This is a genomic window from Morganella psychrotolerans, from assembly GCF_001676155.1.
Classification (GTDB): domain Bacteria; phylum Pseudomonadota; class Gammaproteobacteria; order Enterobacterales; family Enterobacteriaceae; genus Morganella; species Morganella psychrotolerans.
Window position 1 is genome coordinate 1320404 of sequence record NZ_LZEW01000001.1, and the last position, 424201, is coordinate 1744604.

Below are 424201 nucleotides of genomic sequence, written 5' to 3' on the forward strand. Positions count from 1 at the left end.
AACTGGCATGCTCCGTCCCCTGCGGGATCCAGATACAGAACCCGGTCGGTGCCAGATAGCGCGGCCCTTCAACAACCACCTCCATCACTCCTCCGGTGACATACAGCAGTTGCCCGAAAGGATGACGGTGGGTTTCAAATTCAGTATCCGCAAAAAAAAGTTCATTACGGAAGATTAATGTTACGGGATCTTTCAGCCCCAATGAGGCAACATCCGACTTACGGCTCATCTTGTCAGATTCTCTCTATAAATTGGCGGGATATCGTTATATATAATAATTAAGACAGATTACACTAACGCACCTGCCTGATAAATAAAATGAGTTTACTGATGAAAAACCTGCTTTTCCCCCTGGGGGCTGTATTAATCTGGTCCGTCAATGCGGTGGTGAATAAACTCGCCGCAGGCGCAATTGCCCCGGGAGCCATCTCCTTTTACCGCTGGGCGCTGGCACTGGCGCTGATGACGCCCTTCCTGCTAATCCCTGTCTGGCGACAGCGTGCAGTAGTGAAACAGCACGCATGGAAATTATTTATCCTCGGATTTCTGGGAATGGGGCTCTATCAGAGTCTTGCCTATTACGCCGCGTATACGGTCAGCGCCACCTTTATGGGAATTATTACATCACTTATCCCGCTGCTGACGGTAATTTTAAGCATTCCGGTACTGCGTATCGCACCGACAGTCGGTATTGTACTCGGGACAATCCTTTCCCTGAGCGGTCTGACCTGGCTTATCAGTAAAGGGAACCCGGCGGTTCTTCTGACGCAGGGGCTGGGACAGGGTGAAATGCTGATGTTTATCGCGGGGCTGGCGTATGCCTTTTATGGTGTACTGACCAAGCGCTGGGCAATTCCGCTTTCCAGTATTCATTCACTGTATATGCAGATTGTGTTTGGTGTGATCCTGCTTATCCCGGTTTTCCTGAGTGCCGGTAATGTGTCACTGACGTCTGATAATATCGGGCTGGTGCTGTATGCAGGGATTGCCGCCTCGATTTTTGCACCGCTGTTGTGGATCCTCGGTGTGACCCGGTTAGGGGCAAATGCAGCATCCATATTTATGAACCTGGCACCGATATTGACGGCAATTATCGCAGCCGTCTTCCTGAAAGAAGAACTGCACAGTTATCATATTATCGGCGGCGGCGTGGTACTGATTGGCGTGATCCTCGCCCAGCGCCTGCGCACACCACTGACACAGGTTTTGCGCCGCAAGACTAAAAAAACGGCCTCTGTAAATACCACTCTGTAAGCACAAGCGCGTCTGCCCGGGACGCGCCTGTTTTTTTTATTTTTTTTACGTTTCGGTCACAAAGTAACAAATCAGTAACGATATTGATTCCTATTATCATTTGATACTGTGTTAACATACCCGCCAATCAGGAGCGCAGGATCATATTTAATGACTAAAAAATATTATATTCAAAATATGTGTTGGGGATGGTTTTATGCATGTATGTTTTTTTATTTTTGTTGGAATGATAACTTTAAATATAGAGAGTCTTTTTTATTTATAAGTATTTTGGGTATTTTTTTGTATCCTGTAGCTAAATGGGCCGTTGAATATTTTTTTTTTAAAATTTACCACCCGCGAATTTTGGAATAGTGGTTTTTTCATGGATACTCCCGGAAAAATGGGCTTACTGGCAATGTATGGTTGCTCTGTATTTTTATTATCAATCCCAGTAGTAACAGTCGTTATTATTGCCTTGGTTACAAAAAGGCTGCTAACAAAATAAGCAGCCTTTAATTTTTTATGCCTTAAATCCCCCAAAACTGATTCGCATTTTCTACCAATTCATCATTAATCAATGCCCCGGCACCAGCCATTATCAATCCATAGCCAAGAAGTCCGACGGGATTTCCTAAAAGTACGCTGAATACAAATGCGACCACTATAGTAGCCGCATTTCCGGCTGCTATTACTTCAGTCTTGACAAAGAATGGGCGCCAATTATCTGTTTTTACGGCTTTTATTAATTCACCTATCCAATCAAAAGCATTGATAGTGTGACCCAAAACGCCCATTCCCCGGCTAAATTGCTTAAAATTATTTCCGATATCAGCTAATTGGATTGATTCTAATGCTGTTGCAATCGCCTTACGGTCTTGGGCGTTGATTTTTTTTATTGATATTAGCTTTGTGTTTTTCATAAGCCTTTAATGCATCATCCGCATTGCGGATTTTCTTCCCTTTAGCCTGATCCGCCAGCGCCTTAGCCAGCTGCTCTGCTTTTTCACCATGCACTTTAAATATTTCTTTGTAAAAATCAGCAGTAAACTTCACAGCGGTTTTAACCTGACTAAATTCATCTTCTGCTTTTTTTGCGTCGTTTTCAGCAGTTTTTATCGTCTGCGCCTGAGAATCAATTTCTCTTGTTATCGCTTTTCCTTTTTCCCATTCTTTTTTTATTTCACCTTGTGTTTTATCCTGCATTCTTCTGTTTAATTCACTGTTATAAAACCAGGATTCATCACTTAATCTTTTCCGTTCTGTATCAGATGTTCTTTTTCTTGCCTCATTCAGCAAGTTGATTATTCGCTCTTTCTGTAACTGCAATTTTTTTTATAATTAATGTTAATGTCGCATTTTCTAAAACATCGTTTGTATTTTCATTTTGTTCCTTTGTTTTATTTATATTGCTTATTATCTCAGTAATATCCTTTCTTATTTCTGCTTCCAGTTTTGTTAAGTAATCTAATTTTTTTGCTGAGTCATCCCGGCGTTCCTTTCTGATGTCTTCATCCACCGGATGCATCCAGCCGTCATCTGCATCATCCCACACAGGGTTCGGAGATGTATTTATATCTGCAAGATCCCTATCCCAGGTATGAGTGTACTGGCCGGGTTCTGTCGGGCTATCGCCGACCCATCCGGTAACAACCATAGTATCACCATTATCTGTTGCTTTCTGCCAACCTTCGCCTTTCCAGTGATAACCCATGGAGGCCATTACATCTCTTTCAAACGGTGTGGTGTCTTCATATCGGTAAGCCATAACCTATTCCTTTTATCCAAATAAATAACGGACAAAAATCAGCTCTTGCCCGGGTTTTGCACTGTAATCCCGGAGAATTTTGTTATCAAAACTAAAATTGAGCAGGTTTGTATCACATTGGATAAAGCATAAAGACTGATTTGAGTGGTGTTATTGCCACAGCGCTGGCGGAATATAATAAAACGGGGAAATTGACAACAAAAGCCGCCGGAGAGGCGGTTATATACCCTTATTCATTCAAACCGCAGGTTCGTTGGCTGCATCTTGAATGACGTTGGGTATAGTAATAAAAGCAGGAACCGGCGGTCAGAAAGATTTCAGAACCGCACGGATATTACTGTTCAGCGCAGTCCGCGCGAATGGGTTTTAGCCGACCAGCTGTAGGTTTCATCCCCGCCGCCGGGTTTGATTTTTTCTTTACGTTTCTGTGCTCTGACTTTTGCGGCTGCGGCTTCTACTTCTTTTGAGATCTCAGTGATAATCTGATCTTTAATTTTATTCAGTTCCCCGTTAGTCAACGGGCGCCCCAGCATTTTTTGTTCCTGACCCAACCGGGTTCTCACCCGCATTTGTTGTGCGTCAGTCATTTCTCCGAGCGTCAGTTTTTTCATTCAGAACCTCTGTAGCAGCGTGATAACAATCTATACCCTGACAGAGTTTACCCCAAAAGAGAATGCCCCGGTGAATAAACCGGGGCATTTTTTAATTATCGGGGGTAAATATCCAACGTCATTCAGGTTGCAGCCAACGAACCTGCGGTTTGAATAAATAAGGGTATAGATTAGCCCTGATATTTACGCATGACTAAGGTTGCGTTCGTTCCGCCGAAACCAAAACTGTTCGACATAACGGTAGTCAGCTTGCGCTCAGTCGGTTTGGTGATGATATCCATCCCCACCGCTTTCTCATCAAGATTTTCCACGTTAATGCTCGGCGCGATAAAACCATGCTCCAGCATCAGCAGGCTGTAAATCGCTTCATGAACACCCGCGGCACCCAGAGAGTGACCGGTCATCGCTTTGGTCGCTGACAGTGCCGGGGTATGATCACCGAACACTTCATGAATCGCTTCCAGCTCTTTGGTATCACCTACCGGCGTTGATGTGCCGTGTGTATTGATGTAGTCAATCGGTGCATCCAAGCCCTGCATCGCCATCTGCATACAACGGGCAGCGCCTTCACCTGATGGTGCAACCATGTCCGCGCCATCCGATGTTGCGCCGTAACCGACAACCTCACCATAAATGTGTGCGCCGCGTGCCAGAGCATGTTCCAGCTCTTCCACCACGACCATACCACCGCCACCGGCGATAACGAAACCATCGCGATCCTGGTCGTAAGTACGGGACGCTTTTTCCGGCGTCTCGTTGTATTTGGTTGACAGTGCGCCCATTGCGTCAAATTCGCAGCTCATTTCCCAGCACAGTTCTTCACCGCCGCCGGCAAACACCACATCCTGTTTACCCAGCTGGATAAGCTCTACCGCGTGACCAATACAGTGCGCGGAGGTTGAACAGGCGGAGCTGATAGAGTAGTTAACACCTTTAACTTTAAACGGTGTTGCAAGGTTTGCAGACACACCGGATGCCATGGCGCGCGGCACCATATAAGGTCCGACACCACGCAGCCCTTTGGCGCGCATACCGTCAGAACCGGCAACCTGATTGCGCGGAGAACCGCCGCCGGAACCGGCAACAACCCCGGTACGGATACTGCCTACCTGCTCAGGGGTCAGACCGGCGTCCGCAATAGCCTGCTCCATGGAAAGATAGGCGTAAACAGACGCATCACTCATGAAACGGGCAGGTTTACGATCAATGAGACCGGCAGTATCCAGTTTGACGTTACCCCAGACATGGCTGCGCATTCCCATTTCTTTAAACTCTTCTGAGAACGTGATCCCGGAACGACCTTCTCTCAAAGAAGCCAGTACTTCTTCCTGGTTATTACCAATACTTGAAATAATCCCCAGACCAGTGATTACTGCACGCTTCATTCATTACCTCTGTCATTTATGTATTACGGGATTTTAGCGATACTTTAGCTTACACCTGTACGCTGAACAAGTCCGATCAGATGTTTTTTTCGCATCTTTACATACTGAACCTGCCCTGTGTCACATCCGGCATAGCGACCCCGCGTAAAGCAGAGTAAAATCAGGGAAAGTGAACAAAAAACACAGGCTGGAATGTGAAAAAAAAACGTAATTGAAACGGCTCATTTAACCCTGAACGAACAGGGTACACCTGTTTCGCAACATTTTGATGACGTCTATTTTTCAAACGAGGGTGAACAGGCGGAAACCCGTTATGTGTTCCTCAGCGGCAACGATTTTCCTGCACGGTTCAGCCGGATTACCACACAAACCTGTACCGTGGCAGAAACCGGGTTCGGTACCGGACTGAATTTTCTGACCCTCTGCCGGAGCTTTCGTAATTTCCGTAACACACACCCGGACAGCCCGCTGCAACGGTTGCATTTTATCAGTTTTGAAAAATACCCGCTGACGCCTGACGATTTACAGACCGCACATGACCGCTGGCCGGAATTCGCAGATTTCTCCTTACAACTGTACGCTCAATGGCCGCACGCGGCTCCCGGTTGTCACCGGATTTTTTTAGATAACGGTGAAATTACGCTTGATTTATGGCTGGGTGATATCAGCACACTGCTGCCGTCTCTCACCCATGCGCTGGATAACAAAATCGATGCCTGGTTTCTGGATGGCTTTGCACCATCAAAAAATCCGGATATGTGGCAGCAGACACTGTTTGAGCTGATCGCCCGGTTTACCCGTCAGGGCGGTACATTTGCCACCTTTACCGCCGCAGGCTTTGTCCGCCGTGGTTTACAACAGGCGGGGTTTGATGTTGAGCGCAGGACAGGCTTCGCACACAAACGCGAATGTCTTGCCGGTATCAATACCCGCGCACCCGCCACCTCTCTCACTCCCTGGCACGATCGCCACCCCGCTGCTGCCCGCAGGCGCATTGCGGTTATCGGCGGCGGAATAGCCGGTGTACTCAGCGCCCTCGCGCTGCTGCAAAGAGGTGCAGAGGTTTCGTTATATTGCGCTGATGACTCATTAGCCACCAATGCATCCGGCAACCGGCAGGGCGCGCTTTATCCTCTGCTGACCGGTCTGGACGATCCTCTTGAACGTTTCTTCACCGTCGCCTTTACGTTTGCACGGCGCGCCTATGATTCACTGTCTGCTCAGGGCGTAAAATACAGCCATGACTGGTGCGGTGTTATCCAACTGATGTATAACGAAAAAAACAGAAAAAAAATTAATGCCATTGCGGCTGTTCCCCGCCCTGAAACGCTGTTTAAGACACTGTCACGCCAACAACTCAGTGAACTGGCAGGTCAGGATGTGAATTCCGGTGGCCTATATTATCCTGCCGGCGGCTGGCTCTGCCCGCAGGAATTAGTCCGTGGTGCCGCCGCACTTGCACAAAAAAAAGGTCTGCATCTGTATCTGAACCATAATGCAGAGCGTCTGGAGCCGACCGCACAGGGCTGGCAGATCCGTTTTGCAGATAACACCACCGCACAGTCAGATGTGGTTGTGCTGGCAAATGGTCACCACATCACACAATATCCGCAGACCGCCGCACTGCCGGTAACCCCGGTACGTGGTCAGGTGAGCCATGTGCCGACTACTCCGGAAATTACCAAACTGAAAGCCGTGCTGTGTTATGAAGGTTATCTGACCCCGGTGAACCCGGCAGACGGGCAACACAGTCTCGGTGCCAGTCACCAGCGCAATGACATAACAACCGCATACAGTGAAGAAGAACAGATTGCCAATAAAGAGCGTCTGCGCACTTCCCTGCCGGATGTGAACTGGTCTGATGAAGTGGATGTCAGCGGAAAAGAAGCACATACAGGCATCCGCTGCACAGTGCGCGATCATCTTCCTGTTGTCGGTAACGTGCCGGACTTTGCACAACTCACGGTGCAATATGCAAAACTCGAAAGAATGAAGCACAGGCCGGACTCCGTCAGCAGCGCTGCGGATGTCCCGCAATTGTTTATCATCGGGGCGCTGGGGTCGCGGGGATTATGTACCGCACCCCTGGCAGCTGAATTGCTCGCGGCACAGATTTTTGATGAAGCCCTGCCGCTGGATGATGAAACACTGGCAGAATTGCACCCGAACCGCTTTCATATCCGTAAATTGCTCAAAGGTGCACTGTAACAGAAAAACAGATTCTGAGTTGATAACCGAGAAGGCAATGTAAATATCTGTTTTTCTGGTTATCATCACAGTATTGATTATTTTTTCTGCTGAAAAACTGGTTTTTAACGCAGCTAACCGGTTGATCAACGCCACAAATCATACCTGTTTTGTGTTCTGCACCACAAAAAACAGCTCATTTCCCGGGCAATCCGCACATCCTTTTGCTCAATGATCAATTTACAGAAAACTTAATATTCCCTTACGCTTCATCCGGAAATAATAACCGGAGAATAATATGAAGAATAAAATAGTTGTTGCCTTTACATTCTCACTGATCTGTATCAGTTCAGCCTTTGCAAAAAATAATCCTGTCCCGGAGAATATCCGCTATGACACTATTGTTGAGCAGGCATATCAGAAATTTAAAACGGAAAAAACCGGTACTGTCGCTGATTATATTCCGGCGCTGGCAAAATACAGCCCGGATAATTACGCCATCGTTATCGCCACTGTCGACGGGAAAATCTACAGTGCGGGTGATAAAGATGCACTTTTTCCACTCGAATCCCTGTCTAAAATATTCACACTCGCCCTCGTATTAAATCAGCAGGGACCACAGATGGTACTGACTAAATTAGGCGCAAATGCCACGGGGCTGCCGTTTAATTCCGGACTGGCGATTGAATTGCGACCTGATCGTCCGCAAAATCCGCTGGTTAATGCAGGTGCTATCAGTGCGGTCAGTCTGATTAATGCGCAAAACCCGGATGACCGCTGGCAGCAGATTATGCAAAACATGGAAGCCTATGCCGATAATACCCTGGCGATAAATGATGAAGTCTATCGCTCGGAATCAGAAACTAATCAGCACAACCAGGCGCTGGCGCGGTTGATGCTTTCTTACGGCATGTTGTATGGTGACCCGGATGTGGCGGTTGATCTCTATACCCGCCAGTGCTCTGTCGATGCCACCACCGTTGATCTTGCTAAGATGGGCGCGGTATTTGCCAATCACGGAAAATCACCGTATAGCGGAAAACAGCTTCTGAGTGCTGAAAATACCGGAAAAGTGCTGGCAGAAATGGCAATAGCCGGGTTATATGACGGCTCAGGTGAATGGTTATATCAGGTCGGGATCCCGGCGAAAAGTGGTGTTGGCGGCGGCATTCTGGCTGTCGTTCCGGGAAAATATGCCGTAGCAGTGTATTCCCCGCCACTGGATAAAGCCGGTAACAGTGTCAGAGCACAGGCCGCGATTGGTTTTATTGCACAGGAAACCGGTGCTGATTTATATCAGTAATCTATAACGTAAAATGGGTCATCCACATTCCTGCCGATGACCCATGTATACCCTTATTCATTCAAACTGCACGTTCGTTGGCCGCGGTCAGCCAGCCGGGTCACATACTTATGCATGCTCCCAGTCTGTCTTCCCTTGCCGCCTGCCTGCATCTTGAATGACGTTGGGTATCGTATCTTCTTTATATTTTATTATTCGCGTAATGCGACTGTTCCGGACTATCAGGCATTCAGAGCAATGACTTTTTCAGTCTGTTTTTCCTCTGAACGGTACAGCGAATCTAATTCCCGTTTGGCATTGAAAATAATTAAGCCGCTGAATAAAATCATGCCGATTGAAGGGACTGCTCTTTCAATTACACTCATTCCGTCAATTTTAAACCAGAAAGAAAATAACAGTGCCAGCAGAACTACGGCAGCAACCGCTATCTTCGTGTAAATAGTCACAGCCTGTTGTGCTGTATTTTTCGGTTGTAATTCAAACATAATTTAATACCTGTTTTTGTGGGGACAGGCTCATTCTGACAGAATAAATGTTAATGACAAGTTAATATTTAATGATATTTTATCAAGACCGCGCAAAGTTGTTGACTTTTTTTGCAACAAAAAAAGACGTCAATCTCAGAAATATACGTATCCGGATCACAAAAAAATAAGCCAAAAAAAAAGAGTGCAAAGCACTCTTCAGATTGATGACATCTATAGTTTATTTATTTTCTGCGATCAGAAGAAACGATACACCATCGCGCAGCGGTCGCTGAGCTGTAACCCGTAATCTACCTCTTTTTGTAAAATGGCTTTCAATGCAGGTAACTGGGAGACATCACACAACTCAAAACCGAGACGCTCATAATACGGGCGGTTCCAGGCCACCTCACGGAACGTGGTCAGCGTCAGCGCTGAACAACCACGTGCCAGCGCCACATTCTTCACCCGCTCAATCAGTTGCCGTCCTAACCCCTGCCCCTGATGTGCGCCGGCGACAGAAAGTTCATCGATATGCAACCCGGCACCGAGATTAGATACAAGGATAAACCCGGCCGGATTATTTTCCCGGTCTGTCACCACCCAGGCATTACCATTCATGATAAATTTACCGAATGCCGATTCAGAGTGACCTTCACTCTGCGCCATCCATTCGTAGCCCGCAACACTACTGAACAGTTGTCCCGCAGAGGACTCCGCCGCAGACATTGCCGCAACATCAGCGGGACGGGCCTGACGGATAGTGTATTGTGTTATCTCTGTCATTTTTGCGCCTGTGCGTTTTTCAGCAAACGCTGCCAGGTTTCAAGTACCAGCACCTGATCCGGCGGTGTCAGTTCACCGGCTTTAATCGCCTGACGGATGCTCATCTCTACTTTATCGTGCAGCGCCTCAACAGTGTGCTCCCCGCTTTGTTCCAGTTCCGCTACCGCCAGGGTCAGATGCCCCTGTAAATAACCTCCTGCAAACAACTCATCATCAGTGGCATGTTCAACCATGTCATCAATCTGAGCGAGGATACGTGTTTCATAATCCGCAAGCATGTTTATTCCTTAGAGTTCAGTCGTCCGCAACATCAGTTTGTCAGGCAAACGGATCTTCCGGCCATGGAAATTGGTCCGCAGTCAGCGGTGGCGTATTGTAAAACGATTGCAGGGCATTAATAAACCGTGCGGCTCGTGGGGGTAATGAATTCTGTGAAAGATATTCCATCACCTGCCCGTGAACAATTCGCTTGAACTTGACGCGATCAGGCTCGAAATTGCCGTCAAGATTGTCACAGCTGACGTTAAACGGATAATCCGCCGCCTGACAAAACAGCCAGTCCAGCGCCTGCGGTTTTATTTCCACGACCTCAAATTCTGATTGTGTTTTTGCATCGCGCCCGTCCGGACAGTACCAATATCCGAAATCCACCTGTGTTCTGCGTTCCTTACCGGCAATGCACCAGTGGGAAATTTCATGAATTCCGCTGGCATAAAAACCGTGTGCAAACACTATCCGGTTATACGGCACGTCATCGTCAGCCGGCAGGTAGATAGGTTCCTCGTCGCCTTTAACCAGGCGGGTATTGAAATCAGCTGAAAACTCACCGTCAAAGACGTCAATTAATTGCTGAAAATGATGTTTACTCATTGATTATATGAACCACTAAAAATTAATGAAAAAGCTGAGACAGCCACGTACTGATAGTATCGCCGTGATTGTCATAAAGCAGTTTGATGCTCATCAGAAAAGAGACAGTTACCAGCATCGGACGGATCAGTTTTTGTCCGCGGCTCAATACCATACGCGCACCGAGACGCGCACCAATAAGCTGCCCGCCCAGCATAATAAAGCCCAGCAGCCAGATAACATGACCACTGAAAATAAAGAATGAGAGCGAACCGACATTTGACGCAAAATTAAGGACTTTGGCGTGCGCCGTGGCTTTTGCGAGGTTAAATCCCGCCAGTGTGACATATGCCAGCGCATAAAATGACCCGGCTCCGGGACCAAATACACCGTCATAAAAACCCAGTCCGACCCCTGCCGTACAGCCGAAGGCCAGCGGCATCAGGCGCTGTTTGCGATCTTCAGCACCAATTGCGGGCGTCAGCAGGAAATAGAGACCGATAGCAATAACCAACAGCGGCAATAACTGGCGCAGATATTCCGGATTAACAAACTGAACCAGCCCGGAGCCAATCACCGCACCAATCAGTGTCATGATTATCGGTATCCGCTGCCCGACGAGATCCACCGCCTTGCGGCGGATAAAGTAAAAACTGGCAGAAAATGAGCCGCCAACTGCCTGAAGTTTGTTGGTCGCCAGTGCCTGCACCGGCGGAATACCGACAGCCAGCAAAGCCGGTATGGTCAGTAACCCGCCGCCCCCGGCAATCGCATCAATAAACCCGGCTATCACTGCAACAAAAAACAGTAATACATAGATTTCAACCCCGAACTGAAACCATTCCATTTTATACCTGCCAATAAAAATCCCGGGTGAGTATCCGGGATAACAACATGTTATATCATGACCAGGCCGGTAACGGCGGGGTTACATCCGCACATTGTCCGCGATGACGCAAAAGGTGATCAAGCAGCACAATCGCTGTCATCGCTTCCGCAATCGGCACCGCACGTATCCCGACACAAGGGTCATGACGCCCTTTGGTGATCATAGTCACCTCTTCACCCTGCCGGTTCAGCGTATTACCGGGAACAGTAATCGATGATGTCGGTTTCAGGGCAATATGTGCGATGATTGGCTGGCCACTGCTGATGCCGCCGAGAATACCGCCTGCATGATTGCTGGTAAATCCGGACTGATAAATTTCATCCCGGTTTTCACTGCCTTTAAGGTTAACCACACCGAAACCATCTCCGATTTCGACACCTTTCACCGCATTGATACTCATCAGCGCATGCGCCAAATCTGCATCCAGGCGATCAAAGACCGGCTCACCAAGACCTGCGGGAACATGCTCTGCCACAACGGTCACTTTCGCCCCGACAGAATCCCCTTCTTTTTTCAGGCCGCGCAGTAATTCATCCAGCGCATCTAACTGACGTTCATCCGGACAGAAAAACGGGTTTTGCTCTGCCAGTGACCAGTCGCGGATATCACATTTAATATGCCCCATCTGAGTCAGGCAGCCACGGACAATCACACCGAATTTCTCATTCAGGTATTTTTTGGCAATCGCCCCTGCCGCCACACGCATTGCCGTTTCACGGGCTGATGAGCGTCCGCCGCCGCGATAGTCGCGAAAGCCATACTTTTGCTCATACGTGTAATCGGCGTGCCCGGGACGGAAAAGATCTTTGATTTCTCCGTAATCCTGCGAGCGCTGATCGGTATTTTCAATCAGCAGCCCGATACTGGTGCCGGTCGTCTTTCCTTCAAATACACCCGAAAGAATTCTGACCTGATCCGGCTCACGGCGCTGTGTGGTATAGCGCGAGGTTCCCGGACGGCGGCGATCGAGGTCAGTCTGTAAATCTGCCTCAGTCAGTGCCAGCCCCGGCGGAACGCCGTCAACAATGCAGCCCAGCGCAGGGCCATGTGATTCACCAAAGGTCGTTACGCGAAAAAGTTCTCCGATGCTGTTTCCGGCCATCCTGTTTTCCTGTCTCTGAATGTGTGCAAGTGAATGGTTTTAACCTATTTTTATGTGTCTATTCCTACATGAGGATTGTCTATTTGAAAAGCTTAAATGCATCATGATGTTCTGTTAATTGATCACGAGTTAACATAAATACGCCATCGCCGCCGTTATCGAAAGAGAGCCAGATGAACGGCACCTGCGGAAACTCATCAATCAGATGTACCTGACTGTTACCTACTTCACAAATCAGCACCGCGTCTTCAGACATAAAATCCGGGGCATTCGCAAGTATCCGGCGTACCAGTTTCAGCCCGTCACTGCCCGCAGCCAGCGCCAACTCTGGTTCTACCCGGAATTCATCCGGCAGGTCGCTCATATCTTCCGCATCCACATACGGCGGATTAGTCACAATAAGGTCATATTTCACTGCCGGCAGATTATTAAACAGATCTGATCGTATCGGCACCACGCGATGGGATAACCCGTGATTTTCAATGTTCATTTCTGTGACATCCAGCACATCGGCTGAAATGTCTGCGGCATCCACTTCTGCATCCGGGAATTCATACGCACAGGCAATAGCGATACAACCGCTGCCGGTACAGAGATCCAAAATTGTGTCCGGCTCGGCATCAAGCAGACCGGAAAAATGATTGTTAATCAGCTCACCAATCGGTGAACGGGGAATAAGCACCCGCTCATCCACATAAAATTCATGCCCGCAAAACCACGAACGGTTGGTCAGATACGGTACCGGAACACGCTCCGTAATACGGCGCAGCACCCGTTCAACAATGCGTTGGCGCTCAGATGATGTCAGCCGGGACTGATAAAGTTCCGCAGGCAGGTCAAGGGGCAGAAATAGTGTCGGCAGCGCCAGTTGGAGAGCTTCATCCCAGGCATTATCCGTTCCGTGTCCATACCAGATATTAGCAGCATTAAAGCGGCTCATCGCCCAGCGCAGCATGTCCTGTAGCGTGTGAAGCTCGGCAACGGCTTCATCAACGTAAATTTTATCCAAAAGTGCCTCCGGCGGGGTAAACCAAAATAAGATATCTGATGACATAGTTTGCCACGAAGTCGCCGCTAAATCAGCATATCTTGCGCAATACACACGAATTTTTCTCCCTGATCCTCCGTCATTACATGAGCTGCAAGGATGACGTCAACATCACTAAAGAAATCGGTTACACTATCGAAAATTATTTCTGATGAGATGTTATGAAAAAGAAGCCACCTTTAACCGATGACGACCTGCTGCTGTTTAAAGAAGCTATCAGCGGTACGCGTAAAATCAGGCAGGATAATGTGGTGCATCCGAAACCCCGGGCCAATGTAACCAAAATTGCTCCGGAGCGGCTGTTGCAGGATCAGATTGATGCCAGTTTTTATTTTTCGGATGAATACCGCCCGAATCTGGATATGGACGGCCCGACCCGCTATCTGCGCGAAAACGCCAGTCCGTATGAACTGAAAAAACTGCGCAGGGGTGATTATGTACCGGAACTGTTTCTTGATTTACACGGTTTAACGCAGCTTCAGGCCAAGCAGGAAATAGGCGCGCTGGTCGCGGCTGCCCGCCGCGAAAATACCTATTGTGTCTGTATCATGCACGGGCACGGTAAACATGTTCTGAAACAACAGACACCGCTGTGGCTGGCACAACACCCGGATGTCATTGCATTTTACCAGGCACCAAAAGAATGGGGCGGCACCGCTGCATTACTGCTGCTTATCGAAATTGACGAAACCGCCCGGCGTGAATAATCAGGCTAACTGACCCGGAGCGCGGTGCCAGCACAATGTACCGCAACCGTCCGTCAGTTCAATACAGGCAACAGAGGATGTCGCGAACATCGGTGCGGTTTCCTGCGGGCACAATGCAGCCACCAGATACCCCACCAGCGGCAGATGAGAAACAACCAATACGCCGCAGTGCCCTTCCTCCGCCAATACCTGTATATAGGACGCGACCATCTGCGCATCACCCGATGGCGTCAGACCCGGCATTACCTCGTCTGTTGGTGGTAAACTAAGATCACGGCGGATTTCGGTCAGTGTCTGTTCTGCCCTCAGATAAGGGCTGACCAGCACAGTATCGGTTTGCAAATGTTGCGTGGCAAGCCACTGCGCCATATTGCGGGACTCTGTAATTCCCTTTTCAGTTAAGGGCCGGACTGAATCACTGGCTGCTGCTAAAGCCGCATCGCCATGTCGCATAATCAAAACTTGCATACGTCACCGTCTGAACAGGACGGATACGATCGTTTCTGAGTTCACGGACCGCATCACGTCAAAGAATGAACTGCTTAACATTATCGTTATCGTCATTATTACTGCTGCCCCGTTTTCGGGTACAAACGCATTCTGCCTTAAATCAGCTGTAATTAAAATGATTCAGCACAGAGATAAACCCGAATTCTGCGCGGATCCTGCTCAGTAAAATAAAATCAATATCCGGTATTTCTGTCTGTTTTCCACGCATTACGCCACATAACACAAACCGGAAAATAACGTAATATTTTCATCAGAAAAAACGCAGGTTCTCTTCTGCCCGCCGCATCAATGCCTCACAAGGTGTAAAGCGGTCACCATAAAGGGCTGCCAGCGCCGTCAGTCTTTCCGCCACAACCTGTGGTGATAATGTGTCCATATAATAAAACGGTCCCCCCAAAAACGGCGGGAACCCGATACCGAATACCGCACCGATATCCCCGTCCGCAGGTGAGCGGATAACCTGTTCATCCAGCACTCTGACCGCTTCATTCAGCATCATCATCACACAGCGCTCTGCGATTGCCTGTGCAGTGAGCTGCCCTTGTGCAGCCGATCCCAGTAAATCGTAAATCTGTTTATCTGCTTTACGGGGTGCTTTTCGCCCGAACCGGCGCCATAACGGGAGTGGTGAATAATCATAAAATCCACGGCCATTTTTCTTACCCAGCCGGTTATCCTGGAAAATTGCCTGTAATTGCACCGGTAAGGCAAAACGTTCACCGAACTCCGCTTCCAGCACTGGCATAATTTTTGTCCCGACATCAATACCGACTTCATCCAGTAACGCGACCGGCCCCAACGGAAAACCGAAATCTGTCAGTGCATTATCAATTTTCTCCACCGGTTCCCCCTCAATAAGGCAACGCAGCGCCTCTGTGATATAGGGGGCAAGGATACGGTTAACATAAAACCCGGGTTTATCACCAACAACAATGGTTGTTTTCCCCTGTCTGCGCGCCAGTTGCAGTGTTGTTGCCAGCGTGACAGCATCCGTTCCCGCATGCGGAATAATTTCTGCCAGCGGCATTTTTTCCACAGGACTAAAATAGTGCAGCCCGATAATTTTCTCCGGGCGTAATGCGTTTTCAGCAATATCGCAGACAGGTAATGATGATGTGTTCGTGGCAAAAATAGTTTCCGGCTGCGTGACGGACTGAATTTCAGCAACCATCTGCTGTTTCAGCGCCAGAGATTCAAAAACAGCCTCAGTGACAAAATCAATGCGGTGAAAACCCCGGTAATCCGTTGTGCCGGTCATGCCGCCCATCAATTGTGTCCGCTCACGCGGAGAGAGCCGCCGTTGCTTTACCTGTTTACTCAGGTGCTGCCAGAAAAAAGCCAGCGCTTTACTGACACCATCCTGCGAAATATCTTTTATCCTGACCGGTAACCCGGCACGCTGACGGGTGACTGCCGCGATTCCGGCGCCCATCAGTCCGCCGCCCAAAACAGCCACATGATGTAACTCTGCCGGTTTCACATCACCTGCTCCGTCTTTTTTCAGTTTTGATGCCGCAAAGAAAATATGTCGCAGCGCGCCGGACGCAGCCGTTACCGCCAGTTTGCCGAATGCGGCTGATTCCGCCTGAAATCCTGCTCTCCGCCCTTTATCCAGACCACACTGCACAACATTGATAATCTGTTCCGCTGCCGGATAATGTCCATGAGTCAGGCGCTGCGTTTTTTTACGGGTTATGCGCAGAATAATATGACGGACTCCCTTCATCCGCTGAGTTTTCTGCCACAACGATTCCGGAGCCCGTCGTGCAGGATGAGCAGACAGTGCCCTTGCTGCCGCCGTTTCCAGTAAAATATCTTCAGGGACGATGTCATCCGCAAGCCGCAGTTTAAATGCCTGTTTTGCACGTAACTGCCGCCCGGTCAGCATCATGTCCAGTGCCGTTATCAGCCCGGTCAGCCCCGGCAGCCGTTGTGTTCCGCCGGAGCCCGGCAACAGCCCTAACTGCACCTCCGGCAAACCAAGCCGGGTTTTATCACTGTCCGTCACAATCCGGCTGTGGCAGGCCATCGCCAGCTCCAGCCCGCCACCGAGACAGCTACCGTGAATAGCCGCAATAATCGGCAGAGGATAATTTTCTATCAGATTAAATAATTGCTGACCTGCAGCAGACAGCGCCTGTGCCTGCGCCGCATCCTGACACGAGGCAATCATGTTAATGTCCGCTCCGGCAATAAAATTGCCTGGCTTTCCGGAGATAATGACCATTCCGCGCAGCCCTGAGATTTGCCGTGCTTCACGTAAAATGGCTTCAAACTGAGCGGCAAACTCTGCTTTCAGGGTATTTACCTTTTCACCCGGTACATTCATGGTGATCACCGCGACATTATCCGGACGAACGGTCAGATAAAAAGCAGAGGATATTTCATCAGAACGTGTTTTATTATAATCAGTCATTATTATTTCCTCCGTCCTATTCTGTTTCCCAGATCATCGCTACCCCAAGACCACCTGCGGCACACGCGGTTGTCATGGCAAAACCACCACCGCGCCGTTGCAGTTCCCGCAGGGTCTGAGTGACCATCCGCGCACCGGTTGCCGCAAACGGATGCCCGTATGCAATAGAGCCGCCGAGTACATTAAATTTATCCGGATCCACTTCACCGACCGCTTTTGAGCGATTGAGTTTTTCACGGGCAAAAGTATCGCTGGCAAAACATTGCAGGTTTGCCAGCACCTGAGCGGAAAATGCTTCATGCATATCAATCAGTGTCAGATCAGATAACGACAGTCCCGCCCGCGCCAATGCGGCAGGTGCGGCGTAAGACGGTCCCAGCAGCATATCTTCCCGCATACTCTCAGCGGTGAACGCATAACTGCGCAGAAAGCCCAGCGGAACCAGTCCCAGTTCGCGTGCGCGGGACTCAGACATCATCAGTACCGCAGCTGCACCATCAGTCAGAGGCGTACTGTTCGCGGCTGTAACTGTACCGTGGCGTTTATCAAATGCCGGTTTCAGTTGTGCATAGCTGCCTGCCAGTGAATTTTTCCGCAGCGTATTATCTTCTTCACAGACGTGTGTGAACGGCGCAAACCGTGCCGTCATAACCTCATCACGCAGCACACCGGAAGCCCATGCCTGTGTGGCGAACTGATGTGAGCGGTGAGCAAAGGCATCCTGGGCTTCGCGGGTAATATGGTAGCGTTTCGCCATCTGTTCTGCGGTATCGCCCATGCGCAGGCCAGTGGAGTACTCTGCCACTGCCGGGGCAACAGGCAGGAGATCGCGCGGGCGCAGCGATGCCAGTAACCTGAGCTTTTGTGAAAGTGAGCGGGCTTTGCTGAGATCCAGTAACGTCCCGGCGAGTTTACGGGATACACCAATAGGTAAAACAGACGAGGAATCCGCCCCGCCAGCCACCGCAATATGATTCTGACCACACTGAATAGCCTGTGCCGCACTGGCAATCGCCTGAAAACTGGTGGCGCAGGCACGGGTAACCGAATAAGCATCTGTTGTTACCGCAAGTCCCGCTCCTGGGACAATCTCCCTGGCAATATTGGGTGCAGCGGGCATTTGTATCACCTGCCCGAAAACGACAAGATCAACGAGTTCCGGGGGAAATGATTGCCTGAAAAGTAATTCCTGCACAACAGCGCGACCCAGTTCAATCGCCGGAACATCACGATAAACCGTTGATTGTTTTACAAACGGCGTTCGTAATCCGTCAATAATTGCAATTCGTTCTGCCTGCGCAAGTTTCATCCGTTTATCCTTACGTTATGAAAGGTTATCCCGACATGCGGTGGTCTGACCTGCTATTATTGTTAACACCATGTTGCATCTGCGCAATGCAAATTAATAAAAAAATGCGAGGCGACGCAGAGAAATGATTTTTTTTAAAGGCTGCAATTAAATTTCAGACATAAAAAAAAGCCCCCGTATTCAACGGAGGCCTGAATTCAGATTACGTATTCTTCAGATGAATTAACGTAAACCCAGTTCAAAAATCAGCGTTTCCGCCTGGCAGCAGAATGTGAAATCAGCTTTAAGTTCAACACCTTCGGCTGTATCTTTGAACTCACTGTGCATTTTGCAAGGATCTGAGGCCGCTGCGTTAGCTTTGGCAGTCAGCATTTCCAGCATTTTTTCGGCTTCTGCTTTTGATGCAAAAACACGCTCGAAAGAGGACGTGCAACTTTCGTTATCAATAATAGTACCCACGTCCACACAGCAACATGCGGCGGTTTCTTCTGCGCTACACAGTTTTTTTGCGTCAGCCATTTCAATCTCCCGTTAGTTAAAAATAGCTTACTATCTCAATGCTGAATCATACCATTTATCAAAGTAAATCATAAAATTTCAATCTATTGTTTGATCTACTCGGGCTAAAGCCATTTTTTGCCCTGAAAACGCCCTCGCTTGTTAATTTAATGTTAAGCAAATCTCATTTTAACATCTTAATTCGCTTATTTTAGTACAAAAAAAATAACATTCAGATGTACTGATCCTATACTCTCTCAACTGGTCTGATTTGTCATATCCACAAGCAAACATACAATCCAGCGCTACTTCTGACTATCAAAGTAGTACATAAACAAAATAAACAAGAGGGTTTTGGTCATGAACCAGAAAAACCTGTTCACTCGTTCAGCACTGGCAGTGGCAGTTTCTTTAGTAGCATCGAATGCCTTTGCAGCGGGTTTTCAATTAAATGAGTATTCAACTTCTGCACTCGGACGTGCTTTTTCAGGGGAAGGCGCCGTGGCAGATGATGCCAGCGTCGGCAGTCGTAATCCTGCAGCAATGACATTATTTGACCGCCCTTCATTTTCCGCAGGGGCGATTTACATTAACCCGGGCGTGGATATTAAAGGTAAATCCCCTCTCACAGGCAACAGTACTGATGCCAGTGATATCGCTCCGAGTGCAGTGGTGCCGAATCTGCATTTTGTTATGCCGATTGATGATAAATGGTCTGTCGGAGCATCCGCCACATCAAACTTTGGCCTGGCAACTGAGTTTAATGATAACTACTCTGCAGGTGCCATCGGCGGTAAAACTGACCTGATGACCGCCAATTTTAACCTTGCCGGCGCTTATCGTCTGAATGACAATTTCAGTTTCGGTCTGGGACTGAATGCCGTTTATGCGGATGCGGAAATTTCACGCCATACCGGTGAATTAGGATCTGTTGCCGCGCATCTTACCGGCAAACCTGAGCTGGGGAAAATTCCGGCAAACTCTAATCTTGCCAAACTCAAAGGCGATGGCTGGGGCTATGGCTGGAATGCCGGTATGTTATATGAACTGGATAAAGATAACCGTTTCAGCTTAACTTACCGTTCAAAAGTAACCGTAAAATTTAAAGACGGTGATTTTACTCAAAATATCCCGGGTCTGCTTGATCGTTCAACCAAAGGCAGCCTGGATCTTCATCTTCCGGATATCTGGGAATTTTCCGCCTATCACAAAGTCGCACCAAAATGGGCGGTTCACTATACCTTTGCCTACACGGGCTGGGATACATTTAAAGAGCTGAAAGCAACAGACAACGGCAGCGGTGACGTTCTGTTTGAAAAACATGAAGGCTTCAGCAATGCATACCGCGTAGCGCTGGGAACAACCTATTATCATGATGATAACTGGACATTCCGTGGCGGTGTGGCATTTGATGACAGCCCTGTACCAGCTAATAACCGCTCTATCTCAATTCCTGATCAGGATCGTATCTGGTTTAGCCTGGGTTCAACCTATGCCTTTAATAAAGATATGTCTGTGGATGTTGGTGTTGCCTATATGCATGGTCGTAAAGTCGATATTTCCGAGCCGCTGCTGACTAAAGACCAACTTCAGACTATCGGCACCAAGCTGGGTAATCCGAACATGCAAATGCCTAATTATGAGTTCAGCTCATCCGGTAAAGCCTGGTTATACGGTATTAACCTCAACTATACGTTCTGATTTTCCGGTTTTTATGCATAAAAAAAGTTCTGGTCAACAACCAGAACTTTTTTATTGCGATTATTTTATTGCGATTAATTGTAAAAGTAATTATTCGCCGTCGATAGAATCCAAATCACCGGCAATTGCAGCCGCATTCGGGTTTACCTGCGCTTTTAATTCCCCGCCGGATGCCAGGAAGTCATTACGCTGGAAATAGGCTTCACGCATCATCAGATACGGATCACTGGAGTTATGTAAAACGCCTTCTGAATCCAGTAACTGAGCACGATTATCAATCCCTTCAATCGCCCACTTACCCACACCCATCCAGATAGTCAGATAACTCAGCATCGGATACGTGGTATCCAGCCAATCCCCGCCGTCTACGCGCGGTGTCCAGCCACCATAGCCCGGAATGACCACATACGGACCATAACCGACACCATAGTTTCCTAACGTATTACCGAATCGAACCGGCTCCGCTTTGGCCAGTTTCGGGTTCGCCATCGATGCGACATCGATAAGACCGCCCAGACCAAAGACCGTATTCAGGAAAAAGCGGTTAAAATGCTTAAATCCCTGATAAACATCACCACGAAGAAAGCTGTTAACCATGCTTGCCGGTTCTTCAAGGTTTCCGAGGAAATTAATGGTACCGTTCCGTGCCGGAGTCGGTACATAATCACGCCAGGCAACTGCAACCGGTCTGAGCAGGTAAGGATCCAGCACATTATAGTTGAAATCAAACATCGTGCGGTTAAACCCTTCCAGCGGATCACTGCGCGTTCCCGGTGACTGATCCGAACTTGCACATCCGCCAATCAGCAGCACCGTAGCAAGTGTCAGGCCACTTACTTGATACTTCATAAGTTTCTCCATGCCAAAACGTGAGTTATTTTTTACAGTTTCACGTATCTATAAACTCAATATTATCCGGTATTAGCACATTTGTGTATGTAAATGATGCCGAAATTATTGCGTTACCCTGCCGACAGAGAGTGGTATCCTGCCTTTCCGGTCAGTTATCATCGGTAATAAAGGGGTTGTGATGAATAAGAAAGTCGGATTTATTGGTTGCGGAAATATGGGAAAGGCGATATTGAACGGACTAATTTCAGGGCAGATCCTCACACCTGACGCCGTTTTCGTCCATAATTACAGCCCGGCCAGTACCGCCCTGGTTGCTGCTGAGTTCGGTGTTCACGGAACAGCGAACACCACCACTGTCGCAGAACAATCTGATATTATATTTATTGGTGTAAAACCCTATTCTGTTACCGGAATTTTACAGGAAATTGCCCCCTCACTGAAAGCAGAGAGCATTATTATTTCCATCGCTGCCGGTGTCACTCTCAGCACACTCGAAGCCGCACTCCCGGCATCCTGTAAAGTCGTTCGCCTGATGCCGAATACCCCGGCACTGGTTAATGCGGGTATGACATCCGTTACACCCAACAAATTTTTGACGCAAGCAGATACCGAGCTTGTCATGTCGCTGTGCCGTAGCTTCGGACGTGCAGAAATAGTACCGGAATCATTAATTGATGCCGTAATTGGCGTCAGTGGCTCCGCCCCCGCTTACGTTTTTATGTTTATTGAAGCCATGGCTGACGCAGCCGTCGCAGGCGGAATGCCTCGCAAGCAAGCTTATGAATTTGCAGCGCAAACAGTGATGGGCGCCGCCAAAATGGTACTGGAAACCGGCAAACACCCGGGCGACCTGAAAGATATGGTCTGCTCCCCGGGCGGCACCACGATTGAAGCGGTCGCAAAACTGGAAGAAACCGGACTTCGCCGGTCAGTGATTGCAGGAGTGCGCAGCGCAATTGAAAAATCACAGGAAATGAGCCGGAAATAGCCGGTATATAACGGAACGACACCCCGTAATTTCGCACCGGTGTCGTTTCAATATTTTTTATTGTACTGAAAATGAACAAGTAAACGCTAAAAATTTGATTATTTCATGCTGACTGAGTAAGATAAACGCGCTTTTTTATGATGATACAAACAGAGTCCTCTTAGTTAAATGGATATAACAAGCCCCTCCTAAGGGCTAGTTGCAGGTTCGATTCCTGCAGGGGACACCAGCCATACATCTCAAACCATCCTGCCAAGTCTAATAATTTATTAAAAACAATAGATTAATTCAAATACACGTCTAGTGACATCCCACTCAGTTTACTGGAATCCAGACACTAATGCGTATACTATTGCGTATAGATCTAGGTTCAATGGAAAAACTATACACATTATGTTGCTTACAGACATCCAAATCCGCAAAGCAAAGCCCAAAGATAAAGCGTATACCCTGAATGATGGCAACGGGCTATCCCTGTTAATTGAACCTAACGGCTCAAAGGGCTGGCGTTTCCGGTACCGGTTCGCTGGTAAACCTAAAATGATCTCTTTGGGTGTGTACGATACCGTGACACTGGCAGGTGCCCGTAAAAAACGGGATGAAGCTAAAACACAGCTGACAGAAAATATCAATCCGAGTGATGCCCGCAAAGCCGACAAAATAACGCTCAAATTCGCCACCGAAAACACATTTCAGGCTGTTGCTATGGAATGGCATATATCAAAGCGTGCAGCCTGGTCTGAGGGTTATGCAGAGGAAATTTTGCGGTGTTTTGAAAATGACGTATTTCCGTATATTGGTAACCGCCCTATCGACCAAATAGCGCCGTTAGAGTTATTAGCCGTTCTGCAGAAAATTGAAAAGCGCGGAGCATTAGAGCAGGCCAGCAAGATCCGCAGGCGGTGCGGGGAAGTATACCGTTATGCAGTGATCACCGGCAGAGCAAAATATAACCCAGCACCTGATTTATCTGGTGCAATGAATAAACCGGAAGTGAAGCATTTTCCTTTCCTGCGTGAAAATGAAATACCCGATTTTGTTAAAGCACTGATTAACTATCAGGGTAGTAAAGTAACAAAATACGCGACACAGTTACTTATGTTGACTGGTGTCAGAACTGTAGAGCTACGCTTTGCTCAATGGGATGAATTTGATTTTGAAAATGCTCTGTGGGAGATTCCGAAAGAGCGCATGAAGAAACGCCGTCCTCACCTGGTGCCTTTATCACCACAGGTTATAGCAATCCTGAATGAACTGAAAATAATCACTGGCAATTATCCGTTACTTTTCCCCGGCAGAAATGACGCAAGAAAACCTATCAGTGAAGCGACTATCAACAAGGTGATCGAGAAAATTGGTTATAAAGGACGACTCACCGGGCACGGGTTCAGACACATGATGAGCACTATTCTGCATGAAAAAGGCTTTGATAGTGCATGGATTGAATTACAGCTTGCTCATGTTGATAAAAACTCCATCCGTGGAATTTATAATCATGCTTTATATTTTAATAACAGAATAATTATGATGAAATGGTATTCAGAAAAGCTATATTCTTCCGTTAATAACATCTAACATTAAACAAATATGATGTGTCATCTGAAATTGCTTATTTTTAGGTAAACCCGGAAAATGACGACGAGCACTACAGTCATAATAATGGTTAAGCCCAATATTAACACTATATTGGTTAACACTAGCTTGAGTTACGTTTGTTATTTGATCAGATACATCAAGGAACATAGTCGACATATCTGCACCACCTCTCTGAGTATTACTGGAAACAAAATGTCTGACCCAAATAAGCTGTGTAGCCAATTCTTTATATATTAAATGAGCTGCTATCGCTGAAGGTTGCCCGCCACCTGTCTCAAATACCTTTCCTGTAATAGTGTAATCACCAAATCCAATAAAATGCTGCCCTACATACAAATGCTTATCTGTAAAAGGTTCAGGTCCACTATAATCAGCATTTCTTGCAAGCTTTCTGAAATTGTCACTGACATCAATGAGTTTATGGGGAGGTAGTAATGCCACTTGGCTAACTCTTACGCTATTATTCAATGGGATGTGATAATGAACCATCGGTAAACCTGACAATTGAATCATTTCAGCATCACTCAGAGTAGAGTTATCATACAGCAATGCAACCCTTCTATTCCCATGACTAGTAATATATTGAATTAAAGCCTGATAGTTTATACCTGGTTGTATTAATACACCAACTATTATATTAGTTTTTGATGCGAGTATCGGCTGTAAACTTTGGTTTAATAAGTTAACATTATTATGACTCGAAAAATCTTTTTGATATGGATTCATGATAACAATTATGTCACTATTCCAAATATTCAAACACCTTAATAAATCAGAGGTATTAAAATTAACTGGCTCCAAGATTGGCAACAATCCAGTTAAATTTATATTATTCGAAGCCAGATCTCTCAAACTTAATAATTCAGAGCTTCTTGCAAATAAATACGGGCTATACATACAACTACTCCTTTTCAAAAATTAATAAGATTTAATTTTAGAGTCCATAAGATTAACAACATAATCTTTTTGTTTTTTAGACAGTGGTGTTGCATAGCCCAAAGCACGTAAACATGCAGGCAAAGAATAAATATAATCAATAAAATCTTTATTATTAGCCCTTTTTTTCATAGCTTGTAAAAAATAATCATTAGCTAATTTCAAAGGCATTGTGTTAAATACTTCTCTACAATATTTATAAACTAATCCATTAGGCAAATGGATCTTTTCATCTGTATAGTGCTCTATTATTGAAATGAACTCATTTTTTCTCATAATATTAAATATCTTATCATGCTTTATATTGTCAAAGTTTGATATAGCTTCTTTTTCTACTTTTAATGTATCTTTCATTGTTAATGAAATAACACCTATATAAGGAATATTTAAATCACAATATTTCTCAGCAAATTTGGGATGTGTAACAATATAAACTTTTTCAAAAACATCTAAATAATCAATTGATTGTGTAGATAGTCGCTTAGGAGTGTCATATTCTGATTTTATTTCATACGCTGTTGAACACCCATTAAATATTGCAACATCAACAATAGAATTGTTAACTGGTAACTCTATTGACGTTGAGCTTGTTCTTGGGCTATGTCTACCAAAAATAATTTTATTAACAATAGCTGATTTATACACATACTCATTTCGATAATTATTCTTTAACTTATCAAAATATGAAATAAAAACATCTCTCAATGTCATATTTGGGTATTCTGAAAGAATATTTTCAAAACCAACAAAAGCATCTTCTAAGCTCTTTCCCTTAGCTAATGAAGAAAAAAAAACTTCTTCTAAAGATCTTTGCGTAAAAAGTATTTAAATCATCATTATGTTGCATTAGTAACCATTCCACACTACATGACTTTGATACAAAGCCTAATAAACATCTAAGTATATGGTAGCCAATTGATAACCAGATGCAATAAAAAAAAATTAGATATTACGGCTCATGTCTCTTTCTAGCAAAATTACTACGTTTTCACAACGTAAAACAAAAAATCACGTAAAACGCACTACACCGCACCCGCCTGCGGCTTTTGGGTCTGGAATTTATTTCAGTTTTCATTTTGTTCAAACCATACCGCCGGAGTGCGTGGCTGCTGGGTTTCCCGCGATTTTTCCAAACTGAAATGTGTGAAACGTTTTTCAGTAAATTTCAGTTTCAGGTCGATGGCATTAACCAGAATGAAAATTCAACTAATTGAAATTAAATGATTTTTCTGTTTTACGTGAGATTTTACGCCGGGACTGGAACCCGCACAAAATTACAAAAGCCAGTATTCATGCGGGTTTGCGGGAAATGAAAAACTGAAATCACCTGAAAACAATAAATGATACCCGGCGTATTTTCCGGCATACCGGTGATAAAAATTTATCGGGCATTCTGTCTGTTCAGAACCTTTATACAAAGTCCCCGGTGAGGTAACGGCACATCCAGTTTGCTCTGACGAATGGTATGTGAATATGTAATTGTCACAACATAGGTGTATCCGCATTCCGGATCATTACAGCTGCAATACAGCTCAGGGATAATGAGTCCCTCTGTTTCAATTTTACGTATTGTGGATGCTGATGAACATTGCGGACAATATAATTTGAGTGTTCTCATTTCCTGTGATCCTTTTAACAGATGCCTGCCAGAATAAAGCCTTTTGAATACCTGCCTATCCATTTTCACTGGTAACAGTGGTAACACTGGTTACAGACCTGATTTATAAGAAGTTAATCTGTTACCACTTATCAAAATCAACGTGTAACGGGTGGTAACACCCTGCTGCTGTTACCTCGTGTTACCAGTCATAAAAATTAACTGGTAACACCGCAACGCCCCGTCATTACTGATTGTTACCTTTGTTACCTCTGTTACACATAAAAAATAAGATAGTCAGTTTTATTATTCCTCTCCGGCGCTGCCGAGCACCTGGCTGTTAAACAGATAAACCCGTTTAAGCCCTATTTCTGGCAGGCGTATGCTTGTCTGAGTCCTGCCGTCTTTACCTGCTTCCAGCCATCCTTTTTCCACACACAGCCGGGCAACTTTACGGGAGTCATACCCTTTACAGATTTCTTTCCATGCTGTCGGCAGAACATAGAACGCGATTGAGGGATCATCTCCCTGAGCTACTTTCTCAACCCGGCGGAACCCCATCATGCTGACCGGACGACTGTGCTCGTCGTACCAGTCTGCAAAGCGGCTGAACTGATTACGGGAAATAAAATCATTCACCTGTTCCAGTGCGGTGATATCTTCCTGATTTGCAGTATGACCACGATCTTTCATCCATGCCGCCATACAGCTTTCAGCCGCAGTAAATGCCTCTCCGGGCTTCCAGCCGGTCACGCCAGCCTGTGTGGCTATCTCTCCGGCCATAGCGACCAGTGCGAAACGGGTTATTGCACGACCAACCTGATTCCCTGCATTTTCCGGCATCATCCGGGCGGTATATTCTTTCAGTAAGGCTTTGGCTGTGCCTGAAACGTCCGTCAGATTTCCGGTCAGGTATTTGAGCCAGTCGCGGAACGGCGAACCGTGGTATTTTGTGACCGCCTGTTCAAGGTATTCCGCCAGTGCTTTACCGCTGGCAAACTCGTGTAATTCTTCAAATACCCCGTGCTTTCCGGAGTCACTCGGGATCTGGATCATCCTGACTTCAACACCGGCATATGTGCGTTCACCGGCGTTGGCAGCATGTTCAACCAGTGACAGTTCACCGGTAGACAGAAAAAGCAGATTCCAGCGGTTGGTTTCCCGGACGCTGCCGTCTGTTTTTGCCCTGGCTTTTCCCTGACCGTTAGCCAGCATATAGGCGATATTTCCCGCCTCTCTGCCGTCAACCTCGCGGATTTCATCCAGCATCAGCGTGGCATCATTGCGGCGGCAGGCTGTCCCTTCCAGCGCGTTACCGGTTGCCCGCCATGTGTACCAGTAATCGGTACCGCCACAAACAGATGCAGCGACTTTCATCGTGGTGGTTTTACCGTCCGTCGATTCCCCTTTCAGGTGATAACCGCCCCCGCCGACACCGACCAGCCGCAGCAAAGAGGATGCAAAAGCCAGACTGACAGAAAATGCCAGCCGGGCATTACCGGTGCAGTATTTGCCGATATGCTCCCGCCATTCCGCGCTGGTGCCGGAAACCCGGAAGTCTTTTCCCTGCACACTGGATGTCTGGAGGATCACCGAATCAGCCCCCGCACCGACGACTTCATCCTGAAGAACGTACACATTGCCGTGCCAGCCGGTTTTATTCACACAGGTGACTTTCCGTTCCGGTCTGCACAGTGAGATGTATTCCATCAGGTGCGCCCGTGCCTGACCTGAAATATTGATGTAAGAAAGTCCGTTCACCAGAAGTACACGCCGCAGCTCTTCACCGCTGCCGCTTAACATTTCCATCGGCATCGCCCATTTGCGGCTGTTGCCGTATGTGTCTTCCCATTCCAGCAAACGCCCGTAGTTGCTGCCGTCCGCATCACAGGTGATCGCTGTGACTTTTATCGGGCTACTGATTTTGATATTCCGGATTTCGGTATCACCGTCTGATTTATTAATCTGTTTATCAAACCACAGATATTCCTGAGTCAGCCGGAACCCCTGCGGCAGGCGGGTTTTGTCTTTCCCGAAATACATCATTTCTTCAAAGAATGCCTCTTTGAGTTTCTCCGGGTTATTTTCCTGCCGGTAATCATCCCAGTCTGCTTTGTAATGTGTCGGCGGCAATGTTACCCAGCCGTCAACCGCCCTTGCTGCCCGTTCCGCCCACATCTTGCCGGTGTTATCACTGCCGTCAGTAAAATCGTTATCACCGGCGATAATAATTCGGGCATCCGGCCATACGCCCCGCAGCTGTTGCGCCGCTTTAACCAGGTTAGTTGCGGCGACTGCCGCGACAATAAGAGCATCCGCGACTTTTGCCACACTCAGCCCGGTGGAAAAGCCTTCCGTAATGATGATTTGTTCCGGCTTTGCTGCTGCCTGCTGAGACACAATAATAAATGAGCCGGATAGTACAGAGCCGGATAACAGGCTTTTCTCTCCCGCCGGGCTTATCAGTTGCCCGCCGGTGACTGCCTGCTGACAATTTACCAGCGGCAGTAATAAGGAACCCGCAGGGAAAGAAATATTTGCCTGTGTATATGGCTGACCGGTAATGTTATATTGATTATTCATTAACCCTTTATTTGTCAGGTACTGGCTTTCGCCTGACACACTTCCGGATTTTAATTTTTCATAGGTTCCGACACCTTTTTCCGCGCTGACCTTTTTTATTCTGGCCGGCGTTATTTTTTTTAAATTCCGGTAACTGAATAATTTTATTAATTTCATAACAGGATGATTTAATATCTTTCCCTGTCACCAATGAGATCAAATCCAGACCGTCGCCATTACCGCAGTGATTACAGAACCACGTTCCTTTCCCGTTCTTATCGTCAAATCTGAAACGGTCTTTTCCCCCACATTTCGGACAAGCTCCGTGCTTATTATTTTCCGGCACGGTAATACCCATATTATGCAGAATATGAAACCAGCGTCCTTTCGACGCATTCATAATATCGGTGACGGTGGGCATTGCAGTATGACCGGCAGACCCGGCAGTGAAATCAGGATTGTTCATTTTTTATTTCCTTATTCATCAGGCTGCTCTCTCCGATAATCAGCTCCATCTGATCCGAAAGGCATTCCATTACAGCAGCCATACCCTCGCAGGAAACGGTACGGGAGCCACTCATTGCGTTACTGACCAGTAATTCAGAGATAAATGCCGTTATTTGTGCCGCTCGGATTAACTGTTTTTCACCGGCTGGCGATATAACTGTATTTTGATGTGCTGTATTTTTCATGACTGATGCCCCCCGGTAGTCAGCACAGGCAGGCGCCCGGCAAAAAACAGGACAAAATCACGCGACAACAGTAAGCGGGCACTGTGTTCATCTGCTGCGGTAGCTTCCAGACGGCACGGTCTGGCGGTGATGTCTGCACGTTTAACGCACAGAAACAGAAATTTGAATTGAGTATGGGCAGGAATGGCCATCATAATGATGATCTCCTTGATATTATTTAAGGAGTCACCACCAGAGGTGCAAATCTCTATAGGGGTGGTGACACTGACAGGGTTTGCACTACTGGACATCAAGGAAACCAGCCAACCTTTCGGTTGCCCTGCCAGCATCACCATAGAATCTGAGCGGAATAATACCGTATTTTTCAGGTGTATGCAGGCACAGACACAAAAAAAAGACGCAAGGCGCGTCATGTGTCGCCAAGATGTTATTCAGGGTGCAAATCCTGACACCGGATTTTGCCGGTGCCCCAAGAATATAGCCCATCCGTTCAGAAATATGCAACATATTTTATATTCATCCATTGTTCCGGTCTGAACAGGTAAATAACTATCATCAGATATAGGCCCGGTCTGTACCGGGCCTGATATCAGCCTGCGGAGACAGCCGCAAACCAGCGGTTTTTATTACTGCTTATGCCGTCTGATAAGTTGAAACGGGTCGGTGAACTCAGTGATAACCGGCTGTTACGTTTGGCAAAGTGTGAACGGTTGATACTGAATTGCAGCCTGTCCGTTCCCACACTGGCAGGGCTGTCAGTCACCGCCAGACCACCCAGATAAAACACGCCTTTACCCTGAAAATCGTCTTCAACCTCAATAGAGCAAAATAATTTCTGTCCCTTTATGTTGTATTCGATCAGCTTTAAATTGGGTCTCAGGCGCAGATACAGCCGGGTCAGTCCGTCCACAATGTCAGCCCGTGCCGCCACAACTTCACCTAAGTTTTCCAGTTTCCGGTTATGCTCTTCCCATATCAGCGCAGTGTAATAGCCGGGGTCGTAGGTCTCAGCCATTTCAGTCAGCCATTCCGCTTCAATAGTCCGCTGGTCAATACTTTCACCTTCTGTGGCTACGCAGATCCAACCGGTGGTTAAATGGGATTCACTCATAGCGAAAAGACTCCCTCATCAATCTGAATAGCGGCTTCATCCACTGCGGCATACAGATGCCCGTCACCCAGTCCGTAACCCTCATGGCGCAGATAGCTGTGCTCATACATCTTGCGGTCATCGACAAATTCAGCCCGGAACCGGCGGCTTCCTTTTTGGGTATAAATATGCAGATTATCCAGCGTGGTAACGGTGATACGCCGCCCCGGCATAAACGGCGGGATCATGGCAAAATGACCGGCAACGGTACTCAGGAAATTCTGGTTTGCCTGAATATCTGTGGCGTTATTTGAGCCGGTGAACAGCCGGGTACGGTACAGTGCCGCCAGCTCTGCACCAACCAGCACAACAAGGCGGGGATCTTCCCGGTACTCTTCCGGAATTTTTTTGATGATTAAATAATTGACGAGTGAGTCCAGATTTGGGAAATCACCGTTTTCACCCAGTTTTATAGGGTCGGTAATCACCTGTGAGCCGTTATTAAAGGTTTTGGCGATAGTGTGCCAGCCGGTGTTTACGTCCTGTCCTTTCGGGAATTTTGCGGGATTAGTCGGGTAGCCGAAAAACTGGCCATTAAATCCGACTCTGAGCATATCCAGTGAGACAGAACGGGAAAATAATTCAGACATTGTTTTTGTGAAATGTTCATCATCACCACTGCCGCTGTTCATGATTAATGACATCTGATCGTAAGTCAGTGAACAACAGGTATCGGTTTCTTCCAGAATATAAGGCGTTCCCTGCATATCGACGGTTTTATTAAAACGTCCGGCAATTGCCCGACCTGTGTGTAATGTATTATCACCCAGGTTAATGCTGTCACCCCGCTCTGTATTGACATCAATAAGTGACAGTTTATTAACCAGCCAGTCTGATTCCAGTAATGCCACCCGCAATAAATTTTCGGATGGCTCAGAAATAGTAAATGACTCACTTGATTCTGATAAGTAATGTGCCCCACGGGTAAAATTGGCGTGAAAAGTCCGTGCCATTCCCGGCGCTATAGTAGTATGCATAATGATTCCTTAAATAATTTGAGCGGCTGTTATGCCATGTAGCGCGTTTTAGATGCGATCCTGTTTTCTATTTCTGCCATACCCTGAGAATATTCATCAGCAGTAAATAAAGAATGCAGTTCTTTTTCATTCTCAGAGTAATAGTTTTTGTAGTGCAATATTTTTTTGATTTACACCTGAATTAATTTCATATTTATCATTTGATGGCATACAGTTTTTAATTATTTTATTAATACAGATTGTAAGGTCATTAATTTCTTCCGTAATAAATTCATAGGGCAATTTATATACCCATGCATTGATAGTTTTTATCCGGAAAAAATTAAATACTGTGTCAGGTATTTCTGACAGAGATTTTTTATTGATCTCTTTCAGTTTTGTTTTATCCATCGACCCAGCAACTTTTTTTTAGCAGAGAGAACAGCCCGCTGATATGCTGTAGCAGCTCGGTTTCATGTACGACATGGTTTTCAGCATGGTGAACTTTATTATGGATATCTTCCACCCATGAGCGCATGGTACCGCGATAGTTCAGAGGCTTGCTGACAGAACCCTGTTCAATGGCGGCTTGTACCCCGGATGCTTTTTCCAACCCGGCTTTTGCATCATGCAATACTTTCGCCTGCGCCTCTGTCAGTTCTTTACCTTTATTAACCAGATAAACAAATTCTTCCGGTGACGGCTCGATATTATCAAAGATGAAACCAGTCAGGTTCGTTAATTGATTCAACTGTGATCTCATTTGACTGAATTTATATAATTCAATCACGCGGATAATAAAACCGTTATCGCTGCCATTTTTTGGAAACGAAATTGGATGATAGTTAAATATGGTTGAGAGTGTTTTATCTTTGTACAGTGTAATATTGTTCATTACTTTCTATTCCTTAAGTTATTATTAATCCATTCATATACTTCTGACTCAAGCCATGCCACAGAACGTGAGCCAATCTGAACCTGAGGCGGAAATTCTTTGTTTTTTATTTTTAAATAAATGGTAGAACGGGGTACACCTGTTATGGCTATCACATCCGGGAGCCGTAATAATCTGCTTTTTTCAGAGTGAACGAGACCGTCAGGTAATAAGCTCATGGCTATTCCTTTTTATCTTTAAATTTAGACTTACTTGTATCTCTGTAGATGTGATTATATTTGCATGGTTTAATTAATTGGTAAAGGCTACCCGGTGATGGTAAAAATACAGGTCATTATCAAATAGCTTGTTTAGATAAGAGTATGTTCTACTTAAAAATTTGCTATGGGTATATTTATTCTTATTTGTTCTTATTTATCACTCCTCGTTTTTTAGCCCTCACGAATACATTAGATCACCTTATCAATTTCCGTTTTGTAAATTATTGTAAACTTACAATTGCAAGGAAATGATGATGTGGATAAGTGAGGGTATTGAGAGGAGTATTTATAACGCTAAAAATATGTAGCACCTGATCCTGATAAACAGCTATCACGAAACGTAGCACTAAAGATACTTGGTCAATGTAAGCGGCGGGTTCTTATAGCCAAGCAGAAAAGCATGTGTATAAGAATATGTATAGAATAATAAACAGTTGCGATTATTAATATTAAGTATCAATATATTATCATTTATTTACGATTCCTGCAGGGGACACTATCACGACTTTCCAGCACATCCTACCAAGTACAAAACCCCAATATAAATAATCAAGTAAAACAAGAATAACGTCTCAATTAGTTCCCTAAAAACCCACTACAGGCCATTTTTATCGGGTATAAAAATGGGTATAATCGTTTCGATGCAATTTGTACCCGTCGAACTAAGGAAAAATGATGTCATTAACTGACACTGGTATCAAAAGTACCAAGCCAAAAGAGGAACATTATAAACTCAGCTATTACAATGAATTATGTCTCCTTGTGCATTATAATGGTTCAAGATACTGGCGTTTCAGACGACCATTAACGGTAAGGACACCACGCGAACTTTAAGCGTGCACCCCACTCATGTCTCTGACTGAAGCAAGAAAAGTGCATGACGAACTTTTGAAGGGTTAGTCTCTGGGGATCGATCCTCTGCACATACCGCAAAAAAATAATCTCATCTCCCAGGCTGGCGGGCGGGGATAGCATTGTGCGCTTGTAGCATTCAGGTATAAAAATGTATTATTGTTAAAACTTCTACATAAGGTGGAATTCATGTTAATAAATACAAATAATTACAGTATTGGCGAATTACTAGACATGCTGGAACGCAAGGATTTACTTGTTAATAAAAACTATCAAAGAGCTGCAGGATTATGGCCTGAAGGACCTTGCAGCTATTTCATTGATACAATACTCGAGGGTTTTCCCTTCCCTAAAATTTACATGTATGAGTTTATTAACAGAACTGACCGACGAATAAAAAAAAGAAATTGTTGATGGGCAACAACGAATAACAACCATCAGAAGATACGTCAATAATGAGTTCAAGGTTAAAGGTGATAATAATCACTCTGGTTTATTTTTTCGCGAACTAGATACAGAGGCTCAGGATAATTTTTTATCATATACAGTTTCAGCTGACGTAATCAGAAATGCAACTAGAGCAGAAATTTTGCAAATGTTTCGCAGAATGAATGCATATACCCTACCACTGAATAACGCAGAAAAAAAGACATTCTTCTTACACTGGCGAATTCAAATGGTTTATTAATGAGATGTCCGATAATTTAAATGAATTCTTCACTGAATTTGGAGTTTTCACAGACCGTCAAATAATTAGAATGGGAGATGCAGAGTTTATATCAGATTGCATAATTTCAATTGAAAAAGGTATCGTTAGTGCTAGTCCAGCCGAATTAGGTAGACTTTACAACCAGTATGAAGGTATTTTCCCTAAGCGCGATGAGTATTATGCAATGCTTGATGAAACATTCCGCTACATTAGTACAATTCTTGAACCTTTGAGAAAAAGTTTCTTGATGAAATCTTATGCATTACATTCACTGGTTACAGCTTTAATACATGCAAAATTTGGTATTCCAGAAATAGTTCAACACTATAATATTGCACCGATAAATGTTTTTTCCACCAATGACAATCTATCACTTCAAAGATTACTTACTTTAGCCCAAGCACATGAAAGTAAAGAAAATGATGGGCACTATAGTAAGTATGTCTGGGGCACGGAGTCTAGTACAAATAAAACGTTACGTAGAGAGGCGAGGGTTTTAACTATATTAGCTGCTTTAGGTTGTGTCGTTGGAGAACCACAGTATGACAATATTTTTTGAAGAAACTTTAACAAAAATGAATAACAGGCTTCAAAAACTCGATAAATCATTCGAGAGATACTTACTATCGGATGAAAAGTATAAATGTATTGATAGATACTCATTACAAGAAGGATTAATATCTTCCTTATGGCAAACATGGTGTTATTTTTGTCGTGAAATACTAATTGGTTCAATTAAAGGGGGAGTAACTACAAGGGGAATTAATGTTTCATCCTCTTATTTTGCCCATACTGAACGCGAAATAATATATTTAGCTGGTAGATTTTCACAAGGCGTGACAAATGTAAATGGAATAACCATAAGATCGGCTCCAGCACACTTTGAATTAACTTGGGGTGATGCTGTAAAACTTAACCCAATAATATCTGCATTCAACCCAACCAATGTCAACGACATATTATCTGGTTTAGGTGGAATCACCCTACTTTTAGATTTACAAAAATTTAGAAATGCAAATGCTCACATCACGGCATTCACAATAAATGATGTGAAAAATGCTCAAGTAAGATATTCTAATACAAAATTTAGACATCCATCAGATACAATGTTCTGGGTTGACCCTTTGACTAATGACTATTTATGGAGATCTTGGATCGAAGAAATGGAGATTACGGGAAATAAACTAGCTTCTTAAAAAACTCATAATAGTGCCTATTTTTCATGCGCTATTATGAGGTTTCCTCAAAGTGCAGCGCTCACCACCCACCTAGGTATTAATATTTAAATTAATTAATAATTTAGTTAATGGGCATAAAGGCAGGTACAAATAAAGGCATCAAAATAAAAATCATAAAAAAAACCATTAATTAAATTCTATTCCTGTAAGGACAATAATTACGATACACCAGTACCTGATACAAATTCAGCATAAGTAATAATAAACCTTTCATAACAACAACTTTAATCAGCCTGCGACCCATACCAACGTAAATTGACACTATCATATTCAACAACATCGGGATGAATCCAACCACTGCACAATTGTTACCGAGACTTTTGGTTATTTATCCAACCCGCGACGCCGCAAAAGAAAACAAGAAGTCCTAATGGTTCCGGATATGTTTGTATAATATTCATTTTTTTGTTCTTTGATATTCTGGATTGTTGGCTGACATTGAGCCAGATGGGAAGTAATTACACCGCCAGTCAGGATTTCTATCCTGATCGCTGAACTTATGCATTGTGTGTTTTTTTGTTCAGATATAGCAATATATGTATGCAGGACAACTATTTTAATAAAAATAATAATGTTATCCGGATAAGATCCGATAACTAATCTGAATCTATTATATTTTTCATCTGTTAGATAAGCGGAAGATGACATGAAAAAAAATTATTGCCATTATTCTCAGCACAATATTTCTTTATGGCTGCGCGGATAGCACAAAAATAACACCCGGCGCCTCATATAGTACTGTTATAATTCCAAAAAAAGAGTGATATTTATGTTTCACTACCTGGAAATGGATCTTACGGCGACATAATATATACGAACTCAGGCCACCAGGTGGCAACGATTATAAAAGCGGCATTACTGAAACACACTATAAAAGTTGAAGTTGCTGCAACACCCGAAGATTATGATGCGGCACTGACGTCAGCCAGACAAAATAAAGCTGATTATGTGTTTTATTCTTCCATCCTTCACTGGGAAGATAGAGCAACTGAATGGTCAGCCAGACCGGACAGAATCACCGTAAAAATCGCAGTGATTTCAGCAGTCAGCGGACAACCGGTTTCTTCTGTCACGATTGACGGCAAAAGCGGTCTGGCAACTTTCGGTGGTGATCATCCGCAGGATTTATTACCAAAACCGGTGGGTCATTTTATTGACTCATTGTTCAGCAAAAATTGATCCTGTAATTTAAATTATATGATTGCCTGTTTTGATGTGTTCACTCCGGCCATGAAGGCAGGCAATAACGACAGGCAATAACGACAGGCAATAAAAAATATAAAGTATTTCAGACCGGCAACCGACCATGAGCCGTTTTATTATGGAGTTCGGTGATCGCCTGAGCGATCACCTTTACTACAGTAGCAATGACAAAAAACGCTTTATTCGCCGAAGTACCAATAACCCTGATTGATAAATTCAGTTAATTCGGCAACAAAGGCCGGATTTTGTAATGCATCACCTAATTCGTTTATTCCAAGTTCGGTGAATTGGCACAGTGCGTCTGCGCCCTTAGCATCTGCGGTAGCCCAGGCTTCTGTATTAATAAAGAAGCTATCGCCGATGCACATTACACGCAGGCCGCTCAGGCGGGTCAGATGTTCACCGGCATTCAACGCACTCAATACTTCGTCCTGCAGATACACAGGCTCGGCAGGTGCAATATCCAATTCATGGCGGGCGGTGGTTGCAAAGCGACCAAACCACTGCTCAAAATCACCCGGCTGATTTATCATCTCAACCATCATGGCGCGCAGTCGCTCAATTTCATGCGTTTCCACAATTCCCGCACTGTCACGCACCGTCAGGTCAGGATCACTGTAATGTACGCCACCTAAATCTTTTTCCAGCGCATAGTCCGCGAAACTACTCAGCAAATCACGCCCGTTCGGTCCGCGAAAACCAACGGAGTAGTTCATTGTGTCTTCGAACGTAAACCCGTCGTGCGGGAATCCGGGCGGAATATACAGAATATCACCCGGTGACATTTCGACATCAATGATTGGCTCAAACGGGTCGACATGCAGCAATGCCGGATGCGGACAGAACTGGCGCATCGGTATTGCATCGCCCACACGCCAGCGACGGCGACCCATTCCCTGAATAATAAAAACGTCATAGTTATCAATATGCGGCCCGACGCCACCTCCCGGAACCGAATACGAAATCATCAGGTCATCAAGACGCCACTCAGGCAACACCCGAAATGGACGGACCAATTCAGCAGATGGCATATGCCAATGGTTAACCGCCTGAACCAGTAATGACCAACCCGTTTCGCCTAACCCGCTATAGTCCTCAAAGGGACCATGGCTTGCCTGCCATTTGCCATCGTCAAGGCTGACAAGCCGGCTGTCAACTTCAGGCTCCATTGCCAAACCTGCCAGCTCATCCGGAGTGATAGGATCAACAAAGTCAGGAAATGCATTTTTCAATACAACCGGTTTTTTTTGCCAGTATTTTTCTAAAAATTCAGGCCAGTTAAGATTCAATTTGTCAGCCATACAATCACATTCGTATCAATAAGGAAGTTAGCCGAGAATTATAGGAGTAATAGCCTGTGATATTTTTGTTTCGGGTCAAGTGTTGGTAAAATAGATGGGTTTCACGTTCTGTTCTGTCGGCTTAAGATTCGGGCCATAGAAGGTGGGCATGCCGTTCAGGCAGATAAGACCGCTCTTTCACCGGGTTGTTACGGTAATATCCCACACTATCAAAGATAAAAATTATGTGCTGTTTCTGCATGACAGGATATATTTCCCTGTCAGCTATTTAAATAACAGAGAATGACTGCGTATTTATAATTATAATAAGTATAAATTACATCAGCACAGGCTGAAAATAAAACGTCTCTGTAAAGAGACGTTTTATAGATATTAATACTTAGTTAAACCGTATTATCCGACTGAATGCAGTTTTACATGAGAGCCGAGGTATTCCATCTTACGGTGGCTTTCTGCGGCGTCATAGCACTCCGGATACAATGCGGCTATCTCTGCCATTAATTGCTCTGGTGTTCTGATTGATTCAATTTTTGATGCCAATGCCAGCGCCATATCAAAAGCAACGCGCTCAACAGGATTATGTTTTGGTGAAAAAATTTTACCCGGCATATGTTTACTCCATCTTTCACTGGTAAATATGGGAAAAAAGACATTTATCAGAATAATATATATTATAGCTGCTTATGAAGTGAGTATATCTGAATGCACTTTTATGAACAGGTCAATAATCGTGTATTTTGTAATGAAATATTAAAGCTCCGGTTATTTTGTTTCATTTTTTTTATTCCTTTTTTTCTCCTTCTTATTCTTTTTTCATACAGGAATGAGGTCTTTGTCACATTTCGTCATACCTTGCTGACAAAAAAACGATAATACATTAAACAAGCTTTAAGAGGCCGGACACTACTACACATCCGGTACGGTATAGTTATCGCATCCAAGTAGAGAGTACCCCTGAAGAAATGTTGTGATTATGCCCGCAGGATTGCGGGCTTTTTTTTTATTCTGTCAAGATGAAATTTTTGCATCATCCTCCCCGTTGACCTTTTCCCTTTTTTACCGCTATTTACTGATAAATACATTCAGAAAACATAACGGTGATCATAATGAAACAACGACTTTTCAGGTTTTTTCCCGGCATTATTATTGCGTTGAGCATTTTATTATCCGGATGTGATAATAACGATGCGGACATGTCGAAAATTAAAGTTGGCGTGATTAACGGTGCCGAACAGGATGTCGCCGAAGTTGCAAAAAAGGTAGCAAAAGAACAATACGGACTGGATGTCGAGCTTGTCGGCTTCAGCGGTTCACTGCTGCCGAATGACCCGACCGCTAATGGTGATCTCGATGCTAATGTCTTCCAGCACCGTCCGTTTTTAGCTCAGGATAATAATACCCGTGGTTATAATCTTGTGGCGGTCGCGAATACCTTTGTTTTTCCGATGGCGGGCTATTCCGATAAGATTAAAAACATCAGTGAATTAAAAACCGGAGATACCGTCGCTATGCCAAATGACCCGACAAACCTGGGTCGCGCATTGTTATTAATGGAAAAAGAGAAATTAATAAAATTAAAATCCGGTACCGGATTACTGCCGACCGCGCTTGATATCACCGATAACCCGCTGAAACTGAATATTATGGAGCTGGAAGGCGCACAATTACCTCGGGTAATAAAAGACCCGAAAGTGACCGTCGCCATTATCAGTACAACCTATCTTCAGCAAACCGGATTATCCCCGGTAAAAGACAGTATTTTTATTGAGGATAAAGAGTCTCCGTACGTCAATATTATTGTGACCCGTGAAGATAATAAAGACGCTGAAAATGTGCAGAAATTTATTAAATCTTATCAGTCTCCGGAAGTTGCCAAAGCCGCCGAAACATTATTTAACGGCGGGGCTGTACCGGGTTGGTGATAAACAAACCTGTCGTGCCGTAAACCGGCACGACAGTCAGCTACCATCAAAGTCCCAGCGCACGACAGGATAAGCCGGTTATCTGGTGCAGAATAAGCGGCAATTCATTATCGCTGATCATTTCAAGCCCGCTGCGGCGCAGATAGGCTTTTTTTGCCACCACAAATCCCAGAACCTGCCCGATCAGTGCGTGTGCGGCAATAATGGCAGTCTGCATATCGGTTTCAGGCTCAACCAGACGGATAAGGGATGTCAGCCGTTCGTGAACCGGCAGGATAAACGTATGATAGATAACATCATAGTGCTCAGTCTGCTCCAGTTGCTCGCGCAGAATCAATTGTGCATACAGTGCATGATCCGGCGACAACAGCGCCTGTCCCAACCCCTTCATCAGACTGACTAACACGCGCCTGAGTGACTCTTTATCCGGTTCCGGCTCTAGCGCAAGCTGCTGCAATGCGGCATCAGCCTGCGCTGCATTTGTCATCTCTGCCAAATCATCTGTAATTTTCCGGATAACCGCGGCATACACGCCCTGCTTTCCGTCCAGATGATACGGAATAGCCGATTGATTAACACCGGCTTCCTCCGCCAACTGCCGGGTACGGACACCATTCATCCCGTAGAGCGCAAACAGGCGGATCCCTGTCTGTATCAGCTTCTCTCTGGTTTGTTCCGATGATACGGTGTGCTTATTCGTTTTTTGCATATACTGCGGTTACCCATCAGAATGTCAGATATCAGCGCGCATCAGTCTGGTCGAGTTATCGTTGAGTTCAATCCCGGCGTTTTTCCCGACAATCACTGTGCCGCCCAAGTTACACAGATGATAGCCAAAGGCGCAGTTTGGTTCAAACGCAAAGCTCATTCCTGCCTGCAGAACCAGTTCACGGCCGGGGTTTGGTAAACGCTCAACTTTGCGGTAACGACTCACCAGCGGCAGAGATTCAATGCCCGGTGCTGTCCCGAAACCGATTGGTCCGTAAGGATTGATGCTGTGAATGAGTGGATGCACATGCCAGCCACCGGAAGCGAGTAATGGTTTTTCCATCTCATCAACCACTTCCCCGAACGTCACGCCCTCTTTGAGATAGTTTACGCCTATTTCATAACATTCCCGCGCAACCAGTGCCGCTTTTTCCAGTTCCGGATGAATTTTACCGACGGCAACAGCCGCCTGGTGCTGTGTTTCATACATCCCATACAGTGCGAAAATCTCTGACAATACAATATCACCACGCTCAATTTCACGTGGGCGCTGAGAGCGATACTGCCAGGCCGGTTGTCCCCAACCGATATATTCAGGTCCTGATCCAAGCAGAATTTCAGCCGTGAACCCGCCGGCAGAAAGACATGTTGCCGTTACTGCCGCAGCAATATCGGCCTCGCTGTTGCCCGGTACTGCCGTCACCCGCATGATGTCACTCATTGCCTCGCCAATGGCTGCCGCATGACGGATATGTACCAGTTCTTCCTCACTTTTTACTGATGCGCGGACAAAAAAGTCCCGGTAAACCGGCACAATCGACGCCTGTGGATACGCTTCTTTAATCCCGGTTAAGGTATTGAACGGCATCGCACCATCAAAATAAAACGGCGGATATGGCTCAAGCCCGATCACCCCGATTTGCGCTGTCGCCGGGACATTAATCTCTTTCAGTAATGCGCCGATATTGCGCCCGGTTTTTCCGACCATGATCTGCTCCGGCGATAACCACTGGCAATCACCCCGCATGGCGGCCTGCATATGGTCAGCTATCATCATCGGTGCAAATGTCACCACGATCGGGTCGTTATCCTGATAAAAAATCACCACCGACCCCAGACGATCATTGGTAAAATAGTGATCCACACAGAAAGGTGCAGGTGCCGCTGATTCCCGGTCACCATAAACAATCAAAACATCTAAATCACGTTGACGCATGATGTCACGTGCCAGCTCCCAGCGGCGATCCCGCTCCTGTAAAGAAAAACTATCCGGTATAGCAGAACGTAATGTTTTCATTATCGACTCCACAAATTAATTCATTTGAATGAACTAATATCGTAGTCAATGCGCAGAAAGCCGTCAATCATAAGATCAAAAATGATCCCGATGACACAGAATCAGGAAAAATCAATTGATTGTTTTATCAGCTAATTTAAAATAATACCTACGAATATTTGCGCACAAAAAGCCAAAAATGAATACAACTTATCTCTATATCCGGCTTTACCCAAATAAGATGATTATCCGCGATGTTTCTGCACACCGGGAAGTGACAGAAATAGCTGAAATACCATTTACGACCAGTCGCCTGCTTGTGGGGGATATGCTCTCTGCAGTAAAGACACTGCAAAAAGCCGTTTTACAGCTGGATCCTCCCCGCCCGTTATGGAAAAAACTCTTACCGCAAAGTTATGCTGTGCTTATCCATCCTATGGAGATGAGAGAAGGCGGGCTGTGTAATGTTGAAAAGCGTATTTTCCGTGAATTAGCCGGCTTTATTTCTGCCCGCAAACAGTCCGTCAAAGCCTGGGTGTGTGATCATCCGGATATACAACCTGATCAATTTGTATCGGACGTATTATCAGGTCGTTTTAAAGGGGAAAAAGAAGATAACATCCGCAATGATTAATACAGAGAACAGCAGAAATACACTGCTGCTGTTCTGCTATCAGAGATAAAACCTTTTACTATAAATCCGGATATTTTGAGTTAAATTAAAGTTAACTTAAGATGATATGCTGTATATGACAGTAAGTGAGTTAAGTCATTAATAATGAAAGAAGCTGTATTACGAAATAAAATTAGCGATTTACAAACCATTTAATATTTTACAAAAAAAACAAATTAACCACTTGTTTATTATAGTTATTTAATTAATTTTCCTTATATTAAACTATCAGTATTTGTCAGTTTTATTTAGAATTGAAAATATTATCATTGTTTATGTACATTCTGTTGTGCGGCAAAAAAAAACAGGAATATGTTTCATCCATACCCGCAAACGCCGGTATCAACCCAGTTCTGAGGATATCAAAATGAAACGTTCTGTTATTATTGTCGCAACACTGGCCAGCTTACTTTCTTATGGCGCAATGGCATCCACATCTGCACCGGCTGTTTCAGCAGCACACTCCGGTATTTCCGCCTCTAAAGCGGAAAATCACACAAAGATTATTAAGCATGACGCTAAAGCAAAAAGTGAGAAAGGGAAAAAAAGTACAAAAACTAAAGAGGACAAACAGAGCGCAATCTGATCATTATTAAACTGTTATCCATGGGTTATTCAAACGCCTGATAAGGCGATATAAAAACCTCCCTGAAAACGGGAGGTTTTTCATCCGTATTACCTTGTTATTTCATCACTAACGCAATAATAAAGATAACGACTGCCATGCAGGTGAAGAAACTAATAGGGTATACCATTGTACTTTTCGTGATTGGCATCATGATCAGATCTCCTGTAAACCTTGCTTAGTATTTTATAGACCGAGTCTCAAAAAAAGGCTCACTGACTATTTAAAGACAACAGAAGATATAAATAAAGCTTATGGATCACAAAACCAGATAATAAAGCAAAAAAGCTACTTTACCGTATTTTAGTAACAGTTCGCCGATTTTACTGATATTGTTCTAAATAATAACCATCACCAAAAGAACAAAAGTCAGCAGCCCGAGATAACATTTAGCATAGAATCTGTCAGGAATACGACCAATCAGCGGTGCACTTAATTTCTGCCCCAGCCAGGAACCGGCAACCAGTAAAATACATGCCTGAATATCCACATAACCGGCAAAACCACTGCCAAACTCCGCAGTATCATTCCATGCCATCACAATATAAGTTATGGTTCCCGCCAGCGCCATCGGCAGGGATAACGGATTCGCCATTGCTGTTGCCTGCGCCATCTTCGCACCACGCCTGCGCATCAGCGGAACGGTCATCACACTACCGCCAACCCCCAGAAATGCAGCGACAATACCGATTGTTGTGCCGGTAATTGCCGTCACTCCGCCCGACATCGGGCGGACAGAATCCGCCGCCTGTGTCATAAAGCCCGGACGAAAAAGACTATCCCACAACGTTATCACCAAGTAACTGATAAAAATCCACTTTACCCATATACCTTGCAACGATATGGCTAATATAGCCCCCAAAACAGCGCCCGATGCAATATAGCCGGTCAGAGGACGAACCAGGGACCAGTCTATCATTCCTGCGCGATGCTGACGGGCAGTTGCCATTGATGCACTGAATATCATAACGCAGGTGGATGTCGCCACAGCAATATGCATTGCCGCATCTCCTGCCTGCTGTCTGTGCCCGTGGTTAACAGTGCATACAGCAACGGGACAATAAAAAAAACCACCGCCGAAACCAAATAATACCGTTGTCGACCCGACAATACATCCGCATATTAATAACAGTAAAATCATTGTATTCAACCCGGAAATCATAACTGTAACCACACTATAAACGACGGTTCTGCAATAATCTTTTGCATATAAGACAACCATCATTGTATTTCAGCCAGAGAATACCGCGCTTATATTATAGCCGGACAAATATCGCCTGATTATTATCATTCCGGATACATGACTACAGACAGAAGATACAAAAAATAAAGCTCACCACAGTTAATAACACCCCGCAGTGAGCCTTATATATTTAAGGTAAAGCCTTATCAGATAAGGTCTTTAATAACTTCAGATGGTCCATTTTTCTGTATTGAGGCAATCCCGTTTAATGCACCCTGCTTTGAGGCATACATTTCGCTGGTTGCAATAATTTCATGGTTTCCGGCTTTCAGAACAAAATAGTACGGCTGTGGTGTATCTTTCGTGGATTTCTTTAATTCGTAATACCCCATAACAAGCTCCTTGAATTGAAAATCATGTTAAAGCGGACATTCGTTATTTCTCCAACAGTATAGTTAATACTACGTAAAAAAGAGAAACAGATAACTAAAAAAAGATAAATGGTTCTTTTTTACAAAAAACGAACCGTTTCCGCAGGATAATTGATATGAGATCAATAAAGAAATGCACTTATTTGCTGCCAATCATCAATAAATACGGTACGCCATCACAGGTAAACCGGCCAGCCTCTCTCATTCCTGACTTCAGATGTGCCTGAACAGACCGCACGTTATCCTGATTAATAAATGCTACCGGCTTCCCGTTATTTAACTCACACATTGTTTTATAAAGCGACTGAAGCACGCCTTGCCCGCGATAATCTGCATCAATACATACCGGGCCGTAAAACCAGTTATTTTCCAGCAACTCATTAAACTGTTGTGATATTTGTTGTGTAACAGGCGAAACGGATGCTGCCAGAGGCGAAAAACTAAACAGCACACCGACAAGGGTATTTCCGGTTTCTGCAACAACCGTATGAAGAGAATGCGTAAACATGCTTTCCACTTTTCCCGGGGGATATTCCCCGAGTAAACCACCCTGCCGGGACTGTGCATTAGCCTGTAATAATAGGGTGACCTGCGCGCAATCTTCTTTTGTCATCAGGCGATAGAGGATCATATCTTCTCCGTTTTGGTGGCTATTTTGTACCTTTTACTATACCCAACGTCATTCCGGATGCAGGAAGGCGGCAATACAGAACGGAAATTCATCTCACTGCGATTTATACTGATGCATAAAAAAAAACCACCGGTTTAACCGATGGCTACAAAAAGAATTTATTCATCTTCAGGCGGATTTTTGAGGAGCTGATGAATTTCCTCTTTCAATCGTAACTTCTGTTTCTTTAATTCCACAACTTCATCACCATAACCTCTCCTGTCAGAGTGCTCTAACCGGGCTATTTCATGGTCGAGTTGGTTGTGCTTATCAAAAAGTGCACGAAAGTTAAGATTATTCTGGCGCAGATGGGAGATCAAATCACGATATTCCGGAAACATAGTTATATTACCTTTTGTCAGTGACTATTTTCTCATCATCTCCCATTTTTTTTCTGCAACGCAAAGAAAGAAAACAATTTCCCTCACGATCATATTATCTGCACTGATAATTTCATGATTTTTAAAAAATTAATAGTATTTGAGAGAATAACGAACAGCGCAGTAAGCTGGTTATTCTGGCTGCATACGTATTTAAATTTATGTTTACACCAAGCTAAATTCTTAATTCTTTGCTACCAGTATGCATCCTCCGGAACAATCACAGTCAACCTGATACCCTTCCAGTGCTACGGGAACCCCTTGTATTTTCATCATAGGACTGGCTTCTGTAATAACACCGGTTGAATCACATCGCGGGCAATAAACGGCATCCCCCAAATAGGCTATTTCTTCTTTCTGTTTGGCAATTAAATGTCCGCTTAATACGGTTCCATTTGTATTGGTACTATCATTTTTGATGATGAATTTCTGCTGATTTATTTCCCCCTCTCATATCGCCATTTTATTATTAATAACGTGTATTATTAATCGGCGCTATCAAATACCATTTATATTATTTCATTTAAGCAGAAACCCAAGGGATCATACAAAAATTCCGGATATAAAAATACATCATAACAATTTTTTTATCAAAATGTTTTTTTTGCAATTATACATATCGAATACAAATAAATATTACGCGGCACAATACCTTGCTTTATTTATAGACATCACCAATCAATTTACATGATTTGAAAAAATAAAAGATAGTATTTATTTTTTTAGCATACAAGCATTTGATACATGCATATTATATCACTTCCCCTTACGTATTCTTAACGTTAATTAATCAGCCCTAACACATTATCACGCCAACCTGGCACTTATTTTATTTTACCTCATAAATTCAAATCATTACAATTAAATTACATCATGAAAAACGAAGGTGACATTCTATTAATACAGAATAAATAAAATGCACATAAAAATAGAATAATTTATTCATACATTCATTCTTTAACTAAGTTAAATGCATGAATTGACACATTAATAAAAAAAAGACATATGTTGAACACTATTATCTTGCATGCGCATGGCTGTTTTTTGTGGAAGTGTAATCTTAAGGATATCCAATGAGTAAGAACGGGCTTGGCAGCGTTGCACCAAAAGAAAGAATTAATATCAAATACACCCCTCATGACGGAGGAAGTCAGGCTGAAATTGAACTTCCTCATAATCTTCTGGTTATTGGTGATTTTAAGAACAAAGAAGAAGATACACCAATTGAAGAGCGTAAAACGGTTTCCATTGATCAGAATAACTTTAATTCGGTTATGGAAAATGCCGGTATTAATCTGACATTTGCCGTCAAAAATCACCTCGAAGAAGAAAGTGATTCGGAAATTCCGGTTAATCTGGATATTAAATCTCTCCGTGATTTCTCCCCGGACAATATTGCTAAGAAAATCCCTGAATTAAATAAACTGCTTGAGTTACGGGAAGCGTTGGTCGCGTTAAAAGGTCCGCTCGGTAATATTCCTGCTTTCCGGAAACAACTTCAGGCTCTGCTGGATAATGAAGTGACCCGTGAGCAACTGTTAAAAGAACTGGATATCGTCAGTAATAAATAATTGGTGGGAATGGTGTTATGTCTACAGCAACAGTAAGTGCAAAACAGGAAGCCGGTCAGGTTAATACCGGAACATCGCTGCTTGATGAAATTATGTCTCAATCCCGGATGACACCGGAAACGGAAGCTTATGATATTGCAAAGCAAGGGGTTGCTGCATTTATCAGTAATATTCTTGCCGGGGACTCAAAAGAAGAGCCGGTCAATAAGCTGCTGATTGATAAAATGCTCGTTGAACTGGACAAGAAACTCAGCGTGCAGATGGATGAGATCCTGCATAACAATCAGCTTCAGGAAATTGAGTCTTCATGGCGCTCACTGAAGCTGCTGGTAGACCGTACTGATTTTCGTGAAAACATCAAAGTTAATATCATCCACGCAACGAAATCAGAATTGCTGGAAGATTTTGAATTTTCGCCTGAAATTGTACAATCCGGGTTTTATAAACACGTTTATTCAGCAGGTTATGGTCAGTTTGGTGGTGAACCTGTTGCCGGTGTTATTGGCAACTATGCATTCAGTAATACCACGCCGGATATGAAATTACTGCAGTATGTCAGTACTGTAGGTGCCATGGCTCATGCACCGTTCATTTCTTCTGTTGCACCTGATTTCTTTGGTGTGAGCAGCTACACCGAATTACCGGCAATTAAAGATCTGAAATCGGTATTTGAAGGTCCTGCTCATACTAAATGGCGCTCTCTGCGCGAGTCAGAGGATTCCCGTTATCTGGGGCTGACCGCGCCGCGTTTTTTACTGCGTCTCCCTTACGATATGATTGAAAATCCGATTAAAAACTTCAATTACCGGGAAAGCGTTAAACAAAACCACGACCACTATCTGTGGGGTAATACTGCATTTTTGTTAGCCGCCGGAATTAATAATAGTTTTGCACAGTATCGCTGGTGCCCGAATATCATAGGCCCGCAGAGCGGTGGTGCAGTCAGTGATTTACCGGTTCACTGTTTTGAAGCAATGGGCGAACTGCAGACAAAGATCCCGACAGAAATTTTGGTTACCGACCGCCGTGAATTTGAATTAGCTGAAGAGGGCTTTATTACGCTGACTATGCGCAAAGGCAGTGACAATGCCGCATTCTTCTCAGCAAACTCTGTACAAAAACCAAAACATTATCCGAACACCCGTGAAGGGAAAATGGCAGAAACCAACTATAAGCTGGGAACTCAACTGCCTTATATGTTCATCATTAACCGCCTGGCTCACTACATCAAAGTATTACAGCGTGAGCAGATCGGTGCCTGGAAAGAGCGTCAGGATCTCGAACGGGAACTGAATATCTGGCTGAAACAGTATATTGCCGATCAGGAAAACCCGCCGTCTGATGTCCGCAGTAAACGCCCGCTTCGTTCCGCACAAATTCAGGTGCTGGATGTGGAAGGCGATCCGGGCTGGTATCAGGTCGCCATTCAGGTTCGTCCGCATTTTAAATATATGGGTGCGAGTTTCGAATTGTCACTGGTTGGTCGCCTCGATAAGGAATAACAGGAATGGGGGCGCTTTATCGTCGTCAGACCGCGCAACCGATCCGTCTTTTTGAGCGGATCAGGGGGGAGCACTCCGGTGCTTCCCGCCAGTCGCGTATCACAGCACTGACCGCTTCAGTAAAAAAACACCTGACACTGGTGCTCAATACTCATCCTGAAACCTGCCAAAGCAGCCGGGAACTGGGCGTTATTGACCTGAATGATGCCACTGCAACTGCAGTGGATTTCAGAGTCAGTCTGGAGGCGGCTATCAGGAACTGTATTTTGCACTATGAGCCACGGATAAGTGACGTCACTGTGGAGGGGCTTATTGATGAAAGCAATCCCCTGCTCCTCGAGTTTCGGATTACTGCTTTAGTACTGCTGGAAAGTCAGTCACAGGTAATTGAATTTAATATGCAGATGGACAGTCACCGGCACTACAGACTGAAACAGGCTTGAATGTATGCCCCGTAATCCCTATTTTTCTGATGAACTGGAATATCTGCAATTACTGGAAAGTACGGTTGCGCGGTATAAACCTCATCTGGTTAATTTTTTAGCAGAAAAGAGTACCGATCCTGATGTACTGCGCCTGCTGGAAGGTTTTGCTTATTTATCGGCTTCATTGCGGGGACAGGTTGAACGTCAGTTTCCTGAACTGACTAACAGCCTTGTTACGATGCTCTGGCCCTGCTACCCGCGGCCATTCCCGTCGATGACTATTATGCAGTTAACACCGGACGCACAGGTTAATCAGCCTTGTCTGATCCCTGCCGGTACTCTTTTTGAGAGCCGCGAAATTACGTTTGCCGAAAGTGATTCTGAAGAGGATAAGATTCATCATCCCGTATGTCATTTCACACAGTGTCGTGATGCCTGGGTGATGCCATTTACAGTATCAGGAACAGACAGTGATACTCAGTCAATAACGCTGCATTTTACATTTACCGGAACAGTAAAATTATCTGAGGCAGGATTGACCCGTCTGCGGATTTATCTGGATGGTGATGATTATTCTGCCCGCGAACTCTATTACCGGCTGAACCATGCAATAGCCGGTGCTACGCTGGCAACGGAAAAGCACACCTTTACGCCGGAAAAATTTTCAGTCACACCGGTCGGATTCTGCCGGGAAGATGCCCTGCTGCCTTACCCGAAAAACAGCTATGAGGGACATCGCCTGCTACAGGAATATTTTAGTTTCCCGCAGGCCTTTTTATTCCTGGATATTGCAGGGCTGGATGATATTCCGCCGGTTATGACCGGCAATCAGTGTTCTCTGACTATCCGTTTTTCCCGTCCGCTGCCACTGTCAGTTGCCATCACACCAGAAACCATACGGATCAACTGCGTGCCCGCAGCCAATTTGTTCGTGATGGACAGTGAAGCCATAGAGCTTGACGGAAAACAAAGTGAATACCCTCTCAGCCCGTGCTTTGCCCATGCACAATGTTACGATATTTTTTCAGTCCGCCGTGTCGACGGACTGCGTCGTTGTGGGCATCTTCCGGCGCAACGTACGCACTACACTCAGTTTGAAAGCTTTCATCATCAGAATCAGATAAATACCGGCAATGAAGATCTGTACTACCGGTTACGAACCCTGCCGGCGCCGGATAACGAAGGATTTCGTCACCGGATTTCGTTTGTCCGGAGTAATGAACACGAACTGACCGGATGCGATGAAATCATTTCTGTCTCCCTTAACTGTACAAACCGGGATATCGCAGGTTGTCTGTCAACAGGGATGATTAACCGGTGTATTACACCGCTGGCGGATCTCGCCGGGGTGACCAATATTATCAAACCGACGAAAACACTGCTGCCATTGCTGGATCATTCATTGCACTGGTCAATGCTGACAAACCTTTCACTCAATTATCAGTCATTACTGAGCCTGGATTCACTCAGGGAACTGTTACAGCTTTATGATCTGACGTCCGTATTTCATCAACAGACTGCCCGTCAGACACAAAAATGTCTCGATGCTCTGGTCAGCATGGAAAGCAAACCTGTTGAATATCTGTACCGGGGATTACCGGTACGCGGTCTGAAATCAACACTGTCGGTTTATCAGAATGCATTTTCATCAGAAGGTGATTTGTATCTGTTCTGCTCTGTCATTGCACACTTTTTTGAACTTTATACCAGCGTAAATACCTTCCATGAACTGGAAGTTATCAACATGGACAACCGGGAAACGTATTTATGGCCGGCGAATATCAATCAGTCAGCACTGATATAAGCATCAACGCCACTGACAGTACAACCGGCATGACGGAATATGACTTCTATCAGTTGGCTGAATTACTCCGAAAGTCAGTGATAGCGGCAGGAAAATCCGGGGAAAATGCTGTCCGTTTTACGTCAGATGCCGGTATAGCGTTCCCTACCCGGGATGTTACGGATGTCACCCGCCATGCTGACGGCACTTATGACGTCAAAGTTGCCTTTTTAGGGCTGCACGGTAGTCAGTCACCGCTGCCCGGGTATTATCTCGACAATTTCGCATGGGAAGACGCGCAACAGACTGAAAGTGTGACAGATTTTCTTAATCTGTTTAATCACCGCTTCGTTTCGTTGTTACACCGGATCTGGCGCAAATACCGGTACTACATCTCTTTTGAGCCTGACGGACATGATGCCTTTTCCCGTTATATGTTTGCGTTACTCGGGTTGGGTAGTGAGAACATCCGCAACCGGATCCCCATAAACCATAACAAAATGCTGGCATACGCCGGATTGCTGGCAAGCCCCGGGCGATCGGCTGATGTGATATGCAGTCTGATTTCACACTGTTTTGACCTTGACGATGTAAACCTGATCGGTTGGGAAACCCGCCGGGTCACTATTCCTGATGATCAGCAAAACCGGCTGGGAACTATTTTATACAGTACCGGACAGACGGCAAAACCACGCACGCTGCTGGGTGAAAACTTCAGTCTGGGGGCAAAAATAGAAGATTGTAACGGGAAGTACACCATTGAAATCAGTGAATTACCGCTTTCCCGTTATATGCGGTTTCTGCCCAATGGACAGGATTTTTTACCGCTTGTTACTTTTGTTTCTTACATCATGCATGAGCAACTTGCCTGGGATCTGCGGCTGTGCATGGCGGAGAAACAGGTTGGCGGAATGGTGCTCGGCGAAAAGGATAACAACCAACTGGGCTGGCGGAGTTTTCTGGGTAAACCCGAACTGAAGCCTTTCGTGACGATTTCTGTATTGGAATAACATGATGGATAAACCACAACTTAATTTTCATTTAGTAAACAGTAACCGACTGGAGAGCGGGCGGGCTGCGACGGCTCAATTTTCAGTTCAGGGCGGTACTATCGGCAGTAATACCGACTGCACCTGGTCACTCCAGGACAGTCTCGGGAAAGTATCCGGGATTCAGTGCCGTATTGTCTGGCAGGATCAGACTTTTTGCCTGAAAACACTGACAGAGCCTGTCCGCGTTAATCAGACGGCGATTCCACGTCATGCAGGTGCAGTACGTTTGTCCGGGGGCGATATCATTGATATTGGCGAACTCCGGTTTAAAGCACACATTACGATGGCCGGGGAACTTTATCATGACCCTATGTCTGTTGCCCCGCAGGATATTATTTCCGCGGATAGTAATCCGCTGGATAGTCTGATGGACAGCCGGGCAATTCCACCAGCAGATGCGCAGATAACCGATACTCAGACCGCAACAGTCCGCAGCGGTTATACCAATGATCCGCTGAAAGCGCTGGATAATGAGAGCCTTACCACAGATACAGGCACTCAGGAAAATGATACCGACGGCTTGCTGGCTGATAACCTTCATTCAGCCACCCGCTACGCATCGCCGCTGTCCGATAACCACGGAAACACCATTGTGCAGGAATATATGGATCTCCCCAAACTCTCCGCCACGGATGATATCCCGGCGTCTGACTCCGAACATATTGCCGTTAACCCCCTGATGCACGGGCTGGAAGCGCATCTTCCGCTGAGAAACTCACGCCAGGCAAATGATTTCCTGACCGAAGTCGGCCGGACATTGAAAGCGGCAATCGAAGGGTTGCTCATTTTGCAAAAAAGCCAGGATAACCTGAGAGACAAACAGTTACGCCCTATTGAAGATAATCCGTTACGGCTCAACGTGGATTATCAGGAAGCGTTACGCCTTCTGTTCGGCGAAGAGCGCAGCCCTGTACATCTTTCACCGACCGCTGCTGTCAGTGAGAGCCTGAATAACCTTCAGCTTCACAACCAGGCAAACCAGGAAGCCATCTCCGTGGCACTGGATACTATGCTGGATGCTTTTTCCCCCGAACGACTGCTGGCGCGCTTTGCCCAATATCAGCGGGCGGGAGAGCAGCATGAGCCGGATCCTGACTGGGCATGGAAAATGTATGTCAGTTATTACCGTGAACTGAAATCCGGCCGCCAACAGGGATTTGAAAAACTCTTCTATGACGTTTACACCCACGCATACGACCGGGCATTACGGAAAAGTATATAAAGGACGCACATCATGAGTGTGAAATTGCGATACGGATTGTTGTTACTGGTACTGGTTTTAACCGGATGCAGTAAGTCCTGGGAGGCGACAAAAAAAGTGGGGAAAGTGCTGTGGGATCCGGATGTTCCGGTAGGGAAAGCCAGCCAGCGTCCGTCTGAAATCGCCATCACACTCCTTGCTGAACCGGATATGAATCCGAATCCGGATGGTGAACCGTCACCGGTGGAGATGCAGTTGGTGTACCTCAGTGAGGACTCCCGTTTTGAATCAATGGATTTTGATCAACTGGATGAAAAACCCCTGCCCGACATTTTGGGTAAAAACTATATCGACCATCAGGATTATACGCTGACGCCGGATCAGTACAAACCACTGGCATTACTGAAGACAGGCGATGAGAACCGTTATCTGGGTGTGATCGTTCACTACTCTGATCCTAACGCCACACAATGGAAGAAAATTATTAAATTAAGCGGGATCGGACGTCAGTATTACATCCTGGTTCATGTTCGTGCAAATGAAGTGGAACTGCGCAAAGAGGAAGAAGAATAGTATGTCGATGAAAAACCGGGTTATCTGGCGTGAAGGATTGTTTATCAAACCGCAGCACTTCCAGCAGCAGCAACGTCATCAGGATTATGTGACACAAAGCCTGCTTTCGGCTTTTATAGGTCACTATGCCGGACTGACCTCTCTGGTGATAAATGACGATATTTTGCGGCTCGGCCGGGTCGGTATCTCTGAGGCAACCGGCGTCATGCCTGACGGTACATTATTTTCAATGCCGTCTCAGGATGAGCTTCCTCCGCCGATTGATATTTCGGGTCTTAATGATACCGGCAATAACATTATTTATCTGGCTCTGCCACTGCACAGTGCAACGGTCAATGAAATCGCGACAAGTGATAATAATCAGCTGACCGCGCGTTATAAAGAGTGTCGTCAGGATGTACGGGATCTGCATACCGAAAACGGTGACGTCAGTATGCTCAATATTGCAAAACTGAGCCCGGTTCTTAAACAGGGTGCGACTGAGCTTAATGCCTACGTTTGCGTGCCAATCTGTCGAATCAGTGAACAGACTGCCGACGGAGGACTAATCCTTGATGAGTCATTTATTCCGTCTTGTCTGAATATCCGTCTGTCACCTTTATTAACCGGTTTCCTGGACGAACTCAGCGGAACACTGGCTGAACGCGCCCGTCAGCTGGCAGAGCGGATCGGGTCCCCCGGGCAACAGGGAATAGCCGATGTTGCTGAATTTATGATGTTGCAGTTGCTTAACCGCGCATCTCCGCGTTTTTCACATTTTGCCGCTCAGAATGTCCTTCATCCGGAGCCGTTATTCAGCGAGTTACTCTCACTTTGCGGGGAGTTACATACCTTTACTGACCAATCCCGCCTGTCCGGTCAGTTACCGAAATACAATCATCAGTCACTGAGTGAATGTTATCCCCCTTTGATGCGGGCATTGCGCCAGGCATTGAGTGTGGTACTGACGCCACGGGCTATCGCAATACACCTGCAGGAACAGGAGCACGGAATTCGGGTCGCGACGATTCAGGATCAGCAATTACTGCAGCAGGCCGAGTTCATTGTTGCTGTCCGCGCACAAATACCGCAGGAACAATTACGTCGTCAGTTTACTCAGCAGACGAAAATCACATCCGTTAACCGCATCCGTGATCTGGTCAGTGTTCAGTTGCCGGGTGTACCACTGATTTCACTTTCTGCCGCTCCCCGCCAGTTACCCTATCACGCAGGCTATACCTATTTCCGCCTTGATCGCCAGGGGAGCGCATGGCAGGAAATTCAGCAGAGCGGGTCGATTGCATTCCACGTCTCCGGTAATTTCCCCGAGCTGGATATTCAGTTCTGGGCCATCCGTAACGGAGGTGATGCATGACCGGCGAACCAGAGCTAACTCTGCATGACACACAACAACCGGCAGAAAATAAGCAGTACCGGATCCCGCTGCGCGGCGAAAATATTAATCCGATGATCGATGCCGCTACTCCGTTGCTCGGAATGGTGATGCGTATGCGTACCATGTCGGGCTCCCCGCTCCCGGAGCAGTTGTACCCGCAGGTTGTCGCGGATATTCAGGCGATTGAGCAACAACTTCAGTCTCAGAGCTATGAGCCGGGTGCGATTGTGTCATTCCGTTACGTACTATGCACATTCATCGATGAAACAGCGCTGGGGCTGGGATGGAATACCGATAACGGGTGGGTGAAAAAATCATTACTGGTCCATTTTCATAATGAATCCTGGGGCGGAGAAAAAGTCTTTGTACTGATTGAACGCTTGCTGGGTGAACCAAAACGTTATCTGGATCTGATTGAATTTATCTGGCTCTGTCTGTGTCTCGGTTACCGGGGTCGTTACAAAGTAACTCAGGGTAATAATGATGAATTTAACAAGCTCCTGCGCCGCCTGCAGAAACAGATCCGTCAGCTAAGACCTGAACAGGGCTCTGTGGTGATATATGACGATGTATCGTCAAAATCACACCGCTACCACTTAGGTAAGCGCCTGCGGCTTAAATATATTTTTATCGGCGGACTACTTTGTGCCGCCGGTATTTATGGTCTGTACCTGTCACACCTTAATGAGCAGACACAGAACATTTTAGATCAATTAACACCGTTACTGAGCCGGGGTATAAATTAATGATAAATGTCGATCTTTCAACGTTAGTCAACCGACTGGACCCGGTCGCAAAACATGCACTGGAAACGGCAGCAGCGCGTTGTGTCAGTGAACAACAGCCGGAGATTACCGCATCATTATTTCTGTGCAGCTTACTTGAAACGCCGTTAACCGATGTCCGGATAATCTGTCAGCGTGCAGGAATTGAACACAGTGAACTGATGTCAGCAGCAGATACGCTGATCCCACCACATCAGGCACTCACTCAGGGATATCCGGGATTCTCCCCTCTGCTGAGCGAACTCCTCAAAGATGGCTGGCTCGTCGCATCCGCGGAACATCATCATACAACGCTCCGGTCAGGTATTTTATTGCTGGTATTACTCCAGATGCCCCAGCGTTATCTGCCACATCAGGCATGTGAATTACTCAGTAAAATTAATCGTGAACAGTTAAAACAGCAATTTGATGAGTGGACAGCAGGATCTGCGGAAAGTCAGTCGGGTGAAATGACATCATTACCGGACGGCAGCAATACCGCACAACGTGGTGATACCCTTCTTGCCCGTTTTACTCAGAATATGTCAGAGCAGGCACGTCAGGGAAAATTAGATCCCGTACTGTGCCGCGATAATGAAATTGATTTAATGATCGATATTCTGTGCCGCCGCAGAAAAAATAACCCTGTCGTGGTCGGCGAACCGGGTGTCGGGAAAAGTGCCTTAATCGAAGGGCTGGCACTGCGTATCCTTGCCAGCGACGTACCGGAAAAATTGCAGGGCAGTGAATTGCATGTCCTTGATTTAGGTGCAATACAGGCGGGTGCTGCCGTAAAAGGTGAATTTGAAAAACGGTTCAAAGGACTGATGCAGGAAATTATGTGCTCATCCACACCGGTGATTTTGTTTATCGATGAAGCCCATACACTTATTGGCGCAGGTAACCAGCAAGGCGGAACCGATGTCGCTAACCTGCTGAAACCAGCCCTGGCAAGGGGGGAACTCTGTACTATTGCCGCCACAACCTGGAGCGAATACAAAAAATATTTTGAAAAAGATGCTGCATTAGCAAGACGCTTCCAGTTAGTTCAGGTTAAAGAGCCGACAGCTGCGCAAGCGGTCATCATTATGCGCGGACTGCGGACCGCGTATGAATCAGCGCATAACGTCTTTATTGATGATGACGCTCTGCGTGCCTGCGCAGAACTGAGTGACCGCTATCTTTCCGGTCGTCAGCTACCTGATAAAGCCATTGATGTACTGGATACGGCCTGCGCGCGAACAGCGATTAACCTGACATCACCACCAAAACAGGTTTCCACTCTCAAAACACAGTTACATCAGACAGAGATGGAATGCAGCATTCTTGAGCGCGAAGCGCTGCTTGGCCTGGTGAATCATGACGACCGCCTGGCCGCGCTATACCTGGAAAAAAGTACCTTATTGCAGTCTCTTGAACAATTACAACAGGACTGGAAAACACAACAGGAACTGGTCCGGGAGATTATCAGACTGCGGGCACAGTTACTTGATACCACCGGATCAAAAGAACCGGCAGAAACGCCGGAAACAGATAGTGCAGATACTGAAACAACCGCAGCGCCTTCTGCAGAAACAGGATCTGAATCTGTTGCCGCTATCCGTGAAAAATTACAGGCACTGAATCAGGCGCTGGAGGATTGCCGGGAATTATCTTCCCTCGTCTCCCCTCACGTCGGTAAAAAACAGATTGCCGCCGTCATTGCGGAATGGACCGGTGTGCCACTGAACCGGTTATCTCAGGATGCCCTGTCAATCGTGACCGAACTGCCACACTACCTGGAAGAATTTATTAAGGGACAGGATCTGGCGATTGCTCATCTGCATAAACACTTATTAACCGCCCGTGCCGATTTGCGCCGCCCCGGACGACCTCTGGGTGCCTTTTTGCTGGTCGGTCCGAGTGGTGTGGGGAAAACGGAGACTGTATTACAGATAGCTCAGCTGATGTTTGGCGGCACACAGTATCTCACGACGGTCAATATGTCTGAGTTTCAGGAAAAGCATACCGTTTCCCGTCTGATTGGTTCACCTCCGGGCTATGTGGGTTACGGCGAAGGCGGTGTACTGACAGAAGCTATCCGCCGCAAACCTTATTCAGTCGTATTACTGGATGAAGTTGAAAAAGCGCATCCTGATGTTCTGAATCTGTTCTATCAGGTGTTTGATAAAGGGGAACTGGCTGACGGTGAAGGCCGCGTCATCGACTGTAAGAATGTGGCGTTTTTTCTGACCTCAAATCTGGGTGATAACACTATTGTCGCTTATGAAAACCGGCCGGATGAGTTGCTTGATGCACTTTACCCGGAACTGACTGAATTCTTTAAACCCGCACTGTTAGCACGAATGGAAGTGATCCCGTTCCTGCCGCTTAATGATGAAACGCTGATCCGTATCATCCGTTTCAAACTGAGTCAGCTGACCGCCCGCCTGGTTCAGCGCTTCGGCGCGGATGTCACTATCGATGACAGTGTCTGTGATGCCATTTTGCAACGGGCTAACCGTGCTGAAAATGGTGCCCGTATTCTTGAATCAGTTATTGATGGTGCATTGCTGCCGCCGTTATCTCTCCTTCTCCTCCGGCATACCGCCAAAGGAGACATAATCCGTCACATTACATTGATGGCCGCCGGAGGTGAGTTTACTGCAGAGGTAAGAGTGCAAGAATGAAAGAGCGACTGAAAAACGCCCTGTCACTAATTGAATGTCAGACGGTGGGATCATTGATTTCTCAGTTTTTGCTGCACAGTTTTCATTGCAGCACACTCAGTGCAATGGTTATCACCCTGCTCAGTCCGCGCGATAACCAACTGATAAGCTGGTCGGTTGATTATACCCGCCGACAGGTCACTCCCGGATTGCTGGATACTGATGCGTCAGATATACGCCACCCGCTGGTACAGGTGACATTCAACCCTGTGCCAACATTCTGGAGAAACTTATCACAGGGAAGTTATCTTGATAACGGCAGTTTTAAACAGTTTATCAGTGAATTACCACCGGGCAGCGGAGTGCACGGATATCCGTTCACCGATCATGACGACAAAATATCAGGTGCAATATGCCGCCTGGGCACAGACCTGAAAAATAATGAACATGAAACAGGAATAACCGCTATTTATTACCAGATTTTCTGTCGCCATTTCCGGCACCTGACAAAACTGAATCAGTTGCAGGAACAACATAATCAGCTCCGTTACCTTGCTCAGCTTGCGCAGGAAAAAGAACGCCGGCTTGAAATGATGATCACACAGGCCGCAGCACCGGTTTATGAGGTTGCAGAAAAATCCGCTGCCGGCTTGTCTGACCCGGCGGATGTCTATGATCTTCAGCACTCGCTGGATCAGTATGAATCAGAGGTCCTGAGTTACCGCCAACTAACAGATGATAACGATATCGCACGGATGGCTGAAAACTTAAATGTCTCTAAACGTTCACTCATCTATAAATTAAAAAAATACGGGTACATGTCATGACCAAAAGGATTATCCGGGGAATGACGGCGTTGCTTTTGTTTACACCGTTATGGAGCCAGGCACAGCCGGGTCCCCTGCTTTCAGATGAAATGTCTGCATTACTGGCAACCTGCCGTTCAGAGGCGTCACCGCTTGTGCGCCTGGAGTGCTATGACAATCTTGGCAGAGAAAAAGCCTTACCGCCGGTTATAACACCAGAAAAAGGCAGCATCTGGCGCAGAGCCATGGCAAATGAAGCGCAACGCAGTGACCATTCAGTTTCATTTATCACCTCACAACCCGGTGAAGGGACCTGGCCTGTCATCATGACAGCACCGGCAATAGGCACTCAGCCACCGCGCCCGGTACTCATGCTGAGCTGTGTGGATAACATTACCCGGATGCAACTGGTGATGAACTCGCCGGTCACTCAGCGGGGGATACGGCTTTCCACACAACAGACAACGTTCAGCAGCGACTGGTTTATCCGGGAAAACGGCTATGTACTGGAGTCCAGCCGCGGGTTAGCCGGTATCGATGAGATAAAACGGATAATGACCGGAGAGAAACTGACGATCACACCTGAAAACGGAGAGCCGGTGACATTTGATCTGACAGATCTGGTTCAGAGTATCAAACCATTGCGTGCGGCCTGCCGTTGGTGAAAATAATGATAGCGACACGATTTAACTGGTCAGAGCAACTGCTGGCACCACTGGAAACATCATTACTGCATAGTGCAATTGATGATGGTGATACTGACTGGGAATTTATTGACAGCGGAATGATTAAATTCGGCTCTCTTACACATGCGTCCCTTGATGTCGCAGCCATTCAGTCCCGTACACTGAATCTGCTGGCAACGCGGACAAAAGACTTCCGGTTGGTTGTTCATCTGCTGCGCACACTCCAGCACGCGGGAGAGCCGGATGAAATTACCCTTGCGGTGCAACTTTTTTCTCAGTTTTGCCGGCAATTCTGGAATGACTGCTTTCCTGCCAATAAACGGATAAAACTTCGCCTGACCCAACAGGTCTTACAACGTTTTGAACTGGCACAATCCGGTTTCACCCGTGAAGCAACACCAGAACAACGGGATAATGTCCTGGGCGATTTTGCCGGTCTGGCACAATTCTGGCGCACAGAATACCCGGAACTGTCTCAGACACTGGATGCACTAAGCACCGGATATCGCAGGATAGAAAGCCGTGAACCGGATGATATCGTGTCGTCTGTTCACGCTTCGCTGCTAACGGCAGAAAAAATCACACCGCCGGCCTTAACCACGGCGCAAAACAATCCGGCAGCCTTGTCACCGGATGAGGCTGTTCCGGTCAATGATATCGATACCGGCAATGATCGCTCGCGGAAAAATGCATTACTGGCTGTCGCTGATTTATTATGCCGCCGGGCACCGGAGAACGCTGTCGGGTATCTGTTACGCCGTTATGCTATCTGGCACACAATACAGACTGTTCCGGCAACCACTTCCGGCGGGAAAACGCCGTTAGCCTCCGTTTCACCGGACAGAGTAATGGATTACCGGGAAAAAATCGTTCACGCAACTCCCGCTCTGCTCACAGAAATCGAACAAAGCCTGAGCCTCGCCCCCTACTGGCTCGACGGGCACTATCTTGCCGCACAGGCAGCCGACCGGCTGGGATTTCATCAGGCAGCGCAGGCTATCCGGCAATCCGCAGCAGAATTTACTGCCCGGATACCCGCGCTGTCATCTTGCCTGTTCTCTGATATGACGCCTTTTATCTCTGCTGAAACGGCAGACTGGCTGGCAGCGTCATCATCACCGGCAGGTATACCGGGAGCGTCATCTGACGGACAGATACCCCGCGACGAAATTACCCGTTGCTATACCGAAGACGGACTGAATGCCGCACTGCAAAAAATCGACGATGCCATAAATAAAGCAGAACAGCCGCGTGATCGTGTTTATCTGCAACTACTGGCCGCCTCATTTATTGAACAGTCGGGAATGTCCGGGCTGGCACAGGCTCACTATCAGCAACTTTATTATACGGTACTGCACAGCAGTGTTGAGCAGTGGGAACCCGCGTTACTACGGCAACTCGCAGAAAAAATACCGGACTCAGATTTTAAAAGGAATATTGTGTGATGAAAAAACCATCATTGCCATCAGTAAATGTGCAGGGGCTGTTCAGAAAATTTTTCATGTCTGATAAGCCGAAATTTAAATCTGCCCTGACTATTTTTCTGGCTGTTCTGCCTGCCATTATTCTTCTCTGGATTTGGATTTGGGGCGCTGATTTTCGTTTCCGCGATGACTATCCGCTGCGTCCGGTCAGTGCCCGCTGGTTAGCCACCCTGGGATTATTTCTTATTGTTATCAGTTGGGTAGGATATTGTGCCCGGCGGCGGGTTCGTGAACTGGAAAAACTGAAACTGGATGTGGAGCTTTCTGTTGTTGATCCGATCAGAAAAGATATTGAGTTTCAGACCCGCTACCTTGATTACTGGCTCGGACAATTACGCCGTCATCTCGGGAATAATAACCGGTCACTTTATCAGCGCCCCTGGTATCTGGTACTGGGTGCGGAAAACAGTGGTAAAAACACCTTATTTTCCGCCAATCTGAGTCTTTTGGATCTGGCGCCACAGGATCGGGTGGTATCAGAAGAAGGTCTGGATCTGCATGTTCGTTGCTCGCTGACAGACAAAGCGGTATTACTGATGCCGCGGGGGCGTTTAATTACCCAGCCGCATGACAGTAATGAAAAACCACAGCTTTATCATCGTTTATGGCAAAGCCTGCTTGGCTGGATGGTCTCTGAGCGCACACGCCAGCCACTGAACGGGATCATTCTGACAATAGATATATCCCGGTTAATCACTGCAGATAAAGAAGCCGGAAGCCGTTATTTTGCGGATATCCATCTGCGTCTTCAGGAAATCCGCCAGGCGTTCAGCACCCGTCCTCCGGTGTATATCGTTCTGACCAAACTCGACCTGTTACAGGGCTTCAATGCGATGTTCCAGTCACTGGATATTCCGCTGCGGGAATCTGTTCTGGGCGTTACCTTCACACCGGACGACCAAAATGCCTGGCTCAGTGAACTGACAACATTCTGGGAAAAATGGATAGCTCAACTCAACGCTGCATTGCCTGAAATGATGCTTAACCGGGTTGATGACAGTCAGCGCAGCGAATTATTCAGTTTTATCCGCCAGATGGTTGGTCTGCAAAACCGGGTGACTGATCTGTTGCAACAATTGATTGGCAGCAATGATGAAGACATTCCGCTCATCCGCGGGATTTATCTGACCTCATCCACTCAGCGCGGACAAATAGATGATATTTTCACGCAGAGTGCCGCTGTTCAGTACAATCTGCCGGTATCGCCGACCAATACCTGGCCGGTCAGTGAAACATTCACCTATTTTACCGGGCAATTATTTCGTGATGTTTTATTTTCAGAACCCAATCTGGCAACGGAGAACCGGTTCTGGCTCAGACACCATCATCATAAACTCTTTTTTGCCTCAACGGCCACGGCAGCCGGTTTAATAGCACTCTGGACGGGCTGGCATCATTATTACGATCAGAACTATCAGGCCGGGGAAAATGTGTTATCGCAAGTCAGTGCATTCAGCAGCGTTGCTGCCGATAATCAACAGGATACTTCCGGCGTACGCCAGTTACCGGTTCTCAATCCGCTGTATGATGCAACTTCCGCTTATGGTAATTATCGTGAGAAAAATGGTGTATTTACCGATCTGGGGCTGTATCAGGGGAAAAAAATTGGTCCGTATGTGGAAAAAAGTTATCTGCAACTTCTGATTGTCCGTTTTTTGCCGGCAATCATGACCGGTTTACAAATTGATTTAAATAATGCACCTGAAAACAGTGAAGAAAAACTAGCCATACTGCGGGTTATGCGCATGCTGGAAGATAAAAGCGGACGCAATGATGCCATTGTTAAAGCGTATTTACGTCAACGCTGGAGCCGTGAATTTACAGGACAAAATGATATTCAGTCTCAGCTGATGTCTCATCTTGACTATGCGCTTGAGCATACTGACTGGGCCGCTGACCGTAACGGGGGCGATGCCGTCGCAAACCGGGCTTATCTGCCTTTTGCGCCGGTCATGAAAGCGGCACAAAAAGAACTGAGTCAGCTCTCTCTCTATCAGCGGGTCTATCAGACTCTGCGCCTGAAAGGCTTTAACGAACTGGCCTCGCCTCTGGATATCCGCCATCAGGTAGGTCCGGGCTTCAGCCGTGTGTTTGTGTCACTGGATGATGAAAAACTTGAAGTGCCGCAATTTTTAACACGTAACGGGTTGACTAACTACTTTATCCGCCAGAATGAAGAACTGGTCGATCTCACCGCGCTGGATGCCTGGGTACTGAATTTATCTCAGAACGTTAAATACAGTGAAAGCGACCGCCGGGAGATTCAGCATCAGATTAGTGAACAGTATCTGGGGGACTATACCGCGAACTGGCGTGCTGCAATGAGTAATCTTGAGATACGTGAGTTTGACACCATTTCGGATGAGATAAGCGCACTTGAGCAAATCATCAGTGGTGAACAACCTCTGCGCCGTGCATTACAGATTTTACGGGATAATACCAGTCTTCCGGTGGTGGACAGCAATCTGACAGAAAAAGAAAAACAGGCGTTAATGGCTCAAAGCCAGTACCGTCTGCTCAGCCGGATTAATCGTGAATTTGCACCTCAGACTGAAATCCTCGTCAGTAATAACGGCGACAATTTGCAAAATATCAACCAGAAGCTCAATGAATTACACCGCTACCTTCTCAGTATTGAAAATGCCCCGGTTCCGGGAAAAGCAGCACTGAAAGCCGTGTTCCTGCGTCTTGAAGAAAATAACCGTGATGCCATTTTTGAAGTCAGTCAGATGGCCAAAACTATGCCGGAACCGCTGGGTCGCTGGGTTGGCGAACTGGCTGATCAAGCCTGGATTGTGGTTCAGAAAGAAGCTATCCGCTATCTGGAAGTGGAGTGGAATGAGTCCGTTGTTAAACAATACAACAGCTATATTGCAGGCCGCTATCCTTTTGACCCGAAATCGACCCGCGATGTTCCTCTGAGTGAATTTGAACGGTTCTTCAAACCGGGCGGAACGCTGGATGCATTCTACCAACAAAACCTGCGGCCATTTGCTGAAAATAACCTGCTGGTCAGTGAAGACGGTCAGTCACTGATCCGCCCTGACGTCATGGAGCAGATAGAAACCGCAAACCGGATCCGTAATGCCTTCTTCACTGCGCAGGGAAATCTTGAAACGCAATTTGCGGTAGAGCCGGTGCAGTTATCCGGAAATAAACGCCGCAGTGTCCTGAATCTGGACGGACAAATTCTCGATTATGCGCATGGGCGCAGTAATGTTGTCCATATGATCTGGCCTAACTCCATGCGTTCCGGAGGAGAAAGTAAACTGACACTGGTATCCGATGTTCAGGGAAAATCACCGCGGGCCATCATCAATAATGGTCCGTGGTCTCAAATCAGGCTTATTCAGACCGGCAAACTGACAAACGTCACCGCGAACAGTTTCGATGTCCGGTTTGCTATAGATGACGGCGAAATGAGTTACCGTATTTACATGGATGAGGCGGATAACCCGTTCTCCGGTAACCTGTTTTCCCGCTTCAGTCTCCCTGAAACACTTTATTAACCGAAACCGGATATCACATAAGGCAGCAGTATATGGACGGTATTATTATCAGAACAGGGCAATCACCGCTTGATATGCCGGAATTTTTGGCAATCCGTGATGAGATAAATAAACTCAATCATCCGTCACAACCGGAAGTCAGTTGGTCATTAATTGAATCGCTTGCACTGTCACTGTTCAAACACAACGGCGTTGACCTGCAAACCGCCGTGTATTACACGCTGGCGCGATTACAACGTAACGGACTGACCGGCTTTACAGAAGGTGCGGAACTGATAGCCATGATGGTGGTGCATGACTGGGATTCTCTCTGGCCACCTCAGGAAAATCATCGTATCGATATTATGAATTGGTTTAATACCAAGGCAATGACGGCTATCCGTAAGCTGTCATTCAGCAGAAATGACCTGAGACTGATTTACCGCGCTGAACGGGCGTTGCAGTTAATTACGGATAAACTGACACAGGTTCCCTCATCCAAAGAGCCCAAAACAGGGAATCTGCAACATTTTTTCCATAATCTGGCACAAAAAACAGAAACACCCGTTGCAACAGATAAACAGGGACTTCCGTCAGTAACGCTCGCTCCGCTGGTTTATATCACGGGTGATAACAATGACCAGCCTGCGCCGTCCCTGCGTCCGCCGGCGCATTCGCAGGAGTCGATCCGTATTGTTCATGTTCAGGCTGACCCGCCACAGCCTGCACCCCCGGTCCGGAAAATAAGCGGGCTGACCGGTTTTCTTTCCGGTGCGGGGCTGGGCGTAATTGCTGTTATTGCGCTGTTTTTTACTGTTTATAAACCGGTAAAAGAGGAACTGAGTGCATTTATCCGCCAACCGGGGAGTGCCGTTATACAATGGTTTGCACATCCGCAACTGGCAACATACGGACAATTTTTATCCGATGCTGAAAAACAATCCCCGCTGGCACAGCTGAATCTGGCAGATAGAATGACAGAAATTGCCCGCCGGTACTGGCCTAACAGTCCCGATCAGGCCTATGCCACCCGGCGATGGCAAAATGTACTGCAAACCCGGATAGCAGATATCGCCGGAACAGACAGTTGGTATGTCACATCCGGTCGCCTGCAGGCACTGGCTGATAAAATTGTGACTCAGGAAAAAAACCGTGGCAGTTTTACTCTGTCATATCTGAAAACTGAAATTTATAATATTCAGCAAAATCATAATAAAATCCGCCCTGCTGAAGACTATCTGCGTGAGTTATCTGCCGATATCCACAGCGGAAAACCTATCTCTCCGGCTCAGTTACATCGTATTGACCTGCAACTCAATGGTTTGCTTGCATTGTATGCTGACCTGCAAAAACAAGCTGAAAATGCAGGTTTAAAACCCGGTACCGAAAAACAGGAATAAGGAAAATAGCATGGTGGTACATCAGGGTACTGCTGTTGGGAAGAAAGTACACATTAAACACCGGGTGCAGGGTAACAGTACAGATGAGTGAATTTAAATTTTTACAGGAAAAACATTACCTTCAGCAACTCAGTCGTGAGTTTGTCAAAGAATATCCGCACCTGGCCGATGTACTTGACCCGCATGACGAACAGAGCGGCAGTTTACTTGAAGGATTTGCGTTTCTCAGTGCCCGTCTTCAGGAAAAAGTGGATGACGCTTTTCCTGAAATTACCCTGCCTCTTTTACAGCGCCTGCAATCCAGAGCAATCAAAGGTATTCCCGCAACCGCAATTGTACAGTTTGACAGCGGAGGAAAAATTGATTTTCCGTTGGATATTCCGGCCGGAACAGTAATCAAAGGGAACGAGGGTGAGATTTTCTCAACCTGTAATAATACGACATTACAGCCCTACACTCTCATTGGTCGCTATGTAACACACCATCCGTCCAAAACATGTTTGTCACTGGAATTTAAGTACAGAGGAAACAAAGAGGAGCATGCGACCGCCCCTTTCTCTTTATTTCTGGATAAATCCGTTTCATCTGCTAACACATTACTGTTATGGTTTTGCCAGTATTTCGGACATATCGAATTAGAGCACAATAATACACGTTACCACGGTGATGAAACCCGGTTTAATTTCATTCCTCAGGTAGGACAGAACAATACTGTTTTATATCACCCGGAAAACAAACCTAACTGGCCACAAAAACTGCTGGAAGGGTTATATATTGACCATGTTCATCATTTTATTGACATCGACATTCCGGTAATTGTACCAACCCTGGAATGGGAAGAATCAGATTCCTTTTTATTGCATATCTATTTCAACAAACAACTTCCGTTGCATAATGATGTATTATCAGGGAGTTTTAACCTTAACTGTATTGCTGTTGTTAATGAAGAAGAGCAAAAAGAAATTATTTTAGATTTTCAGGAAAATGAATCTGTTTACTATTTACCGGTAGAGGGCACTCATTTTATTACGACACTTGAAAATATTCAGCTGGCTTTTGAGCCACATGATGAACAACGGGGCATAGTCGCTAATTTTTATCCTGTTACTCATCTCACGCCATCATCGCGGCTGCTGCCAAAATATAAAGACGCCTGGTTTTATGCGCTCAGTATTGATAAAACGATCACCGGAAAAAATAATTATTATATACATTTTTATAATAGTCAGGGTGAAGTAATAACGACCCCGCCCGGACCTCATTTCCGGTGTTGTTACCGTTGTATCATTAATAACCCACAGAGTAATCCCGGTGATATCTGTCATTTAAGCCCGTTACTGCCTGATCTGCTTACAGCAAAAAATATTACAGCATGCACACCCTGCTATCCCCCGATAACGGATAACAAATACTATTGGAATCTGTTATCTCATTACAGTGCGAATGGGTTTATGCTTTCTTCTGTTGAATCTGTTAAGCAAATGGTCAGCGACTATATTTTATATCAAGAGAATGACCGCCAGCGCTGCAAACAAATTAATCAGCGTCTGGAAGGATTAACCGATATTAATACAGCCCTTGAGGATCGCCTGATGAAAGGCAAGCCCTATCGCTGTCTTTCTCTGACGATGACATTAAATCCGGAAAAATTTGATAACCACGGTGATGCTTTTATGTTTGTAATGCATTTATATCACTTTTTCCCGTTTTGTCTTTCAGAAAATATGCTGCTGAAAATGAATGTTAAATTTACCGACAGTGACAATACATGGTACCTGTCTCCATATTTACTTCGTGGATATAAATCGTTGATTTAAATTGATGGAGAGGGGATCGCAGACAGATGATCAGGGCTACTTCAGCAGCCCTGTACCAGAGGTGTCGTTGCTGACATTATTTCTTCTTATTAAGCATCGACTTTAAATCTGCAAAAGGATTATAGGTCGCTTCACCAACATCTTTCTGCGCATCCTCTCCCGCGACAACTCTTGTACCGTACAGGTCTGCTTCAGTGTACTTCGAGTGTTCGTGGTCATGGCAAAACAGACACAACAACTCCCAGTTACTGCCATCTTCCGGGTTATTAGTATGGTCGTGATCGATATGGTGAACGGTTAATTCACGCAGGTTTGAATAAACAAACTCCCGTGTGCAGCGTCCACATACCCACGGATAGATTTTTAGGGCTTTCTCACGGTAGCCGCTTTCCAGCCGCGCGTAGTTTTTGGGGATAAGAGCCATTGCAATGTTGCCTGTTATAAAAAGAGTGTTTTACGATAGTGCCCCCAATATACCCCATAATGAATCAGAAAGAGAAACGTAAGCACGAAAAAACGTGTCGTGGTCATGAAACACCTCTTGTTAAGATGATAATCTTACCACCTAAAATGATGTCCGGAATAATTAAACCACTATGCCCGGTGAGTAACAGGCTTTGTGATGAATTATTATGTTTCTGCCGGCATCCTTCTTCTTTTCTCACCAATACTACATGTACTGCTTAACTTAATTCATATTTAAATATAAAGCGTTGTCTCTGCTGATTTCAACCTGACAAATTTGTAATCTTTTTGTCAGGTTATACTCCAGGATCCCATACTATTATCTCCTCTGAATACCACATCTATAAAAGGAATATTTAATGAAAAAAAATTTATTATCAGTATTGTTATTATCCTCATTAATTTTACCAGCAACCGGATTTGCTTCTGATCTTTTAAGCGTACATATACTTAACCAACAAACAGGGAGCCCTGCAAGTAACGTCAATGTAATACTGGAACAAAAGCAAGGTGGTAGCTGGCACATTCTGAATACAGCAAAGACAAATAATGATGGCAGAATACAAAAGCTGTGGCCTGATAATGTTAATGAGAAAAAAGGAATATATAGAGTTACATTTAAAACCAGCGAGTATTTTAAAGATAATAATTTAAAAAGCTTCTTCCCGGAAATTCCTGTTGAATTTAATATAGAGGACACTAGTCAGCATTATCATATACCATTGCTATTAAGCCAATATGGATACTCCACTTATCGGGGTAGTTAATATACAGATACTTTATTGATAAACTACTTTGCCTGCCTGGTCTCTCGCCGGGCTAATTTTTATATAAAAAGCCCCGCTATTTAGCGAGGCTAGCTATTTTCAGTAATCTATTTTTACTGTTCGACAACTTGGCAAATATTCAGCATATTTTTCCTATATACATATAATACTGGGTATCACCAGAAAGTTACGGTTATCGTTTGTGATGGGTATGGTGTTGGCGTTGGTGAAACCATTGGCGTTGTTGGGATCGGTGTTGTTACCGGTGGTATTGGTGAGCATGTGGGTATTGGCGGGCATGTTGGTTTCGGCTTCTCTGGCTCTTCACCTTTACAGCAGCACTTGCAATAGTTATTCACTATGATTTTGATTACTGTCTGTCCATTTTCACAACAAACTTCTTTTGTCACTTCAGTCATTTTCAATTCCTCAGATAACATAACTCAACATTGAGATGTATAAAAATACAGCATTTATGTTTCGTTTTAATCGGTATCGTTACCCAGGAGTATGACCTTATCTACTGTTACTTTTCATTCCTCTCTACATCTGCCTTCCGGATACCCATTAGTTGCCCGTTCACTACATCAAGTGCAGTCAGCAACGGCTCAATCCACTCAGCCGCCCAGCAATATGTCAGTCGGTGGGTGGTAATGGCACCAGCACCGGTTGTGTCAGTTATGCCGGGAGAGGAACGCATTGCTGATTCACGGAGGGTGTAGGCATGACTGAGCAGCCCGTCAGCAACAGACTGAGGAATATATAAATTGCAGGTAGACTCTTTACGGATGATGGTGCGGTATTCAATCTGTTTCTCCTGTGATTTAGCTTCTGCCTGCATGTTCCGGCTGGCATTCTCGGCAGCAGCGCGGTCAAAGATATTAAAGCTGGTGTAGGCGTTATCAATCACCTTTTGCTGATCACTTTGTCTTTATGCTGCCCTTCCGATTGCCCGGCTGACAGCAGGCTGAACATCCAAAGCCCGAAAAACACCACCGCCCATAACCAGCCGTTAAATAAGACAGAAATAATCTTTTTCATAATTATTCACACTGATAATTAATCACCCCAGCCTGCGGATACCCCGGCAGCGGCTTGCAGTAATTCGGGAGTGAATACAGATAACAATCAGCCAGAAGACTGGCAGTGAGTAAAATGATAGCGGGAATAATCGGTACTACAGAGTTCCGCAACATACCGCATTCTCCGTATTACACTGGTTAATAAGCCCCTGCCATTGTTTGCCACCGGCATAGAGAGGAGAACCATATTTCCAGACGCGGCGTAATTCCGCAAATAGTTCCAGTGCATAGCTGTTTGATTTCGTAGCTATCCACTGGTCGAGAATATCCACCAGCCGGATATATTTCACATCACAGAAAACTTCACGTCCGCCGAAACTGCCCTCAATCTGTTTCAGACGGCAACAATAGGTGTGATAACTCGCCGTACTCAGCTTATGACGCTTAACCTTAGCCTCCAGATCGGCCTTATAGCGATTTATCACCCCAATCACTGACTCAGCCGTCAGTCCTTCTTTCGCCGTTTCCTGTGCCTTCTCACGCGCAATATCTAACGACAACTCCGGCCACTGACCCAATTTACGGCCTTTTAGCTGCATCCCTTTTGGAAACTCCGCATAAATGGTAACCTTACCGCCTTTGCTGAAATCAAATCGTAAAAAGTTATCCATTTCATACTTCGTTCTGCGGGATTTTTTGAGATAATTTAAGATAGTGACAGCAGCAGTAACACAAATTTTCATGTCCCGGCTTGTATATACCCAACGTCATTCAAGATGCAGGCAGGCGGCAAGGGAAGCCAGACGGGGGAGCATAGATAAACTATGTGACCCGGCTGGCTGAGCGCAGCCAACGCACCTGCAGTTTGAATGAATAAGAGTATAGGGCGGTTTACTGGCTTCCCAGCGTGATAACGCGGTTATATAATCAGCCTTACCGGCGTCTGCGGGGTCATTCGTAACACAAAGTTCCATAAAACTCCTTATTTTGCAGTCACTTATAGCGCGGCTCACAAACTAGGGTATTTTAGGGCAGGAGTAAAGGCTTGTGTTGCTATTTTGTGTTGCTGAGCCGGTAAATACAATGTTTTGATACTGGTTATATTTACACGTAAGGGTTAAATAGTAACGTATAAGTGCAAGATATAAGTTGCTGAATTTTAAATGATTTATATGGTGATAGCGACTATGGCGTTACTGATTACTGAGCGTTGTATCAATTGTGATATGTGTGAGAGTGAGTAAATAGTTTTTGTTACTCAAGTGGTTAGAATTTGGTGTTGTGGCTTGTGTTGTTGGTTTTATTTACTTGAACAAACGGTAAACTTTGCGATAATGCAATATTATATCGAGTACCTTCATATTAACCATTAAACATATTTATAATGTTATTATATAATTATTCTTATTTACTTTTGTTTAGTTATAAATTTAACAGTATACTTTTGAAGTATGGTAACTTTAGACTATCCATAGGCTAATATCATAGCTCAGGAACTTCTTGATTCAGTCAGACACAGTATTGATACTCAATTTGAAAAAAAAACCATTGCTTTAATGAATTTACGAAAAAAGTGAATACATATTAAAACTATTTTATGAAGAGATTATAAGAACAGAAAATAAAAAAATTACGATAGCTACAAGTATTATTAATTAACCTCCCATCTGTTATTAAATTCAATATCATCACTGATAGATTATTTTCACCTACATTCAAAAATTGCGTTAGGATATAATAATAAATTCTTAATTAAAATCCAATACAGGACTATAATCACAAAAAAACATATTCAATAGTTATAATAAAATAGATAAAACAATTCATGAATTTGATGATATTCGTGCATTCAATGAAAGAAATTGTAAGTTAGAATACCATACTGATTATGATGCTTTGAAGGTGCATGAAAATCATTTTTATCATTACTATGATGCCATAAAATCCATCTGTTAGGCATTTGGAGTGATAATCCCCCCGAAAAACCAGAGTATTTATAAGTGGAATTTTCTCGTAACATGCATAAGGGACAGCTCAGGCAAACAGAGTAAAATACACCCAATTAATTGAAATACAAATAAATACTGGCAACAAAATCACTAATTACCATATTAAATTGAAGAATTTTTGGGTTATATCGACGTATTTAATGGAGACTAAATCCCAATATCATTGAGTGAAAAATAAAATGGATATGTGATTTAGAACTCAAATTGTCTAAAAAAAAATCATTTTTAACATAAATATCTAAAACGTTCAAAGTACTCATACAAAAAGTATAACAGAAGGGAAAACTGGAACTTATTTTAATTATGCTATATTAAAAATATCTCATTCATTGTGCTGGTGATGATTATTCCATTCGACCACTAGACTTTCATTACTAAGTTATGGTAGTGTTTAATAAAATTATTGCGATTATGGCGGAAATTGTGATTGACGCAAGCATAGCCCTTACCTTAACAGTTGAAGTGTATAATAGAAGAAAACCGATTTTTGATGCTGTATCTAATTGGTATATTGAAAAATTTGAAACTGATATAGTCGTAACTGGATCAGGTAATGTAGGTAAGTCCACATTAGCGGACAGGTTAACATCTGCATTATATGAGAAAAATTTTACTCCCCCAGACAAGCATTCATCTAATATTGAACATGCCTTGATCCGTATCAATGGAGAGATTAGACCTAAGAAACTTGTAATATTACCTGGCCAAGTGGGCTTAGAATCCTATAAAGATGGAATAAAAACACATTTAGTTAATGGAGTTCGAACCTCTGGCTTAATATATGTAGTTGATTGGGGTTACAGAGTTCCTAGAGAGCAATATTCGCAATTACGCCTCATAGCTGATGGCTTGGATTCTATTGAAAGACTAGCTGAAGATTATAGAAAGAAAGAGTTAAAACATTTCGCTGATACTATGCTACATGCTTCTGTTTCTGGCATTAATTGGTTGTTTATTGTAATTAATAAATGTGATTTATTTCCTAATAGAATAGGTGAAGTGATTAATTACTATGAAGAGTCATTCTCTCCAATCATAAATCAATATTGTAAAGAAATCAAAGTTGAATTTATGCCAATGATATCGGTTCATCGTGCGCTATCTTTTAACAAATGTAATCTCATTTCAACGGTAAACGCAATATATACACAAAAAAACAATGCTAGAAACCTTTTTTGAAAAAAATTAGCAGAATGTAACTTTAGGTAAGATATTATGAACGATATGATAACAGAAAAAATATATCCATACTCTAAACTCATTAATAGAAAGATCTGTTTTATTAAATGATTCAATTAGATATAGACGACAAGTAATTACACGTTTATTTACAATAAATATAATCTATTTTTTTCTCTCTTACTTTTTTTATTTTCAATATTCTGCTTTTTTTTTATTAAAAAAATGACATGCTCTCAAAAAAATATTTCATTTGAGTTAATACCATTGCTGTTTACAGCAATTTCATTAATAGCTATATTTGCAACCTTATCGGCTTATAACTTTCAAAAAAAAGAAACGTATAATAGCCTTAATCGATATTGATATAAATCAATTAGAAAATCTTTTAAGTTATATTGATGACTATAAAATGTATTTGGAAAAAAAAAATAAATGATTCCTTTGAACGCGATGATAAGAATATAAATGTGAATGAATTGATTGATGCATTAAACCAAGCGAATTTCAAACTTAGATATATACAATTTTCATATAAAAAGAGTGTTTAACTACACTCTTTTTATATCCTGAAAGTTATTTATCTGTAAAACACCTTCATTTGCTATAAATAAAAAATCAATAATCATTCTATTTCTAAGTTCAACTGATAAGAATTATTATTTTTTCCTGTAATTAATTTATTTGACAACCTATTTTTCACGACACTTGCTACAACCTGAGCTAACTTACATGGCACCGCATTACCAATTTGGCTAAATACCTTTGATTGAGGGCCAATGAATATATAATCACTAGGAAATGTTTGCAGTATAATTGCCTCACCTACAGTTAGCCTTCTCAATCTCTTTGGAGCATCACCGTATGCTGCCTTTTTAGTGCCATCAACCAAAGATTTATGGTGCTCTTCTACCCAGCTAGGCATATCATCATATAAGTGTTCCTCGTCAATTATAGGTGTTCGATTACCCCCCATACTCGCAGGTAAAGTACTCGACCATGCATCCGGATTCAGAGGTCGACCTTGTCCATTGAATAACATTCCAGCATATGCGGATTTTCTTAGTACTGGTTTTTCAGCTAAAGTTATTTTTTGCTTTTGTTATTCTTGTATTGTTTTCACTACCAGCTCGCCCTAAATGAACAATAGCCTCACGCAAAGAAATTGCTTTTTTCTTTTTTTTACTTCAAAATCAGCAGATGTAATTTCTTTATTCTCACCTAATATCCCAAGTAAAAACATACGTTCCCGAGACTGAGGCACACCAAAGTCTTTAGCATTGAGAATAACCATAGATAAACCATATCCCAATGAATTCATTCTTCGGAATATTTCTTCTCTGATTCCCTTAAATTTATCTAAAGTTGCCAATGATTTCACATTTTCCATAATAAAGGCTCTAGGCATAACTCTTTTTACGACGTCGCAATAGGAAAATACCAGTTTTGATCTTGGGTCATCCAGATTCATCCTACCAGCAACCGAAAATCCTTGGCATGGAGGACCTCCTACAACTAAATCAACCCCTTTGTATTTTTCCAATTCATCAAGGTAACTTAAAATATCACCTTCATATAACATTGTATTTTGATGATTTTTTTTATATGTTTGGCATGCATATGAATCTATTTCATTTGCAGCTATAATCTCAAAACCGGCATTTTGGACACCAACATCCATGCCTCCAGCACCACTGAAAAGAGAAATCGCTTTCATCGGACCTCGCGAAATATGTGAATTTCGAATATTCCGATACTTATAGCATAATTCTTAAATCATGAATACAAAAAAAAACTATCCATAACCCTATCTACAGTGAACTAGTTACTCGTTTGGCAGAGGAACGCAAGCGTCTATGCTTATCACAGTTAGAGGTAGCCAATGCTCTTAATCTTACACAAGCTGATATATCAAAAATTGAAAATAGTGAACGGCGTTTGGATGTTTTAGAGTTAAAGAAACTTTTAGATGTTTATAGAGTATCTGAAAATAAGAAACTTCATAAAATTATAATTGATTTTTTCTGTATAGGCTCATAATGAAAATAAAAGATAGAAATGAAAAAGCAAAACAATATATTTTAGACCAACTCGAGCTTGTGGCCTCATTAACGGAGAGTGACTTTAAAGATCTAAAGAATTATCATAAATTGAAAGTCATTGCTAGAGACCTTATTTATGTAAAGGCTATGGGGTTTAGGGGCGTTGTGGCAACTGCATTAACGGGGAAATTTCTAGACAAGGACTATGATTATTTAAATGATTTTTATCATTGTAATCCGCGGTCTATATTCGAGAATGGAATATTCTATGCATTTCAAATAATGAAGATTCCTTGTGGAAAATCTGACCCTCTTAATGTAGCCAAAAATAATAGTATATTAGATGAAAATTGGGCAAAGGGTAAAAGACCACAAAAAAACAGCAATGGCTGTTATAAATATGCTAAGAATGATATCCAATGAAACTGATGATATCATAAAAAATAAATATATAAATTATTTCTTTTTTAAACTTCACTCATACTCAAAAGAATGTGGTTCCATACCCATTCAAAGTTTAAAGGAAACATCTCTACCAAATCAATTGATTGCATTTAGACTAGTTAGATTTACCTTAAGGTACCCCGAGTCGGGTGCAATACCACAATTTGTGATTGCTAAAATTCTAGAATCTCTTTATAAATATTCGACTATTGATGTAATAGGAGGAACTGAAAGTGTTTTTGGTACAAATACCACATCTAAAAAACCCGCTGACATTTGGTTGGAACAAGATAAAAAAAATATTAAACTTATACGAAATCACTGTTAAAAAAAATTGACCACAAACGCTTAGATGATAGTATTCAAGCTCTTTCAGATACGAAATGTTTAGATAAAACAATAATTTTCATATGTCGGCTACCTGATGATGTAATTACATTAGATGGTTATCAAAATGGAGCAATGATTTATAAAAATAAAACATTTAACTTTATTGATATATCTAACTTCATTCTTTCTGCAATATCTTTATTACCTAAAGAGCTACTTGATACTTTAATTCAGGATATAGAGTTATTTATTTGTTCTTATATGAGACCTGAAAAAACAAAAAAACGGTTGGAATACGATTTTCATCGATTAGTATTTTCCCACCTCCCACCGCGGATAACAATCCGGCGCATACGCCACAATACACCCGATATCATTAGCATATGCCCCGCCGCCGCCGAGTGCGGCGAGGTCGATTACCCGTCTTACATTACCTGAGTTATTAACCCCGTAACCGAATACCAGGCTGAAAAAAACTGCCTTCAACCGATGCTGAAATATAACTCAGTACCATACAACCCCGGTAGCCGGAGCGGTAATCAAGAGGTTTATCTTTATCAAACAGTGTGCCGCCAAATGTCAGATCCGTAATAATATCTTTTATTCTGAGCGGAAATTGTGATGATGAGTAAAAAAAGTGCGCCATCTTCATTATAGATATTAATACCAAAGCCTTTATTTACATCTGACTCAACAATAGGTCTGTAGATATAAATATTTAATGTATCTGATGCTACGACATTTATCTGTGTATGTGTTTTATTCCATCTATACCTGAGCATTGTTGCCTCAGTACCATCCTGCCTTGCGTTCCTGTGAAATAAAATATATTTATCCCACATATCCGGATACTTAATTTTATACCCGGTGTCTATCCAGTGCTCATACTCTCCGCTATCTTTTGAGAAGTCGCTCATGTCTATTATTTTTTCCAGAACATACGTCACGGATGATAACAAACCTATTTCACTGCCATTAATTGAAATGACCGGTTTAATATTATCCTCCTATTAATTTAAAAACATGAATTACAGGAATAGTTGCACTCTTTACGCCATTTTTACCTGAATACGTCCATTCAACCCGGTTACCATTTACCTTTAAGTTCTCAATTATGGGATATCTTGAAGTTGTTTCTGACCGGTGTGTTACGATGGGAACGGCTATAATCTTCCCGCCGTCTTTCAGATATTTTTCATTTATAATGATTGAGTTTCTTTTAAAATCAACTTGTTCAGAATGAATAACGGTCAGTAATGAATCAATAATATTGTCGATTTCACCTGTTTCATGATAAACATTAAATACGGTTTTTTTTTGTCATTCATCGTCCTCACTCCAATCATAGTCTGATTCGTCGTCATCTTCTTTCAGACCAATTTCAATCCGGATGTTGCCATTTGAATCACGCAGACACAGACCGGAGCCGTTGAAACTCAAACTACTTCCGCCTTCATTAGCATTCATTTCAAATGAATTTTTCTTTGCATCCATAATGAATCCTTTTTTACCGGGAATATAGTTGTCTGACTCCATTTTATTGCTGACCACCACACTATTCAGCCACGCCTTATTAATAAACGACTCTCGCATAAAGACCTGACCATTTTTGATATACATAAACAGATCCATGGACTTTGTTGCAGGGTTATAGAATGCGAAACTGTCGGCACTAAAACCGATAGACGTTTTTACTTTCCCGTGACTGACTTCTGCCCCGATAACCATACCGGCCTTATGTTCGATACCGTGTACTCTGATACCGGCATTGACAGAATGCAGTGCATAGCCGTTTCTGTTCTGCTCAAACATCGCTGTGGTTTTGGTGTTAATTACCGCTTCCTGCGATTTTAATACTGCCTGAACCTGCTGTTCAGATTGTGAAAATGTACGGTTCAGTGTGGTGATACTGTTCGTATTACTTAATACCGATGATTTTATTTCGCCAACTGAGGATTTCACCTCCGATATTGTTTGTGACCAGCTGCGTTCCTTATTTGTATATGCCCGTTCAATACGGTTAATTTCCGATATATTTTTATTTGTGGCAGAGGTCAGTTCCCGTTTGTCGGTTTTAATTAAATTACTTTGTGTCCGGAGATCGTCTGTTATTTTGTCGATATCCTGACTGTTTTGTCTTAGTTTGTTATTAACCTCCGACTTCAGATTACTGACAGCAGTATCATTACTCTGTAGCCGTCCTTTTAATCCTCTTATCTCAGATTTGTTACTATTATCAGAAGATTTTATTTCTGCAATTTTATTGCTTTGCGTTTTCAGTTCATTCTCTACCTTCCCAAGAACCTGATTGCTTTGTCTTAATTTATTATTAACCTCTGACTTCAGATTACTGACAGCGGTATCATTACTCTGTAGCCGTACTTTTAACCCTCTTATCTCAGATTTATTACTATTATCAGAAGACTTTATTTCTGTAATTTTATTGCCTTGCGCTCTCAGGTCGCTCTCTACTCTTCCCAGATCCTGCTGGTTTTTAGTCAGCTTATGACTAAGTTCAGATTTAGCCTGACTTACACCATCATCACTTATCTGTAATTTATCCTTCAGCCCTTTTATTTCTGATTTATTTCGGTTATCCGTTAGTTTTAACCCTATGTTCAGATTTCTAATATTCTGATCATGTAATTGCTTTGCGCTGCTAAGATAGCCAATATCATTATTAAGTTGCTTAATAACATCCGATTGCTGAAAATCCCTGTTTGCCTGCTGAAGAATCTCTCCGGCATGGCTTTCCGGTATACCGCTCCCCTCAGTGAAACCGGATTTTCCGACAATATTAACACTGCGGACATAGACAAAATAACGTTGTCCGGCTTTCAGGTTGCTCCCCTGAATAACCCACATTGAACCATTACCGAGATAAGATGCAGCGGATTCAATTTCCCGGTGATCTTTTATCTGTTCTTCAGAAAACCAAAATTCATACTGATTGCGCAGGCTATTCCGCCCTGCTGCACGGGGAACCACACTTAAACTGAAATACCCCGGAGCCACATCAATCTGCGATGGTGCTTCCGGCGGATTAACTGAAAATTTAGTGCTGATCGGTTCTCCTTTCTGCCCTCTGTCATTCTGCGGAGTGACCACCAGCGTATAATCGCCTTCCGGCATACCACTGAACCGGTAAAATGAATCTTTCGTCATGGCGGTTCCGGCAACTCGCTCACCCATTAACAGCTTCAGATGATACGCCATCCCCCGCAGCGCATAAGGGGAATTCCACGCTGCTTCTGCCTGCCATGCCTCATTATCACTGGTTATTTCAACGGTCAGGTTTTCGACGGGAGGGATAAAACCACTGGCTGGAGTGTCCGGTTTTGGCTCAAATACAGCACCTTTATCGACAATCGCCTCTTTTGCAGGTTCATGCTGAACAGCCGTGACAGTGAATGAGCCATCACCATTATCTGCCAGCGAAACGGCACGGAACAACCGGCGGCGCAATGACGGCAGTGTCAGCGCCCAGACAGAGTGCGCCGCTGTTCCTTCCGGGATCGCTTCGGGGATAATTTGATTACCGGCAGGATAACCGATCACTTTGATGGTTTTTGGCATCCCGCTGCCGTCAATCAGGGAAACATACGCATCGCCGTTTACCGGCTTTTCAATATCACGATCCAGCAGCAGTGTTTTATTTTCGTGATCGACAGACAAAATACGCCCGCCAATCTGTGCCGCTACCCAGTCATTGTCTGCCACTTCAAAAATATCACCCGGTGTATGGCGCAACCCTTCCGCCCCGATTTTAAATTCAACGGTCCGGGTCTCCAGTTTTTCCGTTGTCAGTATCCACAGCCCGTGGCGGTGAGCCTGCCCGCGACTGGTGCATCCGAATGCAGACACCCGCAGGACATTGCGCCCGTTTTTTGCCACCGAAATATCATCAGAGACCTGCTCTATACTGGTTTTCCAGCCATTATCCGGATCAACAAACCGGACTTCGATAATATTATGGCGAGCCTTTACCGGACTGAAACTGTACTCAAATACCCCTTCAGCCACATTGGCATTGGTATACGGCCACACTGAGTCGGAGGCTCTGTCCTGGACAAAGGTCAGCATCTGCCCGTTCCACACCGGCATAATCCGCATAGATGAGCACAATTCGCTGATCACATCATAGGCTTTGCGCAAATCCGTAATATAAGCATTACAGCGGACACGCGGCTCCCGCCCGCCGAATCCGTCATCCACCTCCCGGTCGCAATACTGACCAATCATATACAGTGCGAATTTATCCACCTCTGCAATTTTCAGCCGCTGTCCCAGTCCGTAGCGCGGATGTGTCAGTAAATCCCACAGCACCCATGCCGGATTATCAGTCCAGGACGGTTTGAATGTTCCGTCCCAGATACCGGTATATTGCCGGGTGTCCGGATGATAATTTGACGGCACCGGAATAATCCGGCCTTTAATCAGATAATTACGGCGGGGAAATTTATTACCAAACTGCTCACTTTCAAACGTCAGCCCGGCAACCGCAGAGCCCGGGTATATCTGATTAATATCAATCAGCTCCGAATAACCTGACCAGACGGTATTATTGCGGAGCCGGTCGCTGTGACTGTCCGATGTCAGCCGGGTCATCCGTATGCTGAACGGTGCCGGCGGTAAATTATCTAAGATAACCGCCATCAGATACGGCGAGTTGCTGCGCTTACCCGCGATAGAAATATTTTTTTCCGTGATCCAACTGCCATTGCGCTGTATCTGAATAATCAGGCGCACAGTTGTCGCGACACTGTCTCCGTTAGCTTTTGATTCAACCAGTGACTGTGTCCCGAACGTCAGCCGCAGCCGGTCAATATCCGGAGCCGTAATAGTCCGTGTCACCGGCTGATTGCATTTCATTTCAATACCGACAGGCACCTCATTGGCTGATGACGTAAACCCCTGTAGCGCGGGCTGTTCGAGTGTTCCCGAGCGCCACTGTATCGTCATCCCGTTCACTGTACTGTTACCGGAGCCGTCGATCACCGGTGTATCATCGAGATAAACGCAGGTGAGATCGTCGATGACATTGTTTATCTCTTCCGGACCCTCAATCGGTCCTTCGCTGATCAGGTCAATTAGTGATATTTTCTGCCGCGAGCTTAAATCATTTGGTGCCTCATAAGGCGTACGCTGACCACCACCACCTTTTCCCATTTTTATCTCACTCAGCCGCCATGTTTACCGGCAGCAATATATTTATGTTCACTGTCATCCATGACCTCGAGTGATTGTGATATCACCCGTGACCCGCACATGATCCGCCCGTAGGCAACAGGGACAGCCATTCCCTGTGCAACGGCATTATCTAAATTACTGAAATACGTATTTCCTTTCTCTTCCTCACCACGCGAGGCATCCGGTTGTTTCACAACAGGTGTCAGCATCTGCGCAACACCGCCTATCATCATTGCCGCACCGGCAGACATCAGTGCGCCTCCGGCATACCAGCCGTAAGGGTTCCACCAGCCGACAATGAGAATGGCGGCTCCGGCGATAAACTGGAGAAGTCCGCCATTTTTAGCCCCCTCAATTCGCGGAATGATATGAATGACCGCATTACCCGGCAGTTTTTCATGAAACCGCTGGTGAATTTCATCAGGAGCAACATCACTGCCGGCGATCCGGATCTGATACCAGCCATCACGGATACACTGCCGGAGTTGCGGTAACTGAAGAAACAGCGCATGAAGACCTTCCGCTGCGGTGCTGACACTTAAATCAAAACGGCGTCCAAATCGTTGCAGATCCCCGTAAAGCCGAAAGGTTGCCAGTGGCGGTAGCGCCAAATTGAGTGAGTCATGTGTTGCCATCGTGGGTTATAAGCCTCGCGTTTGCTGAGTTGATTCGGAATATGGTGGAGAATAGTCTGGTCACCGGTATACAGCGCCGCATGATTTGCCCGGGAACTGGCATAACAGAACAGGATCACATCACCGGGGCAGATATCTTTTCTCACCCGGGAGAAGCCATTTTGTTCCATGTTATCCAGGTAGAGTTCCCCGCCGCGCCGCCACCAGTCATCCGCCCGTTCAAAGTCAGGAAGATTGATGCCAGCCAGATGATAAGCATCGCGGAACAGGCTGTAACAATCCGTTGTGCCGTGATGAAATATCCGCCCCAGCAGATGCGGCACCGGCTCAAACCGGCGAACAGTGTTATTGCAGACCAACAGCCACGGCAAACCACTGTTCACCTGCATAGCCCGGTCTGCCGCACTCAGATACGGCTCTCCGCCGGGATGACTGTGAACCACCGCCACCACCTCACCCTGTTCACCGGCGCGGATAAAATCATCACAACTAACAGAAAAATAGTGAGCCGGTTCCGCAGACCGGTTCTGATACGGAAGATAGTGCTCACCCTGCTGATTACGGATAATCAGGCCGCAGGACTCCCGTGGCGCGTCCGCAAGGGCGTGCGCCAGAATAGTATTAATCATAAATGTCTCTGGTTAACTCAGGCGGGATGTTGAAACAAAGGCACCTATCCGTGCCTGATTATTGCGAAGTTTGCAGTCCGGCAGTCGCTTACCGCACTTGTCTTTTGCCGGGTCACCCGTTGATTTTCCCCATTCATCGGCAACCGGCAGCCCGGAATAGCCGCATTCAGCAGAGCGGTATCTCCACGGACACACATCCGACAAAATGACCCGGCAAGGCAACATTGCGCCGTCTGTCTCACTGGGTGCCGCCAGCATAAAAGACGCTGTTTTATTATTCAGGCTGGTGACCTGCTCTATTACCCAGCGGCTGATGATTTCCTGTGACGGATCGGCATCCCGATTACCTTCCGCAAAGTTCTCCGCATCGAGGAACCGGGATTTCACTATCCGGCGGATAACATAACCGCCACCGGTACCATCCAGCTGACTGACAATGCCGGTAATCAGACCAAACAAATTAGACAGCGTAATTGTCGGTCGCCCGGACGGACCTTTTCCGCTGTAAGTGAATCCCTCTCCGCTGACCGGATAGGGAGCATAGGTCTGTTTCTGCCAGATAAGCGATTTTTGCTGATTATTCATACCGTTGTAAAACCGGTAACGTATTCCGCCGATATGAGTGAGATCGATTTCAAACAGTTCAATTTCAGGATCGGAGGAAAGCTCAGTAACAGCAATCCGCATTTCAGGAGAGATGTTTTGCATAAGATTTTCCATAAAAAAATTCAGGAAGGAATTAACGAGATGATTTATGTTGAAAAAAAATTAATATTATATTAATATCTTTATTTATTTAGAAATCAATGGGAAATCATTGTCTTAATTTAGCTTTGGTTACAAAAAATTATTTTGGTATAAATCACTCAGATATCTTAAATAATGAATTATCTTTTAAGTTGCTTAGCTATTACCAAATTAATTTAGTTTTTTGTAACAAAGATAAACAACATATAGTTCCACATAATATTTATTAACTTCCACTATCTCTGGGGAATTTTAAGGTAAAAGGCACCTGAAAATGAAAAAAAAATAGTAATGATGTCCCCTCTAACAATTTTAGCTGTATTCATGAACTTGGTCTGACTGGTGAAATACTCTCTATCAGTACTACTGATAAAAAAAGAGGCGACCTTAAGTTAAATGACGATTATGGTCCAGGAAAATCCGGTATGTGGGTCATCGCAGAAAATAAAAAAATTTGATCACGTAGTTCTACGCATTAAAGAACCTAACTCAACATATTATAAGGTATATACTGGTCGCTTTTTAAAGCTGTCCTCTGGAGAGAACCAGAAAAAGAAAATTGTACATTTTGATCAAACAACACTCGTTGGTATCTCAGATACAATTCCTCGCAAGTTCAATGGTGGTAAGTTTAGTGGACAAGGGAAAACTTATGTATCAATCCCAATTTCAGCCGAACCTATCATAGATAGTTCACAAAATTCCGAGCATCCAAAAAAGTTATCGTGACGGTTCCAAAACAACTATTACAACACGACCAGACCAGTCTAAATTCTCAGCTGCCGTCCGAGACAATTGTAAAAATCGATGTGTAATAACTGGTGCTACAATGCAATGTCGGACTGAAGCCGCTCATTTAATAGAACACCATAAAGAAGGCGAACCTGACAAAACAAATGGTTTGTTACTACGAAGAGATATACATGCACTCTTTGATCAAGGCCACTGTGCTATTAATCCTACAGATATGGTGGTGCACTTCAGCTCCGAATCACTTCAGAATGATAAAGATTTGGAAAAATTTAATCTAACTAAAATAGGACCAGAAAAATTAAAAAAACAAATTAATAAAAATAATCTCTTAGATCGTTGGAAAGATTTTTCGAAAAAGTATCGTAAGGGTCAGTAACTTCAATCTAACACCATGTAAACGGAACCAGTTAACCCAGCAGCCAACTGAAAAATGAACATACATTCTAAATTAATTTATAACATAGATTGACTCGTAGTTGCTATTTATTACGTCTCTGTTGTTATGAACACAGCATAGCCAGACACAGTAATTAAAAAAAATACTTAATATATCTCATTAATTAAATATAATTGACTAAAAATATGAAAACAAGCAAAATTATTTTCCTTACACTCTTATCTTTAAATATCACATATGTCAAAAATGCTACCTCGGCAGAAAAACAAGAACGATTCTCATTATCAGAAGTGTGTAAAGCTGGCTTATCTACTGTTTATGGTCGTGATATTGATATAATGGAATCTCAGTCAGTTTCAGATAAAATAAGCAGGATAAAATATATAAGAAACCAAGATGGTAAATCGTTTTCTTATCTATGCAGAAAAGAGACATTATCTCGCCTCAGCATATTCGATGAAAATTTAACTGATGCTCGTTGGTATGGCGCCGATTTAGCAGACTCTCAAATATTTTTTTTCAACTACTAATGATGTTTTAACAATTAAAGATGTTAATAATGGAGAAGTATTAAAAACAAATATTTACACTAAAAATGACTTCATTCCAATGACAAAAAAAAACCAAAGAAGATGCAGGTGGTATTAATAATTGGCTAAATAAATATGGTCATGAAAAATCAAAAGAATGGCGAGTTAAATATATAGAGTCGATACAAACAATGAATAAACCTGTAAATGTATACATGCTTCGTTTTAATACATCAGATAAAAAAATTATTAACCTTGCCAAATGCAGATAAAGACTCAACTGCGTATGACAAAAACATATTAAGGATTACTAAGTGGCAAGATTTTTTTTTGTACTCAAGAGCTTCGCAGCTATATGATTGAGAACAAAATAGATATGATACATTCTGAAATATCAAGCAATAAAAAAAATGCAATTTATTGCTACATGCCTTCTTAATAAATGACCCTGTAATTTAAATTATATATTTGCCTGCTTATAATATGTTAAATCTAATAATAAAGCAGGCATATTATGAACGAAAATAAAATCAAAGCATTCGCTGCTGAAGTTGCAAAAGGAATCAAAGTCAAGATAGACCTCAAATAATTAACTAACATGCTCACAAAATTAACTGTGGAAACGGCGCTGAATGCTGAGCTCACCAGACATCCCGGGGGTGAGAAAAATACCTTAATATCAGGTTTTAATTCACGTAATAACTATTCCTCCAAGACATTGCTGACTTGATGGTGGCGGGTTTGAACTCATTACGCCACGTGACCATAAAAGTATGTTGAGCCTCAGTTAATTAAGAGAAATCAAACAAGTATTACGTGAGTGGATAGTCAGACTTTACCCCTCTAAGACAAGAGTATGACAACGCGTGAGATCGTCGCAATCATCAAAGAAATGTAGGTGGCCGCCAAGACGGTCACCTTTAAATGAAAGGTAAATACACAGAATTACTTACAGAGTATTAAAAGGCTTAATCTGAACCCGGATACCCTTTATTGAACAGTCATCCATGATTTCTTTTACACCTTCTTCTGCCCAAGCAGCCGTTTGAGCACCAATTTTGTCGTATGGAACAACATTATCTTTTAAATTAACTTTTGGCTTTGCATTCATAAGAGAATGAAGATAATTTGTGCCACTATCATTACTGACTGGTTTCTCCCAATTAATAATATAGTTATCTTTCCAGATAACATTTACCTTGTTTTCTCTGCTTTTGTCGCTCCATTCATATCCAATGATACAAAATTCATTAGCAACATTATTCTTACCGAAACCGGATATCATATACTTAGCTGATTGTTCAAAGTTATCCCTGTAAAATTCGATATCCAACGGGTTAAATGTCTTATCTGGTTTTGAATTATATAAACCCCAATTCCCTGATTCACTCCATACCGACGAACCCGCTATGCCTGGAATGCTGGCGGTTATCAATACTGTAAGTAATAAAAAACTTTTCATAATAAATTATTTACTCCTGCAAAAAACTTGCTTTCAGCCTATAGAATGTCTGACCCTGTAAATTTTTCAGGAGTTCAAAATTATTTCCACCCATACCAGTGTCAACCGTACGCCATCCTATAACTTTATCAGAGGAAATAACTTTATCCAGTTTTGCAATTCCTATAGCATCAGATATAAGCGTTCTATATTTTAACATATTACGATTGCCATCATTCGCATATTTGACCAAATCATTTATTCTGTTCAAAACGTCTGAATGTATTACCGAACCGTTACTAAACCCATCAACTACTCTGCCATGAAATATCAATCCCAGTAATTTATCACGTCCGTCCTGCGGCACATCCAGATATTTTGCTTTTGGTGATACAATTCGGTTATAAAGTGCATCATGCATCAGAGTCATTGCTTCTTTAGCTTCTTTCGGATTGAAGTACCCTTTTTCCGGGGTTGATGTTTCAGAAAGCAAAACCTGCACCATTGCTTTTTGTCTGGGTGTTAAATTCGCAGGAATACCAATTGTTGGTAATACCATAAATGTTAATTTAGGAAAACAATCTGAGACTTTTGCCTTTAGCTCTGTAGTATTGCACTGACCAATACCCTTGGTCGCTGAGGTAATCTCACTACTTCCTTCACTTACTGCTGTGACAGTTAATGTTTGCTCTATTTTTTTTATTATCCGCTTTTTGCGTTAAACGAATTCGTTCATTGCTGGATTTGAACGTTAAATGTTCTTTGTTATGCTGACCTTCTATTTTTAGTGTAACCGAATATCCGGGAGTTAATTCAAATTCATGCCTGGTCAGATTTGATCTATTATTCAGCCTGATGACAAAATCGGACATCTGATTCACCTTTCCTTGTTATTTAATATTCAACTCACAGGTATAACTTAAGTGAAATCGAATGTAAACCACGGCATTCACGAAAAAATACTTACCCACGGGTAACTTATTTGTTTTATATCACCGGTTCACTGAGCATCACATCAGCGCCTGCTCAAACTCCGCTGTTATTTCAGTCCTCAGAGCACCAACCGAAGATGACCACTTACGGCACAATACCGTGATCATGTGTATCTGATGAGGCGGTTTCCACAGAAATACGGTCATACCTCCGTGCTTTTCCAGAAATTCGCAGACAAGTAATGCATCCGCATTCATTGGGGACAGCATAATGCTATATTTCTTCTGATTGGTATTAAAACCATCAGGACGGCGCTGCTCATAACCATCGCCGAAACGGACAGTACGAACACGCGGTTCGCTCTCAATCCGCATTCCGGGCTTAACTTTCCACTTAAAGATGTCGATATTCACCCCATAGATCCACCGGGACGGCGTTCCGTTGCCATAACCTGTTTTGTTTTCTGCTCAATCAGATTCAGGATTAATTTTGTTTCCTGTGGTCCTATCTGCCCGTTACCGCCCTCATTATTAATAGTAACGTAATTATTTTGTACAAGTGGCTCCCCACTGCCGGACAACTTTGCCATCACCCCTAGCTTTCCGTCAGCACCACGGCGGAGCGGGAAAATACCTTCCGGACCCGCTTCACCCATCAGCCCGGCTCCGCGCGCAAATGCAAACATTGTCGGAGTGTGAACTACCTGGCCACTGTAGGCACTCAGTGAAGGTGACTGATACACACCACCCCTGGCATTCGGAAACAATCCACCAAATCCTGTCGCTTCTAAAGTCATCACCAATGATTTTTTAACAAAGATATCTGCCAGCATCTTCAGGACAGACGTGGCGAATTCACGGAAATTTGCTTTCCCGGTTGTCAGTACTGAAGCCAGTTCAGAAGAAAATCCGTTAAGTGTAAATGCTGCTACATTCTGAATCTGAGTATGTGAATCCAATGCAGCATCACGATAATCACCCCATGCAGTTTGTGCTCCCGCCAGCCAGTCTGCTCTGTTCATGTCTTCTGTTGCATAGAGTTCCTGTTGTTTTGCCAGTACATCGGCATGTACATCCGTTCCGCCAAATTGATCATGAAGCGAGTTTAATTCTGTGACACGTTGAGCCTCACGGGAAGACAGTCCGTGAGTGCTGATAATATCTCTCTGTTTTTTATTTTGCTGATCGGTATGCTGTGCGGCTCTCTTCCGTATATCCGCCAGTCGTTCTTCCTGCGCTATTTCATCACCGATAATGGCAAGCTTTTCTTTCTGGCTGAGAATGGCTTTTTTTATTTGCCAGCAGATGCTGTTCTTCTAATGTTAATTTACGTTTATGTTGTGCTTCCTCCGCAACCGCTATCCGGGCTTCTGTTTCCCAGAGATTTTTACGTTCCGAGCTGATGACCTCCGTAACAGATTTATACTCTTTCAGTACGCGAAGTTTCGATTCCAGAGCGACCTGTTCCTTAATAGCCTGTTCTTCAGCTTTGATTTTTTTTATCAACCTGATGAGACTTACGGTGTCGGCTTCCCGGCATTGTTCTGTCGCGAAGTTTATAATTAATCATCTTTTTGGCGTCTTCATATTCCTGCTTTGTTAACGCCCATCTGTTTTTTTCTAATTCAGCCAGCTTTAATTTTCTGTTAGTTTCCCATGTTGCATTTTGCTCCATCACCCGCTGGCGTACCCGAATGCGGTTTATTTCATTTTGTTCATTGTTTTGTACAGCGCGGTGGTATGAAGCAGCACCGGACTCCTGGTATTTTTGTTCTTTCAGAATCGCCAGTTTTTCCCTGAGGTGCCCTGAATTAACAGAACTATTTACAGACCACGGCGAGTCTGACATTCTTTTTAGTGCCTCTTCTGTCTCACGAATTTTTTCATCTGTTGTTTTTTGTCTTCCTGCTCCCAGCATGGCATCCCAGGCCTTTCCGGCGACAACGGAAACACTGCGCCATGCCGATTCCAGGTAACCAAGATTTTCACTGATACTATTCGTGCCATCATTAATTGACTGCGCATAAGCATCTACCGCCAGACGCGCCGCTGCCGTTTTGTCGCCCTGTAATTCCAGTGTTCTGATCTGCTCTAATTGTGCCGCAGTCAGATGATGATTGGCTTTTTCCAGCTCAAGAGATGCCTGAAGCGGACTTTCCTGCAACCGTTTAAACTGATTTATCGTCGTTTCAACAGATTGCCCGGTCATATATTCCATCTGTGCAGCGGCTTTTGAAACACGGGTCAATTCATTATCACGGAAAAAACCGGAACCGGTCACTTTTGCTATTGTTACCGCCATCTCATTTCGGGTTATGCCGTTACCGGATAATGTCCGCGCCATCTCATTAAGCTGTGATGCTGACTTATTCGCATAATTTCCCGTCAGAATAAGCTGCTTATTAAATTGCGTAAATTCCTGCTCTGCCTGCCACGCGGCTTTCCCAAGCCCGGTGACCACGGCCAGTGCGACAGCCCATCCGCCACCGGCTAATACTCCGCTCAGTCCGAACTGTCCGGCGAGATGACTCAGACCATCAGCCAGAAACCGGCTGCTGTTTTTTAATTTGCCCGTTTCTGTGCGCATCCCCCGTAACTTGCGGATATATATCTCCGCAGAGGATCCCACACCTAACTGCGCTGCCTGAAAACGCAGCATGGCGCTATGAGACAAATTTTGTGTCGCAACCTGCTCTTTCAGCCGCTGAATAAACCTGATCCGCTGCTGAGACAATAATTCCGTTTCGCGCCGCAGTTTTTTGATCTGACCATTCGTGGCTGACAGTAAAACCAGATGGTTCTGTTGTGATAATGTGCCGGTGTCCCGCGCCTGATTCAGACGGATACGGATCTGAGTCAGTTTTTCCAGACCACCGCTTATCTGCTTTACCGTATCAATCTGCCGGAAAAAAGCGGCAGTTAACTCATCCTGCTGCTGCGCCTGTGATTTAGCGCTGCCTGCCTGATGCAGTTTACTACTGATTTGTGCATTAATCCGCTGATGTATCGCTTCAATTTCACGGGCAGATGCCCGCCATTTCCTGACAAAATTATCCGCACAAAATACCTGAGACGCATCCAGCGCTTTCAGTGTAGCCTGTGTACTGTCCGCTGCCTGCCGGATGGCTGATGAGTGATTTCCTGCCAGCCGTCTGATGTTATCTTCTGTGTGATCTGCACTGGCGGCGACTTTCAATAATTGCCGCTCCACCCGCCCCATTTGTTCCGTAAATGACCTGCTGTCTGCACTCAGATTAATCACTAAGTCAGCTATCTGTCCGGCCATAACGTATCCCTCCGGTAATTCCTTCCCCTGCCGCCATTAACAGCGAATCCTCTGTTTCACTGCCGGATATATTTTTTTGCAATAAACTAAAATCTTTCAGTGAGATATCCGTGGCTCCTGCCACCAGCGACACGACTGTGTGACTGAGTGCGGCAAATTCCAGATCCAGCAACTGAGCTGAAAATGGCATCACGCCAAAATAGCGATACCAATCTCCCAACTCAGTTGCTGTCATTTCTGCCAGCATCCTGCGCCAGTCTGCCCGTTTAAATTCATGAGCGAGGCGCAGGATGAACTGACGCTCACGGGCAATTACTTTTCTGCCGGTTCCGGTACATTGCTTTGCTCGGTACTATCCTCTTCCGTAGTGTGAAGCTGCATATCACTGAGTATCAGCACCTCTTTCGCCGCCAGCTCCAGTGCGCCCGGCGGCCAGGTATTTAATACGCAATCCTGCAATTCTTTTGCCGTTCCCCCGTCAGAGGATAAATTCAGCAAAGAACGCGACACCAAAAATGCATTCGACTCAATATTCATCCGTACATAAAGTGCAGTTCGTTTCAGATTTTGCTCTATATTCTCACTCTGCTCTGTCAGTTCAGTCTGACGGACAAGGTGATCGAAATATTCCACCCGCTGTAATGCCGTCAGCTCACTCAACATGATCGACTGTTTATTACAGGTAAATTCCGTTTGCTTTAAAAACATAGTGTTACTCCTGTTTGTTATTCGCTGGTAGCTGACTTCAGCAGTGTTTCAGCCAGTGCGGGACGACCTGAGTTGGTAATTTTGATGGTACGGGTGATCACTTCTTTTGCCGGAACGGTTTTCCCCAGACTGCTGACCCAGCCTTTAAACACATCAACAGTGCCATTCGGATAGCGGATTTTGTAATGACGGATGTCACCGGTATCAAACCAGGTAACCAGATCCTGCTGTCCTGATTCCCCCGGTTTCCATGCCAGTGTGACATTTGCCTCTCCGGCTGATTTTTCCCCCTGAGCCGTTGATTTCCAGTCGGCATCCTCATCATCCAGATAAGTATCGTCATAACTTTCAGCACTGATTTCCCCCGGCTGAAGTTCTTTTACTTTCGCCAGGCGTGTCCAGCCCTCATCTGCCAGCGGATTTTTTGCCTGCGCATCATTACCGGTATGCAGCCATAATGTCGTGCCTGCGCCTTTAACCGGAGATTGTGTTAATGTCATATAACGTCCTTATTATGTTGATTAAATTGAATACGTGATCCGATACGTCAGATCAGCTGAACCCCAGAGAGACATTTCCTCATCCCGCTGATAGTCATAGCCCAAAGGCGATATACTCACAGACAGCGCAGAAAGCGCGGGGATTGATAACATTGCCGGAAGGATAATGTCCTCCGCGCGGGCATCCAGTGCCGAGTCCGGATGAGCCGCTTTGAGAAATATTTCGATATGCAGTACCGCCTCCCACTGATCCTCATCAAGAAGATCACCACAGGGAACGGCATTAGTGAGATACACCGCCATTGCCGGTAAATCATCTTCACTGAGGAAAACCGGGCGGCCGTCATGAATAGTCACATCACCTGCATACTGTTTAAGTACCCCGATTACTGCTGCGCGAATAGTGGTATGCCTGCGCATCACACCCTCCTTTTGATGTACAGCCGAAGCTGATTTTTCAGTGCCCAGACCAGCTCCTTTGGCATATCAGACTGAAGTAATGTCTCCGTCTCTGCGGTAAATGCCCGTGTCAGCGGCGTGACCAGCGAGATTTTCACCACTTCAAGCGGATAACGTCCGTGACCTGTCCGCTGCAAAACATGCCAGCGCCCGTTGGATAACTGCTGAATAAAAGCATCCTTAAAGGTAAAGCGACCAATTTTCAGGACACTGCCGCGCCCTTTCCGGCTATGTCGCTTGCGGGATAACTGAACCTTCGCGCTGCCGACAGCAATCGCCGGTAAATTGCCCCGGTTTATCAGCAGCCGGGCGTTGGGAATGGATTGTTTACTGCCTGCACGCCGCAGGCGGACGCGCTGACGGATAAGTTTTTGCTGTAACCGCGTTTCTCCTGCCACGCGTTTAATACTGCGGCTGACCACTCTTGCCGCAACGCGGTTTACGGCTTGGGCGGTCGCGACAGGAACGGCAGTGAAACTAATAGAATTGAGATTATTAATTGCCTGACGGATACCCTCCATATTATTCACTCTCGATAAAAATATGCGGCTTGCCGTTGCAACGCAGGATACGCGTGACAATAAATGTGTCTCCGTTCACCGTTACACTGTCATTACGGCGCGGAGTAATACCACGGGTAAAAATGACATAGCTGACCCCGTCACCACTTATGGGTCCCATTTCCGACAAAAAATGAAACTCAACCGCACGAACTGGTTGTCCGTTAAGATGGATAGTGATGCCCATTCGTTGTTCTGTCAGTGCATCCATTCGGTTAAGCAAGAATTCAAACTTACCCATCCGACGATGTTCCCGGGAGGAACATATTGATTTTAACTGCCGCATCCGGATCGCCATTAGCGGTATCAGCCCAGACAACACCGATGACCGCACCACCGGTATCAGTCAAAACGCCGTCTTTAACCATAGCCGCAGACCCGGCTTTCAATGCCAGTCCCCCTTTTTTAGGAAACCGGAAAACCCCCTCGGCGAAACCGTCACCTGTCCTGCCCGCCGGAATATCAGCAATCACCACCGCTGCCAGTGTGCCGACCATCACCATCGCCCCGCTTTTCAATACCTCTTTTCCGCTGTTACTGATTTCAATCGTTCCCCCTGCCTGCTGATAATTTTTCGCCATAGAATTTCCTTTTTCTGACTTATTGACCTGATTTTCAGGCATAAAAAAACCCGCAGCGGTTAACTGCGGGTTTCTGTGTATAGCTTTAGTTGTTACTAATGTAGCCTGATGTTTAAACTACGAAATCATCTCAACTATCAAAAAATGACTCGGCACCAATGAGCGGGATTATCCGGGCAAGTACATCATCAAATACCCCTTCTTCCGCTTCAGTTTCAAATTTAACTTTACGGTCTTTCCAAGATAATGTCTGAATCAGACTGGCGGCAACAATACAGGGCGTATCAAGATTATTTACCGGAACTTCTGTGATACTACCTCTGATACTGGTGCTGATTGGACAACAAATAACCAACCCTGTTTTTTTACAGTACTCCTCACCGGAAAGTACCAGTGCAGGTCTGTATTTGCCGATTTCTTTTCCCTTCGTGGGTTCAAAATCAAGCCAGATAATATCGTTTCTTCGGGGAATATAATCCTTGCTCATTCACCAATTTCCGTTCCGCTGACCTGAGCTAATTCATCTGCATGTGAATTAAACTCTGTCATATTTTTAACGAGATAATCTTCTGTAAAAACAAATTTTTTCTTTACAGGGGATAAAACCAGGTTTCCGTTTTCAACGTACATATCCAATTTGTGTCCCGCCTCTATACCAAGTTGCTTAAGGATCGATGTTGGGATAATCACACCCTGACTATTGCCCCATTTTTTAATGGCTATACTCATTCAACACCCCCTTATGACGCCACAATGTATAAACATTGTATAACCACATTCCAATGAGTGCAACAATATCCGGTGAAAAATCATCCAACTGACAATGTCTGTTTAATAGAGCCATAAGCATTTAAAATATACAGACATAAAACATCGGTATAAAACCAATTTAAATAATATAATTCATATGTTATTATTTTTTTACTACTACGCTCTTTATTAGCCTGAGATAATGCAGATGCTGCAAATGATTTAGTTATAGCATCATACATACCACTTTTTAAAACTTCGGATGCCAGCGTTTCCATATCAGCACCTGTCTGCTTTGGTGTATTTGACTGCGATAGCACTGAGGCTGCTAACCTTTTAATAAGCGGCGTGGAATTTTTATCCTTGAGTATCCTTGCAGCCTGAGAGGCTAATGATTTGGATGTTTGTTTTTTATTGAAAGACATATTTAACTCCTGTAAATGAAATCCAAATCACAGAGTATTTTATTTATATATTACGTTCAATGAATATACTATATTGTATATAATAAAAAAAATCACAAGCAAAAAAAACACATTGTTTGTTTAATAAAATAATTACCAAGGAATATTTACATCTTAAATAACCAACTCATTTTTGTCGATCAGATGCAAGAGCCGGAGTGCAGCACCGTGTGGTTTAATTTCACCCCGTTCCCACTTAGATACACTCTCTTTCGTCATATTGAGAATAAGCGCCAGAGACGCCTGGGAAATATTATGCTCTGCACGAATACAACGAATATCATTTCCCGTCATAGGTGCCGGCTTACGATAGTGTTCCTGTAGTTCACGGGCTTTAATCCGTGCCTCGATACGGCGTACTGATTCACCGTCAGTCACACCCGCAGCTTTCATCTCTTTGAAAAATTCAAAAATCTCATTCATTTTACGGGTCATTTTAACCTCCACTAATAAAGCGGGCTTGAGTAATTTGCCTGCTATTCTTTTACCTGGTTTTATAAAAAGAGGACCATTATTAATTAAGATTTAAATTAATACGTAATATTATAATTAACCTTGGTACTAAACCATATTCTCTCTATGTATAGGTTCCTATAAAACAATGTCTTAATCAGATATCAGTATTATTTTTTTTAAATGAACAACTAATTTCACCTTCAAACAATGACTTATTGAGATTATTAGCGTCTCTTTACTGAAAACATTTAGTGATGCAGGTCTAATCTTGTTATAACTGCTGGTATCCGGTATTTATTTTTTAAAATTTATGCCATAGAATTCCTGTCAGCCATAAGCAACTAACGATAGTTTCATTGTGGTTAGCGGGTTGGAAGTTATGAGTCCCTTGCAGCCCGCGTTTTTTATAAGCTCTATTGTTTTAATTAATTATAAAATTATTTACCTTCTAAAAGTAGTACTGCATCAAATCATAACCAGTTAAAGATAGTTTCATTGTGCATTGTAGTTAGCGGTCTGGAAGTTATTCGTTACTTCCAGACCGCGTTTTTATAAATCCTGTCATTTATGTAATCATAAAATTATTTACCTTCTGTAAGTAGTGCTGCATTAAACCATAACCAACTCATGATAGTTAGGTTGTGGCACAGACTGAAAGTCCTGAGTCCCTTCTATAGTCAACTTACAATTAATTATGTTGTGATTAACTGGTTAGAAGTCTTGATTCCCTTTCGATAACCCGCTCACGATTAATTGTATTGTGGTTAGCTGACCAGAAGCGTTGAGTTCCTTTCAGCCCGCGATGATGCAAACTCTGTTATTTAAAATAAAATCATTCCAATCCTATAAATACACCACGCTAAGATATAGCAGACTCATTAATATCCTGCTGATGTTTTTCATACAGCATGTCCATCTTTTGCCACAATACAAAACTGAGTATCTCCTTCGGCTGCTGAGAATCAAGCGTGACAATGGCATAAATCAAAGCGCGGCACTGGTCAATTAATTCATCCAGTTCAGGAGGTGTGTTGTCATACATAATTCACCTCCTGAACTATTAATTTGTTCATTCCGGACAATATATTAGTGAGGCGTATATATAGTGGGTTACTATTAATAAAATGACATATTGATACTAACTTTTTATCTAAACCACTAATTGCTGCCAATTTCCTTTCCAGCCAGTGTGTTAGTGTGATTTTTGGTAAGCAATCGCAGGATGATTTTTGCGATTGAGATCTAATATTGCAGTAACTTTTTGTTCTTCCGTATTTATTTTTGAAAATTTGTACAATAGAATCCCTGTTAGCCATGGCCAACTCCTTCTAAGTTCGTTGTGGTTAGCGGGCGGTTAGTGTTCCACCACTTTCCGTCCGCGCTTATATAAACCTGTTATTTATTTCATCTTAAATTATTTTATTTTCCTGTAATATTTTGTCTTTCATTCAATCTCTCTGTATATAACCACAGTGACTTGAACACGCCAGTTAACTCTATTGTTTTTTAGCGTCAGGTCACAGAATAAATATTGGTAATAAAAAAATCCTCGTTATTTAAATGACATGTGGGATGAAAGTATTTAATGTGACTACCTCATTGAAATAGAGATATCCTACCATTCATTTGTTGAATATTTTTTGCATTATTATTTACCATGCAGTACATGGCATTATTTTATATAGCAGCCATAAGTATATTCTATTTCATAATATCATTACTTTATTACAAGTGGACTAAGGATGAAACATACGTATAATTTATGCACAAATTCTAATCAGGATAATTTTATGGCATTCATTCTCAAAGGTAATGATTACCTTGTATCTATATCAGGAGGGTATCTTTTCGTTACACTCGACGGAAATGAACTGGCTACTATCAGTGTCCCGTCACCTGTTTTTGCTGATAACTACCGTAACAGCATCTCCAAAAATGATGACGAGTTTCAGGATGAATATAATAATCATTATATTGCCACTGTCAGGTCATCGAGTGCAGGTGTTGATTGGAAAATAACAGTTACGGCGTCCCGTCCGGAAGATGAAGCTGAATTAATGGACAGGATCAATGTGGAGTACCAGCCCAATGGTGCATCACCGGTTAAATATAATTGTGATCTGCCTTGTCATTTTATAGAAGAAATATTATTAGCACAGGCTGAAGTTAAAAATAATAAGGTTTCCCGTTATGTCCGCAGAACAAAACGAGATTGATATTTATCAGTCTGTAATATTAAAAAAAACATGGAAAAGGCTATCTTACTTATCTCCGGATTTATAAAAATAAAAAGAATAATCTTTTAAAATGATATATTAGCTATCTATATGTACGCTGTACTGTTTTCCCTTTTAACTTTCGGAACCCGAAACGACACGATAACGGCAAGACATACTAATTGCAAAGGACGGGTACAAATTTGTCATAAATTTGTTGTCTTCACTTCAGGCATTGAGTAGACTGCTGGGAGTAACATGAGGATATAACGGTGGACAGCCAAGACTGCGGAGGGCTGATCACCGTGAAGTGAGTGACACTTTACCTTGTAACAATAAACCTTTCAGCAGAATCACTCACCTGCAATGAGGTATCCGTGGGAGTAGCAACTATGACAAACACTATGTCACAAAAAGCAGTTCGTGAAAGCCTCGGTAATCCAGAGCTTTTTGAAGGCGGTGTATATGTAACAAAAAATGGCACTGCTGAACTTTTTGTACAGCCTGCTGCAGAACGACAGGCAGAGCTTGCCGAGCGTGAGTATCAACGCCAACAAGATGCCCTGTTTCGGATCTTAATGCGGTCTAAACAGGACTTTATAAATAACCGCAAAATGACCCCCGAAGAAGCACTGAAGAGATTAAATGCAACAACATAAGACAGGAGGCTAAATGTCTAAGCCCGTATATCTTTCCGACACAGCATATCTTTCACTACACGAAATTAAGTCTCATCAAATCGATAAGGCTCGTCAGGCTGGTCACTCAGAAGAAAATAGCCAGAAGATCGGCGCTGAACTTGTCCAAAACTTAGTCACGGAAGCCACAAAAGCATTATCCGATATTGTTACCTGGTCCGTCGATCCGCAAATGGCTTCTCGTGGCTATCCTTTTCTCAAATGGCGACAAAAAAGCACAAATTATTTGTGTCTGCATGAAGTCACTGATTCCGAGATCCAAATTCATTTCTTTTGCCACGGCAAAACCGATTATGTAAATGCATTCTCCCGCCTGACAACTGTATATACATACGTCCCCTATTACCTCCCCGGTGGTGATCCACACTAAGTTTTAACTTTATGTATAAACACAAAAACTTTAATGAAGCACTGCCGCCTGCGTCTGGCAGATATTGAAATACCGGCTGTTTTACGTCCCCGCCACCCTCACCAACCCATGATAATCCAGCGGTGCCACACCGGCATCGATGCGCATTTTTGTGGCCACGCCATCTGAGGTAAATCCCTCCTGCTGGTCGATATACGTGGTGTCGATACCATTCAGATAAGCCACTTCTATGGTATCACTGCCTTGGCGTGCTGCCATATACTAGTCTTTTTCGCTGGTATCGCCGAGGCGCGGCTCACTGCAATATGAATGATGAACTATTTAATTGATGGACTAATAATTCAATGCGCTATGTTATATCGGATAATGACGTTGATTTTGATGTGCTAAAAATACCGTCAAAAAAATATTGCTCATACCCAACTTTTCCTTGAAGAAGGTGTTGAGGATTTTTTCCTGCCCGGCTACATCACTCCTCATGGCTATCGTCTTGTGAAAGCACTGAAACGAGACCAATACCGCCTCATTGCAGCAAGTGATACACCAGAAACTGTTTACCTCGCCGCATTACGATTCTGTGATGACATCGTGTACGGCAGAACGACATGCACCCAATAAGGTCTGGCGTACTGTGTCCACTTTACATGACTCAGCAGTCAGAGATTTACCCAGAACCTTTTTCGCGAATTTACTAAAAAACCACCGTATTGTCGTAACGGATGAAGAACAAACCAGTGATGGAAAACGATTCTGGGAGACGATGATCGTCTGGGCTTTCCAGTCAGGATTTCATGTTTATATTTCTGACGGCACTCAAATGGACAGACCACTGACTGAAATCCGGAATATGGATGATTTTTATCAGCAGTGGGAAAACTTTTGCTGGGGTTCAGATCGGGATGTTCATACACACCGGCTTGTTGTTATTAGTAATGATGTGTTAGTGCAGTGATTTTATCCCAGCATTTCCGGTTCACGGAACACTGTCCGCTGTTTAAAAATGATTTGCAAAGGTGATATATGACTAAATCCCGTTTGTACGATGATTCCATGATCGAAATCCTGCGGGATGATCCCGAGTTTTCTACTGCCTATCTGTATCAGGCTTTTCTTGATATAGATGAGGATGGTGGCTTGGGGGCATTTTGGATAGCACTTTGTCATATCATTGAAGCTCACAATCATACATCCCAGTAACCGGATGATATATTCAGCATATCCTTTACCATATTTGGAGGTTTTATTGGACTTTCATTTCGCATTCTGGAATTGTGCGATGTCACCACCAGGTAACAAAAAAGTGCAATCAGCAGCTAACATGGCTGATGCTGTTGAAGTCATTGCTGACCTATTTACCAAGAAAAAGATATTATTTTTGGCACTATGCGAAGTCAACAGTGAATCATTTGAACATATTTCAAGTGCACTTAGTAAACTTGGGTTGCCTCTTTCGGCACAGTTTATGCCTGACAAAACCTCAACAGGTGGTGAATTTGATATCGGCTATTTCTATGACCCGAGTCAGGTTGATGTTGCACATGGCGTTGCACATACCGGCAGACTAGGGTCGTCCTCTGTAAAAATTGCTCAGCAGCTGCTAATGGTTATTAAAGAGGATTCACTATCGCTTATAAACGTTCTTGTATCACATTGGCCAAGCCAAGTTCTTAAGAATGCAGATGATTTCAGAGAAGAGTGTTCAAAAGGTTTACGGCGTTTTGTAGAAAGTCTTATCCATGAAAAACATCAGGTTATATTGATGGGAGATTATAATGACGAACCATACTCACACAGTTTATTTAAGAATATACATGCCATTAACGATCGCGCTTTGGTAATTTCCCAGCCAGATTTTTGGCTCTATAATCCTTACTGGAAAACTCTTGTGGCCAGAATGCCGTTTACAGTTAATGAGCAACAGCATGACTTCGGCACATGCTACAGTAAATCAGGTAACCGCAATAACTGGTCTACTTTTGACCAAATCATTTTTTCGGGTCATTTCCTTAGCTCCGGTCCATGGTATCTGAAAGAATCTGACACAGGTGTCGTTTTGACCGATAAGCTACGCGCTGCCATAATGGATAACAAGCATTGTTTTGATCATATGCCAGTGATCGGATGCATTAGTAAAAGAGAGGCTAATCATGTTTCAGTTTAAAGATCTTATTCAAACAGGTATGGAATCAGCAAGTAATGTTGAGCAAAACCGCAAGAGTGTTGATGATGTTTTTTCTAAATTAAACAAAGAATTAAATGAAGAAACTGACGGTCTCTTTACTATTAGACGCTATTTACATAGCACTCGCGATATTCTGGCTTTAGGCAGAATAATTACAGAAGGACTTACACCAAAGTTATCAGTGGACACAAGACCGGAGACCGGAACACTGAATATAGTTTTAGATAATGGTGATAATGCATCAGTTGCCTTTTGGGAACAACATTCAGATGGTTATCCCTTCACCATTGAATTTTTGGGGGAACGTTCTGATTGCTGGGATCAGGAATCATTAGTTCAGGAATTAGGCCGGTTAGTATCTTCCGGTCAATTATGGTTAAAAGTCAAAGAGCTACAATCTCAGTCGGCAAAAAAACAGGAAAATAATGGTAACACGCCAAATAAATAGTTTAGTTCTCCTCTGCTTTGATTTTTCAAATAATTCACGATCTATGTTTTCTGTTTTTGTATTAAAATACCAACCCAACCTGGTCGTCTCCTGTAAGTAAACACGACCAATTTGCGGTTGGGTTTATTCAACTGATACATTGCATCAATCCCCCGCCACCCGCACCAACCCGCGATAATCCAGCGGTGCCACACCGGCATCAATACGGATTTTTGTAGTCACGCCGTCTGAGGTAAATCCCTCCTGCTGGTCGATATACGGGGTGTCGATACCATTCAGATAAGCCACTTCGATGGTATCACTGCCCTGACGTGCCGCCATATACCAGTCTTTTTCGCTGGCATCGTCGAGGCGCGGTTCAACAATAATATCTGCGATATTGCGGACCGGGTTCATGATGTTGGCATTAACATCCGCCCCTTTCACACTGCCGGAGCCGATCACCTGAATTGCCTGAGTCTCCAGTGCCGTGGGAACAAGCATAAATGCCGGGCGAATATTAAGTGAGCGCTCACCTTCTTTTTGCTGGCGCATCAGAGTGCGGCCTTTGCTGATGGTGTCCACATCCATGCCGCCGGTCAGTGTATTTTTGCGGTCACTGCCAAACAGCGCCTTGCCATCACTCAGTTTTCCATTCTCAGTCAGAACAGCATAAACCAGGTCAGCAATCGTGGCTTTGGCTGCGCGTCCGAGTTTGACCGGGATATCAGTCAGGGCATTCATATCATCATTGATGATCGCCTGGCGGGTGATGCTGAACAGCTCCCCGTAGGTTGCCAGCGCAATGGTTTCCCCTTTATCCCCGATGGTGACATATTTATATTCCGCACCTTCACGCACCCGGCGCAGTGACGGAAACCCGCCCAGACCAACACGGTGTGCGGTTTTAAAGTCACTGAGCTGACCTTTTTTTGTCCATTTTTCAAATGTTTCTTCCGCCTCTTCCCATCCGGTAATGAGCGATTTATACGCCACATCCGTCAGTATATTGCCAAAATCTGAGGTGCTGTGCGTGAATGCCATGCCGACCATCTGCATCGGATTCAGAGTGCTGATGCCGACACCCCGTTCAGTCAGTGACATGCGCGCCAGTTCACGCAGCGTCATGCTATTGTAGACATTATCCGCCTGCGCATCTTCATGTCCGGCGCGGGTCATTATTGAGGCGCGGATACCATCACCGGTGAAATTGCCGTTGCCCGCATAGATATGCGCATTATTTTTATTGGACGGCGTGGATTCTGCACCTAATGTTTCCAGCAGTTTTACGCGGGCAGTTTCCGGAGAGCACTGCGTGTCCGTCACGCATGCCATCATCAGTTCGTTATATTGACTGCCGAACAGGGCAAACACATCTTTGATACTGTTCAGGCGGGTTTGCTCCTCTGTGCGGATCTGGTTGCGTATTACGGTATCATCCTCCGGCGGTACAGGCGGAATGACCGCCGCCGGTGCAGTATTTTTGGGTGAAATCCGGCTTTTAAAATCTTGCGGCATAGCAATAAAATCCTCAGTGCGTTTGGACATGATACAAGCCATCGCCTGTACCGGTTCCGTAACCTGATCAGCGAAACCGAGAGACAAACATTCGTCGCCGTTCATCCAGGTCTCACTCTCGAGCATGGCGGCAATTTCCTCTGCCGGTTTTCCGGTCTTGGCGACATACGCCGGGATCAGAACGTTTTCCACTTTATCCAGCAGGTCGGCGTAATCCCGTATTTCATTTGCGTTTCCGGCAGCACCACCCCATGGTTTGTGGATCATCATCATGGCGTTTTCCGGCATGACCACCGTGTCGCCCGCCATGGCAATAACGGAAGCCATTGATGCCGCCAGTCCGTCGATATATACCGTGATTTTCGCGTCATGCCCTTTCAACTGGTTATAAATGGCGATACCGTCAAATACATCTCCGCCGGGTGAGTGAATATGCAGGTGGATGTCCCGAAGTGCCCCCAGCGCTAACAACTCTTTCGAGAACTGTTTTGCGGTGATCCCCCAACTGCCAATCTCATCATAGATATAAATATCCGCTGATTTTGTTCCCGCTTTCGCTTTCATACGGAACCAACTGTTAACCGGCGCACTGGCTTTCGGGCTAATCATCTTCTTTCGCAGATTTTTCATCGTCAGCCGCTCCTTTGTCATTTGCCGGATCGGTATCAAATACCAGATCCAGTTTTCTGTTTTCATCAATTTCCGCTTTGCGGCGGCGTTTTATATCAGCAGGACTCGAGCTTCTTGCTCTCACCCATTCACCTTCCGTTGCCGCGCCACCGCGCAGCAGAACCTGCCAGGCTTTAGCCTCTTTCAGCGGATCGATCCACGGCATGACCGGACCACTGTAAATCGCATTCATCAAAGAGGCGGGATCGACATCCGGCGGAACCACAATTGCGCCTTCCGCTACGGCTATTTTTAACCAGCGGCGGTACATCGGGCGGGTGACTGCCGCTACGAAAGCGTCCTGAAGAATGCCGTATCCCTCAAAGGATTCGACCAGTTCCTGACGCTGCGCACTGTAAGTTCCGTTATAGTCACGGGAGATACTGGAATAGCTTCCCCGGCTGCCGGCGGCGACAGCGCGGAGTTGTCCGTTACGAAATGATTGCAGATTAGGGTTCGGACGATCAGATTTGACCATGCCGATTTCCTCTCCCGGCGACAGATCGTCAAAGATAATACCCGGTTCAATATTCAGCTCCCGTTCATCAGGTACATCTTCTGAAACGTAATTAGTAGCGTCCCCTTTTTTGATATACATGCCGAGGGAAGCGGCGATACGGGCAGCGGTAAGTTCGGCATCTTCATAGTCTTTCAGGGCGCTGAGACGGATGAGGATGCCGGACAGCAGACTGTTACCGCGCAACTGATGCAGACGGCGGGTAAATTTCAGGTGCAACATGTTTTCCGCTGTAATCGTTTTCAGATTCTGCGACCGGAACAGTGCTGATGGCATATTTTTGTACACGTTGTAACTGACCGGACGCCCCCACTCACTGAGTTTTATGCCCTGACAGATATTGCTGCCGGGTACATCCTGCTCCAGCGGGACAAAGTCAGGCTCCAGCGCTTCTATCCAGAAATGCACGCCGCGTTTTCTTTCCAGACCTTTGGCGCGTCCGGCAACCATCTGCCCGAATACTTCACCATCTCGCAGCCAGGTGCGTGCCATCAGGCGCTCAAGGACTGGCCGCGTATACTGTCCGGTGACATCCGGGCTGACCGACCATTCCGCCCAGGCTGTCCGAATTTGTTTTGCCAGGTCGTCCGCCAGTTCCCCGCCGCGCAGCAGAGGCTGCGGTTCAACAATGATGCCTTTCGCGCCTATCACCCGCTCTTCCAGCTTGTCCAGCAGACCGATCACCAAATCGTGATTATCATCCAGAAACCGTGCCTGCTCCCGCAGTGACCGCCCGCCTGATCTCACCAGTTGGTTGGCATTACGGGATTCCCGCCGTGCGCGGTGAGTGCGGGTCGGTATCGCCGCCTCATAGGCTTTTATTTGCAGACGCGAGCGCATCCGTGCCACCTGCCAGCCGGGCGAAACCAGACCGATGACATTATCAATCAGGCTCACCGCCGGAACCTCACCAGTCTGTAACCCGGCTTCCCGGCGCGGAATGACATCAGACTACTGCGCCGTTTCTCCCAGAATTCGCGCCCTTTGCGGATTTCGCTCAGGCTCTCCATCGACATAGACTGGCCGTTCATCATGACGCTTTTACCCTGTAATACCGCGCACTCTGCCTCCATGTACTGCCGGATCATGTCGTCAATTTCCGCAATAGTCATATCCAGCCACCTCCTGATGGTGAAACGGGCACCCACGCCGAAGCCGTCTTACGTTTTTTCGGCTTCTCCGGTTTAGTGGGTACTGTTGATGAGATAATCGTGGTGTCAGCGGGGAATGTGGTATTTTCCGGCAGGAGATCAGGCAGCCGCGCCCAGGGCGGCGGCTTCTCCCATTTGATTTTTTCGTACCCTTTCAGAATAACCAGCGCATGAGTGTAGACCATCAGGTCAAAGGCTTCATTTGCGCCTCTGCCGGGCGGCTCCCATTTACCGTTAATGCCACGCTCTTCGTACGTCAGTTCGTCATAAAATGAATCATCCAGCCAATCCGGAAAATGGACATAGTTCGGTCCGGGCGTATCACGGCTCAGTACGGCAGCAATCCGGTCTTTCAGATTATCCGTCTGCAACAGGTACAACGGCACATCCCCGGTCGCTTTTGCATGACGATCAGAGCGCCCGGTATTGTCCGGATAGGATTTGGTGATAAGTTTTGATCCGCCCCTGCGGCTACCGCCCTTGAACAGAAACACCTTGCGGCTGAGACCCTCACGGCGGCACTCACGCCAGAATGAATAAGCATTGTCGGTCACACCCGGTTCCCCGCCTGAATCAACACCCAGCGCCATAATGCCCATCCGGATCGCCGGATGCGTCCGCAGGGGATAGGTTTTCTCCAGCACATCCGAAATGAGAAGTTTCCAGTCCTCGCGGTATGATCCGGGATGGATCCTGACACATTCGCCGCGTTCATCTGTCCGCAGTGATTGCGTGATCTCAAACCGATCCACAATCCAGCGCTCCCCCTTTTCACCGTATCCGGTGACCTGAACCACAAACCGGCGTTTTTTGCCGCCCTGCACATCCACTGCCGCCACCAGAAAACGGACGCCTTCCGGCACACAACGCACACCGAGATCTTCTGTTCTCGCCAGCAATTCTTCTGACTGGCGCTGCTCCTGTGAATGTTTCGGTCGGTACGGCAATCCCCAATCCGTGTTGATTACCGTTTTCAGCGTTTCCTCGCTCAGGGTGAGTTCGTATTCCTGTTCGGCGGTCAGGTATTTATAGACCAGCTGAGACAGCGTCTGATAGGCAGCAGCCGGACCTTCCATCCAGAACGATGCTACCCGTGAGCGCCGCCCGTCTCCAATGACAGTGCCGTTTTTATCGATCACCTGACCATCTGCCAGCCAGACACCGAGATTATTCAGTTTTCGTTTTTCATTGCCCGCTATATGACCACGGCAATGCGGACACTCAATGTAAGCGGCTTCACTGGCTGCGACCGGATCAGGGTCGTCCCGGTGACCGGCAACGGCATCAAAAGCAGGCTGAAAATAGTCGCCGCAGTGCGGACACGGCCAGTACCAGCGCTGACGGTTGCCCCGGTTGTACAGTGACAGAATACCGGTGGTCGGCGGGGCTTCGTGGGGCGAGGAAGGCGTCCATTTCGGATCAATAATCTCCCGTCCGGGGGAGCTTTCCACCAGCGTCATTCCGGCGGACATAAAGGTAGTGGTACGTTTGGATGCGAGGGAAAAGGCATCGCCTTCTCCGTCGATATCTTCCGGGAAGCGGTCGTAGTCGGTCAGTGCCACGAAACGGTAATCGGAGGACGACATAATATTGACTGATGGCCAGCCGATTTTCAGGTAATTACCTGCGCGGAATGTTTTGTCGTGAACGTTGTTGTCGTTGGTACGTGGACTCAGCCGTTTCGCGACTTCCGGGCTGACGCGAAATGTCCGATCAAGCCGCTTTTTAGAGTGTTCGCGGGCTTTATCTTCGGTCATCTGAATGAGCAGGAAATCTGCCGGATCACATACAATCGTGTACACAATCCAGCCATCGACAAGCCCCAGCGATTTACCGGTTCGTGCCGGACCGACAAATATCACGGCATCGTACTGACGGGATGTCAGGCAGTTCATCGGCTCTATAATGTAGGGCGTCAGAGTATCTTCCCACGGTATTGCGCTGCCGCCGCCCATCGGCACCCGCATGTATTTTTTTACTGCCGCCGCAACCGGTATCCGGCGCGGAGGTCTTAACAGAACGGAAACGTCACGGCGTATTTGTGCCGCTGATGCATAGCCTGAACTCATTCCTGAGTATCCTCCGCATTTTCCACTTCCGCCGCCAGCAAATCACGGAGTTCATCCACCACATCCTGCGCCAGCAAAATGTGCTCAGGTCGCCAGCCGTGATCACGCTCCAGCCGATCAGGCCAGGTATCCAGCACCTGTGCCACCGCTTTAATAATGGTTGCCATTTCACGATGAGATTCTTCCGCCGGGATCAGCTGGCGCAGAGAGGTTTCAAGCTTGATTCGTTCATTTTCAGACTGGAACCAGTCTTTGCGGTCTTTCGGGGACATCTGATCCGGGTCCTGAATGCCGCCGGAGTCTTTCTCTGCATCAGCACTGAATATTACCGGACCGATGCTACGGAGCGCATAAACCGGATTACCGCGTACCGTTCCGGCTATCGCCACATTTGCATCGAGCAGGCGCTTTTTGACTGTCCCCCGGTTCAACCCGAATGCTTCAGCAATCTTTGCAACACTCCAGTGATACGCGTCCCCCAGATTGCTGATATTAGACATTGTCACCTCACACTGTCAGGTGGTTTCCTTATTTATTGATTAAAATCAGACGGATAAACAACACTGAGATGACAGTCCAAAATGGGTTTTGTCACCTGAATATTGTATTTTTAAAGAAATATCAGAGAGTTAGCAGACCTGCTGCTGACAGCATGAAAATCAGAAAACCAGCCGTTTCCCGTGAGGTCGCCGCCCCGTGGTTGGGGTGGGGGGTTGGGAGTACCTTTTCATAAATATGTATTTAATACAAATAGTTATAAGGTTCATCACGGTTATTTCCAATGATTACGACTTCTGCCCTGCTAATGGTTCTCCCCCCTGTATTAATGTGCTCATCACAGTAACCACTGCGATCAGTTATTGTCTTTACGCAGCCGCATTTGCGGCAGGCGCGGAGGATGTGTGGTGGCACTATTGAACTCTCTTATGACTAACTTTATAGTAGAAACAATAAAATTTTCACATTCAGGAAAAGGTTATTTCATGACGATGTTGTATAAATATACTAATTGTGATTTAGGTTTACGTATCATAGATAATCAGTCATTTCACTGGTCCGCAGTTTCAAGTTTTAATGATCCATTCGAGTGTCTTTATTTAACTGAAAATAACATTAAGACACGCGCGAGAACAATAGCTGTTTGTTTATCAATAAACCATCCTATTTTGCAAACTGAAAAAAATTGCTCATTTAATTAAAAATTATAGCCACATACCAGAAATTATTGCACTATCTGAATTACGTAACCTTATAAAGGAATGCCATTCTGAATACACTAATAACAAAACAAAAGACTGTTATTTTAATATAGAAAGAAAAATATATAACCTGATAATAGATAAGAAAAATAAAATACTTGAATCAAAGTCGGTATTCCATAAAAGCTTTTATTCAAATGCATCAAAGGTTGTTTTTGATAAAAGAGGTATTCTATGCCTATCTAAATCTAAAAATAATATTTTAATGTGGTCTCATTATTCACACAACCATAGCGGAGTTATGTTTGAATTAAATAAGGATAATTTTAATTTAAATAAATCAGTATCCATGCATGATATAATGTATCAAAGTGATACCCCTGTATGTAGTTACAATGAACTCCTTAGTATAAACACTAGTTTATCTAGTGATGAAAACCTATTTAAAAAGAGTATATTAACAAAATCATCCTCATGGTCATATGAAGAAGAAGTTAGATTAATCAGAGCGATCACAAATGAAAATAGATTATTTTCATTTCCTAAAGAATCATTTAACGCCATTTATCTTGGCTGTAAAATAAAAGATGAAGAGAGAGAAGAAATCATCAGCAAGGTAAAAGAAAAATTACCTAACACATTATTATTCCAAACAGAAATCAATGGTGATAATTATAACTTAGATTATTATACAGTCCAATAACTATAGATAATACAAATAAAAAACGGAAAAATAGTCACCTATCGTTGTTGTTCAATTTCCCATATTGTACGCCTATCGTGATTGCAGCTTCCCGTTACGCTCTACATCTGCTTTCCTGATACCCATTAACTGCCCATTCGCGTTATCCAGCGCAGTCAACAGTGGTTCTATCCACTCAACCGCCCGGCAATATGTCAGTCGGCGGGTGGCAACGGAGCCAGTACCGGTTGTGTCAGTGATGCCGGGAGCGGAACGCATTGCTGATTCACGGATGGCGTAGGTGTGACTGAGCAACCCGTCAGCAACAGGCTGAGGAATATACAGATTACAGGTAGACTCTTTACGGATGATGGTGCGGTATTCAATCTGTTTCTCCTGTGATTTAGCATCTGCCTGCATGCTCCGACTGGCGTTTGCGGCAGCGGCTCGATCAAATATATCGAAGCTGGTGTAGGCATTATCAATCACCTTTTGCTGATCAGTGATTACCTTGTCTTTGTGCTGCCCTTCCGATTGCCCGGCTGACAGCAGGCTGAACATCCACAGCCCGAAGAACACCACACCCCACAGCCAGCCATTGAGTAAGACCGAAAGTACATTCTTCATAGCTCTTCACACTTGTAATGAATCACCCCAGCCTGCGGATGTCCCGGCAGCGGCTTACAGTAATTCGGAAGTGAATACAGATAACAACCTGCCAGAAGACTGGCTGTGAGTAAGATAATAGCGAGAATAATCAATGCTACAGGGTTCCGCGACATACTGCATTCTCCGTTTCGCGCCGGTTAATCAGCCCCTGCCATTGTTTACCACCGGCGAATATCCAGCGCTTCATTTCGCCACAGGCTCCGGTAATATCACCGGCATTCAGTTTGCGCAGCATCGTGGAGCGGGAAAACGCACCTGTCCCGATGTTGTAAACAAAAGAATAAATAGCCGCACGGATATTATCGTCAATCTGCACCTTTATCATCGGGTCAACGGTGCGGCGAACTTTTGTAAGATCCTCATGCAGTAAATTCAGGCATTCCGTTTTTGTGTACGTCTTACCGGGCTGAATATCTTTTCCGGTATATCCGTAACAAACCGTAAGGACACCGGCTACATCCTTATAAGGTGTATATTTCACGCCCTCTAACGTCTGGATCATAAAAAAGGCGGCGGTAACAGCGCCACCAGCAGCCAACAATACTATTTTACGGATGACATTATTTTTTATGATGCTTTCCTCTTGTTCTGAGCAAATGATCTTTGCGCTTGTAATACCAGTTCACTAAAAAAAGTACCGACAGTACAGATAATCCCGACGATTACTGCCCATTGATCTAAAGACAGAACGCCAAGTACAGATGTAATTAACCCCCATGTATAAGCCGTGGGGCTGGAATATTTATCAAGCATGAAGATATTCACACCGTATGGTGTGTTTCCTGTGTTGAAGATCCTGCGCTGTAAATATCGGAGAGCCGTTATCCGGAAATTACCGGGTTCAGAATTTAGTCATGATCACTACTGACAAATTCTGTCACTCACAGGGTCTATGATGAATAAAATGAAACAATCAGGAGGCATTATGTTTAAACCAGACAGCATTATTTTGTACGTCAGCGATGTTGACGAAAGCACCCGTTTTTATGCCGGTCTGCTCGACGCGAAGCCAATTGAGCAATACAGTGAGTTTTCCGTTTTTGCATTATCTGACAATATGATTTTAGGGCTTCAGGCTAAATCCGGAATAGATCCTAAACCTCAGCCTCAATTTGGTGGCGTTGAAATATGTATGTCCGATGTCAGTCATCAGGATGTTGATGATATATACAGCAAGTGGTGTGACCGGGGAGTTGAGATTATTATGAAGCCGACAACGCTGGATTTTGGTTATACTTTTGTAGCAATAGATCCGGACGGACACCGGCTGAGAGTCTGTGCTACAGATACGTCCAATATTGATTAAGCATACATGCCATCCGGGAGTGCCGGGAAATTAAAGCGACAATATTTCAGCTTTAGTCTGCTCAAAGCGCTCTTTTTCCAGCTCCACGCCAAGCACCCGGCGGTTATTTTTCAGTGCCGCTTTTATTGTCGCACCTGATCCCATAAAAAAATCAGCAACCAAATCACCTTCGCGGCTGCTGGTTTTAATAATGTGCTCCATCATATCAGCCGGTTTTTCACAAGGATGCTTTCCGGCATAAAACGGAACCGGCGGAAATGTCCATACATCGATATAAGGCACATCAACTGAAACGGAAAAATAACGACGGAGTAACTGGTATTGTTCAGATTGCTCATGAAACTTATTTCGCAATTCATCCTGCTCACGGATTAAATCAGCATACTCCCGGTTCAGTAAATTAGTCAGTTGACGTTCATCTGCTACTCGCTGAAAAAGTACCTGTAATTTTTGGTAATCACCAATAGCAGGCAATTGCCACTGACTGTATCCGAACCAGTGTGATGACATCTGTTTGCCGGTTGCCCGGTGAATATCTTTTATGCTGATATTCAGCGCATCACGCGCCTGCCGGAAATAATCAATCAACGGGGTAAATACACTTTTTTTCAAATCATTCTGCCGCTGGTGATATTCACTGCACTTACCTTTAACCGGTCCACGATAATGCTCGGCAAATAAAATCCGCTCCGTAGAAGGAAAGTAACTGCGCAATTTGTCCTTACCCTGTCGTTGCCACCGCCCGGAAGGTTTTGCCCATATAATATGGTTCAGAACATTAAACCGCTCGCGCAGCAGCAACTCAGTATCGGCTGCCAGCCGGGAACCACAAAACAGGTACAGGCTGCCATTGGGTTTCAGTACCCGCCAGAATTCAGCCATCATTTCATCCAGCCATGAGAGATAAGCAGAAACATCCGTCCATTGGTTATCCCAGGCACAGCTTTTTACCTGAAAATAAGGCGGGTCTGTGGCGATTAAATCAATACAATTATCGGGGAGTGTTTTGATATAACTGAGGGAATCATCGTTGATTAAAAACGGTACATTTGATACAGATATTTCATCCATAAATAAGGATAACCTTATATTTTTATTGTTTACATATATATCATGATTGATTTCAGAAAGGACATCATCTTATTGAATTATATTCAATAACAGGCAGATATAAAAATCTCATTATTTGACAAAACTACAACAATTTTATTCATATTACAAGCATGCAGCCAGAAATAAAATTTAAAAGTATCACACTCGAGTAGTCATTTAAATTTCTATGTGACATGGATATCTTGTTTGTATATTATCTCACTGCGTTAACTTTCATAATTACATTTAAATAAATTACACCGATATTGTTATTCTTAAAATAATTAGATTAAGGATGTTTTTGATGAAAAGGATTTTTATTATTGCTCTCTGTTCATTGCTTCTCACCGGATGTGTTGTAAAAAAAGGAAATGACGGCCATCGGAGGAAGTAAAGCCGATGGAACGGTAAAGATGGGATATATATTCGGAGCATTTGAGATCCCTCAGATTGATGTATACCAGGCATCTGAATTAGCTGCAAAAAAAATGCTCCGTATGGGGATATACAGGGGCTGAAGCATTTGGCGGGCAGACACGCCGCTGTACGCAAATGGATAGATGGGGAATTTGTAACAGGACTGAGGTTTCAGTCGAATTTCAATGTATTGGCGGGAAATAACCCGTTAATTAAGATAATATTTAATACAAAATAAAATAGATTATTACTAATTTAAATAGGGAGAGTTCATCTCCCTATTTAAACCATGACTACCGGGATGATGAATTATCATATCTCTTTTAAATTAATATCTATGTATTTTTCCTCTGCATACATTTTTGATATTAATAATTCATAATACCCTTTCCAGTTCCGTGACCAGCTTGGCTGTGTTAATTCAGGCACCAGATGTTTAATCGCGGTATACGCCACAGAAGACGGCATCCGCTTATATCCCCTTCCGCTGCAACGCGGGCAATTCCGGAATACCGGCACCCCCTGTAATTCAGTTTGTTTTATATCAGGGATTTTACCGCGCCCCTTACATGCGCAGCGGTGAGCTATTTTTCCCTTACCTTTACACGTCCGGCACGCCTTACCGACCATTTCTTCCCGGATATCTGCTCCGATGACAACCTCTCCGGCGCGGTTGATAATCCCCGGATGTTTCACCACCGGCTTGCAGCAATACACCATCCCTTTTCCCTGACATTCAGTGCATTCCCCGGTACTGCCCGCTGAGCGGGCATAATCCTCAAATGCCATTTTTGCCAGGATCATCATACAGGGAGCCAGTTTATTTCCGGCCGCTTTCACCACCAGCACCGGTGCTGTTTTGAGGGCATACTGTGTCAGAGCTTCAATGGTTTTGATTTTATCCGCCTTGCTGACATTATGTTTCGCCAAAAAAGCATGAAGACCAAACTGCACATCGTCCCCTGCCATTGCGAGCATAGCCGCCGTATCCATGCCGGTATGCTTATCCGGTGAAGTCGATTTTATGTCATGGCTCAGGCTGACGGATGAAGGTGAAAACGCTTTTAACAGGTATTCAGATTTCATCAGGCAATTCCCCTCGTCTGACGGGAAAATGTTATCTGCCTGACTTCGCCGCCCGTATGGAGAACATCATTAAAATCCCCTTCATCCGGCCAGCGGACACAGACCGTCATCACATCATTTCCTGCCGATAAATTACGCCTGGCGCAGGTGAATGCCGCTGCATGACCGGCAGCACTGTTATCTGTATCGGCAAAAATAATCAGATGGCCGATCCCCCGGGGGGCAACAAATTTACCCATAAAGCCCGCATTCATGACTGACCATGTATTCACCCCGTAAATCTGTTTGCAGGACAGTGCTGTTTCAATGCCTTCCGCAATACCCAGAGTCGCGGCAGCCGGAAACAGTTTGATCGCCACTGAGTCCGCATACTCAAGATATGATTTGCTCTGGAGTGCAGTCATGCGCCTTATGACTGAACTACCTGTGAAAAAAGTCCGGTGCAGATAACACACCCGGTTTTTTCCGTCTGTTGCCAGCGCCCACAGTGACTGACAATGCCGGGTATCCATATCATTACCGGCAGGCGGTTTATCACAAAACCGGACATACTGTTCAGGTAACCGGCTGATCCCCCGGGACCGCAGATACGCTTGCGCAGATGTACCCGGTATATCAGACAGATTATTGAACTGGTTGAGAACACGATCCCGTGTACCGGTTGCGGTAATCGCTTCTGTCTGATAAGTCCCCCGGCTATGAACGCGACCAAGCAGCTGATCCACTTCATCCGACAGTTCCCTGAAGTTTTTTTTCCGGCTGCGCTCAAGCAATTGAAAACCGGTTCCGGCACTGCACACGCAAATGTAGGTTCCACGCCCGTCTTTATCGTCAATGCGAAATTTACCGCGTCTCCCGCACAACGGACATTTTCCTTTGAAATGCTTTTTTCCGGTAACCGGCGGCAAACCATAATGGCTGAATATTTTGTCCCACTGTCCTTGTGCTGCTTCCTTTGTATTCACGCTCAGCTCCCTGCTTTGTGAAATATTACCCAGCCAGAATAAGACCGTTTCCCTGCCAGTGATCTTTCTTTAAGATCAGCGTTTTTTCCTGGCAGGGCCTGCCCTTACACCCCTTTCAAAGATCACCCCCCTACCCCCCTGGAAAGTTTTCCCCTCTTTCCCGCCGGAAAATTATCCGGCTTCCGGCTGACTACTCCCTGTTAGCTGATATACTCGAAATGTACCTTCGGGAGACATTATGCACACCGGAAGTGTACCAACAAGAAACTTGTTACTAAAAGGTACATATTTTTAATTATGGATATGAAAACAATTGATCAGATCAGAGCCGATAACACACGCACTCTCCGTGATGCCATCGGCGGAAATACTGCATTTTCAGCAAGGATAAACCGCGAACCAACACAGGTAAGCCGCCTGATCGGTATCAATCCGACAAAAAGAATCGGAAACACGATAGCGCGGCATATTGAGGAATGTTTTGACTTAGTCACCGGTTGGTTAGATCAGGAGCATCCTGAAAAAATTCAATCGAATGATGAATATATAACCCCGCTGAATCATCTTAAAATCAGGCATGTCCCGCTGCTGACCCGGCAGCAGGCAGCTACAGCCTCAACGACAAAAAGCACCGCTGCGCACAATAATCACGGGGAATACTATGCCTGCCCGGTTCCCTGCGGAAAAAACACCTTTGCGCTGGCGGTAACCGGGGATGCAATGGCACCGGATTACACCAGTGGAGAAATTGCGTTTATTGATCCCAATATATCCCCCTCAGAGGGCGATACTGTTCTTGCCTGTTCAGCCGGAAACGGCGAGATTATTTTCCGGCAGTTTATGAATGATGGCTATACAGCGATACTGAAATCCGTTAATCCGGATTGGCCTAATCAATATATTGAAATAACAGATAATATTGAATTAATGGGTACAGTCATAATTTCATTTAAAATTAGAAAAAAATAATCTTAAAATTCAATTAGTAACCCTTTCACTAACATGTAAGGGTTATTTTGGGCTTGACGATGTACCAATTGAATACATAATGGCGAAAACGACCCAAAAAGGAACATTTGCATGGATAACTTACGAAATAAAACTAAACAGCTCTGTTCATTAATACTGGCTATTCATGAACTTAAAAGTGCCGGTTTTTCTAACTGTGACCTGAAGATAATGATGGGACTGACGTTGGATTTAAGTTTTCAGCTACAATTATTGGTTGAGGAAACTATCCCGGCCCCTGATGTAAATTAATCCTTACCCCTGTAATTCAATAGTACGAATTAATTCTACAACATAATTTAATCTTAAATCAATATTAATAAAACGATCTTAATATAATTATTTAATTCCTAATGAATAATAAAGATATCAATAAAGGAGTATTGATATGATAGTTAACACATAATGTATAACAACCTAATCAACGCAAAAGCAGTTATTTATAATTATTTTATTAAATGGATTTATACACATACTATTATGAACAACACACAAAAAATAAATATGATGAAAATAATATATAAGAATAATGATTTACTGACGCCTGATGAAGTCTGTCATGTCCTCGGCGGGATCACGCGGAAAACACTGGTTTATTGGTGTAACAAGCATCGGCACAAAAAAATTACTGGCACCCATTCGTTTTTCTGCCAGGAATGTCCGTTATGAATATCAGAATGTCATGGCATTTAAAGAACAGTGCAGGGCTGTCTATTAGTCAGCGTTTTTTTAATGCGCAACAGGGCAACCTGAGCCAGTATGCTTTCCTCATGGGCGTTAAAGGCGATACGCTTTAACGCCATTTCTTCATCCAGTATCTCATCAGAAAAATCATAATGTTCGCCCATTGGATCATCACTTTTATTAGAATGATGAAGGCAAAATAAACTTATTTCTTTGGTATCCGAACGGGAATAGCCTTTCCTGCGCATCTGTACAATAATATTACTCTTCATAAATTTCCGGCACATTGTATTAAATGCCCCGGCACTGCCTTTAACTGTATTTTCGTGCTTAATACCCTTTACTGCGTCTTCCGGGCTGTATGTTTTTATAATCTTATCCAGTGAACGTTTTGCAAAAGGCACTGACGGATTACGCGGGCTAAGAAAAACGTACTCTTTATTACAGCCGGGGACAGAATCAGACCAGGCTTTTTGTTCAGCCAATATTTTTTTAATTGCCGCAGTCACCGGCAGGCGAAATTCTTTTTGTGTTTTCATTGCCCCGCGCATTCCGGTAACCCCTGCCGGATAAATAATTTCTGTCATGTCTTTATTGATATATTCCCATTTCAGATTACTGACATTAATCGGGCGCACCCCGGTTAATATCATATAGCGCAGTGCATTTTTCTGATGTGGCGAAATACAGGCAGCCAGGTTAATCCATAGGGCAGCAATAGATTCTATATCTGTATATAGCCGGGTAGGCTGTGGTCGCTGAACCCGTGAAGCCACATAATCATCCGGTAATAATGCGGCAATATTTTTGCCACCGGCATAGAGAGGAGAACCATATTTCCAGACACGGCGTAATTCTGCAAATAATTCCAGTGCATAGCTGTTTGATTTCGTTGCTATCCACTGGTCGAGAATATCCACCAGCCGGATATATTTCACATCACAGAATACTTCACGTCCGCCGAAACTGCCCTCAATCTGTTTCAGACGACAGCAATAGGTGTGATAACTCGCCGTACTCAGCTTATGACGCTTCACCTTGGCTTCCAGATCGGCCTTATAGCGATTTATCACCCTGTGCACTGACTCAGCCGTCAGTCCTTCTTTCGCGGTTTCCTGTGCCTTCTCACGCGCAATATCTAACGACAACTCCGGCCACTGACCCAATTTCCTGCCTTTTAACTGCATTCCTTTTGGAAACTCGGCATAAATGGTAACCTTACCGCCTTTGCTAAAATCAAATCGTAAAAAGTTATCCATTTCATACTTCGTTCTGCGGGATTTTTTGAGATAATTTAAGATAGTGACAGCAGCAGTAACACAAATTTTCATGTCCCGGCTTGTATAGGGCGGTTTACTGGCTTCCCAGCGTGATAACGCGGTTATATAATCAGCCTTACCGGCGTCTGCGGGGTCATTCGTAACACAAAGCTCCATAAAACTCCTTATTTTGCAGTCACTTATAGCGCGGCTCACAAACTAGGGTATTTTAGGGCAGGAGTAAAGGCTTGTGTTGCTATTTTGTGTTGCTGAGCCGGTAAATACAATGTTTTGATACTGGTTATATTTACACGTAAGGGTTAAATAGTAACGTATAAGTGCAAGATATAAGTTGCTGAATTTTAAATGATTTATATGGTGATAGCGACTATGGCGTTACTGATTACTGAGCGTTGTATCAATTGTGATATGTGTGAACCTGAATGCCCTAATGAAGCCATTTCAATGGGTGATTCTATCTATGAGATCAATCCTGACTTATGTACTGAATGTGTCGGGCATTATGATAAGCCGACCTGCCAGTCTGTTTGCCCGATAACGAATACTATTATTATCGACCCTGTGAATACAGAAACTCAGGAAATGCTGTGGGATAAATTTGTGCTGATACATCACGCAGATAAAATCTGACAGAGGCAATTTGACAGAGTAAGCGCGCCTGTAAACGGGCGCGGTACATTGAGGTACATTCAGGCGCGGTTTGTTTCGAGGATAACAGTAGCACAGGCGTAGTTGTGCTCATCCGCAATTGAGACATGATAGTGCGTCACTTCCCGGGCGGCTGCCAGTTCCCCGGCATAGCCGAGAAAGGTCAGGTTCGGCTTTCCCAGCGAATCATTACTCACTTCAAACTGATTAAACGCCAGCCCCTGACGGATCCCTGTTCCCAGGGCTTTTGAGGCGGCTTCTTTGACAGCAAAGCGTTTTGCCAGGAAACGGACGGGCTGTTTGTGCTGTAAATAAACATCCCATTCCGCTTCACTGAGGATACGTTTTGCAAAGCGGTCACCGGTACGTCCGATAACCGCTTCAATGCGACTTATTTCAACAATATCTGTACCAATGCCAACAATAGCCATTAACGACGGGCTTCTCTCAGCAACGTTTTCATCTCTGCAACCGCTGCGGCTAATCCGCTGAATACTGCGCGACCAATAATCGCATGACCGATATTCAGCTCATAAATGGCAGGGAGTGCAGCAATACGCTGAACATTATGATAGTTCAGACCGTGTCCGGCATTAACACTCAGACCTTTGCCCGCAGCATACGCAACGGCGTCTTTTATCCGGAAAAATTCTTTATCTTCTTCCTGTGAGGTCACTGCATCCGCGTAAGCACCAGTGTGAATTTCAATAAAAGGTGCACCGACATCATCTGCGGCATCAATCTGGGTATGATCCGGGTCGATAAACAGAGAAACTTTAATTCCTGCTTCAGTCAAACGCTTAACCGCGCGTGCGATTTTCTCTTTTTGTCCGGCGACATCCAGCCCGCCTTCAGTTGTAATTTCCTGGCGTTTCTCCGGCACCAGACAACAAAATACCGGTTTGATGCGACACGCGATATCAACCATTTCATCAGTAACCGCCATTTCCAGATTCATGCGGGTCTGAATAGTTTGTCTGAGAAGATCCACATCACGATCCGTAATATGACGGCGATCTTCCCGCAGGTGAACCGTGATCCCTTCTGCACCTGCCTGTTCTGCGATAAATGCCGCCTGAACCGGATCCGGATAGTTTGTGCCGCGTGCGTTACGGACAGTTGCAATGTGATCAATGTTTATGCCCAATAAAACTTCACTCATTTTTTAATCCTCAGGGTAACTTTTATTGTTCAGTTTAACCTTTTTCAACCGAAGAGGAACTACTGTGACTATTTTCTTTCGAAACCGGTGCCGGGCGCACAAATTGGCGAAATAATTCACGGCTTTTCAAGGGCTTTCCGCCCAGATAAGGTTTTAAGGCGATGCGGGTAAAGCGTTTGGCGGCACGTAATGTTTCCGCATCCGGAAACTCCCGTGTGGCAAGGGCTTTCAATTCACGTCCGGTAAAACTGCTGTTATCCACCACCAGGCTTGCAATAAACCCTTTTTCTTCGCGGTAGCGGTACGTCATGGTGTCGGAAACGTCCTGCCCGCTGCCTGCGCAGTGCAGAAAATCCACGCCATAACCGATGTGGTGTAACAGCGCCAGTTCGAACTGACGCAGTGCCTGTTCCGGTGTGGTTTCACTCGCCGCGAGATACTGAAGGCAGCGCAGATAATCAAAAAAGAGTGCGGAATAAATGACGCCGTTAGCCAGCAGGCGTGAGAGTAACTCATTGATATACAATCCGCTGTAGAGCACAGAGCCGGACAGAGGTAATGCGAGGGAGATAGGATCCGCGTCGCGCAGGGTTTTCAGTTCGCCCCGCCCGCCCCAGCGGATAAGCAGGGGCGTAAACGGTTGTAACGTCCCTTTCAGATGAGAACGGCGGCGGCGCGCACCTTTCGCCAGCAGGCGCTGCCGCCCTTCCTGTTCAGTGAACACATCCAGTATCAGACTGGTTTCACTGTAAGGGCGACTATGAAGCACAAAGGCGCGTTGCCAGCCGTCCATCGCTGATTTATTTCAGGTCGTCAGTGTAACCCAGACTGCGGAGTGCGCGTTCGTCATCTGCCCAGCCGGCTTTGACTTTCACCCACAGTTCCAGATGCACTTTGGCTTCAAACATGCGTTCCATATCGTGACGGGCTTCCGTTCCGATCGTTTTGATACGGCTGCCTTTGTTGCCGATAACCATTTTTTTCTGGCCATCACGCTCAACAAGGATCAGCGCATTGATATGGAATAACCCGGTTTCTGTCACTAAGAAACGTTCAATTTCAACAGTAACAGAGTACGGCAGTTCATCGCCCAGGAAACGCATCAGTTTTTCACGGATGATTTCTGAGGCCATAAAGCGCTGTGAACGGTCAGTAATGTAGTCTTCCGGGAAATGGAATGGCGCCTGCGGGATATGCTTGCGGGCAATTTTCGCGATGGTATCCACGTTCATTTTTTTCTCGGCGCTCAGCGGAACGACGTCGAGGAAATCCATCTGCTGACTTAAAAAAGCAATGTGCGGCAGCAGCTTGGTTTTGTCTTCAACATTGTCCACTTTGTTGATGGCGAGCAGAACCGGGCAATGCAGAGTGCGCACTTTATTCAGTACCATCTCATCATCCGGCGTCCAGTGGGTGCCTTCAACCATAAAAATCACCAGCTCCACATCACCGAGGGAGCTGCTGGCTGCGCGGTTCATCAGGCGGTTAATTGCCCGTTTTTCCTCAATGTGCAGCCCCGGGGTATCCACATAGATAATCTGATAATTATCTTGTGTGTCGATCCCCATAATGCGATGCCGCGTGGTTTGCGGTTTACGCGAGGTAATAGAGACTTTCTGCCCCAGTAACTGGTTCAGTAAGGTGGATTTGCCCACGTTAGGGCGTCCGACTATTGCGACAAATCCGCAATAGGTATTTTCTTCGCTCATTCAAGCTCCAACAAAATTAATGCTTGTTCCGCCGCGGCCTGTTCGGCTTTCCGACGGCTGGAACCGTTACCTTTAACCGGTTGTTCTACGCCGCTTATCTGGCAGTGAATAGTGAACTCCTGATCGTGAGCCTCACCTTTCACCTGAACAACAAGGTAATTCGGCAGAGGCAGATGACGCCCCTGCAAATATTCCTGTAACCGGGTTTTCGGATCTTTTTGTTTATCGCCCGGATAAATCTCACTGAGCCGGGACTCGTACCAACTGAGAATAATTTTCTCAACGGTCTGAATATCACTGTCGAGAAAAATACCGCCAATCAGTGCTTCGACGGTATCCGCGAGGATTGATTCACGACGACAGCCGCCGCTTTTCAACTCACCCGGCCCCAGGCGCAGACATTCGCCGAGGTTAAACTCACGGGCCAGTTCTGCCAGGGTATTTCCGCGCACTAATGTGGCGCGCATACGGCTCATATCGCCTTCATCCACTTTAGGGAAACGGTGATATAAGTCATTGGCAATGACAAAACTTAAAATGGAATCACCCAAAAACTCCAGGCGTTCGTTATGTTTGCTGCTGGCACTGCGATGTGTCAGCGCCTGCATTAATAAATCGTGTTGTGCAAAAGTATAGCCGATTTTACGTTGCAGCTGGTTTATTACTATCGGGTTCATGTGCGACCAAATAAAGAGTGTGGAGTTTATAAAAGGCACACGCAACAGACCTGTAGCGACGGAAAAACCGTAATACAAAACTGTTGCGTTTGCACTGGCTCTCCGGTTGCCGGAGAGCCAGTCATTTAGCGGGCATATTCTACACTGTGATACGCAGTAATGCTCAGCAAATTCTCGTTTTTCTACTCTATGCGTCCGAAACGGCTGAAGCGCAGGCCTGTAGGCCATTCGCCTTCCTGCTTCTCAAGGCTTAACCAGATGAAACTCGCACGGCCAACCAGGTTCTGTTCAGGAACAAATCCCCAGACGCGGCTGTCAGAGCTGTTATCACGGTTATCGCCCATCATAAAGTAATGTCCCTGCGGTACAACCCAGGTATACGCCGGTAATCCCGGCTGGCGGAACAGACGCTGTTCACCGATACTCTGTGGTGTAATTTCAGGTACAGTCAGAATGTGGTGAGCCACCGGTCCCAGGTTTTCAATGCGTTCAGCCTGGCGGCGATAGCCTATTTCCATATCATCTTCAATCGGGAACTGGCGTGAGCCATTCATAAATGCGCCGCCCATCGGGGATTTTTCCCAGTGGTTTGCCCATTCACTTTCATATTCCTGACCATAAGTCACCGGCAGAGTTTCACAGTTATCCTGATCTTTATTGCATGCAGGATAAATTTGTAACTCTTTGGTGTACGGATCGTAGATCAGTTTATCGCCCGGCAGACCAATCACGCGTTTGACATAATCCAGCGTCGGATCTTCCGGATATTTAAACACGGCTATATCTCCGCGCTTTGGTTCACCGGTTTTAATCAGCGTGGTTTGCGTGATCGGGTCTTTTAACCCGTACGCATATTTTTCCACCAGCATGAAATCGCCGATCAACAACGTCGGCATCATTGAGCCGGACGGGATCTGAAACGGCTCATAAATAAATGAGCGGACAATCAGAACAATTGCCAGAACCGGGAACAGGGATGCGGTGCTTTCCACCCACGTCGGCTTCGCCACTGTGGCGGCCAGATGCGACTGATCCATTGTTCCTTCAGTCAGTTCCGCCATGCGCGCCAGTTTTTTCTTGCGGGCAGGCTGAATTTTAAATTTATTCACCGCCCAGACAATCCCGGTAACCAATGTTGCCAGGGTCAGGATCAGCGCAAAAGTGTTCGCCATTAGATTTCCTTACAACCTGATGAATTAATTATCTTTACCAACATGAAGAATGGCTAAAAATGCCTCTTGCGGCAACTCAACGTTCCCGACCTGCTTCATACGTTTCTTACCGTCTTTCTGCTTCTGCAACAGTTTCTTCTTACGGCTGACGTCACCACCGTAGCATTTAGCCAGGACGTTTTTACGCAACTGTTTCACTGTTGAACGCGCAATAATATGCATACCGATAGCCGCCTGAATCGCGATATCAAACTGCTGGCGCGGAATTAATTCCTTCATTTTCTCAACCAGTTCACGACCACGGTACATTGAATTTTCGCGGTGCGTGATCAATGCCAGCGCATCAACCCGCTCACTATTGATAAGAATATCAACACGAACCATGTCAGATGTCTGAAAGCGTTTGAAGTTATAATCCAGTGATGCATAGCCGCGCGAAGTGGATTTCAGACGATCAAAGAAGTCCAGAACCACTTCTGCCATCGGGATTTCATAGGTCAGCGCAACCTGATTACCGTGATACACCATGTTAGTCTGCACACCGCGCTTTTCAATACACAGGGTGATGACATTCCCCAGATACTGTTGCGGCAGCAGCATATTACATTCTGCGATAGGCTCACGCAGCTCTTCGATATTGTTCAGTGCCGGTAATTTGGACGGGCTGTCAACATAGATAGTTTCCCCGCCGGTGGTCAGCACTTCATACACAACGGTCGGCGCGGTGGTGATAAGATCGAGATCATATTCACGCTCCAGACGCTCCTGAATAATCTCCATATGCAGAAGACCCAGGAAGCCGCAGCGGAAACCAAAGCCCAGTGCTGTGGAACTTTCCGGCTCATAGAATAATGAAGCATCATTCAGGCTGAGTTTACCCAGCGCATCACGGAAGGCTTCATAATCATCAGAACTGACCGGGAACAGACCCGCGTACACCTGCGGTTTGACTTTTTTAAAGCCCGGCAGTGCTTTTTCGGCAGGCTGACGTGCACTGGTCAAGGTATCCCCGACCGGCGCACCTAAAATGTCTTTAATTGCACAGACAACCCAGCCCGCTTCGCCACATCTGAGAATATCTTTATCCACCTGTTTTGGTGTAAAAATACCCACACGATCCGCGTTATAGACCTGACCGGTGCTCATGACTTTGATTTTATCGCCTTTGCGCAGTGTGCCGTTTTTAATCCGCACAAGTGACACCACGCCGAGGTAGTTATCAAACCAAGAGTCAACAATCAGCGCCTGTAAAGGTGCATCAGGATCACCCTTTGGTGGCGGAATATCACGCACCAGGCGCTCGATAACCTCGATAACACCCACGCCGGTTTTCGCCGAGCAACGCACTGCGTCTGCCGCTTCAATACCGACGATATCTTCAATCTCTTCTGCCACGCGCTCAGGTTCAGCTGCCGGCAGGTCAATTTTGTTCAGAACCGGAACAACTTCCAGATTCATTTCCATGGCGGTATAGCAGTTCGCCAGCGTCTGCGCTTCAACACCCTGCCCGGCATCGACCACCAGCAGCGCACCTTCACATGCTGCCAGTGAGCGGGAAACTTCATAAGAGAAGTCAACGTGACCCGGGGTATCGATGAAATTCAGCTGGTAGGTTTCACCGTTCTGAGCAGTGTAATCCAGCGTCACACTCTGTGCTTTGATCGTAATGCCGCGCTCGCGTTCCAGATCCATTGAGTCCAGAACCTGCGCTTCCATTTCACGGTCGGATAACCCACCGCAAATCTGAATAATGCGATCCGATAACGTTGATTTACCGTGATCGATATGAGCAATAATGGAAAAATTTCGTATGTGGTTAATTTTCAAGATAAAATTCTTCTCTGAAATGCCCTATAAAACTAGCTTTGGACACCTGTACGGACTCAAAGCCAACACTCTATATTGCTGGTTGATAGACATATTGGCAGCATTCTACATGCTACAGACACTCAACTCAAAGAAACGTTCATTTTGCGGGGGAAAAATCACACTTTACCTGGTGGGAAAGGGACGGGAGATATCAGACCATACTGAGTATGATAACAAAGGCAATGCTGTCCGGACGTATCAGCCTTACTTTGTGAATAACCGGAAATATGTCAGTGATGACAGTGCGCGGCAGGATCTGTATCCCAATACACATTATTACGAGCCGCCGGGTTGGGGGCATAACGTTGTCACCAAAAAAGGTTATCAGCGGTGGATACTGTTTACCCCGTGGTTTGTCATCAGTGAGTATGAAAACAACGCAGCAAAATAAATAATATTAACAGTGCAATAACAAACAGCCTGCTGCCGGCAGGCGGTTTGTTTTTTAGTCATAATTTATATGCGTAATTTTTCCGGGCGTACAGTCACAACCCACAGCACGGGCAATTTTATGTCCCTGCTCAAAAGAAAATGCCGGATTTGTTACCGGACTGAACATGTCGATATAGGAATAGCAAACATTCATGACCAAAAAAATCCCCGCCGGATACCGGCAGGGATTTTTTTATTATCAGACTAATTACAGTTCACTCATGCATCTCAACACTAAGTTCTGACGGCGGCAGCCCGATTTGCAGAATAACCGGTTCATAATCACCGGTATCACCTAAGCGGCGGGCAATGTTTCGTGCCAGCAGAAAACCGGCAACACCACCCAGCACACCACCAACCGGCACCAGTGCCTGGCTCTCCGCCAGCGCCTGTGCCAGACCGGCTCCGATGAATAATCCCAGCAGTGGAGTAAGATAGACCAGCATTGCTGAGCGCAGCAGACTTCCTTCCGGAATGCCCACTTCCACTTTTTGCCCGGTAACCAGCGGTTCACTCACGGGGACTTCCAGCTGATGTTCGGCTTCCGGTCCCAGTTTATTGAGCAGATACGAGCCGCATGCGGCTTTCGCTTTACAACTGCCGCAACCGGCTGATGAACCATAACGCAATACCGCGCGCCCGTCCTGCCAGCGCACGACGGTCGCCCATTCTTTCACCATATCAACCTCCGCTGAACGTCACCCCGTCAGCAACCTGCCTGGCTGTCGCCATCGGCAATTCACCAAAAATCGTGATTTCGTTATTACCTTTACGTAAGGTATACAGCGTACGTGAACCCTGGCGCAATGTCTGTTGATTTTCTGGGATCTTAACTGCCTTCGCGACATTCACTGAAAACGAGAATACCCCGTCACTGAACATCACGGTTTCAATCCACTCTTGTGCACCGACCTGACGGCGGTTGCGGGTCAGTTCTTTAAACCCGTTCGGCAGACGCATAACATCCCAGTCAAATTTTATATTCTCAGACTGAGGAATCGCGAGGACAGGCGGCATAGTCACCGCCTGTATTGCTTTCAGCGATTCCGTCACACCGGGACTGTTTACCGACACAGACACCACACGGAACTGCTCCAGCGAAACATTGTTCAGATCCAGTAACTCGACCTGGAGCGGCAGACCGCTCTCTTCATCTACGACAACAATATAGTTATAACGGGAGTTATCTTTTGACGTGATCCGCACTACGCGTCCCGGGTGATCCCCGATATGAATGCGACCCACATCAATAAAATTATAATAGGCTTTCAGTGCAGAAAAATCGGCAAAAATAATAGCTGGCAGATAATCAACAATATGGTTACCGGTCAGACTGAATGAGTCCAGCCCCGGTTCATAATAGCTGATTTCCTGACCCCGCTGGACGATTTCCCGCCGCGAGCTGTCCATCTGCATAATTTGTGCAACCGGCTGCCCGTTCATCTGCGCATGGCGGTAACGGACAGGAATAATGCCTTTCGGGGAAATGGTAATAAAAGCAAGTTCATAATTGAGAGTACGGGAAGCATCACCCATTTTCTGCAACAATGCCTCAGCACTTTGTGATTGTGCTGAGGCAGGTGCTGCAGATAACAGGCTGCCCGTCAGGAGAACAACGGATAACCAGATTCGTTTCATTACCACACTACGGCTGTGATTGGCGGGACACACTACCCTGTTTCGGGGCGGATGTCGGTTTAACATCAGACTGACCGTCAGTGTGAGCACGGCGATCCAGTTCATACTGCTGTAAGATAGCGTTCAGACGCGCACCGCGTTCCTGATCCATCTGACTCTGAGGTGCAAGACCTGCGCCACTTTTCAGATCAAGGCTGACCGGTGAGGCGCTGCCCATAAACGGAACAGTGTTAAAAGCAGATGCATCACCTGTTGCCACACTCTCAGTGCCGTCAGTATTATACTGCTGAACACCCACGATGACCGCGAGTGAAACACATGCAGCCATACCAATCTGTGTAAACTGACTGGCCCACGGGCGCAATTTGGCAACAAAACTGTAGTCACGCCATGTTTTCGGTTCAGGCTGAGATTCGGGAATAGCCTGAGGTGTAATATAAACCGGCTCCTGCGCCAGTGCATCAGCTACCCGGGCTGCGATGTCAAAATGCATGACATCAGGCAAGTCTCCACGCATTGCATCGCGGATAAGATGATAATCTGACCAGCTTTTTTGCAGGTCTGTATCACTTGTCAGTCCGGTAACCCATTCACTGTCAAGAGTTTCTCCGTCCATCAGTGCGGAAAGTGTCTCTTTTTGCATGCCAAAGTTCCCTTCAGTGTTGTTAAGCGCTCACTAATATTGTATCAGTGGCTGAACTTTATTATCGATGGCTTCACGCGCACGGAAAATACGGGAACGAACCGTACCAACCGGACACTCCATAATCACGGCTATCTCTTCATAGCTCAGACCATCGAGTTCGCGCAGTGTAATCGCCGTTTTCAAATCCTCAGGTAAGGAATCGATCGTGCGGAAAACCACCGCTCTTAATTCTTCAGACAACATTAAATTCTCAGGGTTCGATATTTCTTTTAATGCGCCCGATGCTTCAAAATTTTCCGCATCGCTTGCATCCACATCACTTGACGGCGGACGACGCCCCTGAGCAACCAGATAATTCTTTGCTGTATTAACCGCAATACGGTACAGCCAGGTATAAAATGCACTGTCACCACGGAACGACCCGATAGCGCGGTATGCCTTAATAAAGGACTCCTGCGCCACATCCGGAACATCACCCTGCGGAACATAGCGGGAAACTAAACTCGCCACTTTATGCTGATAACGTATAACCAACATATTGAAGGCGTTTTGATCCCCTGTCTGTACCCGATCAACCAGCATTTGATCTGTTAACTGCTCGCTCATGCGCAGTGTTCTCTCCTGAAGCTCAGTTTCACTGTTTCTCTTACCTGTTCCGCTTCACTTCAATATGAGCAAGCGATACTTTGAGTCAGGTAAAAGAGTGAAGTTCATTTTTCTTTTAAAAAAATATAAAAAAAACGGATCTTTTTGTGATCTTTCCGACAATTTTTATGAGACAGCACCTAAGTAATCACACCCGGGCGTCAACTTTGACAAGCAGCACTATAGGCTATCACGTTTTTCCCGGTAAGCTCTCTGATAATCACGAAAAATTCCGTCAGGACAGTGTAAATATCCTGTAAAATCCATTTTAAACCGGAAAAGCCGCTGCCACATCCGATATGACAGACCGGTTTAGTATTTCAGATAAAATCCGCTGATAAACGCTTTGAAATCATTACTATACTGACCGTCCTGTGTTTTGATGCTCATTGCCCGGGTTTGTGCCGTAACCGCCCGGCGGGATAACGCTATCAGTATGCGGTGAAACGGGGTATCCGGTTTATCTGACACCGCCACCTGTGAATGCAGAAACCAGCTCTGTTCATTTCCTGCCGCGATAAACGCCTGTCCGATATCATAAGGCAGCACCACACACAGCAATCCGTCAGGTGTCAGCAGTTGCTCCGCTGTGTGCAAAAGCGTGCGGTGATCCAGCGATGCGGTATAGCGCGCCGTTTCACGCGCACTGTCGCGGCAAGCCACGGCGGGTAAAAAATAGGGCGGGTTACTGACAATCAGATCATAGCGTTTCTGCGGATACGCACTGAGAAATTCGCCGATATCCAGATGAAAGACCTGCATCCGTACCGCCCAAGGTGATGCCTGTGTATTTTCCAGCGCCTGTAAGTACGCGCCTTCATCAATATCCACCGCATCAATCAGTGCCTCCGCCATCGCCCGTTGTGCCAGCATCAGTGCCACCAGCCCGCTGCCGGTACCGATATCCAGAATGTGCCGGGCGTGCTCACACGGTACCCAGCCGCCCAGTAAAACACCATCGGTGCCGACCTTCATTGCGCACCGGTCATGGGCGACAAAAAACTGTTTAAAGGTAAAACCGCGACGGCGCGGAGTGGAATTATTTTCTGTCATCATTATTGCGCTGCTATATGATAAAATAGAGAAAAATCTGTCCGACAGGATACGGACTTCTGCCTGCGGAAGAAAGTCCGGCGTGCACAGAACTATTTTTAATGAAGATCCTGCCCAAGCCGTCTATAATCAGCGGTCCAAACAGAGGTATATAATGACTGCAATCACTTTTTCTGAACTCGAACTTGACGATTCGCTGATACGCGCACTGAATGAAAAGGGCTTTGAGCGCCCGACTGCCATCCAGGAAGCCACCATTCCGGCTGCGCTGGATAATCGTGATATTCTGGGTTCAGCCCCGACCGGCACCGGCAAAACTGCCGCTTATCTGCTGCCGGTGATCCAGCACCTGCTCGACTTCCCGCGTAAAAAATCCGGGACGCCGCGTGTGCTGATCCTGACCCCTACCCGTGAGCTGGCAACACAGGTCGCTGATCAGGCAAGACAACTGTGTAAATACACACACCACGACATTGCCACCATTACCGGCGGCGTAGCTTACATGAATCACGCTGAAGTCTTCAGCGAGAACCAGGATATCGTCGTCGCCACCACCGGCCGCCTGCTGCAATACATTAAAGAAGAAAACTTTGACTGCCGCTCAGTCGAAATTCTGATCCTTGATGAAGCAGACCGTATGCTGGATATGGGATTCGCCAACGACATTGAAACGATTGCCGGTGAAACCCGCTGGCGGAAACAGACTATGCTGTTCTCCGCTACGCTGGAAGGCGATGCCATCCGCGATTTCGCCAAGCGGATCTTAAATGAGCCGGTTGAAATAGAAACCGATCCTTCCCGCCGCGAACGGAAAAAAATCCAGCAGTTTTATCTGCGCGCTGACGATCTAGAGCACAAAAAAGCGCTGCTTGTTCACCTGCTGAAACAGCCTGAAGTCACTAAATCGATTGTGTTTGTCCGCAAACGTGAACGCGTGCGCGAGCTGTCAGACTGGCTTCGCAGCCAGGACATTATCTCCTGTTATCTTGAAGGGGAAATGGTACAGGTCAAACGAACCGAAGCTATCCGCCGCATGACCGAGCCGGGTCCGACCACCGTATTGGTTGCCACCGATGTCGCCTCCCGCGGGATCGATATTGATGACATCAGTCATGTGTTTAACTTTGACTTACCGCTTACCGCAGACGTTTATCTGCACCGTATCGGGCGTACTGCCCGTGCCGGACGTAAAGGCATTGCGATTTCACTGGTTGAATCCCATGACCAGCCGCTGCTCGGAAAAATCATCCGTTACATCGATGAGCCGGTGAAAATCCGCGTAATTGATGAATTGCGACCGAAGTCCCGTGCGCCGTCTGAAAATGCGTCATATAAACCATCGAAAAAAGTGCTCGCCAAACGCAAAGAGAAAAAAGCGGCAGAAAACGATCAGAAGAAAAAAACCAAAGTCCGCCACCGCGTGACTAAAAATATCGGAAAACGCCGCAAGCCAATTGAAGATGGCACGGTAGTTGAAGCACCGGTAACTCAAAAACCACAGGAATAGCCGGTAACCGGTATCCTGCCCCGAAAAACGGACTCCTGAGTCCGTTTTTTTATTTTTATAATAAACGCTCCGGTTTGTTTTCCATTGCTGTGACAACCTGCGTCAGCATGTGCGCTTTCACCCCCAGGATCAGTTTCTGCAGAACAGAATGCGCGGTCTGCTGCGGATAATAATCCAGCGCTATCCGCCGCCCCAGCGCTTTGGGAATATCCAGCCCGTCCTGAATATGAGTCAGCCAGTCATGCTCCAGCACATAATGGCGGATAAGCGATGCGCCGTGCTGTTGCGCAGTCTGCAAGGACAAACCTTCACGCACCAGGGTATTTTCTGCCAGACCTGCGGCATTGAAAATAACCGCCGGTCGCTGTAGTACCACCGCACACAATGATGCCAGCCCGCCGCCGAGAGAATGACCAATAAACAACCAGGGATAAGAAGACTGAGAGAGCAGATGTGATGCCAACGCGGTTGCCTCATGGTATTGACGGGAAGGCAGCCCCTGCCCCTGGCGGATATTCGTCATCATATCCGCCATATCATTACTGCCGGCAAACGCCAGAATCCCGGTATCCTGATAGTGATAAACCATACTTTGCAGACCTGACGGAGTTCTTAACTGTGCCGGTGTCAGAGAAAGGCGTGCCAGCGTCTGCTTATCGGCGCGGGTAACGTCTGCTATAGGGTGTTTGCCGGGGTTGTAGCTGTCAGCACACAGACGGGCAAGGGTAATGTCATCCGGAAACGCAGTATTTTTATCCCCGGGATAAAGCGGCAGGATACTTTTTTCAAGATGGATATGCTGCTGTTGAAAAAGCGACTGGCACTGCGGTGTGGATGAAAAGGTCAGTAACTGTGAAAAATAGTGCTCAATTAACATAAATACGCCTCCTCAGATACATAAGGCGCTACTTCATCTGATCCGGTGAAAGACAACAATATTATTATTTATTAGTCTGTTATATAAAATCCATCAATATCAAGATAAAAAAAAACCACGCCGAAGCGTGGTTTTTAACATAACGGTAGTTACAGGTACAATTACAGGCTTGCTGTAAAAGTACGGGCAATAACATCGCGCTGCTGTTCAGGAGTCAGTGAGTTAAAACGCACTGCATAACCAGAAACACGGATAGTTAACTGCGGGTATTTTTCAGGATGATCAACCGCATCCTGCAGTGTTTCACGGCGCAGAACGTTAACGTTCAGATGCTGACCACCTTCAACGCGAACGGTCGGCTGAGCCTGAAGATTAACTTCACGATACTCAAAAGGGCCTAATTCCGCACGGGAAACAACATCACCGTCTGCATATTTTTCTTTGGCACAGATGCAACGGGCTTCATCTTTGCTGTCATCCAGCAGCCAGAAAGAGTTCAGCAGTGCAGCATTGTCAGATTTAGTAATTTGGATACCAGTAATCATAGTGACCTCCGGGTTGGTTCGATATCAATTTATCGATTGTCATTTAAAGTGGAAATTGGTCTAACCAATGTCTATGGGTATTATATACCAAGAAAATCAGGTCGATTCTTTGATATATATCAATAAAAATCACACATATTTATCACTCCGCCCGTAAAAGCCTGTTTTAAATCAAAAATGCCTGTCAGGTGAATTTACTTTTTTTTTGTAAAAAAATACACTATTTTTTTTAAACATCACCGGTTACTGTGAAACTATCCGGCAAATATTGTCTTCTGCTTTCCCAAGACCCGACAAGTCAGGTAAGCTGGACTCCGAATTTTGTTATTAATGAAGGATAACAACACAATGCCCACTTCACTTACCTGGCATGACGTCATCGGACGGGAAAAAACACAGTCCTATTTTATTGATACACTAAATACCGTTGCCCACGAAAGAGAAATTGGTAAGACCATTTATCCAGAGCAAAAAGATATCTTTAATGCCTTCCGTTATACAGAACTGAAAGATGTCCGTGTTGTGATGTTGGGACAAGATCCTTACCACGGTCCTGACCAGGCTCACGGTCTCTCTTTTTCCGTATTGCCCGGTATTAAGCCGCCTCCGTCACTCGTTAATATGTATAAAGAGCTGGAAACGGATATTCCCGGTTTTACGCGACCTGACCACGGCTGTCTCGTCAGCTGGGCGCAACAGGGCGTACTGCTGCTCAATACCGTATTAACGGTCGAACGCGGTCAGGCACATTCCCACGCAAAACTGGGCTGGGAAACCTTCACAGATAATGTTATCGCCGCAATTAATGAAAATTGCAGCGGTGTTATTTTTCTGCTCTGGGGCGCGCATGCACAGCGCAAAGGTCAGCACATTGATCAGAATAAACATGTCATTCTGAAAGCACCGCACCCTTCTCCGCTCTCCGCACACCGTGGTTTTCTGGGCTGCCACCATTTTTCGCAGACAAATGCATTGTTACAGGCACGCGGGCAGACGCCAATCGACTGGCAGCCGGCTATCCCCGCAGAATTACAGCCGGGCGTATAAAACAGAGACAAAAATGCCGCCCTATACTATAAAGGCGGCATTGCGTTGCGTATGCAGAAAATCTCTGCTTATTTAGACACAATCACCATCGCCGGACGCAACAGACGTCCGCTCAGGGTGTAGCCTTTCTGCAACACATTCACTATCTGGTTCGGCTCATGCCCTTCGGCCTCAACCATGCTGATAGCCTGATGCACATCCGGATTGAACGGCACTTTTGTCTCGGCAACCACATCAATACCGAATTTTTTCACGGCATCCAGGAATGATTTCAGCGTCAGCTCAAGACCTTCGAGCATACTTTTCTGCGCTTCATCTTCCGGATTGACGGCTTCCAGCGCGCGTTCCAGGTTATCAATCACCGGCAACAGTTCATTAGAAAAACGCTCTAATGCAAATTTATGCGCTTTTTCAATGTCCAGCTCCATACGGCGACGGTTATTTTCAATCTCCGCCTTCGCCCGCAGCATTGCTTCACGTTCCGTTTTACGGGACTCTTCCAGCTCATGCTCCAGTTCCGCAATACGACCCGCCGCCTCTGCCGCGTGGTCAATTTCTGCGCCTGCTGCCTGTTCCTGCCCGGCATTCAGGGTGTCTGCTGCTTCGACAACAGGTTCTTCGTGTGTTTTTTTGTTCGTGACTACTCATAAAATCTCCGCGTATTTCGCAATAATCCTGATTCTTGTTTATTATGGGGATCAAACTCAAAGATTCAAGGGAACGGCGACTAAGTGAGGGGAAAATGCACATGCTGACGGACAGCCCGGCAAAAAATAAAGTATTCCGCTGTATCGGGATTGTCGGCCACCCGCGCCACCCGGAAGCACTGGCAACACATGAACAACTCTATCACTGGCTGATGAAAAAAGGTCTGCGTGTTCTTGTTGAAAGTGATGTCGCCGCCGAAATGCGGTTAACGGACGCCGAAACCGGCTCATTACCGGATATCGGGCAGGAAGCGGATCTGGTCATTGTTGTCGGCGGTGATGGCAACATGCTGGGCGCTGCCCGCGTATTATCACGCTACGGCGCGGATGTGATCGGCGTAAACCGGGGAAATCTCGGATTTCTCACCGATCTCGCGCCGGATAATGCCCTTCAACAGCTTGACCGCGTGCTGACCGGTGAGTATCACGTCGAAAAACGCTTTTTGCTGGATGCCGGTGTTGTCAGCGCCGACGGAAAACTGCGGCGCAGCACCGCCCTGAATGAAGTTGTTCTGCATCCGGGAAAAGTTGCACATATGATTGATTTTGAGGTCTATATTGATGAACGCTTTGCATTTTCACAGCGTTCTGACGGACTGATTATCACCACACCGACCGGCTCCACCGCCTATTCTCTTTCTGCCGGTGGTCCGATACTGACACCTGACCTTGATGCCATTGCACTGGTGCCGATGTTCCCGCATACGCTCTCCTCGCGCCCGCTGGTCATCAGCAGCAACAGCACCATCACACTGAAATTTCCGCAGACAAATATTGACTACGAAGTCAGTTGTGACAGCCAGATTGCCCTGCCGATACAGGAAGGCGATATTGTCAGAATCAAACGCAGTCATAAAACGCTCGATTTAATACATCCGATTGATTACAACTATTTCAATACGTTAAGCACAAAATTAGGCTGGTCTAAAAAAAATGTTCTGATTTTTTTCACTCCGCCTCTTTACGGGATATAAAACCTGATTATACTGTACATAAATACAGATATGGTTATATCAACAGGAGAGGCGGAATGTTAACTCAGCTCACTATCAGCCAATTTGCCATTGTCCGCGAATTAGAAATCGACTTCCGCGCAGGAATGTCAGCCATTACCGGCGAAACCGGTGCCGGTAAATCCATCGCCATTGATGCCCTGGGGCTGTGCCTCGGCAACCGTGCTGATGCCAATATGGTGCGCCCCGGTGCAAACCGCGCAGATATCTGCGCCCGCTTCTCCCTGAAAGATACCCCCGCCGCCCGTCTCTGGCTGGAAGAACACCAGCTTGATGATAACCACGAGTGTCTGCTGCGCCGGACAATCAACAGTGACGGACGTTCCCGCGGGTTTATTAATGGCACCGCAGTTCCCCTTTCCCAGTTACGGGAACTGGGTACTTTGCTTATTCAAATTCACGGTCAGCATGCTCACCAGCATCTCCTTGAGAGCAGCCACCAGAAAGTGTTACTGGACACATACGCAAACCAGGGGCTGCTGTTAGGTGAAATGAAAAAAGCCTGGCAACTGTGGCATGATGCCTGCCGGGTACTGGCGGGTTATCAGCAGCAGTCGCTGGAGCGGGAAGCCCGTCAGCAGCTTGTTGATTATCATCTGAGAGAACTCAGTGAATTTGAACCACTCGAAGGAGAATTTCCTGAGATTGATGCGGAATATAAACGACAGGCAAATTCAGGTCAGTTTCTGAGCCTGAGTCAGGAAACATTAAATATTCTCAGTGAAAATGATGAACGCAATATTCTCAGTATGCTCAACCATGCCAGAAATGAACTCAGCGAACTGATTTCACTGGATGAAAGCCTGTCACCTTTACTGACCATGCTGGAAGAAGCCGCAATTCAGGTTGATGAAGTCACTAACGAAGTGCGCCATTACCGTGACCAGGTCGATCTTGACCCCAACCGCCTTTACGAACTGGAGCAACGCCTTTCACGTTATATCAGCCTTAGCCGTAAACATCACACGCCGCCGGAAGAGCTTTATGTGCTCTATATGCAGTTACAGGAAGAGCAACAGATGCAGCAGGAAAGTGAGCATCACAGTGAAGAACTGAGTCAGCAGGTAGAGCAGTGCTATCAGCAGGCACTGACTATCGCACAGCAACTGCATATGGTCAGAGAGCACTACGCCGCTGAACTGGGCGAACTGATCACACAAAGTATGCACCACCTGTCGATGCCTCACGGGCGCTTTACTGTTGATATCAGCTTTACGCCAGATCAGCTTAATATGGATGGTGCCAGCAAAATTGAATTTAACGTCACCACCAACCCGGGCCAGCCACATCAGGCATTGGTTAAAGTCGCTTCTGGCGGGGAATTATCCCGTATTGCTCTGGCAATCCAGGTGATCACTGCGAAGAAAATGGATACCCCTGCACTGATTTTTGATGAAGTCGATGTCGGGATCAGCGGCCCGACTGCAACTATCGTAGGAAAACTGCTTCGTGAACTGGGTGAGTCCACACAAGTAATGTGTGTGACACATTTACCACAGGTCGCCGGTTGCGGGCATCAGCACTATTTTGTCAGCAAACACACCAACGGCACAGAAACAGAAACCGCAATGCAGTTACTTGACAAAAAAATCACGGGTACAGGAACTTGCCCGGTTGCTGGCAGGTACCGAAGTCACAAAAAAATACACTGGCGAGTGCAAAAGAATTACTGGCGGCGTAACAATCTGACAGATTTCATTCAACTTTTATGCGATCCTATGGTCATAGAAAAATGTATACCCAACGTCATTAAAGATGTAGCCAACGAACCTGCAGTTTGAATGAATAAGGGTATAAAGGTTTTCAATTTAGTTATTGTCGATTATCATCGTCACCATGAATCCTAAAGGAATGAAATCACCATGCGTTGTAAATTGCTGATTGCCGCAACGACATCTCTGTTGCTGTTAACTGCCGGATGTTCCACTCTGGAGCGTGTGGTCTACCGCCCTGATATCAACCAGGGGAACTATCTCACACCAGCAGATGTAGCGAAAATCCAGACAGGAATGACTCAGCAGCAAGTTGCCTATACTCTTGGTACGCCGATGTTACGTGATCCGTTCGGAACGCAAACATGGCACTATGTTTTCCGCCGTGAGCCGGGTCACCAGAAAGTAAAACAAGAAACACTGACACTCAGCTTCGATGCCGCCGGCAAGCTGACTGAAATCAAGAATACGGATTACAAACCTGATAACGGGGATGAAACCACAAGCGAAATCGCAAGTGAGACCGTAAAAGACTAATTCATCATTATCATGCACGTCTGACGTATGGTGAACTGTAAAAAACCGCTGATGCAGGTATTGTGTCAGCGGTTTTTTTATTTTATACCCAACGTCATTCAATCAGTCGATTGGCAGCACTTCCGGTTGAGAAACAGGCTGACAGATAAGCAGTTAATCAACAGACAACAAAACAAACAGTGATATCGTCCAACACTTGTTACCATACTAATTATGCGGTTATAAGTCATTAATATAATTAACTTTTCATAAAAATTCAACTGGCAGATATTATCATGCTAGTATTCACGAATATTTCGTATTCACACATGTTTGATAAGTAAGGTTAACAGCATGTCTAATCGGTTAAGACTTCAGGACGGGAAAACGCTGACACTGGCGTCTCTGGGTGGTGCACTGGAATTTTATGACTTTATTGTCTTTCTCACCTTTGCGCCCTTTTTACAGATACTCTTTTTCCCGGGTGACTCGCCGCTGCTTTCGAGCATTATGACCTATCTGACCTACGCGGTAGCGTATTTCGTACGCCCGCTGAGTGGCGTGGTAATGGCCCATTTCGGCGACATTATTGGTCGGAAAAGAATGTTCATGCTGTCACTTTTCCTGATGGCTATCCCGACACTGTTAATCGGCTTACTGCCTACCTACGAACAAATTGGCTATGTCGCGCCGGTGCTGTTGCTTATCATGCGTCTGTTACAGGGAATAGCATTAGGTGGTGAAGTCCCGAGCGCACACGTTTTTGTCACAGAGCATGTCCCGCACAACCGCATGGGTCTGGCAAACAGCATGATCGCCAGCGGTCTGACATTTGGCGTGGTTATTGGTCACTTCGCAGCATACATTATTTATATGAATTACAGCCATGATGAGATTTTAAGCTTTGCATGGCGCTACCCGTTTATCTGCGGCGGTGTATTAGGACTCATGGCTGTCTATTTGCGTCGTTATCTGCGCGAAACACCTGTATTCCTGGAAATGAAAAAACGCAAAGAACTGGTCGACCTTCCGATAAAAGAAGTATTAAAGAACTTCCGGGGCGCAACACTAATTTCTATTTTAACCACCTGGCTGCTGACCACCGGCGTGGTGTTAGTCATACTCGCACCGAACCTGATGAAATCAGATATTTTTAAAATAGACCCTGAATTTGTCAGTAAAATCGCCATCCTGGCAACAATAATGAATGTGATAGGTAATATTATCGCTGGTATTATTGCGGACCGTGCCGGAGTACGAAAAACGGTTGTTCTTTACAGTTTGCTTCTGGCGGGCACCAGTTATGCGTTCTTTAGCTCATTAAGTAGCGGCGATCACATGACTATCGGCTTCTTATATTCATTTGCCGCCCTGTTCTTAGGCTTAGTCGCCTGTGTACCTATCATTATTATCAAGCTGTTCCCGGCAAATATCCGTTTAAGCGGCATCGGGTTTTCCTACAATATCGGCAACGCCCTCTTTGCCGGGCTGACCACCTTTACCGTCCCGGTCATCGCCGAACACGTAAACCCGATGTTTATCGCCTACTACATATTATTCCTCTGCGCCCTCGGTCTGTTTATCAGTTTCTGTCTGGGCAGGAAGTCAGTGAAATTTTATGTTTAAATAATTCAGGGATGGCTGTTTAACAGCCATCCCTGAGTTTCATTTCTGTATTAATATCTGTACTGTACAGAGATAGTGACCGCTGGTCAGATGCCCTCTGTACCAGACTCAAAATCAGAACGAATAATTAAGACCAACAGAGTAATTAACCGAGTTACTATGGTTGCTTTCCTGGTTGTAATTAACCACCCCAAACACGTTCAGATTATCCGTCAATGCGGCTGAAGCACCTAATTTTGCAGACACCCAGCTATCCTTTGATTCAGCACCTGTACGGGTAAATGACGTATCCGTACTGTTAACCGCACCTTTAACACTCACTGGCTTGTCGCTTAAATTGTGATTATATTTTATTTCAAAATAAGGGTTTACCGGCAATGACTGCGTACTGATGCCCCACCCTCCGCTCACGATATTCCGCTCCTGATTCTGAGAGCCAAAATGCATAGCCGTACTGGTATCCGAGTTTTCACGGTAGCCATCTACTTTGAATTTATCATACTGGTAACCAATGACCGGACCGGTAGTTATATTCTCAGTAATGCTATAGTCATAACCCGCGTTCACGGCTAAACCAAAGCTGCTGGCATCCGTTTTACCTTTTTCTTTACGGGTCGCTTTACCTAACTGAATTTTACGCTCAATATCATCCAGTTTCATATCGCCATAGCTGGTATTGATATTACCCCAAAGGCCATTTTCAGCAGATACCTGCATAAACAGTGATACAACTTTACCGTTATAATCATACTGATATTGATCGTTTACTTTAAAGTTTCCGTCAGAAATACTGACCATCCCACCATAAGCTAACATCGGCGATGTGCGTACAGAAAAACCAAGATTCAGATCATTATTGGTATCTTTGCCGTCTAAATCGAATTGATTGCCTTGTGAGGATTTATATCTGCCGCTATAACCACCAAATACATTAAATTTATTATCACTCAGATTTTTACGTAAACTTTGTAGTTGTCCGTCAAGAAACAGACGATGAGTATAATTGACGTTTTCCAGCGATTTAGACAGGCTTGTTGCATAATAAGGCGCATCAATAACAGACGCTATATACTGTGCAATAACAGCATGCCCTTCATTGCTGGGATGGAACCAATCTGAAAATAAATACACTTTATCGTCATGGAAGGTTTCAACACCTTCTTTACAGTGGAAAGAACGGATACCTATTTGACAAACCGGAACCAGTACATCATCAAATCCATATTCTTTTCCTGAGAAAATGATTTCATCAAACAGCTTTTCAACGTCAGCGCGTATTATATTGCCATTTAATTTAGCCAATCCCTTATCTACACTATAGTTAAACTGTGATGTAATTCTGTTTTCAGTATCGGTTATAATCTTCTGATAAAGCTTAACTATAGAATGAGGAACAGGTACACCATTTTTATCCAGCACCGTTTTAAATGCATCAACGATATATTCCTGGCGCTGCTTTTCATTGCTTATCTCACCTTTGTTTTTCAGCTCATCATTCATTTCTTTGTATAACCGCTGAGAATCAAACTTATCACCGAGAGCATCTTCCATAAAACTAAAAATTGACACCGATGTCCATGGGGTCAACCCGGCTTTAGGAATACTGGGTACAACAACATATCCGGCACCGGAATCTAATAGTTTTTTTGCACTGGCGACAGCAAGATCTGCTGACGGAGAAATTAAATATTCATTACCTTTATGGAGTAAACCATGTAAGTCAAAACCTTTTACTGCGCTAAGGACGTTATGAGATATATCATTAGCACCAATCCATAAAACATATAGTCCATTTTTATTGGCACGCCCGCCATTTCGGCTCAGATAAAAATCGATCTGCTGGTCGCTGGTACGTATCGTTGGCAGAGACAGTTTGTCCGCCGTTGCACCACCCTCAGCATAATTTTCACCACCAAAATTAGAAGGTATCAATGCTTTACCTACATAATATTCGGATAAAACTTCATTATATAATTTACTGTAAGAACCGGCTAAATATCTGCTGTCATTACCTCTGTTCCCTCCGTCACTCATACTGTCTCCGATTACAGTAAAGTTATCAAAGGCAAATACATTAGATCCTGATAATATAAATGCTACGGCGGTACAACAGAGAAGTTTGTTTCTCATGAATTAATCCTTTAATTGATGATTTAATCTGAATTTTATAATCAGACTTAATGTTAATTTGGTTTATTTTATTAATTAGGCTTTATACAATCAGACAATCACTCCGGATTGACATTGTTATAAATAACCATAACAATCTAACTTTATGTTCTATATTTATTAACAACCCTCTATTTATATATAACATACTCTACAGGATGCATTATTCCTGTTATTCTGAATGTTATTCATTAATCTGATAACATTAATGAAATACAATTGTATATATCATATTTATTTACTGGCACGCGTAGTTAAATTTAAAAGTAACTAACTTTAAATTTAATAGATGGATGTTCTGATTTTACCAAATCACCTTAATATCCTGACGCCTTATTAATAGCCGTAGCAATACAATCGATGATTTGAGTATTTTTACTCTATACCCTTATTCATTCAAACCGCAGGTTCATCGGTTGCATTCAGCCCGCCTTCCTGCATCTTGAATAACGCTTGGCATATGTTTTAACTATCAAATATTTAGCTTCATAACTTATTATACTTTCTGGTAAGAAGTTGGTTTTAACTTAGTAATTATTATTGATTTTAAATTGTTTTACTGAGAATGAAAGATAAATCTTTATACTTAAACGAAGAAGCCAAGCTGAACTTTATACTTTATTTTCTCAAGCGTTAAAAACTGATATAGCCATTAATTATCTTTACTTTCAATAAAATAGGATAATGATATATTTATTCCAATACCAAGACATTTACGTAAAAAACTGATCACATCGGTAATAGTCACGTCACTGTACATATTAATATATTGTAGATTGCATAAAATACTAATGATTGTATTGTGACCAAATAAAAAACATATCAAACATTAAATAATTAAAATATCTGATTTATATGAGAGGAAATTATATTTAAAGCAAGCGTTCCGATAATAAAACTTAACTATCAGTACTAAACACATAAATAGGAATAACCAAAAATACAGATTTATCTTGCCTGCCAGGTCGGGAAAAGAAAGGTTGCAGCATAAGATGCTTAATGATGGTGAAGTACCATCACACTACATTGTTTTACCCATTATTCCTGTGTCAGTGCACGAGACTGAATCTGTAGTGCAGATAAAGCCTATGCAAACATCCATTTCATCTACGGTGGCACTGCCCACTTCCCCCAATAAAGCTTCACAAGGTACCTAAAAAGTTCGGGTTTAATTAGGTAAATTCAGACTTCACAGGACAAATTACACACACAAAAAAGCCCACAGGCTTGCGCCATGTGGGCTTTCAGGACTCCGTATCGGGCTCTGGTGACCGTCAACAAAGAATTTTTGGTGGAGCTGGGGGGATTTGAACCCCCGTCCGAAATTACTACACCGTCGGTACTACATGCTTAGTTTATCTTTACATTCGCCTGCCAGCTGCGGACAAACACGCCACTAACAAACTAGCCCGATTAGTTTTAATGCTTTCTCCCCGGGCAGGAAGTCCACACGATCTCTTTTGGTTTTGACCTCTCTTGATCCCCGTCCTAAGAGCGGAGGCTAGGGAGAGAGGGCTTCCTGCAGGTTATTAAGCTGCTAAAGCGTAGTTTTCGTCGTTTGCGACTATTTTTTTGCGGCTTTTATCGTGGCAAACCGCCCCACGGCATGCACCTTGGGTTTCGCAAATCCCGTCGAATCCAGAATCAGCCCCAAGTTGTTGAACAGAGTATATCAGAAAATTAGTGAAGAATACCAGTACTTAACGGCCGGCATGCTTCATAATTCTTGCTTTGTCTACTTTCCACTCACGATCTCTGATGTCATCGCGCTTGTCATGCTCTTTCTTACCTTTGGCAATGCCGATTTTGACTTTGCACCAGGCATTTTTCCAGTAGAGCGACAATGCGATGACGGTGTGTCCGTCCCGATTAACTTTACCGAACAAGGTATCGAGTTCCCGTTTGTTCAGCAGTAACTTACGTGTCCGCGTCGGATCGCAGACAACGTGAGATGACGCCACACTGAGCGGCGTAAAGTTTGCACCAAACAGGTAAGCCTCGCCGTCACGCAGGATCACGTAACTATCGCCGAGGTTCGCTTTACCTGCACGTAAGGATTTGACCTCCCAACCTTGCAGCGCCAGACCCGCTTCCATCTCTTCTTCGATAAAGTAGTCGTGGCGGGCGCGTTTATTGAGCGCAATGGTGGCAGAGCCTGGTTTGTGAGCTTTTTTCTTTGTCATAATGGTCGCTATTATACGTTATGCGCACATGAAATAAATTGCTTATTTATCCGTCGTAAGATAAATGATGATATTTTAAGCGCCGGTTCGGATTTTTTATCCCAATACGCTGTTTTTAACACGTTACCGGGATTACGCAAGTCATTTTCTGCGAAAATCCCCTATCCCCTTTTGTGGTAAACATCTTTGTTGTCATTAAGATACATTCTGTCATCACGCCACGCAGGATTGTCCATTTATCTCAGCGGCAGAGCACAGTATAATGACGGGTAACAGGCGAAAAATTACCTCACCGGCAGGTCGCCGTTTTTGACTTTCTTATTGCAGGATTTGTTATGCCACAAATTAACCGCTCTGCACTTGTGCCTTTCAGTGTGGAACAGATGTACAACCTTGTAAATGATGTCCACTCTTATCCGGAATTTTTACCCGGATGTGTGGGAAGCCGGATCCTCAGCCGGGAACCGGATGAAATGACGGCCGCGGTCGAGGTGTCAAAAGCCGGGATAAGTAAGACATTTGTCACACGTAATCAACTGACGAATAATCAGCACATCAGCATGCAGTTAGTTGAAGGCCCATTCCGTAAGCTTATGGGTGGATGGTCATTTATCCCTCTGAGTGATGATGCCTGTAAAGTGGAACTGAGCCTGGACTTTGAGTTTACTAATAAGCTGGTTGAACTGGCCTTCGGGCGTATTTTCAAAGAACTGGCCGGTAATATGGTGATGGCATTTACCCGCAGGGCAAAAGAGGTTTACAGTGTCTGATATATCTATCGAGGTTTGTTATGCATTACCGGAGAAACAATTTCTGATCCCGGTAAAGATCCCGCAAGGATCGACAGTTGAAGCCGGTATTCTTGCATCCGGTATTTTAGCATTACGTAATGAACTGGATTTATCACAAAATAAAGTCGGTATTTTCAGCCGTCCGGTAAAACTAACCGATACGGTTAATGACGGTGACCGCATTGAAATATATCGCCCGCTGACAGCTGACCCGAAAGAAATGCGCAGAAAGCGTGCAGAAGAAGCCAGCCGCCGGAAGAAAGAGAGCTGATATACTCTTCATACTTCAAAATACCCGGAATATAAAAACCGTACCTGATAAAAATACGGTTTTTATAAAATCACTTAATTGAATTTAATTGTATATTCTGCGATAGCAGAGAATTTTCCCGGCTCAACATTCCTGGTTAATTTATAAATATATGCCGTTATCGCCGGACTAAATGTTTTCTGCATTGTCCCCAGATACGTATCTGTATTCTCTGTAATTTGCTTATCACCATAGTACAATACAAAACCGATAGACGGATTATTTGAAGCAATGATACCTTTATCACTTCGTCCGGATGTCGTGGAACCATTTAATATAATAGATATATTTTTAGTCCGTTTTTCATTAGTACATTGAACAAAAATCGTCTGTGATTCACGTATATTTGTTTTTCCTATAGCAGATGTAAACTGAGAAACATCCAGCTCACCAAAATCAAACTCAATATTTTTATTGTTAATCACACAGGTTTCAACAGTATCAATATTGGCAGATAATTTTAATTTCGCCACTGTTTCATGTTGATTATTTTTAATAATACCAACCTGAGACGATGATAATCGCAACGGTGGCGGATTATTCACAGCTGCATAAACCGAAACTGAAGCACGCGGAAGATTGATGATACCATTACGTTTTTGAGCTGCAATTGACATACCCTTTTCAGTATAAGCATGAGTATCATCCATTTTAATGGTATAAGCATAATACTTGTTAAGATAATATGCCGGGGCGCCATTAATCATCTGAAAAAACGTAGGCGACATTTCAGTGTTTGGCTGAGTGGCAATCAGCCTTAATTCTTCAGGTGAATTATTATCACAACCGGAAATGTTTCCAACCTGCTGGATATCGCTCACCAACAGTGTACCCGCAGTAATTTCACCTTCAACCCGTTCCTGAACATGAGACTCAGTCACTGTTGCAGTAATATGTCCATTACCACAATCTGCTATGGAAGGCATAGAAAATAATATAATTACCGGGATTAACCAGCGACCCTTATTAATTAAAATCATGTTCCCTCTCTGAGAAAATAGTTTATCTTAACTAAATTAATCACCATAAAACACGCCATTATCACTGACAAATCTCATCAAAAATATACAGTCCGTTAATCTTCCGCTTACCTTCGATCTGATAAGAGAATTGACATTGATATTGATTGTCATCTCCCCAGAAAACCCGGACATTATCTGCTTGTGTTGCACCTGTAAGATATAATCGTCCGTAATTACTGACATAAAACCGTTCTGATTTATTATCAGCTACCGCATAAGCACCAAATGGTATTTGGTTACCCGTACTGTCATACAGAGTCACTAATATTTTCGCACCAAGATGGGTATCATAATCAACTAATACCATCGCACCACGGGTCGGATATACTTCCTTTAATGCCGCGTCAATTTCCGCATTCTCAGGTAATGTCCGCGTATCAAGATTAACGACATTATTACGGTAAGGTATAAGATTAGAAATAATGGCCAAACCGGAGCTGTCTGTTCTGGCTTCTGAGCTGTTAATAATACGTACACCTTCAGCTCCCGGCGCATAAATTAACCCGTTTGTATCCCCTAACGGGCGGGATAGCGTTGCACCATACTGACTCATAACGAAGGAGCCATTCAGACCATAGGATAATTGACGGTTATCTTTTTTATAGGAATAGCCTGCATTAGCATCGCCATATCCGCTTTTATATTTTCCGTATACACTGCCATAATTACCACGATCCCGGTTGCCGTATCCCTGCTGCACATTCCAGGATAGCCGGTTATTATCCAGTGCAACACCGCCCACACCTACATAATTATCAAAATCACCATATTTATTATAAGATGCACCATAATTTATCCAGTTATCTTTATATTCTCCGCCTAATGGAATACTGAAGCTGACAGAAACCACATGATCATTCTCTCTGTTTTTTTCAATATCATCATTTCTATTATTAACTTTATTAATTGTATTTTTATAATAGGAATAATTCAGGTTATATGAAACTGTATTTATGGTATTGGAATAGCCTATATTGTAAGACTCAACATTCTTTTCCTGATTACTATAATACGTATCATATGTTTGATGGGACACAGATACCGACAGCAGACCAAAGTCTCCGGGTAATGCCTGCGAAACAGACAGATCCATCTGCCCCTTGCGCATCAGATACGCCTCTGTATCCGCTTTTCCTGAATAATAATCAAACATATCGGTCATCGTAATATAGTCACCACTAATATAGCGATAACTTGCAAAGCTAATATTTGTTCCCGTATTTTCAAGGGACTTCGAATAACGTAACCTGAATGCTCTGCCATTCATATCATCAACAGAATCAGGAGCGGCACGGGTAAACATAATATCGGAAGCCAGCGCACCGACAACGGGGATATTCATTCCCAGACCAATATCATAGGCCTGATAACGGGATGCCGCCTGTACCCCACCGAATAATGTGGAATTATCCGTTAGTCCATAGAAAGCATCAGACTGAACAAATTTAGTTTTATCGCCACTACTACTGTCATCATTATAAGAAGACGTATTATTCATGCGGTACTGGCCTGCTGTAATACTGTATTTATATGTACCTTTACGCTGCATAAAATCCAGCGAAGAGAACGGAATAATAAATCGTCTCTCGCTACCGTCTATACCCCGTTGTACAACATATAAATTGCTCCCGTTGTTTAACGGGGAGACATCAGTTAATTCGTACGCGCCGGCAGGTACGTTAGTACGATATATCACATAGCCATTCTGGGAAACTTCGATAGTTGAATCAATCGTGGCAACACCAGTAATAGTCGGTGCGTAAATATTGGAGTAATTTGGTCTCATTTGATTATCAGACCATAATTTTACACCACGGAAGGATACATTATCAAAAACATCGGAATCCGAAAAATTATCACCAATAAGAATATTACTTTTAATTGCTCGTAATGGTCTCTCAAGATAATTGAGCTGACTTTCCCACTTTGAATTTCCGTCAGAATATTTATTCCAGGTACTGTGGTTACGATATCGCCATGCGCCAACATTCACACCTGAACGTAAATTCAGATAAAGAGTATCACTTTTATCATTATTTTTTGTATTATTGTGATGAGTTCCGGACATACTGTAATCTGTAAACATAACAGGAATACCGTCATCCCAGAGTGACTCCTGGTTTGCCTCCAGCGCTTTTTGATCGAATGCTATCTGTGGCAGATTAAGATATAAACGGTTTTGTCCGCCTATAAATGTAGCCTTTGCTCCCTGAATATCCCGGATATTCACACACTCTCCGGATTTATCCAGCAGAGAGTAGAATTCCGGTTTTATTCCATAACCTGCAAGTTGGGTATCAGATAAACAGGGCTGTAATTCTCCGGTATTTTTATCACCAAAGAATAAAATGTCTTGTGAATTTACATACTGCTCATTTAGGTAAATATCAACACGATAAGTACCGGGTATAAATGATGCCCGTTCAAATGATGATAAATCTATCGATACCGCTTTACCTGACGGGTCGGTGACAAATGCAGGATCAAAATAATCATCTGCTTTTGCCTGGTTTATGTTCAATAACATAACAGTAATTATTGAACTATAAATTTCGGTTCTGGCCGGTGCCCTTAACATAATAATTTCCCTGACTTATCCTTGTCGTGAAAAATATATTAAATAAATTATATAAAATGCTAAAAATTCATTTCAAATAAATTCAACTTACCTAAATCATCGACAAAAGTATACTCTACCTTTGATACACTATTATTTCCTTTCAGTGAAACCAATACATCTGACTCTGGTGAAATATAACTTGGTGCCATTAATGATTTTTTATCCACCAAAATCTCACTGATACTAATATAGTATTTAGTTGGATTGGTAAATTTAAGATTATCACCTGATTTTTTTTATAGTGATTTTCTTAAACTCTTCCACCATTTCATTTCCTGACAGTGACTTCGGCCTGTAAATAATCTTAACCTGATTATTAATAGCAAATGTTAACTTATTAGCATCATCATTTTTATTTGTTGACGGTATAAATTTTACATTCAGCCAATATAAAGATTCTTTATCTTGCGGTAAGTCTTTTACTAATAAAACCCGCAGGCTATTAGATGTATTAGAATTCAGTTTAAATAATGGAGGAGTCAATACAAAGTCTTCTGTTGATTTCTCACTTTCATCTAACACCCAACTTTGAATCAAATAGTTAGAATCATTTTTATTATGAACATTAATACTGCCCTCATTTTTCCCGTCGCTAATCACTACACGGGTTGATCCTAGTGATATACCCGCATAGCTTATATTGACAAAAATGCTTATAAATAAAAAATGTAAAAGCACTGGCTAATTTCATTATGACTCCATTTATTATTTATAGGGTAGCATTCGCTACCCTATGAAAATCTATATCGATCAGCTGTATCTGATGGTATATAACACTTGTGCTCTGAGTTTACCGGACTCAACAATATCAGCTATCTGGTAAATAAATGGATAGAATTTATACGTTGCTGTTTTTGCCTGGATTGGCTGCCAGTTATTTTCTTTACCGTCTACTTTGATAAATGGTGCAGCCGCGTCATCTGTAGATTTTAAACCAAGAGCCAGACCTTTCGCACTATTACTGGTTTCAGCAAATTTAATCATGCTATCATTATAGCGATCAGTCGCTTCCAGTCTCAAATTTGCCCACTGACCGGTACATTCTGTCAGTTTAATTTGAACTGCTTCATTTCCGCGAACCTGAGTGTCAGACTGTGGAAAGCTGGATATTTCAAAATCACCTAACATCACAGTAAAGTTTTTCTGTCCGTCGTTAACCACACAGGTAGGTGCTTTAACTGAGCCAAGAAAATAAATACGACCCTGGTCGTGTACAGTATCGACTGTATCAGCAGCAGATGCAGCAGCACTGAATAACATAGCAACAGCAGCAGGTAAAACAGCATATTTCAGTTTCATAACAATTCCTTTATAGTATATAACCGTAGTATTTAACAACACTGTTTTAATTTCGGCAGATTGCCGCAAATTAACTGTTAACTATGTGCAGAAATAATAAGTAACATTAGCATGCTAATGTTCTTCTCGTTTATTGATGTTTTTATTTTATTTAGTAGTGCTAATATTTCTATAAGAATAATCTATACCTATGCTAACCCCTAAAACATCCATCACCCATAGAGATTTAACAGTGTTGATATTATCATTACTGTTTTTTCAATCCAGAATATTTTTAATTTCATGCTATTTTTAGTAAAAACACCATATAAGACATTAACATTAAATACACCTTGCCAGATTTAACATATGATTAAAAAACAAAATCCAATGTGATTTATCTTAAACAAGTTATGTTTTATCTAACTTTAAAATATAAAAAAAACTGACACCAATAAACACACTTGGTTAAATATAATTTAAAATCAATCAATTGCAGACTATCTGTGTTTATTTAAAAAAACATAGATTTATTTAATAATCATTATTACTGTATTTTCAGGATGACTAATATATATGTTTATCATAAATGACACTGCCTTATTAAGGCATATCAACCGGACATACTCATCATATTATTTATTCAATTCCGCATATAACATTAACATATTGTGGTAATTAACATTGGATAAACACACATACTATGCTCAGATTATCTCCCGATAATTTATTTTTCTTATTTTAATTAAGAGTTATCCAGCAACATAATACATTCATATTCCGGTTAAATTTCATATAGAATATACTTATTCATAGTGACATTCTTTAAAAAAAGAGATTCACTGAACAAACAGTGCGCGCACAAAAATCTGAAAATGATGTTAATCAGTTCACGGGTTCCGTCTGTTTATTTTTCACTGAGATGATTCAATCCCTGATTTTCCTGCGTAAAGGTTACCGTTGTTTTTTCTTTTTGGCGTTCAATGTTCAGTACCCAGAGAGAATCAAAATCATCACGCGGCCACACAGGAACAATATCAGGGTCGCCTCCGGTTTGTTTCATAATATCTTTTACCACTTTAACGAGATTGTCATGCTCCCAGACAATAAAAATCACCTGGTTATGGTGCTGCTTATCCAGTAACGCATCACGCAGCTCTTTTGTCTCTTTGGCGCGAAACTCCAGATGTACCGGCAGAGATACCCGGATAGCCACAGGGCTTATTGTCTGGAGTGAGCGCAGGGAATTACCCAGCTTGCTCTGTTTTGGCGCTGCGGCATACAGTGCGTCCGGCTGTCCGTAACGGTTCAGTAAGATATCCGGCAGCGCCAGTGCCCGGTTCAGTCCTTTGGCCGTTAATTGCCCGCTGTCGTTATCCGGTTTTTCCCCGTGCCGCAAAAAAACCAGAGTTTGTGCTGAATGTGCCATCTGACTGATACCCAATAATAGTAATGCTGACGCGATAACCCGCAAGTGCATAGTGATACTCCCCTGAGCCGGGAAAACGTCAGTGTAATGGTTTCCGGCGTATTCATCATGAATTTTTTTAATTATTTTTTATACTTTCATCTGACCTGTATTTTCCGGCGTTTGTCAGAGTGTTACGCCACGCTATCCTCTGCCCTCTTTCATTATCAGCGGGTCTGTCCCGTAAAAAATCAATTAACAGGAAAAAATATCAGCATCTTTTTTCTATTTAAACGCAGGCAGGTCGCTGTCCCATTGACAGAGATAACATAATAATGAGATTAATGAAAAAAATAACGCATGTGTAAATGCATATAGTGAACGCATATAAGGACGATAACAATGCGCCAGATTACAGTCCGGTTGGCAGAAGCAACAGATGCCGCCGCATTATACGAAATGCATAAAGATTTTAATTCTTATGCCAATACACTTCAGATGCCCTACTCTTCCCGTAAATTCTGGGAGCAGCGCATGAGTCAGAATGAAGCGTTATCCACACGCCTGGTTGCCGTTGTTGAAGGTGCTGTCGTGGGGTTGCTGGGTATTAATCAAAACAGTAATCCCCGCCGCCGCCATGTGGTCAGTTTTGGTATTACCGTTGATAAAAGTTACCGTGGTCAGGGAATAGGCAGTACGCTGATGCAGGCAATGATTGATTATTGCGATAACTGGCTGGATATCCGCCGTATTGAATTGGAGGTTTTTGCTAATAATCCGGATGGACTGGCGCTGTATGAAAAATTTGGTTTTCAGCGTGAAGGCATTGCCCGCGATTATGCTTTCCGCGATGGTCGTTATGTGGATGCGATTATCATGAGCCGGATAAGTAATCAGGCAAAATAATCCGCATTTTTACCGGGCTTATAATAGGGTATATCATTGCCGAAGCGCTCATTTTTGCCGGTATTATCGGTTTTATCCCCTCTTCTGCCGGGTTCCTCACAACCTTACCGCTGATAAAAGCCATTTTTTATGCGATGATTTGGATATCCTATTTCCGGGTCTCTGAACGCGGGAAGAAAACATTTATTCATTAATAAGGAAACAGCATGAACAGGTTTATTTTTCCGGCTGTGATATGTGCAGCTTCATTCATTTCCTTACCGTCCTATGCGTGGAATATACCGACAAATCCTTCTTTATCGACTATGGTACTCAGCAGCGCCGGTAGTGCCTACAGCTCAGTTGTGATAAGCGGAGCCATTTTATCCCCTATTATTTTGCCTGCTCAGTTGATTGCTGAATCAGTGGAAAATAATAAAAAAGAAAAAGTGACCACTATTACGGCTAAAACCGCGAAAAAAGAGGATGTCACTCTGTTGGTTGCAACCGAAAAACTGGAAGAAAACCCGGTAAAACCCGGTGATAAGCTCACTATTGAGCCTGCGGAAAAAGGTGCCGGTGCGTATCTGAAAAAAGACGGAAAAGTCATTTCCCACATGGTGACACAAGACGACCGTGAATTAACCCATCAGGAGAAAATGCCATAATATGCGCCTGCTGAAATCAGTGATCCTGACCGTCCTGCTCATTATATCCGGCCCGGCATTCAGCGGCAGTCAGAACTGTACGGATAAAACCCCGCCGACCCCGCAGGAAGCGGCATTGCGTACCAGTCAGGCGAAGGTTCTGCATGACTGGCTGGAACAACAGGGTGACAGAGTTGTTCTGCTGGTGCGCCAGGGTCAGGCGCTCAGTGAGTACGGGCTGACATTTTCCCATGCCGGATATGCCGTAAGAGAACGAAACGGGACCTGGCGGGTATATCACAATCTCAATACCTGCGGGACGGCACAATCTGAGCTGTGGATCCAGGGTCTGTATCAGTTTATTGATGATGACCTTGCCGGGAACACCATCGCCACACTGCATTTTCCGCCCGCCTTACAGTCGCAGTTGCTGAGAGTGCTTCGTGACCCGGCGCTGCGCAAAGCGCTGCATAACCCTGATTACAATATGCTGGCACATCCGTTTGCGACAGACAGTCAGAACTCCAACGGCTGGATACTGATGGTGTTTGCCGCTGCGCGTTCTGCGGGTGTCGATTCCGTGCCCGCCGGTGTGACCTGGCTGAAATCGGAATTTTATATCGGCTCCTCCGCAGAGGCCGGGTTGGTAAAACGGGCGCTGGCAGATAGCTTTATGCCCCATGTGTCGACAGACGGTCAACCGGTGACCGGTATTATCACCTTTAATTCCGGTGACAGCCTGCTGGGGTTTCTCAGCCGCTACGGGAAATTCCGGGTCGAATGTAACCACGGTAATTTCGGGTCTTCCGTCTGTCTGAGACCGTTACCTGAGCAATAACGCAATCTGCTGCTGATTTTATATCCTGCTGCCGTCAACTCTGACGGCAGCGGTTTCCACGTCACTTTCTTCCCTGCACCTCTTTTTTTTTCACTCATATTGTCACTTTCCCCGATAACACATCCATTATATTAATTTTTCTTTTCCTTTATTTTTCATTAATTTAGTTGCTAATAAATACTTTATCGGGCTAATAATAAAACATAACAACAGTCCGATATTTTTTATTTCAGCCGTATTTTTACCGGCAACATTTACCGGCAACATGCCAACACAACACGGGATAAGGAAAAACACAATGAGCAAACAAGACACCCCACATGCGCCGCAAACGCATGACAGTGATTTTATGTTTACCCCCATACCCATGACTCACCGCCGGGAGACCTGGAAACAGATCCTTGTGTGGATAGGGTTTGGTTATGTCGCCACCGGACTTTTTATCGGCGGCGCACTGGCGGGTGCCAACGGCGGACCGGGGATGTCGTTCCCGATGGCGCTGCTGGCAATAGCCATCGGCATGGGATTGTTATTTATTCTCACCTCCCTGCTCGGCGTCATGGCACAGCGTACCGGTCTGAGCCTGGCGCTTCTGAGTCGTTTTTCATACGGTTATCTGGGATCTAACCTACCGATGATCGCGATGGGGCTGCTGACACTCGGCTGGTTTGCCGCGATCACCGGGATGGTCGGCGATATCTGGGGATCGTTTCTGGGCAATCCCAGCGGGATAATTGTCTTTGATCCGGGCGCACACGGCTATAACGGCGCGCCTATCACACTGGAAATTTTTATCTCCTGTGTGGTCGCCGGATTGTTATTTACTTACACCTCACTTCACGGCATGAAAGGACTGGAAATTATCGCCATTCCTGTTTCGCCGATCATTATGATTATTGCCGTGGTAACCGGCTATGCGATGTTACAGGAGGGCGGCGGGTTATCTGTCTTTATTGAGAATTCCAACCGCAATGAAGGGCTGATGCTGTCAACGGCGATCACTATGGTTGTCGGCAGCTGGATTGCCGGTGCCGTGATGGGTGTGGATCTGTTCCGTTTTAATAAAAGTATTTCTGCGGTTTTCTGGGGATCAGCCGCCTGTTTTATTTTTACCAATCCGCTGCTCAATGTGGTCGGGTATATCGGCACGATGACTGTCGGAATGCCGAACTATGTTACCTGGATGATTGAAAAAAGCTTTCTGCTGGCGCTGCTCGGCGTTGTCACCTGGACACTGTCTCTGTGGACCACCAACGACGCAGAGCTGTACTGTAACTCACTGTATACCGGCCCGGTGCTGGACTCTGTGGGTATTAAAGTCAATAAAAACATTCTGATACTGTCAACCGGGATCCTCGGCACTGTATTGGGTGCTATTGGCTTTTACCAGATATTCTTTGCTGATTTTATTAATTATCTCGCATTATGGCGCCGCCACTCGCCGGTCCTTTGCTGGCTGATTACTATGTCACCCGCAGATGTAAATATGATATCAGCCAGATTAACAGTCAGCCGAAATGCAATTACGCAGGCGTGATAAGCGCCCTGGCGGGGATGGCTTCAGGGCTGATTATGGCAATGAATAATATTCTGTCTGACTGGCCTACCGGCTTGTTAGCCCTGGCGTTTACCATCATCCTTTATCTGATTCTGCACCCGTTACTGGCTGCAAAAGCTGCATCACCGGCAGCAGGGAGATCATCATGAAAAAAGTTGTTCTAAATGAGTTCAATACCGGAGAATTAAAAACATTGTTCGATAACGGACAAATTGACAGCGCGATTACCATTTTCGGCAGTTGTGAAAGCCACGGTCCGCATCTGCCCCTCGGTCCTGATCTGTTTGTGCCGGAAGCGGTTGCAAAGCGCGCGGCACAGCGATTGTCGCGCACCATTGTGGTGCCGGGCGTGCCTTTCGGTACATCGGCGCACTACAACGGAACGCCGATGGCGATTAATATCCGCTTTGAAACTGTGATTGCTATTGCGGAAGATATGTTCGAAAGCCTGATTCAGTACGGCATCAAACATATTTTTGTCTTCAATGGTCATGACGGAAACATTCCGTCGCTGGATATCGCACAGCGCAATGTCAAAGCGCGTCACAAAGATGTGGTATTCGCCTTTCTGCCTGCATGGTGGTCAGTGCTCGGCAGCCGCCTCGGGGATAACTTCTTCCGTGAATGGAACGGGCTGGGTCATGGCGGGGAAGGTGAATCATCAATTACTGCTGCCGTCTGCCCGGACTTATGTGATTTAAGCAAAGCGGTGCGCCAGATGCCGGAGGACAGTATCCGTCATGGCGATAATGTCCAGATCATGTGGGATATCACAGAAGTATCTGTAACAGGTGCCACCGGTGACCCGACTTACGCCAGTATTGAAAAAGGCGAAAAAATGCTGGATGCGCTGACCGATCTTGTGGTGGAAAGCATTGAAGCACTGGAAAAAACCAACTGGAATTACGATCTGCGTACAAAATAAGATTTATGCCCCGCATCACTTTGCGGGGCTTTTTCTCACAGCCCGGCGAATTCAGGAATGGGCTTGCATCCGTGGGATTCAAGAAAATCCAGCACCCGGCGCGGGGTGACATTCAGGATCTGCGCTTCAGGGAATTCAATTTCACGGAGCATGGCAAGCACGCGGTCAAAATTACCTAAATAGCCCGCATAATGGGAATCAGAGCCGAGGGAAACCCAGCCACCGCTGTCCCGTACAGCCTCTGCTATTGCGCGACACTGTTTTTCACTTCCTGTACGTGAGTGCAGAAATGATGAGTTATTCATCTCCAGCGCCACATTGCTCTCTTTTGCCGCCTGAACCACCGACTGAATATCAACCGGATACTTAGGGTTGCCCGGATGGGTAATAATCTGCACCTTGCCACTGCGGATAGTGGCTATCATCGCCTGTGTATTCGCCGCCTGCCCCTGAGGTTGCAGAACCGGCTCATGAAAACCCGCCAGAATGATATCGAGCTGTTTTGCCATTTTATCCGTGCAATCTGTTTCACCAGCCTGGTTTTTAATATTGGCTTCAATGCCGTACAGCAGCCCGGCTCCGTTAATCATCCTCGGCAGAACCGGCATATTAGAAAAATGCCACGGGTGAGGAGCATCAACCATGTCCGGTCCGTGATCTGTGATTGCGAACAGCTTCATTCCTTTTTCTGCTGCCTGCGCAAAATATTCACTGACGGTACTGTACGCATGCGTGCTGGCAATAGTGTGTGCATGTAAATCAACCGGATAAACAAGATCTGAACGGGACGGGTGATATTGCATGGTTCTCCTTAAACAAAGCACAATAGTTTGGTGAGTAATAATCAATCAGATGATAGTAAATAACTTACCACGGCGCTACAAGCGGTACGATACTGTCTGTATTCCGGTTTTGCCGCTTATCCATTTTAGTCAAATTTAGTCAAAAAAGTGCTAGACTCAGCAGGATGTCTTTTTTTTAACCGGAGTATGAGCCGTTATGCACGCACCTTCCCCGTCAGAAAAACCGGTTTTATCCGTTTTTGATTTTGACGGCACGCTGACCCACAGTGACAGTTTTGTCCCTTTCCTGCGCTTTGCGTTCGGAAAACGTATTTTCACCCTGAAGATGCTGCGGCTGGTTTTACCGACTCTGCGCTGTTTCTCCCGCAGACTGACCCGCGACGAGTTAAAAGAAGTGCTGATCACCACCTTTCTGACCGGTGTCGAAGCCCGCTGGGTGGAAGAGAAAGCGAAAATATTCTGCTCACGTTACTGGGCAAAAATGATGCGTCAGGAAGGATTACAGGCTGTTGAGGCGGAAATTGATTCCGGCGCGGAAGTCACGTTGTGCTCGGCATCGCCGGAGCTGGTTTTACGTCCCTTTACGGATCGTCTGGGGATCAAACTGATTGGTACACAACTGGATGTCAAAGACGGTATTCTGACCGGAAAAATCAGCGGAAATAACTGCCGCTGCGGTCAGAAGATTGCCCGGCTGAAACACATTTACGGCGATTTATCCGCTTATCATCTGCGCGCCTGGGGTGATTCACGCGGGGATTATGAACTGCTGTACGCCGCACAAGAGCCGCACTGGCGTCACTTTCACCGCAATCCGGCAAAATATGAAAAACGCCGGAAACAATTTTCTGTCCGCTGACGGATAACACAAAACAGATGCCGGATAAGAGCGGGCAATAAAAACACAGCCCGCGCTTTCAAAATAGGTCGCAATATTAATTATATTTACGCGCACTATTATCCTAATCATGCTATCCATATTTTAAACATCCGTCTGCACATTCTATTACCGTTATTCAGCCTTTATCAGCATATATTCATCCTGCCCGCAGAGATAAATATGGCTGACCTGCGGGCGGGTACGAAGCCCGGTCAGCATTCCGGCATCTGTATTAAGCCGTATTCCCAGCCCGCAGGCTTTGCCGAGCGACGACGGAATATCTGTCACTGTGAACGGGCAGCCTTCAGCAGTGAGGTGTTTGCGCATTGCCACCACCCCCAGCATGTTGTCAAACAGGATCAAATAATCATTCACAGAATGGATGCCTCCGCCGGTTTTGCTCCCTGTTTCTGCAATTGCCGCAGCCCGTAAATCGCTGCGCCGATAGCCCCCGCGAATTGTCCGTCAGGATGAGTGATAACCTCTGCCCCCAGATGCTGTGACAGCCGCTCACAAAAGACCTGACTGCGGCTGACTCCGCCGCTGAATAATACCGCGGGAACAGTACTCAGGCGCTTGGCAAACCCGGCTGTACGTTGTGCCATTGAATTAACAATGCCTGACAGAATAGTCTCAGGGTCAACGCCCGCTGATCGCAGACTGATCACTTCCGATTCAGCAAAAACTGTACACATGCTGGAAATAGCATGTGGCTCAATACCCCGGATAGTATCATCAACAGCGGTGATGTCGGTTCCCAGCGTCCGGCTTATAACATCCAGAAAACGCCCGGTTCCGGCGGCACATTTGTCATTCATCAGAAAATCAGTGAGATGCCCCTGTTCATCCAGGCGGATAACTTTGCTGTCCTGCCCGCCGATATCAATCACCGTCCGCGTCTGCGGGTGCAACCAGCGCGCGCCTATTCCGTGACAGGAGATCTCCGTAACCTGTTTATCGGCAAAATCAGCCAGTTTCCGCCCGTATCCGGTCAGAGTAAGAAACGGAGGTGAATCACACTCACCGCACAATGTATCCCAGGCTTCCAGGATAGCCGACTGTGGTTTGAAAGGCGTCGGAATAAGAAAACGGCGCAGGATCTTCCCGCCGTTTTCATCACTGAACAGAATACCTTTTGTTGCAGTAGAGCCGGAATCAATACCAATACTCAGCATTGCTGCCCCCTTATAACATTTCAATAAAGGCGGCAATACGGGTTGCAAGCTGTCCGGTGTCAGACGTGGAATAATCCGTTTCAATCGCCATATACGGAATATCATGCTTTTCCCGGATATGGCGGTTTATCAGCAGAGATTCTACAGCATAGGTATGACATGCCTGCAAAATGACATCGATAACGCCATCGACATGATAATCCGTCACCATATCACTGAGCATATTCAGACGCTGCGTATTAGGTGAAATACAAGAGCAGCCGATAGCCAGGTATTTTTCGGTAAGGGCATCATAAACATCAGTTTGCGGATTTTCATCCACACATTGCTCTGTTGCTTTGGCGCCGGTACAGTTTTCATAGCCAACAACCCAGCCACCGTTTTCTTCAATGATACGCACTACTTTTTCCGCAGCACCGCCGATAGGACAGCCGGTGATCAAAATGCGCGGACGCGGATCCAGACGTTTTCCTGCGGCATATTCCGCACGGACTTTCGCCGTCAGGGTTTCCAGCTCATTGATGAGCACGGTTTTATCAAATTTGAAGGTTGCACCATACACTACACTCAGAAGCTCACGCCCGGTCAGTGCCGGCGGATTCAGTTGCCCGAGGCGGTAAAATTCCGTTAATGCGCGGCGTTCGCGGTTGCGTAAATCAATGGCATCGCGGATCCCCTGCTCTGTGATTTCACAGCCGAATTGTTCTTCCAGACGTTTTTGAAAGCGGATAATTTCTGAGCGCCAGAGCGCGACAGATTCTGCACTTTCACTGTTATTCGGCAATTGCATCACATGGACAGGTTTATATTCTGCCATATATTCATACATCTTTTTCTTGCCGTCGCAGGTGGTTTCACCGACAACAATGTCAGAAAAATAGAAGTAGGGGCATTTATCGGTTTTACCAAACCCATAGCTGCTTTTGATCAGCGGACATAAATTGCGGGGTAAGGTTTTTTCTGCTTCTTCAATAGTTTCATCACTGGTGGAGCACAGAGAAACAACGGCTGCGCCAGCCGCCATAGCAATCTCCTGCGGCATAAAAGTACAGTAGGTTCCCACTAACGGGATACCCTGCTCTTTCAGTTCCATCACAGTAAGAAAGCCCTGCTGACGGGCATCGGAGAAATCAGAGAAAATAGACGGGAGTTGTGTAACTAATGACATAAGTAGACCTACCATTATCATTGCTAATATGTGGATGTGGCGTCAGGGTAGACCCATTAACAGTGTGGATAATTGAGGCAAATCATATTCGGGGTGAATATACCGGAGTGAACTGAAGTAACGTGATCTTTAATCACAATGCCCGCTGCATTGCCGCACCTTACCGGGAGATGCTATTTCGGGGTAAATGTGTAAGATGGATTATCACCCCTCTGACGGAGTCTCTGTTATGTCTGATTTTCCTGCTGTTCCCGGCGTTTTGTTTGTTGCCGGTTTTGGTCCGGTTACCCGCGAGCCTGCGCGCAGTAAACATTTTTTTGCAGACAGTATCGGACTGCCGCTGGCACCGATGGACGGTGCGCCGGACTATCTGATTGCAGACCATGACCAGTTACACGGCGTAAAACATTTTGCGCTCTGGCCGCTCAGCCTGGCGGCACAATCCTGCTTTGGTCAGGATACATGGCCGCAGACTCACCCGGTGCCACAGGCGTGGGTGGAATTTGAGGTAGCCGATCTGCCCGCTGCCACCCGTTTTCTGACAGAGCAGGGCTATCCGCTGCTGGTTGCGGACAGAACGGAGCCGTGGGGACAATCCGTCACCCGCCTGCAAAGCCCGGAAGGTCTGCTGGTCGGGCTGACTATCACCCCGTGGCTGCGTGATAACGCCACAGAGTAATTATCCGGCGCCTGGTGGTTGTTATCCCTGTTACTGACGCAGGCTGACAGCCACCCGGTTAAATGCATTCATCAACGCAACAGCGATTGTCAAATCACTCATCTCTTCATCCGTAAAATGTGCTTTAACCTTCTGATACAACGCATCATCAGTTTTCTGCGCTGATATGTGTGTAACTGATTCTGCCCACAATAAGGCGGCACGTTCACGGTCAGTAAACCGCTCACTCACCTGCCAGCCTGCCAATGCATCCAGTGTTGTCTGCGGCACCGATTTTTTGCGCAGGGCGCTGCTGTGCATCTCAAGGCAGAATGCGCAGCCGTTAATCTGAGAAACACGCAGGTAAACAAGTTCTGTTAACTCCGCACCCAATGCGCTGTTTTCCAGAGCATTTTTACAGGCTATCAGGCCTGAATATGCCGCAGGGCTGAGATTCGGATACTGTAAACGTAATTGTGACATGGCAGGCTCGCTCTTTATAAATGGTCAGTAATATCCGGTAAACCGGAAGGAAAACTATAATGACTGTATATAAGAACAGTCACACACCCATGATATGGATAAATTCACAGTACCGTTATCATAAATGTGTGATGTGCTGTTACGTTTAAAACGGCCCTTTAAAAATAAAGAATGCCCCCACCGCAATAAAACCAAAACCGACAAGGTGATTGAGCGTAACTCCCTCTCCCAGATACATCACTGAGAAAACCATAAACACGCAAAGTGTAATCACTTCCTGAATTGTTTTCAGTTCAGCGGCACTATAATACTGATGCCCCAGCCGGTTCGCCGGAACTGCCAGGCAATACTCGGCGAGCGCTATCATCCAACTGAAAAAAATTACAGCGTACAACGGTTTATCAGTAAATTTCAGGTGCCCGTACCAGGCAAACATCATAAAAACATTGGATAAAACCAGAAGAATAATAGGAAAAAACTTTGCCAGCATGGGTGATCCGTCAGAGGAGAAGAGTCGCGTCTTTCTATTTTACGCTGATATTTGCAGTAATTCGATATGTATACATTGATAATTATTTCAAAGAGTGACTTTCCCGCCATACACTTTAAAATTTGCGTTATACACGTATTCAGACCTTTATTCTTTCTGTTAATTTCAGGAAGATTGATCCGGACAGATTGTATGACCATGGATAACCACCTACACTAATCACATGTAAAAATAATTACTCTATATATGCGTTTACTTACTCTTATTTTATTATTCATTTGTTTTGCCGGTTATGCCGCAGCTGTCCCGCTGAACGGGTACTATAAATGCGACATTTCACCCGGCAGTTACCAGAAAACACAAGGTGTTCTGCGTGACTACTATTTTACGGATAAACAACGCCACTCTGTCGTTCTTTTTCAGGACAACCGGTTTATCGTGCTCGATACACACCCGGCACCTTATCAATCTCCGCTGCTTACCCCTATTCAGCAATTTGCCATGATGTCTAAGGAGGATTTGCAGGAGATCGGCGACGATACGCTGGTATATGCTAAAGTTCTCGGCGGACTTGCCTATTTTACGCCATCAAAACACCGTTTTGTATTCGGATTTGCCAAACGCGGTGGCGGCAATAACGGAGCTTACCTGCTGGAACTGATAAACTGTCACAGCATTAATCAATAGCTTGCTTATCAGTTACATACTTTCATAACCGCTTCTCTCAACCAGCTCAATGCCTCGTCCCCGTCACTTCGCTGATGCCATAACATCTGAAAATTCAGTGGTGCAATCACCAGTGGCGGTGCAAATACCTGCAATGACTCACTAATATTGTCCGGTAACGCGCGCTGTGCGACCGTCAGAATTAAATCCGTTCCCTGTGGTAACTGTGATGCAATCTGCCAGTAAGGTATTGAAACCGCAACACGCCGCCGGTAATTAAGCAGTTGTAACTGCCGGTCTATCTCATTGGCTTCATAAGGTTTCATACTCGCCAGAATATGAGGATGGGAAAGCCAGTCTGCCATCGACATTTTCCCCTCTGTGCAATACCGTTTATCTGCCACACTAACCATGGTGTCCGTAAAAACAGTTTGTGCGCGCAGTGTGTAATCCGGCGCGGCAAAAACACCAAACGCGAGATCGAGGCTGCCTTCCTGTAATTTACTCTGCATCTCCTCCCGGTTGCCCTGCCAGATTTGCAGATTCACCGCAGGCGCGCTGTCACGCAGATAGCGGATAAGCTTCGCACACAAAATAGCCGCGCCATAATCAGACATAGCAATATTAAAGCGCCGGGCGCAATTTTCCGGACGGAAATCCTGCTGCGCTATCAAATCATCAAGCTGCCCGAGCGCCTGTGTCAGCGGTGCATAAAGCGCTTCCGCCTTGCTGGATAACTGGTATTGCCCCTGCTTGCGGATAAGCAGCGGATCCTGAAATAACTCACGCAACTGATTCAGTGTGTGGCTGACCGCCGGCTGGCTGCGGTGCAATGATACCGCAGCACGGCTGACATGGCGCTCTCTCAGTAATGCATGAAGCGTAACAAGCTGATTTAAATCCAATTTCTTTATATTATTCATATGGCGAATAGTACTCTATAAAATTGATCATTTCCCGCCCCGACAGAAACACCCTATGATAGATGTTAATAAAACGTTAATCGGGAGACAACGATGACAACATTATCTTTATCAGGTATCGCCCTGATTATCTGCGCTTTTTTTTGCCGGTGCTGTTGTACCGGTCCAGGCTGTCAGTAACGCGGTATTAGCGCGCCATCTGGGACACCCGCTGTGGGCGAGCCTTGTTTCATTATTAATCAGTATTATTGTTTTAGCACCGTTATTATTAATATTTAAAGTACCGAAGCCGGTATTAAGTACTGAACTGCTGCATCAGCCACTCTGGATCTGGCTGGGCGGGATAGCAGGAATGCTGTATCTGACCTCCGCCCTGATCCTGGTGCCGAAAATCGGCGGGATAACGTTTTTCGTGATGGTGATTGCCGGTCAGTTGGCGATTTCCGCTCTGATTGAGCACTTTGGTCTGTTCGGGATGCCGAAACAACCGGTTCAGATAGCGAAACTGGCGGGGATTGGTCTGGTGATCGCAGGCGTTCTGGTTATGCAGTTTGCAGGCGAAAAAAAAGCCCCGAAATACTGATAACGGGGCAGGGAAAAGCACTCAAATTGAGCAAATAATAAAAAGATAGGTTTGTGTTCCCAACGTCATTCAGAATGCAGGCAGGCGGCAAGCTCCGACCGCCGGGGAGCATACATTAGTATGTGACCCGGCGGGCTGAACGCAGCCAACGAACCTGCAGTTTGAATGAATAAGGGTATGTCCGGAATTTTACTGCACTGCCTCAGCGTCCTTCACCGCTTGTGGACGGCGTGAAGGACGCTGTAATAAAAAGACCCCGCTCATTATCAGTACCATTGACAACACTTCGGTCAGACCAATCGGCTCATTGGCAACCGTCACCCCGGCAATCAGTGCCACAACCGGCGGAATATAGGTCACAGAGGAAGCAACAACCGCCCCCAGATTGAGGATCAGATAATAATAGGTCAGATACGCAATCCCGGTGCCGAGCAGCCCCAGCCCGATAATCAGCCCGAGACTGGCGGTAGTATCCTGCGCAATCGCGGTTATCCCGGTAAATGGCGTGATAAAGGTTAAAATCAGCAGCGCCAGACCAATCTGATAAGTTGCCAGCGCCGGAGGGGCGATTTTTTTATCTGCCAGAAATTTTTTGGCATACACAAACGAGATCCCCACACTCAGTGAGCCCAGGATCATATAGCCGACACCCGCAAGACTGATACTGTCCCCGCTGACCTGCCATGGTTTGGCGATAAGCACCACACCGGCAAACCCCAGCAGAATGCCACCCAGCCGCCCGGCGGTAATTTTTTCCTGCCTCAGAAAGACAGCCGCAACAATAAACGAAAACAGCGGAATAGCACCGCTCAGCACACCGGAAACCCCGGAGAGCAGCAGTGACGTACCGGAGGCAAATGCCCAGTAATAAATTACCGTTGCCAGCAGCGCCATCACCAGGAAATGCCCCGTATAACGCAGATGAGATTTACATAATGCTTTTTGTGTCCACGCCAGAATGGCTATCGGGACAAAGCCGAACAGAACCCGCAGAAACACAATTTGTACCGGCGTTATCCACTCACTCGCCCAGCGCATAAACACAAAATTGGTGCCCCAGATAATGCCCAGAAAGGCAAATGCCAATGCCGTTTTGTTATTCATTTATTCATGACTCCCTTTACTCTCCTTTTTCTGATGGCGCTATTGTTCAGAATCAGCGGGTGTGTTACAACCGATTTAAATTGTCTCATGAAATACAAAAATTATTCTATAGGTGCTGTTCTGTGAATGCTTATCCCCCGATGAAAGCCTTGCTGGCGTTTGAAGCGGCCGTACGTCTCGGCAGTTTTATCAACGCCGCTGAATCCCTGCATGTGACGCCGGGTGCAGTCAGTCAGCAGATCAAAAAACTGGAGGAAGAGTTGGGTGTTATGCTCTTTTACAGGGAGATCCGCAAACTGACCGTGACGGAAACAGGTCAGAAATACTATCGCTTAATTCTGCCTGCGCTGGAGCAGATCCGCAGTGCGGGTGAAAAAATCCGTTACAGCGCACACCACCAGCTGACGATTTCGATGCCGCCGGGGCTTGCGGCAAAATGGTTCTCTCCACGGATGAGTGATTTTGTCAGGGCTTTTCCGGGGTTGGATCTTCATCTGAATGCCACGGCAGCGCTGGTTTCGCTGGAAAACGATAATGTGGATTTAGCGGTCCGTTATTGCAGCCATTCACAGGTACAACCAGGATGGATACGGCTGACTGACGCGCCCTGTCGCCTGTTTTGTCATCCGGATTACGCAGCGCGTTTTACACTCAACGTTCCGTCCGACCTGACAAACGTAACATTACTGCACACTACGCTGTATCCTTACTGGGATGCCTGGCTCAGGCAACATGCGGGTATAATGCACGGGGAAACCCCCCTTCCCGGCGGGCTGCATTTTGATCAGATCCTGCTGGCCATTGATGCCGCAAAACATCAACAGGGCGTGCTTATCGCCAATGATTTTCTGGTGGAAGATGAACTGGCGCAACAAACACTTCAGCCGCTTTTTCCGGATCTCACCTGGCAGCCCGGCAAAGGCTTTTATCTGCTGCGCAACCGCCACAGTGCCGATCCTGCGATGGTCAGTGAAGTCAGTGACTGGCTCCATCACACCTTCACTCACTGAGGGAATAAGATATACCCAACGTCATTCAGGATGCAGCCAACAAACCTGCAGTTTGAATGAATAAAGGTATAGAAATACGATTTCCGGCGGCATCGTCATCACGCCGCCGGAGCCGGTCAGGATTGTTCAGTTACTCTGTTTTTTCCCGATCAGCTATCAGTTTCATCATATCTTTCTGGCGAACCGCCAGTTCCCGGATCTGCTCTGCATAGCAATCGGCAAAATCGCCCGGCAATGGCGTTACTTCCCCTGCGGACACTTCAACCATTGTGCCGGTTTCATCTATACCCCAGACAACATTACCGTCACCGATAATCTTCATCAGCGGTATAATATCCGTCACATCATAATCCATAAGCTGCTGATATACCGATGTTATACGTGCCCATTCCGGCAGTTCATCTGTATCCATACCAAGAAGTACCACGCCGCGCCAGAATGTCCATGCCGGACCAACCGAATACAGTTCTGCTTCCGGCCAGAATTCTTCACGCACCATCACACACAGCCCGTTGGTGCGCTGACAAAATGCCGCGTATTCATCGGGTACCGGAAACCCCGCCAACGTGTCAATTGCCGCAACCGTATCTTCATCCGGTGCCGGTGCGGCTACCACCTGAAAATATTCACTGTCTAACTCTTCAAGAATTTCCCATATCCGCTGGTGAAATTGTTCTGCTGTCATCATTCATTTTCCTTTTTTTCATTAATAACATACGCATACACGCGCAGACGCCCCTGTTCATCCCGCTCAGAATAAGCGCCCTGTAATTCCGGGGCAAAGCCTGGGAAACGATCGCCCGTCTCTTCCAGTGCCAGAAAATAGTGCTGAACAGGTGCTTCCCATACTTCGCCGGGCACCACACATAACACACCCGGCGGATACGGCAGCGCCCCTTCCGCCGCGATGCGCCCGGCAATATCCGCCACCGCCACCCGCTCTGTATTGCCACGGACAAATTCGGTATGCGCCGCTTTCGGTGACATCCGCACCGCCGGAAAATGCGTGCGCCGGAACATCTCTTTCTGCCGCTGCTTTACATTGTGCCGGACAAACAAATCATGCATTTCCTGACATAACTGCCGCAGTGTATATCCCGTATAGCGTTCCGGATATGTGCGGCAGAGTGATGGCAGCACGGTTTCCAGCGGGGCATCCGCATTCAGTAATTGCTCAAAGCGGGCAATCTGCCTGACCAGATGCTGCATTTTTTCTGTTGTTTCTGCCGGGGTCAGCAAAAATAAAATGGAATTGAGGTCGCATTTCTCCGCCACAATATTATTTTCCCGCAAATAATACGCCAGTATTGTTGCAGGCACACCAAACGCCTCGTATTCGCCCGTGCAGACATCCACACCCGGTGTGGTCAGCAGCAGTTTGCAGGGATCGACAAAATACTGATCTTCTGCATACCCGTCAAAGCCGTGCCAGCGCTCACCAGGGATAAAATTGAAAAAACGTCGGTCTGTGGCAATAACCCCGGTTTCAGCATCCGCCCACGGGCGTCCGTTTACCGTTTCCGGGATAAACGGACGGATAAACTGACAGGTGCGCAGCAACAGTTTACGTGCCTCAATCCCTATTCTTACGCATTCCGCCCACAGCCGTTTCCCCGGCTCCCCCGCATGTATTTTTGCATTCACATCCAGCGCGGCAAACAAGGGATAAAACGGGCTGGTGGAGGCATGCATCATAAACGCGTTATTCATCTGTTTATGAGAGACATACCGCGCCTGTCCCTTGATATGACGATCTTTTTTTATGGATTTGTGATGCCTGGGAAAACCCTGCCATCTGCTTATGAACAGATTGTGTGACCAGGATGCCCGGATCATATTCATTGAGTTCCAATAGCAACGGAGAGCACATCTGCATCATCGGGATAAACTGCTCATATCCCACCCAGGCAGAGTCAAACAAAATGTAATCACACAGGGAACCAATGCTGTCCACTACCTGACGGGCGTTATATACCGTGCCGTCATAGGTGCCAAGCTGAATAACCGCCAGACGAAACGGACGCGCCTGTGTTTCCCGCCCCGGTGCGGCTTCTGCAATCCGCGCCCGCAGATAATCCTCATCAAAACAGCGGGCATCGATCCCCCCGATTAACCCGTACGGGTTACGGGCAGCCTCCAGATATACCGGGGTTGCTCCTGCCTGGATCAGTGCGCCGTGATGGTTTGATTTATGATTATTACGATCAAATAATACCAGGTCGCCGGGCGTCAGCAGCGCATTGAGTACCACTTTGTTTGATGAAGAAGTGCCGTTAAGCACAAAATACGTTTTGTCGGCATTGAATACTGTTGCCGCATGTTGCTGAGCCGCACAGGCCGCCCCCTCATGAATAAGTAAATCACCCATCGCGGTATCTGCATTGCATAAATCTGCACGAAAAACCGCATCACCGAAGTAGTCCGCAAACTGACGCCCGGCGGGATGACGGCGGAAGAACGCCCCGCCCTGGTGACCCGGACAAGCAAATGAAACCGGATTTTGCGCGGTATAATTCATCATACGCCCGAAAAACGGCGGCGGCAGCCCGTCACTGTATGCCTGTGCCGCCTGTAGCAACACCTGCGGGTAAACGCCGCTATCATCCTCATTCAGATTAATAACCCCGGTAATCCCCTGCGGTACAGATGTTATCACCGCTTCGCCTTTGCCAATTATCACAAAAACCGGCTGACCAAACCCCTGCTGTTCAATACGCCGGAACTGCCCGTTTTCAATATCATCTGTTGTGATAAGGCACAGCGCCACATCGGTAAAATCACACTCTGCAAGGGAAACCACCTCACAGGATATCTCTGTCAGGTCAGTGAGCAACGTGCGCAGGAGAGTGCTGCAAAGAGAACTGACAGCGAATTTTTTATTTTTCATAGCGATCCGGCATGATAATGATCCCTGACACAGGGTGTCAGCGGAAAAAAAAAGAAACGGGCTTTTAGGTAAAAATACGATGGTATACAGAAATTACAGAGGAAATGACCTGCGGGCCATAAAGTGACTGAAATCAAAGCAGCTGCGATGGGAAAACTGCATCAGGTGTGTGACACGTCTGATGTGCGGCCGGGAACGGTTATTATTTTCCATAGCGCAGACTCCGGAAACAGGCGGAAAGACCGCCGGGATGGCGGTCATCATAGCATGAGAAACACAGAGAATTACACCCTGTTTACGACGTTATTTTCTGGTTTGCGGAGCTGTTTTCCGCATGGGAAAAGCGGGTATCGGTCAGTTGAAAACTAAAGTCATCACGGTCAATCATGCCGGTGATGTTATCTGAGTCATATAATGCAAGGGCAAACTCCGCCATCTGTCCGCTGGTATGATAGCGCCCGAATACGGCGTCATAATCATACGAATCCACCTTATTTGCCACCTGACCAAATGCCGTCTGTGTCGCTGCCGGTGCCAGTACTTTAGCGCGCAGTTTTGCTCCGCTGCGGATAAGCTCCCGCGCCAACCCCTCAGTGTACGCGCTGACAAAGAATTTCGACGCGCAATAGGTGACCGCTGACGGTACAATCGTGTAGCCCCCCGCCGAGCTGATATTGATAAGCTGCGCGCCGTCAACATGCTGATAATCCTGTACATACAGCGCGGACAGAACTATCAGCGCATTCACATTCAGCGCGATCATTTTTTCCGCCTCTGCGACAGATTGCTCCGCCACGCTGCCGTAATAACCAAAACCGGCATTATTGATCCATGTAATCATGGTCAGGTCTGACAGAGAATGATAAAGCGCCGCCGCACTGCCGGGCGCTGATAAATCACATACCCGGATTTCCACATTCACCTGTGGGTTAAGCTGCATCAACTCTGCTCTCAGCGCCTGCAACATGCCTTCCCGCCGAGCCACCAGCACCACACTGCTGCCACGGCGGACAAATGCCACGGCAAGTGCCCGCCCGATACCGGAACTTGCGCCGGTGATCACCACATAATTCTGACTGTTCATGCAAACCTCCTTTGACATTAGTCAGCGGAGCGTAAAAGATAGAGTGAACTCAAGGTCAAGAGGTGTGTATGTATTATTCAATCAGCCAGTTTTCTGCATTAACCGGTTTCAGCATCCATACCCTGCGGTTTTATGAGAAAACAGGTATTCTGGCACCTCTGCGCCGGGCAAATAATCACCGCAGTTACTCCGCCCGTGATGTCGAATGGGTAACCTTTATTACACGGCTGAAAGAAACAGGGATGTCGCTGAAATCCATAAAATATTATGCAGATTTACGGGCGCAGGGAGATGAAACAGCACAGGCGCGCATGCTGTTATTGCAGGAGCACAATGAGACATTGCGCCAACAGATAGCGGTACTCAATGAGAGTGTTCAGCACCTGGATAAAAAAATCAATTACTACAATGCGTTACTTAATACCGGCACAAAGTAACCATACATTAAGGTCGTCCGTGACCCCATTTTTTGCTCGCATACCTGCCGGTAATAATTATAACGCCGTCAATCAGTCAGTGGCGGTAAGACGAAATCTCTCAACTGAGTTCTGCAACGTCTGAGTCTGGCGCTCCAGCCCTGCTGCGGTTTCAGATACTTTTGCGACCAGTGCCGCATTTTGCTGTGTGACGGTATCCATCTGAGTGATAGCTGTTCCGACCTGTAATATTCCCTTGGTTTGCTCATCTGAGGCAACTGCAATCTCTTTCATAATCGAGGTCACTTCGGTTGTTGCTCTGACTATCGCTTCCATCGTTTCGCCACCACTGGCAACTAACTCAATCCCCTGATCAACACGGGAAACCGCATTGGCTATCAGCCGCTCAATCTCTTTTGCCGCATCTGCACTGCTGCTGGCAAGATTACGCACTTCTCCGGCGACCACCATAAAGCCGCGCCCGTGAACACCCGCTCTTGCTGCTTCAATCGAGGCATTCAGTGCCAGAATATTTGTCTGGAAAGCAATACTGTTAATCACACTGGTAATTTCGGCTATTTTCCGTGAACTATCAGAAATATCATCCATTGTGCGGATAACAGAGGCTATCATCTCATGCCCCTGATGCGCCGTTGATGAGGTCACTTCTGCCAGTTCACTGGCATGAGCGGCATTATCGGCATTCAGTTTAACGGTGGCGGTTATCTCTTCCATACTCGCCGCCGTCTGTTCCAGCGCGGCAGCCTGCTGTTCGGTCCGTGAGGAAAGATCAGTATTGCCGCGCGCAATTTCAGCCGCATTATCTCTCAAAGTATCACTGCCTTCACGGATAGAATGGACAGCATCGCGCAGACTTACCTGCATCTCACTGAGCAACGGAAACAGTTTGCCCACACAGTTGCGACCGGCTGTCTCACTGTCCACCTGCTGACTGAGGTCGCCACCGGCTATGCGGCGAAAATGCCGGCGCACACTCATCAGTGGGCGCTGCATCATAATAACAAGATATCTGTCGGAAAAAATCAGCACCAGAAGACCGAAAAGTGTCCCGGCAATAATCACTATCCGTGTGGTTGACATCAGTTCATCCACCAGCAGGCGGGTCTTTTCTATATGAGCATCTGCTATCTGCGTATATTCCTCTGTTGCCACACCAAAATCCCGGCTCAGTTTCGGTGTCACATTATGGGACTGATTGCGGTATGCAGCGATATCGCCCTGCACAGCCAGCTGCATCTGCACTTTAATACCCTCATCAAGCAGAGCCTGCCAGAGGGCAATAATATGTTCAGACACTTGCGGATCCATAGGTCCGGGTGATATCTCTTTCATCTGTATCAGGCGCTGTTCCATATTTTTCAGCGCCTGCTCTGATTGCGTAAAATCAGGAATCTCGCCTTCTGCTTTTCTTTCCATCTCACGATTTAACCTGGAGACAAACCGGAAATACTGATCATTTCCCTGATTCAACACAGTCAGTTGTGTGACTAACTGGCGATCCGTCATATTACCTGCAGATACTCTCGACAGCGACCAGTCACTGTAAAAACTTACGCATCCTAATGTCAGGCACAAAATACCGAGTATCGACAACATGACGAACCGGATGGAAAAATTTCGAAGTATCCACATACAATTTCCTTTACGGGGCGATAAAATGATCTGAAGAAGCTATACAGATCCTGTTATCGGCAGAAAATCCGAAAGGTATACTTTTTTATTATTGTTATGTTATCAATAAATGTATTGTTTTTAACAATGCAATATGCAGTGGATCTTCGGGGAGTGCAGGATGCTATCCTGTTGTTAATTAAAACTTATGTTTCAAACCCAGCATCACAAAATGCAGCCTGCTATTTTCATACACGCCACTGATACCCGGCTGCTCAAATGGCATATCACCGATCCGGACAAACGTATAGCCAAGCTCAATAGTTGTTGACGGTATTATCTGATAATCCCCGCCTAAACCAAAACGCCAGGCTTTTCCCATCGGGATATTAACAGTCCGGTTGGCATCATTGACGGGGCTGCTGTCATACGCAATACCTGTACTGAGTCTGAATTTCTCTGAAACCGAAAATTGCGTGCCAATGCTTGCATGCCACGTATCCTGATACCCTAAATTTTTGGTTGTATTAAATTGTGCATATGAAATATCCATTTCACCGAAACGTGACCACTGCTGCCAGTTAATACTGCCCAATAATGTCCATTGTTCATTTAACTGATGATAACCGCTCAATGTCAGACTTTGCGGCATAACAATATTAATCCGGCTGTTCTGCGCAATATCAGCGCCGGGAAATAAATCCCCTTTCAGCCGCCATTCAGACTCAGAAATATAATTTAAACCAATGCGTGTATTCTCATCCTTTTCATAAATAACCCCCAGTGACGCTGCATATGCCCAATCATTTGCGCTGAAATCTAATTTGGCCGCAGAAGACATGTTTGGCAAAGGTGTGCTTTTCATCTCCACTTTTCCCTGCGAGGCTATCAGGCTCATACCAACAGACCACTGTGGATTTATCCGCAGAGCCAGGCTGGGTGCCATCGCAATACCGGTAATATTCCCGTACTGAACATAACGGCTGCCGCTCCACTGCGGGTCGTAACTCAGCCCCAGCCCGTGACTGCCAAACAGACCAATACCGGCAGACCAGCGTTCATCTAACGCATGAGTGATATAAAGAGTGCCGAGCGGCGCGGTTTGTACCGGATTTCCACCGGAAACACCGTCATTATCAAGCTTTATTGTCATATCACCGCTGACGACTCCGGCACTTAATTGTATTTGTGTTCCGTCAAGTAACGCCATTCCGGCAGGATTTCCGGCAATGGTTGCAGGCCCCTGCGCCTTTGCTGCCGACCCTGCATTAGCAGATGCACTATTATCCGGACTGGTTTCATATAATGCCAATCCTCCGGCAAGAGCCGGACAGTTAAATAACAATGTCAGCAATAACCCATTAATATATTTATTCATTTTAAGTAAACTTGAGATGTGAATAAATCAGGCTCCGGAGAGCCTGATAGATTTAAAAACTAAGAAATTTAAAAACTAAGAAATTAAAAAATGAAGAATCAGCGGTTAACCGGGGATTTTTTATCAAGGCTGAAACCGTGACTGTAACTACTGTGGTCATTTGGTGTCACGATATTAAACCAGAACGAAAAATCATCGAGATAGGTATTAAGTTTTGCTAACCGTTCTTTATCGCCGGTAATGGTCAGACGGCCCTGCTTTTGCAATGTATCAGGATCTTCTTTTTGTCCCATAAAATCACGCAATGCTTTACTGTCAAGCGTCAGACTAACATCAGGTTTATCAGATAAATACCCCTGAATATGGCTCATAGTGCCGTTCTGAACAGTAATAAGGTATTTTTCGTTACTGTCCGAAATAGTCAGATTTGCCGTTAACGTATAATTATCTTCAGCGACCTTATTACCGTCCATACGCACAGCCATATAATCAAGGAAGCTGCTCACCGGCATCTCTGCCATCATATCCGGACTGCCCGCCTTGGTTGCCATACCATCAGGAACACCATTACGCAGCTCATAAGCCCCCATCAGGAAACTGTTACGTTCACCCGCAGATTCACTCTGATAGCCGAGTTGTTCCAGACAATCAGCCTGTAATAAACGGGCCTTTTCATTTTGCGGCTGCGCGAACACGGCATAATTAACCACTTCAGCGCACCAGCGATAATCGCCATTTTCTGATGCTTTTTTTCCTTCGGAGAGCACCTTGTCAATTCCGCCCATTGCCGCGACATAACGCGGCGCGGCTTCTGCCGGCGATAATGTTAATAGTTTTGCCGGATTAAGGTCTGAATATCCGAGATAACGGTTGATTACCGCTTTGGCATTACGGTGGTAGCTTCCGTGATAGCCCCGGTTATACCACTCTTTCGCAAGCACTTTCGGTACTTTAAACTCATCCTGAATCTCATCAATGGTAACGCCATGATTCGCCAGGCGCAGTGACTCATTATGAATAAAGCCATACATATCCCGCTGTTTTTCGAGGAATGTCGTAATATTGTCATTTCCCCAGCGAGGCCAGGTATGAGATGCCATGATCACATCAGCCTGCTGACCAAACTGCATCAGCGCCTGGTTGATATAAGCACTCCAGACTTTCAGGTCACGCACCGGCGCACCACGTAATGTATAGGCATTATGCAGACCACCGATGGTATTTTCAGCCGCCCAGAATGTTTTAAACTGAGGCAGCCAGGTATTCATTTCAACAGGTGCTTCCGTGCCCGGCGTGTTTTGCATCACCATGGTTACGCCGTCAATCGTAATTTCTTCGACAGGGTTTGATATCTCTATATTAGGTTTAATAAAGGATGTCTCACCGAGTGCAACACCTTTACCTATCGCCGCATCCACCTGACCTTTTGCATTTTTCGGCAGCATATTACCGTATTGATAGGTTGCCCTGCGTGCCATGGCATTACCGGCTAACACATTTTCACTGACCGCATGTTCAGTAAATCCAGCCGGTGCGATCACTTTCACTTTACCGCTGTCCACATCTTCCTGGCTGATAATGCCCTTAACACCGCCGAAGTGATCCGCATGCGTGTGGCTATAGACAACCGCAACAATCGGTTTTTTGCCCAGATGTTTACTGACCAGTTCATACGCGGCTTTAGATGTGGCCGGAACTGTCAGCGGATCAAAAACAATCCATCCGTTATCACTCTGAATAAACGTAATATTGGCCAAATCATAGCCACGGACCTGATAAATACCGTCGGTTACTTTATAAAGACCATGATTCATATTGAGCATAGCCTGACGCTTTAAGCTCGGATGAATGGTATCGGCAGACTGACCGGCATCAAGAAGAAATTTATAAGAGCCTAATTCCCATACTACCTTCCCATTCGCATCTTTTATTTGTAAATCTTTTTCCTGCGCAATTAATCCTTTTTTTGCCAAATCGAAATCATCAATATCTGACATTGGTAATGTTTTCAGAACATCATCAAACATATTTTTTGTTGATGCCGAACTGTCTTTCGAACTGATATCGACAGCGTGTGCCAGAGAATAAGCAGGGAATGTTAACGCTAATACAAGAGTTAATTTTTTTCATTTAATATAAATATCCTATATTTACCATTCTGAGATATACACTCAGTCATTCACACGACAGAAAAATGATGTTTGGTATATCCACATTTACGTAACATAATCATTAAAGAATGAAGGTTCATATTCCTTAAAAAAACGTTGCTGAAAATAAGATACAGATGTAATCATACTGACGGGTAATTCTGTTTATCAATAAAGGTATTCATTATTTAAATACCCCGTAATCTGCGATATCAGAATGAGAAACGGTAGCCTGCATTAAAGCGGTAGTGCTCATATTTATCACTATTCGCTTTTTCTATATCGATATGAAAAGCCTGCTTCGCAGAAACCTGAGCGGAAACACCAATTCCGGCAAGTAACCACTTATCACCAAAACTCTCGCTTTCGGTTGTATTATTTAAACGAAAATCGACATCTGCTTTATGCTCTTTTATATAGGAGAGCTTTGCATACACATTTAACGGCATCGGACTATTTTTTACATCATAACCCATATTTACCCCGGCACGACTTTGCAGAGACTGATAGCTGTCAACTCTGACCTGTAATCCATTAGACTCATTGAAATCAGTGTCTTCCTGGTAGCCATATGTCAGTTGTACCTGAGGTTCAATATAAAGACCTTCCTGCTTTTGATTAAAATGAAAGCGCTGCCCGGCCTCAATAGAAGCGGCATAGTAATTTGATGATGTTTTTGCACTGACATTGTTTCCGGCCGTATCACGGACACCAAAATCATAGGTCAGGTCAGAGAATTTAATTAATGAATCAACATAGAAACCGGACTGATGAATATACGTGCTGTACAACCCTAAATGGTAATTTTTAACTGAGCCATTCCCGGTTTTATACTTCTGGTCTGAGTTAACCAGGCCGCCCATAGCTCCGATATAAAGTGATCCGCCCTCAACCATCAGACGTTTATCAATACCGGTCTGCGTACCTCCGTAAGTTGTATCAAAATCACCCACGGCCTGACTTGTTCTGCTGTCAAATCCTCCGCCAAAACCGCGGACCCAGATATCACCTTCGGATTGGCTGTCCCGCAGCTCCCCCATACGTTGTGACAACGTCTGCGTTTCTGCAATATTCAGCAAGTAACCGGCATTAACAGCACTGATCGGCGCTCTGCCGCCCTCGCTGATAACAGGTTTATCTCCGCTGCCACCACCGGACTGACCGCCGGGTGCATAAAGCTCCCAGTCATTACTATTTTGTTTTAATTCATAAATATATCCGCCGAGCTCTACTTTATTTTTCAGACTGAAACCGCCATTTCCGTCAGCAGTTTCAACAACAGTGTGTTTCTCCGTCCCATTGGTATCAGCGGAACCATTATTAAGGACATTCAGTGTGTGCGAGCCATCCGTGCTGCCGGTCACTTTCAGTACATCGCCGGAAACGCTTTTTGTACTGGTTGCCGCAAGGTCTGTGCGCAAAATAAATTCGCCGCTGCCACTCAGGTCGTTAACACTTAACACGCGGAAATCAGTACCATCCGCCGCACCCAATGCAACGGTGGCATTGTTTGCCAGCGAGAGAGAGTTTACCGTTGAGTCATCCGTCAACTCCCAGTAAGCATCATCAACAGAAATATGGGTTGTTCCCCCGCCCGGCGCCTGCTCCCCGGGAAGTACTGCCCCTTTCCAGACAGAGCCGCTTTTAAGCAAAACATTTGCCAGCGAGTTTTTATCGTGAGTCAGAACATTGCCGTTCCATACTGCATTTTGGCTGAGATTAAGGTTTAATATTGCCTTATAACCATTTTTATCAATGGTATAAGCATCTCCCGTCAGCCTCGCATTGTCTGATAAATTAAAAACCATATCGCTGTCTGTATTAGTGGCATTGATATAAATTGCACCTTTATCACCACTGACGTGACTGTTAGCACCGCTGACATTCACCAGTGAACCGCCGTCAAGCGATCTCAGTGCCCACTTATCAGATTTCAGAATCGTATTATCTAATGTTAATGATGACACATCACTTGATGAGCCTGATGCACCACGAATAAAACTAACACCATATTCTGCATTCGCGGTAGTAATATAACTATTAGATAATGTTGCGCCCGCATTATTGCCCTGAAATTGTATTGCCTGCGCATTATCTTCAGCATTCAGGCGCAAACCATCCGCCACCAGGTGACTATCCGCTGTAATAAAAACAGCCACTGCTGCATTATCGCCGGACACATTTAATTCTGAATTAATCAGATCAATAGTTCCGCCATTTATCGCCTGCATCGCGACATAGCCCTGAGCACCATCACTTTTCTGGCTTTTATAGTTAATAACCAGATTATCGCCATATACTCCTCCGTCACTACTTCCGGCCATAAATATATTCTGTCCCAAATTACTGGTAATACGACTGTCTTTCAGACTGAGATCTTTATGGGCTAAAAATAGTGAGGATGCGGCATCATAATTAGCATCAGAAATAATTGTAAGCCGCTCGCCTGAAAAGGTACTATTATTTTGTGATGACATAGAATAAACAGTATTCGAACCAGAGCCTTCAACCCTGATGACGGTATCAGACATCGCTAAATCGGCACCATTGCTTAAAATAAAAATCCGACCATTTGTTGAAGTTAATTCAGAATTTTTTTATATTTCCAGCCGTTCCTGTATCATGTAAATTTAGGAGATACAAACCACCTAGCCTTTCTGTATAATTCCCTGTTAACTTTGCGCCATCAATATTAAGGCTGCTGCCGCTTTTAATTAAAATACCTGTACTCGCCTGGTCATTACCGGAAAACACATACTCCCCTCCGGTAATATTAATACTGCCGGCATTGACAGCCGATAAACCATATCCCGCGTTTCCGATACCGGATACAGTACCGGTTACACCCGTCATATTTAACTTTCCGCCATCTACCTTAATACCACTACTACCTCTGATATCAATAGTGTCACCACTGACCAGATTTTTTTTCCTGACCGACACCGATCGTTATGGGTGAAGTAACAGATTCAGCAAATACCGCACCTGAACTGAATATAGCTGAATGAACAAACAATGCGATTACTTTTTTTTCTCATAAAAAAACCCATCCTTTATATAAAAAAATTAACATTACATTAATATAATGAATACAGAAAACAGCATTTAATCAGGATTTATTTTAATTAACCAGCCTCAATTAATTGATTTAAATAAGAAAAATAATACAAACACCAATCCATATATAGTACGAAATATGATATTTTTTATTTTTCACAAAAATATAAAATAGGGTCGGCAATCAATTTTTCATACTATGCAACACAACTGACGGACTAATACAGTTGATATAGCACAGTCCTAAAAATAATGACTCAAATTGTCAATGATTACGTAAATATATCTATAAATGTCATAAAATGTGTATTAGCATTAAACCCAATACACTGTAATATTGAATATGAAATCGTTCATAATCTGAGATCTCTATTTGAAACCTATATAAGAGATAAAATTATAAGAAAGGGCTGACAAAATGAATTCTGAGATTTATCATTACTATATAATAGGCAATCTTATCAGCTGGATTGAGGATAATCTGGAGAACGAGCTTAACGCTACAATAATTTCAAATAAATCCGGCTACAGCATCAACTATCTGCAACGAAAATTTAAAAGAATAACAGGTCACTCAATTTCAGAATATGTACGCCGCCGTCGTATATTCAGGGCAACACTGTACCTTTGCCTGACAGGAAAAAGTATCGCAGCAATTTCAAAACGTTTAGGATATAGATCATCATCCGTATTTATTCATCTTTTTAAAAAAAAACTTCCTCACCACACCTTTAGCATACCGACGAAATAAAGTACTGGATCTTTTTAATGCGCTGCCACGAATTGAATTAATGAAGGAAAGACCAAATATTGAGATTGACAGACATATAGAGAATGAAGAAATAACACTTTACGGAAAAACATATAACTACACAATTGCCGTTACTGACTTTGATAAACCACACTACCCGATCAGAAAAGTTTTCCGTGAAAATTTTTTTTACAGACACAGGGTTCAGTTCTGATAACTACTGTACAGCTGCCTGGTATTCCCCCTCATTTGATGACCAGCATATTGATGTATCTTATTTTATTGGCACAGATGATATAGCAGTGATGAATTCCTGCCCGGAACACTGTAAATATATAACTATGCAGTTTAAAAATGCCAAATCATTTAAATGTACAGACCACATCATCAATCCTTATGACATCATAATTGACGTCCTGTTCAGAATATTAAAAGAATATAATGAAGGATGGACAACTGCATGGGATTTTGAAAGGTTCGGGCTGACTGATAATAACAGAGTAACTTTAGAGTATATCATACCGGTTCGGTATATTAATAAGCAGGTTAAAAATGAACATTAATCATAATGTTTTTAAAATAAGTAATCTGATTGCATTTCATTCTATTGTTGATCATGGTAGTTTTTCTCTGGCAGCTAAGCTTACACAACGTTCTCAGGGCCAGTTAAGCCAGATAGTCAGTACAATAGAAGAAGCCTGTGGTACAGGGCTGTTTATACGAACAAGCTCCGGTGTCCAACTAAATGAACAAGGACATATTTTTGCACAGGAATCCCGGAAATACCTGGAATCCTATAATATTTTTTTGAAAAACATCAGTAACTTATCTGAACCTGATGATAAATCTATAGTAATTTATGCACCACCGGGTTTTATTCATTATTTATCATCCCATATAATACAGCCATTATCAGTTAAATTTCCCTATATTTCAGTGACAATGAAAAAAATGTCACTCCGGTGATATTAATAACTACGACCACCTTCTCCGTGAAGCCGATATTATTTTATCTTTTGTTCCTTCACTACACCCTATGACTGTTAATACAGAATTAGAATTAGAAATGGGTTTCTACACCGGTATACATTATGCAGAAAACACTGATCTATCTCATCCATTACATTTATTAAAAGAGAAATGTATTGTTGTTGACAGCTATGGTTCAGAACATAATGTATGGCGATATTGTGATAATGAAAAAATAAACAAATTAGATATACAACCAAAGTTTCAATGTCATGACATCATATCTGCCATTATTATGGCAACAAATAATATAGGAATTGTCTATGTCCCTAAAATAGTAGCGGATGAATATGTGAATACAGGAAAACTCAGACCGCTACTTTCCTCATTTAATCTTAAAGTGCCATATTATATTATTTATAAAAAAAGAAAAAAAATATAAATAAAAAACATAACACCCGTTCGATCCTTTATTATAAAACATGTAAATTCAATGAATTAGGAATGGTATGGCATTACAAAACACATAGATATCAATACAATTACTTACATTACTTTTTATTTTTATAAGTCAGTTAACATATAATAACATGATGTGATATTTAATTAAGTTTAACAAGTATTTAACTGGTAACCAACTAATGAACATAGACAACATACGCGAAGATATTATTAGAAGTTTAATACTGTGGATAGAACAAAATTTAGAGTCTGATTTATCTCTGGATATTGTTGCTGAACGTTCAGGTTATTCAAAGTGGCATCTTCAGCGTTTGTTTAAGATTCATACAGGAATTGTTCTCGGAAAATACATACGATCCCGCCGCCTGTCCTGTGCCGCCAGAGCATTACGCATAACAAACAGCAGTATTCTTGATATCTCCCTTAAATTTCGCTTTGATTCACAACAAACATTTTGCCGGGCATTTAAATCTCAATTTACGATTACACCATCAGGCTACCGGAAAAAAATTGGCTGGGACACTACCGGGTTTTGCTTTCCTCTACGCCCGGACAGTGATATCCATATTCAATCTGATTTGATAGTACTTCAGGATTTGAAACTAATAGGCTCTGACCATTACTATCAAAAAAATATGACAGACCCGCATACTGAAACAACCCCATTTCGTCACCGGTTCTGGCATCAATTTTTCAGCGGCATTGATGCAATTCCCTGTGACCTGTACGCAATGCATGCTCCGTCAGTTTCCTCTGTAGATGACATTAATTATGTCTATACAACGGCAATTGATGAGTCATTATTATCCAAACAAGCCTCCCGCAGCTCTGCCCTCTCCGCCATTGCACTACAGGGGGGCAATTATCTCAGAATCAAAATAAACCCTGAAACACTGGCGGAAGATACGCATGACTATAATCATATAATCCATTCTGCTTATGAAAAAATATTGCCAAAATTTAATATGTTACGTAGAAGAGGACCGGACATTGAGCACTATAAACTAACGACCCCCTATACATATAGTGACTTTATGGCTGACGGTTTACCCTGTCTGAAAGAAATTAATTACTATATCCCGGTCATTTCATGACGCTGTATTTTGTTCAACTTTCAAGCTGGCCATCACCGTGATGGCATGGCTCACACCTGTGCCGTGTGAAAAGACAATTAAAGATCCCCGGATTATCGCCGATATTAATACTATCCCCTGCATATAGAGGCAATTTAACGTACTGATACTAATGGCACTTTACCTTACAACCATATATTATTATTTTTTTTATTAGGTAAGGTGATATTTACACCAATTTTACTCTTTATATGTGTTGTTTTGCGTTAACACCTTGAATTTTAACATGCATATATAATAGTAATAATTTGTAATATTTCAGATTCTTTGCTTTTTATAAAACTAACCAATTGAAATATAATGACTATTTTTATAATATTATGTAATAGATATTATATCCTTATGTTAAAAATATTTTATAAAAATGAAAATTACACCTTTAAATATAAAAATAAGCATGTAGTGCTTAAATATAATTTTCACTCTATTTAAGAGGGGTTTTTTGTATACAAAAATAGAAAACAATCAATATATAACGCCAATAAAATGCAGTTAAGCAATATTATTATCCACGTAACCACAATTGATTTTATTTTTATTTAATATTTTTAATGTTAAAATTCAAATGATTAAATACATATAGTTGAGAAAGTAATCATTTGGCATATATCTTTTAAAAATTAATGCTGTTTTATAAATTATAAAAACGGATGTTAAATAATTATCCTTACATTTCATAATATTATGATTATCATAAATAATGATAAATTGTAAAATCCATCATGTCATCTTTTGTTAATTTTAAAAAAAGATTACAACGATCAAAATATCATTATTAATAGGTTTTAACTATTAATAATTGACGTTTGATCGTTATAACTAACTTTACTTAACTCATCTAAGAGCTAATACTTAATCCCGAAACGCAACTGGCTATTTCCGGAAAATATTTTATTTTTGCTGATTTATTTGTCCTGATTTGTTAATCCATGCTATCTGATTATTTATTCAGGCAATCTTATTAGTCATTTTCTATAGAGAAAATTAATAAATTTTGAGTGTTGATCATGATGAATATAAATAAAATTGTTGGAAAACAAATAAGAGCAAACAGAAAAAAAACAGGGATTATCCGGTTCAGAACTAGGTGATAAGTTAAGATTAAGTCAACAACAAGTCTCACGTTACGAACGTGGTGAGTGTAATATACCATTGGATATGCTGTTTACCATATCCCTTGTTCTGGAAATACCTTTTGTAAAATTATTTGGCGATCTTAATAAAAGCATGAATTAATGTATTGATTTTTTTTATTTATAAATACACACAACACTAAAAATTGTGTCTGAAGATTAATGTCTTCAGACGTAGTGGTTTACTATTCTTCACAGATAGTAAAATTTAAAGATGGCGTTTATTTTTTAGGAATTCAGTATTATGAAATTAAATATTATTGGTGCATCTGTTGTTTCAGCATTATTATTTTCCGCAGCCGCGTCTGCTGACCCGGTAATCGTAAATGGCGGTACTGTTCATTTTAATGGTGAACTGGTTAACGCTGCGTGTGCAGTCAGCACCGATACCGGCAACCAGACCGTTGAATTAGGTCAGTACCGTACTGCTAAATTAGCAGCAGCCGGTGATATGACTACACCGGTTCCTTTCAAAATCAAATTAGTTGACTGTGACCCTACTGTTTCAGCGACTGCGGCAATCGCTTTCTCCGGCCAGAGCCTGACAGGTGATGCAACGTTATTAGCTGTTAATTCAGGCACTAACGCACCAGCAGCACAGAACGTCGGTATTCAGATCAGCGATACCGCATCTAAAGTATTACCGCCAAGTGGTGCAGAATTCTCTACCGCTAAAACCTTACTCGAAGGAACGAATACCTTAGATTTCACTGCCCGTTATGTTGCTAAAGGCGCAACAACACCGGGTCAGGCAAATGCTGATGCAACGTTTGTTGTTAAATACGAATAAGTTAAATACGAATAACAAATTACGTTCAGTAATTAAATAATTAAAAGCTCTCTCTGTATAAAGTTAATTTTATATTAGCTTTATCGACGGATCATATCTGTAAAAAGGAACAGAGAGAGTTTTATAACTGATTTATGAAATACCATACTCTATGCGTTATTTCTGACAGAAAATATCAAGAGGTATCTTCGTGATTTCTTACTTTAAAAATAGTGCATGGATATTGTTTTTTTATATTATTTTCAGGGTTTGGTTATTCAGCTTCAAGTCAGAATACCGGCATTGCGCTGGGTGCAACGCGTGTTATTTATCCTCTGAATGCAAAACAGACTTCATTGTCTGTCATTAATCACAGCCCGAAAGAACGTTTCCTGATTAACTCCTGGGTTGAAAACGAAAACGGAAAAGAGAAAAATTTCGTTATTACACCGCCGCTGTTTGTTATGGAATCAAACAGCGAGAATACCCTGCGTATTGTTAATTTGGCAGATAATCTGCCCAAAGATCGCGAATCTATTTTTTGGCTGAATGTAAAAGCGATACCGTCTGTTGATAAAGATTCTCTTGAAGGAAAAAATGTTCTTCAACTCGCAATTTTATCGCGGATAAAATTATTTGTCAGACCGGATAATTTATCAATCCAGACCGAAGATGCCGCTGAACAAATTAAAATAAATCAGAAAGGCGGAACCATCTATATTGATAATCCGTCCCCTTATTACACCACTCTCGTCAATATCGTTTTAGACGGACACCCTCTCGATAATGTCATGGTCGCTCCCTTTACCATACACCAGATACAGGGCAAAAGCGGGCAAAAACTGACATACCAAAGCATCAATGATTACGGCGGATTACGTAAACAACGCGAAGTCAGTCTGAAATAAGTCGTTAGTGATTAATTTTTATTCAGGGAATACGGTGAAATGAGTAACATTAAAAAGGTCTTCACTTACACACCGGTTTATATTGCTGTGCTTGCGGCAGTAGCCTATCTTTTGCCTGCGGGAACCGCTGGTGCGAAACCCTCTTTTAATGCCGCCTTTTTATCTGATGACCTCTCTGATACGGATGTATCTGACCTGTCCCGTTTTGAAACCGGCGGTTATCAGCCTCCCGGCAATTATCTGGTTGAAGTAGCGGTTAATGGTGAATTTGTTTCATCATCAGAGATAAGCTTTACCGAACATAAAAATAAAGACGGTGAGCCGGTTTTATTTCCCTGCTTCAGTGCAGAAACAATTATGAGTTTCGGCGTTACTATCGCAAAACCGGAAGAATTAAGCGATCAAGAAAAACAATGCTTTCCGTTTACGCAAAAAATTCCGGGATCGGAATACCATTTCGACTTTCAAAAACAACGTCTGACTATCAGTTTTCCGCAGGCCAGCCTGTCCGGTCAGGCGCGCGGTTATATTTCACCTGATAAGTGGGAGTCCGGTATTCCGGCACTGTTTGTTAATTACTTTGCTTCAGGGAATAATAACTCGGATAACACCAGCAGTTATTATGTCAGTCTTAACTCCGGATTTAACCTCGGTGTCTGGCAATTCCGTCAGTCAAGCGCCTGGAATTACAATAAAAATAAAAGTACCAGCAGCAGCCAGTGGCGCAGTCTGATGAATTATGTCCAGCGGCCGATTATTGCACTGAAAAGCCAACTGGTTATCGGTGATGGTAACTCAGACGGTAATGTGTTTGATTCTGCCGGCTTTCGTGGTGTGCGCATGTTTTCTGTCGATAACATGTACCCGGACAGCCAGCAGGGCTATGCCCCGACGGTTCGCGGAATGGCAAAAACCGATGCAAAAGTGGTTATCCGTCAGAACGGATATGTAATCTATCAGGTCTATGTGCCGCCGGGTCCATTTATTATCAATGACCTGAACCCTGCCACATCCAGCGGTGACTTGCAGGTTACCGTAGAAGAAAATGATGGTTCAACTCAGCGCTATGTTGTGCCTTATTCAACATTGCCGGTTTTACAACGTGAAGGCCGGGTAAAATATGATGTTATGGCCGGTGAATTCCGCAGTGGTAACAGTAATCAGAATACACCGACATTTGTTCAGGCAACATTGCTTGCCGGTTTATCACGTGACGTATCTGTCTATACCGGGACACAGCTTGCGGATAAATATAAAGCGATATTAGTGGGCGTTGGTCAGAACATCGGGCAATTCGGTGCATTTTCATTTGATATTACCCATGCAAACAGTGAATTAGCCGATGGCTCCCGCCATAAGGGTCAGTCATTACGTTTCCTTTATGCAAAATCACTGAATACAACCGGAACAACATTCCAGTTATTAGGTTACCGTTACTCCACCAAAGGTTTTTATACGTTAAATGATGTCGCATATAAACAGATGAGCGGCTATGAATTTGCGCCTGACGGCGAAGACGGTGATAACAGCAAACCTATTATTATTAATTACCATAATCTGCTTTATAACAAAAAAAGGTCGCTTCCAGGTCAATCTTTCGCAGTCATTCGATAACTACGGATCACTGTATTTATCCGGCAACCAGCAATCGTACTGGGACAAAAGTGGTAAAGATGAATGGTATCAGGCGGGTTATTCCAACAGCTGGAATGGCATGAATTATTCAATCTCACTGAGTACCACCAAAGCGCTGGAAATTAAAGAGCGCGATAACATGATCTCAATGAATATTTCGGTTCCGTTCTCTTCATTTTCATCCGGAAATGCACGGAGCAACAGTGCCTTTAATAATGCTTACGCCACATTCTCTGCCACTAATAACTCCGGCGGACGAAAAGCGTATCGTGCAGGCATTAACGGAACACTTCTGGAAGACAGAAACCTGAGTTATACCGTTTCGCAGGGGCATATCAGCCAACAGGGATATAACGGCTCAGCCGGTCTGGATTATCAGGGAACATACGGCGATTTCGGGGTCAGTTATAACTACGATCCGGATCAAAACCAGCTGAACTACCGGGCTTCCGGCGCATTACTGGTTCATGAGAACGGGGTCACGTTAGGACAGTCGCTGAATGAAACCACGGTGCTGGTTAAAGCACCCGGTGCCGCCGGTGTTTCTGTCGAAAACTATACCGGGGTGAAAACGGACTGGCGTGGTTACGCTCTTGTGCCTTATGCCTCGGCTTACCGGAACAACCGTATTGCCCTGAATCCGGATTCATTCAGTGACAATACCGAGATTAAAAACAATGTGCAGAATGTCGTGCCGGTCAGTGGTGCCATTGTCCGGGCATCATTTGATACCAGTATCGGTATCCGCGCACTCATCACGCTGACCCGTGACGGCAAGCCTATCCGCTTCGGTAGTATGGTGCAGGAAACCGGCTCGCAGATAAACAGCATCGTCGCTGATGACGGGCGCGTGTATCTGACCGGTCTGCCGCTGAGCGGAAAACTTCTTGTGCAATGGGGAAATACCCCGGCTGACCAATGTACTGCGCCTTATGACTTTACCCGTCAGGAATTAAACGGGCCGTTACTCCGTGCAGCGCTTGAATGTAAATAGAGAGTTAATGATGAAAAAAAATATACTGGGCTCCGTTATTAATGACATTTTTACCTCTCCCTGCGCTGGCGGTGGTATGCAGCAATGCATCCGGCGGAGTCGGTGAAGTTTATTATGACCTGTCAAAAAGCTTTTCTTCAGCAAATAACCAGGTCGGGCAGGTAGTGCAAATGGCCAAAAACTTTACTGAGCGGGTCGACGGTGTATGTCCGGTGCATAAAGGAAACAGTACCACTATGCGAAGCTATGTGGCAAATACCCCCGTGGTGGAAACGGAAGGAAAATATAAATATCTGAAGCTCAATGATTATCTGATTGGTGCAATGAGCATCACTGACAGTTATTCAGGGACATTTTATCCGCCGCAGGAATATGTTCAGATGGGAATGCACCCTAACGTGGTATTAGGAAAACCGTTCGGGATTCAGGACAGCAACTTTGTTTTCCGTCTGAAAGTCACCCGCCGTTTTGTTGACCAGGTTGTCATTCCGAAGAAAACACTCTTTACCGTGTATGTCACCACAAATTATGGCGAGGCATTAAGTACGCCTGTTTATACCATCAGTTACAGCGGTAATATTAATGTTCCGCAAAACTGTAAAATTGGCGTGAACGATATTGTTGTTATAGATTTTGGTAAAATTGGCTCTCAGCTTTTCAGTCAGGCCGGCGCCGGTAATAAGCCTGATGGTGTAAATAAGAAAACAGAAAATATCGCGATTCAGTGTACGAATGTCGAAGCAAAAGCCTATCTGACATTACGTATTGAAGCTGAAAAAGTTCAGGGGAAAATGATTGTCTCGGATAATCCGGATGTCGGATTTATGGTCGGTGACAGCAGCGGCAACGCATTAACACCAAATAATATCAGTAGCCTTATCCCTTTCCAGCTTGACGGCACTGGCGCCTCCCGTACAACTATTACTGCCTGGCCCGTTAGTGTTACGGGAAATAAACCGAAAGAAGGCAGATTTCAATCCCGTGGTTATTTACGCGTTGACTATCAATAGGCCGGAAGATGAAAAAAATATTAAATCCGGTGTTACTGATAATCGCATCCGGATTACTTAGCCCACATTTTGCAACCGCTTATGAACTCGGCAGAGTGAACCTTCAGTTATCCGGTGAAATTGTGGCTTATACCTGCGGTGTGGAAGTTTCTCAGGCAAATAAAAAAGTCGATTTGGGTCGCTGGCCACTGAAAAACCTGAAAGCAACAGGCGACAGAACGCAATCGATGCCATTTGGTTTTCAGCTGCAAAATTGCCCGCCCTCCTCTTCCGTTACTATGGTCTTCAGCGGAAAGAAAGATAAGGAGGATAATACATTGCTGGCACTCACAGAGGGAGCCGCTGCTGCAAAATCAGTGGCAGTTGAAATACTGGACAATCAGAGAAAACGTCTGCCGCTTGATACCAAAAGCCCGAAAATTGCTATGGATATTAACGGAAACGGACAGGCTCAGTTCTATGCAAACTATATTGCCACTGGCAGTCAACCGACACCCGGTATCGCAGATGCTGATGCTACCTTTATGATTACTTACGAGTAATCACTCGTTCCGGCTTTTCCCGTCAGCGCTGTTTGCTCAACAACTGACGGGGATTTTGTGCTGTTTTTTTTTAAAGATGCATTTAAAATGCTTTTTTATATCCGCTAAATTTCATAAGATAGTTCCCTAAACATGCGTTCATGTTCAGGAGAAAACAGATGGACCGCATTATTATTCCCACGCATTATATTCATATCCGCAGCACACCTCTCTGGACCAAAGAGACAGCCCCGAAATCTATCTGGCAGAGGCACCTGGACAAAGGGACACGCCAGGGCGTTTATCCTAAGCTCTCTGTCATGCAGGGAACAATCATTTATTATGCCTATGCTGATGAAATAAGCCCGGAACCGACAGACACGCTGATTATTGAGGCCGGTCAGTTCGGTGTCTTTCCTCCCGAAACCTGGCACCGGATAGAAGCGATGACAGATAATACGGTATTTAATGTCGATTTTTATGTCGCCCCGGAAATTCTGACTGAGGAGTAACACAATGATGAATGAAGAAAATAAAGGTTATCTGTTAGCGCTCATCAATGATGTTAATAAGGTTAAGGCAGAGAAAGTCTTTCTTAATCCTAAAAAAACTGTACATTCCTGAGATAGCTAATGAAGAAATGTCATTGCTGATTAAAGAATTAGGTAATAAAGAGAGTATCAATGACAGTACATTTACTGTCACCATCACAAATCAGAACAATGGTGTTTCTGTTGATAAAGAGATTGATTCCGTTGATGCTTTATCCGATCCGGAAATAACCTCACAGGTCATTAAAGATCTGATAAACATCATACGCGGTTATGATATGGATGAAGAAATCAATATCTGCGGCTGGTAAACAGCAGACAGGTACAGTGAGGTGGCCGCTATATCTGCCGCCACCTTCGTTATTTATACCTGCCTTAAAACAGGATGATATGCAAAACAGTGCGCAGCAAAATGCCGACAAGCACGGCCGGAATCACATATCTGAATAAACGGACAAACCGGGAACTGATTCCCAGAAAAATACCAATCCCCGGCAGGTCAAACGTCTGGATTAATAATCCAGCGGATGCATTTATCTGATTTGCCGTTACCATTCCCTGCTGAGCCAAATCCGATATTACACCAAAATATGCCGTTCCTCCGGCCACACATTTCACCAATGCAGGAAGAACAAAAATATCCGGAATATGCAACAACTGAAGTAACGGCATCAATATATGATGGAGCCATTCAATCAGCCCGGCGGACTGCATAAGCCCCACAATGCTTAATGACAAAATAAGCATCGGGATAGCCCCGAGCGCCAGACGAATAGCATCGGCCCCTGCACTGTTTATGACAGACAACAGCCCCTGATTATTTTGTTCAGCATCCGGAAGCGGCTCTGCGCTGGTCGTTTCAATGGCCGACAATTTTCGCCCGGTAATATACCAGGTAAATGCTGCCGCACACAAACCACCGAGTATTGAAACCGAGATTGATGTCATCCAATGAAGGCCGAACGGCATTAAGGGATAAAACACATTCCCCTGTCCCATCGCAAAACACATCGCCAGCGTTGCTGCCATGTGGCGATCAGAAACGCCCCGTTTATCCATAATGGATAATGTTGCGAGCGGAGCTGCAAAACTGACAAAATTTATCTGGATCAGCGCAAATGCGCTCATACCGGTCAATCCGAATGGTTTGAGTAATGGCGCCAGCCAGCGGACTATCACATCCAGAACACCTCTTACCGAGAGGTACTTCATTATGATAAGCATGACGACCATAATCGGTAATAAAGTATAAAGTGCGACATCAACGGATGATTTTCCCGCTGATATGATGATACTAATAACGTCCATTTATCTGTCACTGCATATAAGTCAATTGATTGTCAGGATTATAAACCTGCCAATCTATAAGTAATTTACTTTTTTCAGGCAACTAAAATAAAGAAAATAAATCTGACATATCCGTTATATTCAGATGATAAGTTCGATAAAATGAATGAAAATGAAATTATAACGCGCAATAAGGTTTTGGTGGGAAGTGTCAAAAAATATCCGGCAATAAAACGCATTGCCGGATATTTCTCCGCAGGAGATTCAGTATCCTGAATAACTAATGATTATTACCAGTGATAGGAGTAACTCAGACCAACCTGCACACCGTCATTACGATAATCCGTAGTGTGGTAACCCACATTTGCGCGCAGTGTGGAATCCGGTGTAATAGCATAATTCAGACCGGCATGAACATAGGGTTTTACACTCTGACTTTCCCCGCGATCATAAATATAATCCGAATCGTTCACATAGCGGATAAGCCCGGTGAAAGCATCCCGTTTATGATTAATCCGGATATCAGCACCAATACCACCATCGAGTTCGATACTTTCATTAACGCGATGATTTATATTAACGCCAAGCTGTAAATCAAGATTTTTATTTCCTGTCCGACCATAGGCCGCGGGGAAATTGATATTATCCGATTCAGTATAACCCGCACGGCTGACATCATGATATTTCAGTGCCGCCAGCGGTGTTATTTTAGTCTGCTCACTGAGCGATATACCATAACCCGTCTGCAAGCTGACATAGTAGCCTTTAATATCTGAGTTACCTTTACCTTCCTCGGAATTTTTTTGAGCTTTACGGGTAATCTCCAGCCCCTGTTGTAAGAATGCAGCAGAAAGCTCAGAACTGAATCCGGTATTATCCATATTCTCCTGATAACGCAACCAGGCACCTACAGCAGGATGATTACTTCCCCGGGTATCATAGCCTTCTGCCAAATTAGTATTATTGGTAAAATTTAAAGAGGCACCTGCTGTCCAGTTTTCTGCACGTAAACGGAATGAACCAAATAAACCGGTCGCAACACGATTATTTTTCTGCACACTATCGTATTGCGTAAACAGACCAACACAATAACTGTCACTGCCCATCTGACAGCGGCTGTCGGCCAGGTTATATAGTGCCGTCTGATAAAGATCCAGAATCTGATCACTGTTATTTGCCATCTTACGGAGAGACTGACGTGTTTTATTCACGTCAACAGGATTTGAGATCTCCGGTCCGATCGGTTTCAGTGGCTCTACAGGCGTCGGTGGTATTACCGGTTTCGATGGATCAAGTGGCGTCAGCGGTATTACCGGCTTCGATGGTTCAAGCGGCGTCAGTGGTATTACCGGCTTCGATGGCTCAAGCGGCGTCAGTGGTATTACCGGCTCAGGAGTATAATTCAGCTTCCACAAAACAGCGGTTGTTTCATTATTATCACCCTGGACATAACCCGCTACTACTTTACCGTCATCAGAAATAGTTTCTGCGCTGGACTCACCCGCCAGATTATTTTCTAACGGTTTTAATTCATACATCTTCTTTTCATCTGATACATACACAAATGCGCGTGAATAATCATCTTCATTTGATGACGACCCAACAATAAACTGACCATCGCGGGAGACAGAAGATGCCATTGAAAAGCCGCTGTTATCTTTTCTTAATGTCCCCAGATCTCGCATTCCTTCAATATCAGTATGACGGAAAGCATGCATATCACCATTTTCATTTGCACCAGACCAACCGACCGTTACAAGGCCATTTGAAGAAATGGCATTTGCACTGGACTCACCGTCATTATCGTTTATTAAAGAACCTAAACTAACGACACCGGTAAAATCAGTATATTTAAATGCCTGCAAATTATTTTGTTGAGTTGTTGCTCTGCCAACAATAACACTACCATCTGAATTAACACCGTTAGCACTGGAAAATTCAGTGCTACCTGAATCTAACAGTAAAAAACCTTTCTCTTCGGAAAAACGAAATGCACGGTTGTCAGCAATACCAACCATCGTTTTACCATCACCTGAAATCGCACTCGACGATGTTTCACTGAATGAAGGGTAATCTGACAGATATAAATATCCGGTGTTTGTATTATAAATATAAGCCTGTGATACTCCGCTACTATTCATATCACGGATAGAGCCAGTAATGACATTTCCGTCAGCAGAGATCCCTGTAATATACGTATTTTTACCTTCTGCCTGTATTTTTGATAAATCAACAGATTGGCCATTTTTTATCAGGAAAGGGCGGTAACTGTCAGACGCGATTTCATACGTACCGCCGACAACACTACCGTCAGCTGAAATTGCGGTTGCCTGCCCGATCGTTTCAAGAGCAGACAGTTCATAATCCATTGCTGCAAAAGAGAATGAGGTTCCTGAAAAAAAATATTAATGCTAATAACGATTTTTTTAAATACTTTCTGTTTATTCGTGGACATAAAAACTCAAATAGTGTTTAGCGATTTTAATAAAATTATCCGCATTGATTTAATATAAAAAAAACCAATAAGACAATTAGTTACTTTCTGTGCACTTATTACATTAATGACAATAGAAAAGCTATCATTTAAGCCTATATTAATAGGGCGATTATAGTTTGTGAAATATTGACTCTTGATATTTAATAAATTAAAAAAAATAAAATTTTGTCGATCAGGATTTTAATATACCTTCCTGATCACAAAGAGATATAATGTCTTTTAAAAACCAATTAATATTAGTTCGGAATATAATTGATATATTTACTAAAGTAACAATATCAATACGACTGATTCCACGCTCATAACAAGAGTACTGCTGCTGGCTGACGCCGAGAAGTGCAGCAACCTCCCGCCCTGATAAATGTTTTTCCTTTCGTTTATCAAATATACGCTTTCTTATTATCACACTTATATTATCTTTTATTTCATCGATACTGGTCATGCTAAATAACCCCGGAGAGGTATATATTTAATATTACAACAGAAGAGATCACTGTTTTATAAAAATATAATGATAGTTTAATCCACAATGAGTAGATAACATTCACTTCAGATAAATATCAATAATATCTGTCATAGATGCCCTGATGATTAGATTACTGCCTCCGTGATATCTGTATTTATCCGATATCACGGCTTACCGGCATAATTCACCAGACAGTCAAAACCATACTATCGGCACCAAGTTTTGGTTTAAACCAGAGTCGCTAATTTATTGGATTTTTCTTACTAAGACAAACAAAAAAATGTTCATAAGATGTGATTTTTGTTAAAAATAAAATTAAAAACTAACAATGATTTAAAATACGCACATAGTAGGTATTTAATTCTACAAACCATCAGTTATCGGAATAAAAAAACTGACATTACCAGTATGTACGCAATGTAAGACTAATAATATCAGAGTTGGCAGATCAATATACGAATGCATAATCGATTGAATTTAAACTTATTTTATTGGTATAAGAGGAAAAAATAAGCAGCAGAAGAACAGTACCGGGTCAAAAATGACATATCAGATAAGCACCCCGCCACCTGTTAGCTTAAGTTAACTATATCGTATTAAATCTGGCCGTTTTGATGTCGCTGTCATTTTCCGGTTGCATTGTGAAATACTGAAAGGATCCTGCCAGAGCTTACCCGGGTTATCAGTAATTACCAAACACACCAACTATCCGGAAATTCCGGATAGTTGAACCCGCTATGTTCTAAATTTGTTTTAACAATTTAATGTCCAGTACATCAAGTTTTCCATCAATTTTATTAAGTAATTCTTTAAAATGCAGAGTCTCATTATGCTCATCTAAAGCATCCTGTGACTTCCATATTTCAAAAAACACATAGGTTCCATCGTGTTTTATATCCTGGTGTAACTCATATTTAATGTTTCCGGCTTCCAGGCGGCTCGGTATTACAACTGCCTTGAGTGCATCACAGACAGCATCTTTGTATTCTTCTTTTGCTACCATTGTTGCAATAATACGGATCTCATTCATGTCCTGCTCCATCAGCTCTTAAAGAGACAAAATACACTATACGAACAGCGTTATAACAATATATAACTTAATAAATTTCAGCTATTAACGCTATCTCAACACAAACGCCGAATGGCAACTGAGCTACCGTATACGCATTACGACTATGTTTTCCGGCTTCTCCGAATACATCATGCATTAATTGTGAACAGGCGTTGGCAACCACATGTGGCTCTGTAAAATTCAGAGTTCCGTTAACCATGCAATTTATATTAACTATTTTTTTTACTTTTCCGAGGTCACTTAATGCTCCCTGCAATGTTCCGATTAAATCGATTGCAACTAAGCGGGCTACCTTTGCTCCCTGTTCAGTCGTCATATCATCGCCGAGCTTACCAATAACTAAGTGACCATCTATTTTTGGTATATGGCCGGATAATGTAATTAATTTATCAGAAATAACATAGGGTTCAAACTTTGCATCAGGTACAGTTACAGATGGTAATTCAATACCCAATGATTTCAGGCGATCATATGCGTTCACGGATTACTCCTCTCATAATTAAAAATTAAACTATCCCGGCCTGCCTTCTTATTGGCTCATTTAATGGCGGGTGGCTCGTGCTATTTTTGAGTTAACCTGTAACTACCATCAATCAATGATTTAAGTTCAGATTCACTAAAATTATTATCCAATTTTATGGTAATCCAGTGCTCTTTATTCATATGATACGCAGGGAAAATGCCCTCTTTCAAGCGAAGTGAACCGACCAGCTCAGGCTCAACCTTAACATCTACGATATCAATGATAGTCCCCGAGTCACCCTCATGTAATTTATCCGCAGATACATCCATAATGAGCGCAAACCACTTAGAACTGCCCTGATGTCTGAATACAACATAATTTGGGTATTTATCCCATGGATACTCAGGAGATACCCCATAATTATTTTGGATATAATTTATCAGATCATTCCTTTTCATGTTGCCACCTTAAATGAATTATCGACTATTACAGTTAACGCCATTTATCGCAGTCAATCAAGCTGACTAATCGGTTCCTGCTGATCAACGCGCTTGATGCGCGCAGATCAGCTTTTCATGAATAGGTAGTCGCAAAAGAAAAAAGGTCACACATGGCGACCTCTGGAATATTAATATGAAAACGAAACACTTAACTTAAGCAAAATCACACACTATAGTTGTAATTGACAACACCTGGTACGTTATAATTGATATTTACAATATTTATTGCCAGTTATATTAATGTCATGACTGGCTTTTTTTTCGTGCTCAACACCTGAACTCTCCGGAAATTCCGGAGAGTTGAACCTGTAAGCTATCGTTACAAGTTAAAATTAGCTTCTTTAATACACTTTAATAAAAAAAATATCATATAGATACATTTGTTATAGTCCAGGAACTAGTTCCATAAATATAATTAATGCATATTTTCACTCTCAATAGGTGCGCTAAATTAAGTACCTGTGCTACATCCCTGGTGGCGGCTGAAAATGACCAATCATTACTACTATTGATATTCGTCCCAGTTTCATCAATAATATTAAACCTGTACATATTGCCATCAACTTTAGTATTTTTAACATATGCATCACAGCTATTATCACTCTTTGCAAAAGATGCAATCGGAGAGAAAAGAGACAATGCCAAAGCCATCGCCATAATTTTTTTCATATAAAACTCCTAAATAAAATAAAATAAAAATCATCAATCAAGAGTATACATCGAAGAGATGTAAATCGGATTACTGCCTTTTTGACCAATATTGACGCGTACTTTTTTTATTTTGTGTATATGATGTGAAAACAAACAGCAATGCATTTGGCGTTGTTGTGCATGCAGTGTAATTCTTATCGGTTGCCAATCCCTTACCCGTGACACATACTTCTCCAGTAAAACTATAAGAAAAATGTTTAATTGTGCCATCCTCTAGTCCGGATGCCCAAGAGCCTCCACGACTAATATCAGGCGAAACTTCATCCGCGAATGCATAATTTACTGTAAATATAGTAATGAAAAATACAAATAAAGTTTTAATCATAACAATGCTCCATTAATCAATAGTTCTTTAAGACTATAAGTAATTTACTATTTAATTCTTTAATGACACTTTCTGTAAATACAGAGTAGGAAACGCTTTTACACTCCGGCCCTTTTCTTAGTAAATTATCACAACCATCAAAACCAAAATATATTCCGACCGGATTGTCGTCATACCTTCCGAAAAAATTAACGGGCAGATTATCTACAGATTGAGTTGGCACTAAATAATCGGAGTTAACAGATGGAACTGTATGAACAAAGTGCTCATTTTCATGCACTGTGGTATTATGCATTTCAATCTGACCGTTAACCCACCGAATCTCTCTTGCTCTTATTATTTGACTGCTGTTTATAGCTGCTCTACTGACATATTCAAACTGCCAGCTATATCTGCTGTAAATATTTAAACTTTGTGTAGCAATAGCTGACGTAAAATTATGAGTAACTGCTGCGTTTAGTAATGAACTATTTACATCATAAAAATTATTATTTGGAACTATCTCATACAGCCACGCTACATCATCATCTGAAGGCATTACATCTGCGGCAATTTGTGCAGCAGATCGTGGATTAGATGTAGTACCTATTAACCCATCAGTTCTATTTCTTAATGTATCCCCAATGATATGCGGCAATAGCTCTGTATTGTTTCCCCACGGCGTGAACCCGCTGTTAAAAACTACATCCGGATGTCTATAGTCCACCCGGTAAACCACTTCAGGTGTAAATGCAAAAGATAGCGGTGTAATTATTGCAGCGAAGAAAAAAAAACAAATAACTAATAAGTTTATTCATAAAACTCCTTATTTTATTCCGGCATTTTTCCGCCTACTATTTTATTAACACATAATACTCATACATCTGATTTAGATTAATACTATCGTTATATGACACGATGTGGAATACTTGATTTTCTTGAGATGTATTTCTGTATATAACGCTAGTTATATACAGCAGGCAAACATAAAATTCGTAGAGCCTGTAATTTAAATTGTGTAATTGCCTGTTTTTGATATGTTCACTCCAACAATGGAGACAGGCAAATTATGGACGAAAAGAAACTCAAAAACCTCACAGTCGGTAATCCCCCCGAAAAACCAGAGTGTTCATAAGTGGAATTTTCTCGTAACATGAATCGGGGAGATTTATATGAAAAAATCACGTTTTACCGACAGTCAGATCATCGCTATTCTGAAACAGGCTGAAGCCGGAACACCGGTTCCCGAGCTTTGTCGTGAGCACAGTATGAGCAGCGCGAGCTTTTATAAATGGCGTTCACGTTTCGGCGGAATGGATGCTTCCATGGTCGCCCGTCTCAAAGAACTTGAGGATGAAAACCGGCGACTGAAAAAAATGTATCCCGAAGAACAACTTAAATCCGAAATCATTCAGGAAGCCATGCAAAAAAAGTGGTAACCACGCCACAGCGTCGTCTGTTGGCTCAGAATGCCGTGGCGAGCAGCGGTATTAGTATCCGTCTAGCCTGTGAAATATTCTGTATCAGCAACAGCGGTTACCGTTATCAGTCAAAACTTAGCGATGAAAATCAGCTCATTGCCGATTTACTGACAGAACAAACGACAAAAAATAACCAGTCGGAATTTGGATTATGTTTTTTATTTCTGCGGAATGTAAAAGGCTTCCGCTGGAATCATAAACGTGTTTACCGTATTTATTGTGAACTGAAACTGAATTTACGGATTAAGCCAAAAGCCCGGATTATCCTATTACCACCGGCTCCGCGGACAGTGCCGGAAATGATTAATCAGACCTGGTCAATGGATTTTATGCATGACCAGTTGAGTGATGACAGAACATTCCGGACATTCAATGTGATTGATGATTTTAACCGTGAAGCACTGGCCATTGATGTGGATTTTTCATTACCGGCCGCGCGGGTTATCCGTTCGCTGGAACAGATTATTGAATGGCGTGGAAAACCGGATTGTATTCGTTGTGATAACGGCCCGAAATATCTGAGCCATCAGTTGCAGGAATGGGCAATAAACAGAAAGATAACACTGTTGTATATTCAGCCCGGAAAACCACAGCAGAATGCATATATTGAACGCTTTAACAGGACAATGCGCTATGACTGGCTGAACCAGACTATTTTTAGCCACATTAGGGAAGTACAGGAAGTCGCAACAAATTGGTTATGGCATTATAATCATGAGCGACCTCACATGGGTCTGGGCGGTATTACGCCGATGCAAAGACGAGCTCAGTTAACCATATTCTACTGAAAACCTCTGTTTAAAATGGGGGAATTACCAGGTGATAAATGTCCGAAGTGCGGAGAAATGACCTACTCACTCGACAGAACGGAACCCGACCCAATGTTTGGCGACATGGGGGTCAATAGGGACGACTGCAAATGTTCTTCATGTGAGTATGAGACATTTAAACAGCAGTAAATAAAATACGCTGGGTCAGGTGGCTCAACAGCCAACCCGGCGTATATGGAAAAAAGCCGCACACAGCTCTTGTGTTAAGTGATCACGAGGTGATTAATACTGTGGCGGCTTATATATTACTGCATAAAAATAGTATGTTAATACTAATTATTAGACTCAATAAATTGAACCTATAATCAAACATTCATTATTTATGAATATATACACTCTGAATATTATTAGTATTTTGATACTGGCAAATATCTATATACATTGATGAATGGTATGCACTTGTTACCAGATCTAAAACTCCCTCAGAATTTTTATGCATATTAAATGTACGTCCATCCGCAAGTGTGACCTTATGTGGATATTCATCTTTATTATTAAAATGCGATACCGCCATTATTGATTTGATATATTGCTTTTCAAGTATATTTGTTTTATCAATGTTACATAATGATTTTTTTTAACTTCATTCCATCGTGAGATTTTATAAAAACATCATAATCATGTTCCTGACTGTTGCTACTGCTCCATGTTTTAATAGCCTTAATCTGAATGCCACCAAACGAAGCCGTTCCCTCTATTACTGATTTCACAAGAACAACACAACGTGACGCAGAAGTATAGTCTTCTCTGTCACTCAAACAGGCCCGTATTGTTGGTTCTTTAGGATAGTAATGGTCAACATTAGTGTGAATACTAAAATATAACTCTTCGCCACCATTACTCAGAAATGTATAATTAACTTTTGCCTCCGGGCCTGTGAGCGCGACACCTTTTGTATAATATCGATCTTTGTTTGCCTGAGCTATTTCATTACTTGGTTCATCTCCCCAGCGACCATAAATTAACTCTTTTGAATATAGATGTAATTTAGTTTCCATATTATTTATCACATTTACAACCATGGCTTGCGTTGCCTTTCTAGTTTCACCTACGTTACTTTCTGAAGCAAAAGATGACATAGAAAAAAAGTAATGAACATATAATTAATATAGATTTCTTTAATTTGAACATAATGACAACATCCTTATTTGCTTGATAAGAAATTAATAAAGCCATCCCAACACCCCAGAGTCCATGATCTGGAATCATCAATTAATTGGTCTGGCAGTTGATATGTCGGAACCACTCTACGGTCAGAAGCTACGCCCACTGTAGTTAAGTGAACTTGAACATTAGTTATAGGTAGATCCATTTCTGTAGGAACAATAGGACTATCATATACTTCCGCATTTCCGTGAGTGTAATATGGGTTAACTCGAAATGGCTCAGTAACCCGCTGGCCTTGTTCATTAATATGATAAGCCGTAACGCCATAAATTTGTGTTGGATCTATATGTCTCAGTGCAGAGTACTCAACCTCACCACCAAGTAAACTACGATAATAATTAGTTAAGGTTAGATTCTCTCGTTCATAAAGCGTATTAATTAAATCACTTATATAATAAAAGTTACGGCTTGGTCTAATGTGATAAATATAGAAACGTCCACTTGCACTTGTGCGTATTCCGCGATCTAAAAAGCGTTCAGCAGAATTTATGTTAGTTGATGTTGAAATAAAGGCTGTCGTTCTATCTCCACTGGCTGTTGTTACATCAGAAACATGATCTATCATATTAGGATTATTCCCCCATGATCTTAATCCAGATTTAAAAACCTCATCTGGCGATCTACCATCTGCCCGGTAAACCTTATCAATAGCTACTGCGCTCATAGATACTGAAATAAGACCGATTAAAATTAATATTTTTTTTAATCATTTGTATTCAATTCCTATTAAGTGGTCATAATAACCCATATTATTGAAGGTGTTATCTACACAAATATTAACCTTATTTCTGATAAAATGAGCGCTCTTTGCTACATTAAATAAATAATAATCATCTTTACCCACGTGAAAATTCTTATTAATACCATTTAACCCAGTAATAGATATGCCACCTAATACATCTTTATTTGCCACTCCAAAAATATCTGTAATTTCTCTATCAGGAATAAACTCCCTATTTTTTGAGTCACAGAACACTTTTAATGCAGTTGTTGTTTCAGAGGTAGCAGCATTACTAGTACCAGCAAACGAATTAAGTGTCAAAAAAAAAGCATGTTAAAACTAATAACTTTCTCATATTAAAATCCTTTATATAAAAAAATTAAGATTATTATACTCCAACAATAATTAACTCATATTAAGAGTAACAAATGTTTATTATTTTTTTGGCAATATAATTAGAAGAATAAGCAATTTCATGCTTAAAAAAAGAATAACACATGTAAAATTTAAAACGTAAAACGTAAAACGTAAAACGTAAAACGTAAAACGTAAAACGTAAAACGTAAAACGCACAATTATATGAGAATAATATAATTTTTCGCAGTCGAGTTCACACTTTCTAAATAATATTTCACTAAATAAAAAACTTACTTTTTTAAACTTATAAAAATAAAAACTCTGAACGCAGTTCTGACAATCTGGCTGCCCATGTATTTATCAATGGAACTCAGAAAATCAGGTAATTCACTAACCATCAAATGAGCATAATGTTCACGTTTGTGCGGGATAAACGCTCCCGCTAAATCCGGTGCCGGGTTATATTCCGCCCGTCCGGTAATAATGGCGTATTTCCATAATGGAAAGCACTTCTAATAATTCCAGGGGCTTGATATCAGTGATCGGGCGATCACCTATATAAGGAAATACATCTTTTTCAAATGCGTCCATCATGTCGTCACGATATCCGACAGACCAGCGGTCTTTACGCCCGCCAAACCATTCAAGTGCGATATTTTTAAAGGTATTAATGCTGTCAGCTTTGGCTGATTGCCGCTGCTCTTTCTTTTTTTCTCCGGGATCAATCCCATCGAACAACAGGCGTTTTACTTCATCTCTTTTTCTTCTGGCATCGGCAAGTGTTGCCACTGGATAAACACCAATAGAAAACAGTTTTTCTTTGCCACCAAAGCGGTATTTTAGTCGCCAATATTTACTTCCGCTGGTTTTGACAAGCAGGTACAGTCCGCCACCATCAGAGAGCTTATAATCCTTCTCTTTGGCTTTACTGGCATCAATTTGTTTTACCGTGAGCTTCATAAAGGGGAGGGGTAGCTATCAAGAGATGCCAGGAGACATCAGGAGACGCTAATTTTGCTGTAACGCTTGATTTATCTGAGTTTGAGAGACTTCACAGGATGGTGGGAGACGTTGAAATGGCGGAGGAGGAGAGATTCGAACTCTCGGATGGTTACCCATCGGCGGTTTTCAAGACCGCTGCCTTCAGCCGCTCGGCCACCCCTCCGCAATGACGTGCACTATAGACCCCTCCCTGTGTTCTGTAAAGTCCCCCTGCTTCTGAATGTTGAAAATTTAGCCATATCTCAATGTGTTAGCTCTATTTTTCATCATCATTGCCGATTTATCTGTCTGAAGGCTTGGGATACTCCCTGTTTTTTGCTACATTTTCAGTCTCACCACTTATCAGGTTTATCAGGTTCCGATTATGTTTGTGTTTGAAGGGCGTGAAATCGCCACCGATGCTCAGGGCTATTTGCTCAATGTTCAGGATTGGCAGGAAAGTATGGTGCCGCTGCTGGCTGAGCAGGAAGACATTTCTCTGACAGAGCAGCACCGGGAAGTCATCCGGTTTGTGCGGGAGTTTTATCTGGAATTCAACACGTCACCGGCTATCCGTATGCTGGTGAAAGCCATCACACAAAAGTATGGCGAAGATCGGGGGAACAGCCGCTATTTGTATCGTTTGTTCCCGAAAGGTCCTGCTAAGCAGGCAACAAAGCTGGCAGGTTTACCTAAGCCGGTAAGGTGTATCTGACACAGACCGGTTCTTGACATCCTCCATGTCCTAAAGGACATGGATTCCTACTACGTTCAGACCAAAGTCTGAATCATTTCAGTGGGTTCCTGCTTCAACGGATGGTCTGACTGCACCATTCCTCCACAGGCGAGTACGGCATGCCCTGCCGCTAAAATATTACGTGCACCGTTGATATCGGCATTCGCGGTATATCCGCACGCCTGACACTCAAATTTGCTTTGCGACAGGCGGTTTTCTTTCGCTGTATGACTACAACAGGCGCATTTCTGGCTCGTATAGGCGGGGTTTATCGCTAATACCTGACCTCCCCGCCATCCTTGTTTGTACTCAAGTTGACGGCGGAGTTCATACCAACCCTGATCCAGTATTGAGCGATTCAGACCTGATTTTGCCCGCACATTGCGACCGTGTTGATCTGCTGTGCCTTTTGCTGATTTCGACATATTACTAACCTTCAAGTCCTCAATGACAATCATTGCGTGGTTTTTGCTGAGTGTCGTAGTGACTTTGTGAAGGTAGTCCTTGCGAATATTGGCAATATGGGAATGTAGTCGTTGGATTTTTCGTTTCTGCTTTTGCCAGTTGGCACTGAATTTCACTTTTCGGCTTAACTGCCGCTGGAGTATTGTTAATTTTTTCTGGTTGGTTTTAAAACTGTTTACCGGCTCAAACACAGTTCCGTCTGACAGCGTGGCGAGCTTTGTTACACCTGCATCCAATCCAATCATTGACGTTGAGTCGTGCTGTGCCTCTGGCTGTTCGTACTCTGTCTGGATGCTGATGTACCATTTGCCGCATGACTGGCTGACCGTGACATTTTTTACAACGCCCGGGACTTCACGACTGTTGCGATAGCGTATCCAACCTAGTTTTGGCAGGAAAATACAGCTGCTTTTCTGAGCTAGCTTAACGCCCTGCGGATAGCGAAAAGCATCGTTTGTACCTCTTTTTTTGAAACGGGGAAAAAAGGCTCGTTTATGAAAGAAATTTTTGTATGCGCGCTCAAGGTCTTTAAGGGACTGCTGAAGCGGTTGAGACGGGGCTTCTTTGAGCCATTGTGTATCGGTATCGGCTTTCCATTCAATAAGCCACGAGGTCATTTTGGTGTACGGAATATACTTATTGCCTGCCTCATGATTTTCATTTTGCAACGCTAACGCCCGATTGAAAACAAAACGACAAGCCCCGGCAAAGCGTCGCATATCACGCTCCTGCTGACCATTTGGTCTTAACCGGAATTTAAAGGCTTGTAGTCTTTTCATACTCACAATTATACTTTGGTCTATGAAAATAAAAACCGATAGTCGCCGTGGTAGACATTGTGTTTTCCTGATACACGTTCACTTAATATTTGTCGCAAAATACAGGCGAAAGATATTTGATCAGGATGCAATAGAAAGACTCCGAGGCTATTTTGCCAGTGTGTGTGCTGATTTTAATGTTGAACTCGTTGAGATGGATGGAGAACAAGACCATGTTCACTTGCTAATTAATTACCCGCCAAAATTAGCGGTATCTAATCTGGTTAACAGCCTCAAAGGGGTATCCAGTCGGTTGCTTCGCCGAGATCGCCCTGATATTGCGGATCGTTATTACTACAAGGGTGTTTTATGGAGTCCGAGCTATTTTGCTGCCAGTTGCGGTGGAGCGCCTCTTTCAATAATCAAACAATATATCGAACAACAGGAGACACCTGCCTGATCTTTAAAGCCCTTCGGGCTTTACAGCGTATTTTCGGTAACAGACCGGAAAATCGCGTCCGATATTCATTATGTCACTCCTTTTCATGTAATTATCACTATTTTAATCTTTATCGTTATCCGCCGATTGTAATTTACCGCAGTCGCCGATAACCTGAAATAGTCAGATACTACTGATTACAGAAATAGGAAATACCAATCTATAAAGGGATTGAATCTGTTATCAGTAACCCCCATATTAGTAACAGAGCAACGTTTCTTCGGAGGTGATTATGATGATTTCAAGTAAATTCGGTATCGGACAACAAGTTCGCCATAAGCTGCTTGGCTACCTGGGCGTGATTGTTGACATTGACCCTGAATACTCACTGGATCAGCCGGAAGAGGACGATATCGCATCCAATATGAACCTGCGCTCTGCGCCCTGGTATCACGTCGTGATGGAAGATGATGAGGGTGAACCTATCCATAGTTATCTGGCTGAAGCTCAGATTACTTATGAGATGGATAAAGACCACCCCGACAATATCACTATGGACGATCTGGCTGAATCTATCCGCAACCAACTGTTATCGCCCCGGTTGCGGAATTAGGGCTTAATACAAACAAGCCCCCGCCGCTCACATGACGGGGCTTTATTTCTTTCTTATTTTTCTAATCCCAGACGCGGAATTTCAATCTTCGGACATCTGTCCATAACAAAACGCAGCCCGGCATCTTCCGCCAGTGATTTTGCTTCCTCACTGATAACGCCCTGCTGTAACCACAACACCTTTGCGTGAACAGCAATGGCTTCCTGTGCAATACCGGGTGCTGCATCAGCATTGCGGAACACATCCACCATATCAACCGGTTCCGGAATATCCGCAAGTGTGGCGTAAACCATCTGACCTATCAGTGTCTTACCTGCAAGCTTAGGACTGACCGGGATGACCCGGTAGCCCTGACCAAGCAAATATTCCATCACATGAAAAACCGGGCGATCCGGTTTATCACTCGCGCCGACAACCGCAATTGTTTTTACCTGCTGAAGAATATCTGTCAAAACGGTATCATTCATATATGCCCCTTATCATAAGCCCGCAAATTAATCTGAATTTCTGAGTTATAACATAACGGATGGATAATCACCTGTTGGCGGGATGGTTTTTTTTCGCTTATGTTATTGAATAATATTTTATTCGTCTTATTCGCCGCAAAAAGAGAGCGTTATGGAATCCACAACCCGTGTACTGACCAAGCATAAAAAAAATTGCCCTTGTGGCGCATGACCATTACAAAACCAAATTACTGGACTGGGTTAAACGCAATCTGGCAGCATTACAGGAACATCAGCTCTTTGCCACCGGCACCACCGGGCTGCTTATCAGCCGGGAAACAGGGTTGGAGATTACCGGCATGCTGAGCGGGCCGATGGGTGGCGATCAGCAAATTGGCGCAATGATTGCGGAAGCAAAAATTGATGTGCTCATTTTTTTCTGGGATCCGCTCAATGCCGTACCGCATGATCCGGATGTCAAAGCACTGTTGCGCCTGGCGACCGTCTGGAATATCCCGGTCGCCACAAATATGTCCACCGCTGATTTTATTATTCATTCCCCGGATTTTGACAAAGATGTGGATATTGTCATCCCGGATTACGCCCGCTATTTAAGTGAGCGCGCACAATAAGATAATCAGGGCTTTTTCACCCGGCTGACGCCCATGTCAGCCAGCTCGGCTGCAAAACAGGATGGTGATGCGTTATCATACAGCAGCCAGACCTGTTTTTTTGCCCGTGTCAGCGCCACATACATCAGACGGCGCTCTTCAGCGTGCTGAAACTCTTCCACGCGCGGTAATAATCCCTGTTCAATGACGGATTCCCGCGCAGCCGCCGGAAAGCCGTCTTTTTCATCTGTCAGACCAGTGATAATGACATAATCCGCCTGCTGCCCTTTTGAGCCGTGCATTGTCATAAAGCGGATATTCAGCTGCGGCCAGCGGGTTGCCGCTACAGACAAAATGTCCGGTTTAAGATGATGATAACGCGCCAGAATTAAAATAGTTTCTTCTGCGGTGACGTAACCGCTCATTTTATTGAGTAATGCGTCCAAATGGGTATCAGGTAATAACAGAACCGCTTTTTTATCCCCTTTTGTCAGGCTGTTCAAAGGCTTGACCAACTGCTGCGGGTTTCGCTGAATAAACTGATTCGCAACCTCACCGATCCGGCTGTTAAAACGGTATGTGGTATCCAGCGCGCACTGCCCGCCCTCTCCGAATACCGCGCTGAAATCTGTGGTCAGCGTCAGTTCGGCACCACTGAAGCGGTAAATCGCCTGCCAGTCGTCGCCGACAGCAAACAGTGTTGTCAGCGGGTTTTGTGCCCGCAATGCATGAATAATGTTGGCGCGCAGCGGAGAAATATCCTGAAATTCATCCACCAGCACCGCTTTCCACGGTGAAATAAACCGTCCTTTTTCGATAAGGTTTACGGCCTGGTGGATAAGCCCGGAAAAATCAGTCGCACCCTCTTCTTTCAGCGCACTTTTCCATGCTTTTAAAAACGGCGCCATCAGTTTGATTTGCTTTGTAAATTCAGGTGAGATATCCGGTTCTGCGGACTCAATCATTGCTTTCTGGCTGCCGCCGTTCATTCGCATCAGGCTTAGCCAGCGATCGATTCTCGGGACAATGCGGCGGCACAGTGATTCATCCTCCCAATATTCGCCTTCATCAAGCAGCCAGTTCAGACTGGTACTGATAAGCTCACGCCAGCCCTTCGCCTGCGCTTTTTTTCTCACGACACTGTATTTGCCAGACCGATTTAATCAGTTCATGGCGGGCGGCTGTATCACTTTCCAGCGCACTGATAACCGGTGATTTATTCGTTGCTTCGCGGATAATATGCAGTGCCAGAGCATGAAATGTTTTGGTACGGATCTCATCGGTGTGCAGACAGCGCTGAATACGTTCATTCATCTCGTCTGCTGCCTGCCGTCCGAAAGCCAGCATCAGAATTTGTTCCGGTAATGCCTGCTGCCGGCGTAACAGCCAGCCCGCCCTTGCCACCAGCACAGACGTTTTACCACTCCCCGCGCCCGCCAGCACCAGCACAGATGGCTCACCATTTACCACCGCTTCACTTTGTGATTGATTCAGCGGGGAGGATTCAATACCTGCAAAAAAATCAGCATAGGTTTCAAGGCATTGCTGTGTCCAGTCACGATTACGCTGACGACGTTTATTATCCGTGTTATCCAGCCAGCCCAGGCAGAACTGATATGCTGCGGCACAGTTTTCAAACGCTTTCAAACGCACCTGCGGCAACGGAAGCGCAGTGAATGATTTTATGATGTTATCGCACAACTTCCGGCTTTCAGGCTGTGTCAGCCAGCGATCAGCCCGGATGGCGGCGGTGATTTCACTTGCCTGCTTGTCCAGTACCTGCGCACTGACCACACTCATTTCTTCACTCCAGCGGGTCCAGACATCCGTCAGGTAATGATAAAATTGCTGAGTTTCCTGCCATTGTGTGCCGTGCAAACGGACAACCTGTTCATCCGGAAGCTCGAACTCCATCTCCCCCCAAACAATGCCCCGTTTACATTGGATATTGATTAACTCATTGAAAGGAATAACATACCGGTGTTTTTCCCCGCTGACTTCGATACCGGCGTTAAGTAACCGTACGCGATTGTAAGGATGCCGGGCTAATGTCTGCCCCATTTGTGTTGATTTTAATTCCATGAGTTACGCACCGTTACGTTACTGATACAAGATTGAAATCAATATGTGATAAAAGCAGATGTGGTAAAACCTGTGCCTGCGCCATACCATTGCCATATTACAGAAAAGACACGATTAGTTTACTGCCAAATTCCCGTTAAGGGTATTTCTGACTTATTGAGGTTACTGTGCTTGCAGCGTTTCGCGGCTTCAGCCGTTATATTTATAACAGCCATTTTCTTTACTATACCCGCATATTCATTGCGCTGACAGGCACCACACTGGTGCCGTGGCTGCTGCACATGCCGGCGAAAGTCACTATCGCTCTGACGCTCGGGATGGTTGCAGCCGCCCTGACAGACCTGGATGACCGTCTGGTCGGTCGTCTGCGCAACCTGTTTATCACACTTATCTCCTTTTTTGTCGCTTCTGCATCTATCGAGCTGCTGTTTGATCACCACATTCTTTTTATGGCGGGTCTTGCGCTGTCAACCAGCGGATTTATTCTGCTGGGCGCGCTGGGGCAGCGCTACGCGACTATCGCGTTTGGCGCACTGCTGATCGCCATTTACACTATGCTGGGGAAAAATCTGTTTGATGACTGGTATCAGCAGCCGCTGCTGTTGCTGGCCGGGGCGGTCTGGTACAACCTGCTGACACTGACCGGGCACCTGTTGTTTCCGATACGCCCGTTGCAGGACAATCTCTCACGCTATTACCTGCAACTGTCAAATTATCTGGAAGCCAAAGCGAATCTGTTTGATCCGGATATTGAAGAAGATTATCAGCAGACGGTATTTGAACTGGCGATGGCAAACAGTGCTCTCACCACATCAATGAATCAGGCAAAAACCACGCTGTTCTCACGGCTGAAAGGTGACCGCGGGCAGCGCGGTACCCGCCACGCACTGCACTATTATTTTGTCGCCCAGGATATTCATGAGCGGGCCAGTTCATCCCATATTCAGTATCAGAATTTAAGTAATGAACTGCGTTACAGCGACATAATGTTCCGTTTTCAGCGCCTGATGTCAATGCAGGGGCGGGCTTGTGCTGCCGTTGCACAGGCTATCTTACAGCGGAAAAAATATGAGCATAACCCGCGTTTTGAGCGGGTATTTTCCTATCTGGAAAACTCCCTGAATCTTCTGGAGCAACAAAAGCCCGGTAACAGCAGCGTGATGGCACTGCGCCACCTGCTGAGTAACCTGCAGGGCGTGGACTCTCAGCTTAAAGGCCTCAGTGCGGAACAGACTAAATTACCGGCAGAAAAATTGCAGGAAGATGCGAGGCTTTCCAATGAAAATCTCCAGGGGCTGCGCGATATCTGGTCGCGTTTCCGGCAGAACCTGACCCCGCGCTCCGCGCTGTTCCGCCATGCTATCAGGATGTCTGTATTACTGTGCGCCGGTTACGCCATTATCCAGCTGTTTGATTTAAACCGCGGCTACTGGATTATGCTGACCAGCCTTTTTGTCTGTCAGCCGAACTACAGTGCCACCAAGCGCCGCCTGATGCTGCGGATAACCGGGACACTCGCGGGGATCCTGATCGGCCTGCCAATCATGTACTTTGTACCGTCCTATGAGGGACAGCTAATTCTGATGGTAATTTCCGGGCTGATGTTTTTTGTTTTCCGTACCAGCCAGTATGCTCAGGCGACTATCTTTATTACCCTGCTCGTTCTGTTCAGCTTTAATTTGCTGGGCGAAGGGTTTGATATCGCACTTCACCGTATTGTTGATACCATCATCGGCTGTGGTCTTGCCTGGTTTGCGGTCAGTTATATCTGGCCGGACTGGAAATACCGTCAGCTTCCCCTGGTTATTGACCGCACGATGCAGGCAAACGGTCGTTATCTTGAGCAAATTCTGCGCCAGTACTATGACGGTAAAAATGACGGACTGGATTACCGGGTTGCCCGCCGGGATGCGCACATCAGTGACGGTGAATTTGCCTCGGTTGTGGCGAATATCTCATCTGAACCCAGCAGTTACCGGACATCTCATGATGAAGCGTTCCGCCTGCTTTGCCTGAACCACACACTGCTGAGCTATATTTCCGGTCTGGGCGCACACCGTACAAAACTGACTGATGATACTGTTTTGCGTTTGCTGAATGACACTATCCGTTACGCCGAGGCCGCACTGCAACAGGGTCGTCAGGGCGAATTACAGATCCATGCTATCGCAGAGGCGCTGGCGCAGCGTCTTGATAAATGTAAGTGTGAAAACAACAGTGCAGAGCAATTGGTTGCAGAGCAAATCCGCCTGTTACTCAATTTAATCCCTGATATTGTTATGCTTATCCGCCAGATAACAGAAAAAGAGCAGAACAGACAACAGGGTACAAAAAGGCGGAACAGGCAGAAAGCCACAACTGACAGCACAGAGCCCGGCCATAAGTCACCATAGCCCGCCGGACCCCGGGGACATAACAGATAACCCTGTTCCCCGGGGTATCAGCACCTGCCTTAATTTAAGCGGTCATGCCAGTGAATAAGATCCTCACGCAGTGCTTTCGGTAATACCGCACTATGGCAACCTTCAATAGCACCGGCGAGGGCAAATAACAGTTTCAGTTCATTTTTCGGACGCGCTTTTACCTTCAGAAAACTGGCTTTCGCCCCTAATAAATAGAGATCATCCACCTGGCGAATTCCCGCCTGCCAGAGGCGGCGCTCTAATGCCCTGTCCACATTAGGTAAATCTTTAATCCGTGACGGCAGCCGCTGCTGTGAAAGTGCAAATGCACGGACATGGAAATAGGCCTGATAAAAAAGAGACTCGCACTGCTGAGGACGCAGCCACACGGCTTCAGTCACCCGGTAATAATTAATCCGCATCGGCAGTATCCTTTTCGGATACGTGAACCTGTCGTATAACTCCATCTGACAAAAAAGATCCCGGGTCGCCTCTGTGCTTTTCAGCCAGAGCTGACTGTTGGCAATGAGTGCAAAGGTAACCCCGTCAATTGATAACCCCATACATCCGAACTGTGATTTTAACCGGATCCGGCCAAACGGCTGTGTGCTGCGTTGAAGACGATCAAACTGAACATCTGACAATTTCAAATAATCCTTCATATTATCAGTCCCTTGAAAGCAGGTTAAATGTATCGTTATGTCATTCCGTGACTGAGCTCAGCGTCGCCACAAAATAAGGAATGTTTCTGCAATTGCCAACGATAAATTCGTATTTACGCACAGCAATCCTGAAATTTGCGAGTTGCTTGGAAAAAATTTACTTGATCTAAGGGAAATTGAATTGTACTGTACATTCATACAGTATCACTATGTGAGGTCAACTATGCGCCAGCAATCAACCCGGGAATATCTCCCTGCCACGTCTGCATCCGCGTCACCTGCCCTTCCGCGGGCAGCTCACTCACAAACAGGCACAACCGGTATGGTCAGCGAATTGGTTTATCGCAATAATGATATGATCCTGACTCATATCCTGCTCCCGTTGTTACGTCAGTTTGCCGGTGAACCGCGCTGGCTGCTCTGGCTGTCACCCGGAGAAAAACTCAGCCGCCGGTGGCTGGCGCAAAATCAGCTGCCCCGTGATAAAATTATGCAACTTTCCCGTATTCCGGCAATCAACAGTGTTGATGCGATGGAAAAAGCACTCACCAGTGGTAACTTCGGTGTTGTGCTCGGCTGGCTGCCGGTATTAACTGAACAGGAAAATTACCGGTTGCAACAGGCGGCACAGCGGGGAAGCTGCCTGGGCTTTATTATGCGGCCTCAGGAATGGCATCATGACAACGCCCCCGTGGCACGACAACTGAACACAGTACAAATTCACTCATTCTCTTACCATTAAGTAAAATTAAGAATATTCTCAGTCTTTTTTACAAGCCCGTATCATTTACCCGGCTTAGTTAATAAAATTACAATTTTTCAATGTGTTAAGCTAAATATCCAAAGAAATTGACTATTTTGTATGTTTATGAATCAGTAAGCTTTTTTTGCTTTTTTTTTAATCGAATTCTGCCGGATACCCTTGTAACTTTTGAACTTCGCTGTAGACTTTACAGCGTTAAGGTAGTGCTTAAAATTCCCTATTGGGAGCTATTTACTAAATTAAGCACATAATCCCTGACTATTTTTAAAAACCAAAGGCAAAAATAAGGCTATTTAAGCCAGAGCCTATTTGGATGATAACGAGGCGTAAAATGAAAAAGACAGCTATCGCAGTGGCAGTAGCAGTAGCAGCTTTCGCAACTGTTGCGCAAGCAGCTCCGAAAGATAACACCTGGTACACTGGTGCTAAATTAGGTTGGTCCCAGTATCAGAATACCGGTACTGAGTTAGGCAACACCGGTCCTACTCATAAAGACCAGATCGGCGCTGGTGCATATGCTGGTTTCCAGCATAACCAGTACATGGGCTTTGAATTAGGTTACGACTGGTTAGGTCGTATGCCTTATAAAGGCGACGGTAACAACGGCGCGTTCAAAGCACAGGGTATTCAGCTGACTACCAAACTGAGCTATCCTGTACTGGAAGACTTAGACGTTTATACTCGTCTGGGTGCGATGGTATGGCGTGCAGATTCAAGCTATTCATTAGTTGATGCCGGCGGTAAACGTGGCGCACAACAAACTAAGAACGACACCGGTGTTTCACCGTTAGTTGCACTGGGTACTGAATACGCAATTACCCGTGATATCGCCGCTCGTGTGGAATATCAGTGGGTCAGCAACATCGGCGATAAAGAAACTCTGGGCGCACGTCCGGACAACGGCATGCTGAGTGTTGGTATCGCGTACCGCTTCGGTCAGGATGACGTTGCAGCACCAGTTGTGGAACCAGCTCCGGCTCCGGCTCCTGTTGTTGAAAACAAACGTTTCACCCTGCGTTCAGACGTTCTGTTTAACTTCAACAAGTCGACTCTGAAAACTGAAGGTCAGGAAGCTCTGAACCAGCTGTTCAACGAACTGGCGTCAATCGACCCAACTCAGGGCAACGTCCTGGTTATCGGTTACACTGACCGCATCGGTTCACAGAACTACAACCTGCCACTGTCACAGAAACGTGCTCAGAGCGTTGTAGATTACCTGGTTGCTAAAGGTATCCCTACAGGCAGCATCCGTGCAGAAGGCCGCGGTAAAGAAGATCCTATCACAGGCAACAAATGTGATAATATCAAACAGCGCGCTGCTCTGATCGAGTGTCTGGCACCAGACCGTCGTGTTGAAATCGAAATTCAGGGCGTAACTGAACAAGTTGCACAGGCTGCTGCTGCTCAGTAATTTCTGATTCGATTGCATGATGCAATGAATTTATAAACCCCGTCTCCGGATGGGGTTTATTTTTTGTCGCTGCCCAGTAAATTTTGCAGATCTTCCTTCAGTGACGTCATTTTCGTCGCGTATTTTTCTTTCCGCTCCGCATCTTCCAGCAGCTGAATAATAGTGTCTGACAATGTACTGCCGCGTCGCTGTGATAGTGCAGATAAGCGCTGCCAGACCAAAAAACTCCAAATCGACAGATTTTTTTGCGGGTATGCTGTTGCTCAGCATTAAAATGACGCTTACGACGGGCACGGATAGTCTGACTCATCCGGTTTATAAATACCGGCGACATATGCTGTTGTATCCAGCCAATAACTTTAACGGGGTGAGATTCCAGTTTCAGCAGCAGTGCAACCGCCTCGTCTGCCTGACTTTTTTCCACATGCCGGGTAATAGCTTCACCTTCGCGGTGTTTTTTGACCAGATACGCCCACTTCCAGCCGCACTCAAGGTTCTCTAGTTGTTGATATTTCATTATTTTTCTCAGTGACAGGGTAACACTTTCATAAGCATAGCAATATTTGTCTTAAAAAACCGCTCCTAAATCAGATTCTCTCTTATCCTGCCGGTTAAAAATAAACGTCACGAGGATAGCTATCAGACATAGTTACGCGCTACAATGCCCCATTATTTCCGTTACTATTCAAAGGCGGTGCTGAGAACCGCACACAGCGGGAAGCACCTTACCCTTACGTACCCCACATACGCCTGACATCATCAAAAGTAGACAATACCGAGTGAATATTAAACAATTAACCTGGCAATCATTACTGCCTGATGAAAACAGTTACCACGAGCTCCTGCAAACCGCCTCTTCGCTTCCGGCTTTGAGTACCGATGCGGTACAGGCCCGTTTGCAGGAAAGCCTGTCACTTTTCAGTCATCCGGCAGCCAAGCGCCGTTTTATACTGGTCAAAAGTGATGAAAGTGAATGTTATCTGAATACGATAGCGCAATTGCTGCCGCCTGATGCCCGGGCTCAGCAAAAACGCACCGCCGGCGGTGAATACCATTTTGATAATCACCGGTTTATTTTTACACCTGCGGATAACGGTCATTTCAGTGCAACGCTCCCTTTTGCTACCTGCGACTGGGTAGAGCCGGAACAACTGTTTGGTCAGATATTTACACATCATCAGCATGTTCAGCTGCAACCCGGCCTGCTCCATCAGGTTAACGGCGGCTATCTGATTATCTCGATGCGCAGCCTGCTCGCGCAGCCGTTAATGTGGCTGCGCCTGAAACAAATGGTCTGTGCTCAACGTTTTGAGTGGCTGGCACACACAGAACAACATCCGCTACCGTTCCCTGTTGATGGCATGCCTCTGGATCTGCGTGTCATTTTAGTCGGTGACCGTATGAGCCTTGATGAATTTATGCTGACAGAGCCGGAACTCAGCGAAGAAGCCCTGTACGGGGAATATGAGTTTGATAGTCAGATTGAAGAAATTGAGCAGCTTTCTGTATGGTGTCAGTTTATTAATGGTCTGCTGAAAGAAAACCAGCTGCCATCACTCAGCCCTGATGGCTGGTATGAACTGATCCGCCAGGGAATGCGCCATCAGGACGATAAGAAAAGACTGCCGCTTGATTTATTATGGCTGACATCATTGCTGCGTGATGCGGCAACACTGCTGCCATCTGAAACAATTACAGCAGAAGCACTGCGCAAGATTCAGGAAAACCGTCTCTGGCGTCATGGCTACCTGGCTGACAGAGGTCTGGACGAAATGCTTCAGGGTCAGGTTTATATCCAGACTCAGGGCAGTACAGTCGGCCAGATTAACGGGCTCTCTGTCCTTCAGTATCCCGGTCACCCGCAAGCGGTGGGCGAACCCTCACGCATCACCTGTGTTGCACACATCGGTGACGGTGAGTTTGTGGATGTTGAACGCAAATCGGAGCTTGGCGGAAATATTCATGCAAAAGGCATGATGATCATGCAGGCTTATCTGGTTGCCGAACTGAAACTGGATCAGCCGTTCCCGTTCTCGACTTCTGTGGTGTTTGAGCAGTCCTACGGCGAAGTGGATGGCGACAGCGCTTCTCTCGCCGAGCTTTGCGCACTGATAAGTGCACTCTCCTGGCAGCCGGTTGACCAGCAGATTGCCGTAACAGGCTCAGTCGATCAGTTTGGTTTCGTCCAGGCTATTGGCGGCGTGAATGAAAAAATAGAAGGTTTTTTCCGTTTGTGCCAGAGCAGAGGACTCACCGGAGAACAGGGCGTCATTATTCCTGCCTCCAATGAGCGCCATCTTGTACTGTCGGATGATGTTATCGATGCAGTACGCGCGGGTGAGTTCCATATCCGGACGGTCTCACATGTGTCACAGGCAGCATCACACCTGATGAAAATGCCGTATTATGAAGAAGAAAACAATCCTTCCGGAGAACACCTGTTAGCTATAATTCAGGATCGGATTTTCCTGGCAAACAATCAGGATAAACCAAGAGCGCCGTGGTTCTCCCGTTGGTGGAAGTAGCTCACATTTTATCTGATCGGACTTGTTCAGCGTACAAGTGTACGCTATTGTGTAGCCTATCTGAAAAACAAGGCAAAGATTGAGTTATGGTCGCAAAACAAGATTCATACACAAAGCAGGAACTTGAAGCCTCAGGACGGGGTGAACTCTTTGGTGAAAACGGGCCGCCATTGCCATCCGGCAACATGCTGATGATGGATCGCGTCATTAAAATGAGCGAAACCGGCGGTCATTTTGATAAAGGCTATATTGAAGCCGAGCTGGATATCAACCCTGAACTGTGGTTTTTCGGTTGTCATTTCACCAACGATCCAGTTATGCCGGGCTGCTTAGGTCTGGATGCAATGTGGCAGTTAGTCGGATTCTATCTCGGCTGGCTGGGCGGCGAAGGTAAAGGCCGTGCGCTGGGTGTGGGTGAAGTTAAATTCAGCGGGCAGATATTACCGACCTCGAAAAAAGTCACTTACCGTATTCACCTCAAGCGTGTTATCAACCGTAAGTTGATTATGGGTATCGGTGATGGTGAAGTCTTTGTTGATGACAAACTGATTTATACCGCCACTGATCTTAAAGTAGGTCTGTTTAAAGATACCAGCGCGTTTTAATCCGCCGGTTTCAGCAGCCTTACCAGCAAAAAAACCTCCGCTTGCGGAGGTTTTTTATTTTTCAAATCCGGTTACGCAATGACCGCTCTGTTATCGATGGCCTCGCGCCAGCCTCCCAGCCAGTGAGAACGTTCGTCAATCTTTAGATACGGGCAATGCTCTTTAGAGCGACCTAAAATACCCGCCTGATAACCTTTGGTTAATGCTCTCGCTAAACGATCACGCTTTTGTCTTTTCATGCCGTTACTTCCCTCATGTTATTCAGTATCAGAACAGGTTGATTTTCACTCAACCCATAACAGGAATACGCTGTCGGGCAACGGATTGCAAGTAAAGAAGATTCAGGGCGTGTCAGGCGCTCTTTGCAAAAAAATACACAGTAAAAACAGGGGGATTGTTTTATCAGCGTAATCAGCTGATTAGTTTTCACGCAGCCGTAAACGCAGACAAAGAGTAAAACAGGGCAGGAACTAAATTATTTTTGCAATCAGACTGTTAATCAGAGGAATGAGAGCCGCTTCACAAATTTGCTCTTTTGATAATAAACTGCCCTCTGTTTGTACACCACAGAGGGCAGTTTGCGGATTACTTACGTATCTCGGCTGCGACCGATTTCGCCACCTGCGCCCATCCCTCACCGAGGGTACGGACCAGTTCAGGATACCCGTTCTCACTTTGTGTCAGAACAAGGTTAAACGGATGACGGATAACACTTTCGCCATGAGTATAAATCCAGCTGCCCGCCACAATCACTTTACCGTCATAGCGTCCGTGGAAACCGGTCACACTGATAGTCAGTGTATCCGGCTTCATTTCCAGCGGCTGCACAGAAACCAGTCTGTCCGGCAATGCCTGACTGAGTTCTGTGGTCATGGCATCCAGTAACTGCTGCTCCAGCGGTCCTGCCCATAAATTTGTGCTGCCGATGCTGTATTCCACATCACTGGTCTGATAAACGATGCCGGAATTGCCCAGCACATCACTCAGTGTGATGCGCTGGATCCACAGTTGTGGAGCACGGTTATCACCGGTACTGCTCCGGTAACCGGTCTGATCCGCATCTGTTTGAGATGAGGTAACAGAGGGCAACTGATAATACTGTTTTTCAGGGATGCTGCTGCATCCCGCCAGTACAAAAACACCCAGAAATGCCAGAGCTTTCGCCAGGTTTTTCATCTTAATTCTTCCCCTTCTTAGGTTGAGGATCAGATTGCGGCTTCGCTTCAAAAACCAGCGCATTGCTCTTATTGTTCAGTGTCCGCAAGACCGGTTGCAGTTCACGCAGAACCTGATCCAGGCGCTGCATATCATCAACCAGCTTATTGTAAGCCGGTGATCCCGGTTGAACACCCTGCATACTGCGGTTCAGCTCGCGTAATGTCGATTGCAGATCTTTAGGCAATGCCTTGAACTCTTTGCTGCCCAGTAATCCATTCAGCTCAGACAAGGTTTTCTGTGCTTCGGCAATCGTTTTTTCACTGGCACGCAGCGTATCTGTTGCCTGTTTCATCATCGGCTCAATCGGCATACCGTTGATTTTATCCAGTGCAGCAAGCACTTTCTGTTGCAGCTGAACCAACCCGCCACTGGTGGTCGGCAGAACTTCATAATCAGAAATACTCAGCGGCGCTTTCCAGGCATCCTGTTCCGGATAGAAATCGAGATCAACATACAGTGCGCCGGTCAGCAGGTTGCCGGATTTCAGTGAAGCCCGCAGCCCTTGCTGAAGTGCGGTTTGCAGCTCTTTTTCCAGTTTGAACCCTTTACCGACATCTTTCTCAAAACGTTCCGGTTCGATATGGATAAGCACCGGGATACGGAAGTCCTGATCAAACGTCTGAGCCAGTCCTTTCGCATAGAAAGGCACCTGTGCCACGGTTCCTAAACGGATACCACGGAACTCCACCGGTGCGCCCGGTGATAAACCACGGACAGAGTCAGAGAAGAACAGCAGATAACTTTTATACTGGGTATACAGTGAGTTCTGTGTACTTTTCTGGTTATCAAACAGTTTAAACAGTGTTTTCGGGTTTACTTCGTCGCCCGGCTGCCAGCCATCCGGCACATCAAAACTGACGCCACCGCTGAACAGCGTTGATAAAGAGCCCATCTGTACACTTACGCCCTGTGAGGACATATCAAAGGAGATGCCGCTGTCTTTCCAGAAACGGACATTTGTGGTGATCAGTTTGTCGTAAGGCGCACTGATAAACAGTTCATACTGCATATCGCGCTCTTCGAGATTAAATTCAGCTGTTTCCACAGAGCCGACGCGGAACCCACGGAACAATACCGCATCACCGGGATTGAGCTGACCCGCCTGCTGGCTGGTTAATATCACGCGGATCCCTTTTGCATCAGGTGCTGCGAGCGGTGGAGAATCGAGCAGTTCAAATTCCTCGCTCACCGCCCCGGTTTTTGCCGGTTGCACCTGGATATACGCACCGGACAACAGGGTGCCCAGCCCGCTTACCCCTTCACGTCCGACAGTCGGTTTGACGACCCAGAACGCCGTATCTTTGCGCAGCACATCTTTCATTTCAGCATTCAGACGTGCTTTGATGATAACGCGGCTGTAGCTTTGATCCAGCATGACGCTTTCCACCACACCGACATCCACGCTGCGGCTTTTTATCTTGGTTTTTCCGGCTTCAACCCCTTCCGCATTATAGGTTATCAGCGTGATCTCCGGTCCCTGCCCGCGAAAATGGCTGATGAGGATCCAGGCGCCAATCAGTACCGTGACGATGGGGATAATCCAGACCGGTGACCAGCTTTTCAGTTTGCTGACCTTCGCCTCTGTCAGGCTGTCTGCATCTGCGTCTGTCAAATCATCATTTTTGTCGTTCAAGCTGAGGCTCCTCTGAAGACTTCGCCCGTTGTTTATCACGTCGATCCCACGTCAGGCGCGGGTCGAACATTTCGGCGGCGATCATCGTCAGGACAACCACCAGCGCAAATAAAATTACACCAATATCAGGATAAATACTCATCAGGCGCCCCATCCGGACTAATGCCGCCAGCACCGCGATCACGAAAACGTCGATCATGGACCAGCGCCCGACAAATTCCACCATTTCATAAATAAAGTGCATCCGGCCGGGATCACGCATTCCGTGACCTTTGGCATCAAGACACAACCAGCCTATCGCCAGCATTTTCAGGCTCGGGACCATAATACTGGCAATAAAAATAACCATTGCCACCGGATAAGAACCGTCTCCCCAGAGCAGGATAACCCCCGCCATAATGGTTGAGCCAAATCCGTTACCCAGCGTTTCAGTGATCATAATCGGCAGCAGGTTTGCCGGGATATACAAAATAACCGAGGTAAACAACAGCGCCAGGGTCAGTTGCAGACTGTTCGGCCGCCGTGCATGTCCTTTGCTGTGACAGCGCGGACACTCCCGCATACCTGCCGGCAGAATAGCCTGACACGTGCCGCACAACCGCACGCCCTGTGCCAGCCCGCCTTTTCCGGCAATCAGCGGAACAGACAGAGCGGGACGCGGCGCTATCCGTTCCCAGATCCAGTGTTTATCAAGGCACTGAAACGCCCTCACCTGCATCACGCAAAACAGACAGTACGGCAGAAAACTCATGCCCAGCCCGATGTCCCCGTAAGCCATCAGTTTCACAAAGCTGACAAGGACACCCGCCAGGAAAATTTCTGCCATACACCAGGTGCGCAACCGGAAAAGTAGTTTGGTCACAGGAATAGCCAGCCAGCGCGGCAGGCGGATCCCGTTGCACAGCAAGGTAATCGCCGCGAGGCAATACACCGGAACCGCCAGAACAAACCCCATAAAGAAGAGTGCAAGCTCAGCATAATTATCACCAAACATCACTGCCGGTATCTGATAAATCGTGATTTCGCTCTCAATGCCCGCCACTTTCATAGAGACAAACGGGAACATACCGGCCAGAACAAACATCACCAGGCCGCAGAGAGCATACATCAGCGGCTGACGACGCGGTTCACGCCAACGGGCGGTCAGGTGTGTGTGGCAGCGCGGACATTCGGCTTTCGTTCCCCGGGCAAGCTCAGGGACATCAACCACCAGGTCGCACTGCGGACACAGCACCATGTCAGAATCATGTGAATGATGAGCACACACTGTTACGTTATATCTCCGGGGTCATCACAGGCGGGATTAACTCCCGCTCTGCATTGATTCCAACGTCTGCCACCGATCAAACGCCACTTCCAGCGCATGCTCTTTTTCAGCTAACAACGTCAGAACTTTATCGGTTTCTTCGCGCGACTGATTAAAAAACTCAGGCGCCGCCACCTTGCTTTGTAACTGCTGAATGTCCTCGTCGAGGGATTCAAGCAGTGCAGGCAGCTGTTCCAGCTCCCGTTGTAATTTATAACTTAATTTCGCAGAAGTATTTGCTTTTTTAATGTTATCGGTACGTTTCTCTTCCGGCTCCGGCTGTGATTTCTTCTCTGCCGGTGCTTTCAGTGTCTGAACCTGGCTGCGCTGCTGCTGTGCATCAAAATAGCCGCCGACAAAGCGTTCGATAGTGCCGTCGCCTTCAAAAATCCAGCATTCGGTAACACTGTTATCCACAAACTGACGGTCATGGCTGACCAGCAACACAGTACCCTGATAGCCGTCCACCAGCTCTTCGAGCAGCTCCAGCGTTTCGACATCAAGGTCATTGGTCGGTTCATCGAGGATCAGCAGATTGCTCGGTTTCAGGAATAATCTGGCGAGCAACAGGCGGTTACGCTCTCCGCCGGACAGCGCACGAACCGGTGTCATCGCGCGTTTCGGGTGGAACAGGAATTCCTGTAAATACCCGAGCACATGGCGCGGCTTGCCGTTCACCATCACTTCCTGCTTGCCTTCCGCCAGGTTGTCCATCACGGTTTTATCCGGATCTAATGCTGCGCGGTGCTGGTCAAAATACGCCACTTCCAGTTTTGTCCCGCAATGCACACGACCACTGTCCGGTTGCAGATCACCGAGCATCAGTTTCAGCAGTGTGGTTTTTCCGCAGCCATTCGGTCCGACCAGCGCAATTTTATCACCGCGCAGCACCTGCGCACTGAAATCACTGACCAGTTTTTTGCCGTCGATACCGTAACTGATATTTTCGATTTCAAATACAATTTTGCCGGAGCGCGTCGCTTCTTCAACCTGCATTTTCGCTTTGCCCATCACCTCACGGCGATCGGCGCGTTCATTGCGCAGTGCTTTCAGCGCACGAACCCGTCCTTCGTTACGGGTACGGCGGGCTTTGATCCCCTGACGGATCCACACTTCTTCCTGCGCCAGTTTGCGGTCAAATTCTGCATTCTGCATCTCTTCCACGCGCAGTGATTCTTCTTTACCGAGCAGATATTCATCATAGCTTCCCGGCCAGGACGCCAGCTTACCGCGATCCAGATCGATAATCCGGGTCGCCATATTGCGGATAAAGGAACGGTCATGGGAAATAAAGACAATACTGCCGCCGAAGCTTTTCAGGAAAACTTCCAGCCACTGAATCGTTTCGATATCCAGGTGGTTGGTCGGTTCATCCAGAAACAGCACGCCCGGTGCGCAGACCAGCGCACGTCCCAGCGCGGCTTTACGCAGCCAGCCCCCGGAGAGCGCAGAGAGTTTTTCTTCTGCCGGTAATTCCAGGTGTGCAATCACATCTGAAATGCGGCTGTCCAGCAGCCATAAATTCTGAGTATCGAGAATTTCCTGCAAATCTGCCATTTTTGACAGATTTTTATCACTCGGATCCGTTTCCACCAGTTTTGAGATCTGATGATACGCTTTGATATGCTTAGCCTGCTCTGCCACCCCTTCGGCGACAAAATCAAATACAGTGCCTTCCACATCACGCGGCGGATCCTGTTGTAAGCGGGAGACAATCAGGTCTTGCTCATAGGTTACTGTACCATCATCCAGAGGCTGTTCTTTGGTCAGAACCCGCATCAGGGTGGATTTTCCCGCCCCGTTGCGTCCGACCAGACAGACACGCTCATTTGCTTCGATATGAATTTCGGTATTTTCCAGCAACGGAGCATCACTGAATGCGAGCCAGGCGCCCGCCATATTAATCAACGACATAGTTCTGTTATTCCTCGCCTGCGTGGCGGATTAGCCAGCAGTTATGAATCTGACGGTTACGTGCAAAATCTTGTGATTGTGTTTTGGCCGTGATTTCCTGAGCCACCAGTCCGGCTTCATCCATCCCGGCCTGATCTAATTTAAAACCACGTTTGTTATTGGAGAACATCAGTGTTCCGCCACGGCGCAGCAGACGTTTCAGCTGTTTCATCAGCATGATATGGTCGCGCTGGACATCAAAGGTGTCTTCCATCCGTTTTGAGTTAGAAAACGTCGGCGGATCGATAAAGATCAGATCAAACTGTTCCGGGGTCTGCGCCAGCCAGCTCAGGCAATCCGCCTGCACCAGACGGTGCTGTCTGCCGCTCAGTCCGTTACTTTGTAAATTGCGTTCCGCCCACTCCAGATAGGTGCGTGACATATCCACTGATGTGGTGGAGCGCGCCCCGCCAAGTCCGGCATGAACTGTCGCAGACCCGGTGTAGGCGAACAGATTGAGAAAATCTTTACCTTTACTCATCTGCCCCAGCATTTTGCGGGCAATACGATGGTCAAGGAACAAGCCGGTGTCCAGGTAATCAGTCAGGTTAACCCATAACTGTGCGTTATACTCTTTTACCAGGAAACTGTTCTTTTTCTCATCCAGCTTTTCATATTGCTGCTTGCCTTTCTGGCGCTGACGAGTCTTTAAAACAAGCTGATTCGCCGGCAGTTCCAGTACCGCAAGTGTTGCGCTGATCACATCAAACAGGCGCTGACGCGCTTTGTTCGGGTCAATTGTTTTCGGCGGTGCATACTCCTGAACCACGACATAATCGGCATAGCGATCAACTGCAACATTATACTCAGGCAAATCAGCATCGTACAGACGATAACACTCAACGCCTTCCTGCTTCGCCCATTTTGCCAATTTTTTCTCATTCTTACGCAGACGGTTTGCGAAATCTGAACCAAGATCCTGCGCACCCGCCGGTGGGGTTTCGCTTAACTGATAGTTTTTCTGTACGCAGTCCAGCGGACCATTTTTTGCTTTGAACTCACGTTCAGCGCGTAACTGAAGGCTGCTGAGCAGCTCCGGTGAACCGCTGAACATGGACAGGCGCCAGCCCGGAAAACGGGTGCGGACAACACGGCTGAACACACTGTGCAGCGCAATCAGTGCCGGTTCGCTTTCCAGACGCTCACCGTATGGCGGGTTGGAAATAATAGTACCTTTCGGCCCTTCCGGCAGCGGGTTTTCCAGTTTAGTGGCATCTTTCTGCTGGAACGTAATCAGTTTATCCACACCGGCACGGCGGGCATTGGCACGCGCCATATCCAGCACACGTTTGTCCGTATCAGACCCGAAAAAACGCGCCGTAGCACTGACAACACCGGCATTGGCCCGCTCGCGGGCTTCTGCTTTAACAGAGTCCCAGAGCGCACTGTCATGGCTGCTCCAGGCTTCAAAGCCCCAGTGCGTACGGTTCAGACCCGGCGCACAATCAGCCGCCATCATCGCCGCTTCAATCAGCAGTGTGCCGGAGCCGCACATCGGATCCACCATCGGGGTATCTTTCTGCCAGCCGGAACGCTGGACAATCGCTGCCGCCAGGTTTTCTTTCAGCGGTGCCTGACCTGCCAGTTCGCGGTAACCACGGATATGCAGGGAATCGCCGCTCAGGTCGATGGCCAGTGAGGCTTTTTCTTTATTCAGGTACACATTGATGCGGATATCGGGCTGCTGTTTTGCCACATCAGGACGCGCATCAATTTTGCGGGTAAAGCTGTCGACGATAGCATCTTTAACTTTCAGCGCGCCGTACTGACTGTTACGGATTTCATCATTGGTGCCGTTAAAATGCACAGCAAAGGTTTTGTCCACCGTAAAGACAGACGGCCAGTCAATTGATTGCACGGCAAGATAAAGATCCAGATCGCTGTAGACATCGAACTCATTCAGCGGTAATAGAATACGGGATGCCAGACGGCTCCACATCAGGCATTCGTACATTGTACGCGGTGAAGCACGAAAATGAACACCACCCTGCGCAATGCTGAGGTCTTCAGCACCCAGTGTTGCTAATTCAGTTTTTAAAAGCTCTTCCAGCCCACGGGCGGTGCTGGCAAAATACGTGTTCATCATGGTTTACCGTTGAAATAAAAATTTGGAGCGCATTATAGCGGATCCGGGCGTTAAATCATAAAATTGACGTTCACCTTTTTCCCGGCAAACCCGGATGCCATTGTGGTATTTACCGATAACAACGAAAAGAACGGATAACTATGACAAAAACAGCCATCACACTCTCCCGTTTATATACCTTTCCGGTGAAATCAATGAAAGGTGTACGCTTGTCGCAGAGCTATGCCGGGGATACCGGGCTGAGTTTTGACCGCAATTTTATGATAACCGACGAAGACGGAAAATTTCTGACCGCCCGCCGTTATCCGCAAATGGTGCTGTTTACCCCGGCACTGCTGAACAACGGCATTTACCTGCGCAGCCCGGATGGCAGCAGTGCCACTATTTTATATGATGATTTTCTGCCGGAGAGTCTGGCATGCGAAGTCTGGGGAAATCATTTTACCTCACTCATTGCCCCGGAAAAAATCAACCAGTGGCTGTGCCAGTTTTTTGATATCCCGGTTCAGTTACGCTGGCTCAGCCCGCACTCCACCCGGCGCGTGAAGCTCTCCCCGGACAGCCCGGTGTCTTTTGCGGACGGCTATCCGTATCTGATTGTGAATGAAGCTTCTTTTCAGGCGGTACAGAAACGTTGCAGTGCCGCGATTAAAATTGAACAGTTCCGCGGCAATATTATTGTCACCGGCGCAGATGCCTTTGCCGAAGACGGCTGGAAAGTGATTCAGATTGGCGATGTTATATTTGACCTGAAAAAACCGTGCAGCCGCTGCATTTTCACAACAATCAGCACGGATAAAGGTGAAAAACACCCGCAGATGGAGCCTCTGCACACTTTGCAGACGTTCAGGACAGCAGCGGATAAGAATGATGTGGATTTCGGCATGAATGCCATCGCCCGCAATACCGGTGTTATTCAGGTCGGCGACACAGTCACAGTATTGGAAACCTGCCCGCCGCGGGAATATCAGGAGCGGGTGATTGAGAAAATTCAACCGGTCACCACACAGCCGCAAGCCATGCTGACACTGACGTTCAACGATAAAGAGTATGCGGTGAATAATCAGCATGTCCTGCTGGAGCAGCTGGAAGCGCATCAGGTTTCCATTCCCTACTCCTGCCGTGCAGGTGTTTGCGGCAGTTGTAAAGTGACGCTGCTGTCCGGTGAGGTAACACCGCTGAAAGCCGGGGCAATAAAAAGAAACGGCGATATTCTGGCGTGTAGTTGTATTCCGAAAACCAATATTACGATCCGTCACGGCAAATAACAGATAAAAAAAATACCCTCAGGCAGATTAATCCACCCGGGGGTATTGTACTTGGCGTAACCTGTATATAAACACCGGATCATTTTAATGCGGTACGATCACCGGTGATCAATAAATTATATCTATACCCAACGTCATTCAAGTTGCAGGAAGGCGGTAAGGGAAAATAGACGGGAAGCATAGATAAACTATGTGACCCGGCTATTTGAGCGCAGCCAACGAACCTGCAGTTTGAATGAATAAGGGTATAATTGTCTTTCCGGTATTATCACCGTCAAACCGCTTTACCCATTAACATACTTCGTTGTATTGATTTGCGGGATAATAAACGATCGTTCATGATCTTTATCGGATCACAAAAGGACATTGTACGATCATTTAATTGCAGTTCGGGGTCGACCAATAAACACAAACTGGCATTATCACCCGCTTCCGCCACAATAAAACAACTCCGCTGCCGGGTATTATCCAGCACGACGTCAACAATTTGTCCCTGCGCCGGTTTCGTCATCGCACAGCATAATGAAAAATACCAGCTCTTCGGCATCTGTGGTTTTAAAAATCGTGATGCAATTAACGCGTTGAGTGTTAATTCTGCACACTGCTGCGCCGGGATATTTAATTTTTTTAATCTGTTCGTCGAATATGACAAATAAGGCAGCATCATCAACAGAAAACGGACTGTGGCACCGGGCATACGGCGCCAGCAGGCGTGGTGCAAAATGGGAGCGGAATACCATTCCGTTGGCAAGATCGAGCATAATACGCTCATGCGTATCATCATAATACCACTGCCATTGATCGTCAGGTTTTATTTTCATCTGATCACATTCCCGGCTAATATCGGGTCAGCGATAAATAGCCACTTCATATTGAATAAAATAATTAAAATTTATTAATAACTTTAACGTGTGCTGCCTGATAATGATAATTTTTGAGCAACATCTTAAAATATAAAAGAAACGGGGGCAAAAATAAACCCCCTCAGAAAGATAAAGCTGAAAATCAGATACAATTTACAATATTTTTAATTAATTTGGGTCCGTGGTAGATAAATCCTGAATAGATCTGGATTAATGATGCACCTGCATCCATTTTTTCCCGCGCGGCAACCAGTGAGTCAATTCCACCGACACCAATAATCGGTAATTTACCGTTCAGCTCTTTTGATAACAGACGAATAATTTCGGTGCTTTTACTCTGAACCGGGCGGCCACTTAATCCGCCGGTTTCATTACAGTGATTTAATCCCTGCACTAAAGAGCGATCTAATGTGGTATTAGTGGCAATAACACCATCAATATTATGTCTGACCAAACTGTCAGCAACCTGAATTAATTCTTCTGTCGTTAAGTCCGGGGCAATTTTTACGGCAACCGGAACATATTTCTGATGGCGCTGATGTAATTCCTGCTGTTTAATTTTAATCGCAGTCAGTAATTCATCCAGCATATCGCCATATTGCAGGCTGCGTAATCCCGGGGTATTCGGTGAGGAAATATTAACGGCGATATAACCGGCGTGAGCATAGACTTTATCCATACAAATCAGATAGTCATCTTTGCCCTGCTCAACCGGCGTATCTTTATTCTTGCCGATATTAATACCGAGAATGCCCCCGAAACGCGCCTGTTTAATATTCTCTATCAGGTTATCCACCCCGAGATTATTAAAGCCCATCCGGTTAATCAGCCCTTCGGCTTCAACAATACGGAACAGACGCGGTTTATCATTTCCCGCCTGTGGTTTGGGTGTCACCGTACCGACTTCAACAAAACCAAAACCCATTGCATCAAAAGCCTCAATACATTCACCGTCTTTATCAAGACCCGCGGCTAACCCCAGCGGATTTTTAAAAGAGAGCCCCATGCACTGTACAGGTTTGGTGGCAACATTTTGCTGAATAAGAAAACGGAAAGGAGAACGGGAAAGGCGTTTGAGTTGCTGAAAGGTAAATTCGTGGGCGCGTTCGGGATCAAGGCGGAACAGCGCCTTCCTGACTAACGGATAATACATCTTGAATACCTTTTGTTATGAGTCATCAGTACATAACCCGCGTACCGGGTGGTTTCTCTGTAACAAAATAGGTTGTGGGTTCTGCCTGAAACAGTGCCGCCTATTTCAGGCGGCTATATTAGGACAAATGTCCCCGCTCTGCACTGCTTTTTTACGCAGGAAATGATGCACCTGATGTACATCATTTCCCGGTGTATACCCGACGTCATTCAGGATGCAGGCAGGCGGCAAGCTCCGACCGCCGGGGAGCATACATCAGTATGTGACCCGTCTGGCCAACGAACCTATACTGTGAATGAATAAGGGTATATTACCAGCGCCCGGATGACCCGCCTCCACCGCTGCGTCCGCCGCCACCGGAAGACGAACGGCTGCTGCTGCTTCCGCCGCCACTGCTGAACCCGCCGCCGCCTCCGCCCCGTCCGCCACGCCCGGAGCCTCCGCCACCGGAACCGGAACCGACAGTCACAAATCCGCAATAGTGCCCGATACCGACGAACAGCCCGAATCCGGTGCCTGTCAGCACACCAGCCGCCAGACTTCCGTCAAAGAACAGAAATCCGAAAATAAAGGCAAACCCGCCGAAAAAAAAGACCGATGCAAACTGAAATATACAGCTTCTTAGGTTTGATAATTTTACTTAATATCCAGAAAAATGTGCCTAATACGAGAAGAAATAAGAAAACTACTGCGATAAACATGGTGAATATCAGTACAATAACCAGCCAGAGCGGCAGGATTTTCAGGAAAATAAACTGACTCCAGCGCGGTAATTCTGTATAGAAAAAATCTTCCCCGAATTCCATGCCGTTACCGGCGGGGTTATTAAAACCGCCAAAATACCAGGTCAGATAAATAATGATGCCTATCGGGATAGCTGCTTTCAGTTTATAGCGTTTGATCATACTGAAAATGAAAAAACACCACAGATACGCACTTGCCGCCAGTACCGCACCCAATACAATATCAATCCACCCGACAGGACCCGGCTGTTTGGCGATATAAAAAGCCGGAGTGGTCACCGCAGGCAGCGGCTCATTTTTTACCAGCGCAGTCAGGGCATCGAGCGTGTTATTGATCCCGCCTGCGTAATTTCCTTTTTTAAATTCAGGGATGAAATAAGTATTAAGTATCCGGTTCGCCGTAGCATCACTTACCGCCCCCTCCAGCCCGTAACCGACTTCAATACGCATCGCGCGGTCGTCCGCCGCAACCACTAATAAGATCCCGTCATCAATATTGATCCGCCCTAAACGCCATTGGTTGAATACATTTTCAGCATAGCTTTCAATATCACGCGGTGCGGTGGTTTTGACTGTCAGAACCGCTATCTGCGCCCCGGTTTGCTCCCGCAATGTACCGAGTTTGTCCTCAATATTACTGCGCTCACTCCCGGTCAAAAGCCCGGCAGTGTCTGTTACCGCGCCCTGCATGCGGGGCAATTCAGTGCCGTCCGCCACTGCAACAGCGGAAAAGAGCAGAAAAAATACGCCCCACAACCAGTGGCGGTACAGACTAATTCTACATCTCATAATGACATCCTTTCTTTATACCCTTATTCATTCAAACCGCAGGTTCGTTGGGTTCGCTCAGCCAGCCGGGCCACATACTGATGTATGCTCCCCGTCTGACTTCCCTTGCCGCCTGCCTGCATCCTGAATGACGTTGGGTATATATTGCAGATAATTATCCGGAGTTTACCGTATCGGGTGGAAAAATGGCGCAATGTAACAGTAATAGCGTATTTTTGCGTATAAAAAAAACACCTCCGGAGAGGTGCTTTGTCTGTAACTATGCCAACGTGATAATCCGGATAACGGGCAGCGAAATAAAAAGCATGCGCGTCATGGATGACGCGCCTGAGCGTATAGGGACATATTTACAGCGTCTTTTTATTTTGCCCGTCATCAGGATCTTCCCCGGGGTAAAAAATCCCCCCGGAGAAGACTCACAAATCAGTTCTCATCCAGTGCTTTGGTGATTTTCTCAAACAGATCACCGGAGAGATTGTCCAGCCCTTTGAGACGCAGCAGCGCATCACGCATTTTGCTCTGACGGCTGTCATCATAGCGTTTCAGGCGGATCAGCGGCTCGATCAGGCGTGATGCAACCTGCGGATTGCGGGTGTTCAGGTCACAGAGGATCTCTGCAAGGAACTGATATCCCTTCCCGGATTTGTCATGGAACGCTTTCGGATTATTCATCACAAATGCACCCACCAGCGAACGTACGCGGTTCGGGTTTGCCATAGTAAATGAGCGGTGATCCAGCAAGGCTTTCACATTATCAAGAACATCCGCATCCGGACGGGTGGCCTGTAAAATAAACCACTTATCCATCACCAGACCATCCTGATGCCACTTGTTATCATAATCTGCCAGCAGAGTGTCACGGCACGCCAGACCTGCTTTCACTGCCGCCGACAGGGCCGCCAGCGAATCGGTCATATTATCCGCCTGTGCATATTGCAGGGAGATGCGTTTATCCGCCTGCGCGCTGTCTTCATCCAGTGCCAGATAACCCAGGCAGACATTGCGCAGGTCACGTTTTGCAATATCAGCATGATCAATACGATATGCGCCGGTCTTCATGCTGATATACACAGCATAGAGTTCATCCGACAGTTCGCGGGCAAATGTCTGCGTAATAAAGGTCATTACAGCATTGACGGCATCAGGATCAATTACCGGGAACCACTCTGCCACTTCCGTTTCTGACGGCAGCGTCATAATCTGCGCGGCAAGAGCCGGGTCAATGTGCTCATCAAGCAGCACAGCGCGGAATGCATCAACTACCGTATCCCCGAACTGTAATGCTTCCCCATCCTGATAACGGCGGACATTTTCTTTTATATGCAGCGCCAGCAATGATTGCGCGGCATCCCAGCGGGAAAATTCATTGCGCGCATGCTGCATCAGAAATGCCAGTTGTGCATCGGTGTACGGATAATCGACTTTAACCGGGGCTGAGAATTCACGGAACAGAGACGGTACCGGCTTTTCACTGACGTCATCAAATGTGAATGTCTGCTCTTCGCGGGTGATGTTCAGCACAGAGTGAACAGCCTCTCCTTTATAACGCAGAGGAATAATATTTCCGTTGCTGTCATACAGTTCCACATCAAACGGAATATGCAGCGGCTGTTTATCCTGCTGATCCGGCGTCGGCGGGGTCATTTGTGTCACATGCAGCTGATACTGTTTTGTCGCGGCATCATAGCTGTCACGGATAGTCACCACCGGCGTACCGGACTGGCTGTACCAGCGGCGGAACAGAGTGAGATCCACATTGGAAGCATCTTCCATTGCCTGCACAAAATCATCACAGGTCGCGGCGCTGCCGTCATGACGGTGTACATACAGTTGTATCCCCGCCTGAAACAGCTCTTCACCCAGCAGAGTGTGGATCATACGGATCACTTCTGAGCCCTTTTCATACACAGTCAGGGTATAGAAATTGTTCATTTCAATGACTTTATCCGGACGGATCGGGTGCGCCATCGGACCGGCATCTTCGGCAAACTGCGCTGCGCGCATAACACGGACATTGTTGATCCGGTTAACCGGGCGTGATCCGAGATCAGAACTGAATTCCTGGTCACGGAAAACGGTCAAACCCTCTTTCAGGCTGAGCTGGAACCAGTCGCGGCAGGTGATACGGTTGCCTGTCCAGTTATGGAAATACTCATGACCGATAACAGATTCAATACCCAGATAATCTTTATCTGTTGCTGTTTCATTCTTCGCCAGCACATATTTGGAGTTAAAGACATTCAGTCCTTTGTTCTCCATAGCACCCATGTTAAAGAAATCAACTGCCACAATCATATAAATATCAAGATCATATTCGAAACCGAAACGCTCTTCATCCCATTTCATGGCATTTTTCAGGGAGGTCATCGCCCAGCCTGCGCGGTCAAGATTGCCCTTGTCCACAAACAGTTCAAGCGCCACATCACGTCCGCTGCGGGTAATAAAGGTATCGCGCAGCACATCAAAGTCACCGGCGACCAATGCAAATAAATAACTTGGTTTCGGGAACGGATCTTCCCATTTTACCCAGTGTTTATCGCCGGCATCACCGGAACCGACACGGTTACCGTTTGATAACAGGAACGGATAACGGGCTTTTTCTGCGATGATCCGGGTGGTATAACGCGCCAGCACATCGGGGCGATCCAGATACCAGGTAATATGGCGGAAGCCTTCGGCTTCGCATTGTGTACAGAGTGCATCACCGGAGACATACAGCCCCTCAAGTGCGGTGTTCTGCGCCGGGCTGATTTCATTTACAATCTGCAACGTGAACTGCTCAGGTACATTATCAATATGAAGTGAGCCGCCTTCTTCGCGATACGCGGACCACGCCTGACCATCAATTGTCAGTTGTTTCAGTACCAGCCCTTCGCCGGCAAGCACCAGCGTGTCTGCACTGTCATTCAGGCGTTTTACCCGGCTGGTGGTGGTCACCACCGTTGTTTGCGGGTCGAGTGCAAAATCAAGATCAATATGAGTAATCGTATAGTCAGGTGCCTGATAGTCCCGGCGATACTTCGCCTGCCGCTGTTGTGTCATTGGATTCTCTTCATTAGTTTTATATAACAATTACGCTGCCACTTAGGCTCTCACAATTCAAGCTCTGCGGTAAAAGAAATTTTATCAGTCTGTGATAAATCCTTATTTTCAGGCTGTGCCATTCGTAATTATTATGAATGAAATGTTAACAAATAATGTGATAACAGCGCTGATCATCACGCACCGGGAAAAGAACGTGTTACTATACCCGGATAATAGTAAGCTATAACCTGTTTAGGTTGATTGCTCCGTGAGGATGCTGAAAGCGCCATGAATTCAGAAGCAACCCCGATTATCACATCCCTGCTGGATACAGATGCATATAAATTGCACATGCAGCAGGCGGTGTTCCATCATTACCGCACAATCCCTGTTGTTGCGGAGTTCCGCTGCCGGAGCAGTAAACGCCTGGGTCAGTACGCAGACCAGTTGCGCGCCCAGGTATCAATGATGGCTGAGTTATCAGTCAGTGATGACGAATATCACTACCTGTGCGGGCTGCCGTTTTTTACAGCGGATTATCTCGCCTGGTTCCGACAGTTCCGTTTTGATCCCTCGCAGGTCACTATCCGCAGCGACAGCAACGGACAACTGGCTATCCGCATCAGCGGGCCGTGGGTGGACGTTATTCTGTGGGAAGTACCGCTTCTCGCGCTGATAAGCGAGCTGGTTCATCGTCATCAATCCCCGCAGGTCACAACAGAAGATGCCGTTCTCCGCCTGCGCAAACTGGTTACCCGGTTTTACCTGGATGCTGAACAGGCCAATCTGGATCTCAGTCAGTTTAAACTGATGGATTTCGGCACACGCCGCCGCTTCTCTTATGATGTTCAGATGGCGATTGTCAGTGAACTGAAACAGAATTTTCCGTACCTGGTCGGCACCAGTAACTACCTGCTGGCACAAAAACTGGATCTGGAGCCGGTCGGCACACAAGCCCATGAATGGTTCCAGGCGCATCAGCAGATAAGCCCGGATCTGGCAAACAGCCAGCGCGCCGCCCTTCAGACCTGGCTTGATGAATATCCCTCACAGCTCGGCGTGGCATTAACTGACTGCATCACTATGGATGCATTCCTGCGTGATTTTGATGCGCCGTTTGCACATGCCTATCAGGGATTACGCCATGATTCCGGGGACCCGGTTGAATGGGGTGAAAAAGCCATCGCCCATTATGAAAAACTCAATATCGACCCGATGAGCAAAACCCTGGTATTTTCCGACAGCCTGGATTTTCGCAAAGCACTCGCGCTCTATGCCCACTTCCATGACAGAATAAATCTGGTCTTTGGTATCGGCACGCGCCTGACCTGTAATATTCCGGATGTTGAGCCGCTGAATATTGTTATCAAGCTGGTGGAATGTAACGGAAAACCGGTCGCCAAGCTGTCAGACAGCCCCGGCAAAACCATTTGTGAAGATGATGAATTCGTCGACCGCCTGCGCCGCGCTTTTGATATTCCGCACGTTCAGCGCGCCTGCTGATCCCCCCCGTTTTTATCATTGACGCCTGAAGACAGAAAAAGCCGCCTGTTTTTTCTGTTTTTCGGGCAGTTAACCCCGAATTTCTGCTTGTTTCCTGACAGTGAGCAAGTAACATAGTGAGATTGCCCTTTTCGCGGCAAACTGATGATTATCTGTTACCCGGCATCACGCAATGGCGGGTAACGCGTGTAACAGACCTATATATAAGAAGAGAGAGTTTCAACTATGAGCATAGCGCCTGTGGTCGACGTACTGCAAGGCCGTGTACCTGTTGACAGCGAAGTCACAGTACAGGGTTGGGTTCGTACAAGGAGAGATTCAAAAGCCGGGATCTCATTCCTCGCCGTCTACGACGGTTCCTGCTTTAATCCGGTACAGGCTGTCATCGAAAGTAATTTACCTAATTATAATGATGACGTGCTGCATTTAACCGCAGGCTGTTCTGTTGAAGTCACCGGTAAAGTGGTTGCATCACCGGGTCAGGGTCAGAGTTTTGAAATTCATGCCACGAATGTCCGCGTTGTCGGTCTGGTGGATGACCCGGATACCTATCCGATGGCGGCAAAACGCCACTCTGTCGAATACCTGCGTGAAGTGGCTCACCTGCGCCCGCGTACCAACCTGATCGGCGCAGTTACCCGCGTCCGTCATACTTTATCCCAGGCATTACACCGCTTCTTCGACGAGCAGGGTTTCTTCTGGGTGTCCACCCCGCTTATCACCACCTCTGACACCGAAGGTGCCGGTGAGATGTTCCGCGTCTCCACCCTGGATTTCCACAACCTGCCGCGTAATGATAAAGGCGAAGTGGACTTCAGCGAAGATTTCTTCGGACAGGAAGCATTTCTGACGGTATCCGGTCAGCTGAACGGTGAAGCTTACGCGTCTGCGCTGAGCAAAATTTACACCTTCGGCCCGACATTCCGTGCAGAAAACTCCAATACCAGCCGCCACCTCGCGGAATTCTGGATGGTAGAGCCGGAAGTGGCGTTTGCCAATCTGGATGATGTCGCGGGCCTGGCTGAAGCCATGCTCAAATATGTCTTCAAAGCGGTGCTTGAAGAGCGCCGTGATGACCTCGAGTTCTTTGCTGAGCGTATTAATAAAGAAGCAATCGAGCGTCTGGAACGTTTTGTCACGTCTGATTTTGCGCAGGTTGATTATACCGATGCGATTAAAATCCTGGAAAATTGCGGCAAGACCTTTGAAAACGACGTGTTCTGGGGCGTGGATATGTCCTCTGAGCACGAGCGCTACCTGGCGGAAGAGCATTTCAAAGCCCCTGTGGTCGTGAAAAACTACCCGAAAGCCATCAAAGCCTTCTATATGCGTGAAAACGAAGATGGCAAAACCGTGGCGGCAATGGATGTCCTGGCGCCGGGTATCGGTGAGATTATCGGTGGCTCCCAGCGTGAAGAGCGTCTGGACAGACTCGATGCCCGCTTTGACGAACTCGGTATGAATAAAGAAGATTACTGGTGGTACCGTGATCTGCGTCGCTACGGTACTGTGCCACACGCCGGTTTCGGGCTGGGTTTTGAACGTCTGGTTTCATATGTGACGGGCGTCTCAAATATTCGTGAGACCATCCCGTTCCCACGTACCCCCCGCAGCGCGACATTCTGATTGTTCATCAAAAATATTGAACTTAAAAAGCCGGCCATTAAGCCGGCTTTTTTTTATGCACGACAAATTAACTGCTCAAAAAGCTCTCTATAATTTACATTTTGACACATATTATTGCCATTTGTTACAGATTCTTCGTTTTTGTAGCACTTTCAGGGTAGATAAAATATTTTACCAATGGAACACTGGTCGCCGACACAGACGACACTAAACTCTCACAATTAGTTCCAATTTTTTTTTCGAACTATTTATGGCAGTGGCAGGTGTCCGAATAACACCAATGAGGGTAATAATAATGAAACGCAATATTCTTGCAGTGGTTATCCCGGCTCTGTTAGTAGCTGGTGCAGCAAACGCTGCTGAAATCTACAACAAAGACGGCAACAAAGTAGATCTGTACGGTAAAGTTGACGTTCGTCACATGTTCGCTGATAAAGACAGCGGCGAAGATGGTGATAACTCACGCGTTCGTTTTGGTATCAAAGGTGAAACTCAGATCACTGACCAACTGACTGGTTTCGGTCGTTTTGAAAACGAAATCAAAACCAACAGCACCGAAGGCGACAACAAAAACGAAGTTCGTTTAGCTTACGCTGGTTTCAAATTTGCTGAGTTTGGTTCAATCGACTACGGCCGTAACTACGGCGTAATCTACGACGTCAACGCATGGACCGATGTTATGCCTCTGTTCGGTGGCGACACCATGGCACAGAAAGACATCTACATGACCAGCCGTACTGCTGACGTTCTGACTTATCGCAACAGCGACATGTTCGGTTACGTTGACGGCCTGAACTTTGCACTGCAATACCAGGGCGCTAACGACGACAATTCTATCGCTCCGCGTAACAACGCAAAAGCTAACGGCGACGGTTATGGTTTCTCCACTACTTATGACCTCGGCTGGGGCGTAAGCGTTGGTGGTGCGTATGCTAATTCAGCACGTACTATCGCACAGCAGGCTGGTATCGGCGGCGCTGATGGTAAGCGTGCTGAAGCATGGGATTTCGGTGCTAAATACGACGCTAACAACGTATACCTGGCAGCTATGTACGGTGAAACCCGTAACATGACTACTTTTGACAGCGGCTCACAAATCGCTAACAAAACCAAAAACATCGAATTAGTAGCACAGTACCAGTTCGACTTCGGTCTGCGTCCATCCATTGGCTATAACCAGTCTAAAGGTTATGACCTGAATAATGGTGCATACAATTCTGACCTGGTTAAATATGTTGATTTAGGTGCTTACTACTACTTCAACAAAAACATGTCTGCAGTTGTTGACTATAAAATCAACCTGCTGGACAGCGACAACAAAGCTGGCGTCAACGACGATAACGTTGTTGGTTTAGGTCTGGTTTACCAGTTCTAATTTAGCTTTACGTTGAATAGTGAAACCCATGGCTCTGCCATGGGTTTTTTGTTATCTGTATAACCCGTTTTGTGATGCATTTTCATGCTAACCTCAACAGGACGTCACCCACTTCACAAGATTTCCGTCTTTTCTCTGTAAACAGTTGGCAAATGATTTACAGCGGGTTAACCTGAGATCCTTGTGTAATTCCGCTTATCCGCACTTATCAGACACTATTGGGATCAACAACTATGTTTGAGAATATTACTGCCGCGCCTGCCGACCCGATCTTAGGTCTGGCTGATACTTTCCGCCAGGACCCCCGTGAAAATAAAATTAACCTGGGTATTGGTGTTTATAAAGATGAAACCGGCAAAACACCGGTACTGAACTGTGTAAAAAAAGCAGAAAAGTATTTGCTGGAAAATGAAACCACCAAAAATTATCTGCCAATCACAGGTATCCCGGCGTTCGGCACAGTGACTCAGGCATTACTGTTCGGTGCTGACAGTGAAATCGTGACCAGCAAACGCGCCCGTACTGCACAGGCGCCCGGTGGTACCGGAGCACTGCGTATTGCGGCTGATTTTATTGCCAAACAAACCAGTGCCAAACGTGTCTGGATAAGCAACCCGACCTGGCCTAACCACAACGGTATTTTTGCAAACGCCGGGCTGGAGATCTGCACTTACAATTACTATGACGCCGAAAATCATTCCCTCAATTTCGACGGCATGCTGGCAAGCCTTGAGACTGCACAGCCCGGTGATGTTATTTTACTGCACGGGTGCTGTCATAACCCGACCGGTATTGACCCGACTACTGAACAATGGGCGCAATTATCTGTCATCGTAAAAGAAAAAGGCTTATTACCGGTCTTTGATTTTGCGTATCAGGGTTTTGCTGCCGGTCTGGATGAAGATGCACAGGGGCTGCGTATTTTTGCCAAATCACATCCGGAAATGCTGGTTGCCAGTTCTTATTCTAAAAACTTCGGCATGTATAATGAGCGTGTCGGTGCCTGCACGCTGGTGGCAACAAGCGGTGACATTGCTGATACCGCCTTCAGTCAGGTGAAAGTGATTATCCGCACCAACTACTCTAACCCACCGTCTCACGGTGGTGCGGTTGTCACCACTATCCTGTCTGATCCGGAACTGAAAGAAGAGTGGATCCAGGAGCTGACCACGATGCGTGAGCGCATCAAACGTATGCGTCAGCTTTTTGTGAATACCCTCCAGGAAAAAGGGGCAAAACAGGATTTCAGCTTTATCATCCGCCAAAACGGCATGTTCTCTTTCAGCGGGCTGACTAAAGAACAAGTTGAGCGCCTGCGTGCAGAGTATGCTATCTATGCGGTCAGTTCAGGGCGTATTAATGTCGCCGGTCTGACACTGGAAAATATGGTTCCGCTGTGTGAAGCGATTGTCGCGGTACTGTAATCTGATTAGCTGCTTTTAAAACAGAAAAAGCCTGACAATCACTGTCAGGCTTTTTTATTTGCGGCTATTTCTGGTTGGACTATTTCAGTTGAACGATCACCAGACCGGTTGTTCATCTTGTAAAAACGGATTAGTACGGCGCTCATCACCGAGTGTGGACATCGGTCCGTGACCGGGTATAAAGCGATAATCATCACCCAGCGGTAAGATTTTTTCTTTAATTGAACGGATGAGATCCTGATGATTACCTTTAGGGAAATCACTGCGCCCGACGCCGCCTTTAAATAAAACATCACCCATCGAAATCAGTTTGTCCTGCTTATTCACGAAAACTACGTGCCCCGGGGTATGTCCGGGACAGTGCAGAACATCAAGCTCAATATTACCGACAGTGACTTTATCCCCTTCTTCCAGCCATTGATCCGGCGTAAATGCACGGCATGGCTCTACTCCAAACATCTGGCTTTGTGATACAAGCCCTTCAATCCAGAATTCATCGTCTTTCTGAGGACCAATCACCGGCACATGAAAATGCTCTGCCACATCAGCGGTTGCGCCAACGTGATCAAAATGACCATGAGTAAGAAGGATTTTTTCTAATTTCAGTCCGCGCTGTTCAATTTCACGGATAAGACGCGGCGCTTCACCGCCGGGGTCGACAATAGCAGCGGCTTTCGTTTCATCGCACCAAATCAGGGTACAATTTTGCATAAAGCCGGTGACAGGAATAATTTGATATTGCATGACACAAAACTCCGGTTAAATCTGACAATTACAGCAGATTACCACGTTCTTACCGGTCCTGTATCCATGTGGACGAAATTACTGCTCGGGTAATAACCGACACCGCCGGCGCGCATTTTCAGTGCGGCTTTGCGCACCTGACTTAACTGAATTCCCGGGATACGGAAATCCATCGCCTGCCCGCGTGTATGGTAGCTTTTCTTCGCCACACCGGATGTGGTTCTGCGCAATTCATTATTGGTCACCAGAGAGCGGTAACCTGAAATTAACTGAATAGGTTTATCCGTATTCATCATCACCTGTAACAAGTACATCTGGTCAAACAGGTGCGGGTCAATCATTTTAACTTTGTTGCTGCGGTGATCACGGAACAGTTTATTCAGCCGGGCCAGTTCAGAGCGGTTATAACGTTTTCCGTCAAAGAACTCGGCTTTTAATGTTTCGCCGGTATTGAGGTTCTCAAGACGCAAAATTTTAGGTCGCGGTGTGGTTAAAGAAGCAAATGCATGCCCCGGCAATAAAGCCAGTCCCAGCGCCGCCGCACCAAATCCCAGCCATTTACGGCGGTCGTTATTAATTGTATCCATTGATGGTAATCACTCTTTGACTAATTTGATCATTAACATGGCCGACAGTAATAATATTCACTATTCAGACCGCAGCGGATCCGCTTTGTCTATTTCTGTAAATTTACGTCAATTAATTACAGGATTAACACGTAAAGAGTAAAAACAGCTATAAACAAAACTGACCATCTATTTTTTACCTATTCATTGCCTCAGAGTCAAATAAAAAGACAATTTTTTACTCAGAAAGTAAATATCAACGACATTTTTATGAACACCCGCTGCTCATCAACGCACATCATCTGTAAGTCTCGTCCTGTGCGCCTTTGACAGAGTCAAAAACAGTAGCTGATTTAATTATTCATCGTTAATTAATAAAATTAATAAATATAGCTTTGGCTGGTCAATTATCCCGGTGCATACATCCGTTCTTGTTTAATTAATATCCGCAGAAAAATACTATTTTGATAATAAAGAACAGGCCGCTTATTTATAATAATTAAGCGGCCTGTTCTGATTATTATTTAATGAGGAACGGTGAGATATCCGCTAATTTATCAAGCCCGTTCAGACTCGCGTCATCGTAGCGGTAAATATCCGCACGATATTGCGGGACATTATCCGTATTCACCCATGCAGTCTGATAATAGAGGAAAACCGGTATACGGTCAGGGATAGAGACATAACGGGTGCTGCCCGCTTTTAATGCGCCATCAACACGCGTTGTGTTCCACCCCGCATCACCCAGCAGGATCGCCGCTAAGTCCTTCGCTTTATTGACCCTGACACAGCCGGAACTGATAGCACGCATGTTTTTATTAAACAGTGAGTGGTTTGGTGTGTCATGCAGATAAATCGCCTCTGAGTTCGGCATATTAAACTTATACCGACCTAACGAGTTCGTCGGTCCCGGCGCCTGTGTTATCCGGTACGGAAAGTTTGACGGGGTAATAACACTCCAGTTAATACTATAGGGGTCAACAACAGATGCGTTATTGCTCCATCCGTTATAGATAGTATATCCCCGGCTGCTGAAATAGCTTGGGTCAGCGCGTCCGCGCGGCACAATATCCTGACGGCTCATGGTCGGCGGAACCGTCCACGGCGGGTTAATCACCACATTATTAAGCGCGCTGCTCATAATAGGGGTTTTACGGGCCTCACGTCCGACAATGGTTCTGGACTCCAGGATCAAGTTTTTATCCACATAAAAATAGAGTGAGAAATCCGGGATATTAACAAGAATAGCGGTCGGAACATTATCCGGCACAATATGCAGACGCTGAATATTTGCCGCCATAATCGCCGCGCGCATCTGCGGGGTCTTATTCAGCCATTCACGGGTTTGCTTACCGATAACACCATCCGCTTCCAGTCCGTGTTGCGCCTGGAACTGCTTAACCGCCGCCACCAGCGTTTTGTCATACACCGGACTTGCACTCATCATGTCATTGGCAGAAATCAGTTTAAAACGGTGCAAAATTTCCCGCAGCGCAATAACGGACTCATGGCTTTCACCCGGACGCAGTGTCCGCGCGATAACCATTTCCGGCCATACCGCGGTATCAGCCAGCTCTGCCAGCATCGCTTTGCGCATTGCCGGGTACATTGAGTTCACCGGCAGCAATCCGTCAGTAAAGGTAGCAAGTGTTCCGTTATGCATGGCGGTATTCAGCCGCGCAAGTGCCGGGGCGCTGACCTCAGAAAAGGTAAAGGGCTTTGCGCCGTAAAGCCACTTGTCCCCTTTTGCTTTCACGTTATCAAGATAATAAAGATAACCGAGTGCAGCATCCGTTAAGATAACATCACGCGCCAGCGGAGTCAGATCCGGCTGAGCCAGTGCCGTCAGCCAGAGTGCAAACTGCGGCTGAAAACCAGCAAGCGCGGCCTCTGCCAGTTGATTTTCCAGAGACAGACGCGCTTTCTCATCTGTCCAGCGTGGTTGTAACTGATGCTCTGCATATAATTTCACCAGTGCATCGCTATACACCAGTTTAGTCGCCGCAGGTACTTCACTGCGGATTTTGTCAGAAACCTCATTCAGCGGTAATGCAGTGATACCGGTTTCCGGTGTGGGTGTCAGCAGCGGTTGCGCTGCCTGCGAAGAGTCCGGCAGCAGTGTTTGTGTCTGTACTGCCGGTTCCGGTACGACTTTCTGTGCCCCGGCGGTTGCCTGATGGTTTACCGGTGCGGTTGTTGCCCACGAAACCTGCGTCAGTAACAGTGTTCCTATCATGGCGGAAATGGGAACAGCTTTTTTAACTCCCTTCACCATAACATCCCTCTCTCATTTTTTTTATTATGTTATTCTGACCAATTGTTAATACTTGTAGTCAGTATAGTAAAAACATCGTTTAAATTACTTCACAGATGATTTTACCCGTCAGAGAATAATTGGAAATAGGGTAACGAAAAAATCGTAGCAAAAAGGCGCAAAAGCGCCTTTTAAAGATGAATTAACTGCCTGGTTTACTTAGTATTCGGAATTAATAACCACTTCTTCACCGAACTGACCGGCTTTCGGTAACGGCTGATAAGATGAGTTCGACGCACGAAGTACACGGATGCCGCGAATATTCAGCTCATGTGCTGCTGCGATATCCGCATCTGCATCGCCGTAATAAATTTTCAGTTTGTGATCGCGCATCCAGCTGACTTTGTTATTCTGCCCTTCCTGGTCGCCCGCAAAAATAACCGGATTCATTTTATCCGCCGGGATATTCAGCCCTTCCTGCACATATTTAGTGACCGTTTCTGTTTTGGTTTTGCTGCGTCCGGTAATGAAATACACGGTATCGCCGCGTTTCAGGTGCATCTGAACCAATTCAGTACCGGATTTTTTCGGCATACTGAATTTATCCCACTCATTATTCATTTTTTCCCAGAATTCCGGGTTTTTCAGGTAACTGAAATCGTTCGGGGAATAATCCTGCTTACCACGGTAAAACCCCGGACTGGAAAACAGAACGGTATCATCAATATCAAACCCGACAGCCATCAATGGCTGACCTTTCAGGCTCTCTTCAATCTGCGCCACAGATACCCAGTGAACGGCATGTTGCTGTGCCAGTTGTGCAACGGTCACACCTTCACTGGTTTTTTCCGGCATATAGACTTTGGCATCAGCCACGCCGTTAAGGCTCAGTGCAAGTGCCAGCGCACTCAGGGTAAGAGTCAGTTTACGCATTGTGTTTCCTTAATTTTCTGTGTCGATCACGCGGAATGAAAATCTAACCATTTCAGTTTCACATTAACGTTATTCAGATCACACCTTTAGACATTCCCATAGCCTTGCCGCTGCTACAGCAGTGCGATTGTTCTGAATTCAGAACATTGTTTATCAAAATCCGCACTACTCCGCATTTCAGTTATGCATTAATTTTAACGCGTACAACGAAGCATTTCTGATAAACACTCCGGACAAACAAGAATAACTGTCTCTTTATCTAATATAAGGATCTTAAAATGAGTAACCCTGCAAATTTCAACGGTCAGCGTCCTGTTATTAATCCTGATGATGCACTGATGCTGTTAATTGATCACCAGAGCGGATTGTTCCAGACCGTTGGTGATATGCCGATGACTGAATTACGCGCACGTGCTGCTGTTCTGGCAAAAATGGCCACTCTGGCCGGTATTCCGGTGATCACCACTGCATCCGTGCCACAAGGCCCTAATGGCCCGCTTATCCCGGAAATTCACCAGAATGCTCCGCATGCTCAATATATTGCCCGCAAAGGTGAGATTAATGCGTGGGATAACCCGGAATTTGTGGCAGCGGTAAAAGCCTCCGGTAAAAAACAACTTATTATTGCCGGAACGATTACCAGCGTATGTATGGCTTTCCCTGCTATCAGTGCTGTCGCAGACGGCTATCAGGTTTTCGCGGTGATTGATGCATCCGGTACCTATACCAAAATGGCACAGGAAATCACTCTCGCACGCGTTGTTCAGGCAGGTGTCGTTCCTATGGATACCGCCGCTGTCGCTTCTGAGCTGCAAAAAACCTGGAATCGCCCGGATGCGGCTGAATGGGCACAAGCTTATACACAAATCTTTCCCGCATATCAGTTACTGATTGAAAGCTACAGCAAGGCGCAGGAAGTGATTATCAATAATGAAGTACCTGATTCACAGCGCTGATAAAAAAACGGATGGGCATAATGTATGCGCATCCGTCTTCAGTAAAAAAATGATCAGAAAGGCTGGTTAATCCGGTACTTCCTCTTCGTCATTCTCTTCATCAGCCGGTTCCGGTAATACTGCCGGTGCCGGTGTTTCATCCGGCTGACCAAAGCCGCGTAAACCGACAACATGCACATGTTCCTGATTATTGAAGACTTTACGCACCAGTTTGTATGTTGTCCCTTTTTCCGGGCTGATGTTTTCCGGTGCCGCGATAATCAGCTGCATCTGGAGACGGTCACATAATTCAAACAGAGTGGCGATAGATTTCGCATCCAGACGCGCGGCTTCATCGAGGAACAACAGGCGGCATGGAACAATGTCTTTGCTGCGCAGGCGGCGGGATTCTTCTTCCCAGCTCTGCACCACCATAACCAGAATCGACATCCCCGTACCAATCGCTTCACCTGTGGACAACGCGCCACTTTCCGCTTTCAGCCAGCCGTCCGAGCCACGGTTGACTTCCACATCCAGCTCCAGATAGTTGCGGTAATCCAGAAGCTCTTCACCAATGGTCTGCGGCAGTCTCTGCCCCATATCCACCTGCGGATTAAGGCGCTGATACAGTTTCGCCATCGCTTCAGAGAAGGTCAGACGCTGGCTGGCGAACAGATCCTGATGCTGCTCGTGCTCTTCCGATAACACGTCCAGTAAAGTGGCATGGCTTTCGCGGATATTCACATTCAGCCGCACACCGTTCACCTGACCAAACGCCACCGCCTGAAGACCCTGATTCAGCATACGGATGCGGTTCTGCTCACGCTGAATAGTTTTGCGGATAATATTTGCCACACTTTTTGAGCTGATCGCCAGTTTTTGTTCACGGGCGGTCAGTTCATCCGTCAGACGCGCCAGTTCGATTTCCATTTGCTCAATGGCATCAATCGGATCATCCGTTTTCATGATATCCTGGCGGATACGTTCACGCAGATGGCGATAGACTTCAATAAAGAACTGGACTTTACGTTCCGGTCGTTTCGGATCTTCCGACAGGCGCAGCGCATCACGCAGGTGTTCATTATCCGCCACCGCCTGGCGCAGAGCCCCGAGCGCTTTATCCGACATTGAACGCAGTGTGTCCGCATCTTCATACGCCAGTTCACGACGGTGCAGACGGCGCTCAACGCCACTCTCTTTCACCATGCGCATTACCGCGCACCATCCTGCTTTCGCAGTAACAACCTGTTCGCGGATCTGCTGATAATCGCGCTCTGCTTTACGCAGGCGTTTTTGCAGATTGTCCATTTCCGACCCGCCGATCCCCAGCTGTTTTTCCAGCTGATTGATACGTCCGCGGTTATGGCTGACCTGATTGTAAAGCTCATCACGACGTTCACGGGCACGCGCTTCCGCGTTGGCATCCGCCTGTACGCCGATATCCTTCATTTCGCACTCAAGTTCGCGCAGCATGTCAGATTTGGTTTCATACGAGCTGCGCAGCGACGCAAGTACCTGATTAAATTCAGCACATTTCGCCTGCTGCTGACGCAACATTTCACGGCTGCGGCTGCGGTCAGATTCAGCATGTTCCAGGCGTTGACGTAATTTATCATTGAGATCGGCATTTTCAGTCAGCATGCCGGCTGATTCACTGTAATTAAAGTGCTGACGGCGCTGTGCGACTTCTTCCAGAGCAAATCCCTGTTGACGCGCCTGCTGCTGTGTCTGTTTCGCCTGTCCGTAGTCGTTTTTCAGCGCTTCGTGCTGCTCGGGGTCGCTCTGTAAGACAGAAACCATCGGCTCCAGTTTATTCAGGGCATTACCGAATTGTTGCAGATAGCGGGCAGACTCTTGTGCTTCCGATAATGAATCACGCACTTCTTCAACGCGATCCTGCAACGTTTCATCCAGCAGCAGAGCGACATTCGGGATAAGCCGGTTCAGAATGCCGAGGTTCTCTTTCACCTGGACAAACTGCTGACGGGCCACCACGGTCTGGTCTTCAAACTGTGATAAACTGCGCTCCAGTTCATTGCGGCGCTGACTCAGAGTGCGAATTTCCGCTTCCGGGTCATTTTCAAACGCAATGGAAATATTTTTCCCGACAAAACGGCTGAATGCCTGGTGGGCACGCTGCATTTTCTGGACATCAAAGGACAATGTTGCCAGGCGCTCTGCCAGTTCATCACGTTCATTTTCCAGAACGGCAAGCTGGTTTTCCCGCGCCGCGCGACCGAACAGCGGCACTGACGGAAAGCGGGAATAGCGCCACTGACGATCAGTACTGCGCACCAGCACCGCGCGCTCTAATTCTTCTGTGGTAAAGACGCTGTCATCAAACGACTGCGGGTCCCCTTCAATCAGATAAATATCTTCCGGGCAATCTTCCAGCGCATCAAGATGCGGGCGTACCGCGTTCAGATCCGGCACCACAATCGCGTGGCGCGCAGGACCATATAACGCGGAGAAATACGGCGCATCATCAATGGTGATATCGTCATAAATCTCAGATAACAGCATGCCGCCGAAACGTTCCGCCAGCCCTAACATCCGGCTGTCATCGGCACCGCTCGGCTGACTGAGCCGCTCAATATCTTTTTCGCGCTGCGCTTTTTTATGCGCCACATCATCACGCTCAACCGTCACTTCGCGCTCGCGCTCCAGCAACTGCTGCATGTATTCCGTCACATCATTGGCGCTGCTGAATGTTTCATGTGACTGTTCGCACAACTGAGTGAGTGCTTCCTGCGCTGCCAGCCAGGCCGGTGCTTTACCGGTCAGTGTCTGGATCTGCTGTTTCAGCTGTTCAGTCTGCTGGCGCATTTCCATGCGCCGTTCACCGCTTTCGCTGACGCTGACACTGAGGGTTTCCTGCTGCGCCTCAAGGGTCATCAGCATCTCATCCAGCCCGTCAGCCTCAACCTGCTGACCAACACGTTTGCAGAAATCATCCAGGGCTTTCTGTGCGTTGTGCTGACTGTGAAGACGTTGTTCTAATTCGGATAACTGCTGACGCAGTGGCTGTACGCGATCTGCCATCATCTGCTGTGACGGTAAATCACGCAGTAACTCACGCGCGGTCTGATAGGCATCACTGCGGCTGACTTCACCAACCACCGATTTTACCAGGTCATACGCCTGCGAAAACTGACTGTGCGCGGCCTGCGATACACTCATTCTCTGTTCGAGCAGCAACAGGGCTTGCGTCGCTTCCTCTTCGCGGGCGCGGAAGGTTTCCAGCCATTCATCGAGTGAATCAATATCCAGCTGCGGTAACTGACATAATGTTTTAGCGCGCTCCAGTGCCTGCATAGCCTGCTGATACTGAATAGCGCGGGTCTGCTGAACATCGAGAGCCTGCTGATAATCGGCTAACTGGCTTTTCAGCCCATCGACTTCTTCTTCGGCGACCTGATTACGCTCTTCATACTCGCTGTGCAGCTCAGTGGCCTCTTCCGCCACTTCCGTCTGCTCTTCCAGGCGGAAGGTCAGTTCTTCCACATCAGACTGATAACGGTCGATTTTTTCCTGCTGGCGCATCGCCGTTTGCACCAATGTCAGATGGTCACTGGCGGCCTGAAAATCGGTTTCCAGATCCGCAGAAGAGGCGGTCTGTTCAGCCAGTTCGCGGGACATTTCCACCTGGCGGAACTGCTCGCTGATCAGTTGTTTACGGCTGCCGAGCAGATCACGACGTACAACCAGCGCCTGGTCAATATGTACACGCCGTTCATTGGCGTGACGCATATAATCCGCAGAAACATATGCCGTTGATTCAGTGATCAGGTGCTTGAACAGGTCACGGTCAGATTGTGTTACGCGGATAGCTTCCAGCGTGATCCTATTTTCCCGCAGTGCACCTTCCATGTCCTGGAACGCTTTGCGCACGCCGCTGTTTTCAGGCAGTAAATAGTCGCGCAGGGAACGGGTGATGGCACTGGAGATCCCGCCGTAAAGCGAGGCTTCGATCAACCGGTAGTACTTGCTGCGATCACCAGCCGAACGCAGGCGTTTCGGGATAACACCCATGTCAAAGAGGACAGAATGGTAGTCGATAATCGAGTTAAACTGTTTAAAATGCACGCCTTCAATATCTTCAAGGCGGGTTTTTAAATCATGGAGCGGCAGAACCCGCACCTGGCGTTCGCCCAGTTGTTCACTGACGATTTGCGTCGGTGAATACTGTGTCGGCAGCCCCTGGATCATGAATGATTTGATATCAACTTTTTTATCACGCCCGGCGATTTGTTGCAGGCGCACGCCCACCAGCACACGCTGATGGCGGGAGTTCAGCACATCCAGCATGGCATAGCAGACACCGGGACGCAGTTTTCCGTGCAACCCTTTATCGCGGGAGCCGGATGTCGCGCCCGCTTCCGTGGTGTTACGAAAGTGCAGCAGCGTCAGATCCGGGATCATGGCAGTGATAAACGCGGCCATAGTGGTGGATTTACCGGCACCGTTACCTCCGGAGAGGGTTGTTACCAGATCATCCAGATCAAACGTGCGGGCAAAAAAGCCGTTCCAGTTGACTAACGTGAGTGAGCGGAATTTACCACGATCAATCATTCTTCATCCTCCGCTTCATCCGTCGCGTTATCATTTTCATGTTCATTATTATCATCCGGTTCTTCATCCGGGCTGTCGCCGCGCGGGGTATTTTCATCTTCGGCGAGCGATTGCGCTTCACCATCACGGATAAGGCGCAACTGCGCATCACGCGGGTCATCACCGCTGCGCACATCCGCACCGAAGCGGAAAACAGATTCAGAAATCACAAACTGGCTGTTATCAGCCCCCACAAATGTGACCATTCCCAACCGGCGCAGGCGATAAAGCGCGCCACGGGTTTTTTCCAGTAATTTTTGTTTATCGAGATCAGAACCGGTAGAGCGGTTATTAATGACTTTCAGTAACTTAGCTTCATCCGCCAGAGAGAGCAGTTCTTCATATAGCTCAGCGGTTGTGAAAATCCCCTGATTTGCCAGACGTTCCGGGCTGAGATACAGGTAGCACAGCACTTTGCCCACCAGCATTTCCAGTTCGGACAGTACGGAGCGCGGGATAAGTGTGGTCGAACGCGGGCGCAGGTAAAAGAAACCTTCCGGTGCGCGGACTAATTCCACATTATAGCGGGCATAGAAGCCTTCCAGTTCATCCTGAAAATCCATTAAGAACGCGTGATTATCCAGGTCATCCACACTGATATGGCGACCGGCGCGCAGTTGACTGTCAAGCTCCGGAAAAAGGGTATTGGCAAGTGCCTGAGCCAGCTTTGCCGGCATAAATGGTTCAATATGTGTCAATGACATGTGCCTGCACCTTTGCTCCGTATTCATTAATCGCTGACCATTCTGCCGGGATGCCGGAGAAATCGGCATCGGCAACGCCGAGCCGGATGGCCTGATCCACAATAATTCTCGCCACATCAAACTGGCGCTGACGCGGATATCTCATAAGGTAATCCCGCAGAACCGCACCCAGATCCAATCGTTTTCCCTGCGCTTTATACACAGCTAACGCGCTTTCCATCATGGCTGCCAACTGTTCGTTGACCTCACTGTACTTTTCATATTCCAGATCAGGCGGCAATTCGCCGGTCACTTCATCGTCACGCAGGCCCTGCTCTGTATCGCGCATGTCCAGCAGGCGATCGGCATTTGCCACGTTGAGCGCCCACGGAGAGTCGAAATAGTGCTGAACAGAATGGCGCAGACGCTGTGAGAAAATACGGTTTTTATCCATATCGATAGCGGTACGGATAAATTTATGGACGTGGCGGTCATAGCCAATCCACAGGTCGATAGATTGCTGACCCCAGCTGATAATGCGATCCAGCTTCGCCTGCAAATCAAAAATCAGTTTATCCACCAGCTCAGATCCGGTGGTGGTTGTCATGTTCGCATCCTGAATGCGCAGCAGATTAGCCTGTAACTTATCACCGGCGGCTTCCAGGGTATCCTGAAGCTCGCGCAGAGTCAGTGAGGTTTCTGACAGTAACTGCTCACAGTTGGCAATCGCCGCCTGCCAGTCCTGATTCAATAGCTTGGCAATATCTTCTTTCACGCCATTTTGCTGCTCATCCATAATGCGCTGCGACATATCAATACTGTCAAAAATTTCCGCAACCGAATATTTCAGCGGCGCAAACACATTACGGTGCCAGTGAAACTCATCACCACCCTCTTCGGCGGCATCACCCGCGCGGCTCAGTTCGCCTGCGACAATGGAGAGCTGCATGGATAAACGCAGTGAGGAAAATTCACGCTGACGGATATAATAATCACTGATGCCGATCCCGAGCGGGGTCAGCCGGTAAATCGCATTACCCTCAAACATATCGCTGGTAAAGCGGTTAAATAATTTCTGGCGCACCATATCATTGATGGCATTGTTGGCACGTACCGCGACAGATTCCGTTGTCTGTTCAAAGCCTTTGCAGACCTCACGGAAAGCATCGACCAGTTCCCCCTCACTCATTTCGCCGTCTATGCGTTCGCTGTTAAGCACAGCAACAGACAGTAAAAATGCCAGCCGTTCCGGCGGCAGCGAGATGGCGAAATCATTTTTTCGCGCCCATGCCACAAGCTCGGGGACTGTTTGGGTAAACTCACTCATTGTCCATCCTTCTGTTCGGGTTTCCGTGCCATAACATGAATATAGCGGCCTAAACTGATGTAAGGCTCCTGACGGCAATAACGTTGCTCCAGTGCCAGCAGCGCCGGAAAATCGCGGTTTTGTAACTGACGGCTTTGCAGATAATCATGAAAAACCCGCACCCCGGTTTTCGCCTCAATGGTAAGGCGGCAGTCATCCAGCCACTGATAAACCTGTTCAGGCATAAGGGGATTCTGCGGCGATAATGAACGCTTGCGGCGGCGCTGCATGTCCGGCGTTGCCAGATGAAAATTGCCTAATATCGCATTTCGCATGACAAGTCCGTTCGCATTGTAAAACATTAACGACAATACTCCACCGCCCGTTATTATAGCGGTCAGCGCTTCAATTGCACCTTTTTGATCAGTTATCCACTCCAGAACGGCATGAAACAAGATCAAATCAAACTCACCGTCAGTATGAAGTGCGATATCCTGGGCTGCGCAATGAATAAAGGACATATTTTCTGCCACGCCATCGTCCTCTGCGGCCTTCTGTGCGCGCAAAATCATCTCTTCGGACAGATCACATAAAACAACATGATGGCCCATTGCCGCAAGGCGGCGGGAAAAGAACCCGTCACCGCCACCGGCATCAAGAATGCGCAGCGGACCCGGCCGCAGACGTGTCAGTAAGGCAACAAGATCCTGCCAGACAACCGCTTCACGGATTTGCCCTTTTGTTGTGCCATATATATTGCGGGTGAATTTTTCCGCGATATCGTCAAAATTACGATCAACCATGAAAACCTGTATTCAGTCCGGGAGTATTTTATCGGTAAGTTTCCGCCGGTTTCCCGCGCGGAGTGACTATATTCAATTGTATTGCAGGGCACAGCCGTGCACTATGCAGAGTCCGTAACTATTGTGTCACAGCTTTGTTTAATGTCACCCGATTTGTGTAGTCAACTATCATTAACCGGTGATAAATCAATCATATTTAAGGTGTGCTGATGCTGTTTGCCCTGAAAAAATACCTTGGCGGTTTTCTGATGCCGCTGCCGTTTCTGCTGCTGGTGATGCTTGCCGGTCTGCTGCTGCTGTGGTTTACCTCCCGGCAGAAAACCGGAAAAGCCCTGATAAGTGTCAGTTGGCTGCTGCTGGTGCTGCTCAGCCTCCAGCCTGTCGCCGACTGGCTACTGTTACCCGCTGAAAAACCGTATGACAAGCGCTATGAGATAATCACGCCGCAGGCTGTGCAGCAGCAGGACATCCGCTATATCGTGGTACTCGGTGGCGGCTTTACCTGGAATCCGGAGTGGTCGCCTTCTGCAAACCTTATCAGTAACAGTCTGCCGCGTGTGGCAGAGGGCGTGCGCCTCGGGCTTGTTTATCCGCACGCCACCCTGATTTTTACCGGCGGACCGGGTATGAACAGCATCAGCAGCGCCGAAGTTGCGGCACAGGTCGCACAATCACTGGGGATCGCACCTGAACGTACATTGCCGCTGATATTGCCGAAAGATACTGAAGAAGAAGCGGCAGAAGTGAAAAAAGTGGTTGGCGATGCGCCTTTCCTGCTTATCACATCCGCGAATCACATGACGCGCGCCAAAGCCTTTTTTGATGCAAAAGGATTGCACCCGATCCCGGCACCGGCAAATCAGCTGGCAGTGACCACGCCGCTGCATATCTGGGAGAAAACTATCCCGTCTGCCTATTATTTGTCTCACAGCGAGCGGGTCTGGTATGAAGGACTGGGTCGTCTGTGGCAGGCGGTGAAAACCACAGAAAAAGAGGAATAGCAGGCAATAAAAAACGCGGAAAATTCCGCGTTTTTTCTTTCTGTTTGTTCCGGCTCAGCGGGACAGAAATAATGTCCGCACAGTGTCCAGATCTTCCTGTGTATCCACACCGGTTCCCGGCGCCACCAGCGCTTGTGCGACATGGATTTTTTCGCCGTACCACAATACACGCAGTTGCTCGAGCATCTCGATTTTCTCAAGAGGGCTTGGCGCCCACTGGATATAGCGGCGGATAAACCCGGCGCGGTAAGCATATATTCCGATATGGCGCAGGAAATTATCCCCGGCTGTGTCGCGGCTCTGCATAAAACGTTCGCGATCCCAGGGGATAGTCGCGCGGGAAAAATAGAGTGCGTAACCCTGTTTATCCATCACCACTTTAACTGCATTCGGGTTAAACGCTTCTTCCGCTGAGGTAATTTTTACCGCAAGTGTTGCCATTCCGGCTTCACTGGCAGCCAGATTTCCGGCGACCTGCGCAATAATACTTTCAGGGATAAGGGGTTCATCCCCCTGAACATTGACGATAATTTCATCATCCGCAAACTGATAGTGATCAATCACTTCTGCTAGGCGTTCAGTCCCGGACTGATGATCAGCCCGCGTCATACACACTTCACCGCCTTCCGCTGTCACCGCATCAAACACAGCCTGTGTGTCGGTTGCCACAATAACCCGCGCAGCACCAGAGCGCTTTGCCTGCTCCATCACACGCACAACCATAGGTTTCCCGTGGATATCTGCCAGCGGTTTTCCGGGCAGACGGGTGGATGCATAGCGCGCAGGAATGATAACTGTAAACATGGAGATTATCCTTCAGAGGCCGGCATTTCGCGGGCTTCATTCTCTAATAAGACAGGGATATCGTCGCGGATGGGATAGGCCAGACGGCAGCCTTTGCAGATGAGTTCAAGATTTTGTTTGTCGTAACTGAGTTTGCCGTGGCAAACCGGGCAGGCTACGATTTCGAGTAAACGGTGATCCATACGTCCCCCAATGAGATAAAAACGTTGGCTCAGAATAACATAAGCCTGGTCTCACCGTTAACTCTGTTGTTGCGATATCACGGAGATAATCGCGTGTTGTACTGCTTTTTTGTTATTGCCAGACCGCGCTTACAGTGCGATCACATCGTTGGCTGCAATACCGTAACTGCCACGGGTCAGTGAAAATTCAACTTCCTGCCCTTCGCTCAGTAATTTGTTACGGGAATTAGCGATCCCTTTGCGGGTAACCCAGATGTCATCACCGCCGTTTACCGGAGAGATGAAACCATAACCTTCTTTTGCATCAAACCATTTGACGCGGCCAAGCTGTAATTGTTTAGACATAGTTAACTCCTTTTATCACCGCGATGAATGATATTCACAGCGGCTATGTCCGCTCCTTTTTGAGCAGGACACTATTTTTTTATTATTTTTTTATATTGTTTGCGGACACTTCCGGAAAGAAGTCAGACCACAAAACATACCGTTTTCCGCGGGATCCGGTCATCCACACCACAAGATTAGCAAGGTGGTGTGAAAAAATTATGACAGCGGAATCAAAAATAGAGTTACACGCGGATTGGTTGCACAGTGATATATGAAATACATCACAGAAATACAACTTAATGATTAAGCCACATTCACATAAAAAGCACAAGCCCTTTATACCCTTATTCATTCAAACTGCAGGTTCGTTGGCTTCGCTCAGCCCGCCGGGTCACATACTTATGTATGCTCCCGGTCGGTCTTCCCTTGCCGCCTGCCTGCATCCCGAATGACGTTGGGTATATTGTTTTCTATGTGAAATATAACGTTATCCAGAATTTTATTGCCGGCTTCATCAGTAAATTTGGCGCTGACAGGTAAATACCACCAGTCAGGTTCACAAAAGGCAAAACATTTCACTGCATCCTTCTCCGTCATCAGCAGTGACTGGCCCGGTTTTACCAGTGCGGACAGCTGATCACGGCTGTACGACTGATGATCAGGAAAGGAAATACATTCAGCGGGCGTTATACCGAGAGACGCCAGGGTACTGAAAAACCGTGGCGGATGACCAATGCCCGCCATCGCCACACATTCACCAATCTCACTGACCGGTTTGCGTGTGCCGTCAGCCAGGTTAACTGCCTCGCCCGGCACCAGAGACATTGCTGCCTCACCCGCAAGTGCTGTGCCGCCGTTGGTTATCACCGCATCGACACTTTTCAGACGTCCGGCACGTTCACGCATGGGGCCGGCCGGTAACCACCAGCCGTTACCAAAGCGGCGCTCACCATCAATTACCACGATTTCAATATCGCGCTCCAGCGCATAATGCTGCAACCCGTCATCCGTGATGATGACATCCACCGGATTGTGTTGCAAAATTGCATCGACAGCATCTGCCCGCCGGGGAGCCACGGCAACCGGAACCCCGGTGCGCCGGGCAATCAGAACCGGTTCATCACCTGCCTGTGCAGTTGTGGTTTCCGGTGTGATAAGCAGCGGATAGTTGTCTGACTTTCCGCCGTAACCACGGGATACCACACCGGGGCGATATCCACGGGCAATAAGCTGCTCCGCCAGCCAGACAACCACCGGTGTTTTACCATTACCGCCTGCGGTCAGGTTTCCCACCACCACAACCGGTACCGGCATCCGCCGAGATTTTTTCAGTCCGAGACGAAACAACAAACGGCGCAGACCGCTTACCGCACCATACAGAAAGGAGAGCGGTAAAAGCAGCAGATGCAGTTTTGAGCGGCCGGACCATATTTTTTCAATCATTATTGTCAGTCAATTAATCGTTATGCCCGTTACTTACCAAACTGCATATTATAGAGCTGTGCATAGATACCCGGTTGTTTCACCAGTTCAGCATGTGAGCCGCGCTCCTGCACTTCGCCATCCTGCACAACCAGAATTTCATCTGCTTTCTCAATGGTCGATAAGCGGTGTGCTATTACCAGACAGGTGCGGTCTTTCTGTAATTCATCCAGAGCGGACTGAATCGCACGCTCAGATTCGGTATCCAGCGCTGAGGTTGCTTCATCGAGGATAAGGATCGGGGCGTCACGCAGCAGCGCGCGGGCGATGGCAATACGCTGACGCTGCCCGCCGGAAAGCAGAACACCGTTCTCACCGATTTCGGTATCCAGTCCTTTTTCCATTTTTTTTGATAAAGTCCATGGCATACGCCATTTCTGCCGCTTTCTCTATCTGCTCACGGCTGTACTTCCCTTCTGTCGCGTACGCGATATTATTCGCCACGGTATCATTGAACAGATGCACATTTTGCGATACCAGCGCCACCTGGCTGCGCAGGGAAGCCAGCGTATAATCGCGGATATCGTTACCATCAATCACAATATGCCCGCTGTCGATTTCATAGAAACGGGTAATAAGATTGGCAATTGTTGATTTTCCGGAGCCGGAACGTCCCACCAGTGCCACGGTTTTACCTTGAGGAATAGTGAATGACACGTTTTTCAGTGCGGGTTGTTCTCTTCCCGGGTAAGTGAAAGTGACATCTTCAAATTTCACATCCCCTTTAACTTCTTTCAGCACTTTGGTGCCGGTATCTTTTTCCTGCTCCAGATCCAGCAGCGCAAACAGGGTCTGACATGCAGCCATACCGCGCTGGAACTGTGCATTAACATTCGTCAGAGATTTTAACGGACGCATCAGCGCGACCATTGATGAGAACACAACCGTAATAGAACCGGCGCTCAGTGCGTCTTTAATTTCAGGAAAACTGGCGGCAAACAGTACAAATGCCAGGGCAAAAGACGCGATTATCTGAATAATCGGGTCGGCAATAGAAGATGCGGTAACCAGCTTCATACCCTGGCGGCGCATGTCATTGCTGACTTTATCGAAGTGGTCATTTTCGACTTTTTGCCCGCCGAAAATAAGCACTTCTTTATGCCCTTTCAGCATCTGTTCCGCGCTGGCACTCACCTGCCCCATTCCGCTTTGCATAGTTTTACTGATTTCACGGAAACGGACAGAGACTTTGCGGATAACCACCGCCACAATCGGGGCAATAACAATCAAAATAAGCGAAAGCTGCCAACTGTTATAAAACATCAGTCCGAACAGTGCCGTAATATAAGCACCTTCACGGACAACAGTGACCAGCGCACCTGAAGAAGAAGAAGCAACCTGCTCAGAATCATAGGTAATACGGGATAACAGTGTCCCGGTGGATTGCTGGTCAAAGAAAGGAACCGGCATCCCCATCATATGACGGAACAGATTACGGCGCATAACCATAACTACTTTGCCTGACACCCAGGAAAGGCAATAGCCGGAAATAAAACTCGATGCTCCGCGCACCAGCATCAGCGCAAGGATAATCAGAGGCATCATCCGGAGAAAATCGTTGTCGGCTTTGCCGAAACCTTCATCAAGCAGGGGTTTGAGCAGCGACAGCATAAATGCATCGCCCCCCGCATTTATGACTAACGCAACAGCCGCTACGATGATACCTGATTTAAAAGGTGCAATTGTCGGCCATAACCGGCGAAATGTTTGCCGGGTTGAAATATCAATATCTTTCATTATTGCGTTTACCAATACTAAAAATTAGCTGCCTATATTACCCGTTTATCGGCTGATCACCAAACCATGCACTGAACCAGCGGGCGGACAGATGATGACGATATGTCACCAGCGCTATATCATCATTAAAAAAAATGCACAGTAATCTGACCGCTGCGCGCGGTATCGTGCCAGTCCGTGCCGTTATGACGATAGCGGCGCTGTACTTTATCAGAGGGCAGGCGCCACGGGCTATAGCGGGCAACAGACACCAGTGCAAAACCGGGATTCACCGCACGAATAAAAGATTCTGTTGATGAGGTATTACTGCCATGGTGCGGAACTTGCAATACCGTGGCTGACAGCCTCTTTTCTGACTTAACCAACTGCATTTCAGCTTGCTTTTCAATATCACCGGTCAGCAAAACCTGATATTTTCCGTCACTGATGCGGATAACACACGAGCCGTCATTTTTGCTTTTCTGATACTTTCCGTCCGGCCATAACACCTCGAAATATAACGATTGCCAGACCCAGCGTTCACCCCGCTCACACGCCGTATCTGCCCGCGGGATATTACCTTTTACAGTTGCAGGCGGATAATAGCGGCGTAATGTTTCCAGCCCGCCGGTATGATCCTGATGGTCGTGGCTGATAATAATCCAGTCCGGTATCAGGCGGTGATACCGCAGATAAGGCAGGATCACCCGCTGAGCATCGTCACTGTGCCCCATCCGGTTGCCGGTATCATACACAACCGCCCTGCCTTCTTTTTCGACAACCACCGCCAGCCCGTGTCCGATATCCAGCAATGTCACCGACCAGTCCGGCACGGGGGTTTTCCGCAGATATAAACAGCAACAGATAATCATTCCCGGCAGCAATACCGGATGCTGACGCCAGAGATCCTGCCGGATAAAACAGACACATCCCCATACAATAGCTGTCCAGAACAGAGATACATGCCCGGTTATCAGCCAGAACGAGGACAGAAACGGCAACGGCCACAATGCCAGCCCGAGAGAGTAATCAGCCGCCTGCCAGATAAACCCGGTCACTGTGACCGGCAGAAACAACGCCGCTGTAATAGCGGAAAAAAGTAAAGGTACGGATAAAAAAGAGATAACAGGAATAACCCACAGGTTGCTCAGCAATGAGAGAAAATTGACACCGCCGAAGAAAGACGCCTGCACCGGCAGCAAAAGCAGAAATAATCCCCACTGATAGGATAAAAAGCCACGGATATTGCGCCAAAAGCGCTCGCGGCGGGTAATCCTCCCGGTCGTTGCCTGCCGTACACCGGTATGGTGCCAGAACAACAGCGCAGTAACGGCAATAAATGACAGCCAGAAACTGGCGGAAAGGATGGTCAGAGGATCGATTAACAACAACAGTGCTGCGCTGATAAATACAAACTGATATGCAGGTAATACATAATGATTCCATCTCATCAGATGCCACAGCAGCAGTACCGTAAGCGCCCGGCAGGCAGGAACAGCAAATCCCGCCAGCCAGACATAAGCCACTGCCGCACAGACAGAAAATAACACAGGAATAAAATGTGACATCAATCGCTGCGCCAGCACCAGTAAGATTATGCGCCCCGCCCACCAGCCCCATAATGCAGCAAGCCCGATATGCAGACCTGAAATTGCCACCACATGAGCAACACCCGTTTCCTGCACCAGCATTCGTTGTTGTGGTGTAATCCCCCTGCGCTCCCCGAAGAGCAGAGCCAGCATCAGCCCGCTCTGCACAAAGTTATCTGTCTGCGGAAAATATTCAGCAATGACCCGCTGGCGCAGATTACATACTGACGATATTTTCTTACTGCGCCCCGGGGTCAGAGAAAATAAGACCCGCTGAGACAGTGCATGCTGTTGCCGGTCAGGTTGCCCTTCATTTAATTGCTTGTGGACAGGGCGTAAAACAGGTCTGAATATACGCCAGACTTCACCGGCACATTCCGGCACAAATGAGCCTTTTGTTTTTATATTTATATAAATATCATCATTAATTTTTTTTATCGTTAATATTTACAATCTTCCCTTTCACCGAGTAAAATCCAGTTGCTTTAATAATAACATCATGAACTATAACATCTATATGACTTAGGTTTTTATTATCAGTTGAAAATAGTGACAATGTATTATTCAGTTGAATATTAACTATTAAAAAAAATACTTATTGTTATTTGTATAAATATACTACTCCGGTTACGGATAAAAAAAAAGAAAACATAATATGACAGACAGATACAATAGCTCAGTCTGTGACAATAACCCTGGCAACACCAGCAGCGGGGCATGTCCGACCAGTACAGCAGCGGCTGCCAGCCAAAGCGGTAACGGATATGGAAAAAGGTATTTCAGAGCAACAGAAATGAACATATATCTCACCAAATGTGTTATCAGTATTTATTATGATGAGAATGGTTTTCTTTTTTATTAATAAAATAAAAAACGGGATCAATCACAAAATTATATTTTTCTCATACAGAAAATAGTTAATTTTATGAGAGACGAATCACACTTGTCTATTTAACTGTGATTACATGATGATTTTTAATAGAGTTTTCCTGAGAATAGAATAAGATACTTTTTTATAAAAATAATAGAAAGCATTCTTGCCAACACCAGAATTAATTATATTTTCAATTAATTAATACATCACTAACATTTTTGTACTCTAAATAATTCGAGATGCATGTAGGCGACAAACGAAGATAGACGGGGAGCATAGATAAACTATGTGACCCGGCTAGCTGAGCGCAGTCAACAACCAGGCATCTTGAAGTATGACGAGTATATAACTAAAATAATTCAGGAAAGTATCTTCCTGAAAAAAAAATGACGCCATCGGCGTCATTTTTATTATCTCTGTCAATAATTAAGCATAGATATTCGCGCGGTCACGTAACTCTTTACCCGGTTTGAAGTGCGGAACGTGTTTACCTTCCAATTCAACCTGTTCGCCGGTTTTTGGGTTACGACCAACCCGCGGAGCACGGTAGTGCAGAGAAAAACTGCCGAATCCACGGATTTCAATACGCTCACCGTCAGCGAGAGTATTTGCCATATGCTCAAGAATCTCTTTTACTGCTTCTTCAACAACTTTAGCCGGAAGATGAGGCTGTTGGCCTGCCAGCTTCTCAATCAGTTCAGATTTGGTCATATAACCTCCTGGACTACCCTGATTATCATAAAAGCAGACCGCTTGCGCGGCCTGCCCGCTTAATTACTCGCCTTTAGCCGCTTTGAAAGCATCTGCCATAGCGTTGTTGGAGAAGCTGACTTCTTCCTGTTTGTTTACAGTAGCGACAGCGTCTTTCTCATCCGCTTCGTCTTTTGCACGTACAGACAGGTTGATTACACGGTTTTTACGATCAACACCGGTGTATTTTGCTTCAACTTCATCACCAACGTTCAGAACCAGAGTTGCATCTTCAACGCGATCGCGTGATGCTTCTGATGCACGCAGGTAACCTTCAACGCCATCCATCAGCTCAACAGTTGCACCTTTCGCATCTACTGCGGTTACTTTACCGGTGACAATAGCACCTTTCTTAGTAACAGCGGTGTAGTTGTTGAACGGATCTTCAGCTAATTGCTTAACGCCCAGAGAGATACGCTCACGTTCTGCGTCAACCTGGAGAACAACCGCTGCGATTTCGTCGCCTTTTTTGTATTCACGGACAGCTTCTTCGCCTGTAACGTTCCAGGAGATGTCAGACAGGTGAACCAGACCATCAATGCCGCCATCTAAACCAATGAAGATACCGAAGTCAGTGATTGACTTGATTTTACCTTCAACACGGTCACCTTTATTATGGGTTTCCGCGAATAACTGCCATGGGTTAGATTTGCACTGTTTCAGGCCCAGGGAGATACGACGACGTTCTTCGTCGATGTCCAGAACCATAACTTCAACAACATCACCAACGTTAACAACTTTAGATGGGTGAATGTTCTTGTTAGTCCAATCCATTTCGGATACGTGAACCAGACCTTCAACGCCTTCTTCGATTTCGACGAAGCAGCCGTAGTCAGTCAGGTTGGTCACGCGACCGGTCAGACGGGTACTCTCAGGATAACGCTTAGCGATTGCGACCCAAGGATCTTCGCCCAGCTGTTTCAGGCCCAGAGATACACGGGTACGTTCACGGTCGAATTTCAGCACTTTAACAGTGATTTCATCGCCGACATTCACGATTTCGCTTGGATGTTTAACACGTTTCCATGCCATATCAGTGATGTGCAGCAGACCATCAACGCCACCCAGGTCAACGAATGCACCGTAGTCAGTGAGGTTCTTAACGATACCTTTAACTTCCATGCCTTCCTGGAGGTTTTCCAGCAGCTGATCGCGCTCTGCACTGTTTTCAGATTCGATAACAGCACGACGGGAAACAACAACGTTATTGCGTTTCTGATCCAGCTTGATTACTTTGAACTCAAGCTCTTTGTTTTCCAGATGCGTGGTATCGCGAACAGGACGCACGTCAACCAGTGAACCCGGCAGGAACGCACGAATACCGTTCAGTTCTACAGTGAAGCCGCCTTTAACTTTACCGTTGATAATACCGGTAACAGTTTCAGCTTCTTCGTATGCTTTTTCCAGCGTCAGCCATGCTTCATGGCGTTTCGCTTTCTCACGGGACAGAACAGTTTCACCGAAACCGTCTTCTACTGCGTCCAGAGCAACGTCAACTTCATCGCCGACCTGAATTTCCAGTTCACCCTGAGCATTCTTGAACTGTTCAATCGGAATAGCAGATTCTGATTTCAGACCCGCGTCAACCAATACAACGTCTTTATCGATAGCAACGACAGTACCACGGACAATAGCGCCCGGACGAGTTTCGATAACCTGCAGGGATTCTTCAAAGAGTTGAGCAAAAGATTCAGTCATGTTTGATCTTCAAGTGTTTAAGTATTAACGTCCATTTAGCATCCGGCCGAATGGGGTTGTTTCACATACCTTGCAACATTCCTTGTCACAAAGGGGTGGCAGAAAACTGCGTTTTTGCCTTGTTCTCTGCCGATAAAAAACTTCAACTTATCATTATAAACAAAAACGGATGCAGAAACCTACTAAAAAACACAGATTCAGTCAGATTTCCCGCAAATTTTGTTTATCATTCCGCCGCTTCAGCCAGCATAGCCCTCGTATAACGCAGAGCCTCTGCAATAACGTCATCAATTGACATTGTGGTTGAATCAAGAATAAGGGCGTCACCTGCTGCGATCAGCGGGGCAACCGCACGGTTGCGATCGCGGTAATCGCGCTCTTCTATCTCCGCCAGAAGGCGGTCAAAATTAACACTAAAGCCCTTGTCCTGCAACTGCTTCATCCGGCGGTGGGCGCGCTCCTGCGCACTGGCATCAAGGAAAATTTTCACCGGCGCATCAGGGAAAACCACGGTGCCCATATCACGTCCGTCGGCTATCAGTCCGGGGGCGACGCGGAATGCCCGCTGACGGCGCAACAGTGCTTCGCGCACACGCGGAAACGCCGCAATCTGAGACGCAGTCATACCGACATCTTCCTGACGGATAGCCCGGCTGACATCTTCACCTTCCAGAATAATCTCAAGACCCGCTTCTTCTGCCAGAAATTTCACATCCAGATTGGCGGCCAGCGGAACGAGTGCATCTTCCGAGGTGATATCAACGTGGTGATGAAGTGCCGCAAGTGCCAGAACGCGGTAGATAGCACCGGAGTCCAGTAAATGCCATCCCATTTCGTTTGCCAGTGCCCGGCAAAGGGTTCCTTTGCCCGCGCCGCTTGGCCCGTCAATGGTGATAACCGGAACATATACTGCCATGCACACTCTCCTGTCGCAGTCAGGCGGCCATAAAAAACGGCCACCTTAAAAAAGATGACCGCATTATACGCACGACCTGTCGCCGAAGAAATGCCCGCAAGCACATTACTGCTTTTTTATCCGCTGATATACCCTTATTCATTCAAACCGCAGGTGCGTTGGCCGCACTCAGCCCGCCGGGTCACATACTGATGTATGCTCCCCGGCAATCGGAGCTTGCCGCCTTCCTGCATCTCGAATGACGTTGGGTATATATATGGGCTAAGGCCGGTATCCATAACCATTATTCCGGTCAGAATTATTGTTCCGCCAGCATTGCCAGTTCACGGAAATAGCCCGGAAACGTTTTTGCCGTACAGCCGGGATCCAAAATAGTGACCGGTGTATCTGACAGTGCCACCAGGGAGAAACACATGGCGATGCGGTGATCGTTATAGGTTTCAATTTCAGCGTGACGCAGTACAGCCGGTGGCGTGACCTGAATATAGTCATTCCCTTCAACAACCTCAGCCCCGACCTTACGCAGCTCAGTTGCCATCGCACTCAGGCGGTCAGTTTCTTTAACGCGCCAGTTATAAATATTGCGGATGGTGGTCGTCCCCTGTGCAAACAGCGCCGTGGTGGCAATGGTCATCGCCGCATCAGGAATGGCATTCATATCCATATCGATACCATGCAGTGTGTCGCGGGTGCATTCTATAAAGGTATCACCCCATGTGATTTTTGCGCCCATTTTTTCGAGCACCAATGCAAATTGGGTATCACCCTGCAAACTGTCACGTCCGATACCCGTGACCCGCACTGTTCCGCCTTTAATTGCCGCCGCCGCCAGGAAATAAGAGGCAGAGGATGCATCACCTTCAACCAGGTAATCACCCGGTGAATGATATTGCTGCTGCCCTGTGACCCGAAAACAGGTGTAATTTTCATTAATTACCGTGATACCAAAACGCGCCATCATTGCCAGCGTGATATCAATATAAGGTTTGGAGACCAGATCACCGGTGATACTGATTTCAGTATCCTGTTCAGCCAGCGGAGCCGCCATCAGCAATGCCGTCAGAAACTGACTGGAGACAGAGCCGTCCACACTGATTTTTCCGCCGGTAAATCCCCCGCGGATCCGAAGCGGCGGGTAGTTTTCATTTTCAAGATAGGTTATTTCTGCTCCGCCATCGCGCAGTGCATCTGTCAGATGACCGATCGGGCGCTCTTTCATGCGCGGTTCGCCGGTCAGAATAATGTCATTATCACCGAGACACAGCGCCGCTGCGAGCGGGCGCATAGCCGTACCGGCGTTGCCCAGAAATAACTCATTGCCCTGAAAACCACTGAGTGGTCCGCCTTGTCCCTCGACAATACATTCGGTTTTGTCATCAGAGAGCTGAAAACGGATCCCCAGCTCACGCAGCGCATTGAGCATGTGGCGGATGTCATCACTGTCGAGCAGGTTTATCAGGCGGGTGGTGCCTGTTGCCTGTGCCGCCAGCAGCAGTGCCCGGTTGGAGACACTTTTGGAGCCGGGCAGATTGATTGTTCCGTTAATGCGGGCGATGGGTTGTAACGTCAGGGACTCCATATAAAGTCATTCTCCGGGGTGTAAATAAAAAAGAACAAAACGGACCCGGGCGCAAACCCGGGTCCGGTAAAATGTCTGCGAAGAAAATCAGCTGTGGCGGCGCTCGAACTCTGCCATAAACTCAACCAGCGCCTTAACACCCTCAAGGGACATCGCATTATAAATGGAAGCACGCATGCCGCCGGAAACCCGGTGACCTTTCAGTGATACCAGACCCTGCGCCTGTGCTTCTTCAAGGAATTTGCTGTCAAGTGACGGGTCTGCCATCTGGAACGGCACATTCATCAGGGAACGGTTCGCCCCGGCAACGCGGTTAATATAGAAATCACTGTGATCCACGGCTTCATAAAGCAATTTTGCTTTTTCATAGTTGCGCTGAGCAATTTCCTGTAAGCCGCCCTGCTCAATCAGCCACTTAAAGACCATCCCGGAAAGATACCAGGCAAAAGTCGGCGGCGTATTGAACATCGAGTCGTTTTCACTCAGTACGGTGTAATCAAGAATGGACGGGGTTTCTTTGCGCGCTTTGCCCAGTAAATCCTCACGGATAATGACCAGGGTCAGACCCGCCGGGCCGATATTTTTCTGTGCGCCGGCATAGATAACCCCGAAGCGGCTGACATCCAGCGGTTTAGAGAGGATCGCAGAGGAGTAATCAGCGATCACAATTTTGTCGCCGAAATCCGGCTCTTCATGGATGGCGATACCATCAATGGTTTCATTCGGGCAATAGTGAACATACGCCGCATCATCACTGAGCGCCCATTCACTCATCGGTTTCACACCGACGCCGTCTGCGGTTTCTGTTCTGATATCAATAATATTTGGTGTGCAATATTTTTGTGCTTCTTCTGCCGCACATTCCGCCCAGTAACCGCCGACAATATAGTCTGCCTTAGTGTTCTCACCCAGCAGATTCATCGGCAGTGCAGCAAAGTGCCCGCGTGCACCGCCATGACAGAACAGGACTTTATAATTATCCGGCACAGCCAGTAACTGGCGCAGATTATTTTCCGCTTCTTTTGCTACTGCCATAAATTCGTTGCTGCGGTGGCTGATTTCCATCACCGAGGTTCCCAGCCCGCGCCAGTTGCACAACTCCTGCTCAGCACGGCGCAGTACTTCAACCGGCAGCATGGCCGGACCGGCACTAAAATTATATACCTGACTCATTGACCCCACCCTATTTCGTAAATTTATACCCTTATTCATTCAAACTGCAGGTTCGTTGGCTGCATCCTGAATGACGTTGGGTATACACCCTGTCTATCGGTTTTATCACTCCGGGGCGGTTGCTGCAATGCTTATTGCGTGACAACCGGCAAACCCTTTTTGTCATCTTTCAGCGGGATACACTGCTTTTTAGTCAAAACACGGAATATTATTCAGACTGTTACGGTAATGCCATGACCTGTGGTGGTCATATAAAGGAATAACCCGGCGATAACTTTATATTTACAAAGGTGGTTCCCGGCAGAAAAACTCCGTATCATACCCTTATTCATTCAAACCGCAGGTTCGTTGGCCGCATCTTGAATGACGTTGGGTATATATGCCCCTTTCTTCCCCCCCTATTCCGTGCGTCCGCTACCGGCGGGCCACTAACCCAGATTGTGGATCCCATGACACAAACAGAAACGCATACCTTTATTCCCGGCAAAGATGCCGCGCTCGAAGACTCCATCAGCCGTTTTCAGCTGAAATTACAGCAACTCGGTTTTAATATTGAAGAAGCGTCCTGGCTTAATCCTGTTCCGAATGTCTGGTCAGTGCATATCCGCGATACTGATTGCCCGCTCTGTTTTACCAACGGAAAAGGTGCCACAAAAAAAAGCGGCACTGGCTTCTGCACTGGGTGAATACTTTGAGCGCCTGTCCACAAACTATTTCTTTGCCGATTTCTGGCTCGGTGAACAGATTGCAAACAGTGAATTTGTACATTATCCGAATGAAAAATGGTTTCCGCTGACAGATGACGATTCCCTGCCCGAAGGTATCCTTGATACATACCTGCGTGATTATTACGATCCGGACAGTGACTTACAGGGCGGTCAGTTGGTCGATCTGCAATCCTCCAATGACACGCGCGGGATCTGCGCACTGCCGTTTACCCGCCAGTCTGACGGGAAAACCATTTATATCCCGATGAATATTGTGGCAAACCTGTATGTCTCCAACGGGATGTCCGCCGGGAATACCCGCAATGAAGCGCGGGTGCAGGGATTGTCTGAAATCTTTGAGCGCTATGTTAAAAACCGCATTATTACGGAGCGCATCAGTTTACCGGCTATCCCGCAAGAGATTCTCGCACGCTACCCGCAGGTTGTTGAGTCCGTCAGTACCCTGGAAAACGAAGGCTTCCCGATTTTCTGTTTCGACGCATCTCTCGGCGGTCAGTATCCGGTCATTTGTGTGGTTCTGTTCAATCCGGCGAACGGCACCTGTTTTGCCTCTTTCGGTGCGCATCCGGACTTTGGCGTTGCACTGGAGCGGACAGTCACCGAGCTGTTGCAGGGACGCGGGCTGAAAGACCTGGATGTCTTTACCGCACCGACCTTTGATGATGAAGAAGTGGGCGATCAGACTAACCTGGAAACCCATTTTATCGACTCCAGCGGTCTTATCAGCTGGGATCTGTTTAAGCAGGATGCAGATTACGATTTCGCTGACTGGCAGTTTTCCGGCACCACCGAAGAAGAATTTGCCACACTGATGGATATTTTCCGCTCTGTCGGTCACGACGTATATATCGCCGATTATGAACATCTGGGTGTATATGCCTGCCGCATTCTTGTGCCGGGCATGTCTGATATTTATCCGGTCGACGATTTGCACATGGCAAACAATGCGATGGGTATCCATTTACGTGAAACCTTCTTGGCACTGCCGGAAAGCAACTGGCAGCCGGATGACTATCTCTCTTTACTGGCGCAACTAGATGAAGAAGGACACGATGATTATACCCGCGTCCGTGAATTACTGGGTATTGCCACCGGTAAAGATAACGGCTGGTCAACTCTGCGCATTGGTGAGCTGAAGTCGATGCTCGCACTGGCAGGCGGTAATACGGATCTGGCGCTGGTCTGGGTTGAATGGACTCAGGATTTCAATTCCGGCGGTCTGAGTGCGGCACGCAGCAATTATTACCGTTGTCTGCATACTCTGCTGCTGTTAACACAGGAGCCTGAGCGTGATACTGCACAGTATTTACCGGCTTTTGCCAGGATGTATGGTCAGGAAACACTGGATGCTGCGTTAAATGCCATGCACGGAAAAAATTGTTTTTATGGTTTGTGTGCATCAGATAATAATTTAACCGCATTTACAGCGCATAAATCTCTGTTAGCGGCTTATGAAAAACTGCAAAAAGCGAAATCGCATTTTTGGCTAAATAACAAAAATACGAATTAATCATCATAAATGGAATGAATCGTAAATATTAGGTTAATTTGTTCGTTTTAAGTAACACAAACACGACAAGTTAACCTATTATTTTACTTTTATTAAAACTAAAACAAAAAATAAAAATTTATTACAAAATTTAAAATATTGTTTTTCGTTTAAATTCATTATCTTATCTATAAAACTCAACTTTTTTCAGGGAATTTGACGATTCTCTTGAATGCCTTTATGATCCACATCAAGTTTTAATATTTACCCCTTTGTTACTATCATTGCGTGCTATAATTATTGGAATCAAAGAGACAGTTAGCATTATGAAAACTGATACCCTTTTTAATTTATTATCTCCTGCCGAAATGGCACATGTTGCAGACGACGTCGGTGTCTACAAAGCAACCAAAGCACCGTCCATCACTTATTTATCTGCATTTATGGCAGGCATTTTCATCTCAGTTGGTTTCGTCTTCTATATTACCACCACGACCGGAACGGCGGGTGTTATCCCCTTCGGTGTCGCAAAATTTCTTGGTGGTCTTTGTTTCGCACTTGGTCTGATGCTGGTTGTCGTTTGTGGTGCTGACTTATTTACCTCAACCGTACTGACCATCGTCGCAAAAGCAACCGGCCGCATAACATGGGGTCAGATGTTTGCTAACTGGACCCGGGTGTATTTCGGCAACCTGCTTGGTGCCCTCTTTTTCGTCGCGCTCATCTGGTTTGCCGGGCAGCATATGGCAGCTAACGGGCTGTGGGGATTGAATGTCCTGCAAACAGCAGATCACAAGCTTCATCACACATTTATTGAAGCTGTCTGTCTCGGGATTCTGGCAAACTTAATGGTTTGTCTGGCGGTATGGATGAGCTACGCAGGCCGTAGTCTGACCGATAAAATTTTGGTACTTCTGTTCCCTATCGGTATGTTTGTTGCCAGCGGGTTTGAGCATAGTATCGCCAATATGTTTATGATCCCTTTAGGGATTGTCATCAAAAATTTTGCACCTTCTGAATTCTGGTCTATGGTTGGTTCGTCGCCGGAACAGTTTCCGTCACTGACTATCTCTGATTTTGTCATTGATAATCTGATTCCGGTTACTATCGGTAACATCATTGGTGGTGCAATTTTAGTAGGTCTGACTTATTGGCTGATTCATTTACGCGGTGAGCAAAAACATTAGTCTCTGCTTATCACGACTGAATTTCTAAGTTCCATTGTTAAAAGGTAAAGTATCATGTCAGAATTAAATGAAAAATTCGCTTCAGCATGGCAAGGCTTTAATACAGGTGATTGGTCACAGGAAGTAAACGTCCGTGACTTCATCCAGAAAAACTACACCCCATTTGAAGGCGATGAGTCTTTCTTAGCTGGTGCTACAGACGCAACTACTGCTCTGTGGACGTCAGTTATGGAAGGCATCAAAATCGAAAACAGCACCCACGCTCCTGTCGATTTTGATACTGATATGCCGTCTACTATCACTTCCCACGATGCCGGTTATATCAACAAAGATTTAGAAAAAGTTGTTGGTCTGCAGACTGAGAAACCTCTGAAACGTGCGATGCTGCCGTTTGGTGGTATTCGTATGATCGAAAGTTCATGCCACGCCTATGGCCGTGAACTGAACCCGCAGATCGAAACAATCTTTACTGATTACCGTAAAACGCACAACCAGGGCGTGTTCGACGTTTATACTCCGGACATCGTTCGCTGCCGTAAATCAGGTGTTCTGACCGGTCTGCCTGATGCATACGGCCGTGGTCGTATCATTGGTGACTACCGTCGTGTTGCACTGTACGGTATCGACTACCTGATGAAAGACAAATTCGCACAGTTTACTTCTCTGCAAGCCAGATTAGAAAGCGGCGAAAACCTGCGTGATACCATTCAGCTGCGTGAAGAAATCGCTGAACAGCACCGTGCATTAGGCCAGATGAAAAAAATGGCTGCCAAATACGGTATGGATATTTCTGTTCCTGCTGCGAATGCGCAAGAAGCTGCACAGTGGACTTACTTCGGCTACCTGGCTGCTGTTAAGTCTCAGAACGGTGCTGCAATGTCCTTCGGTCGTGTTTCCACATTCCTGGATGTTTACATTCAGCGTGACCTGGAACAAGGCAAAATCACTGAAGTTGAAGCTCAGGAAATCGTTGACCACCTGATCATGAAACTGCGTATGGTCCGCTTCCTGCGTACCCCTGAATACGATGAACTGTTCTCAGGTGACCCAATCTGGGCAACTGAATCATTAGCAGGTATGGGCACCGATGGCCGTACTCTGGTAACGAAAAACAGCTTCCGTTTCCTGAATACCCTGTACACCATGGGTCCTTCACCAGAACCAAACATGACCATCCTGTGGTCAGAGCGTCTGCCGCTGAACTTCAAACGTTTCGCAGCGAAAGTGTCTATCGATACCTCTTCTGTACAGTATGAGAACGATGACCTGATGCGTCCTGACTTTGACAACGATGACTACGCTATCGCATGTTGCGTAAGCCCGATGATCGTTGGTAAACAAATGCAGTTCTTCGGCGCCCGTGCAAACATGGCTAAAACCCTGCTGTACGCGATAAATGGTGGTGTTGACGAAAAACTGAAAATCCAGGTTGGTCCTAAACACGAACCAATTCATACAGATATTCTGGATTATGAAGTTGTTATGGCGCGTCTGGACGAGTTCATGGACTGGCTGGCAACTAACTATGTCACCGCTCTGAACTGCATCCACTACATGCACGACAAATACAGCTACGAAGCAGCGCTGATGGCTCTGCATGACCGTGATGTATATCGTACAATGGCATGTGGTATCGCTGGTCTGTCTGTTGCAGCTGACTCACTGTCTGCTATCAAATATGCGAAAGTAAGCCCGATCATTGACGAAAGCGGCCTGGCTGTTGACTTCAAAATTGACGGTGAATATCCGCAGTTTGGTAACAATGATTCACGCGTTGATGACATCGCATGTGACATCGTTGAACGTTTCATGAAGAAAATTCAGAAACACCACATGTACCGTAACGCGGTTCCGACTCAGTCAATTCTGACTATCACATCTAACGTTGTGTATGGTAAGAAAACCGGTAACACCCCTGATGGTCGTCGCGCAGGCGCGCCATTCGGACCAGGTGCTAACCCTATGCACGGTCGTGACCAGAAAGGTGCTGTTGCCTCTCTGACTTCAGTTGCAAAACTGCCGTTTGCTTACGCGAAAGATGGTATCTCTTATACCTTCTCTATCGTACCAAACGCATTAGGTAAAGATGACGATGTTCGTCGTACTAACCTGGCCGGCCTGATGGATGGTTATTTCCACCACGAATCAAGCGTCGAAGGTGGTCAGCATCTGAACGTGAACGTAATGAACCGTGAAATGCTGTTAGAAGCCATGGAAGATCCTGAGAAATATCCTCAGCTGACCATCCGTGTATCCGGTTATGCAGTTCGTTTCAACTCACTGACCAAAGAACAGCAGAAAGACGTTATTACCCGTACATTCACAAAATCCATGTAATTTGTGCGGTAACCATTTGCTGTCTTATTAAAATAACATAAACTAAAAGGCCCCTCTGTTTCGGGGCCTTTATTATAACTGGTCAGTTTTGGAGTAATCCTGTCATGTCTGTACTTGGTCGAATTCACTCTTTCGAATCCTGCGGCACCGTTGATGGTCCGGGGATCCGCTTTATCATCTTCTTTCAGGGCTGTCTGATGCGCTGCCTGTATTGCCATAACCGCGATACCTGGGACTTGCATGGTGGTCAGGAAGTGACTGTTGACGAGTTAATGAAAGAAGCTACCACTTACCGTCATTTTATGAACGCTTCCGGCGGCGGCGTAACCGCATCCGGTGGTGAAGCAATATTGCAGGCTGAATTTGTGCGTGACTGGTTCCGTGCCTGTAAAAAAGAAGGGATCCATACCTGTCTGGACACCAACGGATTTGTCCGTCGTTATGACCCTGTAATCGACGAATTAATGGAAGTGACTGATCTTGTCATGCTGGATTTAAAACAACTCGATGACAGCATTCACCAGAATTTAGTCGGCGTTTCCAACCACCGCACATTACAGTTCGCCCGTTATCTGGCTGAACGTAATCAGAAAACCTGGATCCGTTACGTTGTCGTGCCGGGCTGGTCTGATGATGAACATTCCGCACATCTTCTCGGCGATTTCACCAAAGATATGAAAAATATTGAGAAGATCGAATTATTGCCTTACCACGAATTAGGTAAGCATAAGTGGACAGCAATGAATGAAGAATACAAACTTGATGGTGTAAACCCGCCGTCAAAAGAGACCATGGAAAAAGTAAAATCTATCCTCGAAAGCTATGGTCACAAAGTAATGTATTAAGTTCTTAATCTTTTTTAACAGCACACTCCGGTGTGCTGTTTTTGTTTGTGGTTGTTTTATAAATTCTTTTTCCTGCTATTTTTTTATCCTGAGCAACCGTTAAGACAAAGGATAATAAAAATGCGCATAAATAATTCACATACACTTCCCCGCACAAGCCTTTCCTCCCGCAAGATTTCCCCTCAGACTGAAAATCACACTGTCACAAAAGAGAGTCAGCGACCCGGAATCCCCGGCATTGAAACGGGGCATGCACAGGTGATAAATCTGACCGGGCTTGCAGAAGAGCATTTGCAGCCATTACAGGCATTGGCTGAAAAAGAACAACTCGTTATCAGTTTTCGTCCGGTTGAACAGGTGGCGACCGGTCTTATCAGCGCCGGTTATCCGACTAAAAATTTCAGTATTAAAGGAAAAAGTTCAAATTGGGGACCGATGGCGGGTTTTATTCCTGTTGACCAGTTTTACAGCAAATTATGCGGACAAAAACATAAAACGGAGATAATGAATAAAAAAGTAGCGCAATGCATTGAACAGGAACATGCCGGGACGCAGCATCTGCGGCTCTCTGAGAGCAGGATAAATGAACTTGTTACCATGGGATTACTTACGCGGCATCAACCGGATGCACAAGGTCATATAACGCTGGATGCCGTATCACCCCACGGACATCATCACCCCTTTACAGCAAAACCGGAGCCTGACGGACAATTTCTTATCTATAATACAAAAAAAGATAATACAAAAAAAAGAGATGCCGGTCATGGTACTCAGTGCCCCTGACGTCAATATGCCTTTAACCGCCGATTATGACCTGATGATTGTCGCACCACGCACAGAAAATTTCGGCGGTCAGGATATTGCGCATAATCCGGACGTCAGTGCAGACGCTTTTGCAGAGAAACGCCCTTATCTGCTTCGCCGGGGATCAACAACAGAAGCGATACACCGCGAGCTGCTGGGGCGCGAAGATCCAAAGCTTGGTAATAGTACCCCGAGAATTGCCGCACTTATTCCGCAAATTAATGCAGCGGTTAACCGGACAAAAGGTACAGAGGTTGTGCATCACAGCATGGATGCCACAAACCCCGGGTCTGATATGCAATCTAATTTTCCTGTGACATTTTTCTTACCCGAACCGGTTGCCGGGCTGCCACCTGTACTGCTGGCGCAGGATATAGAGGGATTACGGTTCATCGTACACACTCTGGAGTGTAACGGATTTATGGTGCCGCATAATCCGCTGTGGAGTGGTGATTTCCCGTCACTGCGCAGAGAAAGTTTTGAAGCCACACGACGGTTGTTTAATACATTGTAATTATTCAGAATATATCTGTTTATAATAAAAATCCCGCTGGTTTTCACCGGCGGGATTTTTTTATGTATCTGATAACGTAACCGGACAATCAGCCGATATGTGTCAGGCCTTTCATGTACGGACGCAGTGCTTCAGGAACTTCAATACGGCCATCAGCCTGCTGATAGTTTTCCATGATAGCAACCAGCGTACGGCCAACTGCCAGACCCGAGCCATTCAGGGTATGAACCAGCTGCGTTTTCTTATCTTCTTTACTGCGAAAACGTGCCTGCATACGGCGTGACTGGAAGTCACGGCAGTTTGAGCAGGAAGAAATTTCACGGTACGTATTCTGTGCCGGCACCCAGACTTCCAGGTCATAAGTCTTACTGGAGCCAAAGCCGATATCACCGGTGCAAAGCAGGACTTTGCGGTATGGCAGATTCAGTAACTGAAGGACTTTTTCTGCATGACCGGTTAATTCTTCCAGTGCTTCCATCGATTTTTCAGGATGCACAATCTGAACCAGCTCAACTTTATCAAACTGGTGCATACGGATAAGACCACGGGTATCACGACCATACGAACCGGCTTCAGAGCGGAAGCAAGGAGTATGAGCAGTCATACGCATCGGCAGGTCGGCTTCATCCAGAATCTCATCACGAACAAGGTTAGTCACCGGGACTTCCGCTGTCGGGATCAGAGCATAGCTGCTGGTTTCAGATTCTTCTTCCAGTGGCTTGGTATGGAATAAATCACCGGCGAATTTCGGCAGCTGACCTGTTCCGTACAGTGTGTCCTGATTGACCAGGTACGGCACATAGATTTCCTGATAGCCGTGCTGTTCAGTATGCAGATCCAGCATAAACTGAGCAATAGCACGATGCATGCGGGCAATCTGACCTTTCATAACCACAAAACGTGCGCCGGTCAGTTTTACCGCAGCAGGGAAATCCAGCCCGCCCGTCAGTTCACCCAGGGCAACGTGATCGCGCACTTCAAAATCATACTGCTTAGGTTCACCCCAGCGGCTGACTTCGAGATTTTCGCTGTCATCTTTACCCATCGGAACGACGTCATCCGGAATATTCGGGATATTCAGGGAAATAGTGCGTATCGCGCCCTGCACTTCATCAAGCTCAGATTTGGCGGCATCCAGCTTTGCCCCCAGCTGATTGACATCCAGCCGCAGCGATTCAATATCTTCACCGCGCGCCTTCGCCTCACCAATGGACTTCGATCGGGAGTTACGGTCAGCCTGTAAGGTTTCAGTCTCAACTTGTAAAACTTTGCGGCGCTCTTCAAGAGTGCGCAGCGTGTCCACATCCAGGGTAAAACCCCTGCGAGCCAGCTTTTCGGCAACCGCGTTCAGCTCATTACGCAGTAAATTTGGATCGAGCATGCTATTCCTGTGCTTGTTGTTATTAACGTGAGTGTTAGTAACTAAAGTGCAACTAATAAAATATGATTAAATAATTATTTAATCTCATTAGTGCAGTTGTTATTAACGCGACAATAAAATGCTTTAATACTCTCTGCCGCCCGCTGAATACCGCGGTGAACATATTGTGTGTTTTAAAGCATTTACCCATTTTGACAATTAATACCTTACCGCAACCGTGGCGTTAACGGTAGCGTTTTATCGGGCTATTTTGATCCTGCTCAGCAAGCCAGCTGAGTTTCTCACCAATTTTACTTTCCATTCCCCGGTTTGCCGGAAAATAGTAGCGGGTATCCCGCATTTCAGCCGGAAAATAGACCTCTCCGGCAGCATAAGCATTGGTTTCATCATGAGCGTAGCGGTACTCTTTGCCCAGCCCCATCTCTTTCATCAGTTTTGTCGGCGCATTGCGCAGATGCTCAGGCACATCATAATCGCGCCCCTCTTTTGCATCCCGCATTGCCGCTTTAAACGCGCTGTAAACGGCATTGCTTTTCGGCGCACACGCAAGATAAACAATCGCCTGTGCTATCGCCCGCTCGCCTTCGGCAGGGCCGACACGGGTAAAGCAGTCCCACGCGGAAACCGCTACCTGCATCGCGCGCGGATCAGCATTTCCCACATCTTCAGAGGCAATAGCCAGCAGACGCCGCGCCACATAGAGCGGATCGCCACCGGCGGTAATAATCCGCGCATACCAGTAAAGTGCCGCATCCGGCGCTGAGCCACGTACGGATTTATGCAGTGCGGAGATAAGATCGTAATAGCGATCACCGTTTTTATCAAAACGCGCACTACGCTCACCGCTGACTTCTTTCAGAAGTTCAGTGGTCAGTATGCGCTTACCATCAGCACTGACCTCCGCCATATCTGCCATCATTTCCAGCACATTGAGCGAACGGCGGGCATCCCCGCTGACCAGTTCCGCGAGCAGTGTCCGCGTTTCGTCCGGCAGAATAATATTTTGCCCGCCAAGACCACGCTCAGAATCATTCAGCGCCTGAATCAGAACGCTTTCGATATCTTCCGGTGTCAGGGATTTAAGCAGATAAACGCGGGCGCGGGACAACAGCGCAGAATTGAGTTCAAACGAGGGGTTTTCGGTGGTGGCACCAATAAAGGTAACGGTTCCGTCTTCAATATGAGGCAGAAACGCATCCTGCTGGCTTTTATTAAAGCGGTGAACCTCATCCACAAATAAAATGGTGCGCCGTCCCAGATTGCGGTTCTGACGCGCACGTTCGATGGCTTCGCGGATCTCTTTCACGCCGGACGTTACCGCCGAAAGGCGTTCAATATCTGCATCTGCATAATGACCAATCACTTCTGCCAGCGTCGTTTTGCCGGTGCCGGGTGGTCCCCACAGGATCATGGAATGAAGTTGTCCGGCGCGGATAGCGCGGGGCAGAGGTTTTCCCTCCGCCAGCAGGTGTGTTTGTCCTATGTACTGTTCCAGCGTCTCCGGCCGCATTCTGGCGGCCAGAGGCTGATAGTCATTTTTGGAAAAATCGAGAGAGAAGTTAGTCACTGACGCCTCATTATTGACGCTGATCGTCCAGTGTAACTCCCTCCGGCAGTGTAAAGGTGAATTTACTCATATTCACGTCTGTACTCTGCTGACCTTTGAGCTGATAGGTACTTTTCTGACCATCCTGCTCAACGGCGGCAAACTGCTGAATGGTGCCTTCCGGAGTTACGGTGATAGTAAACACTTTCAGATTGCCGTTATTTACTTTCGGCTTCAGTTCAAAACTGTCGCCACGCTGACTTACCATGTATTGCTGCCAGTCTGACGGGTCATTGCGGGTGATCAGCATAAACGGGGTATTCTGTGTGGCATCTTTGAGCCGGGTGGCAGTCGCCTGCTCGACAAACGGGTTATAAAACCACAGCGTTTTACCGTCAGAAACCAGCACACTCTCATCCGGCGGGCTCATCTGCCAGTTAAACAGGTTCGGGCGTTTTACCCACAGGTCGCCGGTACCTTCCTGAACAAGCGCACCATCTGCATCAGTGACTTTCTGCGAAAAATTCGCATGAAAACTGTTCACTTTTCCTAAACGCGTCTGAAGATCACTGCGGGTATCGGCATGTGCCGCACTGACTGGTAATCCTGCCAGCAGGCAGGTTGTGATAAACACCTTTTTCATGTGTGTATTCCTGATGATGCGTTTGGGTAATCAGCTGCCGCCGGTTTTGTTCCGGCGGCATGCTTATTAAAAACTGTTCGGCGGTGGTGCCAGGACTTCCCGGTTTCCGTTATGGCCCGGTTCACTGACAATCGACTGCGCTTCCATCTGTTCGACAATTCGTGCCGCGCGATTATACCCGATACGGAACTGACGCTGCACGCCGGAAATAGAAACACGGCGTTTTTCTGTGACAAATTGTACCGCCTGGTCAAACAACGGATCCAGATCTTCATCACTGTCTGCTCCGCCGCCCTCGCTGTCGTCTCCCCCGCGGGTAATATTATCGATATATTCAGGGCGTCCGCGGGCTTTCCAGTCATTAACCACCGCATGCACTTCCTGGTCACGGACAAACGCACCATGTACCCGCAGCGGTGCATTCGCGCCCTGCGGCAGGTAGAGCATGTCCCCGTTACCCAGTAATGATTCCGCGCCGCTCTGGTCAAGAATGGTCCGCGAGTCAATTTTACTGGAAACCGTAAATGCAATTCGCGTCGGGATATTGGCTTTGATAAGCCCGGTAATCACATCCACAGACGGACGCTGTGTTGCCAGCACCAGATGAATACCTGCGGCACGCGCTTTCTGTGCCAGGCGGGCAATGTGTTCTTCCACTTTTTTCCCGGCGGTCATCATCAGGTCTGCGAATTCATCCACCATCACCACAATGTACGGCTCTTTTTTCAGTACCGGATGGGTGATTTCCATGCTGTCTGTCGGCTTCCAGTGCGGGTCCGGAATCGGGCGTCCCATGGATTCTGCCATTAGCACTTTTTCGTTGTAACCGGCAAGGTTACGCACCCCTAATGCAGACATCAGTTTATAGCGCCGTTCCATCTCTGCCACACACCAGTTCAGGGCATTGGCTGCATCTTTCATGTCCGTCACGACCTGGGTCAGCAGATGCGGAATACCTTCATAAACAGAGAGTTCCAGCATTTTCGGGTCAATCATAATAAAGCGGACATCTTCCGGTTTCGCTTTATATAAAATACTGATGATCATGGCGTTGACGCCGACTGATTTACCGGAGCCTGTTGTACCGGCAACCAGTAAGTGCGGCATTTTACCAAGATCAGCCACAACCGGCTGACCGGAGATATCTTTGCCCAGGACGATGGAGAGCGGCGACGGTGTATCACGGAATTCGTCGCAGTCCAGCACTTCCCGCAGGTAAACGGTTTCACGTTTTTCATTCGGCAGTTCAAGCCCGACATACGGCTTGCCCGGAATCACCTCCACCACACGCACCGCCTCAGTGGACAGTGAACGGGCAAGGTCACGCGACAGGTTAGAAATACGCGAAGCTTTCACACCCGGAGCCAGATCCAGCTCAAAACGGGTAATAACCGGACCCGGTTCATAACCGACAACCTGCGCTTTGATACGGAAATCATTCAGCCGCGCTTCAATCAGACGGGCGGTTTGCTCCATCGCGAATTCATCCACCGGCTCGAATGAATCAGGCGGGGATGCCAGTAAATCCAGTGACGGCATTGGCGTGGTTGATTTCGGCAGCGGCTGGTCATTACGCACCAGGAACGGATGGAACAGACTCTCTTCCATCTGTTTTTGTAATTGTGTCTGCGGCGTGTCCGGCACATAGTCAGTGACCGGCGGACTGACAACTGCAGGTTGAACAGGCTGCGGTGCGCTATACGACGGATAAACCGGTGCCGGTTCTGCGGCAGGAACAATCACCGGGGTCGGGATAAACAACGGCTCTGCCGGTTCTGAATTAATCAGATCATCTACCGGTGAAAGTGCTTTCAGCTGCGCCAGATCAGATAAAATAGCATTTGCCTGACCACTGTAGCGCTGCTGCTGCATCGACAGGAATTCATCCTGAAGACGCTGCGCTTCCTGCTCATTTTGTTCGTTTTCTTCAGCCTGTTCTTCCGCCGCCTGTAATGTGTGGCTATCCGGCACAGATGAGGTTGCCGCAAACGAATGGTGGCTGACCGGCGCCTGATAAGCAGAGGGAACCGGTATAAAGGCGGAAGATACCCCGGACGCACTCTCCGGTGACGGATGCACCGGTGCTGCTACAGCAGGCGTTTCATCTTCATCACCATAGCGGGTGCGCTGCTGAGCCATAAATTCTTCATGTAAACGCGCCTGTAACGCATCATCTTCATCTGCCTGAGTGTGTTCCTGAGCATCTTCACCCTGATGCTGCTGCACAAATTCATCCTGTTCCTGACGCAGGCGATCCATCTCCGCCTCACGCTGAGACGGAATACGGATACCATAAAGCTCGCGGCGGGTCGGAATACGCACCGGATTCGGACGGGGTAATTCGGGACCAATCCCCTGTTTTACCTGCGTAAAACCGGAGACAGCGGCAGTGGCGGCAGCAATTGCCGCTGTATTATACATCCCGCGATTATCGTCATCTGACGGTTCCGGAAGATCAAATGTAAAGACCGGCTCTGTACGCCCGTTGTCCGCAAAATGGCTGTAAGCCGACGTATCCGCAGGCTGATGCCATGACGAACTCACCGGCTCAGGTTCCGGCTCAACTTTCGGTTCAACTTCCGGAAGCGAGATCGGCGCATTGAGATCCAGTGTTGTCCGGTACGCATCCGGCACGTCAAAATGATAGTGTACCGGGGTTTCCGGTTCAGGTTCTGCCGGTGCTATATCTTCGATATCTGCGATAGCATTCGTCAGTACCGGTACTGCCTGAACAGGAATTGTCAGTGCATCAGCCGGTGCAGAACACGCCAGTTCGGCGGCAGTCGGTGCAAAAAGCAGAACATCGTCTTCATCTGCAATATCACGGTCGTAATACGTCTGTTCCTGTGCACTGCTTTGTGAGACAGATGCAGCCGCACCTGTCAGCTCAGGCGTTCCGGCTGATGGTAATTCACGGCGGGACGCATCAGGGATATCGTCGTCAGCTTCATCAATATCATCGTCATACTCATCATTATAAGTATCGTCATCATAAGCATCGTCATCTTCATGCGTACCGTAATCATCCTCATAGCGCTCGCGGGATCGGTTGGTGATAAAGGTGACGGGAGAGAGCACCGCAGCCCCCAGCTTTTCAGCGATGGTGACCCACGACCAGCCGGTCAGCAGCATCAGTCCGACAGACCACAGACACAGCAAAGCAAGTGTTGCGCCCAGCGCATTAAACCACGGCACCAGCGCCGTGCTGAATAAGCTGCCGATAACCCCGCCTGCCGCGAAGTTTTTCATGTCGTCCACATTCAGGGACGCCAGGGCGCAGGAGGAGAGAATTAAAGCAAGACCCCCGATGATACGCATCGAAAGTGAAAAGAAATCAACGTAGTCTTTGTTTTCGTTACTGCGAAAAGCCGACCAGCACCCCAGAACCATCAGCGGGGGAACCGTGTAGGCTAAAATGCCAAAGGCGGAAAAAAGAATATCAGCGAACCATGCCCCGATACTGCCGGCAAGGTTTTGCACCGGCTCATGCCAGGTGGTTTGTGACCAGCTCGGGTCTGACGGACTGAAAGATAAGAGAGCGACCAGCAAAAAGACGGCGCACAGCCCGGTGACAATCAGAACGGCTTCCAGCAGCCAGCGGCCACTGCTGATTTTTTTAAATTTGATGTGTTTGTCTTCTGTATATTCCTGGCTCATGTCCATTCCGGCCCGCAAGGTCCGGTTTCCCTGTCAGTAAAACGGAACAACGCTGAGTATAGCTCAGCGTTGAAACTGTATGCATAAACAGGAGTGTACCTAATTTTATCCCGTTTTGCACATGACACAGGAAACAAATTAACGCGTCTTAATGACCAGACGGTTACTTTGTTTGACCTCTTCCATCACAACATATGTGCGGGTATCGTTAACACCGGGCAGACGCAGAAGCGTTTCACCCAGAAGTTTACGATAAGCGGACATGTCCGGCACACGTGTTTTGAGCAGGTAATCGAAATCACCGGATACCAGATGGCACTCCTGAATCTCTTCCAGTTTCTGCACGGCGGTGTTGAACTGTTCAAACACATCCGGCGCACCACGGTTGAGGGTGATTTCCACGAAGACCAGCAGGGACGCATCTAAGTAATGCGGATTCAGCAGCGCGGTATAGCCGGTGATAAATCCCTGACGCTCTAAACGGCGGACACGTTCCAGACACGGAGTAGGTGATAAACCCACACGCTTGGAAAGTTCGACGTTAGAAATACGGCCATCTTTCTGCAATTCGTTCAGAATATTCCTGTCAATTCTGTCAAGATCTTTACCCGGACGCTTTTTGTTATCAATCATCTCGTTATCTCTCTTATTTTACTATTTTCCTACACCCATAACACTTCCCTTACCTGACTAACAAAATCAGAACCGGAAAATATGCTCTCAGGCCAAGTCTTTGCATATCTAATTATGAAAAATGCGCAGCTGGCGCCAGCTACCAGGACATTCAGATTATTATTACTTTATAGTCGTAAACAGAAATTACCATGCTTCGTCATCAGTACAAACACATCATCAGTGTAATAATATGGATTAACCTGACGGATAAAAATCTCTTACATAGATGTTTTCGCAAATGCGCAGCCGATTGTCAAAGCAAATGAACAAAAATCAGAACAACCTGTCGATTAAAATTACAGAAAAACGTTTCGCTGACAAACAGGACGTGCTTTTGGTGTGATATTCAAACAACTTAGGAATCTTCTGAATAATTACTTTCGCGTACAATCCCCTAAATAGCGACTCATTTGCGGACAGTTTCAATTTTGTGCTCTGTTATTCTTATTCCTTCTTTATTGCTTTTTTTACCTTCCCGTTTCTCCTACAATCTTGTGCATGCTTTTTTGCCATTCTGTTAATGAGGTGTTCATGAGCGCGACCAGACACAGTAAGTTAATTATTCTGGGTTCCGGCCCTGCCGGTTATACCGCCGCCGTTTATGCGGCGCGTGCCAATTTAAACCCGGTACTTATCACCGGTGTGGAAGTCGGTGGTCAGCTGACCACCACCACTGAGGTGGAAAACTGGCCGGGTGACCCGGAAGGTTTAACCGGACCGGGTCTGATGGAGCGCATGCAGGCGCACGCAGAAAAATTTGAAACTGAAATTATCAACGATTATATCAACTCTGTTGATTTCAGTCAGCGTCCGTTTACCCTGCGGGGCGACAGCGTAACCTATACCTGTGACGCGTTAATCATCGCCACAGGCGCATCTGCCCGTTATATCGGTCTGCCGTCCGAAGAAGCCTTCAAAGGTCGTGGTGTCTCCGCCTGTGCGACCTGTGACGGTTTTTTCTATCGTAATCAAAAAGTTGCCGTTGTCGGCGGCGGAAATACCGCTGTTGAAGAAGCGCTTTATCTCTCCAATATTGCCTCAGAAGTGCATCTGATTCACCGCCGGGACAGCTTCCGCGCAGAGAAAATTCTGATCAACCGTCTGATGGATAAAGTGAAAAACGGCAATATCGTTCTTCACACTGATCGCACCCTGGACGAGGTTTTGGGTGATAATTCCGGTGTAACCGGGGTTCGTCTGCGTGATACCGGAACCGGTGCGGCAGAAGATCTGACTGTTATGGGCTGCTTTATCGCGATTGGTCACAGCCCGAATACGGCGATTTTTGATGGTCAGCTGGATCTTGAAAACGGCTATATCCGTGTTGAGTCCGGTACTCATGGCAACGCAACCCAAACCTCTGTCGCCGGTATTTTTGCCGCCGGTGATGTGATGGATCATATCTACCGTCAGGCGATTACCTCTGCGGGAACCGGTTGCATGGCAGCACTGGATGCAGAGCGGTTTATTGACAGCCTCGCTGACAAATAATCCTGTTTTTTCAAGGCGCTATATCTGTAGCGCCTTTTCGTGTACCATGACATTACCCTGCTGATTTCAGCCTTTGTTTTACTTATCACCTGCATACAGACAAAATGGATAAATCAAGACAGTCAGAACTCATCCGCTGGTTAAAATTACAGGCGGCTCCTGCACGGAAATGGTTACGTCTCTCTATGCTGCTGGGCGTATTCAGCGGCTTACTGATTATCGCTCAGGCATGGTGTCTCGCGATCCTCCTTCAGTCACTCATTATGGAGCATGTTCCGCGTGAACAATTGCTCACTCCCTTTGCTATCCTGATCGCATTATTTGTTGTCCGTGCCATTGTCGCGGCTATCCGTGAACGGGTCGGTTTTATCTGCGGGCAACTGGTGCGCCGCGATATCCGCCGGACGGTACTGGATAAGCTGGAGCAGCTCGGACCGGTGCGGGTGAAAGGCAAGCCAGCCGGAAGCTGGGCAACCATAATTCTTGAACAGATTGATGATATGCAGGAGTACTATTCGCGTTATCTGCCGCAAATGACCCTGTCAGCAACAATCCCCCTGCTTATCCTGATAACACTCTTCCCGATCAACTGGGTGGCAGCGCTTATCCTGCTGATTACAGCACCACTTATCCCGGTCTTTATGGCGCTGGTCGGATTGGGTGCGGCTGATGCCAACCGCCGTAACTTTCAGGCGCTGAGCCGCCTGAGCGGGGATTTTCTCGATCGCCTGCGCGGGCTGGAAACTATCCGCTTCTTCCATCGCGGACGCGAGGAAGTTAAACAGATTGACAGCGCAACCGAAGATTTCCGTTCGCGCACGATGGAAGTGCTGCGCATGGCATTTCTCTCCTCCGCTGTTCTCGAATTTTTTGCTGCCATTTCAATTGCGGTGGTTGCCGTTTATTTCGGTTTCTCCTACCTCGGCGAATTGAATTTCGGCAGTTACGGTGTTCCGGTAACCCTGTTTGCCGGGTTTATCGCCCTGATTTTAGCGCCTGAGTTTTTCCAGCCCCTGCGTGACCTCGGCACCTATTATCACGCCAAAGCCCAGGCTGTCGGCGCGGCAGAATCCCTGGTGACGCTGCTGAGCGCCGGCGGTGAACCGGAAGATGCGCCGCGCACTGTGCCGTTGATACCGGCGGAACAGATTGCCGTTACCGCAACAGATTTGATTATTTATGCCCCGTCAGGGGAAAAACTGGCCGGTCCCCTCAATTTCACCCTGAATGCCGGGCAGCGTATCGCGCTGGTCGGACAGAGCGGCGCGGGGAAAAGCTCCCTGCTTAATCTGCTGCTGGGTTTTCTGCCTTATGACGGCAGCATAAAAATCAATCAGCAGGAACTGCGGGATATTTTACCGGAAAGCTGGCGCGCGCAGCTCAGCTGGGTCGGGCAAAACCCGCATCTGCCGGAACAGACTATCCTGGATAATATCAGCCTTGGTCGCCCGTCAGCATCACCCGCAGATATTGAGGCGGTGATGGAAAAAGCCTATGTCAGCGATTTTATCCATTTGCTGCCAGAGGGTGTTGATACGGTCGTCGGTGACAGCGCCGCACGGCTGTCTGTCGGACAAGCGCAGCGTATTGCGGTTGCACGCGCCCTGCTTAATCCGTGCCATCTGCTGCTGCTCGATGAACCATCAGCCAGCCTGGATGCACACAGTGAAGAGCGGGTGATGAGCGCTCTGAATGATGCCGCCCGCCGTCAGAGCACACTGCTGGTCACTCACCTGCTGGAAGAAACGCGCGATTACGATGAGATCTGGGTGATGGAAAAAGGATTGATTATTGAGCAGGGAACCTATGCCTCCCTGCAACAGCAACAGGGCACCTTTGCACAGTTGCTGTCACACCGGACGGGGGATCTGTAATTATGCGTGTTTTGCTGCCGTATTTAGCCCTTTACCGCCGCCACTGGTTTCTGTTGTCTCTCGGCATTGTGCTGGCAATTGCCACGCTGCTTGCCAGTATCGGACTGCTGACACTCTCCGGCTGGTTCCTGGCGGGTACCGCCATCGCCGGTATCCCGGGTATTACCTTTTTCAACTACATGTTACCGGCAGCCGGTGTGCGCGGTGCCGCGATTTCCCGTACCGCAGGACGCTATGCCGAGCGGCTGGTCAGTCACAGCGCGACGTTCCGCGTACTCAAACATCTGCGTGTGTTTGCCTTTGAAAAAATTCTGCCGCTGACACCGGGCGGAATAGCCCGTTTCCGTCAGGGCGAACTGCTCAACCGGCTGGTCGGCGATGTGGAAACGCTCGATCACCTCTATCTGCGCGTCATTTCGCCGATAGTCTCCGCTCTGGTGGTCATTGCTGTTCTGACATTCGGGCTCGGATTTCTTGATCAAAATCTTGCCTATGTGCTGGGCGGGTTTATGACCTTCCTGCTGTTTGCGCTGCCGGTGGTGTTTTACCGTGCCGGAAAGCCGATCGGTATTCAGCTGACCACACTGAGAGCGCAATACCGCACCCTGCTTACCAGCGCCTTACAGGGCCAGGCAGAGCTGACTGTTTTTGGTGCGCAGTACCGTTTCCGTGACCAGCTTGCAGAAATTGAACAGCGCTGGCTGATACAGCAACAGCGCCAGGCAGGTCTTACCGGGATGTCGCAGGCGATTATTATTTTAGCCACCGGATGTGCCGTTGCGCTGATGCTGTGGCTTGCCTCCGGTATTCAGTGGCCGTACCGCGAAAGCGGCGCCATTATCGCGCTGTTTGTCTTCTGTGCCCTTGCGGCGTTTGAAGCGCTCGGTCCGGTTGCGGTGGCATTCCAGCATCTGGGTCAGGTGATGACCTCGGCTGAGCGGGTATCGCAGATTGTGGATACCAAACCGGAAGTTACCTTCCCGGACAACGGACCGGCGGGCGCAGAGAAAGTCAGTGTGACACTCAGCGGCGTCGGATTTACCTATCCGGGACAACCGTTACCGGTGTTACAGGATGTCTCCCTGACACTGCGCGCAGGTGAACATATTGCGCTGCTGGGAAAAACCGGCTGCGGAAAATCCACATTGTTACAGCTGATTACCCGCGCCTGGGATGTCTCTGAGGGCAAAATTCTTATCAATGATAAGCATATTGCAGACTATGATGAACATACCCTGCGCTCACTGATGGCAGTCGTACCGCAACGTATTCATGTGTTCAATAATACGCTGCGGGCAAATCTGCATATCGGCGATATGCAGGCAACAGACACACAACTGAATGCGGTACTGTCGCAGGTCGGGCTGGATAATCTGCTGGACAATGATCAGGGACTGAACGGCTGGCTGGGTGAAGGCGGGCGTCAGTTGTCCGGCGGCGAGCAACGCCGTCTGGGGATTGCCCGTGCATTGCTGCATAATGCGCCGTTCCTGCTGCTGGATGAACCGACTGAAGGACTGGATGCCGATACCGAACAACATATCCTCGCCTTATTGCGGGACGTCGGACGTAACCGGACGATGTTAATCATCACCCACCGATTACAGGGCCTGGAACACATGGACACGCTCTGCGTGATGGATGACGGGCAAATAGCCGAACAAGGTACCCACGACGCGCTGCTGGCGCGCAGAGGGCGTTATTATCAGTTTGTGAACCGTCTTCCGGCTGTCACCGGAGCAATCTGATGCCATTTTATCAGTTAGAGGATGATCAGCTTGTTTTTCCGCCGGTAAGCGGTGCGCTGACAGACCCGGACGGATTGCTGGCAACCGGCGGGGATCTCTCCCCCGCCCGGCTGCTGCTGGCATACAGAGAAGGTATCTTTCCCTGGTACTCTCCGGATGAGCCGGTACTGTGGTGGTCACCCGATCCGCGGGCAGTATTGTTCCCGGCAGATCTGCATGTCAGCCGTTCTCTGCGAAAAATTCTGAAAAAACATCCTTACCGGGTGACACTGAATCAGGCGTTCGATCAGGTCATCAGCGCTTGTACCGTGCGGGATGAGGGGACCTGGATAGGGCCTGATATTGTCGCTGCCTATAACCGGCTGCATCAGGCAGGACGTGCTCATTCTGTCGAAGTGTGGGATGATAGCGCGCTGGTCGGCGGGCTGTATGGTCTGAATGTCGGATCTGTCTTTTGTGGCGAGTCAATGTTCAGCCGTGTCAGTAACGGATCAAAAATTGCGTTTATGACATTTTTTGCCCATTTTACCGGCTATGGCGGCACGTTATTTGATTGCCAGGTACTGAATGATTACACCAAATCTTTCGGTGCCTGTGAAATTGAGCGCCGTGAATTTATCCGGCAGCTTTATCAGCGGCGTGACATGCATTTACCACAAGAATGCTGGCAGCCACAGACTTTACACAGGAAATGATAGGATTTCGCCTGTTTTGCATCTTAAAAGCAGTGCTTAAAAAATATCATTCCTTTACATAATCCCGGTTTTTCGGCATTATCTTGCCGTTTAGAAATACTGGTTATTAACATTAGAGGATTAGATGGCCAAAGAAGATAATATTGAAATGCAAGGCACCGTGTTAGATACACTGCCGAACACAATGTTCCGGGTGGAACTCGAAAACGGACACGTTGTAACTGCACATATCTCCGGGAAAATGCGTAAAAACTATATCCGCATCCTGACAGGCGACAAGGTTACAGTAGAACTGACCCCATATGACCTGACCAAAGGCCGTATCATCTTCCGTAGCCGCTAGTATCCCTGCAGACCACGCCTCATAAAAAGACACCACAGGCAACGCACTGAATTGTGCGCGTCCTGTGGTGATCATTTTTATTGCTGCTGTCCGTCTGTCAGGCTACCGGATCGCCGGAACGTTCTTTCTGTGCACTGAAGCGGTATGTCAGATCGTCTTTCTTCGTATCCAGATCGATAATCACTGACCCGCCGCTGACCAGCTCACCAAACAAGAGTTCGTTCGCCAGCGGCTTTTTCAGTTTATCCTGAATCAGACGCGCCATCGGACGTGCGCCCATAGCAGGATCATACCCTTTATCTGCAAGCCAGCTACGTGCGCGGGCTGAGACTTCAATCGAAACGCCTTTCGCATCCAGCTGTGCCTGCAACTCAACAATAAACTTATCCACCACCTGAGCAATCACCGGCTTGGACAGCGCGTTAAACCAGATAATGCCGTCAAGACGGTTACGGAACTCCGGTGTGAATACCCGTTTAATTTCCGCCATTGCGTCAGTGCTGTTGTCCTGCTCGGTAAACCCGATGGATTTACGCTGGGTTTCACGCACACCGGCGTTGGTGGTCATTACGAGGATGACATTGCGGAAATCTGCTTTGCGCCCGTTGTTGTCGGTCAGTGTCCCGTTGTCCATCACCTGCAATAACAGGTTAAAGACATCCGGGTGCGCTTTTTCGATTTCATCAAGCAACACGACTGAATGCGGATGTTTGATAACCGAGTCAGTCAGCAACCCGCCCTGATCAAAACCAACATAGCCCGGAGGCGCACCAATCAGACGACTGACAGTGTGACGCTCCATATATTCGGACATATCAAAGCGCAGCAGCTTAACGCCCATGGCTTTTGATAACTGAACCGTCACTTCGGTTTTACCGACACCTGTCGGCCCCGCCAGCAAAAATGCCCCGATAGGTTTCTGTTCACTGCCCAGACCCGCCCGGCTCATTTTGATGGACTCCGCAAGTGCATCAACAGCTTCATCCTGCCCGAAGACCAGCATTTTCAGGCGGCTGTCGAGCTGGCGCAGAAGATCTTTATCACTGCTGGAAACGGTTTTTTCCGGAATACGGGCAATACGCGCCACAATCGCTTCAATTTCACCGACACCGATGGTTTTCTTGCGACGGCTTTGCGGCATCAGGCGTGTACGGGCACCCGCCTCATCAATTACATCAATGGCTTTGTCCGGAAGATGACGGTCAGTGATATATTTCACCGACAGATCAACTGCCGCCTGAACCGCTTTCGCCGTGTAACGGACATCATGGTGCTCTTCGTATTTCGATTTCAGCCCGTTGATAATCCGCACGGTTTCATCCGCAGTCGGTTCCTGTATATCGATTTTCTGGAAACGACGGGTCAGCGCTTTATCTTTATCAAAGATATTGCTGAATTCCTGATAGGTCGTGGAGCCTATTACTCTGATTTTCCCGCCGGATAACAACGGTTTGATCAGATTTGCGGCATCCACCTGCCCGCCGGACGCGGCACCCGCGCCGATGATGGTGTGAATTTCATCGATAAACAGGATGCTTTTGTCATTCTTTTCCAGCTCTTTAAGCAGGGCTTTAAACCGCTTTTCAAAATCACCACGGTATTTGGTGCCCGCCAGCAGTGAGCCGATATCCAGCGAGTAAATGGTATAACCGCTGATAACCTCCGGCACATCATTTTGCTCAATACGCCACGCCAGACCTTCCGCAATGGCTGTTTTACCGACCCCGGATTCCCCGACAAACAGCGGGTTATTTTTACGGCGGCGGCACAATACCTGAATAGTGCGCTCCAGTTCAGCCTGACGGCCAATCAGCGGGTCAATCTGTCCTTTGCGCGCAAGCTCATTAAGATTGGCAGTGAAATTATCCAGATTATCCTCACCGCCACTGCTCTCTTCGCTCTGAGATTGTGCAGAGCCGTCAAATGACGGTCCGGGCTCGTTATCTTCTTCACCTTTGGCGGTGCCGTGGGAAATGAAATTCACAATGTCCAGACGGCTTACATCATGTTTTCTCAGCAGATAGGCGCCCTGGGACTCCTGTTCACTGAATATCGCGACCAGAACATTGGCGCCATTAACTTCATTGCGCCCGGATGACTGAACATGAAAAACAGCCCGCTGCAAAACACGCTGAAAACTCAGCGTCGGCTGGGTTTCGCGCTCATCCCCTTCCGGCAGCAGCGGCGTGGTTTGTTCAATGAAATGCTCAAGTTCCTGGCGCAGGACGGCCAGGTTCACGCGGCAGGCTTCCAGTGCCTCGCGGGCTGATTTGTTACCTAATAATGCCAGCAGCAGGTGCTCTACGGTCATAAATTCATGCCGGGCGTCCCTTGCTTTGGCAAAGGCGATATTCAGACTAAGCTCTAATTCTTGATTGAGCATAAGCACCTCCATTTTGAGAAATAAATTGTGTCTTTACACCTTCTCTGACGTACACAATAACGGATGATCGTTATCTTTCGCATAGGTATTAACAAGCAATGCTTTCATCTCTGCTATTTCCGCAGTGAATACCCCGCAAATCCCTTTTCCCTGATAATGGATGTCCAGCATGATCTGCGTGGCGCGGTCTACATTATAAGAGAAGAATTTTTGCAAAACTTCAACCACAAAGTCCATAGGGGTATAGTCATCATTATTTAACACCACCTGATACATCGCCGGTGGCTGTACCTTTTGCAGCTCTTTCTCCCTGAGCGTGACATCCGTTTGTGATTCTGATTGATAGTGACTCATTGTTATTCCAGTTATAAAAACGTACGCCTATTGCGCATATTGATACCGCCGCTAACAAAGACTTGACGTTACCGTTAAATTCAATAGAGTATAAATAATGTACAATATTATTAGTGAATCCACTTACCATTAATACCGCATCAATGGGTATTATGGATCATATTGTGCATTGTGCAGCATTTTTCAATCGTTTGACAGATGAGGGTTATAACAGTATGGAAACGGGTACTGTTAAGTGGTTCAACAACGCCAAGGGTTTCGGGTTTGTCTGTCCCTCAGGGGGCGGTGATGATATTTTTGTTCACTACTCGACAATACAGATGGATGGCTACCGCACGCTGAAGGCCGGTCAGAAAGTGAATTATGACACCACACCGGGACCGAAAGGTCTTCACGTCAGTGTGATTACCCCGGTTGCTGAAGATGATGATACTTCTGCGTAACAGCACAGACGATCTATACCCAACGTCATTCAGGATGCAGGCAGGCGGCAAGGGAAGATAGACGGGGGCATACATCAGTATGTGACCCGGCTAGCTGAGTGCAGCCAACGAACCTGCAGTTTGAATAAGCAAGGGTATATACCCAACGTCATTCAAGATGCAGGCAGGCGGCAAGGGAAGATAGACGGGGAGCATACATCAGTATGTGACCCGGCTGTCTGAGCGCAGCCAACGAACCTGCAGTTTGAATGAATAAGGGTATATTTGAATGTGCCGGAACGCCGCGCTCATGTCAATCGTCATTGCGCGACGTATTCTGTGGTTTTTCTGATACTGCGCAGCTATTCGCGCGCCAGTGCGTCTATCGGGTCCAGTTTTGCCGCATTTCGTGCCGGTAAAAAGCCAAACACGATGCCGATGGCGGTAGAGCACAGCACGGCACTGATAATCGCCAGCGGACGGAAGACAAATTCCCAGTCCGGCAGTGCCACTTTGGCGGCAAACGCAATGGAGTAAGATAATCCCAGCCCGATTGCCCCGCCCATCAGGCAGACCAATACCGCCTCAATCAGAAACTGCTGCATAACATCACCCGCCCGCGCACCAACTGCCATGCGTATCCCGATTTCACGCGTGCGCTCCGTGACACTGACCAGCATAATATTCATCACACCTATCCCGCCGACAACCAGCGAAATCACCGCTACCAGCGTCAGAAAGAGCTGCATGGTGGTCGTGGTTTTATCCACGGTTTTCACAATGCTGTCCAGATTATAGGTAAAGGTATCCTGTTTACCGTGACGCAGTGTCATCAGGCGGACCAGTTGCTCTTCCGCATTTTTGGTGTTGTAGCCGTCGCGGATACGCACTGAGATCATATCAAGATAACTGCGCTGCATCAGGCGGCTGGTCAGCGTGGTGTACGGCATCCAGACCTGTAAGGTTTTGGAGTTACCAAACATGGACTTACGATCAGCCACGACCCCGACAATGGTTGCGGGCATATTCCCCGCAAGCAGCGTTTCACCAATCACATTTTTCTGATGCGGAAACAGTTTGCGTTTGGTATTCATATCAATGATAACCACCTGCGAGCGGCGCTCATACATATCAGGTGAAAATGCGCGACCTTCACCAAAGCGCATATCATAAACAGTAAAAAAGTCAGGTCCGATCCCCGTCACCCTTGCGGCAGAATCCAGATTCCCCCGGCGCAGGCGCGCACCATTCTCAATTTCTGCTGATGCAGCATAGACATAGGGCTGGCGGCGGATAACATCCACATCTGCGGCTTTGAGGGATTGCTGATCCTGACCCGGATCACTGCCGAAATCTTTCCCGGGATAGACAAAAATGGTATTGGTTCCGATGGATTTGATGTCTGACAGCACCAGCGCTTTGGCAGCATCACCAATCACCAGGATTGTTACAACCGAAGCTATGCCGATAATAATACCCAGCATGGTAAGCAATGTGCGCATTTTGTTCACAACCATCGCCCGCCACGCCATCAGCAACGCTTCATTAAAGCGCCCGAAGAACCGGCTGACCGCACTGCTTTTGTGCGGTGGTTTTGCATTCAGGTTTTTTGCGGCGGGATTTATTACTGATCCGCTGTCGCTGAGAATATGTCCGTCTTTAATCTCAATAATTCTTGCCGCCTGTGCGGCTATCAGCGGGTCGTGGGTGACAATAATGACCGTATGCCCCCGGTCACAGAGCTGGCGCAGAATAGCCATCACTTCTTTGCCCGACTGGCTGTCGAGTGCGCCGGTGGGTTCATCGGCGAGGATAACCTCCCCGCCGTTCATCAGCGCACGGGCAATACTGACGCGCTGCTGCTGTCCGCCTGATTAGCTGTCCGGGACGATAAATCAGCCGGTCACCCAACCCGAGTCTCTGTAACAGCTCTGCGGCACGCGTGCGCCGCTCACGGGCACTCAGCCCGGCATACACGGCCGGCATTTCCACATTTTGCTCAGCACTGAGGTGAGATAACAGGTGATAGCGCTGGAAGATAAAGCCGAAATGCTCACGGCGCAGTGCCGCCAGTTCATCCCCGCTCAGTTCGGCGGTATTTTTTCCCGCAACATAATACTGCCCGTCACTCGGCGTATCCAGGCAGCCGAGAATATTCATCAGCGTGGATTTACCCGAGCCGGACTGCCCGATAATCGCCACCATTTCACCGGTGTTGATCGTCAGGGAAACATCATCCAGTACCGTGACACTGCTGTCACCGGACGGATAACGGCGGAAAATATTCCGCAGTTCTAATAGCGTACTCATGAATTATTCCGACCCGCCGTCATCAATACCGGTGATAACCTGATCCTGCTCTGTCAGCCCTTTAGTTACCTCCGCTTCCACATCATTACGGGCGCCGAGTGTCACCTGACGGGTTTGTGGCTGACCATCAACCAGCACTTCAACCTCATACTCTGTCGCGGAGATATCTTTGCCGAGTGCCGCCAGCGGGATTTTCAGTACATTTTCACGGTTTTCCAGCGCGATAGTAACTTGTGCGGTCATGTCCAGCTTCAGAATATGCTGCGGATTAGGAACTTCAAAGCGGGCATAATAAAAAATAGCGTCATTGATTTTCTGTGGTTTAGGCAGGATATCGGTAATGGTGCCGCTGAACGATTTATCCGGCGCACCCAGCACGCTGAACGTGGCTTTTTGCCCGGTTTTCAGATACACCACATCCGCTTCAGAGACTTCTGCATTTACCAGCATGGTATCGAGGTTTGCCAGTGATAAAATAGTCGGCGCTTCCTGCATCGCGATCACCGTCTGCCCCTGAAGGGTTTTCAGCTCAGTAACCACGCCGTCCATTGGCGCACGGATATTGGTATACTGCAAATCATTACGCGCGGTATTCAGTGTTGCCTGATTGCGGGCGACCTGCGCTTTATAAGTGTCGATTGCAGCGTACTGAACATCCATATTGCGCCTGGCTTCATCCACATCCTGCTTTGAAATAACCTGTGTTTTTGCCAGTGCCAGACGCCGGTTATAGGTTGCCTGTGCAAAAGCATATTCCGCTTTTGCCTGTCTCAGTTGTGCATTGACTTCATTGACCGTCTGCTCCGCCTCAATCACCACGTTCTGTGCTTTGACGGGATCAATTACCGCCAGCAATTCACCTTTCTTAACAACATCCCCCTCTTTCACATTGAGGGTCTGCAACTGTCCGTTGACCTGCGCACCGACATCCACCTTCTGCAATGCATCCAGCTTGCCGGTTGCCATAACTTTTTTTTCTAACGTGCCGCGCTGCACCTGAGTGGTCATGTATCTGACCGGCGCATCTTCACGGGTAAAAAACCAGAAACCGCCGGCGATCACAAGGATCAGAAAACCGGCGGTCATTATTCTTTTTTTTGACACTATACGCATTTAACCTTTTATCCTTAGTTAGCACGCCCCCGGGCAAGCCATGCCACACGGGAAAACATCTGACGTAACAGCAGAGGGATTGATTCCACTCCCCGCCCGGCGGCATTATTTGCCACCGCAATTGCAAGATCCGGTTTAGAGGCGCGATGAATCGCTTTAATGATTACCCGCCGCACCGGCATTCTGACATCTTCCGGAACGCCCGCAACCTGATGATACAAGCCGCTGAACCCGTTACGATATAAGAAATGTTCCATATCCGGTGCAGGCAGGCGGGTAAGCCTGTCCTGCTCCACATCATTAAGTTCGGATGAAAAATGCGTGGCTGTCGCCGCGTATTTCTTTCCGGCCTCGTCACCGTCTACCAGCGTGTGCCATTCTATACCCATTTTGTTGGCAAACTTTAACAAAGGTTTAAGACCGCACTGGGCAAACTCAACGACTTTTATCCCTTCGGTCTCAAAATAGTAATGACACTGCCTTGCCAGGTCGTTCATCAGCCAGATTTCGGTTTCTCCTTCCACCAGCAGCCAGCAGCGGGCAAACAGGGCAGACGGGCGGTTTATCCGGATGTGAAAAGAGATCCGCCGCAGCTCTTCAGGTGAGAGATGATTCTCTCCCAGCCGATAAGCCGCAACGCGGTTGGACTGGCGCACCAGGCGGCAGATATCGTGGATAGGTACCAGTGACAACAGCTCGCCGGAGTTGGTTGTGGTTATCCTTTGCAATGAAAACAGGCTGAGCAGCCCCCATGCCACAGAGAGCATGATCGGGTGCAGCCGGGTTTCAGGGTCTTCCACAATAATAATCGGTCTTGCATACGGGTCGAGTTTCAGCCCGCTGTTAGATTGTAATAAGGCGGAAAACATCGCAAGAATAATCAGTCGCACACTGCGCTGGTTAGGTCCGGCAACAACCCGGTTGATCCCCTCCAGCGCCTGCCAGGCCCGCTGGCGCGGTTCAATATTCATCCGCTTCGCTTTGCGGCGATCCAGCAGGTATTCCCCTTCTTCGGCAAAATAGTGGCTGAGCAATTGTTTCATTGCATCCAGCCCGTCCTGCAAATCATCATCCGATAATGCATGCGGGTTATTGACCAGCGCTTGTGTCAGCTCCGCCATCTGAGAATTAAAGGCCTCAGCTCTGTCCTGAGTATCGCATTCACCTTCCGCGCAGACAGGTACATTGCCTGTATTGCGTTTATGCATAAAGCGGGCGTCACGCAGGCGCAGCACCGGATAGAGCCGGATAATTTCGCGGATAAACGTATCCGCATCACCGAGCGGCAAAGATTCGCCCTGCTCATCAAGGAAAGTCCGCTGGCTGCTGACCGTATTGTCATCCGCTAAATCAGCACTGACGCGGTAATTTATCCGCTGGTATTCATCGCCGTTAGAGCACCACAGCGGTGCCAAATCACGGAAGCGCCGGGAGCGGGAACGACCGGGACGGTTTTCACGGAAAATCAGGATTATCTGAAGATGGCGCACCGGCCCGTCTTCGCTGTCCGGCGAATGATAAAAATCCCCCGGTATAAATTGTGCGGCGGGTGCCTGCGGGGAGAGTGTCAGTGTCAGCGCATCCAGCAGACTGGATTTACCCCATGCATTTTCACCAATCAGCACCGTGTTATTCGTCAGTGACAGTGACAGGCGGTTAATACCGCGAAAACCCAGAATTTCCACTCTTTCCAGAATCATTTCCCTTCTCCGTTTGTCTGATGCCGCCTGTATACCCTGATGAAACACGACTAATGCGATATCATCAATGTAATAAAAAATTGGTTTTGACTTATACTAAACATGAAAACAGGGGGGTACATAGCAATTATGGTGATAATAACGCTATAATCGCCCGATTTTTAAGCAATATTTTTCAACGGAAGTGACACACATGTATTCTGGGTTATTAATTATTCTTGCTCCTCTTATCATCGGCTATCTTATTCCGGTCAGTAATCAGCCACTTAAAAAACTGATTAACCGCGGGCTGAGCGCAATGGTGTATGTGATTTTATTTCTGATGGGCATCAGTCTTGCGCTGGTTGAAAACCTGGGCTCAAACTTGCTGGTGATCGTACAATATACCGCTGTTTTTACTGTGTTTGTCCTGGGATTTAACCTCGCCGGTTTATTTTTATACGGCAAGCAATATCCCTGGCAGGTGCCGGTACACAAGCAACAAAAGCCCCCTTCCCGCCTGCACATGGTGCTGGAATCTCTGCAATTGTGCTGTGTGTTACTGGTTGGCTTTGCGGTAGGGTTATTCGGCTGGTCATTTCTCTCTTTTGCCGGTCAGGCCAGTGAATATGCGCTGATTTTCCTGCTGTTTCTGGTCGGGATCCAGCTTCGTAACAGCGGTATGACATTAAAGCAGATCCTGATAAACCGCCGCGGTATGCTGGTATCCCTGATAGTTGCAGCGACATCTCTGGCGGGCGGCGCACTGGCGGCTCTGCTTATTGGTCTGCCGCTGAAAACAGGCATGGCACTCGCATCCGGCTTCGGCTGGTATTCGCTCTCAGGTATTTTACTGACCGATGCCTTTGGTCCGGTGCTCGGCAGTGTCGGCTTTTTTAACGACCTCGCGCGGGAAATTGCGGCGATTATGCTTATCCCGCTGCTGATTAACCGCCACCGTGCCGCCGCACTCGGGCTTGGCGGAGCAACAACCATGGACTTTACACTGCCGGTGTTACAACGCAGCGGCGGGGTGTCGATAGTCCCGGCTGCCATTGTTCACGGGTTTGTACTCAGTCTGTTTGCACCGGTGCTTATCGCACTATTTACCTGATTACCTGAAATTTACCTGAAACTGTTTATCCGAAAAAAGAGAGCCTGCATGTCACAACAACGTATTTTAGTGCTCGGTGCCAGTGGTTATGTCGGGCAACATCTTGTCCCGCAACTGATTGCCGCCGGACATCAGATAACCGCTGCGGCACGCCGTGTTGAGTGGATGCAGGCGCAGGGCTGGAAAAACACCCGCTGCTGTTATGCCGACCTGTATGATAAATCCACTCTGGAGCCGCTTTTTCAGGATATCGATGTGGTTTACTACCTCGTCCACAGTATGACGGACGAGGAAAATCTGCTGGAGCGCGAGCGGCTGGCGGCACAGAATGTGCAGGACATACTGAACAATTCATCTGTGCGCGAAGTGATTTTTCTGAGCGCCATGCAGCACGGACATACAGACTCACCGCATCTTGCCGCCCGCAAACTGACCGGGGAAATTCTCGCGGACAGCCGGGTGCCGGTCACGGAGATCCGCGCCGCTATTATTGTCGGACCGGGCTCCGCCGCATTCGAAATCATGCGCGATATGGTATATAACCTGCCGGTTCTGACCCCGCCGCGCTGGGCGCGATCCAAATCCTCCCCGATTGCACTGGAAAACCTGCTGGCGTATCTGACCGGTTTGCTGGCGCATCCTGCCACTGATAACCGCCGCTTTGATGCCACTGGTCCGGAATTCCTCAGTTATCTGGAGATGTTCCGCCATTTTATTGCCGTCAGCGGCAAACGCCGGCTGATGATCCCGCTGCCTATTCCGCTGCGTCTTATTTCTGTCCATTTTCTGCGCCTGATAACCACGGTTCCGGAAGGAATAGCCAAAGAACTGATCATGGGGCTGAAATATGATTTACCCGGTGACGGACGCCCGCTGGAAGCACTTATCCCGCAGACACTGCTCAGTTTTGATGATGCGGTGCGCAAAACCCTGAAAGATGAAGCCGATGCCGTGGATAACGAGGACTGGGGATATGACCCGGATGCCCGCGCCCGCTGGCGTCCGGGGTTTGGTTTTTATCCCAAACAGGCGGGGTTTACCCTGAATACATCTGCATCCGCAGAGGCGCTGTGGCATGTTATTCAGCAGATCGGCGGCAAAGACGGCTATTTTTACGCCAATGTTTTATGGTCAGTCCGCGCCAGACTCGATGATTTATGCGCCAATAAAGTCACTTACGGACGCCCGGATCGCGATACCCTGGAATTAGGGGATAAAATCGACGGCTGGAAAGTGATCACACTGAAACCCGGCAAGCAGCTCTCTTTACTGTTCGGCATGAAAGCCCCGGGGCTGGGACGCCTGACCTTTACTATCCGCGACCACGGACATCAGCGCGAACTGGATGTGCGCGCCTGGTGGCATCCTGCCGGGTTCAGCGGGCTGCTGTATTGGTTTGCCATGATGCCCGCGCATTTATTCATCTTTAAAGGAATGGCGAAATCTGTCATTAAACGCGCGCAGGAGTATGCTCAGTCACACTCTGCGGAGAAATAAACCATTGCAATAAGTACATTCACTGTCTTTTTAGTAATTTTTTATGCATAAATAATTGCATATTTATTCTTATGGCGTTAGTATCGTCTCATCATCACTGAGTATGCAGATTTATAGCATGAGTATTCAATTAAAAAACATAAATTGCTTTTACGGACAGCATCAGGCGCTGTTTGACATCAACCTGGAATGCCAACAGGGCGAAACCATGGTACTGCTCGGGCCGAGCGGTGCAGGGAAAAGTTCCCTGCTGCGGGCACTGAACCTGCTGGAAATGCCGCGTTCCGGTCAGCTGACTATTGCAGATCATCATTTTGATTTTGCCAAAGCACCGGCGGCAAAAGAGATCCGCGCTCTGCGCCAGAATGTCGGCATGGTCTTTCAGCAATATAATCTGTGGCCACACCTGAGCGTCATGGATAACCTGACAGAAGCACCAATCAGGGTTCTGGGTCTGACAAAAGAAGCAGCACTCGCGAAAGCAGAAAAACTGCTCGCCCGTCTGCGTCTGACTGACTTTGCACTGCGTTTTCCGCTGCATTTATCCGGCGGACAACAGCAGCGTGTGGCGATTGCCCGCGCCCTGATGATGGAGCCTCAGGTTCTGCTGTTTGATGAACCGACAGCGGCACTGGACCCGGAAATCACCTCGCAGGTGGTAGACATTATTAAAGAGCTTTCACAGACCGGGATTACCCAGGTCATTGTTACACACGAAGTGGATATCGCCCGTAAAACCGCAAGCAAGGTGGTGTATATGGAAAACGGCCGCATCGTGGAGCAAGGCGGCGCACAGTGCTTCAGCGCACCGCAGACAGAGGCTTTTGCCGGCTATCTGTCACACTGATTTATTTTCTGCCACTGAATAATAAAATGGGATGTTGCTATGAAAAAACTGGTTATTGCTGCATTAATCGGCGCGTTTGCTTTTTCCGCTGCGGCGGCAGAAAAACAAAAAATCCGTTTCGCCACGGAAGCAAGCTATGCACCGTTTGAAACCGTAAATGAAAAAAATGAAATTGTCGGTTTTGATGTGGATCTGGCGCAGGCGATGTGTGCAAAAATCAATGCGGAATGCACATTCACCAACCAGGCATTTGACAGCCTGATCCCGAGCCTGAAATACAAGCGTTTTGATGCGCTGATGGCGGGTATTGATGTCACCCCTGAGCGTCAGAAACAGGTTGATTTCACCAATACTTACTATGATAACTCTGCGGTTTTCGTTGCAGTTGCAGGTAAATTTGATAGCATTGATGCCCTCAAAGGGAAACAGATTGGTATTCAGAACGGCACCACACATCAGAAATACCTGATGGAGCAGTTTAAGGACATGAAAATTGTACCTTATGACAGCTATCAGAATGCCGTACTGGATATGAAAAATGGCCGTATCGATGCCGTCTTCGGTGATACTGCTGTTATTAATGAATGGCTGAAAAGCAACGATAATCTGAAAACTGTGGGTGAGCGCGTCACTGATCCGGAATACTTCGGAACGGGTCTTGCCATTGCTGTCCGTAAAGGCAACAGTGAGCTGAAAGACAGCCTCAACAAGGCACTTGGCGAGGTTAAAGCGGACGGAACGTACGATACCCTCTACAAGAAATGGTTTGAGTAATTACATATAAGAACTAATGGCTGATTTTCTCTCTTTATCAAGTGCCGCCGGGATAACCGTCGGCCTTGCTGTTTCTGCGCTCATCCTGGGGCTTATCCTCGCTATGCTGTTTACGGCATGGGAAACTGCGCGCCTGAAACCACTCGCCTTCATTGGCACCTGTCTTGTCACCCTGATCCGTGGTCTTCCTGAACTGCTGGTTGTGCTGTTTGTGTACTACGGCACACTGGAAGTGATAATGCGCCTCGGTGATGGTATTGACCTCGGTTTATTCACTTTACAGACTGACATTGAAAATTTCGATTATGTGCCGCTGTTCAGCGGGGTAATCGCGCTCTCCCTGCTCTATGCCTCTTATGCCTCACAAACACTGCGCGGCGCACTGAAAGCAGTGCCGGACGGGCAGCGGGAAGCAGGACAGGCTCTGGGGCTGAGCCGCCCAGCTATCTTTTTCCGCTTTATTATGCCGCAGATGTGGCGTCATGCGCTGCCGGGGCTGGGAAATCAGTGGCTGGTGCTGCTCAAAGATACCGCGCTGGTGTCACTCATCAGTGTCAATGACCTGATGCTCCAGACAAAAAGTATTGCCACCCGCACCCAGGAGCCCTTTACCTGGTATTGCATCGTGGCGCTGATTTACCTTGCCATTACGCTGGTAAGCCAGTTTATCCTCAAACGCATTGAGCTCCATACCACGCGTTTTGAACGGAGCGCCATGTAATGTTGATGGATTATATTCTCGATATCCTGCCCGGTCTGCCGGTCAGTCTGTCACTGACCTTTGCGGCACTGTTGGTGGCATTTATGCTGTCGGTGCTGTTTACCCTGGTGCTGTCTCTTAAACCTAAGATACTGACGCCAATAGTTAAAATTTATATCACCCTGTTTACCGGTACGCCGCTGCTGGTGCAGTTCTTCCTGATCTATTACGGACCGGGACAGTTTCCGGCGCTGAAAGCCTGGCCGCTGCTGTGGGAACTGATGTCCTCACCGTGGCTGTGTGCGCTGATAACCCTGGCGCTGAACAGTGCGGCATACTCAACATTATTGTTCCATGGTGCGGTAAGAGCGATTCCGCAGGGACAGTGGCAGTCCTGTCAGTCGCTGGGGATGTCACGCGGACAGACCATGCGGATTATCCTGCCTTATGCCTTTAAACGCGCGCTCTCTTCTTACTCAAATGAAGTGGTGCTGATTTTCAAAAGTACGTCACTCGCCAGTACGATCACACTGCTGGAAGTGATGGGCTACAGTCAGCGCCTGTTTGGTCAGAATTATGATGTGATGGTGTTTGTGGCGGCAGGGATTATTTATCTCGGGGTCAATGGCTGTCTGACACTCGCGATGCGCCTGATTGAGCACCGCGCGCTGGCATTTGAGCGGCGCAACTGATCTGCTGACCGTTGTTGTTAATCCAAAGAAATTACGCCCTGTAAACGGTGCCGCATTGCAAAATGCGGTGCCGTTTATTTTTTGGTCAGCAGAACCAAAACTTCATAGTGTGCGGTGTGCGGGAACATATCAAAAAGCTGTACACGTTCCGGCTGATAAAGCGGGAGATGCATCAGATCCTGCGCCAGGCTCTGTGCGTTACAACTGGAGTAGATAATAGTGTCCGGCGCCATGGTATTAAGATAATCACACAGCGCGTTGCCAATGCCCCGGCGCGGCGGATTAACCAATACCAGCTCCGGTACAGCAGATTTTCCGAGTGCAAATTGTGCGGAATCCAGCGCCTGAAACGTGACATTCTCCAGTCCCATTTTTTCAGCTGAACGCGTGGCACAGGCAATCGCCTCCGGGCTTATCTCAATACCGGTCAGTTGTGTGGTTTTATCCGCACAATGCAGTCCGAAACCACCTGCGCCGCAGAACAGATCCCATAAACGGGTGATCTTGCGCTCGCGTACCCATTGCCCTGCGGTGTGATACAAGTGTGCGGCAACCACCGGGTTGGTCTGAAAAAAACTGTGCGGGCGGATATAGAGCGGAATACCGTTAAAGATCTCTTCCAGCGCCTGTTCAGGCGTAAAAATAATCTCCTGCTCCCCTTCCAGAATCGCCATAGGTACCGGCTGAATATTGGCGGAAATTACCGTCAGCTGCGGGCACTGAGCCTGTAATTCAGGTAAAGCGGCCTGTAACTGAGCGACTTTTTTATCTGAGCGCAGCACAAAGCGCAGCATCATGTCACCGGTGGCACGGCTTTGTGTCAGCAGCAGAAACTTGAGTTCGCCCCGGCGGCGCGCCACATTGTAAGGCGTCAGCCCCGCGCGGGCGATAAAAGGCTTCAGTGCGGCGAAGACATCTGAAAAGTGCGGCGGGTAAAGCGGGCAGTCTGATAAATCCACCGGCTCATTATCGGTCACAATGCCGAATACCGGGCGCTCAACGCTGCCGCTGACCACCATTTTCGCTTTGTTCCGGAATTGGGTTTCTTCACTGCGGGCAGGTGTTAACCAGCTCTGCACCGCAAACGGTGACAACAGCGCGTGCAGATCCCGCTGTTTATCATCAAGTTGCTGGCTATATGATTTATCGAGCCACTGACAGGAGCGACAGCGGCCGGCTGAATATTGAGGGCAATGCATGGTGATTTCCCTGGACAGAAAATTCTGGGCTGGCAGTTAATGGATAACCGGAGAAGGCGCATCATCAGCGTGAAAACTCTCTTCACCTTCATCTTCTGATTCATCTCCGGGTTCAGGCTCCGTGTCATTCGGGTCAAACAGCATATTATTGCTGAATAACTCAAAAACAACCGCCCCGACCTGCTCTTCCATTTGCTGAAGATACAAAGAGAATTGCTCAAACGTCAGTCCCGCTGCCAGCGGCACTGAGTAACAGACGACCAGTTTCGGCATGGCAGAATCCTGGATATCCATAAATGTTTTCACCAGCAGGGAGCTGGCGTTGATCTGACTCAGGTTTGCCATCAGCGGGATAATCGCGGTCGGTCTGACCTCAGCAAGAGCCGAGAAAACCAGCGTGTCATCAAGAATGTCAATTTTCGCATCAAACACACCATCCACATTTTGCATGTGGGGTAAATGCAGCGCCTCACAGGAGTCGCATTCAAAGCAGGTGTGTTGTAGCTGATCCAGCCATTTACGTAATACAGGAAGATCGGGAATGATCATGAATCTGAAGCCTTTTAACCAAAAAAACGAACAGCACGGCGCGTATGATACTCCAACCCGCCGACCAATGAACGATCTTAGCTGAAAAATGAGAAGGGGAATAACATTTTATTGCCTTTTTTCATTTTTATCCTGCGGTTCTTTTTTTTTCTGTCTTTGTTTTACTGTCAATGCCAATCGCCGGAAGCGTACTTACTGCCCGCCAGACAATATTTACCGCCGCAGGGATAAGACACGCCAATCCGGTAAATGCTATCGCCATCAGTGCGTTTTTGCTGCGCAAAAATTCAGGCAGTGCAATATGGTCATTGACCGCCAGATACACCAGGATCAGTAAAATAACACCAATAACTTCGCAGATAATCACACCGCGCGGCATATCCCCGAGCGATCGCATCTGCCGTGGCTGTTTCTTTTCCATTTCACCCTCTGTCGTTATCTCATTATGCCTATACCCAACGTCATTCGAGATACAGGCTGGCTTCCCGTAGCCCAGACCCTGCAGTTTGAATGAATAAGGGTATAGCTGGTCCATTGATGCTGCCGACCGCACAAATCATCACAAGCTGCTTTCTTATCATTGATGATACAGGCATAATTTATCCCATTAAAGCACCGTTTCCGGTGATCACTAATGAATGAAGGAGCTTTTCATGTATACCGTTATTTTCGGCCGTCCGGGTTGTCCTTATTGCGTACGTGCGAAAGAGATCGCAGAAAAACTGAAAACTGAGCGCGAAGACTTTGATTATCGCTACATTGATATCCAGGCCGAAGGCATCAGCAAAGCGGATTTATCCAAAACCGTGGGTAAACCGGTGGAAACCGTTCCTCAGATCTTCATCGACGAGCAGCACATCGGCGGCTGTACGGAGTTCGAAGCTTACGCAAAAGCCAATCTCGGTCTGTTCAGCTAATTTTTCAGGCCGTTTCTCTCAGGGAAACGGCTTTTTTACTCTCCGCATCCTGTTGATTTATCATATCAAAAAAATATTTTCATTTTTTTTAATAATATTTCGAACTTTCCCTTCCCTGCGCAGTCTGAATTAGTGCCACTGCTTTTCTTTGAATATCCTCAAGATTGAGATAGCCCGATAGTCACCAATTTGGTTTTACTATCGGGTTTTTTATTGCCTGCAATTTGAATGACGTTGGGTATAACTCACCAGTGACTTGCTTCAGCTTTTGTCAGTTTTATGCAATTTTACGTAATAGCACGATTAACCAAGACATTTTTTTCTTTACCTTACTGTGTAAGATGGATAATCTGACGCGTCATTTTATGTCAGGCTGTATATTTTCACAGGTGAGTATTAAGGAATTTATTGTGCTGGAAAATCTGAATCATTCATTGTTTCTTCTGATCAATGCCACTCCGGAAACGCCGCATTCCGCGATAGTGCTTGCCACACTGGCAGCAAAGTATCTGGTATTGCTGTTTCCGCTGGTTGCCGCCGGGTTCTGGCTGCGCGGAGCGCCTGACAATATGCCGCGCCAGCGCCGCTTTGTATGTAAAAGTGCCGTAACCTTACTGATTGGCCTGACTCTGTCATGGATTATCGGCGCACTTTACCCGCACGCCCGTCCGTTTGCCGAACCTTTCGGCTACAGTTTCCTTGAACATGCGCCAACCGCATCGTTCCCGAGCAACCACGGCATTATTGTGTTTACCTTTGCGCTGGGCTGCCTGTTCTGGTGCAATCTCCGGCCAGGTCTTCTGCTGATGATCCCGGCGCTGATTGTTGCATGGTCGCGGGTTTTCCTCGGTGTTCACTGGCCGGTTGATATGCTGGGCGCACTGATTACTGTCCTTATCGCATGCGCACTGACTGAGCTTCTCTGGAGCCGGTTGGGTCAGCCACTGCAAAACCTGCTCCAGTCTCTTTACCGGCGCTGTTTTTCCCTGCCTATCCGCAAAGGTTGGGTTCAGGGATAACTAAACAAACGTAAAGCAGAGAATACCGGCCAATATGCCGGTATTTTTTTTTATCTGCATTTAATTATTTCCGGTACCGTTGATCTTTTTTAAGCCACATTGCTCACTGCTGACACTATTATTTTTATTCGCAGACTATTACTCTGCCATTTATTTAACATTTCTGTTCTGTCTGACACCAGTATCACTCAGGTTACTTAATTCGCGATTAAAATAATTATTTTAATCATCAGGGATACACAGTGTGGCCATTATATAACCCTCTGTTTCATACTACCGGAGCCCCTGCATACACCTTGTGTCACCACCAACTCAACGGAATAATAATTTTTAGTTTAAAAACAATGAATAACGCACAAAAACCCTATTGATATAATGGTTTTTATCCGGTGGCAATCCGGTTTATCTCTATTTTGTAATAATACGATATTGTTCAGCGCATATACTAATTAACATCTGAACAAATAAATTTGTTTAAATAAAAAACAGGAAAAAATGACATTATTGCAAAACATCTAATCCACTATGCTATTTCGGCATACTCCATTCCGCAAAAACGGATTAACAACCTTATTAAATGTTGCAACAACGCTCACTTTAATGTTATTTATAGCAATTGCGATGAAGATCACAGTGTTTTTCACTGAAAAACAGTACATTTTCACTACAAAAAGACAAGCGCCAAACTCAGATTCTTTTAAATATGAATTAATGCAGAGACCTTATTTGTCCATTGCAGATATCAGGTCGCTGCTGTTTATATCCTTATTCATTCAAACTGCAGGTGCGTTGGCTGCATTCAGCCAGCCGGGTCACATAGTTTATCTATGCTCCCCGTCTATCTTCCCTTGCCGCCTTCCTGCAACTTGAATGACGTTGGGTATATTATTTTTACCGGTAAGCAATTACAGGTAACTTTCCCGTTTTACTTATTTTTATCCGGTTGCGTACATAGACCCTGCCTCAGAGACACATTTCGTGCACAGGTAACCGTGCAATTTTTAGTTGTTATTGTTGTAAATTTGGAGACATCTATGGAAACAACTCAACCGCAGGTCGTGGTCAGCAAGACTGACACCAACAATGATTACCGCAAATGGCGTAAATCCGATACCGTCTGGATGCTCGGATTGTACGGTACAGCCATTGGTGCCGGTATACTGTTTCTGCCGATTAACGCCGGTATCGGCGGGCTGCTCCCGCTTATCATTATGGCCGTGCTGGCCTTCCCGATGACCTTTTTCGCGCACCGCGGCATGTGCCGCTTTATATTATCCGGTAAAAATCCGGGTGAAGATATTACCGAAGTGGTTGAAGAGCATTTCGGCGCCAGAGCAGGGAACCTTATCACCCTGCTCTATTTCTTTGCTATTTATCCAATCCTGCTGGTTTACAGTGTGGCTATCACCAATACGGTGGAAAGCTTTATTGTCAACCAGATGCATATGACAGCACCACCGCGCATTATTCTGTCACTGGTACTGATTATCGGGATTATGTGTATTATCCGCTTCGGTGAAGCCGCGATTATCAAAGCAATGAGCGTGCTGGTATTCCCGTTTGTGGCCGTTCTGATGGTATTGGCGCTCTATCTGATCCCGCACTGGAATACGGCGATATTTGATACGCTCTCTTTCAGCAGTCACACTGCCGGTGAGACCGGCCGTGGTCTGATGGTGACGCTGTGGCTGGCGATTCCGGTGATGGTATTCTCGTTCAACCATTCTCCGGTTATTTCTGCATTCAGTGTCGCAAAACGTCGGGAATATGGCGAAAATGCGGAGAAAAAATGCTCCCGCATTCTGGCATGCGCCCACATTATGATGGTACTGACAGTGATGTTCTTTGTGTTCAGCTGTGTACTGAGCCTGTCCCCCCTCAATTTACAGGAAGCGAAAGATCAGAATATATCCATTCTGTCTTACCTGGCGAACTACTTCCAAAACCCGATGATTGCGTATATCGCGCCGTTAGTCGCGTTTATTGCTATCACCAACGCATTCCTGGGACACTACATGGGTGCCCGTGAAGGCTTTAACGGTTTGGTTAACAAAGCATTACGCGCCAGAGGTAAAAGCATTGCACCATCTAAACTGAATAAGCTGACTGCACTGTTTATGCTGGTAACCTCATGGATTGTTGCCACACTGGACCCGAGCATTCTGGGAATGATTGAAACCCTGGGCGGTCCGGTTATTGCTATGTTGCTGTTTATTATGCCGATGTATGCTATCCGCAAAGTCCCTGCAATGCGTAAATATTCCGGTCACCTGAGTAATGTGTTTGTGGTTGTGATGGGTCTTATTGCTATTTCAGCTGTGTTCTACAATCTGTATCAGCTGTTTCTGGGTTAATAAATACATGACTGCTGCCCTCTCCGGCAGGTTCCCGCACGGTCGGTCCGGAACCGGACTTTATCAGGGATGCTGAAGAGCGCGAACACCTTTTGCCGGCAAACCAACGCCATGAAGGATGAATCAAAAAATACCGGCCGGTGCGCCGGTATTTTTTTGGACGGAGGTTTTAATATATACCCAACCGACGTTTTATTTTCCTGCCGTTTTACACCGAAAATGCCGCTGATTTCGTCAACAGAATATAATGCTGGTACTTATTTAACATTTCAGCTTTGCACCGCACCAATATCACTCACGCCACTTAATTCGCGACAGAAATAATTATTTTAACCATCGGGTTATTATGCGAAAATCCGGCGGTAAATTTATAGTGGACCGGCAGAATCATTCACTCAGAAACGGACACAGAATGACACCGTTGCCTTGGGTTATTTTTCGATAAAAAACAATGAATTATTGATATAAACCCTACTATTAATCAGGTTTTTATACTGTAAAAACAGTACTGTTTGCTATTCAGAAACAGAGTCTGAATTTATTTTTTATATATTTATTAATATATGAATAAATTAATTTGATTAAATAAAAAACAGAGGGAACTATCATTATCTGCCATTTTTTTTCGCCTGCATGCCTTTTTGATATGTTCCATTCCGCAAATGCGGATTAACAATTTTATCAAATTTTGCAACAGGTGCCGTTTCACTTGGATTTATAGCATTTGAGACTATGATCACGGTGTTTTCGACTGAAAAAAGGTACATTTTCGCTATCAGAAAGAGAGTTATCAATTTCTGGTTATTGTTAAATACGACATTAAAGCGGAGACCCTTTTTATCAATTTAAGATATCAGGTCACTGCTGTTTATTTATTATTTTTTGCCGGTAAGCAATTACAGGCATATTTTTGCTTCACTATTTTTATACTCTGAATAATTCGGGATGCATGCAGTCAACACACAGGCATCCTGAAATATGACGATTATATCTGGTTACGTACATAGACCCTATTTCAGAGACGCATTACTGCACAGTTTATCGTGCAAAATTTTAGTTGTTATTGTTGTAAATTTTGGAGACTTCTATGGATACAACACAACCGCAGGTTGTGGTCAGCAAGGCTGACACCAGCAATGATTACCGTAAATGGCGCAAATCCGATACTGTCTGGATGCTCGGACTGTACGGAACCGCTATCGGCGCAGGCGTCCTTTTCCTGCCTATTAATGCCGGTATCGGCGGGCTTATTCCGCTGATTATCATGGCAATTCTGGCCTTCCCGATGACGTTTTTCGCACACCGCGGCATGTGCCGTTTTGTGTTATCCGGTAAAAATCCGGGCGAAGATATCACGCAAGTCGTTGAAGAACATTTCGGCTCACGTGCCGGTGGTCTGATAACCCTGCTCTATTTTTTCGCGATTTACCCGATTCTGCTGGTGTACGCTGTGGCTATCACCAACACCGTCGACAGCTTTATCGTCAACCAGATGCACATGACGGCACCGCCGCGTATTATTTTGTCACTGATACTGATTATCGGGATTATGTGTATTGTCCGCTTCGGTGAAGCCGCTATCGTCAAAGCGATGAGTGTGCTGGTATTCCCGTTTGTGGCGGTTCTGATGGTACTGGCGCTGTATTTGGTGCCACACTGGAGCACCGATGTATTCAAAACACTCACATTTGACAGCAATACCGTCAGTGTGACCGGTCATGGTCTGATGGTGACATTGTGGCTGGCGATTCCGGTCATGGTGTTCTCTTTCAACCACTCACCGATCATCTCTGCGTTTGCGGTCGCAAAACGTGAAGAATATGGTGAGAATGCAGAGAAAAAATGCTCACGCATCCTCGCGTATGCTCACATCATGATGGTGCTGACCGTCATGTTCTTTGTGTTCAGCTGCGTACTGAGCCTGTCACCACAGAACTTGCAGGAAGCAAAAGATCAGAATATTTCCATTCTGTCTTATCTGGCTAACCACTTCCAAAACCCGATGATTGCGTATATCGCGCCATTCATCGCATTTATTGCTATCACCAAATCATTCCTGGGTCACTACCTGGGTGCGCGTGAAGGCTTTAATGGTCTGGTTAATAAAGCATTACGTACCAAAGGCAAAAGCATTGCACCGTCTAAACTGAATAAACTGACGGCACTGTTTATGTTAATCACCACCTGGATTGTCGCGACGTTAGATCCGAGCATCCTGGGTATGATTGAAACAATGGGCGGTCCGGTTATTGCTATGTTGCTGTTTATTATGCCGATGTATGCCATCAGCAAAGTACCCGCAATGCGTAAATACTCCGGTCACCTGAGTAATGTGTTTGTAGTCGGGATGGGTCTTATTGCCATTTCAGCTGTGTTCTACAATTTGTATCAGATTATTTTCGTATAACAGTTCGTATAACAGCAGTATTGCTGTTGCTCTCTCCGGCGGGCAACAGCAAACAAAAATAATTAGCCGGAACTGAAAGGTAACGGCTTCGTGAATCTTCACGACACTATTCATTTACGCCTTAACAAATAGGGGGCGAGCAATATGGTCAGTGTATTTGACATCTTCAAAATTGGTATTGGTCCATCAAGTTCTCACACTGTCGGTCCGATGAAAGCAGGTAAACAATTCGCTGATGATCTTATCGCAGCCGGATTGCTGGAAAAAACAACCCGTGTTCAGGTTGATGTATACGGCTCTTTGTCTCTGACCGGGAAAGGTCACGCGACAGATATTGCTATCATCATGGGACTCGCGGGGAACCTGCCGGATGCGGTTGATATTGACGCGATACCGGGCTTTATCAGGGATGTTGAAGAACGTGAACGCCTTTTGCTGGCAAACCTGCGCCACGAAGTGGATTTCCCGCGTGATAACGGGATGAACTTCCACAAAGAAAACCTGCCGCTGCATGAAAACGGCATGTCAATCAGTGCATTTAACGGCGATGAGTTACTGTGTAAGAAAACCTATTACTCTGTCGGCGGTGGTTTTATCGTCGATGAAGAACATTTCGGACAATCAGCGGACAACGCCACGCCGGTGCCTTATCCGTATAAATTCGCTGCCGATTTACAAAAGCATTGCAATGAAACAGGGCTTTCTCTCTCAGCTCTGGTGATGAAAAATGAAATGGCTCTGCACACTAAAGAAGAATTATCCGCTCACCTCCTGGCTGTCTGGGATGTGATGAAAGCCGGTATCGAGCGCGGTGTAACCACTGAAGGGTTATTACCGGGTCCGTTGCGTGTACCGCGTCGTGCAGCTGCACTGCGTCGTCAGTTAGTTACCAGTGATAACACCACCACCGATCCGATGCAGGTTATTGACTGGATCAATATGTACGCGCTGGCTGTAAACGAAGAAAATGCCGCCGGCGGACGTGTGGTTACCGCACCAACAAACGGCGCATGCGGGATAATCCCTGCCGTGCTGTCATACTATGATAAATTTATCCGTCCGGTGAATGAAAACGCGTATACCCGTTATTTCCTGGTATCCAGCGTGATTGGTTCACTGTATAAGATGAACGCTTCTATTTCCGGTGCGGAAGTCGGTTGTCAGGGCGAAGTGGGTGTTGCCTGTTCAATGGCGGCAGCAGGTCTGACTGAGCTGCTGGGCGGCAGTCCGATGCAGGTCTTTATTGCGGCTGAAATTGCGATGGAGCACAACCTCGGCCTGACGTGTGACCCGGTTGCAGGACAGGTTCAGGTTCCGTGTATTGAGCGTAATGCTATCGCCGCAGTACAATCCGTCAATGCCGCCCGTATGGCGCTGCGCCGTACCAGTGAGCCGCGCGTCTGCCTCGATAAAGTAATCGAAACCATGTATGAAACCGGTAAAGATATGAATGCCAAATACCGCGAAACCTCTCAGGGCGGTCTGGCAATTAAAGTACAGTGTGACTGATTAGCACATTAATCTTCTCAGACAACTGAAAAAAGCCCTGCAACTATCTATGTTGCGGGGCTTTTTAATTTCAGGACTGTTTCCGGCGGTGGTTCAGGAGAGCTCCAGCCATACTTTGGGACCAAAACCAAACAAGTGTGCTATCAGCACATCGGGGTAACGCTGAACTGACTGATTATAGTGAATAACTGCGTCATTGAATGCATCCACTCCCGGGCGCAATGCATCATCAATATCACAAATAACCAGCTGAAGCCGGACAAACTGCGGATCGGCAATCAGTGCTGGATGTGTCTGCACCAGCGTCATAATATGATAAAAGGTATTATTGATGTCATTAGCGGCACGGACACTGTCATTGAGTGTCGCGGCTTGTGCATAGCGTGAATACACATCCTGCCATGTGATAAACAGTATGCCGTCCTGAATACCGTTTTTTTCTGTGATAGCCACCAGTTGTGCAATTTTATCTGCCCGCTGACGCAACTTACCGTCTATCTCTGCATACGACTCACTGAGTGGCTCCTGAAGACGGTTAATCCTGCACCAGACCCGGCGACACCATAACAGCACGCCCGCAGCAATAACCAGCGCAATAATAAATACAATCCCCATTCCCGTAATCCTTTATTAACCGATGTATATACCATTATTCATTCAAACTGTAGGTTCGTTGGCTACGTAAAGATCGCCGGGTCACATAGTTTATCTATGCTCCCCGTCGATCTTCCCTTGCCGCCTGCCTACATTTTGAATGACGTTGGGTATAAAATACTGGCTATTTTTCATAAAAAAAATCCGATATCAGGAGTAATATCGGATCTTATACGGATTTCAACAGGGTAATTTAGCGGACACCGCGATAAATTACAGGTTAAAAACACAATAGCAGGGTTATACCGCCAGAAATTGCGTAATAATGTCACCGGTCACAGCCGGGCACTCTTCATGTATTGTGTGACCGGCAAACGGCAGATTAAATAACACCGCAGACGCCACGCGCTCTGCAAGCGCAAACGCGTGTTCACGCGACATAAGAAAATCGTCATCACCCCGGATAATCAGCAGCGGAACGGACAGATTATCAATGTCATTGCCCGGATACCCTTTTTCACTCATATCCGTCCAGAGTGAGACTAATTCACTGATCAGATGGTTTAAATCAGGCGCAGGGTTGAGTGCTTCATATTCAGCGACATTCTCAGGAAATTGCGCCTGCCATGCTTCGGCGGTAAGCGTGTCATAAATCTCAAGCGCCGGGTCGTCCGCTTCCATATTCCACTGAGAACCGATACAGACAACTTTGCTGACCTTCACCACGCCGGACAATGCCATTTTCAGCGCTGCTGTTCCGCCGTCACTGTGACCAATAATAATGCACTCATCCACATTAAGATGTTTCAGAACCGCTTCTGCATCCGTCTGAATATCATCATAAGTCAGTGTGCCGTTCAGTGTGGAGCGCCCGTGTCCGCGTGTATCTATTCCGATGTAACGCAATTCTGATGACGGCAAATAATTCAGTAACGGGTTAAATGAAGCGATTGACTGCATACCGCCATGCAGGAAAACAACCGCTTTTCCTGTTTCATCACCGGTACTTTCAAAATAAATCTGATTACCGCTTTGGGTTAACAAAGCCCCTTTTTTATGATCAAACATAAATTACCCATCCGCATAATTTAAAAGAACCGGCACCGGGGAAATTAATGCCAGCGTTCTGCCGCCCAGGCGGCCTGCTGTTGTGCGTCGTGGAAAGTCCAGGCCACAAAGCGGCTGATTTTTTGCCCCTGCGCCATTTCAATGGTCCGGACTTCGGCCGCACCCGCCAGCTTCAACGCGTGATAAATCGAAGGCAGGGTAGTGTTTTTAGAAATCAACGAGGTGAACCACAGGCAGTTTTGCGCCAGGCTAACGCTCTCCTCTACCATTTTACGCACAAAGGCTTCTTCACCGCCTTCACACCACAGCTCTTTATTTTTGCCGCCAAAGTTCTGTACCGGCGTATCGGCTACCTCGCCTTTACCCAGCTTGTGCAGTTTACGGCGGGTGCTGGCTTGCGCTTCCTGTTCAGAGCTGTGGAACGGTGGATTACACAGTGTGGCATCAAATTTCTCCGCCACGCCGATGATGCCGTTCAAAATAGAGTCGGGTTGTTTTTGCAAACGCAGACGCACACAGTTTCTCAGCGTCGGGTTCATCTCCACGATCATTTTGGCTGCATTGAGCGATACCGGATCAATCTCCGAACCGGTAAAACGCCAGCCGTATTCACGCAGGCCAATTATCGGATAAATACAGTTGGCGCCAATGCCCACATCAAGGATCGCCACGCCTTTACCGAGGGGGATTTCACCGCCGTTGCCGGTCGCCAGCAGGTCGGCCAGATGGTGTAAATAGTCGGCACGCCCGGGGATCGGCGGGCACAGATAATCAGCGGGAATGTCCCAGTGTTCGATGCCATAAAAATGTTGCAGCAACGCACGGTTGAGCATTTTAACCGCCGCAGGTGAGGCAAAATCTACCGAGATATCGCCCCAGGCGTTCGGCTTGACGAACGGCTCCAGTGCAGGGCAACTGGCAATCAGCGCCGGGAAATCATAGCGCGAGCGATGACGGTTACGCGGGTGCAAACCGCTTTTTTGCTGCGGGAAGGTTTTCTTTTTTTCCACCGTGACGGGCTCTCTTAAAGGTATTTCTGACGCGTACGATACCATATACCCTATAGCTTTCAAATTGCAGCGGACACAAACAATAAAGCCGGACAAAGTTTACTCCGTCCGGCTTTATTTTAATCAAAATCGTCATTAACCAAAGACGGAGCTCCACAGCCCGGCAAAGAAGCGGACAATATAATCCCAGATGCGACCAAAGAAGCCGGCTTCCTCAACTTGCTGTTGTACACTAACGGGCGCTGATCGATCACCTGTCCGTCGAGGATAAAATTAATTTTCCCGACCACCTGGTTTTTCGCCAGCGGCGCTTCTAATGTTGTGCTGTCCAGATCAAAAGAGGCTTTCAGATCTTTCAGTTTGCCTTTAGGGATAGTGACATAGATATCTTTTTCAGCCCCCAGCGGCACTTTTGAAATATCCCCGAACCAGACGCGTTCAGTGGTCAGCGGTGTATCGGCTTTCACCGGGGTGACGGTTTCAAAGAAACGAAAGCCCCAGGTCAGCACTTTTTCACTCTCGGCAAACCGGACACGGTCGCTCGGCGCACCCAGCACCACAGAAATCAGGCGCATCGGACCATCTGTTGCGGATGCCACCAGGTTGTGTCCCGCACCACTGGTATGCCCGGTTTTCACACCATCCACATTCAGATTGGTACTCCACAACAGGCGGTTGCGGTTCGGCTGGCGGATCTTATTAAAGGTATATTCTTTCTCTTTATGAATACTGTATTCATCAGGCACATCGGTTATCAGTGCCTGCGCCAGCAGCGCCATATCCCGCGCGGTGCTGTACTGCCCTTCGGAATCCAGCCCGTGAACCGTTTTAAAGTAGGTATTTTTCAGACCAATTTGTTTTGCATCGATATTCATCTGGGAAACAAACGTTTCCTGGCTGCCGGACACATATTCTGCCAGCGCAATGCTCGCATCATTACCGGACTGAATAACCATACCTTTGTTGAGATCGATTAATTTTACGCGGTCATCCGGTTTGAGGAACATCAGAGAGGAGCCTTTCAGCACCGGATTGCCGGTCGCCCAGGCATTTTTGCCGACGGTCACAATGTCATCAGGGCTGATTTTCCCGGCTTTAATCGCCTGCCCGACCACATAACTGCTCATTATTTTTGTCAATGATGCCGGGTCCAGGCGCTCATCCGCATTATTTGATGCCAATATTTTTCCGCTGTTATAATCCATCAGAACATAAGCTTTTGCATCCACTTCCGGAGCCGCCGGTGTTTCAACCGCGAACGCATTACTGATACTTAAAAATCCGAAAGCCAGTCCGCTGAACAAACCGGTTACGCGTAAACTGATTACTGTCTGCATTACTTCTCCCTCTTTTGACCCTGTACATCGTGACAAAATAGTATATACCCAACGTCATTCACATTGCAGGCAGGCGGCAAGGGAAATCAGACGGGGAGCATAGATAAACTATGTGACCCGGCTGGTTTCATGCCGCCAACGAACCTGCGGTTTGAATGAATAAGGGTATAGATAACTCAGTGATAATGAATACTATATTCATTTACTAAATAGTACACCACCGACAATTTAGCGCGATTCTTCCTATTAAGGTGATTTCATGTGAATATTTACACTTCATGACACAAAATCATCCATATATATCCATGTCACTGCATTTTCATCAACAGGAGTCACTATGATAACCGTCTGGGGCAGAAAAAAACTCGTCTAACGTCAAGAAAATCTTATGGTGTCTGACTGAACTGAAGCTGACTTATCAGCAAAAAGATATCGGCGGGCCTTTCGGCGGACTGGATACTCCGGAATATGCCGCGATGAACCCGAATAAAAGCATTCCGACCTATCAGGATGGTGAATTTATTCTGTGGGAATCGAATGCCATCCTCAGTTATCTTGCGGATAAATACGATGACGGCACACTTCTGGCGGACAATGCAGAGTTCCGTGCCCGTGCGGCACAATGGATGTACTGGTCAGACGGCAGTCTGTTTCCGTATATCAAAGCCATGATGGGATTACTGGTGAGAACCCCGCCTGAACAACGTGATCCTGCAAAAGCCGAGGAACTGAAACAGGCACTGAATCACCTGATTGCCATGCTCGATGATACCCTGTCACAACAGAACTATATCGCCGGGGACTCGTTCAGTATTGCTGATATCGCACTGGTACCGCTGCTCTATCCGTGGCGGGAAGTGTGTCAGGACCGACCGGACTTCCCGCATCTTGAACGCTGGTATGCGCAGATAATGAGCCGGCCGGCATACAAAGATATCGTTGCCCTGCCGGTCAGTTAAGGCTCACTCACTCATCGGCATCCGTCCGGGATCAGGGTACTGATACTCAAAACCCAGTTCCCGGCAGATCAGGCTGCCGTCAATGATTTTTCCTTCAGAGTGATCATCTTGCCTGAAAGTCGGTGGCAGCAAATTAATCTGACGGGAAACCTCAGGATAAAATTCTGCCCGCGACGGGTGCTGCGGCGCACACAGATTATAAACATGCCCGCCGTGCGGACGCTGAATAAGCAGACGGATAGCGGCGATCACATCATCCTGATGTACCAGGTTTACCGCCTGTTCCCCGCCTTTTACCTCTGTTTTTCCTGCCAGGAAGCGCCCTGCATGGCGGTATTGCCCCACCAGCCCCGCCAGCCGTAAAATATCCGCAGAGACACCCGGCAGTGCATTCAGCCAATATTCAATATCGACTATCGCTTTCGCCGATTCCGTTACCGGCTCCAACGAACTTTTTTCTGTCAGCAGCCCGGTCTGATTGCCGTAGACAGACGTTGATCCGGTAAAAATAATGCGCGATACACCCCGCGCCACAGCAGTATCCACCAGGTTTTGAACTGCTCGCACATACTGATATCCGCCACCCGCTGTTTTGGATGCCGGTAGTGTGATAACCAGAATATCTGTCTCCAGAAAGGCATCCAGGTCGTCAGCATCACACTCCGGTTCTGGTGTTAAATTCAGAAGATAACACTCAATACCACACATTGTTGCCGCTTCCACACCATCGGGTGTGGTTTTCGTTCCTTTGACATGAATACCGATTTCCGTCAGTTGCTGTGCCAGCGGCATTCCCAGCCAGCCCAGCCCTGCAATTGAAACTGTTTTCATCGTGATTGACCTCTCAGTAGCTTATTTTTTAAGAAAAAAAAGAAGTTGCAAAGTACGGATGAGTTCTATAGGTTGAAAGACAAGCAAATTAATAGCACCGTTATCATCATCATGACAATAGCATTCATAGCAATAGTATTCATGATGACAACTAAATCAACAGTGAGAGATTACCATGACACGCATTCAGTTCAGCCATCACCATCACCATCATCCTGACTAGTCTTTCAGGCAATTGGTGCTGGAAGACTATGTAAAGTCTTCCGGTGGCATGCGTGCAAAAGAGAACCCCCGGAAGCTAACCTTCCGGGGGTTTTTTTATACCCGGAGAATAATAAAATTAAAGGATAATCAAAATGTTAGATAAATCGCGCTTACGGATAGCCATTCAGAAGTCAGGTCGTTTAAGTGAAGATTCCCGCGAGTTGCTGTCACGCTGCGGCATAAAAATTAATTTACAACAGCAGCGCCTGATAGCTTTCGCCGAAAATATGCCAATCGATATTCTGCGTGTCCGCGATGACGATATCCCGGGACTGGTGATGGATGGTGTGGTTGATCTCGGTATTATCGGGGAAAACGTACTGGAAGAGGAATTATTAAGCCGTCAGGCTCAGGGACAAAACCCGCGCTATTTCACACTGCGCCGCCTGGACTTCGGCACCTGCCGCCTTGCTCTCGCCGCACCTGTGGATTTTAATTACAGCGGCGTTGAATGTCTTCAGGACAGCCGCATCGCAACCTCTTACCCGTTCCTGCTCAAGCGCTATTTAGACCAGAAAGGCATTCCTTTCAAATCCTGCCTGCTGAACGGCTCTGTGGAAGTTGCCCCGCGCGCCGGGCTGGCTGATGCCATCTGTGATCTGGTTTCCACCGGTGCCACACTCGAAGCAAACGGACTGCGCGAAGTGGAAGTGATTTACCGCTCCAAAGCCTGTCTTATCCAGCGAGACGGCAAAATGGCAGAAGAAAAACAACAGCTTATCGACAAGATGATGACCCGTATCTGCGGCGTTATTCAGGCGCGTGAGTCCAAATACATCATGATGCACGCCCCGGCGAACCGCCTGGATGATGTGATAGCTCTGCTGCCGGGAGCTGAGCGCCCGACCCTGCTGCCGCTCGCCGGAGAGCCGGATCTGCTGGCAATGCACATGGTCAGCAGTGAAACCCTGTTCTGGGAAACCATGGAGAAACTGAAAGCACTCGGGTGCAGCTCCATTCTGGTTCTGCCGATTGAAAAAATGATGGAGTGACACTGATGCCCGCAACTATCTTTAATACCCTGATCCGCTGGGAAGAACTGAATACACAGCAACAGACGGATGTTCTTCTGCGCCCGGCAATGGCGGCGTCCGCTGATATCAGCCGCGTGGTGACTGACATTATCAGTGATGTGCGCCAACAGGGTGATACCGCACTGCGGGAACTGAGCGCCCGCTTTGATAAAACACAGATAACTGAACTGCAAATCAGTGCCGCCGATATCGCCGCTGCCGCAGACCGGTTGACGGATGACCTGAAAACGGCAATAGCGACCGCGAAACGCAATATTACCTGTTTCCATGAAGCACAAATTCCGCAGGTTATTGATGTGGAAACCCAGCCCGGCGTCAGTTGCCAATTGGTTACACGTCCGGTGGACAGTGTCGGGCTGTATATCCCGGGCGGCAGCGCGCCGCTTATCTCAACGGTGCTGATGCTGGCAATACCGGCAAAAATCGCCGGTTGCCGCCGGATAATTCTGTGCTCCCCGCCGCCGGTTGCTGATGAAATTTTATATGCCGCGCAATTATGTGGTGTGGAAACGATTTATCAGGTCGGTGGTGCGCAGGCCATTGCCGCTATGGCGTTCGGGACAGAAAGTATCACGAAAACAGATAAAATTTTCGGACCGGGCAATGCGTATGTAACAGAAGCAAAACGTCAGGTCAGCCAGGCTATCGGCGGCGCAGCGATTGATATGCCGGCTGGTCCTTCAGAAGTGCTGGTGATCGCGGACAGCGGTGCAAACCCGGCGTTTGTGGCAGCCGATTTGCTCTCTCAGGCCGAACACGGTCCGGATTCTCAGGTTGTGCTGGTCACGCCGGATGAAACGCTGGCGCTGCGGGTGACAGAAGAAACCAACAAGCAACTGGCATTGTTATCACGCAAAGAGATTGCCCGTCAGGCTCTCGCCGCCAGCCGGATTATTATTGCCCGCGACCTGGATACCTGTGTGGCGATCAGCAATCAGTATGGTCCGGAGCACTTAATTATTCAGACCCGCGACCCGGATGCCCTGCTTCCTGCTATCGACAGCGCGGGATCGGTTTTCCTCGGTGACTGGTCGCCGGAATCGGCTGGTGATTACGCCTCCGGCACCAATCACGTATTACCGACCTACGGCTATACCTCAACCTATTCAAGCCTGGGTCTGGCTGATTTTATGAAACGCATGACAGTGCAGAAATTAACCCCTGCCGGGTTGGCCGGTCTGGCGCATGCCGTTGAAACCTTAGCCGCCGCTGAGTTACTCACCGCGCACAAAAATGCCGTGACACTGCGCATGAACGCCCTGCGCTCTGAGGAGAAAAAATAATGAACAAACCATTCAGTGCAATGGATATGGCCCGCGAAAATGTGCAATTACTGACCCCGTACATGTCGGCGCGCCGTCTGGGCGGCAACGGGGATGTCTGGCTGAACGCCAACGAATACCCGCAGGCACCCGATTTCGCCTTTACCGATCGCAACCTGAACCGCTATCCGGAGTGTCAGCCCGCCGATGTCATTAACCGCTATGCCGCTTATGCGGGGGTTAATCCTGATCAGGTGATAGCCGGGCGCGGTGCCGATGAAAGTATTGAACTGCTGATCCGTGCCTTTTGTGAGCCGGGACAGGATGCCGTGATGTACTGCCCGCCGACCTACGGCATGTACAGCGTCAGCGCAGAAACCTTTGGTATTCCTCAGAAAATCGTCCCGACGCTGGATGGCTGGCAGTTGGATTTAGACAGCATCGCTGCCAATCTACACGGCGTAAAACTGCTGTATGTCTGTCACCCGAACAACCCGACCGGTAATCCTGTCCGCGAACAGGATCTGCGCTATCTGTTTGAAATCGTGAATAACCGGGCGCTGATTGTTATTGATGAAGCCTATATTGAGTTCTGCCCGCAGTTCAGTGTCGCGTCATGGCTGAAAGAGTATCCGAACCTGGTTATTCTGCGCACACTCTCCAAAGCCTTTGCACTGGCGGGGTTGCGCTGTGGTTTTACCCTCTCATCGCCGGAGATTATTAATGTGCTGATGAAAGTGATCGCACCTTATCCGCTCTCCTCGCCGGTTGCCGCGATTGCAGCGCAGGCACTGCTGCCGGAAGGTATTGAGGTGATGCGTGAGCGGGTGGCAGAAAACTGCCGCAACCGGCAGATGCTGTGCGACGAGCTGAGTAAACTGCCGCTGACAGAAACCATTTTCCCGAGTGAAACCAACTATATCCTCGTGCGGTTCCGGGAGTCTGAGCGGGTGTTCCGCAGCCTGTGGAATGACGGGATCATTTTGCGCGACCAGCGCAGACAACGCGGACTGGATGACTGCCTGCGTATTACCATCGGTACCCGTGCAGAATGTCTGCGGGTAATTGCCGCTATCGCCACCCTTAAAATGCCTTAATCTGAGGACGACGGATATCATGACACAGAAAGTCTTATTTATTGACCGCGACGGCACTCTGATCAGCGAACCACCGGTGGATTTCCAGGTAGACCGGCTTGATAAACTGGTTTTTGAGGAAAATGTTATCCCCGCGCTGCTGAAACTGAAAGCCGCCGGATACCGCTTTGTGATGGTGACAAATCAGGACGGGCTGGGCACAGAAAGCTTCCCGCAGGCTGATTTTGACGCACCGCACCAGCTGATGATGCAGGTTTTTACCTCACAGGGTATTACCTTTGATGAAGTACTGATTTGTCCGCACAAACCGGCGGATAGCTGCAACTGCCGCAAACCTAAAATCACCCTGGTGAAAAACTATCTGCTGCCGGGCGTGATAGATCCACAGAACAGCTATGTCATCGGCGATCGCGAAACTGATATTCAGCTCGCGGAAAATATGGGAATAACCGGTCTGCGTTATGGTCAGCCGGGCATGGACTGGAACAGTATCGCAGAGCAGCTTACGCGCCGTGACCGCTACAGCCGCATAGAGCGTAAAACAAAAGAGACGGATATTGTGACCGAAGTCTGGCTTGACCGCGAAGGCGGCAGCACTATCCGCACCGGTGTGGGTTTCTTTGATCACATGCTGGATCAGATTGCGACCCACGGCGGATTCCAGCTCAATATTCAGGTCAGCGGCGACCTGGTGATTGACGATCATCACTCAGTGGAAGATACCGGGCTGGCACTCGGCGAAGCGCTGAAACTGGCACTTGGTGATAAGCGCGGGATCACCCGTTTCGGATTCACCCTGCCAATGGATGAATGTCTCGCCCGCTGTGCGTTGGATATCTCCGGGCGTCCTCACCTTGAATACAAAGCGGATTTTAAATTTCAGCGTGTCGGTGACCTGAGTACAGAGATGATAGAGCACTTTTTCAGCTCCCTCTCCTACACCATGGGCTGTACATTGCACCTGAAAACCAAAGGGAAAAACGATCACCACCGCGCCGAAAGCCTGTTTAAAGTCTTCGGACGAACACTGCGCCAGGCTATCCGCGTGGAAGGGGATGTCCTGCCCAGCTCGAAAGGGGTGTTGTGATGAACATTGTCATTACCGACACCGGCTGCGCCAATATCGCGTCCGTCCGCTATGCGATTGAGCGCCTGGGCTACAAGCCGGTGGTCACCGCAGACAGCAACCTTATCCGTCAGGCAGACAAAGTATTTCTGCCCGGCGTCGGTACTGCGGGTGCGGCGATGGAAAATCTGGCTGAGCGCGGGCTTATCAGCACGATCCGCGCACTGACACAACCGGTGCTCGGCATCTGTCTGGGAATGCAGCTTCTCGCTGCCACCAGCGAAGAAAACAATATCCCTCTGCTCGGGCTGATTGATACCCCGGTCAGGAAAATGACCCCGCAGGGTCTGCCGGTGCCGCACATGGGCTGGAACACGGTAGATTTTACTGCTGATTCGCCATTGTTCCGCGATATCGCACCACAGAGTTATTTCTATTTTGTTCACAGTTACGCCTGTCCGGTGAGTGACGCGACGATCGCCACCACCACTTACGGCGATACCTTCACCAGTATCCTGCGCCGCGATAACTTTTACGGGGTACAATTTCACCCCGAGCGCTCGGGCAAAACAGGGATAACACTGATTAAAAATTTTCTGGAGATGGATGCCTTATGATCATTCCGGCACTGGATTTAATCGACGGACAAGTTGTGCGCCTTCACCAGGGCGATTATGCAAAGCAGCGCGATTACGGCGCGGATCCGCTCAGCCGTTTACAGGCGTATGAGCGCGAAGGTGCGACATTACTGCACCTTGTGGATTTGACCGGCGCGAAAGACCCGGCAAAACGCCAGATCCCGTTACTGAAAACCCTGCTTGCGGGCGTCAGTGTACCGGTTCAGGTCGGCGGCGGAATTCGTACTGAGGAGGATGTCACCGCACTGTTTGATGCGGGTGCCGCCCGCGTGGTTATCGGCTCCACCGCTATCCGCTCTCCGGCAATGGTTAAAGCCTGGTTTGAGCGCTATGGTACTGAGCGCATTGTGCTGGCGCTGGATGTGCGCATCAGTGCTGACGGACAAAAACGCATTGCCATCAGCGGCTGGCAGGAAGATTCGCAACAGACTCTGGAAGCGGTTATCCGCGATTTTTCCTCTGTCGGTCTGCGCCACGTTTTGTGTACCGATATCTCAAAAGACGGCACTCTGGCAGGCTCCAATGTCGCGCTGTACCGGGAAATCTGTGCGGCATTCCCGGATATCGCTTTTCAGGCATCCGGCGGCATCGGCGGACTGAGTGATATCGCGCCGCTGCCTGCAACCGGCGTTGCCGGTGTGATCGTCGGGCGCGCACTGCTCGACGGCAAAATGACGTTACCGGAGGCAATCTCATGCTGGCAAAACGCATAATTCCCTGCCTGGATGTTCGCGACGGACAAGTGGTTAAAGGGGTGCAGTTCCGTAATCACGAAATTATCGGCGATATTGTGCCTCTCGCCCGGCGCTATGCACAGGAAGGCGCGGACGAACTGGTGTTTTATGATATTACCGCCTCATCTGACGGACGCGTGGTGGATAAAAGCTGGGTCGCCAAAGTGGCGGAAGTGATTGATATTCCGTTCTGTGTGGCAGGCGGGATCCGCAGTACCGAAGATGCCGCCGCTATCCTCAATTTCGGCGCGGACAAAATCTCGGTCAACTCCCCGGCACTTGCCGACCCGTCACTTATCACGCGTCTCGCCGATCGTTTCGGCGTGCAGTGTATTGTGGTCGGTATTGATACCTGGCACGATGAAGAAACCGGAAATTATCATGTGTACCAGTTTACCGGTGATGAAAAACGCACTGTTGCCACCACATGGAACACGCTTGACTGGGTGAAAGAAGTCCAGAAACGCGGCGCGGGTGAAATTGTTCTGAATATGATGAATCAGGACGGCGTGCGTAACGGTTACGATCTGGTGCAGCTCGCGAAAGTCCGTGAAGTGTGTCAGGTGCCGCTGATAGCCTCCGGCGGAGCCGGTCAGATTGACCATTTCCGCGATGCGTTTTTAAAAACCAATGTGGATGGCGCACTTGCTGCCTCCGTATTCCACAAACAGATTATTAATATCGGCGAACTCAAACGCGAACTTGCCCGCGCCGGTATTGTTGTCAGAACACAGGAGTTATAAGCCATGCTCACGGAACAGGAAATCGCACAACTCGACTGGCAGAAAACCGGGGATTTAATGCCGGTTATCGTACAACATGCAGTCTCCGGTGATGTGCTGATGCTGGGCTATATGAACCGCGCCGCACTGGATAAAACCCTCAGTGAAAAACGCGTGACATTTTTTTCGCGCACCAAACAGCGGCTGTGGACCAAAGGTGAATCCTCGGGGAATTTTCTCAATCTGGTGGATGTGTTTAAAGATTGTGATAACGACACGCTGCTTGCACTGGTTGACCCTGTTGGTCCCACCTGTCATCAGGGCACAACCAGTTGTTTTGCCCCGGCGCAGACAGCACAGGGCTTCCTGTATGAACTGGAGTCGGTGATTAAATCACGAAAAACCGCCGACCCGGACAGCTCTTATACCGCAAAACTGTACGCCAGCGGCACAAAACGGATCGCACAGAAAGTCGGTGAGGAAGGCGTGGAAACCGCACTGGCGGCAACCGTCAGAGACAAAGCCGAACTGACCAGTGAATCCGCCGACCTTATCTATCACCTGCTGGTGTTGCTTCAGGATGCGGATCTCGATTTACAGACAGTTATTGAAAAACTCAAATCCCGTCACCGGTAATTAATAACGCCGGACAAATCCTTTTTTGTCCGCTGTTTTTGTTGCCATAACCCATTATAATAAGCTGGAGTGCAGCAACAGAGATAAAGGGATAATAAGTATGATCAACCCTGTTTTTGAGAAACTGACAGCCCGGCTGGATGAAAACCACGCCCGCTACCGTGTGGTTGAGCATGCATCCGCCGGAAAAACCGAAGAGGTTGCCAAAGCCCGCGGAACGCACCACGGACAGGGTGCTAAAGCCCTTGTATGTCATGTTAAAGGAAACGGATTGCGTCAGTATGTCCTTGCCATTTTGCCGTCAGATCAACAGGCAGATTTACAGGCACTGGCAAAAAAGGTCGGCGGCACCCGTGCCTCTCTCGCCAGTCCGAAAGAGACAACTGAACTGACGAACTGTGTTTTTGGTGCTATTCCGCCGTTCAGTTTTCATCCCGGTCTCCGCCTGGTTGCTGACCCGATGCTGTTTGAACGTTTCAGTGAACTGGCGTTTAATGCCGGCAGCCTTGAGTGCTCTGTTATTTTAAATACTCAGGATTATCAGCGGATTGCTGATCCTGATATTATGTCGTTTGTCCGTCGTGAACTGTAATTTTTGCTTGGGAAGGCGCTTATGCAGGATGAACTTTTAGATACTGTTTACTATGTATTATTACTCAGCTTACTGATTTATCTGTCGCGCCACCGCTGGCGCCGGTGGTTTAAAACACAGAAGTCGCGGCCACGTTTTGTCAGCTCGCCGGAAGAAGATGAGCGATCACTGCGCCAGCAGTTGAGCGCACCTTATCTGAACGGCAGTCAGTTTCATAAAACCGATCACTTTTTTGCGGTCAGCGCCCTGCTGCGCGAAGTGCTGGTACACTATGAAGAGCAACAAATCCGCCTTGATGACACCCTTTTTTCCCGCGAAGATACGTACAATTTCACCTGCCTCGGTACCCCGCTGTCTGAACCGCTGACTGCCACACTGGCGGAGCGTCTGGCGCTGCGTGATGATTATCAGTATACCGACAGTGAGCGGATGAACCGCTACTGCCTCACATCTCCGGCAGGAAAACCACTGAACCACCAGATTGGTCTGTGGATTGATATGATGCAATCCCTGCTGGATACTGAGCTGGTGCTTCTTCTGGAAGAAAATAACCAGCAGGACAGAGACTGCCCGGCAATGCATCTCAGTACTGAACAAATCCATCACTGGCTTGATGAAGTCAATGACACTATGGTTCAGATTGCCTCACGCGTGTTGCAGGCTCGTACTTGCAGCAAGATTATCGCGTGATAGCAGCGGGATAATCTATCTTTAAAAAATAGTTTTCTGAACAGGCACTAACAGTGCACCTTCATCATTCAGGGTTTGCCACTGAATACGGCAGCCCGCTTTTGGCGGACAGTCTGACGCCACGGCTGATACCGAAAATGGTGCTATCATTGTTGCAGGCCGGAGAGAACCTTCAATTGTAAATTGAAGCAACGTGACATAATAAGGTGTCGGGTTACGCAATAACAGTTTCGTATCAGTGCGGGTAACTTCAATTTTTTCATAGGCACTATCTGATTTGCCGGGAAGTCCGTCAGGGCGATAATAAAGATTAAACCGGGAACGTATGGCGACCTGAATCTGGTTAGCTCCTGCTTTACCTGACGGTATTGCACTAATAACCACATAAAATAAAGTTTCCCGATCCTTCGCCAGTGCTTCACCGGTATATAAAATGCGAATTTTATTTTCTTCCAGCGAATGTAAAGAGAACAACGGAGGAGTAATAAGAAATGTATCCGCATCTTGCAGCCCTGTTGTTAATACCCTGCTTTTTACTAAAAAAGGCGCATCTTCTGTATTACGTACACCAATACTTATACTTTGTTGCTCTGCCGGATAAATAAAGCGGGTTCCATTAACAACAACACCGGCATTCCCGGCGGATATAATGAATAAACTGAGGCAGAAAAAAACATATACTTTCATATAAACCATCATCAGTTGTAATGCAGAATTAATGTTGCGGTACTATCAGCCCTCCCGGGTTTCAGCACATCTCCGTTTGTTTCATAGCGAACCTGGAGCGGTAATTTTTTTTTCATTTATATTTGCAACTAAAGGAAAAATATCACTTTGGCTGAAAAGTGGTAATACGCGTTGTTTATCGTCATAAAAAGCAATAGCAACCCCGGTTGCACCATTTATACTTTGCGGAACTTTGAGTAAATCAGTATTAGCATTATCCCGCTCTCCCTGAAGTTCAACAGAAACACCACTGACATCACTACCGCAATTAATTAAGTGGATAGTAAAGGGAATAAACTGCCCGCGGCTACGTGCCTGTAATTCTTTTACTGAAACACTTTTCATATCAATAAGAGCATCAGGTACTGAGACAGCACAAACATTACTCAGTATCTTGCCCTTTATCTTTACTACATTCGCATATCCGGCTGAAGTGAACATCACCATTAACATAAATAAAAGGTATAAATAACGCATACTACTCCCCTTACTGATATATAATATCAAAATACATAATGGCAGAGGCATCACCGGCAGTTACTGTATTATTGATAGATTTATAACGCAGAAGATATTTCAATGTATTCTCACCTCTTATTATTGGTTTTAGTCGGGTGAGAATATTAAGGGCGATTGGTTTTTCATTCTCGCCATCTAAAATCTCAATGGCAATACCTCCGGCTAACAGCGTACCATTACCTGTATCTGATACTGCCAATAACTCCGGATATTGAGCGGACGCCGTACCCGTAAAAGTAACGCTCGCACCAGAGATAGTTTCAGTACAATCCGTTAATCTTATATTCAGTGGCTTACCCGCTGTTGTACTACCAGCCTGAGGAAAATCTCTGATATGAAAATCACCTAGTGTAATCGTTTGATTTGTATCATTTATATTAATTATGCAGCTTTCATTTTTAATGTTTCCTGTAACAGACACCCTCACATCAGCAGCATTTACACTATTGCTTAAAAATAAAAAAAACACACTTAAAAATAAAAAACGTGACATTATTGTTCCCCCGCTACTGATAGGAAAAAGTAATTCCGACAAGTCCGTTTGCACTACCTGCTTTCATATCACCAGTCCGTATATACTGAAAACCCAGCTGGAAAGGAATAAGTTGATTATTTTGTGTTGTACTGATTAACTCGAATTGATTCGTATTATTTTTACTGGTGCTATCAGGCCCTAAAGTGACAACTTTTCCATTATAGAGTGCCTGAATACCGACACCTTTTGCTTTCGAATCAGGAGTGAGCCCGATAATATTACTTGTGTTTGTTTTATTTGATTGATCCGAAATTGTCACGGCTACATGAACACCTTGATCACAAGATATATTTGTATTAGCGACTCCATTACCTTTTGTACTATTGACAGAAGGAAATTGTCCTGTACGAAACTCACCGAGTGAAATAGATGTATCTGTATTGCCTAAAACTCTACATCCCGTTGCTTTAACCTCAATAGGAACATAATTAATCGAAATATTACCGCTATCTAAAAGTTCACCCTTTTCAGAATAGCAATAAATAGTTGCAATATTGTTAGGTGATATCCGTGTTCTCCCACTGACTAAATGTGAATTTGTTTTCACCAAGTAAATTTTTAACGATCCTCCGATATTTAGAGGCAATGATGGTCCGGTTCCGGGAGCTGGGTACCACTGGTTTTCATTGATGTTCAATGGTGTAAAATTAGTCGCGTGGGTGTCTTTTACGCCCATAACCCAGCCAATCCCTGCGGTCCCTGTGTCATAAATAGGATAATCAACACCATCAATATGTGCAGTCAGAGATAATGGCTGTGAAAGTGATATTATTTTTGCGGTAGCAATAGTTCTTTTCTCTATATTTTGGTCACAAATATATTCATGAACAATAGTAGAGCTCCACCCCTGGCTGATAGGTACACCTATACCCACATTATCAGCCGGTCCGCTATAAGATATAGGCGGTATATTGAATCTGACATTATTGCCCGCATACCCTGTCAGCGGTGGTAACATAAATAAGATAATTATAAAAACCGACATAATACGTGACATAATACTCTCTCTATCGACATTCGCTTTTTAACCGGGTAATGATTTTATTTTCACTACCAGCGGGTAATTGATAATCAACTGTACACTGCTGGGTGGTCGCATTACCCCATTTTACGAGTAATTTTCCGTCGGCTGACAAACCGGAAAGATAAACCTGACCACTATCACCGACAATACCTGTATTTGCAGATTCTTCATAAACAGTCACAATTGCACCAAACGGAATCAGGCTCTGACGATAACTCAGTGTCAGTAATACACGGCTCCCTACTTTAGTCGTAAAGTGTGTTCTGACAATCGCTCCTTTTGTCGGAACGACGTTCAACACACTGTCTTGTAACTCGACATTCGTTGCCAGTGTATTCGGATCTAATGCTACACGGTTCTGCCGGTAGTTATTTGCATAAGGGAGAATAGCATATCCCCGCCAGTCAGTCCGCACACCGGCTGAATTCTCAATAAGAACATCACCGGCATCGGGGGCGGCGATCAATATATTGGTATCTCCCAGTGGCTGACTGAATGTTACACCATTTTCATGTAAAATGATCCCACCAGCCAACCCATAATTAAGCTGACGGCTACCATCACTGTAATTATAGCCAACATTACTATTAGCAACACTGCCCTGATAATTTGCGGTAATATTTCCGCTCGCGCCGACACCTTGATTGGTATACCCCTGCTGAACACTGTAACCAAAATTATTTTGTTCCAGCAATGTGCCGTTTATTCCAGCTGTTTGTACAACGTTATGGCGATTATTGGTATTAATATTGTAGGATGCGTAGGCAGTGTTATTACTCCGTTCAGATGACAACCATTCACTTAACGGGATAGAAACAGACAGTGCAATCCCTTGGTCAGCCTGTGCACTATGTGAATTTTTATTATAGTTGTAGCTGATGTTGTAGTTCATATCATGGTAAGTTGAATTAAATCCAACCTGTAACAACCTGTTTTTCTCCGCAGTACCCCAATAATCCTCCAGACTTCCGGATAAAAAGATTGAGCCATATTCGCCGAGTTGCTGGGAAATATTCGCCTGTATACGACTGCGCTTATTCTGACGTAAATTAAAATATCGCTGACCATTATTATCTTCATCAGAATAGCCATCCATAATCTTATGGGTGGTATCTTCCAATGTATAAAAGCCTGACGTTGAATACCGGTAACCTAGCAATTGAAAATTAGTGCCGTAATCACTCAGTGATTTTGCATACAGAAAGCGCAGAGACTGCCCCTGATGATCGCTATCATCTGCAAGATGACTGCGTGCATGGGTAATGTCGACAGAAAATGCCCCGAACTGATTAAGGTTTTTTCCGATACCAATAGCGACGGACTGATAATTTTTTGCCAGTTGGGTACCGCCGTATAACGTAAAACCATTTGAGATCCCGAAAGCCGATGTCAACTGACCAAAGACAGAGGCGGTCTGATTACTTTTATTTCCGCGAAACTCAGCAACTGTTGCCGCATATTTTAGCTGACCTTCACGTTGTAACACCGGTACAGCAGAATACGCAACTTTATACGTTTCCGTCCGTCCGTCATTTTCTTTAACCGTGACGTCAAGATCACCACCGGAAGATGTCGGATAAAGGTCATTAATAATAAATGCACCCGGCGAAACATACGTCTGATAAATAATATAGCCATTCTGCCTAACAGTGACCTGAGCATTCGTTTTTGCAATACCATGAATAGTCGGTGCAAATCCCTTCTGGCTATCCGGCAGCATATTTTCGTCTGTCATTACCTGAACGCCGCGAAAACTCAGTGAATCAAAAACGTCTGAAGGGGTAAAACTATCACCCACGACGAACTGACTTTGAATTTTTTCAATAGCACGCTCTGCATAAGTACTGATATGCTGCCATTTATCACTGACTGCTCCGTTTTTGTTTTTCTGATAACTCCAACTCGAACGGTCACGGAAACGCCAGGCACCAAGATTGACGCCATTATTTAAACTTAAATAATAACTGCTGCTATTGGCACTATTACTACCACTGTTGTTTGAGCCGTTAAATGCATAATTAATTAACAACGCTGTTATGCCGTTATCCCATTGTGAAGGCGGAATATATCCGCGAGCCTGGCTGGATAAAGCGGCCTGAGGAATACTCAGACTCAGCTTTTGCTTTGCAAAATCAAAAGAACTGCTGCTGTCCGGAATAATGGTGCCTAAATTCACACAATCATTCTTATTTTTATCTGAATCCGATCCGGTAACAGTACTGATGCCAAGTGATACAAGAAATTCAGATGATAAACATGCCTGAAGTCCGGATGGAGCGTCATCCGATGCGGCAAAATTCAATGGTCCGCTTCGGATGAATTTATCATTGAGGTAAATATCAACATGATAAGATCCCGGAAGCTGCCTCTTTTCATTTTCAAAAACAGAAAGGTCTGCAACGGCACTGGTGTCATCAGATAAAAATGCGGGATTAAAATAATTATCCGCATAAACGTTAGATACCCATAGTCCACTGTTTATTGCAATAAATAATGTAGAATATCTAAAGAATTTTTTTCATACTATTTACAGAGGAACTGGCCATGCCAGGAACTCCCTTATATTTATTATCACGGACAATTAATACTGGATGTCGTTGCTCCATAATCATTTACTGTTTGAAATGATACTGACTTATTATTATGAGCAGGCAGAGGTAATGTTACCGTGGTAAATGGTGATGCCATTGTACCGGGTAAAGATTCTGCACCTGATTTAATATTAACTAATGTTACATAATAAGGTGTCGGATTTTCAATTAACACACTATTATCTTTAATCTGGCAACGCAGGGCGCCCGGGATCTTATCAATCGGAAAACTAAGTCCGGCAGGACGCATAAATAATTTAATAACACTTTGCGTCGCTATCTGTAAAGAATTTCCGTTCATATCTTCTTTTTTGACTGAAGGAATAGCTTTACTATTAAGATAAAATAATGTTTCTCTATCTGTTGGTAAGTTTTCATCACCAGCATAAATAATACGTAAAATATTTTCACTATTTTGGTTTAGCGTAAACAATGGTGGTGTAACTATAAAATCATCCGTTTTTTTTTCCGTCTTCATTACTAACCCATGACTGAATTAGAAAAACTTTATTTTTATCCGAATTTGAGATTGGTAAATTTATTTGTTTTTCACCAATAGGATAAATCAGCCTGGTTGATCCTAATGCAACACCACCATATTCACTGGCGTATACAGAGAAGACAGGGGACATGCTCAATAAGGCCAATAACGTAATCAGAGGTTTTTTTTATTAATTTAATATTGATGTTCATCATATAGTTGTCTGCCAGTCGCTATGCCATAAAAATACTCCCCCCTAATAACACTAAGAGGGAATAAATTATTTATTAAGAAAAATGAATCATAAATGTTGCTTCACCGCGAACAGAACCTGACGTTGCTGCACCGGTAGCAATATAATCAACACTTAACGGGATAATAACTTCAGTACCTTCAATTTTAAGTAATGATGACTGAACACCGGTGGCTAATGGCTTAGAATCCGGCCCGAAAATTTGTAATGCTACATTTTTTGCAGTATTACCATTTGCAATATTTGCAAGTGCAGCAGGAATAGCCGCATCCGTTTGTGCAGAATAGGAAACTGCCACATTTTCGCTGACTGAGTTGTCACAATCAATTAATCTGATAGAGAAAGGTTTTTTCTGGTTACCCAGGTCGCCACTGACTGCTAAATTTTTTGTACGAACCTGGTTCAGTACGACAGGACCATTATTTTCGCTGGTTGCAACAGCACATGCTGCGTCAACAACTTCGCCCTGGAATTTAAAAGTACCACCAGAGATTGATGTTGTCTGCGGAGCAGCAAAAGCAGCGCCGGCTAATGTTAAACCTAATACAACAGAGATTATGTTTAATTTAGTATTATTAATTTTCATTACCATTCCTTTCATATTTTAAGTTATTTTTCACAGCGTAAAAAACAAAGAAATAAATTTTCAATTTCTTTATTTTTAAGATTTCTTAGATAAGAATAATGATATTATATAACCGACAGGCAATAATCACCCACACAATTTATATTGTGTAAATAATAAAGTCTCATTATATAATTTGTATAATATCAGTTTAGTTTCGGTTCTATAAAAATGCTCGTTTTACTAGTGCAATGTAATAAGTTTATATACTAATTTTACACTGTACTAATACAATATCAAGATGTGGATATTTCCCTGTTTCAATAAACAGAGAAAAATAGCCATATTGACCCAGGTCAATTTCAATATATTTCAATACATTACAGTCATTACCTATACCTGATCTCACACTAACTTATAATATCGGTAGCTACTATCACTCAAACAAGCACTTTTGATGCGAATAATAAGAATATTAAACTGCCTTTTTTTATCACTATGCAGTCGTGAATTCGGATATTTTCTATATAAACAGACATAATTGCTGTTTAAAGCCACTTGCCGTATCTATAAATACAAACACCCCGGTACAGAAAGTACCCATGACCAGCCCAAATGCACCAGGCATCATGGTACATAATTGCCTGACCGGTGCCTCCGTTAATACAGGAGACACTCTTCACTGCGTGACTTTGCGCACCACTGTTTCTGACGGTGACAAAATATCTCCTCGCTCAGTCACCAAAGCCACCGGCAGAACCGGTCTGCCGGTGGCTTTGTCAACCAACACAGAGTGCGGTTCATCTTCCCCGAACAAATTATCTTCCCCCCACTGGCGCAGCGCCACAATCACAGTAAAAAGATGCTCTCCTTTGTCAGTCAGGACATATTCCTGATAGGCCGTGCCGTCTGAAGCCGGTTTCATTTCCAGAACACCGGCATCTGTCAGTTTTTTCAGGCGGTCAGACAGAATATTGCGGGCAACCCCCAGGTTTTGCTGAAAGTCTTTAAACCGGCGGATACCATCAAACGTATCGCGGATAATGAGTAATGACCAGCGGTCACCTATCAGATTGAGTGTTCTGGCGACCGGGCAATATTCGGGAGTAACAGTTGTCATAGTAAATCCTGTTATCAGTGGCAGAAGAATCTGGTTGCATTTTAAAACCAGATTGATTAGGCTGCAACCAGTTTCATTTTAAAACTGGTTATTCACCTTATGGACATAACATCCTGCTCGAATACGTCGTCCCGCCTCTCTGCATCACTCACGCGGTTGTTTGCCGTTGCTGCCGGTCTGAGTGTTGCCAATGTGTATTACGCCCAGCCACTGCTGGATATTTTATCGCGGGATTTTTCCGTCAGTCCGGCTGCAATCGGTGGTGTGATCACCGCTACCCAGCTCGGGTGTGCTGCGGCGCTGTTATTTGTTGTTCCGCTGGGAGACAAACTTAACCGCCGTTTTTTAATGCAGATTCAATTTACCGGGTTACTTGCCGCACTTCTGGTGGTCGGGCTGGCACAATCCGCATTTATGCTGCTTGCCGGTATGCTGGCAACCGGACTGGCAGGAACAGCCATGACACAGGGATTAATCGCTTATGCTGCAAGTGCGGCAGCGCCCGGCGAACAGGGACGGGTTGTCGGGACAACACAGGGCGGTGTTTTTATCGGTTTATTACTGGCGCGTGTTTTTTCAGGCGGTGTCAGTGATATTGCGGGCTGGCGGGCTGTTTATCTCCTCCCGGCGATTGTGATGGTACTGATCGCCATCCCTCTTTTCCGGCGGTTGCCTGATGTTCCGCAACCCACAGAAAAGCTGAGTTATCCGCAACTGATTGCATCCCTGTTCACACTGCTGTTGCGCGAAAAAGTATTGCAGATAAGAGGTATGCTGGCATTTTTGATGTTCGCCTCATTCAGTATTTTCTGGAGTGCACTGGTATTGCCGCTGAGCGCTCCGCCTTATCAGCTTTCTCATACCCTCACCGGGGCATTCGGTCTTGCCGGTGCATCCGGCGCACTGATCGCCGCCCGGGCAGGGAAATGGGCGGATCAGGGATATGCCGGGCGGACAAGTGCATACGCGTTGATCATCATGCTGCTTTCCTGGTGGCCGCTCTCTATGCCCGGTCATTCGCTGACCGCACTTATCATCGGGATAATTTTGCTTGATGCGGGCGGACAGGCTTTGCATGTGACTAATCAGAGTCTGATTTTCCGCGCCCGCAGTGATGCTCCCGCACGGTTAACCGGCGCGTATATGTTGTTTTATGCCGCCGGCAGTGGTCTGGGCGCTATCAGTGCAACAATGACATACAGTGCTGCCGGCTGGTCGGGGATCTGCCTGCTGGGAGCCGGTGTAAGCAGTATTGCTCTGCTGTTCTGGTGGGTTACGCGCAATATTATCCGCTGACCCGTTGTCACTTTCTTACCCGTTTTTTCTTCTTTTTTTTAACCATAAAAAAACACCGCCGGAGCGGTGTTTTTGTTACTGGCTGAATAATAGCTTACTTATTATAGCCCTGCTCATCGGCCAGGGTGATTTTTACCCTGCTGATGCGATGATTCTGAATGTCCAGCGGCTCAAATATACAGTCATCGATTTCAATCTGCTCACCCACTTTCGGCAGACGTTGCAGATGCTCCATCAGCAATCCGGCAACTGTTTCGTATTCACGTTTTTCATCCAGCGTCAGCGGCACATAGTTGATTAAATCTTCCAGCGGCATAAAGCCGTTGGTAATCCAGCTGTTATCATCCATACACTGAATATCATGGCGCGCGTCATTTTCGACGCCATTTACCGGCAGATTCCCGGCAATGGTTTCCATCACATCCGTTAAGGTGACAACCCCTTCAACATACCCGAACTCATCCACCACAAAGGCAAAGTGAGTCTGCGCCTGGCGGAACTGCTCCAGCGCTTTGAGCAGTGAGAGTTGTTCAGGGAAGATAAGCGGCTGTTTCAGCAAGGCGCGTAAATCCAGGGTGTCCTGATGCAGACGCTGATGCAGTAAATCAATCACATGCACCACACCCAGCAGTTCGTCATCTTCGTTTGTGCCTTTAATCACAACGCGGGTGTGCGGATTTTTTGTCAGCAGCTCCGAGATTTCATCTGTCGTCGCATCAATGCTCAGCATTTCCACATCATGGCGTGAGGTCATAATACTATTGATGTTGCGCTGAGACAGCCCCAGCACACGGACAATCATCTGGCGCTCTTCAGGGTCAAAAATTTCCTGGTTATCTGAGATAAGGTCGGCGGTGCGGTTATCCAGTTCAGGTGATCCGCGCTTGCCGCTCAGAATACGCAAAACAGCTTCTGCCGTGCGCTGGCGCAGAGAATTTTTACCCCGCAGATATTTGCGGCGGTTAAACATGGATACCTGATTGAGCATTTCAATCATGATAGAGAAGCCAATCGCGGCATAAAGGTAGCCTTTCGGAATATGATAACCGAAACCTTCCGCCACCAGGCTGAAACCAATCATCAGTAAGAAACTGAGGCACAGGATAACAATAGTCGGGTGTTCATTGACGAAACGGGTCAGCGGACGGCTGCCCCAAATCATCAGCAGCATCGCAATAATTACGGCCGTTACCATAACGCCGATATGATCCACCATCCCGACCGCCGTAATCACGGAGTCGAGTGAGAAGACCGCATCCAGCACGATAATTTGTGTGACTACTGCCCAGAATTTTGAGGTTTTCCGCTGCTGGCCGTCATTATGATCCTCACCTTCAAGCCGCTCATTGAGTTCCATTGTGGCTTTAAAGAGGAGAAATATCCCGCCAATCAGCATGATCAGATCACGCGCACTGAACGGATGCCCGAGCATCGTAAACATCGGTGTGGTCAGTGTGATAAGCCAGGAGAGGCTGAACAACAGAATAATACGCATGACTAATGCGCACAGAAGACCCGTTATGCGGGCTTTGTCGCGTTGCGCAGGAGGAAGTTTATCAGCAAGAATGGCAATGAAAACGAGGTTATCAATACCAAGAACGATTTCGAGTACGATTAATGTAGCCAGGCCGGCCCAAATCGACGGATCAGCGATCCATTCCATACAGTTGGTTTTACCTTTTAATCACACAGCTTATGCTGCTAACGAATAATGCGGATTGTCCGCTGAAATAGCAACAGAAAATTCCCTGCTTTCCCTTATGTTCCTGCTGTGCGTTATGACGTTATCGTTTGCATCAATCGCTACCACGCCGCCGTCACATGCGCTAAACTGTGATGCAATTAACACTCAGCTAACGAATCACAGATCAATCCTGAAGGAGTCTTCATGTCCAAACAACAAATTGGTGTTGTCGGTATGGCCGTCATGGGCCGTAATCTTGCACTGAATATCGAAAGCCGCGGTTACTCTGTTTCCGTCTTCAACCGCTCTTCAGATAAAACCGATGAAGTGATTGCTGAAAATCCGGGGAAAAAACTGGTTCCCAGCTACAGTATTGAAGAGTTTGTTGACTCCCTCGAAAAACCCCGCCGTATTTTACTGATGGTCAAAGCCGGTGAAGCGACTGACAAAACACTCGCGTCTCTCACCCCGCACCTTGATAAAGGCGATATTCTGATCGACGGCGGTAATACCTTCTTTCAGGATACTATCCGCCGTAATAAAGAACTGTCTGCACAGGGCTTTAATTTTATCGGTACCGGTGTTTCCGGTGGTGAGGAAGGCGCACTGAAAGGCCCTTCTATTATGCCGGGCGGACAAAAAGAAGCCTATGAACTGGTCGCGCCGATCCTGAAACAGATTGCCGCACAGGTCGATGGTGAGCCATGTGTAACCTATATCGGCGCAAACGGTGCGGGCCATTATGTGAAAATGGTACATAACGGCATCGAGTACGGCGATATGCAGCTTATCGCAGAAGCGTATTCAGTCATGAAAAATGCGCTGGGGATCAGTAATGATGAACTGGCAGCGGCGTTCACTGAGTGGAATAAAGGCGAACTGAGCAGCTACCTGATTGAAATCACCGCCGATATCTTCCGTAAAAAAGATGAAGACGGCAACTACCTGGTTGATGTGATCCTCGATGAGGCCGCTAACAAAGGTACCGGTAAATGGACCAGCCAGAGCGCGCTGGATCTGGGTGTGCCGCTGACACTTATTACTGAATCCGTTTTTGCCCGCTATATCTCTTTCCTGAAAGACCAGCGTGTTGCAGCATCCAAAGTGCTGAAAGGACCAAAAACAGCAGCGTTCAGCGGTGATAAAGGCGAATTTATCGAGAAAGTCCGCCGCGCACTGTATCTGGGCAAAATTGTGTCTTATGCACAGGGCTTTTCACAACTGCGTGTGGCATCAGATGAATATGACTGGGATCTGAATTACGGCGAAATTGCCAAAATCTTCCGTGCCGGGTGCATTATCCGCGCGCAGTTCCTGCAAAAAATCACTGATGCGTATGCTGAAAATCCGGCACTGGCTAATCTGCTGCTGGCACCTTACTTCACACAGATTGCTGATGAGTACCAGCAGGCTCTGCGTGATGTTGTCTGCTACGGCGTTCAGCACGGGATCCCGACTCCGACCTTCTCTGCCGCTATCGCATACTACGACAGCTACCGCAGCGCAGTACTGCCGGCGAATCTTATCCAGGCACAGCGTGACTATTTCGGCGCGCATACCTATAAACGCACGGATAAAGATGGCGTGTTCCACACCGAATGGTTAGATAATAACTGATATTATCTGTTCTCTTTCCGGCAAACCGCGCAAGCCTGAAACTTGCGCGGTTTTTTATTGATGCTGTTTTATTGTACTGACTTACCTGTTAAGAATTGTGAGCATTAAGAGAGAAAAAAAGATCTGCGGCAAGAAGAGAGTGAAATGGTTGATTTTGGTCACATTAATCGGTGCTGTAAATCGCTATGGTGATTAGACGATTAATTACAGAAGCAGGTGATGATATGGATTATTGGTTTGTGTCGTACAAAGTGCGTGCCCGTAACGGAGATACCTTGCAGGGGCATCAGATCACAGAAACTGCCGCGGGTGTTTCTCCCCTCGTTGCTTTAGAAGAAGCTACTCAGAAAGTTGCTGATGAGTCACAGGCTGACCTGCGCTCAGTACGCGTTCTCGCCTTCAACCGCGTGTAATTAACAGTTATTCGTTATAAAAACCTCGTGAAAACGAGGTTTTTTCTTTCTGTACTGCAACTCTTTCTGTACTGCACTCTTTTTGTACTGCCACTCTTTCTATACCGCCACTCTTTCAATATTGACATAATCCCCGGTCACTAACCGGCCGAGCGCGGTTTTCAGCAATGTATCGGTAAAGAGATAAAAACCGACATGGCTGTTATCAATCGCCGCCACCGTCAGGCAACAGCCGTTATAAGACACGGAATCACCGATGATTAAGCCGGGAAGTAAATCCTCCGGAAACTGAACAATATGAATCAGATGATCATTGTTTTCTTCAATTTTTAAAATCAGCGCGGTGCCCGCAACAACTCCGGTAAATATCTTATCCAAAGCCAACCTCATAATCCGTATTGATAAAAAAAACCGCACAGGATCACCCCGCGCGGCTTTTGATGCTTACAGTACGACAGGTACCATTAATTCAGTCGCGATAATCACAACCAGCAAGCCGACCAGCACCGGAACGGAGGTGCGTTTGACGACTTCAAACGGTGAAATTTTCGCCATACCGGCAACCGCAACCACCACACCGGAAACCGGTGACATGGTACGGCCCAGGTTTGATGCCTGAAGCATCGGGATAACCAGGTACGCCGGGTTAATCCCCATTTGCTGTGCCAGACGCGGAATAAGCTCCACAAACGCATAGAACGGCGCATTACCGGAGCCGGTGGTCATTGCCGCCAGCATGGTAATAATGACCAGTGCAATCATCATGATGATCGCCCCGGAACCAAAGGATTGCGCAAGATCGATAAGCCCGGAGATAAAACCGACCGTGCTCAGACCCTGGGCAAATACGCCTGCCGCAACCAACAGCATAACAACCGTGGCAAACGCATCAGCCATACCGCGATAGCAGACATCCAGCCCGGCATAGACTTTCTTGCCGTCAAATCCGCGCACAAATTCAATAATGGCGGAAAGAATAATACAGCCGACAATAATCGTGACGATATGCAACTCAGGCAGAACGATGCCTTTTAAGAAATCCATTCCGAGGAAGGAGCCGAATGGTTTTCCGTCAAACAACAGCACGCCGATAATCGGCAGGAATGGCAGAATGGCATAGAATTTCGGCGCATTTGTTGTGATTTCTTTCACATCGAGGATTTCAGATTTGATATCTTCTTTGCGATCGAGATAGCGCTGCCAGAAAAAGTGAGCAATCGCCATCGCAATAATAGCCACAATGGAGATCGGCAGTGTCAGACTGAACGCAAACTCTTTCAGCGCAATATTCGACGCTTCTGCCGCAATCACCACGTCACCGGATGTCGGTGCGAGAATAATCGCTGCCGGAGAGGCACAAATAGCGGCTGCCGCGCCACGGCTGATCCCGACGTTAACCATTACCGGGAACAGAGTCGCCATCAGTAACACACCCAGACCGGTTGCAGATGACACCGCAAGCGACATCAGGCAGGCAATGAAATACGCCACGATCATCAGGATGTAAGGTGAGTTCACAACCTGAAGCGGTTTGGACACCAGTTTGATAACCACATCGTTCGCGCCGATGTGCGTCATATAGGCGGCAAAACCACACAGCACCATAATCATCATACCGAGGTCGCCGCCACGGTTCATGAGCAGGTATTTAACGTATTCGATGATGTTTGTCGGGCCCCAGCCGGTTGAGACAGCGGCGGCCGGCAGAATATTTTTGCCCATCAGGACACTCACGATCAGAAGCAGTAAACCCCCGACCATTAACACCCCTGTGGCTGAATACCCCTTGATAATGTAGCGCCCGACGCCGACGGCAACGGCTGCACCAATGAGAAGATCTAACATTTATACTCCTGTCTGCATGTTTTTAGTTATAAGAATGATTAAAGCACTCTGCCGAAAGTCAGAGACAGATCAAATGATGTATATCAATGAACAGGTGTTATTACACACACATCATTTACACCGCACTGCTGTCAGCATGAAAAAAGCAGTGACAATATAATTTATCGTCACTGCTCTGTTTTTATAAATTGACCGGAAATTTATAACCGGTTAATTAAAGACTCTACCGCATTAAGCTCTTTACCGGTCTTGTCATTAATGAGCCCCCCGATAGCCTGCTTTGCCCGCTGTTGTAACTGATTACGCAACAGCGTTTCAACCTCAAATTTATATTGCAGATTTTCCCAGCTGCCAAACAATACCACCGGAATGCGGATAGATTGCAGCCAAGTCACAAAGTCGTTGGATTTTCCCCAGCCTTTTAATATCTGAACGCCGAGGTTTATATTCAGATTCTGTTTTACCAGATTTGTCCGTCCGCTGCCGGTAATATTAAAGGCATCCGAGACGGCGAGAATTTTACTGATTTTCACTTCGCCGTTATTCAGCGTACCAATCACATCCAGCTTTTTCGCCTCGGTCAGGGCATCCATGGACTGCGGCGAGCTGACTTTATCTGTCGCCTGAGAAAGTGACTGCTGAATAAGATACGGAATATTCAGCCCGAGCATTTTGACATCCACAATACTCAGCGCCACATCACCACGCCAGGCATTTAAAATCGCTTCCTGGTCATAGCCTGTTCCGCGCAGATCGCCGTCAAAACTCAGGCGTCCGGTAAATTTCTCCGGCATTTTAAACGCTGCCAGCATCGGGCGGACATCAATATTTTGTAATAACGGTTTGATCCGCACCTTTGCCGGTGCAGTTTCAGAATAGATGGTCATCGGCAGAGAAAAACGTCCGCCGAACACATTACCGGTCATTTTTGAGATTTCAGTCACACTGCCGAGGTTTTCAGCCTTCACCGTCAGTTGGCTTATTTCCATTCCCTGATAAATCAGTGACTCCACATTCAGCGCCAGCGTGGCATTGAAATAATTCATGACAGTCAGGTCATATTTATTCAGTGAATCACTGCCATTGGTGACAATCGCCGGTCTGGTTGCCACCGGAGCGGTTTTACTCTCACCGTTTTCCGTTCCTGTCACCGCACGCTCATAGCCCAGCAGGTTATCCAGGTTCAGTTTTGGCGATGTCAGCTGAACGTCATAACGGGGTGTATCACCCAGCGCCGCTTCAATCGTACCGCTCAGCTGGCTTTCATTAGCGCTCAGTTTCAGACTTTCCAGGATAAGTGACTGCGGTGCCTGACCCACAGCTTCATGCCAGGTAAAGGCTGTCGTGCCGTTGCCGTTAATACCGTTGGCATACAGACCCGCACCTGAAAGGCGATAATTCAGGCGGTTAATATTGCCGCTGATCTGCACCGGGTACTGTGAGATATCAATATCAGAGCTGAGGCTGAAAGAGAGTTCCTGCTGATTACGCAGAATATTGCTGCTGAGCGCCACAACATAACGTTCCGGCGTATTACGCTCCAGAGAGAAATTAATATCACGCATATTAATTTGCGCGCCGTCATCTGTCTGCCAGACCAGTAAACTGTTGGCAATGCGGATGCGATCCACATCAAATGACCATTTATTTTCTTTTGATACCGCCACTGGTCTGGCTTTCTGATTGCCGGGTGCTATCGGCTCGCTTTTTTGTACTTTGGACTCAGTTTCAGGCAGGATTTTCAGCAGTGCGCCATCGAGCATAACTTCTCTGACCGACAACTGATGAGAGAGAAGCGGCCACAATTCCACATCCAGACGCATGTTGTCTGCGGTAACAACCGGCTCAGCGGCGTCCGGTGCGGTTAATGACATTTTGCCGGTGATAATGCTCAGCTTAGGCCAGACATGCCAGCGCATATCATCTTTCATCACCAGTTCGTAACCGGTATCTTCCTTTACCTTGTTAACGATATAATCACGGAAGTCATTCGGGTTCACCATCAGGATTAACGTCGCCAGACCTGCCGCTATCACGACAAGCAGAATAATCAGCGTGGTGAATAATCGTTTCATAATCCCTGTTCCTTCCCCATTCTTTGTTGAACCCGCGGACGGACATCTGCCGCCCGTTGTTTAATCTTCGCTGATACGACTGCCGACAGCTCCCTGCTGATTTTTGTACTTTGCATCCCGACGACGGTTATAAGGTCTGTCAGCAGAGCCGGATAACGGCTCAAAACTCAGCGCACCAATCACCATGCCCGGACGTAACGCCAACGGCAGCTTACCCGAGTTATAAAATTCCAGTACGATTTGTCCGTGCCAGCCGGGATCGATCCGGTGCGCGGTCACATGCACCATCAGACCAAGGCGCGCCAGGGATGAACGACCATCCAGCCAGCCCACCATATTGTCAGGCAGAGTGATTGACTCCAGCGTTGATGACAGCGCCAGTTCACCCGGATGCAGATAAAACACCTGGTCTTCTGACAGGTTAATCTCATCACTCATGACACTTTCCAGCGCAGCATTAACCTCATCTTTCGGACCACTGAGATCAATATACGCCGCCGTGTGCCCCTGAAAAACACGGAACTGACTGCCGAGACGGACATCGGCGGTTGCTCCGTTTATCCGCTCAACCGGCGGACGGGGAGAAATCACCAGTCTGCCGTCATCAAGCCACTGAATAATATCACGGTCACAGAGTCGCATGGTTCTATCCTCATAAAACACGGCGCTTATCCGCAGATAAGCGGGGATTAATTCGTTGCCGGCGGCTTACTCGCAGAACTGGCTTATTTTTGCTTTCAGAATATCAATGGCCACGCGGTTTTTACCGCCTCTCGGGACTATGATATCAGCATATTGTTTCGTTGGTTCAATAAATTGCAGATACATCGGACGAACCGTTTTATTGTACTGTGCAATCACCGAATCCAGTGTGCGCCCGCGCTCATTAACATCACGGCGGATACGGCGCATCAGGCAGATATCCAGTGGCGTATCGACGAAAATGGAGAAGTCCATCTGTTCGCGCAGACGCTTATCTGTCAGCAGCAGGATACCTTCCAGGATAATAACCCGTTTAGGGCGGAAAACGACAGATTCAGATTTACGGGTATGTTCGGCGTAATCATATTGAGGCAGCTGAATATTTTTACCTGATTTCAGTGTTTTCAGGTGCTGTAACAGCAGTTCATGATCCATCGAACCCGGATGGTCATAATTGACCTTAATGCGCTCTTCCATCGATACATTGCTTTGATCTTTGTAATAGCAATCTTCCGGAATAACCCCGATGTTATGATCACCCACCTGGGCGCGTAATTCATGATAAAGCGTATTGGCAATCAGACTTTTTCCTGACGCTGATGCGCCGGTGATGCCTATAATAATGCACTGTTGCTGTGCTGTCTCAGCCATAATAGAAATAACCCGGTTTGAAAATAATAGAAGAGAAAAACTGAAACGATTTGCTGCGCCACCGTTTGTTGCTGTTTATCCGGCCGTGAGTAACAAAACGTGTCTGTCGGCGTTGAATTATAGGGATTTACCGGTGCAGATACCAGCAGAATCAGGTATCCGGGGTAATTATTTCGGGGTATGCGCTGAGATCGCAGGCATAAAAAAGACCTGTACAAAAAAGTACCGGTCTTTGATTTCAGTATCCGCTGTCCGTCCGGATTTCCGGACGGACAAACGCGTTACCATTACACTGCGCGGAAAGCGATTTCAGTCGGGATTTTATCCCCTTCCCAGAACATTTCTGCCGTCAGATTCACGGCAATTTCGCGGTAAATATCAGCAAACTCGCCCTGCGGATCACGCATCACGGTCGGCTGACCACGGTCGAGATCTTCACGCAGCGAAATATGCAGCGGGATCTGCCCCAGCAGTTTGGTGTGATAGCGCTCAGCAAGACGCGCAGCCCCGCCGGTTCCGAAGATAGGCTCAACATGACCGCAGTTACTGCAAATGTGCGCACTCATGTTTTCCACAATACCCATCACCGGCACATTCACTTTTTTGAACATAACGATGCCTTTCATGGCATCCACCAGCGCGATATCCTGCGGTGTTGTCACCACAATCGCACCCGTAACCGGGATGTTCTGCGAGAGTGTCAGCTGGATGTCACCGGTTCCCGGCGGCATGTCGATGACCAGGTAATCCAGATCAGGCCACAGAGTATCCTGTAACATCTGCATCAGGCTTTGCTCGCCATCGGACCGCGCCAGACCATCGCATTATCATCTGTGACCAGATAGCCGATGGAATTTGAGGCCAGACCATACGCCATAACCGGCGACATGTGCTGTCCGTCTGGTGAAGCCGGACGTTCTGCCGTGGTGCCCAGCATGTTCGGGACAGACGGACCATAAATATCCGCATCCAGAATCCCGACTTTTGCGCCCTCTTCTATCAGCGCCAGAGCAAGATTCACCGCCGTGCTGGATTTACCGACACCGCCTTTACCGGAGCTGACCGCCAGGATATTACGGACACCATTAATGCCCGGTAAATCATTGGCACGGCGCAGTGTCGCGATATCGTGGCGCAGTTTCCAGTCTACCGCTGACGCGCCGGTAACCTGCCGTAATTCTTTGGTTTTTGCTTCAATTAGTGCTTCAAACGGGCGCTTCCAGACAAACGGCATCACCAGCTCAACATGCAGGACACCATCCAGCATTGCGCAGTGATGCAGTGCTTTGATGGCAACCAGGTTGCGTTTAAGTGTCGGATGCTCAAATGTCGCCAGTACGTGTGCGACCTGTTCGTTCAGCAGTTCAGGGTTGGTATCCCCGGGGGATTTCGCATTCATCCCGGCTCCTTAGATTTATTGTTTTTATACTCTGAATAATTCGGGATACATGCAGGCGGTAAGTGAATACAACACCCGGGCATCCTGAAGTATAACGAGTATATTACCTGTAACTATCGGCGCTAATGATAGCAGATGACGAATGATTAATTTAGTGATTCTGCGCAAACCTGCACAAAACAAAACCCCTGTAAAGACTAAGGTTATCACCCGGTATTCCGGAACCGGGAACCGGGGATAAAAGGCCGGATAAAACCACACAGAAAGCCGGATTACTGCTGGCAGGGGTCGGCGGGATCGGGTAACATCGAAGTCCCTTTATAATTTGAGGAAGTGAAATACTCTATGTCTCAGATCGCTAATAAAATAGTGGTAACCTGTGCGTTACCTTATGCAAACGGTTCAATCCATCTCGGTCATATGCTGGAACACATCCAGGCTGATATTTGGGTCCGTTTTCAGCGAATGCGCGGCAAAGAGGTTCACTTCATCTGCGCCGACGATGCTCACGGCACGCCTATCATGCTCAAAGCACAGCAGCAGGGGATCACCCCTGAAGCCATGATTGCTCAGATGAGTATTGAACATCAGAAAGATTTTGCAGATTTCGCTATCAGCTTTGATAACTACCACTCCACGCACAGCGAAGAGAACCGGGTATTATCCGAGCATATCTATCTGTCGCTGAGAAAAAATAACCATATTGAAACCCGGACCATTTCCCAGCTTTATGATCCGGAAAAAGGCATGTTCCTGCCGGATCGTTTCGTTAAAGGCACCTGCCCGAAATGTAAAGCAGAAGACCAGTATGGCGATAACTGTGAAGTGTGCAGCGCAACCTACAGCCCGACAGAGCTGATTAACCCGCGCTCTGTCGTGTCCGGTGCCACGCCGGTACTGCGTGACAGCGAGCACTATTTCTTTGATCTGCCTGCATTCAGTGACATGTTACAGGCATGGACCCGCAGCGGTGCGCTCCAGGAGCAGGTCGCGAACAAAATGCAGGAGTGGTTTGATTCCGGTCTGCAACAGTGGGATATCAGCCGTGATTCGCCGTATTTCGGGTTTGAAATCCCGGATGCGCCGGGTAAATATTTCTATGTCTGGCTTGATGCGCCTATCGGTTACATGGGGTCATTTAAAAACCTGTGTGACAAACGCGGCGACCTGGATTTTGACGAGTTCTGGAAGAAAGACGCCAAAACAGATCTCTACCATTTTATCGGTAAAGATATTGTTTACTTCCACAGCCTGTTCTGGCCGGCAATGCTGGAAGGCAGCGGCTACCGCAAACCGACTAACCTGTTTGTTCACGGCTATGTCACGGTTAACGGCGCGAAGATGTCAAAATCACGCGGCACCTTTATTCAGGCGCGGACTTACCTCAATCACCTGGATGCAGACAGCCTGCGCTATTATTATGCGGCGAAACTCTCCTCCCGCATCGATGATATTGACCTGAATCTGGAAGACTTTGTTCAGCGCGTAAACAGCGATATCGTTAATAAAGTGGTGAATCTGGCCTCCCGTACCGCCGGGTTTATCAAAAAACGCTTTAACGGCCGCCTGAGTGCAACACTGTCTGAGCCGGAACTGTATCAGCAGTTTATTGATGCAGAAAAAACCATTACCGAAGAATATACCGGACGTGAATTCGGTAAAGCCATCCGCGAAATCATGGCGCTGGCAGATGTTGCCAACCGCTATATTGATGAAAAAGCACCGTGGGTTGTGGCTAAGCAGGAAGGTAAAGACGCGGAATTACAGGCAATCTGCACCATGGGGATCAACCTGTTCCGTGCGCTGATGACCTATCTGAAACCGGTTATGCCTGAGCTTGCTGCCCGCAGTGAAGCATTCCTGAACCAGGAACTGACCCTGGACGGTATCGCAAAACCGCTGCTGGATCATCAGATTGCTGATTTCAAAGCCCTGTTCAACCGTATTGAAATGGCAAAAGTGGATGCAATGACAGAAGCCTCTAAAGAAGATATCAAAGCCATGTCAGCCAAACCGGTTTCCGGTCCGCTGGCAGATGACCCGATTGCGGACACCATCAGTTTTGATGATTTCGCCAAAGTCGATATGCGTATTGCACTGATCCAATCTGCGGATTTTGTTGAAGGCTCTGACAAACTGCTGAAACTGGTTCTGGATCTCGGCGGCGAAACCCGTCAGGTATTCTCGGGGATCCGCCAGGCATATCAGGATCCGAAAGTGCTGGAAGGCCGCCTGACCGTCATGGTAGCAAACCTGGCTCCGCGCAAAATGCGCTTCGGTATCTCTGAAGGTATGGTGATGGCAGCCGGTCCCGGCGGGGAAGATATTTTCCTGCTCAGCCCGGACACCGGCGCACAACCGGGTCAGCAGGTGAAGTAAGCGTTAAACAACTGAAACAGAAAACGGCAGCGGATCTTTGCGATTCACTGCCGTTTCTTTTTGGGTAGTACTTTTTCAGACCGACCGTTTTCAAACAGAAAATAAACGCTGATTATCCTGCCGCCGCTGTATCAGTGTATTTTCAATTTCCCGCCTGATCTGCGGTGAAACGCCAATATCTTTTGCCAGCGCCGGAAAACCGGACACAACATCCGCAATTTCTTCGATCGCCTGCCGCGCAGTTTCCCAGTTATCAAAACCGGCCAGCTCCGCCAGATGTCTCATCGTATCCGGCGGTGGTGTTCTGCCATGCCCGCCAAATGCCGTTGTATGTTCATTCATACGGTTCGGATTGTAGGTAACATCATAGAAAGGTGCCGCCTGCCACTGACCGTCATCCGATTGCAGGAAAGACCAGTTTTTAGTGTGATCATCCTGATTCGCAGCCAGTAAATTAAATACCGCCCGCCTGAATTGCAGTTGTCCGGCAGAAACAGAGCGGCACAACATCCTGTTCAGACGGATGAGATCGTCATAATCCAGTGACGGTATTCTGAAATCTGCATCCAGGAGCCCGCACACACTGTGCATCAGCAACTTACCGGGACGTTTATCTGCGCCGTTATCCGTCCTGTCAAAGCGTTTAACCGCCAGCCAGGCTTTTGCTCCGCCCCGGGTTCCGGTATCAATAAGCCGCCATTGCGGCGGATTCAGCCCTGCCTGTCCCGCAAGATCCAGATAGACAGCCTCACATAGCCCTTCATCATGCCTCAGCGGCAGAGATGAAGAGGTAAATTTCACCAGCCAGGCTTCACTGCCTGGTGTATCGCAGATTGAGCAGGCAGAAAAATTGCCCGGTCTGAAATACAGTTGTGCTTTTGGTCGTGCTCCACCGGAACTTCCCGCAGCGACCAGAGCAGATAAAACATGTTCTGTTTCTCCCTCAAAAACAGCCTGCGCATCCTGTCCCAGGGTCACCAGATCAACAAATTCCCCGTTTTCCGGCTGACAATCGGCTCCAGGATGATAAGACAATGCCCCCATACCGCGATGCCCGACGAATGCCAGCCTGTCCATTGCGGTAATGTTATGCAGTGCGATCTCCTGCTGCCGGAATACTCTGTCCTGCAGCAGCCGTCCCCAGCCATCAGGCAGACTGTCAGCAAAAAGGCCATGTAATCCATCGTGCGGAGTGCCCGGAGCGCGCTGAAGTTCGGTGCTGTCCTTCAGATTCAGCGGCGAACTGTTACCGAAACGATTCAGGTAATCGCTGTGATACTGAAAAAAAAACGCCCGTCCGGTTCTGTACCAATGTTCCGGCCTCGGTTTCCTCCCCTGTTGACAAAGTCCGCATCACTGTCAGCTTCTGAACCGGCTTAAAATCCATCTTTCAGTACCTCTTCTATCGTCTGCGGGAATTTCACCTCTGCACGTTTATCCGGATCAACCGCATCATAAAGTACGCCAATATCATCCAGACACTGCCATAATACTAAAAGCTGACGAAAGGATATCCGCCCTGTCAGCTCAAATTTTTTAATCGTGGATGCAGGAACCAGGCTGCGGGCAGCCAGTGCATCCCGTGACCATTTCCGGCTTTCACGTTTTTTGCGAAGCCAGACGGCAAATGCTTTGCTGACATCCGTATCTGTCAGTAACCGGTATGAAACCATCAGACCTCCAATGGACACTATAATATCCAAAAATAGCAAAACAAGTAGAAAACAGACACTATTGTAGCTGATATAAGAAAAAAATGCCCGCTACAATCTTCATTTCTCCGTCAGGGAATGTCGAAAAATCATCCGGATCAGACTGCTGTTTAACTATTTTTTTCGTGATCTGTAGCACAAGTTAAAAGTTAATTGTATGATGAATAAGTTCAATCAAGAAGGAACACTACCATGAAACCAAAACAGATAGCGGAAACCGGCTGGCGCTATCTCCGGGCATTTATTATCCTGTATCTGTGCCTGTTTGCCGGTAATATCATCGTCGTATTACTGCCGTTTTCTGTACCGGGAAGCATCGCCGGTATGTTGCTGCTCTTTGTGTTACTCGCCCTGCAAATTCTTCCGGCGCACTGGGTTCAGCCCGGGTGTACCTTATTAATGAAAAACATGACTATGCTGTTTTTACCGATTGGTATTGGTGTGATGAATTATTACGACACCCTCAGCGCGCAGTTGCTGCCAATCCTTATCGCCTGTGTTGTCAGTACCTTTGTTGCCATGTGTGCCGTTGCGCTGAGTTCTGAATATATTCACCGCCGCCATGTTCCCGTAGCGGAACAGCAGGAAGCCGATGCGGTTGCCGCCGCAACAGAACAACAAGAGAAACCAAAATGTTAACCTATATCTGGTGGTCGCTCCCGTTAACCATCGGCGTCTATTTTCTCGCCCGCGCCATCTATATTAAATTTAAGCTGCCGGTGTTAAACCCGCTGCTGATATCCATCGTCATTATTATTCCGCTGCTGATATTCACCGGAATCTCATACAACCACTATTTTGAAGGCAGCCGGATACTGAATGACCTGCTGCAACCTGCCGTCGTGGCGCTGGCCTTCCCGTTATATGAGCAGTTGCACCAAATCCGTGCACAGTGGAAATCGATCATCGCTATCTGCTTTGCCGGCAGTCTGATTGCGATGGTAACCGGCACCTCGATTGCCTTTATGCTCGGCGCCACACCGGAAATCGCCGCCTCCATACTGCCGAAATCTGTCACCACACCGATTGCGATTGCCGTTGCCAATTCCATCGGCGGCGTACCCGCGATCAGTGCCGTATGTGTGATTTTTGCCGGGATCCTCGGGGCGATTTTCGGACACAGCCTGTTTAAACGAATAAAAATCACCACCAAAGCCTCACGCGGGCTGGCGATGGGTACCGCATCACACGCACTGGGCACTGCACGCTGCGCAGAAGAAGATTATGTCGAGGGCGCTTACAGCTCCCTGGCACTGATGACCTGCGGGATTATTACTTCCTTGCTGGCACCGTTTATCTTCCCTGTTCTGCTGATGCTGTTTGGCTAACATTGTTTGGCTGATAACAAAAAACACCAAAAAGTGACGTAATAATTTGCGTCCCATCTCGCAAATTTCACACTTGTTTCATTTGTTTCACACTGAACGTGACACACGTCACATTCAGTGTGCCTTATGCCCCGCTAGAATGATCTTATTGATAATGGAGATTATTTTATGCAAAACCGCTTTCATGAAGCCCTGAAAACATACTCTTCCCCGTTACAGACGCTGTTAACTGATGCCACCTGTTCAGATACCTTTCCCGGTTACTTTACGGCGAAACAGGTCAGTGCCCTGTGTGAAGCAGGCGGCTGTGATGAGGATGCACTGGCTCTCGCGCTGCTGCCTCTTGCGGCAAGCTGTGCGGTAACACCGATATCTCATTTCAATGTCGGTGCCGTGGCTCACGGGCTGAGTGGTAATCTGTATTTGGGCGCAAACATGGAATTTTGTCATGTGCCTTTGCAGCAAACTGTTCATGCGGAACAAAGCGCGGTGACTCACGCCTGGCTGCGCGGCGAAAAAGGATTGCGGAAAATCACGGTAAATTACACACCGTGCGGGCACTGCCGCCAGTTTATGAATGAGATGAACAGCGGAACGCAATTACTCATCCAACTGCCGGATCTTGCGGCAACGCCGCTGGGTGTACTGCTGCCCCATGCTTTCGGTCCGGTGGATTTAGGGATTAAAACCAGGCTGTTTGACCAGGTGCATCACGGGTATCGCTTCCTCGCGACCAATGCGGTGGTGGCAAAAGCGCTGGAAGCAGCAAACCGCAGCCATGCGCCTTATTCACAGTCACACAGTGGTGTTGCATTACAGGACAGTCGCGGGCGGATCTACAGCGGGGCTTATATTGAGAATGCCGCGTTTAACCCGGGTCTGCCGCCATTACAGGCAGCACTTATCTTTATGAATATGGCAGGCGGGGATCTGCATGATATCCACCGCGCCGTGCTGGTGGAAGGTAATAATTCTGCAATCTCCCAGTGGGACTGTACCTCTGCCACACTGACCGCACTGGGCTGCGGGGATATTTCACTGTTCAGTTACTGATATATCCATACGGTGATCAGGTTGATACCCATCCTCCCCCGGGTATCAACCCTTTACGTGATTATTTGACATAAATCTATCCCGCGTCTCACTTTCACACATCAACCACATTAATCACGTAACAATTACTGTACATATCGTTCAGATATCTTAGGATCAGGTCGTCCTGTCTTTATTATGTCAATTGGCGAAGAGTAGTCATACATGGAACTGGAATACGAAAGCAAACGTGCATTATATATCCCGTATGCGGGACCTATCCTGTTAGAGTTTCCGCTGCTGAATAAAGGAAGCGCTTTCTCCGAAGAAGAGCGCAGTAATTTTAACCTCCACGGCCTGCTGCCTGAAGCGGTGGAGACTATCGAAGAACAGACTGAACGCGCTTATCGTCAGTATTCTGACTTTAAAAACGATACTGATAAACATATCTACCTGCGCAATATTCAGGATACGAATGAAACCCTGTTTTATCGCCTGCTGAATGCCCATCTGAAAGAAATGATGCCGATTATTTATACCCCGACTGTCGGGGCGGCATGTGAGCATTTCTCTGACAGCTACCGCCGTGCGCGCGGGCTGTTTATCTCTTATCCTAACCGCGCTAACATCGATGACATGCTGCAAAACGCAACCAAGCAGAATGTAAAAGTGATCGTGGTGACAGACGGTGAGCGGATCCTGGGTCTGGGGGATCAGGGGATCGGCGGGATGGGTATCCCGATTGGTAAGCTCTCCCTGTATACGGCCTGCGGCGGAATAAGCCCGGCGTATACCCTGCCTATCGTGCTGGATGTCGGTACCAATAATCAGCAACGCCTGAATGATCCGCTCTATATGGGCTGGCGTCATCCGCGTATTACCGGCGAAGAATATGATGAGTTTGTTGACGAATTCATTAACGCCGTAAAACGCCGCTGGCCGGATGTGCTGTTACAGTTTGAAGATTTCGCACAGAAGAACGCGATGCCGCTGCTGGAACGCTACCGCGATCAGCTCTGCTGCTTTAATGATGATATTCAGGGCACCGCATCCGTGACACTGGGCAGCCTGATCGCCGCCAGCCGTGCCGCCGGTGGTCAGTTAAAAGACCAGACGGTTACTTTCCTGGGGGCAGGCTCTGCCGGTTGCGGAATAGCTGAACAAATCATTGCACAGATGAAATCGGAAGGGCTAAGTGAAGATCAGGCGCGCGCCCGTATCTTTATGGTGGACAGATTCGGTCTGCTGACCGACAAACTGCCTAATCTGCTTAATTTCCAGAGTAAACTCATCACCAAAAGCGAGATTACCGCTGACTGGGATGTGCAGAGCGAAGGTATTTCGCTGGAAGATGTGGTGCGCAATGCCAAACCAACGGTGCTTATCGGCGTATCCGGTCAGCCGGGGCTGTTCACCGAAGAAATCATCCGTGAGATGCACAAAAACTGTGAACGCCCGGTGGTGATGCCGCTGTCTAACCCGACTTCCCGTGTGGAAGCGCGTCCGGAAGATATTATCGCCTGGACAGACGGTCATGCGCTGGTCGCGACCGGCAGCCCGTTCAATCCGGTGATTTATAAGGATAAAGTGTATCCTATCTCCCAGTGCAATAACTCCTTTATCTTCCCGGGTATTGGTCTGGGTGTGCTGGCAGCCGGTGCAAAACGCGTAACAGACGGCATGCTGATGACAGCAAGCCGCGTATTGGCAGAATGTTCCCCGATGGTTACCAATGGTGAAGGCTCACTACTGCCGGATATCGAAGATATCAAAGCGGTTTCCCGAATCATTGCCAAGCAGGTCGCAAAAGAAGCGCAAATTCAGGGCGTGGCAACGGTCACCTCAGACGGCGCGCTGGATGAAGCAATTGAACGCAATTTCTGGCATCCGGAATACCGCGTTTACCGCCGCACCTCTTTCTGATCGGCCTTCTATTGTAAAAATAAAACCGGCGGCAATGCCGGTTTTATTCTTTCCCCCTGCCCTTGCCAGCCTGCGGCAGCTCAAGTAATCTTAGCTTAACTAACGGTATAAAGAACAAAGGTCTCAGTAATAATGGGAAAAGCCCCGATATGGAAACGGATCATTCTGTGGATGCTGGCAGGCATTATCTTGCTGGCACTGATGGCTATTGCGGCAGATCGCTGGATTAGCTGGAAAACCGCGCCCTATATTTTTGAGAATATAAATGATTTACCGGAAAGTGAAGTCGGTATGGTGCTGGGTACCGCGAAATACTACCGTAACGGAACAATTAACCAGTATTACTGGTATCGGATCCAGGGCGCGGTAAATGCCTACAACAGCGGCAAAATAAAATACCTGTTACTGAGCGGGGATAATGCGCAGCACAGTTATAATGAGCCGAGCACCATGCGCAAAGATCTGGTTAATGCAGGTATTCCTGCCGGTAAAATTGTGCTGGATTTTGCGGGGTTCCGCACACTCGATTCCGTCGTTCGCACCAGGAAAGTCTTTGATACCAATGGATTTACTATTATTACCCAGCGCTTCCATTGTGAACGGGCACTGTATATCGCGATGCAAAAAGGCATTGAAGCACGCTGCTACGCCGTTTCGTCGCCGAAAAATATGTTTACCGTCAGAGCGCGGGAAGTTGTGGCGCGGTTAGGCGCGCTGGTTGATCTGTATATTCTCAACCGCGAGCCGCGTTTCCTCGGGCCGCAGGAATCGATTCCTGCACCGCAAACCCTGCCGGAGAACGTCCCCTCATACCCGGCAGTCACCCCGGAAGAGCTGAATACACTCTATCCGGAGCCGCCGGCAACAAAAGAGAAACCCGTCACCGTACATCAACCCGAAAATTAAGGTTATTCAGCGGGTGGCGAGCCGGTTTGCTGCCTGCCGCCACAACCACTCAACCGGTCCCTGAGAAAAATAACGCAGCCAGAGCGTGGAAAATACAATATTAATCATCCACATAACAGGTACAAATGCCAGCAGTGTCAATCTGTCAAACTGATTAAAATACCCGAGATAATTGAATATAATCACCCCACAGACAGATTGCAGCAGATAACTGCTGAGTGCGGTGCGCCCGACCCGTTGCAGATAAACGGAAACCGGCTTCAGTTGTGGGCGCAAGCCGTAAAACAGCGCAATCAGCCCGACAGTCTGCACCGGTTGTAAAATCTCAGACAGCGGATAACCAATACTGCCCAACCAGAACACACTCCAGCCGCTGAGATATACCTGCCACACCACAACCGCCTGTAATAACAGTGTCGGGATCAGTATCCCGCCTGCCAGCCGCCGGTAATGAGCCAGTGAGTACTCACCTTTCAGCCAGCCGTTTTTCATCAGCAGCGCACCCAGTAACATCAGTGCAAGCAACTGCCAGCCATACTGGATAACCAACATCAGCAACATGCCGCTGATACTCTCCAGCCTGTCTGTCACACCGGCAAGCCCGCCGACTCGTGCTGTCAGGGTTTCATACGCAATCATGGTTTCCGATGGCTGCCAGTAAAGCAGTTTCAGTTCCCCGTTTTCTGCCAGAAGGAAAAACAGCAGAAACTGACCAATCAGAAGCAGACACGGAATAAGCCATTTCCACCAGCGGGAAGGAACATGGCGGATAATCATGCAGGCAACAATGCCGGTCAGACTGTACACCAGCAGGATATCGCCCTGCCAGAGCAACGCCGTATGCAGTATGCCGATAATTCCCAGCACCAGCAGCCGGGCAGAATTCCACGGCTGACTGTAGCGGCTCAGCATCATTAATGTGGCGCCGAACAGTACGGCAAACATGCCGAGAAACTTGCCCTGCACCAGCACATTCAGAAATGCCCATGTGGTGACATCCGACGCAGATGCAGCGGGGTCATACAACGGATTCAGATATGCCGCCGACGGCAGAGCAAAACCGGCAATATTAAGGATAAAAATCCCGAGGATAGCAAGCCCCCGGATCATATCGAGGGCGTCAATGCGTGATGCAGCAGAAGAGACTGATGTATTCATCAGTTAAATATGACGGGCAGCGCGCAGGAATTCCTGACGGGTATTCTGGCTGGACTTAAACAGCCCGCCGAGAGAAGTTGTGGTAGTAGTGCTGGTTGCATCACGGATGCCGCGCGCTTTTACACAATAATGCACTGCATCAATAGATACCGCGACATTCGTGGTCCCGAGCAGGGTTTGCAATGCCAGCAGAATTTGTTGTGTCAGACGCTCCTGCACCTGCGGGCGCTGAGCAAAAAACTGCACAATACGGTTAATTTTGGACAGCCCGATAACCGTATCTTTCGGAATATAGGCAACCGTTGCTTTGCCATCGATAGTGACAAAATGGTGTTCACAGGTGCTGGTCAGGGTGATATCACGAACGGTGACCATTTCATCCACTTTCATTTTGTTTTCAATGAGCGTAATTTTCGGGAAATTGTGGTAATCCAGCCCTGAAAAAATTTCATCCACATACATTTTTGCGATACGTTTCGGCGTATCGGACAGACTGTCGTCGCTTAAATCAAGATTGAGCAGTTTCATGACTTCCGTCATGTGCGCCTCAATCTGTACTTTACGGGTTTCCGGCGCCAGCGTCTGCTCCCGTAATGGTGTTTCCAGCCCGCGAGCGATCAGCGCTGCATGGACAAGTTCTGCTTCAAGGCTTAATGATGACATACCGTCTCCGACTATTTTTCAGGTGACTCCCGGCGTGTATCTTCACACCGTCCGGCAGGACAATACCAACCGCCCCGCTATTTTAGAGCAATACTGTCATTTGTTAATCCATTTTGTGTTTTTAGTGATGAAAAGTTCGCACTGAAAAACCATGTTATAAAGAGGGATATTGCTCAGATTGCCGAAAAAAACAACAAATATTTATAATATATAGATAATAATTTTTATTATTGTGGGATAAATTTGTAATCAATATGTATTTCATTCTCATGACCGACAAAAACAATCTCTTCCTTTCCGGCTGAAGCATAATGAACAATAGCCGCCGTAATATCTGAAAGAGCCTGTCCGAACATAAACCCGGCAGTTAATACACCGGAACCAGACACTGATAATAATTGATGATTATTTAATTCTTTCATATATATTCCTTATATTATTTATTTAAAAAGAAGAGTTAATGTTGTTTTGGTAAATGAAAAAAAACCGATAGAGATAATAAGTGCAAGAAATACATCATACATTGAATTATCAGGATATACCCAACGCCATTCAAGATTCAGGCAGGCGGCAAGGGAAAACAGACGGGGAGCATACATCAGTATGTGACCCGGCTGGTTGAGCGCAGCCAACGAACCTGTAGTTTGAATGGATAAGGGTATAAACTATCCGCAGAGATGAATGAGACATCATTATCGGTGTCAGCATCAAACTACTCATCATCGCGATAAATTTAATCTCAAAAACATCCCGAAATGCTTTTTTAACAGAATCAATTAATCTTTTCATTATATACTCTTTAGTGTGATTAAGAATATAGTCTTACCATAGCAACGCTTTTAAAAAAAACATTATTTTCACAATATGTAAATACTAAAAAACAATCAGCGACTTTATTTTATTATTACACACAGATAAATCAGTGGAGAGAATAATACTCCTGCTGATTTATTTATAATATATTATTTATATCATTAACTGCTGCGATCACGGAAAATCACTATTCCGCCAATAACCAGTGCCGCCAACGCCACATACAGTGCCGGTTCCAGCCTGCCGGTAAAGTACGCGGAAACAGACGAAACCAGCGGCCCGCCGAGCTGCCCGGCGGCATACCAGGTGGTGAGCAGCCCCGCCATATAGCGCCCGTGCTCCGGCGCCAGTTCGCGTCCGCACTGAAATGCCAGTTGTACCGCAGACATCAGCCCGCCGCCGACCAAAAATGCACTGATCACCAGACCGCTGATACCCGGCACCACTTCTGCCGCTAAAATTCCCGCAGCCTGTCCCCAGAGCGTCATTGCCAGCCGTATTTGTGGCGTGAATAACCGGCGGGTTGCAATAGCGACCACAATACCGGACGCCGCTGCAATACCGAAAACCGGCCAGACAAACTGCGCAAACAAACTGCCCGGAAAACGCTCAGCCGCCATCTGTGACAGAAAGGTGGCGGGCAGAATATAACCAAACCCCGCCAGCGCGTAAGTCCATAACAAGCGGCGGATCTGCGGGGTCATCGCCGGTTTGCTGTCCGGGGATGCACTGCTGTGCAATTCGCCCGGACGCGGTAAATAACGACTCACATACAGGCTGAACAGCAGCGCCAGCCCGCCGTAAATCCACCAGCCCTGCGAAGCGGTCAGCGACAGCCCCTGTATCCCGACAGCAATCAGACCGCACAGCAAAATACCGATGCCCGTTCCGCCGTAAACGGCGACACTCAGTGTCGGGCGGCTCAGTTTTGCCAGGGCATCATTTGTCCAGGCAGCCGCCAGCACCAGTGTCCAGCCACTCGCCCAGCCGATAAAAAACCGCGCAATACCATGCAATACTGCCCCGGAAATAACAGCGGACAGCAGTGTGATAATCACCGCGCCCCATAAGCCTGTCCATAACCGCAGTTCGATACCGCGCTTTGCCCGCATCGCATCAAAAGACCCGGCAAAATAGCCCAGATAGTTACATGCAGCCACAATACTGGCGGTCGCCAGGCTGAGCTGATGTTCATCAATCATCAGCGGCACCTGTGGTGTGAAAGCAAAACGCCCAATCCCCATCGCCACAACCAGCGCGAGAAAGCCGCTGACGGCAATATGAAGGGCAGTTATTTGTCGGGACACAGGCGTTATCGGCATGAGGAATACAGCATGTTAATGGATTGTGATCCCGTTATAGCAAAACATTCCTTTAAAATACAATAATTGCTTCTGAAATTAAATCCGTTGCGCAGTCAACAGCATCGTGAAGTATGACGAGTATGTCATTCAACTTAAAACGTAACTCTGCCATAATGCGCTATCTTTATTATCTGCGTTATCAGTGCCCGGGCGGGCACCGGGAGTGAAAAGTATCATGGCGAATTCAACGGAAAGTCATACCTCTTCTTTAATTTCATTACAGGAAGCACTGGATAAGCTGCTCGCGACCCCTGCTGCGATCACCGGAACAGAAACAGTTGCACTGACAGATGCCGCCGGGCGGATAACCGCCGCACCTGTTATTTCCCCGATCAATGTCCCGCCGTTTGATAACTCCGCAATGGATGGTTACGGGCTGCGTCTGGCTGATTGGGACGGAAAAACCGCGCTGCCGGTCGCCGGTCGCGCACTTGCGGGTGTGCCGTTTCAAGGTGAATTACCGGCGGGACACTGTGTCCGTATCATGACCGGCGCACCTGTACCAGCGGGTGTTGATACCGTGGTGATGCAAGAAGAAGCGGTTGTTTCTGATGCCGGAATTACCTTTACTGCCGGTATTACACGCGGGCAGAATATCCGCCTGACCGGGGAAGATATCACTCAGGGCAGTGAGGTTTTTCCGGCGGGTACCAAACTGGCTGCTGCGCAATTACCCATGGTTGCCTCACTCGGTCTTGCTCAAATCACTGTTATGCGCAAACTGAAAGTCGCCGTGTTTTCGACCGGTGACGAATTGCAGGCTGTCGGTCAGCCGCTGGGCGATGGTCAGATTTATGATACCAACCGCTTTGCGGTCAGCCTGATGCTGGAAAAACTCGGCTGTGATGTGATTGATTTGGGTGTGATCCCGGATGACCCGGATGTTCTGCGCGGTATTTTTGAAAAAGCAGATTCACTGGCTGATTTAGTGATAAGCAGCGGCGGCGTGTCTGTCGGCGAGGCTGATTACACCAAACAGATCCTCGATGACATCGGCAAAATCAATTTCTGGAAACTGGCAATCAAACCGGGCAAACCTTTTGCATTCGGTAAGCTGGATAATGCTTGGTTCTGCGGGCTGCCGGGCAATCCGGTTTCCACAACAGTGACCTTTTATGAACTGGTGCAACCGCTGATCGTGCGGCTCTCCGGTTTCAGTCAGTGGCAGCCGCCGATGCGCATAAAAGCCATTGCTGCCACACCACTGAAAAAATCCGCCGGTCGCCTGGATTTCCAGCGCGGTATCGCACAAGTCAATGAAAAGGGGCAGTTAGTGGTGAAAACCACCGGCGACCAGGGCTCACATATCTTCAGCTCATTCAGCCTTGCAAACTGCTTTATTGTGCTGGAGCGTGAGCGCGGTGCAGTCAAAGCAGGCGATATTGTCGACATCGAGTTTTTTAATCACTTAATGAAGAACGACTGATGGCAACTGAACTGAGCGACAGCGAACTGAGTGACGAAGAAGCCCTGCGCTATAACCGCCAGATTGTGTTGCGCGGGTTTGATTTTGATGGTCAGGAGGCGCTGAAAGCCGGACATGTGCTGATAACCGGGCTGGGCGGGCTGGGCTGTGCTGCGGCGCAATACCTGGCTGCCGCCGGTGTCGGGCATCTGACATTGCTGGATTTTGATACGGTGTCGCTCTCCAATCTCCAGCGCCAGATTTTGCATACCGATAACCGCATCGGTATGGCAAAAACAGACTCTGCCGCTATAGCGCTGAAAGCGGTTAACCCGCACTGTCAGACAGAAACCGTCACAAAGCAGCTTAATGATGATGAACTGGCGCAGCTTGTGCAGTCACATCAGGTGGTGCTGGATTGCACAGATAATGTGACGGTTCGCGAACAATTGAACCGGGTGTGTCATCAGCTGAAAGTGCCGCTGGTGTCCGGGGCGGCTATCCGCATGGAAGGTCAGATTGCCGTCTTTACCTGGCAGGAGGGCGAGCCGTGCTACCGCTGCCTGAGCCGGTTATTCGGGGAAAATAGCCTGACCTGTGTGGAAGCCGGGGTGATGGCGCCGCTGGTAGGGACAATCGGCACACTGGAAGCCATGGAGTGCATAAAACTGCTCACCGGCTACGGGCAGGTGAGCAGCGGAAAAGTAGTGCTGTTTGATGCTATGCGCATGCAATTTCGTACCATTAATCTTAAACCTGATCCTCAGTGTGAGGTGTGTAGCCATACCGGATAGTTTCCGGCTTATCCAGATGGATTTGTGTGACAGCAGGTTGTGTTTGCGCTATCACACGTCCGTCACGGACAGAATAGTGCACCGGTACCTGGCGGCGCACGGCGTCAAATCCGTTTTCCGCAGGCAGGATAAGCAGACTGGCGCGTTTTCCTTCCGCCACGCCGTAATCCTGTAAATTCAGGGTGCGCGCGCTGTATTCAGTGATCAATTTCAGCCCGTCATTTATCTGACCATAGCCCATCAGTTGACAGACATGCAGCCCCATGTGCAGCACCTGGAGCATATTCGCCGTTCCCAGCGGATACCAGGGATCAAACACATCATCATGCCCGAAACAGACATTAATATCCGCAGCCAGCATCTCTTTCACACGGGTAATCCCACGGCGTTTAGGATAAGTATCAAAACGACCCTGTAAGTGAATGTTCACCAGCGGATTAGCCACAAAGTTAATACCGGACATTTTCAGCAGGCGGAACAAGCGGGATGTATATGCCCCGTTATAAGAGTGCATCGCTGTGGTGTGACTGGCGGTCACACGCGCGCCCATACCTTCGCGATGAGCAAGAGCAGCGACTGTTTCCACAAAACGCGACTGTTCATCATCAATTTCATCACAATGCACATCGATTAAGCAGTCATATTTCTGTGCCAGCGCAAACGTTTTATGCAGGGATTCCACGCCGTATTCGCGGGTAAATTCAAAGTGCGGAATAGCACCGGCAACATCAGCGCCCAGGCGCAGTGCCTCTTCTAACAATGCTTCTCCGTTCGGATAGGACATAATGCCTTCCTGCGGGAACGCCACAATCTGTAAATCAATCCACGGCGCGACTTCTTTTTTTTACTTCCAGCATCGCTTTCAGTGCAGTCAGTGTGGCATCAGACACATCCACATGTGTACGGACATGCTGGATACCGTTGGCAATCTGCCATTTCAGCGTCTGCCATGCGCGGGTTTTCACATCTTCATGTGTCAGCAGCGCTTTGCGCTCAGCCCAGCGTTCAATACCTTCAAACAGGGTGCCGGACTGGTTCCAGGAGGGCTGACCGGCAGTTTGTGTGGTGTCCAGATGAATATGCGGCTCCACAAACGGCGCGGTGACCAGACCGCCCTCTCCGTCCAGGCTTTCCGGTAAAACTTCACCGGCAACCTGCGGGACAATCGCTTTAATTTTCTGATGTTCAATATCAATGCGCCATAAACCATCACGCTCAGGCAGACGAATATTATGAATATGTTTTATAGTTTGATTAAGCACGGGTCATCTCCGGATGGGTTGTGCGACGACGATTCAGTAACGGATTAAGCACAGCATAACTTAATGCGCCGCCGATAACTGCATTTACCGGTACTATTCCCGGCAACCAGTGTCCGGCAATAATCCCTGCCGCCATAGCCAGTAAAGCACTGATATTCACATCACGCATTTTACTGCAATCATAGGTCGCGTAACGGTGACGGTACATTAAGTAATCCGCGATAATAATCCCTCCGATTGGCGGGATCGCAGCGGAAAGGAATGTCAGCCAGCCGACAAAGTTATTATAGAGCCACAGTGCGCACAGTGTGCCGATAAGCCCGTTCACAATCGAGAGGGTCTTGCTGGAAAGCCCGGTAATATTGGCAAATCCCAGACCGGATGCATAAAGTGCGTTGTCGTTGGTCGTCCAGATATTCAGCCCCAGCACAATAATGGCCGGTAACAGTAATCCCTGGGCGATCATCACATCAGAGATATCCGCCATTCCCAGGGATGCCGCGCCCGCCGCACCAAAGATAAACATCAGTGAGTTACCAAGGAAAAATGCAACAATCGCAACCAATACCGCTATTTTCGGTTTACGTCCGAAGCGGACAAAATCAGCGGTTAACGTGCCCGCGCTGACAAACGAACCGACCACCATGCAAGTGCCAGATTAAAATCCAACGGCTGCGCAGGGATGATATCCCGCAGAACGCTCAGACCGCCCATGCCCGTTACCGCCAGATAGACTGAGTAACTGCCGAGAGCCGCAATCGCCGGTACCGCAATCACCGAAAGTACAGTCAGTGCAGAAATTCCGAAGAATACGGTGATGGTCATCAGCACGCCGGAAATTCCGATAAGCCAGTTGATATCCCAGCCGGTTGCTTTACCCACCGGGATGGCAAACATCGCCACACCCACACCAAACCAGCCGATTTGTGTGCCGCCGAGTAAGAATGAAGGGAGCCAGGAGCCTTTAATACCGAAGGAGTAACGCGCGAGAAGATGAGTTGTGAGGCCGGTTTTGGAACCGATAAAACCAAGAAAAGCGGTGTAAATACCAAGAAGAAGATTACCGATAAGTACTGCGAGGAAGAAATCATTAAAACTGAGACCGGTACCGAGAGCACCTCCGGTCCACATACTGGCGGAAAAGAACGTTAATCCCAGCATTACAAAGGTTAATGCCAGACCGCCTTTTCTCGCGGATATGGGCACAGGCCCATGACTGTAATTTTTATCCCCGGACACAATTGCCTCCTGTTGCTTTTCTCAGACAAAAAAAATCGGACGGATATTATAGTAGTGAAAAACAAAAGCAAACGTTTTCGTACATACTTAAAAATAATTAACGCATCTTTCCCGTTACTTTCTGCTAACAGACCACCCGCCTTACAATAGCCAAAAACACACCGGCGAAACCGACAGGTTTTTTATACGGATATAATACAGCCGGTAATATTATGATTATTAATCACGAATACGTAATAACATCAGCATTATTGCCGGCACTTTTACCGTTATTTTTTCCATAACATAAATTATTGGTATTTTTGTCAAAAACAACTATTTTCATTGTTATTATTCCGTTCAACTTTTATTGCCAAATACAGGTAACTCAGATACTGTACGCCGCCTGCATTTACCCCAGCGTGTGGTGATGGTCCGCTTATCACTGACGTTTTAATAAAGTGCGCACGATGCAAACGCAAGGTGCGAGGTTTATTGAAAATAAATGCAGCCTGAGAGTCACCCGCTGACTGTCAGAAATCAGTTTGTGCCCGGGCAGTGTTCCCGTGGCATGTTTCAGGCTATTGGGAAGGGCTGTAAAAATGCAACAGACAACTGTGCAGATGAAGCGCGTATTAACAACCCCCGCGCTGGTTTTTTTCGGGCTCGCTTATATGGTGCCCCTTGGTATATTCACAACCTACGGTCAGGTGACTGTACTCAGTGAAGGTCATTTACCGGTTGCTTATCTGGTAACATTGACCGCCGTTCTTTTTACCGCACTCAGTTATTGTAAAATGACCAGTACGCTGCCGCTTGCCGGCTCGGCGTATTCGTATGTCCAGAAAATATTCGGCGGCAATACCGGGTTTCTGGTGGGCTGGGCGCAATTGCTCGACTACCTGTTCCTGCCGATTATCAACTACATCGCCATCGGCATCTTTGTTCATGAAGCCCTGCCCTCCGTTCCGATGGAATTGATCATTGTCTCAACCATTATTGTTGTCTCTGTTCTGAATATCCTCGGGATCAAACTGGTGACCTCGATGAACATGCTGATTATTGTTATGCAGCTGCTGTTTATCGCCTTGTTCCTGTATCTCAGTTTCAGCACAACATTTACGCTGGATAAAGAGGCACTTCTCGCCCCGCTGACTGTCATGTCAGACCAGGTATCCGGTCTGTTCGCCGGTGCGGCGGTATTGTGTCTGGCGTTCCTCGGCTTTGATGCGATTTCCACCATGGCAGAAGAAACAAAAGATGCCAGACGTGCCCTGCCGAAAGCGATTCTGTATACCGTTTTTATTGCCGGAACCCTGTTTGTTATTATCTCTTACTGTGCTCACCTGAGTTACCCTGCGTGGCGTGATTTCCTGCCGGATACAGATCTTGCCAGTATTCAGGTGATGGAAAAAGTGGGAGGGTCGCTGATGGCTTCCGCCTTTATTATCGCCTATGTGGTGGGTGTGTTTGCCTCGGCAATGACATCCCAGGCAAGCATTGTGCGGATTTTCTATGCGATGGGGCGCGAGGGGGTTCTGCCGCGTTCAGTCTTTGCCCGCCTTCATGCAAAATTTAATACCCCGGTGCTGTCTATCCTGTTTGTTGCCCTCGCCTCTCTGATGGCGCTGGTGCTCTCGCTGAGCCTGGTGGCATCCATGATAAGTTTCGGCGCACTGATTGCATTTACCTTTGTAAACCTGTGTGTTATCAAACACTTTATTATTGACAGACAAGCCCCGCTGACCGCCGCGACTATCCTGCGCTGCCTGGTCGCCCCCGGGATCGGGGTATTGCTGACCTTATGGTTATGGACAAGTCTGGATGCCCAGGCACTGACTGTGGGTATTATCTGGCTGAGTATCGGCGTGGTTTACCTGGGTTTTATTACCCGCTTCTTTACCCGTCGTCCGCCGTCAATTACTGAAGAAGAAACACATTTAATTATCAGCTGACTTTGCTGATAGGCATTGGAGATAATAATGAAAATGACTGCCGCTGATACTATTTATCACAACGGTTATATTTATACTGCAGATGCACAAAACCGTGTCGTTGAAGCTGTTGCGATTGCTGACGGACGTATTCTTGCCTGTGGTGATAACAATGAGATGGCAGCCTTTCGCGGTGAACATACTCAGTTTACCGATCTTGACGGCAAAATGATGATGCCGGGGATTATTGATGGTCACATGCATCCGTTCTGGGGCGGTATCCAACTGTTTGGCTGCCACCTTAATTATGAATCGCTGACTATTAATGAGATCCTGACCCGCGTTCAGGCACATCTGGATAATGACCCGCGCACCGGTGACAATGACTGGCTGAAAATCACCGCCTGGCTGCGTCAGGGTATGTTACCGGCGGGTATCGATATGTTCCGCGAAGATATGGATACGCTCAATACTAACCGCCCTGTCGTGCTCTTCTCCAATGACTGTCACACCCTGCTGGCAAACAGCCGCGCGCTGGAACTCTTTGGTATAACCAAAGAGACCCCGGTTCCGGGTGATGGCAAAATCGGTAAGCATGCCAATGGTGAACTCAACGGAATACTCGAAGATGCGCCTGCCATGCGTGCAGCCGACAGCATTCCGTCGATTCAGGCAGACCGCGCCGTTGATGTTGCCCGTCTGGTACAAAAAGTGCTGAATGAACAGGGTGTTACCATGGTGATGGATGCCCGTGTTGCTGAAATGCAGCTCGATGCCTTTCTGGCTCTGCAACAACAGGGTGAACTGACGCTGCGTGTTCAGGCCGCGCGTGAAATCACCCCCGATGATGCACCTGATGTCGCCTCTGTGCCGCAGGCAGTGAATAATGCTGTGGCATTTGCTCAGCGTTATCATCAGGCACAATGGGGACCGGAGCCCGGAATTGCAGTCAATAATATCAAAATGTTTGTCGACGGCGTGCTGCAATTCCCGACCATGACCGCATCCTTGCTGAAACCTTACCGGATCAATAACGGTACGGCAGCACAGCCTGACTGGCGTGAAACAGATAACCACGGTGACCTTTATTTCACCGCAGATATTATTGATGCCCTGCTCGAACGCATTGCAGCAGCAGGTTATGACCCGCATCTGCACACTGTCGGTGAAGGTGCTGTCAATATGGTGTTAAACGGCATCGAAAAAATGCGTGCCGCGCATCCGGGCAAAGATATCCGTCCGGGACTGGCACACAATGAACTGGTGGATGCCGGGGATTATGCGCGCTTTGCAAAGCTCAACACTATCGCCTGTCTCTCTTTCCAGTGGGCAGCACCGACCGCCGAACTGGCAGAATTCACCCGCAATATGATCGGTGATACGCGTTTTCAGCAACTGGAGCCGATTGCTAAATTTATTGATGCCGGTGCGGTTGTTGCTTTCGGTAGTGACTGGCCGATTGATGATTTTAATGAATGGTTTGACCTGAAAGTTGCCGTCACCCGCCGTGGTCACCCGGTAAACGGTCAGCCTGCACAGCGCCTGGATACTGATCGTAATTTAACGGTCACTGAAGTCTTACGCGCGGCAACGATTGATTCCGCTTATGCCCAGCACCGGGAAGATATCCTCGGCTCCCTGGAACCGGGTAAACTGGCGGATATGATTGTGTTGGATCGCAATGTTTTTCAGATACCGGCTGACGATATTGCCGATGTGAAAGTACTGCGGACTATTGTCGGTGGTAAAACCGTTCACCTGACAAATTAATTTACGTAACAGCACTTAACAGATAAAACCTCATGATAACCATGAGGTTTTATTCTCTGTTTCTGCCGGAAATGCGATACAACGCGAAAAAAAAAATATTTCAGAAAGTATCCGCGTTATTAATGTTGCTATCGTTTTATCAATCCCCGATAATTTTAATTCAATAAAATAACAACGGATATTACGAGGCGAGGCACGATGCCATTACTAGCTGCAATACTTTATTTAATCCCTGCCATTTATTTTGCTATCCATGCGGTCAAAAACCGGCAAAACTATTACTGGCTATTTATTTTATTTGTATTTCCCGTTGTCGGTAGTATTACTTACGCATTCTCTGTCTGGCTTCCTGAATTTCGTCATACCCGCCATGCCAACCGGCTGGAATCAAAAATAAAATCAGTTTTAAATCCGGATAAAGATATCAGGGAAGCACAACGTCAGTATGATATTGCACCAACAACCGAACATTGTCTGATGCTGGCAGATGCCTATGCCGACAAAGAGCGATATCAGGATGCAGCGCATTATTTTAATGAATCGTTACAAGGACATAATCAATCTTCACCGGATATATTGTTACGCTATGCAGATACTCTGTTTCACATGGAAGACTATTCGCGTTGTAAAGAAATACTGGACACACTAACAGAACATAACCCCGGATTTGTTTCTGCCCCCGGACATTTATTATATGCCCGCACATTAGCAAATTTAGACAGAAATAATGAAGCTGATGAAGAGTTTAAATCATTGATGGCGTATCAGGATCGCATTGAAATTAAAATAAGCTATGCCTCTTTTCTTATTGATAATAATCGTAATCACGAAGCGCTCCCGTTTCTTGAGCAGGTATTAACAACCTATAATTTAATGCCGAAATCAGCACAACGATTTAACAGACAATGGAAAGAAAAAGCCACTGTATTAAAGCAACAGATAACCCAATAATGTGTACTCTGTTACTCCGAATAATTCGGGATACCTGCAGGTGACAAGCTCCGACCGCCGGGGAGCATACATCAGTATGTGACCCGGCTGGCTGCATCCTGAATGACGTTGGGGACTCAATTTTAATAAAAAACAGGGATAATTATACGCAGCCCCGCTGAAGATAGCACTCATCCGATTTTGGCAGAGAAAGCACAGGCAATGTCAGTCACTTTTATTTACATAGTCTGAGAACTCTTTTTTTTGTCTCAGTTATCGTTTGCTATCCGTAATCAGCCCCCGTAAGATTGAATCACAATCTCTGTGTCATCATCCGCATTTTTCTTATTATTCCCGAGGTTCTTCATGTCTGCGTCTCCCCGTCAGCACGGTGGTTCTCCGTGGTTACCTATTGGCTTATTACTGCTGTCCATGGTGTCTATCCAGAGTGGTGCGTCGCTGGCAAAAACGCTTTTTCCGGTGATTGGCGCTCCGGGCGTTACAGCGCTGCGGCTGCTGTTAGGGACGGCCATCCTATTTATTATTTTTAAACCCTGGCGGCTCAGTTTTACGCGGGCATCGGTTCTGCCGATATTAGGCTACGGGATCTCTCTCGGGATAATGAATTACCTTTTTTACCTGGCGCTGACCACTATTCCGCTGGGGATTGCCGTCGCACTGGAATTTACCGGACCACTGGCGGTTGCTATGTTTGGCGCCCGCCGTCCGGCGGATTTTTTCTGGATTGTGCTGGTGATAACCGGGCTGGCTTTTTTATTACCGATAGGTGACCAGTTGGGAGAACTTGAGCAACTTGACCCTATAGGAATGCTTTACGCACTTGGCGCAGGGGCGGGCTGGGCGCTCTACATTATTTTCGGGCAGCGCGCCGGAAAATTCTATGGCGCGGCAACGGTTTCTCTGGGCTCCCTTATCGCGGCACTTATTTTTTTCCCGCTTGGTGCATTAAACAGTGATATCAGTGTAATGTTCAGCTGGGCGGTACTGCCGCTGGGGCTGGCGATCGCCATTTTGTCGACGGCTTTCCCGTATTCGCTGGAGATGGTTGCATTAACCCGGCTGCCGACCCGGACATTCGGGACATTAATGAGCCTGGAGCCGGTGGTGGGTGCGATGGTGGGTATTACATTCCTGCATGAACACCTGACCTTTACACAATGGCTGGCGCTGACCTGCATTGTTATTGCCTCCATGGGGGCGGCGCTTACTATTAAACCAAAATCCAAAATCAAAAAAAATAAAATAATCATCTCTCCATATTATATACCGGCCTCGTGCCGGTTTTCACCATACACACAATCACGCCTATTGATTCTATAGATTTAATCGATTTTAACTATTGTCAGCACTGCTCTATAGTTACCCCATCAAAGCAAATACGCTTACTTACATACATAAACAGATAAGAAATAAGGGGAACAATAATGAGCACCGCTAAATTAGTAAAAAACACTGCTTCTCACTTAGTGTACACCCGTAACGATGTCGCTGAAGACGTAAAACAAGCCACTATTGATAAGCTGAATCATCAGGTTATCCAGTTTATTGACTTGTCACTGATGACCAAACAAGCACACTGGAATCTGCGTGGCCGCAATTTTATTGCTGTCCATGAAATGCTGGACGGTATGCGCGACACGCTGAACAGCCATCTTGATACCTTTGCAGAGCGCGCGGTACAACTCGGTGGCATTGCACTGGGAACATCACAGGCAATCAGTCAGGCGGGAACATTACCGGCATATCCGACAGATATTCATTCTGTTCAGGATCACCTGAAAGCACTGGCTGACCGCTACGCTATTGTCGCTAATGATATCCGCCGTGCTGTCAGTCGGGTTGAAGATGAAAATACCGCAGATATGTTTACAGCGGCCTCCCGTGATCTTGACCAATATCTGTGGTTTATTGAAGCAAATATCGGATAATCCTGAAAAACAGTGTTGTGCAAATCCATAAATTTGCATTAATAACATGAACATATAATGTGTGTATGTGTCGTAGATAATAAAAATAGTAAGACCTTGTGAGTCAATCCTACCCTTTATACCGCCTCCGGGCGGTTTTTTTTTATTTTCCGGCTGAATCGTTCCGGAAACTATTTATACAGTCATATTCTTATCAGAAAGTGTATTTATTCTCTTATACCCTTTATTTACTTTCTCTATTCAATCCTGTTTTGCCGACAAAATGATAAGAAAAAACACCTGACTGTGTATAAAAAAAGCCCCCCCCGATCCTGAATGATTCTTTTTCTACCGGAAGACGCAACACAGAGGATGCATTCAATATATTTATTTTATATTTTGAGATCTTCGTCACTATGTATCTGCTTACTTTTTAATCTTAACGATAATTTATATTGCACTCATTATTTATTTCTTATTTTCATTCTTAATACTGAATTATGAGGCAAATCAATATTCCAAAAAACAGGTAATATAAAAATTATTAGATTAATTCATTTTAGTTATAAAATCATAACTATAGGTTTATCATCCTCTATCATAGTGAAACGCGGGGTTATATATCGCAGCCCAAATAATTTATGATAATGAGTAGATAAACGTATTCCAAAAAACAAAAAACACTCATAAACTCAAATAAGGTTCACGTCAGCGACAAGATATATTCAATATCATCTTCTTCAACGTGAATCACTCACAATGAAATCAAATTAAAAAACAAGAATAAGCTTGGGTAATCAGGAATACAAATAACCCAAGCTTTGTTTTATTTAATAAAAAACAACAAAAACAATACGCAATAATACCCGGTAATAGTGAGTCGTTCCATCAGTAAAACACGTTAAAGACAGGATCGTTTATATACGTTTTTATACTTTAGTTTATATAACCAATAATATTATAAGGAAGTAAGAATGAAAAAATTAATTATTGCATCTGCTGTTGTCGCTGCTTTTGGGTTTTCAATGGCAAATGCTGCGACAACCTCCGTCGGTGGCGGTCAGGTTGATTTCTTTGGTAAAGTAACCGACGTATCATGTACTATTTCCGTTGACGGTCAGCAAAGTGATGCTAATGTCCAGTTGGCTCCTGTTTCTCTGACTGAAGTCAGAAGTGCCGGCGCACATACTTATCTGAAAGCAAAACCTTTTGTTATCGACGTATCAAACTGCCTGGCTGTAGATCAGCCGGTAATTACCCGTGATACCGCATTAACTGCGGACAAACTGGGTATCAACTGGATAGGCGGTAACCTGTTACAAAATGCTGTCGGCAAACAGGCAGGCTATCTGGCTAACACCGATACCTCCGGTGCAAAAGATATTCAGTTAGCGCTGTCTATTAACGAAAGTGCAAACCTTACCGGTAAAATAATTCCCGGTGCTGCCGGACAAAGAAAAGCAACTCCGGTTGTTGATTTAGTCAACAACAGCGCGAAATTTACTTATTACGTCGGCTATGCAACGGCTACTCCTGCGTCTGTAACAACAGGTGCGGTACATAGTTACGCTACTTATGAAGTTGTTTACAATTAATATTTAAATCGTCTGGAATACTTTTTATCGTTTGTTCAGATGGTGTGAATAACACCATCTGATTCCGGAGCTAAAATGAAAAAATACTTACTTTTAACCTTATTTTTTATTGGTTTCTTTACTTCAGCCGATAATATCGTTGTTAACGGAACACGTTTTATTTATCCGGAAAGCGAAAAAGAGATTACCATACAAATAAGTAATTTAGCAGACCGCCCGGCAATTGCACAAATATGGCTTGATACCGGTGATTCAACCGTTCTTCCTGAAAATATTACCACACCATTTCAGATTACCCCGCCTATTTCCCGCGTCAATGCAAAGGGAGGGCAGACACTACGAATAAAACTGATCGATAAAGCAGGTATTGCGACCGACAGAGAAACCTTGTGGTGGCTTAATATACTGGATATTCCGCCCGTTAATAAAGAAGCCATGAAAGACGGAAAAAATGTATTACAACTGGCGATACGTTCCAGATTTAAATTATTTTACCGGCCAACAGGTCTTGGTAACCGGGATAACGCGACGGAACAATTAACTTTTTCAGCTAAAGGCAACGCAATAGAGATAAATAATAAATCTCCATTTCATATTACTGTGACAGCAATCACTTTAAGCGATAAAAAACAACTTATTAAAAAATCATTTATGCTGTTACCAAAAGACCGGACAGAAATACCGGTAAACAGATCAGTAAAACGCGGAGATAAACTCTTTATCAGTAATATTAACGATTACGGTTCCGATCTTACCTTTAACGCAACTTTAGAATAGATACTAATTCAACATGTTAAATATAAGTATAAAAACCATAATAATCGATTACTTTATAAAATCGTCGGCTGGAATTTTGCTTGTCTCTTCTGCCGCCTGGTGTGAAGAAAATACAGATTATGAGTTTGAGAGCGGATTTATTGTCGGCTCAAAAGAGAACGCTGACCTTAGCCGGTTCAGCGTTTCTGCTGTTTCCGAAGGAACCTATTCTCTTGATGTTTACACCAATGATAAATGGCAGGGTCGCCATGATTTACAGGTGAAAGAAATAGCAAAAGACCGTCTTGGTATCTGTTATTCAGAAAAAATGCTTTACGCCTTCGGGATTAATGCAGAAAAACTGAATTCCGGCGCTGCCCCGGATGAAAACACCTGTCTGCCACTTAATGAATGGAATAATTCCCCGCAGGTCATTGATAGTTTAAAAGCCAGCACGCTGCAATTATTTATTACTATTCCGCAAGTTTATCTGCTCAATACCGGTCGTTATATCTCTGCGGACAACTGGGATCACGGTATTACGGCACTCAATGTCTCCTATATGGCTAATTATTATCACAGCAGGCAGACAGATTACGGCAGCAATGATGATGATACCTTTTATCTGACCACCAATAGCGGATTATCGTTTAAAGGCTGGTTACTGAAACAGGAAGGTAACTACAGTTGGCAGCGCAACGGAAGAAAAGGCTGGAAAAGCAATCAGACCTATTTACAGCGCCCGGTAGCGGCTATTAATTCTAAATTTACCGCCGGACAATTTGCCACCGAAGGGGATATTCTCGAAAGCGTGCGGTTACGCGGACTGAAATTAACCACCGACGGCAACATGTATCCTGACGGTACAACAAACTTTGCCCCGTTCATCCGCGGAATAGCACAGAGTAACGCTCTGGTGACGGTCCGCCAGGTCGGGCTTGTTATTTATCAGACCTCTGTCCCTGCCGGTCCGTTTGAATTAACCGATATTAATCCATCCGGTTATGGTAATGACCTGGAAGTCACCATCAAAGAAGCCGATGGCAGTGAAAGTACATTTTCTGTTCCTTATACGTCATCCAATAAATTAGTCCGGCCCGGTTTTTTTCGTTATGACATCAATGCCGGTAAAGCCGATTATGACGGATTAAATTATCACCCGAATATGATGCAGGGTTCGTTACAGTACGGGCTGAATAACTTCCTGACACTCTATTCCGGTGCCAATATCTCTGAAGATTACTATGCCTGGCTTGCCGGAACCGGTCTTAATACCCCTGTCGGGACTTTTTCACTCGATGCCACTCATGCGCGGACAGAATTTAAACACAACACCGCTCAGGGAGAAAACTATCAGTTTTCATTCACCCAGATTTATCCCGGCACAAATACCAACCTGTATTTATCGTATTACCGCCGATCCGGGCGGGATTATTACGCCGTCAATGATGCGCTATATAGTATTAATGCTGAAAGGCATAATGACTTTACCGGTAATTACCGCGAAAAACAGGGATTCATTTATTCTGTTAATCAATCTTTTGCTGAAAATTTCGGTAGTCTGTATCTGACCGGACGAATATCTGATTACTGGGACAGTGACCGGCAGGATAAACAATATCAGTTCAGTTATAACAACAGTTTTGACAAATTATCCTATTCCCTCGGTTTTATGCGCACCTATTCTGATGATCGCGAAAAAGGCTATAACGACAGTATTAACCTCAACCTGAACTATCCGCTGTCATTCGGGGACGGTTACCGGGCGACCATGACATCGAACACCTGGATTGATAATAAGCGGTTTGGCTCATCACAAATCGGGGTCAACGGCTCCCTGGATGCAGGAAACACACTGACTTATGGTGTCAGCACCGCGGTAATGAAGGACAATAATTATGCGGCATCCGTCAACGGAGGCTATCGTAATGCCGTTTCTAATCTTAATGCCAACTACAGCTACGGACGGAAATACCGTCAGTTCGGTATGGGGGCGAGCGGCTCAGTGGTGGCACACTCCGGCGGAATAACCTTCACTCCTGAAATTTCCGGCACTATGGTTCTGGCTGAAGCTGAAAATGCACAGGGCGCATCATTACTGGGGTTTCCTGCCAGCCGGTTTGATAAGAGTGGCTATGTTCTGATGCCGTATGTCAGACCATACCGCGTCAATACCATTGAAATCGATCCGAAAGGCAGCTCTGAAGATATCGCATTCCAGAATACCTCTGCCAATATTGCCCCTTATGAGGGAGCGATTGTTAAAGTAAAATTCGGCACAAAAATCGAAAAAAAACATCATGTATATTGTCCGGCGAACAGACGGACGACCGCTTCCTTTCGGTACAGAAGTGACTGATCTGAAAGGAAACGCGATTGGCGTGGTATCACAGGGAAGTGTGGTTCTCATCAATGATGAAAACGCAACACAAGGGGTTGTCCGTCTGGAAAATGAAACCTGTACCTTCCCGCTGGATCTCAGCAAAAGGCAGAACACACTATGTCAATAAAACATCATAATATTCTCTACGCCGTACTGGCGCTTCTGTTTACCGGCAGCAGTGCTTATGCCGAATGCATTCGTGATGACAGTGTGCCGGCAGAAATGATTGATATGATTTTTGGCCGGGTTGTTGTCCGCCCGGATCTTTCTGTCGGCTCAGTCATAAAAGAAAGAACATGGACTATGCCGGAGACCGGGAAATATTGGGCGCGCTGCCGGGGGGGAACCACTCTGGATGCGCTGATTATATCTCCGGGTGCTGAGGGAGCGAATAAAGTCTTTTCCACCAATATCCCGGGGATAGGGCTTCGATTTACCCGTAAAGGACAGGTCGGGATGACCTATCCGGATACTTACCGCGTTCCGGGAGGGGCTGACAACTTGCAACCGGCCTACCTGGGAGGCTCTGATTTTACCGTTGAAATCATCAAAACAGCCCTGAAAACAGGCTCGGGGACTATCGCTCAGGGGGAATATACCCGTTATGGCTATAAACCAAACAGTGGCATTACCCCGGCGATTATCAGTTTTCTGAGTGCGGAGGCTATCACCATTGTGTCCCCGTCATGTCTGGTGACCTCAGGAAATAATCAGGATGTCTATCTTCCGCCGGTCAGATACACTTCATTTTCGGGGAAAGGAACAACTGTTGGTGAAAAACCTTTCTTTATTAAGTTGTTATGCAGCGGAGGTATAGATGATAAAGGATACAGTAATATTAATATCACATTTGACGCCGACCTTGCGCCGGACACAGAAACCAGCCGTGGCGTGCTGAAAAATAAACTGACTGATAATAACTCAGCGAAAGGTGTGGGTATCCAGGTACTGGATACAAACAATACTCCGCTGCTCATGAAATACCCTTACCTTATCGGTAAGCTGGCCAGTCAGCAGGAGGTTGAATATAACCTGAACTATATTGCCCGGTATTATCAGCACGGCAATTCCATTTCCCCGGGTGATGTGCAGGCCAAAATGATCTTCAATATTACCTACGATTAATACCACACACCGGATCTCACCGGACAACGGATGTCCGTTTTCTTTCTCTAATCAATCTCCGGGCGCACAATCGGAAAGACCGGCAAGGCATTAAGTAACCGGCTGCCATAACGTTTCGTCAGCAGGCGTTTATCATAAATCACCACATCACCATGACACTGATTACTGCGGATAAGCCGCCCGACCTGCTGAATCAGTGTGAAAGAGGCACTCGGCAGACTTTGTACTTCAAACGGATAGCGGTTCAGAGACTTCAGCCACTCATTTTCAGTAATAATCACGGGGTTGGTTACCGGCGGAAATGCAATTTTATGAATGTGTACCTGTGTCAGATAATCCCCTTTCAGATCAAGCCCTTCAGCAAAAGAGTGCAAGCCAATTAATACACTGTCCTGCCCGTCACGTATCCGCTGACAGTGCGTTTCCACCAACCGGTAGCGGGGTTGGTCGCCCTGAACCAGTAATTGCAGCCGCAAGTCCGTCACATGGGTCAGAAAGAGATCCATTGCCCGCTGACTGTTAAACAGAACCAACATGCCACGGTGCTCACCGGACTCAATCTGCCTGCGGAAATAACGTGCCATCTCTTCAATATGCGCCGCTTCATCTGTCAGTGTCGGCTCATATTGCATCTGCGGAATAACCAGACGTCCCTGGCGGCAGTGATCAAACGGCGACCCGAGAGAGACAAAGCGATCATCAGCTTTTTCACTCAGCCCGGTCATCTCCTGAAGGCGGCTGAAACTGTTAAGAGAACGGAGTGTGGCGGATGTCACCACAATATGCGGCACATTGCGCCACAACAACTGCCCGAGCTGTTCACTGACGCGGATCCCCGCGCAGTGAAACCACAGATGTGACTGATTTTTTTCATAGCGGCGGCTGAGCCATTTCGAAACCGGCGCATGTGAAATTTCCGACATTGCCGCCTGACGCCACAATTTGCGCATATTTTCCAGCGCGCCCAGCATTTTTCCGCCGGTCAGAATGGCTTTGTGCAGACGCACGATATCCTGTTTTGCCGTTTGTTCATTCAGGTCGCTGAGAATGGCTTCCACCATGACATGCAAGGCATCAGTCTGTTTTGACAGCTGCTGCGCGGCATTCATCAGCGGCTCAGGCAACTCTCCGAGCGGGAAAAGATAGTGCGGATCAGTTGCGCGTTCCGGTAACAATGCCTGTGTGTACATCGCCACATCGCGGTACGTATCCAGCATAACCTCAAGATGCTTTTGCAGGCGCGCACTGTCTGCCAGTTTCGGCGGTTTTACGGGGCGGAACTGCTGAATATACTGTGTAACAAACTTAGCCAGATTATCAAGCTGCGCCTGAAGTGAAGTAAGCGTGATATCCCCTTCCACTTCCAGTGTATCCCGGGCAACATCGGCAATATGGTGACCTTCATCCAGCACCAGCAGTAATTTCTTACTTTCCGGCAGGACGGATTCATTCGCCATCGCCGCCATGACCAGCGCATGGTTGGCGACCACCACATCGACAGTGTCGATTTCACGCCGCGCCAGAAAGAACGGGCAGCGTGTATAAAACTGACAGTTACGTCCGAGGCAACTGAGTTTATCGGTGCTGATTTTGCGCCACAAACTGTCCGGAATAGATTTTTTATGATGATCCCGCAGACCGTCCCAGCCGAATGACGTGAAATCATTCTGTAACTGCCGCACCGTATCGCGCTCAGACGCGGTTGCCACATCGGCTTTATCTTCCAGCAGCAGCATCAAATCAATCTGCTCACCTTCCGCAGCACCAATCACCGCCATATTGCGCGGGCAGACGTAGCGCCCGCGTCCGAATGCGCCGGTAAATTTCAGATCAGGGATAATTTTTGCCAGCAGCGGTAAATCTTTGCTGTAAATTTGATCCTGCAATGCCACGTTTGCGGTACTTATCACCAGTAATTTTTGCTGTTCCCGCGCCACCGCAATACCCGGAATAAGATATGATAATGTTTTTCCCACACCGGTCGGGGCCTCAATAACCAGATGACGCCCTTCATCGCCTGCCATCGTCCGCGCCACTTCCGCTATCATATCCCGCTGTGGTGCACGCGGAACAAAGCCGTCAATCTGCTCCGGCAAAGCTTTATACCAGGCGCTGATTTGTTGTTTGACAGTGGCGGAGAGGGGCATCAGAAAACCTATGGATAAATAAACAGGGGGCTATTGTTTCACACTACAGCAAAAAAAACAGCCCGTTTTCAGCATACGGTTTCGTCAAAAGTTTGTTACAATTGTTAAACATACTGTCTGTATTCTTCCGGCTGACCGGTTCAGCCCGATAACTGTAAAAAGCATCTATGAAGAAATTATTGATTATTTTCATTTTTATTTTTGCCTTCGGCTCCCTCGGCGGCGTTTTTCTTGCCGGGATGAACATGTATAATCGTTCAGTTGCCCCTGATTCTCCATCCACGGCGCAGGAAGCCGCCACCCGCGAAACACGGTAGCTGTCTGCGTCATGCTAACGAGGTTAATTCCGATGTACAGAGACTATTTTGTTACTCCGGACTGGCTGCACACACACCAGCATGACGACAATCTTGTCGTTCTCGATGTGAGCAAAGCGCCACCCGCACAACCCGCAGATTGTTATCAGCTATGGCTTGAGCACCATATTCCGGGCGCACACTATTTTGATCAGGATAAAGTGGCTGATACCGCGTCCCCGCTGCCGCACATGCTGCCGTCACCGGACACATTCGCGCAGGCCGCAGGCGCACTGGGTATTGATAACGACACCACTGTGATCATTTATGATCAGGGTAATCTGTTTTCTGCCCCGCGCGCCTGGTGGACACTGAAAACCTTTGGTGTCAAAAATTTACGGATTCTTCAGAGCGGATTAAGTGGCTGGATAAATGCCGGTTATGCCACAGAAAGCGGTGAAACCACACACCCGGTACCGAAAACATTTGTACCGGAATTTCAGCGCCACAATGCAGTAAATAAAGATGATGTGCTGCTTGCCATTACCGACCCGGAAATTCAGATTGTCGATGCCCGTTCAGCTGATCGCTTTCAGGCACTGACGCCGGACCCGCGTCCCGGTGTCCGTGCGGGTCATATCCCGGGCAGTTGTAATGTGCCGTGGAATACACTGGTGGAAAACGGGATGTACAAAACCCCGACACAAATTCAGCAATTGTTCCGCGATGCCGGAGTGGATTTAAGCAAATACCTCGTCGTCTCCTGCGGCTCCGGTATGACTGCCGCTGTTCTGCTTCTCGCGCTGACACTCATAGGCCATCAGAATGTCCGTCTGTATGACGGCTCCTGGGCTGAATGGGGTGGCTCCGATATTCTGCCGATCGAGCCATAATCCGCTCATTTTTCTTATATACCCAACGTCATTCAGGATGAAGCCAACGAACCTGCAGTTTGAATGAATAAGGGTATATACCCAACGTCATTCAGGATGCAGGAAGGCGGCAAGCTCCGCCCGCCGGGGAGCATACATGAGTATGTGACCCGACTGGCTGAGCGAAGCCAACGAACCTGCAGTTTGAATGAATAAGGGTATAAAAATGCCGGAGCAGCTATCTGCCCCGGCATACTTAACGTTTTACTGCTTTTTGCTGTGGTATCAGCCCATAACTATGATTTAACCAGCTAACATTCAGCCGGCAAATTTACCTGCCAGAAATAACACCACCATGGCACCAATAACGGCCACGACAAAACTGCCGAAATTAAACCCGTCTACACGCCCTTTGCCGAAAAAGACACTGATATATCCCCCGACCACAGAGCCGGCAACCCCTAATATGATTGTCATAATAAAACCGATATTATAGGTTCCGGGCATAACCCATTTAGCCAGTACCCCTGCAATCAGACCAAAGATAATCCAGGACAAAAAATTCATTAGTGCCTCCCTCCGGCTGTATGATTCAGAAAACGTTGTGGCTCAGTTAATTGTAGCTTATCTGTTAATTAAAGTGCGATACACAGGAAAATGCAAATTTTATGCATTCTGATCGTAAATATACCCATGTCATTCAGGATACAGGCAGGCGGCTATCTGAGCGCGACCAACGAACCTGCGGTTTGAATGAATAAGGGTATAGACAGGTTATCCCGCTCACGGGAAATAGCCTGCGCAATAGACGGACAATCTTTCAGTGTACGGATAACAGAAAAGAGCGATTCAGCTTCAGGATAAGCCTTGTGCAGATAACTGAACCACTGTTTGATCCGCGCCATATGATACAGCCCGGTATCACCCTGTTTTTCCAGTTGCGTGTAGTGATGCAGCAAGGCAACCACATCCGCCCACGGCATAAACGGGCTGTTGTGTTTCACCACACGGCTGAGATTCGGCACATTCAGTGCGCCACGCCCGAGCATCAGGGAATCACAGCCGGTGACGGCTGCGCAGTTTTGCGCACTCTGCCAATCCAGGATTTCGCCATTGGCAGTCACCGGAATGGATAAACGCTGACGGATAGCGCCGATTGCCGGCCAGTCGATAAGCTCAGCGCGGTATCCTGCTTCTTTGGTTCGTCCGTGTACGGTGATTTCAGTCGCACCGCCCTGTTCAACGGCATCCGCAATCTCAAACTGGTGCTCACTACTGCTCCAGCCAAGGCGGATTTTTACCGAGACAGGAAGATGTGAGGGAACCGCTGCGCGGATAGCCCGGGTGCCCTGATAAATCAGTTCCGGGTCTTTAAGCAGAGTTGCCCCACCGCCGCTGCCGTTGACCATTTTTGACGGACAACCACAGTTGAGATCAACCCCCTGCGAGCCGAGTTCCGCCGCACGCGCCGCATTTTCTGCCAGCCACTGCGGATACTGCCCCAGCAGTTGCACACGAACCGGTGTTCCGGATGCCGTTACACCACCGTGAGCCAGTTCAGGACAGATGCGGAAAAAGACTTTTTCCGGCAGCAGCATATCCACCACGCGAACAAACTCGGTGATGCAAAGATCATAATCATTCACTTCAGTCAGTAAATGACGAACAAGGGGGTCTAAGACCCCCTGCATTGGTGCTAACAGTACACGCATCAGTTAACCTGGTCCGTTATTTACCGCGGTTGCCCCACGGGCTGCCGGAGTCGGATGAGGTGCTGCGTGGTTTTTGCTGACGCGGACGTGCTGGGCGTTTGTCGCCGCTGTTTGAGTTGCTGCGCCCTTCTGCACCACGATCACGGCCTTGTCCGCCCTGACGGGGACCGGAAGAACGACCACCGCCGCCGCCGCGACCTTGTTTGGCTTTCTGGATAGGCTCAGCTTTGATAGACGGATCCGGCTCATAGCCGGGTTCTGCCATCCGCTCGATTGGTTTTTTCAGCAGGTTTTCGATGTCACGTAATAATTCGTGCTCATCAATACATACCAGTGATAATGCCATACCGGTGGCTTCCGCGCGTCCGGTACGTCCGATACGATGGACATAATCTTCTGCCACATTCGGCAGTTCATAGTTCACCACATACGGCAGTTGTTCAATATCCAGTCCGCGGGCTGCGATATCCGTTGCCACCAGGGCACGAATGCCGCCGCTTTTGAAATCAGCCAGTGCGCGGGTTCTTGCACCCTGGGATTTATTACCGTGGATTGCCGCCGCTTTGATACCGCTGTCACTCAGGAATTCAGCCAGACGGTTTGCGCCGTGCTTGGTACGGGTGAAAATCAGTACCTGTTCCCAGTTATCACGGCCAATCAGATGCGCCAGTAATTCAGCTTTACGCTTTTTGTCCACCAGATGCACAAACTGTGTTATCTGCTGTGATGCGCTGTTACGCGGTGCAACTTCTACCGTAACCGGATTGTTCAGGATAGTGTTCGCCAGCGATTTGATACCGTTGGAGAAGGTCGCGGAGAACAATAAATTCTGGCGTTTTGCCGGTAATTTATTGATAACACGGCGAATGTCATGAATAAAGCCCATATCCAGCATACGGTCGGCTTCATCCAGCACTAAAATTTCGACTTTCGACAGGTCAACCGCGCGCTGATGTTCCAGATCCAACAGGCGACCCGGGGTCGCGATCAGAATATCCACGCCGCTGCGCAGTTTCATCATTTGCGGATTGATGCTCACACCGCCGAAAACCACCAGCGAACGTGTGCGCAGGTGACGGCTGTATTCACGGACATTTTCGCCGATTTGCGCCGCCAGCTCACGGGTTGGCGATAAAATAAGCGCACGGACAGGGCGTCCGCCGCCTTTGCGCGGGTTATCCTCTAAATATTGCAGGATAGGTAAGGTAAAACCGGCGGTTTTCCCTGTACCGGTTTGTGCGCTTGCTAATAAATCGTGACCGGCCAGTACTTTAGGAATGGCCTGTAACTGAATCGGGGTTGGCTGTTCGTAGCCCATCTCTTCGACGGCCTTCAGAATTTCCGGGCATAATGGTAAGGATGAAAAACTCATGAATTGTTAAGACTCCGCCCCGGTGATTTGTCTGCGGGGCCTGCTGATGATTGAATGTCGAAAATTAATCCGTCACTCCGGAAGAAATATCGATAAAATACGTACCTGATCAATCCGTTTGTTTCTGCTCATTTACAATATATAACGATGAGCATAAAGTTTAATCACATGATTGATCACTCGTTTATGCCGACACACCCATAAGGATATACGCTATGTCAGTCAACACGACTAATACGCCTCGCGGCGAACACGCCAAACAGGCTTTACTGGAAGCCGCTATTGAGATTTTCGGACTAAACGGCCCAAATAGTGCCACTACTCGCCAGATTGCACAACGTGCTGATCAAAATATCGCGGCTATTGCTTATTATTTCGGCTCTAAAGATGGCTTATATCTGGCAGTAGCGCAATATATTGCAGACATTATCCGTGATGAATTCAGTCCTGTCATTGAAGAAATAGATATATTTCTGTCACAGGACCACAATGAGCCGGATGAAACGCGCTGCCTGCAACTGATTGAACTGAGTTTTCTTGCGTATAACGACCTGGTACTGAAAAAAAACAACATCAATATCAGCCGGATAATGTCCCGCGAACAGTTGATCCCGACAAAGGCGTATACGATTATTCATGAAAACGCCCTCGCCCTTATTTTTTCACGTCAGGCCAGATTGGTGGCATTATATACCGGTTTGCCGGACGGGCATATAAATACTCTTATCCATACCCATGCCATTATGGGTGAGATTTTATCTTTCCGGCTGGCGCGGGAGACTCTTCTGCGTCAGGCGGGCTGGGATAATATCGGTGAAAAAGAGTATGAGATGATAAATGCGGTACTCAGTGAACATATCCGGCTGATATTAAACGGGTTGAAGGATCATTACCTGGCTTGACGTATCACACAGACCAATAACGGACGGGAAATAAATTCATGACGCCAATGAAAAAAACAGGATCATTCATCATTATTCTGATTTTACTTGTCAGTGCCGCAGGCTGGTACTGGTGGCAGGCGCGACCGTCCGGGCCGGTGGTGCTGTACGGCAATGTGGATATCCGGACAGTCAGCCCCGGTTTTCGCGTGAGCGGCAGACTGCAATCCCTGAATGTGGATGAAGGTGCTGTGGTTAAGGCCGGTGACCTTCTGGGCGCACTTGATGATGCGCCCTACCGCCACGCGCTGCTCAAAGCTGAAGGTGTGCGTGACAGCGCACAGGCCGCATTATCCATGATGGAAACCGGGTATCGCACAGAAGAAATTGCACAGGCAAAAGCCGATGTCGCCCGTAATACCGCTGCCGCACAGTTTGCCCGGCAATTTTATCAGCGCCAGTCCGGGCTGATGCAAAGCAAAGCGATTTCAGCCAATGACCTGGAAAATGCCCGTAATCAGCGGGATCAGGCTGAGGCCGCGCTGAAAGCCGCACAGGATAAACTGATGCAGCTGGAAAATGGATTTCGCAAAGAAGAGATAGAACAGGCTCGCGGGCAACTGAAACAGGCACAAGCTGCTGTTGCACAGGCAAAACTGGATCTGGCGGATACCCGCCTTACCTCGCCTGCTGACGGCACTATCCTTACCCGCGCCATTGAACCGGGTACAATTTTACCGGCGGGCAGCACTGTTTTTACCCTTTCCCTGACCAATCCTGTCTGGGTGCGTGCTTATGTCAGTGAAAATGAGCTGGGACAGGCACAGCCCGGACGCGCGGTTCTTCTGGAGACTGACAGCCGCCCCGGTCAGCCGTATCACGGGCATGTCGGGTTTGTTTCTCCGACGGCTGAATTTACCCCGAAATCGGTTGAAACCCCGGCGCTGCGCACCGATCTCGTCTATCGCCTGCGCATTGTGGTGACAGATGCCGATCCGCTGCTGCGTCAGGGAATGCCGGTAACTGTCCGTTTTGACAGCGAACAGCCGCAGGGATAAAGGATGCCGGACATCACAATCACCCTGAATGGCGTAGAAAAAAACTTCCCCGGACTGAACAGCCCGGCAGTTGACCGGCTGAGTACCACAATTTCCGGCGGCGGTGTTACCGGTCTGGCAGGTCCTGACGGTGCCGGAAAAACCACGCTTATCCGTATGCTCGCCGGACTGCTGAAACCGGACAGCGGCGAGATCCGCGTTGCCGGGTTAGACCCGATCACTGACAGTGTCGCGCTGCGCGCCCGGCTCGGTTATATGCCGCAGAAATTCGGGCTGTATGAAGACCTGACGGTGATGGAAAATCTCCGCTTATATGCTGAGCTGCGCGGATTGCCACAATCTGAACAGCAGAATACGTTTGATCGTCTGCTCACCTTTACCGATCTCACGCATTTTACCGGACGCATGGCCGGGAAGCTTTCCGGCGGCATGAAACAGAAGCTGGGGCTCGCCTGCACCCTTCTCGGGCAGCCGCAGGTATTGCTGCTCGATGAGCCGGGTGTCGGAGTTGATCCTATCGCCCGCCGCGAACTGTGGCGCATGGTTCACACGCTGGCAGATGACGGCATGCTAATCCTCTGGAGCACCTCTTATCTGGATGAAGCAGAGCAGTGCCGCGATGTGCTGCTGCTGAATCAGGGAAAACTGCTCTATGAGGGCAAACCGGAAAAACTGACTGACACCATGAGCGGACGCTCATTTTTGCTGGCAGCACAGCCCGCAGAACGGCGGCGTTTGTTGCAGGATGCATTAGTTCAGCCGGATGTCACCGACGGGGTTATTCAGGGGCGTTATGTCCGCCTGATCGTCAAACCTCAGACCGATACCCGCGCCCTGCTCAACACACTGAATTGCCCGGATGCCGAATTACAGACAGCAAAACCCCGTTTTGAGGATGCCTTTATCGATCTGCTCGGCGGCGGCCCCTCTCATCGCTCTGCGCTGGCACAAATTATGCCGCAAATTCCTGCCGCACCGGACGAAACCGTTATTGAGGCCATCAGTCTGACCAAGAAATTCGGGGATTTTGCCGCCACAGATCATGTGGATTTTCAGGTAAAACGCGGGGAAATTTTTGGTCTGCTCGGTCCGAATGGTGCAGGGAAATCCACCACCTTTAAAATGATGTGCGGGCTGATGATCCCGACGACCGGACGTGCACTTGTACTGGGGCTGGATCTGAAAACCAGTTCTGCCAAAGCCCGCAGCCGTCTGGGGTATATGGCACAGAAATTCTCGCTGTACGGTAACCTTACCGTCGCACAGAACCTGACATTTTTCTCCGGTGTATACGGGCTGCGCGGCAAAGCGCAGAAACAAAAAATGGCGGATATGGTCAGTACCTTCAATTTTGACCCGATCCTGCGCCAGACCACAGAAGATCTGCCGCTTGGCTTTAAACAGCGGCTGGCACTCGCCTGCGCACTGATGCATGAACCGGATATTCTGTTTCTGGATGAACCGACCTCCGGGGTTGATCCGCTCACCCGCCGTGAATTTTGGCTGCATATCAACGGTATGGTGGACAAAGGCGTAACCGTAATGGTAACGACCCACTTTATGGATGAAGCGGAATATTGTGACCGTATCGGGCTGGTCTATCACGGCAAAATTATAGCTGCCGGGACGCCGGACCAGCTGAAAGCAAGTGTGGCAAATGACGCGCATCCAGATCCGTCCATGGAAGACGCGTTTATCGGGCTGGTCGAACAATATGATAAAGAGCACACACCGGAGGACGTATCATGAATACACAATCTGCCACACCTTCCGGTTTTTCATGGCGCCGCCTGCGGGCGTTATGCATTAAAGAGAGCAAACAGATTATCCGTGACCCGTCCAGCGCCCTGATAGCGATTGTTATTCCGCTGATTTTACTGTTTATTTTTGGCTATGGTATTAATCTGGACTCCTCAAAACTGCGCATCGGTATCCTGGTTAATCAACAAAGTGAACCGGCGCAGGAGCTTATCCACGCCTTTACCGGCTCACCCTTTATTGATGCCACCCTCAGTGATAACCGCCATGAATTGATTGATAAACTTCAGGCCGGGCATATCCGAGGCATTGTGGTGATCCCGGTAGATTTTGATAAGCGTCTTGCCCGTCAGGATGATATCGCGCCGATTCAGATAATCACGGACGGCAGCGAGCCGAATACCGCTAACTTTATGCAGGGCTACGCCACCGGTGTCTGGCAGGTCTGGAAACAGCAACGCGCGCAGGATGCGGGGATCAGCAGCCCGCCCCTGATAGATATCCGCCTGCGCTACTGGTTTAACCCCGCCGCCATCAGTCAGCATTTTATTATCCCGGGCGCTATCAGCATTATTATTACCGTGGTCGGCGCAATTCTGACCTCTCTGGTGATCGCCCGTGAGTGGGAGCGCGGCACCATGGAAGCGCTGCTCTCCACACAAGTAACGAAAACAGAGCTGTTGCTGTCCAAATTGCTGCCGTATCAGGTGCTCGGCAGCTTTGTGATGGTGCTTTGCATGCTGGTGACCGTTTATCTGCTCGGCGTGCCCTACCATGGCTCGTTGTGGCTGCTGGCACTGGTGACCTCGCTTTATCTCGCCACCGCACTCGGCATGGGGCTTCTCATCTCCACCATTACCCGCAATCAGTTCAATGCAGCGATGATCTCCCTGAATGCCGCATTTTTACCCGCGATAATGTTGTCCGGCTTTGTGTTTGAAATCGACAGTATGCCGCTTGCCGTGCAAGCCGTGACCCGGGTAATACCGGCGCGCTATTTTGTCGAAAGCCTGCAAACTCTCTTTCTGGCGGGCAATATCATGCCGGTGATTATCGCCAATCTGATCATGCTGATTTTGTCCGCCATTGTGTTTATCGGGCTGACAGCACTGAAAACCCGCCGCCGGCTGGATTAAGGAGAAAACAATGTTTCACCGGATTTTCACCTTAATTATTAAAGAATTACAGCTTCTTTTGCGCGAACGGCAAACCAGGACAATCCTGATCGTCCCGGTGATTTTTCAGATGATTTTGTTTCCGCTCGCCGCAACACTGGAAGTCACCAACGCGACAATCGCTATTTATGATGAAGACAAAGGCGCGGCATCCGTTGAACTGACCCAGCAATTTGCCAAAGCGAGTGCGTTTTCACAGGTTCTGCTGTTACAGAACAGGCAGGAAGTCCGTGAGGCAATCGATAACCGGCAGGCGCTGCTTTTAGTGCATTTCCCGCAGAATTTCAGCGCACACCTGGCAGCAAAAACGCCTGCACAATTGCAGATCCTGCTGGACGGACGCAACTCAAACAGTGCGCAGATTGCCGCCAACTATGTGCAGCAGATAGTGGCAAATTATCAGCAGGAACGCATGCCGCAAGCCGTCACCAGTGAGCTGGTGGTGCGCAACTGGTACAACCCGAATCTGGATTACAAATGGTTTATCGTGCCCTCGCTGGTGGCGCTGATTACCACTATCGGCGTGATGATTGTAACCTCTCTGTCTGTCGCCCGTGAGCGGGAACAGGGCACGCTGGATCAGTTACTGGTTTCCCCGCTTACCACGGGTGAGATTTTTGTCGGCAAGGCAGTTCCGGCATTGATTGTGGCAACGGCACAGGCAAGTATTGTGCTGGTGATCGGCATTTTTGCCTATCAAATCCCCTTCTCCGGCTCGCTGCTCCTGTTCTACTTCACCATGAGTCTGTACGGCTTATCACTGGTCGGCTTCGGGCTGCTTATCTCCGCCCTTTCTGCTACGCAACAGCAGGCGTTTATCGGCGTATTTGTCTTTATGATGCCCGCTGTACTGCTTTCCGGCTATATTGCGCCGGTAGAAAACATGCCGCTGTGGCTGCAACATATCACCTGGATAAATCCCATCCGTCATTTCAATGAAATCACCAAACAGATTTACCTGAAAGATGCCGGTTTCAGTGTGATCTGGCAAAGCCTGTGGCCGCTGCTGGTGATCGCCGTTATTACCGGTACTGCTGCATATACCTTGTTCCGGCGCAAGGTTGCGTAAAAATCACGGACAGGAAATAAACAGGAGCACGATAACAGTGATTATTGATACACATCTTGCCGGAAAACTCATCGCGGAACAGTGTCCGCAGTGGGCTGACCTGCCGGTATCGCCGGTGGCAACCAGCGGCTGGGATAACCGGACATTTCACCTGGGTGACGAAATGCTGATCCGCCTGCCGTCATCTGCGGATTATGCAGGTCAGGTAAGCAAAGAGCAGCAATGGCTTGCGCATCTGGCAGCTGAATTGTCAGTCCGGATCCCTGCTCCGCTCGCAGCCGGAAAACCATCAGAAATCTATCCTCTTCCGTGGTCAGTTTACGGCTGGATACCGGGTGAAACGGCGGCAGCACACCCGCCGGCAGACAAAATACAATTTGCCCGTGATCTGGCTCATTTTCTTAATGAGTTTCATAACATTGATGCCGGCGGCGGTCCGTCCGCCGGACTTCACAATTTTTACCGGGGCGGAGATTTAGCCGTTTATGACAGTGAAACCCGCCATGCGCTGACACAACTGAGCACTCAGACACACTGCGCGCTGCTTGAGAAAATATGGGAAAAGGGACTTGATTCTCATTGGACAGCCCCGCCGGTCTGGGTTCACGGCGATATCAGCGCGGGTAATCTGCTCACGGCGGACAACCGCCTGCAGGCGGTGATTGATTTCGGGCAACTCGGCACCGGCGATCCTGCCTGCGACTTTGTGATGGCGTGGACATTCTTTGACGCACAGAGCCGCAGAGTATTTTTTGACGCACTGCAAACCGATGACGCCACCCGGGAAAGAGCCATGGCATGGGCGCTGTGGAAAGCGCTGATCGTCAGTATCAATCCGCACAATACCAATGTGACGGAGGCTCAGCAGGCAGAACGGACACTGGAACACATTATCGCGGATTCCTGATAACATCATTTTTAAACACAAAAAAACCGGTTCATCAGAACCGGTTTTTTGTCATAACGCTATTTTCTGTATCCTGATTAGCGACGGTCGCCCATCAGGCGCAGCAGCATCAGGAACAGGTTGATGAAGTCCAGATACAGTGACAGCGCACCCACGATCGCATAGCGACGCATGGTGTCTTTGTCATTACTGCCTGGCCGCTGCTGGTGATCGCCGTTATTACCGGTACTGCTGCATATACCTTGTTCCGCCGCAAGATTGCGTGAGTAACAATTAAAATTAATTACATTAAAATTAAATCTAAATAAAATACATCATATCTTATATCATTTAATTAATTTATTTTGACAAGAAATAGAATCACATTTAACATCCTAAAAAACATCAGATAAATAATAAAATACCATTATTAATTAATAGTATTTCTTTCATCAAAAAAAAACATTTAAAACTGATATGTTGAAAATACAAAAAACGTCATTGAATACATAATTCGATAATATAGAAAATACATTAGTTTATAACTTCAGTGAAAAAAAATTAACAGTATAATTATTTTCATTAAGGATAACAGATGACGAAAGAAACAAAGCACTATCAAACGTATAAAGTAGAAGATATGAATATACATAGAGATGTTACATCTTCATTTGACTACAATAAAAAAAGGGCCTCCTGAAATAACGATATTTGTAGCCCCGAAAAATAGCATAATATATGACACACATGGAACAGAAGTTGGCGAATCAACTTTTGGGCATGCCTTCATCGGTATAAAGGGAATTAACCCTGTCACGAAGAACTATGAAATAATAACGGTTGGGTTAAGTACAGGGGAAAGCCTTAAAACATCCACTGACAACCTATCATTTAAAGACCATATTTATTATAAAGACGCCTCAACTATTTCTATAATGTCTCAAAACATGAAATTCTATAATGATTTTAATAATCTATTTACAGTATTACATAATTATAAGACAGGTAATACTGAGCCACCACCTTACAATTTATTATCTAATAATTGCGGGCAATTTGTCGAAGATATGTTATCAGAAGCAGATATAGATAATATTAACATTCCTTACTTCCCTGACAACCTGTATGAGAACTTAGAAAACGTTGCTGATAACTATTGTACGCCATTGATTATTGATTTAAATGGAGATGGTGTAAAAACAATAACAGATAACATGGGCGTTACTTTTGATTTCAATAATGATGGAGAATTAATACGAACAGGATGGGTTCATCCGGAAGATGGATTATTAGTTATGGACAGAGATAAAAATGGTATTATCAGTAATGGTAACGAATTATTCGGAGAACATAGTCCTGTTTTACCTTTTAACATTAATGATAAAAATGGTTTTTCATCTTTATCCTCTCTGGACAGTAACTGTGACGGATTAATAAATCAGGATGATATTTCCTGGTCAGAACTTCTGGTTTGGACCGATAAAAGCATGGATGGCATAAGCCAATCAGATGAACTATTTTCACTTGAAACTATAGGAATATCATCAATTGGAATTGATGTTCAACGTTCTTTTTTTCTACGATGAAAATGGTAATTTTCATAAATTGACAGCTAATGTTGACTGGGTTAACGGAAATAAAACAGATATTACTGATGTCTTATTTCATGAATATAATGAAAGCGATACTTTATTAAACAATAGTGCATCAAATATAAATGAAGCCACATCTGAATATAATCACAATCCGGAGCATCCTTCTTATGAAGACATATATCAGTCTGTATATTATATCTAACATCAATGGATAATAAATGAAAAAAAATATTACTATATGCATTACTATCCTTTAATATAAATAGTTACGCCGTTTCTGGTTATCCATTTAATTATGAGATGTTACTTTATAGTTATAACTCCATAGAATTAAAATATGACTCTGACTTACCTGAACATGCACCATATCCGAAAACAAGAGCTGAACTTATATCACTTATAAAAAAAAGCAGATAACAATGATTTAATTAGTAACTATACTCTGTTTTCTTTTTTTTATAACCCATGTTATTTGTCAAAAAGGCCTAACGATAAAACAAATGTCACTGAAGCCTGTGGGCCGGCAAATTATTATTTGCACAAAACATTATCAATAGACTCTGAACATGTATTAGCATTATACCACCGAGGATATATTCTGGAAAATGGATATGGTATAGAAAGAGACAAACAAAAATCACTTCATTATTATGATAAAGCCTATCACATTGGAAAAAATAAAATACTGATTGCCTGTGATAAATTATTTTCGAAGTACCTGAATGGCGATGATGGTGTTGACCAAAATATCGCCAAAGCAAAAGAGTACGCAGTAATCGCAGCAAAAAAATGGTAGTGATAAATATAAAAAAATATATTGATAACTGGGACTATATTATATTTACAATTAACACACAAAAAGAAATTAGCCTCTGTATAAAACAGGGTGACAATATCTCTTCCTGCATTAAAAATGGGAATAATACTATCAAAAACTTCAAAAACAATTATAACGAACGGTGATTAAATGAACGAACCAGATCTTATTAATAAGATGGTTTCTTATCAGTAATGCCGCGCAGCCAAATCTGTAAACATAAAAAAACCGGTTCATCAGAACCGGTTTTTTGTCATAACGCTATTTTCTGTATCCTGATTAGCGACGGTCGCCCATCAGGCGCAGCAGCATCAGGAACAGGTTGATGAAATCCAGATACAGTGACAGCGCACCCACGATCGCATAGCGACGCATGGTATCTTTGTCATTACTGTCAATCTGCTCACCCAGGTTACGCAGTTTCTGTGTGTCATACGCGGTCAGACCGGCAAACACAATCACACCGATATAGGTGATGATCAGGGTCATGCCTTCGCTTTTCAGCCAGATATTCACCAGTGACGCGATGATGATACCAATCAGTCCCATGAACAGGAAGTTACCCATTCCGGACAGGCTGCGCTTGGTGGTGTAGCCGTAAATACTCAGCGCCCCGAACATCCCCGCCGTGATAAAGAAGGTGCTGACGATAGAGGCATCAGTATAAACGATAAAAATACTGGAGAGTGTCAGCCCCGTCAGTGCCGAATAGAGCATAAACAGCCCGGTCGCCGCGGAAGCGCTCAGGCGCTCAACCATGCCGGAGATAACCCAGACCAGTGCCAGCTGTGCGATGATCAGCCCGAAAAAGGTGATTTTGCTGGAGAAAACAAAACTCATGATGGCTTCAGAGCCGGATGAATACCAGGCAACAAATGCCGTCAGTACCAGACCCACAGCCATCCAGCCATAAACCTGGGCCATGTAAGCCTGAATACCGGCGCCCGCTTGTGAAACTATCGAGCCGTTAGAACGAGGAAATCGGTCCATGATGGATAACCCTTTCATCTGTATCAAATTGTTTATCGGATGATAAACGACCAAGACTATAGATTATCACATAAAGAGGGCGTTGCCAGCAGGCAAACTGTCAGGAAACCGATCCATTTTCTTTACATATTGCCGGAATTTTTAACGCTATGCTCAGCATCCGGTAAAAATACGGTGAAACGGCGGCTATCTGTATTAATTTACCAGCGATCTGCGGCTTTTTGGTCACTTTCTCTGGCATCAACCCAGCGCTCACCGCCTTGCGGTAAGGTTTCTTTTTTCCAGAAAGGTGCGCGGGTTTTTAAGTAATCCATCAGAAATTCAGCCGCCTCAAACGCCATGCCCCGGTGAGCGGCACTGACGCCGACAAATACAATCTCATCATTAGGAAAGAGACTGCCGACCCGGTGGATAAGCGTGACCCGCTGCAATTCCCAGCGCTCACGCGCCTGCAATACAATATCCGCCAGCGCTTTTTCCGTCATGCCGGGATAGTGCTCCAGTGTCAGAGCAGCCACATTATCACCCAGGTTATGATTACGGACTTTACCGGTAAAGGTCACGACCGCACCATCATCAGCGCAACCTGCCAGCCACTGATATTCCTCACCGACACTGAAATTGTCTGTCTGAACGGCAATCCGGGTATTGTTCATCACTCAGCCTCCGGTAACCGGCGGGAAAAACGCCACTTCATCACCATCCTGTAACGGATGAGACAGCGGCACAAATGACTGATTTACCGCACATAATAATTTACCGGACTCCAGTGCGAGTGCCCAGCGATCGCCGCGCTCACTCAAAGTGCTGCGCAAATCCTCAGCGGTGGCGTACTCACATGCCAGAGACAGTTCATCTGTATTGATAAGCTCGCGCACCTGCGCGAAAAACAGCACTGTAATCATGCATCCGCCTTAAAGTGACCTGATTTTCCGCCGCTCTTTTCCAGTAACCAGACCGGACCGATAACCATATCTTTCTGTACCGCTTTGCACATGTCATAGATAGTCAGCGCTGCCACAGAGGCAGCAGTCAGGGCTTCCATTTCCACGCCGGTTTTACCGGTCAGGCGGCAGCAGGATTCAATACGCACACGGGAAAATTCAGTTTGCGCACTTAACTGCACTTCCACTTTGCTCAGCATCAGCGGGTGACACAGCGGGATCAAATCCCAGGTGCGTTTTGCCGCCTGAATACCGGCGATACGGGCGGTCGCAAAGACATCGCCTTTGTGATGGTTGCCGTCAATAATCATCTGTAAGGTGGCGGCATCCATGGTGATAAAAGCTTCGGCGCGCGCCTCGCGGACTGTTTCCTGTTTACCGGAGACGTCCACCATGTTGGCTTCGCCCGCCGCATTGATATGGGTGAGTTGAGACATGTAAACTCCTGATGCTGCCGGCGGATCAGCCGCCGATGACAGATAAATTCGGGGTCATACCACTGTCTCCCTGATGGAGAAAATGGGTTTCGCGTTTGTGTTGCAGAGCGCGCTGAAGGCGTGCTTTCAGCTCATCGTCGTGTCCGTCTTCAGCCAGCAGGTCACGCAGCGTGATCCCCTGCTCACCGAACAAACACAAATGCAGATTACCGATAGCGGAAACGCGCAGGCGGTTGCAGCTCTGACAAAAATCTTTTTCATACGGCATAATCAGACCGATTTCGCCCTGATAATCCGGATGACTGAAGACTTGCGCCGGGCCGTCGCTGCGCGAACGCGCCTGTTGCTGCCAGCCTGCCTGTAACAGGCGCGCGCGGATAACATTGCCGGAGATATGAAAACGGCGGAATGTGTCGCTGCCGTCACCGGTTTCCATCAGTTCAATAAAGCGCAGCTGGATCGGACGGTCTTTGATCCAGTTAAGAAAGGCGGGCAGATGGATGTCATTGACATCTTTCATCAGCACCACATTCACTTTCACTTTCTCAAAACCGGCATCAAAGGCGGCATCAATACCACTCATCACCTGCATGAATTTATCCTGCCCGGTGATAGCCTGAAACTGGCGCGGATCAAGACTGTCGACACTGACATTCACCGCAGTCAGTCCGGCGTCTTTCCATTCACGGATATCACGCGCCATCCGGTAACCATTGGTGGTCACCGCAATATTACGGATATTCTTATTTTCATTGATGGCGGCGACTATCTCTGTGAAATCACGGCGCATTGTCGGCTCGCCGCCGGTCAGACGAATTTTTTCCGTCCCCAGTTCAGCAAATGCACGGGTGACCCGGCGGATCTCGCCGAGAGAAAGAAAGGATTTGTGACCATTAGGTTTATAACCATCAGGCAGACAATAGTTGCAACGGAAATTGCATACGTCTGTGACGGAGAGGCGCAGGTAATAAAATTTCCGCGCAAAGGGATCGATCAGTTGTTCTGTCATAACACCTTTCCAAATACGGGAGATGCGGACATTTCTATCCTGCACCCTGGTGGCTCTGTAAAGAGTCACGGCCAGCTCACCCTATTTCCGGTCTGACCTGAAACGTAGGTGTGAAGGCTAGGAGTTAATCGTCGTCATTAATTAAGTTAATAACCACGCTAAGTGAATTGATTCTAGCGTTGCCATTGGCGAATTGCCATGATAAATACGCTATATATTATATTATACAACGAGTTACCGGGTATTTGTTTCAGAGAAAAAATAAAATAACAAAGGGCGGCATAACGAAATTTTTACAATATCTTTCATATAATTAGAAAATATATAGTGAAAACAATTAACAAATACAGACCGGAAAATGGCTATAAACTGACCTGATTTTCCGGCAAACTATCTGCTGATTTCTTGATCTGACGCAGTTATCCGCCGCAGCGGGGTTAATCGATGGTAAGGTGATATAAAATAACGGATTTATAGTCCATTCCCAGTATTTCTTTTTGCCGGAAACCATGACGCTCAGCCAGATTTACTGACGGCTGATTATCCGGAGAAATAATACAAACACACTCATTGATACCACGTACATTTTTCAGCCAGTTAAGAATGGCATCCAATGCTTCTCCTGCATAACCCTGTCCCTGCGCCCATGGTGCGAATACCCAGCCCGCTTCCGGATATTGGCTGATGTCCGTATCCAGTTCGCGGTAAAAATCAGCAAAACCGATATCCCCCATATAGCGACCGGTTCTTTTATCTCTGACCGCCCAGTAACCATAGCCCAGCAACGGCCATAAGCCGAGGTAAGACAGCATCCGCATCCAACTGTCGCGCGACGTGGAGCGTTGTCCCGCCATAATATAATGCGTCACGGTACGATCTGCCCACAAAGCTGCCACATCTTTATGATCCGTTTTCCGGTGCGCACTCAGAATAAGTCGATCCGTTTCAAGCGCCGGGATAGTACACATCAAATCATTCATGGTGTGTTTTATGTCCGTTGTTATTATTGTTACTACACTCTTACCATGCGAACGACTGTTATACCAGCGTGTGGCGTACTCATATTGAGCAGTTGATTTTTTGTTCATACCGGATTCTAATGAATTTCACTTAAGAAACACACCGGACTCTCTCTCATGACTGAAACCATTATTGCTGCCCTGCTGCCGATTGTCGTCACTCTGCTGCTTGGTTTTTTTGCCGGCTGGCACCGGGATTTTGACGCCTCACAAGGCGCGACACTCAACCGGATGATCATGTTGTATGCGCTCCCGCTGACACTGTTTGCCGGGATCATGGGGATTTCCCGCGATGTGCTGCTCAGCGACTGGATGATGGGCGTGCTGCTGCTTGCCGGGATGGCAGGCGCATATCTCATCACATTTTTTATAGCCGGGGTGATTTTCCGCCGTCCGCCGGCGATTGCCGCATTACAGGCGCTTGCTATCAGCGCACCGGCGGCTCCGTTTGTCGGGATCCCGGTTCTGGGGCATCTGTTCGGCGAAGTCAGCACCATTCCTATCGCATTTACCGGGATTATCCTGAACCTGATCCTGAGCCCGGTAACACTGATTATGCTTGCCCGTCACAGCCAGCCCGCTGTCGGTAATGCCCCTGCGGCAAAACCCGTTACGCTGGGTGCTAATCTGTTATCCACGATTAAAGAGCCGATGGTCTGGGCGCCTGCCGCCGCATTTGTGCTTTTGCTGTGTGATGTGCGCATCCCGGAGGCAATAAACAGCTCACTGCAACTGCTCGGTAACGCGACCGGCGGGGTTTCTCTGTTTGCGTGCGGGGTAATACTGTATTCATTTAAAGTAAAATTTAATATGACTGTTGCGCTGTCCGTTATCTGCAAAAATATCTTGCTGCCGCTGGCAATTCTGCTGATTGGCTCAGCTTTTGCGGTCGACGCGAAGTCACTTAATATGACGGTGATAACCCTGGCTATCCCGACCGCCTCTATCTGTATCATACTGGCCGTTCAGTACAAAACCGCACAGCAGGAGATGGCATCGACGTTATTTTTCAGTACGATTATGTCCGTCCTGACATTAGGCGGGTTTATCTACGTACTTCACTGATAATTTCCCTTTATCATGATCCTGATTTGACCTGAGCCTGGCTTTAGTTTGACCTTAGTTTGATAAATAACAGTATCGTGACGCGAAAAATCGGATTTTATGGTAGATTACCGCGCAAATAAATACAAAGGCTCAGGGAATACATAAACACGATGGAAAACCGCACACTCACTTCGCTGGAACATGTTGTTGCTTTAGGCGGAGGTCATGGCCTGGGTCGGGTGATGTCCTGCCTTAATGTTCTGGGATCGCGGTTAACCGGTGTGGTGACAACGACAGACAACGGCGGATCAACCGGGCGTATCCGCCGTGCTGAGGGCGGAATTGCGTGGGGTGATATGCGTAACTGCCTGAATCAGATGATAACTGAGCCTTCTATTGCTTCGACAATGTTTGAATACCGTTTCAGCGGTAACGGCGAGCTGTCAGGTCACAATCTCGGGAATCTGATCCTCAAAGCCCTTGATAATATGAGTGTTCGTCCGCTGGATGCTATTAATCTCATCCGTAATATGCTGAAAGTAAGAGCGAAGCTTATCCCGATGTCAGAAACACCGGTTGATTTGATGGCGATTGATAACGAAGGCAATGAAGTTTACGGCGAAGTGAATGTTGATCAGTTGCGCTTTCCGCCGCAGGAATTACAGCTTTTCCCGTCGGTCAAAGCCACAAAAGAAGCGCTGGATGCCATAAGCCGCGCTGACCTGATTATCATCGGACCGGGCAGTTTTTTTTACCAGCCTGATGCCGCTGATGCTGCTACCTGATTTTACTAAAGCCATTAATTTCAATCAGGCGCCGATGATCTATATTGAGAACCTGGGTAAAGAGCTCAGCCCGGCGGCGGCGTCACTCTCCCTGAGTGAGAAAATTGCCGTCATCGAGCGCCGTATCGGGCGCCCGCGTATTGATGCGGTTCTCTGTGCGCCGCATATTGATACCAACGATGTCCGCGACCGGCTGATAGTCAAAGAGGTACTGGAAGCACAGGATGTGCCGTACCGCCATGACCGTCAGTTGTTGTCGGACGCACTGAACAAAACTATCAGCCTGCTGCCGTGATCAGGAATTGGCAATAAACAGCATACGCAAAGCCTGTAACTGATCACGCACCGCACCCGCCAGTTCAAATTCCAGATCCTGAGCATGGCGGTACATCTGAGCTTCCAGTTCCTGTATTTTAAGCTCCAGTTCTTTCGGTGACAGGCGCTGGTAATCCTGTGTATCCGCCGCTTTCCCCTTCCCTCTGCCTTTATTTTTCGCCCCCGCTGAGCCCTGACCAATTTTAAGAATATCGCCGACTTTCTTATTCAGCCCCGTAGGCACAATACCGTGTTCTTTATTAAATTCGATCTGCTTCTCACGGCGGCGATCAGTTTCTTCAATCGCTTTCGCCATAGAGGCGGTTATCTTATCACCGTAGAGGATCGCTTTGCCGTGCAGGTTACGGGCAGCACGTCCGATGGTCTGAATGAGCGAACGCTCGGAGCGCAGGAAACCCTCTTTATCCGCATCCAGAATCGCCACCAGCGAGACTTCAGGGATATCCAGCCCTTCACGCAGCAGGTTTATCCCCACCAGCACATCAAACTCACCCAGGCGCAGGTCACGGATAATTTCCACGCGCTCGACGGTATCAATGTCCGAGTGCAGATAGCGCACCCGCTCGCCGTGCTCTTCCAGATATTCAGTCAGATCTTCCGCCATCCGTTTGGTCAGAGTGGTCACCAGCACGCGCTCATTTTTTACTGACCGTATCCGGATTTCTGACAGTAAATCATCCACCTGGGTGGTGACCGGACGCACTTCGATTATCGGGTCAAGCAGCCCGGTCGGACGGACAACCTGCTCCACCACATCGGTGCCGCATTTTTCTGCTTCATATTTTCCGGGTGTCGCGGAGACATAAATACTCTGCGGCGCAAGTGCTTCAAACTCTTCAAAGCGCATCGGGCGGTTATCCAGCGCCGACGGCAGACGAAAACCGTACTCCACCAGTGTTTCTTTACGCGAGCGGTCGCCTTTATACATTCCGCCAATCTGCGGGATAGTAACGTGAGATTCATCAATCACCAGCAAACCGTCTGCCGGCAGATAATCAAACAGTGTCGGCGGGGATTCCCCCGTCTTGCGCCCGGAGAGATAGCGCGAATAGTTTTCGATGCCCGAGCAGTAACCCAGCTCATTCATCATTTCCAGATCAAACTGTGTGCGCTGTGATAACCGCTGCTCTTCCACCAGCTTATGATTTTCGATCAAAACTTTGCGCCGGTCTGCCAGTTCCACTTTAATGCCTTCCATTGCATCAATAATGCGTTCGCGCGGGGTCACATAGTGTGTTTTCGGGTATACGGTATAGCGCGGCACGCCGTAATGAATGTGTCCGGTCAGCGGATCAAACAGGGAGAGGCGCTCGACTTCATCATCAAACAGCTCCACACGCAGCGCATAATCATCCGATTCAGCCGGGAAGATGTCGATCACTTCACCGCGCACGCGGAATGTCCCGCGCTGAAAAGCCTGATCGTTGCGGGTGTACTGAATATCAGACAAGCGGTGCAGGATCGAGCGCTGATCAATAATCATCCCTTCCGAGAGATGCAGCATCATTTTCAGATAGCTGTCAGGGTCGCCCAGCCCGTAAATCGCCGAAACAGACGCGACCACGACAACATCACGGCGCTCCAGCAGCGCTTTGGTTGCAGAAAGACGCATTTGCTCAATGTGTTCATTGACTGATGCATCTTTCTCGATAAAGGTGTCCGAGCTGGGTACATAGGCTTCCGGCTGATAATAATCATAATAAGAAACAAAATACTCCACCGCATTCTCAGGAAAAAAATCTTTGAGTTCGCTGTAAAGCTGCGCCGCAAGGGTTTTGTTCGGCGCCATAATCATGGTCGGGCGGTTGAGAGTGGCAATCACATTGGCAATGGTGAACGTTTTCCCGGAACCGGTCACGCCCAGCAGTGTCTGATGCGCCAGTCCGTCTTCCAGACCTTCCACCAGCTTTGCAATTGCCTCCGGCTGGTCACCGGCCGGTTTAAAGTCAGAATGCAGTTTAAATTGTTTGCTCATGAGCTCCCCTGCCCGAATCCTGCGCGAATAGGAAGACTATAATACTGGATAAAAAACCAGCTTCAAGCCCCGGTATAAAAAATCCGTAATTTTGTTATTTTTTGCTTGCAAAACCCCGGAAAATTATATTGCTCAGACACAGTTATCCCCAAAAAAAACCTCTTGCAATTTTAAAATATGCTGAATTCTGATGCACCATTAACCAGTCGTTATTTTTCCCGCAGGAGCGCTCTTGCTTTTATTTATCTTATTGTAATTTAACAATAAATTACAAAAGCCCGATTTTACAACAATGTCAGTGAAAGCCGCGTATTTGCAAGGTCGGCGTGAGTTTTCTAAAGTTAATGCACAGGGTTATCCACAGAAATGGTGGATAACTTAATAAAGTCGTTTGGGAATGGGTGCTTGCGTGACATCGTGCCTTCATAAAATTGTCACTTTCAGCACAATCTGAAAATATATTTCAGGATTTATTCCTGATTAAAAACGGCCGGACGGAAGATTAACCGTGATCCCGGCAGGATCCGCCCGGTGACAGCAGAACCGGGAGTTATGCCTCCAACAGACAAATATTCATGTAGCCCGATAAATCATACTGTAGCGGATTAGGAAGATGTGGCAGCAACCCAACACAAGGAGCCGGGATAAGGCGCGTGAGCGTCTCCAGATACTGCGCCTGATAAGTGCCGGGTGGTGTGACTTCATTTGCCACCCAGCCCGCCAGCTGCAGCCCTGCAAGCTGTATCGCCTGTGCTGTCAGCAGCGCGTGGTTAATACAGCCGAGCTTCACGCCCACCACTAAAATAACCGGCATCTGCATCTGTATTGCCCAATCCGCATAGGTCCGGGTCTGTGAGAGCGGCGTAAACCAGCCCCCCGCGCCTTCTGTTAACATCCAGTCAGCCTGCTGATTAAGATTATGCAGCCCGGCAGTCATTACCGCGAAATCAACCGGTGTCTGTGTCAGCTCACTGACAATGTGCGGTGACGTCGGCTCTGCAAAGGTGTACGGGTTTATCTCTTCATAACTGACCGGTATCACCGTATTACGCCACAACGCCAGCGCATCACTGTTACGCAGCCCGTCAGGCGTCATTTCACTGCCTGATGCAACCGGTTTGTATCCCGCGCAGCGGAACCCCTGTTTCTTCGCCGCCTGTAACAGCGCACAACTGACCACGGTTTTTCCGGCATCTGTATCTGTGCCGGTTAAAAACCAATTATTTTTCAACATGAATAACTCCGTACTGAATACTGTAACTGAGCGGGTATTCCCCGTTTTCTGCCGGATAGTGTGCCGCAAGCTGTGCCAGCTTATTGCGCGTCATCAGCCCGGCGCTGCGCCCCTGATGCACATGCGTCGCACCAATCCCTTTGAGGGAGTGCAACAGTGCGGGCAGGGATGAAAAGGTAAGCCGGTATTGCACGTCAGACAGAGTATAGTGATATGGCTGACAGGCAGCCCGGATAGCATCCCGGCTCAGAAAACCGTTGGCGTGGCGCGCACTGTCGACACAGGAAAATGCCTGATTAAGCTCTGCTAATGAGCCGGTGCTGAGGGTGGAAAATGCCACCGTACCGCCCGGACGCGTAACACGAAACAACCCGGCCAGTGCGGCGCTCAGGGAATCACACCACTGCACCGCAAGATTACTGAAACAGAAATCAAACTGATTATCCGCAAACGGCAACTGTTCAATGTCGCCCTGAACATAGCAGCTTGCACGTTGCTGCGCGCGGGCGTGTTCCAGCATTGCCGGTGACAGATCAAACGCGGTAATCGATCCGCACTCCGCTTTCCATTGCTCACTGAAAAACCCGGTGCCGCACCCTGCATCCAGCCCGTGCAACTGAGTCAGTTGCTGTGGGCGGAGCCTTTGTTTCGTCAGGCTGTACAAGTGTTTCCCGGTCTGCTGCTGGAGATGTGCGACAGCATCATATTGCCCCGCCGCACGCCCGAATGCAGCGGCAACCGCCGCTTTATTCACCGGGACGATATTGACAGCAGAATGCATCCAGCGCCTCCGTAAGTAAGGTGATATCCGCTTTCTGATGAGCGCTGGTGATCGTGATGCGCAAGCGCGCCGTGCCCGGCGGCACGGTTGGCGGGCGGATAGCTTTCACCCACAAACCGCGCGCCTGCAAATAGTGAGAGAGTGCCAACGCCGTGGTGTTGTCCCCGGCGATCAGCGGCTGGATAGCGGAAGATGACGGCAACAGTTGCAAAGGCAGATGCGCCGCCTGCTGACGGAAAATGCGGATGTTGTCGGCGAGCTGTTCGCGCAGATGATCACCGCGCTGAATCTCCTGTATTGCCGCATGCAGCGCACAGGCCTGGGCGGCAGGAAATGTGGTGCTGTAGATAAGATGGCGGGCATATTGTGTCAGGTAATCCGCCGTCTGCGCATTACACAGCACAGCAGCACCACTGACACCGACGGCTTTGCCGAAAGTGACAACCTGTATGTCCGGGCGTATCCCGGCGGCATCACAGGATCCTTTGCCCTCTGTGCCGCAGACGCCAATTCCGTGTGCATCATCCACCATCAGCCAACTGTTGTGCTGCTGCGTGAGTGTGCGGATCTCACTCAGTGGTGCCGTGTCCCCGTCCATGCTGAAAATTCCTTCGGTGATCACCAGCGTTTTGCCGCTGTTGTGCTGGGTCCGGCTCAACCGGGTGCTCAGATGGGCGGTATCATTATGATGAAACCGGGTAAATTCAGCCGGTGAATGCATCGCAGCTTCCATTATTGATGCGTGCGCGAGTTTGTCACAAATCAGATGATCGCCGGCCTGCATCAGTGCGGTGATCACCGCCTGGTTTGCACTGAACCCGGAAACAAACAAAATTGCCCGGTCAAATCCCAGCCAGCCTGCCAGCATCTGTTCCAGTGACTGATGTGCCGTGGTGTAGCCGGTGACGTGTCCGGAGCCGCCGGAGCCGACACCGAATTGTGCCGTGCCGTCGCACCAGGCGCGGATCACCGACGGATGGCGGCTCAGCCCGAGATAATCATTGCCGGAAAAATTAATCACCCGCCGGTCATTAATAAGGAGAGTCCGCCCGTCTGCGCCGCCGTTCGCTTCACGCACACGCACAGCGTCCTGCTGGTGCGCCTGTTGCAGGCGCTCAGAAAGAAAAGTTTGCCACATGATAATTATGCCGTTCAGAGTGCTGCGTTATAAAACTGCGGTTCGTCGCTGTGACTGATAGCATCCAGCAGGCTTGCGCTCTGCTCCTGATCGCCCTGCTCAACATGAATCGCTTCGCGTTTTATCCCCAGTTTGCGGAATAACTGAATATCGGTATTTTCTTCCGGATTGGTGGTGGTGAGCAGCTTGCAGCCATAAAAAATGGAATTAGCGCCAGCCATAAAGCAGAGTGCCTGGGTCTGTTCATTCATCAGTTCACGCCCGGCGGACAGACGGACGTGAGATTGCGGCATCATTATCCGTGCCGCGGCAATGGTGCGGACAAAATCAAACGGATCAACCTCTTCGTTATCTTCAAACGGCGTTCCTTTGATTTTCGCCAGCATGTTGATCGGCACACTTTCCGGTGCTTTCGGCAGATTTGCCAACTGAACCAGCATTGCCGCGCGGTCACGCACGTCTTCACCCAGCCCTAAAATACCGCCGGAGCAGACTTTAATCCCGGCATCGCGCACGTTATCCAGGGTATCCAGGCGATCCTGATACGTACGGGTGGTGACAATCGAGCCATAAAATTCCGGCGAGGTATCGAGATTATGATTGTAATAATCCAGCCCGGCCTCCGCCAGACGCGCAGCCTGCGAGTCATTGAGCATTCCGAGTGTCATGCAGGTTTCCATTCCCAGCGCGCGGACTTCCCGCACCATGGTTTCCAGATACGGCATATCGCGCTCGTGCGGGTTTTTCCACGCCGCCCCCATGCAAAACCGGGTTGAACCGGCGGCTCTGGCTTTACGCGCGGTTGCCACTACCTGCTCTACTTCCATCAGGCGCTCTTTTTCCAACCCGGTTTTGTATCGCGCACTCTGCGCACAGTATTTACAATCTTCCGGACAGGCACCGGTTTTAATCGAAAGCAACGTACTGATCTGTACTTTCTGCGGGTCAAAATGCTGACGATGGATTGTCTGCGCCTCAAATAATAATTCAAAAAAAGGCTTTTCAAACAAATCTTTGGCTTCTTTTAGTATCCACTGACGACGATGACTCATAACGGCAACTCCCAATAAAAAAAGTGTTGCCAGTTTAAATATCATCATTATCATGTCAACTATATTTGAATTGATTTGGTTTACATAATGACATTGACTCCTCATTTTCCGGAGAGCGGCTGGTCAGATGATGATGCTGATTTTGACCGGAAACATATCTGGCACCCTTATACATCAATGAGTAATCCGCTACCGGTCTATCCGGTTGCATCCGCACAAGGTGCAATACTGACACTTGAAGACGGGCGCGAACTGGTTGACGGTATGTCCTCCTGGTGGGCGGCAATCCACGGCTATAATCATCCGGTACTTAATGAGGCGGTCACGACGCAGCTCTCACAGATGTCACATGTGATGTTCGGCGGGATCACTCATTCGCCCGCCGTTGCGTTGTGCCGCCGCCTGGTGGCAATCACACCTGCGCCGCTGGAGTGTGTGTTTTTAGCCGACTCCGGCTCTGTCGCCGTGGAAGTGGCGCTGAAAATGGCACTGCAATACTGGCAGGCACGCGGCGAAAAACGTCACCGCTTTGTGACTCCGCGCCACGGCTATCACGGCGACACGTTCGGCGCGATGTCAGTGTGCGACCCGGAAAATTCAATGCATGACCTCTGGCAGGGCTATCTGCCAAATCACCTGTTTGCTGATGCACCGCAGTGCGGATTTTACGATGAGTGGGACAGTAAAGACCTTACCTCCATGGAAACACTGCTGGCAGCACATCACAGGGATGTGGCGGCAGTTATTCTGGAGCCGGTTGTCCAGGGCGCGGGCGGCATGCGTTTTTACCATCCGCAATACCTGAAAGGCGTGAGAAGCCTGTGTGATCGCTACAATATCCTGCTGATTGCCGACGAGATAGCCACCGGTTTTGGTCGCACAGGGAAATTATTCGCCTGTGAACAGGCCGGAATATCACCGGACATTATGTGTCTTGGTAAAGCGATTACCGGGGGTTATATGACTCTCTCCGCCACACTCACCACCCGCCATATCGCAGACACCATCAGTCAGGGTGATGCGGGCTGCTTTATGCACGGTCCGACTTTTATGGGCAACCCGCTCGCCTGCGCCACAGCGGTCGCCTGTATTGACCTGCTGCTGTCGGGGAATTGGGCTGAACGCGTTGCAGAGATTGAATTGCAACTGAAAGCCGCACTGATGCCACTAAAAACTCGCAGCGGTGTTCGTGATGTGCGGGTTCTGGGAGCAATCGGCGTTGTTGAAACGCAAAAGCCGGTCAATATGGGGGAATTACAGCGCAAATTTGTCGATGCCGGGGTGTGGATACGTCCGTTCGGGCGTCTGATCTATCTTATGCCGCCGTATATCATCACTGATGAACAACTGCAAAAACTCACTCAGGCGATTGATTTGGTGACCAGCGAATAAAAACCGGAGAATACATTGACACCGGGGGCGCTGACAACGGGCAAAAACGAAAAGTCGCTGTAAATACATCCGTGTAAGCTCAGCTGCGCCATCCATGGCGCAGATGCTTTTCGTTTCGCCTGCCCGTTATCGCGTGTTACCTGACCCGCAGGTTATCCGTCTTATCTGCGGACGAAATATGATTACTTCAGTGCGAGCACAGTGACCCACATCGGTCCCTGTCCCGCCGGGTAGCGCGCCTGCAAATGTAATTTTCCGGTGATTGCATCAATCCGTGAAACTGACACATGATGAGAAAGCTGACCAGTTGAAATCAGGAACTTCCCGCTCTTATCCACCGCAAAACCGCGCGGCTGTGTTTCAGTCGGATAAACACCCGCCAGTTGCAGATGCCCGCCATCATCAGAGACGCGATAGTGATTAATCACACTCGTGGTGCGCTCGCAGGTATACAGATGACGCCCGTCCGGAGTTATGTGGATATCAGCCGCCCAGCGGCGTCCCTGATATTCATCTGTCATCAGATCAACAGACTGAATTTCACGCACTTTTATCCATTCACGATAGACATTCACAGTGGCATTCAATTCATTAAGGCAATACGCCACATGTTTTTCCGGATGAAACGCCATATGGCGCGGACCCGCACCGGCGGCGACCGTCAGCATATCCGCACGGCGCTCCGTTAACCGACCATCATCCTCAATCGTGTAAGTGCGGATATGATCCTCACCCAGACACGGAACAAACAGTGTGCGCCCATCCTGTGCAATATTGGCAGAATGCGGGTTTTTCAGCCCTTCAATTATCTGCACCGGATGAGCCGGGATACCGTCTGCACCGACAGGCAGCACCGCCAGAGTCCCCTGATGGTAAGAAGCCGCATACAGCATGCGCCCGGCATTATCTGTTGTAATATAAGCGGCCGTGCCGGGAAGCGGGGTCAGCCCGGTTTGTGTCAGCTGACCATCTGCTGCAATCGTGTAAGTCACCACCGCATTCGCCGGTTTGACCGCCGCATAAAGGTAACGACCATCAGGGCTGGTTATCAGCGGCTGTACCTGATCGGGGGTTACTACCGTCTGCAACAGTGATAAATCACCGTTTTCATTCATCTGCCAGACATAAATATGATGACTCTCAGTACTGGCAACATAAACCACCTGCTTCATTTGCGCTCCTTAATTCTCATGACTTACTTATTTAGTTTTTAACAACCTGATTTTTAACAAAAAACATAAGCCTATCTGTATAATAATACCGCACTTAGCGTTTATCACGAAACAATTAACATGCTATATTACGGTTATCTCCGCCCGGAATCACTTGCAATACCGTCAGGGGGCTGTCAGGTCGCCTGCGCTGTCATGATCCGGTTCTGACAATCACACAAGGGGCACCCTGCTATGTCTTATCGCGTCATCGCTTTTGATCTCGATGGTACACTTCTCAATCCGGATAAACACATTTTACAGGAATCCCTGGATGCCATCCGTGAAGCCCGCCGTGCCGGTGTGCAGGTTCTGATCGTCACCGGTCGTCACCATGTGGCTATCCATCCGTTTTACCAGACATTGCAGCTCGATACCCCGGCAATCTGTTGTAACGGCACCTATCTTTATGATTATCATGCCCGCCGGGTGTTAGCCTCTGACCCGATGAGTGTCAGTGAGTCCCGCCTGTTGCTGGAACGCCTGGCAGAAACAGATATTGAGCATCTGATGTATGTGTCTGATGCCATGTTATACCACACTGACAGCAGTACCATTGAGCGCACACTGAACTGGTCTGCAACACTGCCGGAACATCAGCGCCCTGTCATGCGTAAAGTGGATAACTTTATGGATGAGCTGACCCGTACTGACACCATCTGGAAATTCGCCACCTGCTCTGATGATCTGAACAAACTGCGCGATTTCGCTGATAGCACAGAAGCCGAATTAGGGCTGTCCTGTGAATGGTCGTGGATAAATCAGGTGGATATCGCCCGGCGCGGTAACAGTAAAGGCCGCCGTTTGCAGGAGTGGGTGGAATCACAGGGGCTGTCCATGAGCGATGTGATGGCATTTGGTGATAACCACAATGATATCAGTATGCTGGAAAGTGCAGGATTAGGTGTGGCGATGGGAAATGCCGGTGATGATGTAAAAGCACATGCAGATCTTGTGACCCTGGATAATACCCGCCCGGGCATTGCGCAGGTTATCCGTCAGCATATTCTGAGCTGATACTGTTTGCTCCCGGGAATGGTCTGTTTCCGGGGACGGCTTGTTTCCGGGAATGATTTGTTTCCCGGAAGAGTTTATTATCTCAGACAGCAAAACGCCTTCTGACTGAAGGCGTTATTATTTTATGTTCATTCAATAACTGACAATTCCGTTATTTATATTTATCAAACTTCCAGTTTGCCGGTTTCTTCGCAGCCGGGTCCTGATTCGGGAATTTAGTATCCTCAAGGATCAACAGAAGTTTTGCGCCGTCATAGGTATAGCCACCTTCGGAATATTCATACGGGAAATTCTGCATTGAAACCACGTTATAGCCCATATTCAGCAGTTCAGGTATTTTCATCCCGCCCTGTGACCCGTCTGTTGTGCCGAGACACCAGACTTTTAAGCTTTCGATTTCAACATCTTTCACTTTTTTTCAGATAGGTGTAACACATGACCTGATTCGCTGCCAGCGCCTGACCGCCGGTAAAAATACCCAGTAATAAAACAAGAAGCGCTTTTTTCATTTAATCCCTCTGATTCAGTGATAATTCCATTTTATGAGAATATAGTTAGCTTATTTTATCCGGTAATATATATCGCTGACAGAAAATGAATTCAATAAGAATAGGATGAATGAATACTTTATTAATTAAATATACGTAATGATATTAATGAACATAAAAATACGGAAAACTATTCCGCTATTTTATTTTTTCTGAATTAATTACCGGTAAACGGATTATAACCGGCGGCTCAGAGAGACGCTTTTTATCTGCGCAAAAACCCATTGACCGGGTTTGAGTTGTAAATCATCTTTTGCCCAGCCGGTGATCCGCGCCCAGATAAAGTGATTACCCACCGCCAGGCGCACATCTGTCTGCCCGTTATCGTCTTCATACATTTCTGTGATTTTTGCACGCAATATATTGCGGATACTGCTGCTTTTAGGTTTTTCCAGCGCAACAGAGACATCATCTGCGCTGATTCGCACACGCACCGCAGTATCCTGCCCGCCGTCAATATGCGGCACCCACAGAACCTGATCGCTGATAGCGGTTGCTGTCATTGCATAGCGATCATGATGCTTGAGGATCGTCACATTAATCACACTGGAAAGGCTCTCTTCCCGCAGCCACGGACGAAGCGCAGGACCTGCCCATACCTCTTCCAGCGGACCTTGTGCAAGAATACGGCCTTTATCCAGGATAACCACGTCTTCCGCCAGGCGCAGAATTTCATCCAGACTGTGGCTGACATACAGGATAGGAATACGGATATCCTGCGCCAACTTCTCCAGAAAAGGCAGAAGTTCACGCTTGCGGGGCAGATCAAGAGATGCAAGCGGTTCATCCATCAGCAGGATATCCGGGGCGGTCAGTAATGCGCGCCCTATCGCCACCCGCTGTTTTTCCCCGCCGGACAGCGTCATCGGCAGGCGGTTTAATAAATGTCCGATGCCAAGCAGCGCAACAATACTATCAAACTGATCCGCCATTTCCGGTGCCATACCGTAGCGCAGATTGCCCTTTATCCGGTAATGCGGAAACAGTCGGGCATCCTGAAAAACATAGCCGATTTTGCGTTTTTCCGGCGGCAGACAAATGCGTTTTTCAATATCCACCAGTGTGTGACCGTTCAGCTCAATCCGCCCCTTTTGCGGGCGGGTCAGCCCGCCTATCACATTGATAAACGAGGTTTTTCCGGCGCCGGAAAGCCCGAAAATGGCGGTTATCCGGTCACTTGCCAGTTGCGTATTGATAACCATGGATAAATCGCCGAGCTGCTGCTCAAAATCCAGAATTAACATGCTGCCATCCCCAGACGCTTACGTCCCCACCGGGTCAGCCATTCGGATGCCATCAGAGACGCCATTGCCAGGATAATCGCGATAATACACAGTCTTGCCGCATCCATTTCCGCCCCCGGTGTTTCAAGCAGAGAATACATCGCCAGCGGAATAGTGCGGGTTTCTCCCGGAATATTGGATACAAAGGTAATGGTTGCGCCAAACTCGCCGAGCGAGCGGGCAAATGCCAGCACCGTTCCGACAATAATCCCCGGAAGCGACAGCGGTATAGTAATGGTAAAAAAGACACGTAACGGAGACGCTCCGAGTGTCCGTGCCGCCTGTTCGAGGCGCATATCCACCGCCTCCAGCGCGAGACGGATAGCCCGGACCATCAGCGGAAAAGCAACCACGGCAGATGCCAGCGCAGCACCGCGCCAACTGAAGGTAAAACTGAAACCAAACCAGTTATAGAGCCATTCGCCGATAAATCCTTTGCGCCCCATGCTGATTAACAACAGATAACCCACTACCACCGGCGGCAACACCAGTGGTAAGTGGATAAGACTGTCTAACAGCGACTTGCCGGGAAAACGACAGCGCACCAGCACCCATGCCATCAAAATACCGAGCGGCAAACTCACCGCCACAGCAACCGTTGACACTTTCAGGCTGAGGATAACCGCCTGCCATTCATACTCATTCAACATCGCTGTTTGTTAGTCCTTACTTTTACAGAGGGCTGAAACCGTAACGTTTGAAAATTTCTTTTGCTTCAGGTGTTTGCAGATAATCATAGAAACCTTTCGCATCTGCATTTTTACTCTCTTTAAGAATCGCTACCGGATATTCAACAGGCTTATGGGTATCAGCCGGGAAAATTGCGACCACTTTTACTTTATCACTGGCAACAGCATCAGAGCCGTAAACAATACCCAGCGGTGCTTCACCGCGCTCAACGAGTGCCATGCCGCTGCGCACATTATTAGTACGCGCCAGCAGTGGATCAACCACTTTCCAGGCACCTAAATTTTCCAGGGCTTCCTGTGCATAAATGCCGACCGGTACATGATCCGGATCGCCGACCGCTAAACGTCCGCCGTCCAGTAATTTAACCCAGTCTGTCTGTTTATTAATATCGATTTTATCAATTTTACTGTCTTTCGCAGCAATCAGCACCAGTTCGTTACCCAGCAGTGTTTTGCGGGTGTCATTTACGATGAGATTTTTTTCCTGAGCATAATCCATCCACTTTTGATCCGCAGAAATAAAGATATCTGCCGGTGCGCCGTTTTCAATCTGACGCGCCAGAGTCGATGAAGAGGCATAAGAGGCAACAACCTCACCTTTTTTCTCCTGCTTATATTTTGCCGAGATTTCATCAACAGCATTGGTCAGTGATGCCGCTGCAAAAACAACCACTTTTTCTGCCGCCCACGCCTGACTCATTATTGCCGCAGAGATAACAACACCGGCAAGTAACTTACTGAACTGTTTTTTCATTTTTTCCACCAGGATAAATTAGGATTAACCCGTTGTATATAACAAGATACAACGAAAAATGAAAGCGTGTTTATCGCACTATCGTCAGTTAAGCCGGAAACTTTACGGAAAATGGGGAGTTACGCAAAAAATGAAAGGAATGACAGACTAAAAACGGACTACCCGCGAACGCAGGTAATCCTGAATACGGTATAATCAGTGCTGCTTTCCGTGGCGATCGCCTTTTGAAATCAGGTTGAAAACTTCACCTAATCCCCAAATTAAAGCGCCCAGCCCTACCATGACCACTGGCACCATTAACAGTGCGAAACCTAAACTTTTAATCAATTCAAACATAGTGATAAATCTCTTTGCATCGGGCGAAAAGGATATTCAACAGCATACTAAAATATGACGAGTATATAATAGCGTCATAATCATTATCATTCTATACAAAACATCCCGGCGGCGGCATAGCGATTCGTGCGGTCTATGACTGTGTAAAATACACAACCGCTATAATAACTGCCGCCACAAGCAGCATACCAATTACTTTTCCGGCACCACTTTTGGGTTTTGCCACAATGTCACTGATATTACCGGCAGGCTGCGCAATAGTTTTCACTGTATTGACAGGTGCCGCAGCCGGTTCATCCTCTTCCTGATACAACGCCTGCATATAAAGGAAAAGCATCTTAACAAAACGGCTATCCAGGGATAATGATTGCCCGTCCCCGCCGATCACGCAGAGCGTATAATCGATTTTTCCGGATAATCCCAACAAAAAAGCGCCCGGCAGCCAGGTGTAATCCCGCTCTCCGGATGCCATCTCTTTTTCAATGTCCGCCGGGGCATCATCACTGCCGTCATCGCGCATATAGGCAAATAAACGCGGCTCTTTGTCATCATCTCCCTGAGAAAATGCCAGCCCGACCTGTCCGCCTGACTCCGAACCCTGAGATTCAACCCAGAATGTCTGCTCTGCCAGCGCCCGCGCAAACGCTTCTGTGCTGTCACCATCGCCTTCCGGGGAATCTTTTACCGCCTGGTGGAGACTGAATAAGATATTCTGCATAGAGATACCGCCCTGAATAATAGATAATAGCCATACCCTTATTCATTCAAATTGCAGGTTCGTTGGCTGCATCCTGAATGACGTTGGGTATATACCATATCTGCTTTCATCCGAACTATAAATTGTTATCTTAAATTAGCTACTACAATAACGACCATAATCGTTAATGAAAAAAATAAGCGATTTGCTAGAATAGCTATATATTAATACCGCACCGGACGAACATTCTGTCCGGATTTCCTGCCTGAATAATATATATCCAACGTCATTCAGGATGCAGGCAGGCGGCAAGGGAAAACAGACGGGGAGCATACATCAGTATGTGACCCGGCTGGTAACGTTGCGCCAACGAACCTGCAATTTGAATGAATAAGGGTATACAAGGTAATTTACATTGGATATTTTACTAACACTTAAATTACAGGGTAATTTATTCGCCGATCCACGGCGGATTTCATTACTCAAACAGGTCAGAGCTACCGGCTCCATCAGTCAGGGAGCAAAACTCGCCGGTATCAGCTATAAAAGTGCGTGGGATGCCATCAATGAAATGAATCAGTTATCTGAGGAAACCATTGTTGACCGCGCAACAGGCGGGAAAGGCGGCGGCGGCGCAACACTTACGCGCTATGGTGAGCGCTTACTTCAGTTATACGATCTGCTGGCACAGATCCAGCAAAAAGCCTTTGATGTGCTGAAAGAGGATAATCTCCCTCTCGACAGCCTGCTGGCGGCTATCTCCCGTTTTTCATTACAGACCAGCGCACGCAACCAGTTTTTCGGCACTATTATTTCGCGCAATCACTCTCACGTTCAGCAACATGTCAATGTTCTGCTGGCGGATAAAAAAACGGAGCTGGCAGTTGCACTGACAGAACAGAGTGCCAACCGGCTGGGGCTTTCCGTGGGTAAGGAAGTACTTACACTTATTAAAGCACCGTGGGTAAAAATAAGTAAGTCCGGCGATATCAGTGCGGAGTTTGATAACCAGCTCACCGGCAAAATAGACTCCATTGCCCACGGGGCAGATAACAGTGAAATAATGGTTACACTGACCGGCGGCGCACAACTGTGCTCAACGCTGGATAACCCGCAAGTCAGCCTTCAGCAACTCAATGTCGGTGATGACGTAACCGCCCTGTTTAATGCCGATCAGGTCATTATCGCAACACTTTGCTGATTTTTAAGATAGAAAAGCCGCCTCAGTTAATGGGCGGCTTTTTTGTCAGTGATGACTTACTTCGCTTTTAAATCAACCTGATAAACAGCAAAACCTACATCATCTGTGCCGGTGCGGGTCATCGGATAATGGGCATTCTCTTTAATAAATTGCGTGGCTTTATCCCCCGGCGAGGTTTCAAAACGAATATTTAATGTCTTGTCCGTTTTGATCGGTACAAATGTCCAGTTTTGCTCTGCCTGTGCCGATACCGCGCCTTTTTCTTTGGTTTCAGCTGCAATATACGCCGCCAGCACGCTGCGGTTTTCATCCGGAGAAGCAAACGCAATATGATCATCGCCTGTTCCCGCGAACTTGCCGCTGTATGCGCGGTAATTATTGGTTGCTACCAGGAAAATTGCTTTCGGATCAATCGGTTTACCCTGATATGTCACGTTTTTAATGCGATTTGCCTGCGGGTTGACTGACTGACAATCGACATCATATTTAGCCGGCTGTGTCAGGTCTATCTGGTAATTGATCCCGGAAAGAGTATCGAAATTATAGGTGCGGAAACCATCCCAGTTAACCAGACTCTGAGGCGCGTCTGACTGCGGATCAATCTGGTTGAACATGCCTGCGGAGCACTCCAGCCACTCGGTTACTTCAGCACCCGTAGCTTTCACCACCACCAGCGTGTTGGGATAAAGATAAAGATCTGCCGCATTACGGAAGGTCATATCCCCTTTTTCTACCTCAACAAAGTCAGCAGGCGCATTCTTACGTCCACCCACTTTAAATGGTGCAGCGGCAGAAAGTACCGGTAAATCAGCCAGATCAGGATCACCCTGAATAAAGCGGCGTGTATAGTCAGTCTGTGCATTATTCACAATCTGCACTGTCGGGTCACTCTGTAACAGCGCAAGATAGCTGTACATATTATCCGGTGATTTACCGATTAATTTGCCGACAAATTCACGCGTCGCGTTATGTTGTTCATCAATAACCGATGCCAGTTTGTCATCACGCGCGACCAGCGGTTTTTTTATTTATTTTATCAAAGATTGGGCGCGCTTGTGATTTAGCCTGTGTGACTTTCCAACTGCCGTCATCATTATTCAGCACCATATCAACAACACCCAGATGATCGCCCCACTGACCGGGCATCACCGCCGGAATACCATTGACAGTGCCGTCTGTTATATTCACACCTTTAATATCCGCAAATTCTTTTCCGGGAAATACGCCGTGAGAATGACCAAACATAATGGCATTAATTCCCGGGACTTCGCTGAGATAATAAACCGAGTTTTCTGCCATTGCTTTATAGGGCTCCTGCGAGAAACCCGAGTGTGGAATAGCAACGATAATATCTGCACCTTCCGCTTTCATTTGCGGGACTAATTTTTTAGCCGTTTCGGTAATATCATTAACCTGTACTTTCCCTTCCAGGTTGGCTTTATCCCAGATAAGAATTTGCGGCGGTACAAACCCGATATAACCTATTTTCAGTGTATGCTCTTTTCCGTCTCTGTCTTTTACCGGGGTATCAACAATAATATAAGGCGTAAATACATTTTTACCGGTTTTTGCATCAATCACATTGGCATTAACATACGGAAAATCTGCGCCGCTAATGGCTTTTTTCAGGTAATCCAGCCCGAAATTAAATTCATGATTACCAAAGTTACCGACCGTATATCCCATGGTATTCATTAATTTATGAGCGGGATGCGCTTCACCCTTATTCAGCCCTTTATTTACCATGTAATCTGCCAGCGGGCTGCCCTGAATTAAATCCCCGTTATCCACTAATACCGAGTTAATAACTTCATTTTTTGCCGCTTTAATCAACCCGGCGGTACGCACTAATCCAAACTGTTCTGTCGGTTTATCTTTAAAATAATCAAAATCAATTAAATTACTGTGAATATCAGAGGTTTCCATCACCCGTAAATCTACTGTCGCGGCATTGACCGTACCGCTGACAAGCAGCGCTAATACCGAATATTTCAATGTATTCCTGACCATAACATCCTCTTTCGGTTAACTGAGATAGCTTTTATCTGTGTCCGCCCGTTATTTTATTTTCAGAACACAGTTTCTTTTCCTGACTAAAAAGTATAACAAAAACAAAATACTGAATGATGACGATTCTGTGAAGCAGATCTGCTTTTCATGATACGGAATGCAACACCCGCGCCATCCCTTGACATCCCTCACGGTTCCGCTTATTTCTGGATGATAATTAATCTATACCCAACGTCATTCAGGATGCAGGCAGGCGGCAAGGGAGGCAGACGGGGAGCATACATCAGTATGTGACCCGGTTGGATGAGCGCTGCCAACGAACCTGCAGTTTGAATGAATAAGGGTATAATAATAAGGCTGCCTGCTATGACACATCTGCACATCACCCGGGGGATCTTCCGGACAGGTCCTGATTCTTCACTTTCCGTTCCGTCATTACGTCTGGAGAGGGGTCAGCACCATGCTTTTATCGGTGCTAACGGCAGCGGTAAATCCACTTTTGCGCGGGCGCTGACACAAGAGCTTGCACTGCTTTCCGGGGAAATGACATCAGCATTTATCCGCCCTGTCCGTGTGGCATTTGATACATTACAGACACTTGTTGATGATGAATGGAGCCGCAACAATACTGATTTTATTGATAATAATGAGACTGATAACGGGCGCACAACCGCAGATATTATTCAGCTGACATACAGAGATGATGCGTGCTGTCTGGCGCTGGCATCACAGTTTGGTATTGCGGGGAGCCTCACGCGGCGCTTTAAATATCTCTCCACCGGCGAAACCCGCAAAGTTCTGCTGTGTCAGGCGCTGATGTCTGAGCCGGATCTGTTGGTGCTTGATGAGCCTTATGACGGGCTGGATACCGCTTCCAGACTGATGCTCAGTGAAATGCTTACCACACTTGCACAAACCGGACTGACCATCATTCTTATTCTTAACCGGTTCAGCGATATTCCGGACTTCATTACCCGCGCGGGGTTACTGGCGAATAGTAAATTATCGGAACCACAGGCACTGTCTGATGTTTTACAATCCCAGCTGAGTCACAGTGAACAAAATGAACATCTCACATTGCCGGAGCAGGATAATCCGGCTTCTGAACGGCTCTCATCTGATCTTGCGCGGGTTATTCTTAATCACGGCACCGTCAGTTATAACGATAAGCCTATTCTTCGCGATTTAACCTGGCAGGTTCTGCCCGCAGAGCACTGGCAGATTACCGGCGAAAACGGCGCGGGGAAATCCACCCTGCTCAGTCTTATCACCGGCGATCACCCGCAGGGATACAGCAATGACCTGACACTTTTTGGCCGCCGCCGGGGCAGTGGTGAAACCGTGTGGGATATCAAACAACATATCGGTTATGTCAGTAATAGTGTTCATCTGGGCTACCGCGTCAGTATTAATGTGCGCAATACGATTATTTCCGGCTTCTTCGATTCTGTCGGCCTGTATCAGAAACCCTCTGACCGGCAGATAAAACTGGCGGATGACTGGCTCGTGCTGCTGGGGTTGACGTCTGTGAGCGAAAGCCCGTTTCACAGCCTGTCGTGGGGACAACAGCGGCTTGTGCTGATAGCACGCGCGCTGGTAAAACATCCGGCGCTGTTAATCCTCGATGAGCCGTTACAGGGGCTGGATGCGCTTAACCGTCTGCTGGTTTTGCGCTTTATCGATATCATGATAAGCCGTGGTGATACTCAACTATTGTTTGTCAGTCATCACAGCGAAGATACTCCCGCCTGCATTAACCGGCGACTGGCGTTTATTCCTGAAAATAATCACTACCGTTATGAAATCAGTAAGTTGTAAGTCATCCATCAAACGGATGTTTTATTTTTTACCTTAAAAAAACATCCGTTATTTTCTGTTTTTAATCAATTAATTATTAAGAATAATCTTAGTTTATAACTATTCTGCCACTATTTTTGCTGGTATCCGTCCGCTGACTCTTTTACCCTGACGGCTCTTTTTTACTTTTCTGATATCCGACGGATGTTCATGACCTGGTTTTTACTCATCTTATCTCTGCTTTTATTACAATTTCACCGGACACTGTCACTGGCAGCCCTGCTTGCCACCACGGTCAGTGCCTTGTTCAGCGGTGTAATGGACTGGCGCGCATTAATAGCGCTCTGGGGTATTATTGCTATCGCAATAGCCTATCCGCGCACACATCAGCGCCCGTGGCTGCGCCGTGGACTTGCATTGCTGGTTGCCGCTACCGCTGCCGGTCTTGCGTTTCACCTGTTTCCGGGATTTCATAACCTGCATTATCTGCAACCCACACAGGCAGGACCACACAGTGCGCCGTTTTCTTTCTGGCTCAATGCCGATAAAGCCCTGGTTCCGTTTGTTCTTCTGATTATCATCCCGCAACTGTTTGTGACCATACCACAGCAACGGGTAACACGATTGCACTGGCTCCTGCTGATACTGTCTGTTCCGGCACTTCTGCTGCTGGCTACAGCTTTAGGCGGATTAGGGTTTGAGCTGCATTTTCCTGACTGGCTGCCGGTCTTTATCGTGGCGAATCTCTTTTTGGTTTCACTGGCTGAAGAAGCGCTGTTCCGTGGTGCGCTTCAACAGGTGCTCTCCCGCCGGTTGCCGCCATATGCCGCGCTGTTTATTGCTGCCGCTGTTTTCGGGCTGGTACATATTGCAGGGGGCCCGCTGCTGGTCGTGTTTGCCGCACTCGCCGGGGTGATTTACGGGCTGGCCTGGATGTGGAGCGGAAGGTTGTGGGTCGCTACACTGTTTCATTTCAGTTTAAACCTGTGCCATTTGCTGTTTTTTACCTATCCTTTCAGGATTGGCTGAAAAAACCGTTTTCCTCCGGCTATTATACTTTGCGTAAACATTTATAGCGGAATCGATTCAGTTATAGTGTACAGTATACTCTAAATAATTCGGGATTCCTGTAGGCGACAAGCGAAGATAGACGGGGAGCATACATCAGTATGTGACCCGGCTAGCTGAGCGCAGTCAACAACCAGGCATCCTGAAGTATGACGGGTATATCGGGAAAACAGGACGGAACGGATGCCTTTACCCCGCTGTCCCCCAAAATTACTGTGCAGAAAGTTTGCCGAAAGGCGGTACAGACCAATATAATGGGCAGCGTGTCAGATCCGCTTCAATTCTGAAACCCTCTATTTGAAACACGACAGGAGTTTACGCTATGGCAGTAACTAAACTGGTGCTTGTACGTCACGGTGAAAGTGAGTGGAACAAAGAGAACCGCTTTACCGGCTGGACGGATGTTGAGTTATCTGAAAAAGGCCGTGCAGAAGCACAGGAAGCCGGTCAGTTACTCAAAAAAGAAGGCTTCTCTTTTGATTTCGCCTATACCTCTGTACTGAAACGCGCAATCCACACCCTGTGGAGTATTCTGGACCAGGTTAATCAGCAATGGCTGCCGGTTGAGAAAAGCTGGAAACTGAATGAACGCCATTACGGCGCATTGCAGGGTCTGGATAAAGCGGAAACTGCCGCCAAATATGGTGATGAGCAGGTGAAATTATGGCGTCGTGGTTTTGCCATCACCCCGCCGGCACTGGAAAAAACTGACGAACGCTTCCCCGGTCATGACCCGCGCTATGCAGCACTGCCTGAAAGCGAACTGCCTGCAACAGAAAGCCTTGCCATCACCATCGACCGCGTTATCCCTTACTGGACTGATATTATCAAACCACGCGTTGCGTCAGGTGAGAAAGTCATTGTTGCCGCACACGGTAACTCCCTGCGTGCGCTGGTAAAATATCTGGATAACATGAGTGAAGATGAAATTCTGGAACTCAATATCCCGACTGCTGTACCGCTGGTGTATGAGTTTGATGAAAACATGAAACCTATCCGCCGCTACTACCTGGGTGACCAGGATGCGATTGCTGCCAAAGCTGCCGCAGTGGCTAATCAGGGTAAAGCGAAGTAAGTTTTCCTTTCTCTGAAACATAAAAAAACCCTGACAGTTGAAGCGTCAGGGTTTTTTGTATACCGAATATATTATTTGCGGCGGACTTTTACTGCATCCGCAAGCTGTTTAAGCAGGATTTCAGTGTCTTCCCAGCCGATGCAGGCATCAGTCACACTCTTGCCGTACACCAGAGGTGCATCGCCTTCGAGATTCTGGTTACCTTCCGTCAGATGGCTTTCCACCATCACGCCCATAATTGCTTTTTCACCACCGGCAATCTGCAGCGCCACATCTGTACTGACATTCATCTGGCGCTGATACTGCTTGCTGCTGTTTGCATGGCTGAAATCAATCATAATGCGCGGAGCCAGACCGGCCTGAGCTAATCCGTCTTTTACAACACTGACATCTTCCGCGCTGTAGTTCGGTTTTTTACCGCCGCGCAGGATAATGTGACAGTCGCCGTTACCCGTGGTATTCACAATGGCAGAGTGACCCCATTTGGTGACGGAAAGAAAACAGTGTGGTGAACCGGCTGCATTGATAGCGTCAATCGCCACTTTAATAGTGCCATCCGTGCCGTTTTTAAATCCGACCGGACAAGAGAGCCCGGACGCCAGTTCACGGTGAACCTGTGATTCTGTGGTACGGGCACCGATTGCACCCCAGCTCATCAGATCTGCCAGGTATTGCGGGGTGATCATATCCAGGAACTCACCCGCTGCAGGCAGCCCTTTGTCATTGATATCAAGCAGCAGTTTGCGCGCAATGCGCAGACCGTCATTGATAGCAAAGGAGTGATCAAGATGCGGATCGTTAATCAGCCCTTTCCAGCCGACCGTGGTGCGCGGTTTTTCAAAATAGACGCGCATAACAATTTCCAGCTCACCTTTTAGTGAATTACGCAGCGCCAGCAGGCGATCGGCATATTCAGCAGCGGCTTTCGGGTCGTGAATGGAGCACGGTCCGATAACAACCAACAGGCGGTCATCCCGCCCTTCCAGTATTTCATGAATGGCGTGACGGGTCTGGCGAACGGTTGCAGCGGCAGTCATCGTCGCGGGAAACGACTCCAGTAACGCCACTGGTGGTAATAATTCCCGAATTTCTTTTATTTTTACATCATCGTTCTGATAGTTCATAACCCGTATCTTCCGCTGTCCTGTGTGTTTATTGTGGTAATTTTAATCTAACCGCTCGTCAACAAGCTGTAAACAATTAGCTGCACAGGAAACGAAATTAATTTTTCGCCCCGAAAATATTCGGATTAACAGGACAAACCGTTGTCGATCAGAAGGAAAACAGCGGCTTTATCAGCCGCTGTAAGTGAAAGGGTTCTTTATGACACTAACCTGGTTCTGATCCGCTGAATCATCGTAATCAGCAAAACAATAATCATGCCGGCGATAAGACCAAATACTAAATTAACTACCGGCGGGGTCATAAAGTGGATAAATCCGCCGAATGCCGGGATATCAGCCCCCGTCAGGGCAAGCTTTTCGATCCAATTATAAATAACCGGAATGCCGTGGGTTAAAATGCCCCCGCCGACCATAAACATCGCCGCCGTTCCCACCACAGAGAGTGTTTTCATCAGATAAGGCGTGGCGCTTATCAGAAAATCACCTGTTTTCTTCAGAACTGCCATGCTTTTTTTCTGTAAATAAAATCCCAGGTCATCCAGTTTAACAATACCCGCCACCAGACCATAAACCCCGACAGTCATAATGACCGCGATCACCGAGAGCACCACAACCTGATTAATAAAGGCGGATGTCGCGACTATCCCTAATGTGATCGCAATAATTTCTGCCGATAACACAAAATCCGTGCGGATAGCACCTTTAATTTTGCGTTTTTCAAAGTCAGCTAATTCTTCCGGCGTCTGTAGTGCCTGCGTTTCCGGGGTATCGTGATGCTCATCCGCAGAAGTGTGCAAAAATTTATGCGCCAGTTTTTCAGCACCTTCAAAACATAAAAAAGCACCGCCGACCATCAGCAACGGGGTTACCGCCCACGGGGCAAAGGCATTAATCAACAGCGCCAGCGGTACCAGGATCAGTTTATTGAGAAAAGACCCCTTGGCAACCGCCCAGACCACCGGTATTTCGCGCTCTGCACGCACGCCGGTAACCTGCTGGGCATTCAGAGCCAGATCATCACCCAGTACGCCGGATGTCTTTTTGGCGGCCATTTTGGTCATGACAGAAACATCATCTAAAACGGCTGCAATATCATCAAGTAACGCGAGTAAGCTTCCACCTGCCACAAGAGTTTCCTTTTATACTCTTATTCATTCAAACCACAGGTGCGTTGGCTGCGTGAAGCCAGCCTGCATCCTGAATAACGTTAGGTATATAACTAATTAAATGGGTATCTGATAATAAACAGATACCCGTTATTATAATGATGATTTTATCCACCTGAAAATAAATTCAGCGTTTTTTTCGCCGCTTTTATCCACATTCTTGAGCCATTCAGCGCCACACCCAGTAAAATGATGTATTCCAGTGACAAAGCGTATACGCCCTGCAGGTAATAAATCACGACACTGATAATGTTAATCACCACCCACAACAACCAGTTTTCCACCAGTTTACGGGTCATCAGGATCATTGCCGCCACGGAGAGTACTGTCATTGCCGCATCCCAGAACGGGAAAGCATCCGGCGGCAGTACCGGCATGGCGAGTTCCGCTCCCGCCATATTCAGTATACTCACCATACCCTGTGCCAGCCGGGTAAAGACCGGGTCAATAAAGCGCGCCAGTACCAAGATAGCGACCAGGCACACTAACGCCGTCACACCGGTTTTCAGCGGCGACATCCAGCGGATTTTCAGCTCCGCTTCGGCGTTGTCATTACGCCTGCTCCAGGCATACCAGCCATAGACGTTGGCAGCAAAAAAGAAGATTTGTAACAGTAAGTTGGCGTAGAGCTGGATCTGAAAGAAAATCACCGCAAATAATGTGACATTAATCAGACCAAACAGATAGTTGATTGTTTTTTCCAGACTTGCCAGCCAGATACACAACAGCCCGGCAACGGCACCAACCGCTTCAATCCACGATAATTCATACGCTCCGTCTTTACCGAGCGGGATCACCATGAGAATATTATTGATATCAAAAAATTCCATTCCGCCACCTTTTTAGGTTTTACCCTGTGATTTACGGATTTTAAGCTCTTGCAGGTTTATACCCTTATTCATTCAAACCGCAGGTTCGTTGACTGCGGGCAGCCAGCCGGGTCACATAGTTTATCTATGCTCCCCGTCTATCTTCCCTTGTCGCCTGCCTGCAACTTGAATGACGTTGGGTATAGTTTAGTGTGTGTTTTTCAGTCACTTCAGTGATGAATATCTCATGATAACAAGTTTTGTTTAATATAATAAACATAGTAACGTTTTTTTTAACCTTATTACTCCCACTGCGTATAATTATGACGTACTATCAGCCGGGATATTAATCATATAAATGAGATGCGTAATGGAATCAATTGAGCAAATTATTAACAGTATTATCTCTTTTGCCCTTTTGGATCCCCGTATTGATGCGGTTATTGTGACCGGTTCAATGGCCGGAACCAATCAGGCAGACCGCTTTTCTGATATTAATACCGAATTGGTCGGCAGTAACTATCAGGAATTAATACAGGATGAACGTTGGTTGTACCGGTTCGGAAATCCGCTGATCATACAAAAAACACAGGATACAGCCTGGCCCGCCTGTCAGGTGCTGTATGAAAAAGGCCGCAAAGTTGATTTTGTCCTCGCCGGACGTGAACGAATCACACAGATGGTATCTCACGGACTGGACCCGGTTTATCAACGGGGTTATGCCGTTTTGCTGGATAAAACCGGGATCACCGCTAAATTACCGGGCTACGCCGATCCTGCAACTGTCATTACCGCGCCCGATAAAGATACTTTTATCGCGAACTGGCAAAATTTCTGGCTGGAAGCGCCTCAGGTACCTGTTTACTATCTGCGTAATGACTTATGGAGTGCCCGTCTGCGGAATGTGGCGATGAAACAAAAGCTGGTGATGCTGCTGGAGTGGCATGTGCTGCTCAGACAGAGCGAAACACCACATGTCTGGTACAAAGGGGAGCATCTCAGCCGCTGGCTGCCACCGGGGCTTTACGGGCGTTTTATGGCGACTCTTGATAATCAGGATCGGATGCATGCCGCACGGGCGTATATGGCGATGCTGGCGCTCTATCGTGATATCGCATTGCAGGTGATTGAAGCACACCGGTTTGAAATTGATATCACATTAGCGGATAAGGTTATTGCGCTGGTTGCTGACAGGCTGAATGCAGATGATTTATTAGCGCCGGTCACTGAAAAATAGCGGGAAAGTAAGGATAACCTCCGGTGTCATACCGGGGGAGGAAAATCAGTGAGGAATAACAATTCGATGGTGGGGCGTACAAGATTCGAACTTGTGACCAATTGATTAAAAGTCAACTGCTCTAAACCGACTGAGCTAACGCCCCATCGAGGGGATCTTTCTAAACTATACTACTAAACTAAACTGGACCTGCTGATACCAGACTGTGCTGAAATGGTGGGGCGTACAAGATTCGAACTTGTGACCAATTGATTAAAA

389 protein-coding genes, 3 tRNA genes, 1 other RNA gene, 31 pseudogenes, 1 riboswitch and 1 other annotated feature (1 of these 426 only partly in view) are annotated in these 424201 nt (G+C 46.8%); of the genes and pseudogenes, 181 read left to right on the forward strand and 243 right to left on the reverse strand.

Annotation, left to right across the window (positions count from 1 at the left end; all coding sequences use genetic code 11):
* Positions 1 to 229: the 5' end (the start) of an AraC family transcriptional regulator gene (locus tag AYY16_RS06410; protein WP_067363533.1), read on the reverse strand. It extends 545 nt beyond the left edge of the window; only the first 229 of its 774 coding nucleotides appear in the window; it begins with the start codon at positions 227 to 229; its stop codon lies beyond the left edge, outside the window.
* A 101-nt stretch (positions 230 to 330) separates the two neighbouring features.
* On the opposite strand from AYY16_RS06410, the gene AYY16_RS06415 reads away from it, so the two are divergent.
* Positions 331 to 1254, forward strand: coding sequence for a DMT family transporter (locus AYY16_RS06415; protein ID WP_067364816.1), 924 nt, complete (start codon positions 331 to 333; stop codon positions 1252 to 1254).
* A gap of 509 nt (positions 1255 to 1763) precedes the next feature.
* On the opposite strand, the gene AYY16_RS06425 is transcribed toward AYY16_RS06415, so the two are convergent.
* The 5 genes from AYY16_RS06425 to fabB all read right to left on the reverse strand — a co-directional run bounded on the left by AYY16_RS06425 (position 1764) and on the right by fabB (position 4997).
* Entirely contained in the window at positions 1764 to 2156 is a 393-nt protein-coding gene (locus AYY16_RS06425; RefSeq protein ID WP_162271041.1) for a colicin-like pore-forming protein, read from the reverse strand.
* Positions 2104 to 2532 (reverse strand): colicin-like pore-forming protein, encoded by a 429-nt coding sequence (locus tag AYY16_RS06430; protein WP_067363536.1) that lies wholly within the window; start codon positions 2530 to 2532, stop codon positions 2104 to 2106. The genes AYY16_RS06425 and AYY16_RS06430 overlap by 53 nt, the downstream gene beginning before the upstream one ends.
* Positions 2522 to 3001, reverse strand: coding sequence for a hypothetical protein (locus AYY16_RS06435; RefSeq protein ID WP_067363539.1), 480 nt, complete (start codon positions 2999 to 3001; stop codon positions 2522 to 2524). Before AYY16_RS06435 ends, AYY16_RS06430 begins: the two co-directional genes overlap by 11 nt.
* A gap of 341 nt (positions 3002 to 3342) precedes the next feature.
* Entirely contained in the window at positions 3343 to 3612 is a 270-nt protein-coding gene (locus AYY16_RS06440) for a YjbD family protein (protein WP_067363542.1), read from the reverse strand.
* Positions 3613 to 3782: 170 nt separating this feature from the next.
* Positions 3783 to 4997 (reverse strand): beta-ketoacyl-ACP synthase I, encoded by a 1215-nt coding sequence (fabB, locus tag AYY16_RS06445; protein WP_067363546.1) that lies wholly within the window; start codon positions 4995 to 4997, stop codon positions 3783 to 3785.
* A gap of 210 nt (positions 4998 to 5207) precedes the next feature.
* Between fabB and mnmC the strand changes: the two genes are divergently transcribed.
* Together mnmC and glsA are read left to right on the forward strand one after the other, a co-directional pair.
* Entirely contained in the window at positions 5208 to 7205 is a 1998-nt protein-coding gene (gene mnmC / locus AYY16_RS06450) for a bifunctional tRNA (5-methylaminomethyl-2-thiouridine)(34)-methyltransferase MnmC2/FAD-dependent 5-carboxymethylaminomethyl-2-thiouridine(34) oxidoreductase MnmC1 (RefSeq protein ID WP_067363549.1), read from the forward strand.
* Between the two features lie 277 nt (positions 7206 to 7482).
* The gene (glsA, locus tag AYY16_RS06455; protein WP_067363552.1) at positions 7483 to 8487 is read left to right on the forward strand and encodes a glutaminase A; all 1005 of its coding nucleotides are present in this window, start codon (positions 7483 to 7485) and stop codon (positions 8485 to 8487) included.
* Between the two features lie 221 nt (positions 8488 to 8708).
* On the opposite strand, the gene AYY16_RS06460 is transcribed toward glsA, so the two are convergent.
* The 7 genes from AYY16_RS06460 to prmB form a co-directional block, all read right to left on the reverse strand.
* Positions 8709 to 8972, reverse strand: a complete 264-nt coding sequence (locus AYY16_RS06460) for a hypothetical protein (RefSeq protein ID WP_067363555.1) — start codon at positions 8970 to 8972, stop codon at positions 8709 to 8711.
* 237 nt (positions 8973 to 9209) lie between these two features.
* Complete coding sequence (locus AYY16_RS06465; protein WP_067363558.1) at positions 9210 to 9737, reverse strand: GNAT family N-acetyltransferase; 528 nt, start codon at positions 9735 to 9737, stop codon at positions 9210 to 9212.
* Positions 9734 to 10015 carry a YfcL family protein gene (locus tag AYY16_RS06470; protein WP_067363561.1) on the reverse strand — a complete coding sequence of 94 codons (282 nt, stop codon included), beginning with the start codon at positions 10013 to 10015 and terminating at the stop codon, positions 9734 to 9736. Before AYY16_RS06470 ends, AYY16_RS06465 begins: the two co-directional genes overlap by 4 nt.
* A 40-nt stretch (positions 10016 to 10055) precedes the next feature.
* Complete coding sequence (locus AYY16_RS06475) at positions 10056 to 10607, reverse strand: elongation factor P hydroxylase (RefSeq protein WP_067363564.1); 552 nt, start codon at positions 10605 to 10607, stop codon at positions 10056 to 10058.
* A gap of 22 nt (positions 10608 to 10629) precedes the next feature.
* Complete coding sequence (locus AYY16_RS06480; RefSeq protein ID WP_067363567.1) at positions 10630 to 11433, reverse strand: sulfite exporter TauE/SafE family protein; 804 nt, start codon at positions 11431 to 11433, stop codon at positions 10630 to 10632.
* Positions 11434 to 11488: 55 nt separating this feature from the next.
* A complete protein-coding gene (aroC, locus tag AYY16_RS06485) occupies positions 11489 to 12577 on the reverse strand; it encodes a chorismate synthase (protein ID WP_067363570.1) in 1089 nt (362 codons plus the stop codon).
* Positions 12578 to 12656: 79 nt separating this feature from the next.
* The gene (gene prmB / locus AYY16_RS06490) at positions 12657 to 13586 is read right to left on the reverse strand and encodes a 50S ribosomal protein L3 N(5)-glutamine methyltransferase (protein WP_067364821.1); all 930 of its coding nucleotides are present in this window, start codon (positions 13584 to 13586) and stop codon (positions 12657 to 12659) included.
* 200 nt (positions 13587 to 13786) lie between these two features.
* On the opposite strand from prmB, the gene smrB reads away from it, so the two are divergent.
* Positions 13787 to 14332 carry an endonuclease SmrB gene (gene smrB / locus AYY16_RS06495; protein ID WP_067363573.1) on the forward strand — a complete coding sequence of 182 codons (546 nt, stop codon included), beginning with the start codon at positions 13787 to 13789 and terminating at the stop codon, positions 14330 to 14332.
* Here the strand turns inward: smrB and sixA are convergent, their stop codons facing one another.
* The 4 genes from sixA to AYY16_RS06515 form a co-directional block, all read right to left on the reverse strand.
* Positions 14333 to 14800, reverse strand: a complete 468-nt coding sequence (sixA, locus tag AYY16_RS06500) for a phosphohistidine phosphatase SixA (protein ID WP_067363576.1) — start codon at positions 14798 to 14800, stop codon at positions 14333 to 14335. It lies immediately after the preceding gene.
* 292 nt (positions 14801 to 15092) lie between these two features.
* The gene (gene fadJ, locus AYY16_RS06505) at positions 15093 to 17258 is read right to left on the reverse strand and encodes a fatty acid oxidation complex subunit alpha FadJ (RefSeq protein WP_067363580.1); all 2166 of its coding nucleotides are present in this window, start codon (positions 17256 to 17258) and stop codon (positions 15093 to 15095) included.
* 16 nt (positions 17259 to 17274) lie between these two features.
* Positions 17275 to 18567: an acetyl-CoA C-acyltransferase FadI gene (gene fadI, locus AYY16_RS06510; protein ID WP_067363583.1), complete on the reverse strand. Its 1293-nt coding sequence runs from the start codon at positions 18565 to 18567 to the stop codon at positions 17275 to 17277.
* 222 nt (positions 18568 to 18789) lie between these two features.
* A complete protein-coding gene (locus AYY16_RS06515; RefSeq protein WP_067363586.1) occupies positions 18790 to 19086 on the reverse strand; it encodes a YfcZ/YiiS family protein in 297 nt (98 codons plus the stop codon).
* 339 nt (positions 19087 to 19425) lie between these two features.
* On the opposite strand from AYY16_RS06515, the gene fadL reads away from it, so the two are divergent.
* Entirely contained in the window at positions 19426 to 20766 is a 1341-nt protein-coding gene (gene fadL / locus AYY16_RS06520) for a long-chain fatty acid transporter FadL (protein ID WP_067363589.1), read from the forward strand.
* 90 nt (positions 20767 to 20856) lie between these two features.
* Here fadL and mlaA read toward each other — a convergent pair whose 3' ends face one another.
* Positions 20857 to 21615 carry a phospholipid-binding lipoprotein MlaA gene (gene mlaA, locus AYY16_RS06525; protein ID WP_067363592.1) on the reverse strand — a complete coding sequence of 253 codons (759 nt, stop codon included), beginning with the start codon at positions 21613 to 21615 and terminating at the stop codon, positions 20857 to 20859.
* Positions 21616 to 21796: 181 nt separating this feature from the next.
* On the opposite strand from mlaA, the gene proC reads away from it, so the two are divergent.
* The 3 genes from proC (at position 21797) to AYY16_RS06540 (ending at position 24181) form a co-directional block, all read left to right on the forward strand.
* On the forward strand, positions 21797 to 22606 hold the full coding sequence (gene proC / locus AYY16_RS06530; RefSeq protein WP_067363595.1) for a pyrroline-5-carboxylate reductase: 810 nt from the start codon (positions 21797 to 21799) through the stop codon (positions 22604 to 22606).
* A gap of 154 nt (positions 22607 to 22760) precedes the next feature.
* Positions 22761 to 22835, forward strand: a tRNA-Arg gene (locus AYY16_RS06535).
* Between the two features lie 164 nt (positions 22836 to 22999).
* A complete protein-coding gene (locus AYY16_RS06540; RefSeq protein ID WP_067363598.1) occupies positions 23000 to 24181 on the forward strand; it encodes a tyrosine-type recombinase/integrase in 1182 nt (393 codons plus the stop codon).
* Here AYY16_RS06540 and AYY16_RS06545 read toward each other — a convergent pair.
* The 12 genes and pseudogenes from AYY16_RS06545 to AYY16_RS06590 all read right to left on the reverse strand — a co-directional run bounded on the left by AYY16_RS06545 (position 24155) and on the right by AYY16_RS06590 (position 33208).
* On the reverse strand, positions 24155 to 25099 hold the full coding sequence (locus AYY16_RS06545; protein WP_067363601.1) for a sce7725 family protein: 945 nt from the start codon (positions 25097 to 25099) through the stop codon (positions 24155 to 24157). The two genes, AYY16_RS06540 and AYY16_RS06545, sit on opposite strands and share 27 nt — an antisense overlap.
* A gap of 21 nt (positions 25100 to 25120) precedes the next feature.
* Positions 25121 to 25849, reverse strand: a complete 729-nt coding sequence (locus tag AYY16_RS06550) for a sce7726 family protein (RefSeq protein WP_235846233.1) — start codon at positions 25847 to 25849, stop codon at positions 25121 to 25123.
* A 670-nt stretch (positions 25850 to 26519) separates the two neighbouring features.
* Positions 26520 to 26819 carry an ogr/Delta-like zinc finger family protein gene (locus tag AYY16_RS21670; protein WP_156664958.1) on the reverse strand — a complete coding sequence of 100 codons (300 nt, stop codon included), beginning with the start codon at positions 26817 to 26819 and terminating at the stop codon, positions 26520 to 26522.
* A 222-nt stretch (positions 26820 to 27041) separates the two neighbouring features.
* Positions 27042 to 29718 (reverse strand): annotated as a pseudogene (locus tag AYY16_RS06555) (DUF927 domain-containing protein).
* Positions 29719 to 29749: 31 nt separating this feature from the next.
* Positions 29750 to 29989, reverse strand: coding sequence for a hypothetical protein (locus AYY16_RS06560; RefSeq protein ID WP_067363604.1), 240 nt, complete (start codon positions 29987 to 29989; stop codon positions 29750 to 29752).
* Positions 29986 to 30183, reverse strand: a complete 198-nt coding sequence (locus AYY16_RS20940) for a host cell division inhibitor Icd-like protein (protein ID WP_235846254.1) — start codon at positions 30181 to 30183, stop codon at positions 29986 to 29988. Before AYY16_RS20940 ends, AYY16_RS06560 begins: the two co-directional genes overlap by 4 nt.
* 24 nt (positions 30184 to 30207) lie before the next feature.
* Positions 30208 to 30402 (reverse strand): annotated as a pseudogene (locus tag AYY16_RS20945) (ash family protein); the annotation flags it as partial.
* A gap of 176 nt (positions 30403 to 30578) precedes the next feature.
* A complete protein-coding gene (locus AYY16_RS06570) occupies positions 30579 to 31100 on the reverse strand; it encodes a GPO family capsid scaffolding protein (protein ID WP_067363607.1) in 522 nt (173 codons plus the stop codon).
* Positions 31097 to 32116, reverse strand: a complete 1020-nt coding sequence (locus AYY16_RS06575) for a P2 family phage major capsid protein (protein WP_067363610.1) — start codon at positions 32114 to 32116, stop codon at positions 31097 to 31099. The genes AYY16_RS06570 and AYY16_RS06575 overlap by 4 nt, the downstream gene beginning before the upstream one ends.
* A gap of 132 nt (positions 32117 to 32248) precedes the next feature.
* Positions 32249 to 32506 (reverse strand): hypothetical protein, encoded by a 258-nt coding sequence (locus AYY16_RS06580; protein WP_067363613.1) that lies wholly within the window; start codon positions 32504 to 32506, stop codon positions 32249 to 32251.
* The gene (locus AYY16_RS06585; RefSeq protein ID WP_156664959.1) at positions 32499 to 32846 is read right to left on the reverse strand and encodes a hypothetical protein; all 348 of its coding nucleotides are present in this window, start codon (positions 32844 to 32846) and stop codon (positions 32499 to 32501) included. The genes AYY16_RS06580 and AYY16_RS06585 overlap by 8 nt, the downstream gene beginning before the upstream one ends.
* A gap of 143 nt (positions 32847 to 32989) precedes the next feature.
* The gene (locus tag AYY16_RS06590; RefSeq protein WP_067363619.1) at positions 32990 to 33208 is read right to left on the reverse strand and encodes a helix-turn-helix transcriptional regulator; all 219 of its coding nucleotides are present in this window, start codon (positions 33206 to 33208) and stop codon (positions 32990 to 32992) included.
* Between the two features lie 1300 nt (positions 33209 to 34508).
* Between AYY16_RS06590 and AYY16_RS21675 the strand changes: the two genes are divergently transcribed.
* The 4 genes and pseudogenes from AYY16_RS21675 to AYY16_RS06605 all read left to right on the forward strand — a co-directional run.
* Complete coding sequence (locus AYY16_RS21675) at positions 34509 to 34790, forward strand: hypothetical protein (RefSeq protein WP_412778954.1); 282 nt, start codon at positions 34509 to 34511, stop codon at positions 34788 to 34790.
* A 4-nt stretch (positions 34791 to 34794) separates the two neighbouring features.
* A complete protein-coding gene (locus AYY16_RS20615; protein ID WP_208020723.1) occupies positions 34795 to 35370 on the forward strand; it encodes a hypothetical protein in 576 nt (191 codons plus the stop codon).
* Positions 35354 to 36007 (forward strand): hypothetical protein, encoded by a 654-nt coding sequence (locus AYY16_RS06600; RefSeq protein ID WP_067363622.1) that lies wholly within the window; start codon positions 35354 to 35356, stop codon positions 36005 to 36007. The genes AYY16_RS20615 and AYY16_RS06600 overlap by 17 nt, the downstream gene beginning before the upstream one ends.
* Positions 36008 to 36808: 801 nt before the next feature.
* Positions 36809 to 37228 (forward strand): annotated as a pseudogene (locus AYY16_RS06605) (DUF4823 domain-containing protein); the annotation flags it as partial.
* 203 nt (positions 37229 to 37431) lie between these two features.
* Here the strand turns inward: AYY16_RS06605 and AYY16_RS06610 are convergent.
* Together AYY16_RS06610 and AYY16_RS06615 are read right to left on the reverse strand one after the other, a co-directional pair.
* Entirely contained in the window at positions 37432 to 38553 is a 1122-nt protein-coding gene (locus AYY16_RS06610; RefSeq protein ID WP_067363625.1) for a ribosomal protein uL16 3-hydroxylase, read from the reverse strand.
* Between the two features lie 393 nt (positions 38554 to 38946).
* Positions 38947 to 39162: a hypothetical protein gene (locus AYY16_RS06615; RefSeq protein ID WP_067363628.1), complete on the reverse strand. Its 216-nt coding sequence runs from the start codon at positions 39160 to 39162 to the stop codon at positions 38947 to 38949.
* Positions 39163 to 39659: 497 nt separating this feature from the next.
* Here AYY16_RS06615 and nlpA point away from each other — a divergent pair, with 497 nt between their 5' ends.
* Positions 39660 to 40475, forward strand: a complete 816-nt coding sequence (nlpA, locus tag AYY16_RS06620) for a lipoprotein NlpA (RefSeq protein ID WP_067363631.1) — start codon at positions 39660 to 39662, stop codon at positions 40473 to 40475.
* A 46-nt stretch (positions 40476 to 40521) separates the two neighbouring features.
* Here the strand turns inward: nlpA and AYY16_RS06625 are convergent, their stop codons facing one another.
* Together AYY16_RS06625 and AYY16_RS06630 are read right to left on the reverse strand one after the other, a co-directional pair.
* Entirely contained in the window at positions 40522 to 41184 is a 663-nt protein-coding gene (locus tag AYY16_RS06625) for a CerR family C-terminal domain-containing protein (protein WP_067363634.1), read from the reverse strand.
* 24 nt (positions 41185 to 41208) lie between these two features.
* Positions 41209 to 42480: an aminopeptidase P family protein gene (locus tag AYY16_RS06630; protein WP_067363636.1), complete on the reverse strand. Its 1272-nt coding sequence runs from the start codon at positions 42478 to 42480 to the stop codon at positions 41209 to 41211.
* A gap of 178 nt (positions 42481 to 42658) precedes the next feature.
* Between AYY16_RS06630 and AYY16_RS06635 the strand changes: the two genes are divergently transcribed.
* Complete coding sequence (locus AYY16_RS06635) at positions 42659 to 43093, forward strand: hypothetical protein (RefSeq protein WP_067363639.1); 435 nt, start codon at positions 42659 to 42661, stop codon at positions 43091 to 43093.
* A gap of 406 nt (positions 43094 to 43499) precedes the next feature.
* Positions 43500 to 43718 (forward strand): hypothetical protein, encoded by a 219-nt coding sequence (locus AYY16_RS06640; RefSeq protein WP_067363642.1) that lies wholly within the window; start codon positions 43500 to 43502, stop codon positions 43716 to 43718.
* A 376-nt stretch (positions 43719 to 44094) separates the two neighbouring features.
* Here the strand turns inward: AYY16_RS06640 and AYY16_RS06645 are convergent, their stop codons facing one another.
* From AYY16_RS06645 to AYY16_RS19605, 5 genes are all read right to left on the reverse strand, one after another.
* On the reverse strand, positions 44095 to 44898 hold the full coding sequence (locus AYY16_RS06645) for a sulfite exporter TauE/SafE family protein (RefSeq protein ID WP_082970659.1): 804 nt from the start codon (positions 44896 to 44898) through the stop codon (positions 44095 to 44097).
* 248 nt (positions 44899 to 45146) lie between these two features.
* Positions 45147 to 45332 (reverse strand): YegP family protein, encoded by a 186-nt coding sequence (locus AYY16_RS06650; RefSeq protein WP_067363645.1) that lies wholly within the window; start codon positions 45330 to 45332, stop codon positions 45147 to 45149.
* A gap of 178 nt (positions 45333 to 45510) precedes the next feature.
* A complete protein-coding gene (locus AYY16_RS06655) occupies positions 45511 to 46002 on the reverse strand; it encodes a GNAT family N-acetyltransferase (protein WP_067363651.1) in 492 nt (163 codons plus the stop codon).
* 158 nt (positions 46003 to 46160) lie between these two features.
* Positions 46161 to 46382, reverse strand: coding sequence for a DUF465 domain-containing protein (locus AYY16_RS06660; RefSeq protein ID WP_067363654.1), 222 nt, complete (start codon positions 46380 to 46382; stop codon positions 46161 to 46163).
* A 222-nt stretch (positions 46383 to 46604) separates the two neighbouring features.
* Positions 46605 to 46862: a PAAR domain-containing protein gene (locus AYY16_RS19605; protein WP_082970610.1), complete on the reverse strand. Its 258-nt coding sequence runs from the start codon at positions 46860 to 46862 to the stop codon at positions 46605 to 46607.
* 632 nt (positions 46863 to 47494) lie between these two features.
* Between AYY16_RS19605 and tssB the strand changes: the two genes are divergently transcribed.
* The 16 genes from tssB (at position 47495) to AYY16_RS06740 (ending at position 68996) form a co-directional block, all read left to right on the forward strand.
* A complete protein-coding gene (tssB, locus tag AYY16_RS06665; protein WP_067363657.1) occupies positions 47495 to 47992 on the forward strand; it encodes a type VI secretion system contractile sheath small subunit in 498 nt (165 codons plus the stop codon).
* Between the two features lie 17 nt (positions 47993 to 48009).
* A complete protein-coding gene (tssC, locus tag AYY16_RS06670) occupies positions 48010 to 49494 on the forward strand; it encodes a type VI secretion system contractile sheath large subunit (RefSeq protein WP_067363660.1) in 1485 nt (494 codons plus the stop codon).
* A 5-nt stretch (positions 49495 to 49499) separates the two neighbouring features.
* The gene (gene tssE / locus AYY16_RS06675; RefSeq protein ID WP_067363663.1) at positions 49500 to 49937 is read left to right on the forward strand and encodes a type VI secretion system baseplate subunit TssE; all 438 of its coding nucleotides are present in this window, start codon (positions 49500 to 49502) and stop codon (positions 49935 to 49937) included.
* A gap of 4 nt (positions 49938 to 49941) precedes the next feature.
* Complete coding sequence (gene tssF, locus AYY16_RS06680; protein ID WP_067363666.1) at positions 49942 to 51723, forward strand: type VI secretion system baseplate subunit TssF; 1782 nt, start codon at positions 49942 to 49944, stop codon at positions 51721 to 51723.
* Entirely contained in the window at positions 51687 to 52712 is a 1026-nt protein-coding gene (gene tssG, locus AYY16_RS06685; protein WP_067363669.1) for a type VI secretion system baseplate subunit TssG, read from the forward strand. The genes tssF and tssG overlap by 37 nt, the downstream gene beginning before the upstream one ends.
* 4 nt (positions 52713 to 52716) lie before the next feature.
* Complete coding sequence (tagH, locus tag AYY16_RS06690; protein ID WP_067364830.1) at positions 52717 to 53976, forward strand: type VI secretion system-associated FHA domain protein TagH; 1260 nt, start codon at positions 52717 to 52719, stop codon at positions 53974 to 53976.
* A gap of 12 nt (positions 53977 to 53988) precedes the next feature.
* Positions 53989 to 54528 carry a type VI secretion system lipoprotein TssJ gene (tssJ, locus tag AYY16_RS06695; protein ID WP_067363674.1) on the forward strand — a complete coding sequence of 180 codons (540 nt, stop codon included), beginning with the start codon at positions 53989 to 53991 and terminating at the stop codon, positions 54526 to 54528.
* Between the two features lies 1 nt (position 54529).
* Positions 54530 to 55882: a type VI secretion system baseplate subunit TssK gene (tssK, locus tag AYY16_RS06700; RefSeq protein ID WP_067363677.1), complete on the forward strand. Its 1353-nt coding sequence runs from the start codon at positions 54530 to 54532 to the stop codon at positions 55880 to 55882.
* Positions 55879 to 56649 carry a type IVB secretion system protein IcmH/DotU gene (gene icmH / locus AYY16_RS06705; RefSeq protein ID WP_067363680.1) on the forward strand — a complete coding sequence of 257 codons (771 nt, stop codon included), beginning with the start codon at positions 55879 to 55881 and terminating at the stop codon, positions 56647 to 56649. Before tssK ends, icmH begins: the two co-directional genes overlap by 4 nt.
* Positions 56649 to 59336, forward strand: a complete 2688-nt coding sequence (gene tssH / locus AYY16_RS06710) for a type VI secretion system ATPase TssH (RefSeq protein ID WP_067363683.1) — start codon at positions 56649 to 56651, stop codon at positions 59334 to 59336. Before icmH ends, tssH begins: the two co-directional genes overlap by 1 nt.
* On the forward strand, positions 59333 to 60142 hold the full coding sequence (locus tag AYY16_RS06715) for a hypothetical protein (protein ID WP_067363686.1): 810 nt from the start codon (positions 59333 to 59335) through the stop codon (positions 60140 to 60142). Before tssH ends, AYY16_RS06715 begins: the two co-directional genes overlap by 4 nt.
* On the forward strand, positions 60139 to 60786 hold the full coding sequence (gene vasI / locus AYY16_RS06720) for a type VI secretion system-associated protein VasI (RefSeq protein ID WP_067363689.1): 648 nt from the start codon (positions 60139 to 60141) through the stop codon (positions 60784 to 60786). Before AYY16_RS06715 ends, vasI begins: the two co-directional genes overlap by 4 nt.
* 5 nt (positions 60787 to 60791) lie before the next feature.
* On the forward strand, positions 60792 to 62252 hold the full coding sequence (tssA, locus tag AYY16_RS06725; protein WP_150384616.1) for a type VI secretion system protein TssA: 1461 nt from the start codon (positions 60792 to 60794) through the stop codon (positions 62250 to 62252).
* Positions 62253 to 62308: 56 nt separating this feature from the next.
* A complete protein-coding gene (tssM, locus tag AYY16_RS06730) occupies positions 62309 to 65800 on the forward strand; it encodes a type VI secretion system membrane subunit TssM (protein WP_223861119.1) in 3492 nt (1163 codons plus the stop codon).
* Between the two features lie 32 nt (positions 65801 to 65832).
* Entirely contained in the window at positions 65833 to 67179 is a 1347-nt protein-coding gene (locus AYY16_RS06735) for a VasL domain-containing protein (RefSeq protein WP_067363696.1), read from the forward strand.
* Between the two features lie 83 nt (positions 67180 to 67262).
* Complete coding sequence (locus tag AYY16_RS06740; RefSeq protein WP_067363699.1) at positions 67263 to 68996, forward strand: type VI secretion system baseplate subunit TssF; 1734 nt, start codon at positions 67263 to 67265, stop codon at positions 68994 to 68996.
* Positions 68997 to 69072: 76 nt separating this feature from the next.
* Here the strand turns inward: AYY16_RS06740 and yajD are convergent, their stop codons facing one another.
* Complete coding sequence (gene yajD / locus AYY16_RS06745) at positions 69073 to 69420, reverse strand: HNH nuclease YajD (RefSeq protein ID WP_067363702.1); 348 nt, start codon at positions 69418 to 69420, stop codon at positions 69073 to 69075.
* Positions 69421 to 69820: 400 nt separating this feature from the next.
* On the opposite strand from yajD, the gene uraH reads away from it, so the two are divergent.
* Positions 69821 to 70228, forward strand: a complete 408-nt coding sequence (gene uraH / locus AYY16_RS06750; protein WP_067363705.1) for a hydroxyisourate hydrolase — start codon at positions 69821 to 69823, stop codon at positions 70226 to 70228.
* Positions 70229 to 70754: 526 nt separating this feature from the next.
* On the opposite strand, the gene AYY16_RS06755 is transcribed toward uraH, so the two are convergent.
* The 3 genes from AYY16_RS06755 to AYY16_RS06760 all read right to left on the reverse strand — a co-directional run bounded on the left by AYY16_RS06755 (position 70755) and on the right by AYY16_RS06760 (position 71921).
* Positions 70755 to 71138, reverse strand: a complete 384-nt coding sequence (locus AYY16_RS06755) for a hypothetical protein (protein ID WP_067363708.1) — start codon at positions 71136 to 71138, stop codon at positions 70755 to 70757.
* Positions 71135 to 71269, reverse strand: a complete 135-nt coding sequence (locus AYY16_RS21405) for a hypothetical protein (RefSeq protein WP_263317254.1) — start codon at positions 71267 to 71269, stop codon at positions 71135 to 71137. Before AYY16_RS21405 ends, AYY16_RS06755 begins: the two co-directional genes overlap by 4 nt.
* A 136-nt stretch (positions 71270 to 71405) precedes the next feature.
* Positions 71406 to 71921, reverse strand: a complete 516-nt coding sequence (locus tag AYY16_RS06760; protein WP_150384615.1) for a lysozyme — start codon at positions 71919 to 71921, stop codon at positions 71406 to 71408.
* A gap of 1725 nt (positions 71922 to 73646) precedes the next feature.
* On the opposite strand from AYY16_RS06760, the gene AYY16_RS06765 reads away from it, so the two are divergent.
* Positions 73647 to 74438 (forward strand): GTPase domain-containing protein, encoded by a 792-nt coding sequence (locus AYY16_RS06765; RefSeq protein ID WP_162271042.1) that lies wholly within the window; start codon positions 73647 to 73649, stop codon positions 74436 to 74438.
* 625 nt (positions 74439 to 75063) lie between these two features.
* Here AYY16_RS06765 and AYY16_RS20620 read toward each other — a convergent pair.
* Together AYY16_RS20620 and AYY16_RS20625 are read right to left on the reverse strand one after the other, a co-directional pair.
* Positions 75064 to 75414 (reverse strand): DNA cytosine methyltransferase, encoded by a 351-nt coding sequence (locus tag AYY16_RS20620; RefSeq protein WP_208020724.1) that lies wholly within the window; start codon positions 75412 to 75414, stop codon positions 75064 to 75066.
* Positions 75415 to 75573: 159 nt separating this feature from the next.
* The gene (locus AYY16_RS20625) at positions 75574 to 76155 is read right to left on the reverse strand and encodes a DNA cytosine methyltransferase (protein WP_208020725.1); all 582 of its coding nucleotides are present in this window, start codon (positions 76153 to 76155) and stop codon (positions 75574 to 75576) included.
* 92 nt (positions 76156 to 76247) lie between these two features.
* Between AYY16_RS20625 and AYY16_RS19610 the strand changes: the two genes are divergently transcribed.
* Positions 76248 to 76478, forward strand: a complete 231-nt coding sequence (locus tag AYY16_RS19610) for a helix-turn-helix domain-containing protein (RefSeq protein WP_268874130.1) — start codon at positions 76248 to 76250, stop codon at positions 76476 to 76478.
* Positions 76478 to 76903, forward strand: a complete 426-nt coding sequence (locus tag AYY16_RS06775; protein ID WP_067363717.1) for a hypothetical protein — start codon at positions 76478 to 76480, stop codon at positions 76901 to 76903. The genes AYY16_RS19610 and AYY16_RS06775 overlap by 1 nt, the downstream gene beginning before the upstream one ends.
* 660 nt (positions 76904 to 77563) lie before the next feature.
* Here the strand turns inward: AYY16_RS06775 and AYY16_RS20165 are convergent.
* The 6 genes from AYY16_RS20165 to AYY16_RS06805 form a co-directional block, all read right to left on the reverse strand.
* Entirely contained in the window at positions 77564 to 77740 is a 177-nt protein-coding gene (locus AYY16_RS20165) for a hypothetical protein (RefSeq protein ID WP_156664960.1), read from the reverse strand.
* 71 nt (positions 77741 to 77811) lie between these two features.
* On the reverse strand, positions 77812 to 78171 hold the full coding sequence (locus tag AYY16_RS20170; protein WP_156664961.1) for a hypothetical protein: 360 nt from the start codon (positions 78169 to 78171) through the stop codon (positions 77812 to 77814).
* A 403-nt stretch (positions 78172 to 78574) separates the two neighbouring features.
* Positions 78575 to 82423: a TipJ family phage tail tip protein gene (gene gpJ, locus AYY16_RS06790; RefSeq protein ID WP_082970613.1), complete on the reverse strand. Its 3849-nt coding sequence runs from the start codon at positions 82421 to 82423 to the stop codon at positions 78575 to 78577.
* An 11-nt stretch (positions 82424 to 82434) separates the two neighbouring features.
* Positions 82435 to 83079, reverse strand: a complete 645-nt coding sequence (locus AYY16_RS06795) for a tail assembly protein (protein ID WP_067363726.1) — start codon at positions 83077 to 83079, stop codon at positions 82435 to 82437.
* A complete protein-coding gene (locus AYY16_RS06800; protein ID WP_067363728.1) occupies positions 82983 to 83708 on the reverse strand; it encodes a C40 family peptidase in 726 nt (241 codons plus the stop codon). The genes AYY16_RS06795 and AYY16_RS06800 overlap by 97 nt, the downstream gene beginning before the upstream one ends.
* Positions 83709 to 83720: 12 nt before the next feature.
* Entirely contained in the window at positions 83721 to 84416 is a 696-nt protein-coding gene (locus AYY16_RS06805; RefSeq protein ID WP_067363732.1) for a phage minor tail protein L, read from the reverse strand.
* A 435-nt stretch (positions 84417 to 84851) separates the two neighbouring features.
* Between AYY16_RS06805 and AYY16_RS19615 the strand changes: the two genes are divergently transcribed.
* From AYY16_RS19615 to AYY16_RS20950, 4 genes and pseudogenes are all read left to right on the forward strand, one after another.
* Complete coding sequence (locus AYY16_RS19615; RefSeq protein WP_082970614.1) at positions 84852 to 85184, forward strand: hypothetical protein; 333 nt, start codon at positions 84852 to 84854, stop codon at positions 85182 to 85184.
* Positions 85185 to 85269: 85 nt separating this feature from the next.
* Entirely contained in the window at positions 85270 to 85584 is a 315-nt protein-coding gene (locus AYY16_RS19620) for an HNH endonuclease signature motif containing protein (protein ID WP_268874131.1), read from the forward strand.
* Between the two features lie 206 nt (positions 85585 to 85790).
* Positions 85791 to 86135 (forward strand): hypothetical protein, encoded by a 345-nt coding sequence (locus tag AYY16_RS20175; protein WP_156664963.1) that lies wholly within the window; start codon positions 85791 to 85793, stop codon positions 86133 to 86135.
* A 514-nt stretch (positions 86136 to 86649) separates the two neighbouring features.
* Positions 86650 to 86979: pseudogene (locus AYY16_RS20950) on the forward strand (transposase); the annotation flags it as partial.
* Positions 86980 to 87084: 105 nt separating this feature from the next.
* Here the strand turns inward: AYY16_RS20950 and AYY16_RS06815 are convergent.
* The 5 genes from AYY16_RS06815 to AYY16_RS06830 form a co-directional block, all read right to left on the reverse strand.
* On the reverse strand, positions 87085 to 87597 hold the full coding sequence (locus AYY16_RS06815) for a hypothetical protein (protein ID WP_067363736.1): 513 nt from the start codon (positions 87595 to 87597) through the stop codon (positions 87085 to 87087).
* Positions 87598 to 87607: 10 nt separating this feature from the next.
* Entirely contained in the window at positions 87608 to 88135 is a 528-nt protein-coding gene (locus AYY16_RS06820; protein ID WP_067363739.1) for a hypothetical protein, read from the reverse strand.
* 100 nt (positions 88136 to 88235) lie between these two features.
* The gene (locus AYY16_RS20180) at positions 88236 to 88448 is read right to left on the reverse strand and encodes a hypothetical protein (protein WP_156664964.1); all 213 of its coding nucleotides are present in this window, start codon (positions 88446 to 88448) and stop codon (positions 88236 to 88238) included.
* Between the two features lie 138 nt (positions 88449 to 88586).
* A complete protein-coding gene (locus AYY16_RS06825) occupies positions 88587 to 88916 on the reverse strand; it encodes a phage tail protein (protein WP_082970660.1) in 330 nt (109 codons plus the stop codon).
* Between the two features lie 2 nt (positions 88917 to 88918).
* Positions 88919 to 89530 (reverse strand): phage tail tape measure C-terminal domain-containing protein, encoded by a 612-nt coding sequence (locus AYY16_RS06830; RefSeq protein WP_067363742.1) that lies wholly within the window; start codon positions 89528 to 89530, stop codon positions 88919 to 88921.
* A gap of 123 nt (positions 89531 to 89653) precedes the next feature.
* On the opposite strand from AYY16_RS06830, the gene AYY16_RS20185 reads away from it, so the two are divergent.
* Positions 89654 to 89911 carry a hypothetical protein gene (locus tag AYY16_RS20185; RefSeq protein WP_156664965.1) on the forward strand — a complete coding sequence of 86 codons (258 nt, stop codon included), beginning with the start codon at positions 89654 to 89656 and terminating at the stop codon, positions 89909 to 89911.
* A gap of 80 nt (positions 89912 to 89991) precedes the next feature.
* On the opposite strand, the gene AYY16_RS06840 is transcribed toward AYY16_RS20185, so the two are convergent.
* The 13 genes and pseudogenes from AYY16_RS06840 to AYY16_RS06900 form a co-directional block, all read right to left on the reverse strand.
* Complete coding sequence (locus AYY16_RS06840) at positions 89992 to 91794, reverse strand: phage tail length tape measure family protein (RefSeq protein WP_067363747.1); 1803 nt, start codon at positions 91792 to 91794, stop codon at positions 89992 to 89994.
* Entirely contained in the window at positions 91775 to 92083 is a 309-nt protein-coding gene (locus AYY16_RS06845) for a phage tail assembly protein T (protein WP_082970616.1), read from the reverse strand. The genes AYY16_RS06840 and AYY16_RS06845 overlap by 20 nt, the downstream gene beginning before the upstream one ends.
* Before the next feature lie 23 nt (positions 92084 to 92106).
* Positions 92107 to 92502: a phage tail assembly chaperone G gene (gene gpG, locus AYY16_RS06850; protein ID WP_067363753.1), complete on the reverse strand. Its 396-nt coding sequence runs from the start codon at positions 92500 to 92502 to the stop codon at positions 92107 to 92109.
* Positions 92503 to 92549: 47 nt separating this feature from the next.
* Positions 92550 to 93002, reverse strand: a pseudogene (locus AYY16_RS06855) (phage tail tube protein); the annotation flags it as partial.
* A 21-nt stretch (positions 93003 to 93023) separates the two neighbouring features.
* Entirely contained in the window at positions 93024 to 93422 is a 399-nt protein-coding gene (gene gpU, locus AYY16_RS06860; protein ID WP_067363756.1) for a phage tail terminator protein, read from the reverse strand.
* Complete coding sequence (locus AYY16_RS06865; protein WP_067363759.1) at positions 93422 to 93982, reverse strand: phage tail protein; 561 nt, start codon at positions 93980 to 93982, stop codon at positions 93422 to 93424. Before AYY16_RS06865 ends, gpU begins: the two co-directional genes overlap by 1 nt.
* A gap of 1 nt (position 93983) precedes the next feature.
* Positions 93984 to 94262, reverse strand: a complete 279-nt coding sequence (locus AYY16_RS06870; protein ID WP_067363762.1) for an ATP-binding protein — start codon at positions 94260 to 94262, stop codon at positions 93984 to 93986.
* Positions 94255 to 94602: a DUF2190 family protein gene (locus AYY16_RS06875; protein ID WP_067364839.1), complete on the reverse strand. Its 348-nt coding sequence runs from the start codon at positions 94600 to 94602 to the stop codon at positions 94255 to 94257. Before AYY16_RS06875 ends, AYY16_RS06870 begins: the two co-directional genes overlap by 8 nt.
* A gap of 130 nt (positions 94603 to 94732) precedes the next feature.
* Complete coding sequence (locus AYY16_RS06880; protein ID WP_067363765.1) at positions 94733 to 95089, reverse strand: type II toxin-antitoxin system PemK/MazF family toxin; 357 nt, start codon at positions 95087 to 95089, stop codon at positions 94733 to 94735.
* A complete protein-coding gene (locus AYY16_RS06885) occupies positions 95086 to 95331 on the reverse strand; it encodes an AbrB/MazE/SpoVT family DNA-binding domain-containing protein (RefSeq protein WP_067363768.1) in 246 nt (81 codons plus the stop codon). The genes AYY16_RS06880 and AYY16_RS06885 overlap by 4 nt, the downstream gene beginning before the upstream one ends.
* Before the next feature lie 80 nt (positions 95332 to 95411).
* Positions 95412 to 95777, reverse strand: a complete 366-nt coding sequence (locus AYY16_RS06890; RefSeq protein WP_067363770.1) for a hypothetical protein — start codon at positions 95775 to 95777, stop codon at positions 95412 to 95414.
* A 153-nt stretch (positions 95778 to 95930) separates the two neighbouring features.
* Positions 95931 to 96251: a helix-turn-helix domain-containing protein gene (locus tag AYY16_RS06895; protein WP_067364842.1), complete on the reverse strand. Its 321-nt coding sequence runs from the start codon at positions 96249 to 96251 to the stop codon at positions 95931 to 95933.
* An 880-nt stretch (positions 96252 to 97131) separates the two neighbouring features.
* A complete protein-coding gene (locus AYY16_RS06900; protein WP_067363773.1) occupies positions 97132 to 97314 on the reverse strand; it encodes a hypothetical protein in 183 nt (60 codons plus the stop codon).
* Positions 97315 to 98062: 748 nt separating this feature from the next.
* Between AYY16_RS06900 and AYY16_RS06905 the strand changes: the two genes are divergently transcribed.
* From AYY16_RS06905 to AYY16_RS06915, 3 genes are all read left to right on the forward strand, one after another.
* Positions 98063 to 98488, forward strand: a complete 426-nt coding sequence (locus tag AYY16_RS06905) for a hypothetical protein (RefSeq protein WP_067363776.1) — start codon at positions 98063 to 98065, stop codon at positions 98486 to 98488.
* A 392-nt stretch (positions 98489 to 98880) separates the two neighbouring features.
* A complete protein-coding gene (locus AYY16_RS06910; protein ID WP_067363779.1) occupies positions 98881 to 99147 on the forward strand; it encodes a hypothetical protein in 267 nt (88 codons plus the stop codon).
* Positions 99148 to 99160: 13 nt separating this feature from the next.
* Complete coding sequence (locus AYY16_RS06915) at positions 99161 to 99556, forward strand: hypothetical protein (RefSeq protein WP_067363782.1); 396 nt, start codon at positions 99161 to 99163, stop codon at positions 99554 to 99556.
* A gap of 81 nt (positions 99557 to 99637) precedes the next feature.
* Here AYY16_RS06915 and AYY16_RS20190 read toward each other — a convergent pair.
* A pseudogene (locus AYY16_RS20190) lies at positions 99638 to 99817 on the reverse strand (hypothetical protein); the annotation flags it as partial.
* A 370-nt stretch (positions 99818 to 100187) separates the two neighbouring features.
* Here AYY16_RS20190 and AYY16_RS20955 point away from each other — a divergent pair.
* The 4 genes from AYY16_RS20955 (at position 100188) to AYY16_RS06935 (ending at position 102186) form a co-directional block, all read left to right on the forward strand.
* Positions 100188 to 100508 (forward strand): hypothetical protein, encoded by a 321-nt coding sequence (locus AYY16_RS20955; protein ID WP_235846234.1) that lies wholly within the window; start codon positions 100188 to 100190, stop codon positions 100506 to 100508.
* 68 nt (positions 100509 to 100576) lie between these two features.
* Positions 100577 to 100753, forward strand: coding sequence for a hypothetical protein (locus tag AYY16_RS20195; protein ID WP_156664966.1), 177 nt, complete (start codon positions 100577 to 100579; stop codon positions 100751 to 100753).
* A 79-nt stretch (positions 100754 to 100832) separates the two neighbouring features.
* The gene (locus AYY16_RS06930; RefSeq protein ID WP_067363786.1) at positions 100833 to 101717 is read left to right on the forward strand and encodes an endonuclease/exonuclease/phosphatase family protein; all 885 of its coding nucleotides are present in this window, start codon (positions 100833 to 100835) and stop codon (positions 101715 to 101717) included.
* Positions 101704 to 102186, forward strand: a complete 483-nt coding sequence (locus tag AYY16_RS06935; RefSeq protein ID WP_067363789.1) for a hypothetical protein — start codon at positions 101704 to 101706, stop codon at positions 102184 to 102186. The genes AYY16_RS06930 and AYY16_RS06935 overlap by 14 nt, the downstream gene beginning before the upstream one ends.
* 144 nt (positions 102187 to 102330) lie before the next feature.
* Here the strand turns inward: AYY16_RS06935 and AYY16_RS06940 are convergent, their stop codons facing one another.
* Genes AYY16_RS06940 through AYY16_RS06960 form a run of 5 tightly spaced genes read right to left on the reverse strand, consistent with a single transcriptional unit; the run spans position 102331 to position 108589 of the window.
* Entirely contained in the window at positions 102331 to 104313 is a 1983-nt protein-coding gene (locus AYY16_RS06940) for a ClpP-like prohead protease/major capsid protein fusion protein (protein ID WP_067363792.1), read from the reverse strand.
* A complete protein-coding gene (locus tag AYY16_RS06945; RefSeq protein WP_067363795.1) occupies positions 104285 to 105766 on the reverse strand; it encodes a phage portal protein in 1482 nt (493 codons plus the stop codon). The genes AYY16_RS06940 and AYY16_RS06945 overlap by 29 nt, the downstream gene beginning before the upstream one ends.
* Entirely contained in the window at positions 105763 to 105981 is a 219-nt protein-coding gene (locus AYY16_RS06950) for a hypothetical protein (protein ID WP_067363798.1), read from the reverse strand. The genes AYY16_RS06945 and AYY16_RS06950 overlap by 4 nt, the downstream gene beginning before the upstream one ends.
* Positions 105978 to 108089 (reverse strand): phage terminase large subunit family protein, encoded by a 2112-nt coding sequence (locus AYY16_RS06955; protein WP_067363801.1) that lies wholly within the window; start codon positions 108087 to 108089, stop codon positions 105978 to 105980. The genes AYY16_RS06950 and AYY16_RS06955 overlap by 4 nt, the downstream gene beginning before the upstream one ends.
* Positions 108086 to 108589: a DUF1441 family protein gene (locus AYY16_RS06960; protein ID WP_067363804.1), complete on the reverse strand. Its 504-nt coding sequence runs from the start codon at positions 108587 to 108589 to the stop codon at positions 108086 to 108088. Before AYY16_RS06960 ends, AYY16_RS06955 begins: the two co-directional genes overlap by 4 nt.
* Before the next feature lie 964 nt (positions 108590 to 109553).
* On the opposite strand from AYY16_RS06960, the gene AYY16_RS06965 reads away from it, so the two are divergent.
* Entirely contained in the window at positions 109554 to 109991 is a 438-nt protein-coding gene (locus tag AYY16_RS06965) for a DUF2971 domain-containing protein (protein WP_082970618.1), read from the forward strand.
* A 72-nt stretch (positions 109992 to 110063) separates the two neighbouring features.
* On the opposite strand, the gene AYY16_RS06970 is transcribed toward AYY16_RS06965, so the two are convergent.
* The 3 genes and pseudogenes from AYY16_RS06970 to AYY16_RS19630 form a co-directional block, all read right to left on the reverse strand.
* Positions 110064 to 110597 carry a hypothetical protein gene (locus tag AYY16_RS06970; protein ID WP_067363810.1) on the reverse strand — a complete coding sequence of 178 codons (534 nt, stop codon included), beginning with the start codon at positions 110595 to 110597 and terminating at the stop codon, positions 110064 to 110066.
* A gap of 136 nt (positions 110598 to 110733) precedes the next feature.
* Positions 110734 to 111141, reverse strand: a complete 408-nt coding sequence (locus AYY16_RS06975) for a lysozyme (protein ID WP_082970619.1) — start codon at positions 111139 to 111141, stop codon at positions 110734 to 110736.
* A gap of 58 nt (positions 111142 to 111199) precedes the next feature.
* Positions 111200 to 111392: pseudogene (locus AYY16_RS19630) on the reverse strand (phage holin family protein).
* 172 nt (positions 111393 to 111564) lie between these two features.
* Between AYY16_RS19630 and AYY16_RS06980 the strand changes: the two are divergent.
* Entirely contained in the window at positions 111565 to 111945 is a 381-nt protein-coding gene (locus tag AYY16_RS06980) for a VOC family protein (protein WP_067364844.1), read from the forward strand.
* A gap of 30 nt (positions 111946 to 111975) precedes the next feature.
* On the opposite strand, the gene AYY16_RS06985 is transcribed toward AYY16_RS06980, so the two are convergent.
* Positions 111976 to 113016 (reverse strand): DNA-methyltransferase, encoded by a 1041-nt coding sequence (locus tag AYY16_RS06985; RefSeq protein WP_190973065.1) that lies wholly within the window; start codon positions 113014 to 113016, stop codon positions 111976 to 111978.
* A 434-nt stretch (positions 113017 to 113450) separates the two neighbouring features.
* Here AYY16_RS06985 and AYY16_RS21410 point away from each other — a divergent pair, with 434 nt between their 5' ends.
* Both AYY16_RS21410 and yecR read left to right on the forward strand, forming a co-directional pair.
* A complete protein-coding gene (locus tag AYY16_RS21410; RefSeq protein ID WP_268874132.1) occupies positions 113451 to 113555 on the forward strand; it encodes a hypothetical protein in 105 nt (34 codons plus the stop codon).
* Positions 113515 to 113658 (forward strand): YecR family lipoprotein, encoded by a 144-nt coding sequence (yecR, locus tag AYY16_RS06990; RefSeq protein WP_268874133.1) that lies wholly within the window; start codon positions 113515 to 113517, stop codon positions 113656 to 113658. Before AYY16_RS21410 ends, yecR begins: the two co-directional genes overlap by 41 nt.
* Before the next feature lie 108 nt (positions 113659 to 113766).
* Here the strand turns inward: yecR and AYY16_RS06995 are convergent, their stop codons facing one another.
* On the reverse strand, positions 113767 to 114540 hold the full coding sequence (locus AYY16_RS06995) for an antitermination protein Q (protein WP_067363815.1): 774 nt from the start codon (positions 114538 to 114540) through the stop codon (positions 113767 to 113769).
* Positions 114540 to 115505: a toprim domain-containing protein gene (locus tag AYY16_RS07000; protein ID WP_067363819.1), complete on the reverse strand. Its 966-nt coding sequence runs from the start codon at positions 115503 to 115505 to the stop codon at positions 114540 to 114542. The genes AYY16_RS06995 and AYY16_RS07000 overlap by 1 nt, the downstream gene beginning before the upstream one ends.
* Before the next feature lie 297 nt (positions 115506 to 115802).
* Between AYY16_RS07000 and AYY16_RS07005 the strand changes: the two genes are divergently transcribed.
* Both AYY16_RS07005 and AYY16_RS07010 read left to right on the forward strand, forming a co-directional pair.
* Positions 115803 to 116474, forward strand: coding sequence for a S24 family peptidase (locus AYY16_RS07005; protein WP_082970620.1), 672 nt, complete (start codon positions 115803 to 115805; stop codon positions 116472 to 116474).
* Between the two features lie 111 nt (positions 116475 to 116585).
* Complete coding sequence (locus tag AYY16_RS07010) at positions 116586 to 116765, forward strand: hypothetical protein (RefSeq protein WP_067363822.1); 180 nt, start codon at positions 116586 to 116588, stop codon at positions 116763 to 116765.
* A 437-nt stretch (positions 116766 to 117202) separates the two neighbouring features.
* Here AYY16_RS07010 and AYY16_RS07020 read toward each other — a convergent pair whose 3' ends face one another.
* A complete protein-coding gene (locus tag AYY16_RS07020) occupies positions 117203 to 118633 on the reverse strand; it encodes a site-specific integrase (RefSeq protein WP_067363824.1) in 1431 nt (476 codons plus the stop codon).
* A gap of 213 nt (positions 118634 to 118846) precedes the next feature.
* Here AYY16_RS07020 and AYY16_RS07025 point away from each other — a divergent pair, with 213 nt between their 5' ends.
* The gene (locus AYY16_RS07025) at positions 118847 to 119107 is read left to right on the forward strand and encodes a YfhL family 4Fe-4S dicluster ferredoxin (protein ID WP_067364853.1); all 261 of its coding nucleotides are present in this window, start codon (positions 118847 to 118849) and stop codon (positions 119105 to 119107) included.
* Between the two features lie 59 nt (positions 119108 to 119166).
* Here the strand turns inward: AYY16_RS07025 and acpS are convergent, their stop codons facing one another.
* From acpS to lepA, 7 genes are all read right to left on the reverse strand, one after another.
* Positions 119167 to 119556 (reverse strand): holo-ACP synthase, encoded by a 390-nt coding sequence (gene acpS / locus AYY16_RS07030; protein ID WP_067363827.1) that lies wholly within the window; start codon positions 119554 to 119556, stop codon positions 119167 to 119169.
* Positions 119556 to 120287: a pyridoxine 5'-phosphate synthase gene (gene pdxJ, locus AYY16_RS07035; RefSeq protein WP_067363830.1), complete on the reverse strand. Its 732-nt coding sequence runs from the start codon at positions 120285 to 120287 to the stop codon at positions 119556 to 119558. The genes acpS and pdxJ overlap by 1 nt, the downstream gene beginning before the upstream one ends.
* A 34-nt stretch (positions 120288 to 120321) precedes the next feature.
* Positions 120322 to 121080 carry a DNA repair protein RecO gene (recO, locus tag AYY16_RS07040; protein WP_067363833.1) on the reverse strand — a complete coding sequence of 253 codons (759 nt, stop codon included), beginning with the start codon at positions 121078 to 121080 and terminating at the stop codon, positions 120322 to 120324.
* 7 nt (positions 121081 to 121087) lie between these two features.
* Positions 121088 to 121996, reverse strand: a complete 909-nt coding sequence (gene era, locus AYY16_RS07045; protein ID WP_067363836.1) for a GTPase Era — start codon at positions 121994 to 121996, stop codon at positions 121088 to 121090.
* The gene (rnc, locus tag AYY16_RS07050) at positions 121993 to 122673 is read right to left on the reverse strand and encodes a ribonuclease III (protein ID WP_067364863.1); all 681 of its coding nucleotides are present in this window, start codon (positions 122671 to 122673) and stop codon (positions 121993 to 121995) included. Before rnc ends, era begins: the two co-directional genes overlap by 4 nt.
* Positions 122674 to 122855: 182 nt before the next feature.
* Positions 122856 to 123845, reverse strand: coding sequence for a signal peptidase I (gene lepB / locus AYY16_RS07055; protein ID WP_067363839.1), 990 nt, complete (start codon positions 123843 to 123845; stop codon positions 122856 to 122858).
* A gap of 24 nt (positions 123846 to 123869) precedes the next feature.
* Entirely contained in the window at positions 123870 to 125666 is a 1797-nt protein-coding gene (gene lepA / locus AYY16_RS07060) for a translation elongation factor 4 (protein ID WP_067364873.1), read from the reverse strand.
* 115 nt (positions 125667 to 125781) lie between these two features.
* Between lepA and AYY16_RS07065 the strand changes: the two genes are divergently transcribed.
* Positions 125782 to 126105: a hypothetical protein gene (locus tag AYY16_RS07065; protein WP_067363842.1), complete on the forward strand. Its 324-nt coding sequence runs from the start codon at positions 125782 to 125784 to the stop codon at positions 126103 to 126105.
* A gap of 256 nt (positions 126106 to 126361) precedes the next feature.
* On the opposite strand, the gene rseC is transcribed toward AYY16_RS07065, so the two are convergent.
* The 5 genes from rseC to AYY16_RS07090 all read right to left on the reverse strand — a co-directional run bounded on the left by rseC (position 126362) and on the right by AYY16_RS07090 (position 130131).
* Complete coding sequence (gene rseC / locus AYY16_RS07070) at positions 126362 to 126826, reverse strand: SoxR-reducing system protein RseC (RefSeq protein ID WP_067363845.1); 465 nt, start codon at positions 126824 to 126826, stop codon at positions 126362 to 126364.
* Between the two features lies 1 nt (position 126827).
* The gene (gene rseB / locus AYY16_RS07075) at positions 126828 to 127784 is read right to left on the reverse strand and encodes a sigma-E factor regulatory protein RseB (RefSeq protein WP_067363848.1); all 957 of its coding nucleotides are present in this window, start codon (positions 127782 to 127784) and stop codon (positions 126828 to 126830) included.
* A 7-nt stretch (positions 127785 to 127791) separates the two neighbouring features.
* The gene (gene rseA / locus AYY16_RS07080; protein ID WP_067363851.1) at positions 127792 to 128427 is read right to left on the reverse strand and encodes an anti-sigma-E factor RseA; all 636 of its coding nucleotides are present in this window, start codon (positions 128425 to 128427) and stop codon (positions 127792 to 127794) included.
* Between the two features lie 33 nt (positions 128428 to 128460).
* On the reverse strand, positions 128461 to 129036 hold the full coding sequence (gene rpoE / locus AYY16_RS07085) for an RNA polymerase sigma factor RpoE (RefSeq protein WP_067363854.1): 576 nt from the start codon (positions 129034 to 129036) through the stop codon (positions 128461 to 128463).
* A gap of 351 nt (positions 129037 to 129387) precedes the next feature.
* Positions 129388 to 130131 carry a tRNA1(Val) (adenine(37)-N6)-methyltransferase gene (locus AYY16_RS07090; RefSeq protein WP_067363856.1) on the reverse strand — a complete coding sequence of 248 codons (744 nt, stop codon included), beginning with the start codon at positions 130129 to 130131 and terminating at the stop codon, positions 129388 to 129390.
* A gap of 151 nt (positions 130132 to 130282) precedes the next feature.
* Here AYY16_RS07090 and srmB point away from each other — a divergent pair, with 151 nt between their 5' ends.
* Positions 130283 to 131635, forward strand: a complete 1353-nt coding sequence (gene srmB, locus AYY16_RS07095; RefSeq protein WP_067363859.1) for an ATP-dependent RNA helicase SrmB — start codon at positions 130283 to 130285, stop codon at positions 131633 to 131635.
* Between the two features lie 55 nt (positions 131636 to 131690).
* Here the strand turns inward: srmB and AYY16_RS07100 are convergent, their stop codons facing one another.
* Positions 131691 to 132512: a lipase family protein gene (locus AYY16_RS07100; RefSeq protein ID WP_067363862.1), complete on the reverse strand. Its 822-nt coding sequence runs from the start codon at positions 132510 to 132512 to the stop codon at positions 131691 to 131693.
* 161 nt (positions 132513 to 132673) lie between these two features.
* Positions 132674 to 133057 (reverse strand): autonomous glycyl radical cofactor GrcA, encoded by a 384-nt coding sequence (gene grcA, locus AYY16_RS07105; RefSeq protein WP_067363865.1) that lies wholly within the window; start codon positions 133055 to 133057, stop codon positions 132674 to 132676.
* A 348-nt stretch (positions 133058 to 133405) separates the two neighbouring features.
* On the opposite strand from grcA, the gene ung reads away from it, so the two are divergent.
* The gene (gene ung / locus AYY16_RS07110) at positions 133406 to 134104 is read left to right on the forward strand and encodes a uracil-DNA glycosylase (protein WP_067363868.1); all 699 of its coding nucleotides are present in this window, start codon (positions 133406 to 133408) and stop codon (positions 134102 to 134104) included.
* 68 nt (positions 134105 to 134172) lie between these two features.
* Here ung and grpE read toward each other — a convergent pair.
* Positions 134173 to 134752 (reverse strand): annotated as a pseudogene (grpE, locus tag AYY16_RS07115) (nucleotide exchange factor GrpE).
* A gap of 100 nt (positions 134753 to 134852) precedes the next feature.
* Here grpE and nadK point away from each other — a divergent pair.
* From nadK to AYY16_RS07135, 4 genes and pseudogenes are all read left to right on the forward strand, one after another.
* Positions 134853 to 135785, forward strand: a complete 933-nt coding sequence (nadK, locus tag AYY16_RS07120) for an NAD(+) kinase (RefSeq protein WP_067363874.1) — start codon at positions 134853 to 134855, stop codon at positions 135783 to 135785.
* A 56-nt stretch (positions 135786 to 135841) separates the two neighbouring features.
* Positions 135842 to 137505 (forward strand): annotated as a pseudogene (recN, locus tag AYY16_RS07125) (DNA repair protein RecN).
* 181 nt (positions 137506 to 137686) lie between these two features.
* Entirely contained in the window at positions 137687 to 138073 is a 387-nt protein-coding gene (bamE, locus tag AYY16_RS07130; protein WP_067363876.1) for an outer membrane protein assembly factor BamE, read from the forward strand.
* A 333-nt stretch (positions 138074 to 138406) separates the two neighbouring features.
* Entirely contained in the window at positions 138407 to 139678 is a 1272-nt protein-coding gene (locus AYY16_RS07135; RefSeq protein ID WP_067363879.1) for an MFS transporter, read from the forward strand.
* Between the two features lie 114 nt (positions 139679 to 139792).
* Here the strand turns inward: AYY16_RS07135 and AYY16_RS07140 are convergent, their stop codons facing one another.
* The 3 genes from AYY16_RS07140 to smpB all read right to left on the reverse strand — a co-directional run bounded on the left by AYY16_RS07140 (position 139793) and on the right by smpB (position 144030).
* Positions 139793 to 141808, reverse strand: coding sequence for an autotransporter domain-containing protein (locus tag AYY16_RS07140; protein ID WP_067363882.1), 2016 nt, complete (start codon positions 141806 to 141808; stop codon positions 139793 to 139795).
* Positions 141809 to 143136: 1328 nt separating this feature from the next.
* Positions 143137 to 143499: a transfer-messenger RNA gene (ssrA, locus tag AYY16_RS07145) on the reverse strand.
* Positions 143500 to 143547: 48 nt separating this feature from the next.
* Entirely contained in the window at positions 143548 to 144030 is a 483-nt protein-coding gene (gene smpB / locus AYY16_RS07150; protein WP_067363885.1) for an SsrA-binding protein SmpB, read from the reverse strand.
* A 335-nt stretch (positions 144031 to 144365) separates the two neighbouring features.
* Between smpB and AYY16_RS07155 the strand changes: the two genes are divergently transcribed.
* The gene (locus tag AYY16_RS07155) at positions 144366 to 144800 is read left to right on the forward strand and encodes a type II toxin-antitoxin system RatA family toxin (protein ID WP_067363887.1); all 435 of its coding nucleotides are present in this window, start codon (positions 144366 to 144368) and stop codon (positions 144798 to 144800) included.
* A complete protein-coding gene (locus AYY16_RS07160; RefSeq protein WP_067363890.1) occupies positions 144793 to 145092 on the forward strand; it encodes an RnfH family protein in 300 nt (99 codons plus the stop codon). The genes AYY16_RS07155 and AYY16_RS07160 overlap by 8 nt, the downstream gene beginning before the upstream one ends.
* 74 nt (positions 145093 to 145166) lie before the next feature.
* Here the strand turns inward: AYY16_RS07160 and AYY16_RS07165 are convergent, their stop codons facing one another.
* The 6 genes and pseudogenes from AYY16_RS07165 to AYY16_RS07185 all read right to left on the reverse strand — a co-directional run bounded on the left by AYY16_RS07165 (position 145167) and on the right by AYY16_RS07185 (position 151531).
* A complete protein-coding gene (locus tag AYY16_RS07165; protein WP_067363893.1) occupies positions 145167 to 146111 on the reverse strand; it encodes a fimbrial protein in 945 nt (314 codons plus the stop codon).
* Positions 146112 to 146172: 61 nt separating this feature from the next.
* Positions 146173 to 148731, reverse strand: a complete 2559-nt coding sequence (locus AYY16_RS07170) for a fimbria/pilus outer membrane usher protein (protein WP_067363896.1) — start codon at positions 148729 to 148731, stop codon at positions 146173 to 146175.
* A 59-nt stretch (positions 148732 to 148790) separates the two neighbouring features.
* Positions 148791 to 148970 (reverse strand): annotated as a pseudogene (locus tag AYY16_RS21680) (fimbrial biogenesis chaperone); the annotation flags it as partial.
* 25 nt (positions 148971 to 148995) lie between these two features.
* Entirely contained in the window at positions 148996 to 149451 is a 456-nt protein-coding gene (locus tag AYY16_RS07175; RefSeq protein WP_082970622.1) for a fimbrial biogenesis chaperone, read from the reverse strand.
* A gap of 72 nt (positions 149452 to 149523) precedes the next feature.
* Positions 149524 to 150072, reverse strand: a complete 549-nt coding sequence (locus AYY16_RS07180; RefSeq protein WP_067363900.1) for a fimbrial protein — start codon at positions 150070 to 150072, stop codon at positions 149524 to 149526.
* Between the two features lie 886 nt (positions 150073 to 150958).
* A complete protein-coding gene (locus tag AYY16_RS07185) occupies positions 150959 to 151531 on the reverse strand; it encodes a histidine phosphatase family protein (RefSeq protein WP_067363903.1) in 573 nt (190 codons plus the stop codon).
* A 330-nt stretch (positions 151532 to 151861) separates the two neighbouring features.
* Here AYY16_RS07185 and AYY16_RS07190 point away from each other — a divergent pair, with 330 nt between their 5' ends.
* From AYY16_RS07190 to AYY16_RS07210, 7 genes are all read left to right on the forward strand, one after another.
* On the forward strand, positions 151862 to 152365 hold the full coding sequence (locus AYY16_RS07190) for a GNAT family N-acetyltransferase (RefSeq protein WP_067363906.1): 504 nt from the start codon (positions 151862 to 151864) through the stop codon (positions 152363 to 152365).
* Positions 152366 to 152388: 23 nt separating this feature from the next.
* A complete protein-coding gene (locus AYY16_RS21685) occupies positions 152389 to 152559 on the forward strand; it encodes a DUF2569 family protein (RefSeq protein WP_354613372.1) in 171 nt (56 codons plus the stop codon).
* 12 nt (positions 152560 to 152571) lie between these two features.
* Entirely contained in the window at positions 152572 to 153012 is a 441-nt protein-coding gene (locus tag AYY16_RS07195) for an STM0539 family protein (RefSeq protein ID WP_067363909.1), read from the forward strand.
* Between the two features lies 1 nt (position 153013).
* Positions 153014 to 153829, forward strand: a complete 816-nt coding sequence (locus tag AYY16_RS07200) for a DUF2145 domain-containing protein (RefSeq protein WP_067363912.1) — start codon at positions 153014 to 153016, stop codon at positions 153827 to 153829.
* A 298-nt stretch (positions 153830 to 154127) separates the two neighbouring features.
* Positions 154128 to 155366, forward strand: coding sequence for a purine-cytosine permease family protein (locus AYY16_RS07205; protein WP_235846236.1), 1239 nt, complete (start codon positions 154128 to 154130; stop codon positions 155364 to 155366).
* Between the two features lie 35 nt (positions 155367 to 155401).
* Positions 155402 to 155536 carry a hypothetical protein gene (locus AYY16_RS21415; RefSeq protein ID WP_268874124.1) on the forward strand — a complete coding sequence of 45 codons (135 nt, stop codon included), beginning with the start codon at positions 155402 to 155404 and terminating at the stop codon, positions 155534 to 155536.
* On the forward strand, positions 155533 to 156312 hold the full coding sequence (locus tag AYY16_RS07210) for a creatininase family protein (protein WP_067363915.1): 780 nt from the start codon (positions 155533 to 155535) through the stop codon (positions 156310 to 156312). Before AYY16_RS21415 ends, AYY16_RS07210 begins: the two co-directional genes overlap by 4 nt.
* A 35-nt stretch (positions 156313 to 156347) precedes the next feature.
* On the opposite strand, the gene AYY16_RS07215 is transcribed toward AYY16_RS07210, so the two are convergent.
* On the reverse strand, positions 156348 to 157115 hold the full coding sequence (locus tag AYY16_RS07215; RefSeq protein WP_067363918.1) for a phosphatase: 768 nt from the start codon (positions 157113 to 157115) through the stop codon (positions 156348 to 156350).
* 196 nt (positions 157116 to 157311) lie between these two features.
* Between AYY16_RS07215 and AYY16_RS07220 the strand changes: the two genes are divergently transcribed.
* Positions 157312 to 157974: an HAD family hydrolase gene (locus AYY16_RS07220; protein WP_067363921.1), complete on the forward strand. Its 663-nt coding sequence runs from the start codon at positions 157312 to 157314 to the stop codon at positions 157972 to 157974.
* Between the two features lie 153 nt (positions 157975 to 158127).
* Here AYY16_RS07220 and AYY16_RS07225 read toward each other — a convergent pair whose 3' ends face one another.
* From AYY16_RS07225 to AYY16_RS07235, 3 genes are read right to left on the reverse strand one after another with little or no spacing between them, the layout of a single operon-like run.
* Entirely contained in the window at positions 158128 to 158370 is a 243-nt protein-coding gene (locus tag AYY16_RS07225) for a putative Se/S carrier-like protein (protein WP_067363924.1), read from the reverse strand.
* Entirely contained in the window at positions 158367 to 159170 is an 804-nt protein-coding gene (locus AYY16_RS07230; protein WP_067363927.1) for an acyl-CoA dehydratase activase, read from the reverse strand. The genes AYY16_RS07225 and AYY16_RS07230 overlap by 4 nt, the downstream gene beginning before the upstream one ends.
* Before the next feature lie 10 nt (positions 159171 to 159180).
* Complete coding sequence (locus AYY16_RS07235; protein ID WP_067363930.1) at positions 159181 to 160338, reverse strand: double-cubane-cluster-containing anaerobic reductase; 1158 nt, start codon at positions 160336 to 160338, stop codon at positions 159181 to 159183.
* A 229-nt stretch (positions 160339 to 160567) separates the two neighbouring features.
* Here AYY16_RS07235 and AYY16_RS07240 point away from each other — a divergent pair, with 229 nt between their 5' ends.
* Complete coding sequence (locus AYY16_RS07240; RefSeq protein WP_067363933.1) at positions 160568 to 161017, forward strand: VOC family protein; 450 nt, start codon at positions 160568 to 160570, stop codon at positions 161015 to 161017.
* Positions 161018 to 161047: 30 nt separating this feature from the next.
* Here AYY16_RS07240 and AYY16_RS07245 read toward each other — a convergent pair whose 3' ends face one another.
* Together AYY16_RS07245 and AYY16_RS07250 are read right to left on the reverse strand one after the other, a co-directional pair.
* Positions 161048 to 161479, reverse strand: a complete 432-nt coding sequence (locus AYY16_RS07245) for a carboxymuconolactone decarboxylase family protein (RefSeq protein ID WP_067363936.1) — start codon at positions 161477 to 161479, stop codon at positions 161048 to 161050.
* A gap of 145 nt (positions 161480 to 161624) precedes the next feature.
* Positions 161625 to 161969, reverse strand: coding sequence for a DMT family protein (locus AYY16_RS07250; RefSeq protein ID WP_067363939.1), 345 nt, complete (start codon positions 161967 to 161969; stop codon positions 161625 to 161627).
* A gap of 246 nt (positions 161970 to 162215) precedes the next feature.
* Between AYY16_RS07250 and AYY16_RS07255 the strand changes: the two genes are divergently transcribed.
* Positions 162216 to 162656: a hypothetical protein gene (locus AYY16_RS07255; protein ID WP_067363942.1), complete on the forward strand. Its 441-nt coding sequence runs from the start codon at positions 162216 to 162218 to the stop codon at positions 162654 to 162656.
* An 8-nt stretch (positions 162657 to 162664) separates the two neighbouring features.
* On the opposite strand, the gene AYY16_RS07260 is transcribed toward AYY16_RS07255, so the two are convergent.
* On the reverse strand, positions 162665 to 163540 hold the full coding sequence (locus tag AYY16_RS07260) for a LysR family transcriptional regulator (protein WP_235846237.1): 876 nt from the start codon (positions 163538 to 163540) through the stop codon (positions 162665 to 162667).
* A 214-nt stretch (positions 163541 to 163754) separates the two neighbouring features.
* On the opposite strand from AYY16_RS07260, the pseudogene AYY16_RS07265 reads away from it, so the two are divergent.
* Positions 163755 to 164141, forward strand: a pseudogene (locus AYY16_RS07265) (DMT family transporter); the annotation flags it as partial.
* 189 nt (positions 164142 to 164330) lie between these two features.
* On the opposite strand, the gene AYY16_RS07270 reads toward AYY16_RS07265, so the two are convergent.
* A complete protein-coding gene (locus AYY16_RS07270) occupies positions 164331 to 165245 on the reverse strand; it encodes a DMT family transporter (RefSeq protein WP_067363948.1) in 915 nt (304 codons plus the stop codon).
* Between the two features lie 122 nt (positions 165246 to 165367).
* On the opposite strand from AYY16_RS07270, the gene AYY16_RS07275 reads away from it, so the two are divergent.
* Positions 165368 to 166255: a LysR substrate-binding domain-containing protein gene (locus AYY16_RS07275; RefSeq protein WP_223861116.1), complete on the forward strand. Its 888-nt coding sequence runs from the start codon at positions 165368 to 165370 to the stop codon at positions 166253 to 166255.
* Between the two features lie 130 nt (positions 166256 to 166385).
* On the opposite strand, the gene AYY16_RS07280 is transcribed toward AYY16_RS07275, so the two are convergent.
* The 4 genes and pseudogenes from AYY16_RS07280 to AYY16_RS07290 form a co-directional block, all read right to left on the reverse strand.
* On the reverse strand, positions 166386 to 166943 hold the full coding sequence (locus AYY16_RS07280; RefSeq protein ID WP_223861115.1) for an SMI1/KNR4 family protein: 558 nt from the start codon (positions 166941 to 166943) through the stop codon (positions 166386 to 166388).
* Positions 166940 to 169142: pseudogene (speC, locus tag AYY16_RS07285) on the reverse strand (ornithine decarboxylase). The gene AYY16_RS07280 and the pseudogene speC overlap by 4 nt, the downstream one beginning before the upstream one ends.
* 93 nt (positions 169143 to 169235) lie before the next feature.
* Positions 169236 to 169355: a hypothetical protein gene (locus AYY16_RS21830; protein ID WP_223861114.1), complete on the reverse strand. Its 120-nt coding sequence runs from the start codon at positions 169353 to 169355 to the stop codon at positions 169236 to 169238.
* 82 nt (positions 169356 to 169437) lie between these two features.
* Positions 169438 to 170226: an SDR family NAD(P)-dependent oxidoreductase gene (locus AYY16_RS07290; protein ID WP_067363954.1), complete on the reverse strand. Its 789-nt coding sequence runs from the start codon at positions 170224 to 170226 to the stop codon at positions 169438 to 169440.
* A gap of 68 nt (positions 170227 to 170294) precedes the next feature.
* On the opposite strand from AYY16_RS07290, the gene AYY16_RS07295 reads away from it, so the two are divergent.
* Positions 170295 to 170663 carry a MerR family transcriptional regulator gene (locus AYY16_RS07295; protein WP_067363957.1) on the forward strand — a complete coding sequence of 123 codons (369 nt, stop codon included), beginning with the start codon at positions 170295 to 170297 and terminating at the stop codon, positions 170661 to 170663.
* A 72-nt stretch (positions 170664 to 170735) separates the two neighbouring features.
* On the opposite strand, the gene AYY16_RS07300 is transcribed toward AYY16_RS07295, so the two are convergent.
* From AYY16_RS07300 to AYY16_RS07320, 5 genes are all read right to left on the reverse strand, one after another.
* Entirely contained in the window at positions 170736 to 172295 is a 1560-nt protein-coding gene (locus tag AYY16_RS07300) for a methyl-accepting chemotaxis protein (RefSeq protein WP_190973064.1), read from the reverse strand.
* A gap of 178 nt (positions 172296 to 172473) precedes the next feature.
* On the reverse strand, positions 172474 to 173652 hold the full coding sequence (locus AYY16_RS07305) for an OmpP1/FadL family transporter (RefSeq protein ID WP_067363963.1): 1179 nt from the start codon (positions 173650 to 173652) through the stop codon (positions 172474 to 172476).
* A gap of 98 nt (positions 173653 to 173750) precedes the next feature.
* Positions 173751 to 175679 carry an alkyl/aryl-sulfatase gene (locus AYY16_RS07310; RefSeq protein ID WP_082970623.1) on the reverse strand — a complete coding sequence of 643 codons (1929 nt, stop codon included), beginning with the start codon at positions 175677 to 175679 and terminating at the stop codon, positions 173751 to 173753.
* A 335-nt stretch (positions 175680 to 176014) separates the two neighbouring features.
* A complete protein-coding gene (locus AYY16_RS07315) occupies positions 176015 to 178279 on the reverse strand; it encodes an autotransporter outer membrane beta-barrel domain-containing protein (protein ID WP_067363969.1) in 2265 nt (754 codons plus the stop codon).
* Positions 178280 to 178388: 109 nt separating this feature from the next.
* On the reverse strand, positions 178389 to 178655 hold the full coding sequence (locus tag AYY16_RS07320) for a hypothetical protein (RefSeq protein ID WP_067363972.1): 267 nt from the start codon (positions 178653 to 178655) through the stop codon (positions 178389 to 178391).
* Between the two features lie 622 nt (positions 178656 to 179277).
* Here AYY16_RS07320 and AYY16_RS19645 point away from each other — a divergent pair.
* From AYY16_RS19645 to AYY16_RS20980, 13 genes and pseudogenes are all read left to right on the forward strand, one after another.
* Positions 179278 to 179610 (forward strand): helix-turn-helix domain-containing protein, encoded by a 333-nt coding sequence (locus AYY16_RS19645; protein ID WP_082970625.1) that lies wholly within the window; start codon positions 179278 to 179280, stop codon positions 179608 to 179610.
* Positions 179611 to 179786: 176 nt separating this feature from the next.
* Positions 179787 to 180173 (forward strand): hypothetical protein, encoded by a 387-nt coding sequence (locus tag AYY16_RS07325; protein ID WP_067363975.1) that lies wholly within the window; start codon positions 179787 to 179789, stop codon positions 180171 to 180173.
* A complete protein-coding gene (locus tag AYY16_RS07330; protein ID WP_067363978.1) occupies positions 180163 to 180576 on the forward strand; it encodes a LysR family transcriptional regulator in 414 nt (137 codons plus the stop codon). Before AYY16_RS07325 ends, AYY16_RS07330 begins: the two co-directional genes overlap by 11 nt.
* 100 nt (positions 180577 to 180676) lie before the next feature.
* The gene (locus AYY16_RS07335; protein ID WP_162271045.1) at positions 180677 to 181021 is read left to right on the forward strand and encodes a LysR substrate-binding domain-containing protein; all 345 of its coding nucleotides are present in this window, start codon (positions 180677 to 180679) and stop codon (positions 181019 to 181021) included.
* Between the two features lie 199 nt (positions 181022 to 181220).
* A complete protein-coding gene (locus AYY16_RS07340) occupies positions 181221 to 182135 on the forward strand; it encodes a helix-turn-helix domain-containing protein (protein WP_067363984.1) in 915 nt (304 codons plus the stop codon).
* 1107 nt (positions 182136 to 183242) lie between these two features.
* A pseudogene (locus AYY16_RS20970) lies at positions 183243 to 183410 on the forward strand (helix-turn-helix domain-containing protein); the annotation flags it as partial.
* 141 nt (positions 183411 to 183551) lie between these two features.
* Positions 183552 to 184097, forward strand: a complete 546-nt coding sequence (fimA, locus tag AYY16_RS07345; RefSeq protein WP_067363987.1) for a type 1 fimbrial major subunit FimA — start codon at positions 183552 to 183554, stop codon at positions 184095 to 184097.
* A 209-nt stretch (positions 184098 to 184306) separates the two neighbouring features.
* Positions 184307 to 184984, forward strand: coding sequence for a fimbria/pilus periplasmic chaperone (locus tag AYY16_RS07350; RefSeq protein WP_067363989.1), 678 nt, complete (start codon positions 184307 to 184309; stop codon positions 184982 to 184984).
* 48 nt (positions 184985 to 185032) lie between these two features.
* A pseudogene (gene fimD / locus AYY16_RS21690) lies at positions 185033 to 187613 on the forward strand (outer membrane usher protein FimD).
* Between the two features lie 41 nt (positions 187614 to 187654).
* Complete coding sequence (locus AYY16_RS07360) at positions 187655 to 188623, forward strand: fimbrial protein (protein WP_067363992.1); 969 nt, start codon at positions 187655 to 187657, stop codon at positions 188621 to 188623.
* 8 nt (positions 188624 to 188631) lie between these two features.
* Positions 188632 to 189165: a fimbria assembly protein gene (gene sfmF / locus AYY16_RS07365; protein ID WP_067363995.1), complete on the forward strand. Its 534-nt coding sequence runs from the start codon at positions 188632 to 188634 to the stop codon at positions 189163 to 189165.
* A gap of 158 nt (positions 189166 to 189323) precedes the next feature.
* Complete coding sequence (locus AYY16_RS07370; protein WP_067363998.1) at positions 189324 to 189656, forward strand: DUF1971 domain-containing protein; 333 nt, start codon at positions 189324 to 189326, stop codon at positions 189654 to 189656.
* A gap of 128 nt (positions 189657 to 189784) precedes the next feature.
* Complete coding sequence (locus tag AYY16_RS20980; protein WP_235846238.1) at positions 189785 to 190006, forward strand: DUF1869 domain-containing protein; 222 nt, start codon at positions 189785 to 189787, stop codon at positions 190004 to 190006.
* A gap of 64 nt (positions 190007 to 190070) precedes the next feature.
* On the opposite strand, the gene AYY16_RS07380 is transcribed toward AYY16_RS20980, so the two are convergent.
* The 9 genes from AYY16_RS07380 to AYY16_RS07415 all read right to left on the reverse strand — a co-directional run bounded on the left by AYY16_RS07380 (position 190071) and on the right by AYY16_RS07415 (position 197809).
* Positions 190071 to 191003 carry a nucleoside recognition domain-containing protein gene (locus AYY16_RS07380; RefSeq protein WP_067364002.1) on the reverse strand — a complete coding sequence of 311 codons (933 nt, stop codon included), beginning with the start codon at positions 191001 to 191003 and terminating at the stop codon, positions 190071 to 190073.
* A gap of 269 nt (positions 191004 to 191272) precedes the next feature.
* Complete coding sequence (locus AYY16_RS07385) at positions 191273 to 193351, reverse strand: autotransporter domain-containing protein (protein WP_156664968.1); 2079 nt, start codon at positions 193349 to 193351, stop codon at positions 191273 to 191275.
* 300 nt (positions 193352 to 193651) lie between these two features.
* Positions 193652 to 193921, reverse strand: coding sequence for a helix-turn-helix domain-containing protein (locus tag AYY16_RS07390; protein ID WP_067364005.1), 270 nt, complete (start codon positions 193919 to 193921; stop codon positions 193652 to 193654).
* A gap of 766 nt (positions 193922 to 194687) precedes the next feature.
* Entirely contained in the window at positions 194688 to 194975 is a 288-nt protein-coding gene (locus AYY16_RS07395) for a putative quinol monooxygenase (protein WP_067364008.1), read from the reverse strand.
* Positions 194976 to 195042: 67 nt separating this feature from the next.
* Positions 195043 to 195498 (reverse strand): RidA family protein, encoded by a 456-nt coding sequence (locus AYY16_RS07400; RefSeq protein WP_067364011.1) that lies wholly within the window; start codon positions 195496 to 195498, stop codon positions 195043 to 195045.
* An 80-nt stretch (positions 195499 to 195578) separates the two neighbouring features.
* Positions 195579 to 195938: an MmcQ/YjbR family DNA-binding protein gene (locus AYY16_RS07405; protein WP_067364014.1), complete on the reverse strand. Its 360-nt coding sequence runs from the start codon at positions 195936 to 195938 to the stop codon at positions 195579 to 195581.
* 408 nt (positions 195939 to 196346) lie between these two features.
* Positions 196347 to 196649, reverse strand: a complete 303-nt coding sequence (locus AYY16_RS07410; RefSeq protein ID WP_067364020.1) for a hypothetical protein — start codon at positions 196647 to 196649, stop codon at positions 196347 to 196349.
* 70 nt (positions 196650 to 196719) lie between these two features.
* Positions 196720 to 197016 (reverse strand): hypothetical protein, encoded by a 297-nt coding sequence (locus AYY16_RS20200; RefSeq protein WP_156664969.1) that lies wholly within the window; start codon positions 197014 to 197016, stop codon positions 196720 to 196722.
* Positions 197017 to 197032: 16 nt separating this feature from the next.
* Positions 197033 to 197809 carry an enterotoxin A family protein gene (locus AYY16_RS07415; protein ID WP_082970626.1) on the reverse strand — a complete coding sequence of 259 codons (777 nt, stop codon included), beginning with the start codon at positions 197807 to 197809 and terminating at the stop codon, positions 197033 to 197035.
* 358 nt (positions 197810 to 198167) lie between these two features.
* On the opposite strand from AYY16_RS07415, the gene AYY16_RS07425 reads away from it, so the two are divergent.
* Positions 198168 to 199264, forward strand: a protein-coding gene (locus tag AYY16_RS07425) for an IS3 family transposase (protein ID WP_150384582.1) whose coding sequence is annotated in 2 segments (ribosomal slippage) — positions 198168 to 198420 and positions 198420 to 199264 — 1098 coding nt in all. Because the reading frame shifts where the segments join, the coding sequence is not laid out codon by codon here.
* Between the two features lie 602 nt (positions 199265 to 199866).
* Here AYY16_RS07425 and AYY16_RS07430 read toward each other — a convergent pair.
* From AYY16_RS07430 to AYY16_RS07445, 5 genes and pseudogenes are all read right to left on the reverse strand, one after another.
* On the reverse strand, positions 199867 to 200328 hold the full coding sequence (locus tag AYY16_RS07430; protein ID WP_067364032.1) for a hypothetical protein: 462 nt from the start codon (positions 200326 to 200328) through the stop codon (positions 199867 to 199869).
* Positions 200329 to 200450: 122 nt separating this feature from the next.
* Entirely contained in the window at positions 200451 to 201170 is a 720-nt protein-coding gene (locus AYY16_RS19655) for an enterotoxin A family protein (protein ID WP_328585668.1), read from the reverse strand.
* Between the two features lie 9 nt (positions 201171 to 201179).
* Positions 201180 to 201515, reverse strand: a complete 336-nt coding sequence (locus AYY16_RS07435) for a hypothetical protein (RefSeq protein WP_067364035.1) — start codon at positions 201513 to 201515, stop codon at positions 201180 to 201182.
* Positions 201516 to 201847: 332 nt separating this feature from the next.
* Positions 201848 to 202511 (reverse strand): annotated as a pseudogene (locus tag AYY16_RS07440) (tyrosine-type recombinase/integrase); the annotation flags it as partial.
* A 117-nt stretch (positions 202512 to 202628) separates the two neighbouring features.
* Positions 202629 to 202716: transfer RNA gene (locus tag AYY16_RS07445), tRNA-Ser, on the reverse strand.
* A 201-nt stretch (positions 202717 to 202917) separates the two neighbouring features.
* Between AYY16_RS07445 and AYY16_RS07450 the strand changes: the two genes are divergently transcribed.
* The gene (locus tag AYY16_RS07450) at positions 202918 to 203247 is read left to right on the forward strand and encodes a TusE/DsrC/DsvC family sulfur relay protein (RefSeq protein ID WP_067364041.1); all 330 of its coding nucleotides are present in this window, start codon (positions 202918 to 202920) and stop codon (positions 203245 to 203247) included.
* A 56-nt stretch (positions 203248 to 203303) separates the two neighbouring features.
* On the opposite strand, the gene AYY16_RS07455 is transcribed toward AYY16_RS07450, so the two are convergent.
* The gene (locus tag AYY16_RS07455; RefSeq protein WP_067364044.1) at positions 203304 to 204512 is read right to left on the reverse strand and encodes an RNA-guided endonuclease InsQ/TnpB family protein; all 1209 of its coding nucleotides are present in this window, start codon (positions 204510 to 204512) and stop codon (positions 203304 to 203306) included.
* Positions 204513 to 204534: 22 nt separating this feature from the next.
* Between AYY16_RS07455 and tnpA the strand changes: the two genes are divergently transcribed.
* Both tnpA and hspQ read left to right on the forward strand, forming a co-directional pair.
* On the forward strand, positions 204535 to 204951 hold the full coding sequence (tnpA, locus tag AYY16_RS07460; RefSeq protein WP_067364047.1) for an IS200/IS605 family transposase: 417 nt from the start codon (positions 204535 to 204537) through the stop codon (positions 204949 to 204951).
* A 271-nt stretch (positions 204952 to 205222) separates the two neighbouring features.
* Complete coding sequence (gene hspQ, locus AYY16_RS07465) at positions 205223 to 205543, forward strand: heat shock protein HspQ (RefSeq protein WP_190973062.1); 321 nt, start codon at positions 205223 to 205225, stop codon at positions 205541 to 205543.
* A gap of 53 nt (positions 205544 to 205596) precedes the next feature.
* On the opposite strand, the gene AYY16_RS07470 is transcribed toward hspQ, so the two are convergent.
* Entirely contained in the window at positions 205597 to 206010 is a 414-nt protein-coding gene (locus AYY16_RS07470; protein WP_067364050.1) for a CoA-binding protein, read from the reverse strand.
* Between the two features lie 151 nt (positions 206011 to 206161).
* On the opposite strand from AYY16_RS07470, the pseudogene AYY16_RS07475 reads away from it, so the two are divergent.
* Positions 206162 to 206621 (forward strand): annotated as a pseudogene (locus AYY16_RS07475) (methylglyoxal synthase).
* A 5-nt stretch (positions 206622 to 206626) separates the two neighbouring features.
* Here the strand turns inward: AYY16_RS07475 and helD are convergent.
* A pseudogene (helD, locus tag AYY16_RS07480) lies at positions 206627 to 208682 on the reverse strand (DNA helicase IV).
* A 167-nt stretch (positions 208683 to 208849) separates the two neighbouring features.
* Here helD and yccS point away from each other — a divergent pair.
* Complete coding sequence (gene yccS, locus AYY16_RS07485; protein WP_067364053.1) at positions 208850 to 211075, forward strand: YccS family putative transporter; 2226 nt, start codon at positions 208850 to 208852, stop codon at positions 211073 to 211075.
* Between the two features lie 59 nt (positions 211076 to 211134).
* Here yccS and AYY16_RS07490 read toward each other — a convergent pair whose 3' ends face one another.
* Entirely contained in the window at positions 211135 to 211746 is a 612-nt protein-coding gene (locus tag AYY16_RS07490; RefSeq protein WP_082970628.1) for a TfoX/Sxy family DNA transformation protein, read from the reverse strand.
* A gap of 223 nt (positions 211747 to 211969) precedes the next feature.
* On the opposite strand from AYY16_RS07490, the gene sulA reads away from it, so the two are divergent.
* On the forward strand, positions 211970 to 212488 hold the full coding sequence (gene sulA / locus AYY16_RS07495) for an SOS-induced cell division inhibitor SulA (protein WP_067364056.1): 519 nt from the start codon (positions 211970 to 211972) through the stop codon (positions 212486 to 212488).
* A 352-nt stretch (positions 212489 to 212840) separates the two neighbouring features.
* Entirely contained in the window at positions 212841 to 213920 is a 1080-nt protein-coding gene (gene ompA, locus AYY16_RS07500; RefSeq protein ID WP_067364059.1) for a porin OmpA, read from the forward strand.
* Between the two features lie 56 nt (positions 213921 to 213976).
* Here ompA and matP read toward each other — a convergent pair.
* Positions 213977 to 214437, reverse strand: a pseudogene (gene matP, locus AYY16_RS07505) (macrodomain Ter protein MatP).
* Between the two features lie 262 nt (positions 214438 to 214699).
* Here matP and AYY16_RS07510 point away from each other — a divergent pair.
* Both AYY16_RS07510 and fabA read left to right on the forward strand, forming a co-directional pair.
* Entirely contained in the window at positions 214700 to 216445 is a 1746-nt protein-coding gene (locus AYY16_RS07510) for an AAA family ATPase (RefSeq protein ID WP_067364062.1), read from the forward strand.
* An 86-nt stretch (positions 216446 to 216531) separates the two neighbouring features.
* Complete coding sequence (fabA, locus tag AYY16_RS07515) at positions 216532 to 217050, forward strand: bifunctional 3-hydroxydecanoyl-ACP dehydratase/trans-2-decenoyl-ACP isomerase (protein WP_067364065.1); 519 nt, start codon at positions 216532 to 216534, stop codon at positions 217048 to 217050.
* A gap of 71 nt (positions 217051 to 217121) precedes the next feature.
* Here the strand turns inward: fabA and rmf are convergent, their stop codons facing one another.
* The 6 genes from rmf to rlmKL form a co-directional block, all read right to left on the reverse strand.
* Positions 217122 to 217289, reverse strand: a complete 168-nt coding sequence (gene rmf / locus AYY16_RS19660; protein ID WP_082970629.1) for a ribosome modulation factor — start codon at positions 217287 to 217289, stop codon at positions 217122 to 217124.
* Between the two features lie 346 nt (positions 217290 to 217635).
* Positions 217636 to 218226 (reverse strand): membrane integrity-associated transporter subunit PqiC, encoded by a 591-nt coding sequence (pqiC, locus tag AYY16_RS07520; protein ID WP_067364068.1) that lies wholly within the window; start codon positions 218224 to 218226, stop codon positions 217636 to 217638.
* 1 nt (position 218227) lies between these two features.
* Positions 218228 to 219880 carry an intermembrane transport protein PqiB gene (gene pqiB, locus AYY16_RS07525; protein WP_067364923.1) on the reverse strand — a complete coding sequence of 551 codons (1653 nt, stop codon included), beginning with the start codon at positions 219878 to 219880 and terminating at the stop codon, positions 218228 to 218230.
* 4 nt (positions 219881 to 219884) lie between these two features.
* Positions 219885 to 221168 carry a membrane integrity-associated transporter subunit PqiA gene (gene pqiA / locus AYY16_RS07530; RefSeq protein WP_067364071.1) on the reverse strand — a complete coding sequence of 428 codons (1284 nt, stop codon included), beginning with the start codon at positions 221166 to 221168 and terminating at the stop codon, positions 219885 to 219887.
* 36 nt (positions 221169 to 221204) lie between these two features.
* Complete coding sequence (locus tag AYY16_RS07535) at positions 221205 to 223121, reverse strand: ABC transporter ATP-binding protein (protein WP_067364074.1); 1917 nt, start codon at positions 223119 to 223121, stop codon at positions 221205 to 221207.
* A gap of 7 nt (positions 223122 to 223128) precedes the next feature.
* Positions 223129 to 225243 (reverse strand): bifunctional 23S rRNA (guanine(2069)-N(7))-methyltransferase RlmK/23S rRNA (guanine(2445)-N(2))-methyltransferase RlmL, encoded by a 2115-nt coding sequence (gene rlmKL / locus AYY16_RS07540; protein WP_067364077.1) that lies wholly within the window; start codon positions 225241 to 225243, stop codon positions 223129 to 223131.
* A gap of 197 nt (positions 225244 to 225440) precedes the next feature.
* Here rlmKL and AYY16_RS07545 point away from each other — a divergent pair, with 197 nt between their 5' ends.
* Positions 225441 to 226514: a YcbX family protein gene (locus tag AYY16_RS07545; protein ID WP_067364932.1), complete on the forward strand. Its 1074-nt coding sequence runs from the start codon at positions 225441 to 225443 to the stop codon at positions 226512 to 226514.
* A gap of 274 nt (positions 226515 to 226788) precedes the next feature.
* Here AYY16_RS07545 and AYY16_RS07550 read toward each other — a convergent pair.
* The 5 genes and pseudogenes from AYY16_RS07550 to pepN all read right to left on the reverse strand — a co-directional run bounded on the left by AYY16_RS07550 (position 226789) and on the right by pepN (position 233104).
* Positions 226789 to 227335: pseudogene (locus tag AYY16_RS07550) on the reverse strand (cell division protein ZapC).
* A 184-nt stretch (positions 227336 to 227519) separates the two neighbouring features.
* Positions 227520 to 228530 (reverse strand): quinone-dependent dihydroorotate dehydrogenase, encoded by a 1011-nt coding sequence (gene pyrD, locus AYY16_RS07555; RefSeq protein ID WP_067364080.1) that lies wholly within the window; start codon positions 228528 to 228530, stop codon positions 227520 to 227522.
* A gap of 310 nt (positions 228531 to 228840) precedes the next feature.
* Complete coding sequence (locus AYY16_RS20985) at positions 228841 to 229056, reverse strand: hypothetical protein (protein ID WP_235846240.1); 216 nt, start codon at positions 229054 to 229056, stop codon at positions 228841 to 228843.
* Between the two features lie 19 nt (positions 229057 to 229075).
* Positions 229076 to 230062 carry a TPM domain-containing protein gene (locus AYY16_RS07560; RefSeq protein ID WP_235846241.1) on the reverse strand — a complete coding sequence of 329 codons (987 nt, stop codon included), beginning with the start codon at positions 230060 to 230062 and terminating at the stop codon, positions 229076 to 229078.
* A 423-nt stretch (positions 230063 to 230485) separates the two neighbouring features.
* Positions 230486 to 233104, reverse strand: a complete 2619-nt coding sequence (gene pepN / locus AYY16_RS07565; RefSeq protein WP_067364083.1) for an aminopeptidase N — start codon at positions 233102 to 233104, stop codon at positions 230486 to 230488.
* A gap of 270 nt (positions 233105 to 233374) precedes the next feature.
* On the opposite strand from pepN, the gene pncB reads away from it, so the two are divergent.
* From pncB to AYY16_RS07585, 4 genes are all read left to right on the forward strand, one after another.
* Complete coding sequence (gene pncB, locus AYY16_RS07570; protein WP_067364938.1) at positions 233375 to 234589, forward strand: nicotinate phosphoribosyltransferase; 1215 nt, start codon at positions 233375 to 233377, stop codon at positions 234587 to 234589.
* A gap of 225 nt (positions 234590 to 234814) precedes the next feature.
* Positions 234815 to 236215: an asparagine--tRNA ligase gene (gene asnS, locus AYY16_RS07575; protein WP_067364086.1), complete on the forward strand. Its 1401-nt coding sequence runs from the start codon at positions 234815 to 234817 to the stop codon at positions 236213 to 236215.
* A gap of 295 nt (positions 236216 to 236510) precedes the next feature.
* A complete protein-coding gene (locus tag AYY16_RS07580; protein ID WP_067364091.1) occupies positions 236511 to 237590 on the forward strand; it encodes a porin in 1080 nt (359 codons plus the stop codon).
* 233 nt (positions 237591 to 237823) lie between these two features.
* Positions 237824 to 239014 carry an amino acid aminotransferase gene (locus AYY16_RS07585; RefSeq protein WP_067364094.1) on the forward strand — a complete coding sequence of 397 codons (1191 nt, stop codon included), beginning with the start codon at positions 237824 to 237826 and terminating at the stop codon, positions 239012 to 239014.
* Positions 239015 to 239110: 96 nt separating this feature from the next.
* Here the strand turns inward: AYY16_RS07585 and AYY16_RS07590 are convergent, their stop codons facing one another.
* The 4 genes from AYY16_RS07590 to aphA all read right to left on the reverse strand — a co-directional run bounded on the left by AYY16_RS07590 (position 239111) and on the right by aphA (position 243511).
* Positions 239111 to 239758, reverse strand: a complete 648-nt coding sequence (locus tag AYY16_RS07590) for an MBL fold metallo-hydrolase (protein WP_067364096.1) — start codon at positions 239756 to 239758, stop codon at positions 239111 to 239113.
* 38 nt (positions 239759 to 239796) lie between these two features.
* A complete protein-coding gene (locus AYY16_RS07595) occupies positions 239797 to 240345 on the reverse strand; it encodes a YcbK family protein (RefSeq protein ID WP_067364098.1) in 549 nt (182 codons plus the stop codon).
* A gap of 499 nt (positions 240346 to 240844) precedes the next feature.
* Entirely contained in the window at positions 240845 to 242599 is a 1755-nt protein-coding gene (gene ldtD, locus AYY16_RS07600) for a L,D-transpeptidase (protein WP_067364101.1), read from the reverse strand.
* Positions 242600 to 242797: 198 nt separating this feature from the next.
* A complete protein-coding gene (gene aphA / locus AYY16_RS07605) occupies positions 242798 to 243511 on the reverse strand; it encodes an acid phosphatase AphA (RefSeq protein ID WP_067364104.1) in 714 nt (237 codons plus the stop codon).
* Between the two features lie 278 nt (positions 243512 to 243789).
* Here aphA and AYY16_RS07610 point away from each other — a divergent pair, with 278 nt between their 5' ends.
* Complete coding sequence (locus tag AYY16_RS07610; protein ID WP_067364107.1) at positions 243790 to 244467, forward strand: hydrolase; 678 nt, start codon at positions 243790 to 243792, stop codon at positions 244465 to 244467.
* Between the two features lie 66 nt (positions 244468 to 244533).
* Here AYY16_RS07610 and mukB read toward each other — a convergent pair whose 3' ends face one another.
* Genes mukB through cmoM form a run of 4 tightly spaced genes read right to left on the reverse strand, consistent with a single transcriptional unit; the run spans position 244534 to position 251849 of the window.
* Complete coding sequence (mukB, locus tag AYY16_RS07615) at positions 244534 to 249018, reverse strand: chromosome partition protein MukB (RefSeq protein ID WP_067364110.1); 4485 nt, start codon at positions 249016 to 249018, stop codon at positions 244534 to 244536.
* Positions 249015 to 249761 carry a chromosome partition protein MukE gene (gene mukE / locus AYY16_RS07620; RefSeq protein WP_067364113.1) on the reverse strand — a complete coding sequence of 249 codons (747 nt, stop codon included), beginning with the start codon at positions 249759 to 249761 and terminating at the stop codon, positions 249015 to 249017. Before mukE ends, mukB begins: the two co-directional genes overlap by 4 nt.
* On the reverse strand, positions 249742 to 251067 hold the full coding sequence (mukF, locus tag AYY16_RS07625; protein ID WP_067364116.1) for a chromosome partition protein MukF: 1326 nt from the start codon (positions 251065 to 251067) through the stop codon (positions 249742 to 249744). The genes mukE and mukF overlap by 20 nt, the downstream gene beginning before the upstream one ends.
* Positions 251064 to 251849, reverse strand: a complete 786-nt coding sequence (gene cmoM, locus AYY16_RS07630) for a tRNA uridine 5-oxyacetic acid(34) methyltransferase CmoM (RefSeq protein WP_067364119.1) — start codon at positions 251847 to 251849, stop codon at positions 251064 to 251066. The genes mukF and cmoM overlap by 4 nt, the downstream gene beginning before the upstream one ends.
* A gap of 209 nt (positions 251850 to 252058) precedes the next feature.
* Here cmoM and elyC point away from each other — a divergent pair, with 209 nt between their 5' ends.
* Positions 252059 to 252850: an envelope biogenesis factor ElyC gene (elyC, locus tag AYY16_RS07635; protein ID WP_067364122.1), complete on the forward strand. Its 792-nt coding sequence runs from the start codon at positions 252059 to 252061 to the stop codon at positions 252848 to 252850.
* Between the two features lie 54 nt (positions 252851 to 252904).
* On the opposite strand, the gene kdsB is transcribed toward elyC, so the two are convergent.
* From kdsB to serC, 11 genes and pseudogenes are all read right to left on the reverse strand, one after another.
* Positions 252905 to 253654, reverse strand: a complete 750-nt coding sequence (kdsB, locus tag AYY16_RS07640) for a 3-deoxy-manno-octulosonate cytidylyltransferase (protein ID WP_067364126.1) — start codon at positions 253652 to 253654, stop codon at positions 252905 to 252907.
* Positions 253655 to 253659: 5 nt separating this feature from the next.
* Positions 253660 to 253836 (reverse strand): Trm112 family protein, encoded by a 177-nt coding sequence (locus AYY16_RS19665; RefSeq protein WP_082970632.1) that lies wholly within the window; start codon positions 253834 to 253836, stop codon positions 253660 to 253662.
* A gap of 129 nt (positions 253837 to 253965) precedes the next feature.
* Entirely contained in the window at positions 253966 to 254181 is a 216-nt protein-coding gene (locus AYY16_RS07645) for a cold-shock protein (protein WP_067364129.1), read from the reverse strand.
* Positions 254182 to 254562: 381 nt separating this feature from the next.
* Positions 254563 to 255606 carry a tetraacyldisaccharide 4'-kinase gene (lpxK, locus tag AYY16_RS07650; protein ID WP_082970633.1) on the reverse strand — a complete coding sequence of 348 codons (1044 nt, stop codon included), beginning with the start codon at positions 255604 to 255606 and terminating at the stop codon, positions 254563 to 254565.
* A 29-nt stretch (positions 255607 to 255635) separates the two neighbouring features.
* Positions 255636 to 257382 (reverse strand): annotated as a pseudogene (gene msbA, locus AYY16_RS07655) (lipid A ABC transporter ATP-binding protein/permease MsbA).
* Positions 257383 to 257507: 125 nt separating this feature from the next.
* Positions 257508 to 259334 (reverse strand): DNA internalization-related competence protein ComEC/Rec2, encoded by a 1827-nt coding sequence (locus tag AYY16_RS07660; RefSeq protein WP_235846242.1) that lies wholly within the window; start codon positions 259332 to 259334, stop codon positions 257508 to 257510.
* A 916-nt stretch (positions 259335 to 260250) separates the two neighbouring features.
* Entirely contained in the window at positions 260251 to 260535 is a 285-nt protein-coding gene (ihfB, locus tag AYY16_RS07665; RefSeq protein ID WP_067364132.1) for an integration host factor subunit beta, read from the reverse strand.
* A gap of 63 nt (positions 260536 to 260598) precedes the next feature.
* Entirely contained in the window at positions 260599 to 262272 is a 1674-nt protein-coding gene (gene rpsA / locus AYY16_RS07670; protein ID WP_067364135.1) for a 30S ribosomal protein S1, read from the reverse strand.
* A 226-nt stretch (positions 262273 to 262498) separates the two neighbouring features.
* Entirely contained in the window at positions 262499 to 263188 is a 690-nt protein-coding gene (gene cmk, locus AYY16_RS07675) for a (d)CMP kinase (protein ID WP_067364138.1), read from the reverse strand.
* Between the two features lie 298 nt (positions 263189 to 263486).
* Positions 263487 to 264767, reverse strand: coding sequence for a 3-phosphoshikimate 1-carboxyvinyltransferase (gene aroA, locus AYY16_RS07680; protein ID WP_067364141.1), 1281 nt, complete (start codon positions 264765 to 264767; stop codon positions 263487 to 263489).
* Positions 264768 to 264854: 87 nt separating this feature from the next.
* The gene (gene serC, locus AYY16_RS07685; protein ID WP_067364144.1) at positions 264855 to 265940 is read right to left on the reverse strand and encodes a 3-phosphoserine/phosphohydroxythreonine transaminase; all 1086 of its coding nucleotides are present in this window, start codon (positions 265938 to 265940) and stop codon (positions 264855 to 264857) included.
* A gap of 449 nt (positions 265941 to 266389) precedes the next feature.
* Between serC and ycaO the strand changes: the two are divergent.
* From ycaO to AYY16_RS20995, 6 genes and pseudogenes are all read left to right on the forward strand, one after another.
* Positions 266390 to 268178, forward strand: a pseudogene (ycaO, locus tag AYY16_RS07690) (30S ribosomal protein S12 methylthiotransferase accessory factor YcaO).
* Between the two features lie 305 nt (positions 268179 to 268483).
* Positions 268484 to 269344: a formate transporter FocA gene (gene focA, locus AYY16_RS07695; protein WP_067364146.1), complete on the forward strand. Its 861-nt coding sequence runs from the start codon at positions 268484 to 268486 to the stop codon at positions 269342 to 269344.
* A 54-nt stretch (positions 269345 to 269398) separates the two neighbouring features.
* Positions 269399 to 271681: a formate C-acetyltransferase gene (gene pflB, locus AYY16_RS07700; protein ID WP_067364149.1), complete on the forward strand. Its 2283-nt coding sequence runs from the start codon at positions 269399 to 269401 to the stop codon at positions 271679 to 271681.
* A 104-nt stretch (positions 271682 to 271785) separates the two neighbouring features.
* Positions 271786 to 272526: a pyruvate formate lyase 1-activating protein gene (pflA, locus tag AYY16_RS07705; protein ID WP_067364152.1), complete on the forward strand. Its 741-nt coding sequence runs from the start codon at positions 271786 to 271788 to the stop codon at positions 272524 to 272526.
* A 120-nt stretch (positions 272527 to 272646) separates the two neighbouring features.
* Positions 272647 to 273309, forward strand: a complete 663-nt coding sequence (locus AYY16_RS20990; protein ID WP_067364155.1) for an anthrax toxin-like adenylyl cyclase domain-containing protein — start codon at positions 272647 to 272649, stop codon at positions 273307 to 273309.
* Complete coding sequence (locus tag AYY16_RS20995; protein WP_235846243.1) at positions 273290 to 273844, forward strand: hypothetical protein; 555 nt, start codon at positions 273290 to 273292, stop codon at positions 273842 to 273844. The genes AYY16_RS20990 and AYY16_RS20995 overlap by 20 nt, the downstream gene beginning before the upstream one ends.
* Before the next feature lie 88 nt (positions 273845 to 273932).
* On the opposite strand, the gene serS is transcribed toward AYY16_RS20995, so the two are convergent.
* The 5 genes from serS to lrp form a co-directional block, all read right to left on the reverse strand.
* Positions 273933 to 275225 (reverse strand): serine--tRNA ligase, encoded by a 1293-nt coding sequence (serS, locus tag AYY16_RS07720; RefSeq protein WP_067364160.1) that lies wholly within the window; start codon positions 275223 to 275225, stop codon positions 273933 to 273935.
* Between the two features lie 223 nt (positions 275226 to 275448).
* Positions 275449 to 276792, reverse strand: coding sequence for a replication-associated recombination protein A (locus tag AYY16_RS07725; protein WP_067364161.1), 1344 nt, complete (start codon positions 276790 to 276792; stop codon positions 275449 to 275451).
* 10 nt (positions 276793 to 276802) lie between these two features.
* Complete coding sequence (gene lolA, locus AYY16_RS07730; RefSeq protein WP_067364164.1) at positions 276803 to 277414, reverse strand: outer membrane lipoprotein chaperone LolA; 612 nt, start codon at positions 277412 to 277414, stop codon at positions 276803 to 276805.
* Between the two features lie 66 nt (positions 277415 to 277480).
* On the reverse strand, positions 277481 to 281077 hold the full coding sequence (locus AYY16_RS07735; protein WP_396672180.1) for a DNA translocase FtsK 4TM domain-containing protein: 3597 nt from the start codon (positions 281075 to 281077) through the stop codon (positions 277481 to 277483).
* A 132-nt stretch (positions 281078 to 281209) separates the two neighbouring features.
* On the reverse strand, positions 281210 to 281704 hold the full coding sequence (gene lrp, locus AYY16_RS07740) for a leucine-responsive transcriptional regulator Lrp (RefSeq protein WP_004235807.1): 495 nt from the start codon (positions 281702 to 281704) through the stop codon (positions 281210 to 281212).
* A 573-nt stretch (positions 281705 to 282277) separates the two neighbouring features.
* Between lrp and trxB the strand changes: the two genes are divergently transcribed.
* The 5 genes from trxB to infA all read left to right on the forward strand — a co-directional run bounded on the left by trxB (position 282278) and on the right by infA (position 287897).
* Positions 282278 to 283237, forward strand: coding sequence for a thioredoxin-disulfide reductase (gene trxB / locus AYY16_RS07745; protein ID WP_067364170.1), 960 nt, complete (start codon positions 282278 to 282280; stop codon positions 283235 to 283237).
* A 104-nt stretch (positions 283238 to 283341) separates the two neighbouring features.
* On the forward strand, positions 283342 to 285111 hold the full coding sequence (gene cydD / locus AYY16_RS07750) for a heme ABC transporter permease/ATP-binding protein CydD (protein WP_067364172.1): 1770 nt from the start codon (positions 283342 to 283344) through the stop codon (positions 285109 to 285111).
* A 2-nt stretch (positions 285112 to 285113) separates the two neighbouring features.
* Complete coding sequence (cydC, locus tag AYY16_RS07755) at positions 285114 to 286859, forward strand: heme ABC transporter ATP-binding protein/permease CydC (RefSeq protein ID WP_067364174.1); 1746 nt, start codon at positions 285114 to 285116, stop codon at positions 286857 to 286859.
* Positions 286859 to 287554 carry a leucyl/phenylalanyl-tRNA--protein transferase gene (gene aat, locus AYY16_RS07760; protein ID WP_067364178.1) on the forward strand — a complete coding sequence of 232 codons (696 nt, stop codon included), beginning with the start codon at positions 286859 to 286861 and terminating at the stop codon, positions 287552 to 287554. Before cydC ends, aat begins: the two co-directional genes overlap by 1 nt.
* Before the next feature lie 124 nt (positions 287555 to 287678).
* Positions 287679 to 287897, forward strand: coding sequence for a translation initiation factor IF-1 (gene infA, locus AYY16_RS07765; RefSeq protein WP_006813614.1), 219 nt, complete (start codon positions 287679 to 287681; stop codon positions 287895 to 287897).
* A 97-nt stretch (positions 287898 to 287994) separates the two neighbouring features.
* Here infA and clpA read toward each other — a convergent pair whose 3' ends face one another.
* The gene (gene clpA, locus AYY16_RS07770) at positions 287995 to 290280 is read right to left on the reverse strand and encodes an ATP-dependent Clp protease ATP-binding subunit ClpA (protein ID WP_067364943.1); all 2286 of its coding nucleotides are present in this window, start codon (positions 290278 to 290280) and stop codon (positions 287995 to 287997) included.
* 33 nt (positions 290281 to 290313) lie between these two features.
* Complete coding sequence (gene clpS / locus AYY16_RS07775) at positions 290314 to 290634, reverse strand: ATP-dependent Clp protease adapter ClpS (protein WP_067364181.1); 321 nt, start codon at positions 290632 to 290634, stop codon at positions 290314 to 290316.
* Positions 290635 to 290849: 215 nt separating this feature from the next.
* Here clpS and cspD point away from each other — a divergent pair, with 215 nt between their 5' ends.
* Entirely contained in the window at positions 290850 to 291077 is a 228-nt protein-coding gene (cspD, locus tag AYY16_RS07780; protein ID WP_067364951.1) for a cold shock domain-containing protein CspD, read from the forward strand.
* Positions 291078 to 291418: 341 nt separating this feature from the next.
* Here cspD and macB read toward each other — a convergent pair.
* The 3 genes and pseudogenes from macB to AYY16_RS07795 all read right to left on the reverse strand — a co-directional run bounded on the left by macB (position 291419) and on the right by AYY16_RS07795 (position 296179).
* A pseudogene (macB, locus tag AYY16_RS07785) lies at positions 291419 to 293366 on the reverse strand (macrolide ABC transporter ATP-binding protein/permease MacB).
* Positions 293367 to 293369: 3 nt separating this feature from the next.
* Positions 293370 to 294479, reverse strand: coding sequence for a macrolide transporter subunit MacA (gene macA / locus AYY16_RS07790; protein ID WP_067364184.1), 1110 nt, complete (start codon positions 294477 to 294479; stop codon positions 293370 to 293372).
* A gap of 14 nt (positions 294480 to 294493) precedes the next feature.
* Positions 294494 to 296179 carry an ATP-dependent nuclease gene (locus AYY16_RS07795; RefSeq protein ID WP_067364186.1) on the reverse strand — a complete coding sequence of 562 codons (1686 nt, stop codon included), beginning with the start codon at positions 296177 to 296179 and terminating at the stop codon, positions 294494 to 294496.
* 193 nt (positions 296180 to 296372) lie between these two features.
* Between AYY16_RS07795 and AYY16_RS07800 the strand changes: the two genes are divergently transcribed.
* The 6 genes from AYY16_RS07800 (at position 296373) to artM (ending at position 301782) form a co-directional block, all read left to right on the forward strand.
* On the forward strand, positions 296373 to 297272 hold the full coding sequence (locus AYY16_RS07800) for a LysO family transporter (protein WP_067364188.1): 900 nt from the start codon (positions 296373 to 296375) through the stop codon (positions 297270 to 297272).
* A 48-nt stretch (positions 297273 to 297320) separates the two neighbouring features.
* The gene (locus AYY16_RS07805) at positions 297321 to 298769 is read left to right on the forward strand and encodes a DUF2867 domain-containing protein (protein ID WP_067364193.1); all 1449 of its coding nucleotides are present in this window, start codon (positions 297321 to 297323) and stop codon (positions 298767 to 298769) included.
* A gap of 118 nt (positions 298770 to 298887) precedes the next feature.
* The gene (artP, locus tag AYY16_RS07810; RefSeq protein ID WP_067364196.1) at positions 298888 to 299616 is read left to right on the forward strand and encodes an arginine ABC transporter ATP-binding protein ArtP; all 729 of its coding nucleotides are present in this window, start codon (positions 298888 to 298890) and stop codon (positions 299614 to 299616) included.
* 39 nt (positions 299617 to 299655) lie between these two features.
* Entirely contained in the window at positions 299656 to 300390 is a 735-nt protein-coding gene (gene artJ / locus AYY16_RS07815) for an arginine ABC transporter substrate-binding protein (RefSeq protein WP_067364197.1), read from the forward strand.
* 16 nt (positions 300391 to 300406) lie between these two features.
* A complete protein-coding gene (artQ, locus tag AYY16_RS07820) occupies positions 300407 to 301111 on the forward strand; it encodes an arginine ABC transporter permease ArtQ (protein ID WP_067364201.1) in 705 nt (234 codons plus the stop codon).
* 2 nt (positions 301112 to 301113) lie between these two features.
* Positions 301114 to 301782 (forward strand): arginine ABC transporter permease ArtM, encoded by a 669-nt coding sequence (artM, locus tag AYY16_RS07825; protein WP_067364954.1) that lies wholly within the window; start codon positions 301114 to 301116, stop codon positions 301780 to 301782.
* Positions 301783 to 301856: 74 nt separating this feature from the next.
* On the opposite strand, the gene rlmC is transcribed toward artM, so the two are convergent.
* The 3 genes from rlmC to AYY16_RS07840 all read right to left on the reverse strand — a co-directional run bounded on the left by rlmC (position 301857) and on the right by AYY16_RS07840 (position 303951).
* Entirely contained in the window at positions 301857 to 302981 is a 1125-nt protein-coding gene (rlmC, locus tag AYY16_RS07830; RefSeq protein ID WP_067364204.1) for a 23S rRNA (uracil(747)-C(5))-methyltransferase RlmC, read from the reverse strand.
* Positions 302982 to 303017: 36 nt separating this feature from the next.
* Positions 303018 to 303530: a type III secretion system chaperone family protein gene (locus AYY16_RS07835; protein WP_067364207.1), complete on the reverse strand. Its 513-nt coding sequence runs from the start codon at positions 303528 to 303530 to the stop codon at positions 303018 to 303020.
* A gap of 127 nt (positions 303531 to 303657) precedes the next feature.
* A complete protein-coding gene (locus AYY16_RS07840) occupies positions 303658 to 303951 on the reverse strand; it encodes a DUF1418 family protein (protein ID WP_067364210.1) in 294 nt (97 codons plus the stop codon).
* Positions 303952 to 304183: 232 nt separating this feature from the next.
* Here AYY16_RS07840 and AYY16_RS07845 point away from each other — a divergent pair, with 232 nt between their 5' ends.
* The 5 genes from AYY16_RS07845 to AYY16_RS07870 all read left to right on the forward strand — a co-directional run bounded on the left by AYY16_RS07845 (position 304184) and on the right by AYY16_RS07870 (position 311736).
* A complete protein-coding gene (locus tag AYY16_RS07845; protein ID WP_067364212.1) occupies positions 304184 to 304447 on the forward strand; it encodes a GrxA family glutaredoxin in 264 nt (87 codons plus the stop codon).
* 410 nt (positions 304448 to 304857) lie between these two features.
* Positions 304858 to 305466, forward strand: coding sequence for an undecaprenyl-diphosphate phosphatase (gene ybjG / locus AYY16_RS07850; RefSeq protein ID WP_067364957.1), 609 nt, complete (start codon positions 304858 to 304860; stop codon positions 305464 to 305466).
* 1034 nt (positions 305467 to 306500) lie between these two features.
* On the forward strand, positions 306501 to 307820 hold the full coding sequence (locus AYY16_RS07860; protein WP_067364960.1) for an HAAAP family serine/threonine permease: 1320 nt from the start codon (positions 306501 to 306503) through the stop codon (positions 307818 to 307820).
* Between the two features lie 1087 nt (positions 307821 to 308907).
* Positions 308908 to 310227 (forward strand): HAAAP family serine/threonine permease, encoded by a 1320-nt coding sequence (locus AYY16_RS07865; RefSeq protein ID WP_067364218.1) that lies wholly within the window; start codon positions 308908 to 308910, stop codon positions 310225 to 310227.
* Positions 310228 to 310371: 144 nt separating this feature from the next.
* The gene (locus AYY16_RS07870; RefSeq protein WP_067364221.1) at positions 310372 to 311736 is read left to right on the forward strand and encodes an L-serine ammonia-lyase; all 1365 of its coding nucleotides are present in this window, start codon (positions 310372 to 310374) and stop codon (positions 311734 to 311736) included.
* Positions 311737 to 311829: 93 nt separating this feature from the next.
* On the opposite strand, the gene AYY16_RS07875 is transcribed toward AYY16_RS07870, so the two are convergent.
* From AYY16_RS07875 to AYY16_RS07890, 4 genes and pseudogenes are all read right to left on the reverse strand, one after another.
* The gene (locus AYY16_RS07875; RefSeq protein WP_067364225.1) at positions 311830 to 312351 is read right to left on the reverse strand and encodes a LemA family protein; all 522 of its coding nucleotides are present in this window, start codon (positions 312349 to 312351) and stop codon (positions 311830 to 311832) included.
* Positions 312352 to 312630: 279 nt separating this feature from the next.
* A complete protein-coding gene (locus AYY16_RS07880) occupies positions 312631 to 313398 on the reverse strand; it encodes an alpha/beta fold hydrolase (RefSeq protein ID WP_067364229.1) in 768 nt (255 codons plus the stop codon).
* A 44-nt stretch (positions 313399 to 313442) separates the two neighbouring features.
* Positions 313443 to 314408, reverse strand: a complete 966-nt coding sequence (gene rlmF, locus AYY16_RS07885; protein ID WP_166417027.1) for a 23S rRNA (adenine(1618)-N(6))-methyltransferase RlmF — start codon at positions 314406 to 314408, stop codon at positions 313443 to 313445.
* Positions 314409 to 314543: 135 nt separating this feature from the next.
* Positions 314544 to 315745: pseudogene (locus AYY16_RS07890) on the reverse strand (serine hydrolase).
* 410 nt (positions 315746 to 316155) lie between these two features.
* On the opposite strand from AYY16_RS07890, the gene AYY16_RS07895 reads away from it, so the two are divergent.
* Positions 316156 to 316704: a glutathione S-transferase family protein gene (locus tag AYY16_RS07895; protein ID WP_235846258.1), complete on the forward strand. Its 549-nt coding sequence runs from the start codon at positions 316156 to 316158 to the stop codon at positions 316702 to 316704.
* Positions 316705 to 316707: 3 nt separating this feature from the next.
* On the opposite strand, the gene AYY16_RS07900 is transcribed toward AYY16_RS07895, so the two are convergent.
* Positions 316708 to 317535: an SDR family oxidoreductase gene (locus AYY16_RS07900; RefSeq protein ID WP_067364232.1), complete on the reverse strand. Its 828-nt coding sequence runs from the start codon at positions 317533 to 317535 to the stop codon at positions 316708 to 316710.
* 175 nt (positions 317536 to 317710) lie between these two features.
* Here AYY16_RS07900 and hisL point away from each other — a divergent pair, with 175 nt between their 5' ends.
* The 11 genes from hisL to AYY16_RS07950 all read left to right on the forward strand — a co-directional run bounded on the left by hisL (position 317711) and on the right by AYY16_RS07950 (position 326270).
* Positions 317711 to 317758, forward strand: a complete 48-nt coding sequence (gene hisL / locus AYY16_RS20205; RefSeq protein WP_101495319.1) for a his operon leader peptide — start codon at positions 317711 to 317713, stop codon at positions 317756 to 317758.
* Positions 317734 to 317857, forward strand: a sequence feature (His leader region). (Overlaps the previous gene by 25 nt.)
* A gap of 34 nt (positions 317858 to 317891) precedes the next feature.
* The gene (gene hisG, locus AYY16_RS07905) at positions 317892 to 318791 is read left to right on the forward strand and encodes an ATP phosphoribosyltransferase (RefSeq protein WP_067364234.1); all 900 of its coding nucleotides are present in this window, start codon (positions 317892 to 317894) and stop codon (positions 318789 to 318791) included.
* A 5-nt stretch (positions 318792 to 318796) separates the two neighbouring features.
* Complete coding sequence (hisD, locus tag AYY16_RS07910) at positions 318797 to 320116, forward strand: histidinol dehydrogenase (RefSeq protein ID WP_067364966.1); 1320 nt, start codon at positions 318797 to 318799, stop codon at positions 320114 to 320116.
* Positions 320116 to 321192: a histidinol-phosphate transaminase gene (hisC, locus tag AYY16_RS07915; RefSeq protein WP_067364236.1), complete on the forward strand. Its 1077-nt coding sequence runs from the start codon at positions 320116 to 320118 to the stop codon at positions 321190 to 321192. The genes hisD and hisC overlap by 1 nt, the downstream gene beginning before the upstream one ends.
* Before the next feature lie 19 nt (positions 321193 to 321211).
* Positions 321212 to 322279, forward strand: a complete 1068-nt coding sequence (gene hisB / locus AYY16_RS07920) for a bifunctional histidinol-phosphatase/imidazoleglycerol-phosphate dehydratase HisB (protein ID WP_067364241.1) — start codon at positions 321212 to 321214, stop codon at positions 322277 to 322279.
* A complete protein-coding gene (gene hisH / locus AYY16_RS07925; protein ID WP_067364244.1) occupies positions 322279 to 322875 on the forward strand; it encodes an imidazole glycerol phosphate synthase subunit HisH in 597 nt (198 codons plus the stop codon). Before hisB ends, hisH begins: the two co-directional genes overlap by 1 nt.
* A complete protein-coding gene (hisA, locus tag AYY16_RS07930) occupies positions 322872 to 323609 on the forward strand; it encodes a 1-(5-phosphoribosyl)-5-[(5-phosphoribosylamino)methylideneamino]imidazole-4-carboxamide isomerase (RefSeq protein ID WP_067364247.1) in 738 nt (245 codons plus the stop codon). Before hisH ends, hisA begins: the two co-directional genes overlap by 4 nt.
* Positions 323591 to 324373, forward strand: coding sequence for an imidazole glycerol phosphate synthase subunit HisF (hisF, locus tag AYY16_RS07935; RefSeq protein WP_067364250.1), 783 nt, complete (start codon positions 323591 to 323593; stop codon positions 324371 to 324373). The genes hisA and hisF overlap by 19 nt, the downstream gene beginning before the upstream one ends.
* 3 nt (positions 324374 to 324376) lie before the next feature.
* Positions 324377 to 324988, forward strand: a complete 612-nt coding sequence (hisIE, locus tag AYY16_RS07940) for a bifunctional phosphoribosyl-AMP cyclohydrolase/phosphoribosyl-ATP diphosphatase HisIE (RefSeq protein ID WP_067364253.1) — start codon at positions 324377 to 324379, stop codon at positions 324986 to 324988.
* 100 nt (positions 324989 to 325088) lie between these two features.
* Entirely contained in the window at positions 325089 to 325580 is a 492-nt protein-coding gene (locus AYY16_RS07945) for a YbaK/prolyl-tRNA synthetase associated domain-containing protein (RefSeq protein WP_067364255.1), read from the forward strand.
* 21 nt (positions 325581 to 325601) lie between these two features.
* Positions 325602 to 326270 carry a hypothetical protein gene (locus AYY16_RS07950; protein WP_067364258.1) on the forward strand — a complete coding sequence of 223 codons (669 nt, stop codon included), beginning with the start codon at positions 325602 to 325604 and terminating at the stop codon, positions 326268 to 326270.
* 21 nt (positions 326271 to 326291) lie between these two features.
* On the opposite strand, the gene AYY16_RS07955 is transcribed toward AYY16_RS07950, so the two are convergent.
* The 9 genes and pseudogenes from AYY16_RS07955 to AYY16_RS07990 form a co-directional block, all read right to left on the reverse strand.
* Positions 326292 to 326957, reverse strand: a complete 666-nt coding sequence (locus AYY16_RS07955) for a fimbrial biogenesis chaperone (protein ID WP_067364969.1) — start codon at positions 326955 to 326957, stop codon at positions 326292 to 326294.
* An 81-nt stretch (positions 326958 to 327038) separates the two neighbouring features.
* Positions 327039 to 327473, reverse strand: a complete 435-nt coding sequence (locus tag AYY16_RS07960; RefSeq protein ID WP_067364261.1) for a fimbrial protein — start codon at positions 327471 to 327473, stop codon at positions 327039 to 327041.
* Positions 327474 to 327483: 10 nt separating this feature from the next.
* Positions 327484 to 328008, reverse strand: a complete 525-nt coding sequence (locus AYY16_RS07965; protein WP_067364264.1) for a fimbrial protein — start codon at positions 328006 to 328008, stop codon at positions 327484 to 327486.
* 13 nt (positions 328009 to 328021) lie between these two features.
* Positions 328022 to 329047, reverse strand: coding sequence for a fimbrial protein (locus AYY16_RS07970; protein WP_067364267.1), 1026 nt, complete (start codon positions 329045 to 329047; stop codon positions 328022 to 328024).
* A 10-nt stretch (positions 329048 to 329057) separates the two neighbouring features.
* Positions 329058 to 331562 (reverse strand): fimbrial biogenesis usher protein, encoded by a 2505-nt coding sequence (locus AYY16_RS07975; RefSeq protein ID WP_067364270.1) that lies wholly within the window; start codon positions 331560 to 331562, stop codon positions 329058 to 329060.
* An 83-nt stretch (positions 331563 to 331645) separates the two neighbouring features.
* Entirely contained in the window at positions 331646 to 331966 is a 321-nt protein-coding gene (locus tag AYY16_RS21000; RefSeq protein WP_328585669.1) for a fimbrial biogenesis chaperone, read from the reverse strand.
* A pseudogene (locus tag AYY16_RS21005) lies at positions 331958 to 332297 on the reverse strand (fimbria/pilus periplasmic chaperone); the annotation flags it as partial. The gene AYY16_RS21000 and the pseudogene AYY16_RS21005, both read right to left, overlap by 9 nt.
* Before the next feature lie 136 nt (positions 332298 to 332433).
* Positions 332434 to 332985: a fimbrial protein gene (locus tag AYY16_RS07985; RefSeq protein WP_067364273.1), complete on the reverse strand. Its 552-nt coding sequence runs from the start codon at positions 332983 to 332985 to the stop codon at positions 332434 to 332436.
* A gap of 658 nt (positions 332986 to 333643) precedes the next feature.
* Entirely contained in the window at positions 333644 to 334084 is a 441-nt protein-coding gene (locus AYY16_RS07990; RefSeq protein ID WP_067364276.1) for a winged helix-turn-helix transcriptional regulator, read from the reverse strand.
* 99 nt (positions 334085 to 334183) lie between these two features.
* On the opposite strand from AYY16_RS07990, the gene AYY16_RS07995 reads away from it, so the two are divergent.
* Positions 334184 to 335380 (forward strand): MFS transporter, encoded by a 1197-nt coding sequence (locus AYY16_RS07995; protein WP_067364279.1) that lies wholly within the window; start codon positions 334184 to 334186, stop codon positions 335378 to 335380.
* A gap of 94 nt (positions 335381 to 335474) precedes the next feature.
* Here AYY16_RS07995 and AYY16_RS08000 read toward each other — a convergent pair whose 3' ends face one another.
* Positions 335475 to 337043, reverse strand: coding sequence for a TerC family protein (locus AYY16_RS08000; RefSeq protein WP_067364283.1), 1569 nt, complete (start codon positions 337041 to 337043; stop codon positions 335475 to 335477).
* Between the two features lie 225 nt (positions 337044 to 337268).
* Here AYY16_RS08000 and gndA point away from each other — a divergent pair, with 225 nt between their 5' ends.
* A complete protein-coding gene (gene gndA, locus AYY16_RS08005) occupies positions 337269 to 338681 on the forward strand; it encodes an NADP-dependent phosphogluconate dehydrogenase (RefSeq protein ID WP_067364286.1) in 1413 nt (470 codons plus the stop codon).
* 224 nt (positions 338682 to 338905) lie between these two features.
* Entirely contained in the window at positions 338906 to 339094 is a 189-nt protein-coding gene (locus AYY16_RS08010; RefSeq protein WP_223861113.1) for a hypothetical protein, read from the forward strand.
* A 99-nt stretch (positions 339095 to 339193) separates the two neighbouring features.
* On the opposite strand, the gene AYY16_RS08015 is transcribed toward AYY16_RS08010, so the two are convergent.
* The 6 genes and pseudogenes from AYY16_RS08015 to apbC form a co-directional block, all read right to left on the reverse strand.
* Positions 339194 to 339472 carry a riboflavin synthase gene (locus tag AYY16_RS08015; RefSeq protein WP_067364972.1) on the reverse strand — a complete coding sequence of 93 codons (279 nt, stop codon included), beginning with the start codon at positions 339470 to 339472 and terminating at the stop codon, positions 339194 to 339196.
* A 66-nt stretch (positions 339473 to 339538) separates the two neighbouring features.
* Positions 339539 to 340939: an anaerobic C4-dicarboxylate transporter DcuC gene (gene dcuC, locus AYY16_RS08020; RefSeq protein ID WP_067364295.1), complete on the reverse strand. Its 1401-nt coding sequence runs from the start codon at positions 340937 to 340939 to the stop codon at positions 339539 to 339541.
* Between the two features lie 200 nt (positions 340940 to 341139).
* Positions 341140 to 343014: an outer membrane assembly protein AsmA gene (asmA, locus tag AYY16_RS08025; protein WP_067364299.1), complete on the reverse strand. Its 1875-nt coding sequence runs from the start codon at positions 343012 to 343014 to the stop codon at positions 341140 to 341142.
* A gap of 60 nt (positions 343015 to 343074) precedes the next feature.
* Positions 343075 to 343656, reverse strand: coding sequence for a dCTP deaminase (gene dcd, locus AYY16_RS08030; protein WP_067364302.1), 582 nt, complete (start codon positions 343654 to 343656; stop codon positions 343075 to 343077).
* A gap of 66 nt (positions 343657 to 343722) precedes the next feature.
* Positions 343723 to 344367: a uridine kinase gene (gene udk, locus AYY16_RS08035; protein ID WP_067364304.1), complete on the reverse strand. Its 645-nt coding sequence runs from the start codon at positions 344365 to 344367 to the stop codon at positions 343723 to 343725.
* 287 nt (positions 344368 to 344654) lie between these two features.
* Positions 344655 to 345766 (reverse strand): annotated as a pseudogene (apbC, locus tag AYY16_RS08040) (iron-sulfur cluster carrier protein ApbC).
* Positions 345767 to 346111: 345 nt separating this feature from the next.
* Here apbC and metG point away from each other — a divergent pair.
* Positions 346112 to 348145, forward strand: coding sequence for a methionine--tRNA ligase (metG, locus tag AYY16_RS08045; protein ID WP_067364305.1), 2034 nt, complete (start codon positions 346112 to 346114; stop codon positions 348143 to 348145).
* 90 nt (positions 348146 to 348235) lie between these two features.
* Here metG and AYY16_RS08050 read toward each other — a convergent pair whose 3' ends face one another.
* The 3 genes and pseudogenes from AYY16_RS08050 to AYY16_RS08060 form a co-directional block, all read right to left on the reverse strand.
* The gene (locus tag AYY16_RS08050) at positions 348236 to 349222 is read right to left on the reverse strand and encodes a type II toxin-antitoxin system HipA family toxin (RefSeq protein WP_235846244.1); all 987 of its coding nucleotides are present in this window, start codon (positions 349220 to 349222) and stop codon (positions 348236 to 348238) included.
* 9 nt (positions 349223 to 349231) lie between these two features.
* Positions 349232 to 349408 (reverse strand): annotated as a pseudogene (locus AYY16_RS21010) (type II toxin-antitoxin system HipA family toxin); the annotation flags it as partial.
* A gap of 113 nt (positions 349409 to 349521) precedes the next feature.
* Positions 349522 to 349836: a helix-turn-helix domain-containing protein gene (locus AYY16_RS08060; RefSeq protein ID WP_223861112.1), complete on the reverse strand. Its 315-nt coding sequence runs from the start codon at positions 349834 to 349836 to the stop codon at positions 349522 to 349524.
* Between the two features lie 213 nt (positions 349837 to 350049).
* Between AYY16_RS08060 and AYY16_RS08065 the strand changes: the two genes are divergently transcribed.
* From AYY16_RS08065 to sanA, 5 genes are all read left to right on the forward strand, one after another.
* Positions 350050 to 350496 (forward strand): CidA/LrgA family protein, encoded by a 447-nt coding sequence (locus AYY16_RS08065; RefSeq protein WP_067364317.1) that lies wholly within the window; start codon positions 350050 to 350052, stop codon positions 350494 to 350496.
* Positions 350490 to 351185 carry a CidB/LrgB family autolysis modulator gene (locus tag AYY16_RS08070; protein ID WP_067364320.1) on the forward strand — a complete coding sequence of 232 codons (696 nt, stop codon included), beginning with the start codon at positions 350490 to 350492 and terminating at the stop codon, positions 351183 to 351185. The genes AYY16_RS08065 and AYY16_RS08070 overlap by 7 nt, the downstream gene beginning before the upstream one ends.
* Before the next feature lie 168 nt (positions 351186 to 351353).
* The gene (gene cdd, locus AYY16_RS08075) at positions 351354 to 352238 is read left to right on the forward strand and encodes a cytidine deaminase (protein WP_067364323.1); all 885 of its coding nucleotides are present in this window, start codon (positions 351354 to 351356) and stop codon (positions 352236 to 352238) included.
* Between the two features lie 204 nt (positions 352239 to 352442).
* The gene (locus AYY16_RS08080; protein ID WP_067364326.1) at positions 352443 to 354140 is read left to right on the forward strand and encodes an NAD-dependent malic enzyme; all 1698 of its coding nucleotides are present in this window, start codon (positions 352443 to 352445) and stop codon (positions 354138 to 354140) included.
* Positions 354141 to 354287: 147 nt separating this feature from the next.
* The gene (sanA, locus tag AYY16_RS08085; RefSeq protein WP_067364975.1) at positions 354288 to 355046 is read left to right on the forward strand and encodes an outer membrane permeability protein SanA; all 759 of its coding nucleotides are present in this window, start codon (positions 354288 to 354290) and stop codon (positions 355044 to 355046) included.
* A gap of 6 nt (positions 355047 to 355052) precedes the next feature.
* Here the strand turns inward: sanA and yeiB are convergent, their stop codons facing one another.
* The 4 genes from yeiB to AYY16_RS08105 form a co-directional block, all read right to left on the reverse strand.
* Complete coding sequence (yeiB, locus tag AYY16_RS08090; RefSeq protein ID WP_067364328.1) at positions 355053 to 356204, reverse strand: DUF418 domain-containing protein YeiB; 1152 nt, start codon at positions 356202 to 356204, stop codon at positions 355053 to 355055.
* Between the two features lie 3 nt (positions 356205 to 356207).
* Positions 356208 to 356867: a GTP cyclohydrolase I FolE gene (gene folE, locus AYY16_RS08095; RefSeq protein WP_067364330.1), complete on the reverse strand. Its 660-nt coding sequence runs from the start codon at positions 356865 to 356867 to the stop codon at positions 356208 to 356210.
* Positions 356868 to 357094: 227 nt separating this feature from the next.
* A complete protein-coding gene (locus tag AYY16_RS08100) occupies positions 357095 to 357289 on the reverse strand; it encodes a hypothetical protein (RefSeq protein WP_067364333.1) in 195 nt (64 codons plus the stop codon).
* A 552-nt stretch (positions 357290 to 357841) separates the two neighbouring features.
* Positions 357842 to 359002, reverse strand: coding sequence for a YbfB/YjiJ family MFS transporter (locus AYY16_RS08105; RefSeq protein ID WP_067364336.1), 1161 nt, complete (start codon positions 359000 to 359002; stop codon positions 357842 to 357844).
* 217 nt (positions 359003 to 359219) lie between these two features.
* Here AYY16_RS08105 and moeA point away from each other — a divergent pair, with 217 nt between their 5' ends.
* Together moeA and moeB are read left to right on the forward strand one after the other, a co-directional pair.
* Positions 359220 to 360470 (forward strand): molybdopterin molybdotransferase MoeA, encoded by a 1251-nt coding sequence (moeA, locus tag AYY16_RS08110; RefSeq protein ID WP_067364338.1) that lies wholly within the window; start codon positions 359220 to 359222, stop codon positions 360468 to 360470.
* The gene (gene moeB / locus AYY16_RS08115; protein WP_067364341.1) at positions 360470 to 361243 is read left to right on the forward strand and encodes a molybdopterin-synthase adenylyltransferase MoeB; all 774 of its coding nucleotides are present in this window, start codon (positions 360470 to 360472) and stop codon (positions 361241 to 361243) included. Before moeA ends, moeB begins: the two co-directional genes overlap by 1 nt.
* On the opposite strand, the pseudogene AYY16_RS08120 reads toward moeB, so the two are convergent.
* Positions 361200 to 362505: pseudogene (locus AYY16_RS08120) on the reverse strand (cytosine deaminase). The gene moeB and the pseudogene AYY16_RS08120 sit on opposite strands and share 44 nt — an antisense overlap.
* Positions 362498 to 363744: pseudogene (codB, locus tag AYY16_RS08125) on the reverse strand (cytosine permease). Before codB ends, AYY16_RS08120 begins: the two co-directional pseudogenes overlap by 8 nt.
* Before the next feature lie 581 nt (positions 363745 to 364325).
* Between codB and AYY16_RS08130 the strand changes: the two are divergent.
* The 10 genes from AYY16_RS08130 (at position 364326) to AYY16_RS08170 (ending at position 376144) form a co-directional block, all read left to right on the forward strand.
* Positions 364326 to 365678 carry an APC family permease gene (locus tag AYY16_RS08130; RefSeq protein ID WP_067364343.1) on the forward strand — a complete coding sequence of 451 codons (1353 nt, stop codon included), beginning with the start codon at positions 364326 to 364328 and terminating at the stop codon, positions 365676 to 365678.
* A gap of 27 nt (positions 365679 to 365705) precedes the next feature.
* Complete coding sequence (locus AYY16_RS08135; RefSeq protein ID WP_067364346.1) at positions 365706 to 367427, forward strand: amidohydrolase; 1722 nt, start codon at positions 365706 to 365708, stop codon at positions 367425 to 367427.
* A 198-nt stretch (positions 367428 to 367625) separates the two neighbouring features.
* Positions 367626 to 368378, forward strand: coding sequence for a tetratricopeptide repeat protein (locus tag AYY16_RS08140; protein WP_067364349.1), 753 nt, complete (start codon positions 367626 to 367628; stop codon positions 368376 to 368378).
* Positions 368379 to 368723: 345 nt separating this feature from the next.
* Positions 368724 to 369698 carry a threonine/homoserine exporter RhtA gene (rhtA, locus tag AYY16_RS08145; protein WP_082970638.1) on the forward strand — a complete coding sequence of 325 codons (975 nt, stop codon included), beginning with the start codon at positions 368724 to 368726 and terminating at the stop codon, positions 369696 to 369698.
* 104 nt (positions 369699 to 369802) lie between these two features.
* Positions 369803 to 370306, forward strand: coding sequence for a DNA starvation/stationary phase protection protein Dps (gene dps / locus AYY16_RS08150; RefSeq protein ID WP_067364352.1), 504 nt, complete (start codon positions 369803 to 369805; stop codon positions 370304 to 370306).
* 953 nt (positions 370307 to 371259) lie between these two features.
* Entirely contained in the window at positions 371260 to 371880 is a 621-nt protein-coding gene (locus AYY16_RS08155; protein ID WP_067364355.1) for a fimbrial protein, read from the forward strand.
* A gap of 75 nt (positions 371881 to 371955) precedes the next feature.
* Complete coding sequence (locus tag AYY16_RS08160) at positions 371956 to 372657, forward strand: fimbrial biogenesis chaperone (RefSeq protein ID WP_067364358.1); 702 nt, start codon at positions 371956 to 371958, stop codon at positions 372655 to 372657.
* Between the two features lie 76 nt (positions 372658 to 372733).
* On the forward strand, positions 372734 to 374995 hold the full coding sequence (locus AYY16_RS08165) for a fimbria/pilus outer membrane usher protein (RefSeq protein WP_162271047.1): 2262 nt from the start codon (positions 372734 to 372736) through the stop codon (positions 374993 to 374995).
* Positions 374988 to 375146 (forward strand): hypothetical protein, encoded by a 159-nt coding sequence (locus tag AYY16_RS20210; RefSeq protein ID WP_235846245.1) that lies wholly within the window; start codon positions 374988 to 374990, stop codon positions 375144 to 375146. Before AYY16_RS08165 ends, AYY16_RS20210 begins: the two co-directional genes overlap by 8 nt.
* Positions 375137 to 376144: a fimbrial protein gene (locus AYY16_RS08170; RefSeq protein ID WP_067364361.1), complete on the forward strand. Its 1008-nt coding sequence runs from the start codon at positions 375137 to 375139 to the stop codon at positions 376142 to 376144. The genes AYY16_RS20210 and AYY16_RS08170 overlap by 10 nt, the downstream gene beginning before the upstream one ends.
* Before the next feature lie 47 nt (positions 376145 to 376191).
* Here the strand turns inward: AYY16_RS08170 and dinG are convergent, their stop codons facing one another.
* A complete protein-coding gene (dinG, locus tag AYY16_RS08175; protein ID WP_067364364.1) occupies positions 376192 to 378291 on the reverse strand; it encodes an ATP-dependent DNA helicase DinG in 2100 nt (699 codons plus the stop codon).
* A 167-nt stretch (positions 378292 to 378458) separates the two neighbouring features.
* Here dinG and AYY16_RS20540 point away from each other — a divergent pair, with 167 nt between their 5' ends.
* Together AYY16_RS20540 and sseA are read left to right on the forward strand one after the other, a co-directional pair.
* Complete coding sequence (locus tag AYY16_RS20540; protein ID WP_166417021.1) at positions 378459 to 378608, forward strand: hypothetical protein; 150 nt, start codon at positions 378459 to 378461, stop codon at positions 378606 to 378608.
* A 32-nt stretch (positions 378609 to 378640) separates the two neighbouring features.
* Positions 378641 to 379480: a 3-mercaptopyruvate sulfurtransferase gene (sseA, locus tag AYY16_RS08180; RefSeq protein ID WP_067364366.1), complete on the forward strand. Its 840-nt coding sequence runs from the start codon at positions 378641 to 378643 to the stop codon at positions 379478 to 379480.
* A 297-nt stretch (positions 379481 to 379777) separates the two neighbouring features.
* Here the strand turns inward: sseA and AYY16_RS08185 are convergent, their stop codons facing one another.
* From AYY16_RS08185 to rhlE, 3 genes are all read right to left on the reverse strand, one after another.
* Complete coding sequence (locus tag AYY16_RS08185) at positions 379778 to 380026, reverse strand: GlsB/YeaQ/YmgE family stress response membrane protein (RefSeq protein ID WP_067364368.1); 249 nt, start codon at positions 380024 to 380026, stop codon at positions 379778 to 379780.
* A gap of 152 nt (positions 380027 to 380178) precedes the next feature.
* On the reverse strand, positions 380179 to 381171 hold the full coding sequence (gene dusC / locus AYY16_RS08190) for a tRNA dihydrouridine(16) synthase DusC (RefSeq protein WP_067364371.1): 993 nt from the start codon (positions 381169 to 381171) through the stop codon (positions 380179 to 380181).
* A 16-nt stretch (positions 381172 to 381187) separates the two neighbouring features.
* Positions 381188 to 382543 (reverse strand): ATP-dependent RNA helicase RhlE, encoded by a 1356-nt coding sequence (rhlE, locus tag AYY16_RS08195; RefSeq protein ID WP_067364374.1) that lies wholly within the window; start codon positions 382541 to 382543, stop codon positions 381188 to 381190.
* Positions 382544 to 382758: 215 nt separating this feature from the next.
* Here rhlE and AYY16_RS08200 point away from each other — a divergent pair, with 215 nt between their 5' ends.
* The 6 genes from AYY16_RS08200 to AYY16_RS08225 are packed head-to-tail and all read left to right on the forward strand — an operon-like array spanning position 382759 to position 389391.
* Positions 382759 to 383445: a CerR family C-terminal domain-containing protein gene (locus AYY16_RS08200; RefSeq protein WP_067364377.1), complete on the forward strand. Its 687-nt coding sequence runs from the start codon at positions 382759 to 382761 to the stop codon at positions 383443 to 383445.
* A gap of 47 nt (positions 383446 to 383492) precedes the next feature.
* The gene (gene hlyD, locus AYY16_RS08205) at positions 383493 to 384482 is read left to right on the forward strand and encodes a secretion protein HlyD (protein ID WP_067364382.1); all 990 of its coding nucleotides are present in this window, start codon (positions 383493 to 383495) and stop codon (positions 384480 to 384482) included.
* A 3-nt stretch (positions 384483 to 384485) separates the two neighbouring features.
* Positions 384486 to 386231 (forward strand): ATP-binding cassette domain-containing protein, encoded by a 1746-nt coding sequence (locus AYY16_RS08210; protein WP_067364385.1) that lies wholly within the window; start codon positions 384486 to 384488, stop codon positions 386229 to 386231.
* Positions 386228 to 387376, forward strand: a complete 1149-nt coding sequence (locus AYY16_RS08215) for an ABC transporter permease (protein WP_067364388.1) — start codon at positions 386228 to 386230, stop codon at positions 387374 to 387376. The genes AYY16_RS08210 and AYY16_RS08215 overlap by 4 nt, the downstream gene beginning before the upstream one ends.
* A gap of 10 nt (positions 387377 to 387386) precedes the next feature.
* A complete protein-coding gene (locus tag AYY16_RS08220) occupies positions 387387 to 388484 on the forward strand; it encodes an ABC transporter permease (RefSeq protein WP_067364391.1) in 1098 nt (365 codons plus the stop codon).
* 37 nt (positions 388485 to 388521) lie between these two features.
* On the forward strand, positions 388522 to 389391 hold the full coding sequence (locus AYY16_RS08225) for an aminoglycoside phosphotransferase family protein (protein WP_208020727.1): 870 nt from the start codon (positions 388522 to 388524) through the stop codon (positions 389389 to 389391).
* Positions 389392 to 389468: 77 nt separating this feature from the next.
* Here the strand turns inward: AYY16_RS08225 and AYY16_RS19675 are convergent.
* A pseudogene (locus AYY16_RS19675) lies at positions 389469 to 389579 on the reverse strand (Bax inhibitor-1 family protein); the annotation flags it as partial.
* A 462-nt stretch (positions 389580 to 390041) separates the two neighbouring features.
* On the opposite strand from AYY16_RS19675, the gene AYY16_RS08230 reads away from it, so the two are divergent.
* Both AYY16_RS08230 and AYY16_RS19680 read left to right on the forward strand, forming a co-directional pair.
* Complete coding sequence (locus tag AYY16_RS08230; protein ID WP_156664972.1) at positions 390042 to 390956, forward strand: hypothetical protein; 915 nt, start codon at positions 390042 to 390044, stop codon at positions 390954 to 390956.
* A 544-nt stretch (positions 390957 to 391500) separates the two neighbouring features.
* Positions 391501 to 391761 (forward strand): SEL1-like repeat protein, encoded by a 261-nt coding sequence (locus AYY16_RS19680; protein WP_162271048.1) that lies wholly within the window; start codon positions 391501 to 391503, stop codon positions 391759 to 391761.
* Between the two features lie 300 nt (positions 391762 to 392061).
* Here the strand turns inward: AYY16_RS19680 and AYY16_RS08245 are convergent, their stop codons facing one another.
* The 6 genes from AYY16_RS08245 to AYY16_RS08270 all read right to left on the reverse strand — a co-directional run bounded on the left by AYY16_RS08245 (position 392062) and on the right by AYY16_RS08270 (position 396142).
* Positions 392062 to 392772 (reverse strand): Bax inhibitor-1/YccA family protein, encoded by a 711-nt coding sequence (locus AYY16_RS08245; protein WP_067364399.1) that lies wholly within the window; start codon positions 392770 to 392772, stop codon positions 392062 to 392064.
* 200 nt (positions 392773 to 392972) lie between these two features.
* Entirely contained in the window at positions 392973 to 393428 is a 456-nt protein-coding gene (gene moaE, locus AYY16_RS08250; protein WP_067364981.1) for a molybdopterin synthase catalytic subunit MoaE, read from the reverse strand.
* Between the two features lie 3 nt (positions 393429 to 393431).
* Entirely contained in the window at positions 393432 to 393677 is a 246-nt protein-coding gene (gene moaD / locus AYY16_RS08255; protein WP_067364402.1) for a molybdopterin synthase sulfur carrier subunit, read from the reverse strand.
* Positions 393674 to 394153 (reverse strand): cyclic pyranopterin monophosphate synthase MoaC, encoded by a 480-nt coding sequence (gene moaC / locus AYY16_RS08260; protein WP_067364405.1) that lies wholly within the window; start codon positions 394151 to 394153, stop codon positions 393674 to 393676. Before moaC ends, moaD begins: the two co-directional genes overlap by 4 nt.
* A gap of 25 nt (positions 394154 to 394178) precedes the next feature.
* Positions 394179 to 395162 (reverse strand): GTP 3',8-cyclase MoaA, encoded by a 984-nt coding sequence (gene moaA / locus AYY16_RS08265; RefSeq protein ID WP_067364408.1) that lies wholly within the window; start codon positions 395160 to 395162, stop codon positions 394179 to 394181.
* Positions 395150 to 395298: riboswitch (molybdenum cofactor riboswitch) on the reverse strand. It overlaps the preceding gene by 13 nt.
* A 301-nt stretch (positions 395299 to 395599) precedes the next feature.
* Positions 395600 to 396142 (reverse strand): GNAT family N-acetyltransferase, encoded by a 543-nt coding sequence (locus AYY16_RS08270; protein ID WP_067364411.1) that lies wholly within the window; start codon positions 396140 to 396142, stop codon positions 395600 to 395602.
* Between the two features lie 156 nt (positions 396143 to 396298).
* Here AYY16_RS08270 and AYY16_RS08275 point away from each other — a divergent pair, with 156 nt between their 5' ends.
* The gene (locus AYY16_RS08275; RefSeq protein ID WP_067364414.1) at positions 396299 to 397246 is read left to right on the forward strand and encodes an AEC family transporter; all 948 of its coding nucleotides are present in this window, start codon (positions 396299 to 396301) and stop codon (positions 397244 to 397246) included.
* Between the two features lie 152 nt (positions 397247 to 397398).
* Positions 397399 to 398308: pseudogene (locus AYY16_RS08280) on the forward strand (gluconeogenesis factor YvcK family protein).
* On the opposite strand, the gene uvrB reads toward AYY16_RS08280, so the two are convergent.
* From uvrB to bioB, 5 genes are all read right to left on the reverse strand, one after another.
* Entirely contained in the window at positions 398309 to 400324 is a 2016-nt protein-coding gene (uvrB, locus tag AYY16_RS08285; protein ID WP_067364417.1) for an excinuclease ABC subunit UvrB, read from the reverse strand. It lies immediately after the preceding pseudogene.
* Positions 400325 to 400874: 550 nt separating this feature from the next.
* Complete coding sequence (gene bioD, locus AYY16_RS08290; protein ID WP_223861190.1) at positions 400875 to 401555, reverse strand: dethiobiotin synthase; 681 nt, start codon at positions 401553 to 401555, stop codon at positions 400875 to 400877.
* Positions 401545 to 402339, reverse strand: a complete 795-nt coding sequence (bioC, locus tag AYY16_RS08295; RefSeq protein ID WP_067364423.1) for a malonyl-ACP O-methyltransferase BioC — start codon at positions 402337 to 402339, stop codon at positions 401545 to 401547. Before bioC ends, bioD begins: the two co-directional genes overlap by 11 nt.
* Positions 402305 to 403480 (reverse strand): 8-amino-7-oxononanoate synthase, encoded by a 1176-nt coding sequence (gene bioF / locus AYY16_RS08300; RefSeq protein WP_067364426.1) that lies wholly within the window; start codon positions 403478 to 403480, stop codon positions 402305 to 402307. The genes bioC and bioF overlap by 35 nt, the downstream gene beginning before the upstream one ends.
* A gap of 11 nt (positions 403481 to 403491) precedes the next feature.
* Positions 403492 to 404529, reverse strand: coding sequence for a biotin synthase BioB (bioB, locus tag AYY16_RS08305; RefSeq protein ID WP_067364984.1), 1038 nt, complete (start codon positions 404527 to 404529; stop codon positions 403492 to 403494).
* Positions 404530 to 404616: 87 nt separating this feature from the next.
* On the opposite strand from bioB, the gene bioA reads away from it, so the two are divergent.
* The gene (gene bioA / locus AYY16_RS08310) at positions 404617 to 405921 is read left to right on the forward strand and encodes an adenosylmethionine--8-amino-7-oxononanoate transaminase (RefSeq protein WP_067364429.1); all 1305 of its coding nucleotides are present in this window, start codon (positions 404617 to 404619) and stop codon (positions 405919 to 405921) included.
* A gap of 182 nt (positions 405922 to 406103) precedes the next feature.
* Here bioA and pgl read toward each other — a convergent pair whose 3' ends face one another.
* Positions 406104 to 407093 (reverse strand): 6-phosphogluconolactonase, encoded by a 990-nt coding sequence (pgl, locus tag AYY16_RS08315; RefSeq protein ID WP_067364432.1) that lies wholly within the window; start codon positions 407091 to 407093, stop codon positions 406104 to 406106.
* 234 nt (positions 407094 to 407327) lie between these two features.
* Between pgl and AYY16_RS08320 the strand changes: the two genes are divergently transcribed.
* Positions 407328 to 408149, forward strand: a complete 822-nt coding sequence (locus tag AYY16_RS08320; RefSeq protein WP_067364440.1) for a pyridoxal phosphatase — start codon at positions 407328 to 407330, stop codon at positions 408147 to 408149.
* A 151-nt stretch (positions 408150 to 408300) separates the two neighbouring features.
* Here the strand turns inward: AYY16_RS08320 and AYY16_RS08325 are convergent, their stop codons facing one another.
* The 6 genes from AYY16_RS08325 to AYY16_RS08345 form a co-directional block, all read right to left on the reverse strand.
* Positions 408301 to 408561: a hypothetical protein gene (locus tag AYY16_RS08325; RefSeq protein ID WP_067364443.1), complete on the reverse strand. Its 261-nt coding sequence runs from the start codon at positions 408559 to 408561 to the stop codon at positions 408301 to 408303.
* A 312-nt stretch (positions 408562 to 408873) separates the two neighbouring features.
* Complete coding sequence (modC, locus tag AYY16_RS08330) at positions 408874 to 409941, reverse strand: molybdenum ABC transporter ATP-binding protein ModC (protein ID WP_067364446.1); 1068 nt, start codon at positions 409939 to 409941, stop codon at positions 408874 to 408876.
* Entirely contained in the window at positions 409935 to 410630 is a 696-nt protein-coding gene (gene modB / locus AYY16_RS08335; RefSeq protein ID WP_067364449.1) for a molybdate ABC transporter permease subunit, read from the reverse strand. Before modB ends, modC begins: the two co-directional genes overlap by 7 nt.
* Before the next feature lie 22 nt (positions 410631 to 410652).
* The gene (gene modA / locus AYY16_RS08340; protein WP_067364987.1) at positions 410653 to 411423 is read right to left on the reverse strand and encodes a molybdate ABC transporter substrate-binding protein; all 771 of its coding nucleotides are present in this window, start codon (positions 411421 to 411423) and stop codon (positions 410653 to 410655) included.
* A gap of 195 nt (positions 411424 to 411618) precedes the next feature.
* A complete protein-coding gene (locus tag AYY16_RS19685; protein WP_082970642.1) occupies positions 411619 to 411759 on the reverse strand; it encodes an AcrZ family multidrug efflux pump-associated protein in 141 nt (46 codons plus the stop codon).
* 133 nt (positions 411760 to 411892) lie between these two features.
* Positions 411893 to 412477: a hypothetical protein gene (locus AYY16_RS08345; RefSeq protein WP_067364452.1), complete on the reverse strand. Its 585-nt coding sequence runs from the start codon at positions 412475 to 412477 to the stop codon at positions 411893 to 411895.
* A gap of 394 nt (positions 412478 to 412871) precedes the next feature.
* Here AYY16_RS08345 and modE point away from each other — a divergent pair, with 394 nt between their 5' ends.
* On the forward strand, positions 412872 to 413657 hold the full coding sequence (gene modE, locus AYY16_RS08350) for a molybdenum-dependent transcriptional regulator (RefSeq protein WP_067364455.1): 786 nt from the start codon (positions 412872 to 412874) through the stop codon (positions 413655 to 413657).
* 56 nt (positions 413658 to 413713) lie between these two features.
* On the opposite strand, the pseudogene AYY16_RS08355 reads toward modE, so the two are convergent.
* Positions 413714 to 415667 (reverse strand): annotated as a pseudogene (locus tag AYY16_RS08355) (bifunctional 2',3'-cyclic-nucleotide 2'-phosphodiesterase/3'-nucleotidase).
* 366 nt (positions 415668 to 416033) lie between these two features.
* Here AYY16_RS08355 and modF point away from each other — a divergent pair.
* The 3 genes from modF to gpmA all read left to right on the forward strand — a co-directional run bounded on the left by modF (position 416034) and on the right by gpmA (position 419607).
* Positions 416034 to 417485: a molybdate ABC transporter ATP-binding protein ModF gene (modF, locus tag AYY16_RS08360; protein WP_067364458.1), complete on the forward strand. Its 1452-nt coding sequence runs from the start codon at positions 416034 to 416036 to the stop codon at positions 417483 to 417485.
* Between the two features lie 189 nt (positions 417486 to 417674).
* Positions 417675 to 418493, forward strand: a complete 819-nt coding sequence (locus AYY16_RS08365; protein ID WP_067364461.1) for a CPBP family intramembrane glutamic endopeptidase — start codon at positions 417675 to 417677, stop codon at positions 418491 to 418493.
* 361 nt (positions 418494 to 418854) lie between these two features.
* Entirely contained in the window at positions 418855 to 419607 is a 753-nt protein-coding gene (gpmA, locus tag AYY16_RS08370) for a 2,3-diphosphoglycerate-dependent phosphoglycerate mutase (RefSeq protein WP_067364464.1), read from the forward strand.
* Positions 419608 to 419678: 71 nt separating this feature from the next.
* Here gpmA and aroG read toward each other — a convergent pair whose 3' ends face one another.
* The 3 genes from aroG to pnuC form a co-directional block, all read right to left on the reverse strand.
* On the reverse strand, positions 419679 to 420731 hold the full coding sequence (gene aroG, locus AYY16_RS08375) for a 3-deoxy-7-phosphoheptulonate synthase AroG (protein ID WP_067364467.1): 1053 nt from the start codon (positions 420729 to 420731) through the stop codon (positions 419679 to 419681).
* Positions 420732 to 420928: 197 nt separating this feature from the next.
* The gene (locus tag AYY16_RS08380; protein WP_067364470.1) at positions 420929 to 421858 is read right to left on the reverse strand and encodes a DUF808 domain-containing protein; all 930 of its coding nucleotides are present in this window, start codon (positions 421856 to 421858) and stop codon (positions 420929 to 420931) included.
* Between the two features lie 146 nt (positions 421859 to 422004).
* Entirely contained in the window at positions 422005 to 422727 is a 723-nt protein-coding gene (pnuC, locus tag AYY16_RS08385) for a nicotinamide riboside transporter PnuC (protein WP_067364473.1), read from the reverse strand.
* 349 nt (positions 422728 to 423076) lie between these two features.
* On the opposite strand from pnuC, the gene AYY16_RS08390 reads away from it, so the two are divergent.
* Entirely contained in the window at positions 423077 to 423943 is an 867-nt protein-coding gene (locus tag AYY16_RS08390; protein WP_067364476.1) for an aminoglycoside 6-adenylyltransferase, read from the forward strand.
* Between the two features lie 67 nt (positions 423944 to 424010).
* Here the strand turns inward: AYY16_RS08390 and AYY16_RS08395 are convergent.
* Positions 424011 to 424088, reverse strand: a tRNA-Lys gene (locus AYY16_RS08395).
* Positions 424089 to 424201: the final 113 nt, after the last annotated feature.

Excerpts from the sequence above, each read along its gene's own strand:
- AYY16_RS06415 (WP_067364816.1), top strand. The coding sequence starts at position 331 with ATGAAAAACCTGCTTTTCCCCCTGGGGGCTGTATTAATCTGGTCCGTC.
- AYY16_RS06425 (WP_162271041.1), bottom strand. The coding sequence starts at position 2,156 with ATGAAAAACACAAAGCTAATATCAATAAAAAAAATCAACGCCCAAGAC.
- AYY16_RS06435 (WP_067363539.1), bottom strand. The coding sequence starts at position 3,001 with ATGGCTTACCGATATGAAGACACCACACCGTTTGAAAGAGATGTAATG.
- AYY16_RS06440 (WP_067363542.1), bottom strand. The coding sequence starts at position 3,612 with ATGAAAAAACTGACGCTCGGAGAAATGACTGACGCACAACAAATGCGG.
- fabB (WP_067363546.1), bottom strand. The coding sequence starts at position 4,997 with ATGAAGCGTGCAGTAATCACTGGTCTGGGGATTATTTCAAGTATTGGT.
- glsA (WP_067363552.1), top strand. The coding sequence starts at position 7,483 with ATGAAGAATAAAATAGTTGTTGCCTTTACATTCTCACTGATCTGTATC.
- AYY16_RS06460 (WP_067363555.1), bottom strand. The coding sequence starts at position 8,972 with ATGTTTGAATTACAACCGAAAAATACAGCACAACAGGCTGTGACTATT.
- AYY16_RS06465 (WP_067363558.1), bottom strand. The coding sequence starts at position 9,737 with ATGACAGAGATAACACAATACACTATCCGTCAGGCCCGTCCCGCTGAT.
- AYY16_RS06470 (WP_067363561.1), bottom strand. The coding sequence starts at position 10,015 with ATGCTTGCGGATTATGAAACACGTATCCTCGCTCAGATTGATGACATG.
- AYY16_RS06475 (WP_067363564.1), bottom strand. The coding sequence starts at position 10,607 with ATGAGTAAACATCATTTTCAGCAATTAATTGACGTCTTTGACGGTGAG.
- AYY16_RS06480 (WP_067363567.1), bottom strand. The coding sequence starts at position 11,433 with ATGGAATGGTTTCAGTTCGGGGTTGAAATCTATGTATTACTGTTTTTT.
- aroC (WP_067363570.1), bottom strand. The coding sequence starts at position 12,577 with ATGGCCGGAAACAGCATCGGAGAACTTTTTCGCGTAACGACCTTTGGT.
- smrB (WP_067363573.1), top strand. The coding sequence starts at position 13,787 with ATGAAAAAGAAGCCACCTTTAACCGATGACGACCTGCTGCTGTTTAAA.
- sixA (WP_067363576.1), bottom strand. The coding sequence starts at position 14,800 with ATGCAAGTTTTGATTATGCGACATGGCGATGCGGCTTTAGCAGCAGCC.
- fadJ (WP_067363580.1), bottom strand. The coding sequence starts at position 17,258 with ATGACTGATTATAATAAAACACGTTCTGATGAAATATCCTCTGCTTTT.
- fadI (WP_067363583.1), bottom strand. The coding sequence starts at position 18,567 with ATGAAACTTGCGCAGGCAGAACGAATTGCAATTATTGACGGATTACGA.
- AYY16_RS06515 (WP_067363586.1), bottom strand. The coding sequence starts at position 19,086 with ATGGCTGACGCAAAAAAACTGTGTAGCGCAGAAGAAACCGCCGCATGT.
- fadL (WP_067363589.1), top strand. The coding sequence starts at position 19,426 with ATGAACCAGAAAAACCTGTTCACTCGTTCAGCACTGGCAGTGGCAGTT.
- mlaA (WP_067363592.1), bottom strand. The coding sequence starts at position 21,615 with ATGAAGTATCAAGTAAGTGGCCTGACACTTGCTACGGTGCTGCTGATT.
- proC (WP_067363595.1), top strand. The coding sequence starts at position 21,797 with ATGAATAAGAAAGTCGGATTTATTGGTTGCGGAAATATGGGAAAGGCG.
- AYY16_RS06540 (WP_067363598.1), top strand. The coding sequence starts at position 23,000 with ATGTTGCTTACAGACATCCAAATCCGCAAAGCAAAGCCCAAAGATAAA.
- AYY16_RS06545 (WP_067363601.1), bottom strand. The coding sequence starts at position 25,099 with ATGTATAGCCCGTATTTATTTGCAAGAAGCTCTGAATTATTAAGTTTG.
- AYY16_RS06550 (WP_235846233.1), bottom strand. The coding sequence starts at position 25,849 with ATGACATTGAGAGATGTTTTTATTTCATATTTTGATAAGTTAAAGAAT.
- AYY16_RS21670 (WP_156664958.1), bottom strand. The coding sequence starts at position 26,819 with ATGGATAGGCAGGTATTCAAAAGGCTTTATTCTGGCAGGCATCTGTTA.
- AYY16_RS06560 (WP_067363604.1), bottom strand. The coding sequence starts at position 29,989 with ATGAAAAATACAGCACATCAAAATACAGTTATATCGCCAGCCGGTGAA.
- AYY16_RS20940 (WP_235846254.1), bottom strand. The coding sequence starts at position 30,183 with ATGATGGCCATTCCTGCCCATACTCAATTCAAATTTCTGTTTCTGTGC.
- AYY16_RS06570 (WP_067363607.1), bottom strand. The coding sequence starts at position 31,100 with ATGAGTGAATCCCATTTAACCACCGGTTGGATCTGCGTAGCCACAGAA.
- AYY16_RS06575 (WP_067363610.1), bottom strand. The coding sequence starts at position 32,116 with ATGCATACTACTATAGCGCCGGGAATGGCACGGACTTTTCACGCCAAT.
- AYY16_RS06580 (WP_067363613.1), bottom strand. The coding sequence starts at position 32,506 with ATGGATAAAACAAAACTGAAAGAGATCAATAAAAAATCTCTGTCAGAA.
- AYY16_RS06590 (WP_067363619.1), bottom strand. The coding sequence starts at position 33,208 with ATGAGCTTATTACCTGACGGTCTCGTTCACTCTGAAAAAAGCAGATTA.
- AYY16_RS20615 (WP_208020723.1), top strand. The coding sequence starts at position 34,795 with ATGTCCGATAATTTAAATGAATTCTTCACTGAATTTGGAGTTTTCACA.
- AYY16_RS06600 (WP_067363622.1), top strand. The coding sequence starts at position 35,354 with ATGACAATATTTTTTGAAGAAACTTTAACAAAAATGAATAACAGGCTT.
- AYY16_RS06610 (WP_067363625.1), bottom strand. The coding sequence starts at position 38,553 with ATGGCTGACAAATTGAATCTTAACTGGCCTGAATTTTTAGAAAAATAC.
- AYY16_RS06615 (WP_067363628.1), bottom strand. The coding sequence starts at position 39,162 with ATGCCGGGTAAAATTTTTTCACCAAAACATAATCCTGTTGAGCGCGTT.
- nlpA (WP_067363631.1), top strand. The coding sequence starts at position 39,660 with ATGAAACAACGACTTTTCAGGTTTTTTCCCGGCATTATTATTGCGTTG.
- AYY16_RS06625 (WP_067363634.1), bottom strand. The coding sequence starts at position 41,184 with ATGCAAAAAACGAATAAGCACACCGTATCATCGGAACAAACCAGAGAG.
- AYY16_RS06630 (WP_067363636.1), bottom strand. The coding sequence starts at position 42,480 with ATGAAAACATTACGTTCTGCTATACCGGATAGTTTTTCTTTACAGGAG.
- AYY16_RS06635 (WP_067363639.1), top strand. The coding sequence starts at position 42,659 with ATGAATACAACTTATCTCTATATCCGGCTTTACCCAAATAAGATGATT.
- AYY16_RS06640 (WP_067363642.1), top strand. The coding sequence starts at position 43,500 with ATGAAACGTTCTGTTATTATTGTCGCAACACTGGCCAGCTTACTTTCT.
- AYY16_RS06645 (WP_082970659.1), bottom strand. The coding sequence starts at position 44,898 with ATGATTTTACTGTTATTAATATGCGGATGTATTGTCGGGTCGACAACG.
- AYY16_RS06650 (WP_067363645.1), bottom strand. The coding sequence starts at position 45,332 with ATGGGGTATTACGAATTAAAGAAATCCACGAAAGATACACCACAGCCG.
- AYY16_RS06655 (WP_067363651.1), bottom strand. The coding sequence starts at position 46,002 with ATGATCCTCTATCGCCTGATGACAAAAGAAGATTGCGCGCAGGTCACC.
- AYY16_RS06660 (WP_067363654.1), bottom strand. The coding sequence starts at position 46,382 with ATGTTTCCGGAATATCGTGATTTGATCTCCCATCTGCGCCAGAATAAT.
- tssB (WP_067363657.1), top strand. The coding sequence starts at position 47,495 with ATGAGTAAGAACGGGCTTGGCAGCGTTGCACCAAAAGAAAGAATTAAT.
- tssC (WP_067363660.1), top strand. The coding sequence starts at position 48,010 with ATGTCTACAGCAACAGTAAGTGCAAAACAGGAAGCCGGTCAGGTTAAT.
- tssE (WP_067363663.1), top strand. The coding sequence starts at position 49,500 with ATGGGGGCGCTTTATCGTCGTCAGACCGCGCAACCGATCCGTCTTTTT.
- tssF (WP_067363666.1), top strand. The coding sequence starts at position 49,942 with ATGCCCCGTAATCCCTATTTTTCTGATGAACTGGAATATCTGCAATTA.
- tssG (WP_067363669.1), top strand. The coding sequence starts at position 51,687 with ATGGCCGGCGAATATCAATCAGTCAGCACTGATATAAGCATCAACGCC.
- tagH (WP_067364830.1), top strand. The coding sequence starts at position 52,717 with ATGGATAAACCACAACTTAATTTTCATTTAGTAAACAGTAACCGACTG.
- tssJ (WP_067363674.1), top strand. The coding sequence starts at position 53,989 with ATGAGTGTGAAATTGCGATACGGATTGTTGTTACTGGTACTGGTTTTA.
- tssK (WP_067363677.1), top strand. The coding sequence starts at position 54,530 with ATGTCGATGAAAAACCGGGTTATCTGGCGTGAAGGATTGTTTATCAAA.
- icmH (WP_067363680.1), top strand. The coding sequence starts at position 55,879 with ATGACCGGCGAACCAGAGCTAACTCTGCATGACACACAACAACCGGCA.
- tssH (WP_067363683.1), top strand. The coding sequence starts at position 56,649 with ATGATAAATGTCGATCTTTCAACGTTAGTCAACCGACTGGACCCGGTC.
- AYY16_RS06715 (WP_067363686.1), top strand. The coding sequence starts at position 59,333 with ATGAAAGAGCGACTGAAAAACGCCCTGTCACTAATTGAATGTCAGACG.
- vasI (WP_067363689.1), top strand. The coding sequence starts at position 60,139 with ATGACCAAAAGGATTATCCGGGGAATGACGGCGTTGCTTTTGTTTACA.
- tssA (WP_150384616.1), top strand. The coding sequence starts at position 60,792 with ATGATAGCGACACGATTTAACTGGTCAGAGCAACTGCTGGCACCACTG.
- tssM (WP_223861119.1), top strand. The coding sequence starts at position 62,309 with ATGTCTGATAAGCCGAAATTTAAATCTGCCCTGACTATTTTTCTGGCT.
- AYY16_RS06735 (WP_067363696.1), top strand. The coding sequence starts at position 65,833 with ATGGACGGTATTATTATCAGAACAGGGCAATCACCGCTTGATATGCCG.
- AYY16_RS06740 (WP_067363699.1), top strand. The coding sequence starts at position 67,263 with ATGAGTGAATTTAAATTTTTACAGGAAAAACATTACCTTCAGCAACTC.
- yajD (WP_067363702.1), bottom strand. The coding sequence starts at position 69,420 with ATGGCTCTTATCCCCAAAAACTACGCGCGGCTGGAAAGCGGCTACCGT.
- uraH (WP_067363705.1), top strand. The coding sequence starts at position 69,821 with ATGAAAAAAAATTTATTATCAGTATTGTTATTATCCTCATTAATTTTA.
- AYY16_RS21405 (WP_263317254.1), bottom strand. The coding sequence starts at position 71,269 with ATGAAAAAGATTATTTCTGTCTTATTTAACGGCTGGTTATGGGCGGTG.
- AYY16_RS06760 (WP_150384615.1), bottom strand. The coding sequence starts at position 71,921 with ATGGATAACTTTTTACGATTTGATTTCAGCAAAGGCGGTAAGGTTACC.
- AYY16_RS20620 (WP_208020724.1), bottom strand. The coding sequence starts at position 75,414 with ATGGGGGGTAATCGAACACCTATAATTGACGAGGAACACTTATATGAT.
- AYY16_RS20625 (WP_208020725.1), bottom strand. The coding sequence starts at position 76,155 with ATGAAAGCGATTTCTCTTTTCAGTGGTGCTGGAGGCATGGATGTTGGT.
- AYY16_RS06775 (WP_067363717.1), top strand. The coding sequence starts at position 76,478 with ATGAAAATAAAAGATAGAAATGAAAAAGCAAAACAATATATTTTAGAC.
- AYY16_RS20170 (WP_156664961.1), bottom strand. The coding sequence starts at position 78,171 with ATGAGCGACTTCTCAAAAGATAGCGGAGAGTATGAGCACTGGATAGAC.
- gpJ (WP_082970613.1), bottom strand. The coding sequence starts at position 82,423 with ATGGGAAAAGGTGGTGGTGGTCAGCGTACGCCTTATGAGGCACCAAAT.
- AYY16_RS06795 (WP_067363726.1), bottom strand. The coding sequence starts at position 83,079 with ATGGCAACACATGACTCACTCAATTTGGCGCTACCGCCACTGGCAACC.
- AYY16_RS06800 (WP_067363728.1), bottom strand. The coding sequence starts at position 83,708 with ATGATTAATACTATTCTGGCGCACGCCCTTGCGGACGCGCCACGGGAG.
- AYY16_RS06805 (WP_067363732.1), bottom strand. The coding sequence starts at position 84,416 with ATGCAAAACATCTCTCCTGAAATGCGGATTGCTGTTACTGAGCTTTCC.
- AYY16_RS19615 (WP_082970614.1), top strand. The coding sequence starts at position 84,852 with ATGACGATTATGGTCCAGGAAAATCCGGTATGTGGGTCATCGCAGAAA.
- AYY16_RS20175 (WP_156664963.1), top strand. The coding sequence starts at position 85,791 with ATGAAAACAAGCAAAATTATTTTCCTTACACTCTTATCTTTAAATATC.
- AYY16_RS06815 (WP_067363736.1), bottom strand. The coding sequence starts at position 87,597 with ATGAAAAGTTTTTTATTACTTACAGTATTGATAACCGCCAGCATTCCA.
- AYY16_RS06820 (WP_067363739.1), bottom strand. The coding sequence starts at position 88,135 with ATGGTATTACCAACAATTGGTATTCCTGCGAATTTAACACCCAGACAA.
- AYY16_RS20180 (WP_156664964.1), bottom strand. The coding sequence starts at position 88,448 with ATGTCCGATTTTGTCATCAGGCTGAATAATAGATCAAATCTGACCAGG.
- AYY16_RS06830 (WP_067363742.1), bottom strand. The coding sequence starts at position 89,530 with ATGAACAGAGCAGACTGGCTGGCGGGAGCACAAACTGCATGGGGTGAT.
- AYY16_RS06840 (WP_067363747.1), bottom strand. The coding sequence starts at position 91,794 with ATGGCCGGACAGATAGCTGACTTAGTGATTAATCTGAGTGCAGACAGC.
- gpG (WP_067363753.1), bottom strand. The coding sequence starts at position 92,502 with ATGTTTTTAAAGCAAACGGAATTTACCTGTAATAAACAGTCGATCATG.
- gpU (WP_067363756.1), bottom strand. The coding sequence starts at position 93,422 with ATGCGCAGGCATACCACTATTCGCGCAGCAGTAATCGGGGTACTTAAA.
- AYY16_RS06865 (WP_067363759.1), bottom strand. The coding sequence starts at position 93,982 with ATGGAGGGTATCCGTCAGGCAATTAATAATCTCAATTCTATTAGTTTC.
- AYY16_RS06870 (WP_067363762.1), bottom strand. The coding sequence starts at position 94,262 with ATGGGTAAGTTTGAATTCTTGCTTAACCGAATGGATGCACTGACAGAA.
- AYY16_RS06875 (WP_067364839.1), bottom strand. The coding sequence starts at position 94,602 with ATGGCGAAAAATTATCAGCAGGCAGGGGGAACGATTGAAATCAGTAAC.
- AYY16_RS06880 (WP_067363765.1), bottom strand. The coding sequence starts at position 95,089 with ATGAGCAAGGATTATATTCCCCGAAGAAACGATATTATCTGGCTTGAT.
- AYY16_RS06885 (WP_067363768.1), bottom strand. The coding sequence starts at position 95,331 with ATGAGTATAGCCATTAAAAAATGGGGCAATAGTCAGGGTGTGATTATC.
- AYY16_RS06890 (WP_067363770.1), bottom strand. The coding sequence starts at position 95,777 with ATGTCTTTCAATAAAAAACAAACATCCAAATCATTAGCCTCTCAGGCT.
- AYY16_RS06895 (WP_067364842.1), bottom strand. The coding sequence starts at position 96,251 with ATGACCCGTAAAATGAATGAGATTTTTGAATTTTTCAAAGAGATGAAA.
- AYY16_RS06900 (WP_067363773.1), bottom strand. The coding sequence starts at position 97,314 with ATGTATGACAACACACCTCCTGAACTGGATGAATTAATTGACCAGTGC.
- AYY16_RS06905 (WP_067363776.1), top strand. The coding sequence starts at position 98,063 with ATGGCATTCATTCTCAAAGGTAATGATTACCTTGTATCTATATCAGGA.
- AYY16_RS06910 (WP_067363779.1), top strand. The coding sequence starts at position 98,881 with ATGACAAACACTATGTCACAAAAAGCAGTTCGTGAAAGCCTCGGTAAT.
- AYY16_RS06915 (WP_067363782.1), top strand. The coding sequence starts at position 99,161 with ATGTCTAAGCCCGTATATCTTTCCGACACAGCATATCTTTCACTACAC.
- AYY16_RS20195 (WP_156664966.1), top strand. The coding sequence starts at position 100,577 with ATGACTAAATCCCGTTTGTACGATGATTCCATGATCGAAATCCTGCGG.
- AYY16_RS06930 (WP_067363786.1), top strand. The coding sequence starts at position 100,833 with ATGTCACCACCAGGTAACAAAAAAGTGCAATCAGCAGCTAACATGGCT.
- AYY16_RS06935 (WP_067363789.1), top strand. The coding sequence starts at position 101,704 with ATGTTTCAGTTTAAAGATCTTATTCAAACAGGTATGGAATCAGCAAGT.
- AYY16_RS06940 (WP_067363792.1), bottom strand. The coding sequence starts at position 104,313 with ATGAAAAATCTGCGAAAGAAGATGATTAGCCCGAAAGCCAGTGCGCCG.
- AYY16_RS06950 (WP_067363798.1), bottom strand. The coding sequence starts at position 105,981 with ATGACTATTGCGGAAATTGACGACATGATCCGGCAGTACATGGAGGCA.
- AYY16_RS06955 (WP_067363801.1), bottom strand. The coding sequence starts at position 108,089 with ATGAGTTCAGGCTATGCATCAGCGGCACAAATACGCCGTGACGTTTCC.
- AYY16_RS06960 (WP_067363804.1), bottom strand. The coding sequence starts at position 108,589 with ATGTCTAATATCAGCAATCTGGGGGACGCGTATCACTGGAGTGTTGCA.
- AYY16_RS06965 (WP_082970618.1), top strand. The coding sequence starts at position 109,554 with ATGTGGTCTCATTATTCACACAACCATAGCGGAGTTATGTTTGAATTA.
- AYY16_RS06970 (WP_067363810.1), bottom strand. The coding sequence starts at position 110,597 with ATGAAGAATGTACTTTCGGTCTTACTCAATGGCTGGCTGTGGGGTGTG.
- AYY16_RS06975 (WP_082970619.1), bottom strand. The coding sequence starts at position 111,141 with ATGATCCAGACGTTAGAGGGCGTGAAATATACACCTTATAAGGATGTA.
- AYY16_RS06980 (WP_067364844.1), top strand. The coding sequence starts at position 111,565 with ATGTTTAAACCAGACAGCATTATTTTGTACGTCAGCGATGTTGACGAA.
- AYY16_RS06985 (WP_190973065.1), bottom strand. The coding sequence starts at position 113,016 with ATGGATGAAATATCTGTATCAAATGTACCGTTTTTAATCAACGATGAT.
- AYY16_RS21410 (WP_268874132.1), top strand. The coding sequence starts at position 113,451 with ATGGGATATATATTCGGAGCATTTGAGATCCCTCAGATTGATGTATAC.
- AYY16_RS06995 (WP_067363815.1), bottom strand. The coding sequence starts at position 114,540 with ATGAAATCTGAATACCTGTTAAAAGCGTTTTCACCTTCATCCGTCAGC.
- AYY16_RS07005 (WP_082970620.1), top strand. The coding sequence starts at position 115,803 with ATGGATATGAAAACAATTGATCAGATCAGAGCCGATAACACACGCACT.
- AYY16_RS07010 (WP_067363822.1), top strand. The coding sequence starts at position 116,586 with ATGGATAACTTACGAAATAAAACTAAACAGCTCTGTTCATTAATACTG.
- AYY16_RS07020 (WP_067363824.1), bottom strand. The coding sequence starts at position 118,633 with ATGGAGCTTTGTGTTACGAATGACCCCGCAGACGCCGGTAAGGCTGAT.
- AYY16_RS07025 (WP_067364853.1), top strand. The coding sequence starts at position 118,847 with ATGGCGTTACTGATTACTGAGCGTTGTATCAATTGTGATATGTGTGAA.
- acpS (WP_067363827.1), bottom strand. The coding sequence starts at position 119,556 with ATGGCTATTGTTGGCATTGGTACAGATATTGTTGAAATAAGTCGCATT.
- pdxJ (WP_067363830.1), bottom strand. The coding sequence starts at position 120,287 with ATGAGTGAAGTTTTATTGGGCATAAACATTGATCACATTGCAACTGTC.
- recO (WP_067363833.1), bottom strand. The coding sequence starts at position 121,080 with ATGGACGGCTGGCAACGCGCCTTTGTGCTTCATAGTCGCCCTTACAGT.
- era (WP_067363836.1), bottom strand. The coding sequence starts at position 121,996 with ATGAGCGAAGAAAATACCTATTGCGGATTTGTCGCAATAGTCGGACGC.
- rnc (WP_067364863.1), bottom strand. The coding sequence starts at position 122,673 with ATGAACCCGATAGTAATAAACCAGCTGCAACGTAAAATCGGCTATACT.
- lepB (WP_067363839.1), bottom strand. The coding sequence starts at position 123,845 with ATGGCGAACACTTTTGCGCTGATCCTGACCCTGGCAACATTGGTTACC.
- AYY16_RS07065 (WP_067363842.1), top strand. The coding sequence starts at position 125,782 with ATGCTACAGACACTCAACTCAAAGAAACGTTCATTTTGCGGGGGAAAA.
- rseC (WP_067363845.1), bottom strand. The coding sequence starts at position 126,826 with ATGGTGAAAGAATGGGCGACCGTCGTGCGCTGGCAGGACGGGCGCGCG.
- rseB (WP_067363848.1), bottom strand. The coding sequence starts at position 127,784 with ATGAAACGAATCTGGTTATCCGTTGTTCTCCTGACGGGCAGCCTGTTA.
- rseA (WP_067363851.1), bottom strand. The coding sequence starts at position 128,427 with ATGCAAAAAGAGACACTTTCCGCACTGATGGACGGAGAAACTCTTGAC.
- rpoE (WP_067363854.1), bottom strand. The coding sequence starts at position 129,036 with ATGAGCGAGCAGTTAACAGATCAAATGCTGGTTGATCGGGTACAGACA.
- AYY16_RS07090 (WP_067363856.1), bottom strand. The coding sequence starts at position 130,131 with ATGATGACAGAAAATAATTCCACTCCGCGCCGTCGCGGTTTTACCTTT.
- srmB (WP_067363859.1), top strand. The coding sequence starts at position 130,283 with ATGACTGCAATCACTTTTTCTGAACTCGAACTTGACGATTCGCTGATA.
- AYY16_RS07100 (WP_067363862.1), bottom strand. The coding sequence starts at position 132,512 with ATGTTAATTGAGCACTATTTTTCACAGTTACTGACCTTTTCATCCACA.
- grcA (WP_067363865.1), bottom strand. The coding sequence starts at position 133,057 with ATGATTACTGGTATCCAAATTACTAAATCTGACAATGCTGCACTGCTG.
- ung (WP_067363868.1), top strand. The coding sequence starts at position 133,406 with ATGCCCACTTCACTTACCTGGCATGACGTCATCGGACGGGAAAAAACA.
- nadK (WP_067363874.1), top strand. The coding sequence starts at position 134,853 with ATGCTGACGGACAGCCCGGCAAAAAATAAAGTATTCCGCTGTATCGGG.
- bamE (WP_067363876.1), top strand. The coding sequence starts at position 137,687 with ATGCGTTGTAAATTGCTGATTGCCGCAACGACATCTCTGTTGCTGTTA.
- AYY16_RS07135 (WP_067363879.1), top strand. The coding sequence starts at position 138,407 with ATGTCTAATCGGTTAAGACTTCAGGACGGGAAAACGCTGACACTGGCG.
- AYY16_RS07140 (WP_067363882.1), bottom strand. The coding sequence starts at position 141,808 with ATGAGAAACAAACTTCTCTGTTGTACCGCCGTAGCATTTATATTATCA.
- smpB (WP_067363885.1), bottom strand. The coding sequence starts at position 144,030 with ATGACAAAGAAAAAAGCTCACAAACCAGGCTCTGCCACCATTGCGCTC.
- AYY16_RS07155 (WP_067363887.1), top strand. The coding sequence starts at position 144,366 with ATGCCACAAATTAACCGCTCTGCACTTGTGCCTTTCAGTGTGGAACAG.
- AYY16_RS07165 (WP_067363893.1), bottom strand. The coding sequence starts at position 146,111 with ATGATTTTAATTAATAAGGGTCGCTGGTTAATCCCGGTAATTATATTA.
- AYY16_RS07170 (WP_067363896.1), bottom strand. The coding sequence starts at position 148,731 with ATGTTAAGGGCACCGGCCAGAACCGAAATTTATAGTTCAATAATTACT.
- AYY16_RS07180 (WP_067363900.1), bottom strand. The coding sequence starts at position 150,072 with ATGAAACTGAAATATGCTGTTTTACCTGCTGCTGTTGCTATGTTATTC.
- AYY16_RS07185 (WP_067363903.1), bottom strand. The coding sequence starts at position 151,531 with ATGCACTTGCGGGTTATCGCGTCAGCATTACTATTATTGGGTATCAGT.
- AYY16_RS07190 (WP_067363906.1), top strand. The coding sequence starts at position 151,862 with ATGCGCCAGATTACAGTCCGGTTGGCAGAAGCAACAGATGCCGCCGCA.
- AYY16_RS07195 (WP_067363909.1), top strand. The coding sequence starts at position 152,572 with ATGAACAGGTTTATTTTTCCGGCTGTGATATGTGCAGCTTCATTCATT.
- AYY16_RS07200 (WP_067363912.1), top strand. The coding sequence starts at position 153,014 with ATGCGCCTGCTGAAATCAGTGATCCTGACCGTCCTGCTCATTATATCC.
- AYY16_RS07205 (WP_235846236.1), top strand. The coding sequence starts at position 154,128 with ATGAGCAAACAAGACACCCCACATGCGCCGCAAACGCATGACAGTGAT.
- AYY16_RS21415 (WP_268874124.1), top strand. The coding sequence starts at position 155,402 with ATGGCAATGAATAATATTCTGTCTGACTGGCCTACCGGCTTGTTAGCC.
- AYY16_RS07210 (WP_067363915.1), top strand. The coding sequence starts at position 155,533 with ATGAAAAAAGTTGTTCTAAATGAGTTCAATACCGGAGAATTAAAAACA.
- AYY16_RS07215 (WP_067363918.1), bottom strand. The coding sequence starts at position 157,115 with ATGCAATATCACCCGTCCCGTTCAGATCTTGTTTATCCGGTTGATTTA.
- AYY16_RS07220 (WP_067363921.1), top strand. The coding sequence starts at position 157,312 with ATGCACGCACCTTCCCCGTCAGAAAAACCGGTTTTATCCGTTTTTGAT.
- AYY16_RS07230 (WP_067363927.1), bottom strand. The coding sequence starts at position 159,170 with ATGCTGAGTATTGGTATTGATTCCGGCTCTACTGCAACAAAAGGTATT.
- AYY16_RS07235 (WP_067363930.1), bottom strand. The coding sequence starts at position 160,338 with ATGTCATTAGTTACACAACTCCCGTCTATTTTCTCTGATTTCTCCGAT.
- AYY16_RS07240 (WP_067363933.1), top strand. The coding sequence starts at position 160,568 with ATGTCTGATTTTCCTGCTGTTCCCGGCGTTTTGTTTGTTGCCGGTTTT.
- AYY16_RS07245 (WP_067363936.1), bottom strand. The coding sequence starts at position 161,479 with ATGTCACAATTACGTTTACAGTATCCGAATCTCAGCCCTGCGGCATAT.
- AYY16_RS07250 (WP_067363939.1), bottom strand. The coding sequence starts at position 161,969 with ATGCTGGCAAAGTTTTTTCCTATTATTCTTCTGGTTTTATCCAATGTT.
- AYY16_RS07255 (WP_067363942.1), top strand. The coding sequence starts at position 162,216 with ATGCGTTTACTTACTCTTATTTTATTATTCATTTGTTTTGCCGGTTAT.
- AYY16_RS07270 (WP_067363948.1), bottom strand. The coding sequence starts at position 165,245 with ATGAATAACAAAACGGCATTGGCATTTGCCTTTCTGGGCATTATCTGG.
- AYY16_RS07280 (WP_223861115.1), bottom strand. The coding sequence starts at position 166,943 with ATGATGACAGCAGAACAATTTCACCAGCGGATATGGGAAATTCTTGAA.
- AYY16_RS21830 (WP_223861114.1), bottom strand. The coding sequence starts at position 169,355 with ATGGAAAATAATAACCGTTCCCGGCCGCACATCAGACGTGTCACACAC.
- AYY16_RS07290 (WP_067363954.1), bottom strand. The coding sequence starts at position 170,226 with ATGAACAGTCAGAATTATGTGGTGATCACCGGCGCAAGTTCCGGTATC.
- AYY16_RS07295 (WP_067363957.1), top strand. The coding sequence starts at position 170,295 with ATGTATTATTCAATCAGCCAGTTTTCTGCATTAACCGGTTTCAGCATC.
- AYY16_RS07300 (WP_190973064.1), bottom strand. The coding sequence starts at position 172,295 with ATGTGGATACTTCGAAATTTTTCCATCCGGTTCGTCATGTTGTCGATA.
- AYY16_RS07305 (WP_067363963.1), bottom strand. The coding sequence starts at position 173,652 with ATGAATAAATATATTAATGGGTTATTGCTGACATTGTTATTTAACTGT.
- AYY16_RS07310 (WP_082970623.1), bottom strand. The coding sequence starts at position 175,679 with ATGTTTGATGATGTTCTGAAAACATTACCAATGTCAGATATTGATGAT.
- AYY16_RS07315 (WP_067363969.1), bottom strand. The coding sequence starts at position 178,279 with ATGTCATCACAAAATAATAGTACCTTTTCAGGCGAGCGGCTTACAATT.
- AYY16_RS07320 (WP_067363972.1), bottom strand. The coding sequence starts at position 178,655 with ATGACGGGTGTAACCGGTACTGTATCCGGTATCGGAAACGCGGGATAT.
- AYY16_RS19645 (WP_082970625.1), top strand. The coding sequence starts at position 179,278 with ATGAATTCTGAGATTTATCATTACTATATAATAGGCAATCTTATCAGC.
- AYY16_RS07330 (WP_067363978.1), top strand. The coding sequence starts at position 180,163 with ATGAACATTAATCATAATGTTTTTAAAATAAGTAATCTGATTGCATTT.
- AYY16_RS07335 (WP_162271045.1), top strand. The coding sequence starts at position 180,677 with ATGGGTTTCTACACCGGTATACATTATGCAGAAAACACTGATCTATCT.
- AYY16_RS07340 (WP_067363984.1), top strand. The coding sequence starts at position 181,221 with ATGAACATAGACAACATACGCGAAGATATTATTAGAAGTTTAATACTG.
- fimA (WP_067363987.1), top strand. The coding sequence starts at position 183,552 with ATGAAATTAAATATTATTGGTGCATCTGTTGTTTCAGCATTATTATTT.
- AYY16_RS07360 (WP_067363992.1), top strand. The coding sequence starts at position 187,655 with ATGACATTTTTACCTCTCCCTGCGCTGGCGGTGGTATGCAGCAATGCA.
- sfmF (WP_067363995.1), top strand. The coding sequence starts at position 188,632 with ATGAAAAAAATATTAAATCCGGTGTTACTGATAATCGCATCCGGATTA.
- AYY16_RS07370 (WP_067363998.1), top strand. The coding sequence starts at position 189,324 with ATGGACCGCATTATTATTCCCACGCATTATATTCATATCCGCAGCACA.
- AYY16_RS20980 (WP_235846238.1), top strand. The coding sequence starts at position 189,785 with ATGTCATTGCTGATTAAAGAATTAGGTAATAAAGAGAGTATCAATGAC.
- AYY16_RS07380 (WP_067364002.1), bottom strand. The coding sequence starts at position 191,003 with ATGGACGTTATTAGTATCATCATATCAGCGGGAAAATCATCCGTTGAT.
- AYY16_RS07385 (WP_156664968.1), bottom strand. The coding sequence starts at position 193,351 with ATGGATTATGAACTGTCTGCTCTTGAAACGATCGGGCAGGCAACCGCA.
- AYY16_RS07390 (WP_067364005.1), bottom strand. The coding sequence starts at position 193,921 with ATGACCAGTATCGATGAAATAAAAGATAATATAAGTGTGATAATAAGA.
- AYY16_RS07395 (WP_067364008.1), bottom strand. The coding sequence starts at position 194,975 with ATGAATGAGATCCGTATTATTGCAACAATGGTAGCAAAAGAAGAATAC.
- AYY16_RS07405 (WP_067364014.1), bottom strand. The coding sequence starts at position 195,938 with ATGAAAAGGAATGATCTGATAAATTATATCCAAAATAATTATGGGGTA.
- AYY16_RS07410 (WP_067364020.1), bottom strand. The coding sequence starts at position 196,649 with ATGAAAAAAATTATGGCGATGGCTTTGGCATTGTCTCTTTTCTCTCCG.
- AYY16_RS20200 (WP_156664969.1), bottom strand. The coding sequence starts at position 197,016 with ATGATTAAAACTTTATTTGTATTTTTCATTACTATATTTACAGTAAAT.
- AYY16_RS07430 (WP_067364032.1), bottom strand. The coding sequence starts at position 200,328 with ATGGTTGTAAATGTGATAAATAATATGGAAACTAAATTACATCTATAT.
- AYY16_RS07450 (WP_067364041.1), top strand. The coding sequence starts at position 202,918 with ATGTTTGTGTTTGAAGGGCGTGAAATCGCCACCGATGCTCAGGGCTAT.
- AYY16_RS07455 (WP_067364044.1), bottom strand. The coding sequence starts at position 204,512 with ATGAAAAGACTACAAGCCTTTAAATTCCGGTTAAGACCAAATGGTCAG.
- tnpA (WP_067364047.1), top strand. The coding sequence starts at position 204,535 with ATGAAAATAAAAACCGATAGTCGCCGTGGTAGACATTGTGTTTTCCTG.
- hspQ (WP_190973062.1), top strand. The coding sequence starts at position 205,223 with ATGATGATTTCAAGTAAATTCGGTATCGGACAACAAGTTCGCCATAAG.
- AYY16_RS07470 (WP_067364050.1), bottom strand. The coding sequence starts at position 206,010 with ATGAATGATACCGTTTTGACAGATATTCTTCAGCAGGTAAAAACAATT.
- AYY16_RS07490 (WP_082970628.1), bottom strand. The coding sequence starts at position 211,746 with ATGAAGGATTATTTGAAATTGTCAGATGTTCAGTTTGATCGTCTTCAA.
- sulA (WP_067364056.1), top strand. The coding sequence starts at position 211,970 with ATGCGCCAGCAATCAACCCGGGAATATCTCCCTGCCACGTCTGCATCC.
- ompA (WP_067364059.1), top strand. The coding sequence starts at position 212,841 with ATGAAAAAGACAGCTATCGCAGTGGCAGTAGCAGTAGCAGCTTTCGCA.
- fabA (WP_067364065.1), top strand. The coding sequence starts at position 216,532 with ATGGTCGCAAAACAAGATTCATACACAAAGCAGGAACTTGAAGCCTCA.
- rmf (WP_082970629.1), bottom strand. The coding sequence starts at position 217,289 with ATGAAAAGACAAAAGCGTGATCGTTTAGCGAGAGCATTAACCAAAGGT.
- pqiC (WP_067364068.1), bottom strand. The coding sequence starts at position 218,226 with ATGAAAAACCTGGCGAAAGCTCTGGCATTTCTGGGTGTTTTTGTACTG.
- AYY16_RS07535 (WP_067364074.1), bottom strand. The coding sequence starts at position 223,121 with ATGTCGTTGATTAATATGGCGGGCGCCTGGCTCGCATTCAGTGATGCT.
- rlmKL (WP_067364077.1), bottom strand. The coding sequence starts at position 225,243 with ATGAACACGTATTTTGCCAGCACCGCCCGTGGGCTGGAAGAGCTTTTA.
- AYY16_RS07545 (WP_067364932.1), top strand. The coding sequence starts at position 225,441 with ATGAAAGGTGTACGCTTGTCGCAGAGCTATGCCGGGGATACCGGGCTG.
- pyrD (WP_067364080.1), bottom strand. The coding sequence starts at position 228,530 with ATGTATTATCCGTTAGTCAGGAAGGCGCTGTTCCGCCTTGATCCCGAA.
- AYY16_RS07560 (WP_235846241.1), bottom strand. The coding sequence starts at position 230,062 with ATGAGATGTAGAATTAGTCTGTACCGCCACTGGTTGTGGGGCGTATTT.
- pepN (WP_067364083.1), bottom strand. The coding sequence starts at position 233,104 with ATGACACAACAGCGGCAGGCGAAGTATCGCCGGGACTATCAGGCACCT.
- pncB (WP_067364938.1), top strand. The coding sequence starts at position 233,375 with ATGAATTCAGAAGCAACCCCGATTATCACATCCCTGCTGGATACAGAT.
- asnS (WP_067364086.1), top strand. The coding sequence starts at position 234,815 with ATGAGCATAGCGCCTGTGGTCGACGTACTGCAAGGCCGTGTACCTGTT.
- AYY16_RS07580 (WP_067364091.1), top strand. The coding sequence starts at position 236,511 with ATGAAACGCAATATTCTTGCAGTGGTTATCCCGGCTCTGTTAGTAGCT.
- AYY16_RS07585 (WP_067364094.1), top strand. The coding sequence starts at position 237,824 with ATGTTTGAGAATATTACTGCCGCGCCTGCCGACCCGATCTTAGGTCTG.
- AYY16_RS07590 (WP_067364096.1), bottom strand. The coding sequence starts at position 239,758 with ATGCAATATCAAATTATTCCTGTCACCGGCTTTATGCAAAATTGTACC.
- AYY16_RS07595 (WP_067364098.1), bottom strand. The coding sequence starts at position 240,345 with ATGGATACAATTAATAACGACCGCCGTAAATGGCTGGGATTTGGTGCG.
- ldtD (WP_067364101.1), bottom strand. The coding sequence starts at position 242,599 with ATGGTGAAGGGAGTTAAAAAAGCTGTTCCCATTTCCGCCATGATAGGA.
- aphA (WP_067364104.1), bottom strand. The coding sequence starts at position 243,511 with ATGCGTAAACTGACTCTTACCCTGAGTGCGCTGGCACTTGCACTGAGC.
- AYY16_RS07610 (WP_067364107.1), top strand. The coding sequence starts at position 243,790 with ATGAGTAACCCTGCAAATTTCAACGGTCAGCGTCCTGTTATTAATCCT.
- mukB (WP_067364110.1), bottom strand. The coding sequence starts at position 249,018 with ATGATTGATCGTGGTAAATTCCGCTCACTCACGTTAGTCAACTGGAAC.
- mukE (WP_067364113.1), bottom strand. The coding sequence starts at position 249,761 with ATGTCATTGACACATATTGAACCATTTATGCCGGCAAAGCTGGCTCAG.
- mukF (WP_067364116.1), bottom strand. The coding sequence starts at position 251,067 with ATGAGTGAGTTTACCCAAACAGTCCCCGAGCTTGTGGCATGGGCGCGA.
- cmoM (WP_067364119.1), bottom strand. The coding sequence starts at position 251,849 with ATGGTTGATCGTAATTTTGACGATATCGCGGAAAAATTCACCCGCAAT.
- elyC (WP_067364122.1), top strand. The coding sequence starts at position 252,059 with ATGCTGTTTGCCCTGAAAAAATACCTTGGCGGTTTTCTGATGCCGCTG.
- kdsB (WP_067364126.1), bottom strand. The coding sequence starts at position 253,654 with ATGTTTACAGTTATCATTCCTGCGCGCTATGCATCCACCCGTCTGCCC.
- AYY16_RS19665 (WP_082970632.1), bottom strand. The coding sequence starts at position 253,836 with ATGGATCACCGTTTACTCGAAATCGTAGCCTGCCCGGTTTGCCACGGC.
- AYY16_RS07645 (WP_067364129.1), bottom strand. The coding sequence starts at position 254,181 with ATGTCTAAACAATTACAGCTTGGCCGCGTCAAATGGTTTGATGCAAAA.
- lpxK (WP_082970633.1), bottom strand. The coding sequence starts at position 255,606 with ATGATTGAAAAAATATGGTCCGGCCGCTCAAAACTGCATCTGCTGCTT.
- ihfB (WP_067364132.1), bottom strand. The coding sequence starts at position 260,535 with ATGACCAAATCTGAACTGATTGAGAAGCTGGCAGGCCAACAGCCTCAT.
- rpsA (WP_067364135.1), bottom strand. The coding sequence starts at position 262,272 with ATGACTGAATCTTTTGCTCAACTCTTTGAAGAATCCCTGCAGGTTATC.
- cmk (WP_067364138.1), bottom strand. The coding sequence starts at position 263,188 with ATGGCAGTATATGTTCCGGTTATCACCATTGACGGGCCAAGCGGCGCG.
- aroA (WP_067364141.1), bottom strand. The coding sequence starts at position 264,767 with ATGGAGTCCCTGACGTTACAACCCATCGCCCGCATTAACGGAACAATC.
- serC (WP_067364144.1), bottom strand. The coding sequence starts at position 265,940 with ATGAGTCAGGTATATAATTTTAGTGCCGGTCCGGCCATGCTGCCGGTT.
- focA (WP_067364146.1), top strand. The coding sequence starts at position 268,484 with ATGAAAACTGATACCCTTTTTAATTTATTATCTCCTGCCGAAATGGCA.
- pflB (WP_067364149.1), top strand. The coding sequence starts at position 269,399 with ATGTCAGAATTAAATGAAAAATTCGCTTCAGCATGGCAAGGCTTTAAT.
- pflA (WP_067364152.1), top strand. The coding sequence starts at position 271,786 with ATGTCTGTACTTGGTCGAATTCACTCTTTCGAATCCTGCGGCACCGTT.
- AYY16_RS20990 (WP_067364155.1), top strand. The coding sequence starts at position 272,647 with ATGCGCATAAATAATTCACATACACTTCCCCGCACAAGCCTTTCCTCC.
- AYY16_RS20995 (WP_235846243.1), top strand. The coding sequence starts at position 273,290 with ATGGTACTCAGTGCCCCTGACGTCAATATGCCTTTAACCGCCGATTAT.
- serS (WP_067364160.1), bottom strand. The coding sequence starts at position 275,225 with ATGCTCGATCCAAATTTACTGCGTAATGAGCTGAACGCGGTTGCCGAA.
- lolA (WP_067364164.1), bottom strand. The coding sequence starts at position 277,414 with ATGAAAAAGGTGTTTATCACAACCTGCCTGCTGGCAGGATTACCAGTC.
- AYY16_RS07735 (WP_396672180.1), bottom strand. The coding sequence starts at position 281,077 with ATGGACATGAGCCAGGAATATACAGAAGACAAACACATCAAATTTAAA.
- lrp (WP_004235807.1), bottom strand. The coding sequence starts at position 281,704 with ATGATTGATAACAAAAAGCGTCCGGGTAAAGATCTTGACAGAATTGAC.
- trxB (WP_067364170.1), top strand. The coding sequence starts at position 282,278 with ATGAGCGCGACCAGACACAGTAAGTTAATTATTCTGGGTTCCGGCCCT.
- cydD (WP_067364172.1), top strand. The coding sequence starts at position 283,342 with ATGGATAAATCAAGACAGTCAGAACTCATCCGCTGGTTAAAATTACAG.
- cydC (WP_067364174.1), top strand. The coding sequence starts at position 285,114 with ATGCGTGTTTTGCTGCCGTATTTAGCCCTTTACCGCCGCCACTGGTTT.
- aat (WP_067364178.1), top strand. The coding sequence starts at position 286,859 with ATGCCATTTTATCAGTTAGAGGATGATCAGCTTGTTTTTCCGCCGGTA.
- infA (WP_006813614.1), top strand. The coding sequence starts at position 287,679 with ATGGCCAAAGAAGATAATATTGAAATGCAAGGCACCGTGTTAGATACA.
- clpA (WP_067364943.1), bottom strand. The coding sequence starts at position 290,280 with ATGCTCAATCAAGAATTAGAGCTTAGTCTGAATATCGCCTTTGCCAAA.
- clpS (WP_067364181.1), bottom strand. The coding sequence starts at position 290,634 with ATGAGTCACTATCAATCAGAATCACAAACGGATGTCACGCTCAGGGAG.
- cspD (WP_067364951.1), top strand. The coding sequence starts at position 290,850 with ATGGAAACGGGTACTGTTAAGTGGTTCAACAACGCCAAGGGTTTCGGG.
- macA (WP_067364184.1), bottom strand. The coding sequence starts at position 294,479 with ATGCGTATAGTGTCAAAAAAAAGAATAATGACCGCCGGTTTTCTGATC.
- AYY16_RS07795 (WP_067364186.1), bottom strand. The coding sequence starts at position 296,179 with ATGATTCTGGAAAGAGTGGAAATTCTGGGTTTTCGCGGTATTAACCGC.
- AYY16_RS07800 (WP_067364188.1), top strand. The coding sequence starts at position 296,373 with ATGTATTCTGGGTTATTAATTATTCTTGCTCCTCTTATCATCGGCTAT.
- AYY16_RS07805 (WP_067364193.1), top strand. The coding sequence starts at position 297,321 with ATGTCACAACAACGTATTTTAGTGCTCGGTGCCAGTGGTTATGTCGGG.
- artP (WP_067364196.1), top strand. The coding sequence starts at position 298,888 with ATGAGTATTCAATTAAAAAACATAAATTGCTTTTACGGACAGCATCAG.
- artJ (WP_067364197.1), top strand. The coding sequence starts at position 299,656 with ATGAAAAAACTGGTTATTGCTGCATTAATCGGCGCGTTTGCTTTTTCC.
- artQ (WP_067364201.1), top strand. The coding sequence starts at position 300,407 with ATGGCTGATTTTCTCTCTTTATCAAGTGCCGCCGGGATAACCGTCGGC.
- rlmC (WP_067364204.1), bottom strand. The coding sequence starts at position 302,981 with ATGCATTGCCCTCAATATTCAGCCGGCCGCTGTCGCTCCTGTCAGTGG.
- AYY16_RS07835 (WP_067364207.1), bottom strand. The coding sequence starts at position 303,530 with ATGATCATTCCCGATCTTCCTGTATTACGTAAATGGCTGGATCAGCTA.
- AYY16_RS07840 (WP_067364210.1), bottom strand. The coding sequence starts at position 303,951 with ATGGAAAAGAAACAGCCACGGCAGATGCGATCGCTCGGGGATATGCCG.
- AYY16_RS07845 (WP_067364212.1), top strand. The coding sequence starts at position 304,184 with ATGTATACCGTTATTTTCGGCCGTCCGGGTTGTCCTTATTGCGTACGT.
- AYY16_RS07860 (WP_067364960.1), top strand. The coding sequence starts at position 306,501 with ATGGAAACAACTCAACCGCAGGTCGTGGTCAGCAAGACTGACACCAAC.
- AYY16_RS07865 (WP_067364218.1), top strand. The coding sequence starts at position 308,908 with ATGGATACAACACAACCGCAGGTTGTGGTCAGCAAGGCTGACACCAGC.
- AYY16_RS07870 (WP_067364221.1), top strand. The coding sequence starts at position 310,372 with ATGGTCAGTGTATTTGACATCTTCAAAATTGGTATTGGTCCATCAAGT.
- AYY16_RS07875 (WP_067364225.1), bottom strand. The coding sequence starts at position 312,351 with ATGGGGATTGTATTTATTATTGCGCTGGTTATTGCTGCGGGCGTGCTG.
- AYY16_RS07880 (WP_067364229.1), bottom strand. The coding sequence starts at position 313,398 with ATGTTTGATCATAAAAAAGGGGCTTTGTTAACCCAAAGCGGTAATCAG.
- AYY16_RS07900 (WP_067364232.1), bottom strand. The coding sequence starts at position 317,535 with ATGAAAACAGTTTCAATTGCAGGGCTGGGCTGGCTGGGAATGCCGCTG.
- hisG (WP_067364234.1), top strand. The coding sequence starts at position 317,892 with ATGTTAGATAAATCGCGCTTACGGATAGCCATTCAGAAGTCAGGTCGT.
- hisD (WP_067364966.1), top strand. The coding sequence starts at position 318,797 with ATGCCCGCAACTATCTTTAATACCCTGATCCGCTGGGAAGAACTGAAT.
- hisC (WP_067364236.1), top strand. The coding sequence starts at position 320,116 with ATGAACAAACCATTCAGTGCAATGGATATGGCCCGCGAAAATGTGCAA.
- hisB (WP_067364241.1), top strand. The coding sequence starts at position 321,212 with ATGACACAGAAAGTCTTATTTATTGACCGCGACGGCACTCTGATCAGC.
- hisH (WP_067364244.1), top strand. The coding sequence starts at position 322,279 with ATGAACATTGTCATTACCGACACCGGCTGCGCCAATATCGCGTCCGTC.
- hisA (WP_067364247.1), top strand. The coding sequence starts at position 322,872 with ATGATCATTCCGGCACTGGATTTAATCGACGGACAAGTTGTGCGCCTT.
- hisF (WP_067364250.1), top strand. The coding sequence starts at position 323,591 with ATGCTGGCAAAACGCATAATTCCCTGCCTGGATGTTCGCGACGGACAA.
- hisIE (WP_067364253.1), top strand. The coding sequence starts at position 324,377 with ATGCTCACGGAACAGGAAATCGCACAACTCGACTGGCAGAAAACCGGG.
- AYY16_RS07945 (WP_067364255.1), top strand. The coding sequence starts at position 325,089 with ATGATCAACCCTGTTTTTGAGAAACTGACAGCCCGGCTGGATGAAAAC.
- AYY16_RS07950 (WP_067364258.1), top strand. The coding sequence starts at position 325,602 with ATGCAGGATGAACTTTTAGATACTGTTTACTATGTATTATTACTCAGC.
- AYY16_RS07955 (WP_067364969.1), bottom strand. The coding sequence starts at position 326,957 with ATGAAAGTATATGTTTTTTTCTGCCTCAGTTTATTCATTATATCCGCC.
- AYY16_RS07960 (WP_067364261.1), bottom strand. The coding sequence starts at position 327,473 with ATGCGTTATTTATACCTTTTATTTATGTTAATGGTGATGTTCACTTCA.
- AYY16_RS07965 (WP_067364264.1), bottom strand. The coding sequence starts at position 328,008 with ATGTCACGTTTTTTATTTTTAAGTGTGTTTTTTTTATTTTTAAGCAAT.
- AYY16_RS07970 (WP_067364267.1), bottom strand. The coding sequence starts at position 329,047 with ATGTCACGTATTATGTCGGTTTTTATAATTATCTTATTTATGTTACCA.
- AYY16_RS21000 (WP_328585669.1), bottom strand. The coding sequence starts at position 331,966 with ATGAACGGAAATTCTTTACAGATAGCGACGCAAAGTGTTATTAAATTA.
- AYY16_RS07985 (WP_067364273.1), bottom strand. The coding sequence starts at position 332,985 with ATGAAAATTAATAATACTAAATTAAACATAATCTCTGTTGTATTAGGT.
- AYY16_RS07990 (WP_067364276.1), bottom strand. The coding sequence starts at position 334,084 with ATGACAACTGTTACTCCCGAATATTGCCCGGTCGCCAGAACACTCAAT.
- AYY16_RS07995 (WP_067364279.1), top strand. The coding sequence starts at position 334,184 with ATGGACATAACATCCTGCTCGAATACGTCGTCCCGCCTCTCTGCATCA.
- AYY16_RS08000 (WP_067364283.1), bottom strand. The coding sequence starts at position 337,043 with ATGGAATGGATCGCTGATCCGTCGATTTGGGCCGGCCTGGCTACATTA.
- gndA (WP_067364286.1), top strand. The coding sequence starts at position 337,269 with ATGTCCAAACAACAAATTGGTGTTGTCGGTATGGCCGTCATGGGCCGT.
- AYY16_RS08010 (WP_223861113.1), top strand. The coding sequence starts at position 338,906 with ATGGATTATTGGTTTGTGTCGTACAAAGTGCGTGCCCGTAACGGAGAT.
- dcuC (WP_067364295.1), bottom strand. The coding sequence starts at position 340,939 with ATGTTAGATCTTCTCATTGGTGCAGCCGTTGCCGTCGGCGTCGGGCGC.
- asmA (WP_067364299.1), bottom strand. The coding sequence starts at position 343,014 with ATGAAACGATTATTCACCACGCTGATTATTCTGCTTGTCGTGATAGCG.
- dcd (WP_067364302.1), bottom strand. The coding sequence starts at position 343,656 with ATGCGACTCTGTGACCGTGATATTATTCAGTGGCTTGATGACGGCAGA.
- udk (WP_067364304.1), bottom strand. The coding sequence starts at position 344,367 with ATGGCTGAGACAGCACAGCAACAGTGCATTATTATAGGCATCACCGGC.
- metG (WP_067364305.1), top strand. The coding sequence starts at position 346,112 with ATGTCTCAGATCGCTAATAAAATAGTGGTAACCTGTGCGTTACCTTAT.
- AYY16_RS08050 (WP_235846244.1), bottom strand. The coding sequence starts at position 349,222 with ATGGACAGGCTGGCATTCGTCGGGCATCGCGGTATGGGGGCATTGTCT.
- AYY16_RS08065 (WP_067364317.1), top strand. The coding sequence starts at position 350,050 with ATGAAACCAAAACAGATAGCGGAAACCGGCTGGCGCTATCTCCGGGCA.
- AYY16_RS08070 (WP_067364320.1), top strand. The coding sequence starts at position 350,490 with ATGTTAACCTATATCTGGTGGTCGCTCCCGTTAACCATCGGCGTCTAT.
- cdd (WP_067364323.1), top strand. The coding sequence starts at position 351,354 with ATGCAAAACCGCTTTCATGAAGCCCTGAAAACATACTCTTCCCCGTTA.
- AYY16_RS08080 (WP_067364326.1), top strand. The coding sequence starts at position 352,443 with ATGGAACTGGAATACGAAAGCAAACGTGCATTATATATCCCGTATGCG.
- yeiB (WP_067364328.1), bottom strand. The coding sequence starts at position 356,204 with ATGAATACATCAGTCTCTTCTGCTGCATCACGCATTGACGCCCTCGAT.
- folE (WP_067364330.1), bottom strand. The coding sequence starts at position 356,867 with ATGTCATCATTAAGCCTTGAAGCAGAACTTGTCCATGCAGCGCTGATC.
- AYY16_RS08100 (WP_067364333.1), bottom strand. The coding sequence starts at position 357,289 with ATGAAAGAATTAAATAATCATCAATTATTATCAGTGTCTGGTTCCGGT.
- AYY16_RS08105 (WP_067364336.1), bottom strand. The coding sequence starts at position 359,002 with ATGCCGATAACGCCTGTGTCCCGACAAATAACTGCCCTTCATATTGCC.
- moeA (WP_067364338.1), top strand. The coding sequence starts at position 359,220 with ATGGCGAATTCAACGGAAAGTCATACCTCTTCTTTAATTTCATTACAG.
- moeB (WP_067364341.1), top strand. The coding sequence starts at position 360,470 with ATGGCAACTGAACTGAGCGACAGCGAACTGAGTGACGAAGAAGCCCTG.
- AYY16_RS08130 (WP_067364343.1), top strand. The coding sequence starts at position 364,326 with ATGCAACAGACAACTGTGCAGATGAAGCGCGTATTAACAACCCCCGCG.
- AYY16_RS08135 (WP_067364346.1), top strand. The coding sequence starts at position 365,706 with ATGAAAATGACTGCCGCTGATACTATTTATCACAACGGTTATATTTAT.
- AYY16_RS08140 (WP_067364349.1), top strand. The coding sequence starts at position 367,626 with ATGCCATTACTAGCTGCAATACTTTATTTAATCCCTGCCATTTATTTT.
- rhtA (WP_082970638.1), top strand. The coding sequence starts at position 368,724 with ATGTCTGCGTCTCCCCGTCAGCACGGTGGTTCTCCGTGGTTACCTATT.
- dps (WP_067364352.1), top strand. The coding sequence starts at position 369,803 with ATGAGCACCGCTAAATTAGTAAAAAACACTGCTTCTCACTTAGTGTAC.
- AYY16_RS08155 (WP_067364355.1), top strand. The coding sequence starts at position 371,260 with ATGAAAAAATTAATTATTGCATCTGCTGTTGTCGCTGCTTTTGGGTTT.
- AYY16_RS08160 (WP_067364358.1), top strand. The coding sequence starts at position 371,956 with ATGAAAAAATACTTACTTTTAACCTTATTTTTTATTGGTTTCTTTACT.
- AYY16_RS08170 (WP_067364361.1), top strand. The coding sequence starts at position 375,137 with ATGTCAATAAAACATCATAATATTCTCTACGCCGTACTGGCGCTTCTG.
- dinG (WP_067364364.1), bottom strand. The coding sequence starts at position 378,291 with ATGCCCCTCTCCGCCACTGTCAAACAACAAATCAGCGCCTGGTATAAA.
- AYY16_RS20540 (WP_166417021.1), top strand. The coding sequence starts at position 378,459 with ATGAAGAAATTATTGATTATTTTCATTTTTATTTTTGCCTTCGGCTCC.
- sseA (WP_067364366.1), top strand. The coding sequence starts at position 378,641 with ATGTACAGAGACTATTTTGTTACTCCGGACTGGCTGCACACACACCAG.
- AYY16_RS08185 (WP_067364368.1), bottom strand. The coding sequence starts at position 380,026 with ATGAATTTTTTGTCCTGGATTATCTTTGGTCTGATTGCAGGGGTACTG.
- dusC (WP_067364371.1), bottom strand. The coding sequence starts at position 381,171 with ATGCGTGTACTGTTAGCACCAATGCAGGGGGTCTTAGACCCCCTTGTT.
- rhlE (WP_067364374.1), bottom strand. The coding sequence starts at position 382,543 with ATGAGTTTTTCATCCTTACCATTATGCCCGGAAATTCTGAAGGCCGTC.
- AYY16_RS08200 (WP_067364377.1), top strand. The coding sequence starts at position 382,759 with ATGTCAGTCAACACGACTAATACGCCTCGCGGCGAACACGCCAAACAG.
- hlyD (WP_067364382.1), top strand. The coding sequence starts at position 383,493 with ATGAAAAAAACAGGATCATTCATCATTATTCTGATTTTACTTGTCAGT.
- AYY16_RS08210 (WP_067364385.1), top strand. The coding sequence starts at position 384,486 with ATGCCGGACATCACAATCACCCTGAATGGCGTAGAAAAAAACTTCCCC.
- AYY16_RS08215 (WP_067364388.1), top strand. The coding sequence starts at position 386,228 with ATGAATACACAATCTGCCACACCTTCCGGTTTTTCATGGCGCCGCCTG.
- AYY16_RS08220 (WP_067364391.1), top strand. The coding sequence starts at position 387,387 with ATGTTTCACCGGATTTTCACCTTAATTATTAAAGAATTACAGCTTCTT.
- AYY16_RS08245 (WP_067364399.1), bottom strand. The coding sequence starts at position 392,772 with ATGGACCGATTTCCTCGTTCTAACGGCTCGATAGTTTCACAAGCGGGC.
- moaE (WP_067364981.1), bottom strand. The coding sequence starts at position 393,428 with ATGAACAATACCCGGATTGCCGTTCAGACAGACAATTTCAGTGTCGGT.
- moaD (WP_067364402.1), bottom strand. The coding sequence starts at position 393,677 with ATGATTACAGTGCTGTTTTTCGCGCAGGTGCGCGAGCTTATCAATACA.
- moaC (WP_067364405.1), bottom strand. The coding sequence starts at position 394,153 with ATGTCTCAACTCACCCATATCAATGCGGCGGGCGAAGCCAACATGGTG.
- moaA (WP_067364408.1), bottom strand. The coding sequence starts at position 395,162 with ATGACAGAACAACTGATCGATCCCTTTGCGCGGAAATTTTATTACCTG.
- AYY16_RS08270 (WP_067364411.1), bottom strand. The coding sequence starts at position 396,142 with ATGAATGATTTGATGTGTACTATCCCGGCGCTTGAAACGGATCGACTT.
- AYY16_RS08275 (WP_067364414.1), top strand. The coding sequence starts at position 396,299 with ATGACTGAAACCATTATTGCTGCCCTGCTGCCGATTGTCGTCACTCTG.
- uvrB (WP_067364417.1), bottom strand. The coding sequence starts at position 400,324 with ATGAGCAAACAATTTAAACTGCATTCTGACTTTAAACCGGCCGGTGAC.
- bioC (WP_067364423.1), bottom strand. The coding sequence starts at position 402,339 with ATGCATTCTGCTGTCAATATCGTCCCGGTGAATAAAGCGGCGGTTGCC.
- bioB (WP_067364984.1), bottom strand. The coding sequence starts at position 404,529 with ATGAGTCATCGTCGTCAGTGGATACTAAAAGAAGCCAAAGATTTGTTT.
- bioA (WP_067364429.1), top strand. The coding sequence starts at position 404,617 with ATGACATTGACTCCTCATTTTCCGGAGAGCGGCTGGTCAGATGATGAT.
- pgl (WP_067364432.1), bottom strand. The coding sequence starts at position 407,093 with ATGAAGCAGGTGGTTTATGTTGCCAGTACTGAGAGTCATCATATTTAT.
- AYY16_RS08320 (WP_067364440.1), top strand. The coding sequence starts at position 407,328 with ATGTCTTATCGCGTCATCGCTTTTGATCTCGATGGTACACTTCTCAAT.
- modC (WP_067364446.1), bottom strand. The coding sequence starts at position 409,941 with ATGTTAATTCTGGATTTTGAGCAGCAGCTCGGCGATTTATCCATGGTT.
- modB (WP_067364449.1), bottom strand. The coding sequence starts at position 410,630 with ATGTTGAATGAGTATGAATGGCAGGCGGTTATCCTCAGCCTGAAAGTG.
- modA (WP_067364987.1), bottom strand. The coding sequence starts at position 411,423 with ATGAAAAAACAGTTCAGTAAGTTACTTGCCGGTGTTGTTATCTCTGCG.
- AYY16_RS19685 (WP_082970642.1), bottom strand. The coding sequence starts at position 411,759 with ATGTTTGAATTGATTAAAAGTTTAGGTTTCGCACTGTTAATGGTGCCA.
- AYY16_RS08345 (WP_067364452.1), bottom strand. The coding sequence starts at position 412,477 with ATGCAGAATATCTTATTCAGTCTCCACCAGGCGGTAAAAGATTCCCCG.
- modF (WP_067364458.1), top strand. The coding sequence starts at position 416,034 with ATGACACATCTGCACATCACCCGGGGGATCTTCCGGACAGGTCCTGAT.
- AYY16_RS08365 (WP_067364461.1), top strand. The coding sequence starts at position 417,675 with ATGACCTGGTTTTTACTCATCTTATCTCTGCTTTTATTACAATTTCAC.
- gpmA (WP_067364464.1), top strand. The coding sequence starts at position 418,855 with ATGGCAGTAACTAAACTGGTGCTTGTACGTCACGGTGAAAGTGAGTGG.
- aroG (WP_067364467.1), bottom strand. The coding sequence starts at position 420,731 with ATGAACTATCAGAACGATGATGTAAAAATAAAAGAAATTCGGGAATTA.
- pnuC (WP_067364473.1), bottom strand. The coding sequence starts at position 422,727 with ATGGAATTTTTTGATATCAATAATATTCTCATGGTGATCCCGCTCGGT.
- AYY16_RS08390 (WP_067364476.1), top strand. The coding sequence starts at position 423,077 with ATGGAATCAATTGAGCAAATTATTAACAGTATTATCTCTTTTGCCCTT.